Below are 459093 nucleotides of genomic sequence, written 5' to 3' on the forward strand. Positions count from 1 at the left end.
TGGCCGGCTGGCTCAGTGATTATCCGCACCTGGCGATCCTGCGCACCCTGTCCAAAGCCTTTGCGCTGGCCGGACTGCGCTGCGGCTTTACGCTGGCGAACCCGGATCTGATCGCTCTGCTGCTGAAGGTGATCGCCCCCTACCCGCTCTCCAGCCCGGTGGCGGATATCGCCGCCCAGGCGCTCAGCGCCGAAGGCCTGCGCCTGATGCGCCAGCGCGTCGGCGAGATTGCCGGCAACCGTCTGTGGCTGCAGCAGGCGCTGGAAGCGTGCGACTGCGTCGAACAGGTCTTCACCAGCGACAGCAATTATTTGCTGGTGCGCTTCACCGCCGCCAGCAATGTGTTTAAAACCTTGTGGGATCAGGGCATTATCTTACGAGACCAAAACAAACAGCCTGGGCTGTCCGGTTGCCTGCGCATCACCATAGGCACCCGCGATGAATGCCAGCGCGTGATCGACGCGCTGCGCCCGCTGCCCGGAACCACCACGACTCGCCAGGAGCCACTGTGAGCCAGAAATATCTGTTTATTGACCGCGACGGCACGCTGATCGCCGAACCCCCTGAAGATTTCCAGGTCGATCGCCTGGATAAACTGGCGCTGGAGCCGGCGGTGATCCCTTCCCTGCTGGCACTGCAGGCGGCAGGCTATACCCTGGTGATGATCACCAATCAGGACGGGCTCGGCACCGCCAGTTTCCCGCAGGAAACGTTCGATCCGCCGCACAACCTGATGATGCAGATCCTGACTTCACAGGGGATCCGCTTTGAAGAGGTGCTGATCTGCCCGCACCTGCCGGCGGACAACTGCAACTGCCGCAAGCCAAAGACCGCGCTGGTGGAACGTTACCTGCAGCCGGGCGTGGTCGATAGCGAACGCAGCTATGTGATCGGCGACCGCCAGACCGATATTCAGCTGGCGGAAAATATGGGCATCCGGGGGCTTTTGTACCAGCGCGGCGCTCTAGACTGGCCGGCGATTACCCGTCAGCTGACCCAGCGCGATCGCCATGCGCACGTTAACCGCGCCACCAAGGAAACGCAGATCGAAGTGGACGTCTGGCTGGATCGCGAAGGCGACAGCAAGATCAAGACCGGCGTCGGTTTCTTCGATCATATGCTGGATCAGATCGCCACCCACGGCGGCTTCCGCATGAACATTCAGGTCAACGGCGATCTGTATATCGACGATCACCACACGGTGGAAGATACCGCGCTGGCGTTAGGTGAAGCGTTGCACAAGGCACTGGGCGACAAGCGCGGCATCGCACGTTTCGGCTTCGTGCTGCCGATGGATGAATGCCTGGCGCGCTGCGCCATGGATATCTCCGGCCGGCCGCACCTGGAGTATAAAGCCGAGTTCAACTACCAGCGTGTCGGCGATCTAAGCACCGAGATGATCGAACACTTCTTCCGTTCGCTCTCCTACACCATGGGCTGTACGCTGCACCTGAAAACCAAAGGCAAAAACGATCACCACCGGGCCGAGAGCCTGTTTAAAGCCTTTGGCCGCACCCTGCGCCAGGCGATTCGCGTCGACGGTAATACGCTGCCCAGCTCGAAAGGGGTGCTGTGATGAACGTGGTCATTCTGGATACCGGCTGCGCGAACCTCTCTTCGGTCAACTATGCGGTCAGACGGTTGGGTTACCAGCCTGAGGTCAGCCGCGACCCGGAGATCGTGCTGCGCGCCGACAAACTGTTTCTGCCCGGTGTCGGCACCGCCAAAGCCGCGATGGAGCAGCTGGTGCAGCGCGAGCTGATTGATCTTATCAAAGCCTGCACCCAGCCGGTGCTGGGTATCTGCCTCGGCATGCAGCTGCTGGCGGACAGCAGCGAAGAAAACGGCGGCGTCGACACGCTGGGAGTGCTCGACGTACAGGTGAAACAGATGGAGGCCGGCGGCCTGCCGCTGCCGCATATGGGCTGGAACCAGGTTTCCGCCCTGGCCGGCAGCCACCTGTTCCGCGGCATCGATGACGGCGCCTACTTTTACTTCGTCCACAGCTATGCGATGCCGATATGCCCGAACACCATCGCTCAGGCGAACTACGGCGCCCCCTTCACCGCCGCAGTGCAAAAAGACAACTTCTTCGGCGTGCAGTTTCACCCAGAACGTTCTGGAGCCGCCGGCGCGCAGTTAATGAAAAACTTTCTGGAGATGTAGGCAGCATGATTATCCCCGCATTGGATTTGATCGACGGCAAGGTGGTACGCCTGCATCAGGGCGACTACGGCCAGCAGCGCGACTACGGCAGCGATCCGCTGCCGCGCCTGCAGGATTATCAACAACAAGGGGCGCAGGTGCTGCACCTGGTGGATCTCACCGGAGCGAAAGACCCGAGCGCCCGTCAGCTGCCGCTGCTGCGCCAGCTGCTGGACGGCGTAACGGTGCCGGTACAGGTCGGCGGCGGCATCCGTAGTGAGCAGGACGTGGCGTCCCTGTTGGAAGCCGGCGCCAGCCGCGTGGTGATTGGCTCCACCGCCGTGAAACAGCCGGCGCTGGTGCAAAGCTGGTTTGAACGTTACGGCGCGGACGCGCTGGTGCTGGCGCTGGATGTGCGTATCGACGACGCCGGCAGCAAGCAGGTGGCAATCAGCGGCTGGCAGGAAAACTCTGACGCCACGCTGGAACAGGTGGTCGAGCAGTTTCTGCCCTATGGCCTGAAACACGTGCTGTGCACCGATATTTCACGCGATGGCACCCTGGCCGGCTCCAACGTGGCGCTGTATCAGGAAATCAGCCGTCGCTACCCGCAGGTGGCCTTCCAGGCTTCCGGCGGCATCGGCGGGCTGGATGATATCGCGGCGTTGCGCGGCAGCGGCGTGGAAGGCGTGATCGTCGGCCGGGCGCTGCTGGAAGGTAAATTTAGCGTTGAGGAGGCCATCGCATGCTGGCAAAACGGATAATTCCCTGCCTGGACGTCAAAGACGGGCAAGTGGTGAAAGGCGTGCAGTTCCGCAACCACGAGATCATCGGCGATATCGTGCCGCTGGCGCAGCGCTATGCTGAAGAAGGGGCAGACGAACTGGTGTTCTATGATATTACCGCCTCCAGCGACGGCCGCGTGGTGGATAAAAGCTGGGTGTCGCGCGTGGCGGAAGTGATCGATATCCCCTTCTGCGTCGCCGGCGGCATTAAAAGTGCCGATGACGCCAGCCAGATCCTGTCGTTCGGCGCCGACAAAATCTCCATCAACTCGCCGGCGCTGGCAGACCCGAGCCTGATCGGCCGGCTGGCCGAACGCTTCGGCGTGCAGTGCATCGTCGTTGGCATCGACACCTGGTATGACGAAAACAGCGGTAAGTACCATGTCAACCAATATACCGGTGATGAAAGCCGTACCCGCGTAACCCAGTGGGAGACGCTGGACTGGGTGCAGGAAGTGCAGAAGCGGGGCGCCGGGGAAATCGTGCTCAACATGATGAACCAGGACGGCGTTCGCAACGGCTACGATCTGGAACAGCTGCGCCGCGTACGTGAAGTGTGTAACGTGCCGCTGATCGCCTCCGGCGGCGCCGGCACCATGACCCACTTCCTGGAGGCCTTCCGCGACGCCAACGTCGACGGCGCGCTGGCGGCATCGGTGTTCCATAAACAAATCATCAATATCGGCGAACTGAAACGGTTCCTGGCCGATAACGGCGTGGAGATTCGCGTGTGTTAACCGAACAACAGAAAGCCCGGCTGGACTGGGAAAAAACCGATAACCTGATGCCGGTCATCGTTCAGCACGCCGTTTCCGGCGAGGTGCTGATGCTGGGCTATATGAACCAGGAAGCGCTGGCAACCACCGAAGCCAGCGGCAAGGTGACCTTTTACTCCCGCACCAAACAGCGTCTGTGGACCAAGGGCGAAAGCTCCGGGCATTTCCTCAACGTGATCAGCATCACGCCGGACTGCGATAACGATACGCTGCTGATTCTGGCGCAGCCTATCGGCCCGACCTGCCACCTGGGTAACAGCAGCTGCTTCCACCCGGCAGCCAGCGACTGGACCTTCCTGTATCAGCTGGAACAACTGCTGGCGGCACGCAAGCACGCCGACCCGAAAAGCTCGTATACTGCCAGTCTGTACGCCAGCGGCACCAAGCGCATCGCGCAGAAGGTGGGTGAAGAAGGCGTGGAAACCGCGCTGGCGGCCACGGTGAATGACCGCGAAGAGCTGACCAACGAGGCCTCGGATCTGATTTATCACCTGCTGGTGCTGCTGCAGGATCAGCAGCTGGATCTGAGCACGGTGATCGACCGGCTGCGCGAGCGTCACGCAAAATAAGCGCGCAAAAGTCCAGATAAAGAAAAAGCCGCAGAGGATTAACCCACTGCGGCTTTTTTATCAGCCGGGGCGTAAGGCCCCGGCTGAAAAAGTGACGATTATTCCATCCACTCGGTGTGGAACACGCCTTCTTTGTCGATACGTTTGTAGGTATGCGCACCGAAGTAATCGCGCTGAGCCTGGATCAGGTTAGCCGGCAGCACCGCAGAACGGTAGCTGTCGTAGTACGCGATGGCCGCGGAGAAGGTCGGCGTAGGGATGCCGTTCTGCACCGCATAGGAGACCACATCACGCAGCGCCTGCTGATAGTCGTCGGCAATCTGCTTGAAGTACGGAGCCAGCAGCAGGTTGGCGATGTCAGCGTTCTCCGCATAAGCATCGGTGATTTTCTGCAGGAACTGGGCGCGGATGATGCAGCCGGCACGGAAGATCTTGGCGATTTCGCCGTAGTTCAGATCCCAGTTGTTCTCTTTGGAAGCCGCTTTCAGCTGTGAGAAGCCCTGTGCATAGGAAACGATTTTACCCAGGTACAGTGCACGGCGCACTTTCTCGATAAATTCGGCTTTATCACCGCTGAAGGCCGCAACCTGCGGGCCGGTCAGCACTTTAGAAGCGGCAACGCGCTGATCTTTCAGTGAAGACAGGTAACGCGCGAAGACGGATTCGGTGATCAGCGACAGCGGTTCGCCCAGATCCAGCGAGCTCTGGCTGGTCCACTTACCGGTGCCTTTGTTTGCCGCTTCATCCAGGATCACATCAACCAGGTATTTACCTTCTTCATCTTTTTTAGTGAAGATGTCTTTGGTGATGTCGATCAGGTAGCTGTTCAGCTCGCCTTTGTTCCACTCGGCAAAGGTATCCGCCAGCTCTTCGTTGCTCAGGTTCAGCGCCTGCTTCAGCAGCGAGTAGGCTTCAGCAATCAGCTGCATATCACCGTATTCGATGCCGTTGTGCACCATTTTCACATAGTGGCCGGCGCCGTCTGCGCCAATGTAGGTCACACAAGGCTCGCCTTCGGCGACGGCAGCGATCTTCTCAAGGATTGGCGCAACCAGCTCGTAAGCTTCTTTCTGGCCGCCAGGCATGATGGAAGGCCCTTTCAGCGCGCCCTCTTCGCCGCCGGAAACGCCGGTGCCGATAAAGTTGAAGCCCTGGTCAGACAGCTCGCGGTTACGACGAATGGTGTCCTGATAGTAGGTGTTGCCGCCATCGATCAGGATGTCACCTTTATCCAGGTGTGGAGTCAGGGAAGCGATGGTTTTGTCAGTCGCTTCGCCCGCTTTTACCATCAGCAAAATGCGGCGCGGTTTTTCCAGAGACTCAACAAACTCTTCAACGCTGTAGTAAGGAGCCAGGTTTTTGCCTGGGTTCTCAGCAATCACTTCATCAGTCTTATCGCCTGAACGGTTGAAGATGGAAACGGTGTAGCCACGGCTCTCGATGTTCAGTGCCAGATTGCGGCCCATTACCGCCATGCCGACAACGCCGATTTGTTGCTTGGACATTTAGTCACTCCTGTCTGAAGATAACCCTGCTAACAGCTCTCGGCTAACAGGTTTTGTGATGTGGCCCACATGTTAACTCAGGTTTGCGGGTGGTGGGTAGTGATTGGTGCGATAGATAAAGAGTAACAACACCCTGACATACAACGTGATTATTACAGCAAAATATAAATTATAGGAATAATCTTAGCAAAAAAGGGATTGCTTATATTACAGACATGCAGATAAAGCCCTATTGATACCCCCAGAAGATACTGTACAATTCAGCGGTTTATAATAATTAGGGATAGGAAAGTGCGCTCAATTTCCAGTTTTTTTACTTTATTTTTCATTGCATTAGCAATGTTAGGTACTGTTAAAGTCTACATCGGCGGCAATCTTAATTGGCTAATTCTGTTATTACTACTAGGTGTTGCTACGGTAACATCATTAGCAAGTTCTCAGAATTCCCTCAAGGAATTACTAAGAACACGCTTGAGCGTCCTGAAGCACTATAAATGGATGCTGGGTGGCTGGGTACTGTTTATCACAGGTATCTTTATTGCCGCCTTAATGAACGACGGCACGGGTTTATATACCGTAGTAAAATATCTGCTGTTCGTGTTCGTTATCTTGTCACTGTTGCTGATCTCACCGCTGACGCCAGCGCTGCTGGAAAAGGCGCTGAATGTTTCGCTGATTGTCTCTCTCGTCCCGCTGTTGGTTTTCGCCGTATTGCGACAGACGGACTATATGTTGGTACTTGGCGATGGCCGTATGGGATGGTTAGCCAGCTGGCCGGGCGTGATCTGGAAAGCCGGCGCTTACGCATGGCCTTTCATTGCCTGGCGTTGCCTGAAGAAAACCAGCTGGCGCAACCTGTTGTTAGCCTTTTGCGCGATTTTGGTTATGGCGCTCGACGGTAGCCGTACATCCATGCTTTGGATGGCGTTAGTCTGGTGCGCGCTGGCGGTGATTGCCCTGTTCGCCAAGATCCCAGGCAAAGGCATTAAAGGCCATATCGCCCTTCTGGTTATCACCCTCTTTTCATTCACCGTACTGCAGCCAACGCTGCTGGGCTGGGTATGGGGTAAATATGACCCGCTTATCGTTGAATTAATGACCGAGAAGAAGGATGTCAATGACCCGGCGTCCAATGAGCCAGACGCTGAAGACGCCAACGACAGCACGGCTGAAATCATCATGGATAACCTGGGTGATACAGTAAAAAAAGCACTCTCGGCGCCAAAAGAAGATGCAACGGCGGATCGCCTGATCAAAGGCGACAACGCAACCCGTTTAGAGATGATTCAGACCGGGTGGCATAAAGCGGTTGCGACGTTCCCGTGGGGCGGGGGCTTCGGCTCAACGCGGGTGGCCGATAACGATGTCACCAGCGTGATACATATGACTTATGTACAACTCCTGGCGGATGAAGGTGTACTTTCCTTTACCGGCTACCTGTTGATCATTCTGATTCCGCTATTTGCCGGCCTAAAATTTGTTTTCGCAGGTCGTGAAACGTTTATCGAGCGCTTTGAACTGATGCTCGCCCCCCTCTCTGTCCTGGCCTTGTTTGCCATGATGGGATGTTTCCACCCATTGAGTAATGAACTCACAGAATGGGGTGTCGTACTGGTCGCCATTACGCTGGTGATGACTCATGTCACGCATCGCAAGTAATACGTTCTGGCTAATGCTGGCGCAAATCGGGGGATTGTTTATTCCCCTGATTGAACTGCCCGTGTTAGCCCGGGCGCTGGGTCAACAAAGCTATGGCCAGGTGCTTTATGCCTTGGGTATCGCCTTGACCGCCTCCGTGTTCGTTGAGTTCGGCTTCAATTTCAGCGCAGCCCGCAGCCTGGTAAAAATAAAGGATCAACCACAGCAAATAGCACAGTTGGTGACCAATGTGCTCACCGCCAAGCTATTTCTCAGCCTGGTAGTCAGTGTTGCCGTCGCCCTGCTGATGTTTTCAGGCGTTGGGGCAACCGCCATACCTTCCCACTGGCTCCTGTGGATCTCGCTTTTTATCTTGGCCTTCGGCTTCACGCCTCTTTGGTATTATGTTGGCATTGAAAGGCTGATATTCCCGGCGCTGCTCGACCTGGCTTTACGCAGTACCGGGCTCCTGCTGACCGTCATCCTGGTTGCAGCCCCACAACACGCGCAGCGCGTGTTAACCATTCAGGCAACCGTTGGGATCATTAATACATTAGTACCGACGCTATTAATGATTCGCAAAACAGGCCTTGCCCCCGTGAGTTTCTTCGGGGCAAAACAGGTGCTACAGGAAAGCTGGGAGCTTTTCCTTTATAAAGGTGCGCAAAGCATCATGGGCTCGATAGCCTCTACCTTGCTGGGGTTGTTAGGCGGAGCCCGCGCCGTCGGTGCTTTCGTGCCGGCTGAAAAACTCGTACGGGCCGCCAGCGGCCTGGCGGCGCCGGTGCTGAATGCTGCATTTCCCCATCTGGTCAAGGTTCAGTCGGACTCCAGACATGCAGCCAAAAAAATTGTTGGTCTGACACTTTTAGCCTTAGCGGCGATGACGCTGATTTTTGCCTTATTAACCGTCTGGCTGGCACCTTGGGTGGTGAATATCGTCTTTGGTCCGGGCTACCAGGATGCGATTGAACTGTTAAGAATTCTGGTTTGGATTGTTCCGCTACGGATCTGCAGCATGGCGCTCGCCATTCTCTGGTTTATCCCTATAGGCAAGGAACGTGTTGCAAGCCGAGTCATGATGGTGAATATCATGATTATCTGCCTGCTGGCCTTCCTGTTAGTCCCGTCTCTCGGCGGGCTGGGAATGACGATCGCGTTCCTGAGCGCAGAAATCACCATGTTCGTGCTGTTAATGACATTTTTTTATAAATAAAAACAAATAATTAATTTCAGTTTTCCTCTGATAATGGGAGCCAGCTTGAGTCAGTTTAATCTGAGCGTAGTCATTACGACGTATAATCGTCCGGAACTTGTCCAACGTGCGGTAGCCTCTGTCGCTCAGCAACGCCGCGACGATTTCAACATTGAAATCATTGTTGTTGATGATGCATCGCCGTGCCCCCTGCCCCAATTTATGGAAACGGACATTGTCACCTACCAAATGCCGGTGAATGGCGGCCCAGGGCCAGCGCGTATGCAAGGACTCAGCCTGGCTCATGCTATGTGGGTCTTAATGCTTGATGATGACGATACATTAGAGCCGGATGCGGTTTCCCATTTGATGCCCCACTTGACCGATCCTGTATTGCAGCAGTACCCGGTTATGCAATTTGCTCGCACAAACGGCAAGCTTTGCGGCGATGACCGCGTCATCCATTTTGATGACTATCTGAGCGGGCAAATTACCGGGGACTTTGCGCCGATCTTTAATCGTGCCGTTTTCCTGCATACACAGCTTGGTTATCCCAACAACCGGGCCGGTGGAGAACACATTCTCTGGTGGCGATTGGCAATGGATTACGGCATCCCTACATTCTCCAAAATTTTGGTAACGCTCTATGATGATGCCCAGGAGCGCCTGACCCACTTCTCTTCGCAGGTCAAGAAAGCCGCTGACCATCAACAGCTCGCAGAAATAACGCTGACCGAATTTGGCGTTCAGTTGCAGACGGCCTATCCAACGGAGTATCAACGGGTATGCTTGGCCAGAATTACCTATAGCATGCTCAATAACCAGTGCCGTTCCGCGCGCAGCTACCTAACAACGGCACCGTTGGGAGGAAAAATGAAATCGGCGCTCTGGTTAATCACCTGGCTGCCACAGCCATTGATTAAAAAGCTATTTTTGTTTTATCGCCAACGGCAAGGATGAGAACATCATGCGTATAGACTACGTAATTACCGGTTTGGACATCGGCGGCGCAGAATTCCAGGTGGTCGCCCTGCTCGAGCGTCTGGTCCAGCGCGGGCACCAGGTCAGACTGATTTCGATGACGCCGCCGCGTGCCTTTAGCGAGCGCCTTGCATCCGCTGGCATTCCCGTTCATTCGCTGGATATGACCTCCGGATTACAGCTGCCGCAGGCGCTATGGCGACTGAAAACAATACTGCGCCAGTCACCGCCGGACATCCTGCACGGTCATATGGTTCATGCAAATATCATTGCGCGTTTAGCCCGTTTATTTATTCCCGGGCTTAATGTTATCAGCACCGCCCATAACACCCGGGAAGGCGGCAAACTGCGCGACTGGGCCTATCGGCTGACTAACCCGCTCAGCCATTTGAATACCACCATCAGTGCAGCGGCGACTCGCCGATTTACGGAGGAAAAAGTCTTTCCGATTCACAATACCCAGACTATTTTTAACGGTATTGATACGGAAAAGTTTCACGCCAATGATGCGCCCACCCCGCCAGCAAAACCGTTCCGCTGGCTGGCCGTTGGCAGATTGATGGAACAGAAAGATTACCCTACCATGCTCGCGGCGTTTGGCCTTTTGCCTGACAGCCGGTTACTTATTGCAGGACAAGGGCCTTTACTGCCCCAGTTGCAAGACCAGGTCAGCCAATTAGGTTTGAAAGATCGCGTAGAATTCTTGGGGGTGCGTCATGATGTTGATGAGTTGTACCGGCACGTCGACGGTTTTGTCCTGTCTTCCGAGTGGGAGGGCTACGGGCTGGTCGTTGCCGAAGCCATGGCGTCGAAACTGCCCGTAGTGGTGACTGACAGCGGCGGTCCGGGAGAGATCGTGGGTAACGATGGCTCCGCGGGCCTCCTTGTTCCTATTAAAGATCCCCAGGCGCTGGCCAATGCTTTAGCAGCGATTGAAGCAATGCCGCTTGCCAGCCGCTATGATATGGGTTGCAAGGCGAGAGAAAAAATTCAAAAAAATTTCTCTCTCAACCAGATAGTGACCCAATGGGAAAATATTTACACAGAATTAAACAAAAATAATAAATAATTCAGTGAGTTATAGATAAGGTTTTAAATGAAAATCGTATTGATAGGCACCACAGCAAACTGCGTTGTCGGCTTTCGCGCCGATATGATCAAGTCTCTTCATCAGCAGGGGCATACGGTGTATGCATTAGCCCTGAATTATGATGCAACCACGCGCGCTCAGGTTAAAGCGTTAGGTGCAACCCCGGTAGATTATCGTTTCAGCCGAACCGGGTTAAACCCGATACGTGATATTATCGACACCATTGCGCTGAGCAAACTCCTTAAAAAGCTCAATCCCGACCTTGTCTTTTCCTATTTTTCCAAGCCTTGCATCTTCGGTACGCTGGCGGCATCGCTGGCCGGCGTCAAAAAACGCTATGCGATGCTTGAAGGGTTAGGTTATCTGTTTACCGAGAAACCGGAGGGCGTTAGCCTGAAGGTAAAACTGCTTAAGAAAATCCAGATTGCGCTGTACCGCTTTGCCTTTCCTAAACTTGACGCATTGATCGTTTTAAATCCGGACGACCGCCGTGATTTGATGGAAAAGTCTGGCGTTAAAGTTAAAAAGGTACATGTTTTAGGCGGGATCGGATTAAATCTGGCTGACTATCCTTTCTCTGCGCCGCCCGTAGACCCCGTATCCTTTATCTTTATTGCCCGCCTGCTGGTCGAAAAAGGCGTTTATGAATATGTATCCGCAGCGAAAAAAGTAAAACAGCGTTACCCTGACGTTCAGTTCTATATGTTAGGTGCGGTGGACACGCATAACCCTGGCAGCCTCACGGAACAGCACCTGGCCCAGTTGATTAAAGACGACGTGATTAATTATCCAGGTCATGTCAATGATGTTCCCTCATGGATCGCCAAAGCCAGCGTATTCGTACTGCCCTCTTACCGTGAAGGGTTACCACGCAGTACGCAAGAAGCAATGGCAATGGGACGCGCCGTACTCAGCAGCGATGTACCCGGCTGTCGCGAAACGGTGGTGCAAGGCGTGAACGGCTTTTTAGTCGAGCGCTGGTCCTCTGATGCTTTGGTGGAGAAGATGATTAGCTTTATCGAAAACCCACAAAAGATTATTGACATGGGCCAGGCCAGCTACCAGATCGCACAAGACAATTTTGATGCCGAGAAGGTCAACTCGCGTTTGCTGGAAATCCTGGATTTACGCTAGGCATGAAGTCGCGCAGGCACCAGCAAGACCTAAAAAAAGCCAGCAATGCTGGCTTTTTCAGTCATGATTATTTTTTATAACCCTGAGGATTATTTTTTTGCCAGTTCCAGGCGTCATGCATCATCTCATTAAGATTGCGTTTCGCCCGCCAGTCTAACTTTTCAGCAGCCAGAGCAGGATCGGACCAACACTCGGCAATATCGCCAGGGCGGCGAGGGACAATCTGGTAAGACACTTTTCGTCCTGATGCATCTTCAAATGCGGCAACCATTTCCAACACGGAATAGCCTTTTCCCGTCCCTAAATTATATACGGTGAACCCTTCAGTAATATGGTCAATAGCTTTGAGGTGCCCTTCGGCCAGATCCATAACATGGATATAATCACGGACGCCGGTTCCGTCTGCGGTAGGGTAGTCATCACCAAAAACAGACAGTTTCTCCAACTTACCAATCGCAACCTGAGCAATATAAGGTAAAAGGTTATTAGGGATCCCATTAGGATCTTCGCCAATCATGCCAGACTCGTGGGCGCCGACTGGGTTGAAATAGCGCAATGCCGTGATCGCAAACTGGGGTTCCGCAGCGGCGAAATCTTGCAGGATCTGTTCAACCATCAGTTTCGACGTGCCGTATGGGTTGGTTGTACCGCCCACCCGAGAGGTTTCGACCAGAGGGGTGTGTTCGGGTGTGCCGTACACCGTCGCCGAAGAGCTGAAAATAAACTGGTGTACGCCGGCGTCACGCATCGCCTGCAGCAGTACCAGGGTTCCGGCCACGTTGTTTTGATAATATTCCAACGGTTTACGCGTCGACTCACCGACGGCCTTCAGACCGGCGAAATGGATAACGGAGGTGATTTGATGGGCATCGAAGATACGCTTGAGGCACTGCTCATCAAGAATATCGCCTTGATAGAACACGGCGGTCTTGCCGGTCAGTTGTTCGACACGATGTAAGGATTCTTCTGAAGAATTGGACAGATTGTCCAGAACAACAACCTCTTCCCCGCGCTCAAGCAGTGCCAAAACCGTGTGCGAACCGATATAACCTGCACCGCCGGTAACCAAAATCGCCATAATCGCTCCTTAATATGCGCTTCTTAACAGCGCCAAAACTATAAGTGTACGGCTGTTACTTTACACCCGATAAGCACTTTTCACATCAAACCACGTTTGAAATCGGCCATTACTATAACCTTTTATGCGGTTACTCGGGAAAGTTTTCAGATAAGACCGAATGGCCGGGGCAACGTTCACCCGGCCATTCGGAGAGCGGTTAGGATTGGTAGGTAAAGTATTGCGCAATGCGCTTGATATCTTTCTCATCAAAGGTCCCGGAATCACTCAACAGCGAAATCCAGGACTTGATGTAGGTATATTTTGCTGACGCGAGATCACGCTGGGCGGAGTACAGCTGTTGTTCGGCGTTCAGGACGTCAACGTTGACGCGCTGCCCGGCCAGTACGCTTTTACGCGTGGCTTCAACCTGGGTGGTGGCCGATTTCACCGCCAGTTCATAGGCTGCCAGCTTCGCTCGGCTGCTGATACACTGATTGAATTGCTTACGCAAATCGTTAAGCGTCGTGCCCACCTGCGCATCCATCTCATACATCGCCTGGCCATAGCGCGCTGCCGCCTGACGCGTCGATGCCGCTACCCCGCCGCCGGAGTAGAGCGACATGCTGACACGCAGGCCGATACTGTCAGTACGGTATTTTTGGTTAATGGTGTTATCGCTGCTGGAGTCATTTTCCGAGTGCGATGCGTACAGCTGCACCTGCGGCATAAAGCCGGCGCGGTTGCGCTCTACGTCATACTTGGCCGCATCGACCCCATGACGCGATGCCGCCAGCTCAGGATTATTTTTCAGCGCCAGCTTCTGCCAGTCTTCAAACTTTGACGGGCTCAGGGGAACCACATTGAACTTACCGGGCTTGAGAATCTGCAGCCCGTCCAGTTGCTCCAGCGGTACGCCGATGATCACTTCTAAATCCCGCTGGGCGGAGTCCAGCGCATCGCGCGCTTCGATCTCCTGCGCCACCGCCAGGCTGTAACGCGCCTGGGTTTCAGACAGGTCGGTTACCGTGCCCTCGCCGGCGGCAAGCAGGCGATCGTTGAGCGCCAGCTGTTCTTGATAGGCGGTTTTCTGCGCCACCGCCAACGCAATCTGATCCTTGGCGTACGCCACTTCCACGTACGCCGTGATGACCCTGACCGCTAAATCGAACAGCTTGCCGCGATAGCGTTCATCCGACACCAAGGTCTGCGCAATGCCCGCCTTATAACGTGCATAGGCTTCATAGTCGAATAATGCCTGCGTCAGGGTGACCGAGCCAGCATAACTGCGGTACTGCTGCCGCTTGGTGACATCAGAAACCCGACCCAAAATATCCGACTGCTGATACTTTTGCGTCTGCCAGTTACGCGGTGCATTTTGATAACTCAGTGAAACCTGAGGCAGCAGCCCTGCCCGACCGATCTTTTCATTCTCATCTCCGGCCTGCTTCTCCTTCAACGCCGCCTGATAGGTCGGATCTTTCTCAAGTGCTAACGCATAGGCGTCCAGTATTCCCAATGCATGGGCCGGCGCAGACATCGCCAGTAATAAGGGACCGGCCGCCAGGCCGGTCACCTTCCATGGAAATCGAATCAAAATTATTCCTCAGTCAATGAAGTATGAGCGCGATCCAAAATCGGTTTGAACAGATAGCTCAACAGAGAGCGAGAACCCGTTTTCACAAACACTTCTACCGGCATGCCTGGCCTGATCTCTTCGGTGTTCAGCAGCTTCATGCCTTCCGGCGTCACCGTTGCCCGCATCTGGTAGTAAGGTTCGCCATTGGCTTTATCCACCAGACGGTCTGCGGAAATCAGCGTCACCGTGCCGGGGATTTTCGGCGTTTTATTTTGATTAAATGCCGTGAACATCAGGTCAACCGGCAGGCCGTTATAGACTTTATCGATCAGATCCACTTTCAGTCGGGCATCAACAACCAGCGTCGCCTGACTTGGCACCACGTCCAGCAGATGATCGCCCGCTGCCACGACGCCGCCCTGAGTAAAGATATTCAGCCCCACAACCGTGCCCGTGACCGGGGCGGTGATCTCTGTGTTGCCCAGATCGAAGTTCGCCATTTGCAGTTTGTTGCGGTATTCGCTGGTATCCATCTGTGACTGCGCCAGCTGTGTCCTGACTTCCCGCTGATAGTCAGCCAGACGCTGGTCAATCTTTTGTTGCGACTCCAGCAGCTGTTTTTCCAACTGGCCGATGCGCCCCAGCGTTTCATCAATACCGCCGTTCACTTCAGCAAACTGGCGTTGAATTTCCAGATAGCGGTTGCGCGGCAAATAGCCGTCGGCCGCCAGCGACTTCATGCTGTTCATCTGTTCGCGCAGAGTGGACAGCTGAATTCTTTTATTGGCCAGAGAATCCTTCGAGCCTTTCAGTTGGAAGCGGATGCCGTCCATAGACTGCTTATAACCATCAATTTCGCTTTTCAAGCCCTGACGACGGGAGGTAAACAGCTGCTGCTGCAATGCCAGAATCTCCGCCACTCGCGGCTCTTTTTGCACCGCCTTCAGTATCGGGGAGAAGGTGACGTTCTCATGGCCATCCCGTTCGGCCAGCAGTCGCCCTACCGACGCCAGGGTGGTGTAATATTGATCGCGCAAGGAATCCACCTGCGCCTGTACCTGCGTCTGGCTGAGTTTCACCAGCACCTGGCCGGCCTTGACCTTCTCGCCTTCGCTCACCAGAATATTTTTGATGATGCCGCTGGCCGGCGCCTGTACCGTTTTACGGTTGCCGGACACAATCACCGAACCGGAAGACGCCACCCCTTTATCCAGCGGCGCCAACGCTGCCCAGGCTAAAAAACCCACCACCCCAACCAGAATGACCAGCCACCCCATACGGGTGTAGCGCCGTTCATCCAGGGGAAGCAGGCCGTTACTCGCTCTCCCTGCATCACTAATTTGCGTAGACATTACCACTCCTTCAAACACATCCGGCCGCTGCCGGGATGTACACCAATTTTAATGAGTCTGTGTTTTTGCCGTATTTTCTTGCTCAAGTTCGCCGTTGACCGCCTGGGCATTCGGCTGCACCGGCGATTTTTGCGCCTGTGAAAGCGCCTGAATCACCTGCTGAGTACCGCCAAAGGCATTAACCTGACCATTGGTCAGCAACAGCAGTTTATTGGTCATTGAGAGCAAATTGGTACGGTGGGTAATTAACACCACGGTGGTTTTCCGTTGATGAAGTGTCTGAATGGCGTGGTTAAGCGCGCGTTCCCCGACATCATCCAGGTTGGAGTTCGGCTCATCAAGCACCACTAATGAAGGCTCGCCATACAGCGCCCGCGCCAGGCCGATCCTTTGCTTCTGGCCGCCGGACAGCCCGGCGCCGCCATTGCCGATAATAGAGTCGTATCCTTTAGGGAAACGCAGAATCATGTCATGCACGCCGGCCAGCTTGGCAGCTTCCAGGACTTTCTCTGCATCCACCTCATTAAAACGGGCAATATTTTCCGCGATAGTGCCGGCAAACAGCTCGATATCCTGTGGCAGGTAGCCAATATGCGGCCCCAATTCATCTTTGTTCCACTGATATATATCAGCACCGTCCAGCCGCACAATGCCGGAAGAAACGGGCCAGATACCGACCAACAGACGCGCCAGCGTCGATTTTCCGGAAGCGCTCGGCCCGATGATGCCCAACACATCCCCTGCCTGCAGCGCAAAACTCACGTTATGCAACACCGCAGGCACCTGCGAGCCCGGCGGGGCCGCGGTGACGTTTTCTACGGACAGTTCACCAACCGGACGTGGTAATGACATTCCTTCACCGCGTTGCGGGTGGGCGTCCAACAGCTGCACCAACCGGTTATAGGAAAGCTTGGCCGAGCTGTAACTTTTCCAGACGTTAATCACCTGCTCAATCGGCGCCAGCGTCCGCCCCATCAGAATAGAGCCGGCAATCATCATGCCGGGAGTAATATGCCCGTCAATCGCCAGCCAGCCGCCCAGCCCCAGTACCAGAGACTGCAAGGAGAGACGAACAAACTTGGTGATCGAGGTGACCCGTGCCGAACGCTCGCTGGCAATACGCTGATTATTCAGAAAACGCTGATGCAGGCCGAACCAACGACGCTTCAGGTTCGGTAACATCCCGAGCGCCTCAATCACCTCGGCGTTACGCAAGTTGGTGCTTGCCAGATTGCCGGACATGATCGACAGTTTGCTGGCTTCCCCCAACGGCTTGCGGGACAACACTTCGTTCATGACGGCCAACGCAATCAGCAGCAGCGAGCCAACCAGCGCAAACAAACCCAACCACGGATTAAAGAGGAAAATAACGAGGAGATAAATGGGGAACCAGGGAGCATCAAAGAAGGCGAAGAGCGCGCTGCCAGTGAGAAATTGGCGTACGGTGGTCAAATCATTCAACATTTGCCCGGCGTCCGAGGAGCCATTTTTCAGATTAGACTCGAACGCTGCGGTATAAATTCGCGTATTCAGCTGCATATCCAACTGGCTGCCAATACGTATGACCACCATGCTGCGCACGTACTCCAGTAATGCCATTACGCCAAACATGGATAACATAATCAGCGTCAGCATCAGCAACGTAATTTCGTTACGGGAAGGCAATGCGCGATCATAGACTTGCAGCATATAGATCGAAGGCACCAACATCAGTAAGTTGATTAATGCAGTGAATATGCCAAGAGTCCAGAACACCTTGCTACGCGCACGTATTACAGCAGCTATCTCATTATAGGGTAACGTTGGGGTCACACTAATCCCTCTTACAAACTACGGTTATGGTTGGTAGTTTAACTGACGGCACTGCGTTACCCGGTTATAAAATAACCAGGCTACGCAGTGTGCAAGAACTGAGATTAACTATGGTAGAGGGATCGGGATATGGCAAGGTTTCAGGAAGGAAAAATTTAAAAAATAAAGATTTACAACTTAATGATTAGTCTCAAAGGTAAAACTGGCGAATAAAAAAACAATTCCTAACTGTTTTAATCGAAAAAAGAATAAAAAATAGGCAGAGTAAAAACTCTGCCTATCAAGGACTAACAGTAAAAAAAACTATTTTTGTAAACCATGAAAGAAAATAAAACCATATGGCTTATTTGTCGTTAGGCATCGGTGCATAACTCGCTGCCATCTGCGGTAGATTTGAAGAGAAATATTGCCCCTTCACCGTTTTCCAATCAGGCTTTTCATTGGTATAAATAGCTATCGGTTTATCATCCAGGCTGATGCCTTTCGAAATGTCCCCTTTCTTCTCCGTGTCAAGGTTCCAGTGTTCAATCGTCACATCGCCTTTAATACCGGCAACGGTGACCGGTTGAACCTTCGCATGCTTGGGTGGATTCTTCCACATCAAGATGGTGTATTTTTTGTCAGTATCGTTACGGTTCGATTGCAGCACGTAAGCTTCAACATCGGGTGCCGGATTAGCCATATACAGCAGATGTTTGCCTTTCATCGCGTCCACCGCCATTGCGTAGGCCAACAGACGGATTTTCGGCTGCCAGTCGTCATCAAACAAACCAAAATAATACAGTTTATTGTTGATATAGCGATCTTTAGCCAAGAAGTAATCGACGCGCTTCATATCATAAACATAGAAACCGCGAGCGAATAGTTTGATCAAATCATAAGGATTGGACTGATAACGTCCGGAGGAGTTGGTATCAAGCTGTTCTGTATCTAATAATGGCTTGCCTTTCACGCCATATTTCGCCATAACGGAACGCATATACCCCGGCAAATCATCTGCACCAAACACAAAATGGTGCATAGAATACGCATCTGCGTATTTATCAATACCTAGCTTAAAGCTTTCATTGATAAAACGCCGGCCGCCACTCAAACCGCCTTTTATTGGCGAGCGCGCATAGGTCGCTGCAAAAGCCACCGTTTTAATATTTTGTCCGGACTTCTGTATCTGCTCCTTGAGCATTTTCATCTCTTTGACATACATGCCCGGCGTCGACTTCATCCACCATATGCTTGGTGCATCAACTTCATTACCCAACTCGGCATATTTAACGTTATAACCAGCCAGATGTTTTAACGTCACATCGAGATAATTTCTGTATTTCCCATAATATTTTGGATCCACGCCGGATAATTTATTATGCGCGACCGTGAACTGGGCCGGCGGGTAGCCAAACAGGAATAAATGGCTCATACCATACTTTTTCGCCATTTTGAGCTGGAAATCCACCTCGGTAAAATTGGTGGGGTTACCGTTTTTATCCGCCACCCGATGCCAGGCTGTTTCGGCACTGCGTAAGCTGTTCACACCGACGCGTGACAACAGTTCATATGCCTTTTCAATTTTTGCCCGATCGCCGGTCGATTTTACCGCCGGAATCTCCATCCCGTGCAGACCGAAATCAACACCATCATCCGCAGAAGCCTGGGAAAGCTTACGCTTCATCAACTTGTCGTACACATACTTCGATGAGCTATCGCTCAAGTCTTCACGGGTTTTTTTCATTTCCGTGTAATACATCGCCGTATCCGACGCAGCAAAGGCAGACGCCGAGTTCAGTGCTATAAATAGACAGGACAAGCTCAGCACGTTCCTACCTGCAGTGGGGTACAATCTCATATCACCTCTCCGAAAATTTGTTTACCGTAATCAAAGCACTCCCCCAAAGGTCCATCACGTTGAAAATGTCCATATCTTAAATGGCCCCGATAGCGAAACCGTCATCGAGGCCACTCCGTTCAGCATTTAAGCATAGATAATTCTATTTATTCGGCGCTTGACGAACGCTGTCAGCCTGTAGAGGCGCGGGCAGGTATCCGCCAACGTCACAGCCAGCGATTTGTTCCGTCTTTTCAACTCATGAAACTGTTTTGCAACATCGGCGCTCAATGTCACCTTGTCATTTTTGACAATGTTAAGAATTGAGATAATGTTGATGGAAATCCGATCGCCGAGATGTTTACGGTTTTTGGCATCGCCGGCATTGTCCCTCAGTTGTTCCAACGCTTTAATCCCTGCAATATACCCAACGACGTTACGCTCACCGCGGTTGGTTTGCATGATTGAACCGGCACGGACTCTGCGTTTGAACAAGATAGCGCGGGAAACGGCAATTTTTCCGGCCTTAAAGAATAAGCGTGGCGTAAACTCTTCATCTTCATGGATGATCGGTTTAAACCAAATGTTATTCTCCGTAATCAGGTTAGAGCGGAAAACATACATCCAGGCGTTAGGATAAAAAGATCCATAGCCGGACAGGGTATTGAACGCCGAAATCGCATCGGGGAATATTCTGTCCATTTTCCGGTTATAAAACGGTAGCGGCTGCTGCACCGTCGGCGTGGTGTCAAAAAATGAGTCGGCCGAGAAACAGAAGATGTCCAGGTCGGGATGGCTGCGATAGGTATTTAAAAAGGTTTCCAACAGCGTTGGCACCGCAACATCATCCGAATCAAAGTAATAGGTGAACTCTCCGGTGACGTGGCGGCTGCCTTCATTACGCGCCTCGCCCAGTCCATGGTTGGTGGTATGAACAATTTTGACGTTATCAAGGTGACCGTACAGTTCATCCAGCAACTCTCCCGAGCCATCGGTAGAGCCGTCATCGATAATGATCACTTCATACGGCGTGATGGTCTGCGCCAGAATGGAATCCACCGCTTCCTGCACGTATTTTTTGACGTTATATACCGGTATAACGACGGAGATTTTAACCAGATCGTTCGTTATCGTCATAATTTAACCAACTCACAGCCAGGCACGCCTTTGGTCCAGGATTCATAGTACCCCGAGTTCTTGCCGTAGGAGTTATCAATCAGCTGAGTATTCATCTTCAGCAGGCAACACAAGATATGGCCGTGCATACGTGAGGTAATCACCGAGTCGTGCGACATAAAGCGTTGGTTGACGCGATCCACCAACTTATCGGTATATTGATACCACATGGTGTTGGTCGGGAATAAATTGCCCGGGATCTTACGGTTCAGCTTTTCAAACAGGTGCATAAACTTCATAAAACGGCGATCGGCATCGGTGCAGATATCGTGCCAGTCGACAAAGTTGTTAGGATCGGCTTCTGCACCCAGTGCGGACAAATCCGTCTTTTCGATATCGCGGCGAATCATCCACATCGCCTTTTGCTTGATATCACCGCTTTTCTGCTGCGGGAAAACGTTCCACAGCGATTGCGCCATATCAGGGCAAAGGAAGACGTTGTCGCAAAAATGCTCTTTCAGAATCGCTTCACTGTTGGTATCGCGACAGAAGATGGTCAGATTTGGATGCTGTTTAAAGATTGCGCCGGATTTAAGCAGGTTAGCTTTGTCTTTAAAGTGGACGGTTTGCGGTAAGATCACTACCTGATTGTTTCTGTACTTTTTCACCACGGCTTCACGCAACCGCTGATGAGCCGGATAAAGATCGCCAAAGTTGCCGCCGCCGTGCAGTACAATCACCACATGCTCAGGAATTGAGTCGGTTTTCTCGACAAAATTCATACTGGTATGGTCAGAATGGCGCGTGATGACCTTATAGTCATTTTCCTTGAAGAACTGTTCTGCGCCTTTAAGGATTAATAAGTCACCAACGTTCAAATGCAATGGATAGTCTAGATAAATAATTTCGCTACCGCGAGGAACCACCTTCTCAATAACAGACAAATTGTCTTTCAAAACTTGCATTCTTTCCATCTTTAGCATTCCACTCTAAATATTTTACGTAATTTTTCGCTTTTGATCAGTTGTAACTTCACCTCATTAATTAGCGGTGCTTTACTGAAATAAATGACCATAGCAAAAGCAAAAAGACCAAACAGTATTTGCGAAAATAACGTTACAGCCGTTGATACTGTCTCAGGCATAAAGTAGCCAATACACCAACTTACCACCACCGTTGGTATGGTTAATTTAAACGGCAACCATAAACTATTAATATATTGGCGATAACTTTCTCCAAGCACTGGTTTTATCAGGATAAAATAACTCAGGTAGGTATTGATGGCTTGTACGGCCAGGAATGCCAAGGCGACGCCAATCGCCCCGCCGAGCTTAACACCAAGCATCATACTAGGAATAAAGAGTAACGTTTTAAATACGTTAAACTTAAAGCTGATATCAACGCGCGCTTTCGCCATCAGCAACGAACCAATCGGGTTGCCAATGGAGCGCAGCAGGCCGACGATGCACAAAACTTGCAATATCGGCGTAATAAACTCCCAACGTTCGCCGAAGACAAACAGTACAAAATTATGTGAAACCACCATCAACCCCAGCAGTGCTGGGAAATTAATAATCCCGACAAGGGAAAGCAGTTTATAGAATGAGTCCTTGAGTTTAGCGCTATCATCCTGAATTTTGGCGAAAGCCGGGAACAATACTCGCGTGATAATCGGGTTCAGCTTGGTTGGCGGCATCACGGCGACGTTATAGGCCAGATTATAACCACCGGTAACAATCGTCCCCAGACTCCGCGCCAGAATAGCCGTCGACACGTTGGTATTAACAAAGTTCACCAGGCTGTCTGCAGTTAAATAAGCGCCGAATTTAACGTTGGATTTAATCTCAGAAAATGCAAAGCGCATGCTGGGACGATAAATTTTTCTCCCGGCATAGGCAAACAACAGGGTTCTGACAGAGGCATTAATCAAATAGCCGTATATCGCCACGATGGCGAACGGATAGAAGGTAGCAAGCACCAGCGTTGCCACGAACCCCAACAGATAAGAGAACGACTCGATCTTACCAATACTGGCAAAGTTAAGCTCTTTTTGCATCAGGGCGCGGAACTGCTGCCCATGGGGAATCAGCAAAAAGGCGATAGAGATGAGTTGCACCAGCGGCTCCAGGCCTGGCGCATGGAGCGCATTGGCAATCACGCCGCTCAAGACAAACGTCGCCGCGCTTACCGTAAAACCGATGCCCACATTCAACCAATACAGCGTGGTAAGCTGGGTATTGGTAATGTCCTTTTTCTGGACAATTGAGTTAGAGATCCCGAAATCGGAAATGGTATCAGCCAAAGCAATAACAACCATCGCGATGGTTAATAAACCAAATTCGCTGCGGTCAATCATCCGCGACAGCAACGTCATCTGCAAAAAGCTCAGACCGATAATAATTACCGTTGAAATGGCGGACCACTTAGCCCCTCGGACCGTTTTCTCGCGTAGACTCATAGTGATTTTATGACCTGTAATATTCCCATCTTGAATTTACGCTGAACGTAAATTCAAGAGCGATTTCCTTGCGATTATTTCAATAAATAATCTTGGCATAAACAAAATAGCCTTGTCATGGATATGTATGGTCATATCACAGCTACAGCGCTAAGCATAAGCTGCCAAGGTTATCAAACATGATATCAATGGATTTATTTATTTTTTCTCAACAAATTTAACCCAGGCAAGTTTAGTCAATGCATACGGCAATGCCCGCCATTTATAGCGCCAGGCGACGTCAACATCATTAATGGCCGAATGCCAACGCGCCCAGTAAGGCACATCCTTACGCTCGCCGTTCCATCCACGACAGTGATAAGCCGTTACATCGTTGTAAACGGACACGCCCCATCCCTGCCGTTTCAAACGCAGAGACAGTTCAATATCCTCTTTATACATATAGTAGGAACTTTCAAAGCCGACCTTGTCCTGCTTATCACGACACTGCAACAGTGCCGGCACGCGCAGCAGCATAAATGCGCCGCATACCGCATCAACCGCCGTAGGTTGCTTATCCAATGCCGACACCGGCTGATTGGCGTCGATGTCATACCAACGTCCAACCGGACTACAGGCAATGCCTACGGAGTCAAAAATTGGCAGCGGCTTTTTCTCATCGATATTAAAGCGGATCAACGGTACGGAAAATAATCCCACTTTTTCCTGCTCTTTCGTCGCAGCAAAGGATAAAAGACGATCCAGGTTTTCCCCTTCAATATGGGCATCGGGATTAAGCAGCAGTACCCAGTCATAAGACGCAGCATCAAACATGGCCTGATTGTTTCCGGCCACAAACCCCACATTGTTGGTTTTTACCACATCCAGCCGGTGCTTACTCTGTATTGCATCCAGATAATCACTGTTGGTTGAGCCTGAATCAATAATTCTAACTACGATGTCATTTTGTGATGACTCTAACCCGTCCAGCACCCACTGAATATGTTTTTGGCTGTTGTAGGTGACGATCACCACCAAACATTTCTGCGACATTTTTACACCTTAAAACTTAGATTATATTTATCAGAGCAAGGATGAAATCATGAGATAGCGCCGCGCGGCATTCACTGTTCGCCGCACAGACCAAATCCATGTTCAAATTTTTTACTCAGAGACAAACATCTCATGCTCAGGATTATGATTTAATCAATCCAAGATTCAAATTCATCTTATTAAGAAGATATTTTACAATATATTTTGGCGCTGTTTTCTTCACCGTCCAGTAGAGGCTTTCAGAAAGTGATGCGCTTTTGTCACTGGACGCCACAATAAATTTCATAAACTTGGCATCATCACCGACATAGATATTCTGATTGCGCTGCAGCAAATCGTTCAGTGCGCTGCTCAATGGATAGCTCTTGGATACCCGCTGCTCATTTTTGGCATGGTCATGGTGCATCAAGTATTTGTACTCAGGGAAACGCTTGAACGGACCGTGGGAGAACGCCAGTCTCAACCAGGTATCCCAATCCTGCAAGCGACGTACCCGCGTATCAAAACCGCCGATATCCTGCAAATTCTTGGTTAATGTGAAGATTTGGTTTGACGCGATATTATCGAAAAGCAACGCACGGTAATCCGCAACCAGAGGCTCATCCTGTTTGTAATAAATATTGTGCGAGCCGTCTGAATACACCTCTTTAAAGTTACAGCACAGGAACGAATATCGATCATCCCAGTTTTTCACCAGAAATGAGATACGATCCGGAGTAAACTCATCGTCGTCATCCAGGCCGGCAATAAATTTACCGGTCGCGGTAAAAATGCCAAGATTCCTGGTGGCGCAGGCACCCATATTCTTTTCATTACGCAAATAGTGAACGCGTTCGTCTTTCGCGCACAATTCCGCCATATAGTCTGCGGTGCCATCAACAGAGGCGTCATCACAGACCAGCACTTCGATATTAGGATAGTCCTGATTCAAGACGGATTGAACCGCTCGTTTCAACCGGTCAACACGATTGCAGGTTGAGATATAAATACTGACCTTAGGCAACGCATTCTGGTCAATAACACCTGATTCAGCAGTCATAGTACCTCTAAATATTCCTAATTCATTCGGACATGGCCTGTTTATAAAAACAGACGATATTGAGCAGCGCATAAACAAAGCCAACATGCGCAGCCCAACATCCCCTGGCCATCAGTCCGGCCAGGGTTCGGTCATGTTTATAAAAATATTTTACCCAGACTACTGATTGTTTTTAATATCAATCAATACCTTATGCAACCCTTCTTCCCACGCGGATGATGCGATGCCTGCAGCATTTATTTTACGGCAGGACAAGGTTGAATATTGCGGCCTTTCCGCCGGTGTCGGGTAGTCAGCCGTGGTAATCTCGGTCACCTGTGGCACCTTGCTGAGCAGCTGCAGCTGATGCGCATGCGTAAAGATCGACTTGGCGAAGTCACTCCAGCTCACTTCTTTATCGCCGCAGAAGTGATAAACGCCGCCTTCGGCATTTTGCTGCAACAGGTCGATAATCGCCTGCGCGATATCACCGGCATAGGTTGGGCAACCGCGCTGATCGGCGACAATCCCCAAGCTATCGCGATCTTTCGCCAGACGCAGCATGGTTTTAACGAAGTTATTGCCGTATTCGCTGAATACCCAAGCGGTGCGGACAATCAATGACGCGGGTAAAACCTCTGCAACGGCAATTTCACCGTCCAGCTTGGTTTGCCCATAAACGCCCAGCGGATTGGTTGCATCGGTTTCGCTATAGGCGACACTGGCCTTACCGTCAAAGACGTAGTCGGTTGACACATGCACCAACCGCGCTCCCGCTTCTTTCGCTGCCAACGCCAGATTTTTCGGTCCGACAACATTAATCAACGCCGCCAGCTCACGATCTTGCTCCGCTTTATCTACCGCAGTATAGGCTGCCGCATTAACGATGGCATCAGGCTGAAACTCCGCAACTGCCGCTTTGACCTTCTCCAAATCGGTGATATCAAGCACATCGGCATCTGTTGCCCAAACCTGCCATCCCGCAGGAAGACGGTCCTGGAAACAGTTGCCCAGTTGCCCTTTCGCACCCGTCAGCAATACTTTCATTTCGCCAGCTCCTTGAGCAACTTGCCCACTTTGTCTTTTTCAGACAGCAGCGGGTTATCAATTGGCCACTCAATACCTACCTCTGGGTCGTTCCACAGCAGGCAGCCTTCATGGCTAGGATTGTAGTAATCGGTGCACTTGTACTCAAAATCGGCAATGTCAGACAGCACCACAAAACCATGTGCCAAGCCCGGCGGCACCCAGAACTGGGTTTTATTCTCTTCCGACAGGATCACCCCTTCCCACTGGCCGAACGTCGGCGAGTCAGGACGAATATCGACGGCGACATCAAAGACCTCTCCCCGCACCACGCGCACCAGCTTGCCCTGCGGGTTCACCTTTTGGAAATGCAAACCGCGCAGTACACCCTTGGCAGAGCGTGAATGGTTATCCTGCACAAAATCGAGATCGATGTTCAGCATTTCCTGGTAGCGTTTTTTCTCGAAAGTTTCCAAGAAAAAACCGCGCGCGTCGCCAAATACCTTCGGTTGAATAATTTTGACGCCGTCAATTTTGCTATCAGTTACTTGCATGTTACTTCTCCCGGATAATATGTGCGAGGTATTGCCCATACAGCGTTTTACTCAGGAGCTTGGCCTCATCGGCAACCTGCTCGCGTGACAACCAGCCCTTGCGGAAAGCGATCTCTTCCAGGCACGCCACTTTGAAGCCCTGACGCTTTTCAATGGTGTGGATAAACTGTGACGCCTCGATCAGACTGTCATGGGTGCCGGTATCCAGCCAGGCAAAACCACGGCCCAGCAGCTCAACGTTCAGCTTGCCCTGATCCAGGTACATCTGGTTCAGCGTGGTGATTTCCAGTTCGCCGCGTGAAGACGGTTTTACCTGCTTCGCCATTTCAACAACGTTTTCGTCATAGAAATAGAGGCCGGTCACCGCCCAGTTGGATTTTGGCACCGCCGGTTTTTCTTCCAGCGACAGCGCGCGGAACTGGTCGTCAAACTCAACCACGCCAAAGCGTTCCGGATCCATAACCTGATAGCCGAATACGGTCGCGCCTTCATTACGCGCCACCACGTTTTCCAGCTTGGCGCCGAAGCTCTGACCAAAGTAGATGTTGTCGCCCAGAACCAGCGCGCAACGATCGCCGTTGATAAACTCTTCGCCAATCAGGAATGCCTGCGCCAGGCCGTCCGGGCTTGGTTGGATTTCATAGCTCAGATTGATGCCGAAGCGGCTGCCGTCGCCCAGCAGACGCTGGAAGGATGGCATATCTTCCGGCGTAGAAATAATCAGAATATCGCGGATCCCGGCCAGCATCAGCACCGAGATCGGGTAATACACCATCGGCTTATCATAGATAGGCAGCAGCTGTTTTGAGACACCGCGAGTGATGGGATATAAACGCGTGCCGGAGCCACCCGCTAAGACAATACCTTTCATGTTGAAACTCCTTACTTGAAAATTTAACGGGTCAGGCCCAGACGCTCACCGGCATAAGAACCATCTTTAACGCGGCTCCACCAGGCTTCATTCGCCAGATACCACTCCACGGTTTTTCTGATGCCGCTTTCGAAGGTTTCCTGCGGTTTCCAGCCCAATTCGCGGTCAATTTTGGACGCATCGATCGCATAGCGCATATCGTGGCCAGGGCGGTCGGCAACGTAGGTGATCAGATCTTCATACAGGTTGACGCTCGCCGGTTTATTCGGCACCAGCTCGTCCAGCAGACGGCAGATAGTTTGTACAACCTCGATATTTTTACGTTCGTTATGGCCGCCGATGTTGTAGGTTTCGCCGACTTCACCTTCGGTCACCACCTTGTACAGCGCACGTGCGTGATCTTCCACATACAACCAGTCGCGAACCTGCGCGCCGTTGCCATAAACCGGCAGCGGCTTGCCGTCCAGCGCGTTCAGAATAATCAGCGGGATCAGCTTTTCCGGGAAGTGATAAGGACCATAGTTATTTGAACAGTTGGTCACGATAGTCGGCAGCCCGTAGGTACGCAGCCACGCACGCACCAGATGGTCGCTCGAGGCTTTTGACGCAGAATATGGGCTGCTTGGCGCATACGGCGTGCTTTCAGTGAACAAGTCATCGGTACCGTGCAGGTCGCCGTAAACTTCATCGGTAGAGATGTGGTGGAAGCGGAAAGCCTGCTTCGCAGCATCCTCCAGCGTATTCCAATACTGACGTGTAGCTTCCAGCAGCGTGTAGGTGCCAACAACGTTGGTTTCAATAAACGCTGCCGGGCCATCAATAGAACGATCCACGTGACTCTCGGCCGCCAGGTGCATCACCGCATCAGGTTTGAACTCGCTAAAAACGCGATCCAATTCTGCACGGTTACAAATATCAACGTGCTCGAACTTAAAACGGGCGTCGTCAGCAACCGTTTTCAGCGATTCCAGATTGCCGGCATAGGTCAGGCTATCCAGCACCAAGATTTCATCCGCGGTATCGTTAATAATATGGCGGGCCACAGCGGACCCAATAAACCCAGCACCACCGGTAACGATAATTTTCATAATATCCTCAATCTTGAACTATCAACTAATAAGCCGACTTATTGATAAAACCTTTGAAAACGGTCAGGAAAATAATTTTCAAATCCATCCACAAACTCCAGTTCTGGATATAGTAGAGGTCATATTCAACCCTTTTTTCCATTTTCTCCAACACATCCGTTTCTCCACGCCAGCCGTTTATTTGGGCCCAGCCGGTAATTCCCGGTTTCATTTTATGGCGCAGCATATATCCCTTGATCAATTTACGGTATTGTTCATTGTGTGCTACGGCGTGAGGCCGTGGGCCAACAATAGACATATCCCCTTTGATCACATTGAAAAACTGCGGCAACTCATCCAGGGATGTTCTGCGTAACAGGCCGCCAAACGGCGTAATCCGGCTATCCCCTTTCTTCGCCTGGATCACCTTATCGCCATTCTCCATCACGCTCATACTGCGGAACTTCCAAACTTTAATTGCCCGCCCATCAATGCCGTAACGTAACTGTTTAAACAGTACGGGTCCCGGCGAAGTGATCTTAATGATTAACGCAATCGTCAGTAAAACCGGAGAGATAAAGAGCAGAATACAGGTTGAAAAGATGATGTCTTCAATACGTTTCAACACCATATTTACACCACTCATCGGCGTGTCATATAAAGAAATCACCGGTACGCCGTAGATCATTTCACTGCGTGAGTGCAATACATTGAACGTAAAGATATCCGGTATTAGCATCACGGTGCAGGTACTGTCAGCCAAAGCAGAAAGAATATAATTAATTTCTTTGGACTGCTCCATCGGCAAAGCGATATAAACCCTATCAATATTATTTTTGTTCACCTGGGCAATCAAAGCATCAATATCGCCCAAGTGATTCATATCGAGTTTATCGTACCCCTGCACCTTGCCGGTCGTCGAGAAGTAACCAACCAGATTCAGTCCCAGCCACGGCGCATTTTTAATGCTTTCGGCCAAATGTACGCCGGAAGCAAGATCGCCAATCATCACAACCTCTCGGTTGTTATAACCGACCTTGCGCAGATGTCCCAGGATCACGCGAATGAGGGTACGGAAAAAGACAAACAGCACTAATGAGAAGAATGACCATAAAGCATAAAACTTGATGGTGATATTAATCTCATTAATAAAGGCAATGATACCTGCGGTGAAAATTACACTAAGCAACCAGTTTCTTAATAAAAACTGCAACTCCAGACGGAAACTTACGCCACGCCACGAACGATAAAAATCGGTCATTCCACCGATCATTTGGAATAGCACAAGACAGATTAAAGCAACAATGCCGTGAACAAGACCAATTTGCTGATGACTGATATACCCAACCAGCATCATACCAAGCAGCATGCTGAATATATCGGAAAACCGCTGTAGCATTGAGATAATGGAAGCGTTGGAGTGAGTCATGCTTCTACTTGATTCATTCATTATGTGTCTCTTTCCCCATTAATCTACCAAGCCGATATGAATCCACGCTGGTTTAGATTCATTATTTCCAAAACCGGCTATGCATACTTAACTTTGGCAACCATTTCCGCGGCAGCTTGGGATACTTCATCCCCAGCTTATAGCCCACGATCTTCAGAAAATTGTGCACACAAGCTCGAGGTATCCATAACGGATGATTTTTTAATAAGAAAGATAACTCTGATTTGATAAAGCGCATCCCTTCACCGCCGGCTCCACCAAATTTATCTCTAATCCAGGACTCATCATGGTGAAAAACGCCAATATCAAAATATCGCTTAAACTCTTCAATAGGCGTGTAATTATGCGAGTGACGAACTTCAGCCCCGGCACAATAGCTGACTTTATAACCAGCCATCACCGCCTTAGCGGCAAAATACATATCTTCTGAAAGAATGGTGTTAGAAGGAAAACCACCCAACTCCTTAAATACAGAAGTACGATATGCAGCGAAAGAATTAGACGTGAAAACGGTTTTTATGCCCAGTTTTTCTTTATCTTTGAACTCGCTGGTATAGCTCTCCGCGCTATAGTTAAACATCCTGGCGTGCGTAGCCAAAGGATTCGCATCTTTATGAGGGAGTTGTCGTCCATAAGCACAGGCAACGGTAGGATCGTTGAATACCTGCGTAATCTCATCCAGGAAACCCTGTTGCGGGATCGCATCTTGCGTGAGAAAAATTATAACATCGGCACGATCAATATTATTTTCAACCGCCTGATTTCTGGTTCCGCCATGATTGAAGTCTTTAGAATCAATAGACAGCGTTTCAAAATCATGTTGTTTTGCAATAGCCAGCGTATCATCCTTGCTGCCCGAATCTACCACATAAACCACGGCCTTGTTCAGATTGAATTCCGATATTCCATCAGCGGATTCCTGCCACACCTTCCCCCCATTATATGTGGGAATGGCAATTAGATATTTCATCGTGATCACCCGATCTTTATTATATTGCAATATATGACATGCAATGCTCTCTATACCAGAGAGACAACAAATCTTGGATAGTTAATTAGATTTCTTTGAAGTAACAGCTGGCTATAGAATTATAGCCAGCTTTATATAGGAGAGATTTATTTTTCAGAGTCGTAGTTATAGCTATAGTTATCGTAACCGTAGCTATAATAATTCGACAGTTTGCGCACCACGGCGTTCAGAATGACGCCTTTAATCTCAATGCCATTCTGTTCGAAGCGACGGATACTGACTTCGACTTCTTTCGGACTGTTCAGCTCAAAGCGGGCCACCAGCAGTGAAGTACCTGCATGCTTACCGATAATCGCCGCATCGGTCACCGCCAGAATAGGCGGCGTATCCACCAGCACCAGATCGTAGTTCTCAGATGCCCATTTCAACACCTCTTCGAAACGGCGGTGCATCAGCAACTCGGAAGGATTCGGCGGGATCTGACCGCGCGAAATAAAGTCGAACACGTTAGATTGAGTATGCTGCACGGCTTCATTAATCGACAGTTTGCCCGACAACACGTTGGACAGACCTTGTTTACCATCGGCGCCAATCAGCTCGTGCACATAACCTTTACGCATATCGCTATCGATTAACAGCACGCGCTGACCCGTTTGCGCCACAACGGCCGCCAAGTTGGCGCTGATAAAGGTTTTACCGATACCAGGGCTGGCACCAGAAATCATCAGCACATTATTTTTGGCTTCCATCATCGCAAAGTGCAAGCTGGTGCGCAGGCTGCGAATGGCTTCAATCGCCAGGTCAGCCGGATTGCCGAAGGCCAGCAGCGAATCGGCGTCCGCGTTCTGTTTCCGGCCTTTGATTTTCGAAATCAACTCCATATCGCGTTTACGCTGCCATTCGGAAAGCGGAACGCTCGCATAGACATTGATGCCCATCTCTTCCAACTGCTCAGGGCTTTCGATACCGCGATGCAGATAGCTGCGCGCCAGAACATAACCGCAAGACACCATGCCGCCCAGCACCAGGCTCAACAGCATAATGATCGCTTTACGCGGCTGTACCGGGCTGTCGCCGGTCATCGCACGGTCAACGATACGCACATTGCCGATGGTGCTGGCCTTAGAAATATTCAGCTCTTGCTCACGGTTAAGCAGCTGCATATACACTTCTTTGCCGGAGTCAACATCACGGCTCAGACGCACCACTTCCTGCTGCGTTTCAGGCATCGCGTTTACGCGCTTGTTTAAGCGGTCACGCTCTTCTTCCAACGTCTTGCGCTTTTCAAGCAGGGAACGGTAAGCCGGGTGCTCTTTGGTGTACAGTTTGGAAATGTCGGCTTCTTTGAAGGTCAGTTCATTCAGCTGCCCTTCCACCGCCACGATGCTATCAAGAATAGATTTCGCCTCCATCGTCAGATCGACAGAGTCTTTCTGCTGACGATAATGGCTCAGTTTATCTTCAGCGTTGTCCAGAGAAGCGCGAACCTTAGGCAACTGCATACGCAGGAAGACCAGGCTTTTCGCATCTTCTTCAGATTTACGCTCAATATTCTGCTCAAGATAGTTACGCGTGATGCTATTTAGAATCTTTTGAATCATTACCGGGTTGTCCCCGGTCAAGGTCAGCCCCAAGACGCCGGTATCTTTACCCTGGTCAACCACTTCGTACTGATCGGCCAACTGATTGATGGCTGACAAATACGTTCTGGAAGTGATCGTAAAGGTGGTACCCGGCTCGGCAACGATATCGCTGACCAAGATAGACATGCCTTTTTGCTGTGCAAACACGCCGACCTTGCCTTTGAACAACTCGTCACCATCTCTGCTGATGGTGTAATCCGTCGCACTGTCAACGGTCAGTTTGAACGATGGGGAATCCCACCCTTTCGGCAGCGTCAGTTTGGACACCGACAGCTGGCCCGGGTCCTTGTGCATCAGGCGCGCAAGACCGCGGCCAAGAATCGGGAAATAATCCTGTTGAATATCCGTGGTCAGATTAAGATCCTCAACGGTTTTCCCCAGAATCATACGCGACTTCAGCAACTCAATTTCCGGCGCTGACTGCGGCTGGCCGGAAGGCAACATCTGGTTGATGTTGCTTAACAGCTTGTTACCGACATTTTGCTCAACCTGAACAATCGCATTAGCGCTGTATATCGGCGTCGCAAACAAGCAATAGATGATGCCGAAGGTCAGGAAGATGGCGGTAATACCAATAATCAACCAACGATTGTCAATCAGCTCGCCAACCAAACGTCCAATATCCAGCTCATCCGAACTATCGTTTTGAGACACATTAACTCTATTCTTATCTGCCATTGGTAATCCTGATTGACTTAGCGGCTTAAAGCATGAGCCCATTTTTGGGCTGATTTATCAAGAAGCTCATACACAAACTCGAAGGCTTCGCGGGATTGCCTATAGGGATCGGCGATTTCTCGCTGTCCAATCCAGTGCCCATAAAGCATGGTCTTCCCCCTGACCTCAGGCGCCAAACGGCAAACGGAATCAATATGTTCCTTTTCCATTACCAGAATCAGATCGTATTCACGGCACATCTTTGAAGTGAGTTGCCGAGCCTGGTGCCCATCAAGTGAAGTACCTCGCTGCAGCGCGACATCTGCGGCAGTGGCATCTGCGGGTTTATCAACCAACGCCCCCAAACCGGCAGAAGCGATTTCTTTATTCGGCAGTAGATTTTTCAACAGCCGCTCCCCGGTTGGGGAGCGGCAGATATTGCCGACACAAACGACCAATATCGAATTAAACATAAACGTTACCTATCTACACGCTACGGCCAATTACGAATACGTAATGTCCCTTCGGTGAGGTTGTTGAAACCAGAAATGGTCGGCACCAGCTGACTGATGACGCGGTTCCAACGAACGACAGGTGCTGTCGTGACATAAACGATATCGTAAGGCTGCAGATGGAATTCGGTCCCCATTACCATCGCCGCCGCATCGGACGCATTGAGCTGATAGATATTCGCCAGTTTGCTGCCTTCGGCACCACGTAATGGACGAATGACAAAAATACCGGTAGCGTCGGAGAAAGATTGATCCATCCCTTCCGCATTACCCAGCGCTTCGGTCAGCGTCATACCGCTGCGATCCATCTTCAGGGTGGTCTGTTTTTTCACTTCACCCATCACGAACACTTTCAGATCGTCATTGCGCGGTATATAGAGAATGTCACCCGGGTACAGCAGATGGTTTTGCGTCAGGTCGCCCTTTTGCATCAGCGCCTGCAGTGAAATACGTTTTTCTTTGCCGTTATGCGTCAGGATGACGTTGCGCCAGTCGGCGTTCTCTGACAAACCGCCGGCGGCGTTGACCGCATCCATCACAGTCAGCGGCACGTTGGTGATCGCCTGCTGGCCGGATTTGGAAACTTCGCCGGTCACATAGGCTTTTTGCGAGCGGAAGGCGGCAACGCTGACATCAACCTGCGGGCTTTCAATATATTGCGCCAGGCGGTTGGTAATATCAGTACGTACCTGCTGCAGGGTTTTACCCGCAACCTTCACTTTACCAATATACGGATAGAAGATGGAGCCGTCGGAGTTTACCCAGTTGCCGGTGTCGCTGGCGCTACGGTACTGACCCGCAGGCGTGGTCAATTCAGGGTGATCCCAGACGGTCACCATTAACACATCACCGATACCGATCCGGTACTCATAGCTCTGCAATTCACGTTCCAGCGATTTATTAGGCTGCGCTACAACGCTCTGCGGCCGCATTTTATCAACCAGGCGTGGCGTTAACGGATAAATGTTGACCAGCTTATCGAGGTCGTAATCGCTATCCTGCTGCTTAACAACATCTTTTCCGCTGGTAGAAAGGTGGGAGCCGGGGAAAACCGTACAGCCGCTAATCACACTGATCGATACCAAAAGAGGTATCAGTTTCCATTGTTTTTTTGCCATCGAGTTATCATCACTTTCAAAGTAAACATGTATGCTGTGCCAAGTCCCCTGCCAACCATGGCGCCATTACGGCACTCAGCAAAAATGAAGAATTTGTCAAAATTCCACGTATGCATTCGCTAACAATGCATTACGTTGAGCGTTTATTGAAACCGAACTTGCTATTATCAGTTGCCATCCGGTTCGGCGGCTGTGTACTCGCCGAAACGGCCCCGGACAGCACATAACTATAAAGCTTATTCCATGTTACGCCAGAATAAAGTTCTTAAAGTACCCACTGCTCAGCCCATTCGCGAAACGCCTTGCCCTGGGTCGGGTGGCGTAAGCCGTAGGTGACAAATGCGCGTAAATAGCCCATCTTTTCGCCGCAGTTAAATGACTGCCCAACCAGTTCGGTCGCTTCCACCGTCTGCTGTTTCAACAGTTCGGCAATCGCATCCGTAAGCTGCACGCGTCCCCAGGCGCCCGGCTCGGTTCTTTCAAGAATCGGCCAGATATCGGCACCAAGCACATAGCGGCCCACGGCGGAATAGTTAGACTTTAACTGCACATCAAGACCCGGCTTTTCAATAATGGACGTCATCCGCGAGCTCTCGCCCGGCTTCAACGTATCCGTTTCACATTCAACAACCGAATAATCATGCAGCACATGTTCGTCTGCCGTCTGCACCAGCACCTGACTGAGCCCCGTCTGTTCAAAGCGGGTAATCATATGCGGCAGGTTATCTTTGCTCAGATCGGCCTGTGCATCATCAAGCAAGACATCCGGCAGCAACACGACGAAAGGAGAATCTCCAACCAGTGGCTTGGCGCACAGCACCGCATGGCCCAAACCTTTTGGCTGCCCCTGACGAATGTGCATCAGCGTCACCCCTTTCGGCGTGATTGACTGCACTTCATCAAGCAGCTGGCGTTTAACGCGCGCTTCCAGCATCGCCTCCAGCTCAAATGAGGTGTCGAAATGATTCTCAATGGCATTTTTTGACGAATGCGTAACCAGAATGATCTCTTTGATCCCGGCGGCTACGCATTCATTAACGATATACTGAATGAGCGGCTTATCGACGATCGGCAACATTTCTTTTGGAATTGCCTTGGTTGCCGGCAGCATGCGCATGCCGAGACCGGCAACGGGAATGACAGCTTTCAACTTCGTCATGGTAATCCTCTTTCAATCTTGTGATCGTTTTTAAGCCAACAGCGAAACTATTTGCTTTCCAGGGTCTGCTTCAGCCACTGGCTGAAACCTTCGCCTTCGGAAGTATGGCGCAGGCCGTATTGTACAAAGGCCTTCATATAGCCCAATTTATCACCGCAGTCGTGCGACTTACCACTCATATGGAAGGCCTCCACGGTTTCCTGCCCCATCAGCATAGCGATTGCATCGGTCAGCTGGATTTCGTCACCGGCACCCGGAGGCGTTTTCTCCAGCAACGGCCAGATATCAGCCGACAGCACATAACGCCCGACGACAGCCAGGTTAGACGGTGCTTCTTCACGGGCCGGTTTTTCCACCACCGCGGTCATTGGCGCGCTTTCACCTGCCGCCAGCGCCGCGCCGCCGCAGTCCACCACACCGTATTTGGATACATCTTTCTCCGGCACCGGCTCGACCATAATCTGGCTATAGCCCGTCTGCTCGAAACGCTGCAGCATTTTGGCCAGGTTCTCTTTACGCAGGTCCGCCGTCGCATCATCCAACAGCACATCCGGCAGCAAGACAACGAAAGGCTCATCGCCCACCATCGGTTTGGCGCACAATACCGCATGGCCCAAGCCTTTAGCCTGACCCTGACGCACCTGCATCACCGTCACATCCGGCGGGCAGATACCCTGAATTTCCGCCAGCAGCTGGCGCTTGACCCGCGATTCCAATACCGCTTCCAGTTCGAAAGAGGTGTCAAAATGGTTTTCAATCGCATTTTTGGAAGAGTGGGTAACTAAAACAATGTCTTTGATCCCAGCCGCAACGCATTCACTGACAATGTATTGGATTAACGGCTTATCAACCACCGGCAACATTTCTTTAGGAATGGCTTTCGTTGCAGGCAGCATACGCGTACCCAACCCGGCTACCGGAATCACTGCTTTCAGTCGTTTTTGCATGCTTTAATCCACCAACAAATTACAAAATAAGAGTCACGGTTACAGGCTAAATCAGCGTTCCAGCCGGCAACATCGGAAAAGTCCATGTCATGGCGGCGACTCCGTTAAATTCTCTTGATGAAGAAGTCTTCAGACACGCTACCGCCCTTGGCTTTCAGCTACCAATGCACTGTATACACGTTCATGTGGCAAACGGATGGTTCTCATCGCGTTTGGTCAGTCAACTCAAGTGCTCTGTGGCATTTAATGCCGAGCAAGTCACAAAAAAGTAAAAAAGCTCTACGCCCTTTATAACGAAACGGTGATACTTGTTCACTTTTATATATGGCTAAGATTCTTATACTAATGACTAACTGAAACAAGCCTTAGATAGGTTCAGACAAGTCTTTTCAGAATAAGACTACTTATTGCCAGAAATTCTAGGGTTTTCTCCATTCGATACAGTTATAAGTCAATGATAAAAATACTATTATTCCGTAATAAAAACGTTAAAAAGCTCATTGATTAACCGTTAATCGTGCGGATAATCATCAATTGTTTTCAGCACCTGTCAAAATGTCTCTCCCCATGACCCTGCCTTCCCCTACCTGATTCACAGTTGAATTTTGCCCAAGCTGCACGCATCCTTTTCTAAGGGGATAATCTTCGTAAACTCAAAGGGGTAATCAGGCTTATGGAGTGGATTGCCGATCCAACAATCTGGGCGGGTTTGGCCACGCTGGTGGTGCTGGAGATCGTCCTGGGGATAGACAACCTGGTGTTTATCGCCATTCTGGCGGAGAAGCTCCCCAAAGAGCAGCGCGACAAGGCGCGGGTGGTCGGCCTGTTGCTGGCGTTGCTGATGCGTCTGGTGCTTCTCGCCTCCATTTCCTGGCTGGCTACTCTGACCAAACCCCTGTTTGCCGTGCTCGGCCATCCGTTCAGCGGCCGCGATCTGATCATGCTGGTCGGCGGCATCTTCCTACTGTTTAAAGCCACCATGGAGCTGAACGAAAGGCTGGAAGGCAAAGATGAGGAGCAGCACGGCCAACGTAAGGGCGCCCGCTTCTGGCCGGTGGTGGCGCAGATCGTGGTGCTGGATGCGGTCTTCTCGCTGGATTCGGTGATTACCGCGGTCGGCATGGTCGATCACCTGGCGGTAATGATGCTGGCGGTGTGTATCGCCATCGGCCTGATGCTGTTGGCCAGCAAGCCGCTGACGCGCTTTGTCAACGCGCATCCCACCATTGTAATTCTGTGCCTCAGCTTCCTGTTGATGATCGGTTTCAGTCTGGTGGCGGAAGGCTTTGGTTACCACATTCCGAAAGGTTACCTGTACGCCGCCATCGGCTTCTCGGTGATGATTGAAGCACTTAACCAGCTGGCGCAGTTTAACCGCCGCCGCTTCCTGTCGCAGGTGCGGCCGCTGCGTGAACGCACGGCGGAAGCGGTATTGCGCATGTTAAGCGGCAGGCATGAAGATGCGGAAATCGACCGAGACGCCGCACAACTGATCCCTGACAGCGGCGAAGGGAAAGAGATTTTCAATCAACAGGAACGCCACATGATTGAGCGGGTGTTGGGGATGGCGCAGCGCACCGTCAGCAGCATCATGACCTCGCGTCACGATGTTGAATACCTAGAGCTCAACGACCCGCAGGAAAAGCTCAGACAGCTGTTGGAAAGAAACCTGCACACGCGCATCGTGGTGGCCGAAGACAGCGCCAGCGATGAGCCGCTCGGCGTGATTCACACTATCGATGTGCTGAAGCAGCAGCTGGCTCAACAGGAGCTTGATCTGCGCGCGCTGATCCATCAGCCGCTGATCTTCCCGGAACAGCTGACGCTGCTCGGCGCGCTGGAACAATTCCGTCAGGCGCAAACCCACTTTGCCTTTGTTGTCGACGAGTTTGGTTCGGTGGAGGGCGTAGTCACCCTCACCGACGTGATGGAAACCATTGCCGGCAATCTGCCGGAGGCCGGTGAAGAGCTGGACCCACGGCATGATATTGAGCAGTTGGAAGACGGCAGTTGGATCGCCAACGGCTATATGCCGCTGGAAGATCTGACGATTTATCTGCCGCTGCAGCTGGAGGAAAAACGGGAGTACCATACGCTGGCCGGGCTGCTGATGGAGCACTGCCAGCGTATTCCGCAGGAAGGCGAACAACTGACCATCGGCGATTATCTGTTTGAGCCGCTGGCCATCAGCAGCCATCGCATTATCAAGGTAAAAATCACCCCGCTTGAGCAACCTGAGCCAGATTACGAAGTGTAAACCGCCGGACGAGCCATACGCCCGGCGCGATCACGTTACCGCTGTACCGGCACCAGAATTTCAGTGGCGACAATCACCACAATAAGCCCGACGATCACCGGTACCGAGGTGCGTTTGACCACCTCCATCGGTGAGATTTTTGCCATCCCCGCAACCGCTACCACCACGCCGGAAACCGGCGACAGCGTGCGGCCAAGATTGGAAGCCTGCAGCATTGGGATCACCAGATAAGCCGGATTGACGCCCATTTGCGCGGCAAGTTTGGGAATCAGCTCCACAAAGGCGTAAAACGGTGCGTTGCCGGAGCCGGTGGCCATCGCCGCCAGCATGGTAATCGTCACCAGCACCAACATCATGATAATGCCGCCGGTGCCGAAGGACTGCGCGGTATCAATCAGGCCGCTGATAAAGCCGACGGTGCTCAGCCCCTGGGCAAACACGCCGGCCGCTACCAACAGCATCACTACGCCGGCAAACGCATCCGCCATGCCGCGGTATGCCACTTCCAGCCCGCTGAACACGGCCTTGGCATCAAAGCTGCGGATAAATTCAATCAGCGCGGCCAGCAGCATGCACAGCACCAGCACGGTGATAATATGCAGCTCAGGCCCCCATTTACCGTCAAAAATCAGTACGCCGAGGATCGGTGTAAAAGGCAGGACGGCGTAAAAACCGGGCGCCTTCGTCACAATTTCGCTGACATCCATCACGTGGTGCTGTTCGTTACTTTTCCTGTCCAGATAGCGCTGCCAAAAGAAATGCGCGACGGCCATACAGGCAATGGCCGCCACGGAGATCGGCAAGGTGGTTTTAAAGGCGAAGTCCACCAGCGGCATTTCTGCCGCTTTGGCCGCCAGCACCACATCACCGGAGGTTGGCGCCAGGATGATCGCCGCCGGCGAGGCGCAGATCGCCGCCGCCGCACCGCGGCTGATGCCCACATTGACCATCAGCGGGAACAGCGTCGCCATCAGCAACACGCCCAGCCCGGTCGCCGACGACACGGCCAGCGACATCAAACAGGCAACAATATAGGCGGCCACCATCAGTACATAAGGGGAGTTGATCATCTGCAGCGGGCGGGAGGCCAGCTTGACCACCATATCGTTAGCGCCGATATGCGTCATATAGGCGGCAAAACCGCACAGCATCATAATCATCATGCCGAGATCGCCGCCGCGGCTCATCAGCAGAATCTTGACGTATTCAATGATATCCGTGGCGCGCCAGCCGGTGGGACTTGCGCTGGCCGGCAGTACGCTTTTCCCCATCAGCGCGCTGATGGCCAGAAGCAGCAATCCACCGACCATCAGCACGCCGGTGGCCGAATACCCTTTGATGATATAGCGTACAACACCTCCCGCTACCCCTACCCCGATCAGAAGCTCAATCATAAACCCTCTATGTATAATTATTAGCTGCCTATGTCTTTGGCCCGCAGAATCACGCTCCACTCTGCCCAAATTAACTATACGGGAATATGACTTTTATCAAAGTTACAATCGGAAACTATCAGGGAAAACGGCGGGTAATTGCGGGTGATACGCCGATACGGGCCAGACATCGGCCCGCACCGGCGGAGGGTATTACAGCTTGTCGAGCAGTTTTTTCAGGTCTTGTCCGTCGCGGGATTCTTTATTTTTCTCCGCCCATTTGTTCAGCGCATCCTTGGCACGCTCCTGTAAGGAGTTACGCAGCACCTGATCGACCTTCAGCTGATAGTTCAGCTGCTGCCACGGCCCAAACACCCGTAGCGGGATCGGCGTCTTCTGCAGCTGTTCTATCAGTTTGCTGCTTCCCTGCCAGCCGCCGGTCACCTGTACGTTCAGCGTAATATCACACTGTTTTTCCGGCAGGTTCAGTTTACCGCCGCCGTTAAAATGTAACAGCGATGACTGCGCACTCAGCTCACGCAGCGTCACCGCCCCGCGGTTCAGGTTAGCCTTGGCCGCCAGCTGCTGCAGCTCGGTATAGCGCTGATACTGATCCTGCCCGCGCACGCCCTGCTCATTACGCGCTACCGCCTGCTGAATCAGCTGTTGGATATTCAGACCGTGCAATTGAGCGTTGGCTACCGCCAGTTGCGCGCTCCCCTGCCAGCTATTCAGCAAGGCATCAATCGCCAGACGGTCACCGCTCAAGACGCCGTTCATCGTCAGCTGCCCGGTCATAAATTGCGGGAGATCAAACGCGTTGAACAGCGTCGCCAAATCTATCCGCTGCAAACTCGGCTGCACCTGCGCAACGGCGTGATCTCCGCGCACGTCCAGCGAGCCGGGTAAGGAGAACTCACCGCCGGCGACCTGTCCCGTCAGAGTCGGCATCGTCAGCTTGCCGCGCTGATTATCAGCCTGAAGTTTCAGCTGCGCGATGTTCATACCGCGGTAAGTCAACCGGTCGGCGCTCAAATTCAGCCTGGCATCAAAATCGCGCAGCGCCTGCAAATCCCGCTGCGGCTCCGCACCGCTGGCGATCACCGGGCCGGCGGTCATTGCCCGCACCGGCTGCGCGTCGCTGCCACCGCTACTGTTATGCCAGCCGGAAAGCGCGTCCAGATTCAGATTCGGCGAACTCAGGTTCAGGATATAGTCGGGGATATCGCCAAAACCGGCGCTGATGCTGCCGGCAAACTGACTGTCGTTGGCGCTAATCTGCAGCTGGTTGAGCGTGACCCGGCGCGGCGTCTGCTGATACAGCGCCTGTAGCGCCCCCTGACCTTTAATGCCGCCCACCAGAATATCGGCGCCTTCAAGCTGATAGTTGAACTGGCTGACCGTGGCGCTGGCCTGACGCGGATACTGGCTCAGATCCAGCGCGGCCGTCAGGTTGACGCTCAGATCGCGCTGATCGCGATTGATACGGCTGCTCAGTTCCAGATCCGCCTGGCGGTCGCCGCTGCGCTGCAGCGAAAGGTTGATATCGCGGACGTTAATCTGCTCATTATTAGCGCGCTGCCAAATCAGCAGGCTGTCCACCACCTGCAGATTATCAATATCGAATTTCCAGCTCGCGGCGGGTGACTCTTCAGCGTTGTTGCCGCCCGGCGCAATCGGCGCATCCGGCAGACTCTGTTCTTCAGAGTCCGGCGTAAGACGAATCACCGCGTTCTTCAGCATCACCTGTTTTACGAACAGCTGGTGAGAGATCAGCGGCAGCAGTTTGACATCCAGACGCATATTGTCCGCACTGACAACCGGTGCTTTGGCGCCCGGCGCGGTCAGCGTCATACGGCCGGCCAGAATGCTCAGCTGCGGCCAAACGTGCCAGCGTAAATCACCGTCTAATGTCAGGTGATACCCGCTGCGCTGTTCAACCTTTTTGATCATGTAGCTGCGGAATTCATTCGGGTTGACCAGCAGCACCAGCGCAGACATTCCTGCCACCAGCACTACCAGCAAAATCACCAAAGTCGTCAGTAATCGTCTCATGCCTTCCTCTTGTCAGCACGGCGTCCGCCCGCCGTTAGTCCTTATCGATGCGGCTGGCTACAGCGCCCTGCTGGTCCTTGTATTTTGCATCTTCACGGCTGTGGTAAGGTCGCGCAGCCGGGCCGGAGAGCGGTTCAAAACTCAGCGCGCCGATCAGCATGCCCGGGCGCAGCGCCAGCGGCAGCTTACCTGAATTATAGAACTCCAGAACAATGCGCCCGTGCCAGCCGGGATCGATACGGTGCGCGGTGACGTGCACCATCAGCCCCAGACGCGCCAGTGAAGAGCGGCCGTCCAGCCAGCCGACCAAATCATTCGGCAGCGTGACCGATTCCAGCGTCACCGCCAGCGCCAGTTCGCCCGGGTGCAGGAAGAACGCTTCCCCTTCAGGCAAGACGATTTCATCGCTCATCACGCGATCCAACGCCGCGCTGACTTCATCCTTCGGTCCGCTCAGATCGATAAAAGCGGCGGTATGGCCACGGAATACGCGGAACTGGTTGCCCAAACGGACATCCACTGTGGCCCCGCTAATGCGCTCAATCGGCGGTCGCGGCGTAATCGCCAGTTTCCCGCTATCCAGCCAGGCTTCGATATCGCGGTCGCACAGTCTCATCTCTATTCTCTCCATCAAGAAGGCGCGTAAACAACAAAAATTGCCATACAAAGGGCGAAAGGTCTACGTCAGGACGTAAATAGTTGACGCCGGACCAGAAAACAACGCTTCTGGCCCGGCGACGGATTATTCAAAGAACTGACTGATTTTGGCTTTCAGAATATCGATTGCAATGCGGTTTTTACCACCGCGCGGCACGATAATGTCGGCATACTGTTTGGAAGGCTCAATAAACTGCAGGAACATCGGGCGCACGGTTTTCTGGTACTGCGCCATCACGGAATCCATGGAGCGTCCGCGCTCATTGACGTCGCGCTTCATGCGGCGCATCAGGCAGATGTCCAGCGGTGTGTCAACGAAGATGGAGAAGTTCATTTCCTGGCGCAGACGCGGGTCGGTCAACAGCAGGATCCCTTCCAGAATGATCACCTTTTTCGGCTCCAGGTGCACCGTTTCGGTTTTACGCGTGTGTTCGGTGTAACTATACAGCGGCAGCTCGATCGGCTTGCCCGCCTTCAGCATCTGCAGATGCTGGAACAGCAGGCTGTGGTCCATGGCGCTCGGGTGGTCGTAGTTGGTTTTGACCCGCTCTTCCATGGTCAGATGGGTTTGGTCTTTGTAGTAACTGTCTTCAGGGATCACGCCGATGTGTTCATCGCCGACCTGTTCGCGGAGTTCACGATACAACGTACTGGCGATAAGGCTTTTCCCGGAGGCAGATGCGCCAGCTATACCAATAATGACGCACTGATGCGGCTTGTCAGTCATAAAATTAAAGACCTGAATTCGTAGTGTGTTAGGGGGGGACATAAAACGCGACAATTATAGGGAGTAAGCGCCCGCCGCGCCACTCTATTGTCGCCTTGCGGCGACGAAATGCCGTGTTTTTTCAGCCGTATTTAGGAACTTTGTCGGTTGGGCGATGCCGTCACGCAGAGTAAACTCACGGCCAAACGCATTATTCCGATTCGCGGGATAAGTGAATAAATGGAGAGTTTCCCGTTGGATTGGCATTTTCTGACCTTTTTCGGCGACAGCATGCTGCTGCTGCCCACCGCTTTGATTCTGTTCCTCGTCTTGATCTCTTCGGCCGCGACCCGTCGCGCCGGCTGGCAGTGGGGCTTTATCTTCGGCGGCGTCGGCGCGGTTGTCTGCGCCTCCAAACTGGCCTTTATCGGCTGGGGCATCGGCAGCGCCGAGTACGACTTTACCGGCTTCAGCGGCCATTCGGCGCTCTCCGCCAGCATCTGGCCGGCATTTTTGTGGCTGATCTGCGCCCGCAGCCATCCGCTGCTGCGGCGTGCCGCAGTGCTGCTGGGCTATCTGCTGCCGCTCGCCATCGGCTGGTCGCGGCTGGTTATTCACGCCCACTCCACATCTGAGGTCATCGCCGGTCTGGCGCTGGGGCTCTCCGCCAGCTCGCTGTTCCTGCTGCTGCAGCGCCGCAGCAGCCCGCCGCGGCTTGGCGTGGTCAAGACCCTGATTCTGCTGGCGCTGCCGGTGCTTTTGATGGGACACCGCCAGCCGGCGCCGACGCAAAGCCTGCTGGAAAAGATAGCGGTCACCCTGGCGGATCGGGAGCGCCCCTATACCCGCGCAGATTTGCATAATCTTCTGAAATAATTCAGCATAAAAAAACCGGCTGCGCGCCGGTTTTTTTTTATTTTGTTGCAGACGGTTCACACCGCGCGGAACGCGATCTCCGTCGGGATCGCCTCTCCCTGCCAGTACATTTGTGCCGCCACGCGTCCCGCCAGCTGGCGATACATCTCGGCAAACTCGCTGTCCGGACGGCTTACCACCGTCGGCTGGCCGCGGTCCAGATCTTCACGCAGCGAAATATGCAGCGGCATCTGTCCCAGCAGGCGGCTGTGGTATTTCTCCACCAGCTTCTCCGCCCCGCCGGTGCCGAAGATCGGCTCATGATGTCCGCAGTTGCTGCAGATATGCACGCTCATGTTTTCCACAATGCCCAATACCGGCACCTGGACTTTTTCAAACATCACGATGCCCTTCGCCGCATCCAGCAGCGCGATATCCTGCGGGGTGGTGACCACCAGCGCGCCGGTGACCGGGATATTCTGCGACAGCGTCAGCTGAATGTCGCCAGTGCCCGGCGGCATATCCAGCACCAGGTAATCCAGATCCGGCCACAGGGTATCCTGCAGCAGCTGCATCAGCGCCTTGCTGGCCATCGGCCCGCGCCAGACCATGGCGTTGTCATCGGTCACCAGATAGCCGATGGAGTTGGTCGCCAGGCCGTGCGCCATAATCGGCGCCATATGCTGGCCGTCCGGCGAGGTCGGGCGTTCATGTTCTGTGCCCAGCATATTGGGGATCGACGGGCCATAGATATCCGCATCCAGGATGCCGACCTTGGCGCCTTCCGCCGCCAGCGCCAGCGCCAGGTTTACCGCGGTGCTGGATTTTCCCACCCCGCCCTTGCCGGAGCTGACGGCGATAATGTTGCGCACGCCGTTGACGCCGGCCTGCGCATTGGCGCGTTTCAGCGTGGCGATGTCATGTTTCAGTTTCCAGTCGATAGCCTGTGCGCCGGTCACGCGCAGCAATTCCGCGCTCACGCTGTCCTGCAGCGCCGCAAAGCCGCTGTTCCAGGCAAACGGCATGGCGAGTTCGATATGCAGCACGTTGTCCAGCAGCGCGCAGTGGTGAATCGCTTTCAGCGCCGTCAGGTTATTTTTTAACGTCGGGTGTTCAAAGGCGGCCAGTACACCGGTCACCAGGGCGCGCAGAACTTCGGGGTTGGTCTGCTCAGGGGATTTTGCGTTCATCCCGGCTCCTCGATTGAAATAAATGCAAGTGAATAGCGTCAATCTCAAGCATACCAGAACTCAGGCGCGCTGACTCGCACCGCTACGTCGCCATCGTGGTATAGCCCTAGCCGCGAGGCGTGCGATCGGTTAACATCGAAGGCCCTTTTTACTTACTACAGAAAGCAAGTTCTTAACTATGGCTCAAGTCGCGAAAAAATTATTGGTGACGTGCGCGCTACCGTACGCAAATGGTTCCATCCATCTCGGCCACATGCTCGAGCACATCCAGGCAGATATCTGGGTTCGTTACCAACGAATGCGCGGCAACGAAGTTCATTTCATCTGTGCGGACGACGCGCACGGCACGCCAATCATGCTGAAAGCCCAGCAGCTGGGCGTTTCGCCGGAAGATATGATTGCCGAAATGAGCCAGGAGCATCAGCAGGATTTCGCCGGTTTCAACATCAGCTACGACAACTACCACTCGACCCACAGCGATGAGAACCGCGAGTTGTCCAGTCTGATTTACCGCCGCCTGAAAGAGAACGGCTTTATCAAGAACCGGACGATTTCTCAGCTGTACGATCCGGAGAAAGGCATGTTCCTGCCGGACCGCTTTGTCAAAGGCACCTGTCCGAAGTGCAAATCGCCGGATCAGTACGGCGACAACTGCGAAGTGTGCGGCGCCACCTACAGCCCGACCGAACTGATCGAGCCGAAGTCCGCGGTTTCCGGCGCCACGCCGGTGATGCGCGACTCCGAACACTTCTTCTTCGACCTGCCGTCCTTTAGCGAAATGCTGCAGGCGTGGACGCGCTCCGGCGCGCTGCAAGAGCAGGTGGCGAACAAAATGCAGGAGTGGTTCGAATCCGGCCTGCACCAGTGGGACATCTCCCGCGACGCACCCTATTTCGGCTTCGAAATTCCCGATGCGCCGGGCAAATACTTCTACGTCTGGCTGGACGCGCCGATCGGCTATATGGGCTCCTTTAAGAACCTGTGCGACAAGCGCGGCGATCTGGACTTCGACGAGTTCTGGCGCAAGGATTCCACCACCGAGCTGTATCACTTTATCGGCAAAGACATCGTCTATTTCCACAGCCTGTTCTGGCCGGCGATGCTGGAAGGCAGCAACTTCCGCAAGCCAACCAACCTGTTCGTTCACGGCTACGTAACGGTTAACGGCGCCAAGATGTCCAAATCGCGCGGCACCTTTATCAAGGCCGGCACCTACCTGAAGCATCTGGACGCCGACTGCCTGCGCTATTACTACGCCGCCAAGCTGTCTTCACGCATCGACGACATCGACCTCAACCTGGAAGATTTCGTGCAGCGCGTCAACGCCGATATCGTCAACAAGGTGGTCAACCTGGCGTCACGCAACGCCGGCTTTATCAAGAAGCGTTTCGACGGCCGGCTGGCGGACCAACTGGCGGATCCGGCGCTGTATCAGACCTTTACCGACGCAGCAGCCAGCATCGCCGACGCCTATGCCAGCCGCGAGTTCAGCCGCGCCGTGCGTGAAATCATGGCGCTGGCGGATCTGGCCAACCGCTACGTCGACGAGCAGGCGCCTTGGGTAGTGGCGAAGGAGGAAGGCCGCGACGCCGACCTGCAGGCCATCTGCTCGATGGGCATCAACCTGTTCCGCGTGTTGATGACCTACCTGAAGCCGGTGCTGCCGTCGCTGGCGCAGCGCGCCGAAGAATTCCTGAACTGCGAACTGAGCTGGGACAGCGTGCAGCAGCCGCTGCTGGATCATCAGGTCAACGCCTTTAAGGCGCTGTTCAATCGTATCGAGCTCGACAAGGTTAACGACATGGTCAACGCCTCCAAAGAAGATATGGCCGCCAGCCAGGCGCCGGCAGTCACCGGTCCGCTGGCGGACGATCCTATCCAGGACACCATCACTTTTGACGACTTCGCCAAGGTTGATATGCGCATCGCGCTGATCAAAAGCGCCGATTTCGTTGAAGGCTCGGACAAACTGCTGAAGCTGCAGCTGGATCTGGGCGGTGAAAACCGTCAGATCTTCTCCGGCATCCGCTCCGCTTACCCGGATCCGAAGCAGTTGGAAGGGCGTCTGACCATCATGGTCGCCAACCTGGCGCCGCGCAAAATGCGCTTTGGTATTTCCGAAGGCATGGTGATGGCCGCCGGCCCGGGCGGGAAGGAAATCTTCCTGCTGAGCCCGGACAGCGGCGCGCAGCCGGGCATGCAGGTGAAGTAACGCCGTTATCACACACCAAGGGTCGAGCCAGCTCGGCCCTTTTTTATGGCCGATAAATAGCCATATTTTCACCAAAAAAATCCCCCTGAAAGGGATGTTTTATCCTGCCATTCCCCTCCACGCCGGAGATTGCCACCGTTTCGCACTTTCCGTACCGCCAGCCGCCGCCAATGGGCTATGTTATCAACTCCAATTTGACGACCGTATGCATCCACAGGTGCTGTTATGAAGGGATTCCCCCCGCTGATCAATACGCTGTTGGCCACCTCGCTGGTGCTGACCATCGGCCGCGGCATCACGCTGCCGTTTATCGCCATTTACCTGAGCGAACACTTCCGCCTGTTGCCCACCGGCGTTGGCATCGTCCTCGGCTGCAGCCTGAGCATCGGCATCATCACCAGCCTGTACGGCGGCTATCTGGTGGACAAGTTTAGCAAAAATACGCTGATGATCGCCGCCATCCTGCTGTACGGGCTGAGCTTCTTTCTGATGCCGTCGATCGCACGGCCCGGCGGCATGGTGGCGATTCTGGCGGTATTGCATACCACCTATTCGGTGCTGAATATTACCATCAAGGCCTGTTTTGCCGAATGGCTACCGGTTGCGCAGCGTACGCGCGTCTTCTCCATCAACTACACCCTGATCAACGTCGGCTGGGCGGTCGGCTCCTCGCTTGGCGTCTGGGTAGCCGGCTTCGGGGTTCTGCTGCCGTTTTACCTGTCCGGCGGCCTGACGCTGCTGGTGGTTATCGTGCTGCATTTCCGCCTGCGGCAGCCGCAACAGCCGCCGAAAACGGCAGGCACCACCGTGCCCCTGCCTGCCAACTTTCGCCAGACGTTTGGCATCCTGCGCCGCGACCACCGGCTGCTCTACTTTACCCTCGGCAGTACGCTGGGCGCGGTGGTATTCGGCCAGTTTACCGGCTATCTGTCGCAGTATCTGATTATCGCCACCAGTGCGGAGTTCGCGTACCGGGTTATCGGGCTGGTGATGCTGGTTAACGCCTGCATGGTGATCGCGCTGCAGTATCTGATGAGCCGCGGTATGCGTCAGGACAATATGCTGCGCTGGCTGGCATTCGGCACGCTATTCTTCGCGATCGGCCTGCTGGGCTTCGCCCTGGCCGGGCACTCGTTGTGGCTGTGGGCGCTGGCGATGGCGGTCTTCACCCTGGGCGAAATTATCGTCATCCCGGTGGAATACATGTTTATCGACTTTATTGCGCCGGCGCACCTGAAAGGCAGCTACTACGGCATGCAGAACCTCAGTAACCTCGGCGGCGCGATCAACCCGGTGCTGTGCGGTTTTCTGCTCAGCTACGCCGCACCGCCGCTGATGTTTGCCATGCTGATCGCCGCAGCGCTGTTCAGCCTGTTGTTCTTTTGCCTGGGCCACCGGCTGGCGCAGCGTCAGTCGGCGCAGCCGTTGGTCGAACAGGAGTCATCTACAATTAACCCATAACGTCAATAGCCCGGATGGGCATGGTTGAGATAACGATTATTCATGGTTGGTTATGTGGCGTAGATCACAGTTTAATTGTATGATGAATGCATCCGTTAAACAGGAAGGCTTATGAACAAGATGCTCACATCATGTTGGCAATACCTTAGAGCATTCGCTTTGATTTATCTGTGTCTGCTGGTCGGCAATGCGGTTTCCTCCCTCCTGCCGATCGCCATTCCCGGCAGTATCCTCGGCATGCTGCTGCTGTTCGCCCTGCTGGCCTCGCAGCTGCTGCCGGCCGCCTGGGTGCGCCCCGGCTGCAACCTGCTGATCCGCTATATGGTGCTGCTGTTTGTGCCCATCGGCGTCGGCGTGATGCAGTATTACCGGGAGATCTTCGACCATCTGGCGCCGCTGGTGGTTGCCTGCGCTGCCAGTACCCTGATCGTACTGGTGGCGGTGGGCTACTCCTCCCACTATTTCCATCGTGAACGGCCTCTGGTCGGCAAACAGGATAATGCCGAGGGGGATAAGTAATGCTGCATAACCTCTGGTGGTCGTTGCCGTTAACCCTGGTGGTATTTTTCGCCGCGCGTAAACTGGCGCAGAAACTGAAGATGCCGCTGCTCAATCCGCTGCTGGTCTCGATGGCGGTGATCATTCCACTGCTGCTGGCCACCGGCATCCCCTATCAGGACTATTTTCAGGGCAGCAAAATCCTCAATGATTTGCTGCAGCCTGCGGTGGTCGCGCTGGCGTTCCCGCTGTATGAACAGCTGCATCAAATCCGCGCCCGCTGGAAATCGATTATCGCCGTGTGCTTTATCGGCAGCATCACCGCCATGATAAGCGGCGGCGCCATTGCCCTGTGGATGGGTGCCACGCCGGAAATCGCCGCGTCGATTCTGCCTAAATCGGTCACTACGCCGATCGCCATGGCGGTGGCGGAGTCGCTCGGCGGCATCCCGGCCATCAGTGCGGTGTGCGTGATTTTTGTCGGTATTCTCGGCGCCGTGCTCGGCCATACGCTGTTCAACGTGCTGAAGATCACCACCAAATCCGCCCGCGGTCTGGCAATGGGCAGCGCCTCACATGCGCTGGGCACCGCCCGCTGCGTGGAGCTGGATTATCAGGAAGGCGCATTCGGTTCGCTGGCGCTGGTGATCTGCGGCATCATCACTTCACTGCTGGCGCCGTTTTTATTCCCGGTGCTGTTGCACCTGTTTGCCTGAGGCAAAAACTTGCGATATATCGCGCAAACTCATCATTCATTACATCAATTTCATCAATAAGTAGATATAAGTCACATTTTATTCGATAAAGGCTGCCTAGAATGTCCTCCCGTTAACACTGGAGAGACGTTCTATGCATCCGCGTTTTCACACCGCTTTCAGCACCCTGCCCGACACATTGCAATCCGCCCTGCAGCCTTATCTGGACGCACCTGACTTTCCGGCCATGTTCAGCGCCGATCAGGTTGAAGCAATCAAGCAGCACAGCGGGCTGGACGATGATGCGCTGGCGTTTGCCCTGCTGCCGCTGGCCGCGGCCTGCTCGTTAACCCCGATTTCTCAGTTTAACGTCGGCGCCATCGCCCGCGGCGTCAGCGGCAACCTCTACTTCGGCGCCAATATGGAGTTCGGCGGCGCGCCGATGCAGCAGACGGTGCATGCCGAGCAGTGCGTCGTCACCCACGCCTGGCTGCGCGGCGAAACGGCGCTGGCCGCCATCACCGTCAACTACACTCCGTGCGGCCACTGCCGCCAGTTTATGAATGAGCTGAACAGCGGCGGCGATCTGCGCATCCAGCTGCCGGGCCGTCCGGCCGCCACGCTCAGCCACTATCTGCCGGATTCATTCGGCCCGCGCGATCTGGATATTCACACCCTGCTGATGGACCCGGAAGATCACGGTCACCGGCTGGCGCTGAGCGACGCGCTGGAGATCGCCGCGCTTGACGCCGCCAACCGCAGCCACGCACCCTATAGTCAGGCCCACAGCGGCGTGGCGCTGGAAACGGCGGACGGCAACATTTACGCCGGCCGCTACGCGGAAAACGCCGCCTTCAACCCCAGCCTGCCACCGCTGCAGGCCGCGCTGGTCCTGCTGAACATGTCCGGCGGCGACTGCCGGCAAATCCGCCGCGCGGTGCTGGCGGAAGCGCAGAACGCCGTTTTCAGTCAGCAAGACGCCACCCGCGCCCTGCTGGCCGCGCTCGGCTGCCGGACGCTGCAACATCTCACCTTCTAATTCTGTCATCGCGGGGCTGTCCGGCCCCGCAGTTAACAGTCCTTCCCGCTGAATACAATGCCATTTACGTCTGAAAACACTTTTTTTAGTTAAATAAGTCTTTGATCGTCGATAATTAGCACAACTTCCCTCATGATCCGGTAACAATTACTGTACATATTTCCCGTATCTTTTAGGATCTGCGGTGATAAAAACAATCTGATACGTCTAAGAGTGAACTGATGGAACTTGAATACGAAAGCAAACGCCCGCTGTACATCCCCTATGCCGGCCCGATTCTGTTGGAATTTCCGCTACTTAACAAAGGCAGCGCCTTCACCGAAGATGAACGCAGCCACTTCAACCTGCACGGTCTGCTGCCCGAAGCGGTAGAAACCATCGAAGAACAGGTCGAGCGCGCCTACCGCCAGTATCAAGATTTCAAAAACGACAACGACAAACATATCTACCTGCGCAACATCCAGGACACCAACGAAACGCTGTTCTATCGCCTGCTGGACTCGCACCTGAGCGAGATGATGCCAATCATCTACACACCGACGGTCGGCGAGGCCTGCGAACACTTCTCAGATATCTACCGCCGCGCGCGCGGGCTGTTTATCTCGTACCCGAACCGCGACCGCATCGACGACATGCTGCAAAACGCCACCAAGCAGAACGTGAAGGTGATTGTCGTCACCGACGGCGAGCGTATTCTCGGCCTCGGCGATCAGGGCATCGGCGGCATGGGCATTCCGATCGGTAAACTGTCGCTGTACACCGCCTGCGGCGGCATCAGCCCGGCCTATACCCTGCCGGTGGTGCTGGACGTCGGCACCAACAACCCGCAGCGCCTGAACGACCCGCTGTATATGGGCTGGCGCCACCCGCGTATCTCCGGCGAGGAGTACCATGAGTTCGTCGAAGCATTTATTCAGGCGGTCAAACGCCGCTGGCCGAACGTACTGCTGCAGTTCGAGGACTTCGCGCAGAATAACGCCACCCCGCTGCTGAACCGCTACCGCGACGAAATCTGCTGCTTCAACGACGATATTCAGGGCACCGCCGCGGTCACGCTCGGCAGCCTGATCGCCGCCAGCCGCGCCGCCGGCTGCCGGCTGCGCGACCAGACCGTCACCTTCCTCGGCGCGGGTTCCGCCGGCTGCGGCATCGCCGAGCAGATTATCGCCCAGATGAAGTCGGAAGGCCTGAGTGAAGACGAAGCGCGGGCGCGCGTGTTCATGGTTGACCGTTTCGGCCTGCTGACCGACAAACTGCCGAACCTGCTCGACTTCCAGAGCAAACTGGTGCAAAAGAGCGAAACGCTGGCGCACTGGAACGTCAGCAACGATGCCATTTCACTGATGGACGTGGTGCGCAACGCCAAACCAAGCATTCTGATCGGCGTTTCCGGCCAGCCGGGGCTGTTCACCGAAGAACTGATCCGCGAAATGCATCAGCACTGCCCGCGGCCAATCGTCATGCCGCTGTCCAACCCGACCTCCCGCGTTGAGGCGCGCCCGGAAGATATCATCAACTGGACCGACGGCGCCGCGCTGGTAGCCACCGGCAGCCCGTTCGCGCCGGTCAGCTACCGCGATCGCCAGTATCCGATCGCCCAGTGCAACAACTCCTATATCTTCCCGGGGATTGGTCTCGGCGTGCTGGCTTCCGGCGCGTCGCGCGTCACCGACTCGATGCTGATGGCCGCCAGCCGCGCGCTGGCCGACTGTTCGCCGCTGGCGACCGACGGCTACGGCGCACTGCTGCCGGATATCGACGATATTCAGGGCGTATCGAAATGCATCGCCATGGAAGTGGGCAAGGCCGCACAGCTGCAGGGCGTGGCGGTGGTAACGTCTGAAGAAGCGCTGTCCAAAGCGATTGAGCACAACTTCTGGCGTCCGCAGTACCGCAGCTACAAGCGTACCTCGTTCTAATCAACACCCCGCCGGCCAGCATTCGTCTGGCCGGTTTTTCCTCTCCCTGAGTCCGCCGCCAACAAAAAGTGCCATGCACTCCCCGCATCGGCAGGTGGAGCGCTTGCGTCAAATTGTCAGGTAAAGTAGCCTTGATCCACCTTTTTTTCAGATTTATGCGCGTAAGGCCAAAACATGTGGAAACGCCTGATAATTAGCCTGTTCGTCATCGCCGTGGCGCTGATGTTAGCGGCTATCGCGCTCGATCGCTGGATCAGTTGGAAAACCGCGCCCTATATCTACGAAGAGGTGCAACAACTGCCGGATCGCCAGGTCGGCGTGGTGCTCGGCACCGCCAAATATTACCGCACCGGGGTGATTAATCAGTATTACCGTTACCGCATGCAGGGGGCAATCAACGCCTACAACAGCGGTAAGGTGAAGTATCTGCTGCTGAGCGGCGACAATGCGCTGCAGAGCTATAACGAACCGATGACCATGCGCCGCGATCTGATCGCCGCCGGCGTAGCACCCAGCGATATCGTGCTCGACTACGCCGGTTTCCGTACGCTGGATTCAATTGTGCGGACGCGTAAGGTGTTCGACGCCAACGACTTTACCATTATCACCCAGCGCTTCCACTGCGAGCGGGCGCTGTTTATCGCCCTGCATATGGGCATCCAGGCGCAGTGCTTCGCCGTTCCTTCTCCCAAGAATATGCTGACGGTGCGCGTGCGTGAAATCTTCGCCCGCCTCGGCGCGCTGAACGATCTGTATATCCTCAAGCGCGAGCCGCGCTTTCTCGGGCCGCTGATCCCGATCTCCGCCATGCATAAAGTGCCGGAAGACGCCCAGGGTTATCCGGCGGTATCGCCGGAACAGCTGGTGGAACTGGAGCAGAAACTGGCGGCAGAAAAGCAAAAAGCACAGGCCAAATAAGCCAACGGCCGGCATAATGCCGGCCGTTTTAGTCTTCCTAACGCCGCAGATGGCGTTCTCCCTCGCCGGCGCCGAGCGCCGTCAGCCGACGCCACAGCCACTCTGCCGGCCCCTGTTCAAAATAGCGCAGCCACAGCTGTGAAAAGCACAGGTTCGCCAGCCACACCAGCGGCACAATCGCCACCAGCTGCCAACGGTCAAGCTGCTGGTAGAGGCCGAAACGGTAGAACAGCGTGGTGCAAATCAGCGTTTGCAGCAGATAATTACTGAGCGCCATACGGCCGACCTGCGTCAGCCAACGTCCGACCGGCCATCTTGCCAGATGTCCCCAGAAGCCGTAGCACATCGCCAGATAGCCCATCGCCTGCAGCGGCGCGCCCAGCTCGCGCGGCACCTGCAGCAGAAAACCGCTCCAGCGGTAATCCCACTGCAGGTGCCACTGCAGCGCCACCGCCGGCAGCTGGATCAGCAGCGACAGCGGAATCAGCCAGGCCGCCTGCCGCCGATAATACGCCGGCGCAAAGTGGCCGCGCAGCCAGCCGCTGCGCATCAAACCGGCGCCGAACAGCATCAGCCCCGCCAGTTCCCAGCCGTACTGCGCGCCGATCGCCAGCAGGCTGGATGAGAGCAGATCCACCCGGTTGCGCCAGGCCTCAAACCCGCCCTGCAGTTTCCACAGCTGTTCATACTGCAGCTCGGCCGGGCCGGGCTGCCAGAAACTGCCCGGCGTACCATCGGTGGCAAAACTTAACAGCAGCAGCAGCGTAACGCCGATGCCATACAGCACCGCGCCGGTTTTCAGCAGGGTAAAGGTGTCTTTCGCTTCGCGGATCATCCGCCAGCACACCAGCCCGATCAGGCCGTACGCCAGCAGAATATCGCCGTCCCATAAAAAAATGCCGTGCCCCAGCCCGAACAGCACCAGCCAGGTCAGACGCGCGCGGATCCAGCCTTTGCCGCGGTGCAACAGCAGCTGCAGCCCGGCGCCGAACAGCAGCGCAAACATCGCCAAAAATTTGGCCTGGGTAAACAGATCCAGCAGCGCCCAGGCCCAGGCGTCAGACAGTGCAGGCTGGCCCTGATAGGCCGGGTTAAGATACGCCGCTTTCGGCAGCCCAAAGGCGCTGATGTTCATCAGCAAAATACCGAGAATGGCGATGCCGCGCGCGCAGTCCAGAGTGGCAATACGCGGCAGCGGCGCCGATGCAGGAGGGTTCATGGGATACCGCTGTTATTCAATCCGATAAAAATACGCCCGCAGGCGCAGGGCCATACCGGCAAATTCGCCCCGCACCCGGCGGGATGGGGGCGTTATATTAAGCATTAAAAATAGCGTATATGCCATCCTTTCGCTGGCGCTGCGGACAATTACAGGTGAGCAAGATGCTGACGTACGATTTCGCGGCCAATCTCCAGCGAAGCGGTCGCCGCCGGGGAAGGCGCATTGCACACGTGCAGCGAACGGCGGCCGGTCACGAAGTGGAAGTCGTCCACCAGCTTGCCGTCAGCGGTCAGCGCCTGCGCCCGGACGCCGGCGGGGCCGGGTTGAATATCTTGCTCTTGCAGCGCCGGAATCAGCCGGCGGGCATTTTCCGTAAACCGGCGGCGCGACAGCGAGCGCCGCACCTCCGCCAGCCCTTCCCCCATATACTGGCCGGCAATCTTCCAAAAGCCGCGATAGCTCAGCACTTCGCCCAGATCGCGCAGGCTGACGTCACATTTGCGGTAACCCTCGCGCTTGAATGCCAGCACCGCGTTCGGCCCCACGTCCCGCTTGCCGTTGTGCATGCGGGTGAAATGTACGCCGAGGAAGGGAAAGTCCGGGTTCGGCACCGGATAAATCAAGTGATTGACCAGATAATTTTTTTCACTGTTCAGCACAAAGTATTCACCGCGAAACGGCACTATTTTCATGCCGGTGTCATAGCCCGCCAGTTTGGCAATGCGGTCGCTGAATAGCCCCGCGCAGTTGACCAGCCATTTTCCCTGATAGCTCTGCCCCGGCGTCTGTACCTCGACGCCGTCGCTGCGCTCCGCGATCCCCACCACCTGCCGGCCAAAGTGGATCTCACCGCCGCGCTGCCGGATGATGTCCGCCAGTTTGGCGGCCACCTGCGCATAGTTGACGATGCCGGCGTCGGGCACCAGCAGCGCCTCCAGCCCGTTGACATGGGGTTCCCGCTCGCGCAGCTCGGCGGCCGACAGGCGGTGCACCGCCAGACCGTTCTCCAGACCACGCCGGTAGATATTCTCCAGCAGTTCCAGCTCCTTCAGCTGTGTGGCGACAATCACCTTGCCGCAGCGGTCGTGATACAGCTCATGCTGACGGCAGAAGGCGAACATGCTCTGGTTGCCCTGCCTGGCCAGGCGCGCCTTCAGGCTGCCGGGCTTATAGTAGATGCCGGAGTGCACCACATTACTGTTATGGCCGCTCTGGTGGGCCGCCGGGCCGGACTCTTTATCCACAATCAGCAGTTTCAGGCGCGGATTGTGTTCCTGCAACGCATGGGCGACGCCCAGCCCCACCAGCCCGCTGCCGATAATGATTACGTCATACATGGTTATGCCTTTCCCTCTTGTTCCAGCCTGCGCAGCTTGCCGCGCACGTTACTCAGGTGATGTTGCATATTGCCGGCCGCCGCCGCCGCATCGCCGGCCTTAATCGCCAGCCACACCCGTTCATGTTCATCGATCACCCGCTGACGCTCGTCGGCCCGTCCCAGGTTGTGACTGAGCGAATACACCAGCACGCCGAGATACAGTTCATGCATGTTGTCGAGGATTTGGACAAAAAACGGATTATGCGAAGCCTGCATAATGGCGCGGTGAAACAGATAATCCTGCTGATGGCCGATCTGCCCTTCGTGCAGCGTGGTATGGCGGAAGTCCAGGAAAGCCTGCTCGATATTCTGCAGGTCCTGCGCATTGCGTCGCTGCGCGGCCATGGCCGCCGCCTGCTGTTCGATCACCTCGCGCATCTCCAGCAGCGACTCCACCTCGCTGCGGTCAGCGACCTCCATCACCAGCGGTTCGTACTTGCTGAGCAGCGAATGCTGCTCAACCCGGTGGCCGCCGCCCTGGCGGGAAGAGATAATGCCGCTGACTTCCAGAATACCCAGCGCCTCGCGCACCGGCGCACGGCTGACGCCGAAGGCGTCGGCCAGTTCATTTTCCGACGGCAGCTTGTTTCCCACCGGATAGGTACCGTCATGGATGCCCGCCTTGAGCTGCGCCAGTACCTGGTGAGACGCTTTTCGTCTGGTGACTTTATTGATCATGCTCCTCCCCGTAAATCATGCCGACTCCTCCGGCGCGGCCGAACGCCGTCTGAAACGCAGCAGGTGCAGAGTGCCGGCAGAGATAATCAGCGCCAGCCCGCCAAGGTCGGTCATCAGCCCCGGCTTAATCAGCAGAATGGCGGCGCAGGTAAACAGCACGCGCTCCAGCCAGTGGGCCTTCATCAGCCAGAAGTTGGCGCTGGCAATGGAGAGCGCATAGATGCCCACCAGCGCGGTGGCCACCATATGGATCACCGACAGCACATTCACCGCGTCCCCCTGCATCAGCAGCATCGGGTTATACACCAGAATAAACGGGATGATAAAACCGGGCAGCGCCAGCCGCACCGCCTCCCAGGAGGTTTGCATCGGATCGGCGCGGGCAATGCTGGCGGCGGTATAGCTGGCCAGCGCCACCGGCGGCGTGATATTGGACAGCGCGCCAAACCAGAACACGAAGAAATGCGCCGCCAGCGGCATCACGCCGGCCTTGATCAGAATCGGCGACACCGTTACCGCCACCACGATATACAGCGCGGTGGAGGGCAGCCCCATACTCAGCACGATGCACACCAGCATCACCACCAGCAAAATCATCCACAGCGTGTTGTTGGTCATCGACACAATATTAAACGCCAGGGTCGAGCCGATGCCGGTCATGGTCACCACGCAGATGATCACCCCGATCGCCGCACAGGCGATGGTCACCTGAATCGATCCTCTGGCCGCTTCATTCAGCGCCTCGGCGATTTTTCTCGGCGTCATACGCACCGCGCTGTCCGGCGTCAGCCAGCTGGCGGCGATAATGGCGACGATCCCCAGAAAGCCGGCGTAAATCGGCGTTTTACCCAGCAGTAAGGCGCCAATCACGATAAACAGCGGCAACAGCAGCAGCCCGCGCGCCTTCAGCACCGCTTTCACCTGCGGGATATTTTCCTTACTGATGCCCTTCAGCCCCTGCTTTTTGGCCTCCAGATCGATGGCGATAATCAGCGCCGCGTAGTACAGCAGCGCCGGCACGATGGCGGCAATCACGATGGTGGTGTAAGAGATGCCGAGGAAGCCGGCCATGATAAACGCCGCCGCGCCCATAATCGGCGGCATGATCATGCCGCCGGTCGACGCCGTCGCCTCGACCGCGCCGGCGAATTTTGGCGTGAGTCCGATGCTTTTCATCAGCGGAATGGTAAAGGTGCCGGTGGTGGCGACGTTGGCGACCGCGCTGCCGCTCAGCGATCCGGTCAGCGCCGAGGAGATCACCGCCACCTGCGCCGGGCCGCCGCGACGACGCCCGGCCACCGCCAGCGCCAGATCGTTAAACAGCTGCGTCGCGCCGCTGACGCTGAGGAACGCGCCGAACAGAATAAACACCGCGATCGCAGTGGCGGCGGTCGACAGGGTAATGCCGAAAATCCCTTCGCTGGTCATAAACAGCCGGTACAGCAATCGCTCGACCGAAAAACCGCTGTGGCCGAAGATGCCCATAAAATACTGGCCAAACAGCGCATAGATAATGGCGAACGTCGCCAGGCTGGGAATAAACAGGCCGGTGGTGCGGCGCGCGGCCTCAAACAGTACGCCGATGCCCAGCGCCGCCATCAGGTAATCGGTGGTATTGGGCAGGCTCTTGCGCACCACGTGCAGGTCGAGATAGTTAAAATAGAAATAGCCGTAGCCGATCAGCGTCAGCACGATAAACAGATAGTCCCAGGCGTTAAATTTGGCCGTCGCGTGCTTTTTGGAGAACGGGAACAAAATAAAGCCCAACACCAAAATCCCGGTCAGGAAAGTGGTATTGCGATAAAACTCCTGGGTATTGGCCAGCGCGTTGGAATAAACGGCGTACAGCGAAATCGCGATCGCCAGCACGGTGGCGAACAGCGCATAGCGTCCGGCCAGCGGGCGGCTGCCGGCGCCCGCCTCTTTATCCAGCGAGGTATCCGGCTGCGGCGTCAAGGGCGTGGTGTTCATAGCGCCTCCGTAGCGCGATCGGCGCGCGCTTCTGGTGGAATAAGCTCGGCGGGGACATTAACCCCGGCTTCACGGAAATAGGTGTACGCCCCCAGATGCAGAGGCACCGACACCCCTTTCAGGGCATTTTCCAGCGAGATGTTTTTGGCCGCGCTGTGCACCTGATGCACTTCCGGCAGGTTCTCAAACATCGCCTTGGTCAGGTCATAGACAATCTTGTCATCAATGCCGCGCGTGGTGACCAGAATATTAGGCTGCGCGATGGTCGCCACCGCCTTGGTTTGCCGCGGGTAGGTATCCGCCGCAATCACGAAGCGGAACCAGGCGTTGGCGACGGCGTTAATGCTGGCCATCTGCTCATCGGTCACTTCCAGAATGCGCGAGGGCACGCCGCTGGCGTACATATCGGTCACCGCGGCGGCAGGCACGCCGGCAGGCAGCGCGCCGCCGTCAAGCCGCCCATCGCGCATCGCCGAGACGGTGTCGCCATAGCCCAGGTATTCCGGCGAAATGTTTTTCTTGCTCATGTTGACGCCGCGCAGGATAACCAGCGTCGACTGCTCCGTGCCGCTGGCCTGCGGCCCCACCGAGAAACGGCTGCCGGCGATGTCGTTCAGCGTGCCGTCCTTGACCTTACTTTCCAGCATCACAAAATGCTCGACGTTGGGCCACAGCATGGAGATAGAGCGCAGGTCGCCGTAGGCGCGCCCGGCAAAGTTCCCCACGCCCTGATAGGCCTCAACCGCCAGCAGGCTCTGCAAAATGGCCAGTTGGGCCTCATCCTTCTGCAGCAGATCGATATTCTCGATCGAGCCGGCGGAAGACTGCCCGGTCACCTGAATACCATCCGGCTTCAGCCGGGTGCTCCAGACATTAGCCAGACCGACCCCCATCGGGTAATACGTTCCCCCGGTTGAGGCGGTCGCTACGGACAGGAATGTCTTGTTTTCATTCTCTATTTTGCCGACGACCGCCAGTACCGCCACGGCAACGGCCGCAAAGGCGAACAGCAACAGTTTGATTTTTCTATTTTTCATTAAATTCACCCGATGTTTTGAAACAAATAGAAAACATTTACCTAAACTTGTATACAACATGACAAATTCGTTTAGCTAACCGCCATTGGCGGATTTGTGATCGGGATGAGCAAAAAACGGGCGATGCGGCGACAGGAATGTGACGCAGATAAAAGATCGGCAGCGGAATTGAAAATGCGGGAAAAAGCGGGGAAAAACGGCCGGCGCCCTCAGAACGAGCGCGCCGGTTTATCGTGCGTTACTGGTGGTGACGCACCGCGCGCAGGAACTCCTGACGCGTGTTCTGGCTGGACTTGAACAGCCCGCCCAGTGACGTGGTGGTGGTGGCGCTGGTGGCGTCACGGATGCCGCGCGCCTTCACGCAGTAGTGCACCGCGTCAATGGACACCGCCACGTTGTTGGTGCCAAGCAGCGTTTGCAGCGCGATCAGGATCTGCTGGGTCAGACGCTCCTGCACCTGCGGACGCTGGGCGAAGAACTGGACGATACGGTTGATCTTGGACAGGCCGATCACCCCGTCTTTCGGGATATAGGCCACGGTGGCCTTACCGTCGATGGTGACAAAATGGTGTTCGCAGGTGCTGGTCAGGGTGATATCACGCACCGTCACCATTTCATCTACCTTCATTTTGTTTTCAATGACGGTGATCTTCGGGAAATTGGCATAATCCAGACCGGAAAAGATCTCATCGACATACATCTTGGCGATGCGATGCGGGGTTTCCGCCAGGCTGTCATCGGTCAGATCGAGATTCAGCAGCTGCATGATTTCCGTCATGTGCTCCTGAATACGCCGTTTACGCGTTTCGCGATCCAGCATTTCACCGCGCAGCGGGGTTTCCAGGCCGCGAGCCTCCAGCGCTGCGTGTACCAGAGCCGCTTCTTTACTGAGTGTCGTCATTTGTGTGTCTCCAGCAGGTGGCCCTTGCGCAGGCGGCCGGCCGGCCACCCAACGTTCGGGGCTACTCTCTTTATAACTGCAAGGGTTCCGCATGGCTTCTGTCCGCCAGACTCCGGATGCTGGCGGCTGGCAAACAAACTTTCCTCAGCCGCTTAGCGCACTAAACAGCAGGGAATAAGAAGCGCAGCCAACGCGCCGGCAACTTGAAAGGAGGAAGAATAGAGCGTGAACCCGATCAAGATTTTGCCCCCACTGTAGAGGAGAGTGAGACGTTTATCCAGTGATTGTGTTTCAACCAGCGATGAAAAATCCGCATCTGCCCGGCAGAAATACCTGCCGCCGCTCCCTCACTCCCCCGCCAGCTGGCGTCGCGCGGCGCGTGCGGGGATTTTGATCACCAGCAGCCCGGCCACCACCAGCCCCAGCGTCGCCACATACAACGCCGGCTCCAGGCTCTGGGTCAGCGCGGTGGAAAGCGCGGACAGCATCGGCCCAGCCAGTTGGCCGACGGCGTAGCCGGTGGTCAGCAGCCCGGCCATATAGCGGGCATGGTTCGGCGCCAGCTCGCGGCCGTGCTGAATCGACAGCTGCACCACGCTGAGGAAACCGCCGCCGGTTAACAGTGCCCCCAACAGCAGCCCGCTGACGCCCGGCAGCGCTTCGGCGCACAGTACGCCCAGCGCCTGCACCCACAGCGTCAGCGCCAGCCGGCTCTGGGTGGTCAGCCGATGGCGGGTCAGGATGCCGATGATAATCCCCAGCACCGCCGCGCCGCCGAAAATCGGCCAGACGAACTGGGCGAACAGGCTGCCGGGAAAGCGCGCGGCGGCCATCTGCGACAAAAAGGTCGCCGGCAGAATATAGCCGAAGCCCGCCAGGCTGTAGCTCCACACCAGCCGTTTCAGCGCCGGCGTCAGCCGCAGCGGCTCCGCTGCCGCCTCGGCGCGCTGCAGCTCTCCCGCACGCGGCAGACTGAAACTGATGGCGCCGACCAGCATCAGAGCCGCCACGCCGTACAGCAGCCAGGCCTGCGCCGCGCTCAGCGCCAGACTGTGGATGGCCACCGCCAGCATGCCGCTGATAAAAATTCCCGCGCCGGGGCCGGCGAAGACCGCCGCACTCAGCGCCGGGCGGCCGTAGTGCGCCAGACGCTCGTTGGTCCAGGCCGCCACCAGCACCATCGCCCAGCCGCTGGCCCAACCGATAACAAAACGCAGCGCGCCGTGCCACACTGCGCCTTCCGCCCATGCCGACAGCAGCGTCAGCGCCACCGCGCCCCACACGCCCAGCCACAGGCGGCGTTCAACGTGGCGACTGGCGCGCATCGCGTCATAGGCGCCGCACAGGTAACCCAGATAGTTCAGCGCCGCCACCAGCCCGGCGCTGGTCAGCGTTAACTGGTGTTCGACAATCATCAGCGGCACCTGCGGCGTAAACGCGAAGCGGCCGATGCCCATTGCTACAATTAAAGCGATAAAGCCGCTTAAGGCTATTTTGAGCGCCATAACATTATCCCGATAGTGAAAAGAAAGTTGCCACTATCATGCCGTCGCATTACACTCACAAAAACTGAATAATCATCACAAAGTTGCTTACGAAAAGAGAACGGTATGGATCTGACCCAGCTTCGTATGTTTTGCAGCGTCGCCGAAACCGGCTCTGTCGCCCGCGCGGCCGAACTGCTGCACCGGGTGCCGTCGAACCTGACCACCCGCCTGCGCCAGCTTGAACAGGAGCTGGGCACCGATCTGTTTATCCGTGAGAAACAGCGCCTGCGGCTGTCGCCGATGGGGCACAACTTTCTGTGTTACGCCAACCGTATTCTGGCGCTGAGCGAAGAAGCGCTGAGCATCACCCACGCCGGCGAACCGGCGGGCACCTTTGCCCTCGGCTCAATGGAAAGCACCGCCGCCACCCGTCTGCCCACCCTGCTGGCCGCTTACCACCAGCGCTATCCCCAGGTTTCCCTGTCGCTGGTCACCGACACCTCCGGGGAGATTACCGAGCGCGTACGCGCCGGCACCCTGGCGGCGGCGCTGGTGGACGGCCCGCTGCAGCATGACGAACTCAACGGCTGCATCGCCTTCGCCGAACATATGGTGGTGATTTCCAGCCTTGACCATGCCGATATCCACAGCGCGCAGGACGCGCGCGGAGAGACGCTGTTCGCCTTCCGCCCCAGCTGCTCCTACCGGCTGCGGTTGGAAGCCTGGTACAAACGCGATGGCGTGCAGCCCGGTCAGGTGATGGAGATCCAGTCCTACCACGCGATGCTGGCCTGCGTGGCCAGCGGCGCCGGGCTGGCGATGATCCCGCATTCGGTGCTCACCCTGCTGCCCGGCCATGAGCGGGTGAAGGTGCACACGCTGCCTGATGATATCGCCGAGACCGCCACCTGGCTGCTGTGGCGGCGCGACGCCTTCAGCCCCAACGTGCGCGCGCTGAAACAACTGATTATTGAACTGGCTGAAATGCCGCAAACACAACATGAACCTGCCTAACCCTTTACCCAAGATCACTGAGGAGACGATGATGGAGATGATCAAAACCCGCGCGGCCGTAGCCTGGGGCCCCAACCAACCGCTGAAGATCGAAGAAGTCGATCTGATGCCGCCGCAAAAAGGCGAGGTGCTGGTGCGGATCGTCGCCAGCGGCGTCTGTCATACCGACGCCTATACGCTGTCCGGCAAAGATCCGGAAGGCGTCTTCCCGGCGATCCTCGGCCATGAGGGCGGCGGCGTGGTCGAGGCGGTCGGCGAAGGCGTCACCAGCGTCGCCGTCGGCGATCACGTGATTCCGCTCTACACGCCGGAATGCGGCGAGTGTAAGTTCTGTAAATCCGGCAAGACCAACCTGTGCCAGGCGATCCGCACCACCCAGGGCAAGGGCCTGATGCCGGACGGCACCACCCGCTTCTTTAAAGACGGCCAGCCGATCTTCCACTATATGGGCACCTCCACCTTCTCCGAGTACACCGTAGTGCCGGAAATCTCACTGGCGAAAATCAGCAAAGAAGCGCCGCTGGAAGAAGTGTGCCTGCTGGGCTGCGGCGTCACCACCGGTATGGGCGCGGTCATCAACACCGCCAACGTTCAGCCGGGTGATACGGTCGCCATTTTCGGCCTCGGCGGCATCGGCCTGTCGGCGATTATCGGCGCGCAGATGGCCGGCGCCGGCCGCATTATCGGCATCGACATCAACACCAGCAAATTCGATCTGGCGCGCAAGCTGGGCGCCACCGATCTGATCAACCCGCAGGATTATGACAAGCCGATTCAAGAAGTGATCGTCGAGCTGACCGACGGCGGCGTGGACTTCTCCTTTGAGTGCATCGGCAACGTTAACGTGATGCGTTCCGCACTGGAGTGCTGCCACAAAGGCTGGGGCGAATCGGTGATTATCGGCGTGGCCGGCGCCGGTGAAGAGATCGCCACCCGTCCCTTCCAGCTGGTGACCGGGCGCGTCTGGCGCGGCTCTGCATTCGGCGGCGTCAAAGGCCGTTCGCAGCTGCCGGGCATCGTGCAGCGCTACCTGGACGGCGAATTTGCACTGAACGACTTTATCACCCACACCATGCCGCTGGAGCAGATTAACGACGCCTTCGATCTGATGCACGAAGGCAAATCGATCCGTTCCGTGGTGCATTTCGCTAAGCGCTGAGCAGGGAGGCGAATTGATTATGACGACGTCACTCGAACTGCTTGAAGAACACCGAATGTTCGGCGGCTGGCAGCAACGCTACCGTCATACGGCGCAGACCCTGAACTGCCCGATGACCTTCAGCATCTACCTGCCGCCGCCGCGTGATGACAACCCGCCGCCGGTGCTGTACTGGCTGTCGGGGCTGACCTGCAACGACGAGAACTTCACCCTGAAAGCCGGCGCGCAGCGCATCGCCGCCGAGCTGGGGCTGGTGCTGGTGATGGCCGATACCAGCCCGCGCGGCGACGACGTGCCGGACGACGAAGGCTACGACCTCGGCCAGGGCGCCGGGTTCTACCTCAACGCCACCCAGGCGCCGTGGGATCGTCACTTCCGCATGTATGACTACATCAGCGAGGAGCTGCCGGCGCTGATCCGTCAGCACTTCAGCATCAGCGATCGCCAGTCGATCTTCGGCCACTCGATGGGCGGCCACGGCGCGCTGATTATGGCGCTGCGCAACCCGCAGCGTTACCGCTCCGCCTCGGCGTTTGCGCCGATCGTCAACCCTTGTCAGGTGCCGTGGGGGCGTCGCGCCTTCCGCGCCTATCTGGGCGATGACGAAAGCCAGTGGCTGCAATACGACAGCTGCCACCTGCTGGCTAGCGGTGCGGAAAAGCTGCCGGTGCTGGTCGATCAGGGAGACGACGATCAGTTCCTGGCGGATCAGCTGCAGCCGGCCAAGCTGGCCGAACTGGCGCGCCAGCGCGACTGGCCGCTGACGCTGCGCATCCAGCCGGGCTACGATCACAGCTACTTCACCATCGCCACCTTTATCGAAGACCACCTGCGCTTCCACGCCGAACACCTGTTCCGCTGATGCGCCGGCCGCCGCCCCGTCCGGGGCGGCGTTATTCCTGCCGCCTTACCCTTTCAGCTTCGGATCCAGCGCGTCGCGCAGGCCGTCACCCAACAGGTTAAACGCCAGCACGGTCAGAAAAATCGCCAGACTGGGGAAGATCGCCACGTGCGGCGCGATCACCATATCGGCGCGCGCCTCATTCAGCATCGCCCCCCACTCCGGCGTCGGCGGCTGCGCGCCCAGCCCGAGAAACGACAGGCTGGCGGCGCTAATGATCGAGGTGCCGATGCGCATGGTGAAATAGACCACGATCGACGAGAGGGTGCCGGGCAGAATATGCCGCAGCAAAATGGTGCGGTCAGAGGCGCCGATACTGCGCGCCGACTCGATATAGGTCAGCCGCTTCAGCACCAGCGTATTGCCGCGCACCAGCCGGGCAAACGCCGGAATGCTGAAAATCGCCACCGCCACGATCACGTTGGTCATGCCGCTGCCCATCACCGCCACCACGCCGATCGCCAGCAAAATACCCGGAAAGGCGAACAGCACGTCGCTGATGCGCATTACAATGCGGTCCCACCAGCCCTCGTAATAGCCGGCCAGCAGCCCCAGCACGGTGCCGATCGCGCCGCCGGCCAGCACGGAAAACACGCCGGCGGCCAGCGAAATGCGGGCGCCGATCAGCACCCGGCTGAAGATATCGCGCCCCAGCGAATCCACCCCCAGCCAGTGCACCAGCGACGGCCCTTCGTTCAGCCGGTCGTAATCGAAATAGTTTTCGGCGTCATAGGGCGCCAGCCAGGGCGCAAACAGCGCCGCCGCCACCAGCAGCAGCACGAACAGCCCGGCAAGCAGCGCCACGCGCTGACGGCGGAAACGCCGCCAAAACTCGTGCCAGGGAGTGCGCACCGCGTGCGGATCAAGCTGCGGCATCGCCTTGAGCGCGGCATTGCGTCGCCAGTTAATCATGCGCATCCTCACTGGTAACGTATCGCCGGGTTAATCGCCGCATACAGCATGTCCACCAACAGGTTAATCAAAATAAACTCCAGCGAGAACAGCAGCACCTCGGCCTGAATCACCGGGTAGTCGCGCATCTCCACCGAATCCACCAGCAACCGCCCCAAACCGGGCCAGTTGAAGACCTTTTCCACCACGATCGAACCGCCCAGCAGAAAACCAAACTGCAGCCCCATCATGGTCACCACCGGGATCATCGCGTTGCGCAGCCCGTGTTTAATCACTACCCGGCTTTCACGCACCCCTTTGGCGCGCGCGGTGCGCATATAGTCTTCCTGCATCACCTCAACGAACGACGCGCGGGTAAAGCGCGCCATCACCGCGGCCACCGCCGCCCCCAGCGTGATCGACGGCAGAATATAGTGCCGCCAGCTGTCGGCGCCCACCGTCGGCAGCCAGCCCAGATCGACGGAAAAGATCTGCATCAGCAGCATGCCGAGCGCGAACGCCGGAAAAGAGATGCCGGACACCGCCAGCGTCATGCCCAGACGATCCGGCCAGCGGTTGCGCCAGACGGCGGACGCCACGCCGATCGCCATGCCGAAGATCACCGCCCACGCCATACTGGCGACGGTCAGCCAGAAGGTCGGCATAAAGCGCGTGGCGATCTCTTCGCTCACCGGCCGTTTCGACACCATCGAATGGCCGAAGTCGCCCTGCAGCGCGTTGATAAAAAAGTGCGCGAACTGCTGCGGCAACGGCTTGTCCAGCCCCAGATCCTGACGCACCAGCTGCACCACCGCCTCGTCGGCGTCCGGGCCGGCCGCCAGCCGCGCCGGATCGCCCGGCAGCAGATGCACGAACAGAAAGACCAGCACCGCGACGATCAGCAGCGTCGGGATCAGCCCCAACAGTCGTTTAATAAAATAATTCAGCATCACAGATTCCAGCAACAGCCGGGGCGCAGGGGCAAACCGCGCCCCTGCGCCGCACGTTATTTCAGATCGGCGTCGTCAAAGCTGAACGAGGTGTCCGGCATCACGTAGAACCCGCTCAGCTGCTTGCTGTTCGCCGACAGCAGACGCTCGGTCGCCAGGAAAATCCACGGCGCGTCGGCCCAGATGCGATCCTGCGCGTCCTTATACAGTTGCTGCTTTTTGCTGCGGTCGGTGGTCGCCAGCGCATCGCTCAAGTCCTTATCCACCTGCGGATTGCTGTAAAACGCGGTGTTGAACTGTTTCGGCGGCGCCGCCTGGCTGGCAAACAGCGGCGACAGCGCCCAGTCCGCCTCGCCGGTGGAAGCCGACCAGCCGGTATAGAACATCCGCACGCCGGTGTCCTTCACCCCGACGCTCTCCACCTGCGCCGCACGCTGGCCGGCGTCCATCGCGGTGACCTTCACCTTCACGCCCACCTGCGCCAGCTGCTGCTGGGTAAACTGCAGCACCTTCTGCGCGGTGCTGTGGTTATGGGATGACCACAGCGTGGTGCTGAAACCGTTCGGGTAACCGGCCTCTTTCAGCAGTTCGCGCGCCTTGGCCGGGTCATACGGCCACGGCTGATAGCGGGCGGCGAAGTCGATGGTCGGCGGCAGCGGCCCCTGCGCCGGCGCGGCATAGCCGGCAAAGGCCACCTTGATCAGCGCCTCTTTGTTGATGGCATAGTTCAGCGCCTGACGCACCTTCGGGTTATCGAACGGCTTTTGCGTCACATTCATGCTGATGTAACGCTGCTGGATCGACGGCGCGACCACCAGATTGAGCTTGGCGTTTTTCTCCAGCACCTTGGCCTGCTCGTACGGGATCGGGAACGCAAAGTCGGCCTCGCCGGTTTGCAGCATCGCCGCGCGGGTGTTGTTATCCACCACCGGACGCCAGGTGATGCTGTCCAGCTTCGGCTGCCCCGCCTTCCAGTAGCCGGCAAATTTCTTCACTTTAACGAAGTCGGTCTGGTTCCAGGTTTCAAACTGGTAAGGGCCGGTGCCCACCGGATGGAAACCGATCTGTTTGCCGTACTGCTTCAGCGCCGCCGGCGAGATCATCGCCGCCGCCGGGTGCGCCAGGTTGTTGATAAACGCCGAGAATTGCGTCTTCAGCACGATCTTCACCGTCAGCGGATCGACCACCTCGGTCTTGTCGATCATCTTAAACAGGTTATAGCGCTTGAGGTGGCTGTCCGGATTGCTGGCGCGGTCCAGGTTCGCCTTCACCGCCTCAGCGTTAAAGTCAGTGCCGTCGTGGAACTTCACCCCCGGATGCAGCTTGATGGTATAGCTCAGGCCGTCGTCGCTGACCTGATAGCCGTCCGCCAGCACGTTGACCAGCTTCATATCCTTATCAAAACCGAACAGCCCCTGATAAAACGACTTCGCCACCGCCTGCGACAGCGTGTCGTTGGCGTCGTAAGGGTCGAGCGAGGTGAAATTGGACGCCACGGCGATCACCGCATCCTTCGCCGCCCACGCCGGGCTGCTGCCGACCGCGGCCAGCAGCACGGCAACGGCCAATACACTACGTTTCTGAGTCATGTTGCTTTTCTCCTGGGAGCTAATAGGCACCGGCAATCGGGTGGCGCGCGACAAAATGTCCCGGGCCAACCTCCACCAGCGGTGCGGTAACGGGTTCATCCCCCAGCGCGCGGATCGGGCTGGGAATATCATCTGCCAACAGCGGTTGGCGATGTTGCACATGACGCGGATCGGCCACCGGCACCGCCGCCATCAACTTACGGGTATAGGCATGCTGCGGGTTGGCGAATACCGCCCGCCGCGGGCCGATCTCGACAATCTGGCCGAGATACATCACCGCCACGCGGTGGCTGACGCGCTCCACCACCGCCATATCGTGAGAAATAAACAGGAAGGCGATGCCGAACTCCCGCTGCAGATCGAGCAGCAGGTTCACAATCTGCGCCTGAATGGAGACATCCAGCGCCGATACCGCCTCGTCGGCGATCACCACTTTCGGGTTCAGCGCCAGCGCGCGCGCAATGCAGATACGCTGGCGCTGGCCGCCTGAAAACTCGTGCGGATAGCGCTGCGCGTGCTCCGGCCGCAGCCCCACCCGTTCCAGCAGCCAGGCCACCCGCCGCTGCGCCTGCTCACCGCGGGCGATGTTATGCACCAGCAGCGGCTCCATAATGGAAAAGCCCACCGTCAGGCGCGGGTCCAGCGAGGCGTACGGATCCTGGAAAATAAACTGAATATCGCGCCGCAGATGCTGCAACGCAGAGCCTTTAAGCTGATTGACGGTTTGTCCGTCAAAGGTAATGGTGCCGCGCTGGCTGTCCACCAGCCGCAGCAGCGAACGCCCGGTGGTGGATTTACCGCAGCCGGATTCCCCCACCAACCCCAGCGTTTCGCCGGGATAGAGATCGAAACTGACGTTCTCCACCGCATGCACCCGCCGCGTCACCCGGTTGAAGATGCCGCTGCGCAGGTCAAAGCGCGTCACCAGGTTCTCTACCTGCAGGATCGGCGCGGCACCCGGCGGCACGCTGTCCTGCACCGCTCCCTCCTCCGCCTCGCCCGGCAGGGGGAATTTGGCCGGCAGGTCGCGCTCGGCCATCGCGCCGAGCTTCGGCACCGCCGCCAGCAGCGCCTGGGTATAGGGATGCTGCGGCGCGCTGAACAGCGGGCGCACCGCGTTTTCTTCAACCTTTTCGCCCTGCCGCATCACCAGCACGCGGTCGGCCATTTCCGCCACCACGCCCATATCGTGGGTGATAAATATCACGCCCATCTGCATTTCCTGCTGCAGCAGACGGATCAGCTGCAGGATCTGCGCCTGAATGGTGACGTCCAGCGCGGTGGTCGGCTCATCGGCGATCAGCAGCGCCGGTTTGCACGACAGCGCCATGGCGATCATCACCCGCTGACGCATGCCGCCGGACAGCTGGTGCGGATAGCGGTCAAGCACGTTTCTCGCTTCGGGAATACGCACCAGATCCAGCATGCGCAACGCCTCCTGACGCGCGCTACGGCGATCCATGCCCTGATGCAGACGCAGGGATTCGGCGATCTGCTCACCCACCGGAAATACCGGATTCAGCGAAGTCATCGGTTCCTGAAAGATCATCGCCATATCGGCGCCGCGCAGCGTGCGCAGGGTACGCGGCCGCGTCGCCGCCAGATCCAGAATGTCGCCGTTGCGGCGCCGCAGCGTCATACTGCCGCCGACGATTTGCCCACCGCCCTGCTCCACCAGCCGCATCAGCGCCAGCGAGGTGACGGACTTGCCGGAGCCGGACTCGCCGACCACCGCCAGCGTTTCGCCCCGGTCGACGTCAAAACTGACGCCGCGCACCGCCTCCACCACCGCGTCTTCACTGTGAAAACGCACACGGAGGTCACGCACCGACAGCACCCGCTGCGGTGGCAATATCAGGCTGCCGGCCGACGCCGGTTCGAGAATGTTTTCGCTCATACCGCCTCCGGCCGGTTAACGGTAGATGCCCACCGAAGGGGCATCGCCGACATAGCCGAAGCCGCGGTACATGCCTTCGCTGTTAAACGGCAGCGCGATATTGCCGTGGCGATCGACGGCGATCAGCCCGCCGCTGCCGCCCAGCTGCAGCAGTTTCTCCATCACCACTTTGTCGGTCGCCTGTTGCAGGCTGAGGCCGGCGTACTCAATCAGCGCGGAAACGTCATAGGCCGTGACGCCGCGTATAAAGGTTTCGCCGGTGCCGGTGGTGGAAACCGCCACCGTGGCATTGTTGGCGTAACAGCCGGCGCCGACGATCGGCGTATCGCCGATGCGCCCCGCCTGTTTGTTGGTCATGCCGCCGGTCGAGGTGGCCGCCGCCAGATTGCCGGCGGCGTCCAGCGCCACCGCGCCGACGGTGCCGAATTTGCGGTCGGGATCGATAGGATCGTCATGCAGCGCCGCGACGCCGTCATGATCGAGCAGCACCCGGCCGTGATCCGCCTGAGCGCGGTGCAGTTGATCGAAGCGTTCCTGGGTAAAAAAGAATTCCGGCTCCACCATTTCCAGACCGTGGGCGGCGGCGAATTTTTCCGCCCCGTCGCAGGCAAACATCACGTGCTGGCTCTGTTCCAGCACCGCGCGCGCCGCCAGCACCGGATTGCGCACCCGGCTGACGCCGGCGACCGCCCCGGCGTCGCAGCCGCGGCCGTCCATCACGCAGGCGTCCAGCTCATGGGTGCCTTGATGGGTGAACACCGCGCCCTTACCGGCGTTGAACAACGGGCACTCTTCCAACAGCCTGACCGCCTCGGTCACCGCGTCCAGCGCGCTGCCGCCGTCGGCCAGCACCGTCTGCCCGGCCGCCACCACGGACGATAATGCCTGAATATACTGTTGCTCTTTCTCCGCATTCATTGCCGCACGGCTGATTGCGCCCGCGCCGCCGTGAATGGCAATCACTGGTTTGCTCATGGCCTGTCACCCTGTCTTAACGCTCAGATCCCATTGATATGACGGGACGATTATTATTCTTTTTTGACTATATTTAGCGCAGCGGGTGATGTAAAGCCTTTCATCCCCGTGGCGTACCGCCTAACTTTTTATTAGATTCTTTTGCGCATAAATATTTTTTTATGGAATAAAAACAGCGGGTTAATTAAACAAACCGGCACGGTCGCCGGCCACAGGGCTTTATTGGCCGCGCGTGCAGACAAATATCACGGCACTACGTCCCACCTGCCGAAAAACTATTCGCCGGGCGGGACGTAGGGCATTATTTTGCCTCTTTATGCCGTCAAAATGACGAACCGGGCTGGCGTAAAAATTCCTCTTCTTCCGCCGTGCTGCGGCGGCCTAAAATGGCATTGCGATGCGGATAACGGCCGAACCGATCGATAATCGCCTTATGGCGCACTTCATAATCCAGCTGTTCGGGGTTATTTAATTCCTGGTACAGCGCCAGCGCCTGCTGATGAATCAGCGGCGATTCCGAATGCATAAACGGCAAATAAAGAAAGCCGCGCTGCACCGGCGTCAGCTGTTCGCACTCGCCGCTGCGTATCGCCTCCTGCGCCAGAATCAGCGCCATGCCGTCGCAGGAAAATGAGCACGGCGTACCGCGGAACAGATTGCGGCTGAACTGATCGAGCACGATCACCTCCGCCAGCCGGCCTTCGATGCTATCGCGCCAGGCGGCCAGCTCCCCCGCCGCCGCCGCATGCCACAGTGCGGAAAAACGCTGATGCAGCTGACGATCGAAGTCATCGTCTTTGCGGAACCACATCGCCGGATCAATCTCTTCAAACCAGAAATCTATCACCTGCTTATGCATCTTTTTCTCCTTCACGCGTGATTAGCCGGGTCATTCTCCCGTCAGGGGTTATCTGCCATAATAGACCCACTTCGCCGATATTTTCGCGCCCTCTGATTATGGAGTTCTTTTTTATGGACCATTGCCATACTGCCGATCTGATTTCCCTTGAACAGGCGCTGGACAACATGCTCAGCCAGGTGACGCCGCTGAGCGAAACCGAAGCCGTGGCGCTGACCGACGCCGCCGGGCGCATTACCGCCACGCCGGTGATCTCACCGCTCAACGTGCCGCCGTTCGCCAATTCGGCGATGGACGGCTACGCGGTGCGCCTGGGCGACCTCAACGCCAACGCCCCGTTGCCGGTGGCCGGCAAGGCGTTTGCCGGCGCCCCTTTCAATGACGCATGGCCCGCCCACAGCTGCGTGCGCATCATGACCGGCGCGCCGCTGCCGGCCGGCGCCGAAGCGGTGATTATGCAGGAGCAGGCGGAAGTGACCGACGACGGTGTGCGTTTCAACGCCGTGGTGCACGCCGGGCAGAATATCCGTCTGGCGGGCGAAGATATCCGCCAGGGCGCCAGCGTACTGCCCGCCGGGGTGAAGCTAGGCGCCGCGCAGCTGCCGCTGCTGGCCTCGCTGGGGATTGCCGAACTGCGTGTGATGCGCAAACTGAAAGTGGCGGTGTTTTCCACCGGCGACGAGCTGCAGCCGGTCGGCCAGCCGCTGCAGGAAGGCCAGATTTACGACACCAACCGTTTTGCCGTGCGCCTGATGCTGGAACAGCTGGGCTGCGAGGTGCTTGACCTCGGCATTATCCGCGACGATCAGACGGCGCTGCGCGCTGCCTTCAACCAGGCCGACAGTGAGGCCGATGTGGTGATCAGCAGCGGCGGCGTCTCCGTCGGCGAGGCCGATTACACCAAACAGATGCTCGACGAACTGGGCGAGGTCGGCTTCTGGAAGCTGGCGATCAAACCGGGCAAACCGTTCGCCTTCGGTAAACTGCAGCACGCCTGGTTCTGCGGCCTGCCGGGCAACCCGGTCTCCGCGGCGTTGACCTTCTATCAGCTGGTGCAGCCGCTGCTGGCAAAACTGGCCGGCCACAGCGAATGGCGTATGCCGCCACGCCTGCGCGCCCGCGCCCTGACGCCGCTGAAGAAATCGCCGGGCCGCCTCGACTTTCAGCGCGGGCTGTTCGCCAGCAATGCGCAGGGTGAACTGGAAGTCAGCACCACCGGCCACCAAGGCTCGCACGTGTTCAGCTCCTTCAGCCAGGGCAACTGCTTTATCGTGCTGGAGCGTGAACGCGGCGCCGTTGCCGCCGGCGAGATGGTGGAGATCGAGCCGTTTAATGCGCTGCTGAGGAGCTGATCATGCTGCCGGAATTAACCGATGCCGAAACCCTGCGCTACAACCGCCAGATCGTCCTGCGCGGCTTCGACTTCGACGGGCAGGAGCAGCTGAAAGCCTCCCATGCACTGATCATCGGCCTGGGCGGGTTAGGCTGCGCGGCGGCGCCTTACCTGGCCGCCGCCGGCGTCGGCCGGCTGACGCTGGTGGATTTCGACAGCGTGGCGCTCTCCAACCTGCAGCGCCAGATCCTGCACAGCGACCAGCGCATCGGCATAAGCAAGGTGGCCTCGGCCCGACAAACGCTGGTCGAAGTGAATCCGCACGTGGCGATCGACACCGTGGACAAGCAACCGGACGATGAACAGATGGCGGCGCTGATCGCCGCCTGCGACGTGGTGCTGGACTGCACCGATAACGTCGCCACCCGCGATCAGCTGAACCGCCTGTGCCACGCGCAGCGCAAGCCGCTTGTTTCCGGCGCGGCCATCCGTATGGAGGGCCAGCTGAGCGTGTTCACCTATCAGCCGGGCGAGCCATGCTACCGCTGTCTGAGCCGGCTGTTCGGCGACACCGCGCTGACCTGCGTGGAAGCCGGCGTGATGGCGCCGCTGGTCGGCACCATCGGCAGCCTGCAGGCGATGGAAGCCATCAAACTGCTGACCCGTTACGGGCAACCGCTGGTGGGAAAACTGCTGATGTTTGACGCCATGAGCATGCAGTTCCGCGAAATGAAACTGCCGAAGAACCCGCAGTGCGAGGTGTGCGGCGCAGAGGCCGAATAAGCGGGGAAAAGAGAGAGACGGCGCGGCGGGCGCCTGAAGTGCACCCGCCGCGCCGTTAATCCGTCAGGGGATTAGGCAATACCCTGGCTACGCAGATAGTCTTCGTAGTTGCCGGTAAAGTCGATCACCTTGTTCGGGGTGATTTCCAGAATGCGCGTTGCCAGCGAGCTGACGAACTCACGGTCGTGGGAAACGAAGATCAGCGTGCCTTCATACATTTCCAACGCCATGTTCAGCGATTCAATGGATTCCATATCCAGGTGGTTGGTCGGCTCATCCATAATCAGGATATTAGGACGCTGCATCATCAGCTTGCCAAACAGCATACGCCCCTTCTCACCACCGGACAGCACCTTCACTTTCTTCTTGATATCGTCCTGGCTGAACAGCAGACGGCCAAGCACGCTGCGCACCGCCTGCTCGTCTTCGTTCTCCTGCTTCCACTGGCTCATCCAGTCGAATACCGTCAGCGTCTCATCGAACTCATATTCGTGATCCTGGGCGTAGTAACCAATCTTGGCGTTTTCCGACCATTTGACGCTGCCGTTGTCCGGCTGCATATCGCCCACCAGCGTTTTCAGCAATGTGGTTTTGCCGATACCGTTGGTACCCAGCACCGCGACCTTCTCGCCGACTTCCAGCATCAGGTTCAGCTTGTTGAACAACGGACCGTTGTCGAAGCCCTTGGTCAGCGCTTCCACTTCCAGCGCGTTGCGGAACAGCTTCTTGTTCTGCTCGAAGCGGATAAACGGGTTCTGACGGCTGGAGGCTTTTACCTCGTCCAGCTGGATCTTATCGATCTGACGTGCGCGCGAGGTGGCCTGCTTGGACTTGGAGGCGTTGGCGCTGAAGCGACTGACGAACGACTGCAGCTCGGCAATCTGCGCCTTCTTCTTGGCGTTGTCCGCCAGCAGACGTTCGCGCGCCTGGGTGGCCGCCGTCATATATTCGTCGTAGTTGCCCGGGTAGACACGCAGTTCGCCGTAGTCCAGATCCGCCATATGGGTGCACACCATATTCAGGAAGTGACGGTCGTGCGAAATGATGATCATGGTGCTGTTGCGTTCGTTCAGCACCTGCTCCAGCCAGCGGATGGTGTCGATATCCAGGTTGTTGGTCGGTTCGTCGAGCAGCAGAATTTCCGGATCGGAGAACAGCGCCTGCGCCAACAGCACGCGCAGTTTCCAGCCCGGGGCGATCTCGCTCATCGGGCCGTAGTGTTGTTCCACCGGAATGCCGACGCCCAGCAGCAGCTCGCCGGCGCGCGCTTCGGCGCTGTAGCCGTCCATCTCGCCGTAGGCAACTTCCAGATCGGCCACTTTATAGCCGTCTTCTTCGCTCATTTCCGGCAGCGCGTAGATGCGGTCGCGCTCTTCTTTCACTTCCCACAGCTCGGTGTGGCCCATGATCACGGTATCGAGCACGCTGTACTGCTCAAAGGCGAACTGATCCTGACGCAGCTTACCCAGACGCTCATTCGGGTCGAGCGCAACGTTGCCGCCGCTCGGCACCAGATCGCCGCCGAGGATCTTCATAAAGGTGGATTTGCCGCAGCCGTTGGCGCCGATCAAACCATAACGGTTACCGCCGCCAAACTTGACGGAAATGTTTTCAAACAGCGGCTTACTGCCGAACTGCATAGTGATGTTGTTAGTACTTAACACAACGCTCGCTCTTAATTGGGAATGTGATTTGGCGCGCATTATGCCACAACGGGCCGCCGGGATCGCCCATAGTGTGTTCATTTTTACCACACGCGGCCAGTGAGGGGGAATGACGCATGGCTGACAATGTGGATTAGCCGATGGTGAGCGACGAAACGTGCTGCCGGTGGCGTGCTGCTACGGAGGCTGACGTGCGATTGGGTGCTGGCCGATCCGACGGGGAAGTTCGCTCGCGATAAAAGCGTTAATTACCGGTACTCATAGCTAACCACTTCGCCGTTATCCGTCAGCAGATAGTCGCCGCCACTGTATGTCGTAAAATGGATTCGGTTGCGACTATCGTTATTGACTGAAAAAACCACCTCCTTTTCAATACAATTAACCTTGGTCTTCATATCGTCAAAGCAGCGTCTGTCATACTTGCCCTCCTCTTTATAGCCATCCCCAAATAGCCAGAATGTGATGTAGAAGTTGCCATCGGGCGCCGGTTTCGGAACGCCGTAGCGCTCTTTCAGCCTATCCTTATTTTTCATCCACCAAGATATTTTTCCCTTATCGGTAAGTGGAAAACTCTTGACTAACACAGCGCTAAAATCATCATCCTGATGAACGGCAACGATCTCTACCGGTCGCAAAAGAAGCCAAAAAGCATAACCAATTAACACACCGGCCATCACTAACAGGACTAACTTAACCCTCATATCCATAGATCTTATCGACACGGCTTTCCTCCCTGATTCTCCCATGCAGAATAAAGATAAATCATCATCCTTAGTCTATATTTACCTTTGCTATCTTACCGTTTTTATCGATTCGGTATATCCCACCATCCGCAAAGAAAACAACACCCAGATTTTTACTTTTACTCACAGAGAAAACGATATCCTTCTCAATACAGTTAACCCTTGTCTTCATATCATCAAAGCACAACCTGTCGTACTTACCTTCCTCTTTATAGCCGTCACCAAACAACCAAAAATTCACGCTAAAATTACCATAGGATGCCGGTTTGGGGATGCCATAGCGCTCTTTTAGCATATCCTTATGCTGCAACCACCACTCTATTTTTCCCCTGGTAGTAAACGGAAAGTTTTTGACCAACACTGAGCTAAAGTGCCCATCCTCATGAACCGCCACTATTTTAACCGGGCGTGAAAACCACCAGGCGATATAAACAGCTAGAACACCGACTACTAGTAGTAAAAATGCATTTCGTTTTTTATTTATAACAGTCATTGATATCTTCCATGATACTTATCGATATTGTTATTAATATGATTTTCATTAATTCAATACCGATCCTATACAGTAGATGAGTATATCTATTTATATTTCTCTTTTATCATTTCACCATTTCCCTTTATGCGATACACCCCGCCATCCAACCTAAAAGACAGGCCGGTACTTTTAGCGTACCTGACCATCATCAGCAAGTTTTTATCAATACAGTTTTCTTGGTTGGCATATCATCGAAACACAGACGATTATACTTACCCTCCTCCTGATAGCCATCACCAAACAACCAGAAGGTCACGGTAAAGCCACCGTAGGATGCAGGCTGCGGGATATTATACTGATTCTTTAGCTTATCCTTATTTTCAAACCACCACTGAATTTTCCCCTTATCGGTAAGTGGAAAACTCTTAACTAAAACATCACTGTAGTTATTTCTCTGATGAACGGCAACAATCTCTACCGGTCGTAAAAGAAGCCAAAAAGCATAACCAATTAAAACACCGGCCATCACTAACAAGACTAACTTAACCCTCATATCCATAGATCTTATCGACATGGCTTTCCTCCCTGAATCCTCCATGCAGGATAAAGCTAAATCATCATCCTTAGTCTATATTTACCTTTGTTATCTTACCGTTTTTATCGATTCGGTATATTCCTCCATTCGCAAAAAACACAACCCCCATGTTTTTGCTATTGCGCACATTTAAAACGATATCCTTTTCAATACAATTAACCTTGGTCTTCATATCATTAAAACAGCGCCTGTCGTACTTACCTTCCTCTTTATAGCCGTCACCAAACAGCCAGAAAGTGATGCTGAAATTACCATAGGATGCCGGTTTGGGGATGCCATAGCGCTCTTTTAGCATATCCTTATTCTGCAACCACCACTCTATTTTCCCCCTGGTAGTAAACGGAAAGCTTTTGACCAGAACAGAGCTAAAATTTCCATTCTCATGAACCGCCACGATTTTAACCGGGCGCAGCAGCAGCCAGAGAATATAACCGAGAAAAATACAGCCCATAATTAAAATTATTTTTTTTGTTTTTTTATTTTTTACGTTCATCTTCACTCCCAATAATTTCCACTGTAGCATTCATGTTAGTCATAAAAGGCTTAAATCCAAATTGATTATATCGTTGCAGTAAAAACCAAATGCGAAAGAATCTGAACTGGTTAAATTTAAACTTTGAAATGTCGCCATCATCTAATCCAAAGTGATCCTGAATCTGGTAATTAATTAACGCACGATAGCGGTCTTTCTCAATATGTAATGACTTTATGGTAACATGGGTTGCCCAGGTATCATGCACAGTGATCCCCATTCCGTTAAAATTATCCTGGAAACGGTCAAATTTAGGCAGTTTGCTATCAAGAATAGTTTTTGTAAGCTCTTCTCGAATCGCAGGTAGATAGGTTCTGTTCTTCCAATCAATGTTTTCAATTAAAGCAAACTTTATTTTCAATAACGAACTGTCATCCGTTTTGTCCCCCAAAATATGCTCCCTCAACGCCCTGTCCAGATGCGGGCTGGCAAACGGCATGCCGTTGCCGTATTGCAGATGGTCGATCATTTTGCCGATCAGGTACTTGTAGGGGCCATAAAGGGCAAACATCCGCGACAGCTGGCGCAGCTCATCAAATAGTATGGCGGCGCACTCCCGGCGGGTCAGCGTCTGTTGCGGGGCGGACAGGCGGCTGACCATCGCATAGGCGCGCGGGTGCGTCTGGTGAAGACGTTTTCTGGTCAGCGTCCACGGGTCTACGGTGGCGGAAACGTCCGCCAGTCGAAAATGCGTTTTTAGCTGTGATGCGGACAGGTCTCCACTACGCATATCGCTCGCTCCGTAATCGTCCATGCGCTTTTGCGTTTTAAATATCGTGCAGGGGAACTGCAGTGCAGCCATCATGATACATTCCTTGTGTCATCGTCCAATGATCGTCACAAGCGAATGATACTCAGCAGCCAAACTTAGTATAGATATTGCACACAACTGCGGCGAAAAACAGGATTCACGCTGCTATTAACACCAAAAAGATAAGTTTATTCCTGGGTTTTCAGCGCCTCCGGAGGCGGCTCTTCCCCCTGACGCTTCCTTATTAAGAAACAACGGGCAACGTTTCATTACTGCAGCATGGGGAACCGTGGTTATTTTCAGAAACACAGGGCGGCCGGTGTTTCTCTTGCCGCCACCAATGCCTCCTTTTCCCCATCACAGCGACGCCGTCAATGCGCGCCGCTGCGGCAACCGCCCTCCTTCTTTTGCGCGTGCGCAATCAGCCATGCGCCTGCCGGCTGTCCGCCGGCGCCTGTTCACGTTGGCTGTCGCCGTAATCACGCACCACCTGTGCTACCCGCAGCCGGTAATCGTGCAATACGCCATCGCGGCCGCGCGCCTGCGCCGCACGGTGCTCCTCCAGATTGCGCCACTGCCGCACCGCCTCTTCGTCACGCCAGAAGGAGAGCGACAGCAGTTTGTCCGGCTCGGCCAGGCTTTGGAAGCGTTCGATGGAAATAAAGCCGTCAATCTGCGCCAGCAGCGGCTTCAGCTGCGCCGCCATCGCCAGATAGGTCTCCTGCCGGCCTTCGGCCGCGTGCAATTCAAAGATTACCGCAATCATCTTTTCCTCCCGGCGCAGCGCGCCTTGTCGATAAGCTGACGCCAGCCTAAACTCATCCGTACCACGACACTTCGCCATGGAGCGAAATATGCATCACGATGAAATCGACCAGCGGCTGGCGGCAATCGGCGCCGTTATCGCCGACCGTTCGCGGGCGCGTATGCTGTGCCTGTTGATGGACGGCCGCGCCTATACCGCCACGGAACTGAGCGTGGCGGTCGATGTGGCGCCGTCGACCGCCAGCAGCCATCTGGCGCGGTTGCAGGATCAGCGGCTGATCGCCTGCGTCAAACAGGGGCGCTACCGCTATTTTCGTCTGGCGGATGGCGAAGTGGCCGCCGCGCTGGAATCGCTGATGGCGCTGGCGGGCGCGCCGCGACCGGTAGTGAAAAGCAGCACGCCGACGGCGCTGCAGCTGGCCCGCACCTGCTATGACCATATGGCCGGCGAGGTAGCGGTCAGCCTGCATAACCGGCTGTTTGCGCAGGAGTGGCTGTGCGGCGACGACTATCAGCTGACACCGCAAGGACGCAGCGCGCTGGAACGGTTGGGGGTCAACTGTGCGCTCCCCGCCTCCCGCCGCCGTTTCGCCTGCGGCTGCCTGGACTGGAGCGAACGACGCGAACATCTGGGCGGCGCGCTGGGCGCAGCGCTGCTGGCCGCCTTCGAACGGCGCAGCTGGGTGCGCAAACAGCTCGATAGCCGTCAGTTGCACATCACGCCGGCGGGAAAAAAAGCGCTGGCCGCACATTTTGGCATATCGCTGTAACGGCGCGCTGCGCTAGCCTTATTACTGTACCCTACGGGCGCCGACCTGTGCCCCCGTCTAACGTGAGGAGCCACTATGTTTGATGCCACCGAATTTCCCATCACCACCCGCTGGCCGGCGCAGCATCCGGAACGGCTACAGCTCTATTCCCTGCCGACGCCCAACGGCGTCAAAGTGTCGATCATGCTGGAAGAGACCGGCCTGCCTTATGAGGCGCATCTGATTGATATCGGCCAGAACGAAACCTGGACGCCGGAGTTTCTGTCATTGAACCCCAACGGCAAAATCCCGGCGATCCTCGATCCGGCCGGGCCGGACGGCAAACCGCTGGCGCTGTTCGAATCCGGCGCCATTTTGCTGTATCTGGCAGAGAAATGCGGTGAGTTCCTGCCGCAGGATCCGGTACAGCGCATTGAAACCATTCAGTGGGTATTCTTCCAGATGGCGGCGGTAGGGCCGATGTTCGGCCAGCTCGGCTTCTTCCACAAGTTCGCCGGACGCGAATATGAAGACAAACGCCCGCTGCAGCGCTATCAGAAGGAGTCGCAGCGCCTGCTCGGCGTGCTGAATGAGCGGCTGGAAAACCGCGAGTGGATCATGGGTGCAGATTACACCATCGCCGATATTTCCCTGCTCGGCTGGGTGCGCAACCTGATTGGCTTCTACGAAGCGCGCGAACTGGTGTCGTTCGACAGCTTCCCCCACGTCGGCGCCTGGCTGGAGCGCGGTCTGGAACGCCCGGCGGTGCAGCGCGGCCTGAACATCCCGGCGCGACCATAAGCCGTATCACCGGTCGCCTGCCCGGCGGCCGTTATCTTTTTGTTACCTGACGCGGCTGGCAATTAGACGCCGCATACGCCTCACCGCTTAATTTGCCGGCAAAGAGGGGATGCTTAGCCGGCAAATAATACAATTCCTGCAAAACTTAAATTAAATTCGCATTAAACCTTATATTTTCTGTAAGTTTTGAAACTTTTTTTAGTTACAAAAGTAGTTTTTAACATTCCTGTAAAGAATAATACCCCACCAGTAAACGTGAACCGCACATTTGCTCTTCAGCGTCGCTACGAATAAGCCACTTTTCGTTAAATACCCTGTTAACAAAAAGGGCTTATCGCTATTTACGCGCCGAGGACAATGCGCGTTTTCACGAATATCCAGGGTTATTACCGATAAATTCTTTCACCTGCAATGAGTAGAATTTACACAAAAGAGATTTGATTTAATGAGAAAATTACTCGTTCTGTTTTTCTGCGCCAACCTGTTCGGCCTTGGCCAGCAGGCCGTCGCCGCAGAAAATAAAAACGTCGACGTTATGCTGATCGGCGGCGGTATCATGAGCGCCACGCTGGGCACTTACCTGCATGAACTGGAGCCGGACTGGACCATCGATATGGTCGAGCGCATGAACTCCGTGGCCCAAGAGAGCTCCAACGGCTGGAACAACGCCGGCACCGGCCACTCCGCGTTCTGCGAAATGAACTACACCCCGGAAAAAGAAGACGGCACCATCGATATCAACAAAGCGGTGACCGTTAACGAATCTTTCGAGATCTCCCGCCAGTTCTGGTCTTATCAGGTCAAAAACAACGTCCTGGGCAATCCGAAATCATTCATCAACAGCGTGCCGCACATGAGCTTTGTCTGGGGAGACGATAACATCAACTTCCTGCGCAAACGCTACGCCGCGCTGCAGCACAGCACCCTGTTCCGCGGGATGGAGTACTCTGAAGATCCTGCGCAGATCAAACAGTGGGCGCCGCTGATGATGGAAGGCCGCGATCCGGCGCAGAAAATCGCCGCCACCCGCATGCCGCTGGGCACCGACGTTAACTTCGGCGTGATCACCCATCAGCTGGTGGACAGCCTGTCCAAAGACAAAAAATTCAACCTGAGCCTGGGCCATGAAGTACGCGATATCAAACGCAACCCGGACAACAGCTGGGCGGTGACCATCGCCGATCTGAACAACGGCGGTAAAGAAACCACCACCAACGCCAAGTTCGTGTTTATCGGCGCCGGCGGCGCGGCGCTGCACCTGCTGCAGAAGTCCGGCATTCCGGAAGCAGACGGCTACGGCGGCTTCCCGGTCGGCGGTCAGTTCCTGGTTACCAGCAACCCGGAAGTTGCCAATCAGCACCTGGCGAAGGCCTACGGCCTGGCCAGCGTCGGTTCCCCGCCAATGTCGGTACCGCACCTGGATACCCGTATGCTGGACGGCAAACGCGTGCTGCTGTTCGGACCGTTCGCTACCTTCTCCAGCAAATTCCTGAAAAACGGTTCGCTGTTTGATCTGATCGTTTCCATGAACAGCTCCAACCTGATGCCAATGACCCACGTCGGTCTGGATCACTTCGATCTGGTGAAATACCTGGTCGGTCAGCTGATGATGAACGACGACGATCGCTTTGCCGCGCTGAAAGAGTACTACCCGGACGCCAAGCAGGAAGACTGGAAACTGTGGACCGCCGGCCAGCGCGTACAGATCATCAAGAAAGATGCTGATAAAGGCGGCGTGCTGCAGTTCGGCACCGAAGTGGTCAGCTCGCAGGACGGCAGCATCGCCGCACTGCTGGGCGCGTCACCGGGCGCTTCCACCGCTGCGCCAATCATGCTGCACCTGATGGAAAAAGTGTTCAAAGACAAAGTGGCAACGCCGCAGTGGCAGGCCAAGCTGAAAGAGATCATCCCGTCCTACGGCCAAAAGCTGAACGGCAACGTGGAAATGACCAACAAGATCCGCAGCTACACCAGCAACACGCTGCAGCTGAACTATGTTGAAGTGAAACCGGAAGCTGCTGAAGCGCAGTAAACCTACGCGGCCGGCAACGGCCCCGCTCCGGTAACCGCACATGCCAGTCAGTCAACGCTGACTGGCATTTTTTATGCCGTATTATCTCGCCGGATTCGCGGGAATATTCAATGCCACCGGCAATCACTCATATCGCCTTGATATGCCCCTACCGCCAGCGGAGCATTTTTCGCTCCCCTGATTTACCAAGTTCCCTCTTGCGTAATGGATTTTGCCCGCCTATTATCAAAGCACAAACTTGGATAATTAGCCTGTTCATACCTGAAACACCGGTTTTACGTATGAATGGCGACGCCTTATCTCTTGAGATCTGAATGTCGTACCTGCGGGAGAATTTAAATAATGGATCGCGCCAATATCATTCACGACTTACTGGACTGGATTGAAACTCACCTGGACCAACCGCTGCTGCTGGATAACGTGGCGGCAAAATCGGGCTACTCCAAATGGCACCTGCAACGCATGTTCCGCAGCACCACCGGCCACGCCCTCGGCAGTTACATCCGCGAACGCCGGCTGTCGAAAGCCGCTCAGGCGCTGCGATCGACGCCGCGCCCGATCCTGGATATCGCCCTGCAATATCATTTTGATTCCCAACCCTCGTTTTCCCGTGCGTTCAAAAAACAGTTCGGCAAAACGCCGGCGGTTTACCGTCGCAGCGACTGGGGCGGCTTTGACGATGCGCCGCTGCCTGCCGCCGCGCAGCCGGCACAGCATCAGGACTCGCCGGGGCTGCAGCTGCTGTACGCCAAACAGTGCGTCGACGGCAAATGCAGCAACTGGATGGGGCAGCGCTGACCTCACCCGCCGTATCCGCCGATAAAAAAGGGCGCCGTCATGATAACGGCGCCCTGATTGTTTGCGGCTTACGCGGCCGGACGATCAGTTAGTTATAGCGAATCTCATAGGTAGCGTAGCTCTGAATCGGCCCGGAGGTGGTTTTTTTCGGCGCCTGCGTCACATAGCCGATGTAATAGGTAAAGGTGCCGACGTCCTTGGCGCCGATTTCCGGCTGCACGCTGTTCTGATCCGGATCGGCCGGAATAATTTTATTCGACTTGTCCAGGGTATCGTTACCGTTTACCGACAGGGCCAGCGCAATATTACTGGCTCCGTCGCTCAGGCTGTTCGCCAGATAGCCGGCGTCCTCATTCGCGCCCTGCAGCAGGTTGCCCCCCACCCAGCTGACGCTGATGTTACGCAGATCGGCGTCCGAGAGCGTTTCCGCAGAGCCCTCCATAATCTGGCAGTTGCTCAGTTGAATGGTAAAAGACTTTGGCTTCAGATAAGCGCCGGCGCCGCGGTTATGCACTTCCTGCAGCGAGACCGGCGCCAGATAAACGTTGGCGTCGCTGCCCTGGCCGTTGACCGAGACGGAGCAGGAGGTATCGGTGATTTTGCCCAGAAAATCGACCCGGCCGCCGTCGGTATCCGGCGTCGCGGCCTGCGCCAGCGCGCAATACCCCATTCCGGCAATCAGCAATGATACACAGCGTTTCATAATAGCGTTCCTTATATACCGGGGCGCAGGCTGAGGCGCAGCGCTCTGGACGTTTCCGTTAGTCATAGGTCAGGTTGAACACCATATGGGCTTCAACCGCGCCGGAGGTAATCTTCGACAGGTACTGGTAAAAACGCGCGGTGTACGACAGGTCGATATACTGCATCTGGTTATTCGCCAGACGGCCGACGTTATACGCCTTTTTAAACTGCAGCGGGTTCATCCGGCTGTCCAGCACCTGCACGCCGACGCCCTGCGCCGCGCTGCTGTCGGTTCGCTCATTTTTCAGCACCCCCTGGCTCAGCGCAGTGCCGGTCGCCAGGTTGCCGTCAAAGGTCATGTTGACGTTGGCATAGCCGGCCACGCTGACGCCGCCGCTGCACTGCAGCTGAATCGGGAATTTTCGTCCGCCGGCAAAGGTGCCGACGCCGTTCAGATCGCTGGTTTTAATCGCACCGATATCCACGCTGAAGTTATTGCCGCCCATCACCGTGCAGGACGGCGAAACGATGGTCAGCGCATTGGCGCTCAGGTAAGTTTCCAGAATCGGGTTGGAGCCATACACATAGTCGTACGAGGTATATTTACCGCTGGCAACGCTGCCGCTGCCGGTTACCGCCGCGGTCTTGATCACCTGCAGAGTAAAGGTGGAACCCGCCAGGTAGTAGCGCGTACCGCGACCGGCGTTAAAGTTTTTCACTTCCGGATAGGTGAACTGGATCTCGCCGCCGCGGCGGAAACGCAGCCCGATGCCCGGCACGTTGGTGGAATACACCTTGTTGCCCAGATCCTGCACGCCGGTGGCGACAATTCTGGCGGAAAAGTCGTTGCGGCCGGTGCAGTAGTAGTTGATGCCGCTCTGGCTCATGGTCCAGCTCTTTTCATACAGCACCGAGCCAATCGGCGCGTTCGGGTCCACCACCACGCGGCCGACCACCATATCCAGCTGCACGGTCGGCGTATTGTAGCGGGTACAGGCGGCATAGGCCTGCCCGGCGGCCAGAGCGGCAATCACCACCAGCCAACGACAGAGATTTTTTACTGACATACCGCATCCTTAGTTGAGGCCGGGTTCAGAGCGATAGTGCACCGACCGTTGCTCCAGGTGATCACCGCCTGCTTCGCGGTGTCCGAGGAGATAAACAGCGTGCTGCCCTGGCCCACGACGCCAATATATTTACCGTTTTCGTCCACGATATCCGCACCAAACGGCAGCGGTTCGCCATTGCTCTGCCGCGCGCGGAAGTTCAGGTTCTTCTCAACGGTGGTGTTGAATTTCACCTTCACGATGCTGCCCTCATACGGCACCACCTGCGCGACGGTCTTCTCAAAGTTGATGTCTTCCGAGCTGCCTTTCGGGTTAATTTCCACCGCATTGATACGGTACGGCCGCAGATAAGGCAGCACCGCATAGCCGTTGCCGTCCACCCGGGTGCCCGGCGAACCGGGCAGCATCGCGCCCTTGGCGTCTTTGGCTTCGATCAGCGCCATGGTGGTGCCGGTTTCCGGCGACAGCGTCACCCCGCCGCCGTGGACAATCAGCGAGCCGCTGGCGCCCAGGCCGCTCTGACGATAGCCTTCGCCCTGACTGTAGCTGGCGGTCAGCGTCGAATAAGGCGCACGATAGCTGCCGTTCAGGCCGACGTTGTGGTCGCCGCCGCGCGCCACCGAGGTGGTCACGCCGTAGCTCAGGTTGTTCTCTTCACCGAAGGAGCCGTTCAGACCCACCTGTGAGTTGCCGAAGTGCGAGTTGTTGAAGACGGTGTTCGAATTCAGGTTCGCCCGGCGGTTTTCGCCGAAGTACAGCGGATAGCTGAAGTTAAGCGAAATACGGTCGTCTTTGTTGTTGCCGCCGTTATTGGCCGAGTAGACGCGCTGCACGCCGACGTTATACGTCATGCGGCCCCACATGTTGTTGTAGCTCAGCTGATACTGCTTCTCGGTGCCGCTGCGGTTCCAGTAGTCGGCAATCCGCCCGGTAAAGTAGAAGCCGCCCCAGCCTTCCGGCAGATCCTGGTTGACGGTGTAGCTGAAGCCGTTTTTCTCCCGCCAGATTTCGCGGTTATTACCGCTCTTCTCCCTGTCGATGGTGTAAAGCGCATCGCTCAGGTTGTAATAATCCTTGGTGGAGTAACGGTACGCCGCCAGTACGATGCTGGTCTGCGTGCTGGAGAACATGCGGTTAAAACTCAGGCGGAAGCTCTGGCCGGTTTTATCTTCATCTTTCAGCTTCAGGCGCGACTGCGTCATATCCAGCGACAGCGCGCCGATACCGGTATTGATACCGCTGCCCAGCAGCACCGACTGATAGTCGTTAAAACCGCTGACGCCGAAATAGCCGGTGAACAGGTTATTCACGCCATACTGATAGGTGCCCTGCACAATCGCCGGCTTATTACGCAGGTCATCGGCGTCGGCCTTACCGACGGCGAAGGTATAGCGCATCATGCCCGGACGCAGCAGTTGGGTAACGGACGAGTAAGGCACGTTAAAGTGCTGCTCGGAGCCATCGGCCTCTTTGATCGTCACTTCCAGATCGTTGCCATAGCCGGACGGATACACATCGTTGATGTTAAACGGCCCGGGCGGCACCGAGGTCTGATAAATGATATTGCCGCTCTGGCGCACGGTGACCAGGGCGTTGCTTTGCGCCACGCCGCGAATCTCCGGCGCATAGGAGCGCATGCCGTCCGGGAACATGTTGTCGTCGGTCGCCAGGTTCACCCCGCGCAGCCCCACGCTGTCGAAGAACTCGCCGTTGGTAAAGAACTGGCCGCCGGTAAAGATCGACTTCATCTGCGGGATCGGCCGCTGCAGGTAGGTCTGGTTGGAGTTCCAGCGCGTGCTGCCCCGCTGCTGCTGCCAATCCAGGTTGCCGATGTGTTTCAGCAGCCAGCCGTCATAGGAGAAACCCGCATTGATGCCCAGATAAGCGCTGGAGTCATCTGAACCCTGCGCGGAAGAGACATGGTTGTTGTAGTAGTTGGCGGTATAGGCCAGGTTCAGCGCCGGGACGCCTTCGTCCCAGAACTCCGGCGCTACATAACCTTTGTACATGCGGTTTTCATAGATCTGCGGCACCGACAGATCCAGACGCAGCGAAGACTGGTTAAAGTTGTCTTTCAGGTTGTCATCCTGGCGCCACTCGCTCAGGCGGCCGCAAAACTCAGGATTTTTGCTCAGCGCCTCATTGAGTTTCTCCACCGCCACGCCAAACTGCGACAGCATTTTGGTGGTATAGCAGACGCCCAGTTTGGACTGTTTATCGCGGGTGATCTGCAGGTCATAACGCCCGCGCCACTCATCGTTGGTGTAGACATCGACGGAATAGGTCCCCTCGCTGATCGCTACGGTGCTAAAGCGCGTCAGATCGACCTTCTCCTTGCTGCCGACGATAAAGCCATCGTTAAATTGATACAGCGGCTGTTGATTTTCCTGCGGCTCCGCCGCGCCGGCCGGAGAAATACAAGCCGAAACCACGATCGTCACAGAGAGCTTGCAACCCAATGCTTTTATCGGCACCCACTGTTTCATCTGAAATATCCCTATTTTACCGCGAGTTTAATGGCAACGTCTGAGCCGTAATCATTGATATTGTTAATAACCAGAGTTTCGCCCGCTTTAATCGCCGCCTTGGTGTTCAGCGTGCCGCTGCTTTGCGGCGCTAGCATCAGAGTGCGGTCGTTCAGCGCCGTTTTGCCATCGCGTGAAACCTTGGTCACGGTGATATAAAACGGCGTCGGATTATTCAGCGTCAGGCTATTACCCGCCGCCTTCAGCACCAGCTGCTGCGGCGCGGCGTCGCGATTGCCCAACCCGTTCGGACGATAGAAGAATTTAAAGCGTGAGCGAATCGCCAGCTGCAGTACGTTCTGCCCTTCCTGCTGGCGGTCGGTATTGCTTGGCGGGATCTCCAGAATATTCAGCCACCACAGGCTCTCTTTATTCGTCGCCAGGCCGGATTTATTCGCCAGCTTAATACGCAGGGTCTGGCCGCTTTTCGCGTCCACGCGGGAAATCGGCGGCGTAATTAAAAAAGGCGTCACGATAGTATCCGGCGTGGCATTCGCATCGCCGTTATCCAGCCAGGCTTGCGCCAGCGCCGGCCGATCAGCTGAGTTGGACAGCTGCACCGTTATTTCTCTTTCATTTCCCGGATAAATAAAGCGCGTGCCGTTAGCGATAATATTGTTAGCCGATGCAGAGAAACTGAAAATGAAACAGAAAAAAAGGGCAATAAATTTCATCATAACCTCAGAAATGAAAGCGGCAGACGCGCTGCCGCTTTTGTTCAGCAAAAGATTATTACTGATAGGTAATTTCGTAAGTCGCGTAGCTGTTGACCACACCGCTGGTTACGGTGTCTGGGGTCGCCGTGGCGTAGCCTACGTAGTAGGTGAAACGCTTGCCGCCGTCCAGGTCAGCAATGCTGGTTGCTGCTTTCTGGTTGGCATCGCCCGGGATGATTTTGTTGGTCAGGTTTTTCGCGTCGTCAGCAGACAGCACCAGTTGGATATTCTGTGCGCCGGTACCTTCGGTGTTGGCCAGGTAGCCAGCGGTGGTGCCGCTTGCGCCGGTCAGCAGGTTACCGCCGGTCCAGTTAACGCCCAGTTTGTCGGTGCTAACTTCGGTATCAGCCGCCTGGCAGTTGGTGACGTCGATGGTGAAAGACTTCGGTTTCAGGTAGGTATTGGCGCCTGCATTTTTCACTTCGTTCAGGCTTACCGGTGACAGGTAAACGCTGGCATCGCTGCCTTGACCGTTAACAGAAACAGTACAAGATACGTCGGTTACTTTACCGTAGAAGTCAACCTGACCGCCGCCCACATTTTCGGATGCAGCGTGTGCGGCAGACATTCCCAGAAAAGCGGTTGCTACTGCGGAGAGTAATACTTTGTTCATTGTAATATCCTATGTCGGAATTTATCGAAAATGATTGATATAGTCGTTAGTCCGCACAGAAGATTAAGGAATACAATCTTGCCGTCCCGTCACTATGCGTTAACTAAAATGGAAATGCTGACAGTCACCCGGGAAATACATTAAATATCCATATTTGCAGGCAATATTTGTCACTACCGATAGGTAGAATTCCGAAGTTATAAACGACAGAATTACGAGGAATAGATTTAATTCCATCGCTAACATGTTCCATTTCGGAAGTATCCTAGTCTCACTGCCCCAATAAATTAAAATCGTTTATAACATTCATAAACCCCGCCTTGATAGGAAAAATCTATCAACGATTGGCTATCGATCGATATTGACGATTCCAGAAGATAGGAATAGTCTGTATTTAACCCAAATGAAAAACAAAACCAACGATAAGTTAACGTTAAATCAGTGCATTACGGCAGGTGGTCGAGCGCGAATATTCTGATTTTAAAAGAGAAGTGAAAAGCAGGCATGCATTTTGATGCCCACTTCGGCAAGGGAAAGGCAAAGGCGGTTATAAATAAGAATCTTACCAATAAAACCTGCCAAAAAAATTATTAACCAGTTAAAAAACAATGAACTGTAATTCAATCCAAGGATTGGTAAATGAGCACTTCTTTTATAGAGAGAAATAACGGTATCTATTTTACCTTTCAGCCGATGTTCGCCAGAACGGGACAGCTGATCGCCGTTGAATGCCTGTCGCGCTTTAATCTGGACAGCGCGTTCGCTCATTTCTCACCGGAACAGTTTTTCAAAAGCGCGGATGGCCTGACACGCATTGAGATCCTGCTGGAGCAGGTCAGCCTGATAGAGAAATATCAGGCCTGGTTCAATCAACATCAGGTGATCGTCACGCTGAACGTTGACGACCATTCACTGGCGTCATTAACCAGCAGTCAGTTTGCAGAAAGAATAAAGGCCATACGCTGTATCCACTTTGAAATCAGTGAAAGCGCGACGCGCCTGATAAAAAACCGTGTCCATCTCGATCCGATGCTGGAGGGGTATTCGTTTTGGCTTGATGATTTTGGTTCCGGCTACGCGGGTTTTTCCGCGCTTTATAACAGCCGTTTCCGTTTCGTTAAACTCGACCGTTTCCTGTTGTGGAATTTTATGCAACGGCCGGGCGGCGAAGGTTTAATGCGCGCATTATTGCGTTTTTTTTACCTGAACAATTATAAGGTCATTATCGAAGGCGTGGAAACGCCCGACCATAAAAGGTGGTTGAACGAAATGCCCTATTACGCACTGCAAGGAAAGCTGTGGAAAGAGTCCGACATCGGGGACTTGAATTCGCTTCTGACAGCTGAATACTTCTAACTTATTGTTGGGGTTAGCCCTTATGCCTAAAAATAATGTCCTTGTCATCAGCGAGTGTAAATACAGCTATGTCGGCCTGTCCGTGCTGTTGAAAAAGCATTACGGCCAATATGATATCCGTCTGTTTTCCGACTTTATGCACGATGGCGCCAAGGCAGAAAAGATCGTCAAACATGATATCGCACTGATCTTTACCTCACAGAACCTGGAACAGAGCGTTAATGTTATCGAAAGCCTGGTCGCCATGCACAACGGCTATCGCAGCAACACGCGCATTATCGTGTTCTATGATGATGAGCGGGTGGTCAAGCTGCTGTCGGTGCTGGGGATCACGGTCGAACTGATTCCCGCGCGCATGCCGCTTTATTCGCTGCAAGAAAAATTGCAGCAGCTGTTTGAAAGCCGCACGCCCGGCGGTATCCGGGTGCAGAAAACCCGGGAACTCAGCCCGGCGGAAAGCGACGTGCTGTTCAACCTGCTGCGCGGCGACAGCCTGTTACGCATCGCGCAAAAGCGCGGCACGCATCCAAAAACCATCTTTTCACAGAAATACAGCGCCATGCGCAAGCTGCGCCTGCGCAGCATGAGCAGCATTTTTGTTGCGGCCAAATAATCTGAAGGGGCGTTTTCGCGCCCCTTCCTGTTTACCCACCTGCCAAGCGGGCGGATCAACGCCTTCTCCAACGCCGCCGGTTAGGTTAAATTAATGTAACATCAAGTAAACAAGCAGTAACAGCCACATTCTGTCGCCGCAATTTGGTTACTCTTCCACCACAGGATTTCCCGCTGGCACGATGGCGTGTTTCGCTTTCTCCGCCGCTTCTATCAGCATTGTCGTCTGGATTAAAAATAAACATCAGGAGATGTTATGAAATCATCCTTATTCAGCCGTTATACCTGCTTTATGCTGAGCATTATCTTGGCGCTGGCCTTCTTCTTTATGGCCCTGGAGCAGCCATGGTTCTGGCTGCCCGCCCTGGCGTTTATCGCCCTGACCTCGCTGGGCCTGTATGACCTCAGCCAGCAGCGCCACGCCATCTGCCGTAACTACCCGATTATCGGCCGGCTGCGTTTCTTCTTCGAGTTTGTCCGTCCCGAACTGCGTCAGTATCTGCTGGAGGAAGATGATGAACAGATTCCTTTCTCGCGCACCCAACGTTCACTGGTCTACCGCCGGGCGAAAAATCAGATGGGGGATAAACCCTTCGGCACCATTATCGACGTGTATAAAACCGGCTATGAATGCATCGGCCACTCCATGTGCCCGGTGCCGGTCGCCGATCCCACCAGCTACCGCATCACCATCGGCGGCCCGGACTGCACCCAGCCCTATTCGGCCTCCATCTTCAACATCTCCGCCATGAGCTTCGGCGCGCTGTCCGCCAACGCCATCCGCGCGTTAAACCTCGGGGCGGCCAAAGGCAACTTTTACCACGACACCGGCGAAGGCAGCATCAGCCGTTATCACCGGGAACACGGCGGCGATCTGGTCTGGGAACTGGGCAGCGGCTATTTCGGCTGCCGCACCGCCGACGGACACTTCGATCCGCAGCGCTTCGCCGAACAGGCCGCCAGCCCGCAGGTGCGCATGATTGAAATCAAGCTCAGCCAGGGCGCCAAGCCGGGCCACGGCGGCATTCTGCCGGCGAAAAAGGTTGATGCGGAGATCGCCGCCACCCGCGGCGTGCCTGAGGGGCAGGACTGCATTTCCCCCTCTTCGCACAGCGCCTTCCGTACGCCGATCGAAATGATGCACTTTATCCAGCAGCTGCGGCAGCTCTCCGGCGGCAAGCCGGTCGGCTTTAAACTGTGCATCGGCCACCCGTGGGAGTTCGTCGCCATTGTCAAAGCGATGCTGCACACCGGCATTCTGCCGGACTTTATCGTGGTCGACGGCAAAGAGGGCGGCACCGGCGCCGCGCCGCTGGAACTGTCCAACTATATGGGCATGCCGCTGCGCGAAGGGCTGCTGTTCGTGCACAACACCCTGGTCGGCTGCGGCCTGCGCGACAGCATCAGGATCGGCGCCAGCGGTAAAATCATCAGCGCCTTTGATATCGCCAGCGTGATGGCGCTCGGCGCCGACTGGGTGAACTCGGCGCGCGGCTTTATGTTCGCCGTTGGCTGTATCCAGTCGCAAAGCTGCCACACCAACCACTGCCCGACCGGCGTCGCCACGCAGGATCCGCTGCGGCAGAAAGCGCTGGTGGTGCCGAATAAAGCGGAGCGGGTGTACCACTTCCACCAGAATACGGTCAAGGCGCTGGCCGAAATGCTGGCGGCAGCGGGCGTCAGCCGTCCGGAACAGCTAACGTCGCACCATATGCTGCGCCGCATCACCCCGACGGAAATCAAAGTCTACGCCGATATCTACTACTATCTGGAACCGGGCGCGCTGCTGGAAAAAGAGATTAAAAGTGAGTTTTACGCCCGCATGTGGCGCATGGCAACGCCAAGCAGCTTCGACCAGGCGGTCGCCCTGTCGGCTTAACATATCGGTGATGCCTCGGGTAAAACGGGAAAATAACCCCGGTGCAGGACGCGCCGGGGGAATATTCCCTCCTCGCCGGATGGCGAAGAGGGAAATTGATTACTGCTTGCGCACCGGCGCGTCGCCGGCAACGTAGTAATCCGCCGTGCTGCGCGGCAGCGGCGTGTGCTGACGGATACGGTCGGCGATTTTCTCGGCGATCATAATGGTGGTGGCGTTCAGGTTGCCGGTAATGATCTGCGGCATAATGGAGGCATCCACCACGCGCAGCCCTTCCATACCGTGCACCCGACCCTGGCCGTCCACCACCGCCATCTCATCTTCGCCCATTTTGCACGAGCAGGACGGGTGGAAGGCGGTTTCCGCATGTTCACGTACGAAGGCGTCCAGCTGCTCGTCGGTCTGCACCTCCGGCCCCGGGCTGATCTCCCGGCCGCGGTACTCATCCAGCGCCGGCTGCGCCATAATTTCGCGTGTGATACGGATCGCATCGCGGAACTCCTGCCAGTCCTGTTCGGTCGCCATATAGTTGAACAGAATGCTCGGATGCTGGCGCGGGTCTTTCGATTTCACCTGCACCCGGCCGCGGCTCGGCGAACGCATGGAACCGACGTGCGCCTGGAAACCGTGCTCTTTCACCGCGTTGCTGCCGTTGTAGTTAATCGCTACCGGCAGGAAGTGGTACTGAATATTCGGCCAGTCAAACTCTTTACGGCTGCGGATAAAACCGCCGGCCTCAAACTGGTTGCTGGCGCCGACGCCGGTGCCGTTGAACAGCCATTCCGCACCGATTTTCGGCTGGTTGAACCATTGCAGCGCCGGATACAGCGATACCGGTTTCTTACAGGCGTACTGCAGATACATCTCCAGGTGATCCTGCAGATTCTCGCCGACGCCCGGCAGATCGTGCACCACATCAATATCCAGCTGCTTCAGCAATGCCGCCGGGCCTACGCCGGAGCGCTGCAGAATTTGCGGCGAGGCAATAGCGCCGGCGCACAGCAGCACTTCTTTGCGCGCACGCGCCGTATGCAGTTCATTGCCGTCGCCCTTCAGGTAGCTGACGCCCACCGCGCGCTTGCCGGCAAAATCGATATGATCGGTCAGCGCATGGGTAACGATGGTCAGATTCGGCCGCGGGCGCGCCTGGTCCAGATAACCACGCGCGGTGCTGGCGCGGCGGCCTTTCGGCGTGACGGTGCGGTCCATCGGCCCGAAACCTTCCTGCTGATAGCCATTCAGGTCGTCGGTGCGCGGATAGCCGGCCTGTACGCCCGCTTCGATCATCGCGTGGAACAGTTCGTTATTGCCGGCCTTCGGCGTGGCAACGCTGACCGGACCGTCGCCGCCGTGGTAGTCGTTCGGCCCGATATCGCGAGTTTCCGCCTTGCGGAAGTACGGCAGACAGTCCAGGTAGCTCCAGTCTTCCAGACCCGGCGCTTTCGCCCAGTTGTCAAAATCCATCGCGTTGCCGCGAATGTAGCACATGCCGTTAATCAGCGAGGAACCGCCCAGCCCTTTGCCGCGCCCGCACTCCATGCGGCGGTTGTTCATGTGCGGTTCAGGATCGGTTTCATACGCCCAGTTATAACGGCGGCCCTGTAACGGGAAGGCCAACGCCGCGGGCATCTGCGTACGAAAATCCATCCGGTAATCCGGGCCGCCGGCTTCCAGCAGCAGGACGCTCACGTCGGCGTCTTCGGTTAAACGGGTGGCTAATACGTTACCGGCGGAACCGGCCCCGATAATGATGTAATCGTATTCCATCAATTATCTCCTTTCATTGATATAGCTGAGTGATGCAAACGGCCTGCAGGCCCGCATACTGTGCAGTCAAAATAGCGTTGCTTGACGTAAAAAGACGGGCATAGCCCGGGTATTCAGGCTGCGGCGCACGGCGCCGCAGCCTGAATGCGACGGTGGGGATCAGAACACGGAACCGAAGTCGCCCAGTTCAACCTGCACCGATTTGATTTGCGTGTAGTGCTCCAGCGTGGTCAGGCCGTTTTCACGACCGACGCCGGAGTGTTTGTAACCGCCGACCGGCATTTCGGCCGGTGACTCACCCCAGGTGTTGATCCAGCAGATGCCGGCTTCCAACTGGTGAATCACCCGGTGGGCGCGCGCCAGATCGCGGGTCACCAGACCGGCCGCCAGACCGTAGGTGGTGTCGTTGGCGCGTTTGATCACTTCCTCTTCGCTGTCGTAGCTGAGGATGCTCATCACCGGCCCGAAGATCTCTTCGCGCACAATTTCCATCTCGTCGCTGCAGTCGGTAAACACCGTCGGCGCCACGTAAGCGCCCTTGCCGAACTCGCCGTCGGTTACGCGTTCGCCGCCGCACAGCAGACGCGCGCCGCTGTTCTTGCCGCTTTCAATAAAGCGCAGCACGGATTCCATATGCGGGAAGCTGACCAGCGGGCCGAAGTTGGTGTCCGGATCGGTCGGATCGCCCAGGCGAATGCGCTGCACGCGCTCCAGGATTTTGCTTTCAAACTGGGATTTCAGCGCCGCCGGCACAAAGACGCGCGTGCCGTTGGTGCACACCTGGCCGGAGCTGTAGAAGTTGGCCATCATGGCGATATCCGCCGCGCGATCCAGGTCGGCGTCGTCAAACACGATCAGCGGCGATTTACCGCCCAGTTCCATGGTGACTTCTTTCAGCGTCGAGCTGGAAGCGTTGGCCATCACCTTCTTGCCGGTTTTTACGCCGCCGGTGAAGGACACTTTGGCGATGCCCGGATGGTCGGTCAGGTACTGGCCCACTTCCGCGCCGCTGCCGGTCACCACGTTGAACACGCCGTCCGGCAGGCCGGCTTCGGTGTAGATTTCCGCCAGCTTGAGCGCCGTCAGCGAAGTGACCTCGCTCGGTTTGAAGATCATCGCGTTACCGGCGGCCAGCGCCGGCGCCGATTTCCACAGGGCGATCTGGATCGGATAGTTCCAGGCGCCGATGCCGGCAACCACGCCCAGCGGTTCGCGGCGGGTGTAAACAAATGAGGAGTCGCGCAGCGGGATCTGCTGGCCTTCAATCGCCGGGATCAGGCCGGCGTAATACTCCAGCACGTCGGCGCCGGTGACGATATCCACCGCGGTGGTTTCCGACAGCGCCTTCCCGGTATCGAGGGTTTCCAGCGCCGCCAGTTCGTCATTGCGCTCACGCAGGATATCCACCGCACGGCGCAGAATGCGCGAACGCTCCATCGCCGTCATCGCCGCCCACACCTGCTGTCCGCTGGCTGCACTCGCCACCGCACGGTTGACGTCTTCAGCGCTGGCGGCCTGAATTTCGGCGATCGTTTCACCGTTGGCCGGGTTCACTGCGTTGAAAGTTTTACCCTCGGTACTGTCTACATAGGCGCCATGGATATAGAGCTTCTGTAAGCCAAAACGGGACATAGGTTCTCCTTTATTGCTGTCCTCAGGGCGGCGTATGCCCCCGGAGCTGAAACATAATGTATTCGCTGGTCAGCGCGATGGCCTTGGCCTGATTAAACTCGCTGCCGCGCAGCGCAGCGCGCAGCCACAGGCCGTCAATCAGTGCCGCCAGCCCTTTCGCCGCCAGCCGCGCCTGCGCTTTGGGCAGCGCGCGCTGAAATTCGGCGCTCAGATTGGAATACAGCCGGCGTCCGTTGACCTGCTGCAACCGGTTGAGCTGCGGCTGATGCAGACTGCTGGCCCAAAAAGCCAGCCAGGTTTTCATCGCCGCGCTGTTGATCTGGCTGTCGTCAAAGTTGCCGGCGACAATCGCCTGCAGACGCGCAGCCGGACTCTGGTCTGTCTGTGCCTGTAATCGCCGCCTGACTGCCTCGCCCAGATGGCTGATCAGATAGCGCATCGTCGCTTCCAGCAGGCCGTTCTTATCCTTGAAGTAATGACTGATAATGCCGTTCGACACGCCGGCCCGACGCGCAATCTGCGCGATAGTGGCATCATGCATTCCGACATCGTTTACTGCGGCCAACGTGGCATCAATCAACTGCTGCCTTCGTATCGGCTGCATTCCTACTTTTGGCATGGCTCCGACTCTCAAAACAGGTCTTCTGTAAGACGGCGTTTCCTGCCCAAGTATGGCAGTTTTTAGCAAAAATTAAGAAACGTCGCCTGACTATTAAACTTTTTTTTGATTGAACGTTCAATAAAAATTGCATATATTTTATTACCGCTTGGTTACTAAAGTGTAATATTCGGTTGTGGAACTGGCTGATTTTTGTGAGGTATTTAACAAACCTGACCAAAATCAGTGGCTGTAAGCGGTTCCCGCCGCGCAGTGTTTTTTGCTGCGCTAAAGAGTTTCGGCGGTAATTTTTAGAAAGCAAAGGTAATGATTGCCGTCGGGCTGTCTGCCGTATTTCGCCGGAGGTGAACGCCGCCGGCGGAAGACTCGATTCTACTCAGTTGTTAAACACCAGAGGAAGACGATGACAACACACGACACCTCCTCAAAGCCACAGCAGGACAGACTGAACCCTGTGGTTTTCTTCGTCTCGGCGGGGCTGATCCTGGCCTTCTCGCTGATGACGATTTTCTTCACTGATTTATCCGGAACCTGGCTTACCCACACCCTGAACTGGGTGTCCAAAACCTTCGGCTGGTACTATCTGCTGGCCGCCACCCTGTATATCGTATTCGTGGTATGTATCGCCGCCTCGCGTTTTGGTTCGATCAAGCTCGGGCCGGAACAGTCCAAACCTGAATTCAGCCTGATGAGCTGGGCGGCGATGCTGTTCGCCGCCGGGATCGGCATCGACCTGATGTTCTTCTCGGTCGCCGAACCGGTCACGCAATATATGATGCCACCGGAAGGCCAGGGCCAGACGCTGGAAGCCGCACGGCAGGCGATGGTCTGGACGCTGTTCCACTACGGGCTGACCGGCTGGGCGATGTACGCCCTGATGGGGATTGCGCTCGGCTACTTCAGCTACCGCTATAACCTGCCGCTGACCATCCGCTCGGCGCTGTACCCGATCTTCGGCAAGCGCATCAACGGCCCGATCGGCCACAGCGTGGATATCGCTGCGGTGGTCGGCACCATCTTCGGTATCGCCACCACCCTCGGCATCGGCGTGGTGCAGCTGAACTACGGGCTGAAAGTGTTGTTCGACCTGCCGGAAAACCTGACGGTGCAAAGCGCACTGATCCTGCTGTCGGTAGTGATGGCGACCATCTCGGTGACCTCCGGGGTAAATAAAGGCATCCGCATCCTGTCGGAGCTGAACGTCTGGCTGGCGGTCGGCCTGATGGCGTTCGTGCTGTTCTTCGGCGACACCGAGTTCCTGCTCAACGCGCTGGTGCTCAACGTCGGCGATTACATCAACCGCTTTATGGGCATGACGCTCAACAGCTTCGCCTTTGACCGCCCGGTAGAGTGGATGAACAACTGGACGCTGTTCTTCTGGGCCTGGTGGGTTGCCTGGTCGCCGTTTGTCGGCCTGTTCCTGGCGCGTATTTCCCGCGGCCGCACCATCCGCCAGTTTGTGGTCGGCACGCTGATCATCCCGTTCGTGTTTACCCTGCTGTGGCTGTCGATCTTCGGCAACAGCGCGCTGTACCAGATTATCCACGGCAACACCGCGTTCGCTCAGGAAGTGATGCAGTACCCGGCGCACGGCTTCTACAGCCTGCTGGCCCAGTACCCGGCCTTCACCTTCAGCGCCTCGGTCGCCACCATCACCGGCCTGCTGTTTTACGTTACCTCGGCGGACTCCGGCTCGCTGGTGCTCGGTAACTTCACCTCACGGCTGAGCGATATCAATAACGATGCGCCGAACTGGCTGCGTATCTTCTGGTCAGTCACCATCGGCCTGCTGACCATCGGCATGCTGATGACCAACGGCGTCTCCGCGCTGCAGAACGCCACGGTGATTATGGGGCTGCCGTTCAGCTTTGTGATCTTCTTCGTGATGGCCGGGCTGTATAAATCGCTGAAGGTTGAGGATTACCGCAAGGCCGGCGCGCTGAGCACCTCGGCGCCGACGCCGGCCTCCAGCAACGAAGTGCTGAACTGGAAACAACGCCTGTCGCGCGTGATGAACTATCCGGGCACCAAGTACACGCAGAAAATGCTGGATCGCGTCTGCCTCCCGGCGATGCAGGAAGTGGCGCGTGAGCTGGAGCTGCGCGGCGCAAAAGTGGAGTTCAACGAAGTGCCGCCGGTGGAAGAAGAGCGCCTGCCGCACCTGGAGCTGCTGGTGCATCTGGGGGAAGAGCAAAACTTTATCTACCAGATCTGGCCGCAGCGCTATTCGGTACCGGGCTTCACCTATCGCGCTCGTTCCGGCAAGTCGCACTACTACCGTCTGGAAACCTTCCTGATGGAAGGCACCCAGGGCAACGACCTGATGGATTACAGCAAAGAACAGGTGATTGGCGATATTCTCGACCAGTACGAAAAACACCTGAACTTCCTGCATATTCACCGTGAAGCACCGGGCAATACCCTGACCTTCCCGGATATGTAACCGCCGCCGTTACGGCTGCAATTACCCAACGGCGCGTCAGTGATGACGCGCCTTTTTTATTGTCCCAGCGCGGCGCTGCCGGCCATCCCCTGACCATCGTCGTCGATCAGCACATAGCTGACGCTCTCCGGTCGCCCGTCGCGTTGCTCATCCACATCGAGCGTTTTACTGGCGAACGGCGCCAGCATGCCGATCGCCAGCGCCGTCTGTCGGCCGCCGCTATTCAGCTGCGCCTGACCGTAGGTGGCGTACAGCGGCGTCGGGTTGTTCACCGTCAGCATCAGCTTGCCCGGCAGCCGCGTCAGGCTGAAACGCTGACGCGCCGCCAGCTGCTCCGCCTTTTTCTGCAGCCCGGCCGGCCGGTAGAACAGCTTCAGCTGCAGCCGCACCGCCACTTTGAGCGCCGATACGCCCGGCGGCAAATGCGCATCGGTCGGCGGGATTTCATACACGTTCAGCCAGTACAGCGATTCACGATCCGACGGCTGCGCCACCTGCGTCGCCAGCAGACGCAGGTTTTTCTTCTCCCCCGGCTCCAGCCGGAAAATACCCGGCAGCGGCATCACCGGCACCTCGCCCGCCGTTTCCGGCGTTCCGTCCGGCGCGCCGTCATCCACCCAGGTCTGCACCACCACCGGATAGTCGTTGCCGTTGACCAACAGCAGCGAACGTTCGCGATCGGCAGCGGCAAACACCACACGCGACGACTCGACAATCACCCCGGCATACGCCTCACCGCCAAGGTTCAGCAACGCGCAAAGACAGAACATCAGAGATCTCATCATCATTATTGCACCTGAATGATCACCTGGGCGCTGGCGCTCACGCTGCCGGCAGTGATCGTTTTCCCCGGCAGCGCCCGCAGCGTGGCGGTCAGAGTTTTGTTGTAACGGGTCACCCCGTCGGTTACCGCCCCGGCGCTGGCGTCATCCAGCACCGGATACCAGCCGGCGCGGTTACCGCTGGCCACCGCGCCGCTCAAGGTGCTGAGCAGGTTTAATATCGCCCCGCCGGGACGGGAAATCTGGATGCCGACGCCGGTGGCGACGTTCGGGTCGACACCGTAGCCGTCCGACAACAGATAGCCGACGCCGGAGCCGGCGCTGCCTACGCCTTCCGCCACCGCCGCGGCGGCATTCGCCGGGTTGACCAGAATGCCCATCGCCGTCTGGTTGGCGGCGATACCGCTGGCAAACGCACCGACGCCGCTGGTCGCCGGCGTACCGGTCTGACAGTCAAACTGAATGGTTATCGGCATCTGACGGGTTTCACCGGCGCGCAGCTGGGTAGCGGTAATCGGCGTAAAGCGCACCAGCGGCGTCACATTGGTCACCGAGCAGGTGGCGGAGCGGCGAATATACAGCCGGTTATACAGGTTCACCGCGCCGGGCCAGGCGCCGTACCAACCGCTGAATTGCGATAACGAGTCCGCGCCGACACTCAGGGACGGCGACAGCCCGCCGCCCTGAAAGGCGATATAAGTGGCCGGCTGCGACTGCGGATAAACGCCGGTGGTAGTCTTCGGCCCCGTGGAGTTGCTCAGGCGGAACAGCTCCACCTTTGTATCGCTGAAGTTCTTGGCTTTCACCACTATCCATCCCTGCGAATCCGTTTCCAGATCGGTTAACGGCCGCGCCTTCCAGTAGCGGGAATAGTATTCGCCGGTCGCCAGATTGGTCGCCCGCAGCGCCATGCCGTCGGCATAGGTACGGTAGGTTTCCGGCAGACCGGACGCCGCTCCGACCTCCACCTTGCCGGCCCACTCCGAGTCGCCGTTGGTGGCATAGTATTCATACAGCTTACCGGCTTCATCGGCGGTACAACGGAACAGGATCTGATCGGCGCTGTAGCTGCCGGAACCGGCCTCCAGCGCGCTGACGGTGCCGCTGGCGATCAGCGTACCGTCCGGCTGAAACAGGCTGTTATTGATATTTACCGTCGTCGGCAGTGTGCCGATAGAGCCGGAGGTATCGGTCGAGCCGCTCCAGGCGGCGCCGATGCCCTTACTCGGATCGGTATAGTAGTTCGAACTGGCGTTAGTGTTGGTGGCGGTAATCCGGTAGCAGGTTGCCTGCGCCTGACCAAGCCACAAGCTGCCGGCCAGCATCAGCAGCGCGGCGCGCGAGAATATATTCATCATCATTATCCGTTCATTACTGGCCCACGCATGGCAACGCCAGACGATAAAGCGACTGTTTCACAGCCTGACCGCGTAAATCGTAGCGCAGCGTGCACTGCGCGCCGGCCGACTCACCCCATTTCACCCGCAGCGCGCCGCGCTGCTTCAGCGCCCGGGCATAGATCTGATTCCCCTGCCCGACCAGACCAACCACCGCGTTATTGTCATCGTAAACGTTGGCGCCGAGCGGCAGCGCGCCGCCGGACGGGCTGAGTCTGATCAGCAGCGGGTAGCCTTCCAGCGTCTTGAAGCGCACTTTCACCGCCGCCCCGGCATATGGCGCGATGCGCTGCTGGTTCTCCGTCAGTTCGGCGTTGACGTTCTCCGCCCCTTTGGCGTCCAGCGTGACGTCGTTGTAACGGTAAGGCACCAGCGACGGCACAATGGCGTAGCCGAAACGGTCGATCTTCGCCCCCATGCCGTTCATCACTTCCGCGCCGCTGACGCCTTCCGCCTCCACCAGCGCAAAGGTATCGCTCAGGTACGGCCCGAGGGTGACGCCGCCGGCATGCGCCACCAGCGCGCCGCGCGCGCTCAGACCACCCTGGGTGTAATGCTTGCCGTGGGACAGGTTGCCGCCCAGCGTGGCGACCGACGTCTGCTTGGTCAGGTTGGCGCCGAAGCTGCTGCCGGCGCCGGCCGTGTCATACGCGCCATTCAGCGCATAGCTCAGGCTCTGGTCGTCGCCCAGCGTGCCGGACAGCGCCGACTGATAATGGCTATAGCCGCGATCGCCGCTCTGATGGCTGACGCCGGCCGACAGAATCGGCGACCGCGAGCCGCTGCCCAACGGCAGTGACACTGACAGCATCACCACGTTTTGCGTCGTGCCGCTCGCAACATAGGTCGCATCCTGCAGGCCATAGCGGGTGCTGCCGGTCTGCTGACGGCTGAGCGACAGGTTATAGCTGAGGCTGCGGTAGCTGTGCGAATACGCCAGTTGGTATTGCGTGTCGCGCCCGCGGCCGCCGCGGTAGCTGCTGGTCGAACCGGAAAAATAGAGCTGGCCGTACGCTCCCAGCCCCTGACTGACGGTGGCGACAAACTGCTCGCTCTGCTGATAGGTGCTGGAGCTCCAGACCGCATCGCGATCGCGCGCGTTGCGCAGTCCCAGCACGTCGCCCAGATCGCGGTAGCCTTCGGTGGAATAACGGTAACCCGCCAGCGCCAGCGTGGTGTTGGTGGGGGTAAAGGTACGGCTGTAGGTAGCGCCGACACGCCAGCCGTCCAGCGTATCGCCCCACATATCGGCACGCGAATACACCGCGTTGACCCCCAGCGCGCCGTAGCGGCTGGCCAGCACCGCGCCGCCGAGCAATGCCTGATAACCGTCGGCAATGCGTACGCCGCTGTTGGCGGTCACGGCGTTGCTCAACCCGCTCTGGTAGCTGAGTTCGGCGAACATATCATCGCTGTCGCCCAGGTTGCGCACCTGCCCGGCCGACAGGTTGAAGCGTGAGCGTCCCGGGCGCAAAGAGTCCGGCACCGCCGAAAACGGCACGGTAAATGACGACACCCGGCCGTCAGCCTCCTGAATCTCCACCACCAGATCGCCCTGGTAACTGGTGGGATAGAGATCGTCAATCACAAAGGCGCCCGGCGCCACCGTGGTCTGATAAATCTGCGTACCGGCCTGCGTGATGCTCACTTTGGCGGTGGTCGAGGCCACGCCGCGGATGGTCGGCGCATAGCCGCGCTGCGACTCCGGCAGCATGCGATCGTCAGTTTCCAGCCGCACGCCGCGAAAGCCGAGGCTGCTGAACAGGCTGCCGGAGGTAAAACTGTCCCCCAACGTCAGCTGACTGTTTATCACCGGCAGCGGCCGTTGCAGGTAGGTGCGCACCGATTTCCAGCTGCTGAGCGCGGCGCTGTGATCGCTGGTATAGCGGGTATAGCTCGACTGCTGACGCAGCTGCCACAGCCCCAGGTTAAAGCCGGCATTCAGTCCGAGGTAGGTCGAGTCGCTGGTCGTGCCGCTGCTTTTGCTGCGGTAATAGTTGCTGTCGTAGTTGACGAACCCCAGCGTTTCGCCGACCGACAGCTCCGCAAGCGGCACCGTACCGCGCGCTACGCGCTTCATCAGCGCCTGCGGCACGGAGATATCCAGCCGCAGACGGGCAAAATCAAAGCGGCTGTCGGCGCCGGCGACCTGCTGCTCCAGACGCAGACAGGGTTCAGCGGCCGACTGTTCGGCGCTGCTTTTGATGCTGTCCGGTAAAATACCGGCGGCGATCAGCGCGTTGCGGCTGAAACAGGGGGCAACCGCATCCTGGCCGGGCAGCGCGGCAAACCTCAGCGTCTGGCGGGAGAGAAAAGCGCCGTTGATAAATATATCGACCTGGTAGTCGCCCGGCGTCACCGTATTTGCGCGGTTAAAGCGGGCAAGGCTCTGCTGCCCTGCGCTGCCCACCAGCATGCTGTCATCAAATTCAAACTGACCAGCGCCGGCCGCAAGCGGCATCAGCAACCCCAGCGCCAACGCCAGCGGCTTCAGGCGCGCGCCGCAGCCAGGCATCACGCCTGGCGACGCACTCTCCCGCGCGCTGCCGGAATATGTGATTGTTGTTTGCATCCCTTCAGTCCCTTACGTGCAAAACCGCACCGCGCGTTTTATTGACTCAGGCGCGCTTCCGCCTTGATATGGCCACCGTAGTCATTGATCAGGGTAAATGTGACTTTCTGCGCGCCGGCCGGCGACGACGTACGCGGCAATAACGGCCAGCTGGCCCGTGATTTAGGTGCGATCATGTCCGTTTTGAACGGCACGGCCCGCTTGCCGACCAGCACCGCTGCGTCAATTACCGAGGCGTAATAGCTGGAGTCGTTATAGGCATTCAACCGCCACTGCCCGCCCTGTTGGCGCAGGGAAAAGCGCAGCTGCCCGCCGACGCCGTCTGCACTGCCCGGCAGGTTCTTCGGCCGATAGAAAATTTTCACCCGGTTGCGCAGTACCACCAGCATCTGGTTCTCGGCGCCGCTGACGGCATTTTTCGGCGGGATCTGCGCCGAATTCAGATAGAATACCGACTCACGATCCTGCGGCAGATCCTTGCCGGTAAACACCAGCCGGACCGACTGCCCGCTCTTTGGCTCGACGCGAAACAGCGCCGGCACCGTGACAAACGGTCCGTCGGCATTTTCCGGCGTCGACGACGGGTTATTCACGTCGGTCCACATCTGCATCACATAGGGGATGTCACCCTGATTGGTGAATTGCACAGTCTGCGACTGGGCGTCCGCCGGATAAATCACCCGGGTGTTCAGCATAACCACGCTGGCCATGGCCGGCCCGGCCAGCAGCGCGGCGGTGAGACAAAGTGACTGACAAAATCCCTTGTTCGTCATATAAACGGCCCCTCAAAACCCCCTTCCGCACTGGCGGAAGGGGAAATACGCTTACTGATACGACACCGCGTACTGCACGCTGCCCAATACCGACCCGGCGGTCGCGCTACCCTCAGAGTAGTAACGCACGGCAAAGTCATAAGAGGCGGAGGTCGCGCCGGCCGCCAGGCTCAGCCCAGGCGTCCCTGCCTGACCGCTCAGATCCAGCGGCGTAGCAGGCGTTGCCGGGTCAATCAGCTCCAGCGAAACGTTGGTCGCGCTGCCGGTATTGCCCATTCGGCCGTCGCTGGTCAGGTTGTTGGCCACAAATACCGTTTTAACGGCGGTGGCGTTAGCCGCATCGGCGGTGCAGCCGGTCAGGCCGATGGTAAACGGCGTCTGGCCGGCGGTGGCGCCGGCGGCCGCCAGGTCAGCCTTGGATACCGTCGGCAGCAGCACCACCGGGGTGGCGGCATTGCCGTTAATGCTCACGGTACAGGTCTGATCTGAGACTTCGCCCTGAAACTGAATGGTATTGTTAGCAGCGGCGGCGCCGGACAGCATCATGGCGGCAACAGCGAGAGCGATTTTAGTGATAGTCATAGAATGTAATTTCCCTTCAAGTTGAGTATGAGGCGGGTCGTTGAACAATGTTCCCTTCCGCCGATTCCTGGAGTCCTGCACTTTCCTTTGGCGACATGCGGCTTATCCCCGCTGCAGCACGCTGAAAACGAGAATAAACTGACTACATCGCGGCCAGCCAATCCTTGAAAATGCGCCAAGCGCCTTGTATTGATTAGCCTGCTTTGACGAGAAAAATCTTATATCGAAATTCAATCAATAGATTCATTAACTATAAAAACGCAAATATTTAGATTTAAATATTGAAAATAAGAAATTCATTACGTGTATTAATAAATAAATTCCATAAGATGGGATTTCGCCGTAGATTCCGCTTCTGCTGTTTATGCTTAATTAACCGACACATCGGCCGTTTTTTCAGCCGCCGACAGACCGGCCTTCCGATCATGAATAACGCGCATGTCGTTCAGATAAAACGGATGTTATGGCAAGCTAATCCCGTACCATGGCGGAACCATGGTCGGCACGGTGATGCACGGACGCACCGAGGAAAGGAAAAGGCAACAGAGGAAATGAAGGCATGCAGGGCGACGCTATCACACCTGACGGCCCCGCAGCATTAGCGCCCGTTCAGCACGGCCAACGCGTACGCAGAGAAAGCAGCAGATGGATAAAGCCGCTTTGATTAAGGCCAAGCTTATGCATGATATTCAGTTTATGCGTGCTCACCGTTTTGTAGGAACGATAGGTGGTGGTCGCGATGCTTTTGGCAGAGAAGCCTGCCGCCATTAACGCCAGGATGCGCCATTCGCAGCCGGACAGATGCCTGAACGCCCCGCTCCCCTGCTGGCCGGCAATACTGCGCCGGATGTCCGGACTGAGATAGTGCACGGCATGATGCGCCGCAGAGATGGCGTCCAAAATCGCCTCCAAGCCGTCGCGTTTGGACACCAGTACGCTATCCGGTATCGACGCCAGCAGACGTAAAACGCTGTGATTCTCGATATCCGTCAGCACCACCCAGGGGGTATTCGGCCAGAAGGCTTTCTCATGCAGTATAAAATAGAGACCGTCATAGAGGCACTCCTGCGCACCGTACAGCTCCATAATCACCGTTTGTCGGGGTTGCTGCATCAGTATCGCCTTCAGCTCGCTGAGGCTGGCAACAGGTTGAGTCGTCGCACTCAGCGGGCGTAAAAAAGCCTCCAGACCCATGCCGACCCATGGCATCGCATCATATAAAATAAAATGGCGGCTCTGATCGTTATTTTTCATTTTCCCCTCGTGCGATAAGATTTATCGGCCACGGTACGTTAGCCTATGCTCACATAATAAATACATCACCTAAAAACAAATAATATATACCGGAAGAATGGTTTGCCGTTGACGGCCGTCGCAATGTTAATTAATCGTTATAATTAAATCCATAAAGCAACGGCAAATGTGTTATTCCGCAGCGAGGACTAAAACAGCGGCCCGTCTTTCTGACTACGGCACACCTCAACGCGGTATTCTCTCGCCACCCGGCACTTCAAAATAAACAGCCGGGAAACGCCTTTAATATAGGACCCCACCTGATTACTGCTGAGCAACAGTAAATATTCGCCGTTCTGACACGATTCCGGATTGGCATTAATATACGCGAGCATATCGTTAACCTGATCGGCATGACCATTCAGCGCGGCGCGCGGCACCGATAAAAATACCTTGCAGTTATTCACCTCACCAATTAAACGCTCCTGTCTGACCGCACTGTTACGATAAATCAGCCAGATACCAACGCTGATAACCAACAAAAGCAACGCACCGAGCGCCACGCCCGTACGCAAACGCCGCCCGGCGCTGCGCCGGGATACGGCTCGCCGCTCATCCCGTCCGGCCGCTACGCTCTGCGGCGGCGTGATGTGCGGCTCATCCGTCTCCAGCGTGATATTCTGCGCCAGCATAAATCCGACTTTGGGTACGGTAATAATGACTTCATCATCAATACCTAACGTTTTCAGCACCCGCCGTAATTTGCTCACGCATTGGTTAAGGTTATTATTACTGGACACCATGCCATAATCATCCCACACTTTGCGGAATATCAGCTCGCGGCTGACCTGCTCGCCGTGGTGCGCAATAAGTAAAAGCAATAGCCGCTTTGACGGATTAGAAATAGCCAGCGATTCTTCCGGGAATCCCTCCAATCCCAGGCTGCCGCTGTCCGTATCAAAAAGAATCTGTCCGTTAATTCTATATTTCATATTGCCTACTATATTCAAGCATTCACCGTTAGCAAAAAATGCTATGCGGATGTTAACCCAAAAACACGTTAAATGCGTTGCCTGTCGCGTTGATTATAAGAGAAAATGTTGTGTTCAAAATGAATAAAAACGGGAATTTAATACCTGTACTCACCGCCGACAACAATAGGAATTTTCTTGCCATATTTGGGTAGAGTATACAAAGGCAATCCGAATGGATATATTCAAAAGCCAATATCGGTAAAGTTAGTTTTTTATAGGGTATTTAATAAAATTTAAGCTAAAAAGTACGGTTAATCCCCAATTAACCACACAATTTAACATAAATATCGCGCCCGGCTTTACGTGTTCAACCACTGGCGCAGCAGAAAATACGGCCACGCTGGCCCGTATCTCCACAACCGCCTGCAACGCGCTCATGGTCGGGCCAGAAAGCACCAGAATATTTCCCAGCTACTCGCCGGTCATATGCAGAGTGATATTCGCCTGCTGAATAGCAGTTTGGGCGGCGTCGGGCAGATGGCTGTCGGTAATAATGGCGTCAAACACCGCGATCGGCAGCGCCAGATAGGTGGCCACCTTGCCGTACTTTGAGGTATCGCTCAGCAGGATGCGTCGCCGGCTGGCGTCGACAATGGCCTTTTTCACCGCCACCTTATCCTCGCTCGGCGTCGACAGGCCGCGCATGCCCCAGGAAGAGGCGGAAATAAAGGCCAGATCGATAAATAACTGGCGCAGCGCCTGCGCCGCGCCCTCCCCCACACAGGAACGGTTTTCCCGACACACCGTGCCGCCGGTATGAATCAGTTTGCACTGGCTGTTTTCCAGCAGGTAAGCCGCAATCACAAAATCATTGGTCACCACCGTTAAATCACCGCGCTCGCCGATCTGTTTCGCCAGCGCCAGCGTAGTGGTGCCGGCATCCAGATAAATACAGCTGTTGGCCGGGATCAGGCTGGCCGCCAGCGCGCCGATCGCCGCCTTCTGCCGGCTGAACATCCCTTCCTTATCCTGATGCGACGGCTCAATCGCCAGCCGTTCGGCCGCCTGTACCCCGCCGGATACCGCGATCACCGCCCCCTGCTCTTCCAGCTTCTGCAGATCGCGCCGGATGGTCATATGCGACACCGACAGCCGCTCCGTCAGCTCGGCGATGCTGACCACGCCGCGATCGGCAACCAGGGCCAGAATTTGTTGATGGCGTTCTACCGGGATCACAGGACCTCTCCTTACCGCTGATAATTATTGTGATTTTACGTCAATTTTCGTGCTGTGACAGCAAACGCTCACTGAGTATAAAAGTATGACAAAGCCATAATTTGTCAATTAAACAAATAATTACCGTTTACACCCCGATAATTCGCTATGAATCATGCGCCAATGATCGTTAATTTTTGTGAAGACGGTCACCATATACGCGCTTAAAAACGCTTACATTTAACACATGAGAACAAAATATCACTAAAATTAACACGGAGCCTGTATGACACAATCCGCCAACTACGCCGTTTGCATCGTGGGCCTAGGGTCCATGGGCATGGGCGCCGCACAATCTTGCATCAACTCCGGCTTAACCACCTACGGCGTCGATCTCAATCCGCAGGCGCGCGCCGCCCTGCAACAGGCAGGAGCAAAACAGGTTGCCGCCAGCGCCGATGGGTTTGCCGCCGAACTGGACGCGGTGATGCTGCTGGTAGTGAATGCCGCCCAGGTCAAACAGATCCTGTTTGGCGAGCGCGGTCTGGCCGACCAGCTGAAGCCCGGCACGCCGGTGATGGTCTCCTCAACCATTTCCGCCGCTGACGCCGCCGATATCGCCGAACGTCTGGCCGCACAGGGGCTGGCGATGCTGGATGCGCCGGTTTCCGGCGGGGCGGTCAAAGCCGCCGCCGGGGAGATGACGGTGATGGCCGCCGGCAGTGAAGCCACCTTTGCCCGGCTACAGCCGCTGCTCGACGCCGTGGCGGGCAAAGTGTACCGCGTCGGCGACGAAATCGGCCTCGGCGCCACGGTGAAAATCATTCACCAACTGCTGGCCGGCGTGCATATCGCCGCCGGCGCCGAAGCGATGGCGCTGGCCGCCCGCGCCGGTATTCCGCTGGATGTGATGTACGACGTGGTGACCCACGCCGCCGGCAACTCCTGGATGTTTGAGAACCGCATGCGCCACGTGGTTGACGGTGACTATACGCCGAAATCGGCGGTGGATATCTTCGTCAAGGATCTGGGTCTGGTGGCCGATACCGCCAAGGCGCTGCATTTCCCGCTGCCGCTGGCCTCCACCGCATTGAATATGTTTACCTCCGCCAGCAACGCCGGCTACGGTAAAGAAGACGACAGCGCAGTGATCAAAATCTTCACCGGCATTGAACTGCCGCAGAAACAGGAGTTGCCATAATGTTGCTTGGCGTAATTGCTGATGATTTTACCGGCGCTACCGATATCGCCAGCTTTCTGGTGGAAAATGGCCTGTCGACGGTACAGCTGAACGGCGTACCGGACAACGCCGCCGCCGTAGACGCACAGGCGGTGGTGATCAGCCTTAAATCGCGTTCCTGCCCGGTTGAACAGGCGGTCGAACAGTCGCTGCAGGCGCTGGACTGGCTGCGGCGTCAGGGGTGCCAACGGTTTTACTTCAAATATTGTTCCACCTTCGACAGCACCGCCCGCGGCAATATCGGTCCGGTGACCGATGCGCTGCTCGATGCGCTGGGAGAAAGCCAGACGGTGATTTCACCAGCCTTGCCGGTTAACGGCCGCACAGTCTATCAGGGTTACCTGTTCGTGATGGACCAGCTGCTGTCCGAATCCGGCATGCGCAACCACCCGGTCACGCCGATGACCGACAGTAACCTGCTGCGGCTGATGGAGGCGCAGGCCAGCGGCCGCTGCGGGCTGGTTGACGCCGCCGCCATGGACGCCGGCGCCGATGACGTGCGCGAACGGCTGCAACAGCTGGCGCAACAGGGCGTACGCTATGTGGTGCTCGATACGCTGAATGAACAACACCTGCTGACTCAGGGCGCGGCGCTGAAAGACATGAAACTGGTCACCGGCGGCTCCGGCCTGGCGATCGGCCTGGCCCGCCAGTGGGCGCAGCCGGGCCAAACGCGGGCTCAGGCCGCCGGCGCGCCGCAGGGGGAGAAGGCCGTGGTGCTGTCCGGCTCCTGCTCCACCATGACCAATAAACAGGTGGCCCGCTACCGCCAGCAGGCGGCGGCGCAGACCATCGACGTGGCGCGCTGCATCAGTGACGACGAGCGCGGGCGCTACGCCCGCGAGTTGAGCGACTGGGTGCAGCAGCAGAGCGGCGATCTCGCGCCGCTGCTGTACGCCACCGCCGAGCCGGACGCGCTGCGGCAGACTCAGCGGCAATACGGCATGGAAACCGCCAGCCAGGCGGTTGAGGCGCTGTTCGCCGCGCTGGTGCAGCGGCTGTATCAGGCCGGCTTCCGGCGCTTTATCGTCGCCGGCGGCGAAACCTCCGGCGTGGTGACACAGGCGCTGGACATCCGCGGCTTCCATATCGGCCCGTGCATTTCTCCCGGCGTACCCTGGGTGCGCGCCATTGAACAGCCGGTCTCCCTGGCGCTGAAATCCGGCAATTTCGGCGACGAAAACTTCTTTGCCAGAGCACAAACGGAGTTCCCGCTATGACGCACACCACCGAACAACAGGCGCGCGAAGAGATGGTGCGCCTCGGCGCCTCATTCTTTCAGCGCGGTTATGCCACCGGCTCGGCGGGCAACCTGTCGCTGCTGCTGCCGGACGGCAACCTGCTGGCCACGCCGACCGGCTCCTGCCTGGGCGAACTGCAGGCGGAACGCCTGTCCAAGGTCAGCCTGCACGGCGAATGGATCTCCGGCGACAAGCCGTCAAAAGAGATCAGTTTCCACCGCGCGCTGTACCTGAATAACCCGGAATGCAAGGCGGTGGTTCACCTGCACTGCACCTATCTGACCGCGCTCTCCTGCCTGCAGGGGCTGGACACCCGCAATGCCCTCAAACCCTTCACCCCTTACGTGGTGATGCGCGTCGGCCAGGTGCCGGTAGTGCCTTACTACCGGCCCGGCGACGAGCGGCTGGCCGAAGATCTGGCGCGGCTGGCGCCGTCCTACCGCGCCTTTTTGCTGGCCAATCACGGGCCGGTGGTGACCGGGAAAGACCTGCGCGCCGCGGCGGATAACACCGAAGAGATGGAGGACGCGGCGAAGCTGATTTTCACCCTCGGCGACCGCCCTATCCGCTATTTGACCGATGATGAAATTGCCGAGTTACGGAGCTGAACATGCCTAAATTTGCCGCCAATTTATCAATGATGTTTACCGAACTGCCGTTTCCGGATCGCTTCGCCGCCGCGGCCGACGCCGGTTTTAAAGCGGTCGAGTTTCTGTTCCCCTATGACTACCCCGCCGAGCAGCTGGCGGAACAGCTGCGTCAGCACGGCCTGCAGCAGGTGCTGTTCAATACCGCGCCGGGCGATGCCGCCGCCGGCGAATGGGGCCTGGCGGCGCTGCCGGGCCGTGAAGCCGAGGCGCGCGCCGATATCGACCGCGCGCTGGAGTATGCGCTGGCGCTGGGCTGCCCCAACGTGCACGTGATGGCCGGCGTGGTGCCCGCCGGCGCGGATCCGGCGGCCTATCGCACGGCCTTTATCGACAACCTGCGCTATGCCGCCGACGCGTTCGCGCCGCACGGCGTTAACGTGATGATTGAGGCGCTCAGCCCGCAGGTGAAGCCGAACTATCTGTTTTCCAGCCAGCATCAGGCGGCGGCGCTGCAGGCGCAGGTCGATCGCCCTAATCTGTTTATCCAGTTCGACTTTTTCCACGCGCAGCTGGTGGACGGCAACATCAGCGGCCTGATGCAGGCGCTGGCCGGGCGCTACGGCCATATCCAGATCGCCGGGGTGCCGGATCGTCACGAGCCGGACAGCGGCGAGCTGAATTATCCCTGGCTGTTCGAGCAGCTGGACCGCCTCGGCTACGGCGGCTGGATCGGCTGTGAATACCAGCCGCGCGCGGCAACCGACGCCGGGCTGGCGTGGGTCAGACCCTATCTGTAACCGTTAACGCCGCCACACCTTATAACAATACGCGCGCCCGTATCGCCGGTTTCCCGGCGATCGCGGCGCCTGGGCTTCTGTACCCCGAAAATACGGGGCTCCTGCTTAAAGGCAACACCATGTCTACCACAATGTTACTGTTAATTGCGCTGTCCGGCGTCATGCTGCTCCTGCTGCTGGTGATCAAGGCCAAGGTACAGCCGTTTATCGCGCTGTTGGCGGTCAGCCTGCTGGTGGCGCTGGCCGCCGGCATCCCTACCGGCGAAGTGATGGGCGTAATGACCGCCGGTATGGGCGGCGTGCTTGGTTCGGTCACGATTATTATCGGCCTGGGGGCGATGCTGGGGCGCATGATCGAGCACTCCGGCGGCGCGGAGTCGCTGGCGCAGCGCTTCAGCCAGGCGCTGGGGCCAAAGCGCACCGTCGCCGCGCTGACCATGGCGGCTTTTATCCTCGGTATTCCGGTGTTCTTCGACGTCGGCTTTATTATTCTGGCGCCGATTATTTACGGCTTCGCCAAGGTGGCGAAGGTGTCGCCGCTCAAATTCGGCCTGCCGATGGCCGGCGTGATGCTGACGGTGCACGTGGCGCTGCCGCCGCATCCCGGCCCGGTGGCGGCCGCCGGCCTGCTCGGCAGCGATATCGGCTGGCTGACCATTATCGGCCTGGCGATCTGCGTACCGGTCGGCATTATCGGCTACGTCGTCGCCGGCTACCTGAACCGCAAATCCTACCCGCTGTCGGTCGAGGTGCTGGAACAGCTGCAGCTGGCCGCACCGGAGAACAGCGCGCCGCTCAGCGACCGCCTCAACCCGCCGGGCGCCGGGCTGATCTCCGCGCTGATTATCATCCCCATCGCCATTATTATGTCCGGCACCGTCTCCGCCACGCTGCTCGAGCCGGGTTCCGGCCTGCGCGATACGCTGGCGCTGCTGGGGTCGCCGGCGGTGGCGCTGATGATCGCGCTGGCGCTGGCCTTTTATTTTCTGGCGGTGCGTCGCGGCTGGAGCCTGCAGCATACCAGCGACGTGATGGGCGCAGCGCTACCGACCGCCGCCGTGGTGATTCTGGTGACCGGTGCCGGCGGGGTATTCGGTAAAGTGCTGGTGGAGTCCGGCGTCGGCAAGGCGCTGGCCGAGGTGCTGACCACCATCGGCCTGCCGCTGATCCCGGCGGCGTTTATCATCTCGCTGGCGCTGCGCGCCTCGCAGGGTTCCGCGACGGTGGCGATTCTGACCACCGGCGGGCTGCTATCGGAAGCGGTCGGCGGGCTCAATCACCTCCAACTGGTGCTGGTGACGCTGGCCACCTGCTTCGGCGGGCTGGGGCTGTCGCACGTAAACGACTCCGGCTTCTGGATTGTCACCAAATACCTCGGCCTGTCGGTCGCCGACGGGCTGAAAACCTGGACGGTGCTGACCACCGTACTCAGCGTCAGCGGTTTCCTGTTTACCTGGCTTTTATGGCTGCTGATATAGCATACTGAATTCGCATCTTATTCTTTTCCCCTGCGGGCGCGCCGTGTGCGCCCGCAACGTTTCAGCGAGAAAGAATCATGAATTCACCCATCTTTACCGCAGCGCCCCGCCTCACCACCGAACGCCTAATCCTGGACGCTTATACCCTGAATGACTTCGACGCCGTGGCGGCGATGAGCGCCGATCCGCAGGTAATGCGCTATATTGGCGGCGGCGCCGGGCGCGACCGAGAAGAGAGTTGGGGACGCCTGCTGCGCTATATCGGCCACTGGCAGCTGCTGGGTTACGGTTACTGGGCGGTGCGGGAGAAACACGGCGGCCAGTTTATCGGCAGCCTCGGCTTCGCCAATTATCAGCGCGATATCACACCGGCGCTGGAGGCCCCGGAAATGGGTTGGTTGCTGTGCTCTGCCGCCCAGGGGAAAGGCTATGCGACGGAGGCCCTGCGGGCGGTGCTGGCCTGGGGGAAAACTGCGCTGCCAGGCGGCAGAACGCAGTGCATCATTTCACCGCACAACCAGCCTTCGATTAAGCTGGCGCATAAGCTGGGCTTTCGTGAAACCCACCGCGCCGAATACCATCAGCAGACGGTGTTGGTGATGGAGCAGACGTTCTGAGCCGATCCGCAGGCAAAAAAAATCCGCCCGAAGGCGGATTTTTTGTCGTAAACGGCTACCGATGGCAGGCCGCTAACGATAATTCTTAGAAACGGTAGCCTACGCCAACGCTCCAGATACCGATGTCGGTGTTGCGGATACGGCTCTGCTCGTAACCAACATCCAGAGCAACTTCCTGGATTGGGTTGAACTGCAGGCCAGCACCGTAGGTGAAGCCGTAGTCGCTGCTGCCGCCACGGTGAGAACCGTCTTGTGCGTTAGCAACGTTTTTACCGTAGCCCACACCGATCACGCCGTAGATGCTTGCCCAGTCGTTGAAACGGTAAGCAGGACCTGCAGTGATAGAGTTGTACTGAGCTTTGTTGTAAGTACCGTTCTCAGCACGGTCTTTCTCTACGTGAGTGAAAGAGCCGATCACACCCAGTGGGTTGTTGTCGAACTCGTAACGGTATTTCAGGTTGAAGCCGTCAGCTTTGTTAGCAACGCCTTGGAAATCGCCCTGAGCGTAGCCACCGGTTACGGTGCTCTGACCAGCGAACGCAGTACCTGCGGTCACTGCTAATACACAAGCTGCTACTGCTGAAAGACATGCAATTTTTTTCATAACCACCTCAAACGCGTTTTATTATTAAGTACATCCATTTGTCTATACGATGAAAATATAACAAAAATTAGCGTGAAACTCTGCCCCGATTTGAGTGTCTAACACTTGATATCGTGTAACAGAAGATTACAAGAACATTGTATCCGCTTCTTTTCGCTTAATTTTCGGACGTATTCTATCCTCAAGCGTGACAAAAATCACCTATTTAATATCCAGATTTTTCTTAATAAAATGCGCACTTTTTGTGCTAACGCACCAGTTTTACTTAAACAAACCGTTTAAAAATCCTCCCAGCACGCTTTATCGCAGACAGAACGTCGGCGATTCATTACACTGCAATCTGTCCCGTTTTTCTCCGATCTCCCCTGCTGCGGGAATGCATAATAAGGCCCAAAAGGATGTCCTCGTCGGTTTCTGCAAAAACGTCTTCTATACTGCTGCCGGTCTGTTTACTGGTGGTCGCCATGGTATCGATTCAGAGTGGCGCATCGTTGGCGAAAAGCCTGTTTCCCTTGGTCGGCGCCGAAGGGATCACCACGCTGCGTCTGTGCATCGGCACGCTGATTCTGTTTATTATCTTCCGCCCGTGGCGCATGCGCTTTTACGCCGGTAACCGCCTGCCGCTGATGATTTACGGCCTGGCGCTGGGAGCGATGAACTATCTGTTTTACCTGTCGCTGCGTACCGTGCCGCTGGGCATCGCCGTGGCGCTGGAGTTCACCGGTCCGCTGGCGGTGGCGATGTTCTCGTCCCGCCGGGCGATAGACTTTGTCTGGGTGGCGCTGGCCGTCACCGGGCTGGCCTTTCTGCTGCCGCTCGGCGACGGCGTCGGCGGCATCGATCCCCTTGGCGCCGCCTGTGCGCTGGGCGCCGGCGCCTGCTGGGCGGTGTACATTATTTTCGGTCAGAAAGCCGGCGGCGATCACGGCCCGGGCACCGTGGCGGTCGGCTCACTGATCGCCGCCCTGGTGTTTGCGCCTATCGGCGCCTGGCACACCGGCGCGGCGCTGCTCAATGTGGATATCCTGCCGCTGGCGCTGGCCGTCGCCATTTTATCCACCGCGCTGCCCTACTCGCTGGAGATTATTGCGCTGCCGAAGATCCCGGCGCGCACCTTCGGCACCTTAATGAGCCTGGAGCCGGCGATGGCGGCGTTTTCCGGCATGCTTTTCCTTGGCGAGCACCTGACGCAGGTGCAATGGCTGGCGCTGACCGCCATTATCACCGCCTCCATGGGCGCGACGCTGACCATCAAGCCCAAACCGTGTATTGAAAGTCTGCCTTAAATCATCGGATTGCGGACGGCTTAACTGTTTTTCGTCGATAAAATAACCACAATAAGTATAGGAACTTTATCGATGGAGCGGAGAAGCTGAATGATTTTAAATAGTTTATTTAATCCCCGTTATGGACAGGGACTGTCTTCAGATCTGGCTGGTATTCTGACGCAGGTACGTCAGCAGGATCTGCCTAACCTGCCCCTGGGACGCCATGACATTGACGGCGAGCGCATCTTTATGGAAGTGGTCGAACTGACCACCGAACCTGCCGAACACAAACGTGCCGAGTTGCACTATCAGTATCTGGATATCCAGATACTGCTGAGCGGCGAAGAGCGCATCGACTACGGCCTGCCGGGCAGCGAGATCCACTGTGAGGCCTATCAGCAACAGCAGGATTGTCAGCAGGCCGATATCCGCCGCCCGTGGCAGACGCTGCATATGACGCCCGGCATGTTCGTGCTGTTCTTCCCGTTTGAACCTCATAAAGCCGGCTGCCAGCTGCACAGCCCGCAACGCATCAAGAAAGCGATCATCAAAGTGCTCTATGAACCGCCGTATGATTTCTAACGCCATACCGTCGGGCCGGCTGCGCACCGGCCCGACGGCGCTTTCCTTATTCCACCGCTATCGGCTGCGCCACCAGCTTGACATCGCGGCCGCCCTGCAGCGCCTTGACCCGCTCCTCGGCCTGCTTAACCTGCTGCGCATTCTGCAACAGGGTGTAGGTCAGCGCGAACCGCGTGCTCTGTCCCGGCTGCAGCTGTTTGATACGCCCCTGCTCGCGCTCGATGTTTACCGGATAAGCGTAATTGGTGCCGGGCTCAATGCCGGTGACATACCCCTGCCGCTCGGTATCGGTGTTTTTCCACAGCGTCAGCAACGGCAACTGATGGGTATTAAAGCCGATAGAAACGCCGCGATCGCCCAGGCGGTTGCTGAGCATCGCCAGGGTTTTCCCCTCGGCATCGGCGTAAGGCACGATGTTAAACACCATCTCATCAAAGCCTTTGGTCGGCCCCTGATACTGCGACCAGTTTTTCAAACCGGCGCGGGCATAGTCATTAAACGGCGAGATCTCCTTGATCGGCGCGTTGAATCGCGCGCCTTCCTCCAGTAACGGCTTGCCGAAATTGCTGTGGTAGATGATCTGATAGTCCCGCGGGTAGTCCGCACGGTTGGTCAGGCTATCCTCAATGGTAAAAGAGGTGCTCCCCGGCGCATAGCGCAGCTCGGTCCAGGTTTCCAGGTTGCTTTTCTTAAAGGTGTTTTCCTTCAGCAAACCGCGGATGCGCACCGTATGTGGTGCTTTTTCATCAATCTCCACCAGCACTTTGGAGGCTGGCGTATTGCCGGCGCGGCCGTGCAGCGTGTACAGCGTGCCGTCCTCAACGCCCGGATGCCCCGTCCATGCAAAGCCGCAGCGCACCATCATTTCATTAAAACCGTCCAGCCAGCCCAGGCCATTGCGACTTTCCAGATTGATATAGGCCGGGTTAACCACCTCGTCAACCGGCGAATCCCACCCCAGCCGTACGCCGGCGCCGTTGACATGCAAAATATCCATGCCGCGCGTCGGGCTGAGCGCGATGGTCAACCCGCCGGGGCTGGTCAGGGTAATCACTTTCGACCCCTCTTGTTTGCCGCCGTGCAGCACCTGCTGACGCAGGCTGAAATCGGCACCGGCCAGCTTCAGCTTGTGGCTGTCGGTCTGCCAGTTGCCCTGTTCGATGCCTTTTTCACTGTCGGTCAACACGATGGTTTGCGCGGAGGCATAGCCTGAAATCAAAGAGATAGCGACTGAAACTGCGGTTAGCGTCTTCATTATTCTACCCTTGTGGTTAAGCTGAAAGGTTTTAGCTAAAGCAGTAACAAAGTAGATTTTCACCGGTGCTGAAAATGCGAAGCGAGTCACTCTTCCTATAATGGACGGCAGGCAAGGCGTCCAGACGTTATCTGATGCAAATTTTATTGTGAATGGAAATGACCTGTTGCAGGTAAAATGTGCCAAACATCACCATAAAGCTGAACGGTGTCAGCGCCGCGACCTGACGTCTCGGACGCGCACGACGCACGGAGAGGATGTTTTCAAAAACAGCATATCGCCTTGATGCTGGTTTAAAAAACATAACCAGGATGATTAACCGTGGGAGAGGAACTTATCCGTTGATTATCAATGAGTCATTAAACACCGCGCCAGAGCAATACCCGACAAATAACGCCGCCGCATATTATTTAAAATAAAAAATCGATGATTATCAATAAGTAACAACGCCATCAAATTAACATTAATTTAACCTCAACACGCCATTACATCGCCCCTGCCTATTTAATCCATAGCCTTTATCAGCCGATAAAATAACCCGACGCTGCTATAATTATTCCGTAGTGAATTTGGGACAACAATTTAAGAGGATATCTTTATGAGTACCGCAAAACTGGTGAAAACGAAATCTTCTGACCTTCTGTATACCCGCAATGATATGGATGACAAAACCAAGCTGGCGACCATCAGCATCCTGAACCACCAGCTCACACAGTTTATTGACCTGTCGCTGATCACCAAACAGGCGCACTGGAACATGCGCGGCGCCAACTTTATCGCCGTACATGAAATGCTCGACGGCTTCCGCACCGCGATTACCGATCATCTGGATATCTTCGCCGAGCGCGTGGTCCAATTGGGCGGCATTGCGCTGGGCACCGTGCAGACCGTCAACGCGGCCACGCCGCTGAAAAGCTACCCGACCCATATCCACAGCGTACAGGAACACCTGAAAGCGCTGGCCGACCGTTACGGCATCGTGGCGAACGACATCCGCCAGGCAATCAGCGCCGTGGATGACGAAGACACCGCGGATATCTTTACCGCCGCTTCGCGCGATCTGGATAAATTCCTGTGGTTTATTGAAGCCAATATCGAATAACCCTGCTTATACAGGCTGTCGCTGCGGCGTCAGCCTGTTGTCATCGGCGTACCACGCTTGAAATCGGCGAAAAAAACACCATATTCTGTTGAGAGGTCTTTTACGGCAGGAGGTGGCTTATGGCAAGCGGATGGGCGGCAGACGGCGCGGTTCAGGATCAAATCGACTCCACCGTCGACGACGCCGTACAGCGCGCCCGGCAGGCGCTGGGGCACGGCGAAAGCGAACAATATTGTCAGGAGTGCGGGGAAGCAATCCCGCTGGCGCGCCGCCAGGCTTTACAAGGCGTACGCTACTGCCTGAACTGCCAGAACGCGCTGGATAAAAAACACGCCGCCGGCAGTTTGTACAACCGCCGCGGCAGTAAAGACAGCCAACTACGCTAATCTTCCCCCGCTCAGGGCCACCTGAGCGGTTTTTTTGCGCTGCGACATCCCCTGCGTTGCGCCAAAAAGTTAGATTTAGTTATCAGTATTGATGCTTAATTGTTAACTTTCGGTTGTTTTGCCACCAGTTTTTAGTTAATCATAAGCTAACGCACCAACGGCGATCGCCTGCACCCTTATCGGGCACCCGTTGAGAGCGTAATCATAATAACTCGCCATAACGGCACAACATCACATCTTAACCCTTTGTTTTTATAGAAATCGCAGACGTGGCACGATTATTTCATGGCGATAATGCAATAAAAAAATGGGTCAATCACAACCTGTACAGGAAATTCCTCTCATGAAGTCAATATTTAAAACCTCGCTGGCCGCCCTGTCGCTGGCCTTTGCCGTAAGTTCTCACGCAGCAGACAAACTGGTGGTCGCCACCGACACCGCCTTCGTTCCTTTCGAATTCAAACAGGGTAACCAATACGTCGGTTTCGATATCGATCTGTGGGCCGCCATCGCCAAAGAGCTGAAGCTGGACTATAGCCTGAAGCCGATGGACTTCGGCGGCATCATCCCGGCGCTGCAGACCAAAAACGTTGATGTGGCGCTGGCCGGCATCACCATTACCGAAGAGCGCCAGAAAGCCATCGATTTCTCCGACGGTTACTACAAAAGCGGCCTGCTGGTGATGGTCAACGCCGATAATGACGAGGTGAAAAACGTCAACGACCTGAACGGCAAAGTGGTGGCGGTGAAAAGCGGCACCGGTTCGGTGGATTACGTGAAGGAACACGTCAAAACCAAGGATCTGCGCCAGTTCCCGAATATCGACAACGCCTATATGGAGCTGGGCACCAAGCGCGCCGACGCGGTGGTGCACGACACGCCGAACATTCTGTACTTTATCAAGACCGCCGGCGCCGGCAAATTCAAAACGGTGGGCGACTCGCTGGAAGCACAGCAATACGGCATCGCCTTCCCGAAAGGCAGCGATCTGCGCGAGAAGGTCAACGGCGCGCTGAAAACGCTGCGTGAAAACGGCACCTACAACGAAATCTATAAAAAATGGTTCGGTAGCGAACCCAAATAATCACGTCTGACCGCGTGTTCATCGCACACGGCGGCGTCGTCACCCGGCCCGCCGTGTGCTGTTGTCTCTGATCCCCCATTGGGGAACACCGGGAGTAAACACCATGCAGTTCGACTGGAGCGCCATCTGGCCCGCCCTGCCCATCCTGTTAGAAGGCGCCAAGATGACCCTGTGGATTTCGGTCCTCGGTCTGATTGGCGGCCTGATTATCGGCCTCATCGCCGGTTTCGCCCGCACCTACGGCGGTTGGATCGCCAACCATATCGCCCTGGTCTTTATTGAAGTGATCCGCGGCACGCCGATCGTGGTACAGGTGATGTTTATTTACTTCGCCCTGCCTATGGCGTTTACCGACCTGCGCATCGACCCGTTCACCGCCGCGGTGGTGACCATTATGATCAACTCCGGCGCCTATATTGCCGAAATTACCCGCGGCGCGGTGCTGTCGATTCATAACGGCTTCCGCGAAGCCGGGCTGGCGCTCGGCCTGTCGCGACGCGAAACCATCCGCCATGTGATCATGCCGCTGGCGCTGCGCCGCATGCTGCCGCCGCTGGGCAACCAGTGGATTATCAGCATTAAGGACACCTCGCTGTTTATCGTCATCGGCGTCGCCGAACTGACCCGTCAGGGGCAGGAAATCATCGCCGGCAACTTCCGCGCGCTGGAAATCTGGAGCGCCGTCGCCGTCATTTATCTGATCATCACGCTGGTGCTGAGCTTTGTGCTGCGTCGTCTGGAAAGAAGGATGAAAATCCTGTGATTGAATTTAAAAACGTCTCCAAGCACTTCGGGCAAACCCAGGTGCTGCACGATATCGACCTGAAGATCGATCAGGGGGAAGTGGTGGTGATTATCGGGCCGTCCGGCTCCGGCAAATCCACCCTGCTGCGCTGCATCAATAAACTGGAAGAGATCACCGCCGGCGATCTGATCGTCGACGGCTTAAAGGCCAACGATCCGCACGTCGACGAACGGCTGATCCGTCAGGAGGCCGGGATGGTGTTCCAGCAGTTCTACCTGTTCCCGCACCTGACTGCGCTGGAAAACGTCGCCTTCGGCCCGATCCGCGTACGCGGCCTGAGTAAAACCGACGCCGATAAACTGGCGCGTGAGCTGCTGGCAAAGGTCGGGCTGGCGGAGCGCGCGCATCACTATCCGTCCGAACTGTCCGGCGGCCAGCAGCAGCGTGTGGCCATCGCCCGCGCGCTGGCGGTGAAACCGAAAATGATGCTGTTCGACGAACCCACCTCGGCGCTCGATCCCGAACTGCGCCACGAGGTGCTGAAGGTGATGCAGGATCTGGCCGAGGAGGGCATGACCATGGTGATCGTCACCCACGAGGTCGGCTTTGCCGAGAAGGTGGCCTCGCGGCTGATCTTTATCGACAAAGGGCGCATCGCGCAGGACGGCGATCCGCATCAGTTGATCAATCACCCGCCAAGCCAGCGCCTGCAGGAGTTCCTGCAGCACGTTTCCTGACGCCGGTACGGGGCCGGCATACGGCCGGCCCCCTCATCACCGTGACATCTCCGCCATATTGGACGTCGCCAGCAGCGTGCGGCGCAGACTTTCCACCGCCGGCGAACGGCTCTCCGACCGCCAGATAAACTGGGTAACGGCCGTTCCGGCAGGCGTCACGCTCAGCCCCGCCGGCAGCGACAGCAGCTCAAGCACGCTTTGCGGCAGCACACAGCAGTAGCTGCCCGACGCGACGCAGGCCAGCATCGCATGGTAAGAACCGACTGCCTGCACCTCAGGCGGTCGATCGCCCGTGCCGCCGGCCAGCAGGCGCAGAGCAATTTCCCGGTAGGTGCAGCCGTCAACAAAGGCGGCCAGCTTCCGGGCGGTGCGCCCATTCCCGGCGTCGCAGCCTTCCGCCGCCTGCAGCAGCATCAGCCGCTCGACAAACATCGGCTGGCAGGCAAGTCCGTCAGGGCACATCACCTCCCCCTCTTCATCAGCCGGCAGCGCCACCAGCGCGCAGTCCAGTTCCCACTCTTGCACCTTTTCCGTCAGCTGGCGCGTCGGCAGCGTGGTAAAGCTCAGCCGCACCGCCGGGCAGGCCTGGCTGAACGTCGCCAGCGGCTGCGTCAGCCGGCTGGCGGCGGTGCACTCCATCGCGCCAAACGCCAGCTGGCCGCTCGGGCTGTGGGGATGCAGAGACTGGCGTGCTTCCTCCGCCAGGCTGAGCATTCTTTTGGTATACGTCAGAAATTTCTTGCCCTGCGGCGACAGCCGCAGCGCCCGGTTCTCACGGATAAACAGCTGAACCTCCAGCTCTTCTTCCAGCTGCTGGATGCGCGTTGTGACGTTGGACTGAACCCGCCCCACCCGTCGGGCGGCACGGTTAATGCTCAGCTCTTCCGCCACCACTTTGAAGATTTCCAGTGAAGTATGGTTCATCTTTCATTCTCATTTTGAAAACGATATTGATTTTTAAGTCTCTACACGAGATTTTATCTACCTTACCGTGAACTCAAGCAGGTGTAACGATGAAAACCACTTTGTGTACCCGGCTTAATCTGCAGTACCCGTTGGTTCAGGCGCCGATGGCGGGCGTCTCCACCCCTGAGCTGGCGGCGGCAGTCAGCAACGCCGGCGCGTTAGGCTCCATCAGCGTCGGCGCCTCCACGCCGGAGCAGGCGGAAGTGATGATCGGCAAAACGCAGGCGCTGACGGCCGGGCCGATAAACGTCAATGTATTCTGCCACCCGCCGGTGCAGCGCGATGCGGCGCTGGAGCAGGCGTGGATCCAACGCTTCGCGCCGCTATTCCGCCAGTACGGCGCCGAGCCGCCCGCTGAATTAAGCGAGATCTACCAAACGTTCCAGGATAACGCGCGCATGCTGGAGGTGCTGTTAACCCTGCGCCCGGCGGCGGTCAGCTTCCACTTCGGCATCCCGTCCGCCGCGTTTATCGCCCGGTTAAAAGCGCACGGTATCGTCACTTTCGCCAGCGCCACCACGCCGGAAGAAGCCAGCTGGATTGCGGCCAGCCAGATTGACTTTATCGTGGCGCAGGGGATTGAAGCCGGCGGGCACCGCGGCCAGTTTAATCTGCAGGATGACGACCGCCGGCTAACCACCTTTACCCTGTTGCAGGCGATACGGCGGGTCACCGACGTGCCGGTGATTGCGGCCGGCGGCATTATGGACGGCGCGGGGATGGCCGCGATGCTGAAGCTGGGCGCGGCCGGCGTCCAGATGGGCACCGCGTTTATTCTGTGCCCGGAGTCCGCCGCCAATCAGGCTTACCGCCGCAGTTTGCAAAGCCCGCAGGCCGCCGATACGGTGATGGTCTCCGCCATCTCCGGCCGGCCGGCCAGATGCATCAATAACGCATTCTGCCGGTTTACACGCGACGTCGCGCAGGACAGCATTCCGCCCTACCCGCTGACCTATGCGCTGGGCAAAGCGCTTGCCGCCGCCGCCGCCGCCCAGGGCGAGCCGGGGTTCGGCGCCCAGTGGGCCGGCCAGGGCGCAACGCTGGCGCGGGAGATGCCCGCGGCGCAGCTGGTGCAAACGCTGGTCGCCGAGTGGCAGGCCGGCTGAGCATCACCCAAGCCGGCGGAAAGGAAAGAAAAGTCGGGACATTATTTGCGCCGGCGAGGATGCCGGCGCGTAAACGGGACAGGATCAGCGCCAGCGTTCGGCGGCCCAGGCGGCCTGCTGCTCCGCCGTGTGGAACGTCCAGGCGACAAAGCGGCTGATTTTTTGCCCCTGCGCCATCTCAACGGCGCGCACTTCCACCGCCCCCGCCTGCCGCAGCGCCTGATAGACCGCCGGCAGCGTGCTGCTTTTGGAAATCAGCGAGGTGAACCACAGGCAGTTTTGCGCTTTACCGACGCTCTCCGCCACCATCGCACACACAAAGGCTTCTTCGCCCCCCGCGCACCACAACTCATTGTTCTTGCCGCCAAAGTTCTGCACCGGCTGCGCCGCCACCTCGCCTTTGCCCAGCTTATGCAGCTTGCGTCGGGTACTGGCGCGCGCCTCCTCGGCGGAAGCGTGGAACGGCGGGTTGCACAGCGTAGCGTCGAAGCGCTCGGCAGCGCCGATGATGCCGTCAAAAATCCGCGCCGGCTGTTTTTGCTGCCGCAGACGCACGCTGTTTTTCAACTGCGGGTTCATCGCGACAATCATTTTGGCCGACTGCAGCGCCCCGCTCTCGACCTCGGAGCCGGTAAAACGCCAGCCGTATTCGCGCACGCCGACGATGGGGTAAATGCAGTTGGCGCCCACGCCGACATCGAGGATCGCCACGCCCTTACCGCGCGGGATCGCGCCGCCGTTGCCGGCCGCCAGTAAGTCCGCCAGATGATGCAGGTAGTCGGCGCGGCCGGGGATCGGCGGGCACAAATAGCCGGCCGGGATATCCCAGTGCTCGATGCCGTAAAAATGCTGTAGCAGGGCGCGGTTCAGCATTTTCACCGCCGCCGGGTCGGCAAAGTCTACCGACTCATCGCCCCACTGATTCGGCGTGACAAACGGCGCCAAGGCCGGACAACTGGCGATAAGCTGCGGAAAATCATAACGGGAACGGTGGCGATTGCGGGGATGCAGGCCGTTTTTCTGCTGCGGGAAGGTTTTCTTTTTTTGCACCTGACGTACTCTTACTGGCGGGAACTGCGGCATAAGATAGCATATTCGCCGGGTAAACTTGCAGCCTGCGGGAAACGCGCCAGAATAAAGGGGTTTTTATCCGTCAGGATGCCGCCATTCAGCCCGGGAGGGCACAGACAGCATGAGCAGTGAATCACGTTATTACTATGAACCCGCCGCCGGCCACGGCCTGCCGCACGATCCGCTGAACGCCATTGTCGGGCCGCGCCCGATCGGCTGGATCTCTTCCGTCAACGCCGACGGACAGCGTAATCTGGCGCCCTACAGCTTCTTTAACTGCTTCAACTACCGGCCGCCGATCATCGGCTTCGCCAGCTCCGGCTGGAAAGACAGCGTGGCCAATATCGTGGAAACCGGCGAATTCGTCTGGAATCTGGCGACCCGCCCGCTGGCCGAGGCGATGAACAACAGCTCGGCGTCGCTGCCGCGTCACGAGGATGAATTCGCCTTCGCCGGCCTGACGCCGCTGGCCGGCCGCAAGGTCAAGGTCGACCGGGTGGCGGAAAGCCCGGTGCACTTTGAGTGCCGGCTGAGCCAGTGCATCCAGCTGCAGAGCGCGGCCGGCGACAAGGTCGATACCTGGCTGGTGCTGGGGGAAGTGGTGGCGGTGCATATCGAGCGCGCGCTGCTGGATGAGCACGGCGTCTACCAGACCGCCGCCGCACAGCCGATCCTGCGCGCCGGCGGCCCGACGGCGTACTACGCCATCGAGGAAAGCCACCGTTTCGATCTGGTGCGGCCGGACGCGCTGAAGTAGCGCGCCCGCGCGCCGCTTACGAGCGTTCCTCTATCGCTGCGGCAAAGTCGCGGCACATCTGCGCGTCGCCGTCGGCGTTATCCGCCAGCACGCGATCGCCATCCACCACGCGGATATGCGCCTGCAGATTGAAATCCGCCGCCGGCTGCGGACGCGCCGCCGCCGCGGCCATCGTCTGCTGCGCCGCCTGCCAGGCCTGCTCCACCGTCTGGTTGCAGGCCGTCGCCAGGTAGTCCGGGTTAAAGCCTTCGCCGGTCAGGCTGCGCAGGGTGTCGTCGTGGCTGACGCTGTTGCCCGGCAGCCAGTAGTGATGCGCCAGATCGGGGCCGATGGCCGGGTTATCGGTCAGGTAGCCGTCACGCTGCAGGAAGAAGTGGCGCGTCTGCTCTACCGCCATCAACGCCAGCAGGTAACCCTGATACGAACAGGCCGACTCCAGCGACAACAGATGCGGAATTACCAGCGTCGGGCGCGGACTGCCGCTGACCCCGAGGATCCGCTGCTCAACGTCGCGCGCCAGCTGTGCTATCTCCTGCGGCGTACGCTGCGCGTCATCCCACTGATACAGCGCCCACTCAAAGTAAGGCACCAGCAGAATATGACGTTCGTTAAAGGCGCGCATCGGCTGGCGCGCGTCGATGCCGGCCTTGATTAGCGCATCCGGCACCGCCTCGCCGGCGGCGTTTTTCGCATAGCGCTTCAGCCAGTCGGCGTCGTCCAGCAGGCTGTCGCAGAACATCGACTGGGTTTCCGCATAGGCCATCGACGTGGGCGGAAACTCCTGCGAGAAGCACGGCGCGTTCTGCGCGATATTGGCAAAATGCGCCGCATGACCGCCCTCGTGGAACAGGGTATTCAGGCCGTAGGCGCCGCTGCCCACCTGCCCCGGCTGCGCCAGGCTGGTGAAGTTAATCTGCGCCGGCAGCCACTGCCCCTGCTGCACGAACGGCGGCACCGGGCCGTGCATAAAGCCGTTTTCGTATTTGCCCGGCCGCACCAGCAGGTCCAGATTCAGCGCTGCGCCGCGGAAACTGATATGCAGCCGCTTGAAGCTGTTCACCCAGCGCTCCAGCGACTGCGAGAACGGAAAGTAGGGATCGAGCTGCCGCGTAACGTCGCCGGCGCTGGCAAAGCGGATGTTCCACGGCTGCAGCGCCTGTTCGCCCTGCTGCTGCGCCAGCTGCCGCAGGCTGTGCGCGTTAGCCTCGCGGGTCTGCTGCTCAAAGCGGTCGAGAATGGCGAACAGCTGTTCCGGCGTCATGCGCTCGGTTTTATTCACCTTGTAATCGAAGTAGTTGCGGTAGCCCATCTGGCGCGCAAAGCGGTTGCGCAGGCCGATCAGTTCCGGCAGGCCGTTGTGCAGCAGCCACTGTTCCAGATCGCGCAGCGCGTCCTGTGAACTGCGTCGGTACGCCTCATTTTCGTTGGTCGCCTGATTGGTCAGCAGCTCGCCCAGCGACGCCGCCACCCGCTCGCCCTGCGCGTTCAGGTGCGTGACCGGATAGGCTTTGCGACGATCGAACAGATCGGCCTCGGCGGCGATGATCTGATCCAATAAATTCTGCGCCTCGGGATCTTCCACCGCGTTGCAGTCAAAGAAACGCAGCCAGCCGTTCAGGCCGTGCTGCAGCGCGCGCAGCGCCTCGCTTGGCGTTTCCTCTTCCAACTGCGCCAGCAGCTGACGGATTTCCGCCAGGCGGCGCGGCTCGCCGATAAAGCGCTTATAGGCGCTTTCCGCCGCGGTAAAGCGCGCCGACACGTCATCGGCGCCGGTGCCCATATACTGCTGCCAGAACAACGCCTCCTTGGTCTGGTGCACCTGCAGATAGTCCTGATTTAACTGATTAAAGTAATCGAGAGCCTGTTGCATAACCGTCCTTTCCTGTGGCGAAGCGGGACACGCCCGCCCCTGAGGTGAAAAGCAAAATGGCGTTACGCCAGCCGCGCCAGCCCTTGCTCCAGCGTCGCCGCCTGCCCGGTCGCCACCAGACAGCAGGCCACCTGCAGCGCCAGCGCCTGCGGGATCGCCACCTCGCCGGCCAGGCAGCGCTCAATCCAGCGCGCGGTGGTCTCCGCGTCTTTCGCCGCCGGTAAGGCCGGCGTTTCATTCAGCGCCGGACGCTCCAGCAGCACGCGCTGTTCGCCGTCGGCGATAAAATGAATCTGCGGGCAGCGCTGCGGGTTGGCGTAGGCCTCGCCTTCGGTGCCGTGCATCAGCAGGCCGCGCGCGCCGATCTGGCGGAAAAACGAGCCAACGCGATCCACGTATTCCGGGTGAGAGACGCTGGCAAGGCGCAGCACGTCATGCTCGCCGAACGGCGTCGCCAGCTTGGCCAGCGTATGGGCGCTGTTGCGCACCCCCATGCGCCAGCGTAAACCGAGCTGACGCTCCAGCGCCGGCGACAGCGCGGTCACCGGCATAAATACCGCCTCGCCGCCATCAAGCTGCTGCTGCGCCGTTGCGGCGTCCGCGGCGGCCTTGATCCCCAGCGCCTGAAAGATTTCCCCGCTGGTAACGCGCGTGGCATCGTCCACCACGCCGTGCACCACCACCGGCAGCCCGACCCGCGCCAGCAACAGCGCCAGCAGCGGCGTCAGGTTGGCCTGCTTGCGCGCACCGTTGTAGCTCGGCAGCACCACCGGCATCGGCCGCCCCGCCGGCGGCTGCAGCTGCGTCACCTGCTGCTGCATCGCCTGGTAAAAGCCAAGCATCTCCTCTTCCGCCTCGCCCTTGATGCGCAAAGCGATCAGCACGCCGCCCAGTTCCAGCTCCGGCACCTCGCCGGCCAGCATCGCCTGATACAGCCGGCGCGCCGTTTCCCGATCCAGACTGCGCGCGTGCAGCTTGCCGCGCCCTATTTCTTTGATAATTTTGCTGTAATCCATAAGGCTTTCCTTCAATGCGATAATAATTAGCATACGCTATCTGCCGTCGTGCTCAACCTCATCCCAACACTCCGGCAGTGGCCGGCGCGTTGTTTACGCACTGACTCAGGCCTGGTATAGAATTACACATCGATAAATGCGTTATTAACCACTCCTGAGTCAACATTATGTCTACCGGATTTACAGCAGAATCCCTGCGGGGCATTACACATTTTGTCATTACGGCAAAATCGAGCAGTTTTACTGAAGCCGCAGAGCAACTGGGCATTACAAAGTCCGCGGTCGGTAAAAGCGTGGCCAGGCTTGAGGCGCGGCTGGGAACGCGACTGTTTCACCGCTCCACGCGTAAACTGAGTTTGACCAGTGACGGGGAAGCCTATCTCACAAGCTGCCTTTCGGCGCTGGAAATCCTGGACTCTGCGGAAAACACGCTCAGCAAACGTCAGGACAACCCCGCAGGTACCGTCCGGATAGATATGCCGGCGTCATTTGGCCGGAACCTGATGATGCCGGTACTGCTTGAGCTGATTAGCCGTTATCCGGCTCTGCGACTCGCTCTGACTTTTAACGATCGTCTGATCGATCCGGTGGAGGAAGGCGTTGACCTCGTGCTGCGCCTGGGAGAACTGCAGAGTACCGATGCGTTGATCGCCCGTCGCCTGGGCCGGCAGCGCCTCATACTGTGCGCCTCTTCCGCTTATCTTGAGCAGTACGGTGTGCCCGGGGACACGGAGGCGCTAAAAGCGCACAGCTGTATTATGGGCTACCGGCGGGGAGCCCCCCTTGCCTGGCGGCTGCGCCCGGCGGGAGGACGAGAAGTGAAATTTATCTCTGCTGCGGCGCACCAGATCAGTGACGGAGACGCCATGCTCCAGGCCTGCCTGGCGGGAGCGGGTATTGCGCAGTTTCCGGAGTCGATGGTGAAGAGTCATCTCAACGCAGGCAATCTCGTGACGGTAATGGCGGATCATATGCCCGACCCGGTTGAGCTTAACGTCATCTGGCCCCGAACCCGGCATCTTATTCCCAAGGTGCGGATCATCGTTGATGAACTGCTTACAAAATCTTCTGAGGGGTATTTTGGCGACCTGAAGTAGAATTTTTGTCAACGCTCAGGCGATTTCAGAGCTGTTTATCAACTTTCGGCAAACTTATATTCTGACTGCCCTGCTGCCACTGCGGCGCCCACCCGGTTTTTGCCGGAGGCCGGCCCAATGATAACGGGCAGCTTAACGTAAATATTTTACTGACAGGATATGTGTTATGCCATTTGCTCTCTGGGCTCTGGCGATAGGTGCATTCGGTATTGGTACCACTGAATTCATTATTGCCGGCCTTCTCCCCGTGATCGCCACCGATTTTAACGTCAGCATTCCCGTTGCCGGCAACCTGGCTACGTCCTACGCGCTGGGGGTGTTTGTCGGGGCGCCGGCCCTGATTATTCTGGGCTCCAGAGTACCGCGTAAAGCCATGCTGGTCTTCCTGATGGCGTTATTTGTCGCCGGTAACCTTGTTACGGCATTTGCGCCCACGCTGGGCATCGCCATTTTGGGCAGAGTGATTACCTCCATGACCCACGGTGCATTCTTTGGTATCGGCTCGATCATTGCGGCAGATATGGTTACCCCCTCGAAGCGCGTGCGGGCCATCGCCTTCATGTTTATGGGCCTGACCGTAGCCAACCTGATCGGCGTGCCCGCCGGCACCTGGATTGGGCAGCACCTTTCCTGGCGTGATGCCTTTATGGCGATCGCGGTCATTGGCATCGTTACCGTTATCAGCATTGGTATGCTGATCCCGCACCAGCCCCGTCCGCAGAACCATAACTTCGCCCATGAGTTTAATGCCTTCAGAAACGTCAATGTGCTGCTTGCCATGGGCATTACCGTCTTCGGGCCGGGCGCGTTCTTTACCTCCATAACCTATATCGCCCCCATGATGACGGAACAGGCCGGTTACAGCGAAAGCAGCCTTGCCGGGCTGATGCTGCTGTTCGGGCTGGGGCTGTTTGTCGGCAACCAACTGGGGGGCAAATATGCAGACCGTGCTCTGATGCCGATGCTGTATATCACGCTGGCGGCCCAGGCCATCGTGCTACTGATTTTTAACTTTACGACCCACAATCAGGCAATGTCGGCCGTCTGTATTTTCCTGATGGCCGCGTTCGGCTTTGCGACCGTTTCTCCGATCCAGAAACTGGTGATGGATAAAGCACGGGCAGCGGGTGCGCCCACGCTGGCCGCCGCCGTTAACATTGGCCTTTTCAACCTTGGTAACGCCATTGGCGCCTGGCTGGGCGGCGCCGTTATTGGCGCGGGTTTCGGCCTGCAGTCGCCTAACTGGGCGGGTGCAGGACTTTCCGTCGTTGCGCTGATCTTGGCCGTATTATCCGGCCTGACGGACAAAACCGGGCAAACGGCAGAGCTGCATTAATCGAGTCGCACCGCTGGCCAGTAACAGCGTCTTAATCACTTACTGGCCAGAACGGGTATACGCAATTGCGCTGAACGTTACCCATCGGGTGCTGACGGAACCGGTTTAAAAGCGGTCTTGTGTAAAATTAACGCATACCGTTGTAGCTCACCCACAATAATCACTTGTCAAAATTGTTTAAATAAAATGAAGTTGAGGGAAATGCCTTAAGACTAAATAGCACGCTCATCGCTGAAACAGATCGCCATAAAGAACACCACGTCATATTTATTACGCGCCAGCTCCCCACGCGATAACGGGAGTAATTATGGATTTACATCGACGCATTCATTTTTGTGATCTCAGTTGCAGCCCTCTGTAATTCATTATTTTATATTACATTTTTATGACAAACATCCAGGATATAACAATGAAAAAAACAGCATCTGTTCTGGCAACGTTAATGTTGCTATCGGGTTCGGCCATGGCACAGCTACAGGATAATGGCAAAGGCAGTGTGGATATCTATTTCGTCCGCCACGGCCAAACAATATTTAACCTGTATGACCGCGTTCAGGGATGGTCAGATACACCGCTGACGCAAGAAGGCGAAAAAGTGGCCCGTCAATTCGGCGCCGGCAGCAAAGACATCGGTTTCAAAAAATACTATTCCGGCGATCTTGGAAGACAGCGGGAAACATTATCGTTGATCATGCAAAGCCAAAACAGCCAGGCGGCTCCTAAAGAACTTAAAGCATTACGCGAAGTATTTTTTGGCGGCTTCGAAGGCTTACCCAATAACGAAATGAATACGGCGGCAGGTAAAGCGCTGGGCTTAAAAAGCGATAGTGCAATGACTGAACTGCGCCAGCAAGGGAAAATGTCTCTGACAGAACTGGCGGATGCTATCAGTAAGGCTGATGAGAAACATGATGCTGAAACCGCAGGCCAGGTCAGAGACCGTATGCAATCGGCGCTGGGCATGATGGTCAAAGATGCGCTTCAGCACCATGATAAAAATGTATTGGCCGTATCCTCCGGGATGTCTATCGGTATTATGATTTCAGATATGACGAACGATCCGCTGAAAAATAAAGGGATGGGGAATGCGGCCGCCGTCAAAATAGAATACCGCGATGGGAAGTATCAGGTTAAAGATATCGGGGATATGCGTTATGTCGAAGCCGGGAAAAAAATTATCGACGCCGCCGACGCCAAGCGTTCCCATTAAATAAACACCGAGCCGGATTGCTCATAGCGCGTGGGCCCGGCATGCTGCCTCGGCCATCCGCCGGCGATCTTGTCTGTCACACGCCATGATAATGCCTGAAGGCACAGCACCTTCAGGCAACGAATGGAGCGGCGGTCATAGCGAACGGACATCGTTGTTGCAACGCTACTTCAGCTTTCCCACCCACTCAGCACAAAAATCCAGATAAGCCCGCACAAGTGCTGAAGGATGTTTATGGCGGGCATAGATAAGGTGTAACGGCAGGGTTTGTTTGACCGTCCCAGGTAAAAGCTGCACCAGCTCCCCGCTTTCCAGCCAGGGCCTGGCTGAAAAATCCAACAGTTGTGAGACGCCCATGCCACTCAAGGCATAATGAATCAATGCCTGTGCATTATTGGTGGAAAAGAATGGCTCGTATTTGACCTTTTCTGAGCCAGAGTCCCATTCAAAAAAACCATGGTTCAGACTTTCCCAGCCGGCAACGGGCAACCGGGCCATTTCAGCCAGCGTCTTTGGCGTGCCGTAACGCGCTAATAGTTTGGGGCTTGCCACAAACAAGGACTCTACCGTCATGACAGGTTTGGCAATCACATCATCGATATTTAAGTTACCCATTCTGAGCGCCACATCGACGCCATCCTCAAACAAATCGACGACTCTTTCACTTGAATGACAAAATACTTTTATATCGGGATAACGCTGCTGAAATTCGAGCAGTAAATCCCACCAGAGTGAGAAGTTAGGAGGGACAGACAGACGTAATTTGCCCTGTAACTTGTGGGCTGAGGTTACCGATTTTTGTGCATCCTCCAGCAGCTCGACGCCCAGACGCGCCTGTTCAAAGAACTGTTGTCCTTTATAGGTTGGCTTAACCCCATGCCTCGACCGTTCCAGGAGCTGTACGTTTAACGCCTGCTCAAGCTCATTGATTTTTCGGCTCAGGGTTGAGATCGGCACCCCCATTCTGTCACTGGCCGCAGAAAAACTGCCTGCATTCACCACCGCGATGAACAATTTCGTTGCGTTAAAGTCCACTTTACTTTCCATATTTGGAAATCATGTGTTCATTTTTGGTGATTCCATTCCATTTTGCAAAGGGTAATATTTCACCTGTCTGATTTTTACCAAGGTTGAATAATGAATAACCGCATCACTGAACGTTTGCATATCCGCTATCCGTTCATACAGGCCCCCTTGTATTTTCTGACCAATGCTGAACTCGTCGCTGCCGTTTCAAACGCCGGGGGCTGGGCACGCTGGGGCCACACGCCGGGCAAGACAGCCTGCCCGGCTCGCGTTATGTCGCACTGGATCGCATGCGCGAGGAGATCAGAAAAGTAAAAAAACTGACGGAGAACCCTTTTGCCGCAACGTTAATTAACGGACCTGATATGAGCTTCTGGCGAGCAACCGCAGAAATGCTGGTTGAAGAAGGCGTGGAGGTGGTACTGATCAATGAAGTGCTGGACGCTGAAATATATGACTTTTTTAAAAGTCACCGCATAAAAATGCTTTACCGTGCCCTGACGCCCACTATCGCCAATTCACAAGAGGCAGAGAAATTAGGGGCCGACATCATCATTGCAACCGGTTTTGACGAAGGGGGCACCGTGCCATCCCGCGTGACGGGGACGTTCAGTATCGTGCCAATGATCGCGGATAGCGTAAAAATCCCGGTCGTTGCCGCCGGCGGTATAGCTGATGTGCGGGGTGTGCGTGCCGCCATGGCATTGGGGGCGGAAGGAGTATTTGCCGGCAGCCTGTTTTTGACGGCCCAGGAAAACCCCGCAGATGAGAAAGTCAAACGCCTGATTGTAGAGTCGAGCGCTGAAGATCTGCTGCTTTTCCGTACGCTGCCGGCGTATTACCGCACCCTGCCCACCACTCTGAGCCCGAAACTGGCAGAATTAGAAGCGCAGGGCACCGACCGTGAAACCATGTTTAAGGTAATGAACGGATACCACTCTTTGTGGCAGGCCATGCGGCTCGGCAATTTTGATCAAGGGGTCGTCTCCACAGGCACGGGTATTTCCGTCATCAAATCGGTTCGTCCGGCCGCAGAAATCGTTTCCGATCTTATGCAAGACTTTTAAGGCAGCGTCCGCTTTGCGAAAAGCGGGCCTTTACGCTCCCTCACATCGCCAGCATTGAGCCGTCTCACCACTATTCAGGCGCCTGGCTAAACGGCTCGACTCACACTCAGAATACCGGCACGCCCAGCCCCCGCTTCACTTCCTGTAAGGTGCGCTGCGTGACGTCATGCGCCCGCTCGCTGCCCTGTTTCAACAGTGCCATAAGCATGCCTTTGTCCTGAATATAAGTCGCACGCCGCTCGCGCATAGGGGCAATCAGCTCCTGCAAACACGTCTCCAGCTCATTTTTGCATGCCCGATCCCCCAGTCCGCCCCGTTGATAATGCGCTTTCATCTCTGCGACTTTCGCTTTATCCGTGTGAAACGCATCCAGATAGGTGAATACCATATTGCCGGTTATCTGCCCCGGATCGGTCACCTTTAGGTGTTTTTCGTCGGTGTACATTGCGCTAACCGCGCGGTGGATGGTCTCCTCGCTGGCGGAAAGAAGCAAAGTATTGCCCAGCGACTTGGACATTTTGGCGTTGCCGTCGATCCCCGGCAGGCGGCCGGTGTCGCTCAACATGGCCTTGCAGTGGCGCAATACCGGTTCGGGAAACAGGCTGTTCATCTTATGCACGATTTCGTTGGTCTGTTCGATCATCGGTAATTGATCATCACCGACGGGAACCCTGCTGGCCTTGAAGGCGGTAATATCCGCCGCCTGACTGATGGGATAGACCAGAAAGCCGACCGGTAATGAACGGGCAAAACCTTTCTGTGCAATCTCATTTTTTACCGTTGGATTGCGCTCCACGCGCGCCACGGTAACGATGTTCATATAAAGCGCGGTCAGTTCGGCAAGGGCGGGCAGCGCGGATTGCAGACAAATGGTCGTCAGCGAGGGATCGATACCCGCAGCGAGATAATCGGCCAGCACTTCGGGAATATTGTCCCGAATTTTTTGCGGATTGCTGCCATTATCTGTCAGCCCCTGGAGGTCGGCGATCAACACAAACTGTTGATAATCATGTTGCAGGGCCACACGCTGGCGCAGCGAGCCGACAAAGTGGCCCAGATGCAGCGGGCCGGTTGGGCGATCGCCGGTAAGAATAATGGTTTGGTCATTCATATAAGACTCCTTAAGCCTCAGGCCGAAAAGGGGTCTTATCAAAGCAAATAACCGCCCTTTCGGCGGTTATTTGAAAATGGGGAATACACATTCAGGCCGCCTTTAAGAAGGCAGCCACCACAGGTTATGACTGAAAACGCTGATAACGTGTTTTGTATTCATCATCCGAACTTATCATGACTGGATATAGGCGTAAAGTGACCGGAGATGCTCTATCTTTTAAAGCCGCCAGTTCGTTGCGCCCAGACACGCCGCTTCCGCGACCAAACGACTCACGCCCGGTGCCCCACAGACTTTCCGCATTCACCGCCCTGCGTTAACCTCTTGCGCCAGCATCTGCAGTTTCTCTTTCAGCCAGTTCGTCGCGCCGCGCTTACCGCTCCGTTTATGGGAATAAATCTTCACTTCAAACGGGCGTATCGCAAACGGTAATGCAAAAATCCTGATATCCGTTGCCGGCATCAGCGTCTCTGCGGCAAACCGGGGAATCGCCATCAGCAGATCGCTTTGCGCAACGATAAACGGCGCGCTGAGCATCGATGGCGTTTTGATCGCTATCTGCCGCGTATAGCCCATCTGCTCAAGCTGTAAATCCAGCACGCCCCGTTTCTCATTCCAGGGCGTCACCACCAGATGCCGGGCGGCGAGATAATCCTCCAGCGTCAGCCGTGTCCGACGGGTGTTGCTGATGACAACATACTCATCTTCAAACCAACCGATCTCTTCCAGTTCTGGATGGCGGATATCATCCGGCGTGCTGAACCCAAGCGCCAGATCCACTTCGCCCGCCAGCAATTCCGTCAGCGCCGGGCTGTGCGGCAAATAGAGTAGCTCAAAGCGCAGACCGGGCGCTTCGTGCTGCAGTTGCTGCATCAGGACGGGGAAAATACACAACGCGGTAAAATCCGTAATCGCAATTTGTAAACACTCCGTACTGGCGGCGGCGGCAAACTCCGGCGGCGGCGTCAGTTCCTGATTGAGGAATTTCAGTGCCGAAGCGATAGAAGGTGCGAGCTGCGTGGCATATACGCTGGGGCACATACGGTGGCCTTCGCGGTAAAATAACGGATCGTTGAGGGCGATACGCAGCCGCGACAGCGCATGGCTCAGCGCCGATGTGCTCATCGCCAGTTCATCCGCCGCCAGACGCACGGAACGGTGACGATAAACCGCGTCAAAAACCGGCAGAAGGTTTAAATCAAGACGCCTCAGCGCCGGATGCATAATATTCATCATTGGGTGATTTCATTGCACTTAATTCTTCTGACAATACCCCTTATGCTTAGCGCCATCAATGTCCCCCGCAGAGAGAACAGGAAACCCATGAGTATCACGATTCGTCAGGCCCGCCCGGAAGATGCTGCCGCCATTTACGCCATGATCTATGAGCTGGCGGTGTATGAAAAAGCCCCGGAAGAAGTGGTCACCACGCCGGATGAAATCCGGGAAACCCTTTTTGGCGCAGGCAGTAACACCGAAGCGTTGATCGGTGAGATGGAAGGTAAAATCGTCGGGTATGCCGTTTTCTTCACCAGCTATTCCACCTGGCTCGGACGTAACGGTATTTATATGGAAGACTTGTATATTTCCCCTGACTATCGCGGCCAAGGTGCGGGCAGCGCGCTGCTGAAGCATATCGCGCAATGCGCGGTGAAACGGCAGTGCGGCCGCCTTGAATGGAGCGTGCTGGACTGGAACCAGCCCGCCATTGATTTTTACCAGAGCATCGGCGCGCTGCCGCAGTCCGAATGGGTACGCTATCGCCTTGATGGTGAAGCGCTGCTGAAATTTGCCGAATCGTAAGAACGGTGCGGCAATAAAGTCCCGCAGCGGGAAGCGTGTTCGGACTTTGCTATTTTTATAAGCCGTTGAGAGCGGGCGCACCGCCCGCCTTTTTGAGAAAGTTTGCGCTGCTTTTCAGGCTCCCGTATCCGTACGGACAACTCCCATTAACAGCTCTGGCCCGGAACGGGAGTGGCCCTGAAGGCATTCACCGCCCTGTCCAGCACGACCTGAGCCTCACCGCCTGAATCCAGGACAATATTTTGCCGGGACTCTTTTTCGATCCGCACGGTGATGACATCAAGCGCTGCCAGTCCGTCAGTCGCCAGCAACGCGCTTACCTGCGTGGAGAAACAAGCACTTGCGGCCGCATCATGGGCTTGTGACGTTTCGGTGGTGGCAACGATATGATTATCTGAAATATGATTCCCCTGCCCGGACACCACGCGGATTATCACCGGGGTGGCGCCTGACGGGGTAATATACTGGGTATCTATAGTCTCCGATATATGATTGGCAATAATCGAATTATTGTCGCCACTGATATAAAGGAGTCCGTATAAATCATCCAAGCCGTTGTTGTAAGCCTGCATCGGAGCCCAGGGTTCGCGCTCACGGAAGAAATGGTTGGCCGACACCAGGTTTTCTGCGCAGTTGTCTTCAAAGACCAGCATGCCCGGATAAAATGAATGGAGCCGATTATTGCTGACAGAGGAACGCACTACGCCGGAAAAATGAATGCTGCTTTTTCCGCGCGGGAAAATATTATTGGCAGTGATAAGCAAACCGCCAAAATTTTGTGCGTAAATGGAATATCCCCTGTAACCGGCACCGATGAGATTGTCGGTTATTTTCGATGCCTGCCCCGAGCCGCGCAGCTCAATGCAGTGGCCACATTCAGCAATGAAGTTATTATGTATCGCCAGCGCGTCAGCGTTATAAATAGTGACGCCATGCTCTAAATACACCAGCCCCATGCCGCTGATACGGAATGAATCCTGCGCACTGGCAATATAAATACCTGTTTTACCATTGAGATAGGTATTTTCAGGGTCGTCATTCCCTGAGCCATCGTCCACAAAGTGCAACCCATCAATACAGAAATCAGCAAACTCGACAGAACTTATCCGCGGGTCTCCGCTGCGTTCGATATAGAAGGCAGCCCCGGCAGACGCCTCCCCGCCTGCTGCCGGTTGCATCTCAACGAGTATGCGGCTGCCTCCCGGCCACACTTCGTGCCAGTTTTTCCATTCACTCTCCGGCGTATTAAAACGGATACTGGAAGAGGTGAAACCATGCCCGGAACCCATAATTTTCAGATAGCTGATATCTATCACCACTTGGGTAAGAAGAGGATAATCACCCGGTGGAATATAGATGACTGCACCGGGCTTTCCGCCGTTATTAATGTTGGCATCCGTTTGCCTGGCTTTAATATCTGCGATAATGCTATTAATGACCTCACCAATATCCTGATACGGATTCCCTTCCTTCCACTCGGTGACATCGTAATAGTTGCTACTCGACATGTGTTAAATCCTCCTGTGACAGTAATACGAAAAACATGCAGTGCGCGATGCGATCTCTTCGCGTAAGGCCAGTGATATTGAGGTAAGGTTCTCCGAGCGCCGCATGGCAGGCACTCTCATCCCGCCATGCGACCCAGACAATACGCATAATGATCCAGGGCCATGTTTATTTTGAATAACCCGCTTACTTTCAGATCTTGTTTCTTTTAGCCATACGTCAATACGCGGCGTTGCCTGACCTTAATGGACGGGAACATCTTTAAGCGCCTGCGGCTGAAGCGCACCCTTTTCCAGTTCGCGTTTGGCGAGATCGACTTTTATCTTTTCGATAAAAATGTTGTTCAACTTGAAGTAGCGCACCATAAATGCGCTGATAAAATAACTCACCATCGGCAGTAGCGAGAACATGATAATAATGCCCTGGATAGTTTGTGCATTTTGCTCCGGCTTATTGGCGATATAGCCGGTATATGACAATATCCAGGCAACGATCGCCCCGGCTACCGCCAATCCCATTTTCAGCATAAACAGATTACCGGCAAAAGAGATACCGGTCAGGCGCTTGCCGAACTTCCAATCGCCGTAGTCGTCAACGTCTGACATCATCGCCCACAGAATAGGGCCGGACTGGATTAAATGCAGGATATTAATGATCACGAAGAGCGTGAGCAGTGGCACCAGGGATTTCGGGTCGACAAACCACAGCGCGAAGGAAAGAATACCGAGAATAATATTAATATTTCGGAACAGCTTAACCTTATCAAAACGGTCGGTCAGCGGTTTGGCGATGACACTGCCCAGCATATTGCAGGCGACGCCGAGCGCCATAAAAAAGGTAATAAAGCCGACGGAAGCCTGCATCACGTAGGTCGCATAATAAATGGTGACAGCGCCACGAATGAACGCCGGAAAAACATTCAGAAAGGTAATTGAAATCATCAACAGCCATTGGTCGTTTTTAGCGATATCTTTCAGGTCTTTCATTAACGAGTCGTTGGACTTAATCGAAACAACGCGCTCTTTAATACTGGAAAAACAGAACAGGAACATCAGCGTCGCGGCACCACCCATGATCATCATCGTCAGCTGAAAGCCGGATGCGCGATTGCCGTTACCCAGCCAGTCGGTTAACGGCAAAATGGAGGAAGAGACAATAAGCGTCGCCAGGCCATTCAGAAAGAAACGCCATGACAAACAGCCCAGCCGCTCCTGTTGGTTCAGTGTAATCACGCCCGCTACCGAGCAATAGGGAATATTGATAGCGGTATAAATCAACGACATAATCAGATAAGTGAGCCAGGCATAGATGATTTTTCCGTTCATGCTCAGGTCGGGCGTGGTGAACATCAGTATGGCGCCCAGGCCAAATGGCACCGCCATCCACAACAGCCAGGGACGGAATTTACCCCATCGACTTTGTGTACGATCGCAAATCGCCCCCATGATCGGATCGCTGAAGGCGTCAAAAATACGGATCACCAGAAATAATGTTCCTACGACGCCGGGAGCCAGCCCATAGACATCGGTATAAAACCATGTCAGATACAGCGCCAGTACGCTCCAGATCATACAGGATCCGGCGTCACCCATACCGTAACCGATCTTTTCTTTCAGACGCAGCTTTCCGTAAGCGCTTTGCTTTTCCATGGCAGTCGCAGACATAAAATCACCTCAATAGTGCCCGGTCATAAAATTTAGACGCTGGTTATTATCACCAGAGTCAGTGCTGGTAATAAATTTCCAACAACATTAAATGGAGACATGCAGATATTAAAGCGTCGTAATATTAATAGTCACGCTACTCTCGCGGATAATCAGCCGGGAGACAATTTCATACATTTCGATGCTCTCCTGTTTTTTCTCGTTATTAACCATCTGAAATGCCAGATGTGCGATTTCTTTTATCGGCTGGGCAACGCTGGTTATCCCTTTCGTTTGCGCCAGCAAGGTATTATCGAAACTGGCAATAGCAATATCCTGAGGTACAGCCACGCCTTTTTCTTTTAACCCGTCGATAATATAACTGGCGGCAACGTCATTATAGACCCAAAGAGATGTGCACACATTTTTCCGGGCAGACAGCTTTTCGATAACCTCATCCAGTATACCGATATGGCCAGATGTTTTTTCCCCTTCACCTTTCGCTATCCAGAATTGATTTTCTTTAGCCAGATTTAACCCCTGCCCGGTAATCTTTTTACTCCAGGCGTAAACCTTGCGATTATCGACACCTTCCTGGGCAACAAAGCCAAATGTGGTATGCCCGCTTTGTATGAAGTGTTCCGCGATACTTTCCGCACCTTTACCCTGGTTAATAGAGACGGAATTAAAAAAGCGTGAAACCTGTGTCACCACCGCAACCGGAATATGGGTGGCGGTTAACCACTCCGAAAGTTCGGCCTCTGCTTCTGTCGGAACCCACAGCAAACTGTCGATCCCCATACCAATTAAAGCGTGGATGATCTGCTTATCCTGCAGAGGTTGATTCTGGTGGGTCTTAACGATCACCGACTTTCCAATGTACCTTGCTTCCTCTTCAAACGTCGCCAGTAACTCGCAAAAGTGAGGATTGACAAGGTTTGGCACAACCACGGCAATCAGCCCGGAACATTTACCACTCAACTGAAACGCGCTCTTACTTGGCACATAACACAGGAAATCCATTGCATCACGTACTGCTTGACGTGTTTCCGGCATCACACTGGGGTGGTGATTCAACACTCGTGATACGGTAGCAGTAGAGACCCCCGCTTTTTTTGCTACGTCCTTAATCGATGCCATGTTAATGAGATGCGTCGTTTAACCATGGCGTCACTATAAATTGTGATGAAGGTCAAAAATGTAAGCCAGTTCACATGTTGCCGCGTTACATGAATCCGCGCTTAGTCGCGCAATTCAGCTTGGGGTGCCGCCGCTTATCCAGGCACCCAGGCTGTGTTGAGGAGCGGCCACAGCTTCGCAGCCCAATGATGAAGTCAGCTTCTGGCACAAAACCGCCGTCGAATCGCTCTTGGTCTGCTATGAGCGAGGAGCAGAAGTTGGCGCACAGCAGCCGTTCTGACCAAAACTCGTCATTAGAAGGAAGTTATGCGCAAATGTTGTTGACGATGGTGAAGTGATTTGCAAACGGTCGCTATGTTTTATGAGATGATAAAATCCACCAGGGATGGCTGGAGCAGTACTGTGGGCAGTCACACTGTGAAGTTAAAACTGCGTTACGCTAGCCGTCCATTGAAAATCCGTCGCCTCGGAGGAATTGACGGGGTGATATCAGCTTTAAATCTGTGCCATACCGCCGTCAACAAACAGTTCTATGGCATTGGTAAAACTGGCGGCATCAGAAGCCAGAAATGCAAAGGTTTTGCCGACTTCCGCTGGCTCACCAATCCGGCCCAACGGAACCTGTGCTGCCAGTGCATCAAACAAGCCCTTACGCTCTTCCTCGGCAACCAGTCCCCCTAATCCAGGCGTTTTGACCGGACCCGGACTCACGACATTCACCCGAATACCACACCCCTGCAAGTCCAGCGCTCATGAGCGAGCTACTCTCTATAAAACAACTGCTCTGGCGCTGCGGTATCAAGTACGACTGACGGAGTGCTTTACCCAAAAATGAAACAGTGCTTATATGTACTGGCTTCAGCTTAAATAATTAATAGGGCCTACAATACACGGGGCCAACTCAGTGTCTTTGCCGTAAAGGATTAGGTATGGAAATTGAAATTAATTGCTGTAATAACATCGATAAAGCAAATATCACTCTGGCAGAAAAAAAATTAAATATTAAATTTGCGCCTAACGGCACCGGAAAAAGCACCATTTCACGCGCGATTCAGTGTACGGTAAATGGGGATGAACAGGGGCTCAATGACTTGCTTCCGTTTAGATACCGTGGTTCTAATCCCGATGCAGTACAGCCCGGGGTAACTGGTGTCGATGGCTTACAAAACGTCATGTGCTTTAATGAAAAATATGTCGATCAATTCACTTTTCAACCAGACGAGTTAGTAAGTAATAGTTTTGACATCTTCATCAAAAGTGAAGCGTATCATGAGACAGAACGCGAAATCGAAGCCATGGTCGCGGCCATACGACAGCAGTTTGCTGATAACGTCGAGCTTGAAGAGTTCATCACTCACCTGGGGGAACTCAGCGCCGCGTTTAAGCTGAGTAGCACCGGGATTGCAAAAACGTCTACTGGTATGAAAGGCTTATCAACCGGCAATAAGCTTCAGCACATTCCCGCCGGTTTGGAATCTTATAAGCCGTACATCCAAAGTAAAAACAGCGTAGAGTGGATCGAGTGGCAGACCCGGGGGTATGAGAAATTCTCCGCGCTATCCGACGGCTGCTGTCCGTTCTGTACTGGCGACTCTCGTGAAAAGGCCGAGCAGATTAGCCGCGTCAGCGCAGAGTATGATAAGGCCGTCATTAAAAACCTGATCGGCCTGATCGGCGTGCTAGATAAACTCGGCGAATATTTTTCAGAGCCTGCCCGCGCCCGCCTCGCTGATATTACAACCCTAAAAAGTGGGCTGGAAAAACAGCACGAAGAATATCTCGTGACAGTGAAGAAGCAGACAGACAGCCTGATAACTATGCTGAATACCCTTAAGACTCTTAACGGCTTTACGTTCAGCGCTTCAACCAACGTAAAGGCTGCACTGGAAGCCTGTCGCCTCGACGTGAAGTTTTTTCCGGAACTGCAGTCGGACAAAACGGCCCGCACCGTGGCCAGTCTCAATACCTCTTTAGACGACCTGACGGCGCAGGCCGGACGCCTGCAGGGTCAAATAAATAAGCAGCGTCAGGGCATGCAGAAACTGATCCTCAAGCATAAAACCGATATCAATACCTTCCTGGCTTACGCTGGCTATCGTTATCAGGTGGATATCACGGGGGAAGGTGATAAATGCCGGCTGAAACTGCGCCACGAAGACTTTGACGGGTACGTTAGCGGCGGCAGCCAGCATCTCAGTTACGGTGAACGCAACGCCTTTGCCATCGTTCTGTTTATGTATGAATGCCTAGCCAAGAAACCAGGCATGATCATTCTTGACGACCCGATTTCATCGTTTGATAAGAACAAGAAATTTGCCATCCTGGAGATGCTGTTTCGCCGCAATACCGGTGAGTGCCTGAAAAATGAAACGGTACTGATGCTGACTCACGATGTTGAGCCTATTATTGATACGCTGAAGTCCGTCAGGAAGCTGTTCAGTAATCTGGTTACGGCCTCACACTTGCGCTACAGCGCAGGTTGCATCACCGAGCAGCTCATCGGTGAAAGTGATATCCGCACTTTTGCCCAGATCTGCCAGTCTGTCACTGACTCTGATAGTGAAGACATCATCAAGCTGATCTATCTTCGCCGACATTATGAAATTATGGACGACCTCGGTGATGCCTATCAGGTGCTGTCAAACCTGTTTCATCACCGTGAAACGCCCATCGACACCCGTGAACCCGTTGTGCAGGGAGTGGGACATCCTGAAATGTCCGCAGAAAAAGTTGCCAGCGGTTGCCAGGCAATCGCCGAGCGCATACCCGGCTTTGACTACCAGGCCACTTTCGCGCAGCTCACCGAACCGGAACGTATACGAGCGCTTTATCTGCTCTGCCGTAATGGCTACGAGAAACTACAGGTGTTCAGGCTGCTTCAGACAGGACTCGAAAACGCAGTCATACGTAAATTCATGAACGAGACCTACCATATTGAAAATGAATTTATCTGTCAGTTGGATCCTGCCCGGTTTGATCTCATTCCTGAATATGTCATCAGGGAGTGCGACGCGCTTATACTTCCTCCTCCACCTGTAAAGGACGATGCGCTGGAAGAAATTGCCTGACCTGTCGGAGGCGCAAGTGTATTAATGTGCTTCAGTTTTCAGTGCGGCGTCAGTCGGGGCCAATAACCGCCAGCAGGCGATTACGGTCTGTTACCCGGACCGTTTTCCCCTGCCACAGCGACCTGATGAGCTTGCGGGCCTCACGGCTTAGCCTGACATTTAGAGTGCTGACCGTACCAAGGTAACGCCACCTCCAGGGAGCAGGCATGGGACATGCTCTTGCACGGTAATCGGACACATTACTGTAAGCCATTCCATCATAAGGATGGTAAACAATGAACCATCCTGAAATTCACGTCAAAGACTGGATTGATGTGGCCAATCATGAGTGTGCGGTGCAACGGTTTCTTCCTCCAGGAACTCCCATCGGCGTCTGTACTGTTGTTCTGAATAAAACCAAACCGACCACCCAGATCGCTGGCTGGAACGGCGAAAAGTGGTACTTCATGCCCAGCCATGACTTTGATGGCTATGCAGATGAGTATGATCCCTGTGTACGTGAACTGAAACGGGGCCGTCACTGCCCCCACGAGGCAATGTAGTGCAACTGCGTTTAGGCCAGACCACACGTCACAACACAAGGGCTGCGTTCTGATGTTGACCATAACGCATAGTGATAGAGTAATGTCCGCTCCTGGCACACAGCCGCCCCCCAAGCGGAATAATACCCACTCTGCCATAATTCAACGGGTCGCCGTCTAATCCCCCGACGCTTCAGCCCGGCCCCTCGCTTCCTGCTGCCAGCAGCGGCACCAGCACGTCGCTGATCGGCGTGGGGATCCCCTGCTCGCGGCCATAACGCTGTATCACGCCGTTGCGGATATCCCACTCCAGCGGGCGGTTGGCCTGTCGGTCAGCCAGTATTGAGGTGCCCAAATCCGCAGGGGCGCGATGAAAACGCTCCACGATCTCCTGCGGAACGTTATCGCTCAGTGATGCGCCGTGCGCACGCGCAACGGCCAGACACTCGCGCAGATAGGCCAGCGCCAGTTCGGTGATATCCTCCCGGGCGAACATCCCGGCACGGCGATTAGCCAGCACCATCAGGCCCGCGACCGCGTTCTGCAACAGCTTGCGCCATGCGACGGAGACAAAATCGGCGGACAGTTCAACCGCACAGCCTGTGCCGCCGAGCACATCCGCAAATCGTTGCGCCTGCGGCACATCGGGCAGCGTAAGACGCGGTTTTTCACGCAGCCATACGGAGGCATCCGGCTCGCGCTGCGCCGGGAACCACACGACCGAAGGCAGCACCCGGGCGCCGTTGACGTAGGGCGTCAACTGGCTGGCCTGCTCGACGCCGTTTTGCAACGCGCAGACGACGGTATGTTCGTCGCACAGCGCGGCCAGCCAGCCGGCGCAGTCAGCAACCTGGGTGGTTTTCACCGCGACAAACACCAGATCGAACGGATGGCGGATCGCCGCCGGATCGCTCAATACCGGCCCGGGCACCACGACTTCCCCCTCATCGTGACGCAAAATTAACTGCGGATGCGCGCTACGCCCGCAAAGGACCGGCGTTCGGCCAGCCTTATGCAGTAACGCGGCGATGGTGGTGCCGATAGCACCCGGCCCGAGAAGGGCAAGCGTGGGATGGTCAGACATATGGCGTTCTCCTGATTTGATTAACCTATCATCAGCGTGCCGGCGACAATGAGCGCTCACGCCAGCATTTTTTTCAGCGTTAACGCTTCGCCGAGAAACAGATAGCCCAATACGGCGGCAAACAGCACGCTGGTTTCACGCAGCGCAGAGACGGCGCCCATCGGTGCGGCCGTCATGGCGTAAATGATGATGCCATTAGCAAGCAGCGAAACCAGACCGCCTGCTGCCGCGTGGAGCATGCCGGGCCCGCCGGTGCAGTAAGCTCTTACCGTCGCGCAGCACGATATAAAGCAGCGGTATCAACACTCCCCATAATGCGCTCATCCACACGGTATAGGCGAGCGCGTTGCCGGACACGCGCACGCCCATGCCATCCACCACGTATAGGCAGCGATAAAAACGCCCGTTGCCAGGGTATAGCGCAGGCCCCAGCTCTCCGCCAGATTTTTCAACTGATGGCGACCCGTGATCACCGGCATCAGTAACGGCTGCTGACGCCCTGCGTTTCTCGCCTGACGGCTGTTATTTATGATTTAACCATGGTGAATTCACAATAATGTATTAATAAACAGAGGGAAAATATACAGAACAGTATAGATTCCTGAGGCCTATCAGCTCATCCCCATGCAGAGAATTGAATAGACAGTGGCCGGAAATTTTTCACAAGACATTTCCCCCTGCGTTGGTTGTGGTATATTTCTGCCGCCACTATTACAACCGACACAAGGAGTAAGTTTTCATGGAGGCGCTGTACCCAAGTTTGATCATTTTTGGTTTAGGTGCTTTTTTAGCCTGCCTTTTAACATATAAATACCTTCAAAAAATCCACACCCGAAAGATTGATAACATTGAGAATAATCACAGAAGATTACTTAATGATGAAATAAGCGAAAAAGAAGATGTCATTGAGAAATGCAAAAAAAATGACATCCTTAGAGAAGCCGAACACGAGCGATTAAAAAACGAGCTCAATGCTGTTATTGAAACAAACCGCGTAAAGAGTAAAGCGATATTCGATAAAGCCGTGGATTATGCGTTCGACTTCGAAAAGCACTTCCTTGCACAACATCAGACAGCCCAAGCGGAGATACAAAAAGTACTCGATGACAGTTACCGCTATAAAAGAAAAACCCTATTGGCTTCGGTAACGTTAAAGAACTTTGAGAAAAAACTTGCCGATATCAGAAAAGAAAAATCTATCTATCAGACGCTCATTGCGAAATATGACTTTTTCGAGCTTCGCGATCACTCTGACTGGAAAACGGTTGAAAAAAAATTTCGCGATAAGGTTCTGGCACTTCAGGAGGCCCAGGATGAACGCGATGCTCAGAATGAACTGAAGCGACAGATGCGCGAGGAACGCCAGAGAGCGGAAGAGCTTGAGCGCCAACAGCAGGAAGCAGAAGCCAAAGAGCAAGAGCTCGAAGCCCGGCGTAAGGCTGTTGAAGATGCTCTCCAGGCTGCGGATGAGGAACATCGTTTTGAGTTAGAGGAAACCCGACGTCAGCTGGAGCAGGAAATTGAAGATGTTCACAAGCAATACGAGCGTGCTAAATCCATGGCCCAAATGACGAAGCAGGGGCATGTGTACGTCATTTCAAATATCGGTTCTTTTGGTGAGAACGTTTATAAGATTGGCATGACGCGCCGGCTAGAACCACTCGACCGTGTAAGTGAGCTCAGTGGTGCTAGCGTACCTTTCGAATTTGATGTTCATGCCATGATTAGTTGTGATGATGCACCTGCTCTTGAGGCGGTACTTCATAATAAGCTGGGCAATGACCGAATGAACAAGGTTAATTTACGCAAAGAGTTCTTTAAAACCGATCTGGATAAAATCATTCAGTGTGTTGAAGAACATCATGGAAAGATTGAGTATGTTGCCAACCCGGCAGCACTGCAGTATTACCGCTCTTTAGAGCTTAACAATGAAGCCGTGAGTGAAAAAGAGCTTTCCATAGCTTGATTTTTCGCCTCTACGACCTGACAACAACCCGCCGCTGGGCGGGTTTTTTAATATCAGAGGGACTACAAGCACCTCGATACATTCCATTTTGATAGTGTATAAAAAATCAATAACCTATGGCGGTTTGTGTAGTAATGTATCCGATATAAACACCTGACTAAGGACATGTTATGCCTGGAATTACCCTGACGCTGTCTGGTTCAAAGAATCAAACATTAACCAAAGAATGTGTACTTTTAGCGACTCGGATCACATGTGATGTTTTAAACAAAAACAGCTTCGAAACCATGGTCATTGTGAGACATGTCGATGATGAGGACTGGTTCATTGATGGCAAAAGTCTGGCTGAATGGGGTAAAAATTCGTTCAGGCTTGAAGTGACCGTCGTGGATGAAACCTGCAGTAAAGACCAGAAAGCGGCATACCAAAAAGCAATTTACAACGCGATGGAGCAGGCAATCGGTAACTTACACCCCCAGTCGAACGTTCATATCATCGACTGTAAAGCGGCATCATATGGGTACACGGGGATCACGCAAGAGTATCGATACCAGCATAAAGACGAATTTTACAAAAAATAACGCTATTTATCGTGGCCTCTCCCGCAGTAACACGCAATTGAGGGAAAACCTATCCGGGCTGAAAAGATTTAAGCCGGATGTAATCTGACAGATACCAGCATAACCGGTGACTGTCAGATTAGATCGGCGTTAATACAGATAAATACTATTTTTTTCCGTGCATCGACTCACCCAGCCAAGGTTTGGCCTGCAGGTCTAAGCGGGCTTTCTCAATTTGCCGGGCAGAAACCGGTGCCGCCGCATTGCCCCAGCTGTTGCGAATATAGGTCATGACGTCAGCGATATTACTGTCTGAAAGCTTCTGCGAAAATGCAGGCATACCGGCAGCCGTCGGATTAGCATGCGTTAATGGCCCGTCAGTACCGTTGAGCACCACATTCACCAGGCTTGATGGATCAGGTGAATTGACCTGAGGATTACCAGACAGTGAGGGAATCATATTACGCACGCCAGAGCCGTTCGAGACATGGCACGCGCTGCATTGAGATTCATACACTTTTTTACCCGTCATCATGGCTGTATTGTCGCTGGATAACGGCGTTGGCGCCGGGGCCTCTGATGCGGGCAGCGCTTTTAAATATTGCGCAATGGCTTTCAAATCATCATCTGTCATGTACTGCGTTGAATTCTCAATCGCTTCGGTCATTGGGCCTGATGATGCCGTAATCTTGTTAGTGCCTGAACGTAGATAAGACACGATATCTTCTTCACTCCATTTCCCAAGGCCGGAATGAGGATTGGCGGTCAGATCCGGCGCATACCAACCTTGTAACGCTCCCCCCTGCAAGTAGGCAGAAGTATCTCCACCCAACAGGTTTTTGGCTGTGTGGCATGATGCACAATGCCCCGGACCATCAACAAGATAAGCACCGCGATTAAACTGCTCACTGGCTGTTGCCTTGGGCTCAAACACACGATCTTTAAAGAACAGCAAATTCCAGCCAGCCAGTGTCCAACGCTGGTTGAACGGGAAAGGTAACTGGTTTTCCACCACTTTATTTTTAACCGGCGGAATGGTTTTAATATACGCCCACAGGTCCGCTAAATCCTGGTCCGTCAGCTTGGCATAGGCATTGTATGGCATTGCGGCATACAAATACCCGTGTGAGCCAATACCGTGACGAACTGCACGGTCAAACTGTTCCTGAGTCCAGCCACCAATACCGGTTTCAGGATCAGAAGTGATGTTCGATGACAAAATTGCGCCAAACGGCGTATTAAGCCGATAACCACCAGCAAAAGGTTTCCCCCCTTCAGCCGTATGGCAGGCGGTACAATCCGACAGTCGCGAAACATACTCACCGCGTTTGATTTGTTCCTGCAGGGCAGACCCTGAAGAAATCTGTACCGTTTGAGGATAGCTTTTGTGCAGCCCGTACTGCACCCATGCGGTATAGCCAACCGCCCCCAGTACCGCCACTGACACGATCCCATAGGCGACACGCCGCATTTTCTTACCCATGATATTCTCCTTATCGCACCAGTGAACCCGGATTTTTCAGATAGTCATTAACGATGGCGTGAGCGGTCCATAGCGTGAGTGCACTGAGCGTAATCGTTGGGTTATACCCGCCGTTATTTGGGTAAGAAGACGCTCCCAGAACAAACAGGTTGTGCGCATCCCAATGCTGCTGGTAGCGGTTAAGTACGGACGTGGCCGGATCAAGCCCCATGACTGCACCACCAATGGTGTGCGAGCTGTCATAGGCACGGAAAGGAGAGTTATGCTTATCGGGGAAGGCTTCCGTCTCCCATGATGTGGCGCCAGATACTTTGCAGATATCCTCAATGCGATCGCGAATGAAACGCGCCATCAGTCTGTCGTTCTGGTTGTAGTCAAAGGTCAGACGCAGTAACGGCTGGCCATTCTCATCTTTATAGTTGGGATCAAGCGACAGATAGGAATCCCGGTGCGAGTAAGACGTGCCTTGCCCTTGAATTTTGGCATAGTTTTGGTAGCTCTTCTGGAACGTTTTTTTCCATGCGGAGCCCCACATTTTACTGCCTGGCGGCAGGCGATCCGTCATGCTCAAAGGTGTTCCCTGATCTGACAGCGCCTGAATCCCCGCCCCGCCAAGGAAACCTAAGCCGGAGTGATCAAAATTATCGCCGTTGAAGTCATCAATCTGCGTTGACAAGGCCCCGGTGGAAATGAACGGGTTCATATGTTCATTTTCATAATACAGGTAACCCATCGACATGGTCTGATAGTTGTAAGCGCGGCCTAGCGTCCCCTCCCCTGTTACAGGGTCGTAGGCTTTACCAATTTTGGACAATAACAACAAACGGACGTTGTCTAACTGATATGCCGACAGGCAGACAATATCGGCAGGCTGGAAGCCGGTATTACCGTCAGAATCACGGAAAGTCACCCCGGAGACTGTTTTGCCATCTTCCGCTTTATCGATATAAAGCGCGGTACATTCAGTCAGCAGTGTGAAGTTGGTCCGGTCCATAAGCGCAGGAATAACACACACATTAGGTGAAGATTTAGACCAGTTACCGCATCCGTAAAAGCCGCAGTAGCCGCAATACGTACATGGGGCGAGATTCACACCCAACGGGTTAGTGTAAGGTGCGCCAATGGTTCCGGCTGGGATAGGGAATGGATGGAAACCCATCTTTTCAGTGATCTGATGAAACTTGTCGTTCCAGTGGGAACGGATCAGAGGGGGCGTGGGGTATTCACTGCTGCGGCTGCCTTCAAATGGGTTACCGCCGCTCTGCGTGACCCCATTAATGACGCCGGCTTTACCCGAGATGCCCGCGATTTTTTCGACACGGTCATAGAATGGCTCCAGCTCGGCGTAGCTCACGCCCCAGTCCTGAACGATGAGACCATCGGCAAGTTTCATATTATGGTAGCGATCGCGCAGACGAGTAGCCATTTCAAAGTCAGAAGGGTTAAAACGCCAGGCATTGGCGGCCCAGTGCTTACCCGCTCCCCCAACGCTATACCCCATCTGGAAGGCATTCCAGTCACGCGCCGGCAGTGCTTTCTGGCTGCTGTCATTACGGAAGGTTAATGTTTCAACGCGAGGGGGCTTCAATATTTCACGTCGTACTCCGTAGCGCAGTTCATCAGCTGCAATAGCAGGAGAGAAATTGGTTTGCGTCTGCTCCCACGGGCCGCGTTCAATTGCGACAACATTTAATCCTGCCCGGGTCAGCTCTTCAGCCATAAGCGAGCCGGCCCATCCGAGGCCAATAATGACCGCATCGGCCTTAGGTCTGGTGTAATTCATAATCTGCCTTGTCTATTTACGCTTTCAGGAGTTGAATGATGCTGATAGGTTCGATATTTAACTTCTGTCCTTTTAAAGGCGCATAATCACGATAGTCGTAACGTGCCCCCGGGAACCCAATCATTCTCCACCCGACCATATTGCGATTGCCGCCATAAATAGGATCGGCTAGGAACCCTTCCTGAACATTGGCCAGGAACTGTCCGAATAATACTTCCGAATTGAATGTCGGGTACGTAAACTCACCGGACTCCATCTTCTCTAAATAAGCATCCTGCATATCATGAGAGAGTTCGGTGAAAGATTTATTAAATAAACGCGTACAGTGTGTATCCAGTTCCTGAAGACCTTTACGGTAGATTTCCGCCGGAGAATAAGGGCTTTGGTTGCCCTGAGACTCGGTACCGTTTTCAAATGGTCCCTGATTATATTTCCATTTGGCTTTGCCATAATCTCCCGCAAGCTGATTGTCGATAAAGACAACACACCCTGCCTGAGATGCGCTTACGCTTAACTCATCCGCGGGGATTAGTCGGTCAAAGATAGCGGTAACCAATGCATACTCACGCTCATTAAAAAATAAACGCTGCGTAGGATCTGCGGGGGTCGGCAATGGGGTCTCTTTCGCACGCCAAATTTTACCGCCATTCAGAACATTTTTTCTTTCCGCGGCACCTGCGGGGGTAAATATGGAGGCGGCCGTTCCTGTTCCAGCCAGAATTAACCCTGCCTTAATAAAACTTCTACGCTTCATACCATGCTCCAGACGAGAAGAATCACTGACCACAGAAATAAACTCCCTGATAAAAACTCAGAAGAGCATATCTGATAGACAGTAGTAATTATTTTTTAGAAGTGAACTTTATAAATGTTATTTTTGCAGCCGGCGGTCCTCGTTTATGCGCCATATTTTACATGGCGCATCGTTGATTTATTATTTCTGCTTTTTAATATGCGAACGCCGTAAACGCAGCTCGCCAAATTGCCATTCACCATCGGGATCTGACTGCTGATCGATCAGGCGATTAATTGCTTCGGTAACCTGAAGGTCTGCCCGCTGATTCCAGCTGGTCAGCTCCCACGTGCTGGAATGGGCTTCATCGATATCATCAAACCCTACAACGCCAATCTGAAGATCTGCATCAAAGTCTCTTATTGCCTGTATCGCGCCAAATGCAAGCACATCGTTCTCGCAAAACAATGCATCAAGGCGATCATGTTCCGTTGACTCTTTGAGATAGTTCATCATGCAGCGATAGGCGAAGTCTCTATCGTAACGTCCAGCAACTAAAACAACGTCTACTTTTTTACCTTCTAACGCTAGTGATGCCTCGTAGCCTTCCAGTCTCAGCAAATGATTGGATGACGTATCGGGCCCCTTCATATAACCAAAGCGTTGATAGCCTTCTTTGAGCAAGACCTGTCCTAATGTCTGACCCGCTTTAAAACCATCAATGTTGACAACTTCGACTTCCGCACTGTCCGTATTTCTAAAGACGTGAATTGCGCGAATATGGTGCAACGATTCAGCGACCACCAGCAATTCATCACTCACGATGGTGGCAAGATAGATCAGACCATCAACATGAAGCTGCCCTGCCATTTGCAATACAGATTGATAATTTTCTGGCGACTCTATGTTTAAGAGCAGGGTCATATAACCACGCTCGTTCAGGCGCTGCGTGACCTCTTTGAGCATCCGCAGCGTATGAGGATTGCTGAACTCATCAGCCACTACCCCAATGATTTTTGTGCGTCGCTGTTTCAAACTACGTGCCAGTAAATTGGGCCGGAACCCTAGCTGCGAGGCAGCGGCAAGAACGGCCTCTCGCGATTCAGCTGAAATCGATGCGTTATCTTTAAAAGCGCGCAACACTGTCCATTTTGAAACGCCTGCCAACTTTGCAACGTCATCTGCTGTCGATTGCTGAAACTTTCTGTCTGGGTTGCCTTTTTTTTCTTTCATGCTGATTCACATTGATTACGGACGCATCATACGGCACAGCATAAATTAATCAGGCTTACACGCCAAATCCCTGGCGGACGCTGAGAACTCTTTGTCAATCAACACCGCCCTTATTGGTGTTGATGTGAGGATTATATTTTTCGTTGCTACCGTTGGCAACGGTGCATTGCCAACGGTAGCAAGAGATGCAAACACGCCGCCTGCCGCACCTCTCGTAAAAATATTTTTAAATCAATTAGTTAATTAATTACTCATGAATGTTAATACTTAGCAGTGCAATTGTTAACAATTGTAATCCAAGCGTTGATGAGGGGTTGTCCGGCGGTGGTAGCCCGTGACCCGCTTCCTATTGGTTAACGCAAGCAAGTGGTTGCAACGGGTACTTGTCGGCCGGGCCGCCTTCGGGCCGGGATTCCATATCTATAACTCTAGCCGGCACCCGTTATCGACGGGCCTGCACCTGTTGATCGATCGGGTTAAAGAGTTTCTCCCTCGCTCTTTAACGGCTTACGGCCATTGATGAAAAAAATTCACAACTCCATTCGATAGCGGCTACTGGTTCCGCCGCGGCCGCTGCCCTAACCTTACTGCCAATAACGTATTGGGCTGGCAGCCAATTACCGGGATACCCGCGCCAGACGTCAATCAATTAAACGCCAATGGAGATGTTGCGATGAAAAAAGTGATAGCGGCTGCAGCGATATCGCTGGTTCTCGCAGATTTTGCGCATGCCGATGAAAAAAGAGGTGAAACCATGTTGAAGATTACCCCATCAAGCCTTTCCGTCACCGATATACACGCCGTTTCCCCGGCCTTGGCCCGCTTCGGCAATGAAGTTATGGCTGATGACCTCTGGCAGCGTACCGAGCTTTCGCCACGCGATCGCAGCATCGTCACCGTCGCCATGCTGATTGCCAGAAACCAGCCCGCCGAGCTCAGGCATTATGTCGGGGTCGCGCTCGACAGCGGCGTGACGGCGGCGGAAGTCTCGGAAATTATCACCCATCTTGCTTTCTATTCCGGCTGGCCGAATGCGATGTCGGCGATCGCGGTGACAAAAGAGATCTTCCAGGCGCGCGGGGTCAACGCGACGGCGCTGCCCGAAGCCTCTCCTGCGCTTTTGCCGCTCAATCAGGAGGTAGAACAGCAGCGTTCGGCAACCGTGGAAAAAAATGTCGGCCCCGTCTCCCCCGGGCTGGTCAAATTTACCGCCGATCCGCTCTTTCTGGACCTGTGGCAGCGGCCCGCACTCAAACCCCGGGACCGAAGTCTGGTGACGGTCAGTGCATTAATCGCATCGGGCCAGAGCGCGCAAATTGGTTACCACCTTAACCGGGCAATGGATAATGGCCTGACGGCTGAAGAAGCCGGTGAAATCGTCACTCAGGCCGCCTTCTATGCCGGATGGCCGAATGCGTTTTCTGCCGCGCCGGTTGTGGGTGACGTGCTGCGCGCCCGCGTATCGAACTAAGCAATCGGTAATTTAAGGAGAAGCGATGAGGACGGCTATACGTACCCTTTTTCTCCTGATGCTGGTTTTTGTAGCAAATGTGAACGCCGGGGAGAAGACGGTGAAGATTCAATTTAATTATCACGGCAAGACGGTAATTGGCTCGCTTGAGGATAACCCGGCGTCGCGGGAGTTTCTGGCGATGCTGCCGCTCACGGTCAAAATGGAAGACTATGGCGCAGTTGAAAAAGTCGCATGGCTACCGGACAAACTCAATAAGGCAAATACGCTGCCGGCAATCACACCGGCTACCGGTGATATTGCGTACTACATCCCCTGGGGAAATTTAGCGATATTTCGCCAGGACTTCCGTCATTCACCAGGTTTGATCAAACTCGGGCGTATCGACGAAGGGCTGGCAGCATTACAGCAATCAGGCTCGGCAGAAGTCCGCATAACGCGGGTTGAAAACCAGTAACGACGGTACGACATCATGCAGGCGGCCGGCATCCCCCTGCATACGTCACCGGGGCGCAGTCAAGCATCAGGCCGCGCCCTTCTTAGCCACGGCTGCGCCCTTTCATCGCGTTGCGCAGCCAGCCGCTCCCCGCCTCCCCCAGAACATGAAGATGGCTCATGTTGTTATGAAATTAAGTCGCTTTCACTCCTCCCATGGCTCTGGCATAAATTATGCAATGTTAACGAATTGACAACATGAAGACGGATAAACGAGAAACCGGCATTCCCCGGAACCTCCGAGAATCCATCCAGTTTTCACGTCAGAACCCAGGATGCAAGATCACGATGACTCAAGATTTTACATTTACGATTAAGCGCAGCCAGTTTGATGAAAACTATAACCCTGCCGAAAGCACGCGTATCACCACCAACTTTGCCAACCTGGCCAGAGGGCAAAACCGCCAGGAAAACCTGCGCAATACGCTCACGATGATGAACAATCGCTTCAATAACCTGGCCTATTGGGATAACCCGAAAAGCGATCGTTATGCTGTCGAGCTGGACATTATTTCCGTTGAGATGCGCATAGAGGGGAGCGGTGCGGCTTTCCCCGTGATTGAAATATTGCAAACCCATATCGTCGACAAGAAAACCGACGAACGTATTGAAGGTATCGTCGGCAATAATTTCTCTTCCTACGTGCGGGATTATGACTTCAGCGTGTTGCTGTTGGATCACAACAAAAACAAAGCAGACTTCAACATTCCGGAGAATTTTGGCGTATTGCACGGCAACATCTTCAAATACTTCGTTAACTCACGCGAATATCAGGAAAGCTTTAAAAAACAACCGGTGATCTGTTTAAGCATCTCAAACAAAGACACCTATCACCGGACGGGCAACCAGCACCCGGTATTGGGCATCGAGTACCGGCAGGATCGCTCTTCGCTGACCGACCAATATTTCAAAAAAATGGGCCTGCAGGTGCGCTATTTCATGCCGCCAAACAGCGTTGCGCCGTTGGCATTTTATTTCTCCGGCGACTTACTGCGTGATTACTCTGACCTGGAGTTAATCGGCACCATCAGCACGATGGAGACGTTCCAAAAGATTTACCGCCCGGAGATTTACAATGCGAACTCTGCCGCCGGTCTGTGCTACCAGCCCAGCCTGAATAATCAGGACCATTCGCTGACGAAAATTGTTTATGACCGGGAAGAACGCAGCCGGCTGGCTATCGAGCAGGGAAAATTTACCGAAGAGCACTTTATCAAACCATACCAGAATATTCTTGAGCAATGGTCTGCTAACTACGCGCTTTGATTAACCAAAAAATAGAAGGCTATCTGATTATGAAAACATTGCTCCCGACCTCCACCGCCGGCAGCCTGCCTAAACCTTCCTGGCTGGCGCAGCCTGAGACGCTGTGGTCTCCCTGGAAGTTGCAAAATGAAGAGTTAATCACGGGCAAACAGGATGCGCTGCGCCTGTCTCTGGACGATCAGCTGCGGGCAGGGATTGATATTGTCAGTGACGGTGAGCAAACGCGTCAGCACTTTGTCACCACGTTTATTGAACACCTGAGCGGCGTTGATTTTGAACAGCGTCAGGTGGTTAAAATCCGTAATCGTTATGATGCGAGCGTGCCGACCGTGGTTAGCGCCGTGGAACGCCAGAAACCCGTGTTTGTTGAAGACGCCAAATTCTTACGTCAGCTCACCAAACAGCCGATTAAATGGGCCCTGCCCGGCCCGATGACGATGATCGATACGCTGTATGACAACCACTATAAAAGCCGTGAAAAGCTGGCCTGGGAATTTGCCAAAATCCTCAATCAGGAAGCCAAGGAGTTAGAAGCCGCCGGCGTCGATATCATCCAGTTTGACGAGCCTGCGTTTAACGTTTTCTTTGATGAGGTGAACGACTGGGGCATCGCCGCGCTGGAAAGGGCCATTGAAGGCCTGAAATGTGAAACGGCGGTGCATATCTGCTACGGATACGGCATCAAAGCCAATACCGATTGGAAGAAGACGCTGGGTTCCGAGTGGCGACAGTATGAAGAAGCGTTTCCCAAGCTGCAAAAATCCAATATCGACATCATCTCGCTGGAGTGCCACAACTCGCACGTTCCGATGGATCTGCTGGAACTGATTCGCGGCAAAAAAGTGATGGTCGGCGCCATTGACGTGGCGACCAACGTTATCGAAACGCCCGAGGAAGTGGCCGATACCTTGCGTAAAGCGCTGCAGTTCGTCGATGCCGACAAGCTCTATCCGTCAACCAACTGCGGCATGGCGCCGCTGGCCCGTCAGGTCGCCAGCGGCAAGCTGCGCGCGTTAAGCGCCGGCGCGGAAATCATCCGCCGCGAGCTGTAAGCCGGCGCGCATTGCCAGGCGTTTGCAGGCGCACCCCATATCAGGCGATCGGCAGCGATCGCCTGATTTTTTCTGCCCGCCATGTCGTTTAGGGTACCGGCTGCCGGCACATCCTTATCATCATGCCCCCAGGGAACAACAGAGAAGTACTGATAACAATTGCAACGAAAATCATAAGAATCACTTGACCATTTAACGTCCATCCCCCGCCAATCCCCCGGTTCGTGACCTGATGTATAGAGTATCCGACGCCGCTCGTTATGCAGCGTAATCGCCGATCGCCACGCCCATGCCACAGTGCAGTACGGCGATGGCCTATACACCATGCCAGCCGCCAGCGTATGGCGTCAGTCAGGTCAAAACTAGCCATACCGGCCAGGCTTTACTATAGTTAAAACAATCTTAACATTTGTGTGATTTTCCTTCCCTTATTGAAGGCCTTTGACATGCGGATTGGAGTAAACAAAAGCGGGATAAGCAGAAATACCAATAATCAAGTTGATGACACCATTAGCACCATTAAGAAGATTGCGTTCAATTTACGTACTATTTAAATATTAATATGGGGGTTTCATGCTACACGTGAAGATTTTCGAAAAAAATGAAGTTTATGGAAATAATGTTGTCAACTTACTCAGCGATCTGCACGAAAAAATATTCTCCCCTCCCGGTAACATCACGTCAGATGACATCATCTCGGCGTATATCCACCCTGCCGCGACCATCAGCAAAATTGCCATTTATTATGATGATAGGATCCCCGTTGGCTTTATGTGCATGCAGAGATACGAAATAGAAATAGATAAAAAAAAGTTAAACGTTTTTCGCAGTCAGGTAGGGTTATTGAAAGATTACAGAAACAAAAACATCGTTAAATTAACCTACTTAAGATTTGTGATTTCAGAAATGTTACGCACCCCAAGAAAATCACTCTTCTTTGAACTATGCATCCACCCCTCCAGCTATTGTTCAATACTCAAGAAAGGTTGCAACAGAAATAAAGCATGGCCAACAAAGGAAAATGCGCACCAAAATAGACCGATGAAGGATCTGTGTGAGACATTACTCAACAAGTTTGATCTGGAGATAAAAAAAGAAAATGGCGTCTTGATTCATAACGATGGACTAGGGCCAACCCGTGTCGAAAAAAAACCGAAAGGGGATATAAGTAGTGACGCTAAATTTTTTATAGAGACAAACCCCGGCTATGTCAACGGCGATGGACTAGCCATCATTTTAAGCCTTTCAGTGAAAGATATTCTGGTTAACATCTTCCACCAGACGTTGAGTAAAATAAATCGTAAATTGATTATCAGACCGGCTCATGGTCAAGAGGAATCCCCTCAAGAGAAACCTAATGAAATATAATGTTCACTGCCGCTTTTGCGATAGGCAGAAATGCATAACAGGAAAGCACGCCACCGGACTCCATGGCGTTTGATAGCCAGGACGCTGCAATCTGGCGAGCTGGTCAGCGTATTGCCAGACTACCGGTTACCTGACCGCTTCCTTTATGCCGTCTATCCCGATGCGCGCTTTATCCCACGGAGGGTCAGAAACATCAGCCGCGCGATCGGGCAATTGCTGCCAGGAATTCTGCCATCGCCGCCGTCACCGCCCGTGCCGCTTCAGTCGGCGGATGATGACCCGTGCCGGCCAGGATGAGCAGACGGGCTTCAGGGATCAGTCCTGCCATCTCCTGGCTCAGCCCAACAGGGGTGGCCATGTCCTGTTCGCCACAGATGACCAGCGTCGGCGCCGTGATGCCTGGCAGTAGTGCTGTGATATCACCGCGCTCAAAAACCGCGGCGTCCAATGCAAGCGCTAATCCTGCGCGGCTGTGAGACTGCATAATACGGCGCTCTCGGACGGCCTCTGCCTGATTATTCTGCAGCCAGCGTTCGCTGTTGATATAACCCTGAAGGCGTTTAAATAAATCTTCACGCTCAGCGTCTGAACCGGTGAGCAGAATTGCACGCTGTTCGCGCCAGTTTTGCAGACGTTCAGGGTATTCCGCTCTGGCGCTGGTGCCAATCAGCACCAAACCGGACACCCGCTGCGGATAGTGTGCGGCGAGTCTGATGGCGGCCATTCCCCCCTGACTCTGTCCAATAACGGTCACTTTGCCCAGTGACAGTTCCTGGATCATTAACGCCAAATCCCTGCTCAGGTCATCAAGTGTCCAGCCGGCGGGATTGTACTCGCTCTGACCGTGTCCCGGCATGTCCAAAACAATACAGCGGTGCGACTTACTCAAGGCCTCAAACTGCGCAGAGAAAATTTCATGATTGGCGAACAGCCCGTGGGCAAAAAGCAGCGTCGGCCCTTCCCCGATATCGCGGTAACGATACAGCGTGCCATTAATTCTCACCTGCTGAAGTTGCCATTCATCGTCGGCGTCAAAGGCCCTGCCAAGCAACGCGGAATCCTCAAACATTTGATAACGGGTTATTTTCGACGCTGATACCTTAAAATGAATGATCATATCGCTGCCTACCGCATTGCCCGTACTCAGCACGATATGACGAAAGCGGCCCAGTACCAGAACGCTGTCATGATGGGCAATCATTTCACTGATGGAGAAATCCAGCGGCCTGAAGTGCTGCGGGAAAGATTGCAGCCAGCGTCTGACCTGTTCCACGCCCTGTAACAATCCGACGGTGGATACTTCCGGCACGCCGTCAATATGCCACACGACATTGTCATCAAGCAGGCTGACAATGTCCTCCACCTTTCCTGCGGCAAATGCCGCCAGATAAGCCTCGACGATCTTTCTTGCGCTCAGTCCCTGCATATCATGAGTGTTGCTTGCTTCCATCTGATTATTCCTCGTAAAAAAGAATGAATACCTTGCTGAAAGTTTATTTTTTCCATATTTTGAAAACTACAGATAAAATCAGCCAATTATTTTCCAAAAATAGAAAATGGTATGCGTGGAATAAATATGGACTGGAACGATTTACGCTTCTTTTTAGCTGTCGCGCGCACAAACAGCCTCACCAAAACGGCTATTAAGCTGAACGTCAGTCAGTCGACGGTGTCACGCAGGATTAGCACACTTGAAAGCAGTCTACAGACCTGCCTGTTCCTCCATCATCAGACCGGATACTTTCTTACCGATGCCGGCCAGGAGGTGCTCAGATATGCTGAAGAGGTGGAAGGCAAGGTGATAACGCTGGAGAAAAAAATCTCCGGGCGGGACCTGACACCGACAGGAACCGTACGGCTGGCGACGGCAGTAACGCTGGCAAACCACCTGATTATTCCGGCGTTGCCACGCTTCCGGGCCCGCTATCCCGGCATCACTCTGGAGCTTATCACCGGTGTAAATACCGTATCGGTGGTGCGCAATGATGCCGATATTGCCCTGCGGCTGGTCCGTCCCGAACAGAACACCTTAAAGATACGCAAGGCGGGTACGGTGGCCTCTGCGGTGTACGGTGCCGAGGCCTATGTTCGTGAGCATCCTGCGCCCGTCGATAACCCAACGGCAGACCGCAGTTTTATCACCTGGGACAGGTCATTCAGCCATCTCCCTGCCGCCAGATGGCTCAATGAACACTTCCCTGACCGGGCGTCGTCATTAGCCTTGACCAGTCTGGTCACCCAGATTGCCGCAGTAAAAGCGGGGCTGGGGCTGGCGGTGTTGCCCTGTTTCATTGCCGCGCAAAACAACGAGCTGGTGGAAGTCATCCCGACACAACAGGTGTTTTCTGAGGAACTGTGGCTGGTCAGTCATACCGACCTGGTCGCATCTTCACGGATCAGAGTAGTGGCCGACTTTTTAATGGAGATTATTAACGAAGCTCATCTGGCATAAGCTGGCCGGGTTAGTGCAAGCCGCTGCCGGCGCATCGCGGCCATAGCCCCGCCTTCATCCGCGCTGAGCAAACAGCCGACGTTCTGTGTTAAGTAAAGATTCACTGTGCCGTCCGGACTCTCTGTGTGAACTGCCCGCTGACGCCCGCGGCCGGTAGACGTAATATTCTCCTGCCGTCCCGTTTTGGGATATATTGTGACTATTATTTCTTGCTAACAGGTAACATCGGCAATGGCTTTTATCCCCAAAAACTACGCGCGGCTGGAAAGCGGCTACCGTGAAAAAGCACTCAAAATCTATCCGTGGGTATGCGGCCGCTGCTCACGGGAGTTTGTTTATTCAAACCTGCGTGAATTAACGGTTCACCATATCGATCACGACCACACCAATAACCCGGAAGACGGCAGCAACTGGGAGCTGCTGTGCCTGTACTGCCACGATCACGAACACTCGAAGTACACGGAAGCCGACCAGTACGGCACCACCGTTGTGGCGGGGGAAGACGCGCAGAAAGATGTCGGCGCGGCCACCTACAACCCGTTTGCCGAGCTACAGGCAATGATGAACAAGAAGAAATAAGAGCGGGTCTGTCAGTTGCTGACTTGGGCTGCCCCATCAGGCGGTTATGGGCGAGGAGCGGACGCTGCGATTTAAAGACATCAGGCGAAGCGCGGATTCGCCAACCGGCGGGAAATCCGCTATTATCCGCTGCCACTCTCCCCCCGGGCAGCCTGATGTCTACGATTATCGATACCTTTATTGCCCCGCCGTGCCATGAGCAGATAGACATCCTCTATCAGGACGATCACCTGGCGATAATTAATAAACCCGCCGGGCTACTCAGCCTCTCCGGCAAAAATCCGCAAAATCTCGATTCGGTGCATCATCGGCTGGTACAGCTATTCCCCGGCTGTACGCTGGTTCACCGCCTGGATTTCGGCACCTCCGGGCTGATGGTGATTGCCCGCAATAAGGCAATCAATGCCGCCCTCTGCCGGCAGTTCAGCCAGCGCACGGTAACCAAGGTGTACGGCGCTCTGCTCTGCGGGCATCTGGACAACAACGAAGGGGTGATAGACGCAGCGATAGCCAAAGACCCGGCGCTGTTCCCGCTGATGTCGATTTGCTCAACCCACGGCAAACCCGCCAGATCCCGCTATCGGGTCATCGAACGTTATGAACATACGGTGGAGGATGGGCGGTTACTGCCGGTGACGCGGGTACAGCTGATCCCGGAGAGCGGGCGTACTCATCAGTTACGCATTCACTGCCAGCTGCTGGGCCACCCGATTCTGGGCTGCGACCTGTATGGCGGCCTGCTGCCGCCGGGCACCGAACGGACGCCGCGGATGATGCTGCACGCCAGCGAGCTGCATATTGTTCATCCCGTCAGTGGGGAAGCACTTAATATCCGGCATGCCTGCCCGTTCTGACCACGTCGGCTGCGGTATGAAAAGTCCGTCAGGACTTTCCATACGCCGGCAGCGGCAACACGTGCTTACCACATCAAATCGTCAGGCACTTTAAAGTCGGCATACGGATCGTCTTCATCCTGCTCTTCCTCACTCAGCGCGCTGTTTAACACAATGCTGTTTGCATCGCGCTGGGCAATTTTATCGGCGACGCTGGCGGGGATAATGGCGTATTCACTCTCGCCGTTGCTATCAACGGCCAAACGCGCGATGGCAAGACGGCCGCTGATCAACTGGGTTTGCGTGGTCTTATCCACATACACTTTTTTAATCAGACTGCCATCGGTGAAGTTAAAGCCGATATCGCCCTTTGCCGGCACGATACGGTTCATCTCAATCAGCTGCTTCACCTGCGCCTTGTACTCTTTGGCTAACGCCGCCTGCTTTTGCTGCTCGCTAAGCTGCTTATCGCGCTCCAGCTGCGCTTTTTTATTCTCTTCCACCGCCTCTCTGGCCTCACGCGCCTGAACCCGTGATTTTTTCGCCGTGCGTTGGACCTTGGCCGCCTTTTTGCTGGTCACCAGCCCTGCCTTCAGCAGCTGCTCTTGTAAGGTGAGTTTTGCCATCTTCGTTTCTGAACCCGTTGAGAAATTTGTGGGGATTATAGCGGTATTGGTGGAGGGGGAGCTAGGGTTGTGTGGTTTGGGCGGGGAGTGGGGAGAACTGAGAGGAGTGAGCCGGGGCGGGAGTGAACTGAGTGCAATGTCCACGCCCGACATAAAGCTAAGCGGCAGCTATGAGCGAGAAGCGGAAGGTTACACTCATCACCACCACAGATGACCGCATTACGAATATAGCGCTGTATTAATCAATATGGGACAGTTCAACTTAAGCGTGTACGCTTACTTTGTACTAAGATGCTTATCCAACAGATGCTTTAAGATATCGTCTCAGGATCAAGATGGATTTATCTACATGACCAGAACAGAAAGGCTTCTCGAATTACTACAGATATTAAGGGCGCAAAGATATCCGATTACTGCATCCACTCTCTCTGAAAGATTAGAAATAAGTGTGCGCTCCCTTTACAGAGATATAAAAACGCTACAGCATCAAGGAGTGTGCATTGAAGGTGGTGCTGGAATTGGTTATATCGTTAAGTCTGACTTTCATTTACCCCCCTTAAACCTTTCTCATGAAGAAATTAATGCTATTACACTTGGGTTAAATTGGGTATCTCATAATACTGATTGTGATTTCAAAAATACGGCAAGAAATGCACTTGCCAAAATACACGCCGTCATTTCCGATACATTAAAAAATCTCATTGAGAATCAATCCTATCTGATCGGTCCTTCAGAAAATAATGAGATATTTTTTGAAGGCATCCGCAATGCTATTAAAAAGCGAAAGAGAATCAAAATAAAATATTGTGACAAGAAAAATAGTTACTCCTCTCGAGTCATATGGCCCATTGGATTGGTATATATGGAGTCATGCTGGCTTTTGGTTGCATGGTGTGAGATGAGAAATGATTTTCGTCATTTTAGAACTGATAAAATTGAAGAGATGGTACAACTGGATTCCATATATGGTGAAAGCAGGACGGCTTTATTGAAAAAATGGAGAATAAAAGAAGGAATCTGCGAGGGTAAAGAGTACTGACAAAAACTGTCACAGCTTATTTGTATACTACTCCAAATGAAAGACTCAATTCTACTTCATAGGGGGAATTATGAATTTCCAGAATAAAGTTGCTGTCATAACAGGAAGCACTGCAGGTATAGGTGAGGCAGTCGCAGAGAAATTACACAAAAATGGAGCTAAGGTCGTTATTGTATCCCGCTCGTCAGAGCAGGCTAAACAGAAAGCGAAACGATTATCTTCACAGGGACAACAAGCGCTGGGGATCGGATGTGATGTGTCACAACCCGAACAAGTACAGAAAATGATAGATGAGGTTATCAAACATTTCGGCAAACTTGATTTTGCTGTAAATAATGCAGGGTTAACAGGTGAACATGGTAAAAACATAACAGAGCAGACAATTGAAAACTGGGATAAGGTTATTTCCACCTCATTGAGCGGCGTATTTTACTGCCTAAAATATGAAATACCTGAGCTGATGAAATTTGGTGGATCTATAGTTAATTTATCTGCAGTGAATGGTTTGGTTGGCATTCCAGGATTAGCACCTTACACCGTGGCTAAACATGGTATAATCGGTTTAACCCAAACCGCAGCGCTAGAGTTTGCAAGTCAAGGTGTTCGAATCAATGCAGTCGCTCCGGGCTATGTCCAAACCCCACGAATGAGTGAATTCCCTGAAAATATCGTACGTAGTTTCGCAAATAGCCACCCTATGAAAAGGATGGCAACAATGCAAGAAATAGCAGACTTCATATTGTTTTTGCTTTCAGATAATTCGGCGTTCTGTACCGGAGGAGTTTATCCAATCGATGGTGGTTATTTAGCAGAGTAAAAACCCCCTAAAGTCCTTTTAGAATGTAAGAATTACCTCAACAAAGTGGTAGGCTCAATGGGAGCATTAGAATATATAGCTAACGCTTCCGTTGTAGGACTAGTGATAACAATATTTCCAGTATGGATTAACAGGAGTATAGATGATCGGCTCTCCATTGGTTCATACATCATGCCATTAACAATGTCCGCTCCTGGCACGAAGCCGACTGTTGAATAGGATTGCTTCGAAATAATAGCAAGTCCCTATGCAGAGAAACCAAACTACCCATCCACCCATTTTCCCGCCCTCGCAGATTCCATCAGCATGGCAATGGTAAGCGCTTCAGGCTCTTGATATTTTTTCCTCTTACCCCAGGGGCAAAGCCAGGCAATCACAGCGGAGGTTACGCTGATTTCCTGCGGCCAATACTTCATAAAGTTAAACCCTGAGCTGTCAACATTGAACAACTCAAAATACTCTTCCATGATTTCCAGGCCATCCTCCCAGAGCCAGGGATACTTGCCCGTCGACAGGCTGGTGTCTGACGTCAGCGGTTTCTTCTTACTGAAAGGCGTGCGCAGGTTCCACTTCGCATCGTACCAATCAAAAACTTGCTGGCCGATATCGGCGTTGTCCGGTTTTTTGTCCATCATCTGTCATCCTTAACCTGCCACCGCCCTGTTCCACCGGCAGCAATTACGTCCCCCGTAAACGGAGGCCTTCCCTCACGACTGCCGGCTGGACAGCAGCAGCTTGCACGCCAGCGCGGCGAACACCCCGCTCAGCAGATAGTTCGGCCAACGCGCGTTGATGCGGCGGCCTGCGAAACGGTTCTTCATGCCGCTGACCAGCATAATCACGCCGCCGTTGACCGCCAGCCCCACCAGATTCAGCACCGTCGCCAGCACCAGCATCTGCACCACCACCGAGCCGGCCTGCGGGTTGATAAACTGCGGGAACAGCGCCAGCACAAACAGCGCCATCTTGGGGTTAAGAATATTGGTCCACAGCCCCTGACGGAAGATGCGTCCGACCGCCACCGGCGCCAAGCCGGCGGAAGCCTGCAGACTGCCGCCCGAACGCAGCGTTTTCCACGCCAGATACAGCAGATAGGCGGCCCCCATCACGCGCACTGCGTCATAGGCCAGCGGCATGACGACAAACAGCTGCGACAGCCCCAGCGCCGCCGCCAGCGCGTGGCAATAGGTGCCAAGCTGAATCCCCGCCAGCGAGGCGAAGCCGGCGCGTCGCCCCTGGCTGATGCTGCGCGAGGCGATAAGCAGCATATCCGGCCCGGGGGTGACGGTCAGCGCCAGACTGGCGGCGGAAAACAGCGCTAAGGTAGAGATGTCGATCATGATGTTCCCAATAAGGTTAGCCAAATGAGCAAGTTATTAATCTACCTCAGCGACGGCGTTTTTCCAGTTTCGCCGTGCGCAATGCCGCATTTTTCAGCCGCAGGCTGCGGCCGACGGCGTTCGCCCAGCAGGTTCATCCCGGCGGCGGCCAGCAGAATCAGCGCCGCGCCGGCCAGCTGCGCCAGCGACAGCTGGTGCGCAAAGGCCCAGCGGTCCACCAGCATGGCGGCGACCGGGTAGATAAACGACAGCGAACCGGTCAGGTGGGTCGGCAGCTTCTGGATGGCGCCGTACAACAGCACAAACATCAGCCCGGTGTGCACCACGCCCAGCGCCAGCAGCATGCTCCACTGCCCGGCGCTGGCGTCGGCGTGGAAGTCCACCAGCGGCAGCAGCATCAGCGCGCCGACGCTGACCTGAATCAACACGATCAACTGCGGCGGCGTACCGGTCAGGCGCTTGGCCGCCAGCGCCGTCAGCGCATAGAAAAACGCCGCCCCCAGCGCCAGCAAAATCCCCCACAGATACTGGCCGCCCGCGCCCGCCTGCTGCGGCTGCGCCAGCACCACCAGCGTCATGCCGGCAAAGGCCAGCGCCAGCCACAGCAGCTTGCGCGCCGTCAGCCTTTCCCCCAGAAACAGCGCCCCCAGCCCCACCAACATAAACGGCTGGGTGTTATACACCGCCGTCGCGATGGAGATCGACGCATAGCGGTAGGCGCTGAACAGCAGCAGCCAGTTCACCACCAGCGCCATGCCGCCGGCAACGGCAATCAGCAGCGTCGCCCGCCGCAGCCCCGGCGCACGCAGCTGTCCGAGCAGGCCGCACACCAGCAACAGCGCCAGCGCGCCGATGGCGCAGCGCCAGAACACCACGTTAATCACCGGCTGGCCGGACATCAGCACAAACCAGCCAATCGAACCGGAAATCAGCATCGCTGCCACCATCTCCAGCGAACCGCGTTTTATCTCTGCCTTCATCGTCTGTATCCCCTGCGTCAGTGATTGCATTAGCTTGCAACCTTTTGCCGCTGCGCTCCATAGCCAAAATCAGGCAGATATGCTTAACTTCCTTTTTATTAAAGGCTGAATACATTACTTACCTAACAAGGTTGCTATGGATATTATCGATCACCAAATTCTGGCGCTGCTGGCGGAGGATGCGCGCATGTCGCTGAAAACGCTGAGCGCCAAAGTGGGGCTGTCTTCGCCGAGCACCTCAGAACGGTTGCGGCGGCTGGAGGAGAGCGGCGTGATTCAGGGCTACACCCTGAACGTGAATCTGCAGGCGCTGGGCTACAGTTTTCAGTCGCTGGTGCGCCTCAAGCCGCTGCCGGGCATGCTGAAGAAGGTGGAACAGATGATTGCCGCCATCCCGGAGGTGGTGGAGTGCGACAAGGTAACCGGTGAGGACTGCTTTATCGTGCGGCTGTCGACGCGCTCGCTGGAGCAGCTCGACCAGATCCTGGATCGGCTGGCCGAGCAGGCGCAGAGCAATACCTCGATTGTGAAAACCACGCCGGTGAAGCGCCGCCTGCCGCCGCTGGCGGTTTAACGGCGGCGACGGCGGGTGAACGGATTGCCCTTCTTTTTCTCTTTTTTGGCCGCGTCGGCGGCCGATTTCAGCGCCGCCAGATGCGCCTTGTCGGCCTCCGGCACCGCCCGCTGTTCAATGGGGAACACCGGCAGCGCCGCCAGCAGGCGTGAGCCGTAGTTTTTTGTCAGCAGGCGGCGATCGTAAATCATGATTTCGCCATGGCACTGATTGCTGCGGATCAGCCGGCCGACCTGCTGGATCAGGTTAAACGAGGCGCTGGGCAGGCTCTGCACTTCAAACGGATAGCGCTTCAGGGTTTTCAGCCACTCGCCTTCGGTGAGGATCACCGGGCTGTCGATCGGCGGGAAGGCGATCTTGTGAATATGCACCTGCGTCAGCAGCTCGCCCTTCAGATCCAGCCCTTCGGCGAAAGACTGCAGCCCCACCAGCACGCTGGCCACGCCCTTCTCCACCCGCTTGCGGTGCTCTTCCACCAGCCGGTAGCGCGGCTGATCGCCCTGCACCAGCAGCATCAGCCGTAAATCGGTGACGTAGCTGAGGAAGGTCTGCATCGCCCGGTTGCTGCTGAACAGAATCAGCATCCCTTTGTGCTGCCCGCCGGCCACTTCGGCGCGGAAGCAGCGCGCCATCTCTTCCAGATGCTGCGCTTCATTAGCCATCGACGGTTCAAACTGCATGGCGGGAATCACGATTTTGCCCTGCTCGACGTGGTTGAACGGCGAGGAGAGCACCTCAAAGCGGTCGCCGGCCTTTTCGTTCAGGCCGCTCATCTCCTGCAGACGGGCGAAGCTGTTGAGCGAGCGCAGCGTCGCCGAGGTCACCACCACGTGCGGCACGTTGCGCCACAGCAGCTTCTCCAACTGGTCGCTGACGCGGATGCCGACGCAGTGCAGATACAGATGGGTAACGTTATCGCGCACCTCGCGCGTGACCCATTTGGAGATCGGCGCGTTGGAGGATTTATCCATCGCCGCCAGCTTCCACAGCTTGCTCATCGCTTCCAGATAACCCAATGTGCGGCTCATCTGCAGAATCGTGCGGTGCAGGCGCACAATATCGTGCTTGCCGGTCTGTTCGCTCAGGTCATTGAGGATAAACTCCGCCAGCCCGCGCAGCCCGTCGGTCAGTTTGAACAGCCGCGCGCAGCTCTCCACCATCTCCGGCGGCAGCGCGCCCATCTCAAAGCGGTGCTCCGCCGCCGCGCCGTCTCCCGGTAGGTAAGCGCTTACCTGATGCTCAAAGCCCTGCATCAGCTCGCGCAGCTCCTCGCAGTGGTTTTTCAGCCGTTCGATGTTCGCCAGCCCCGGCGGGTTCTTCGGCCGGTACTGGGTCATGCACAGCTCCACCTGCCGCACGATCATATCCAGCTGCAGGTTGGCGGACAGCGCGGTGATTTCCCCTTCCATCTCCAGCGCGTCGCGCGCCACCTCCGGCAGGTGGTGGCCCTCGTCCAGCACCAGCAGCAGCTCTTTGGGATTAGGCAGTACCGATTCGCTCTCCAGCGCCGCCATCACCAGCGCGTGGTTGGCGACCACCACGTCGGCGCTCTCAATCTCTTTGCGCGCCAGATAAAACGGGCACTCGCGAATATAGTGGCAGTTACGCCCCAGACAGTTGGCCTTGTCGGTGCTCAGCTTGCTCCACAGCGTGTCGTCAATCGACAGCGAATAGTGGTCGCGCAGGCCGTCCCACTCGTGGCGGGCCAGGGATTTGGACAGTTTCTGGCACAGCGCCTGCTCTTCGCCGTTGGAGGGCGCCAGCTCATCCTCGTCGAGATACAGCATCAGATCGCCCTGCTCGGCGACGTCGGTGCCCATCGCCGCCAGGTTGCGCGGGCAGACGTAGCGCCGGCGGCCGAACGCGCCGGTAAACTTTAAGTCCGGGATGATTTTCTTCAACAGCGGCAGGTCTTTACTGTAAATCTGGTCCTGCAGCGCCACGTTGGCGGTGCTGACCACCAGCGGTTTGCCTTCGTCGCGCCCGACGGCGATGCCGGGAATCAGGTACGACAGCGTCTTGCCGACGCCGGTCGGCGCTTCAATCGCCAGATGGCGCGAATAATCGCCCGCCAGCGTCTTGGCGACTTCGGCAATCATCTGCCGTTGCGGTGCGCGGGAAATAAAGTCCGGTATTTGCTGCTGCAGGGCTTTGTACCACTTGCCGATCTGATCTTTTACTGCGGAGGTGAGCGCCATTCAACTCTTATCTAAACGAAATGATGGCGCTATTGTCCCACAGACGACGCGCGCCGTCAGCACGGCGAAGCAACGCATCGTCCGCTTTGCGCTGCGCCGCGCATTATTCCAGCGGCGCAACATGGTCGAAATGCGCCTGGAACAGCGCATTCAGCAGCGGCAACTGCTCCACCCGACCGGCGATGGCGGTCAGCTGCGGGCAGTGCTGCAGGAACCAGCGGCGGCCGGGCCGCCAGTTGCACATCACGGCGATGTACAAATCCAGCGCGCTGAAGGTGCGGCCGAGAAACCACGGCCCGGCGTCGCTGGCGGCCGCGGCGCACTGCAGCCACAGCTGTTCGCGGCGCGGGGCGATCGCCTCCTCCAGCCGTTCCGGGTGTCGGGTCTTCGGCAGCCAGGTCTCCGGGTGGTCGCCATAGGTGAAGGTCGGGTAAATCGCGCTGTTGATAAACATCAGCCAGCGTAAAAAACGCGGCAGCGTCGCCGCGCCCGCCTCCGGCGCCAGTTCCGCGTGGGGGGCGCGCGCATGCAGCAGCAGCACGATCGCCGCGCTCTCGGTCATCACTTCATTATTGGGCAGAATCAGGGTGGGCACCTCCCCCAGCGGATTGAGCCGCAGCAGACGCTCGCGCTCCGGGCTGTCCGCCGCGTAGTCCACCTCTTCATAACCCCAGGGAAAGCCGGTCAGCTCCAGCGCGGCGGCGACGATGGTCGAACCGCAGCCGCGGCAGCCGAGCAAGGTGTAAGTATCACGCATAACTCCTCCGTAACGGCAGGGATCAGGGCGCATCCGCTGCGCTTACGCAGGCCGATTAGGCTGTTTCGCGCGCGCCGTCACTGCAGAGAGGACAAGCGGCCGCGCTAGGTTTAACTGTAGACCAGCCGCCCCCGCCTTTCCCGTTCGGTTTTTCATCACTCAGCACAAATATAAATATTTTGTCATAAATGCATCACACAACCTTGGTAAAAAATCTGCGCTGCAATCATTCCGGCAGCCGACTAAATAACAGTCATAAATACTGGTGATAGCCTTTTCATTCAAAAAAAGCAGGGACAATTATGAAACGTCATCTTCTCGCCGTTATTATTCCGGCGCTTTTCATTGCACCTTCGACTTACGCAGCAGAAATTTATAATAAAGACGGCAATAAACTGGATCTGTACGGAAAAGTAAAAGGATTACACTATTTTTCCGACGACGCCGACAGCGACGGGGATAAATCTTACGTCCGTTTTGGCTTTAAAGGCTCGACGCAAATTAATGACCAGCTGACCGGTTACGGCCAGTGGGAATACCACGTCGCCGTCAACCACGCCGAATCTGAAGGCAGCAAGGATACCAAAACCCGCCTCGGCTTCGCCGGCCTGAAGTTCGGCGATTACGGCTCCGTCGACTACGGCCGTAACTACGGCATTATCTACGACGTCGGCGCCTGGACCGATATGCTGCCGGAGTTCGGCGACGATGCCTATATCAAGACCGACAACTTTATGAACGGCCGCACCAACGGCGTCGCCACCTACCGTAACAACGACTTCTTCGGTCTGGTGGACGGGCTGAAATTCGCCGTCCAGTACCAGGGCAAAAATGAGAACGACGACCGTGCGGCCAGCAAGGCCAACGGCGACGGCTGGGGCCTGTCATCCAGCTACGAAGTAACTGACGGCCTGAGCGTCGGCGCCGCCTACGCCTCTTCCAACCGCACCAGCGCGCAAAAGCTGGGTGATTACGGTAAAGGCGATAAAGCGGATATTTGGGCGGCCGGCGTCAAATATGACAACAATAATCTTTACCTGGCGGCCACCTATTCAGAAAGCCGTAATATCGTGCCAATTTCCGGCACCGCGACCATTAACCAGAACAGCACGTCGGTAAAAGGCTTCGCCAATAAGGCGCAGGGCTTTGAAGTGGTGGCGCAATATCAATTCGACTTCGGCCTGCGCCCGTCCATTGGCTATGTCCAGTCGAAAGGCAAAGATATTGAAAATATCGGCGATGCCGATCTGGTGAAATATATCGACGTCGGCGCCTATTATTATTTCAATAAAAACATGTCCACCTATGTGGATTATAAAATCAACCAGCTCGACAGCGACAATAAACTGGGCCTGTCAGACGACGACGTGGTCGCCGTCGGCCTGGTGTATCAGTTCTAAACGCACGTAACCACCACTGCGTCTCTTGTGGCTGCGGCCAGTTGATTTCCAGCGTTACTTTGCCGGGCCGGCTGCGCCCGGCTTTTTTATTTTCCGGCCGCCGGCGCTCTTTCATCCGTACACTCATCCTCCGCCGGATTGGCAACGGCCTCGTCCGCTGTCACACCGGGATAGGCGCAGCGCCAGGCGTAATAGATCGCCGTCAGCGGCGCAATGGCAAACAGCAGGAACAGCCAGCGGGCGGCGGCGCTGACGCCTTCAACGCCGCCCGACGCGTTCAGACCGGCCAGATTGGCGATCATGCCGGCCAATGCCGCGCCAAACGCCGTGGCAAACAGCTGCACCGTGGTGATCGCCGCGCCGGCAATATCTTTGTCCGACGCCGGCGCGGTTTGCAGGATACGCGTTAGCAGATGCGGCCAGCCGATGCCGATGCCAAACCCCAGCAGCGTTAACAACGCGATCAGCGGTGCCAGCGCCGCCCAACCGCCGCCGGAAGGCGTCGGCATAAACAGCATCAGCCCCAGCAACCCCAACAGTACCAACAGCGGCCCGCTGACGATCGCCCGGCGGATGCCTGCGCCTCGCCAGCCGGAACTGACGATCTCCGACAGCGTCCAGCCGGCCGCGATCGTCGCCGTAATATAACCGGAACTCAGCGGCGACTGCCCGTGCAGGATCTGCAGAAAATACGGGACAAAAATATCGCTGGTCATGCCGATCACCAATAACGACACGGTAAGGTACAGCGACGCCTGCGTTGAACCGCGCCGCAGCGCGCCATACGGCAACAGCCGGGCGCGGGCGTGTTTTTCACGCCGCAGCAGCCATACCATCAGCAACAGCGCCAACCCCATACCGCCGCCGTTGAGCCACAGGCTGTCCGCCAGGCTGCCGGCGGAAACGATCAGCACCGACGCCGCCAGCAGTCCCAGCTGCGCCAGCGGCAGCGGCGTCGCCGCCAGTTGCGCTTTGCCTTTGGGCAGAATCATGAAGGTGAACGCCGTATACGCCCCCATGATCGGCAACAACATGCCAAACGCCCAGCGCCAGGCGTGCAGCTCGGCAAAAATCCCGCCGATCGCCGGGCCGATCAGCGTGGCAATTCCCCACATGGCGGAAATCAGCGCCATAGCGCGCGGCCACAATGACGGCGGAAACACCAGATTGATCATCGCGTAGGACAGCGCAAACAGCATCCCGCCGCCAAACCCCTGCACCGTCCGGCCGATCAACATCACCGGCATCGACGGAGCCAGCGCGCACAGCAGCGCGCCAAACATGAAAAACAGCGATGCCGTCAGGTAGGCGCGACGTGCGCCATACCCGCTGAGCAGGCGCGCCGACAGGGTGGAACCGATAATCGACGCCACAACAAACAGCGTGGTGTTCCAGGCATACAGATTCAGCCCGCCGATATCCTGCACCACCGACGGTAAAATGGTGGTCGCTACCAGAATGTTAATCGCATGGAGCGCCACCCCCAATGACAACGCAGTCGCACTCGCTGCATTTTTGCCGGAGAACAAGTCTCGCCAGCCACTTTTAGCACCAGTTATCACGTTCAGCGTCCTGTTTTCAGAGTATAGGCATTGAGTTGAGGGTGAGATTGCGTTAAATTTAACAAGCGTTATCTTGGAATAATTAAGGGCAAGGCGGAGAAATATGTCAAGAATAAGCTTGGAAAATGGCGAGTGCACCGCACAATCTGTCAGCGACCGTTTACTGAAGCTATTGAAAACCCGCGGCCCGCAACAGGCCACCGAGGCCGGCAAAGTGCTGGGCACCACCGGTGAAGCGGCGCGTCAGCAGTTCGTTAAGCTGGCTAAAGAAGGCCTGGTGGAAGCGCGTGCCGAAACCCGCGGCGTCGGCCGCCCGGTGCAGCTGTGGCACCTGACCCCCGCCGGCAACGCCCAGTTCCCGGACTCGCACCCTGAACTGACGGTGCAACTGCTGCGCACCGTGCGCGACAAGCTCGGGGAGCAGGCGCTTGACGTCCTGATTGAAAGCCGCGAGCAAGAGACGCGCATCAACTATAAACAGGCGATGATCGGCGCCGTCACCCTGCAGGAGCGCGTCGCCCGTCTGGCGAAGGTGCGCTGCCACGAAGGCTATATGGCCGAATGGTGCACGCTGGAAGACGGCAGCTATCAGCTGGTGGAAAACCACTGCCCGATTTGCGCCGCCGCCAGCGTATGTCAAGGTTTTTGCCGCGCCGAACTCAGTATTTTCCGTGAGGTGCTGCAGGCGCAGGTGGAGCGTATCGAGCACGTCCTGGCTGGCTCTCGCCGCTGCGCCTACCGTATTTCTGATTTATAACGCACCCTGTGCGGGAAAATTAGGAGACCGAGCAATTGTTCCATCACGTCTACTTATACTACGTTGAGCGCTGCCCCGCCGCCGCGCGCATCAACCAGGAGACGTAATGACCACTCAGCACCTGCCCCCGCTTAGCTCCCGTTCCCCCTCTTTGCACCAACGGTTTTCCGCACCATGAAGCTGCATGCCGGGTTCTGGCTGATCACGCTGTGCTTTGGCGCCTATTGGGGGCTGGCGCTGTTCGCGCGCGACCGGGCGGCGCTGGTGCTGGCGATTGGCGCCGTGGCCGCGCTGGCGCTGACCCCGCAGGTGCGGCGCAAATGGGCGGTGCTGGCGGCGCTGGCGGGCATTGCGATGGATGCATTCTGGTGTTACAGCGGCGTGTTGCAGTTTAGCGGCAGCACCGGCGTGCCCGTCTGGATGATGGCGCTGTGGCTCGCCTTTGGCTGCTGGTGGTGCTGGCTGATGCAGCTGATCCGCGCCTCCGCCTGGCCGACCGCCCTATTCGGCGCGGTCGCCGGGCCGCTCAGCTATCTGCTCAGCTGGAAGTTAAAGGCGTTCACGCCGCTGATCGCCCCGGACCTGCTGCTGCTGGCGCTCTCCGTCGGCTGGGCCGTCTACCTGCCCGCCGTCAGTTGGGCGCTCACGCGGCGCCGCAACGCCGCATAAACGCCCGGTACGCCCGAACCCGCCTGTCCGCGCTAACGTTGCGGACTTTTAACATTTCACTAAAGCCGCCGCAGGGACTATAATCTCCCGCTGTTTTAAGTAACCTGCGAAAATCGCCCCATGCTGAAAAAAGCGTTCGTCATCATTATCGCCCTGTGCGCCCTGGGTTCCCTCGGCGGCGTATTCCTCGCCGGCCTGAACATCTACACCCGCTCCACCACGCCGCAGCCGGAAGCCAGCAGCGAAAGCGCCGCTCCGTCCGTTACGCCGGCGCCGGTCGCGCAAGATCGTTAAACGTCAGGCCGCCTACAGCGTCGTGACGCCGGCAGCGGCGGCCTGCCGTTCCAGTTCGGCAATCACCTGATAGTCCGCCCGCGGCACCAGGCTGAAATCACCAATCAGCAGGCTATCGCTGGCCGGATCGCTGACCATCTCATTGGCCGCCGCACGCAGGATTTCCACCTGCCCCTGCGATGTGCCTGCGGCAGTGATCAGCGGCAGCCCCGGCACCGAGGCGGTGCGGCCGATGATTTTCACCCCGTGCAGCGCCTCCGGCTGCGCCCGGCGCAGCAGTTCCAGGCTGACGCTGTCGATGGCGGCAATATCCGCCTCGCCGCGCTGGATCATCTTCAGCGACTGGTAGTGCGCGCCGGAAGCCAGCGCCTTGCCGAAGAAACGCCCGTCCTGCGCCAGCGGCGCGATCAGCGCCCGCAGGCTGTTATAGCCGGACTGAGAGTCGGTGCTGTTATACGCCGCCGTGCGGCCGCGAAAGTCGGCCAGCCGTTCGCCGGGATCGTCCTCCCGCACCACCAGCCAACTGCTGTAATTAGGGCCGTTGCAGCCCTCGACCCGATAGTGATAGGTGCCGATCACCTGCACCTGCGGCAGATACGCCACCAGCGGGTAGCCGCAGGTCTGGCTGAGCAGCAAATCCGGCTGCCGCCAGTGCCGCGCCAAATCCTGCGGCCACGTCAGCGTCTCCGGCGCTTCCAGCCCGTAGGCCTGCAGCCTGGCGCGCAGCGCACGCCAGAACGGCTCCACCTGTTGATGCGTCACGCCGTACATCGGTAAAGATACTTGCATCGCCACTCCCCCATCCCGTCTATCCTGATGGTCTGCACGGCGGCAGAACAGCCAACGCCGCGTCAGCCATGACGGATATGCCTTACCCAACGTTCAAACACCCTATCAACAATGATAGCCAGTAACGCCACAACCAGCGCGCCCTGAATCACATAGGCGGTATTAAACCCGCTCAGGCCGATAATAATCGGCGATCCGAGGGTTTTGGTGCCGACCGTCGAGGCGATGGCGGCGGTGCCGATATTAATGATCACCGAGGTGCGGATGCCGGCGAGGATCACCGGCGCGGCCAGCGGCAGCTCGACGCGCCACAGCACCTGCCAGGGACTCATGCCGACGCCGGTCGCCACTTCCCGCGCAGCGGGCGGCACCGCACCGATGCCGGCCAGCGTGCCCTGCAGAATCGGCAACAGTCCATACAGCACCAGCGCAATAATCGCCGGCTGCTCGCTGAAGCCCATCACCGGCACCGCCACCGCCAGCACCGCCACCGGCGGGAAAGTCTGCCCCACCGCTACCGCCGTTTCCACCAGCGAACGAAATTCCTGCCCGGCCGGCCGGGTGACCGCCACCCCGGCCGATACGCCGATCAGCACCGCAATCAGGCTGGAAATCCCCACCAGCGTCAGGTGAGCCAGCAACAGCGCAATAAAGCTGTCCTGCTGATAGACCGGCCGCTGCAGGTCGGGAAACCAGTAGGCGAACAGGCCGTGCAGCTGGTTCATGCCGAACACCAGCGCCAGCAGCAGCGCCGTCGCCCACGGCAGCGGGTCGCGCAGCCAGCATCGCAGACGCCCGCTCATGACAGGGCCTGCTGCGGGGCAAGAAGATCGTGAAAATGCAGCACGCCGCGCGCCGCGCCCTGCTCGTCCACCACCGGCAGGCAGTCGCTGCCGCGGGCGACAAACACCGACAGCGCCTCGCGCAGGCTCATCGCCGTGCTGATCGGTTCGCCGTCGGCCTGCCCGGGACGTACCCGCTCGCCGACGTAGCCCAGCGCCAGCAGTTTGATGCCGCGATCGCTGCGGCCGAAGAAGTCGCGCACAAAATCATTGGCCGGACGGGTCAGCATCTCCAGCGGCGTGCCCTGCTGCACCACCCGGCCGGCGTCCATCAGCACCACCCGGTCCGCCAGCGCCAGCGCCTCGTCGATATCGTGCGTCACCAGCACGATGGTGCGGCCGGAAAGCTGATGAATGCGCGCCACCTCCGCCTGCAGCGCGGCGCGGGTCACCGGGTCGAGCGCGCCGAACGGCTCATCCATCAGCAGCACTTCGGGGTCGGCCGCCAGCGCCCGGGCGACGCCGACCCGCTGCTGCTGCCCGCCGGACAGCTGGTGCGGATAGCGGCGGCGGAACAGCGCCGGATCAAGATGCAGCAGCTCCATCAGCTCCGTGACCCGATCGCGGATGCGCGCCCGCGGCCACTTCAGCAGCTGCGGCACGGTGGCGATGTTCTCCTCCACCGTCCAGTGGGGGAACAGCCCGATGGACTGAATGGCATAGCCCATACGGCGTCGCAGATCCTGCGGTTTGAATTTGTGGATCTCTTCACCGGCGAAATAGATCTTGCCTTTATCGTGCTCAATCAGGCGGTTGATCATTTTCAGGGTGGTGGATTTACCGGAGCCGGAGGTGCCGATCAGCACGGTAAATTCCCCGGCGGCGATATTCAGCGACAAATCATCCACCGCGGCTTTGCCCTGAAACAGTTTGCTTACCTGGTCAAAGTTAATCATCGGCGGGTTGCTTCCAACATTGAAATTATCAGTTTAAACAGCGAGTCGACCACGACCGCCATCACGATCACCGGGATCACCCCGAGCAGCACCAGATCCAGCGCGCTGCTCAGCAGCCCCTGAAACACGATGGCGCCGAAGCCGCCGGCGCCAATCAGCGCGGCCACCACCGCCATGCCCACCGTCTGCACCGCCAGAATACGCACCCCGGTCAGCAGCAGCGGCAACGCCAGCGGCAGCTGCACGCGCGCAAAGATCTGGCCGCGCGTCATGCCCATGCCGCGGGCGGACTCAATCACGCTGGCCGGCACGCTCTGCAGCCCGGCGGTCACGCTGCGCACCAGCGGCAGCAGCGCATACATCACCAGCGCGACGATCGCCGGCGCCAGCCCGATACCGCTGACGCCGTGGCGCGCCAGCCACGGGAACGCCGCCGCCAGCCCGGCCAGCGGCGCGATCAGCAGGCCGAACAGCGCGATCGACGGCACCGTCTGGATAATGTTGAGCGTGGAGAACACCGGCGTCTGCCAGCGCGACGAGCGGAAACAGAGCACGCCGAGCGGCACGCCTATCGCCAGCGTCGGCAGCACGGTCAGCAGCAGAATGCTCAGGTGCTGCCACAGCGCGGCGTCGAACACTTCGCGCCGGTTGTGGTACTCCTTCAGCAGCGAGAGCGCATCCAACTGCTGGCTGAACAGCAGCCACAGCGCCGGCGCCAGCGTCAGGGTATTGCCGACAATACGCCACAGCGGTGAGGCGGTGACGCGCTCCATGGCATTCGCCGCCATCAGCAGGCACAGCGCCAGCGTCAGCCAGCAGCCGCCGCTCCAGGAGGTGCGCGCCAGCGCCGAGCCGTTCTGCGCCAGCTGACGTGCGGCATCGCCGCTCAGCCAGAGGCTCAGCGTCAGCAACGCCGAGGCGGCCAGCACCGTCAGCAACGCATAAACGCGCCACGGCGGCAGCAGACTGAGCGCCGCCAGCGCCAGCAGCGGCGCCAGCAGCCACAGCGCGCGGCCGTGCAGCAGGGAGAGCAGTGAAATAGTTTGCCCGGACAACAGGCGGTTGGGCGCATAGCTGAGGAAAGGCAGGCCAAACGCCGCGAGAAGTAACAGCAGAAACAGCGTCAACAGCACGCGGTTTTTTAGAACGGTAGTCAAAGAAACGCTCCGGCATCCTGGTGTATCCGCGTCGCCGGGGAGAAAGGAGCGCCTCCCCGGCGCGTTCGTTCATCGCGCGTTGTCAGCCTTTGACAAAGCCTTTCGCCTTCAGGTAGTTCGCCGCCACCTGTTTGGCGTCCTGCCCTTCCACCGCAATCTGCGCGTTCAGCTGCTGCAGCGTCGGGCCGTCCAGCGAGGCGAACACCGGTTTCAGCAGCGTGGCGATAGCGGCATGCTGCACCAGCGCGCTTTCGCGGATCACCGGCGCCGGCGCATAGATCGGCTGCACGCCCTGCGGATCCGCCAGCGTCTGCAGGCCCAGCGCCGCCACCGGGCCGTCGGTGCCGTAGGCCATGGCGGCATTCACGCCGGAGGTTTGCTCCGCCGCCGCCTTAATGGTGACCGCGGTATCGCCGCCGGCCAGCGACAGCAGCTGGTCCTGCTTCAGCGTAAAGCCGTAGGCTTTCTGGAACGCCGGCAGCGCGTCCGGCCGCTCGATAAACTCTGCCGAGGCCGCCAGCTTGAACGTGCCGCCGCCGTTAATCCACTTGCCCAGATCCGCCAGCGTTTTCAGCTGGTTGGCCGCCGCCACGTCCTGACGCACCGCAATGGTCCAGGTGTTGTTGGCCGGCGCCGGGTCCAGCCACACCAGTTTGTTTTTGTCGTAATCAAGCTGTTTCACTTTGGCGAAGCCGGCCTGCGCATTTTTCCACGCCGGATCTTTTTCATCCGCGAAGAAGAAGGCGCCGTTGCCGGTATATTCCGGGTAAATATCAATTTCGCCGGCGGTAATTGCGCCGCGCAGCACCTTGGTGGTGCCCAGCTGCAGTTTGTTGGTGGTTTTGATGCCGTTGGCTTCCAGCACCTGCACGATAATATTGCCCAGCAGCGAACCTTCGGTGTCGATTTTAGAGCCGACGCGTACCGAATCCGCCGCCTGTGCGCCGCCGGCCAGTGTGAACAGGCTCAGCGCCAACGCCAGAAAGCGTCCGCGCGGGGAGAGAAATGCCATGGTGTCGTCCTCTTGTCTGTTTTATAAAAACCGCTCTACCCGTCATACTCCAAGCCGCAGGTGCGTTGGCTGTGCTCAGTCACCCGAATCACTGACCAGAGTCAGCTCATCGGGATTCCTTCCCTTGCCGCCTTTCTGCAACTCGAATTATTTAGGGTATAAAACGCGCTTCCAGCGCGCGCTCAAGATTGCCGCCGTAGCGCCGGCGGCGTTCTGGTTCCCCTTACCGCCGGCGCCCGCCAGAAACGGATGCACGCCAACGTCGAGCGGCGTAACGGCATGCTGTCTGAACCAGCTGCCGTACCCCGGCACCACAAATCCCTGACTGCGCCGCCGGTAGGCGTCGCGCTCGGCCAGATAGACCTTGCGCAGGCCGTACCACGGCAGCCCGGGTAAATCGTGATGTACTAAATGATAGTTCAGATTGAGAAAAAGCAGCCGCCAGGGCCAGGCGGCCTCATTCAGCACCGAGCGCGCCGCCGCATCGCGTTCGGCGCGGTGTTCGTAAAATGAGCGGATTTTACCGATCGCCAGCGCCGGGTAGCTGACCAGCAGCAGATAAAACCACGGTGCGATGCCCTGCCGCTGCAGCCAGTACAGCAGCCACGCCAGCAGCGCGCCATGCAGCAGCCACATCGCCAGCGTGCGCCCGTCCCCCGCCGCCATGCGCCGCAGCGCGCCGGCCGTCAGCAGGCCGATATCCCACAGCGGCGACAGCAGCATCCGCCCCGGCAGGCAGTTGCGCAGCACCGCCAGCCGCGGCAACAGCCGGGGAAAACGCCGCCACTGCGCCCGGGTGAAATAGTAGCTTTCCGGGTCGCGCCGCGGATCGGTGAGGTGCGGGTTGCGGTGATGGCGCAGATGCGTGTCGCGGTACAGCCCATAGGGATACCACACCGCAAGCGGCAGCAGGCCGAACAGCTGATTCAGCCATGGCCGGCGCGTGGGATGGCCGTGAATCAGCTCATGCTGCAGCGACAGATAGCCGGTGGTGAACAGGATCAGCAGCGGCGTCGCCAGCCACGGCCCCAGCACGCGCCAGTACGCCGCCGTCAGAAACCAGCCGCCGTACACCGCCACGATGACGCCCCAGGTGGGCAGCTCCAGCCGCCACCACCACTGCCGGCGCAGCCGCTGGATCCAGCGGCGCTGACGGGCGTGCAGATAGTGGCAGTGACCGGCGGATTTAGGCATGCTGACGACTCGCAGTGAAAAATTTCATCCAGTATCAGCGAGGCGGATCGGCGCGCCAAATAACGAAACCGGCAAAGCTAAGTGAAAAAACGGCGCTGCGGCAAGGGCTATACTTAACGCTGCGCGTCAATACGAGCGGAGGTTCCATGACCGGAAAACGCCGCGCCGCCGTGACCACCTCGCCGGGCGGCGCCTTACGCTTTGCTCCCCTGCGCCTGCGGCCGCCGCGGGCTGACGAGGTCGTGGTGCGTCTGGCCGGCTGCGGCATCTGCCATACCGATCTCAGCTGCCGCAGCGGCGTCGCCGCCGGTTCAATTCTCGGCCACGAGGGCGCCGGCATCGTCGAACGCGTCGGTAACGCGGTGCGTGCGGTGCAACCCGGCGATGCGGTGGTGCTCTCCTACCACTCCTGCGGCCGCTGCGCCGCCTGCCTCCGCCGCCATCCGGCCGGCTGCGAACACTTCTGGCGGCTTAACTTCGACTTTCAGCGGCTGGACGGCAGCAGCGGTTATCTGCCGCCGCTGCACGGCCACTTCTTCGGCCAGTCCGCCTTCGCCACCCACGCGCTGGCAAACGAGCGCAACCTGGTGCGGGTCGCAGGCGATCTGCCGCTGGCCACCCTGGCGCCGCTCGGCTGCGGGCTGCAGACCGGCGCCGGTACGGTGATCAATTCGCTGAACCTGCAGGCCGGCGAGCGGCTGCTGATCCTCGGCGTCGGCGCCGTTGGTCTGGCGGCGGTGATGGCGGCAAAACTACGCGGCGCCGCCGCTATCGTGGCGCTGGACCATCAGCGCCAGCGTCTGGCCTGCGCCGGCGAACTGGGGGCTACGCAGACGCTGAGCGACGTGCGGCAGATTGCGCAGCTGCCCGCGCTGGATGCGGTGATCGACACCACCGGCGAACACGGCGTCATACAGGCGGCATGGCAGCGGCTGCGCCGTGGCGGCACGCTGGTGCTGCTGACCGGCGGCGGCGTGGTGAAATTTTCTCACGATCGGCGGATTATCAGCGTGATTCAGGGTGATGCCGTGCCGCAACAGTTTATCCCTTATCTGATCGCACAGTGGCGCAGCGGCCATTTTCCCTTTGACCGGCTACTGCGTTTCTACCCGTTCGGAGCCATCAATCAGGCGCTGGACGCCGCCCAGACGGGCGAGGCGATCAAAGCGGTGATTCGCTTTGACTAATCCCTGCGGAGTCAACGGTTAAATATTATTTAACATGATGATTTTTCAACATCTTCCGGTTGTATGCTTATAACCAGAAAGCATTGGTTTTCCCCGCGTGCGCGCCGCTAAGCTCGATGCTTTGCCTATCAGAAAATTATTATTATGACGACAGACATAGCGGCCCCCTCTGCCGCACCTTCTTCTGCAGGGAACGCCGACAGCGCCGGCGCAGCAAGCGTCACCATCCGCAATGCCGCCGACGTCTCGCGGCTGGTCAACAGCGGCGCGGCCAAACGCAGCGATGCGCGCATCGTGGTCGCCATCGCGCTGGGCGGCGTGTTTCTCGACGCGTACGATCTGGGCGCGCTGGCGTTCGGCATCAAGGACGTGGCGCGCGAGTTCAGCCTGTCCCCCACCGGCACCGGGCTGGTGGCCTCGGCCATTACCTTCGGCGCAATTATCGGCGCCTTTATCGGCGGCTACCTGACCGATAAAATCGGCCGCTACCGGGTATTTATGGCCGATATGTTTTTCTTTGTAGTGGCGGCGCTGGCCTGCGCCTTTGCGCCGAATGAGTGGGTGCTCGGCGGCGCGCGTTTCGTGATGGGGCTGGGAGTCGGCATCGATCTGCCGGTCGCCATGGCGTTTCTGGCCGAATTCTCCCGCCTGTCCGGCCGCGGCAACAAGGCGGCGCGCATCGCCATGTGGTGCCCAACCTGGTATGCGGCGATCAGTATCTCCTACCTGTTGGTGCTGCTGCTGTATGCGGTGCTGCCGGACGGCCACACCGACTGGCTGTGGCGGCTGATCCTCGGCTTCGGCGCGGTGCCCGCCCTGCTGATTATCGCCATCCGCAGCCGCTATATGAGCGAATCGCCGGTGTGGGCCGCCAATCAGGGCGATCTGCAGGGCGCCGCCGCCATCCTGCGCCGCTCCTACAATATCCATGCCCAGGTGGCCGAAGAGGCCAAGCGCACGCCGGCGCCGCCGGCCAGACGCGCGGCCTGGCGCAACTACGGCGAACTGCTGAAAGGGGTGTACCTGCGGCGCACCGTGCTGGCGACCACCATCGCCATCGCCTCTTCCTTTGCCTATAACGCCGTCGCCTTCGGCCTGCCGGTGATCCTCTCCACCTTTCTGGCGCAGTCGATGCTCAGCACCATTCTGGTGTCGCTGGCGCTGAACCTGCTGTTCGCCTTCGCCGGCGGCCTGCTGGCGGTGCGTCTGGTGCCGACCTTCGGCGCCTGGAAAATGACGGTGCTGGGCTACGCCTGCCAGCTGGCGGCGCTTCTTGGGCTGGCGCTGGTCGGCCTGCCGGACGGCGGCGGCGAAGCGGCCTTCTCCATCGGCATGCTGGCGCTGTTCCTGCTCGGCCAGGGCTTCGGCCCCGGTTCGCACAGCATGACCTTCGCCTCGCTGAGCTACCCCACCTCGCTGCGCGGCGTCGGCGTCGGTTTTAACCAGACGCTGATGCGCGCCAGCTCCACGCTGTCGCTGTTCCTGTTTCCGGTGCTGTCCGCCGCGCTGGGCACCGGCGTGTTCTGGGTGATTGCCCTGGCGCCGCTGGTCGGGCTGGTTGCCCTGCTGGCCATCCGCTGGGAGCCGGCCGGCTATGACGTCGACGCCGAGGATTTCCACCCGGTTTAAGTCCCCACACAGCGTGCATTACCCCGTGTGTCTGACGGGGCAGGCTGCCGGCCTGATAACGCGGCAGCCTGCCAAGCTGATAACAAAATAAGTTAACAAGTTATTAAGCTATCAGGTTATTCAGTTAACGATTTAACCGATCCTGCACCTCCACCCAGCTGCGCTGCCCGGCGGATTCGGCGATGGCGTCCAGCACGCAGGAGACCTTCCAGCCCTCCTCAAAATCCGGCCACATGCGATCGCCGGCGGCGATGCCGTTGACCAAATCGCGCACCTCGACGGTTTTCTGATCGTTAAAGCCGATGCCGTGACCGGCGCTGATGCAGAAGGCCGCGTAGTCCGGGTGTTTCGGCCCCACCAGCAGGGTTTTAAACCCCTGCCGCTCCGCCGGTTCGTCGTGGCGGTACAGCTTCAGCTCCGCCATCCGCTCCTGGGTATAGCTGAGCGTGCCTTTGGTGCCGGTCACCACATAGGTCAGCCCCATTTTGCGGCCGCAGGCGATACGTGAAGTTTCAATGGTGCCCATCGCCCCATTGGCGAAGCGCACCAGCGCGCTGGCCTGATCCTCGTTCTCCACCGTGCACAGCCTTGATGGGTCGTTCGGATCCGGACGCTGTTTGATCACCGTCTGCATATCACCGGACACCGCGCTGATATCGCCCACCAGATAGTGCGCCATATTGACGATATGCGCCGCCAGATCCCCCAGCGCCCCCAGCCCGGCGCTGGCCTTGCGACAGTGCCAGTCAATCGGCGTGCGCGGATCCGCCAGATAATCCTCATTATGGGTGCCGTAAAAATGCACCACTTCGCCAATCTCGCCGTTGGCGATGATTTCACGCGCCAGCTGGCTGGTGGGGTTCTTCATATAGTTAAAGCCCACCAGGGTTTTCACCCCGCGCTGGCGCGCCGCCAGCACCATTTCCGCCGCGTCGCGGGCGTCCAGCGCCAGCGGTTTCTCTGAATAGACGTGTTTGCCGTGGCGAATCGCCTCCAGCGCCATCTCCTTGTGCAGAAAGTTCGGCGCGCAGATATCCACCACGTCAATTGCCGGGTCGGCCACCAGCTGCCGCCAGTCGTCGGTGGCGCGCGCAAAGCCGAACTCCGCGGCGCGCTGACGCGCCAGCTCCGGCGTCACTTCCGCCAGCATCTCCAGCACCAGCTCCCCTTTCAGCGGGAATACCGTGCCCGCCTGCGCATAGGCAATGGCGTGGCAGCGGCCGATATAGCCGGTGCCGATCAATCCGATACGAACCTGTTTCATCCTCTCTTCCTCCCGCCTGACCTGCCGAACGACTCGGCGATCCCTGCTTGTGAAATAAAAAATCTAAAGAATATTTATATGGAATTAATATTCCAACAACAAGCGGCCGGGGTAATAAAACTGATATTCGTGACGCCGTTCATAGTTCCCGTATGAACGGCTGAAACGGCGATCGCGCCGATGCGGAAGCGCATCAAATTAGCAGCCAAAACGGTACATCTGTTTCACGTTATCCGCAGCGCCAGGGCATGCGCCGTCACGCCGCTTCTGTTAGGATAAAACCGCGCGTGCGGACGCGCGTCGTCCGCACAACCGTCACGATCCACAGAGATAAGATGAATGTCGCCGAAGATTTTAATCAGCGCCTGCCTGGCCGGTTTCAAAGTACGCTATAACGGTTCCGATAAGCCGCTGCTGGACGCCACGCTGGCGCGCTGGCAGCGCGAGGGACGCCTGGTGGTGTGTTGTCCGGAGCTGGCGGCGGGCTTCTCCACCCCGCGTCCGGCGGCGGAAATCAGCCCCGATGCCGACGGCGCCGCGGTGCTCGCCCAGCGGGCGCAGGTGCGTGAAACCACCGGTGCCGACGTTACCGCCCCCTACCTGCTGGGCGCGCAGCTGGCGCTGGAGACCGCACGCCGCCACGATTGCCGCTTTGCGCTGCTGACCGACGGCAGCCCCTCCTGCGGCAGCCAGCTTATCTACGACGGCAGCTTCAGCGGCCAAAGCAAACCCGGCAGCGGGGTTACCGCCGCCCTGCTGCGGCAACAGGGCATTGAGGTGTTTTCCGACCGGCAGATCGCAGCGCTGGTCGCCCGCGTCAGCGAGTACGAGCGGCAAGCAGCGCCGCCAGCCGCTGACGCAGATGGGCAATCCCCTGCGGGTGGTGAATAAATTCCTCTATCAGCATCATGCGCCAATACTGGCCTTCATCGCCAAAGCGCACGGCGGCGATCTGCCGCGCGCTGAGATCGCCCAGCATAAACCAGGTGGCCGCGTCCCCCGGTTGCCGTCCGGAATAACGACGCTGCTCACGCACCTGGGCGGCGGCGATCGTCAGGCCGAACTCCTCGTACGTTTCCCGCTGCACGCACTGCAGCGGCGTCTCCGCCCCTTCGCGCCCGCCACCGGGCAGATCCCACTGGCCGGGCCACGGTATATCGTCACGGCAGTCGCGCCGGTAGACCAGCACCTGTCCCTGATGCAGCAGCGCGATCTTTGCACCGCCAAAATCCTGCTCCGCCATCATCTTTCCTCCGCCTCAATAGCCGCCCAGCTTTACGTCATCGTGTTCTTCATACGACGGTTGTCCTGACCTTATCACCCGCAGGCCGGACTATTTCGTCAGCAATCTTCCCCGCACGACGGTTTTTTGAAATTCAGCGCACTGGCTATGATCCTGCTGCGTACAGTTTGCGACATGTTTCAGGCCGCGGCTGATGCAAAGGATTCAGAATGGTGCATCAGGGCGATCTGGGCGTCCTTCCCTTTGCCTACCTGAACCTACCCCTGACCCAATTGACCACACTCACCAGAATAGCCGCTACAACCAGCATAAGCGCCGCCAGCACCCAGAGGAATGAGGGATCGGCCTCACCGTCAGCAAAGCCTAACCCTGTAATATTCAATACATGATTGGTGGCTTGTGACAGGTAATCCAGTAGGCCACCCAGCGGAAACAATACAATGAAGAATGCCGCGACAAGACAGGCAAGCCAAATGCATAGATTAATCAATGTCGCATGACGCATAATCAGCCCTTCCCATCACTTCAACCCTGCCATAAGACATGAGTCCGCGCCCACCGGGAACACGCCTACTCCGTAAACGTGGAGTTTTAAATGCCGTCTATCGGCGGACACATCGTTATAATCCATTCTGCAAATTTGCATTAATTTAACTCTCCATGTCGTTAAAACCCCTCATATTAATGGTTAAAGATCACTCAAGACAATCAGACCGATCCTGTTTGTGAATGCCCATTAATCGGGGTGACAAGGGTAGCCTGGACGAGCGCGCCATAATGCAAGCGGAGCAATTTAGGGTATAGTAAAAATCGGTTTTCATGACGGACGAACAATCACAATGAACTCTCCTTTTCTGGTTACCCCGCAATGGCTTGAACAACATATTAACGATAGCGATCTGGTGCTGGTCGACGTGCGCATGTCGCCGGCGGGCCTGACGCCGAAAAAAGATATGCGCGCCGAATTTGAACGCGGGCATCTGCCGGGCGCGGTCTATTTCGATATCGACGACGTCGCCGACAAAAGCAGCGCGCTGCCGCATATGCTGCCGGACGCCGAGGCCTTCAGCCGCGCGGCAGGCGAGCTGGGCATCAGCGAAAACAGCACGCTGGTGTTCTATGATGAGGGCAACCAATTTTCCGCCCCGCGCGGCTGGTGGACCTTCCGCAACTTCGGCGCCAAACGGGTTTATGTGCTGGATGAGGGGATGAGCGGCTGGACGGCGCGCGGAAATGCGCTGGAAAGCGGCCCCGTTGCCCGGCAGCCTGCGGTGTTTAACGCCAGCTTCAACCCGGCGGCGGTGGTCGCCATGGCGCAGGTGGAGCAGGCACTGGGCAGCGACAACCAGATCCTCGACGCGCGCGCCGCCGCGCGTTTTTACGGCGACGCGCCGGAACCGCGCCCGGGCCTGCACTGCGGCCATATTCCCGGCAGCATCAATATTCCCTACGGCGACCTGCTGGACAACGGCCGCTTTAAATCGCTGGCGGCGCTGCGGGAAACCTTCAGCGCCAAAGGGGTCGATATTAACGGCCCGATCATCGTCAGCTGCGGCTCCGGCGTCACCGCCGCGGTGCTGGCCTTTGGCCTACAGTCGCTGGGCGCGCCGCAGGTCAGGCTGTATGACGGCTCCTGGAGCGAATGGGGCCTGCTGGACGGCAAGCAGCCGATAGCCACCAGATAAAAACCCCGCGCGCCCGCCGCCGCAGGCTTTCACCACGGCGGCGGGCGGTTTAAATCGCCACCAGCGCCCTGGCGCCCTCCCGCTCCATATCGGCGCCCGCGCCGCGCTGCACAATGCTGCCGCGCGCCATCACCAGGTAGCTGTCCGCCAGTTCGGCGGCGAAGTCATAAAACTGCTCCACCAGCAGGATCGCCATCTCCCCCTGCGCCGCCAGCTGTCCGATCACCGCGCCAATCTCCTTAATCACCGACGGCTGAATGCCTTCAGTAGGCTCATCCAGAATCAGCAGGCTCGGCCGGCAGGCCAGCGCCCGGCCGATCGCCAGCTGTTGCTGCTGGCCGCCGGACAGATCGCCGCCGCGCCGGTGCTTCATCTGCGCCAGTACCGGAAACAGCTGATAAATGCTGTCCGGCACGCGTTTCGCCTCTGCGGCGGCAAAGCGCGACAGCCCCATCAGCAGGTTCTCCTCCACCGTCAGCCGTGGGAAAATCTCGCGCCCCTGCGGCACATAGGCGATGCCGGCCTGCACCCGCTGATGGGTTTTGCGCCCATTGATGCGCTGTCCCTGCCAGCAGATATCGCCGCTTTTCGCCGGCAGCAGTCCCATCAGGCATTTCAGCAGGGTGGTTTTGCCCACGCCGTTGCGCCCCAGCAGGCAGGTCACTTCGCCAATCCGCGCCTCAAAAGAGACGCCGCGCAGAATATGGCTGCCGCCGTAATATTGGTTCAGCTCGTTCACTTGCAGCATCACACTTTCCTCATTATTCGCTTCAGCGGCCCAGATAGACCTCAATCACCCGTTCGTCAGCCTGCACCTGCGCCAGCGAACCTTCCGCCAGCACCTGCCCCTGATGCAGCACCGTCACGCGATCGGCGATGGCTTCGACAAACCCCATATCGTGCTCCACCACCATCAGCGAATGGCTGCCCGCCAGGGATTTGAACAGTTCGGCGGTGTATTCGGTTTCCGCATCGGTCATGCCGGCCGCCGGCTCATCCAGCAGCAGCAGATGCGGCTCCTGTACCAGCAGCATGCCGATTTCCAGAAACTGCTTCTGGCCGTGCGACAGCAGCCCGGCCGGCCGGTGACGCTGGCTGGTCAGCCGCAGCGTCTGCAGCATCTGCTCGATGCGGTCGCGCTGCTCGCCGCTCAGTCTGGCGCGCAGGCAGGCCCACACCGATTTGGGGTTCTTCTGCGCGATCTCCAGGTTCTCAAACACCGTCAGCGCTTCAAACACCGTCGGTTTTTGAAACTTGCGGCCAATGCCGGCCTGCGCGATCCGGATCGGATCCATCGCCGTCAGATCGCGCGTCTGATCGTAAAACACCCGTCCGTTGTCCGGTCGCGTTTTGCCGGTGATCACATCCATCAGCGTGGTTTTGCCCGCGCCGTTCGGCCCGATCACGCAGCGCAGTTCGCCGACGCCGATCTGCAGCGACAGATCGCGCAGCGCATGGAAGCCGTCGAAGCTGACGTTGATGCTCTCCAGCTGCAGCACCGGGTCGGTCTGCCCGCGGCGCTTATCGGCCGGCAGCGGATGGGTAAACAGCTCATCGGTCATTTGCATGGCGTTCATGATGATTTCCTCCGGCGCAGCAGGCCAATCACGCCCTGCGGCAGAAACAGCGTCACCACGATAAACATCAGCCCGAGGAACAGCTGCCAGTACTCCGGCATCGCCACGGTGAACCAGCTCTTGGCGCCGTTGACGATGCCCGCGCCGAGCAACGGCCCGACCAACGTGCCGCGTCCGCCCAGCGCCACCCAGATGGCGGCCTCGATCGAGTTGGTGGGCGACATCTCGCCGGGATTGATAATGCCCACCTGCGGCACATACAGCGCGCCGGCCAGCCCGCACAGCACCGCCGACAGCGTCCAGACAAACAGCTTGAAGCCGCGCGGCTGATAGCCGCAGAACGTCAGGCGGTTCTCCGCGTCGCGCACCGCCGTCAGCACGCGGCCGAATTTACTGCGCGCCAGCGCAAACCCCACTCCCAGGCTGACGATCAGCAGCAGCACCGTCGCCAGAAACAGCGCCACGCGGGTGCCGGTCGCCGTAATCGGCGCCCCCAGCAGCGTGGTGAAGCCGGTAAAGCCGTTATTGCCGCCAAAGCCGGTTTCGTTACGGAAAAACAGCAGCATGCCGGCGTAGGTCAGCGCCTGCGTCATGATGGAGAAGTACACCCCTTTGATTTTTGAGCGGAAGGCGAAGTAGCCGAACACCAGCGCCAGCACGCCCGGCGCCAGCACGATCAGGCACAATGCCCAGGCAAAATATTGCGTGCCGCTCCAGAACCACGGCAGTTCGCTCCACGACAGAAACGACATAAACGCCGGCAGGCCGTCGCCGGCGGCCTGACGCATCAGGTACATACCCATCGCATAGCCGCCGAGGGCAAAGAACAGGCCGTGGCCGAGCGACAGCAGCCCGGCGTAGCCCCACACCAGATCCAGCGCCACCGCCACCACGGCGTAACACAGAATTTTTCCCGTCAGCGTCAGGGTGTAGGTGGAGATCGCCAGCGGGTGCGTGGCCGGCAGCAGCGCCAGAAACGGCATGATTAACAGCGCCAGCACCAGCAGCGTGCCGAGGGTCAGCGCCGTACGCGGCGCTTTCTGCACGCCGCTGAGGGTTAATGGTTGGCTCATCAGTCAATCACCCTGCCCTTCAGGGCGAACAGCCCTTGAGGACGTTTCTGAATAAACAGGATAATCAGCGCCAGAATCAGGATTTTACCCAGCACGGCGCCAATCTGCGGTTCAAGAATTTTATTGACGATGCCGAGGCCGAACGCCGCCGCCACCGTACCGGCCAGCTGTCCGACGCCGCCCAGCACCACCACCAGAAACGAGTCGATGATATAGCCCTGCCCCAGTTCCGGCCCGACGTTGCCCAGCTGCGACAGCGCCACGCCGCCCAGCCCGGCGATGCCGGAGCCTAAACCAAACGCCAGCATATCCACCCGCCCGGTCGGCACGCCGCAGCTGGCGGCCATCGCACGGTTTTGCGTCACCGCACGCACGTTCATTCCCAGACGGGTTTTGTTCAGCAGCAGCCAGGTGAGCAGCAGCACCAGCGCCACAAACACGATCACCGCGATGCGGTTCCACGGCAGCACCAGATTCGGCAGCAGTTGGATACCGCCCGACAGCCAGGCCGGGTTGGCGACCTCGACGTTCTGCGCGCCGAACAGCAGCCGCACCAGTTGGATCAGCACCAGGCTGATGCCCCAGGTCGCCAGCAGCGTTTCCAGCGGCCGGCCATAGAGGTGGCGGATCACCGTGCGTTCAAGCAGCATGCCGATACCGGCGGTCACGGCGAACGCCGCCGGCAGTGCCGCCAGCGGATAGAACGCCAGCCACTGCGGCGCCAACTGCTGGAACGCCCCCTGCACCAGATAGGCCGCGTAGGCGCCGAGCATCAGCATCTCGCCGTGGGCCATATTGATCACCCCGAGCAGGCCGTAGGTGATCGCCAGCCCGAGCGCCGCCAGCAGCAGGATCGACCCCAGCGACAGGCCGGTAAACGCCTGGCCGAGCAGATCGCCGATCATCAGCCGCTGTTTGACGCTGGCCAGGCTCTGCTGTGCGGCGGCTCGCACCGCAGCGTCCGGCTCGCCGTCCGCTTCGCTCAGCGCCTGCAGCCGCGCCTGGGTCTGCGGATCGCCCGATTCGCCCAGCAGCTGCACCGCCTGCAGACGCACCTGCGGATCGGCGTCGCTCAGCTGCAGATTGGCCAGCGCGATGCGCAGCGCCTCGCGCACCGCCTCATCCTGCTCCTGCATCAACCGCTGCCGCAGCAGCGGCCGCTGGTCGCGCTGCGCGTCACGCTGCAGCGTCTGCGCCGCCTGCAGCCGCGCCGCCTTATCGCCGCTCACCAGCTGCTGCGCCGCCAGCGCGTTGGCGGTCAGAATGCGCAACCGGTTATTCAGCCGCACTTTTTTCGGCGTTCCCTGCGGCGCGGCGTCCCCTTCCAGCGGCGTCCAGGCGCCGTTCTGGCGGGTAAATACGCGCCCGGCGGCGTCCACCGCCAGGTTCTCCTGTTTCAGCGCCCGCAACAGCGGCAGGCGTGCGGCATCGGGCGCGCTCGCCCAGCCCTGCAGTAATTTGGCCTGCTGGCTGCGGCCGGCGGCGGCGAAATCGCCGGCCGGCCCGGCCTGCGCCCACAGCGGCAGGCAGCACAGCAGCCAGAGTAGTGGCCGCAGTCGGGATAAAAATAAAGATTGCATCGGGCTGCCCCTCTGTCGGGGCCGGAACGTCCGGCCCCTGTCGTTTGTCGGTGCGTCAGCGGGCGCGGCAAGCCGCATGCCGGCGACGCGGCACGCTTAATTGCCCCCTTTCACCGGCCGGTCAGACTTTTTATCATTGCCGGCGATATACGGGCTCCACGGCTGCGCGCGCAGCGGCTGCTCACTCTGCCACACCACGTTGAACTGACCGTTGTCTTCAATTTCGCCAATCATCACCGGCTTGTGCAGGTGGTGGTTGACGGCGTCCATCGTCAGCGTCACGCCCGACGGCGCAGCAAAGCTCTGGCCGGCCATCGCGGCGCGCACCTTATCGACGTCGGTGGTGCCGGCTTTTTCCACCGCCTGCGCCCACATATGGATGCCGACATAGGTCGCTTCCATCGGATCGTTGGTGACCGCATTGGCGCTGTTCGGCAGGTTGTGCGCCTTGGCATAGGCGCGCCACTCGGCGACAAACTTCTGGTTGGTCGGATTATCCAGCGACTGGAAATAGTTCCACGCCGCCAGATTGCCGACCAGCGGCTTGGTATCGATGCCGCGCAGCTCCTCCTCCCCGACCGAGAAGGCGATCACCGGCACGTCGGTGGCCTTGATGCCCTGATTGGCCAGCTCTTTATAGAAAGGCACGTTGGAGTCGCCGTTGATGGTGGAGATCACCGCCGTATTGCCGCCGGCGGCGAATTTCTTGATGTTGGCGACGATGGTCTGATAATCGCTGTAGCCGAACGGCGTATACACCTCGGCGATATCCTTATCCTGTACGCCTTTCGTATGTAAAAAGGCGCGCAGGATCTTGTTGGTGGTGCGCGGGTAAACGTAGTCGGTGCCCAGCAGGAAGAAGCGCTTGGCGCCGCCGCCGTCTTCGCTCATCAGATATTCCACCGCCGGAATGGCCTGCTGATTCGGCGCCGCGCCGGTATAGAACACGTTCGGCGACATCTCCTCCCCTTCATACTGCACCGGATAGAACAGCAGGCCGTTCAGCTCCTCGAACACCGGCAGCACCGATTTGCGCGATACCGAGGTCCAGCAGCCAAACACCACCGCCGCCTTATCCTGCGTCAGCAGCTGGCGCGCCTTCTCGGCGAACAGCGGCCAGTTGGAGGCCGGGTCGACCACCACCGGCTCCAGCTTTTTCCCCAGCACCCCGCCCTTGGCGTTGATGTCGTCAATGGTCATCAGCGCCACGTCCTTCAGCGGCGTTTCCGAAATGGCCATGGTGCCGGACAGCGAGTGCAGAATGCCGACCTTGATGGTGTCGGCGGCCTGTGCGCTCCACGCCAGCCCGATGCCGAGCAGGCTGACGGACAGGGCGCAGGCTTTGATAAAATGACGATGTGGCATAATTCGACTCCTGGTGAAAGTGATCAAGACGCTGGCCCCTGCTGTAAACGCGCCTGATGCAGGCGGTGCAGGGTTATTTTTCGGACTTCGGCCTTACTGACGGCAATGTGATCGCTAAGCAGCGTTTGCGCCTCCTCGGTGTGACGTTGCGAAATGGCCCGCAGAATCGCGGCGTGTTCCTGATAGGTCGCATCGACCCGTTGATCCTGGGTAAAGTCCAGCCGGCGGATGATGCGGATTTTTTCGGTGACGTCGCGGTGAATACGCGCCATCTCGCCGTTGCCGGCGGCGGCCACCAGCGCCATATGAAACTGTTCGTCGTGCCGCGAGACGCTTTTGCCGTCCTCCAGGCGCGGCGCGTCGATCCAAAAACGCGTCAGCTCCGCCAGCGCCGGCGGCGTCTCACCCGTCGGGCGGGCGCACAGACGCTTCAGCGCCTCCCGCTCCAGTACGATGCGCAGGTCGTACAGCTGTTCGAAATAGTCAAAATCAAACGGCCGCACCTGCCAGCCGCTGCGGAAATGCACGTCGACGTAGCCCTCCCGCTCCAGCCGGAACAGCGCCTGACGCACCGGCGTGCGGCTGGCCGCCATCCGCCCGGCAATCTCGCTCTCGCTGAAGCGGTCGCCCGGCAGCAGGCGAAAATCGAAAATCTCATCCTTCAACTGCTGGTAGATGCGCTCCGCCAGCCCCTCCGGCCGCGCCTTATGGCGGTTATTGGTCAGTTGCATCATGGTCTCCTCATCCGGCACGTTCCAGCCACAGCAGGGCGTCGCCCGGCCCGACCGGCCGCCCCGGCTGGCAGCCGATGCGCTTGATCACCCCGGCGCGCGGCGCGGTGACCGCCAGCTCCATTTTCATCGCCTCCACCACGATCAGCGGCTGGCCGGCGGCCACCGTCTGGCCCGGCTCGACCAACACCTTCCAGACGTTGCCGTTCAGGTCGGCGCTGACCAGATCGCCGTCCACCTCTTCTTCATCCGCCGCCGGCAGAAGCTGCGCTTCCGGCTCGCTTTCCTGCGTCTGCCAGCGCGCCACCTCGCCGGCGAACGCCTGTTGCTGCCGCTGGCGGAACGCGTCGATCTCGCCGGCGTTATCCGCCAGGAAGCGGCGATACTCGGCAAAGTCGAACTCGCTGTGCTCTATGCGGATCGTCATGCGGCCGGCGCGGAACGCTTCGCGCTGCGCCTCCAGCTCCTGCTCGCTGACCGGGTAGAAACGCACCTGATCGAAAAAGCGCAGCAGCCACGGTTCGCCGGCGCTGAACTGCGGATTGGTCAGGAACTTGTTCCAGATCGGCAGCGTACGCCCGACCAACTGATAGCCCCCCGGCGAATCCATGCCGTAGATGCACATATACATGCCGCCGATGCCGACGGTGCCTTCGGCGGTGTGGGTGCGCGCCGGGTTGTATTTCGAACTCAGCAGGCGATGGCGCGGGTCCAGCGGCACCGCGCAGGGCGCGCCGAGATACACATCGCCCAGGCCGAGAATCAGGTAGCTGGCGTCAAACAGGATGTCGCGCACCTGTTCACGGCGGCTCAGCCCGTTGATGCGCTGAATAAAATCGACGTTATTCGGCAGCCATGGTGCCTCGGCGCGCACGGTTTGCCGGTAGCGCTCCACCGCGTCCAGCGTCGCGCTGTCCTCAAAGGCCATCGGCAGATGGACAATACGCGTCGGCACCTTCAGATTGCTGACGTCCTCCAGCGAGCGCTCGCGCGTCAGCAGCCGCGACAGCAAATCCTGCTGAGCGATGATGCGGCTGTCATAACGAATCTGCAGCGAACGCACGCCGGGCGCCAGTTCCTCAACGCCGGCTATCGTCTGCGCCTGCAGCGACTGCATCAGCAGATGGATACGCAGACGCGACGCCAGATCCAGCACGTTGTCGCCGTACTCCATCAGCAGGTAGCCGTCCCCCGCCTGACGATAGGTCACCGCCGGCAGGCCGTTATCCGCCTCAAGACGCGCCAGCACCGCGGCCGACACCGTCCCCGTCGGCGCCAGCGACGGCGGCGGCAACGAGATGGCTTTTACCGCCGCCAGCGCCTCAATGCTGCCGAGCTGCGCCTGCTCCAGCGACTGCGCCTGCTTGAAGCTGATGGGGTGAAAGCGGATGCGGTCGCCCGGCTTCACCTGCCCCACTTTCCACAGCTCCGCGCGGGCGATGGTCACCGGACAGACAAAGCCGCCGAGGCTCGGCCCGTCGCGGGTCAGGATCACCGGAAAATCGCCGGTAAAGTTGATCGCGCCGATGGCGTATTCACAGTCGTGCACGTTGGACGGATGCAGGCCGGCCTCGCCGCCGTCCTGCCGCGCCCACGCCGGCTTCGGCCCGGACAGGCGCACGCCCAGCCGGTTGGAGTTGTAATGCACCTGCCATTCGCTGGCGAAGAAGGCGTCGATGGATTCCTCGGTGAAGAAGTCCGGCGCGCCGTGCGGGCCGTACAGCACGCCGATATGCCAGACCTCGCCGTACTGCGGGATCAGGCTGGCGTCCAGCGCCTGCGGCGCGGCGATCGGCGCCGGCGTGGTGCTGGCGGGTAACTGAGGCCGGGCAACGGACAGCATATCGGCCACCCGCAGCGTACGGCCGGCGTGGCCGCCGAACTGGCCAAGCGCGAAGGTGGAGCGGCTGCCCAGATAGAGCGGCACGTCAATGCCGTTGCGCACCGCCAGGTAAGTGCGGCAGCCGCGGCTGGCGCGGCCGAGCGTCAGTACCTGCCCGGCGCGCACCGCCACCGGCCGCCAGTACTCCAGCGCCACGTCGTCCAGCGTCGCCGGGCAGTCGGCGCCGGTCAGCGCAATGGTGGCGTCGCAGTGGAAGCGCAGCGTCGGCCCCTGCAGGGTAAATTCCAGCCCGGCTGCGCTCGGATGGTTGCCGACGATGCGGTTCGCCAGCCGGAAGGCGAAATCATCCATCGGCCCGGACGGCGGCACGCCGATATCCCAGTAGCCAAGGCGGCCGGGGTAGTCCTGCACGCTGCTGTAAGTGCCGGGCTGCAGCACCTCGATGCAGTGAGGCTGATAGACGAATTCATCCAGCAGGCCGGTCCAGACCTCGCCGGCGCGGAAAGCGTCGGTCGCCACCACCTGGCGCAGATAGTCCAGGTTGGTGGCGATGCCGTGCAGCCGCGTGGCATCCAGCGCCTGCTGCATCTTCTCCAGCGCCGCGGCCCGATCCTCACCGTAGACGATCAGTTTGGCGATCAGCGGGTCATAAAACGCGGAAACTTCACTGCCGCTGCTGACCCAGCCGTCGACGCGCGTCTCCGGCGGAAACGCCACCTCGGTCAGTACGCCGGGGCTGGGCTGGAAGTTCTTCAGCGGATCTTCCGCATAAATGCGCGCCTCGATCGCCGCCCCGCGCGGCGCGCGCAGCAGCGCCGTCCAGTCCGGCTCATCGCCCGCCGCCACCTGCAGCATGCACTCAATCAGATCCAGGCCGGTCACCATCTCCGTCACCGGATGCTCCACCTGCAGGCGGGTGTTCACCTCCAGGAAATAGAACTCATCGCGCCCGGCGTCATAGATAAACTCCACCGTCCCGGCGCTGCGATAGCTGACCGATTCCCCCAGCGCCACCGCCGCCTGATGCAGCGCCTGACGGGTCGCCGCCGGCAGATGCGGCGCGGGCGTCTCCTCCACCACCTTCTGGTTGCGGCGCTGCAGCGAGCAGTCGCGCTCGCCCAGCGCCGCCACCCGTCCCTGACCGTCGCCGAAAATCTGTACCTCGACGTGGCGCGCCCGGTCGACAAAGCGCTCAAGAAACGCGCCGGCATCGCGGAAAAACTGTTCACCCATGCGTTTGACGCCGTCATAGGCCTCGCGCAGCGCCGCTTCGTTATCGCAGCGCGTCAGGCCGATGCCGCCGCCGCCGGCGGTGCTTTTCAGCATTACCGGATAGCCGATGCGCGCCGCCGCGCTGACCGCCTCTTCCACATTCGCCAGCAGGCCGGTGCCCGGCGTCATCGGCACCCCGGCCGCCGCCGCCAGTTCACGCGCCCGGTGCTTAAGGCCGAACTCGCGGATTTGCTGCGCCGTCGGGCCGATAAACGCCACGCCGGCCGCGGCGCAGGCATCGGCAAATTCGGCGCTTTCCGACAGGAAGCCGTAGCCGGGGTAGATCGCCTGCGCGCCGGTCTGCGCCGCCGCCGCCAGAATTTTGTCAATGCGCAGATAGCTGTCGGCGGCCTTGTCGCCCCCCAGCGCCACGGCGTGATCCGCTGCGCTCACGTGCGGCGCATTGCGGTCGGCATCGGAGTAAACCGCCACGCTGGTCACGCCCAGACGTTTCAAGGTGCGGATCGCACGGCAGGCGATTTCGCCGCGGTTGGCAATCAATACGGTGGTAAACATGCTCAAGCCTCCTTCTCTGCGCCGGCGCGATATGCGCGCCAGCCGCCAAATGCGGTAATATCCGTCGCCCCTGCCAGCGCCCATGGCTCGCAGATAAAGCCTTTCACCCGTCGCCCGTCCGCCAGCAGCAGCGTGCCGATGCCCAGCGGCGGCGGCACTTCGGCAACAAACTCGCCAAAGCGCGCCAGCGGGATGTCCCACAGCTCCACCTCAATTGCCGCGCCGTCCTCCGTTTTCACCAGACCCGGCTTCGGCGGCTGCGTATCGGCCAGCGCATACAGCCGGTAACACGGCGCGGTGGTGGTCTGCTCCGCCAGCACCGCCTGCCGCTGCGTCAGCTGCGCGTTGAGCGGCATACCGCGAAGGTGCGCGCCCACCACGGCGACGCGCACATGCTGCGGCGCAGGCGCCAGCGGCGGCTGTGCCGGCAGCGCACGCCCGGTAGCGCCGAGCGACAGCCCCAGTTGCTGCTGCCAGCGCTGGCCGAATGCCGCCAGCGCGCGATCGTGCCAGGCCGGCGCGATCAGCGTGATGCCGGCGGGCAGGCCATCGGCGCGCAGCGCGCCCGGCAACGCCAGCGCGCTGAGGTCGGCCAGATTGGTGAAGTTGGTGTAGGTGCCGAACTGCGAATTGAACAACACCGGCTCCTGCGCCATTTCCGCCAGCGTGCGGATCGTCGGTGAGGTCGGCACTACCAGCGCGTCGAACTGCGCCAGCAGCCGGTTGATCTCACGCGCCAGCTCGGCGCGCAGGTATTCGGCGCGATAGGCATCACAGGCGCTGTAACGCAGGCCGTTGCCGACAATATCGCGCACCACCGGGTTCATCGCCCCGGGGTCATCGCTGAGCATGCCCGCCACCGCCACGGTGCGCTCGGCCACCCACGGCCCTTCGTACAGCTGCTGCGCCAGTTGGCGGAACGGGGTGAAATCGATCGTTTCCAGCTGCGCGCCGCCCTCCCGCAGCTGCGTCAGCGCCGCCTGAAACGCCTGCTCTGCCTGCGGGTCGCCGCAGAACGACGGCGCATCCGGCACGGCAAAGCGCGGCGCGGCCGGCAGATCCGCCGGCGCCGTCTGTGGATTCACGCGGGAATAGGCGTCGTCGGCATCATAGCCGCCGGCCAGTTCGGCGACGCAGGCAGCGTCGGCCACCGTCAGCGCAAAGATGGAGACGCAGTCATTAAGGCGACAGGCCGGCACCACGCCGCGGTTCGACAGCCAGCCTTTGGTTGGTTTTAAACCGACGATATGATTAAACCCGGCCGGTACGCGGCCGGAGCCGGCGGTGTCGGTGCCGAGTGCAAACGGCGTCAGCCCGCGCGCCACCACCGACGCCGAGCCGGAGCTGGAGCCGCCGCTGACATACTGCGGATTGAAGCTGTTCACCACCGCGCCATACGGCGAACGGGTGCCGACCAGACCGGTGGCGAACTGATCGAGGTTGGTTTTGCCGATAACGACAGCGCCGGCGGCGCGCAGCCTGGCGACGACGGCGGCATCCTCATCGGCCTGATAGGTAAATGCCGGGCAGGCCGCCGACGTTGGCCAGCCGCCGACATCAATGTTGTCTTTAACCGCAAACGGCACGCCGAACAGCGGCAGACGGCTGAGGTCCCCGGCTACCGCCGCCAGGCGCTGCGCCAGCTGCTGATACTGCGCCTCACACTGCCGCGCGTCGGGCAGGTAAATCCAGGCGTTGTCGTTACGGTCAAGGCTGGCGACAAGTTGAGAAAGCGTGGCGGCGACGCAGGCGATACGCTCCGCCGCCGGCTGCGTCTGGTAGTAGCGCTGCCACTCGCTGAGGGTAAATCCGTGTTGCTTAACAGGCTGGGTCATCGGCTGAATTCCATCTAGTACACAAGATTGAATCCAGCAGAGCAACGCCCGTGCCAGTTTTTTATTTATTTGATTTTAAATGATTAATTAAAAACAATGCGCGGCGCGTGCAAAAAACGCGCACCAACGGCGCGCAGATACTGAACAAAAAAGGTGCAGAAAAACGCCTATCAATCAGATACCGACGGATGCCTGCTGATTGGCTCATCCAGGGGAGTTGATTTTGTCGGCAACAGCGTCAAAAAGTTAAAAGAGCTGAAAAATTTTATCACCAGCAAAGGAATAAATAACTTCAGCGTGACGATCAAGTCTTGCTATTCTGCTGCCTGCCATATCCAGGAGGGATTATGATTAGAACACTGATGCTCGCCCTGCTGCTGTCGCTCAGCGTGCAGCCGGCGCTGGCCGAAGCACAGACGTTCAACGGCGTGCTGCAGGCCTATTGGCTGCCTGTCTGGCATGAAGACGTCAATCAGCCGCAGCTGACATACCGTTTCTTCCCGGATGAATCGTCGGCCGCCAAGGGAAAAGTCATCAACCTGCGCCAGCCCGCTCTCGATCTCAAACGGCTGCAGCAGGATCACCCGGAGTTTATCGCCCGGCGGCAGGGGCACGTGGAGTATTACGGTACGCTGAAGGTTAGCGAGTCAACCGCATATAACGAGTGCGGCCTGGACTTTTATGAGGCGCAAAAGGCCGCGTTTACGCCCAAAGCGCCGCAGCCTTTCGATATTGAACAACTGGAAAAGCAAAGCGGCTGTCAGTCCTACCCCTGGCTGCTCAGCTATCAGCTAAAAGCGGACGGCGGCGGCGCCGTGCTCAGAGCCGCGCCCGATAGCAGCGCCGAGGCCGTCGCCCAACTCTCCGGCGACCGGCCACTGGTGCAAATCAGGCAGGTCAACGCCGACTGGGTGCAGGTCGCACTCTATGATGCCGCCAACCAGCCGCCGATGGGCAAGACGCGCGGCTATATTGAACTGCGCCATCTGCAGCCGCTCAACTAGCGCGCCGCAAAAAAAAGCGCCTCCCACAGGAGGCGCCGAGATACCGTATTCCGCGCGCGTTACTCGCCGCGCACCCGCTGCGCCAGCCCTTTCAGGAAGTAACGCAGCATCTGATCGCCGCACGGACGATAGTTCTTGGTGCCCGGCTTGCGGAACAGCGCGCTCAGCTCCGGCTTGGAGATGCGGAAATCCACCGCGGTGAAAATCTGGAACAGGTCGACGTCCTTCAGTTCAAACGCCACGCGCAGCTTCTTCAGCACCAGGTTATTGGTGATCGGCAGCTCCAGCGGCGGTGCCGGAAATTTATCGTCTTTGCCGCGTTTGAAGAACACCAGGCCGTTGAGGAAATGCCCCATCACCTCATCCGGACACTTCTGGAAGCCCGGTTCGCCTTCCTTGATGATGTAAGCGCCCATCGCTGCGGCGTCAACGTCGAAACCGTCCAGTTTGGCGATGTCCGCCATTTTTACGTCGTTGATTTTCAGCATGTAACGCACGCTGCGCAGGACGTCATTGTTAATCATGGCATTGCCTTTAACGGGTAATCGGATGACGTGCGGCGGGTAAAACGACTGCCGCACGTCAGAATAAGTGCGGCAGTATAGGGACAGGCGCGTGGTTTCTCAATCGATTTGGCGTTTCGCCTGGTACAGCGGGATATCTTCGCCGATGATATATTTGTTGCGCAGCAGCGAGGAGATTTTATCCATCGTCATCACCACCACCACCAGCACCAGGGTGATAAACATCACCACATCCCAGTTCCACAGCCGCATATTTTCCGCATACACCAGGCCGATGCCGCCGGCGCCGACGAAGCCGAGCACCGCCGCCGAACGGGTGTTGGACTCAATCTGATACAGGCTCAGCGCCAGAAAAGTCGGGAAGGATTGGGTAAAAATGCCGAAACGGTGCTTCTGCAGGCCGTTGGCCCCCACCGCCGTCAGGCCGCGCCCCGGCGATTTTTCCACCGCCTCGTGCCCTTCGGCATACAGTTTGCCCAGCAGCCCGACGTCCTGCATCACGATAGCCAGCACCCCGGCCAGCGGCCCCATGCCCACCGCGCGCACGAAGATCAGCCCCCAGATCGCCATATCAATGCCGCGTAATACGTCCAGCAAACGGCGCACCACGGCGGCGACCGGCCGCAGCAGCGGCGTGGCCATCACGTTGCGCGCGGCAAAGAACGACAGCGGCAGCGCAATCAGCGATGCGGTGAGCGTGCCGGCGAACACAATGCCGAGGGTGATAAAGATCTGCTGGAAGTAGTAGCCGAACGGCCAGTTAAGAAAATCGTGCCAGACGAACATGCGCATAAAGTAGCGGCCGAGCTGCTGGCAACCGGTGAGAAACTGCGGCCAGGAGATGCCGAAGAAGTGGAAAAACAGCAGGTAGTACAGCACAAACCCCGCGCCGACCAGCGCCAGAGTGCGCAGATAGCGCCGCTGCTGGCTGAAGATCTCCCGGTGCTGCTGACGCAGCGTGTGCAGCCGTTCCGTGCTTACGGTTTGCTCGAACATTATTTTCCGCCCTCCACCACGCGTTGACGCAGTTTGCCGGAGCTGTAATCCAGCAGCGACACCACCACGATAATCAGCAGCAGCGTCATGCTAACCTGATCGTAACGGTCCAGTTTAATATTGGTCATCAGCTCCTGGCCGATGCCGCCCGCCCCCACCAGCCCGAGGATGGTCGACTGACGGAAGTTGATCTCCAGCCGCATAAAGCTGTAGGACATAAACACCGGTTTCACCTGCGGCCACAGGCCGAAGCGCATGCGCTGCAGCGGAGTGGCGCCGCAGGCGGCCAGGCCGAGCACCGGCTTCGACGACGCGGTTTCCAGCGCCTCATAGAACAGCTTGGTCAGGCTGCCGATAGTGTGCAGCGCCAGCGCCAGAAAGCCGGGAATCGCCCCGATGCCGAACGCCATCACAAACATCACCGCCCAGGCCAGCTCCGGCATGGTGCGCAGGAAGGCCACCAGCGTGCGGATGGCGAAGCGCAGCCACCCCGGGCTGTGGGTGTTATTCGCCGCCAGAAAGGCCAGCGCCCCCGCCACCAGCACCGAGCACAGGGTCGCCGCCAGCGCCAACTGCAGGGTTTCCCACAGCAGCGGCAGCTGGATATGCAGCCGGTAACCCCAGTACGCCAGCGATCCTTCGGTATGCCCGTCGGCAAACAGCAGCCGCCAGTGCAGCACCGGCACGGTTTCCGCCAGATAATCGAAGAAGTTGGGCAATGACACCCAGACGGTATGCAGATTGAACTCGGCCAACGTACCGGCACCGAGGTACAGCCCCACCAGCAGCAGCGACCAAAGCAGCGTTTCACGCTTCTGCCTGCTGCGGATCCGCTGATAGTAATGCGCAAAATCGGTATTCAACGTGGATGTCCATCCGTCGTAAAAAAATGGCTGTCCGTACTCCGGCGCGTGCAAGACGCCGGGGTACGGAAGAGAATCAGCGCTCGCCCTTCGCCAGCGCGCGTTTGAGGTCGATCACCGGCTGGTACTCCGCCAGCGTGGTGTCTTCGATATGCTGCTTGCCACCCATCGCCTTCACAAAGCAGGCGTGATCTTTTTTATCCAGCTTCTTGATGGCGGCGACCAGTTTGGCTTTGAACTCCGCCGGCAGCGCGCTGCGCACCAGGATCGGGCCATTCGGGATCAGCGGCGACTGCCAGATAATGCGGATCTTTTTCATCAGATCCGGCTGGTCCATGCGGATCAGGCGGGTAAAGGCGCCGCTGGTGTAGCCGCTGTTGTAGTCGCCGATCATCGAGGTCCAGGTCACCGCGCCGTCAAACTGACCGTTCACCACGCCGAGAATGTCCTGTTCGTGGCCGCCGGAGAAGGTCACGCTGGAGAAGTAACCGTTGTATTGGTTATCCGCGTTGCCGCCGAACTGCTTTTTAAAGTCGTGATCCGGCATCAAAAAGCCGGAGGTGGAATCCGGATCGGCAAAGCCGAAGGATTTCCCTTTCAGATCCGCCAGCTTTTGATACGGACTGTCGGCCTTGACGATCACCACCGAGTGATAGCCGCGCGAGTTGTCGACGTCATCAACCGCGATCCCCACCAGATCCACCGCCTGCGGATCCTTGAGGTATACCGAGGCGAACGACGCCGGCGACATGCTCAGCACCATATCGATCTTGCCGCCGAGCAGCCCCTGGATCACGCCGGAATAGTCGGAGGAGTTGCGCAGTTTGGTGTCTACGCCCAATTCCTTATCAAAAAACTGCTTCACGCACTGGTTGTCGCCAATCTGCTGGGTGGCATTCTGCCCGCCGAGAATGCCCATATTCAGCTCTTTGGGCGCATCCGCCGCCGCCGCGCCGAAGGCCATCAGCACGCCGCTTGCCAGCGCGCTCAGCATCGCTATTTTTTTCATCATCTCATAACCCTGTGTGTGTAAAAGTAACGGTAAAAATGCACAAGCCGCTCTCCGGCGATCAATGGATCTGGCTGACTTCCTCGCCATACAGTTGCTGCAGAATCTGTTCGTCGAGCTGCGACGGGTGGCCGTCGAAAATGATTTTGCCCTGCGCAATGCCGATCACCCGCCCGCAGTACTCTTTCACCAGTTCAACCGAGTGCAGGTTGACCATCACCGCGATGCCGTCTTCGCTCACCTTGCGCAGCGCATCCATAATGCGCCGGGTGTTTTTCGGATCCAGCGACGCCACCGGCTCATCGGCCAGCAGAATCTGCGGGTTCTGCATCAGCGCGCGGCAGATCGCCACGCGCTGCATCTGGCCGCCGGACAGGTTTTCCGCCCGCTGCAGGGCGTGCGGCAGCATATTGAGCCACTGCAGCAGTTCAATGGCGCGCGCCCGGTCGGCGTCGTCGAAGACTTTGAAGAAGGATTTCAGCGTCGAGGTGTGGCTGAGCCGCCCCAGCAAGACGTTAGTGATCACATCCAGCCGCGGCACCAGGCAAAAATCCTGGAAAATCATGCCGCAGCGGGCGCGCCAGCTGCGCATCTGACGCGCCGACAGCTGGGCGATGTCCTGCGCCACGCCCTGCGGATCGATATGCAGCATCTCGCCGCAGCTGGAAGGAATGGTGCCGTTCAGGGTGTGCAGCAGGGTCGATTTCCCGGCGCCGGAGCGGCCGATCACCGCCACAAACTCGCCGGCGTGCAGAGAAAAATTGATATCGTCCAGCACCCGCTGCTGCGCCTTATAGGCTTTGCCCAATCCTTTCACTTCCAGAACTTTGCGCCGCGTACGGGTCTGCACGGGCGGGAATTCGCTCGGTGCCAGTTTTAACAGTGCCTGAGCCATATGCCGTATCTCATTAGGTTGGCGATTCGTGATGGGCACCTATTTAGGGATAAATTTATGACATTGGGATGATGGTTTTATGGCGGGGAGGTGACGACGGCGTGATGTATCGCCCGGATAGCCGGGCGAAAAGCAGCATTACTTGTGGAAGTGAATCACTCCTTTGATCAGCGTGCGGTTGTTGATCACGTCACGCTCATAGCATTCGGCCAGGGTGTCGAAGGCAAAATGGTGCGACAGCATCATCTCGGCGCGAATTTTACCCGCCGCCATCAGCCGCCCCACTTTGGCGAAATCTTCATGCGTCGCGTTGCGGCTGCCCATCAGGGTGGTCTCTTTTTTATGGAACTCCGGGTCGTCGATACTGAACTCCCCTTTGAACAGCCCGACGAACACAATGCTGCCGCCGTGGCGGATCAGGTTGATGCAGTTGTTCATCGCCAGCCGGTTGCCGGTGGCGTCAATCACTTTGGCCGCCAGCATGCCGGAAAACTGCGCGCGCAGCGCAGCGTCAAAGCCGGCGTCCGCCGGATCGAGCGTCGCAACCCCCAGCACCTGCGCCACATGGGCGCGGCGTTCCGCGCTGGTATCGGCCACCACCACCTGCGCGCCGTCGGCGTGGGCAATCGCCGCCACCCCCAGCCCGATCGGCCCGGCGCCCACCACCAGCAACTGCTCGCCCGGCGCCACCGCCGCGCGCCGCACCGCATGGGCGCTGATGGCGAACGGTTCAATCAGCGCGGCGCTTTCGGGCGCCAGATCGTCGACCGCCAGCAGGTTGCTGACCGGCACGCTGAGGTATTCGCAAAAACCGCCGTCCTGGTGCACGCCGATCACCGAAATATTTTCACAGCAGTTGCCGCGGTCGCTCTGACAGGCGCCGCAGCTGCCGCAGGACAGATAAGGCATCACCGCCACCCGCTGCCCGACCCGCCAGTTTGCAACGTCCGCGCCCAGGCCGACGATATGGCCGCAAATTTCATGGCCCAGCACGCGCGGATAGGCGAAAAACGGCTGATTCCCCGCCCACGCGTGAATGTCGGTGCCGCAGATGCCGACGGTGTGTATCTGTAAAAGCGCTTCGCCCGCCGCCGGTTCCGGCACCGGGCGCTGTTGATAAACCAGTTGCTTCGGCTGCTGACAAATCAATGTATTCATTGTGGCCATGATGACTCCTCCCGTGATCTGGCGTTTGTTATTCAATAAAAAACGCCCGCGCCAGGACTTCGGCATAAGGAAGTGTGACTCAGCCCAAAATAAACCGCTTTAAATTGGTTTTAAATGCCGGAAAAAACCGCCGAGAGACGTGATGAGCAGAACACAAAACCTGCGGCAGATGGTGATCAATCAGATGATTGACGGCATGACTCGGGGCCATCTGACCTCGCCGCTGCCCTCTCAGGCCGCGCTGGCCGAGATGTACAACATCAGCCGCACCACGGTGCGCCACGCGCTGGCCCACTTTCAACAAACCGGCGTACTGGCGCCGCAGGCCGACGGCTATGTCATCGCCCGTCTGCCACAGCAGGAGGAGTGTTTCGACTGCCGCGAGCAGTCGCCGGAGGCGCAGAACGAACGCTTTGAACGGGCGTTTTTCCAGCTGATTAACCAGCAACAGCTGCGCGCCGGTGACAGTTTCAGCGAGCTGCAGCTGGCGCGCCAGATGAACGTCAGCCCGGCGGTGGTGCGGGAGTTTCTGTTGCGCCTGAGCCGCTACCAGTTGGTCGACAACGTCAAACGCGGGCAGTGGTGCCTGAAAACCTTCGACCAGCATTACGCCGAACAGCTGTTCGAACTGCGCCAGATACTGGAAACCCATGCGCTGTCGCGCTTTCTCAACCTGCCGGCTGACGATGCGCGCTGGCTGCAGGCCAGAGAGCTGCTGCGCCGCCACCGTGAGCTGCGTGACGATATCAGCCTGCACTACCGGCAGTTCTCCGCGCTGGACAGCGACTTCCACCGCCTGATCCTCTCCGCCGCCAATAACCCGTTCTTCAACCAGTCGCTGGAGGTGATCTCGGTCATCTTCCATTTCCACTATCAGTGGGACGCCAGCGACCTCAAGCAGCGTAATATCATCGCCATTGAGGAGCATATGGCGATTCTCAGCGCGCTGATTTGCCGCAACGACCAGCAGGCCACCCATGCGCTGCACCGTCACCTCGACAGCGCCAAACAATCGATGATCCGCTCCCTCGCCCACACCGTCTCCTGACGCCCGCTCGGTAATAAAAAACCGATAAAAAACCGTAAAAGCCTATCTGCCGCACGGAACCCGATCTCCCCGGATTCGGACGCGAAATGCGCCATTTAGGCTGATTAGCGGTTAGACCAAGCATTCCCTGCATCCCGGGCCCCCAACGATAAATATTATTAACGTGGAATTCTGGAGACAATGATGGAAAAAACTCATACCGCTACCCGCCCGACGGCCGCAGAGCCGGACGCGGCCGATTCGATCGTTCCCATGCCTCCCGACGGCGCGCTGGTGCGTTCCGCGCGCATCAAGAAAATTCAGACCACCGCAATGCTGCTGCTGTTTTTAGCCGCGATCATTAACTTTCTCGACCGCAGTTCGCTGTCGGTCGCCAACTCCACCATCCGCGAAGAGATGGGGCTGAGCGGTACGGAAATCGGCCTGCTGCTGTCGGCCTTTTCGCTGGCCTACGGCCTCGCCCAGCTGCCCTGCGGCCCGCTGCTGGACCGCAAGGGGCCGCGCATTATGCTGGGCCTCGGCATGTTCATCTGGTCGCTGTTCCAGACGCTGTCCGGCATGATCCAGAACTTTACCCAGTTTATCTGGGTGCGCATCGGGCTGGGCATCGGCGAAGCGCCGATGAACCCCTGCGGCGTCAAGGTGATCAATGACTGGTTCAACATCAAACAGCGCGGTATGCCGATGGGCATTTTCAACGCCGCCTCCACCGTCGGCCTGGCGATCAGCCCGCCGATCCTCACCGCCATGATGCTGGTGTTCGGCTGGCGCGGCATGTTTATCACCATCGGCCTGCTGGGCATCGCCCTGTCCATCGGCTGGTACATGCTGTACCGCAACCGCCAGGACATCGACCTCAGCGCGCAGGAGCAGAGCTACCTCAACGCCGGCAGCGTCAGCGCACGCCGGGAGCCGATGAGCTTTAAAGAGTGGCGCTCGCTGTTCAGAAACCGCACCATGTGGGGCATGATGATCGGCTTCAGCGGCATCAACTACACCGCCTGGCTGTATCTCGCCTGGCTGCCCGGCTACCTGCAGACCACCTACCACCTGGATTTGAAAAGCACCGGGCTGCTGGCCGCCATTCCGTTTCTGTTCGGCGCCGCCGGCATGCTGTCCAACGGTTTTGTGACCGACTTTTTAGTCAGACGCGGCATGGAGCCGGTCAAAAGCCGCAAGCTGTGCATCGTCTCCGGGATGCTGCTGTCCGCCGCCTTTACCTCGGTGGTGGCGCAGGCCACCACCACCACCAGCGCGGTGACGCTGATCGGCATGGCGCTGTTTTGCATCCACTTTGCCGGCACTTCCTGCTGGGGGCTGATCCACGTATCGGTCACCTCGCGCATGACCGCCTCGGTAGGCAGTATCCAGAACTTCGCCAGCTTTATCTTCGCCTCGTTCGCGCCGGTGGTGACCGGCTGGATCCTCGATACCACCCACTCGTTCAGCCTGGCGCTGACCCTGTGCTCCTGCTTTACCCTGATCGGCGCGCTCTCCTACCTGCTGGTGGTGAAACAGCCGATCACCGACGCGCAGTAATACTCCCCGCCGGCGGCGCGCCTCTGCGCCGCCCTTTTCCCCGGTAGGAAAACGTTACATTGCCGGCGTTGCGTTCCCGCCGCGCTGCGCTAGGGTTAAGCGGTCAACTCACAACAGGAGCGCATGATGAAAATCGGATTTGCCGGGCTGGGCGGTATGGGCCGCGCCATGGCCCATAATCTGCTGCAGGCCGGTTACCCGCTGACGGTGTGGAACCGTTCACCGCAGGCGGCGCAGCCGCTGGTCGACGCCGGCGCACGGCTGGCGGCGCAGCCCGCCGATCTGGCCGAGGTTGATATCTTGATCACCATGCTGGCCAACGACGCGGCGCTGGAACAGGTGGTGGTGGAAAGCGGCCTGCTGGCGCAGATGCGCCCCGGCGCGGCGCACGTCAATATGGCGACCATCTCCGTGGCGCTGGCGCAGCGGCTGGCAGAACTGCATCAGCAGCACAGTATCGGCTATCTGGCGGCGCCGGTGCTCGGCCGTCCCGACGTTGCCGCTGCCGGCCGGCTGAATATTCTTGCCGCCGGCGACCCGGCCCTGCTGGCGCGGGTGCAGCCGCTGTTCGACGTACTGGGGCAGCGCACCTGGCCATTCGGCGAGCGGCCGGAACAGGCCAATATCGTCAAAATCGCCGCCAACTTCACGCTGGCAAGCGCCATTGAGGCGATGGCGGAAGGCAGCGCGCTGGTGCGCAATCACGGCGTATCCGGCGCGGACTATCTGCAGATGCTGACCGGCACCCTGTTTTCCGCCCCGGCCTATCAGGGCTACGGCGCGCTGATCGCCGAGGAGAACTATCAGCCGGCGGGGTTTAAACTGACGTTGGGGATGAAAGACGTAGGTCTGGCGCTGGAGGCCGGCGGCAACAGCCATACGCCGATGCCGTTCGCCAGCGTGCTGAAAGATAATTTTCTGGATGCCATCGCCCACGGTGAGGGGGAACTGGACTGGTCGGCGCTGGCCAACGTGGCGGCGCGACGCGGCGGCCTGTGAGGTAAAACGGAGCGCCGTCGGCGCTCCGCTTCATTTCAGAACTGAATCTCCGCCGCGGGCAGCGCGCGGATCGGCACGCCGAAGCTTTTCATACCCGACAGCGCTGCATTGTGGTGATTGCGGATCCAGGCGCCGCTGGCGTGCGCTTTATCATGGCTGGTGTGTGCATCCGCCGCCAGCACCACCGGGTAGCCGTGGCCGGCCGCGCGGCGCGTGGTGCTGTCCACGCAGTACTCCGTGGAGTAGCCGCAAATCACCAGCTGCGTTACTCCGTGCTGCTCCAGCAACGCCTGCAGATTGGTGCGCAGGAAAGAATCCGGGGTGGTTTTCTCCACCCGCAGATCGGTGTCTGCCACCTGCAGACGCGGCTCAATCTGCCAGCCGTCGCTGCCATGCGCCAGTTCCCGATCGGCAGTCTGATGCTGGACAAAGATCACCGGCACGCCGGACTGACGCGCCCGCGCGCTCAGCTGGTTAATCCGCTCAATCACCGCATCGGCATCCGCCGGCGGCGGCACAAACAGTCCCTTCTGCACATCAATAATCAATAATGCTGGCTTCATTAGCGCTCTCTTAATCCGTGGGTTAACCTGCTCACGCCAGCGGCTGGCGCGGCCGGAAGATGTGATCGACGCCCTGCTCGCGCAGCCGGCTGACCAGCTCATGGCCGCCGTTCGGCGTTGCCTGCGCCAGCTCGCGCTCGCCGGCAAACACCGGGCTGGCCCACAGCAGATTGACCGGGTCGCCCTGCTGCTGCGGCAGCGTCAGATACTGCTGGTGCGGATAAAACGACGACGACAGCAGATAGCCTTCATAGCCCTGCGGCGCCACTTCCGACGCCAGCGTATGCCCTTCGCCGAACCAGGTAATCTGCGCCCAGGGCACGTGCGCCACGCCGGCCAGCGCGCTGGCCATCTGCACCGCGTTCTCTTCGGTCATATACTGGCCGTCGATGGCGATCCCCAGCTCGATACGCCGGTACAGGGAAGCGTCGTCATTAAACAGGATCTCCATCCACGGCATCGGCCGGATGCTGACGCCCATGGTGAGGAAATAGTAGATGCCGTCGCGCTCGTGCTGGGAGATCGCCATCGGTGGCCACTTGCCCTGATCGATGGCGTAATACTTCACCGACGGGCCGAAATGCTGCTCATAGCGCGCCATATACTCGCTTTGCATGGTCGGCCACGGGTTGCCCTCTTCACGCTGCCAGCGCCGCCAGAACTGGCGGGTGGCCTCGGCCTGCGCATATTGCGTGTTGGTGGAGGCGGAACCCAACGGGTAGGCCAGCGGGCTTTCTTTAATGCAGCTGGCCGAATAGCAGACCGAATGGTCGATATACAGGCTCCAGCCGGGGATCACCGCCAGCAGCTGGCCGTAATACCACAGCGCCGCGCCGTCGTCGCTCTCGTTCCAGATAACCTGCAGGCCGTCCGGCTGCAGCGGCGCTTCACCTTCCAGGTTGCGGCAAAACTCAGCGGCCAGCATCGGCGGCTGCCCCATCTCCAGCGCGGCGCGGTCTTCCTGCTGCGGCGCGGCCTCCAGATTGCGCAGCCAGCAGGCGCGCACCTGAAAACGCTCGCTGAAGGCGTCGGCGGGATAAATATAAAAATAGGCAGCCCGGTGATCTTGCTGAACCACCGCCATCAGCGTCTGGTTATCATTACTGACTTCAGCAAGTACATATGACTCGTTCATATCACCTCAATAGGGGTCACGGCGCGGCAATCGCCTGCCACGCACTGTCCAAAATCATCAAAGCTGATGCTTCAACCATCAAGGATACAAAAGGATTTTTGCTTTTCGCCAGTGTAAAACGCATTTGATCGCACAATCACGCGTAAAAGTCTCAAAAATTCAGCGATTACGCGAATTTTTCCGTAAATTTTTTCTGCGGCGTCGCCGGGAGATTTTCGTTGCGGGCTATTTCAGCGTACATTTAGGCCAGTTTACCCCAGGAGGCAGGGATGATAACGATCAGAGAACGTATTCCGGCGGACAATCCGCAATTGGTGGCGATCTGGCAGCGTTCGGTGCGCGCTACCCATCACTTTATCGGTGAAAAACAGATGGCAGAGTTCAAGCCGCTGGTCGAGCACTATCTGCCGCTGCTCGGCGTCTGGGTGGCGGAGATCGCCGGGCGGCCCTGCGGCTTTATCGCGCTGGATGATAATAAGGTGGAGATGCTGTTTATCGATGCCGGACAGCGCGGCCAGGGCGTCGGCAGCGCACTGCTGAACCATGCGCAGGCGCGCCACGACGGATTGGTGCTGGATGTGAACGAGCAAAACCCGCAGGCGGTAGGCTTCTACCAGCGCTACGGCTTTGTGGTGACAGGACGCTCACCGCTGGACGGCCAGGGCAACCCCTACCCGCTGCTGCATATGGCGCTTTCCCCGCGCTGACTGCGCGGGACAGGCTCAGACCGGATTACCCACCTGACTCAGGCGCGGCCAGAGCATCATCAGCGTATCTACCAGGCGCAGCAGCTCGGCGCGGCTCGCCCCTTCGCGCGCTTGCACCGACATGCCTTCAATGGTGCACATCACATATTTCGCCAGCAGCGCGGTGTCGGTTTTCGCCAGCAGTTCCCCCTGCTGCACCTTGCGGTCGAAACAGGCCTTCAGGCTGGCTTCCTGCGCATGATGCTTACGCAGCAGCATCTGGGCGACGTCGTCCGACGACGAGGAAAGCGCGGCGGAGGCGCACACCATAAAGCAGCCGGACGGCGTTTCCGGATCGGTAAACACTTCCGCGGAGGAGCGCACATAGGCATCGATGATTTCGGCGATCGGCTGCGGCTGTTCAAGCAGTTGGTTGGTGCAGGTGGTGTATTTGCTCAGGTAACGTTCCACCGCCGCGCGGAACATCCCCTCTTTATTGCCGAACTCGGCATACAGCGTCGGCGCTTTGGCGCCGGTGACTTCGACCAGATCGGCCAATGACGTGGCGTCATAACCGTGACGCCAGAACAGCTCCAGTGCGCGGTCAAGTGCCAGGTCGCGATCAAACTGTTTCGGTCTGCCGCGGGTTTTCTTTGCGGCGACCTCTTCTTTGATAGTCATAATCCCTCTCATCTTGCGCGCCGCGTCTGCGCCGCCAAATTAAATTAACGATCATTATAAAAAAATATTGCGACGGCGTCGAGAAGCGACTAACATTTAGTTATCGAACGTTATCTAATACCGCAGCCAACGCCAACGTTGTTATTGATACACCTTCATAAAAACATAATCAATTGAAATAAATAAAATAATTCACCGTGATAGCAGCTCCCACCCTTCTCACTGCGGCGGGATGCTCGTGCTGTTGCAGTCTGTCGTTGTGATAAAACGTCGCGCTGATGGCCACGACTGACGGCCCTGAATGACAATTTTCACTGCCGCATGCCGTGGAACGCCCGTTTTTCAACGCCCGCAGACATCACCAGCGTCAGAGAAAAATAATTTCACAACAATATGTTACTGACCTTCAGCGCTGAATGGCGCCGGCCGCCGCAAGCTCGGCCGACACCATTTAATTAATGAACATTAAAAAAATGCTTGCAAAGTGACCTGGGTCACACTAACATTAAATTATCGATCGTTAATTAATTTAACGCTCCGCGAAACAACAACCATATTCAACTTGTGATAGGAAAGAAGATTATGAAAAGCCTGAAAATGACCATCGCCGCCGTAGCCCTTGCCACCGTATCATTCGGCAGCTTTGCCGCAGAACTGGTAGACAGCCAGCCGGCCAATATGCAGAAAGTCGGCGTGGTTAACGCCAGCGGCGCAACCAACCTGACCAGCCTGGAAAACAAACTGGCGGCAGAAGCCGATAAAGCCGGGGCAAAATCCTTCCAGATCACCTCGACAACCGGTAACAACAAAATGCACGGCACCGCGATTATCTATAACTAATCGTTTGAGTCTGAGATGCAAAGAGGCGGCGTAAGCCGCCTTTTGCGTTGCTGCGCCAGGTTGGCGCAGGGAAAGAGCCCCTTACAGCGGCTTCAACATATAGATGGAACAGCCGTGATGGCCGGTCGCACCGCGCCGTTCGCTGAGCAGCGTAAAGCCCAGCGACTGATAAAGCCCCAGCGCTTCTTTTAGCTGTTCGGTGGTTTCCAGATAGCAGTAGCGGTAACCGGCGGCCCGCGCCGCGCGCATCGCCTGCACCACCATGTAACGCGCCATCCCCAGGCCACGGATTTCGGGTTTGAAAAACAGCTTTTGCAGTTCACAGTAATCCGCTTCGCCGCCAAGCAGAGGCGCAATGCCGGCGCCGCCCACGATTTCCCCCTGCCGTTCCACCACCCAGTAATGACCGCCGCTGCGTTGATACATCTCCGTCAGCCGCTCCAGATCCGGATCGTACAGACTGACGCCCTCCATGCTGTCCATACCGTATTCACGGAAACAGTCGCGGATCAGCTTCGCCATCGCCGCATCGTCTGCGGCGCAAATCGGCCGCACCCGCAGTTCGGCCTGCCGCTGCTTGCGCGCGCCGGCCAGCGCGCCGCTGAACTTACGCATCATCGCCACCGTCGCCGCCCGTTCATCATCGTCCAACTGCGCCAGCGCCGCCTGCATAAAGTTATCGGCATCGCTGTCAATCAGCGCCAGCGTGTGTTTCCCCTGCCGGGTCAGACGGTGCAGGCTGTGGCGTTTGTCATGCGGGTGTTCAACCGTCTCGATCATCTGCGCGCTGACCAACGAACGCAGTGCCCGGCTGGCGCTGGCCTTATCGATGCACAGTTTGGCCGCCAGCTCCATCACCCCCAGCGGCTGTTCCTTGATTTCAATCATCAGGTGAATCTGCAACGGTGAAAAGCGTGAACCGTTGCTCTGCTTGTTCAACATCCCCAGTTCACGCACCAGACGGCGCGACAACGCCCGAAAATCACGGATCTCCACGGTATTTATCTTCCTTGGTTGAATAGATGACAAAGTGAAACTGGTTGATAGTGTTACCTAATTGATGAGCAAGATAACGTATCTCCATGAAGAGGTGAAGGAATTTATTTTATTCATCCACGTTATTCCGACGATTAATCCCCTGCGGCTTCTGCTAGAATGCGCGCGTTGAAAGCCGGCGATCGCCGGACTTTTGACATTCATCATTGGCAAAGCTGCCGTGTTTTATCATCAAGGAGAGATTTCATTTCTATGAAAAAATCACTCGTATTGGGTTCTCTTGCCCTTTCCACCCTGTTGCTGGCCGGCTGTGCAACAGAATCTTCCCGTTCACTGGACGTGCCGAAAGTGGCTTCCTACCAGAGCCACTATCAGGGTCCACGTAGCCCGATCGCCGTCGGTAAATTTGATAACCGTTCCAGCTATATGAACGGCATCTTCTCCGACGGCGTGGATCGCCTGGGCAACCAGTCAAAAACCATTCTGATCACTCACCTGCAGCAGACCGGCCGTTTTAACGTGCTCGATCGCGCCAATATGGCTGAGCTGAAGACCGAAGCCGGGCTGAAGGGGCAAAAACAAACGCTGAAAGGCGCCAATTACGTGATCACCGGCGACGTCACCGAATTCGGCCGCAAGGAAGTGGGCGATCATCAGCTGTGGGGCATTCTCGGCCGCGGTAAATCGCAGGTGGCATATGCCAAGGTAAATCTGAATGTAGTGAACGTTCAGACTTCCGAAGTGGTTTACGCCACCCAGGGCGCCGGCGAATACAGCCTGTCTAACCGAGAGATTATCGGTTTTGGCGGCACCGCCAGCTATGACTCGACCCTGAACGGCAAAGTACTGGATTTGGCCGTACGCGAAGCAGTGAACAATTTAGTCAACGGCATCGAAAGCGGCGCATGGCGCCCGACCAACTAACGGATTAGTGCAACAATGACCATAAAAAATATAAGTGGGGTGCTGCTGGCAGCAACCCTGCTGGCCGGCTGCGCCGCGCCGAAAACGCTGTACAATTGGGATCATTATCAGACTACACTTTATCAGTATTATCAACAGGATGGCGTTAGCACGGAACAACAGATCGCGACGCTGAACCAGACCGTTGAAACCTCCCGCGCCAAAAATAAGGCGGTACCGCCCGGCTTGCATGCGCAGCTGAGTCTGCTGTACGCCAAAAGCGGCCGTCCGGATCAGGCTTTTACCGAATTCAATACGGAAAAACGTCTGTTCCCGGAATCCGCCAGATTTATGGATTTCCTGATGGCCAAGGATAAAGGGAGTTTTAAATGAAACGGATACTCGGTTTAGTTGCCGCTACGGCGGTTCTGCTGCTGAGCGGCTGCGCCAAGAAAGCGCCGTATGATTATGCGGCATTTCATGAAAGCAAGCCGGCCTCGATTCTGGTACCGCCGCCGGTCAACCAGTCACCGGATGTCAAAGCCAGCCACAGCGTGCTGTCCACCGCTACCCTGCCGCTGGCTGAAGCCGGCTATTACGTGTTCCCGGTCGCGGTGGTTGAGGAAACCTTCCAGCAAAACGGCCTGAGCAATGCAAACGATATCCGCGCCGTCAGTCTGCCGAAGCTGCATCAGATCTTCGGCGCCGACGCGGTGCTGTATCTGGACATTGTGCAGTACGGCACCAGCTATCGGGTGATCGACAGCGAAACCCGCGTGACCGTCAACGCGCGCCTGCTCGATTTGCGTAACGGCAAAGCGCTGTGGTCGGGCAGCGCTACCGCTTCCAGCAACGAGAACAGCAACAACAGCGGCGCCGGCCTGCTCGGCATGGTGATCAACGCGGCCATCGCGCAAATCGCCAATACGCTCAGCGACAAAGGCTTTGATGTTGGCGCTATCACCAACACCCGTCTGCTGTCCGCCGGCCATGACGGTGCAATTCTGTACGGGCCACGCTCGCCGCATTACGCCAGCCAGCGTTAACCTGACACGGGCAGCGGCAACACAGCTGCCCGTTTCTGGCTAGTGCGCATTACCCCTGCCGATCGCGTCAGATTTCATCATCGCTTACTCGCGCGGCGCAGCCGCCAGCCGGAGATCGCTGCGCCAGCAGCACAGCGGATACAGCAGGCCGGTGACCACCAGGCTGATCACCCAGGAGATATCCGCGCCGGGAACCAGCTGCGAATAAGGCCCGCTGAAAAAGGCGTTCTCCATAAAGGGCAGCTGCACCACGATGCCGACAAAATACACCGCCAGCACCCGCCCGTTCAGCAGGCCGTAACGGCCGCCGTCGGCGCGGAAAATCGCCTCGATATCGTAACGCTGCTTCCTGATAAGATAAAAGTCGATCAGGTTGATCATGCACCACGGGATCAGCACCGCGATCAGCGCCAGAATCAGATTGATAAAGAAGCTGACGAAATTGGCCGACGCCGCCAGCGCCACCAGCACCGATCCGAGCAGCACCAGTGCGGAAAACAGCACCCGCACCTGCGCGTTGGGCTGCCAGCGCGGCATAAAAGTCTGCACCGCGGTGATCAGCGACAGCACCGCACCGTAGAGATTCATGCCGTTATGGCAGATGATATTGATCAGGAACAGCACCATCAGCACCGGCCCCAGCCAGCCGGTGGCCTGCCGCACCGCCGCCATCGCCTCAACGTTGCCGCCCACCAGATTGACCGCCACCATGCCGAACAGAAACGCCAGGATTGTGCCGCAGCAGGCGCCCAGCCAGGTATAGAGAAACGGCCGCCGGATCCCCACCTCGGCGGGCAGGTAGCGCGAATAGTCTGAGGTATACGGCGAAAAGCTGATCTGCCAGACCGCGCCGATGCAAAACGTCGCAAACCAGCCGCTCAGCGAAAAACGTCCGCGCAGCCAGAAATCGCCGGGCAGCGGCTGCGTCAGCATCACCGCCATGCCGAGCAGCAGCGCCGCGCCCATAACCCAGGCACCCAGCTTGTTGATTTTATGGATAAAGCTATAGCCGACCACGCCGATGGCGGTCGCCAGCAGCGCCCCCAGCACCGTGGCGTACGGGACAGGCAGCGCCGGCAGGACGTTATTGATCACCTTGCCGGACAGGGTGATGTTCGAAATAAAGAAGCCGAGATAAATCACCGTGGTAAAGGCGATCACCAGCAGCGAACCGTAGCGGCCGAACTGGGCGCGGCTCTGCACCATCTGCGGAATGCCCACCTGCGGCCCCTGCGCCGAGGTGAGCGCCAGAAAGACGCCGCCGAACATATGCCCGGCGATAATCGCCGTCATCGCCGACAGAATATTCAGCCCAAACGTATGGGTGGCGATGGCGCCGGTCACCACCGCCAGCGGCGCGATATTGGTGCAGAACCACAGGGTGAACAGGCTTTTGACCTCGCCGTGGCGCTCCGAGGCCGGCACATAATCGATGGATTTATCCTCGATCAGGCCGCTTGGTTGTGTTTGAGAACGCATAACATCCTCCGGTTTACACCGTTATATTTTTTATCGGGTAGAGGGTAAGGCAGCCCCTCCCCGCAGCGGGGAGGGGAAGCGGGACGGCTAGCGCATCACGAAGGGATCGTCGATGGGCGCATCGCTGGTGCGTAACCAGACGGTTTTGCTGGTGGTGTACTCCAGCGCCGCCTCCATGCCGCCTTCGCGGCCGAAGCCGGACTGGCCGTAGCCGCCGAACGGCGCCAGCGGTGAAACGGCGCGGTAAGTGTTGAGCCACACCACGCCGGCGCGCAGCTGGCGGGTCACCCGGTGGGCGCGGGTCAGGTTTTGCGTAAACACCCCGGCCGCCAGCCCGTACTCCGTGGCGTTCGCCAAGGCGATCGCCTCGGCTTCGTCGCGGAAGCTCAGCACCGACAGCACCGGGCCGAACAGCTCGCGCGTCACGCTCTCCGCCTGCGGGCAGTCGCTGCAGTCCAGGATGGTCGGCGGGTAGTAAAAACCGGGGCCGTCGATGGGCTGCGAGGCGGTCAGCCGCCGGGCGCCCTGCGCCAGCGAACGTTCGACCACCTGTTCGATCAGCGCCTTTTGCCGCGCGGTGCACAGCGGGCCGAACTGGGTTTCCGGCTGTTGCGGACAGCCGATGACAATAGTGCGCACCTTCGCCAGCAGCCGCTCCAGCAGCGCGTTCTTGACGCTTTCCGCCACCAGCAGGCGCGAGCCGGCAACGCAGCTCTGGCCGGAGGCCGAGAAAATCGCCGCCACCTGCGCGTTGGCGGCGCTGTCCAGATCGGCGTCCTCAAAGACGATAAACGGCGATTTACCGCCCAGCTCCAGCGAGGTGCTGGCCAGGTTCTCGGCGCTGTTGCGCACGATATGGCGCGCCGTTTCCGCGCCGCCGGTAAAGGCGATGCGGTCTACTTTGGGATGGCGCGTCAGCGGCGCCGCGCAGCGTTCGGCAAAACCGGTGATCACATTGCACACGCCGGGCGGGAAACCGGCCCGATCGATCAGGCGGGCGAAGGCCAGCAGCGGCGCCGGGGCGGCCTCGGAGGCTTTCACCACCAGCGTGCAGCCTGCGGCGATCGCCGGACCAATCTTCACCGCCGACAAAAACAGCTGGCTGTTCCACGGGATCACCGCGGCCACCACCCCGACCGGCTCGCGGCGCACCCAGGTTTCCATATCCGGTTTATCGATCGCCAGCACGTGCCCTTCCATCTTGTCGGCCAGCCCGGCGTAATAGCGGTAATACTCCGCCACATAGGCGATCTGCGCGCGGGTTTCGCGGATAATTTTACCGCTGTCCAGCGTCTCCAGCCGCGCCAGCTCCGCCGCGTTGGCCTCCACCAGATCCGCCAATTTCAGCAGCAGTTTGCCGCGCGCGCCGGCGGTCATATTGCGCCATTCGGGGCGGTGAAACGCCTGCCAGGCGGCCTCCACCGCGCGATCCACCTCCGCCTCGTGCGCCTCGGCCACGCTGGCCCAGGGTTCGCTGGTCGCCGGGTTCAGCGAGTCAAAGCGCGCCGCGCCCGGCTCGAACTGCCCGTTAATATAGAGATCAAACGACTCCATCATTTCCTCCCGCCTCAGTGAAACTCAGGCATTACATGGCGGATAAAGCGCTCCAGCGAGGTTTTTTTCCGCGCGAAGGACATTCCGCTGTCGATCCACAGGGCAAATTCCGCATAGCCCATCTGCTCATATTTCTTCAGTCGCGCCACCACCTCATCGGCGGTGCCGATCGCCAGGTTATTGCGCATCATATCTGCGTTGTAATAGCTATTGGCCGCCATCTCCTCGTCGCTCAGCGGCTTGATCAACCCCTGGCTGACCGGGCGCTCATTCTTGAACCAGGCGCCGAAATAATGGTAGAAGCGGTTAAGTTCCTGCGCCGCCTGCTGGGCGTCCGCCTCGTCCTCGGCCACATAGCCGTGTTGCAGCAGCATGATTTTCAGCGGCTGCTGCGGCGCATATTCGCGGCAGGCGTCCTTAAAGCAGGTTACCAGCCGGACGATCTCCTCTTCCCCCTGATGCAGCGGCGTCACCTGCACGTTACAGCCGTTTTTCACCGCAAATTCATGGCTGTTCGGGTCGCGCGCCGCCACCCAGATCGGCGGATGCGGCTGCTGTTTCGGCTGCGGCGCCGAAGTGGTCGACGGGAAAGACCAGTACTCGCCCTGATGGGCGTAATCCCCCTGCCACAGTTTCTTCACCGCCGGGATCAGCTCGCGCATCCGCTGCCCGGCCTCCCAGGCGGTCAGCCCCGGCATCAGGCGCTCGTATTCATAGCTGTAGGCGCCGCGGGCGATCCCCAGCTCCAGCCGCCCGTCGGTGATCAGATCGGTCATCGCCGCTTCGCCGGCCAGCCGCACCGGGTGATGGAACGGCGCAATCACCGTGCCGGTGCCCAGACGCGCCTGCCGGGTGCGGTGGGCAATATCCACCAGATTGATAAACGGATTGGGGGCAATGGTAAAATTCATGCCGTGGTGCTCCCCGGTCCAGATGGTGTGTACGCCGCCGCGATCGGCGATTTCGCACAGCTCCATCATCTGTTCGTAGAGCTGCTCCTGCGGCTCATCGGGGGTGGTTCGTTCCATATGGATAAATAAAGACAGTTTCATCGTTCGCTCCCGCCCAGCCTCAGCTGGCAAATCGTTTGATCGCACCGCTGTGCTCATCGCCGTAGTAAATGCTGTAATTGCCCACCGAGTTTTCACGCACGAAGCGGTTAAGCATCGACTTCAGCGCCGCATCATCAATCGGCAGCGTCGCCGTCTGAGCGAGCGGCAGCCAGCAGGCCTGTTCGCCCTGCGGCACGCTGTCGCCGGCGTCGCTGGGCAGCGCGCACAGGAAGACAATATGCTGGCGGTTCGACTGGCGGTCGTCATAAATGGAGTAAACAAAGCCCGGGCTGGCGGGCAGCGCCAGCTCCTGCAGCAGCGCCGTCAGGCTGTCGCCGACGCTGCGCCCGGCCACCGACCGTGACGGCAGGCGGAAGCGCCCGTCCTGCTGTTTGACCATCACCACGCTGCCGTCAAATTCAATCAGCGCGCTGACCACCACTTCCGGCCCGCTGACCAACGATTCGGCGTTCTGCGCCGGCGTGAAGTAGGCGCCGCGGTAGTAGCCCAATCCGGCGGTGCCACTGGAGTCAAAGGCGCTGATTTTGCCGATCAGAATCACGTGGTCACCGGCGTCCACCACCTGAAAACGTTCGCATTCGAACCAGGCCGAGCTGCCGTCCAGCAGCGGCACGCCGGCGGCGCTGCGCCGCCATGCCACCTGAGCAAAACGGTCGTCCACCTTCTGGGCGAAAATATTCGACGTCTCTTTCTGCTGCTCGGCCAGAATATTGACGGCAAAGTGCGCACCGTCGGTAAAGTTCGCCAGATTGGCCGAGCGCTTGTCGATATTGACCAGCAGCAGCGCCGGATCCAGCGATACCGAGGTAAAGGAGTTGGCGGTAAAACCAATCGGCTTCCCGTCGGCATCCAGCCCGGTGACCACCGTCACCCCGGTCATAAAGGCGCCGAAGGCGTCACGTAGTTGTCTGCGTTGTTCAATGTCCATCGTTCACTCCTGCCGTAGCGTGCCGGTGCGTCGGGGTTAAAAAGGCCAGCAGCTCCTCGTTGACCCGCGCCGCATCCGTCAGATTCACCATATGTTTCGCGTTGTTGACGATCACCGCCTGCCCCTGCGGGGCCGCGAGCGCCATCTGGCGCGCCATCGCCGGGCTGGAGTTGGCGTCCAGCTCGCCGGTCAGCACCAGCACCGGGCAACGTATTTCGCCCCAGCGGCCGGCGTAGACCGCATCGCCGGCGGCAAACGCCTGATACGCCTTGGCGTAGCCGTCGCGACTGACCTGATTAAGCCAGCCGCTGACCCGCCGCCGCAGCGCCGCCTGTTCCTGCGTATCGCTGAACCAGCGGGCCAGCGGCGAGTCCAGCTGCGCATCGCCGCGCGCCAGTTCGCCGGCACGCTGCAGCACCGCAGCGCGCGCCTGTTCGCTGCGCTGATAAACGCCGCTCATCACCACCGCGTGGCTGACCAGCTCCGGATGGTCAATCGCCAGCCCGGCGGCAATCAGCGCCCCCATCGAGTGACCGGCCACCGCAAAGCGCTGCTGCGGACGAGTGCGCAGAAACGCCGCCATCCACGCCACGTAATCCTGCAGCGTCGGCGCATGGGTAAAGCCGTCGCTTCCGCCATGCCCCGGCATATCCACGGCGATGACGTGAAACTGCGCCTGCAGGGCGCTGAACTGCGGTTCCCAGGCGTCGGCGTTCATGCCCACGCCGTGAATCAGCAGCAGCGGCTCGCCCTGGCCTGCTTCCAGGTAGCTCGCCTGCAGGTTGAATTCAGACAGCCGCTGGGTTTTGCGCATCATGGCCAAGCTCTTTCAGATCCTGATAACGGTTACCGATACGGTGATGCGGTCTCCCCCCAGTGCCGCGCCCAGCACCACGACGATTTCATCGCCGGCCGGCGCATCGGCGATGGCGAACTGATAGGTCAGGTAGTGTTCGCGGCTGCCTTCGTCATTCTTCTGCATCATCGGAATCAGGATCGGCGCGTTGGCCGGCCCGCGGGTGTTATTGAACGCCAGGTAGCTTTTAGCCTGCACAGCATGGCGATAGTGGTTGCCGAAATGCAGCGTGTGGATCAGCGCCGAGGCGTGCTCCAGCTCGCCGTCCATTCCGACCACCGCACATTTGCCGAAGGCCTCCACCCGCTCGCCGCCGCCGGCCTCTTTCACAATCAGCCCGGTCAGCAGCTCGCCGAGCACCGGCGCCAGTTCACGGATTTTCGGGCCGAGGTCTTCCACATAGCCCTGACCGGCCCAGGGGTTCTTAATCACCGCGGCGGCGGCAATCATCACCAGGGGTTTGGCCGCCGCTTTGCCGCCGTCGATATACAGCGTTTCGGTAGACACCAGCGTTTTACGAATCATCGGATGCATAGGGTTCCTCAAAAAGTAAATCAAATGTTAATGAGTGAGCGATTTGGGGTATAGCATCGGAAAATACGCCATGTCAAAGTTTGGTATACCATAATATCAACCGACAAAAATAAGCGAGGATGTGCAAAAAAACAGTGCGTATTCAACGGTATAAATCCGGAGAAAAATGACGGCGTCTCTGCCCGGCCCGATCGGCTGCGCACCGTGAACTGCGGGCGACATGGCGGTCAAAAACCGCGCTGCGCCGCCTTTTTCGCCGGATAGGCTATAGTGGTGAGGAGATTTTTTTACCGATGTGATGAATTTGTGATCTACGCCTGATTTCCTTTTTCACCGACATGGCGTTTGGTATACCATCTGAACAACATTGCATTGTTCAGGGAAAAGGTGCTAAGAGTAATAGCCAAGGAAGTGATACCGATGAGAGAGACCGACAGGATGACGCACACCCCACTGAAGATTGAAAACGCGCCGCTGACGCTGCGTGAACTGGCGCTGAATAACGTCCGCCGCGCGATTATTTCCGGCTACTTCGCCGCCGGCGACCGGCTGGTGGAACGAACGCTCAGCGAGGAGCTGGGCGTAAGCCGCAGCGTGGTGCGCGAGGTGATCCGTTATCTGGAAGCGGAAGGACTGATTGAGATTCTGCCCAAAAAAGGGCCGATTGTGGCGATCCTCACCTGGGAGGTCGCCGAACAGATTTACAATATCCGCCTGCTGCTGGAGCAGGAAGCCGCGCACGACTGCGCGCTGCACGCCAAAAGCAAGGATAAGAAACTGCTGCACGAGAAGCTGCTGCACATCGACCGCGCCTCCCGTGAGCAGGATGACATCAGGCGCGTCGACGCCTCGCAGGAGTTTTATAAAACCATCTTCGACGTCGCCGGGCACGCCATCGCCTGGGAGATCGTGCAGCGTCTCAACAGCCGCATCAGCCGGCTGCGGGCGCTGACGCTGAAAACCCATGAGCGGCAGGTGGCGGGTTATGAACGCATGACGCGCATCTTCAATGCGATTGAGAAAAACGACCCGGCGCAGGCGAAGCAGGAAGTGTTTGAGCACCTGACCGAAGCCTCCGCGCTGGCCAGGCTGATACTGCAACCACAGGAGTAACCGATGCCCGCTTACTGGATTGCCCACGTCACGGTGACAGATCCGCAACGTTATCAGGCATATATGGCCGCCGCCCCCGAGGCGTTCCGTCAGTACAACGCACGTTTTCTGGCGCGCGGCGAACAGGCCGAATCGCTGGAGGGCGCGCCCTTTACCAAGCACGTGCTGATTGAGTTTGACGACTACCAGAGCGCGCTGGCCTGCTACCGCTCCGAGGCCTATCAGCGGGCGAAGCAGGCGCGTACGGGCTGCGCCGAGGTGATGATTACGATTGTGGATGGGCTGAACATCACGCAGCAGGCCTAGCGTCGCTCCACATAACCGGCGGGAGGATACGCTCCGTCCGCGACCTTCCCCGACGCGTCAAAGGTCAGTTGCCGGATCGGCCCTTGGCGCGAGCGTTATCAATCAAGGAAATATCAATATCCAAAAATCACAAATAAGAAAATAAATATCGGCATTTCATCGGGTTAAATTATCCACCACGATAAACAGTGTAACCACGGCGAAGATATTTATCCGCCGCGGCGCACTGCGTAAATTGCGATCTCAGTCACTTCAAGATGCCATCACCCGTTGGCATGCACCCGCTGAGATAATCGCTACTATGCTGAATAATAAAGATAAGCCTGCAAACTCGCCCTGGGCCGCCGTTTTCTCCCTGACGGTGGCCTGTTTTGTGATGGTCACCACCGAGTTTTTACCCATCGGCCTGCTGACCAATATCGCCCCGTCGCTGGACGTCAGCACCGGCACCGCCGGGCTGATGGTCACCATGCCCGGCATCGTGGCCGCCGTCGCCGCACCGCTGCTGAGTCTGGCCTCCGGACGCCTCGATCGTCGCCTGCTGATGCTCGGGCTGTCATTGTTGCTGATTGTGTCCAATCTGGTTTCCGCGCTGGCGGTCAACTTCCCGATGATGCTGCTCGGCCGGGTGCTGCTCGGCGTCTGCGTCGGCGGTTTCTGGTCGTTCGCCGCCAACTACGGCCGCCATCTGGTGCCGGAGAGCAGCCAGGGGCGCGCCACCGCGCTGATCCTCAGCGGTATTTCGGTCGGCGCGGTATGCGGCGTGCCCGCCGGCGCGCTGATCGGCGATACCTTCGGCTGGCGCAGCGCCTTCTTCGGCAGCGCGGCGCTGGCGCTGCTGGTTTTGGCGGCGCAGCTGCGTCTGCTGACCCCGGTGCCGCCGTCGCGCGCGGTCACCGTGCGCGATCTGCTGCTGCCGCTGCGCCTGCCGCTGGCGCGGATCGGGCTGCTCGCCATCGTGCTGCTGTTTATCGGCCACTTTGCCGCCTACACCTACCTGCGTCCGCTGCTGCAGCAGGTGTTTGTCCTCAGTCCGTCGGCCATTTCCCTGCAGCTGCTGGCCTACGGCGCCATCGGCCTGCTGGGCACCTTCGCCGGCGAACGCCTGGCGGAGCACAGCCTGCGCGCCACCTGTATTTTGATCGCCGTGATGCTGGCGGGGATTTTGATCGTCTCGCCGCTGTTGAGCGGCGTGGCCGGCGCCACGCTGATGGTGCTGATCTGGGGGCTGGCCTTCGGCGCCGTGCCGGTGTGCACAGCCAACTGGATGTTCGCCGCGGTGCCGCAGGCGCCGGAAGCCGGGCAGGCGCTGCTGGTGTGCGTGATCCAGATTGCGCTGGCCTCCGGCGCGCTGCTCGGCGGCGAAGTGGTGGACTGGCAAGGGGTCAGCAGCGCCATGCTGTTCGGCGGCGCATTGATCCTGTCGGCAGCGCTGGTGTTCGGTTTATCCTTGCGTTCCGACCGGGTTGGCGCTAAACAGTGTTAACCCGCATTACGGGCGCGCCGCGTCGCGCCCTGACATAACTCAGGAGCAGCATGGATCATCACTTACTGGCGATTCGCGTCTTTATCCGCGTCGTTGAAACCGGCGGCTTTACCCGCGCCGCCGATGCGCTGCGTATGCCGAAAGCCACCGTCAGCAAGCTGATCCGCAACCTGGAAAATCACCTGCAGACCAAGCTGCTGCAGCGCACTACCCGCAGCGTGGCGGTCACGCCGGAAGGCGAATGCTATTACCGCCGCACGCTGAAATGGCTGGCGGAGCTGGAGCAGATGGAAGGTTGCATGACCGAATCGCAAAGCTCGCCGCAGGGGGTGCTGCGCATCGACGTCGGCGGCAGTACCGCGCGTCAGCTGCTGCTGCCGGCGCTGCCGGACTTCTTCGCCCGCTATCCGCAGATTCAGATCGACCTTGGCGTCAGCGACCGGCAAATCAGTCTGATTAATGACAACGCCGACTGCGTGATCCGCAGCGGGCCGCTGGCGGACTCCAGTCTGATCGCCCGCCGGCTGTTCAACCTGAGCTGGGTGACCTGTGCCACGCCGGGCTATCTGGCGCGCTACGGTACGCCGCGCCATCCCGCCGAGCTGGAGCAGGGCTTTCCGCTGGCGCACTACCGGCACGCGGCAAACGATCGCATCCAGCCGCTGCGTTTTGTCGAAGAGGGCCGACAGTTTGAGATCCAGCACCGTTATCAAATCAGCGTCAACGAAGGCGGCACGCTGCTGGCCGCGGCATTGTCCGGGCTGGGCATTGTGCAGACGCTGAGCTTTATGGCGCAGCCGCATCTGGCGCGCGGCGATCTGGTCAGCATTCTCGACGACTGGCAGCCGCCGGCGGAACCCACCTACGTGGTCTACCCGTCCAATCGTCACCTGAGCAGCAAGCTGCGGGTATTTATCGAATGGGCGATAGAACACTTTGCCTGAGCGGCGCCGTGCGTCCCACCAAGTCAATAACCCATTAACTTAATAAGTTATTAAATAATTAAGTTAATTACACATACAGTGATTCCCCGCACGAACCAGAACTTTCCCAATTGCTCAGCTAATAAGTTAGCAGCAGAATAAGCTCTTAAGTTAACCGGATAGCGGCTTGGCAACCTGTGCAAGTTAAGGCATATTGGTGGCTATTCGTTCTGACTAACCCGTTAGATTATCAACCTGTCAAGCTAATAACTTAATAAGTTAACAGCTTAATAACTTGAGAGATGGCAGCATGATTGTTTTGATTGGTTCGCAAAAAGGCGGCGTAGGAAAATCCACCAAGGCGGTAAACATCGCCGGATATTTGATACTCAAGGAAGGCAAGACGGCAATTATCGTCGACGCCGATGACCAAAAATCGATCATGACCTGGTACAACGATCGCCAGAACGTTGAGGGCCTGCCGCATATTCCGGTGGTCGCCGCCTCCGGCAAAATCAAAGAGACCCTGCTGGAGCTGGACCGCCACTATGACTATGTGATTGTCGACACCGCCGGCCGCGACAGCGCCGAGCTGCGCTCTGGCCTGCTGGCCGCCGATCTGTTCCTCTCGCCGCTGCGCCCTTCGCAGATGGATCTCGACACCATCGGCTACCTGTCGGAAATGTTCTCCACCGCGCAGGAGTATAATGAGAAGGTCAAAGGCTATATTGTGCTCAATATGTGTCCGACCAATATCTTCATTAACGAGGCCAACGAAGCGGCGGAAGTGCTGAGCGAATACCCGGAATTCAAGCTGGTGGGCAACCGCCTGTGCGACCGCAAGATTTACCGCGATGCCTGGGGCGAAGCAAAAACCATTCATGAAGCGCACAACGAAAAAGCGCAGCACGAAATCGCCAGCCTGGTGAAAGAGGTGATTTTATGAAAAAACGTACGCCGAGCCAGCGCATGACGGAAGATGAGTTTATCAACAGCGCCACCTCGCATACGCTGCAGGTGCCGGCGCCGGCCGCCGAGGCCAAACCGCAGGGGCGTAAGCGCACCTATAAGGCGCTGTCCGTCAGCCTGACCGACAGCCACGTCGAAGCCATTGACGCGATGATCGTGCTGGCGGCGCGCAACGGCATCGTGCGCGTCACCCGTTCCGATATCATCAAGCTGGCCATCGACGGCCTGACGGAAAAAAGCGAGAACCACCTGCTGGAATTGCTGAAGAAATCCTGACGCCGTCTGCCACGCCGACAAAGCCTGATAAACTGCCAACTTAATAAGTTATTAATGAGTTAAGTTGGCAATTAAACCAACGCCATAACGTGCACTGACTCGGCGTCACCGGCGAAAAGAAATAAAAATGGCCGGATAAACAGTCTGTTAAGAATGAAATCCGTCAGCATCACCCTGCTGCAGCGAGAGCTGTATCGTCTCCCCCACCCTTGCCAAGCGTGCCGGTCGTCCCCTGCAGGTTCAGCGGATTTCCGACAGCGCTTCCTCCATCAGGCGCGCCAATAATATTCTTGCCGCACTCCCCTCGCCGTCTGCCGGCGTCTGGCCCAGCACAATGCCCAAATTACCCGGCGACGGTAACTGACCGCCGGCAATGCGCAGGTTATCCGGCATTCCGATGCGCGTACGTACGGTGATGCCAAGCCCTGCCTGCACCGCCGCCCAGATACCGCTCAGGCTACGGCTGACAAACATCACGCGCCACGGGATCCCGGCCCGGTCCAGACAGGCGGTAGCGCGGGCGCGCATCAGACAAGGGCTTTCAAACATCACCAGCGGCAGCGGCTCGCCCTGCGCCAATAAATCGGCAATATTCAGCTCCTGATGGTAAATCCACTCCAGCTGACAGCGGCCAAGCAGGCGACCATCCTGCAGGTGCGTATCCGGCTGCCACATCAACGCCATATCCAGCGTTTTTTCCGCCAGCTCGGTCAGCAACGCGTGATTACGGTCTACCCGTGCGCTGATGCGCAGCCCCGGATGATGGCGTTTAAACTGCCCGAGAACCCCCGGCATCAGCGATTCGCCAAAATCCTCCTGCATGCCGATACGAACCTCCCCCTGCAACAGCTCGCCTTGCAGCGCGCGCTGCGCCTCATCATTCAGCGCCAGCATCCGTCGGGCATAGCCCAACATGATTTCGCCGTGCCGGGTCAGCGCCAGATGGCGGCCATTTTTCACCACCAAGGCGACGCCGCACTGCATCTCCAGTTTTTTCAGCTGGGCGCTGACGGCGGAAGTGGAACGGCAGAGGCGGCTTGCCGCCAACGCAAAGCTGCCGGACTCAATACCGATGACAAAACTACGCAGCGCGTCAAGATCGAATGCCTGGGTACGTTTTTCCATAACTATCCTGAAATTCGGGATGATTGATTTCATATAATTTGATTTTCGGGATAAAACTATGGCGTCAGAATGCGCTTACTGTCAATTCGGAGAGTACGCCATGACGATATCCCCCGATCGTGAAACCCTTGCCCGACTCGCCCCCAAACTGGCCGAACTGAGCAAGGACGTGTTGTTTGATGATATATGGCGGCGCGAGACACTCTCGCCGCGCGAACGCAGCCTGATCACGCTGGCCGCGTTGACGGCGCTGGGACGCGTGCAACAGCTGCCGTGGCATATCGCCTTCGGCCGGCAAAATGGCCTGACGCAGCCGGAAATCGTCGAGGTGTTCACCCATCTGGCGTTTTACGCCGGCTGGCCCGCCGCGGTATCCGCATTCGGCTGCCTGGATGAGGAGGAGATCTGATGCCTTTTACCCGTATCACACTCCGCCAGGGCTACAGCGATGCGCAGCTGGCGCGGCTTTCCGACATTGTGCACCGCTGCCTGACCGAGGAGTTCACCGTGCCGCCGGACGACCACTTCCAGGTCATTGAGACGCTGCCCGCCAACCAGCGCGTTTTCGCCCGCCATTACCTGAGCGGCGCACGCAGCAACGATTTTATGCTGTTTCAGATCGTTGCCGGCAGGCCCCGTACCCGCATGCAGAAACAGAATTTTTACCGGGTGCTGAGCGAGCGGTTACAACAGGAGCTGGCCATCAATCCGGACGATGTGATGGTGATTATTCAAAACAACCAGTCGGATGACTGGAGTTTCAGCAACGGGGAGATATATGACCCGCAGGCGCAACGGAGAACATGCCCCGGCGCAGCGGACCAGGAGGAATAACGCCGGGCCGTTACGGCCCGGCGCGGCGTTTACTTCAGCGTAAAGCTCTGCTGCAGCGTCTGAGCGGAATCCAGGCCGACAAACACATTAAATTTGCCCGGCTCCGCGCCCCACTTCAGGCTGGCGTTGTAGAACTTCAGATCGTTTTCATCGATCGGCATCTCTACCGTAGTCGACTGGCCGGCCTTCAGCGTCACTTTCTTAAAATTGCGCAGCTCTTTCACCGGCCGGCTGACCGAGGCGGTTTGGTCCTGAAGATACAGCTGCACCACGGTGGCACCGTCGTAGTTGCCGCTGTTCTTCAGCGTCACGCTGGCGGTGATTTTGCCGTTGCGCGCCATGGTCGGGCTGGACAGGGTGAAGTCCGACAGCGTGAAGCGGCTGTAGCTCAGGCCGTAGCCAAACGGATACAGCGGGCCGTTCGGCGAGTCAAAGTAGCGCGAGGTGTACTTGCCCGGATTATCCTTGTTAAACGGCCGCCCGGTGTTCAGATGGTTGTAGTACATCGGGATCTGGCCCACGGAGCGCGGGAAAGTCATCGGCAGCTTGCCGGACGGGTTGTAATCGCCGAACAGCACGTCCGCCACCGCGTTGCCGCCTTCGGTGCCGCTGAACCAGGTTTCCAGCATCGCATCCGCCTGCCGGCTCTCCCACTCCAGCGCCAGCGGCCGGCCGTTCATCAGCACCAGCACCAGCGGCTTGCCGGTGGCCTTCAGCGCTTTGATCAGGTCGCGCTGGCTCTGCGGAATGGTGATATCGGCGCGGCTCGACGCCTCGTGCGCCATGCCCTGCGACTCGCCGACCACCGCCACCACTACGTCAGCCTGCTTGGCGGCGTTCACCGCTTCGTCAATCATCTGCTGCGGCGGCCGCGGGTCGAACACCACCGCCGGCTCGTACAGGTTCAGATAATCAATGATGCTTTTATCCTGCGTGATGTTGGCCCCTTTGGCGTAAATGATTTTCGCCTGGTCGCCGACCGCGTTTTTCATCCCCTGCAGCAGAGTCACCGACTGTTTGCTGACGCCGGCGGCCGACCAGCTGCCCATCATATCGCGCTGGCTGTCGGCCATTGGCCCCACCAGCGCAATGGTGCCCTGCTTGCGCAGCGGCAGGGTCTGGTGGTCATTCTTCAGCAGCACCTGAGTACGGCGCGCCACGTCGCGCGCCTCGGCGCGGTGCAGGCGGCTTTCGGCATTGGTGTCCTGCGGGTCGGAGCCGGCCGGGCCAAGGTGTACGTACGGATCCTTGAACAGCCCCATCTCATATTTGGTGTTCAGCACGTCACGGCAGGCGCGGTCGATGTCGCTCTCCGGCACCCGCCCCTCTTTCACCAGCCCCGGCAAGTACTTGTCGTAATACTCGTCGCTCATGCTCATATCGACGCCGGAGGTGATCGCCAGCCGCACCGCATCACGCGGGTCCTGCGCCACGCCGTGCTTGATCAGCTCTTTAATCGCCCCGTGGTCGCTGATGGTGATGCCGTCAAAGCCCCACTGGTTGCGCAGCAGATCCTTCAGCAGCCAGGGGTTGGCGGTGGCGGGAATGCCGTTAATCGAATTCAGCGACACCATCACCCCGCCGCTGCCGGCGTCTACCGCCGCCTTGTACGGCGGCAGGTAATCCTGCTGCATGCGCAGCGGGCTCATATCCACGGTGTTGTAGTCGCGTCCGCCTTCGGTCGCGCCATACAGCGCAAAATGCTTCACGCTGGCCATCACCGAGCCGGGCTTGGCCGGATCGCCGTTCTGGTAGGCGTCCACCATCACTTTGGCGATTTTCGACACCAGCCAGGTGTCCTCACCGAAGCCTTCCGACACCCGGCCCCAGCGCGGGTCGCGGGTAATGTCGACCATCGGCGAGAAAGTCATATTCAGGCCGTCGTCACTGGCCTCCTGGGCGGAGACCCGCCCGCTGAGCGCGATGGCGTCCAGATCGAAACTGGCGGCCAGCCCCAGGCTGATGGGGAACACCGTACGCTGGCCGTGCACCACGTCATAGGCGAAAAACAGCGGGATTTTCAGACGGCTGAGCTGCATCGCCTGATCCTGCATCACGCGGATATCCGGCCGGGTGACGGTGTTGAAAATCGCGCCGATCTGCCCCTTGCGGATGCCTTCGCGGATCGCCTCTTTCGGATTATCCGGCCCGACGCTGATTAAACGCAGCTGGCCGATTTTCTCTTCCAGCGTCATCTGCTTCATCAGCTTGCTGACGAACGCATCGCGCTGCTGAACATTGATTCCTTGCGTTGCGCCGCTCTCCTGCGCAAAGACCGGACTGACCGCCAGACCGGATACCAACCCCACTGTACAAAGCCATTTCATATTGTTATCTCAGGCAGGTTCCCGCCGCGGGCGGGAAAGTAAACAGGTAATCAGGGAGTGTGCCACACTCTTTTTCCGCGTTGAAACCGTTATGGTTACAAGCTGTTAGCCGTCGTCGCCAGATAACGCGTCAGCCGGGCGCGGCTGTGCGCCGCCTCCTGTATCAGAAAATCCGTCAGCAGGGCCAGTCCGTCCGGCGACGGCGTACGTTCAGGATAGACCAAATAGTAGCCGGCGCCGCTGGCGACGCTCAGCGCAAACGGCGTCACGATGCGCCGCGCCTGAATATCCTCCTCCAGCAGGCACAGATCGCCAATTGCGATGCCCAATCCCTGCAGCGCTGCGCTCATTGCCAGATCCAGGGTGTCGAAATGCTGCGATTTACGCGAGGGCAGCGCCGCGCCGCCGGCCGCCTTCAGCCAGCGCAGCCAGTCGCGCCGGTCGCGCGTCGGGTGCAGCAGGGTTTTCTCCGCCAACTCCGCCAGCTGCGGCGCGGCGGACAGGTAGCCCGGCGTGCAAACCGGCGTCAACACCTCGTCAAACAGCGGGTGCGCCGTCAGCCGCTTGCCCGGCGGCGCGCCAAAGGTCACCGCCGCGTCAAACTGCTCGCCGGCAAAATCCAGCCGGTGCGACACCGAAGCGGTCAGTTCGATATGCAGGTCTGGCCGTTCGTTCTGCAAATGAATAATTCTGGGCAACAGCCAGCGCATGGCGCAGGTCGGGCACTTGATGCGCAGGGTGCCGGGCTGGGCGCCGACGCGGGCGACGGCGTCTGCCAACTGCCCCAGCGCCTGCCGCACCGGCCCCAGCAGCTGCGCGCCCTGCGGCGTCAGCGCCAGCCCGCGCGCATGGCGGCTGAACAGCGGATAGCCAAGCTGCTGCTCCAGGCCGAGGATCTGCCGGCTCACCGCCCCCTGCGTCAGATGCAGCGCCTGCGCGGCATGGGTAAAATTCAGCCGTTGCGCCACCGCAACAAAGGTTTTCAACACGTCGAGCGAAGGTAACGTCGTGGGCATCGGGGCCTCTCCAGCCATGATCGGAAGGCATGGCTAGCATGACAAAGTTTCTCTTGTCGCGCCATAACGGCTGATGCTTAATCACTCAACCCACTTGCTTGATCCGGAGCCGCCATGCAGAGCGCCTGTTCACCCCGTTCCAAACTGCCGGACGTCGGCACCACCATTTTTACCGTGATCGGCCAGTTGAGCGCCGAACATCAGGCGCTGAATCTGGCGCAGGGCGCGCCGAATTTCGGCTGCGCGCCGCAGCTGATTAACGACGCCGAGCAAGCCATGCGCGCCGGTCATAACCAGTATGCGCCGATGAGCGGCGTGGCCGCCCTGCGCCACGCGCTGGCGGAAAAAACGCAGCGTCTGTACGGCGCGCGCTACGACGCCGACGCGGAAATCACGGTGCTGGCCAGCGCCAGCGAAGGCCTGTACGCCGCCATCAGCGCGCTGGTGCAACGCGGCGACGAGGTGATCTATTTCGAACCGGCGTTCGACAGCTATGCCCCCATTGTGCGGCTGCAGGGCGCGCGGCCGGTGCCCGTCCGGCTGTCGCTGCAGGATCTGCGTATTGACTGGGATGAGGTCGCCGCCGCCATCAACGGCAACACGCGGATGATCATTATCAACAGCCCGCATAACCCGACCGGCGCACTGCTCGACGAGCAGGACATCGCGCGCCTGAGCGCGCTGACGCGCGATACCGATATCGTGATTCTATCGGACGAGGTGTATGAGCACGTAGTGTTCGACGGCGCGCAGCATCACAGTATGGCGCGCCATCCGCAGCTGGCGGAACGCAGCGTGATCGTCTCGTCGTTCGGCAAGACCTATCACGTTACCGGCTGGCGCATCGGCTACTGCCTGGCGCCGGCGGCGCTGACGGCGGAGATCCGCAAGGTGCATCAGTTCCTGGTGTTCTCCGCCGACACGCCGATGCAGTACGCCTTTGCCGCAGCGCTGGCCGACGCGCAGAGCTATCTCGGGCTGGCCGCCTTCTATCAGCAAAAGCGCGATCTGCTGGCCGCGGCGCTGCAAGGCTCACGCTTTGAGCTGCTGCCGAGCGCCGGCAGCTTCTTTATGCTGGCGCGTTTTAGCGCCTTCAGCCAGGAGAGCGACAACGATTTCGCCGTACGGCTGATCCGCGAGGCGAAAGTCGCCGCCATCCCGCTGTCGGCATTTTACAGCGACGGCGCCGACACCGGCATTATTCGCCTGAGCTTCGCCAAAGATGACCAGACGCTGCGCGAAGGTGCGCGCCGTCTGCACACCGTATAACCGACCGCACGCCACTGAGGAAACCGCGATGAACACCACACTGAAAACACTGCTGGCCGCCGGTTGTCTGCTTGCCGCCGGCGCAACGCAGGCTGCCGACCTGCGCTTCGGCGTTGAGGCGCTGTACCCGCCGTTTGAGTCCAAATCCGCCAGCGGCGAGCTGGAGGGGTTTGATATCGATTTGGGCAACGCGGTCTGCGCCGCCGCCAAGCTGAGCTGCAGCTGGGTGGAAACCTCGTTCGACAGCCTGATTCCGGCGCTGCAGGCGCGCAAGTTTGATGCGATTAACTCGGCGATGAACGTCACCGAACAGCGTAAGCGGGCCGTCGCCTTCACCCGGGCGATTTATCAGGTGCCCAACCGGCTGATCGCCAAAGCCGACAGCGGGCTGACGCCCGACGCCAAAGCGCTGGCCGGCAAGCGCGTCGGCGTGCTGCAGGGGTCGATTCAGGAAAACTACGCCAAGGCGCACTGGGCGCCGCAGGGCGTCGAGGTGGTCTCCTATCAGGATCAGAATCAGGTATACCTCGACCTGAGCGCCGGACGGCTCGACGCCACGCTGATTATGGCGCCCGCCGGCCAGAGCGGTTTTCTCTCCCGCCCGGACGGCAAAGGCTTTGCCTTCGTCGGCGACACGGTGCAGGACGCGAAGATTTTCGGCTCCGGCATCGCCTTCGGGCTGCGCAAGCAGGATAGCGCGCTGAAACAGCGGCTGGACGCGGCCATTGAGCAGGTGCAGCAGCAGGGCACGGTCGACAAACTGGCGAAAAAGTATTTCGGCGATATTGACGTGTCCGTGCAGCCGCAGACGGCGAAATAATGCTGGCGTAGCCACGGCGCCAGCGGCGATGGCCCGTCCGGTGTTATTTCCCCACCGAATGCACCAGCGCGGCCATCGTTTCCGCCTGCTCGTCCAGCACCTGGCTGGCGGCGGCCACCTCAGACACCAGCGCGGCGTTTTGCTGAGTCACCTGTTCGAGCTGATTCAGCGCCTGTTGAATTTGCGACACGCCGAGCGTTTGTTCCTGCGCGGCGTGGGCGATATCGCTGACGTATTGCCGCATCTGCCCGGTGTTGCCCACCGCCGCCTGCAGCGCGCTGTTTGAGTCGGCCACCCGCGCCACCCCTTCGCCGATTTGCTCCATATTCTGGCCGACCAGCGCGCGGATGCGGTTGGCTTCCTGCGTGCAGCGCTGCGATAAATTGCGCACCTCGGCGGCAACCACGGCGAAGCCCCGTCCCGACTCGCCGGCGCGGGCGGCCTCTACCGCCGCATTCAGCGCCAGCAGGTTGGTCTGAAACGAAATATCGTCAATCGAACTGACGATATGCGCGATCTGTTCGCTGGAAGCGCGGATCGCCACCATGCTCTGGCTGGCGTCATCGGCGATGCGGCTGGCCTCCTGCACCTCCTGCGTCATGGCGCCAATCAACCGCTCCGCTTCGCCGGCATTGCTGGCGGTGTGGGCAATGGCGGTGGCGATCTGCTCCATGCTCGCCGCCGTCTCCACGATCGACGCCGCCTGCTCGTCGGTGCGCTGCGCCAGATTTTGGTTGCCGACGGCGATATCGCCGCTGGTGGTGCGTAACTCCCCGGCGCCGACGTTGATCTGCTGAATAATCCGCTGAATATTGCCGATCGCCTGATTATAGGCCGCGTTAAGCCGCGACAGCTCATCGCTGCCCGGCACCGCCAGACGCAGGGTAAAGTCGCTTTCCATCCGCTGGATGGTGCCCAGCGTCCCCTCCAGATGACGGTGGAGGCGTCTGGCGACCGCGACGGCGATCGACAAGGCGGCGGCCAGCGCCAGCGTCCCGATCAGCAAAAAGCGCTGCCAGTCGCCGCGCGCCTGCGCCGACAGCTGGGATACCGTGTTCTGCAGCGCGCTGACGGCGCCGTTTTCCAACTGGTGCAGCGCATCAATCCGCGCAGTCTGCGCGCTGAACCACTGCGTCGGATCGATGCCGAATCCGCCGCGCTCGGCACGGGCAAACGCGGTATCACGCAATCTCAAGGCGGCCTGGGCCGCAGAAGCCTGTTGTGATTTTTCCAGCGCAGCCGCCAGCGCCGGGCTGCTGAGGCGCTGGGCGGCCGTCAGCCAGGCCGCCTGCTGCGCCACCACCGCGCTCAGCGCGCGATACTGGCCGTTGCCGAAGCGATCGGCGGCAAAGACGCCGGCCAGCAGCGCCCGCTCCTGGCCGGCCTGTTCTTTCAGGTTCAGCAGGCTGTAGTAAGCCGCCAGCTCGCTGACCAGCTTGCCGGACGATGACAGCTGGCTCAACCCGCCGACAAAGCGCAGCTGATCGCTGATGGCGACGGTATACACCGCAACGGCGTCGGCGGCGTTGATATTCAGCCCGCTGACCCGGGAGCGAACGGCATCGAGCGCTTGCATCCGATCGTTAAACGCCGCCAGCATCCGGGCATTATCGCCCGCGCTCTGCCGATCGCCGACCAGCGCGCGGCGGAAAACCGCCACCGCGCTGTCGGTCTGTTTACGCTGGGCCGCCAGCTCGGCGGTGAAGTTTTTCCCAGCTGACGCCAGCACTCCGACGCTCATGCCCCGCTCTTTCTGCAGTTCATCAATCACGCCGCCGACGCTGCCGGCCAGCGCGATCAGTTGCCCCAGGTTGTCCATCTGCCGCTGCATCTCCATGCGCGTGACCATGCCCGAGCCAACAAACCAGCACAGCGCCAGCAGCATCGGCAGCAACGCCACAAAGAGCTTCATCTTCATTGAAATGTGATTCATCCACGACATGGATGCTGACTCCTTTACCCGGTTAACGTCATATGGAAGGGTTATCGGTGGGTAAACGGAGTTATTGACTGCAGAGTGAGGGAATCTTGTTCAAGATCAAAAATAGCGGCGAGAAATGACCGGACGCCGCAGGCGACGCCCGGATAGCAAGCTGTTTAGTCGCGCTCGAACACCGAGCTGTGCAGCGCGCGATCCTGCTGATGGCGAGCCAGCGCCAGTTCGATCAAGGTGGTGATCAGTTGGCTGTAGCTCATGCCGCTGGCCGCCCACAGTTTCGGATACATGCTGATATTGGTGAAGCCGGGCAGCGTGTTGATCTCATTGACCACCACCCGCTCATCGGCGGTCAGGAACACGTCGACCCGCGCCATGCCCAGACAGTCCAGCGCGCGGAACGCCCGCAGCGCCACCTCACGGATTTTGTCGCTGGCCTGCTCGGAGATTGCCGCCGGCACCACCACCTGCGCGCCCTGTTCGTTGATGTATTTGGTATCGTAAGAGTAGAACTCGTCGCTCAGCACGATTTCACCGCACAGGCTGGCCTGCGGCTGGTCGTTGCCCAGCACCGCGCACTCAATCTCGCGGCCGACGATCGCCGACTCCACCAGCACCTTATGGTCGAAGCTGAACGCCAGCGCCACCGCCTGTTCATAGCCTGCGCGGTCGCTGACCCGGCTGACGCCGACGGAGGAGCCCTGGTTGGCCGGCTTGATAAACAGCGGCGACCCCAGCTGTTCGCTCAGTTGTTCAAAGCTGTACTGCGCACGGTTGCTGCGCGTCAGGGTAACGAACGGCGCCACCTCCAACCCGGCGTCGCGCAACAGGCGTTTGGTGACGTCCTTATCCATGCTGACCGCCGAGCCCAGCACGCCGGCGCCGACAAACGGGATATTCGCCATCCGCAGCAGCCCCTGCAGCGAACCGTCCTCCCCCAGCGTGCCGTGCACGATCGGGAACACCACGTCGAGCTGGCCGATAACGTTGGCGCTGTCAGCCTCAATCAGTTGACTGCTCTCCTGCCCCGGCACCAGCGCCACGTTTTTGTTGGAGTGGTTCAGGGCGATCAGCGCCGGGTTTTCCGCATGCAGCAGGTAGTTGGAGGCATCATTAATATGCCACTGCCCCTGCTTGTCGATGCCCAGCAGCGTGACGTCAAACTTCTCTTTGTCGATGGCATCGACAATGTTTTTTGCCGACTGCAGCGAAACCTCATGCTCCGCCGATTTACCACCAAAAATTACGCCAACACGTCGTTTAGTCACGCCTGAAATCCTTCTGAAAAAGTGATGCAAACAAGTCAATTATTACAATAAACGCATTGTTCAGCCGCGGCAATCGCCCTTTAACAGAAAATTCTGAGCATTAACGTCCGCCGGCCTCTGCCACAGATCGCCAAACGCAATGTATATAAAGCATATACACTTCATATCGTTTTTAACCTAAGGAGCAGCACGATGGGCATTGTGAAAATCTCCGACGTCTTGCACGACGATCTGCGGCTCGCCAGCCTGACCATGACGCGTTCCATTAACGCGCAGGCCGAGTACTGGATCAAAATCGGCATGCTGGCGGAGTTCCACCCGGAACTGACCTACCCGCAGCTGGTAAAAAAAATGATGAAAGAGAATGCGTTAACGCTGAAGGAGATGGTTGAGTGAAACAGATTGTGATCAAAACGCCGGATGAAATCGCCAAAATGCGCCACGCCGGCTCGCTGCTGGCAAAAGTGTTCGCGATGCTCGACGGCGTGATCCGCGAGGGGATCTCCACCATGGAGATCAATGACCGCGCCGAGGCTTTTATCGTCGACGAACTGCAATCACGCCCGGCCAGCAAAGGACAGTATGACTTTCCCTACGTGCTGAACACCTCGATTGACGACGTGATCTGCCACGGCGTGCCCTCCGCCAGCAAAATCCTGCGCAGCGGCATGATCGTCAACGTCGATATTACGCTGGAAAACGGCGGCTATATCGCCGACTCCAGCAAGATGTACTGCATCGGCCAGACCACACCGGTGGCCAAACGGCTGGTGAATAACGTCTATGAATCCATGTGGGCCGGCATCCGCACGGTGAAGCCGGGCGCGACGCTGGGGGATATCGGCCACGCCATCCAGCAGCATGCCGAAAAAGCCGGCTACAGCGTGGTGCGCGAATACTGCGGCCACGGCATCGGTCGCGATATGCATGAAGAGCCGGCGGTGCTGCACTTCGGCCAGCCGGGCAGCGGCATGACGCTGCAGGAAGGCATGGTGTTTACCATCGAGCCGATGATCAACCAGGGCGACCGGCGCATCAAGCAGAAAAAAGACGGCTGGACGGTGGTCACCCGCGATAAAAAGCTGTCCGCCCAGTGGGAGCATACCGTGGCGGTGACCGGCGACGGGGTGGAAATTCTGACGCTGCGCGACGAAGAGCGCGAAAACGGTTATCTCGAGTGCTATAAAGGAAGGTGATTTTTCACCGTTTGCCGTCCCGGCGGCGGCAACCTTAATCTGACAGGGAGATCGGCATGACGCACAGCGCCCGCAGTGACCAGCAGGCATTTATCAGTCAGTTGAAACAGATCGTCGGCGGCCCGCAGCTGCTGACCGATGCGCGCAGCACCGAGCGCTACCGCAAGGGTTTCCGCTCCGGCGAGGGCCAGGCGCTGGCGGTGGTGTTCCCGACCCGTCTGCTGCAGCTGTGGCAGGTGCTGCAGGCGTGCGTCGATGCCGATAAGGTGGTGATTATGCAGGCCGCCAACACCGGCCTGACCGAAGGCTCCACCCCCAGCGGCAACGACTACGGGCGCGATGTGGTGATTATCAGCACGCTGCGCCTTGACCATATTCAGGTGCTCGCTCAGGGCAAGCAGGTGGTGGCCTTCCCCGGCAGCACCCTGAACCATCTGGAAAAGTGCCTGAAGCCTTACGACCGCGAACCGCATTCGGTGATCGGCTCCTCCTGTATCGGCGCGTCGGTGATCGGCGGCGTGTGCAACAACTCCGGCGGCTCGCTGGTCAAGCGCGGCCCGGCCTATACCGAACTGGCGCTGTACGCCCAACTGGACGCCGACGGTCAGCTGCGGCTGGTCAACCATCTCGGCATTCAGCTGGGCGACACGCCGGAAGAGATCCTCACCCGGTTGCAACAAGGCGACTACCGGCCGGAAGACGTTGAGTACGGCGAGCTGCGCGCCTCCGACAATGAGTACGCCGTGCGGGTGCGCGACGTCGATGCCGACACTCCTTCCCGCTTCAACGCCGACAAGCGCCGGCTGTATGAGGCCTCCGGCTGTGCCGGCAAGCTGGCGGTGTTCGCCGTGCGCCTCGATACCTTTGAAAAAGAGAGCCGCGAACAGGTGTTTTATATCGGCACCAACAACACCGCGGTGCTGACCGAGCTGCGCCGCCATATGCTGAGCCAGTTTGAGAATCTGCCGGTGGCCGGCGAGTATATGCACCGCGATATCTTCGACATTGCCGAGGTGTACGGCAAAGACACCTTCCTGATGATCGACAAACTCGGCACCGATCAGATGCCGCGTTTCTTCACCCTGAAGGGCAAGATGGACGCCACCTTCAACAAGCTGCCGCTGCTGCCGCACAACCTGACCGACCGGGTGATGCAGGGGCTGAGCCATCTGGCCCCCAGCCATCTGCCCAAGCGCATCAAGGAATACCGCGAACGTTTTGAGCACCACCTGCTGCTGAAGATGGCCGGCGACGGCACCGATGAGGCCCATGCCTACCTGAAGCAATACTTTACCGAGGCGGAAGGCGACTTCTTTGTCTGCAGCGCAGAGGAAGGGAAAAAAGCCTTCCTGCACCGCTTTGCCGCCGCCGGCGCCGCCGTGCGCTACCACGCGGTGCACGCCGACAAGGTGGAGGACATTCTGGCGCTGGACATCGCCCTGCGCCGTAACGACACCGACTGGTTTGAAACCCTACCGCCGGAGATCGACAGCCAGCTGGTGCATAAACTCTACTACGGCCATTTTATGTGCCACGTGTTCCATCAGGACTACGTGGTGAAAAAAGGCGTCGACTGCCACCGGCTGAAACAACAGATGCTGGCGCTGCTGGACCAGCGCGGCGCGGAATATCCCGCCGAACACAACGTCGGCCACCTGTATCAGGCGAAGCCCGATCTGCAGGCGTTTTACCGCCAGGCCGACCCGACCAACAGCTTTAACCCCGGCCTCGGCAAGACCAGCAAGCTGAAAAACTGGGGCGACGATCGTCGTTAGTCGTAGGCCGCTTAGCGCAGTTCCAACTGCGTCATTACCGCGGCGATATCGCGGCAGGCTTCGGCCGGCAAGGGCTGCAGCGGACGCGGCAGGCAGTCGATGTCGCTCAGCCCGAGAATACCGGCGGCGGCGGCCATCACGCGGATGCTGCCATGCCGGCGGAACAGCTGCCACAGCGGTTCCAGCCGCGCGACCTGCTCGCTAACGCACCCGCTGTCCCCTGCCCGCGCGGCGTCGACAATCTGTCTGGCGCTGTTCGGGAACAGGCCGCCACACACCGAATACCACACCTCGCAGCCGGCATTCAGCCCCTGCCCGGCAAACTCATCGCCGCTGACGCCAATGGCAACCTCCGCCGGCAGTATCTTCCGCAGGCTTTGCATTCGCACCGGCTCCGCCTGCACGCCGGGGATTTTCACCGACTGCACGCCCGGCAGGGCGGCGACACGCACCAGTAGCGCATCGGAAAACTCAAAGCGGGTGGTGCGCGGGTTGTTATACACGCACAGCGGCACGGAACTATGGCGCGTTACGGTTTCATACAGCGCATAAACTTCATCATCCGTCAGCGACTGGTAGCACAGCACCGGCAGCAGCAGCGCATCGGCGCCCGCCGTCTGCGCATCGTCGGCCAGCTGCAGAACCTGCTCCGTGCCGTAAGCGCCGATGCAAACCATCAGCGGAATGCCGCCGGCGTGCTGCGCCGCCAGCGCGGTGACGCGTTTTTTCTGCTCACGCGTCAGATAGGCATAGCTGCCGGTGGAACCTAATACGCCCAGCGAATCAACCCCGGCCTCGGTCAGCCGGGCCAGGATATTCACAAAACCTTTTTCGTCGATCCCCGAAGGGGTCACCGGGGTCAGCGGAAAAGCGCTCAGACCTGTAAACATGACTTGCTCCTGTGATAAGTGCGGAAAACGCGCCGACGGTCATTATAATAAACACAACGGTCAGTATAATAAATGGCGATATTTACCACATCCCGGATAATTTATGATTGCAAAAGCCGCCTGAACACATTAGTTTCATCAGACTGCTTGTTCAATTATCAGGGCATTTAATGCGCGATTTCACACACGTCACCGACCCAACTTCAGCGACCGCTCCGGCCGCCGTTGCGCCGTGTGCCGCCATCGCCCCTCCCGCCCTGTCATCTGTCGTGGTAGCCGTCGTCGCTACCGTGGTTTCGCCGCCGCACGCCGTGGTTGTGCGTTAAAACCACCCTCAATCTTATTCTCCGGACAATATTCATGCGCGTTGGCGCAGGCCGTTGCGTATGCCGGAGTTGGTAATGTTCACGACAGGTGACATCACATGCGAGTTATTTCCCAATCAGCCAATGCCGCGATGGCGACGCTGTTTGTGCTGCTGTGGAGCAGCGGCGCTATTTTTTCCCGCTGGGGGTTGGAGCACGCCTCCGCCTTGGTGTTTTTATTCTTCCGCTGCGCCATCGCCCTGGCGCTGTTGACGGCGATCGGGCTGTGGCAGCGACGTCTGTTGCCCGACGCCGGCAGTCGCTGGCGCGTGGCGCTGATCGGTCTGCTGATGATCGGCTGCTACCAAACCGCCTATTTGCTGGCGCTGGAATGGGGCGTCACCCCCGGCGTCCTGGCGACGCTGCTCGGCGTACAGCCGATCATCACCCAGTTCGTTACCGAACGGCGCTGCGGCGGGCTGCGCGGCCTGGGGCTGCTGCTGGCGCTGGGCGGCCTGACGCTGGTGGTGTATCAGAGCATCAAGGTGGCGCACTTTTCACCGCTTGGCATCGCCTGCGCCTTTGTCGCGCTCGGCTGCATGACCCTCGGCACCCTGCTGCAAAAAGGCATGCAGCAGTCGCCGCTGGCGGTGCTGCCGCTGCAGTACGCCGTCGGGCTGCTGGTATGCGCGCTGGCAATGCCGTTCGCGCCGTTGCATGTCGAATGGCGGCCGGGCTTTATACTGCCGCTGCTGTGGATGGCGGTGGTGATCTCGGTGCTGGCCACCTTCCTGCTCTATCGGCTTATCCAGCGCGGTAATCTGGTGCAGGTCACCAGCCTGTTTTACCTGATCCCGGCGGTTACCGCCCTGCTGGATTATCTGCTGCTCGGCCACCGGCTGGCGGCGCTGAGCCTGCTCGGCATGGCCGGCATCGTGCTCGGCGTGATGCTGGTGTTCCGCAAGGCGTAATACGTAAAAAACCCCCTTGGCCAGACGGCGCAAGGGGGTTTATCACTCGGTTGCGGCGTCAGAACAGCCAGGAGCCATAGCCCCACAGCAGCACCGTCAACCCCAGCAGCAGCTCAAGCAGCAGGATGCCGATGGCAAAGGTGGAGCTGGAGAACAGGAACCCTTCCTGACTGTCGATATTCAGGAAGTGCGGAATGCCGAGATACAGCAGATAGCCGGAATAACACAGGCCAACCACCCCGACGAACAGGCACAGCCACACCACCGGATATAGCGCCACAATGCCGCTGAGGAACATCGGCGTGGCGACATAGCCGGCAAACACCATACAGCGGTGCAGACTCGGCCGCGCTTCATAACGCCGCGCCATCCAGTGGATCACTTTGCCCATCACCGCAACGCCCGCCAACATCAGCAGGTAGAAGGCCACGGCGGTATACAGCGCGGTCGCCATATCCAGCCGAATCGCGTGCCCTTCGCCGGACAGCCAGCCCAGTTGCGTGGTGCCGATAAATGCGCACACCACCGGGATCAGCGCCATCAGCAAAACGTGGTGAGTATAGAGATGCGAGACGCTTTCGTTCTCGCGCTTGATTTCTTTGAACTCGGTGCTGGGATGCGCCAACAGCCCCCAAACATGATTGATCATGAGACACCTCCTCATCTCGCCGTCGGCCGCGCCCGGCGGGAATCACACTCCTCTGACGAACCGCGCGTCCGTATGAGGGTTGCGGCCACGGGGCTCTCCCCCTGCCATTTATTATAGTCTTTGGGTGAAAAAACGTTCGCCATCGGAGCGCGGAGAGGGTTTACTCTATAATCAAGCTGTTATCGTGCCGCCCCGCTGTGACCGGCCGATAATCAATCCGAAAGGAAGGAGCACGCCCATGACCGCAAAACTTCGCACCCGCCAGAGCGGCCTGGCGGATATCACCTACGGTGAAAACGTCCTGGTGGTCGAACCCTGTAATCTGTACGGCTGCACCCTGGGGGACGAGGTGTTCGTCGGCCCCTTTGTCGAAATACAAAAAAACGTCACCGTCGGCGCCCGCAGCAAGATCCAGTCGCACAGTTTTCTCTGTGAATATGTGACGCTGGGCGAGGAGTGCTTTGTCGGCCACGGCGTGATGTTCGCCAATGACCGCTTCCAGAGCGGCGCCCCTGACGCCGACCCGGCGAACTGGGGCCATACGCACATCGGCAACCGGGTCTCAATCGGTTCCGGCGCCACCATTTTACCGGTGCGCATCTGCGACGGTGCGGTCATCGGCGCCGGCGCCGTGGTGACCCGCGATATCACCCGCAAAGGCATTTACGCCGGCAACCCCGCCCGGCTACTGAGGGAGTTGCCCTGATGAATGCAGTCCGGATTGAACGCATCACCGACCTGCCCGCCGGCTATCTGGAAAATAACGATTTCACCTTTTACGTCGAATGCTATGCACAGCCGGCCTTTGGCACGCCGGTCGAACGCTGGCCTACCCAGCCGGTGGCGCCGTATCGTAAACACTACCCGCTGGCGCCCTTTATCAACGACGAAGGTGACACCTTTCTGGCGTTGCGCGACGGCGTGGCGGTCGGCCATATCACGCTGAGTAAAAACTGGAACGACTACACCCTGATTGAAGAGGTGGCGGTCAGCCGCAGCGCACGGCGCAACGGCATCGGCAGCGCGCTGCTGGACGCCGCGCAGCAGTGGGCGCGCGAACGCGATACCGCCGGGCTGATGCTGGAAACCCAGAACAACAATCTGGCCGCCTGCCGCTGCTATCAGCGCTACGGCTTTACCCTCGGCGGCATCGACCATCTGTTGTACCGCGGCCAGCCGGATATTGCCGACCATGAAATCGCGCTATTCTGGTATCTGCCGTTCAATAACGAGGTCGGTTATTAAGCGGGCACAACAGGTGTACGGTTTCACTGCGGTTTAGTTTATGTCCGCTAACGTGAAAACGATGCTTCTCTCAATCAACCACGCCGCCAACGGAGGGGGAAATGAGCAAGGTCGCTCCATGGTTGTTAATGGTCGTATTGGCCGGCTGTGCCGGCACGCCGGACGGCGGCGCGTCTTCGCCGCATCCTGCACAACCCGCGGAAACCCAAGTGAACATTGACGATATCACCTCAGCCCGGCTGCAGCGCCTGCTGGCGCAGCGTAAATCAATGCCGGCGCTGGACGACGGCGCCGTCATTGAACGGCTGTCCCGCCAGTTTCTCGACGTGCCTTACGTCGCCGATAGGCTGATCGGCGACGCCGCTACGCCGGAACGGCTGGTGATTGATTTTCGCGGACTGGACTGCTTTACCTATCTGGACTATGTCGAGGCGCTGCGCCATGCCGATGACCAGGCGCAGTTTGTGCGGCAGCTGATCGCCACCCGCTACCGCAACGGCGAGATCGGCTTTCTGACCCGCAAACACTTTTTCAGCGACTGGGCCTATCAGCCAGCCGTCCGCGCCGATGACATCACCACCGACCTCAGCCCGCACGCCATCACGCTGAGCAAAGTGCTGAACCGCAATGCCGACGGCGGCCAGTATCTGCCGGGGCTGCCGAACGCCACGCGCCGCATCAGCTATATTCCCAGCGAATATGTCGATGCCCGGCTGCTCAGCCGGCTGCGCACCGGCGATTACATCGGCATCTACACCAATCTGGAGGGGCTGGATGTCACCCACGTCGGCATCTATATCATGACGCCGGCCGGGCCGGTTTTACGCAACGCCTCGTCGCGTAAGGAAAACCGTAAAGTGGTGGATTCACCGTTTATCGACTACATCAGCAGCGCGCCGGGCATTGTGGTTCTACGTCCGCGCTAAACGGTTATATTTTATCATTCCTTGTGCTAACGCCGGGTTTGACTTCCTGCGGCGTCTGCGTTTATCTGGTTGCTAAAACTGACTGATTTTATTGTTGTTTCAGGGAGTGTTCGATGGCAATTTACCGGCGTTGCGCCATATTGGCGGCGGCCATGACGGCCTCGCTGCTGTTAGCAGGCTGCGATCGGCAAGACGATCGCCACCATATCAAGGTCGGCGTGATTAACGGTGCCGAGCAGGACGTGGCGGAGGTGGCGAAGCAGGTCGCCAAGGAAAAATATGGCCTGGAGGTCGAGCTGTTCGGCTTCAGCGGCGCCCTGCTGCCCAACGACGCCACCGATAAGGGCGAGCTGGACGCCAACGTCTTCCAGCACCGTCCGTTTCTGGCGCAGCAGAACAAAGACCGCGGCTATCATCTGACGGCAGTCGGCAACACCTTTGTCTTCCCGATTGCCGGCTACTCGAAAAAGGTTAAATCGGTCAATCAGCTGCGGGACGGCGCGGTGATCGCCATTCCCAACGACCCGACCAACCTCGGGCGCGCGCTGCTGCTGATGCAGAAAACCGGGCTGATCGCGTTAAAACCCGGTAAAGGCCTGCTGCCCACCGCGCTGGATATCAGCGCCAACCCGCACAACTACCGCATTATCGAGCTGGAAGGCGCGCAGCTGCCTCAGGTGCTGGACGACCCGAGCGTCGACGTGGCGATTATCAGCACCACCTACATCAACCAGACCGGGCTGACCCCCACCAAAGACAGCATCTTTATTGAAGACAAGGATTCGCCGTACGTGAATATCGTTGTGGCGCGCGAAGACAACAAGGATGCGCCGAAGGTGCAGGAGTTCCTCAAGGCGTATCAGTCTGATGAAGTCGCAGCGGCGGCGGAAAAGATCTTTAACGGCGGCGCCGTCAAAGGCTGGTAACGCTCCTGCAGGACAGGCCGCGCCAGCGCAGCCTCCTCATAATATTTCCCGTAAAAAAACACATCTTCCCGCTTGACCCTCACGCCGCGTCAGGCTTTAGTCTCTCTGCTCGCACAAGGGAGGAGCACTCTATGTTATTGAAAGTCGGCGAACTGGCGCAGCTGCCGTTTTATCAGGCCGGTACGCAACGCCAGCAAGAGTGGGCGACCATGGTGCAGCAGATATGTGAGCTGATGGCAAATGGCACGCCGCTGGATGCTGGCCCTGGAGCGCGACACCGCCGGCAACCCGGCGACGCAGATGAAAATCCGCCAGGCCATGGAGCAGGAGCCGACGCTGAGCGAAGGCACCTGGCTGACGCCGCCGCTGCTGGACTATCTGCGCGAGGCGGTCGCCAATCTGATGCGCGATCGTTAGGCAATGCGCATCCCGTTACCCGGCAATATCCACCAGCCGGGTGACGCCCGCCACGTTAGCGTAGCACTCAAGCAGAAATGCCATGACCGCGGCAATCGCCGGCGTGTGGCGCATATCATCGTGCACCGTCAGCCAGATTTCGCGCGTCAGCGCCTGCTGCGACGACAGCCGTTGCAGCCCGCCGTCCTGCTGAGCCAGAAAATGCGGCAGCAGCGCCACCCCGGCGCCGCCGCGCGCCGCCGCGGCCTGCACCAGCAAATCATTGCTGCACATCACCAGCGGCCGTGCGCCGGCCTGCTCCAGCAGCCACTGCTGCTGCATTGACGACGCCATCTCCTGGTGATAACCGATAAAGCCACGCTCGTCCTCGGGCGTGTCCGCCAAATAGTCCGCCGCCGCATACAGACCAAACTCCACCGTGCCGATTTTACGCGCCACCACCTCACTTTCGCTGGCGCGGCTCAGCCGGACGGCGATATCCGCTTCACCGCGCAGCAGCGAGGCATGGGCGGTGGCGGCCAGCAGGTTAAGGCGCAGCGCCGGATACTGCCGCCGCAGCGCTCCCAGGCGCGGTGCAATCAGCCCTTGTGCCATCGCCGGCGGCACACTGAGGTTTACCGTACCGGCAATGCCCTGCCGGCCGCCGTGCGCCGCGCGATCGACGGCAAATGCCGCCAGCGTCATGCCGTCGCCCTGAGCGGCAATGCGCTTACCGTCTTCGGTCAGCGTATAGCTGCGCGGACGGCGATCCACCAGCTTCAGCGCCAACGCTGCTTCCAGGCTGGCAATGCGCCGCGCTACCGTCGCATGATCGACCTGCAGCCGGCGGGCGGCGCCGGACAGCGAGCGTTCCGCCGCAAACGCTAAAAAGTAATGCAAATCTTCCCAGTTAAACATGGGCATTTTTTCACCTTAACCTTGCGTGTTTACCGAATTCTACCTGAAGCAAAGCGAGCGCAAACTGTTTTCCATCTTTTATCACCCACGGAATAACCGTCATGAACAAATCGCTGACGCTAGCCTATCTGGGCATCATCATCGCCACCTTCTTCTGGGGCACCAACTTCAATGCCGGCGCGTATATCGTCTCCCACCAGCCGCCGATCACCGCCTCGCTCGAGCGCTTTGCCATCGCCACGCTGGTGATGCTGACCGTCTTCGGCCTGCGCGGCCAGCTGCGGCTGAGCACGCTGAAAAATAACTGGCCAGCGTATCTTGGGCTGGGGCTGCTGGGCTTTACGCTGTTTAACCTGAGCACCTTTTTCGGCCTGCAGTCCACCACGCCGGTCAACGGCGCGCTGATCCTCGCCACCACGCCGCTGTGGACGCTGGTGTTCGGCCTGATCTGGGAGCATGAAAAACTAAGCTGGCCACGCGCCGCCGGGCTGCTGTGCGGCCTGACCGGCGTGGTTCTGGTGATCACCCAGGGCGATGTACAGATTCTGCTGCGGCTTAACGTCAGCCGCGGCGACGGCATTATTTTGCTCGGCAGCCTCGCCTGGGCGCTGAATATGGTCGGCACCAGACGCTGGGTGCGTAACGCCACGCCGGTTGAAACCACCAGCTACTCCATGCTGTTCGGCACGCTGGCGCTGCTGCCGCTCGCCTTTTACTTCGAAACGCCGTGGCACAACATCACCGGCAGCGCGCTGAGCGTACACGCCGCGGTGCTGTATCTGGCGCTGTGCGGCTCGCTGCTGGCCTACCTGCTGTGGTTTAACGGTCTGGCACAGGTCGGCGCGGTGCGCACCGCGATTTTCTTTAATCTGGCGCCGGTGTTTACCCTGCTGGTATCCACGCTGACCGGACACGCGCCTAACGGCTGGCAGTTGGGCGGCGCGGTCTGGGTAATTCTCGGCGTGTTGCTGACGTCCGGCGTGCTGAACCCGCTGTGGCAGCGGCGGGTTAACGCGGCGTCACATCTCGGCGAAGGGTAACGGGCGCCATCACGGCGGGGATATAAGCGGCGGAGCGCGGACGCGCCCCGCCGATCGGGTCAGGCTTTAAAACGCGCGCGTACCGCGCCGATCATCGATACCAGCAGCAACACCACGCCGCCGGCGACAAAGCCGAACGCCACGTTCAGCAGCGAAGGCACGATGCCCTGCAGGATATGGTCAAACGTCGGTGCGACCGCAATATGCGCCGCCCAGTCTTCAAACAGGTGATGCACCGCCGGCAGGCCGTGGGTCAGAATGCCGCCCCCCACCATAAACATGGCGATGGTGCCTACGATCGACAGCGTTTTCATCAGGAACGGCGCGGCGCTGACAATGCCGCTGCCGATGCTGCGCGCCAGCGCGCTGCTTTTACGGCTTAAATACAGCCCCAGGTCGTCCAGTTTGACGATGCCGGCAACGATGCCGTACACGCCGATGGTCATCACAATGGCGATGCCGCACAGCACGATCAGCTGCTGGGTAAAGCTGGCTCCGGCCACGGTGCCCAGAGTAATGGCGATAATCTCGGCGGACAGCACAAAGTCGGTGCGCACCGCGCCCTTTACCTTACGCTTTTCATAAGCCGCTACGTCCTCGTTCGGATTCAGCGCTTCACGCTGTTCCCCCTGTTCCGGCTTATGCGTCAGGCTGTGAAATACCTTCTCAAAGCCTTCATAGCACAGGTAGGCGCCGCCAATCATCAGCAGCGGCGTGATCGCCCAGGGCGCAAAAGTGCCAATCAGCAGCGCCAGCGGCACCAGAATCGCCTTGTTGATAAACGAGCCTTTCGCCACGTTCCACACCACCGGCAGTTCCCGGTCGGCCTTAACGCCGGTGACCTGCTGCGCGTTCAGCGCCAGGTCGTCCCCCAATACCCCGGCGGTCTTTTTCGCCGCCATTTTGCTCATCAGCGAGACATCGTCCAATAACGAGGCGATGTCATCAATCAGGGTCAGTAAGCTACTTCCAGCCAATGTGAGTTATCCTTCTGCTACGAAAAAATACGCGCCCGCTCCCCGTCAGCAATACCGCTGAATCATTAATGGGAGTGATGACTTACAGATAATAGCCGATAAGTCGATGCCGTGTACGGAAAGGTAAAGCATTGCGCCCGCCGCCGCAGCGACGGGCGGGCGGGTTATTCGGCGTCGTTATTCGCCAGGCGGGCGTCTTTCTGCCGGCGGTAGTCGCGGGCGGCGGCGGGCACCGGCACTACTTTGCCGGTCTCAATCCAGGTGCGCAGCCGGCTGGCGTCGGCGAAGTGGGTGTATTTGCCGAAGGCGTCCAGCACCACCAGCGATACCGAACGGTTGCCGATCATGGTGCGCATCGCCAGGCAGTGCCCGGCCTGATTGGTAAAGCCGGTCTTGGTCAGCTGAATATTCCACTTCTTGTTATAAACCAGATGGTTGGTATTGCGGAACGGCAGACTGTAGCTCGGATCCTTGAAGGTCGCCGTGCTCTCGGCGGTGGTGCTCAACTGACCGATCAGCGGGTAGCGCTTGGTGGCCAGCAGCAGCTTGGTCAGGTCGCGGGCGGTGGAGACGTTATGAATCGACAGCCCGGTAGGTTCCACATAGCGGGTATGCGTCATGCCCAGCGCTTTGGCCTTGGCGTTCATCGCCTTGATAAAGGCGTTGTAGCCGCCCGGATAGTGGTGCGCCAGGCTGGCGGCGGCGCGGTTTTCCGACGACATCAGCGCCAGCAGCAGCATCTCTTTACGGCTGACCTCGCTGTTCAGCCGCACCCGCGAATAGACGCCCTTCATTTCCGGCGTCTGATGGATATCCACCTTCAGCATTTCGTCGAGCGGCAGGTGCGCATCCAGCGTCACCATCGCCGTCATCAGTTTGGTGATCGAGGCGATCGGCACCACTTCATCCGGGTTACGGGCGTAAAGCACTTTATGATTTTGCATATCCACCACCATGGCGCTGCCGGAAGCCAGTTCAGGCTGCGTCGCATGCAGCGAGGCGGTGTTTTCGCTGGCCAGCGCCTGCGGCGCCAGTCCCGCGCCGGCCTGCAGGGCCAGCAAAGTCAGAACCAAAACTCGGATTTTCACATGTATTACTCTGTTGCTGAATTTAGGGATGATGAGAAAAAACTGCAGGAAAGTATAAGGGAGGCGTATGGAGTTGGCACCGTGATTATTAACGCCCATTTGTGACAAATTCTGTCGGGATCACACGGCTTAAACCACGGGCGCTGCGGCGCTCACGCCCGCGGTCTGGCCGCTTTACAGCGCCGGCTGCCAGGCCGACTGCGGCAGCAGATACAGCCCCGCCGGCTGTGCCGCGCCGTCGCCGACAATATGGCCGATGCCGGCCGCCATCACCGCCAGCGTGACGTCAAAGGCGTTGAGGCTGTCGCCGTAGCCGGCCGTCAGGTTAAACATCGAGCCGTTCGCCAGCAGATAGAGCGTTTTGTCCCCCAGCCGATAAGCGTCGACAAACGGCATCGGTTCCTGATGCGGCAGGCGCTGCAGGAAGGCGACGTCAATCTCTTCCGCCACATGGCCGACGTTGAGAATAAACGCACCGTCCCTGAGCTGCGCCAACTGGCTGGCGGACAACACGTTTTTCGCCCCGGTGGCGGTGGCGATCACCTCAGCCTGCGACGCCGCCTGATCTAAATCCATCACCGTCCAGCCGTCATAGCGCGCCTGTAACGCACGCGCCGGATCCACTTCCGCCACCGTCACCTGCCCGCCATAGGCCCTGGCCGCCGCGGCCACGCCCTGTCCGACCAGCCCGTAGCCAATCACCAGCACCTGTTTTTCATGCAGCGTCAGGTGGGTAGTCTGGAAAAAGGTGTGCCAGGCGGTCAGGCCGACCATATGCCGGTTATGCAGCCCTTCTTTCACCGGCAGATCGTCCCAGTTGAAAATCGGATAGCGCGGCGACACGCCGTTCAGACGGCTGATACCCGAACCGGTTGCCTCCAGCCCGGCTTTAATCTGCGGCCCGCCGGACGACTGATGCAGCCGTGTGGTCAGATCCGCGCCCATCTCACACAGGTGCGTCGGCTCCCAGGCCAGCGCACGGTCGAAAGAATCGGACCAGTCGGCGTCGGACATACCGCGCCAGGCGTGCGCCTGCGCGCCCCGCTGCGTCAACCAGGCCACCACGTCATCCTGCACCGTGGTCGGGTTGCAGGTGGTCAGGTAAATCTCCGCCCCTTTCTCCAGCAGGCCGGCCACCAGCGGCGCCATTTTCAGATCCAGATGCATATTGCACGCCAGCCGCACGCCCTGCAGATCCGGCAGCGCCGCCACCGCCGCACGGGTACGCGGCATATGGCGCATCGCCCATGCCAGTTCGCGGTCAAAATCCTGATACATTGTTTGCTCCTTGGGTGAGCGCCCCTGCCGTACAGCCTCGGCCAGGGCGAGTATACTTAGCCTGTGATAGTCATAAGATAAGGAATCACCATGACCGATTTGGCCCACTATATTACGGATTATGGTTACTGGGCGCTGTTTATCGGCTGTCTGGCTGAAGGGGAAACCATCACCCTTCTCGGCGGCATCGCGGCGCACGAAGGGCTGCTGCACCTACCTTGGGTAATGGCAGTGGTGGCGCTCGGCGGCACGCTGGGGGATCAACTGCTGTATTTTGCCGGCCGCCGCTTCGGCGGCCGGGCGATCGCACGGCTGAAAAGCCAGCGTCAGCGCATCAACCGCGCCAAACGGCTGATTGCCCGTCATCCGATGCTGTTTGTGATTGGCGTACGCTTTATGTACGGCTTCCGGATTATCGGCCCGGTGCTGATCGGCGCCAGCCGGCTGCCGCCTTCGCGCTTTGTGCCGCTGAATATTCTCGGCGCGCTGCTGTGGTCAGCGATCTTCGTGCTGCTGGGGTATTTCGGCGGTCAGGCGCTGGAGCGCGTGATTAACGGCTTCCATAATAAGCTGTTCGTCGTGCTGCTGCTGGCCGCCGTTGCCGCCGCGCTGTGGCTGGCGCGCCGCTGGTGGCATCGGCGCACAGAGCAGTGATTCCGGCGTCTATGGCGCCTGCATCAGCGCCACCAGTTCGCGCGCGGCTTTTTGCAGCGGCTGATTCTTCAGCCAGATCAGGTGCATCGGCAGGCGCAGCTCATTTTTGGTGTTTTTAAACGTCAGCCGCGTCAGCCGCCCCTGCGCCAGCAGCGGCGCAATCAGCGACTGCGGGAAATTGCCCCACCCCAGTCCGGCCTCCACCATGTTCAGCGCCGTTTGCAGGCTGTCGGTGCGCCAATAGGTTTCCGCCACCCGCGGCCGCAGATCGGCCATCGGCAGATCCCGGCTGGCGACCACGATCTGACGCACGTTGACCAGATCCTCCAGAAACAGCCGCTCGTCGCCCTGCGCCAACGCCGCATGCCGCGACGACAGCGTGGCGATCAGCGACTCGCTGCCGACAAAATGGAACTGCTCCTTGATATTGACGTTCAGCCCGCCAAACGCCAGACAAACGCTCACCCTGCCCTGATGCAGCAGATGCAGCGCCTCGTCCTGCGGCGCGCTCAGCAACTCGATATTCAACAGCGGATAACGTTCGGACAAGGTTTTCACCGCCGCCAGCAGCTTTTCCGTATTGATGTCCGACGCCACGCCGATCGACAGCGTGCTCTCCAGCCCCTGAGACAGTTCAATGGCGTGGATCTGCAGCTGTTTCAACTGATCGGCGATCAGGCGCGCATGCGGCGCCAGTGCCAGCGCCATGGCGGTCGGCGTCGGCTCGCGGTGTGAGCGATCGAACAGTTGAAAGCCCAGTTCAGCCTCCATATTGGCGATCCCCATGCTGACCGCCGAAGGCACGCGCCGCAGCGCGCGCGCGGCGGCGGAAAACGAACCGCGCTCCAGTACCGCCAAGAACAGCTCAATATTGTCGCTGGTGAAATTCATACCCGCTACCTGTCAGAAAAACTGACAGCTCCTGACTTTTTCTATCAATAAGGTTGACGTTATCTTAGCCGCCGATACGCCGGGCGTCACCCCGGTCAGAACAATCAATGAGAGAGGCAACATGCAAGGCGTCAAACGCAAACTGGTTTATGTCACCGCCTATGAAATTATCGGCATGACGATTTCCGCGCTCGGATTAGCGCTGCTGTCCGGCAGCGCCCCCAGCAGCACCGGGCCGCTGGCAGTGATCATCACCACCATCGCGGTCAGCTGGAATTTTATCTATAACTGCCTGTTTGAATGGTGGGAGAGCCGCCAGGCGTCGCGCACCCGAACGGTGAAACGGCGCATTCTGCACGCCGTTGGTTTTCAGCTGACGCTGGTGGTGTACCTGATTCCGCTGATTGCCTGGTGGATGGGGATTTCGCTGACGCAGGCGCTGCTGCTGGATATGGCGCTGATCGTCATTATTCCGTGCTACACCTTCGTCTATAACTGGGCGTTCGATAAACTGTTCGGCCTGCCGGCCTCGGCGCTGCCGGCAGAAGAATCCGACTGACCGGTCAGCCGTTACGCGCTGGCGTAACGGCCCGGATAGCTCAGCGCGCCGTCAGCGCACTGCGCACCGCTTCCAGCTCCTGCTTCAGTCCGCGCAGCCGTGTTTCATCCAGCCCGGCCGAACACAGCAACTGTGGATAGAGGCTGTCGATGCCCTCACGCAGCTGCCGCGCCTGCGGCGTTACCCGCACGTGCACCTGCCGCTGATCCTCACTGCTGCGCACCCGTACCACATAGCCGTGGCTTTCCAGCCGTTTCAGCAACGGCGTGGTGGTGCTGGCGTCAATAAACAGCCGTTCGCTAATCTCGCCGACGGTCAGCCCGTCCTGTTCCAGTAGTAAAATCAATACCAGATATTGCGGATAGGTCAGGCCCATCTCATCCAGCAGTGGCTGATACACGCGGTTCAACGCCAGATTGGTCGAATACACGGCAAAGCACATCAACTTATCAAGCGTGATAGGTGATTGGTCGCCCATAATATGTCCTCTACGATCGATTTTATCGTTATAAATATCTTTTTGCTGTGTGGTGCTACCCGACCATTGTATGAGAGATCCGACCTGTTGACCAGTGCAGTAATTCTCTATAAATTCAATAAATTAACGCTATTTTCCACACAAAATAATGGCAGGCGATAAAGTAGTGCAAATTTTGAGGGTGGCCAAGAAGCGGTGAGCGTCGCACACTGCCGCGCGATAAAGCAGGCGGTTTTGTCCACCGGACGTAAAGGCCCGCGCTTTCCACCGCGGGTCAGTCGCCCGGTGTGATTTAACGGACAACGCAATATCATTATCGCGCTACACCGGGAAGAATCCGACAAATATATTTCCCGCAGGCCTTCTGGAGAGGGATAAATATATTACCTCACTAAGATTACGGGCTAATAGTGAGAAGCTAATCACAGTTCTACTTTTTCTGTTAATATCCAACGAATTTATTTATCACTTTGATATGTAATAATATTTACAGGAAGATTAAAAAATAAACACACTTAATAACGATTTAACTCTCTTATTTTTTGCCTCGTTTAAGCAGAAAAGGTAGCATGCTCCGCCGTTATTTAATGGTTTGTGCACAAATAATAAACAACGAGAGTGATGCCATGACTTCATTCTTATAGCGGTTGCGACCGCAATCGTTTGCTTAGCTGTTGAGCGCGCTCAACAATAGACAGGAAACAGGACGGATAATGAAATCACACACAAAATCCGCGCATGATAAACACGCGGCCAGAAGACGTTGGTTGGACTCCCATGAATCCGGTTATCACAAAAGCATGGGCAACCGGCAAATCCAGATGATCGCCATCGGCGGCTCCATCGGCACCGGTTTATTCCTCGGCACCGGCGGACGCCTGGAACTGGCCGGTCCGGCACTGGCGCTGGTGTATCTAACCTGCGGCATCTTCTCGTTCTTTATTCTGCGCGCGCTGGGCGAGCTGGTGCTGCACCGCCCCTCCAGCGGCAGTTTTGTCTCCTATGCGCGTGAGTTCCTCGGCGAAAAGGCCTCTTACGTCGCCGGCTGGATGTATTTCCTCAACTGGGCGATGACCGGCATCGTCGATATCACCGCCGTCGCGCTGTATATGCACTACTGGGGCACCTTCGCCGACGTGCCGCAGTGGCTGTTCGCCCTCGGCGCGCTCGGCATCGTCGCCACCATGAATATGATCGGCGTAAAATGGTTCGCCGAAATGGAGTTCTGGTTTGCGCTGATCAAGGTGGCGGCCATTGCGCTGTTCCTGATCGTCGGCGTGGTGTTCCTCGGCCTGGACAAGCCGGTTGACGGCAACACCACCGGCCTGCACCTGATTTCCGATAACGGCGGCCTGTTCCCGCACGGCCTGCTGCCGGCGCTGGTGCTGGTGCAGGGGGTCATCTTCGCCTTCGCCGGCATTGAGCTGATCGGCACCGCCGCCGGCGAATGCAAAGACCCGGAAAAAATGCTGCCGAAGGCGATAAACAGCGTGATCTGGCGTATCGCCCTGTTCTATGTCGGCTCCGTGGTGCTGCTGGTGCTGCTGCTGCCGTGGAACGCCTATCAGGCCGGCCAGAGCCCGTTCGTCACCTTCTTCAGCAAGCTCGGCGTGCCTTACGTCGGCACCATCATGAATATCGTGGTGCTGACCGCCGCGCTGTCCAGCCTGAACTCCGGCCTGTACTCAACCGGCCGTATTCTGCGCTCGCTGTCGATGGGCGGTTCCGCGCCGAAGTTTATGGCTAAAATGAGCAGCCAGCAGGTGCCGTACGCCGGCATTCTGGTGACCTGCGGCATTTACGTGATCGGCGTGATCCTCAACTATCTGGTACCGTCGCAGGTGTTTGAAATCGTGCTGAACATCGCCTCGCTGGGCATTATCACCTCCTGGGTGTTTATCATCGTCTGCCAGCTGCGCCTGCGTAAAGCCATCAAAGAGGGCAAAGCCAAACCGGTCAGCTTCAAAATGCCGGGCGCGCCGTTCACCTCCTGGCTGACGCTGCTGTTTTTGGCGGTGGTGGTGGTAATGATGGCGTTCGATTACCCGAACGGCACCTGGACCGTCGCCACCATTCCGCTGCTGGCCATCCTGCTGCTGCTCGGCTGGTTCGGCCTGCGTAAACGCGCAGCGGAAGTGCGCCTGGAGCAGCAGGCCCATGAACAACAATCCCTGAAATAACGCTTATCCCCCTGGGGGCGGCATTCGCCCCCGTTTTCCCCTTCCCGCACGCTGAGCCGCCACACAACCGCCATCGCTTATTGTCCGCCCTCCGTTGGCGTAACTTGACGTATCCCAATCATCCATGAACGGGTTAGCGAAAGTTAATCAATCCACTACGCCCAATACAGCGAACACGCGAGGCAATAGCTATGATCTCTCTGTCGGACTATGCAGATTTGCAGACTTATACCGGTGATGAAACGGTAGCCATGATTGAAAACCGCTATCATCAGGGTCTGTTTACCCGCGACGATAACGATACCTCCAGTCCGGACAACGCAGCCACAATCTTGCTCGACGGCAAGCAGCGTCGCTGGAAGCGCAATATCAACAGCGGCGATTACCATATCGACTGGTGGCACCAGCCGGGTGATGAGCACGACTATGCGCTGACCATCAGCCGCGCCAGTGACTTCCTGCAGGTAAAAGAAGATGAATGGGGCTCGGCGCAAATTCCCAGCACCCCGGCCGGCATTACCCTGACCGGGCCGGGCGGCGTGCGTGTCTGTAAAACCACCGCCTATTTAAAACTGTGGAAAAACTCTGTCGACTTTAAAGGCACTATCCTCGACTTTCGCAATCCAGACTCAAAAACCACCGAGTGTGTACGCGTGCTTTACTGCATGGGCGCGCCGGCGATTGAGAACCTGCGCATTGTCGGCAATCGCAGTGAAAACGGCGGTCTGAGCGGCCTGTGCGTCTATACCGACGCCGTGAACATCTTTGGTAAACCCGCCGCACAGCTGCTGGTGCAAAACGTCTGGCTCAGCAACCTGCATAAGGGCATCCTCTTTGGCAACAACGCCTATATCCAAAGCTGGCACAGCATCATGGTCAGCAGCTGTAACTGGCCGATCTGGTCGCAAAGCGCCAGCAACGCCGGCGAAAAAATCGTGTTTTACAAAAGCCTGTTCGGCAGCAACAGAAACCATTATCAGGGCGTGCATACCCTGTTTTTCCGCGATTGTTCCTTTGATTACAGCGGCTTTAACAGCGAAGAAGAGCAACTGGCCAATAAAGACGATGGCCTGTTCGATCTGCGGGGCGGCACGCTGAATTTTAAAGACTGTCACTTTGAATGGGGCAATGAGCATTCGCGCAACTACCGCCCGGTATTTGCCAGCAGCAACGGCGCCAAAGTGAAGATTAAAGACAGCATCTGGCACAGCGTGAAAACCAGCCTGGCGGACACCTCGACGGACAAGGATGGTAAAGTCGTTGTCGGCCAGCCCTACCAATATGTCGACTATTTCTTCTTTGATAAATCGGAGGAAAAAACCGGCAAGTGCTATATCGACGGCTTCGAACTGATCAATGCCGATATCAAGAAAGGCTGGTCGAACGGCCATATTGAGATGAAAAACATCGGCGCACCGGGGCACGTCAATATGTGGCGCATGCTGTATCTCGGCGATGGGGTGAACCATCTGCCGGAACCGGCGTGGAAAGAGGCCAATGCGTTACAGCTCAACAATGTATACGCCGCCAGCGGCACGCGCATCTCGCAGACCGAAAGTTCGGATCTGGCGCTGACGCTGCAAAACGGCGTGATTACCGCCACCACCAAAACGGCGGGCGATAAGGCGAAGCAGATTGCGCTGTACCTGCCGATAGCCAAAGACGATCTGGTGCTGTGGCGCTGTACGCTGACCAACCCGCAGGGAACAGGCAACCCGGACATCGCCATCAACACCTTTTGGGGGCGCTACGATCTGCAGGGCGATGCCGGCGCCGTCACCATCCGTGAGAAAACCTGTCAGTGGGGCCGCGCCGGTACGCTTACGGCCGGCACGCCGCTCACCCTGACGTCGGATCGCATTACCGCGTTAAATGCCGATGAGTATCTGCCGCTGCCTGAGGGCTATGCCAACTACGCGCGTATCGTGATCACCCTGAAAGGCTTTGCCGGCAGCGCCGCCAGCCCGGCCTCGCTGGATATCAGCCAGTTGCTGTGCCAGCGAATCAACATCGTTTCCCGCAATCCCAACAAGTCCTGGTAACCGTTACTTGCGCCGCCCCGCCCGGGGCGGCATTTTCCCACTCACCGCACGTATTGATTCCCGACGGGGAATAAAGCCCGCTATGTTGTGGCTATCGGCCCCTTTTCTGCGAGCGCAACCGTGGATATTCAACGCTACCTGCAACACATCGCCTTTGACGCCACGCCGCGTGTGGATCTGGACACGCTGCAACGCCTGCACCACGGCCATATGCTGGCGGTGCCGTTTGAAAATCTGAGTATTATTTACCATCAGGGCATCGACCTGCGCGAACAGGCGCTGTTCGACAAGGTGATCAACCGCCGGCGCGGCGGCTTCTGCTATGAACTGAACCGGCTGTTCGCCGCGTTGCTGCGGCAGCTCGGTTTTACGGTGACGGCGGTTGCCGGTGAGGTGCGCGCCCGCGACGGCCAGTTCGGCCCGCCGTTTGACCATCTGGCGCTGATCGTCACGCTGGACCGACCCTATCTGGTGGACGTCGGCTTCGGCGACGCCTTTCTGACGCCGCTGACCCTGGATGATACGCCGCAGCCGCAGGCCAGCGGCACCTTTCATCTGGAGCAGGAAGGCGACTATTTTTATCTGGAGCGGCGTAACGGCGATCGCAACTCACATGCCAAAACGCTGTATCGCTTTACGCTGCAGCCGCGCGCGTTCGACGAGTTTGACGCCATGTGCCACTACCACAGCCATTCGCCGCAGTCGGGATTTACCCAGCGGCTTATCTGCTCCCGCCCCACCGCCAACGGGCGCATTACGCTGAGCGATAACAAACTGATTATTACCGCCGACCATCAGCGTACGGAAAGCACGCTGCATGACGAACAGCAGCGGCGCGCGGCGCTGCTGCGTCACTTCGCCATCAGGCTATAGCGGCTGCGCAGGCGGCAATCGCCTGCGCAATCTCCCCGGAACTCTTCAGCGCACGCACCTGGGCGAACAGATCGCCGGCTTCGGCGTACTCTTTCCGCAGGTAGCCCAGCCACTGTTTGATGCGCGCCACGTGGTACAGGCCGGTATCGCCCTGCTTTTCCAACTGCACATATTTTTGCAGCAGCTGCACCACCTGCGGCCAGGGCATCGGCGGCTCGTTATATTTCACCACCCGGCTCAGGTTGGGGATGTTCAGCGCGCCGCGCCCCAGCATCACCGCATCGCAGCCGGTGGTTGTCATACAGCGGCGGGCGCTGGCGTAATCCCAGATTTCACCGTTGGCAATCACCGGGATATTCAGGCGGCGGCGGATTTCGCCGATGGCCGTCCAGTTAATGCGTTCGGCTTTATAGCCGTCCTCTTTGGTGCGACCGTGCACCACCAGTTCGCTGGCGCCGGCCTGCTGCACCGCATCGGCGATCTCCAGGCTGTGCTGCGGCGTGTCCCAGCCCAGGCGCACCTTTACCGTTACCGGCAGTTCGGCCGGCACGGCGGCGCGCATCGCTTTGGCGCCCCGGTAGATCAGTTCCGGGTCTTTCAGCAGCGTCGCGCCGCCGCCGCTGCCGTTGACGGTTTTCGACGGGCAGCCGCAGTTGAGATCGACGCCGTAGGAGCCCAGCGCCACCGCGCGGGCGGCGTTTTCCGCCAGCCACTGCGGGTGCTGCCCCAGCAGCTGGATGCGCACCAGCGTGCCGGAGGGAGTGCGGCTGGCGTGGCGCAGCTCCGGGCAGAGACGGTAAAACGACTTGACCGGCAGCAGTTGGTCGACCACGCGCAAAAACTCGGTGATGCACAGATCGTAATCGTTCACTTCGGTCAGCAGTTCACGCACCAACGAGTCGAGAACCCCCTCCATCGGCGCCAGTAAAACGCGCATTATTCAACCACCCTGCAAAAAAAGACCAGACATAATACGAGTGCCGCCCGGCGCAGACAAGCCTTTGCCGGCACAAAAAAGCCGCCGATAAACGGCGGCCTGATGCATGCTGCGGGCGGTTTACTCCGCCGGTCGACTGCGGCGCGGACGACGGGCCGGCGCGTCACTGCGCGGTTTGCCTTCGCCCTGTGGACGGGCGCGCTGGGCGCCGTTGCCGCGGTTGTCTCGCTGACCGCCGCCGTTGGCCGCGCGCTGTCCGCCGCCGTTACCGTTGCCGCGTCCCGGGTTGCCGTTGCCACGGCCGCCGCGCTGCTGGCGGCCGTTGATGATCGGTTCCGCCTTGATAGTCGGATCCGGCTCATAACCCGGCAGGGCGATGCGCGGAATTTCGCGCTTCAGCAGGCGTTCGATATCGCGCAGCAGTTTATGTTCGTCGACGCACACCAGCGATATCGCCTCGCCGGTGCGTTCCGCACGGCCGGTACGGCCAATACGGTGCACGTAGTCTTCCGGCACGTTCGGCAGCTCATAGTTCACCACGTGCGGCAGTTGGTCGATATCCAGACCACGCGCCGCGATATCGGTCGCCACCAGCACGCGAATACGGCCGTCTTTAAAATCAGCCAGCGCCCGGGTACGTGCGCCCTGGCTTTTGTTGCCGTGGATCGCGGCGGCGGTGATGCCGTCTTTATTCAACTGTTCGGCCAGATGGTTGGCGCCGTGTTTGGTGCGGGTAAACACCAGCACCTGACGCCAGTCGCCTTCGCCGATCATCTGCGACAGCAGTTCCCGCTTGCGCTTCTTGTCGACAAAGTGAACGTGCTGCGTCACCTGCTCGGAGGCGGTGTTGCGGCGCGCCACTTCCACCGACGCCGGGTTGTGCAGCAGTTTGCCGGCCAGCGCCTTGATATCGTCGGAGAAGGTGGCGGAAAACAGCAGGTTCTGACGCTTCGCCGGCAGCTTGGCCAGCACGCGGCGAATATCGTGAATAAAGCCCATATCCAGCATGCGGTCGGCTTCGTCCAGCACCAGGATTTCCACGTTGGACAGGTCAACGGCGTTCTGATGTTCCAGATCCAGCAGACGGCCCGGCGTGGCGATCAGAATATCCACCCCGCCGCGCAATTTCATCATCTGCGGGTTGATGCTGACGCCGCCGAACACCACCAGCGAGCGCAGGCGCAGGTGCTGGCTGTAGGCGCGGACGTTCTCGCCGATTTGCGCCGCCAGTTCACGAGTCGGCGTCAGGATCAGCGCGCGCACCGGACGGCGGCCTTTCACCGCGCTCGGTTTGCTGCTCAGCAGCTGCAGCAACGGCAGGGTAAAGCCGGCGGTTTTGCCGGTGCCGGTCTGGGCGCTGGCCATCAGGTCGCGTCCTTCCAGCACTACTGGGATCGCCTGACGTTGAATCGGCGTAGGTTCGCGATAGCCCTGTTCTTCAACGGCACGCAGGATTTCGGCATTCAAGCCGAGGGTTTCAAATGACATAGTAGAGAAAAGCTCCAGCTCCCCCTAACCTAAACAAATGTTCGGTGCAGTTTCCCGGGAGGATGATCAGACGGGGCATAGGGACAGCGGCATTATCGCTCGCATATCCCCGGCATACCACGAGGGATTGGCACAAACTGCAAGTGCACCAGGCGGGCGATTGTAACAGATGTCGAACAAGAAAAGGTAAATTTCGCCAGGCAGCGCACATTATGCCGCTAATCGGCTGATTCACCCGAAAATATTCGCCGCGCTTTTCGCTTGCATTTTGTCCGCCCAGGTCTAAAGTTAATCAAATGATTGATTAACTTTTGCGGGTAGCGTGCCTATGTCTTCTGCAGGAAATCATCACCCACGCGGCGAACAGGCGCGGCAGCAGCTGATTGCCGCCGCGATAGAAGTCTTCGGCGAATACGGTCTGCAGGGCGCCACCACCCGCGCCATCGCCCAGCGCGCCGGGCAGAATATCGCCGCCATCACCTACTATTTCAACTCCAAAGAAGGCCTGTATCTGGCGGTCGCCCAGTGGATCGCCGACTTTATTCAGCAGACCTTTCAACCGCTGGCGGACGAAATTGACCGCCTGTGGCTGCTGCCGGCCGAACAGCGCCGTCCCGAACTGTACCTGCAGCATCTGAAACGCGGCCTGTTGGCCTTCAGCGAGCTGATGACCCAGACCCACACGCTCAACCTCAGCAAAATCATGTCGCGTGAGCAGCTCTCCCCCACCGACGCCTATCCGCTGATTCACCAGCAGGTAGTGGCGCCGCTGCACGGTAAGCTGAGCCAACTGCTGGCGGCCTACACCGGCCTGGAAGCCGGTTCCACCAAAGTGATTTTGCACACCCATGCGCTGCTCGGCGAAGTGCTGTCGTTTCGCGTGGCGCGGGAAACCATCCGCCGGCAAGCCGGCTGGCGGCAGATCGGCGTGCAAGAGGCAAAGCAGGTCGCCGCCGTGCTGGCGGAACATATTGATTTACTGGTTAACGGCCTGCGCCAGCGTTATGGCAACGGCCCCGACGTTTTACCGTTATAGGCAGGGAGAGATATGAACAAGCAACGCGTTACCCTGGTGGTGGTCGTAGCAATAGTGATCGCCGCCGTGGCGGCCGGCATCTGGTATTACGAACAGCGGCAGGCGAAGCCGCTGACCCTCTACGGCAATGTCGATATCCGCACCGTGAATCTGGGGTTCCGCGTCAGCGGCCGGCTGGCGTCGCTGACGGTTGACGAAGGGGATACCGTCAAGCCGGGCCAGCTGCTCGGCAAACTCGACGACGGCCCGTATCAGAACGCCCTGCTGCAGGCGCAGGCCAACGTCGGCAGCGCGCAGGCCAAGCTGGCGCTGCTGCAGGCCGGCTATCGTGATGAGGAGATCGCCCAGGTGCGCTCCGAAGTGGCGCAGAAACTGTCAGCGTTCAACTACGCCAACAGTTTTTTACAGCGTCAGCAAGGGCTGTGGGCGAAAAAGGCCACCTCCGCCGATGCACTGGAAGATGCGCGCACCGCCCGCAATCAGGCGCAGGCCAATCTGCAGGCGGCGAAAGATAAACTGTCGCAATACCTGAGCGGCAACCGACCGCAGGAGATTGAACAGGCCAAAGCAGAACTGGCGCAGGCCAGCGCGGCGCTGGCCCAGTCCAAACTGGACCTGCAGGACACCCAACTCACCACGCCGTCGGCGGGCACCATCCTGACCCGCGCGGTGGAGCCCGGCACCATGCTGAGCGCCAGCAGTACGGTATTTACCCTGTCGCTGACCCAGCCGGTCTGGGTGCGCGCCTACGTCAGCGAAACCGACCTCGGCAAGGCGGTGCCGGGCAGCGAGATGACGCTGTATACCGACAGCCGGCCGGGCAAACCGTACCACGGCAAGGTCGGTTTTGTGTCGCCGACCGCCGAGTTCACGCCGAAAAGCGTGGAAACCACCGATTTACGCACCGATCTGGTGTATCGCCTGCGGGTGATCGTCAGCGACCCAGATGACGCGCTGCGTCAGGGCATGCCGGTCACCCTGCATTTTTCTCAACCTTAGGGAAAAATGATGGAACAGGGCCACACCATTGATCTTGAGGGCTTGGAAAAACGCTTTCCCGATCTGGAAAAACCGGCGGTCGCCAGCCTGACGACCCAACTGCGCAGCGGCGCGGTTACCGGGCTGGTCGGTCCGGACGGCGCGGGGAAAACCACCCTGCTGCGCATGCTGGCCGGGCTGCTGAAGCCAAGCGCCGGCACGCTGCGGGTCGCCGGTCTGGATCCGATCGCTGACGATCGCCGGCTGCACGCCATTCTGGGCTATATGCCGCAGAAGTTTGGCCTGTATGAAGATCTGACCGTGATGGAAAACCTGACGCTGTATGCCGATCTGCGCGGCGTCACCGGCGAAGCGCGTCGCACCACTTTTCAGCGCCTGCTTGAATTTACCGATCTCACCCGCTTTACCGGCCGGCTGGCCGGCAAACTGTCCGGCGGGATGAAGCAGAAGCTGGGGCTGGCCTGTACGCTGATCGGCGAACCGCAGGTGCTGCTGCTGGACGAGCCGGGCGTCGGGGTCGATCCCATTTCACGCCGTGAGCTGTGGCGCATGGTGCACGAACTGGCCAACGACGGCATGCTGATCCTGTGGAGCACCTCCTACCTCGACGAAGCCGAACAGTGCCGTGAAGTGCTGCTGCTGAACGAAGGCCAGTTGCTGTTCAGCGGCGCGCCGCAGACGCTGACCCGGCGCATGGCAGGGCGCAGCATTTTGCTGGCAGCGCCGGCCGGCAGTCACCGCGCGCTGCTGCAACAGGCGATCTGTCTGCCGACGGTAACCGACGGCGTGATCCAGGGCAAATACCTGCGGCTGATCCTGAAACCGGACGCCGATCATCAGCAGGTGCTGCAGGATCTTAATATTTCCGACGTCACGCTGAGCGAAGCGGAACCGCGCTTTGAGGATGCGTTTATCGATCTGCTCGGCGGCGGGCCGAACAGCAAATCCGCGCTGGCGGCGATTATGCCGTCCGTCAGCGGCGACAGCACGGAAACCGTGATTGAAGCGCAGAACCTGACGAAAAAGTTCGGCGACTTCGCCGCCACCGATCATGTGGACTTTCAGGTGAAGCGCGGCGAGATTTTCGGCCTGCTCGGCCCCAACGGCGCCGGCAAATCCACCACCTTCAAAATGATGTGCGGCCTGCTGGTGCCGAGCGACGGTAAGGCGCTGGTGCTGGGGATGGATCTGAAAACCAGCTCCGGCAAGGCGCGTCAGCATCTGGGCTACATGGCGCAGAAGTTTTCGCTGTACGGCAACCTGACGGTGGCGCAGAACCTTAAGTTTTTCTCCGGCGTGTATGGCCTGAGCGGTAAAAAACAGCGGCAGAAAATGGCGGAAATGTCCGCCGCCTTTAACTTCGCCCCTATCATCAATCAGGCGCCGGATGCGCTGCCGCTCGGCTTCAAACAGCGGCTGGCGCTGGCCTGCGCGCTGATGCATGAGCCGGACATTCTGTTTCTTGATGAACCCACCTCCGGCGTCGACCCGCTGACCCGCCGCGAATTCTGGCTGCATATCAACGGCATGGTGGACAAGGGCGTGACGGTGATGGTGACCACCCACTTTATGGACGAGGCGGAATACTGCGATCGCATCGGGCTGGTGTATCGCGGCAAAATCATCGCCGCCGGCACGCCGGATGATTTGAAGCAGCAGGTTGCCAGCGAGCAAAACCCCAACCCGTCAATGGAACAGGCGTTTATCGAACTGGTGCAGCGTTACGACCGGGAGGAGCAGTGATGAACGATAATCCGGCTATCGGCAGCGACAGCGCCTTCTCCTGGCGCCGGGTGCGCGCCCTGTGTCTGAAAGAGACGCGGCAGATCCTGCGCGATCCCAGCAGTTGGCTGATCGCGTTTCTGATCCCGCTGCTGCTGCTGTTTATCTTCGGCTACGGCATCAACCTGGATTCCAGCAAGCTGCGCCTCGGCATTCTGGTGGAGCAACAGAGCGAAGAAGCGCGCGATCTGGTCAACGCCTTTGCCGGATCGCCCTATATCGATCCGACCATCAGCGATAACCGCCAGGCGCTGATCGGCAAGATGCAGGCCGGCGAGATCCGCGGCCTGGTGGTGATCCCGGTCGATTTCGCCCGGCGTATGGCGCGGCCGTTCGACAGCGCGCCGATCCAGGTGATCACCGACGGCAGCGAACCGAACACCGCCAACTTCGTACAGGGTTATACCCAGGGCGTATGGCAGATCTGGCAGCAGCAGCGCGCCGAAGATCGCGGGCGCGACGACAAACCGCTGATTGAGGTGCAGATGCGCTACTGGTTCAACCCGGCGGCCATCAGCCAGCACTTTATTATCCCCGGCGCCATTACCATCATTATGACGGTGATCGGCGCCATCCTCACCTCGCTGGTGGTGGCGCGCGAGTGGGAGCGCGGCACCATGGAGGCCCTGCTGTCGACGCAGGTGACGCGCAGCGAGCTGCTGCTCTCCAAACTGGTGCCCTACTATGTCCTCGGCATGCTCGCCATGCTGCTGTGCATGGTGGTGGCGGTGTGGGTGTTCGGCGTGCCCTACCGCGGCTCGCTGCTGCTGCTGTTTGTCATCAGCAGCCTGTTTCTCATCAGCACGTTGGGCATGGGGCTGCTGATCTCCACCATCGCGCGTAATCAGTTCAACGCCGCGATGGTGGCGTTGAACGCCGCCTTTCTGCCGTCCATCATGCTGTCCGGCTTTATCTTTCAGATCGACAGCATGCCGGCGGTGGTGCGCGCCGTCACCTATATCATTCCTGCACGCTATTTCGTCAGCACGCTGAAAACGCTGTTTCTGGCGGGCAATATCGGCAGCATGCTGCTGATCAATCTGCTGTTTTTAATCGCCTCCGCCGTGCTGTTTATCGGGCTGACCGCCTGGAAAACCCAGCGACGTCTGGACTAGGAGCCTGAGATGTTTCATCGCCTTTGGACACTGATTGTCAAAGAGATGCAGTCGCTGCTGCGCGACCCGCAAACCCGCGCCATTCTGGTGCTGCCGGTTATCTTGCAGGTGCTGTTGTTTCCGTTTGCCGCCACGCTGGAGGTGACCAACGCCACTATCGCGGTGTACAGCGAAGATAATGGCCAGGCCTCGGTTGAACTGACCCAGCGCTTCGCCAAGGCCAAGGCCTTTACCCACGTGCTGATGCTGCGCAGCCCGCAGGAGATCCGCCACGCCATCGACAATCAGCACGCGCTGCTGCTGATCCGCTTTCCGGCGCAGTTTTCACGCGATATCGCTAACGGCAACAGCGCACCGCTGCAGCTGATTCTCGACGGGCGCAACTCCAACAGCGCGCAGATCGCCGCCAACTATGTGCAGCAGATCGTGCAGGACTATCAGCAGGAGCTGCTGAACGGACGGCAAAAACCCAACAACAGCGAGCTGGTGGTGCGCAACTGGTATAACACCAACCTGGATTACAAATGGTTTGTCGTGCCGTCGCTGATTGCGATGATCACCACCGTCGGCGTGATGATCGTCACCTCGCTGTCGGTGGCGCGGGAACGCGAGCAGGGCACGCTGGAGCAGCTGCTGGTTTCGCCGCTCACCACCTGGCAAATCTTTATCGGCAAGGCGGTGCCGGCGCTGATCGTCGCCACCTTTCAGGCCTCGATCGTGCTGCTGATCGGCATCTTTATGTACCAGATCCCGTTTGCCGGTTCGCTGCTGCTGTTCTATTTCACCATGCTGGTGTACGGCCTGTCGCTGGTGGGATTCGGGCTGCTGATTTCAGCGCTGTGCGCCACCCAGCAGCAGGCGTTTATCGGCGTGTTTGTGTTTATGATGCCGGCCATCTTGCTGTCGGGTTACGTGTCGCCGGTGGAAAATATGCCGGTCTGGCTGCAGAACCTGACCTGGGCCAATCCGATCCGCCACTTTACCGACATCACCAAGCAGATTTACCTGAAAGACGCCAGCTTTGACATTATCTGGGGCAGCCTGTGGCCGCTGCTGGTGATTACCGCCACCACCGGCAGCGCCGCCTACGCCATGTTCCGGCGGAAAATCGCCTGACGGCTGGCGGGACGGCCCGTCACCGTCTAGGCTACGTGGGAGTTTTTATCTTTATCGCCAAAGGAGAGCGCGATTTGTCTCAGGAAACTGCCGTCAAGGTCAAGAATAACGAATTCGATAATATGGTCCGCTTTGCCTTTCGGCTGACCGGGGTCAATATACTGATTCTGGCTGCGGTCGGTCTGATCGGCCTGCTGCAGCCGGAAGAGATGACCGCCTGGCTGGCCTTGGTGGTGCTGGGTCTGATAGGCATCAACCTGTTCGCCAACCTGATAGTGTTTTACCTGTCGCTGGTCGGGCTGTTCAAATCGACGCTGAAATGGCGTGCGGCGCTGGCGTTGTTGTTTTCGCTGGTGCTGTTTGCGCTGTATCTGTTAATCATCGCAGTCACGATGGCAGGATAAACCCAAGAGGCCGCGAACACGGCCTCTTTTGTCTGCTTTACCCTTCGCGACGGGCGGCAATTTTCGCCGCTGAACGCTTGCTGAAGCCTTCAAACGGGTTCCAGCCCTGGATCCCCCGCACTTCCTTCAGGTAATAGGCATAGTTGGCCACCGTAGCGCAAAGACCGGCATAGCAAATATTCAACGCACGGTAGACCGAATCATAATGGCCGCCGTTCGCATACTCCACCATGGCGACAATCACGTTCAGCACACCAGCACCAACGAACAGCACCAGCCCCTTTTTCCACAGCCCCAGAATACACATATAGATAATGCCGAAGAAAAAGGCGAAGAAATTAAATATGTACTTCATGCGCCCAAAGAAGCTAATTTCTTTAATTTTCTTGCGGTATTCCGGGGAGGTAATATCGCCGCCGACGCTATCAAAAAAATCAAAACGCGCCCGCCACTTAGGGCTAAGCTCTTTATCCTGACTCATAAAATCCTCTTTCTATCATCACAAAATTTAATGATTACCATCCTGTAGCGCGATTATTCAACGCAATGACATAAGTAATGTCAATGTATTATTAATTATTCGTTTATATTATGTAACGCGGATGGGCGTAAAAAAGCCCTGTTGCCAGGGCTTTATGCAGAAAGACAGATAGCTCGCGATGGCCGCCGGCCATCCGGTGCGTTAGCGGCGGTTGCCGAAGATACGCAGCAGCATCAGGAACAGGTTGATGAAGTCCAGATACAGCGTCAGCGCCCCGACGATGGCGTACTTGCGGAAGCTGTCTTTATCATCAGCGTTCAGCTGTTCGCCCATCGCCTTCAGCTTCTGGGTGTCATACGCCGTCAGTCCGACAAACACCACCACGCCGATATAGGTGATCGCCCACATCAGCGCGCTGCTCTTCAGCCAGATATTCACCAGTGACGCCAGCACGATGCCGATCAGCGCCATAAACAGCATGCTGCCGAAACCGCTGAGGTCGCGTTTGGTGGTGTAACCGTACAGGCTCATCGCGCCGAACATCCCGGCGGTCACCACAAAGGTGCTGGCGATCGAGGTGTAGGTATAGGCGATAAAGATGCTGGACAGCGTCAGCCCGGTCAGCGCCGAATAGAGCATAAACAGCGAGGTCGCCACCGCGCCGCTCAGCCGGTTCACCATGCCGGAAATGACAAAGACCAGCGCCAGCTGGGCGATAATCAGACCAAAGAAGGTAATCTGGCTGGAGAAGATGAAGTTGAGAATCGCCGGCGTGTTGGCCGCATACCAGGAGACGAAGGCGGTCAGCAGCAGGCCGCAGGTCATCCAGCCGTATACCTGCGCCATATAGGCCTGAATGCCGCTGCCGGCGCGTTCGACGATCGAACCATTGGAGCGTGGATATCGGTCCATGACGGTTACCTTTTACTTGTGAAACAACTGTACGAGGGCTATTCCCCCCACCTGTAATAAGCGTATCACAGAATATCGGTGGCGGCCGTGAGCAAAAGTGTGGATTTATTGCCGCCGTTTACCGTTGATTTACCAACGTTTTGCCGCCTGCTGGTCGCTGTCGCGCGCCTCAACCCAGCGCTCACCCTGCTCGGTGGCTTCACGCTTCCAGAACGGCGCGCGGGTCTTCAGGTAGTCCATGATAAATTCGGCGGCCTCAAAGGCCATGCTGCGGTGGGCGCTGGTGACGCCGACAAACACGATCTCATCACCGGGGAACATTTCACCGATGCGGTGGATCACGCTGACCCGCTGCAGCGGCCAGCGCTCGCGCGCCGCCGCGACGATCTCCGCCAGCGCCTTTTCGGTCATGCCGGGATAGTGCTCCAGCGTCAGGGCGCTGACGTTGTCGCCCAGATTGTGATTGCGCACCTTGCCGGTAAAGGTCACCACCGCGCCGTCATCATCACACTGCGCCAGCCAGGCATACTCCTCGCCGACGTTAAATAGCGCGCGCTGGACGCGAATACGACTGTTGTCCACCCTCAGCCTCCGGTTACCGGCGGGAAGAACGCCACTTCATCGCCGGCGCTCAGCGGGTGTTCCGCCGCCACCAGCGACTGGTTCACCGCCATCAGCAAATTGTCGGCCGCCAGCGCCAGCGCCCAGCGATCGCCGCGCAGACACAGCGCCTGACGCAGCGACTCGACGGTGGCGAACTCCGCCGGCAGACGCAGCTTATCAGTGCCGACCAGCTCCCGCACCTGAGCAAAAAACAGAATATCAATCATGATGCCGCCTCAAAGTCGCCGGATTTGCCGCCGCTTTTCGCCAGCAGCCGCACCGGGCCAATGACCATATCTTTCTGCACCGCCTTGCACATGTCGTAGATGGTCAGCGCCGCAACCGACGCCGCGGTCAGCGCTTCCATCTCGACGCCGGTTTTGCCGGTCAGGCGGCAGCAGGTTTCAATCCGCACCCGGTTATGCTGCGGCTGCGCCTCCAGCGTGACCTCCACCTTGCTGAGCATCAGCGGGTGGCACAGCGGGATCAGCTCCCAGGTGCGTTTGGCTGCCTGAATGCCGGCGATGCGCGCGGTGGCGAACACGTCCCCTTTGTGGTGACGGCCTTCGACGATCATCGCCAGCGTCGCCGCCTGCATCTCGACAAAGGCTTCGGCGCGCGCTTCACGCACCGTTTCCGCCTTGGTGGAGACGTCCACCATATGGGCTTCGCCGGCGGCGTTAATGTGGGTTAACTGACTCATGGCGTTATTTCTTTAAATGGGGTTGGAAGTTGCAGGGACGGTTACGCGCGTCCAGCTGCGATTCAATAATACGCTCCCAGGCGGTGCGGCAGGCGCGGGTCGAGCCCGGCATGGCGAAAATCACCGTCTGGTTGGCGATGCCGGCCACGGCGCGCGACTGAATGGTGGCGGTGCCAATCTCTTCGTAAGACACCATGCGGAACAGTTCGCCGAAGCCTTCCACCTGGCGGTCAAACAGCGGCGTCAGCGCCTCCGGCGTGTTGTCGCGCGCGGTAAAACCGGTGCCGCCGGTGATCAGCACCGCCTGCACCTCGTCGCTGGCGATCCAGGCCGAAACCTGCGCACGGATCTGGTAGATATTGTCTTTGACCAGCGCGCGATCGACCACCTGATGCCCGGCCTCCTGCGCCGCCTGCTGCAGATAGTCGCCGGAGGTATCCTCCGCGGCGCTGCGGCTGTCGGAAACGGTCAGAACGGCGATACGCGCCGCAAGAAATTCACTGCTGGCATGACTCATAGAGGATGCTCCCTGAAGATACGGCCGGACTCAGCCGCCGATAAACGACAGATTCTGCGTAATGCCGCTGTCGCCCTGGTGCAGAAAATGCGTCTGCTTCTTACTGAGCAGGCCGCTCTGGATGCGCTGTTTAAGCATCTCCAGCTGGCGATCCTCCGCCAGCAGGTCGCGCAGCGGGATGCCCTGCTCGCCGAACAGGCACAGGTGCAGATTGCCGATGGCGGAAACCCGCAGTCGGTTGCAGCTGGCGCAGAAATCCTTCTCATACGGCATAATCAGGCCGATTTCTCCCTGATAGTCCGCATGGCGGAACACCTGCGCCGGGCCGTCGCTGCGGCCGCGCGGCTGACGCTGCCAGCCCTGCTGTTCAAGCTGCCGGCGGATCACCTCGCCGGAAACGTGGCGCTGGCGAAACAGCTCGCCGCCCTCGCCGGTTTCCATCAGTTCAATAAAACGCAGTTGGATCGGCCGCGGTTTAATCCAGGCCAGGAAAGTATTCAGCTGCTGGTGATTGACGTCGCGCATCAGCACCGCGTTCACCTTCACCTTGTCATAGCCGGCCTCGAAGGCGGCGTCGATGCCCGCCATCACCTGACGGAACTTGTCCTGACCGGTAATGGCGTGAAACTGGCGCGCATCCAGGCTGTCGACGCTGACGTTGATCGCCGTCAGGCCGGCGTCGCGCCAGCGCGCCACGTCGCGCGCCATCCGGTAGCCGTTGGTGGTGACCGCCAGTTGACGGATCGCCGGGTTTTCCCGCACGGCGGCAATGATCTCGGTAAAGTCGCGGCGCAGCGAGGGCTCGCCGCCGGTCAGGCGCACCTTTTCAGTGCCCAGTTCGGCAAACGCACGGCTGACGCGGCGGATTTCATCCAGCGACAGGAAGGTTTTGGGGCTGACGCTCGGCTGGTAGCCGTCCGGCAGGCAGTACGTGCAACGGAAGTTGCACACGTCGGTAATCGACAGGCGCAGGTAATAGAACTTGCGCTCAAAAGCATCGGTAAGTTGGGGCACCATAACACCTTTCCAAATACGGGAGATGCGGACATTTCTATCTCGCACCCTGGTGGCTGACTTCGCCACGGCCCGGGCGCCATATCGCAAAACGACGTAGGCGCAGGGGCTAGGAGTTGTGATCTCAACGCGAATTGCCGCAGCAACCGCAATGAAACCGTGGTTTTCAGCAAAATTCTAGCGCTAAACGCGGCGAATAGCCAACGCGCCGTTTCGCTATGTAATTGTGTATATAGCGCTTTTAGGCTATTTAACACCGTGCGCCTATCATAACCGCCGCTCAGCCAGCGAAATTGACTAAAATCACCCGAATCACACTCTTTTTCGCCTTTTTCACTCAGATCCGCTACTTTATGCCGATTATCTGTCCGTTATATATATCCTGAATAATTCGAGTTACAGGCAGGTGGCATCCCGATGCGCTTACTCAGGTCAGTGATGCGGGGGACTGCGCGCAGCCAACACGCCGGTAGCTTAAAATATGATGGGTATAAAAAATTAATATTACCTGCGGCGTCCACATAACGTCGGGGATAAGGAATGTTATGCGTAATCGTACCCTGGCCGATCTGGACCGCGTCGTCGCATTAGGCGGCGGTCACGGCCTTGGCCGCGTGATGTCATCGCTTTCTTCTCTGGGGTCGCGTCTGACCGGCATCGTCACCACCACCGACAACGGCGGCTCCACCGGCCGCATCCGCCGCTCGGAAGGCGGTATCGCCTGGGGCGATACCCGCAACTGCCTCAACCAGCTGATTACCGAGCCCAGCGTCGCGTCGGCGATGTTTGAATACCGCTTCAGCGGCAACGGCGAACTGGCCGGCCATAACCTGGGCAATCTGATGCTGAAGGCGCTGGATCACCTCAGCGTACGCCCGCTGGAGGCGATCAATCTGATCCGCAATCTGCTGAAGGTGGATGCGGCGCTGATCCCGATGTCGGAGCAGCCGGTGGATCTGATGGCGCACGATCACGAGGGCAACCACGTTTACGGTGAGGTAAACGTCGATCAGCTCACCGATATGCCGCAGGAGCTGATGTTGTCGCCGCACGTCCATGCCACCCGCGAGGCCCTTGACGCCATTGCGCAGGCGGATCTTATTCTGATTGGTCCGGGCAGTTTTCTGACCAGTCTGATGCCGCTGCTGCTGCTTGAGGATCTGGCCCGTGCCCTGCGCCGCAGCAGCGCCAGCATGGTCTATATCGACAACCTGGGCAAAGAGTTGAGCGTCGCCGCCGCCTCGCTGTCGTTGCGCGACAAGCTGGCGCTGATGGAGGCGAAAATCGGCCGCGTGATGGTCGACGCGCTGATCGTCGGCCCGCAGACCGAGACGCAATCGGTGCAGGATCGTCTGGTGATTCAGCAGAATCTGGAGGCCAGCGATATCCCTTACCGCCACGATCGCCAACTGTTGCGCCAGGCAATCGACCAAGCGCTGAGCCAGCTGGCGGCACGGCGTTAGCGGTCAGTCTTTCCCCTGATACCAAGGATTATCGCTGACCATATGGATATACAGCTCCTCCACCTGCGTGCGCGCCCACGGCGTGCGGCGTAAAAACTTCAGGCTGGATTTGATGCTGGGATCGTTGCTGAAGCAGTTGATGCGGATGCGGTCGGCCAGCTCTTCCCAGCCGTAGTATTCCACCAGTTTGTTCAGCAGCTGCTCCAGCGTAATGCCGTGCAGCGGATCTTTGGAATTGTGTGCGCTCATAGCGGTTGCTCGATATCTGTCGCCGGGTCAATGGGCCGCACACCATAATCAGCTTTGCCGGGCGCGACAAGGATTTTCATCGCCGGCCGCCACGGGCCGGCAATGCCTGCGTCAGGAGATGGCGATAAACTGCTCGCGCAGCTGATGGATTTCATCACGTAACGCCGCCGCCTGTTCAAACTCCAGGTTTTGCGCGTGGGTGTACATTTGTGCTTCCAGATCGCGGATTTTCTGCTCCAGCGCTTTCGGCGTAAGCTGCTGATACTGCGCCGCGCTCTCCGCCGCCTTGCCCTTCCCTTTGCCTTTGCCGCGCGACGACGGCTGGCCCAGCTGCAGAATATCGCCAATCTTCTTGTTCAGCCCCTGCGGCACAATGCCGTTGGCTTCGTTATACGCCTGCTGCTTGGCGCGGCGGCGTTCGGTTTCGCCGATCGCCTTCGCCATCGAGTCGGTGATCCTGTCGCCGTACAAAATGGCCTTGCCGTTCAGGTTACGCGCGGCGCGGCCGATGGTCTGAATCAGCGAGCGCTCGGAACGCAGGAAGCCCTCTTTATCGGCGTCCAGAATCGCCACCAGCGAGACCTCCGGCATATCCAGCCCTTCCCGCAGCAGGTTGATGCCGACCAGCACGTCAAACTCGCCCAGGCGTAAATCGCGGATGATTTCGACACGCTCGACGGTGTCGATATCCGAGTGCAGATAGCGCACCCGCTCGCCGTGCTCTTCCAGGTATTCGGTCAGATCCTCCGCCATGCGTTTGGTCAGCGTGGTGACCAGCACCCGCTCATTGATCGCCACGCGCTTGCGGATCTCGGATAAGAGATCGTCAACCTGCGTGGCCACCGGCCGCACTTCGACGATCGGATCCAGCAGGCCGGTCGGACGCACCACCTGATCGATCACGTCGCCGCCGGATTTTTCCAACTCGTATTTGCCCGGCGTGGCCGATACGTAGATCGACTGCGGCGCCTGAGCCTCAAATTCCTCAAAGCGCATCGGCCGGTTGTCCAGCGCCGACGGCAACCGGAAGCCGTACTCCACCAGCGTCTCCTTGCGCGAGCGGTCGCCTTTGAACATCGCGCCAATCTGCGGCACGGTGACGTGCGATTCGTCCACCACCAGCAGGCCGTCGGCCGGCAGGTAGTCAAACAGCGTCGGCGGCGGCTCGCCCGGCTGGCGGCCGGAGAGATAGCGCGAGTAGTTTTCAATGCCCGAGCAGTAGCCCAGCTCGTTCATCATCTCCAGATCGAACTGGGTGCGCTGCGACAGCCGTTGCTCTTCCAGCAGTTTGTTGTTGGCCAGCAGCACCTTGCGCCGCTCCGCCAGGTCGACACGGATCTCCTCCATCGCCTGCAGGATGCGCTCGCGCGGCGTCACGTAGTGCGACTTCGGGTAGATGGTAAAACGCGGCACCACTCGGTCCACCTGGCCGGTGAGCGGGTCGAACAGCGACAGGCGCTCCACCTCATCGTCAAACAGCTCGACGCGCAGCGCCAGCTCGTCGGACTCTGCCGGGAAGATATCAATCACCTCGCCGCGCACCCGGAAGGTGGCGCGCTGGAACGCCTGATCGTTGCGCGTGTACTGCAGCTCAGCCAGCCGGCGCAGGATCGAGCGCTGGTCGATCAACATGCCCTGGGTCAGGTGCAGCATCATCTTGAGATACAGATCCGGATCGCCCAGGCCGTAGATCGCCGACACCGAGGCCACCACCACCACGTCGCGCCGCTCCAGCAGCGCCTTAGTGGCGGAAAGACGCATCTGCTCGATATGTTCGTTAACCGAGGCGTCTTTTTCAATAAAGGTGTCGGAGCTGGGCACGTAGGCTTCCGGCTGATAATAGTCGTAGTAGGAGACAAAATACTCCACCGCATTCTCCGGGAAGAACTCTTTCATCTCACCGTACAGCTGCGCCGCCAGCGTTTTGTTCGGCGCCAGCACCATCGTCGGCCGGTTGAGATCGGCAATCACGTTGGCGATGGTGAAGGTTTTCCCCGAGCCGGTCACCCCCAGCAGCGTCTGGTGCGCCAGCCCGTCCTCCAGCCCCTCTTCCAGCTTGCGGATCGCTTCCGGCTGGTCGCCGGCCGGTTTGAAGTCTGAATGCAGTTTGAATAATTTGCTCATAGATACCCAAAGTCATTGGCGTTGCGGCAAGAAGACAGATGCGAGCGGCGTCGGCAAATCGGGTTGCGTGTGGCTACGTTGCAGAACGCCGCGTCGGCACGCCGGGCAGCCAATAAGTATGGAAAGCCGCGGCGTTTTTCGCCAGCCCCTATGATACTGGATATAAAACCAGCTTCAAGCGGATTCGTGGCATCGCCGCCGGGGGAATTAACGCCGTTGCACCGTCAAGATTACGCTTCGGTGACATTTTTATTGTCAATAACAGATTTATCCCCAGATCGCGCGACAAATTAACTTCTTGATAGCAGGATGGTGAAAAATCACACATACGACATTAAGCGCTTACACTACGTCTTGATTTTAGTTAATTTGTTGATATAAAGGTATTTTAATAAAAAGACGAGAATCCGGACAATGGGAACAGAAGCCGCGTCCGCTCTCGCTTCCCGCCGCTTTTCTAAATCTAATACACAAGGTTATCCACAGGAATAGTGGATAACTCACACCACCCCGCCAGCCACGGGAGTTACAGAAAAAACACTTTTTGCCCTTGAAACGATCCCAAATCGCTTTTTTAGTTATTTTTTGACACTTTTATAGCTTTGTTTATACCTATAAAGACTAACAGCCCCCATTGCCAACAACGCATTCGACCCGATCGCCGGGTGATGCCGCCGATAACCCCAACGCTATTGCACCATTAGATTTCGCCGCGGCACCGCCGTAGTGCAAAAAATGTCCACTTTAACCTTTGCCGCCATTTTATCCAGACGGGACAGGCCCGCCGCAGCGCGGGAAACGCTTAACATGACGATAACAATTATGCCTTTTCACGCCGGAGGAAAAAATTGGCCCGGGAGTTGCTATCTGAAATAACGGCCGGCCGATAAGGCCAGTCACCGGCCGGGAACATCGGGCCAACCGGCCTGCCGACTTCACGCAGTCCGGCCAACAGTAACGACAAACGGGGATAACAGCACAATAGAACGCTGAAAAACGCCCTTTTTGCCTGACTCCGGCGCCGTTTTGCCGCGTTTCGGGCGGCATTTTGTTCTGAACGTTAAAACACTCGGGAAAGCAAGCGTCAGTCGCGCAGGGCAAAGCCACAACTGTTGCCCTGATGGCATGAGTGAACAACCGACCGGTAAGGAGAATGCCGTATGTTGAGCCTGCGTTCAGTCAATCAATTTTATGGACAGAGCCACACCCTGTGGGATATCAATCTGGAGCTGCCGCGCGGCCAGTGCACCGCCTTGCTGGGGCGCAAGGGGGTCGGTAAAACCACGCTGCTTAACTGTATTGTCGGCCATCTGCCGGTAGTCAGCGGCAGCATGACCTGGCAACGCGCCGACGAAGCGCCGAAAAACCTGCTGCCGCAGGCGGTGGAGCAGCGCGCGGCGCTGGGCATCGCCTATGTGCCGCAGGGGCAGCAGATCTTCTCGCAGCTCAGCGTCGAGGAAAACTTGCAGGTGGCGCTGTTGGCCGGCAAACCGTCGCCGCAGCGTATCCCGCCGCTGATTTACCAGCTGTTTCCCACGCTGGCGGCGATGCGCCTGCGGCGCGCCGGCGATTTATCCGTAGGGGAACAGCAGCAGTTGGCGATCTCGCGCGCGCTGGTGCGGGAGCCGGAGCTGCTGATTCTGGATGAGCCGACCGCCGGCATGCGTCCGTCGATCGTCAGTGAGATTGGCGGCGCCGTACAGCGGCTGAATCGGGAATGGGGCATGACCATTTTACTGGTGGAACACCGCCTGACGCTGATCCGCCGTCTGGCCGATCGCTTTTTTCTGCTGGATCAGGGGCGCAACGTGGCGAACGGCACGCTGGCGCAGTTGGATGACGCTCTGATTGACGCCTATCTGACGGTATGATGCGATGGCGCGGGCGCATGGCCCGCCGCCGTTTACAATAATGACAGATCCAGATAGTGGCCCAGCGGCTGCTGCGCAATGCCTGCCAGATGGGGAATTTCCCCCAGCATCGGCGCCGGCAACAGGCGGCGCAGCGTCGCCAGATACTCCTGATGACGCCTGCCCGGCGGCGCGATATCGTTGGCGATCCAGCCGGCCAGCGGCAGCCCCGCCTGACGGACCGCCTGCGCGGTCAGCAGCGCATGGTTGATGCAGCCCAGTTTCATCCCCACCACCAGAATCACCGGCAGCTGCTCGCCCACCACCCAGTCGGCGAAGCTCTGCGTCGCCGACAGCGGCGTAAACCAGCCGCCCGCGCCTTCCACCAGCAGCCAGTCGGCGCACTGCTCCAGCCGCCGCAGCCCGGATGACATCACCGTAAATTCAATCGGCTGGCGCAGATCGGCGCTGACGATATGCGGCGACGTCGGTTCGGCAAAGGTGTAAGGATTCACTTCCTCGTAGGAGAGCGCCACGCCGCTGTGGCGCTGCAACGCCAGCGCATCCTCGTTACGCAGCCCCTGCGGCGTCATCTCGCTGCCGGACGCCACCGGTTTATAACCGGCGCTGCGGTAGCCCGCCAGGTTTGCCGCCTGCAGCAGCGCGCTGCTGGCGATGGTTTTACCCACTTCGGTATCGGTGCCGGTCACAAACCAACGTTTAATCACAATAAATCACTCCATAAACCACATGATAACTGAGCGGCAATTCGCCGCGTTGACGCGGGTAAGCCGCCTGCAGCGCCGTCAGACGGCGGCGCGACAGCAGCCCCGCATCACGTCCCTGATGCAGATGAGTGGCGCCGATGCCTTTTAATGAGCGCATCAGCGTCATCACATCCGGGTAATGCAGCGTCTGCCAGCACGCTTCCATACGGTGACGATACGGCGCGCAGGCGGTCTCAATCTGCGCGAGCGGCAGGAAATCATTCACATGGCGCTCGCCGTCGACCTGCTGCCAGGCATCCCCCAGCTGATGCAGCGACCCCTGCGCCAGGGTGGAAAACAGCACCAGCCCGCCGGGCCGCGTCACGCGGCGCAGTTCCGCCAGACCGCGCGCCAAATCGCTGCACCACTGCACCGCCAGGCTGCTGAAGCTGAGATCGACCGCCGCATCCGGCAGCGGGATATGCTCGATATCTCCCAGCAGATAGTGCTGCGCCGCCTGCTGGCTGCGGGCAAACGCCAGCATGCCCGGCGCCAGATCCAGCGCCGTCACCTGTCTGCCCAGTTCCCGCCAGCGGCGGCTGAAATAGCCAGTGCCGCACCCGGCGTCCAGCACCTGCCGCGCCGGATGCGTAGCGCCGATACCCAGTAAGCGCTCGCCAACCTCGCGCTGCAGCACCGCCGCGGCGTCATAGCTGTCCGCCGCGCGGCTGAAGGCGGAGGCGACCGCCTGTTTGTTAACCGCGTCATTCACTGACGGCATGCAGCACCTCCAATAACCGATCGATATCCTGCGCCTGATGCGCCGCGGTCAGCGTAATCCGCAAACGCGCCCCGCCCGGCGGCACCGTCGGCGGACGAATGGCGCTGACCCACAGCCCCTGCTCGCGCAAGCGCTGCGCCAGCGTCAATGCCCGCTGATTGTCCCCCACCAGCAGCGGCTGAATCGCGGTCTGCGAATCGCTCAGCGTCAGCGGCAGGTCGGCCGCGCCGCGGCGGAAACGCGCAATATGCTGCTGCAGCCGGCTGCGCAGCGCATCGCCCTGCTGCACGCAGCGCAGCGCCGCCTGCAGCGCGCAGGCCTGCGCCGGCGGCATCGCCGTGCTGTAAATCAGATGACGGGCGAACTGCAGCAGATATTCGGCCAGCGGCTCATCGCACAGGATGGCCGCACCGCTGACGCCGAACGCCTTGCCAAATGTCACCACCAGCGCTTCCGGCCGCACCCCCTGCTGCCAGCAGCTGCCGCGCCCCTGTTCGCCGTGGACGCCGATGCCGTGCGCATCGTCCACCATCAGCCAGGCGCCGGCCTGTCGGCTCAGCTGCTGCAGCTGCGCCAGCGGCGCGCTGTCGCCGTCCATGCTGAATACGCCTTCCGTCACCACCAACTGCTGGCCGCCGCAGGGTTTGGCCAGTAAATCAGCCAGCGCCGCCGGCTGATTATGGCGAAAACGCCGCAGCTGCGCCGGTGAGTGAGCGGCCGCTTCCAACAGCGAGGCATGGCTGAGTTTGTCCGCCAGAATGCGGTCATCCGCCTGCATCAGCGCCGCCAGCAGCGCCTGATTGGCGGCGTAGCCGGAGATAAACAGCAGCGCGCGCGGATAACCGAGCCACTGCGCCAGCTGCTGCTCCAGCTGCTGATGCGCCTCGCAAAAGCCGGTAACGTGGCCGGAACCGCCGCTGCCGACGCCGTACTGCCGCGCCCCCTGCTGCCAGGCGTCGAGCACCGCCGGATGCCGGCTCAGCCCCAGATAGTCATTGCCGGAAAAATTAAGGTAGCGCTGCTGATGCAGCTGGATATGGCGGCCGTTACCGCCCTGGTTAACCTGACGCGATCGATAAGCGGCGCTCGCGCGCCGCTCGGTTAACGCCTGCTCAATGCGTTGCTGCCAGCTCATTCAGGGCGCCGCGTTGTAAAACTCGGCGTTATCCGCCGTCAGCAGCTGCTGCGCCAGCACCTGCTGCTGCTGGTTGTCGCCGTGTTCGGTCGCGGTCTGCTCCGGGTTCAGCCCCAGCTTGCGGAACAGCAGCAGATCCTTGTCTTCTTCCGGGTTCGGCGTGGTCAGCAGCTTGCAGCCGTAGAAAATAGAGTTGGCGCCGGCCATAAAGCACATCGCCTGCGTCTGCTCATTCATCTGCTCACGCCCGGCGGACAGGCGTACGTATGAGCGCGGCATCATAATGCGCGCCACCGCGATGGTGCGGATAAAGTCGAACGGATCGACGTCTTCGTTATCCGCCAGCGGCGTTCCCTTGACCTTGACCAGCATGTTGATCGGCACGCTCTCCGGCGGCTTCGGCAGATTAGCCAGCTGTACCAGCAGGCCGGCGCGGTCGCGCACCGTCTCCCCCAGGCCGACGATGCCGCCGGAGCACACTTTAATCCCGGCGTCGCGCACGTTGTCCAGCGTATCCAGACGCTCCTGATAGCTGCGGGTGGTGATGATATTGCCGTAGAATTCCGGCGAGGTGTCCAGGTTGTGGTTGTAGTAATCCAGCCCCGCTTCCGCCAGACGCCCGGCCTGAGATTCGTCCAATGTGCCCAGCGTCATGCAGGTTTCCAGCCCCATTGCCTTCACGCCCTGCACCATCTGTTGCAGATACGGCATATCGCGCTCATGCGGGTTTTTCCACGCCGCGCCCATGCAAAAACGCGTTGAGCCGGCGGCTTTCGCCTTGCGCGCCGAATCCAGCACCTGCTCTACCTGCATCAGGCGCTCCGCTTCCAGCCCGGTTTTATAACGCGAGCTTTGCGGGCAGTATTTACAGTCTTCCGGGCAGGCGCCGGTTTTAATCGACAACAGCGTACTGACCTGCACCTGACGCGGGTCAAAGTGCCGGCGGTGTACGGTTTGCGCTTCAAACAGCAGCTCAAGCAGCGGCTTCTCAAACAGGGCTTGGGCTTGCCCCACTGTCCAGTGAATACGGTCGGCCATCACGGCGTCTCCAAAGCAAAAAAAGTGTCGTCAGTTTAGATATTGTGGATATACTGTCAACCATTCTGTAATTGATTTGGTTTACAACTTATGTCTCTGTCTCCCGCCGATCTCGACTTCGATCAGCGCCATATCTGGCACCCTTACACTTCGATGAGCCACCCGCTGCCCTGCTATCCGGTAGAGGCGGCGTCCGGCGTGGAACTTCAGCTGGCCGACGGCCGTAAACTGGTGGACGGCATGTCTTCCTGGTGGGCGGCGATCCATGGTTATAACCACCCGCAGCTGAACCAGGCCGCCGCCCGGCAGCTTGAAAACATGTCGCATGTGATGTTCGGCGGCATCACCCATCCGCCGGCCGTCGCGCTGTGCCGCAAACTGGTGGAGATGACGCCGTCCGCGCTGGAATGCGTGTTTTTAGCCGATTCCGGCTCGGTAGCGGTGGAAGTGTCGCTGAAAATGGCGCTGCAGTACTGGCAGGCGCGCGGTGAAAAACGCCAGCGCATTCTGACGCTGCGCCACGGCTATCATGGCGATACCTTTGGCGCGATGTCGGTGTGCGATCCGGATAACTCGATGCACAGCCTGTATCAGGGCTACCTGACGCCGCATCTGTTCGCCACGGCGCCGCAGTGCCGTTTTGACGATGAGTGGGATGAACAGGATATCGCCCCTTTCGCCGCGCTGCTTGAACAGCACGCCGGCGAGGTGGCCGCGGTGATCCTGGAGCCGGTGGTGCAAGGCGCCGGCGGCATGCGTATTTATCATCCGCACTATTTGCGCCGGGTACGGGAACTGTGCGACCGCTACGATGTGCTGCTGATCGCCGATGAGATCGCTACCGGCTTTGGCCGCACCGGCAAACTGTTCGCCTGCGAACACGCCGGCATTACACCGGATATTCTGTGCCTGGGCAAGGCGCTGACCGGCGGCTATATGACGCTGTCCGCCACGCTGACCACCCGCCACGTGGCGGAAACCATCAGCAACGGCGCCGCCGGCTGCTTTATGCACGGCCCGACCTTTATGGGCAACCCGCTGGCCTGCGCGGTGGCCCACGCCAGCCTGACGCTGCTGACGGAAAACCACTGGCAGCAGCAGGTCGCGGCGATCGAGCAGCAGTTGCAGCAGCAGCTGCTGCCGCTGAAGGCCGCGTCCAACGTGGCGGACGTGCGCGTGCTGGGAGCGATTGGCGTGGTGGAGATGAAGCAGGCGGTGGATGTGGCGCAGGTGCAGCGGGAATTTGTGGAACGCGGCGTGTGGATCCGGCCGTTCGGCAAGCTGGTTTATCTGATGCCGCCGTACATTATCCGGCCCGAACAGCTCAGCCGTCTGACCGATGCCATCACGGCCATCGCGGACTGAGTATTACCAGTGCTGGTCCAGATAACGGGCCAGCCAAACCAGCGCACCGATCCACAACAGGATAATCATTAACATCGCGAAACGACCGCGTGGATTATCGATACGCTGCTGTGCCTTGCGCCGCAGCTCCTCCATCAGCGGTTTCGGGATCAGGCGCACCGCCAGCATAATGCCCAGCGGCACCAGAATCACGTCGTCCAGATAGCCCAGCACCGGGATAAAGTCGGGGATCAGATCGATCGGCGATACCGCATAGCCCGCCACCAGCAGCGCGATCAGCTTGGCGCACCACGGCGTGCGACGGTCGCGTGCCGCCAGCCACAGCGCCACAATATCGCGCTTGATGCCTTTGGCCCAACGGCGCAGCCAGCCAAACCACGGCGTACGTTTTTTCAGTGAAATCATGATGACGTCATTACAGGATGGGCAGCCTTACGGTCTGTTAACGGTTTCGCCCGCACGGCCGGCGTGATCTCTTCGCGGCGGGCGTCAGACGGTAAATTCAGCGTTTAACTCTATGCACAATCCGCCAGGCACGCAACCGCCAATGTTGCCAAACTGTAAATCGTTGTTATCGGCGCCGGCTATCAGCGCCACGCCGGGGTTGTGCCGGGACGGTAAAACGGGCTAGTTTGAAGGTTCGCTTTATTCGTCAACAGGAAACCAGCATGACTTTTCGTTTATACAGCAATGACCTGCAGGACGGCGCCACCATGCCGGAGGCGCAGGTATTTAACGGTATGGGCTATCAGGGGGAAAACCTGTCGCCGCATCTGGCGTGGAGCGGCGCGCCGGCGGGCAGCAAGAGTTTCGTCGTCACCCTGTTCGACCCCGACGCGCCGACCGGCTCCGGCTGGTGGCACTGGGTGGTCGCCAATATTCCGGCCGACGTGAATGAACTGCCGACCGGCGCCGGCTCCGGCCAGCCGGGACTGCCCGCCGACGCGATTCAGACCCGCACCGATTTCGGCCAGGCCGGTTACGGCGGCGCGGCGCCGCCGCAGGGAGAACGCCACCGCTACCAGTTCACCGTACACGCGCTGGATGTCGAGAGCATTGAGGTCGATGCAAACGCCAGCGGCGCGATGGTCGGCTTCAACGTGCACTTCCACAGCCTGGGCAGCGCCAGCCTGACGGTGCACTACAGCTAATAGATCGCGGAGCGCGGCAGACGTGCTCCGCGCATACTCATCCAGAAAATAACTAATGCAGATATTTTTCAATTAATAAAGAACACAATGCATCAACATAAACAATAATAAAACCCCTTACATAAACCATTTAATTAAAACAATAACCATCAACCTAGATTATAAATAAACAAAAAAATATAAGCATTGAAAAAACATCCAACTAATTATATTAATCATTAAATTTTCAGACGGTAACAAGGATAGCTACCATGATTTATTGTTCGTTAAATCTCGATAAAACTAGGGATGCAGGCAAAACAGGAGACCTGATCTGTTATGGCATTGGCACTTTCTCAGTATTCTCCGGTATAGACCCCTATACGAATAAAGCAGGTTGTTCTGGAATAGATAAAGGTTCTATTCCCACTGGTAAATATTGGATTGTCGCGCGCCCTACGGGCGGCTTACGCTCTAAAATGCGGACAGCAATTCAAGACTGGTGGACAGGAAACGATCACTCAACTTGGTTTGCATTATATCGCCAAGATGGTGTCATGGATGATTGGACGTTTATTAATGGTATAAAACGCGGCAATTTCCGACTCCATCCAAACCGTCCAGATGGTCAAGGCGAGTCATGGGGATGCATCACCTTCTATAATCCGACTGAATTTAGTATTCTCAGGAACCGACTTCTGCGCACACAGCAAATCCACATTCGCGGAAGTTCAGGTCTTATGGCTTATGGGCAAGTCACGGTAACCGGAAACAGCGAGGCCAACTGCGATGTTTAAACGCTTTCTACTCTGGTTTTTATTCACCGTTATTTTCATTCTATTACTGCGTCTGCTGCCCTTCACATTTAACCTGCTGTCGTCGCTGGCCCGTACCATCGCTTCTCAGGAACGCTGGTATCAACTGTTGCATTGGCCATTAACAGCGGAAACCTACGGCGATATGGAGGCGTTAGCCCTGCTCACACTCTGCGCGATACCAGCGGCAATCATTGCCATGCTATGCATCACATTCGGCAGAAAAGCCAAAAATTAATCCCGGCCGGAGCCGGGATAATATATCAGCCTATAGAGGGTATCTTTAGCCATACTAAAAGCCGTCACTCCCCCTGCGGCAGGCTTACTTCGCCAGCACGCTGACCCACATCGGGCCTTTGCCTACCGGGTAACGAGCCAGATCCTTCAGGCTGCCGTCCGCCTGAATGGCATGCACCGCCAGGTGGTCGGATTTTTGCCCGACGGAAAGCACAAAGCGTCCGCTGTGATCGATATTGAAGCCGCGCGGCTGCTGCTCGGTCGGGTAGTGGCCGATAACGCTCAGCGTGCTGCCGTCCGCCGATACCGCGAAGGCGCTCAGAATGCTAGCGGTACGGTCGCTGATATACAGGAAGCGGCCGTCCGCCGTGAGGTGAATATCCGCCGCCCAGCAGGTACCTTCAAAGTCCGCCGGCATCGCGTTGATGGTCTGCACCGTGGTGTAGCGCTTGCCATCGTCCTCAATCGCCAGCACGTCCACCGTGCTGTCCAGCTCATTCACCAGGTAGGCGTAGCGTTGGTTGCCGTGGAACGCCATATGACGCGGGCCGGCGCCGGCGGCGGTCGCCACGCTCTGCTGGCTGTGCGGCGTCAGCTTTCCGTCCAGGCTCAGATCAAACAGGCGCACGCGGTCTTCTTTCAGGCACGGCACCAGCAGCAGCTGGTTGGTCGGATCGATATTGGCGGAGTGCGGCGCGGTCAGGCCGTCCAGCTGCTGCAGCGGCGCGGTCACCACGCCATCGTGGCCGATTGGACTGATAGTGGCGTTGTTGCCGCTGTAGGACACGGCGAACAGATAACGGCCCTGCAAATCGGTGGAGATGTGCGTCGGGCTGCCCGGCAGCGGCGCCATGCCCGCTTCCTGCAGCGTGCCGTCGTGCTCAATGCGATAGCTCACCACGCCAAACGCCGGGCGTACGCCTACGTACAGATGGGTGCGGTCCGGGTGAATCGCCATCGGCTGTACCTGTCCCGGCACCTCGACGGTTTGCAGCAGCGCCAGCGCGCCGGCGTCATCCAGCTGCCAGACGTGGATTTGCTGGCTTTCAGGGCTGGCGACATAAACGATTTGCTTCATGTTGGCTCCTTACGAGAAAAAGAGAAACCGGTTTCATCTCAATCGGTTTTCTCTAGCTTACCTGACAAATGAGACATAACAAGCCTGGCGAATCAGCAAATCTCCTGTGGTTTTATCCGTCGGTGATCGGGTGTACTATCGGATTAATTTCCATACTAATTATTCGAGACATCTATGACCTACCGCGTTATCGCCCTCGATCTGGACGGCACCCTGCTGGACACCCAAAAACGTATCTTGCCGCAGTCGCTGGAAGCTCTGGCGGCGGCGCGCGCCGCCGGCGTCAAAGTGGTGGTGGTGACCGGCCGCCATCACGTCGCCATTCATCCGTTTTATCAGGCGCTGGAACTGAACACGCCGGCTATCTGCTGCAACGGCACCTATCTGTATGACTTCCAGCAGCAAAAGGTGCTGGCGGCCGATCCGCTGCCGAAAGAGCAGGCCAAACAGGTGCTGCAGATGCTCAGACAAAGTGGGATCCACGGCCTGATGTATGTGGACGATGCGATGCTGTATCAGGAGCCCAGCGGCCATGTGACCCGTTCGCTGACCTGGGCTGAGAAGCTGCCGCCCGCACAGCGCCCGACGCTGCTGCAGGTCGACAGCCTGACCCAGGCCGCCGACGACGCGCGCTCAATCTGGAAATTCGCCACCTCGCATGCCGATACCGCGGCGCTGCGCGAGTTTGCCGAAACGGTGGAAAAAGAGCTGGGGCTGGCCTGCGAATGGTCGTGGCACGATCAGGTGGATATCGCCAAGAACGGCAACAGCAAGGGCAAACGCCTGCGCCAGTGGGTGGAATCTCAGGGGCTGACGATGGACCAGGTGGTGGCCTTCGGCGATAACTACAACGATCTGAGCATGCTGGAAGCCGCCGGCCTCGGCGTGGCGATGGGCAATGCCGACGAGGCTATCAAACAGCGCGCCGATCTGACCATCGCCGATCACCTGCAGCCCGGCATCGCCGAGGTTATCCGCAGCCGCGTCCTGGCCTGACACCGTGCGCCCTCTCCGCCCGGAGAGGGCTTAACGCGCTTCGCGGCTGATTGAGACGCTTTTTACCTGCGCATACAGCCACTGGCCCGGCTTAATCGCCAGCTCATCACGCGCCCACGGGGTAATACGTGCCCACAGCACGCTGTCGCCGACCAACAGTTTCACCTCTATCTGCCCGCCGACTTCCAGGCACTCTATCACCTTGGCCGGCAGGATATTGCGGATGCTGCTGTTATGCGGCGCCTGCAGCACCAGCGAAACGTCGGCGGCATTGATACGGATACGCAGCTGCGTGCCGATCGGCGCATCCACCGCGCTGACCCACAGGCGTTGATCCCCCAGCCGCAGCGCGCTCATCGCATAGCGCTCATGGTGTTCAATCACGCTGACGTTCAGCACGCTGCTTTGATCTTCCCGCTGCAGCCACGGCCGCAGCGCATTGCTGGCCCACACCGCCTCCAGATCGCCGCAGGCCAGCACCTGACCGCGGTCCAGCACCATCACCTGGCCGGCCAGCCGCAGAATTTCATCCATACTGTGGCTGACGTACAGAATCGGGATATTGACGTCCTGCGCTAGCCGCTCCAGATACGGCAGCAGCTCGCGCTTACGCGGCAGATCGAGCGACGCCAGCGGCTCATCCATCAGCAGCAGCTCTGGCGCGGTCAGCAGCGCGCGGCCGATCGCCACCCGCTGTTTCTCGCCGCCGGAAAGAGTCAGCGGCAGGCGACCCAGCAGCGCGCCGATACCCAGCAGGTCGACGATATTATCGAACTGGGCGCGCATCGACGCCGCCATGCCGTACTGCAGATTACCGCGCACCCGGTAGTGCGGGAACAGACGCGCATCCTGAAACACATAGCCGATATGGCGTTTTTCCGGCGGCAGACACAGGCCGCGTTCACAATCCACCAGCGTGCGTCCGTTCAGGACAATGCGCCCGCTGTCCGGCCGGGTCAGGCCGCCGATCGCGTTGATCAGTGAGGTTTTCCCCGCGCCGGACAGGCCGAAAATTGCCGTGATGCCCTGCGCCGGCAGGCTCTCTTTGACCTGCAGTTGCAGATCGCCGAGGCGCTGGCTGAAATCCAGTTCTAACATTCAGCCTCCCATCCGCTTGCGGCCCCAGCGGGCCAGCCACTCGGACGCCATCAGCGAACACAGCGACAGCACAATGGCAATCACGCACAGGCGCGCGGCGGCGCCCTCCGCCCCCGGCGTCTCAATCAGGGTGTACATCGCCAGCGGAATGGTGCGGGTTTCACCGGGAATATTGGAGACAAAGGTAATGGTGGCGCCAAACTCCCCCAGCGAGCGGGCGAAGGCCAGCACCACGCCGACAATCACCCCCGGCAGCGACAGCGGCAGGGTTATGGTGAAAAACACCCGCCACGGGCTGGCGCCCAACGTGCGCGCCGCCTGTTCCAGGCGCCGGTCCACCGCCTCCAGCGCCAGGCGGATCGCCCGCACCATCAGCGGAAACGCCACTACCGCCGACGCCAGCGCCGCGCCGCGCCAGCTGAAACTGAAGCTGAAGCCGAACCAGTCATACAGCCACTCACCGATGACCCCGCGCCGCCCCATAGCAATCAGCAACAGGTAGCCGACCACCACCGGCGGCAGCACCAGTGGCAGATGGATAATGCTGTCCAGCAGCGATTTGCCGGGGAAATTACGGCGCACCAGAATCCAGGCGGTCAAGATGCCCAGCGGCAGGCTGCAAACCACCGCCAGGCTGGAGACCTTCAGGCTCAGCGCCAGCGCCTGCCACTCATACTCGCTCAGAATCATTGCCGTGGAGAGAATCCGTAACGTTTAAACACCGCCGCCGCCTGCGGGCTTTTCAGGTAGGTATAGAACGCGCTGACCGTCGGGCTGTCGTGGCCTTTGACCATCGCCATCGGGTATTCCACCGGTTTGTGGCTGTCCGCCGGGAACACGCCGACCACCTTCACTTTATTACTGGCCAGCGCATCAGAGCCGTAAACAATACCCAGCGGCGCTTCCTGCCGCTCCACCAGCGCCATTGCGCTGCGCACATTGTTGGCGCGCGCCAGTTTCGGCGCCAGCTGCGGCCAGGCTTTCAGGCTCTGCAGCGCTTCTTTAGCGTAAATACCGGCCGGCACGTGATCCGGGTCGCCCACCGCCAGACGCTCGCCATTGAGCAATTTCTGCCAGTCGGTGTGCGGCGTGATCGCCACCTTATCCAGTTTGCTGTCTTTGGCGGCAATCAGCACCAGATCGTTGTCCAGCAGCGTATAGCGGCTGTCTTTGACCATCTGTTGCTTGTCGATGGCATAGTCCATCCACTGCTGGTCGGCGGAAATAAACAGATCGGCCGGCGCGCCCTGCTCAATCTGCCGCGCCAGCGTCGAAGAGGAAGCAAACGAGGAGACGACCTGCACGTCTTTGCCCTGCTGATACTGCGTGGCAATCTCCTGCAGCGCGTTAGTCAGCGATGCCGCGGCGAATACGGTCACCTTGTCCGCCGCAGACGCCTGCATCACCAGACCGGACGCCAATACCGCACCGCCCAGCCACCGAGTCCATTGCTGTTTCATTGTTAATTATCTCCCCCGTCGCAGGACGGATTGCATTCGTTATATAAAAAATAATATAACGACAGACTGCGGCTTGTCATGCGCTTTGTCGGCCCGGTTCCGCGGTGGTCGTCAAGAGATATCGGCAATAAGGAAAAAAACTTGAACTCCCCGCCACGCATCGCGCGGCAGGGAGTGGAGAAGGGAGAATCAGCTGCGTTTTTCTTTCGCCGGACCGGCTTTGGAGAAGATGTTGAACACTTCCGCCAGACCATAAATTAAACCGAGGATCACCGCCATGACTACGGGAACCATAACTACAGCAAATACTAAACTTTTCAATAATTCCAACATACTCGCCTCACTTGTACTGCCTTGCTGAACGACGGCCTGAACCCGGTGGCTGACACGTTTGCGGCTGTCGCTTTACGGTATCGGAAATTCACGTTAAAAACAGGGTTATTGTAGCGGCTGTGGCCGCGAAGTCCTCAGCCAAACGTGCTGAAATATTCGGCTATGTTACCTCAACGCGGGAAAAAATAATGCGATATTTGGCGCATTGTCGTCAGATCGGTGACAATAGCGCATCATATATCGCGCCAGCGCCGCCTCTCCGCCCTATAACCGGAAGCCCGCACCGCGGCGGATAGCCACTTTTTTGCAGCCTACGGAACGTACCATGCAGGCCGAAATACTTCTGACATTAAAACTGCAGCAAAAACTGTTTGCCGACCCGCGCCGCATCGCCCTGCTCAAGCAGGTGGCCCATACCGGCTCCATCAGCCAGGGCGCCAAGCTGGCGGGCATCAGCTATAAAAGCGCCTGGGACGCCATCAATGAGATGAATCAACTGGCGGAACAGACCGTGGTGGAGCGCGCCACCGGCGGCAAAGGCGGCGGTGGCGCACAGCTGACCCATTATGGGCAGCGGCTGATCCAGCTGTACGATCTGCTGGGACAAATTCAGCAGAAAGCCTTCGACGTACTGCAGCAGGATCGGCTGCCGCTGGACAGCCTGTTGGCGGCCATCTCACGCTTCTCCCTGCAAACCAGCGCCCGCAACCAGTTTTTCGCCACCGTGACGGCGCGCGAGCAGCAACAGGTGCAGCAACACATTCAGCTGCTGCTGGCCGACGGCCACACCCGACTGATCGCCGCCGTCACCGAACAGAGCGCCGACCGCCTGCAGCTGGCGCCGGGCAAAGAAGTGCTGGCGCTGATTAAGGCTCCCTGGGTGACGCTCAGCACCGATGACGTCTGCAGCGACGCGGCGGATAACGTACTGCCAGGCCGGGTCGCCCATATTCAGCCCGGCGAGGCGCACAGTGAAGTGCTGGTTACCCTCGCCGGCGGTGAAACCCTGTGCGCAACGCTGGATAACCACCAACTGCAACGGCTGAAACTGCAGCCGGAAATGCCGGTTAACGCCCTGTTCAATGCCGATCGGGTGATTATCGCGACGCTGTGCTGAATGCAATGTATCGTTGCATTTTTGTCAATTGACATCCGCTGGCGATGCGCTTATTTCTAAACCAAAGAGTTGCAAAAAAAGGAATAAGTGATGTCGTCATTGCGCATTTCGCAAGGTTCATTTCGTTTAAGCGATACCCGCACCCTGTCGCTGGAGACGCTAGAGATCCGCGCCGGCGACAGTTGGGCGTTCGTCGGCGCCAACGGCAGCGGCAAATCGGCGCTGGCCCGTGCGCTGGCCGGTGAGCTGCCGCTGCTGCGCGGCGAACGCCACGGCGACTTTCAGCAGCCGGTGCGCCTCTCTTTCGAACAGCTGCAGAAGATGCTGAGCGATGAGTGGCAGCGCAACAATACCGACCTGCTCAGCCCTGACGAAGAAGACACCGGCCGTACCGCCGCCGAGATTATTCAGGAAGAACATCCGCACCCGGCGCGCTGTGCACAGCTGGCGGCGCAGTTCGGCATCAGCGCGCTGCTTGAGCGCCGTTTTAAATATCTCTCCACCGGCGAAACCCGCAAAACGCTGCTGTGCCGCGCCCTGATGGGGCAGCCGGACCTGCTGATTCTGGATGAGCCGTTTGACGGGCTGGACGTCGCTTCGCGCGCCCAGTTGGCCGAACTGTTGGCGCAGCTGGCACAACAGGGCCATACCCTGGTGCTGGTGTTAAATCGCTTTGACGAGATCCCCGAGTTTGTTCAGCAGGTCGGCGTACTGGCCGACTGCACGCTGGCCAGCCAGGGCCCGCGCCAACAGGTGATGGCCGACGCGCTGGTGGCGCAGCTGGCGCACAGTGAAAACCTCGCCGGTCTGGCGCTGCCGGAAAGCGAGGATCCGCAACAGCAGCCCGCCCTGCCGATGGATCAGCCGCGAATCGTACTGCGCGATGGCGTGGTCAGCTATAACGATCGCGCCATCATCGATCGTCTCAGCTGGCAGGTGGATCCCGGCCAGCACTGGCAGATCGTCGGCCCGAACGGCGCCGGCAAATCCACGCTGCTCAGCCTGATCACCGGCGATCACCCGCAGGGCTACAGCAACGATCTGACCCTGTTCGGCCGTCGCCGCGGCAGCGGCGAAACCATCTGGGAGATCAAACGCCATATCGGTTACGTCAGCAGCAGCCTGCACCTGGAGTACCGCGTCAGCAGCAGCGTACGCAACGTGATCATTTCCGGTTTCTTTGATTCGATCGGTATCTATCAGGCGGTGTCCGATCGTCAGCGCCAGCTGAGCGAACAGTGGCTGCAGCTGCTGGGGCTGGGCGGCGCCCAGGGCGAAACGCCGTTCCACAGTCTCTCCTGGGGGCAGCAGCGTTTGGCGCTGATCGCCCGCGCGCTGGTGAAGCACCCGGCGCTGCTGATCCTGGATGAGCCGCTGCAGGGACTGGATCCGCTTAACCGTCAGCTGGTGCGCCGTTTTATTGATGTGCTGATCGGCGAAGGCGCCACGCAGCTGCTGTTTGTCTCGCACCACGCGCAAGACGCGCCGCAGTGCATTACCCACCGCTTAAGCTTTGTCCCCGCCGAGAACGGCTATCGTTATCAGCAAGAACAACTACACTGATCCCTATCAGGCGGGGTTCGCCCCGCCAACGTCCTTCTGTACGGCGATAAGGCAGCCCGACACGTATTTTTACTGACTGCACCGACCTTTACCGGCATTAGCTTGTGTTACTATCCGCCTAACCCCCATTTAGCCGGTCGTATGATAGGTTGACGGAACAATGGCGGTCTTTAAAAGCGGTGTCACATATTTATGTTAAAGGGATAATTGTTATGTGGGGCGTACTGTCAACTGCACTATTTTTCTTGCCGTTTAACCGTCTGATCGCCTGGGTAATTCTGGCGGCATCGGCCGGTATGGGCATCTATCATCAGATTCTTACGCCGCTGGGCGCGACGTGTCTGGCCGTCATCGCTCTGGCCGCCGGACTGCGTCATCGCTATCACGCCCACACCGGACTGTCCGTCACGCTGGAAGTTCTGCTGGTTGCCAGCAGTCTGGCGCTGTTTCTGCACCTGGTGCCCGGCATCAACAATCAACTGATCGTGGACGGCAGTAAGGCCGGGCCGCTCAGCGCGCCTTATACGCTGCGCTACAACTTTGATAAGGCGCTGCTGCCGTTTCTGCTGTTCGCCTGTCTGCCGACGCTGTTCAACAGCGGCAAGGCGGCGAAAAGCGTCGGTAACCTGGCGTGGATCCTGCTGATTCTCTGTGTGCCGCTGTTGCTGCTGCTGGCGGTGGCGCTGGGCGGTCTGAAACTGGAAAGCCATTTCCCTGACTGGATTCTGCCTTTCATGATGGCCAACCTGTTCTTTGTATCGATGGCAGAAGAAGCACTGTTCCGCGGCTACCTGCAGCAGCGGCTGACCCAGTGGCTGGGCGCCTGGCCGGCGCTGGTGATTGCCGCCCTGTTGTTTGGCGCGGCGCACTTCCCGTCCGGCATGCTGATGGCGATCTTCGCTACGCTGTCAGGGCTGCTGTATGGCCTGGCCTGGATGTGGAGCGGACGCCTGTGGGTGCCCATCGCGCTGCACTTTGGCCTGAATATGACGCATCTGCTGTTCTTTACCTATCCGTTCTATCAGCACCCTTAATCCCCTTCGCCGGCAGCGCTCGTCTGCCGGCGGAAACTAATGGATGGAAACGCTACCACATACCTGATTTATCCATACGAAAAAAACCTTTCCATTACGTCGCTTCCTCCGTCGGTAAAGATTCCTACTTTAATGTAAACGATTCCATTTTTCGCTCTGGATCACCTTTTCCTGCCCCCAAGTATGCTATCTTTTAGCCATTATTTAGCTTGATGCTATCCAATGAATGCCGAATCATACGCAGTGTAATCGTTACCACACTGTGTACAAGATGCCGAAGGAATGACTATGACGGATTTTAATCCTATCGATCACCCTCATCGCCGCTTCAATCCGCTGACCGGCCAATGGGTGCTGGTTTCCCCCCACCGCGCCAAGCGTCCCTGGCAGGGGCAGCAGGAGGCGCCCGCACAGGAAAGCCTGCCGCAGCACGATCCCGACTGCTTCCTGTGCCCCGGCAATACGCGCGTTACCGGCGACCAAAACCCGGATTATCCCGGCACCTACGTATTTACCAATGACTTCGCCGCGCTGATGAGCGATACGCCGCAGGCGCCGGAAAGCGACGATCCGCTGATGCGTTGCCAAAGCGCACGCGGCACCAGCCGGGTGATCTGCTTTTCGCCGGATCACAGCAAAACGCTGCCGCAGCTCAGCCTGCCGGCGCTGGAGCAGGTGGTGGCAACCTGGCAGGAACAAACCGCCGAACTGGGCCGCGACTATCCCTGGGTGCAGGTGTTTGAAAATAAAGGCGCGGCCATGGGCTGTTCCAATCCGCATCCCCACGGACAAGTATGGGCCAACAGCTTCCTGCCAAATGAAGTCGAGCGTGAAGACCGGCTGCAGTGCGACTATTATCGGCAACACAACAGCGCGATGCTGCTGGACTATGCCCGACGCGAACAGCAGGACGGCAGCCGCACGGTGGTGGAAACCGATCACTGGCTGGCGGTGGTGCCCTATTGGGCGGCATGGCCGTTTGAGACCCTGCTGCTGCCGAAAAGCGCACGGCAACGGCTGACCGACCTTGATGCGGCGCAAAGCGCCGATCTGGCCGTGGCGCTGAAAAAGCTGACCAGCCGCTATGACAATCTGTTCCAGTGCTCTTTCCCTTATTCGATGGGCTGGCACGGTGCACCGTTTAACGGCGCCGATAACCGCCACTGGCAGCTGCACGCCCACTTCTATCCGCCGCTGCTGCGCTCCGCCTCGGTGCGTAAATTTATGGTGGGCTATGAAATGCTGGCGGAAACCCAGCGCGATCTGACCGCCGAACAGGCCGCCGAACGCCTGCGGGCGGTCAGCGATATCCATTACCGTGAAGCCGGAGCCCAATAATGCGTTTGCAAGCATTGACCCAGAACGTTTTTACCCAGCATTTCGGTTACGCGCCGACCCTCACCGTACAGGCGCCGGGGCGCGTCAATCTGATCGGCGAACACACCGACTATAACGACGGCTTTGTACTGCCCTGCGCCATCGACTATCAGACCGTGATCAGCATCGCCAAGCGCGACGATCGTCAGATCCGCGTACTGGCGGCCGATTATGATCATCAGGTAGATCAATTCGCCCTCGACCAGCCGATCGTGCCGCATGAGCGGCTGCAGTGGGCCAACTACGTGCGCGGCGTGGTGAAGCATCTGCAGCAGCGCAACGGCAAGTTTGGCGGCGCCGACCTGGTGATCAGCGGCAACGTGCCGCAGGGCGCCGGCCTCAGCTCTTCCGCCTCGCTGGAGGTGGCCGTCGGCCAGGCCTTACAGACGCTGTATCAGCTGCCGCTCGACGGCGTGGCGCTGGCCCTGAACGGCCAGGAGGCCGAAAACCAGTTCGTCGGCTGCAACTGCGGCATTATGGATCAGCTGATTTCCGCGCTCGGCCAGCCGGATCACGCGCTGCTGATCGACTGCCGTTCGCTGGCGACCCGCGCGGTGCCGCTGCCGGACGACGTGGCGGTGGTGATCATCAACTCTAATGTCAAACGCGGGCTGGTCGACAGTGAATACAATACCCGTCGCCAGCAGTGTGAACAGGCCGCCGGATTCTTTGGCGTCAAGGCGCTGCGCGACGTCAGCCAGCAACAGTTCAACGCCCGCGAACATGAGATGGACCCGCTGGTCGCCAAACGTGCGCGCCATATTATCAGCGAAAACGCCCGCACGCTGGCCGCCGCCGAGGCGCTGGCCAGCGGCGATTTAACCCGGATGGGGCAATTGATGGCCGAGTCGCACGCCTCCATGCGCGATGACTTTGAAATCACCGTGCCGCCGATCGACGCGCTGGTGGAGATTGTCAAAGCGGCGATCGGCGAACACGGCGGCGTGCGTATGACCGGCGGCGGCTTCGGCGGCTGCATCGTCGCGCTGATGCCGCAGCGGCTGGTTGAACCGGTGCGTGCGGCGGTGCAACAGGAATACCCGTTGCGGGCCAACGGCCTGCAGGAAACCTTCTATGTCTGCACCGCATCCGCAGGAGCCGGCTCATGCTGAACACCACTGAAGAACAACGTGCGCCGGACGGCCGGCCGTTTACCTTAACCACCCTGCGCAACGCCGGCGGGATGACGGTAACGCTGATGGATTGGGGCGCGACCTGGCTCTCGGCGCGGCTGCCGCTCAGCGGCGGCGAAACGCGCGAGGTGCTGCTCGGCTGCGCCACGCCTGCCGACTATCTGCGGCAAAGCGCTTATCTCGGCGCTACGGTAGGCCGCTACGCCAACCGCATCGCCAACGCCAGCCTGCCGCAGGACGGCGGCGCGCTGGCGCTGCTGGCCAATCAGGGGCCGCACCAGCTGCACGGCGGGCCGGAGGGCTTCCACGCCCGCCGCTGGCACATTGCCCAGCAGGATCGGCAGCAGGTAACGTATCAGCTGCATTCGCCCGACGGCGATCAGGGCTTCCCCGGCAATCTGCAGGTCAGCGTCCGCTTTCGCCTGACGGACGACCACCAGCTGGAGATCGACTACCAGGCGCAGACCGATCGTCCCTGCCCGGTCAACCTGACCAACCATGCCTATTTCAATCTGGACGGCGCCGGACAAGATGCGCGTCAGCAGACGCTGCAGCTCAACGCGGATCATTACCTGCCGGTCGATGAGCAGGGGATCCCCAGCGCGGCGCTGACGGCGGTCGACGGCAGCGGCATGGATTTCCGCCAGCCTAAAACGCTGGCGCAGGATCTGCTGCGCGATGCCGCCCAGCAGCGGGTGAAGGGTTACGATCACGCCTATCTGCTGCAGCGCGACTGTCTGGCGCTGGATAAACCGGCGGCGCGGCTGTGCTCAGCGGACGGCCGGCTGGAAATGCGTGTTTTCACCACTGCGCCGGCGCTGCAGCTGTACAGCGGTAACTATCTTGCCGGCACGCCGGCGCGCGACGGCGGCAGCTACGGCGATTACGCCGGCGTGGCGCTGGAAAGCGAATTTCTGCCGGACAGCCCGCACCACCCGGAATGGCCGCAGCCCAGCTGCTGGCTGCAACCGGGGCAAAACTATCACAGCATCACCCGCTATCAGTTTTCCCCGCGTTAACCGACGTCCCGCGCCGCAGCGCGGGACGTTTTGTTATAAATGCTTACCCTTTTCCTGCCGCCCTGTTCCTTCCTTTATACCCGTACGCGCACTAAAATCAGCCTACCGTGATAAGCACAACGTCCTGTGCCGCGTCACAATTTTCGGCCATTCCGGCCGGTTAATAGCTGAAGGAACACCTATGCGACTGATTACTGCACTTCCGTTACTGGCAGGTTTGCTGCTGAGCGCCAACCTGATGGCTGCAGAAGCCCCGGCCAAAAAAGCCCCGTCTCCTGCGCAGGCCGCCCAACAAAAACGTATGACCGACTGTAATCAACAGGCTTCTTCCAAATCGCTGAAGGGCGCCGATCGTACCACCTTCATGAGCACCTGCCTGAAAGCCGAAGGCCATCAGGCTGCCGGCAAGGCGCTGACGCCGCAACAGCAGAAAATGAAAGGCTGTAATGCCGACGCCGCCAAGCAAAGCCTGAAGGGCGACGCGCGTAAAACCTTTATGAGCAGCTGTCTGAAAAAAGCCGCCTGATTGTCGGCTTTTCCCACGGCGCGCCGCATTTTTCCCGTGCGCGCCGCACTCCCCGCCCCGCTTGAACGATTCAGCTTTTTCATCCTTTCAGATCTTACTTAACGGCAATAAATTGGCTATGGTTAAGCACTATCGATTGCCGAGCCACCGGCCGCGGCAATATAATGATTTTCGTTATCATTGAAATGTCAGATTATTAAGGAGTTAAGCTATGGCTGTAACTAAGCTGGTTCTGGTGCGTCACGGCGAAAGCCAGTGGAACAACGAAAACCGCTTCACCGGTTGGTACGATGTTGACCTGTCCGATAAAGGCCGCACCGAAGCGAAAGCAGCAGGCAAACTGTTGAAAGATGAAGGTTTCAATTTCGACTTCGCTTACACCTCCGTACTGAAGCGCGCGATCCACACCCTGTGGAACATCCTGGATGAGCTGGATCAGGCCTGGCTGCCGACCGAAAAATCCTGGAAACTGAACGAACGTCACTACGGTGCGCTGCAGGGCCTGAACAAAGCGGAAACCGCAGAGAAATACGGCGACGAGCAGGTAAAACAGTGGCGTCGCGGCTTCGCGGTAACGCCGCCGGAGCTGACCAAAGATGACGAGCGCTACCCTGGCCACGACCCGCGTTACGCGTCCCTGAGCGAGCAAGAGCTGCCGCTGACCGAAAGCCTGGCGCTGACCATTGACCGCGTTATCCCTTACTGGAACGAAGAGATCCTGCCGCGCATCGAGAGCGGTGAGCGCGTGATCATCGCTGCCCACGGCAACTCCCTGCGCGCGCTGGTGAAATACCTGGATAACATGAGCGAAGATGAGATCCTCGAACTGAACATCCCGACCGGCGTGCCGTTGGTGTATGAGTTCGACGAGAACATGAAGCCAATCAAACACTACTACCTGGGCAACGCGGACGAAATCGCCGCTAAAGCCGCGGCGGTAGCCAACCAGGGCAAAGCGAAGTAATTGCCGCCCTGACGTAAAAAAGCCCCCGGTTTGCGCCGGGGGCTTTTTTTATCCGTCAGCCTGCGGGTTTAGCGGGCGCGGCGCGCCTTCACCGCCGCCGCCAGATCGCGCAGCACGGTTTCGGTATCTTCCCAGCCGATGCAGCCATCGGTGACGCTCTTGCCGTACACCAGCGGTTCACCGCTTTCCAGGCTCTGGTTGCCTTCCACCAGATGGCTCTCGATCATCACGCCGATAATCGCCTTTTCACCGCCGCTAATTTGTTGGCAAACGTCGGCGCTGACGTCCAGCTGCTTCTTGAACTGCTTGCTGCTGTTGGCATGGCTGAAGTCGATCATCACATTGGCCGGCAGACCGGCCTTGCTCAGCCCCTCTTTCACCGCTTTAACGTGTTCCGCGCTGTAGTTCGGCTCTTTGCCGCCGCGCAGAATAATATGGCAGTCGCCGTTGCCGCCGGTGTTGACGATCGCCGAATGGCCCCACTTGGTGACAGACAGGAAGCAGTGCGCGGCGCCGGCGGCGTTAATGGCGTCGATCGCCACCTTAATGGTGCCGTCGGTGCCGTTTTTGAAGCCCACCGGGCAGGAGAGACCGGAAGCCAGTTCACGGTGCACCTGCGATTCGGTGGTGCGCGCGCCAATCGCGCCCCAGCTCATCAAATCCGCCAGATACTGCGGCGTAATCATGTCCAGATACTCGCCCGCCGCCGGCAGACCGCTGTCGTTGATATCCAGCAGCAGCTTACGTGCCAGACGCAGGCCTTCGTTGATCTGGAAGCTGTTGTCCATCAGCGGATCGTTGATCAGCCCTTTCCAGCCCACGGTGGTGCGCGGTTTCTCAAAATAAACCCGCATCACCACTTCCAGTTCGCCGTTCAGCTCCTGGCGCAGCTGCAGCAGACGCTGCGCGTACTCTTTCGCGGCGCGCGTGTCGTGAATGGAGCAAGGGCCGATCACCACCAGCAGGCGGTCGTCGCTGCCTTTAAGAATGTTGTGAATCGCATTGCGCGCCAGCGACACCGTCTCTGCCGCCTGTTCCGTGGCCGGAAACTTCTCCAGCAACGCGACAGGGGGTAAAAGTTCCTTAATATCTTTGATGCGTAAATCGTCGTTTTGGTAATTCATAACTTTTCCATTCGGTATCAAGAAGGGGTATATCGCAATGCGCGGATCCAACCAATCTAGCCTGTGCGGCAGGCGCTGTAAATCACTTTGCCCTGCTGACTTTTAACCACCGATTTGGCAGCAGATTGTGCTGTCAGATAACGGCGGCGCAGGACCTCCTTTTTCGCTATGCTACTCCCAGGCCCCTGCTGGACAATAGACGAACATGACGATGCTTTCCCTGTTACTGGTTGACGATCACCCGTTGGTTCATGTCGCACTGGAAGCGGCGCTGATAAAATCCGGCCATCCCTACGTCCTGACGGCGCAGCCGGACGATAGCCAGGCGCTCGCCTGGCTCAGCCGGCAGCGCTGCGACGTGCTGATTCTGGATATCGGCCTGCCGCAGGTTGACGGCCTGCAGCTGTTGAAGAAGATCCGCCGCCACTACCCGCAACAGCGTATCATCATCTATACCGCGCAGGAGGAAGCGCTGTATGCGCGTCTGGCCTACCAGTCCGGCGCCAACGGTTTTGTCCATAAGGGCGCATCGCTGGAACAGCTGGTGCACTGTATTGAACAGGTGATGCAGGGGGAACGCGTTTTCCCGCCGTCGCTCGGCGACGAGCAGGAAGAGAACGGTTCCAGCCCGTCGTTAACCGCCAAAGAATTGCAGGTGCTCGCCCTGCTGAGCAAGGGACTATCAAACCTGCAGATTGCCGAGATGCTGAATATCAGCAATAAAACCGTCAGCACCCACAAGAAAAATATTCTGCGCAAAACCGGTGCGGCAAATCTGCTGGAGCTGGCGGCAGTGTTTAAAGAGCTGGCGCCGTGAAACGCCTGATTCTGCTGTTCAGCCTGTTGGCGCTGTGCGCCTCGGCGCTGGCCGCGCAGCCGCCCCGCTATCATCTGGTCAGCAATCTGTCGCTGCCTAATGACATGCTGCTGGCGCGGGAGAAAAACCCCTGGCGCGGTAAGATGCTGCGCGTAGGCATTATCAGCGAAAACACCAGCCCTTATAACATCATCGTGGATGATGATCTGTATGGGCTGAACGCCGACTACCTCGACTACATTCAGCAGGTGACCGGCATCCGCTTTGAGGTTCTCGGCTTTGCCAACCTCGCCCGGCTACAGCAGGCGCTGCAGCGCGGAGAGATCGACCTGCTGTACGGCATACCCCGGCAGGCCATATCCGGCCCGCTGCAGCTGTCGCACCCCTATTACGTCAGCAACCTGCGGGTGCTGCGCGATCGCAATAATAACCGGCCGGTGATGCTCAACTCGGCAACCGCGCGCGTCGCCATCGGCGCCCTGACCGATATGCAGGCCGGCACGGCGCTGCAGGGCGTCACCTCTCAGGTACAGCGCTATGACAATAATTTTCAGGCGGTCTACGCCCTGCTTAACGGCAGCGATGATTACTTTATTGCCGATGACGCCAGCGCCAGTTTTATTATCGATCAGCTGCAATTAGGGCAACTTTACCAGGTGGAAAGCGCCATCAACCTGGGCAGCCTGTCATTTGTCTTCGCCGCGAACGACGCCAGGCTCATTGATTCATTGAATAACGCCATCGCCGATACGCCGATGGAGTTGATGAACAGCCTGCAGAGCCGCTGGAGTAAAAAAATCCCCAGCTATCTGGATACCGGCAACGCCGATCTGACGCCGATGGAGAAAAACTGGGTCGCCGCGCACCGCAGCGTGCCCTATGCCGCCGTTGAGAATAACTTCCCCTTTGTCTATCGCGACGCCGATAACCAGCCGCGCGGCTATCTGGTCGATATTCTTAATACCATCGGTCAAAACAGCGGCCTGCAGTTCACCCCGGTCTGGGCACGCAACGCCGAGCAGGCCGACGCGTTGGTCAACAGCGGCCAGGCGCTGATGCGCGCAGTGCTGCCGCTCACCGGTGACGCCAAAGCCCATTACAGCGCCAGTATGCCGGTCCATCGCGCGTTATGGGGCGTCTACGTCGGTCGCTACGCCGAAAATATCGCCGGCTGGGCCGCGCTGCAGGGCAAGCGCATCGGCTTTGTGCAGGGCGACCTCGGGCGCAGTCTGATCCCTGCCGGCAATCAGGCAATCGCGTTCAGCGACGCCAAAAGCCTGTATGACGCGCTGGCGAACGGCCGGGTGGACGCGCTGGTGGACAATGTCATTTCCGCCAACTTCCTGGCGCTGTCGCGCTATTCCGGCGCCATCCGGCTGGCCTTTCCCGCCAATAATATCGCCTATCCTATCGCCTTCGGCGTACGTCCCGATCGGCCCCTGCTGCTCGGCATTCTGGATAAGAACCTGATGCAGATCCCGGCGGAGACGCTGCGGTCGCTGCGTGAGACCTGGATTGTCGACCGCAGCAGCCTGATCGACGCGGTGAACGATAACCGCATGCCGCCGCAGACCACCTGGCTGCTGACGCTGCTGGCGATCATTATTCTGCTGCTGTTGCTGTGGATCGTGCGCCGCTACCGGCAGCAGCGCCGTGAGCAGCGCGAGCACCGCCGGCTAGAACAGGCGCGCCGTCAGGCCGAAGCGGAAAACCGCAGGAAGAGTAAATTTCTGGCGACGGTCAGCCATGAACTGCGCACGCCGATGCACGCCATCCTCGGCCTGCTGGAACTGGAGCTGAAAAAAACGCCGGCACCGGCAGGACTGCCGGTGATTTACAGCTCCGCCGCCTCACTGCTGAATCTGCTGAACGATCTGCAGGACTACGCCAAGCTGGAAAGCGGCTCGCTCACCCTGGCGCCCAAGCCGCTGGCGCTGCGCCCGTGGGGAGAACATCTGCAGGCGCTGTACCGGCCGCTGCTCGGCAACAAGGCGCTGACCTTCCGCGTCCGTCTCGATGAGAGCTTGCCCGACGCCGTCACTATCGATGGTGAGCGTTTACTTCAGATCGCCAACAACCTGATAAATAACGCCATTAAGTTCACTACGCGCGGCTACGTTGAGGTGAGTCTGGCCTGGCAAGACGGCACACTGCACCTGAGCGTCGCCGACAGCGGCTGCGGCATCGCCGCCGATGAGCTGGACAAGCTGTTCCAACCCTTTTACCGGGCGCGCGGCGCACAGCGTATTTCGGTGCAGGGCACCGGGCTGGGATTGTCGATCTGTAAAGAGATTGTCGAGCAGATGGGCGGCGCGATTGTCCTGCGCTCGCAGCCAGGCGTGGGTACACAGGTTGATGTGACGCTGCCGGCCGCCACGGCGCAGGCCATCACGCCGCCGCAGGACGCCGCGCCGGCGCGACGTTTTTCACCGTCGCTGCGGGTCGCGCTGATTGACGACCATCCGACCAATCTGTTGCTGATGGAACGTCAGCTGCGCCATTTCGCTCTGCAGCCGACACTGTTTGAACACGGTTACCCGCTGTTGCAGGCCCACCGCCAACGGCCCTTCGAACTGTTGTTTATCGACTACAATATGCCGCGCCCGGACGGCCTGACGCTAGCGCGCCTGATCCGCCGCGATGAACGGCGTCGTGGGTTGCCTGCCTGCCGCATCGTGCTGTGTTCCGCCGACGTGCAGGAGTTTACCCGCATTCCCGCCGGGCAGGTGCATATTGACCATTTTCTCACCAAGCCGATTTCCCTGGCGGCGATTGAACAGGTTTTAGCCGAAAACAGCCGGTTTACCCAGCCCCAGTTAGCCCTTACTGACCTAAAAAACCCGCTAACGGCACTCGGCGGCGATAATGTAGCCATGCAACAGCGGCTGGCATCCACGCTGCGCACTACCCTGCAGGCCGATCGCCAACGACTGCAGGCGGCGGCGCAACGGCAGGATTGGCAGGCGCTGGGCCAGGCGGCGCACCGTATTAAGGGCAGCCTGCTGATGCTGCAGCTCGGCATACCGGCGCAGCGCTGCCAGCAGGCGATCGACGCCGCCAGGCGCGGAGAATTCGCCGCAGAGGCCTATACTGAGATCGACGCCGCCGTGGCGCAGCTGTTAACGCTGCTGGACGACGCCGCGCCGACGATGAATGATTGAGTATCACGTTAAATAAGGACATAAGATGTCAGAAACCCCACACGTTCATCTGCCGAAAAACAGCAATAGTAAACGCCTGCTAACCGCTTTTTTAGTCACCGCCGGGTTTATGGTGGCCGAAGCCATCGGCGGCCTGCTTTCCGGCTCGCTGGCGCTGCTGGCCGATGCGGGGCACATGCTGACCGACGCCGCCGCACTGCTGGTGGCGCTGATGGCGGTGCACTTTTCACAACGTAAACCCAACGCCCGCCACACCTTCGGCTACCTGCGGCTGACCACGCTGGCGGCGTTTCTTAACGCGGCGGCGCTGCTGGCGATCGTTATCTTTATTCTGTGGGAGGCCATCCGGCGTTTCTTCGAACCGCAGCCGGTTATGGGCACGCCGATGCTGATTATCGCCGTCGCCGGCCTGCTGGCGAATCTGTTCGCTTTCTGGCTGCTGCACCGTGGCAATGAAGAGAAAAATATTAACGTGCGCGCTGCGGCGCTGCATGTACTGGGGGATCTGCTCGGCTCGGTCGGCGCCATCGCCGCGGCCATTGTGATCCTCACTACCGGCTGGACGCCGATTGACCCCATTTTATCGGTGCTGGTGTCCTGTCTGGTGGTGCGCAGCGCCTGGCGCCTGCTGAAGGAGAGCTTCCACGAGCTGCTTGAAGGTACGCCACAGGAGGTCGATATCGTCAAACTGCAGAAGGATTTGTGTCTGAATATCGCCGAGGTGCGTAATATTCATCATGTTCACGTCTGGCAGATCGGCGAACAAAAACTAATGACGCTGCATGCTCAGGTGATTCCGCCTCACGACCACGATGGCCTGCTGCGCCGCATTGAAGCTTATCTGCTTAAGCATTATCAGATTGGTCACGTGACCATCCAAATGGAATACCAACACTGCGATACGCCGGACTGCGGCATCAACCGGGCGCCGGAAGCGAGTGAGCACACACATTCACACTCGCACCTGGGTCATCACCACTGACGAGGGCGCTCCTGCACCGGCCGGCGCGGGAGCGATAAGATCAAGAGTGGGAGGAAAGCGGCCGTGACCCTCGGTCGGCCGCGCTGCGGATCCACAGCCAGGAACCGTTCAGTGCGATCAGAGTCAGGATGACATACTCCAGCGCCATGGCATACACGCCCTGGTAGGCAAAAATCGCCACGCTGATCACGTCAATCACCACCCAGAGCAGCCAGTTTTCCACATACTTGCGCGTCATCAGAATCATCGCCACGATCGACAGCACCATCATCGTCGAATCCCAGAACGGGAAAGCGTCCGGCTGCAGCGTCGGCGGCTCCACCGGCAGCCCCAGCGCCTGCATCACCGTCACCGCCGCCTGCGTCAGCCAGGCGAAGACGCGGTCGATGTTAAAGGTCATCAGCAGAATGCCCGCCACACACGCCGCTCCCCAGCCTAACGCCTTCGGCAGCGGCATCCAGCGAATCTGTAGCTCGGCCTGGCGATCCGCCGTCTGCCGGCTCCAGGCATACCAGCCATAGATATTGGCGCCGAAGAAAAACAGCTGCAGCAGCAGGCTGGCGTACAGCTGAATCTGGAAGAAGATCACCGCAAACAGCGTCACGTTGATCAGACCAAACAGATAGTTGATGATTTTTTCCTGGCTGGCGTACCAGATGCACAACAAACCGAACAGCGTGCCTATCGCCTCAATCCAGGACAGGTCATAGCCACCCGCCCCCAGCGGGATATGCACCATGATGTTGCTGGTACTAAAAAAATTCATCGGGCCTTCCTTTTTATCGGGTTAACTTAGGCGTTTCCTTTTACCTGCATCTTCAGCGTGGCGGCAAAATCCAGCATGCGGTTCAGCGGCAGCAGCGCTTTTTGCCGCAGCGCGCCGTCGACAAAAATTTCGTGCTGCGCCCCACCCTGCTCCAACCCGTCGGCAATCGCCTTCAGGCCGTTCATCGCCATCCACGGACAGTGCGCGCAGCTGCGGCAGGTCGCCCCTTCACCGGCGGTCGGCGCCTCAAACAGCTCTTTGTCCGGGCATGCCTGCTGCATCTTATAAAAGATGCCGCGGTCGGTGGCGACGATCAGTTGCCGCTGCGGTAAATTCTGCGCCGCCTGAATCAGCTGGCTGGTGGAGCCGACCGCGTCGGCCAAATCAACCACCGCCTGCGGCGATTCCGGATGCACCAGGATCGCCGCCTCGGGATAGAGCGCCTTCATGCGCATCAGCGCCTGGGTTTTAAACTCATCATGGACGATGCAGGCGCCCTGCCAGCACAGGACGTCGGCCCCGGTCTGTTTTTGCACATAGTTGCCCAAATGGCGATCCGGCGCCCAGATAATTTTCTCCCCGAGGCTGTCGAGATGTTCAATCAGCTCAACGGCAATGCTGGAGGTGACAACCCAGTCGGCACGCGCTTTTACCGCCGCTGATGTATTAGCGTAGACCACCACGGTGCGATCCGGATGACTATCGCAAAAGGCGTTGAACTCCGCCTCCGGGCAGCCGAGGTCGAGTGAACATTCAGCATGCAGCGTCGGCATCAGCACCCGCTTTTCCGGGCTGAGAATTTTCGCCGTTTCCCCCATAAAGCGCACCCCCGCCACCAGTAAAGTTGAGGCCGGGTGGTTGCTGCCGAAACGCGCCATCTCCAGCGAATCGGCAACGCAGCCGCCGGTTTCTTCCGCCAGCGCCTGAATTTCCGGGTCGGTGTAATAGTGAGCCACCATCACCGCATCGCGCTGCTTCAACAGCGTTTTGATTTTCTCACGGTAGAAGGCTTTTTCCGCCTGGTCGAGCGGTATCGGTTTGGCTGGGAACGGGTAGATTGCCGCATTGGCGTCAAACATTTCACTCATCACTGTCATCTCTGTGCTAGTCTGGAGAACCTGTTGCAACCGCCGCCTGCGGTTGTCCTGCCCCAATGTTTTATATACTAAACAAAATACCCAAACAAAAGACAAAAGTCGCTCTAATTTTCGTCTATAGACGATTTTTGTTTAACCGTTGAAACTTTGAGGGTCAATGAATATGAGCGGGGAACGGAAAACGCCAGCTGTCACCGGCGCTTGCCGCTTTTCTTGCTGCCGTTACTTTCTGCGGCGCGACATCACCAACTTGTCCTTCGGCCGCGCCTGCCAGTCCTCAACCTGATTATTGAAGTTGTCCGCCAGCAGGTAGGCCGGAGTTTTCGCCAGCCAGTCGGACAGAGAGATGTCCTGATAGATGCCGTTATCCAGCACTATCAGCACCTTCAGATCGCCGTCGCCGAGATTTTCAATGTAATGACCGAACCCTTGCGGCACATAGCCGACGTCGGAAGGCACGTACTCCTCGGTTTGGACATGACCGTGCGAACTGAATACCGTCATACGCCCCTTGCCGGAAATATAATATTGCCATTCATTGGCGTTCGGGTGCCAATGCAGTTCGCGTACTGCACCGGGTTTGACGATCTCGATAATGCCGGTCATGGTGGTGGAAATAGGAAATTCTTTTGACGACACCAAATGCACGCTGCCGGCGTCATTTTCAAAGAATGGTTTCTGTTTCATTAATTGATAACGGTGCGTTAACGGCGAATTATTCAGGCCTCCGTCATTTTTAGCTAACGGCAACGCCGGCGGTACCGCTCCGCCGACAATATAAGCCTCGCCCTGTTTGGCCTTGGAGAATATTGATGCCGGTATATTAACGCTTTTTTCTAATATTTCTTTCGGCATATGCGCCACCCAGTCGGTAATACTGAACGTGCCGAATTCGGAGAAGTGACCATTATCGAAAGCCAGAATAAAATGCGCGCCCTCAGCCAGCGCCTGAATGGAATGGCCGTAGCCCTTCGGAAAATACCACACATCACCGGGGCCAAAATCCGCCACCTCACATTTTCCTTCTGGATCGATAATGGTAATGCGCGCCCGTCCCTCCAGCATAAAGGCCCATTCAGCGGCGATAGCGTGCCAGTGCAGCTCGCGTACGCCGCCAGGCTCCAGCGTCATATCAACCCCGGCTACGCCTTCAGAAATCGGGAACTGTTCAACGGTGGCTTCCCGCGCCCAGCCGCTGGGCAGGCTGCGCTTTTTACTGTCGGTGAATTTGTATTTATACACGCCCCGCGCATCGGCGGGCGGCTGGTAGCTGCTGGGCGGCACAATATTGCGGTGATCATCGGCAACGGCGGACTTCACCATGCCGCCGATCATACCGGCGGCGGCCGCGCTAACGGCGGAGGCTTTCAAGATATCACGACGCGATAACATATCATCTTTCTCCAAAGCAATGGCGAACGCCTGCAGAATACCAGGCGCTGCAGCAATAAGATCGGAAGTAAAATAAGGCGTGTCACGCAATAGAATTTTCGGCGACCATTAAAGCGTAGTAATGAATGAAGCACTTCCCGCCTTTTGCTTTGTTTCTTTTTGTTAATAAGTGAGTGCGATTTTTATTATTTTATGCATTTTTAAATAATCACCAAATGGAAATTACTTATCTGAAGCGGAAATATAAATAAACCATCAACGAGATTAAATTATATTTGTTAGCTAGGTTGTTTTTATTGCCATATGGGAAATTACGTGAATGAAGCGACAGATAATAAGAAAGAGATGCACGACATAAATTTTAGAAATAGTGGGGTGTGTTGAATTGATGGCCTGCGGGCAACGCTGCGCGTTGTCGTCTCGCTTCGCTTATTACTCGTCTCATCCATGAGACTCACCCTACGGGCCAGCGCAAGCGCTGTTCAAAATCACTCCCGGCGATTTTGTCGAACCTGAACGCAGGTGACTCGTCTCTTCGAGACTCGCCCTTCGGGCCAGCGCAAGCGCTGTTCAAAAGCGTAAACGCTTTTGTCTCACCTACACGACTCGTGCACTATGCGATGACATTGCTGAGATATTTAAGATTGGGAATACTTTCTAGAAATGGTGGGTCGTGCAGGATTCGAACCTGCGACCAATTGATTAAAAGTCAACTGCTCTACCAACTGAGCTAACGACCCACTGATGTGGTGTACTGCTGAACGGCCTGAGATGTGATGCCGGTTTACTGCTTGCCCATTCTTTAAGAATGGTGGGTCGTGCAGGATTCGAACCTGCGACCAATTGATTAAAAGTCAACTGCTCTACCAACTGAGCTAACGACCCACTGACGTGGTGTACTGCTGAACGCTATAAAGCGTGATTCCCATTTTACTGCTTACCCATTCGTTAAGAATGGTGGGTCGTGCAGGATTCGAACCTGCGACCAATTGATTAAAAGTCAACTGCTCTACCAACTGAGCTAACGACCCGCAGTGGTGGGTGATGACGGGCTCGAACCGCCGACCCCCTCCGTGTAAAGGAGATGCTCTACCAACTGAGCTAATCACCCACTAAAGTGGTTACTGCACTACTTCTGGAAATTGGTGGGTCGTGCAGGATTACTCGGCTTGCGCCTCGCCCTTCGGGCCATCACTGCGTGATGTTGTCTCGCTACCGCGAGACTCGAACCTTACGGTTCTCATCCTGTCCGATTCCACTTTACTACCAATTCTTTAGAAATTGGTGGGTCGTGCAGGATTCGAACCTGCGACCAATTGATTAAAAGTCAACTGCTCTACCAACTGAGCTAACGACCCAATTTCCCTGCTGCTTTAACATCTTGCGAGATGTCTGGGCAACGGCGGCATATATTACTGTTTTATCTCAGCAGCGCAACCTAAATTTTTACGCATCAGGTTCAACTGCTGGTTCTTCATGCGATCAAGCCCAAAAATCGGTCGTATCGACCAACTTCTGGGCTTATTTTCTGCCAAATTAGCCAGCAATACGCTTTTGCGCCTGTTTGGCTGCGCTGCTGTTCGGGTACTGTTTAACCACCTGCTGGAACACGGCTTTGGCTTTATCAGCCTGCCCTTTTTCCTGCATGATGATACCGACCTTGTACATCGCGTCAGAGGCCTTTGGCGATTTCGGGTAATTTTTCACCACCACCGCAAAATAGTAGGCCGCATCGTCTTTCTTACCCTTGTTGTAAAACAACTGCCCCAGCCAGTAGTTGGCGTTCGGCTGGTAAGTCGACTTGGGATACTGCTTTACGAAGCTCTGAAAGGCTGGGATAGCCTGATCGTACTGCTTTTTCTCCAGCGCCAGCGAAACAGCGGCGTTGTAATCGCTGTTTTCATCGCCCTTACCGGCAGGCGCTGCAGAAGAAGCCGCAGCGCTACCCGCGCCTGCCGCAGCGGATGCTGCCGGTGCAGAAGCGCTCTGGCCGCCGCCTTGCCCAAGGCTGTCTATTTGTTCATAGATTTGCTTTTGGCGTTCTACGACCTGATTGAGCTGATATTGACTCTCCTGGATTTGACCACGGAGCGAGTCGATATCACGCTGGTTATCGGAGGCTTGCTGCTGGAGTTGGTTCAAGAGCTGGCTCTGAGCATTGGCGATACGCTCAAGCGTGGTGACACGGTCTTCGACCGAGCCGGAGCCGACATTACTGATTGGCGCTTGGGCAGTAGCGGCCCAGGGGGCCGCTACGCCAACCAGCAACGACAGACCCAACAGATGACGTCTGAAGTTACTGTTCATGCGATTCTCTTAGTAAACCAGAACGGCACGACGGTTTTTAGCGTAGGCCGCTTGGTCGTGACCCAGTACGGCTGGTTTCTCTTTACCGTAAGAAACGATAGAGATCTGGTCAGCGGAAACGCCTTTACCTTGCAGGTACATTTTCACGGCGTTAGCACGACGCTCGCCCAAGGCGATGTTGTATTCCGGCGTACCACGCTCATCCGCGTGACCTTCTACGGTCACTTTGTAAGATGGGTTGTTACGCAGGAAAGTCGCGTGCGCATCCAGCATCTGAGCGAACTCAGAAGAGATGTCATACTTGTCCAGACCGAAGTAAACGATGTTGTTTTTCTGCAGTTCTTGCATCTGCAGACGCGCTTGCTCTTCGGAAGACAGGTTGCTGCTGCCGCTTTCCATACCGGTAGTGCCGTTCGCGCCCATACCAGACTGATCGTTATCGGCGCTTTTGTTAGAACTACAAGCTGCTACAGCCAGAACTGGCAGTGCCAGCAGAAGCCCTTTCAGCACTTTGTTCAGTTGCATTTCTTTGATCCTTTTATAGTTTGCCATACATATTTACACATGCATCACAGATACGGCGACCAGGCAGGCGATTTTACCTGTCCATCAGTGGCCGGAAGACGCGCTTTGAAACGCCCATCGGTCGATACCAGCTGCAATACAGAGCCCATACCTTGCGTGGAGCTATAGATCACCATAGTGCCGTTTGGCGCGATACTTGGCGTTTCATCCAGGAACGTGTCCGTCAATACTTGAACGGCTCCCGATCCGAGATCTTGTTTGGCGATGTGCTGCACACCGTTATTGGTGGTCACCATCACCAGGAATTTACCGTCTGCACTGACTTCAGAGTCCTGATTCTGAGCGCCTTCCCACGTCAGACGCTGCGCGGCACCGCCGCTGGCGCTCATTTTATAGATCTGCGGACGACCGCCCTGGTCGGAGGTAAACGCCAGCGACTGACCGTCCGGGAACCAGGCCGGTTCAGTATTGTTGCTGCGGCCGTTGGTCAGTTGGGTCATCTGCCCGGAATTCAGATCCATCACGTACAGATTCAGGCTGCCGCTTTTCGACAGGGCAAACGCCAGCTTGCTGCCATCCGGCGAGAAGGCCGGCGCGCCGTTGTGGCGTGGATAAGAAGCAATCTGACGCACTGCGCCGTTAGACAGCGTCTGCACCACCAGTGCGGAACGACCGCTTTCAAAGGTGACATACGCCAGCTTGCTGCCGTCCGGCGACCAGCTTGGCGACATCAGCGGCTCTGGCGAACGGTGCACCACGAACTGGTTGTAGCCGTCATAGTCGGACACGCGCAGCTCATACGGGAATTTCCCGCCGTTGGTCTGCACCACGTAGGCGATGCGCGTACGGAAGGCGCCCTTGATGCCGGTCAGCTTCTCAAACACTTCGTCGCTGGCGGTATGCGCGGAATAACGCAGCCACTGCTTGGTCACTTTGTACTGGTTTTGCGCCAATACGGTGCCTGGCGCGCCGGAGGTATCCACCAGCTGATAAGAAATCAGATAGCTGCCGTCCGCCCCTGGCTGAACCTGGCCCACCACCACGGCGTCAATACCCAGCGCAGTCCAGGCCGCCGGCGTCACTTCAGACGCGGTGGTCGGCTGCTGCGGCATGCGCGCAGTGTCGATCGGGTTGAATTTGCCGCTGTTGCGTAAATCCGCCGCAACAACCTTGCCAATATCTTCCGGCGGCGTGCCCGGACCTGCCCACTTAAACGGCACCACGCCAATAGGCCGCGCGGAGTCGACCCCTTGGGTGATTTCAATGCGAACTTCCGCGTGCAACACGGAGGCCCACAGAATCAAAAAACCTAGCGCTACTCGAAATGCCTGCTTCATCTCATCTCCCTTATCCAGGCGGAATGCCTGCGATAAATTAGCAGAATTTTAACAAACCAACGCAAACAAAACTACATGATCCCTGTTGGTTACCTTAGTACATCCTTGCAAGATTACGCACGTACTCCACCGTTATTGCGGCTTGAATTCAAGGGTCGAATTCTTAAAGTGCTGGTAAACGGCGTCGCTCGGCGGTTTAGGAATCCGCGCCTGACGTGCCGCTGCGACCGCCGCCTGGCACAGCGCAGGGTCGCCGCCAGCAGACTGTACGCTGATCAGCAGGCCATCGGGCGCCAGCTTGATACGCAGATCGCAGGTCTTGCCAACGTAGGAGCTGGCGTCATAGAACTTGCTCTGGATCGCCGCCTGAATCTGCCCCATATAACCGCTGATATCCGCGCCGCTGGCGCCGGCGGTTTTGGCGTTGCCTTTACCGGCAGCCTTGCCTTCGCCCTGCTGCTTGCCGCTGCTCTTCGGCGCGTTCTTGCCGTCCGCCAGGCCACCGAACAGGTCTTCAACCTCAGACGACTGCTTGGCGGCTTCCGCTGCGGCTTTCTTCTTGGCTTCCGCCGCTTTCTTGGCGGCGGCGGCTTTCTCGGCCGCAGCTTTTTTCTGTGCTTCGGCGGCGGCTTTCTTCTCGGCTTCCGCTGCGGCTTTCGCTTCTGCCGCTCGCTTGGCCTCTTCCGCTTTTTTCTTCGCCGCAGCATCGGCAGCGGCCTGCTTCTTGGCTTCCGCTTCGGCTTTCTGCTTCGCGTCCGCCTGCGCCTTGGCTATCTTGTCCGCTTCGGCCTTCGCCTTGGCGGCGGCCTGCTCCGCCACTTTCTGCTGCTCTCTGGCCTTCGCCGCCGCGCTTTCCGCCGCCTTTTTCTGCTCGGCCTGTGCGGCTTTTTCTGCCGCCGCTTTTTCCTGCGCCGTCAGACGCTCCTGTTCCAGCGCCTTCAGGCGCTGCTGCTCTTCAGCCTGCTTCTGCTGCAGCTCTTCGGCCTGTTGCTCCGCCTTTTTCTGCCGCTGCTTCTCCGCACGCTGGGCGTCGTTGCTCTGCTGTTGCTGCCGGTTGTACTGTTCCACCACCGCACCCGGATCAACCATCACGGCGCCGACCACGGCGCCATCGCCGCCGCCGCCGGCGCTCATTTCGGCATTTTCGTGCAGCGATCCCCAAATCAACAGGGCAATCAATACAATGTGCAGAACGACCGAAACAATAACGGCGCGGTTCAGCTTATCGTTTTGCTCAGTTGCCTTTACCAAAATAGATTCCCAAAAACGGGCGTCTGGACAAGACACCTGCCCCGCAGGACAGGAGCCGGATTATCCATCGCCCTATGCTCAAATTGGCTGGGTCATCAACCCAACGGAAGCGACGCCCGCCTGATGCAGAATATTCAGCGCTTTGATAATCTCATCGTACGGCACGTCCTTCGCCCCACCGATCAAAAAGACGGTTTTCGGGTTGGCGGCCAGCCGCGATTTAGCCTCTGCCGCCACCTGTTCCGGCGGCAACAGTTCCATGCGGTCATGATCGGCCACGATGGTGTATTGCCCGACGCCCGAGACTTCCAGGATCACCGGCGGGTTATCATCGCTGGACACCGTTTTGGAATCGGTGGCGTCCGGCAGATCGACCTCCACGCTCTGCGTGATGATCGGCGCCGTCGCCATAAAGATCAGCAACAGCACCAGCAACACGTCCAGCAGCGGAACGATATTGATTTCCGACTTCAGCTCCCGACGGTTACGGCCACGTACTCTCGCCATACAACCCCCTACTTATTTGCTGTCGCTGGAGAAGGCCTGACGATGCAGAATGGCGGTGAACTCTTCCATAAAGTTGTCGTAATTCTGCTCAAGCTTGTTCACGCGCTGGTTAAGGCGGTTGTACGCCATCACGGCCGGGATGGCGGCAAACAGACCGATGGCGGTGGCGATCAGCGCTTCGGCGATCCCCGGCGCAACCATCTGCAAGGTTGCCTGCTTCACCGCGCCCAGCGCGATAAAGGCGTGCATAATCCCCCACACGGTGCCAAACAGGCCGATATACGGGCTGATGGAGCCGACGGTGCCGAGGAACGGGATATGGGTTTCCAGCGTTTCCAGCTCGCGGTTCATTGAAATGCGCATCGCACGCGACGCGCCGTCAATCACGGCTTCCGGCGCATGGTTGTTGGCACGGTGCAGACGGGCGAATTCTTTAAAGCCGGAGTAGAAGATCTGCTCCGAACCGGTCAGGCTGTCACGGCGCGCCTGGCTTTCCTGATACAGGCGGGAAAGCTCGATGCCCGACCAGAATTTGTCTTCGAAGGCTTCGGCATCGCGCGTCGCCGCATTCAGAATACGGGTGCGCTGGATGATGATTGCCCAAGAGGCCACTGAAAAGCATATCAGAATCAACATGATAAGCTTAACCAGCAGGCTCGCCTTCAAGAATAGATCAAGGATGTTCATGTCAGTCACTGCTTAAACTCCGCGACAATAGACTTAGGAAGCGCTCTCGGCTTCATTTGGTGTGGATCAATGCATGCAATCAACACATCGGCCTGACTCAGCAGCATGCCTTCTGAATTGACTATGCGTTGGGCAAACGTAAGGGAGGCCCCGCGCAGCTGGGTGATTTCACTCTGCACTTCCAGCTGCTCATCGAGCCGCGCCGGCAACAGATAATCCACCGTCATACGCCGGACCACAAAAGCGACATGTTCGCTGAGCAGCTGCTGTTGATGAAAGTCATGTTGACGCAGCATTTCGGTGCGCGCTCTTTCAAAAAAAGCGACATAGCGGGCATGATAAACCACGCCACTGGCATCGGTATCTTCGTAGTAAACGCGTACCGGCCATCGAAATAACGTATTACTCACTCTACTTCCCAGCAAGGCAATTTAACGCTGTTACTATACGCAAGTGAGATCGGGTTGGGAATGGGTTGCAAGGAGGGAACGAAAATAATTATGGGCCTCAGGGGCCCATAATCAAAGGAATGACAGCAGTTTATAAAGAAACGTAAAGTAATCCTGCCGCCAGGATGATAAGCGCCGGCAGCGGCGCGAAAAACGCCCGCCAGCGCATGCGCTGAGGCCGGAAACCGACGCCGTGAACCATGCCGGCGCAAACCGCCCAAATCAGCAGCAGCCCTTGCCAAATCTCCAGTGAACTGGTGCGCGCGGCGAAGCGCGTCGGATCCCAGAACACGCAGCCGGCCAGCGCCAGTGCCAAGACCAGGGAAAGGACCCGAACCGGGCCCTTGTCAGCGATGGCGTACAGTTTATCGGTTAACGAACTCATTACTCACCGTCTTGCTGTGCTTTCGTTTTTTCGCTCTGTTCAAGCGCCAGCGCCGTAATAATGCCAAAAGCGCAGGCAAGAAGCGTGCCGAGAATCCAGGCAAAATACCACATGATTTAGCTCCTTATCCTTAGTACAGCGAATGCTTGTTGTTTTCGATAAAGTTCTTATCGAGGCGACCAAACATTTTGTAGTACGACCAACTGGTGTACGCCAGAACGATAGGCACGAAGATAATCGCCACTACGGTCATCACCTTCAGCGTCAGCAGGCTGGACGTTGCATCCCACATGGTCAGACTCATGCTCGGGTTAGTGCTGGAAGGCATCACAAACGGGAACATGGTCACGCCGGCGGTCAGAATCACACAGGCAATGGTCAGCGATGAGGCGATAAACGCCAGCGCGCCCTTTTCCATCCGCGAGAACAGGATGGTAAACAGCGGCAGAATCACGCCCAGCGCCGGCAGCGCCCACAGCAGCGGATGGTTGTTGAAGTTAATCAACCATGCACCAGCCTGATGCGCCACTTCTTTACGCAGCGGGTTGGACTCCGCAGCGGTATTCAGAGCCGAGGTAATCACGTAACCGTCGATGCCTTTCACCAGCCAGATACCCGCCAACAGGAAGCATACCGCCATCACCAGCGCCGAGATCTGTGCCGCCGTGCGGGAGCGCAGATGGATTTCGCCGGTGGTGCGCATTTGCAGGTAAGTGGCACCCTGAGCAATCAGCATTGTCAGACTGACCACGCCCGCCAACAGACCGAACGGGTTCAACAGCTGGAAGAAGTTGCCGGTGTAGAACAGACGCAGGTACTCATCGATGTGGAACGGCACGCCCTGCAGCAGGTTGCCGAATGCCACGCCGAACACCAGCGCAGGCACAAAGGAACCCACAAAGATGCCCCAGTCCCACATGTTGCGCCAGCGCGTACTTTCCAGTTTGGAGCGGTAGTCGAAACCGACCGGGCGGAAGAACAACGCCGCCAGCACCAGGATCATCGCCACGTAGAAACCGGAGAACGCTGCGGCATACACCATCGGCCAGGCGGCAAACAGCGCGCCGCCGGCGGTGATCAGCCACACCTGGTTACCATCCCAGTGCGGAGCGATAGAGTTAATCATCACGCGGCGTTCGGTATCGGTTTTCCCGATCAGCCGCACCAGGATGCCGACGCCCATATCGAAGCCATCGGTGACGGCGAAACCGATCAGCAGTACGCCAACCAGCACCCACCAGATAAATCGCAGTACTTCATACTCAAACATACGTGGACTCCTGTTTAGCGCGCCTGCTGCACGGAGGCAGTCGGTTGTTCAAAGTGGTAGCGGCCGGTTTTCAGGCTGCTTGGCCCCAGACGTGCAAACTTGAACATCAGGTACATTTCAGCCACCAGGAACAGAGTGTACAAGCCGCAGATCAGCCCCATGGAGAACAACAGATCGCCGACGGTCAGGGAAGAGTTCGCCACTGCAGTCGGCAGCACCTCACCGATGGCCCACGGCTGACGGCCGTATTCCGCCACAAACCAGCCCGCTTCTACCGCAATCCATGGCAGAGGAATACCGTACAGCGCCGCACGCAGCAGCCATTTTTTCTGGCCGATGCGACCGCGCACCACGCTCAGGAAAGACAGGCCGATAATAGCCAGCATCAGCACGCCGCAAGCCACCATGATGCGGAAAGCGAAGTACAGCGGCGCAACGCGTGGAATGGAGTCTTTGGTTGCCTGCGCGATCTGCGCTTCCGTCGCGTCGGAGACGTTCGGGGTATAGCGCTTCAGCAGCAGACCGTAGCCCAGATCCTGCTTGGTCTTGTCAAATTCGGCGCGGATGTTAGGGTCGGTATTGCCGGCGCGCAGCTCTTCCAGCAGCTGGTAGGCTTTCATCCCATTGCGGATACGCACTTCATGCTGCGCCATCAGATCTTTCAGGCCGGTGACCTGGGTATCGACGGAGCGCGTTGCAATCAGGCCCAGCGCATACGGGATCTGAATGGAGAAGGCATTTTCCTGCTTGTCCTGATTGGGGATGCCGAACAGCGTAAAGGCCGCCGGCGCAGGCTGCGTTTCCCACTCCGCTTCGATAGCGGCCAGCTTGGTTTTCTGCACGTCGCCCATTTCATAACCGGATTCATCACCCAGCACGATAACGGACAATACTGCAGCCATGCCGAAACTGGCGGCAATGGCGAAGGAGCGTTTGGCGAACGCCACATCGCGACCTTTCAGCAGATAGTAAGCGCTGATGCCCAGCACGAACATGGCGCCGGTGGTGTAACCGGCGGCAACGGTGTGAACAAACTTCACCTGCGCGACCGGGTTCAGCACCAGCTCCGAGAAGCTGACCATCTCCATACGCATGGTTTCGAAGTTGAAGTCCGAAGCGATAGGGTTCTGCATCCAGCCGTTGGCGACCAGGATCCACAGCGCCGACAGGTTGGAGCCCAGGGCGACGAACCAGGTGACCGCCATGTGCTGCACCTTGCCCAGCCGATCCCAGCCGAAGAAGAACAGACCGACCAGCGTCGATTCAAGGAAGAACGCCATCAGACCCTCGATGGCCAGAGGGGCCCCGAAGATATCGCCGACGTAGTGGGAGAAATATGACCAGTTGGTCCCGAACTGGAACTCCATGGTCAAGCCGGTGGCCACACCCAGGGCAAAGTTAATTGCAAATAACTTACCCCAGAATTTGGTCATATCTTTATAGATTTGTTTGCCAGACAGCACATATACCGTTTCCATAATTGCCAGCAGAAACGCCATGCCAAGCGTTAATGGGACAAATAGGAAGTGGTACATCGCCGTTAAAGCAAACTGTAAGCGCGACAGTTCGACAATATCAAACATCTTGACTCCTTGCTCCTCGCAGGAAGACTCCGAATTGCGGCTATTGCTATTACGCCCGATGACGCAGCAAACAATAACGCCCCGCAGTGAATGCCATAAAAAACAACAATTTCGATCCCAGGGTTCCGCTTTCAACCGCATGCTGAAAACCGACAATGGGGAACAAATACAACAAGATCAACGATTCATAATGACAGTATGATGATACTCGCCCAAACCCACACAATAAATAGGATTTTACGTGACGCGGGTTGGAATTTTGGCTACAGGTCAAAAGCTAGCCAAAATGAGTATGCAGCTTTAATTTGATCTGGAACAATTTAAGCCTATCTGAACTTTATTTCCAGATTCATCACACGATTTCGCATATTTTTCTTGGGGGTATGTTACGCAATGGTTTAATTGTTTTTTATTGATATTTTTGTGTTAAATAAATGTAACCCACAAAGAGGCTTATTGTATTTTTAGCTATTATATTGCGATTTATATTAACCTTTTATTTCCATTAAAAGTGTAGCAGTGAGTTTCGTTATCCATTGCGCTTTAGTTAATTAATCATAGACTAAATTGAGACATTGATCGCAGATTCGGCGGTTTTTACCCGTCGAGCAATAAAAAAGGCCGCCTAAAAGGCGGCCAAACATGTCGAGATAGTAGAATACGGTGGCAGATTAGCGCTTCAGAACCGCTTTCACTGCATCGCCGATATCCGCCAGGCTGCGTACGGTTTTCACACCGGCAGCTTCCAGCGCGGCAAATTTCTCATCCGCAGTGCCTTTACCACCGGCGATGATCGCACCGGCATGGCCCATGCGCTTGCCTTTCGGCGCGGTAACGCCGGCAATGTAGCCCACAACAGGCTTGGTCACATGATCCTTGATATACGCGGCCGCTTCTTCTTCCGCGCTGCCGCCGATCTCGCCGATCATCACAATCGCTTCAGTCTGCGGATCTTCCTGGAACATTTTCAGGATGTCGATAAAGTTGGAGCCCGGAATCGGGTCGCCGCCAATACCCACGCAGGTAGACTGGCCCAGACCGGCATCGGTAGTCTGTTTTACCGCTTCATAGGTCAGGGTGCCGGAGCGGGAAACGATACCCACTTTACCTGGCAGGTGAATATGGCCCGGCATGATGCCGATTTTGCATTCGCCTGGGGTGATCACGCCCGGGCAGTTTGGCCCGATCATGCGCACGCCGGCTTCGTCCAGCTTCACTTTCACCGTCAGCATATCCAGCGTCGGGATACCTTCGGTGATGGTGATGATCAGCTTGATGCCTGCATCAATGGCTTCCAGGATAGAATCTTTACAGAACGGCGCCGGTACGTAGATAACGGACGCGGTCGCGCCGGTGGCTTCTACCGCTTCACGCACGGTGTTGAAGACCGGCAGGCCCAGATGCTGAGTACCGCCCTTGCCCGGAGTTACGCCGCCGACCATTTTGGTACCGTAAGCGATAGCCTGCTCGGAGTGGAAGGTCCCCTGGCTACCGGTGAAGCCCTGGCAGATTACTTTGGTGTTTTTATCGATTAAAATGGACATTATTTACCCTCCACTGCCGCAACAACTTGCTGAGCCGCATCAGTCAGGCTGGTCGCAGCAATGATATTCAGACCGCTGTCCGCCAGTTTCTTGGCGCCCAGTTCGGCATTGTTACCTTCCAGACGCACCACCACCGGGACATTAACGCCCACTTCGGCCACTGCGCCAATGATACCGTCGGCGATCAGGTCGCAACGCACGATACCACCGAAAATGTTCACCAGAACCGCTTTCACCTTGTCGTCGGACAGGATGATTTTAAACGCTTCGGTCACGCGCTCTTTGGTTGCGCCGCCGCCCACGTCCAGGAAGTTGGCCGGTTCGCCGCCGTGCAGTTTCACGATGTCCATGGTGCCCATCGCCAGACCTGCGCCGTTAACCATGCAGCCGATGTTGCCATCCAGCGCCACGTAGTTCAGTTCCCACTGCGCCGCACGTGATTCACGCTCATCTTCCTGAGACAGGTCGCGCATTTCACGCAGTTCCGGCTGACGGAACAGTGCGTTGCCGTCCGCGCCCAGTTTGCCGTCCAGGCACACCAGGTCGCCCTGCTTGGTGATCACCAGCGGGTTGATCTCAACCATCGCCAGGTCACGCTCCAGGAACAGGGTCGCCAGACCCATGAAGATTTTGGCGAACTGGCTGACCTGTTTGCCGGTCAGGCCCAGTTTGAACGCCAACTCACGGCCCTGGTAAGGCTGCGGGCCCGCCAGCGGATCGATAGTGGTTTTGTGGATCAGTTCCGGGGTCTCTTCCGCCACTTTCTCGATTTCCACGCCGCCTTCGGTAGACGCCATGAATACGATGCGACGGGTTCCGCGGTCAACCACCGCGCCCAGATACAGCTCTTTGTCGATATCGGTAGCAGCTTCAACCAGGATCTGGTGAACCGGCTGGCCCAGCGCGTCAGTCTGGTAGGTCACCAGACGCTTGCCCAGCCAGGCTTCAGCGAAAGCACGGATATCTTCTTTGCTGTTTACCACTTTAACGCCGCCGGCTTTGCCGCGGCCGCCAGCATGAACCTGACATTTAACTACCCACGGACCGGCACCGATTTTGGATGCGGCTTCTTCTGCTTCACGCGGTGTAGTACAGGCATAACCGGTTGGTGCCGGCATACCATACCGAGCAAACAACTGTTTTGCCTGATATTCGTGTAAATTCATGATGTTCTATCCATTCAAGTCTGAAGTTTTAGCCGGGTCACGGACGCAAAGGCGAGCATGACGGAACGGCCACATAGCACAGAGTGTGGGCGCGGCGTACCGCGCCCAGGCAAGGGTTACTACACGTCCAGCAGCAGACGAGCCGGATCTTCCAGCATTTCTTTCACCGTCACCAGGTAACCCACGGACTCTTTGCCGTCGATCAGGCGGTGGTCATAAGAAAGTGCCAGATACATCATTGGCTGAATCACAACCTGGCCATTGACCGCCATCGGACGATCCTTGATGGCGTGCATGCCCAGGATGGCGCTCTGCGGTGGGTTGATGATCGGCGTAGACATCAGAGAACCGAAGACGCCGCCGTTGGTGATGGTGAAGTTACCGCCGGTCAGTTCTTCCACTTTCAATTTGCCGTCACGGCCTTTGACCGCCAGCTCTTTGATTTTTTTCTCGATCTCAGCCATCGACATGGTGTCTACGTCGCGCAGAACCGGGGTCACCAGGCCGCGAGGCGTGGATACCGCGATGCTGACGTCGAAGTAGTTGTGGTAAACCACATCATCGCCGTCGATAGACGCGTTCACTTCCGGGTAACGCTTCAGCGCTTCTACCACTGCCTTGATGTAGAAGGACATGAAGCCCAGACGCACGCCGTGACGTTTTTCGAACGCTTCACCGTACTGCTTACGCAGATCCATAATCGGCTGCATGTTGATTTCGTTGAAGGTCGTCAACATGGCGGTGCTGTTTTTCGCTTCCAGCAGACGCTCGGCTACGCGCTTGCGCAGGCGAGTCATCGGCACGCGCTTCTCAGAACGGGCGCTCAGCGCCGGCTGAGGCGCGGCTTCTGGGGCTGGAGCCGATTTCTTGCCGCCGTTCGCCAGGTGAGCTTCCACGTCTTCACGCGTGATACGGCCGCCGACGCCGCTGCCTTTGATGGCGCTGGCGTCCAGGTCGTGCTCGGCAATCAGACGGCGAATCGCCGGGCTGAGAGCATCATTGCTTTCTTCTGCCGCAGCGGCTGGAGCAGCCTGCGCTGCCGGAGCGGCTTCCGCCGCTTTAGCCGGTTCTGCTGCCGGTTTGTCGCCGCTGGCGCCCGGACGGATACGGCCCAGGATCTGGCGAGAAAGCACGGTGGCGCCTTCTTCTTCCACGATGGCGTCAAGCACGCCCGCTTCACTGGCCGGCACTTCCAGCACCACCTTATCGGTTTCGATTTCCACCAGAACTTCGTCACGCTCGACGCTGTCGCCCGGTTTTTTATGCCAGGTCGCTACCGTCGCATCAGCAACCGATTCAGGAAGGTCAGGAACCAGAATATCTACGCTACTCATTAGCTTTCCCTTAAATTTTTAATCAATATTCAGCGCATCATTAACCAGAGCCTGCTGCTGCTTCTGGTGTACGGACATATAACCCACTGCCGGAGAAGCAGAGGCCGGACGTCCGGCGTAACGTAAAGAGGCTCCGAACGGAATCACTTCACGGAAATTGTGTTGGCTGCAGTACCAGGCGCCCTGGTTCAGCGGCTCTTCCTGACACCAGACGAAGTCATGGACGTGCGAATACTGCTCCAGTACCGCCTGCACCGCCTGGTGCGGGAACGGATACAGCTGTTCGATACGGACAATGGCGACGTCTTTCTGGCCATTTTTGCGACGCTGTTCCAGCAGGTCGTAGTACACCTTGCCGGAGCACAACACCACGCGTTTCACCGCCTTCGGATCCAGCTCGTCGATTTCGCCGATCGCCGGCAGGAAGGTGCCGTTCGCCAGTTCATCCAGCGAAGAGATCGCCAACGGATGACGCAGCAGGGATTTCGGCGACATCACCACCAACGGACGGCGCATACCGCGCAGCGCCTGACGACGCAGCATATGATAAACCTGAGCCGGCGTGGACGGGATGCAGACCTGCATATTCTGTTCTGCGCACAGCTGCAGATAACGCTCCAGACGCGCGGAGGAGTGCTCCGGCCCCTGGCCTTCATAGCCGTGCGGCAGCAGCATCACCAGGCCGCACATACGGCCCCATTTCTGCTCGCCGGAGCTGATGAACTGGTCAATCACCACCTGAGCGCCGTTGGCGAAGTCGCCGAACTGCGCTTCCCAGATGGTCAGAGTGCGTGGTTCTGCCGTAGCGTAACCGTATTCGAACGCCAGCACCGCCTCTTCAGACAGCACGGAGTCCCAGACTTTGAACTCGCCCTGGCCGGCGTGCACGTTAGACAGCGGCACATAAGAAGAGCCGTCTTTCTGGTTGTGCACCACCGCGTGACGGTGGAAGAAGGTGCCGCGGCCGGCATCTTCGCCCGACAGACGAATTGGGATGCCTTCATCGACCATCGTCGCGTAGGCCAGCGTTTCCGCCGCGCCCCAGTCAAACGGCTTGTTGCCCGCCGCCATTTCGGCGCGATCGGCGTAGATTTTCGCCACGCGCGACTGCATCTCTACCGATTCCGGCGCGCTGCTGATGCGTTTTGCCAGATCCTGCAGACGCTTGGTTTCCACCTTGCTCGGGTATTCTTCGTCCCACTCGTGGTTCAGATACGGCGACCAGGTGAAGGAGTGCAGATTCATCGGACGCCACTCTTCCACCACGCACTCGCCGCGGTCCAGCGCATCGCGATACAGATTGACCATTTCCGTGGCATCTTCCAGCGTCGCGACTTTCTGTTCGGTCAGCACGTCGGCATAGATTTTACGCGGCGTCGGGTGTTTCTTGATCTTCTGATACATCAGCGGCTGGGTTGCGCTCGGCTCATCGGCCTCGTTGTGCCCATGACGACGATAGCAAACCAGATCGATCATGACGTCGCGTTTAAAGGTGTTACGGAAATCCAACGCCAGACGGGTAACAAACGCCACCGCTTCCGGATCGTCAGCATTAACGTGGAAAATCGGCGACTGCACCATCTTGGCGATATCGGTACAGTACTGGGTGGAGCGCGCATCCTGCGGATTGGAGGTGGTGAAACCAATCTGGTTGTTGATGACGATACGCACCGTGCCGCCCACTTCATAGCCGCGCGCCTGGGACATGTTCAGGGTTTCCTGCACCACGCCCTGGCCGGTAATCGCGGCGTCGCCGTGAATGGTGATCGGCAGCACCATGTTGCTGCGCGCTTCATCCAGGCGGTCGCGACGGGCGCGTACTGACCCCATGACCACCGGGCTGACGATCTCCAGGTGCGACGGGTTAAACGCCAGCGCCAGGTGAACCATGCCGCCTTCGGTTTCCACGTCGGACGAGAAGCCCTGGTGATATTTCACGTCACCGGTGCCGAGGTGTTCTTTATGCTTGCCGGCGAACTCGTCGAACAGGTCGGCCGGTTTTTTACCCAGCACGTTGATCAGCACGTTCAGACGGCCGCGGTGAGCCATGCCCAGCACCACTTCGCGCGTGCCGTTCTTGCCGGCGTGACGCACCATCTCTTTCAGCATCGGCACCAGCGCGTCCCCGCCTTCGAGGGAGAAGCGCTTCGCCCCCGGGAACTTGGCGCCCAGGTAGCGTTCCAGGCCTTCCGCAGCGGTCAGCTCGTTCAGGAAACGGCGTTTCTCATCGCTGCTGAAATTGGCATGGCCAACCACCGATTCGATACGCTGCTGGATCCAGCGTTTTTCTTCGGTATTGGTGATATGCATGTATTCCGCGCCGATAGAGCCGCAGTAAGTCTGCTTCAGCGCTTCATACAGATCCGCCAGCTTCATGGTGTCTTTGCCGATGGCGAAAGAACCCACGTTGAAGGTTTCCTGGAAGTCGGCTTCGGTCAGGTTGTGGTAAGCAGGATCGAGGTCAGGGACTGCGTCCTGTTTCCACAGGCCAAGCGGGTCAAGGTTGGCATGCTGATGTCCGCGAAAGCGGAAGGCGTTGATCAGCTGCAGGACCTTCACCTGTTTGGCATCGGTGTCCGGATCGTTGATGCTGCCGTTGTAACGCGCAGAATCTTTCGCCAGACGGCGGAAGTATTCACGAGTTTGGGAGTGAAGTTGATCGGGTTTGACACCCGCGGTTGGGAGCTGTTGGAAAATGGAACGCCAGCTATCTTCGACAGAGCCCGGATCGGTTAGGTAGTCTTCATAGAGCTGCTCTATGTAAGACTGGTTCGCGCCCGCCAGATAGGAGGAATCCAGCCAGGCCTTCATTGCGCCGTTCTGCATTATGATCCCTTAAGCTTTAAAGCTTCAGTTTTCGCCGTGGTTAACATAATTACCGTGATTAAAACGGTTTGCCGTAAAACGGTTCACTCGACGTATCTTCCCTCGTTACGGCGCAAGCGCCGGCACTCGGGGATTGTTTACGTTCTGTTTGGACCTTGCGGTCCCTTACAAGGAACCTCTAAAAACCGGCGGGAGGAACCTGACTGCATGTTGCCGCAGTCACGGGTCAGTTTTTAGAGGCTTCCTGCCAATATTGCGCCGGGCCAACGGCTCCGGCGCGATATCACTTGCCTGTTATGCGCTGCGTTGCAGCAGCATCGACTTGATATGCCCGATTGCGCGGGTCGGGTTCAAGCCTTTAGGACATACACTGACACAATTCATGATGCTATGGCAGCGGAAAACACTGAAAGCGTCGTCCAAATCGTCTAAACGTTCTGCCGTTTCGGTATCGCGGCTGTCGATCAGGAAACGATATGCCGCCAGCAGGCCGGCAGGGCCGATGAATTTGTCCGGGTTCCACCAGAACGACGGGCAAGAGGTCGAACAGCAGGCGCACAGAATGCACTCATACAGGCCGTCCAGCTTGGCGCGCTCGTCCGGCGACTGCAGGTGCTCGCGCGCCGGCGGATTTTTGCCGTCGTTAAGCAGATAAGGCCGGATTTTTTCATACTGGGTATAGAACTGGCTCATATCCACCACCAGGTCGCGCACCACCGGCAGACCCGGCAGCGGACGAATAACGATTTTGCCGCTGCCCTTGCGCAGCGACGAAATCGGGGTGATGCAGGCCAGGCCGTTTTTGCCGTTCATGTTCAGGCCGTCGGAACCGCACACGCCCTCACGGCATGAGCGGCGGAACGACAGCGTCGGATCCTTCTCTTTCAGTTGGATCAACGCATCCAGCAACATCATATCGCGACCTTCTTCCGCCTCAAGCGTGTAGTCCTGCATGTGCGGAGCGTCGTCGACATCCGGGTTATAGCGATATATTGAGAATTCGAGTTTCATCCATCGATCTCCGCGAATTAGTAAGAACGCACTTTTGGCGGGAATGCCGGGCGCAGTTTCGGTTGCATGTTCACTTCACGACGCGCCATGCTTTCCGATTGCGGCAGATACAGCGAATGGCACAGCCAGTTGGCGTCATCACGTTCCGGGTAGTCGAAGCGGCTGTGTGCGCCACGGCTCTCGGTACGGAAGTTGGCCGACACGGCGGTGGAATACGCGGTCTCCATCAGGTTGTCCAATTCCAGGCATTCGATGCGCTGGGTGTTGAACTCGCGGGAGGTATCGTCCAGGCGTGCGTTCTTCAGACGTTCACGAATGACTTTCAGTTCTTCCAGACCCTTCGCCATCGCATCACCTTCACGGAACACCGAGAAGTTGTGTTGCATACAGGCCTGCAGCGCCTTGCGGATCTCTACCGGATCTTCGCCGGAACGGGTGTTGTTCCAGCGGTTCAGGCGATCCAGTGACGCTTCCACGTCGGATTCGCTGGCGTCGCGGCTTGCGCCCTGCTCTTCCAGAGACTCCTGCAGATGCATGCCGGCGGAACGGCCGAACACCACCAGGTCAAGCAGCGAGTTGCCGCCCAGACGGTTGGCGCCGTGCACCGATACGCAGGCGATTTCGCCAACGGCAAACAGGCCGGGAATGACGACGTCTTCGCCTTTCTCGTTGACGGTCAGCGCCTGGCCGCTCACTTTGGTCGGGATGCCGCCCATCATATAGTGGCAGGTCGGGATAACCGGAATAGGCTCTTTCACCGGGTCGACGTGCGCAAAGGTGCGCGACAGCTCCAGGATGCCCGGCAGGCGGGATTCCAGCACGTCTTTGCCCAGGTGGTCCAGCTTCAGCTTGGCGTGCGGGCCCCACGGACCGTCGCAGCCGCGGCCTTCGCGGATTTCAATCATGATCGAGCGCGCAACCACGTCGCGGCCCGCCAGATCTTTGGCGTTCGGCGCATAACGCTCCATAAAGCGCTCGCCGTGTTTATTCAGCAGGTAACCGCCTTCGCCGCGGCAGCCTTCGGTCACCAGAACCCCGGCGCCGGCGATGCCGGTCGGGTGGAACTGCCACATTTCCATATCCTGCACCGGTACGCCGGCGCGAATCGCCATGCCGACGCCGTCGCCGGTATTGATGTGGGCGTTGGTGGTGGACTGGTAAATACGGCCTGCGCCGCCGGTGGCCAGAATGGTCGCCTTGGCTTTGAAATACACCACTTCACCGGTTTCGATGCAGATGGCGGTGGTGCCGACCACGGCGCCGTCCTGGTTTTTCACCAGATCCAGCGCGTACCACTCGGAGAAGATAGTGGTATGGTTTCTCAGGTTCTGCTGATACAGGGTGTGCAGCAGGGCGTGGCCGGTACGGTCAGCCGCCGCCGCGGTGCGCGCCGCCTGCTCGCCGCCGAACTCTTTCGACTGGCCGCCGAACGGGCGCTGATAAATACGGCCGTCGTCCAGACGGGAGAACGGCAGGCCCATGTGTTCCAGCTCCAGAATCGCTTCCGGGCCGGTTTTACACATGTATTCAATAGCGTCCTGGTCGCCGATATAGTCGGAGCCCTTGACGGTATCGTACATATGCCATTCCCAGTTATCTTCGTGGCTGTTGCCCAGCGCGACGGTGATGCCGCCCTGTGCGGACACGGTATGGGAACGGGTCGGGAAGACTTTGGACAGCAGGGCACAGGTTGAGCCCGACTGGGAAATTTGCAGCGCCGCGCGCATACCTGCGCCACCAGCACCGATAACAACTGCATCAAACTCTCTGACTGGCAGTTTCATTTTTTACGCACCCCACACTACGATTGTTCCGTACAGTAAATAGACCAGCAACACGACGACCACCGCCAGTTGCAGCACCAGGCGTAACGCCAACGGCTTGATATAATCCGTCAGCACCTGCCACAGACCGATCCAGGCATGCGCCAGAATCGACAGCAAGGTCAACACGGTGAAGACTTTCGTAATAGAGGTGGCGAAGAAACCACGCCAGATTTCATAGGTGATGTCCGGAGCCGTGACGACAAAGCCCAGGATATAGAGGACATACAGGGTGATGACGATAGCGGAAGCACGCAGTAACAACCAGTCGTGTACGCCGCTGCGCCCTAATGCGGAAGCATTGTTTACCATACGAGGACTCCAGCCAGAATTGACAGCACAACGGTCAGAACGAATGCCACCTGGGCAGAACGCTGACCAGCCGCTAAACTCTCTTCGATATAGCCAAAATCCATTAACAAGTGACGAACGCCACCGCAAATGTGATAGGCCAGCGCAGTGAGGATTCCCCAAAATATGAACTTGACGAAGAAGCTATTCATGATGGCGGCGGCCTGCAGGAATCCCTCTTGGGAAGAGAGAGACGTGCCCAGCAGCCAGAGGAGAATACCCACGGCAACGAAGGTAATTACGCCAGAGACTCGGTGTAAGATGGACGCTATCGCAGTTACGGGAAACCGGATCGTTTGCAGATCCAGGTTGACAGGTCTTTGTTTTTTCACGGTTTTGCCCACACAGCTCTTATTATTTTCCTTCCTCCGGGCCTGGGTGGGGATCAGACAGCGTTAAGAGCCAAAACCCTTACACGTCACGCGCTCAAACATCGACATCCTCTGTGCTTAAACGGCGCATTGTTATAACGCTGGGTGCTCCTACTTCAGGGTAATCCGGAGACCTGGCGGCAGTATAGGAGGATCACATTCTGATTACAATTCCCATACAATCCCTTTGGGGACATTTCCCCCGAACAGTGATTTAGATCACGATTTTCACATTTAGTACAAAATTAATTATCTGATTTGACAAGAGATCAACATTTCCATTACATATAGGGGCACAAAAGGTCCTATGATGCGCTATAGGTCGCCGGATACACTTCCCCCCACGTAGAAGTTATGCAACAGTGTATTCGGTTAAAAAACCCCGAACACGTCGTAGGTAATGATCAACAGAAAATAACGAATTCAATAAATCGTTAACAACCGGCCACCCGTCTCGTTCGCCTGGTCAGCCCAGCAATTTCTGTTTCGCCGCCTATTATGCCGCAAAACGAAAGCGCCGGGGTCACCGCTCTGTACCCTAACCGCATTATTGCGCAGTTGCTCACAGAGTTTATGTCCGCATACCATTTTTGCGGGCAACGTGCGGAGAATTAAGGTATTTCGGTTGTTAGTGATTATTAAAATAAGGCGCTAAGGAGACAGTAAATGACTGATAAGAAAGCGACGCTAACCGTACCAAACGGTGACGCTCCCATTGAGCTCGGCGTACTAAGCCCAACCCTGGGCCCTGATGTCCTTGATGTTCGCACCCTCGGTTCCAAAGGTTATTTCACATTCGATCCCGGCTTCACCTCCACGGCTTCCTGCGAATCCAAAATCACGTTTATCGATGGCGACAAAGGCGTGCTGCTGCACCGCGGCTTCCCTATCGAGCAGCTGGCGAAAGAATCCTCTTATCTGGAAGTGTGTTACATCCTGCTGTACGGCGAAACGCCGACGCCGGAAGAGTTTGAAACCTTCAAAACCACCGTTACCCGCCACACCATGATCCACGACCAGATCACCCATCTGTTCCGTGGCTTCCGTCGCGACTCACACCCGATGGCGGTGCTGTGCGGCGTGACCGGCGCGCTGGCGGCCTTCTACCACGATGCGCTGGACGTCAACAACGAGCGTCACCGTGAAATCACCGCCTACCGTCTGCTGTCCAAAATGCCGACCGTGGCGGCGATGTGTTACAAATACTCCCTGGGCCAGCCGTTCGTTTACCCGCGCAACGACCTGTCCTATGCCGGCAACTTCCTGCATATGATGTTTGCCACGCCGTGTGAAGAGTACGTGGTGAACCCGGTGCTGGAACGCGCGATGGATCGCATCCTGATCCTGCACGCCGACCACGAGCAGAACGCCTCCACCTCCACCGTGCGTACCGCCGGCTCCTCCGGCGCTAACCCGTTCGCCTGCATCGCGGCCGGTATCGCCTCCCTGTGGGGGCCTGCGCACGGCGGCGCCAACGAAGCCGCGCTGAAAATGCTGGAAGAGATCAGCACCGTTGAGCACATTCCGGAATTCATCAAACGCGCCAAGGACAAAAACGACTCCTTCCGCCTGATGGGCTTCGGACACCGCGTGTACAAGAACTACGATCCGCGCGCCACCGTAATGCGTGAAACCTGCCACGAAGTACTGAAAGAGCTGAACAAGAAAGACGATAACCTGCTGCAGGTAGCGATGGAGCTGGAACACATCGCGTTGAACGACCCGTACTTCATCGAGAAGAAACTCTACCCGAACGTCGATTTCTACTCCGGCATCATCCTGAAGGCAATGGGCATTCCGTCTTCCATGTTCACCGTTATCTTCGCCATCGCGCGTACTATCGGCTGGATCGCACACTGGAACGAAATGCACGACGAGGGCATCAAAATCGCCCGTCCGCGTCAGCTGTACACCGGCTACGCCGAGCGTGATTTCAAATCCCAGCTGAAATAATGCCGCTTTACCCTACATAAAGCAGCACGGCGCCGCCCTTTCGGGCGGCGCTTTTTTTTGCGCTGCGCTAACGCTGGCAGACCGGACAGAAATAAAACGGCCGCGACGACAGCATCGTTTTTTCAATCATCGCGCCGCAGCGCGGGCACGGCTCGCCGCTGCGGTGGAACACCTTAAAACTGAACAACGCGCCGTGGTGACGATCGTCATTCACCTGTCCGCGCGTGTGGTAAGAGAGACGCGGAACCGCCAGCAGCGCCTGCGCCAACCGCTGCAGCGCCTCCGGCGTCAAATCCTGCGGCCGGTGCTGCGGCGCCAGCTGCGCCTGCCAGAGAATTTCCGCCCGCAGATAGTTGCCCAGCCCGGCCAGAAAGGCCTGATCCAGCAGCATGCCCCCCAGCTGACGCCGGCGGAACGGCGGCGACAGCAGCCGTTCCGCCACCTGCTGCGCCGTCAGTCGTTCATCCAGCACGTCAGGCCCGATACGTTGTAAAAAGGGATGCTGCTCAATCTCGCCGCGCGGCCCCAGGGTGATGTCCGAGGCGCTGTACAGCAAAATCGCCTGCTGCGCCGTCTCCAGCCGCACGCGTAAATCACGTTTGGTGGCCGGCGTTTCCCCCGCCGCCGCCACTTTCCACACGCCGTACAACTGGTTATGGCTGTACATCGTCAGTCCGTTGGAAAAATGGGTCAGCAACGCCTTGCCGCGCGTCTCAATGGCGGTCACCCGCTCGCCGATCAGCTCGGTCTGATAGTGCTGCAACTGGGGGAAGGCGAACCAGACATCACGCAACGGCTGATTGAGAATCGCCGCCGCCAGCGTGTCCGCCGCCCGACGTATTTCCGGTCCTTCTGGCATACACTGCTCCTTGGTTTACGGTAACGGGCGCCGCTGAGGACGCCCTGATGCTATCACTGCGCTTAGTGCGTGGCGCCGCCCGACACTTTCAGATCGTGCTCCACCTGCAGGGCGACGGAGATCGCCAGCTCCAGCGCAAACAGCACGGTGCCGGCCGCCATGCTCGGCTGGCCCGGATGCGCCGCCGCCTGTTCCGGCAGGTAGGGAATATGAATAAACCCGCCCTTGATCGCCGGCTGGCCGCGCAGCCGGTGCAGCAGGCCGTACATCACGTGATTGCACACATAGGTGCCGGCGGTTTGCGATACCGAGGCCGGAATGCCGGCCTCGCGCATACTGTCGACCACCGCCTTGATCGGCAGCGTGCTGAAATAGGCCGCCGGCCCGTCGGCGACGATCGGTTCATCGATCGGCTGCTGCCCCTGATTATCCGGAATGCGCGCATCATTGATATTGATCGCCACCCGCTCCAGCGAAATATCGCAGCGTCCGCCGGCCTGGCCGACCGCCAACACCATCTGCGGCGCCAGTTCATCAATCGCCGCATTCAGCACATCCAACGCTTCGCCGAATACGCACGGCAGCTGGCGCGCCACCACGCGCACGCCGCCCAGCGCCATATCATTAAGCTGCTTCACCACTTCCCAGGAAGGATTGACATGCTCACCGTCAAACGGCTCGAAACCGGTAATCAATACTGTATGTTGCATGCGTTCTCCTACAGGAACATCAGGAAATAGAGCAGAAATACGTTCACCGTCAGCAACAGGACGCCGGTCGGCACCTGCACCTTAATCACCGCATTTCTGTCCGGCAGCTCCAGCAGCGCCGCCGGTACGATATTAAAGTTGGCCGCCATCGGCGTCATCAGCGTGCCGCAGTAGCCGGAGAACATCCCGATGGCCGCCATCACCGCCGGGTTGCCGCCGTGCTGCAGCACCAGAATCGGAATGCCGACGCCGGCGGTGATAATCGGGAATGCGGCGAACGCGTTGCCCATCACCATGGTCAGCAGCGCCATACCGACCGCGTAGACCGCCACGGCGATAAAACGGTTATCCACCGCCAGGTATTCCTGCGTCAGGTGCGCTATCGCCGTGCCTACCCCGGCGCTGGTAAACAGCAGCCCCAGCATGGCGAGGATCTGCGGCAAAATAAACGCACAGCCGATGGAATCCAGCAGCCGGCGCGCTTCCTGCAGCGGCTGCGCCACGCGTTCATGGGTCATTTTCACCGCAATAACGCCGCCGAGGATCACCCCCGCCGCCATCGAGAACAGCGTAATCAGTGTTGAGTGGTTGCCGGGACCAAACACCGCGCTTTGCAGCGCCGGAATATTGTTGAACAGCAGCACCCCGATCACCGTCACTACCGGGATCGCCAGCGCCGGTACAAACAGCCGGTTGCCGAGGCGTTTGGCGCTCTCTTCGCGCTGCTGCTGCGTGCGCTGATGGTAACTGCCCAGACGCACCCCGCCGAGGCCGGCAATCAGCGCCATCAGCACCACCAGCGCGCCGATGACGATATGCAGCAGTCGCCGGGCTTCTTCGCCGGCGCCGAACAGATCATAGGTCCAGTCGCCGACCATAAACACCAGGCCATACAGTCCCCAGAATAAGCCGGTGGTAAAACGACGCGGGTTGGCGCGGTCGCGCAGCGACATCACGGCGACAATCAGCAGGATAATCCCGGCCAGCCAGTAGAGATATTGCAGTTGGAAGTTCATTGCGCCTCTCCTTTGGCCTGCAGCGCAGCCTGATTAAGCTGCGCCAGCTCGGCACTGAGCCGCTTATCCATGCGATACAGACGGAAGGCGTGGATCAGGAAGGCGAAAATCGCCGTCGGTATGCCCCACAGCGCGATATGCAGCGGTTCGGTCTGAATGCCGCCGGACTCCAGCATAAAGTTATGCATAAAAATAATCGCGCCGAAGGCGACGAAAATATCCTCGCCGAAAAACAGCCCGACATTATCGGTCGCCGCCGACATGGCGCGCAGGCGGTAGCGCACGCGCTCCGGCAGTTCACCATAGCGGTTTTCCGTCGCCCCTTCGGCCATCGGCGCCAGCAGCGGACGCACCATCTGCGGGTGGCCTCCCAGGCTGGTCAGCCCCATCGCCGCGGTAATTTCACGCACAAACAGGTAGACGATCAGCAGACGGCCAGCGGTGGCGCTTTTGATCCTGGCGATCCAGGCCTGCGCCCGCTCTTTCAGCCCGTGGCGCTCCAGCGTGCCGATCACCGCCAGCGGCAGCAGCAGGATCAGCGACAGGTTACGGGTGTTGAGAAACCCTTCGCCCATCCTTTCCAGTATTTCCGTCAGCGGCATCATCGCCGCCAGCCCGGTAGCCAGGCCGGCAACGATCACCACCAGCACCGGATTAAAACGCAGAATAAAACCGACCACGATCACGGCAATGCCGATCAGCGGCCAGTAATTAACAACCTGATCCATTGTGTATTCCCTCTTGCCCAGCACTCCGCCCACAGCCAAAAGGCTGCGGGTCGAAGGCCTGTGTTTGTTGTGTTGTGTTAGTTTTTTTATTGTTATTCTGCGCTGACGCTGATGCCCTGTTCGGCAAAGCTGGCGCGCAGTTTGCGGGCATACTCCAGCGCATGCTCGCCGTCGCCGTGCAGACAGACAGTTTCCGCCTGCACCGCGGCCCATTTGCCGTCAATGCTGCGCACCCGATGATGGCGCACCATTTCCAGCGTTTGTTGCAGCGCCTGCTGTTCGTCTTCAATCAGCGCTCCGTTTTGCCCGCGCGGCACCAGCGTGCCATCGGCCAGATAGCCGCGATCGGCAAACACTTCCTGCCGGGTCGTCAGCCCCAGGCGCTCCCCGGCGCGGATCAGCTCACTGCCCGCCAGCCCCACCAGCCGCAGCGCCGGATCGACATCCTTGACCGCCCGGGCGATCGCGTCCGCCAATGCCGGCTCCACCGCCGCCTGGTTGTACAGCATGCCGTGCGGCTTCACATGCACCATCGCCCCGCCCTCCGTCCGGGCGATCGCGGCCAGCGCCCCCAGCTGATACACCACCTGCGCATAGACGGTTTCCGCCGGCAGTTGCATACGTGTACGGCCAAAGTTTTCCCGGTCAGGAAAGCTGGGATGCGCGCCAATCGCCACGCCATACTGCAGCGCCCAGCGCACCGACTGGCGCATGGTCTGCGCGTCGCCGGCGTGGAAACCGCAGGCGATATTGGCCGAGCTGACCAGCTGCAGCAGCGCCTGGTCGTTAACGCAGCCTTCCCCCAGATCGGCATTTAAATCAACGATCATGTAGCCCCCAGGCAATTTGTTGGATAAACAGATCCTGCTCCTTTTTGGCGCGCTGCGCGTCTTCCAGAGAACAGGGAATAAAGTGCACCGGCTCCCCCAGACGGATCTGCGCCAAATGATAGAGATCGGCTTCGATCACACAGGCAATGCGCGGGTAGCCGCCGGTGGTCTGCGCATCCGCCATCAGGACGATCGGCTGGCCGTTATGCGGCACCTGCACCACGCCCGGCTGCAGGCCGTGCGACAGCATTTCCCGCGTGGTGGCGCGCGTTAACTCCGCGCTGCCCTGCAGGCGGTAGCCCATACGGTTACTCTGCGGGCTCAGCTGCCACGCCGTACGCCAGAACGCCTCCCGTGCTGCCGCGCTGAACTCCTGATACTCCGGCCCCGGCAGCGCACGGATGCGGTTATTAAACAGCAGCTGCTTGACGCCGAACGGCTTGCTCGGCAGGTTCTCGCTCTCCCCCAGCGGCAATTGGTCGCCGTCCTGCAGTTTTCGCCCTGCCAGACCGCCAAAACCGGTTCTCAGATCGGTGCTGCGCGAACCCAGCACCTCCGGCACCGCAATGCCACCGGCGATCGCCAGATAGCTGCGCATGCCGTGTCTGGGCTTATCCAGCACCAGCTGCTGGCCCTTTTTCACCGGATAACGCCAGCCGGTCCACAGCGGTTTGCCGTCCAGCAGCGCGTCGCAGCCGGCGCCGGTCAGCGCGATCCAGCCAGGCTGCGTAAATTCAGCGCTGAACTGCCCCAGCGTAATCTCCAGCCCGGCGCTGTCCGCACGGTTGCCCACCAGCAGGTTGGCGATTTTCAGCGCCGGCGTATCCAGCGCTCCGCCCTGGCTGACGCCCAGGCTGCGGAAGCCGTTTCGCCCCAGATCCTGTACCGTGGTATAGATGCCGGCACGCAATACTTTTAACATACGCCCTCCCGCTGCGGCACAAAACGCACGCTGTCTCCCGGACGCAGCAGCGTCGGCGGCGTGTCCTGCGGATTAAACAGCGCCAGCGGCGTACGGCCGATCAGCTGCCAGCCGCCCGGCGCAGCCTGCGGATAGATGCCCGTCTGGCTGCCGCCGATGCCGACCGAACCGGCGGGCACGCTCAGGCGCGGTTCCGCCCGGCGCGGCGCCGTCAGCTGCTCCGGCATACCGCCGAGATAAGGAAAACCCGGCTGAAAACCGAGGAAATACACCACATACGCCGCTGCGGCGTGGCACTCCACCACCTGCTGCGGCGTCATGCCGGTATGGCGCGCCACCTCATCCAGATCCGGCCCCATCTCCCCGCCGTAAATCACCGGAATCGCCACTTCCCGCGCCTGCGGCACCAGCGTTTCACTGCTCTCCCAACCCTGCCGCAGCAACTCCAGCAGCGCGGCGATATCCGCCTGTGGCGTCTGTAGCAACAGCGTCAGGTTATTCATACCCGGCACCACTTCCTGTACATGTGGGTGATGGGCAAATTTTTCTGCCAACGCCCAGATCCGCTGCTGACTGGGCAGCGTCACCGGCGGTGCCAATTCAAGCACGATCGCCCTTTCACCCAATAGGTAATATTGTGCGCGTTGCACCATTACTCTCCTTATTATTGTTTGCAAAACGTATCAGTTATGCGCGAGCGCAGGCCGGCTGTCAACACAACAACCCCTTTGAAAATAAGGATATATAGCTGTCATACATCAAATTGCAGGTGCGTTGGCGGTGCTCAGTCACCCGAATTACTGACCTGAGTCAGCTCATCGGGATTCCTCCCCTTGCCGTCTTTCTGCAACTCGAATTATTTAAGGTATAGAGAAAAAGAGGGTTCAGCATGCTGAACCCTGGGGGAAAATCAGGCGGGATTCGGGATATCGATAAAGGTCACATCAAGGCCATGGTGTTCGGCCAGCCACTCGCCCAGCGCCTTGACGCCGCCGCGCTCGGTGGCGTGATGCCCGGCGGCGAAAAAGTGAATGCCCATTTCACGTGCGCTATGAATGGTCTGCTCAGACACTTCGCCGCTGATAAAGGCGTCGACGCCAAAACGCGCGGCGCTGTCGATAAAGCCCTGACCGCCGCCGGTGCACCAGGCAACGCGACGGATTTCCGCCGGCGCATTGTCGCCGCAGTGCAGAACCGGACGTCCCAGACGCGCTTCAAGACGCTGCTGCAGCTCTGCGCCGCTGAGCGGCTGTTCAAATTCGCCATGCGGCACCAGCGGCTCAACCTCACCGAGCACGCGGATATCCAGCAGCTGCGCCAGTTGGGCGTTATTGCCCAGCAGCGGATGCGCATCCAGCGGCAGGTGGTAGCCGTACAGATTGATATCATTGCCCAGCAGCGTCTTCAGCCGGTTACGCTTCATACCGCGCACCACCGGCGCCTCGTTCTTCCAGAAATAGCCGTGATGCACCAAAATGGCGTCGGCCTGGTGTTCCACGGCCGCATCCAGCAATGCCTGGCAGGCGGTCACGCCGGTGACGACGCGCTGTACGTTTTCCCGTCCTTCGACCTGTAGGCCATTTGGCGCATAGTCCTGAAACGCGGCGCTGTTAAGTACATTGTTTATCAAGCTTTCCAGATCGAGGTTATGCATACTCATCTCTCTTCAACATAGTGCGTGGGTCCCAACGCCGGCAGTCCCGGACAATGGGGAGCGACGTTAAAACTGTTGGCGATCGCCCTGCGCCATAAAAATAAATTTAACACCCAGATCGTTGGCCTGCTCCAGCTGTTGCTGAATCATCGCACGCCGGTCTTCGCCCTGCTGCAGGCTCGGTTTAATGTGGCTGATAACGATCGGCAGTCCCGCCAGCGAACCGTCGCCACCGCTGTATTTTTGCAGATTTTTCAGCTCTTTCAGCAGCCAGGTCGGGGTGAGATGGCCATAGAGTTTGCTGTCTGACACCTCATTGGGGTAAGAGGTTTCAATAATCATGCCCTTCAGCTTTTTACTGGCGACCAGCGGCCCCAGCGCCCGCCAGACGCTGTCCAGCTGGCGCGACTGTTCCAGCGCGTCCGGCCCGGTATCGCCAAAGTAGGCGAAAGCGCCCGTGCGATCGGCAAGCAGCACCATCGAAGAGTGATAACCCGCGTGGCTGAGCGGATACATCACCCCGCTCAGCCCGGTGGTGCCGAAGGTGAAGCGCTGCTGTTCACGCACCGGCTGCAGCCGGTAGGTGCCAAGCCGCTGGCCGTTGCCGGAGTCGCTGAAGTTCGGCCAGCTCTTCCAGTTGAAATAGTGGTTGCGCAGCGTCAGTACCGTATCATTCGAGGCATACACCGTTTTTTTACCGTCTTCCGGCGACGCGATAACCAGCCCGGCCAGATGGTCAAGATGCGCATGGCTGATAAAATAGGCGCCAATCAGCCGCCGGAAAATATGGCCCTGCGGCGTATACGGCGCCGCCGCTTCCGGCGTCACCTGCGGAAAACTGCCTTTTTCCAGCCCCTTGCCGATGCCGGGCAGCAGCGAGCCGGCGTCCAATGCCACGTACTGCGTCTGACTGTCGCTGCGGATAAGATAAGAGGTCAGGTTGCCATCGCTGACGCCGCCGTCGACGCCCAACGCCACCACATCAAACCCGGCCAGCGCCAGCGCCGAATAGCCGCTCAGACAGACGGCCAGTATTTTCTTCAACATAAGCTTGCTCCTTGCGGTGACCGTTAATCCCCTCCGCGTTTCGCCGCCTCAAACGCCGCCAGCGTCGTCAGCCGCGCCTGGCGGTGGTCGACGATCGGCGGCGGATACGCCAGCGCAATACCCTGCTTTTCCGCCCAACGGTGGGGATGATGAAGTTCATTGTCCGGTACATCCGCCAGTTCGGGCAACCATTTACGGATAAAAGCGCCTTGCGGATCAAAACGTTCGCCCTGCGTCGTCGGATTAAAGATGCGAAAATAAGGCGCCGCGTCGGTACCGGTCGACGCCGCCCACTGCCAGCCGCCGTTATTGGCGGCGAAATCGCCATCCAGCAGCTGGCGCATAAAATAGCGCTCGCCGGCTCGCCAGTCGATCAGCAGATCCTTCACCAAAAAACTGGCCACGATCATCCGTAAACGGTTATGCATCCATCCGGTGTTATTCAGTTGCCGCATGGCCGCATCGACAATCGGGTAGCCGGTGCGCCCCTGCTGCCAGGCCTGTAGCGCCCCGGCGTCCGGATTCCAGCGAACGGCCTCCGTCCAGCCGATAAAGGGGCGATGGCGGCACAGGGCCGGATAAGCCACCAGCAGATGGCGGTAAAATTCACGCCAGACTAACTCATTCAGCCAGGTAAACGCGCCGCCGTCCGGCTGCTCCAGCAGGTCAGGGCAGGTCAGCCGCAGGCGATTGACGCACTGACGCGGCGATAACACGCCTATCGCCAGATACGGCGACAGGCCGCTGGTGGCGTCCAGCGCCGGAAAGTCGCGCTGCTGCCGGTAGTCCTGCACCTGCTCGAGGCAAAAAGTGCGCAGCCGGCGCAAGGCGTGTTCCTCACCCGGCGGGAATGCCGCCGCATCCCATGCGGCATCAGGATCAACAAACGGAACCGGCGGCGCCGGCGGCGAAATCGCACCGCTCGCACGCACCGCTGGCGCCGGCAGGGAGCGTACATCGGCGCTGTACAGACGCTGCAAAAACGCCTTACGAAACGGCGTATAGACCTGATACATCTCGCCTTTGCCGGTCTGCACGCTGCCCGGCGGCAGCAACAGCGCGTCATCAAACGCGTGACAGGTCAGCGTATCCGCCAGCGCGGTTTCAACCTGCCGGTCACGCCGCCGCTCATTCAGTTCATACTGCCGGTTGTAAAACAGCGCATCGACGCCGGTGGTGCGGCAATAGTCCGTAAGCCAGCGCACCGAGTCGGCAAAATCATCGCACTGATGCACCACCAGCGGAATACCGCGCTGCGCCAGCTGCGACTGTAGCGGCAGCAGGTTGGCGTAAATAAAGGCCGCCTGCCGCGGCGCCATCTCGTGCTGCCGCCACTGTTGCGGCGTGGCGATAAACAGCGCCACCACCTGCGCCTGCGGATCGCTGCAGGCGGCGTGCAATGCCTTGTTGTCCGTGATGCGCAAATCATTGCGCAGCCAGACCAAATGGGTGGTCATAACCATCCTTTTATCAATACCATCAATTACGCGCGACGCCGGACGGCATAACAACCGAACGAGCGGTTACCGCTGCGTTAAACAATACTAAAAGTATAGAAGAATTCGGCGGTTAAGACGATGACGCCTGCCGGCTGCGGACATAAAAAAACCTCGCCAAGGCGAGGGTTGCAGGGGAAAAGCGCGGCTTAGTAAAAATCGCCGGACGCCAGCTCCGCCTGTTGCAGCCAGACCGGCTTATCGCTGGTTTTTGACCAGACGCGGTGCAGATAGCTGTAAAAACGCGCGCGATCGGAGCGGAACAGCATCACCGGCAGGGCCAGCACGCCGGCCAGGATCACTGCGCCACGGCGCAGGAGAATCCGATGCAATGAATAAGCTTGATAAGTAGACATGCGAACCTCCTTAAAACACGCCGGCTGCATAGCGTCAGGCACAGCGACGACGTAAAAACAGATAAACGGATGATTTGGTAACTGCGCAAAATTTTAGCGCACCTGATGAAAATTTACTACTCATCCGACCACTAAATTACACGAAAAAAGCGCATATTGCTCTTTATACTGAAAGTTTGTTACAGGATGGTTAATTATTAACTAAACATTGGTTACCTTATGGTTATCTGACACAACGATGACGCCTCGCTCTCCTCCTGACCCGCCCTATGCCGCAAAAGCGCCGATTATTCAGACGTTTTTATACTTTTTTTACAGCCTGCAACGCGATTTTTTCATCTTCTTTCTATCCACCTTCCTACACTGCCGCTATCAAAAATCGTCACCTGTGGAGGTGTCCCGTGAGTATCAGCGTTATCGCCGGCACGCTGTTGGTTCTGCTGCTGTTGGGCTATCTGGTTTACGCCCTGTTCAACGCGGAGGAGTTCTGATGGCTGCGTCAGCCTTTCTGTTTATCGCCAGCTTCCTGCTGGTTCTGCTGCTTCTGTCACGCCCGCTGGGCTATTTTCTGGCACGCCTGATTGAAGGCGAGCCGCTGCCCGTGCTGCGTCACAGCGAACAGTTTATCCGCGGCTGCAGCGGTAGCCGCGGGGAGGAGATGAACTGGCGCCAGTATGCGCTGGCGATCCTGCTCTTCAACCTGCTCGGCATCATCCTGCTGATGACGCTGCTGATGGGGCAAGGCGCGCTGCCGCTCAACCCGCAGGGCTTCCCGGGGATGTCCTGGCATCTGGCGCTGAACACCGCCGTCAGCTTCGTCACCAATACCAACTGGCAGGCCTACAGCGGTGAAAACACCCTGAGCTACCTCAGCCAGATGGCCGGCCTGACGGTACAGAACTTCCTGTCCGCCGCCAGCGGCATCGCAGTCGCATTTGCGCTGATCCGCGCGTTCAGCCGCCGTTCCAGCGCCACCATCGGCAACGCCTGGCTGGATATCTGGCGTATTACGCTGTACCTGCTGCTGCCGCTTTCGCTGCTCATCGCGCTGTTTTTTGTCAGCCAGGGCGTGCTGCAGAACCTGTCGCCCTATCTGCATCTGACCACGCTGGAAGGCGGTCAGCAGGTGTTGCCGATGGGGCCGGTGGCGTCTCAGGAAGCGATAAAAATGCTCGGCACCAACGGCGGCGGCTTCTTTGGCGCCAACTCGGCGCACCCGTTTGAAAACCCCACCGCGCTGAGCAATATGGTGCAGATGCTGGCGATCTTCCTGATCCCCAGCGCGCTGTGCTTTGCCTTCGGCCAGGCCGCCGGTGAAAACCGTCAGGGCCATACGCTGCTATGGGCGATGTCGCTGATCTTCGTCGTCGCGGTGGTGGTGGTGATGTATGCCGAACTGGCGGGCAATCCGCACCTGAGCGCCGCCGGCGCCGACAGCGTTATCAATATGGAAGGCAAAGAGTCACGCTTTGGCATCCTCGCCAGCAGCCTGTTCTCGGTAGTCACCACCGCCGCCTCCTGCGGTGCGGTCAACGCCATGCATGATTCCTTTACCGCGCTGGGCGGCATGGTGCCGATGTGGCTGATGCAAATTGGTGAAGTGGTGTTCGGCGGCGTTGGCTCCGGGCTGTACGGCATGCTGCTGTTCGTCCTGCTGACGGTGTTTATCGCCGGCCTGATGATCGGCCGCACACCGGAGTACCTGGGGAAAAAGATCGACGTCTATGAAATGAAAATGACCGCGCTGGCGATCCTGGTGACGCCGACGCTGGTGCTGTTGGGCAGCGCGCTGGCGCTGGCGACCGCAGCCGGACGCAGCGGCATTCTCAACCCCGGTGCCCACGGGCTGAGCGAAGTGCTGTACGCCTTCTCCTCTGCGGCCAATAACAACGGCAGCGCCTTCGCCGGGCTGAGCGTCAACACCCCGTTCTATAACCTGCTGCTGGCCTTCGCCATGCTGGTCGGCCGCTTCGGCGTGATTCTGCCGGTGCTGGCGATAGCCGGTTCACTGTGCGCCAAAAAACGTCAGCCGGCGGGGAACGGCACTCTGCCAACCTACGGACCGCTGTTTGTCGGCTTGCTGATCGGCACCGTGCTGCTGGTCGGCGCCCTGACCTTTATCCCTGCGCTGGCGCTGGGCCCGGTGGCCGAGCATTTACAGATTTGGCTGGCCCATTAACGGCTTCTTAGAGAGAAATAGTTATGACTCGCAAACAACGCGCGCTATTTGAACCGGCGCTGGTGCGTAACGCGCTGCTGGACGCCGTGAAAAAGCTGAACCCGCGCACCCAATGGCGTAACCCGGTGATGTTCGTGGTATACCTCGGCAGCCTGCTCACCACCCTGATCTGGCTGGGCATGCTGGCCGGCTACAGCACCGGCGATGCCGCCTTTACCGGCAGCGTGGCGCTGTGGCTGTGGTTTACCGTGCTGTTCGCCAACTTCGCCGAAGCGCTGGCGGAAGGCCGCAGCAAAGCGCAGGCGGAGAGCCTGAAAGGCAGCAAAAAAACCAGCTGGGCCAAGAAACTGGCGCAGCCGCAGCGCGAGGCGGCCCAGGAGAAGGTCGCGGCGCAGAGCCTGCGTAAAGGCGACGTGGTGCTGGTGGAGGCCGGCGACACTGTCCCCTGCGACGGCGAAGTGCTGGAAGGCGGCGCATCGGTGGATGAAAGCGCCATCACCGGCGAATCCGCGCCGGTGATCCGCGAATCCGGCGGCGACTTCTCCTCGGTCACCGGCGGCACCCGCGTGCTGTCCGACTGGCTGATCGTCCAGTGCAGCGTCAACCCGGGGGAAACCTTCCTCGACCGGATGATCGCCATGGTCGAAGGTGCCAAACGACGTAAAACGCCGAATGAGGTGGCGCTGACCATTTTGCTGGTGGCGCTGACCATCGTCTTCGTGCTGGCAACCGCAACCCTGCTGCCGTTCTCGCACTACAGCGTCACCGCCGCCGGCAGCGGCGCGGTGGTCACCATCACCGTGCTGGTGGCGCTGCTGGTCTGCCTGATCCCCACCACCATCGGCGGTTTGCTGTCGGCGATCGGCGTGGCGGGCATGAGCCGCATGCTCGGCGCCAATGTGATCGCCACCAGCGGCCGGGCGGTGGAGGCCGCCGGCGACGTGGACGTGCTGCTGCTGGACAAAACCGGCACCATCACCCTCGGCAACCGTCAGGCCTCCGAGTTTCTGCCCGCTCCCGGCATCGAAGAGCAACAACTGGCGGACGCCGCGCAGCTGTCATCGCTGGCGGATGAAACGCCGGAGGGCCGCAGCATCGTGGTGCTGGCAAAACAGCGCTTCAACCTGCGCGAACGTGATTTACAGACGCTCAACGCCACCTTTGTGCCCTTCTCGGCGCAGACCCGCATGAGCGGCGTCAATGTACAGCAGCGGGTTATCCGCAAAGGCGCGGTAGACGCCATCCGCCGCCACGTGGAATCCAACAACGGCCATTTCCCGCCGGAGATCGACGCGCTGGTGGAAGGCGTGGCGCACACCGGCGGCACGCCGCTGGTGGTGGCGGAAGACGCGCGGGTGCTGGGCGTGGTGGCGCTGAAGGACATCGTCAAAGGCGGCATCAAAGAACGCTTTGCCGAGCTGCGCCGCATGGGGATCAAAACGGTGATGATCACCGGCGACAACCGGCTGACCGCCGCCGCCATCGCCGCCGAGGCCGGGGTAGACGATTTCCTGGCCGAAGCAACGCCGGAAGCCAAACTGGCGCTGATCCGCCAGTATCAGGCGGAGGGCCGGCTGGTGGCGATGACCGGCGACGGCACCAACGATGCGCCAGCGCTGGCGCAGGCCGACGTGGCGGTGGCGATGAACTCCGGCACTCAGGCGGCGAAAGAGGCCGGTAATATGGTCGATCTGGACTCCAACCCGACCAAGCTGATTGAGGTGGTGCATATCGGCAAACAGATGCTGATGACGCGCGGCTCTCTGACCACCTTCAGCATCGCCAACGACGTGGCGAAATATTTCGCCATTATTCCGGCCGCCTTTGCCGCCACTTACCCGCAGCTGAACGCGCTGAATATTATGCATCTGCATTCGCCGTCGTCGGCCATTATGTCGGCGGTGATTTTCAACGCGCTGGTGATTGTGTTCCTGATCCCGCTGGCGCTTAAAGGCGTCAGCTACAAAGCCATGAGCGCGGCGGCGCTGCTGCGCCGCAACCTGTGGCTGTACGGGCTGGGCGGCCTGCTGGTGCCGTTCGTCGGCATTAAGCTGATTGACCTGCTGCTGACGCTGCTGCATATCGCCGGTTAACCGTTAAGGAGAAACACCATGTCTTATTTACGTCCTGCGCTGGTGATGCTGATTTTGCTGACGCTGCTCACCGGTATCGCCTATCCGCTGCTGACCACCGGCCTGGCGCAGCTGCTATTTTCCCAGCAGGCCAACGGCTCGCTGCTGTACCATGGCGACAAACTGGCCGGTTCGGCGCTGATCGGCCAGAATTTTACCCAGCCGCGCTATTTCTGGGGCCGCCCTTCCGCCACCGCCGATTCGGCCTATAATGCCGAAGCGTCAGGCGGCAGCAATCTGGCGGCGTCAAACCCGGCGCTGGATAACGCCTTCGCCGAGCGGGCCGCCCTGCTGCGTCAGGCCAACCCGACCATGCGCGGCCCGATCCCGGTCGACCTGCTGACCGCCTCCGGCAGCGGCCTCGACCCGCAGATCTCCGTCGCCGCCGCGCAGTACCAGCTGGCCCGCGTCGCCGCCGCCCGCCATCTGCCGCCGGCCCGGGTGGCGCGGTTAATCGCCGAACACAGCGAACGACCCGCGCCGGGCTTTCTCGGCACGACCACGGTCAACGTGCTGCAGTTGAATATGGCGCTGGACGCGCTGTAATAAACGCGACAGGCATGTCCCTTTCTGTACGGGTTCGCCACGGCGAACCCATTTTGCGTTGCCAGACAAGGAGTTTTCATGGTTGATGATGAACAGCAGCGCCCCGATCCGGACAGCCTGCTGGCGGTCGCCAACGAAAAACCACGCGGCCGTCTGAAAGTATTTTTCGGCGCCTGCGCCGGCGTCGGTAAAACCTACGCCATGCTGCAAGAAGCCCAGAGGCAACGCGCTCTGGGCCTTGACGTTCTGATCGGGGTGGTGGAAACCCACGGCCGCAATGAGACCGCCGCGCTGCTGGACGGGCTGAGCGTGCTGCCGCAAAAACGGATTCAGCACCGCGGCCGCGTGGTGCGTGAGTTCGATCTGGATGCCGCGCTGGCGCGCCATCCGGCGCTGATCCTGATGGATGAACTGGCCCACAGCAACGCCCACGGCTCGCGTCACCCCAAACGCTGGCAGGATGTGGAGGAGCTGCTGGATGCCGGCATCGACGTACTGACCACCGTCAACGTACAGCACCTGGAAAGCCTGAACGACGTAGTCGGCGGCATTACCGGCGTGCGGGTGCGCGAAACCGTGCCCGACCACGTCTTCGATCAGGCCACCGAAGTGGTGCTGGTCGACCTGCCGCCGGACGACCTGCAGCGGCGGCTGAATGAGGGCAAGGTCTACCTGCCCGGCCACGCCGAGCGCGCCATTGAGCACTTCTTCCGCAAAGGCAACCTGATCGCCCTGCGCGAGCTGGCGCTGCGCCGCACCGCCGACCGGGTGGACGACCAGATGCGCGCCTTCCGCGATACCCAGGGGCAGGAGAAGGTCTGGCACACCCGCGACAGCATTTTGCTGTGCGTCGGCCACAACAGCGGCAGCGAAAAACTGGTGCGCATTGCCGCCCGTCTGGCGGCGCGGCTCGGCTGCCACTGGCACGCGGTCTATGTGGAAACCCCCAAGCTGCACCGGCTGCCGGAAAGCCGTCGGCGCGCCATTCTGCGCGCGCTGCGTCTGGCGCAGGAACTGGGCGCACAGACCGCCACGCTGGCCGCACCGTCGGAAGAACGCGCGGTGCTGCGTTACGCCCGCGAGCATAATCTGGGCAAAATTATTATCGGCCGGCGCGGTGAACAGCGCTGGAAGTTCCGCAGCAGTTTCGCCGACCGTCTCGGCCAGTTAGGACCAGACCTCGATCTGGTGATCGTGGCGCTGGAGGATGAGCGCCCGCCGAGCGTGCTGAAAGAACCCGATAACCGCAGCTTCAGCGATAAGTGGCGCATGCAGCTGCGCGGCTGTGCGGTGGCGTTCGCGCTGTGCGCGCTGATCACCCTGCTCTCCCAATGGCTGCTGCCGGGGTTCGATCAGGCCAACCTGGTGATGGTGTATCTGCTCGGCGTGGTGATTGTCGCGCTGTTTTTCGGCCGTTGGCCGTCGGTGCTGGCGGCGGTGATTAACGTCGCCAGTTTCGATCTGTTCTTTGTCCAGCCACACTGGTCATTTGCCGTCAGCGATGTGCAGTATCTGCTGACCTTCGCGGTGATGCTGACCGTCGGTATCACCATCGGTAACCTCACTGCCGGCGTGCGTTATCAGGCGCGCGTGGCGCGCTACCGCGAACAGCGGGCGCGACACCTGTATGAAATGTCGCACGGCCTGAGCCAGGCGCTGACCGCCGAAGACGTCGCCAGCACCAGCCGTCACTTCCTTTCCAGCAGTTTTCACGCCAAAACCGTGCTGATGCTGCCGCAGGAAGACGGCCAGCTGCGGCAAATGGTCGGCCAGGACGGCGGTCTGCTGTCGGTGGATGAGGCCATCGCCCGCTGGAGCTATGACAAAGGGCAGCCCGCCGGCGCGGGCACCGATACGCTGCCCGGCGTGCCTTACCAACTGCTGCCGCTGAAAACCTCGCAGCACACCTTCGGCCTGCTGGCGATCGAGCCGAACAACCTGCGCCAGCTGATGGTGCCGGAACAGCAGCGGCTGCTGCAAACCTTCAGCGTGCTGATCGCCAGCGCGCTGGAGCGTCAGCAACTGGCGCGCAGCGCCGCGCAGGCGCGGCTGGATACCGAACGCGAGCAGCTGCGCAACTCGCTGCTGGCGGCGCTGTCGCACGATCTGCGCACGCCGCTGACGGTGCTGTTCGGCCAGGCGGAAATTCTTACGCTGGATCTGGCGGCGGAAGGATCCCGGCACGCCCCGCAGGCCAGCCAGATCCGCCAGCAGGTGTTGAGCACCACCCGGCTGGTGAATAATCTGTTGGATATGGCGCGCATTCAGTCCGGCGGTTTTATCCTGCGCAAAGAGTGGCAGTCGCTGGAGGAGATCGTCGGCGCGTCACTGCATATGCTGGAGCCGATCTTCAACCAGCATGAGGTCAAGGTGGAGCTGCCCGATGAAATGGTGCTGATCAACTGCGATGGTAGTTTATTGGAGCGTGTATTCACCAACCTGTTGGAAAATGCCGATAAATATGCCGGACAGGATGCTATTATCGGTATTCGCGCCCGCACTTTGCCGGAGTGGCTGGAGGTGGAAATCTGGGATAACGGCCCCGGTATTCCCGCCGAGCAAAGGCAGCATATCTTCGACAAATTCTCTCGCGGCGATAAAGAATCCGCCATTCCCGGCGTCGGTCTGGGGCTGGCGATCTGCCGCGCCATTATCGAGCTGCACGGCGGGCGTATTTGGGCGGATAACGGCAGCCACGGCGGCGCCAGCTTCAAGTTTCTGCTGCCGCTGGAAAGCATGCCGGAAATGGACGGCGCAGACTTCGATTTATAACCGAGGACAATGTTGAGCATGACCCCGATTAACATTCTGATCGTGGAAGATGAGAAAGAGATCCGGCGCTTTGTCCGCAGCGCGCTGGAGACGGAAGGACTGCGGGTGTTTGAAAGCGATACGCTGCAGCGGGGTCTGATTGAAGCCGGCACGCGCAAGCCGGACCTGATTATCCTCGATCTGGGGCTGCCCGACGGCGACGGGCTGAGTTTTATCCGCGATCTGCGCCAGTGGAGCAGCATCCCGATCATCGTGCTGTCCGCCCGCCTGGCGGAAGAGGACAAAATCTCTGCGCTGGACGCCGGCGCCGACGACTATCTCAGCAAACCTTTCGGTATCGGCGAGCTGCTGGCGCGGGTGCGCGTGGCGCTGCGCCGCCATGCCGGCAGCCAGCAGGAAAGCCCGCAGGTCAGCTTTGCCGACGTCAGCGTCGATCTGCTTAACCGCCAGGTCACGCGCGGCGGCGAAGAGCTGCATCTGACGCCGATTGAGTTCCGTCTGCTGGCCGAACTGCTGGCCAACGCCGGCAAGGTGCTGACCCAGCGCCAGCTGCTCAGCCACGTCTGGGGGCCGAACTACGTCGAACACAGCCATTACCTGCGCATTTATATGGGGCATCTGCGGCAGAAGCTGGAGGCCGATCCGGCGCGCCCCAAGCATCTGCTGACCGAAACCGGCGTCGGCTACCGCTTTATGCCCTGAGCCGGCTATTCCCCGGCCTGCGGCCCTTTTTTCAGACCGACCATAAACGCTTTGAATGCGTCGCGCAGCGGCGCAAACACCGCATGTTTACGGTTTTCGATCATCACCTCGGAAAACAGTTTCAACCCGACGGCAAAGGCGGCGCTTTTTTCCTTGCCGAAGGCCAAATCCTCCCGCCCCTGAATGCGTTCGACAATTTCCAGAATGTCGTCATGATTTTCCACTTCAAACACCAGCGGCGTCTTTTCTACCGGCGCGCCTTTACGGTCGCTCAGCGCCTCAACGGTAATACGAAAACGGTGTCCTGGCATCAGGCTTGCTCCTCTGCGTTGTCATGTGTGGCCACTTCGGACTCGATACGGCTGACCGCCTCGATCAGCGCCTGGTTAATGCGTTCAACCTGCTCCTGCGTCAGATCGGCGCGCATCATATTGCCGCGCAGCACACGCTTCAGGCGTTGCATGGTGTCGGCAATGCCCTCGGCCAGGTTCCCTTCGCGGCGGCGGCCGGCATCGGCCAGGCGGGCGAAAATCACGTCCACCGCGGTCTGATGCTGCGCCAGCTCCGCTTTACCGGCATCGGTAATCTGGTAGCTCTTACGCCCTTTGCCCGAGGTTTCCGCTTCCAGGAAATCCTGCTCTTCCAGCAGCGTCAGCGTCGGATAGATCACGCCGGGGCTCGGCACATACAGGCCGGAGGAGGCCTCTTCAATCGCCTTGATTAATTCATAGCCGTGGCTCGGTTTGCGCTCTACCAGCGCCAGCAGCACCATACGCAGATCGCCGTGTTCAAACAGACGATGCAGTTTACTGCCGCGCCCGCGACCGCGGCCGTGCTCTTCGCCGTGGCCGCCCATCGCGTGGCGCCCGGCCCGGCGGTGATGGCAGCGACGTTCGCGCGCTTCACCGTGACGATCGCAGAAGCGATCCGAACGGAATCGATGAAACATAATGCTTACCTCTCAGGTGGTTTTAGATATATCGAATCAAGTCCGATATATCTAATCTAGATCGATATATCTAAATCGGCAAGGAAAATATCGTGATTAGATATATCTAAATTGCGGACATAAAAAAAGCGCTGTAAAAACAGCGCTTTTTTCTATTACTGCGGGGGATTATTTTGCGGAGGCCAGCACTTCGCTGACGATCTCCACCGCTTCCTGCTCGATTTTCTGGCGGTGTTCCGCCCCGAGGAAGCTCTCGCAATAGATTTTGTAGGCCTCTTCCGTACCGGACGGACGCGCCGCAAACCAGCCGTTGTCGGTCATCACCTTCAGGCCGCCGATCGACGCGCCGTTGCCCGGCGCTGCGGTCAGACGTGCGGTGATGGCATCGCCGCCCAGCGTGTCGGCCAGTACCATCTCTGGAGACAGCTTGGACAGCGCCGCTTTCTGCGCGTGGCTCGCCGGCGCTTGCAGACGGTTGTAGCTTGGCGCGCCGAAGCGGGCCGCCAACAGGTCATAATGACGCTGCGGGTTCTCACCGCTCACCGCGGTAATTTCCGCCGCCAGCAGGCACATAATGATGCCGTCTTTGTCAGTAGACCACGGCTTGCCGTCGAAACGCAGGAAGGACGCGCCGGCGCTCTCTTCGCCGCCGAAGCCGAAGCTGCCGTCGTACAGACCGTCAACGAACCATTTGAAGCCGACCGGCACTTCCACCAGTTTACGGCCCAGATCGGCCACCACGCGGTCAATCATCGCGCTGGACACCAGTGTTTTACCAACGGCAACGTCGGCGCCCCACTGCGGACGGTGCTGGAACAGGTAGTTGATCGCCACCGCCAGATAGTGATTCGGGTTCATCAAGCCAGCCGGCGTCACGATGCCATGGCGGTCGTAGTCCGGGTCATTGGCAAACGCCAGATCGAACTTGTCGCGCAGCGCCAGCAGACCCGCCATTGCCGATTCGGAGGAGCAGTCCATGCGAATCACGCCGTCGTGGTCCAGGCTCATAAAGCGGAAGGTCTGATCGACGGCGTCGTTCACCAGCGTCAGATCCAGCTTGTAATGCTCGGCGATACGCTGCCAGTAAGCGATGCCGGAGCCGCCGAGCGGATCGACGCCCAGCTTCAGGCTGGCATTCTGAATGGCCGGCATATCAACGACGTCCACCAGCCCTTCAACATACGGCTGCACCAGATCCTGCGCGTGCAGATGACCGCCGTTCCAGGCCTTCTCCAGCGACTGACGCTGTACGCCCTGCAGTTTGGCGCTCAGCAGTTCGTTGGCGCGTTTTTCAATCACCGAGGTCAGATTGGTGTCGGCCGGGCCGCCGTTAGGCGGGTTGTATTTGATGCCGCCATCTTCCGGTGGGTTGTGGGAAGGCGTGATAACGATGCCGTCCGCCTGCGCGCCGCCTTTGCTGTTGTAGCTCAGGATGGCGTTGGAAATCGCCGGCGTTGGCGTGTAGCCGTTGTTCTCCTGGACGATAACATCCACGCCGTTGGCGGTCAGCACTTCCAGCACCGAGATAAATGCCGGTTCAGACAGGGCGTGCGTATCCTTACCCACGTAGCACGGGCCGGTGATGCCCTGCTGGCGACGCACTTCGGCAATCGCCTGAGCGATCGCCAGAATGTGCGCTTCATTAAAACTGTGGCGCTGGGCGCTGCCACGGTGACCGGACGTGCCGAATTTCACCGCATGGGCGGCATTGCCGGCTTCCGGCTGCAGCACATAATACTGCGACGTCAGCTGCGCCACGTTAATCAGATCGCTTTGCTGAGCCGGTTGCCCGGCACGTGGATGGTTCGCCATCAACATCTCTCCCTTTCTCTTCTCAGGAGCCGGGTGCAATCGCGCCGCGGCCGCCGAGACGAGCAGTTCGCTAAATCAAATAGTCCCGCAAACCTTTTCTGTCAGCTCCGTCGGGAACTGCATAGCCAGCATGATGTGCTCGATCATGCTGCGTTTACGGCCGGTATTGGTATTGGTGATCACCCAGTAAGGCGTACCCGGAACGTGTTTCGGTTTGGTGTGCGTTCCATTTGCCAGCAACGTTTGCTGATCGCCGGCAAAATAGGTGCGGGTACGGCCATGCAACGCGTCGGTCGCCATGGCGAAACCGGCCGCATCCAGGGTGTACAGCGTAGAAAGTACCAACATAAAGCGATTTACGGCTTTGTTCTGCTCGGCGTATTCATCCGACAGCAGCAGTTCGCGCATGGCGCGTACGCGATCGCGCGGGCGTGGCGCCGCCGCTTTTTCCGGCTCCTGACCCTGGGCCACTACGCTTGCGCTACGCACAGGTTGCCCTGCGGAAAACTTCAACATACGCCGTAAAATATCGGACGCACTTTCCCCGATATGTTGCGTGTGGCTGGCAATATAACGGTAAAGTTCTTCGTCGACTTCAATAGTTTTCATCTTTATCCAGTACTGTGTTTTCTACTTAAAGCCCGAAGCCAGGTTCTGTCTTCAAGCCGAGGGATTATAAAGTTAAAAGCGTGGGGGCAGACACAACAAAGTGCCGTTCTCAGGCAAAAGCAGACTATTACCTATATCCCCGTCATTTTTTATCCTGCCCTCGCCGGCCGGCGCGCGGGAAATACGGTGGATAGCGGGATGCGTCCGCACTGCCAATCCATCACCTTTGCAGATAATGAGTATGATACCCTATCAGAACCTCTCAAGATCATGAACTTCGCGATGAAATTACATTATCAATTGCTGGCCGCACAGGCGGTGAACGCCGATACCCTTCCTATCCTGCTGATCCACGGCCTGTTCGGCAATCTCGACAACCTCGGGGTGCTGGCGCGCGATTTGAATCAGCAGCACAGCGTCATCAAAGTGGACCTGCGCAACCATGGCCTGTCGCCGCGTTCCGATGAGATGAGCTACGCGGCGATGGCGCAGGATCTGCTGACGCTGCTGGACGACCTCCGGATCGAGCGCGCCATCGTGATCGGCCATTCGATGGGCGGCAAAGCCGCCATGGCGATGACGGCGCTGGCGCCAGAGCGCATCGCGCGGCTGGTGGTCATCGATATCGCCCCGGTGGGCTACCAGACCCGGCACCATGATGACATCTTCGCCGCTCTGACGGCGGTCAGCGACGCCGGCATCACCCAGCGCCAACAGGCGGCGCAGCTGATGCGCGACTATCTGGATGAAGAAGGCGTCATCCAGTTCCTGCTGAAATCCTTTCATCAGGGAGAGTGGCGCTTCAACCTGCCGGTACTGATCGCCAACTACGCGGCGATTATCGGCTGGCACGACGTGCCCGCCTGGCCGCATCCGATTCTGTTTATCCGCGGCGGGCTGTCGGCGTACGTGCAAAATAGCTACCGTGACGCCATTGCACGCCAGTTCCCGCAGGCACGCGCCTATGAGGTGGCCGGCACCGGACACTGGGTGCACGCGGAAAAACCGCAGGCCGTACTGCGCGCTATTCACCGCTTTTTGGCCGAGCCATAACGCAGGTGGCGAAAAAACGCGCTAAAGATAACGGCTTAGCGCGTTTGCGCCTCAGTTAGGCATTGTCGTTGCGACGCCTGCTGGGGTAAGATGGCGCGCTATAATTTTTGCCGCCATCCCCAGCGTGCTGTCCGGCGCCAGATTGGGGGCAAAGTTGGCTTAGGTTGTAACGACCTGAACGGTATTAACCACAGCGTCCGGAAGCAAACCATCGCTTTTTGAGGCTAATTCCCTTGCAGTACCGCTACCTATGGCAAAAGAAAACACGGATCGCACGACGCTGGATCTGTTCGCAGATGAACGCCGTCCGGGGCGCCCGAAAACCAACCCGTTATCCCGTGATGAACAGCTTAGAATTAATAAGCGTAATCAGTTACGGCGCGATAAAGTACGTGGATTACGGCGTGTGGAACTGAAAATCAACGCGGAAGCGGTGGAAGCGCTGAACAAGCTGGCCGAACAGCGCAATATCAGCCGCAGCGAACTGATCGAGCAGATGCTGCTGGCGCAGCTGGCGGAAGAGCAGCCGTCGCAATAATAACGTGCGCCTGCCGCACACGGCGTAAGGATGATGCTCGCTTAACGCCGCCTTACTTTCCGGCATCGCATGAACGCGATAAAACCCCGGAGCAAATTTCTGGCATGATAGGCGTTTACCGGTAGGACCCAGGTCTTTACCAAGACGCCACTTTACAACGATACCGATGCGATCAGCAGGCGAAACGTATTGTAATTTATTGAATTAAAAGGTTATACGCAATATGGCTAACGTAGGCATTTTCTTTGGCAGCGACACGGGCAATACCGAAAACATTGCCAAGATGATTCAAAAGCTCCTTCGCAAAGATTTCGGCGATGATGTTGCTGAGATTCACGACATCGCCAAAAGCAGCAAAGAAGATCTGGACGCATTTGACATTTTGCTGCTGGGCATCCCGACCTGGTACTACGGTGAAGCACAATGTGACTGGGACGACTTTTTCCCGACGCTGGAAGAAATAGACTTCAACGGTAAGCTGGTTGCGCTGTTCGGCTGCGGCGATCAGGAAGACTATGCCGAGTACTTCTGTGACGCGATGGGCACCATCCGCGATATTATCGAACCACGCGGCGCTGCCATCGTCGGCCACTGGCCAACCAAAGGCTACCATTTCGAAGCCTCCAAGGGTCTGGCGGACGATGACAACTTTATCGGCTTGGCCATTGATGAAGACCGCCAGCCGGAACTGACCAACGAACGCGTGGAAGCCTGGGTCAAACAGATTGTTGAAGAGCTGAGCCTGGCCGATATCATCGGCTGATTCAACGCTCCGCAATGCTGCGATAGGTGGCCCTGCTGAGCGGCGGGGCCGTTATCGGCATCACGGATTGAAGCAATAGAAGCTACATATTAGTAACTTCCCTCCCCGTCACGGTAGACTTTGGCCCCGGTTTATCCCATTCATCAAGATGTTGCACGCGCAACATGTAACGGCGCAGTAGGCTTTTGTTAACAACCGGCGGTTTCCATTTAGGGCAACCGGTTCTATAATGAGACGCTATTAACGCTTTGTGCCGACCGATGCCACAGGCAACAATGCCTCAACTGATTAGCATAGTAACAGGACTGAATCCGCATGACTGACAACAACACCGCATTGAAGAAGGCCGGCTTAAAAGTCACGCTTCCGCGACTCAAAATCCTGGAAGTGCTGCAAGATCCGGCTTGCCATCATGTCAGTGCGGAAGATTTGTATAAGAAACTGATCGACATGGGCGAAGAAATTGGTCTGGCGACGGTTTACCGCGTACTGAACCAGTTCGACGACGCCGGTATCGTCACGCGCCATAACTTCGAAGGCGGCAAGTCAGTATTCGAACTGACCCAACAGCATCATCACGATCACCTGATCTGCCTGGACTGCGGCAAAGTGATCGAATTCAGCGATGAGTCTATCGAACAACGTCAGCGCGATATCGCCAAACAGCACGGCATCAAACTCACCAACCACAGCCTGTACCTGTACGGCCACTGTGCCAGCGGTGACTGCCGTGAAAACGACACGCTGCATAACAAGAAGTAAAGCTGGCCTGCCAGCGTAAACAGGAACCGCCGCACGGCGGTTTTTTTATGCCTGCCGATCGTGGGTGAGCTGCGGCGCCCGCCGTTATACCGTTCGGGCGCCGCAGACGTTGACTTAAGCCGCTACCGGCTCCGCGCGGCTAAAGCGCTTGCCATCCGGGCTTGCCGAACGAATCTGCACTTCGCCCTGCACCGCCGGCCTGGCGGCATCATCATAACGCTGCCAACGCTGGCCGCCGTCGGTCGAATATTCGATCGTCAGGCCCGGCAGCGCAATATTGGCCTCCAGCCTGCCGCCGACAATACGGGCGCCCGGCACCGGCAGACGGTAACTGATTCCGCCCGCATCCAGCTTGGCCAGTTCGCGCTGCCCCAGAATATTGGCAAAAATCAGCCACTCCTGCGCCAGCTTTTTGGTATCGACAAACTGCGTTTCACCGCCCTTATATTCGCGGCCCGCCTGATAGTCCAGCTCCCATTCGGCACGGTGCCAGGCGCGTTCGGCCACCGACAGCGCGCGCGGGAAGATCATATACTCCATCTGCGGATCGGTGCGCACCACCTCGCTCCACAGCTGGGCGGACAGACCATACGCTCCCGGCCACGGCTTATCGCTCTTGGCGGTAAAGGCGTTGCCGTCGCGGTCAACCGAGGTTTCCGCGTTTTGCGGCATATTGTCCGGCGCAAAGCTGAAGATTTTCCGTTCGTCGCTGAAGCGGGTGCCCCAGTAATAGCCGCTGTCGTTCGGGTTCACTTCATACGGGAAGTCCAGATAGACATAGTCCGGGTTGGAAACCACCACTTCATAGCCCTTGTTGGCCCAGTCGTTCACCGAGTCAAAACCGCCCCAGTACAGAGTATCCCAGAAGTTGACGCCCACGCGCGAGGTGGCGAACGCTTTGGCGTCTTTGGCATCTTTCAGGCCATCCTGCCAGGCCTGCATCCGATCGATGCCGTGCGCCTTCACCAGCTTGCTGACTTCCTGACCGAAGTAGCTCGGCAGATGTGCCATATCCGCCACTTTGCCGCTGTCGATAAGCCGTTGGCAGGCCTGTGACTTCGCCCATGGCTTGTCTTCTTTGTTCAGGTCAAGCATGCCCTTGCCCGCTTCCGGCTTCTTCACATCGGTATAGCCGGCGCCCAGCCGGATGTTTTTCGCCTCGTCGCCGCCAAAGTGCCAGGTGCCGATCGGCTGCCCCGCCTGCTGATGCATCTTGGCAATTTCCCCCATCACTTTGTCAACAAAGCGGGTGGAAGAGTCCAGACATGGGTTCAGGTAGCTCTGGCGGTTGAAGAACTGCACCGAGGTGGTGTTCGAGGTGTCGGTCGGATCCACCAGCCGGTACTCCTGCGCTTCTTGCTGTTTGCCCTGCGCATGCAGTTTCTTATAGCGCGCCTCCATGGCGATCACCGCCGCACGGGCATGCGCCGGCATGTCGATTTCCGGAATCACCTCAATATGGCGCGCCTGCGCATAGTTGAGAATGTCGATGTAATCCTGACGTGAGAAGAAACCGCCGTACACATCCGGCCCCTGACCGTACTGCGGCAGCAGGCAGGTGGTTTCGCTCAGGTCATGGCAGCGCTGTCCGCCAACCTCCGTCAGCTCCGGCAGGCCGGGGATTTCAATACGCCAGCCCTCATCGTCGGTCAGATGGAAATGGAATTTATTCAGCTTATAGGCCGCCATTTGATCCAGCAGGCGCAGCACCGCATCTTTATGGTGGAAGTTACGCGCCACGTCGAGGAACAGGCCGCGATAGGCAAAGCGCGGCGCGTCGCGCGCTTCCAGCGCGGCAATCTTTTTATCGCCGTGCAGCGGGATCAACGACAGAATTGACTGCAGGCCGTAGAACACCCCGCTCTGATCAAAGCCGGTAATCCGCGCCTCTTTCTCGCCCAGCGTCAGAATATAAGCGCCGGGCTGCGCCATTTTTCCGCTGAACGACGCCGGATTAACCTCCGTCTTTATCGGGTAGCCCGCCGCCGCGCTCGGCACGCCAAGCTGTGCAAAACGGTCGCGCACCACGTTCGCCGTCGCCTGATCCAAGGCGTCAAGCGCCAGCGCCACGCCGTTGCCAAGATCGATATCCTGCGCATGAACCTGCACCGACATCGGCGTCGGGATGATCTGGCCACGCAGCGAGGCGGCCGGCAACGTCTGCAGGTCCGCGTTACGCGTAAAGCGCGAGGCCGGCGTCATCAGCACGTTTTTATCCTCTTTGGTGCGCTTCCATTGATCGCCGGTAAACGGCGCCACGAACCGATCCAGATCCTCGGTATCGGTGTTGGTCAGCACTTTCGGCTTGGCATCGCCGGAAGTCGCATACCAGCGCGGCAGGAAATCCGTCTTAAACAGCTGCCAGTATTCGGCCACGATGGGAATGTCCACCGCCTGGTTGGCCGGGAAGCCCCGGAACGCGTCGGTCGGCTCCAGCTTGTACAGATCGCCGGTCAGGTGAGTGATGCGGAACTGTTGGTTGCCCACCTCCAGCGTCTGCCGCGGGCTGTGGAAATAGATCGCCCAATCTTTGGCGGTAATCGCCTGGCCGTCGTTGGCCAACGTGATCAGCACCTTGTTGCAGGCCGCCCAGTCGGCGCCCAGCCTGGCGCAATCCACGCCGCTGTCGGCCGCGCGGTTGTCCAGTATTTTGATATTCAGCTTCAGCTGGCTAAGGCGATCCACCAGCGGTTGATCCGCCATGGCGTTGCCGATCGCGCCGAACATGCCGGCGGTCGCCGCCAGTACGGCCAGGGCACTCAGTTTAAATCTGTTCATCTTCAGCCTCCTTGGTCATCGTGGTTATTGGCCCGAATTTCTTGCCACAGCTTGCCGCAGCGCTCGTGATACGCCTGGCCGTCGCCGCTGTGCAGCGCCTGAATGCATTTTTGGTAATCCATCACGCGTACCGTTTCCTGTTCAGCAAACGGCTGGTGCCGTTGCTCTTGCCGCAAGACATCCAGTACCGCCTGGCAGGAGTACAACTTTTCCGGCGAGCCTTCTGCGGTATTGATGCAGGCGGCGTATGCCTGCCGTAAGCGGCCGTCTTCCGGCGCCGCCTGCGGCTGTACGCAGCCCGCCAACCCTACCGCTACGGTTACCGCCAACATGCGTTTCTTCATGAAACTGTCCCCTGTCATCCCGCCCCGGCCGCAAAGCCGAGGCAGCGATTAAAAAATGGTGAACGGTGCGATAACCATAAATTTGACGTCGCGTTCATCCTGGAAGATGTTGCCGTAGCCGCCGCCCCAACTCGGAATATCGGAATGGTTGTCATACTGCGTGAAGTGCAGCTTGAATAACGTGCCTTTGGCGCGCCCTTCCTGCACGGTGTACATCGCATCCAGACTGTAGGCGCTCTCTTTCAGACGCTGGTTCTGATCGTAAATCGGGTTAGTGCTCGGTTTGGCGTCCCAGGCGTAGACGTAAGAGCCGCCGACCGCCCAGCCCGGCAGGTTCCATTTGCTCAGGTCGTACATCACTCCGGCGTAGAGCGCTTTCTCACCGTTGGCGTTAAAGTCGGAACGGTTGTCCCACCACACATCCAGGCGGCCGTTCGAGGAGGCATAGGTCGGCGTCATACGCTGCAGGAAGTAGCCCTGGTTACCTTCGGCCTTGACCATGGTGCCTTCCAGACGCCAGGTAAACTGGCCGGTGGTGTAGCCGAAGGTCAGCGCCTGCAGCCAGGCCAGCCCGTCGTAAATGCTGTTAGGATCGTGCTTATCGCTGATGCGGTCTTCAGCGCCGTAGAATTGATAGCTGGTGGTGAGCGGGTTGCCGAACAGTTCAAATTGGTAGGCGGCCTTGGCGAAATACTGGTTCACATAGCCTTGCGCCTGACCAAAGGCCGCTTCCAGCACCAGATCGTTTTTAAAATCATATTTGGCGCCGATAGAGTGCAGATAGGAAACCGACGTTTTCCTGTCATTCTGGCGGAAGTCATCCATCTCAATATGCCATGGAGCCTTATATTTATCGGTCCACATATAAGAGAAGCTGAGAGCACCGGCATCACCGTAGTCGAAATTGGCGCCGGCCTCCGCGCCGCGATAGGTGCCCGGTAAAAAGCTCCAGTGCGGCGCCAGCAGCGTTTGGCCGCTGGGTTGGATATAACCGGCGCGCGCCCAGAGCGGACCATATTTGAATTTGGCGGCGGCTTTGTACAGACTCACCCCGCCCTTATCCCCCTGATACGTTTCGTCATAGGTGCGGTTGCTGCTGGAGAACGAGATTTCGTTCGGGTGGCCGCTGTCTTTGCTTTCCGCAATTTCAATCGCGCTGAAGGCGGCAATATCCAGACCCAGCATGTCCCAGGCGTAGCCGGAACTGAAATCCAGGCTCAGGTTGGCGGTTGCATGCGACAGATTGGTGGTATAGCTGTTGTAATCGGGGTTATTGACCGTGACGCTGCTGCCGTCCGGCCTGGTCATCTCTTTGGTTTTATTTAAATCTTTACGATCGCGTTCGCGCTGCCAGTAATACACGCCGCCGCTTAGCGTGGAATCCTCGATAAATCCTGCTGCCTGCGCCGCCGGGGGCATCGCCAACCCTGTCCCCAACAGCGCGCCCGCGACAGCAAGCGTCAGCGTATTACGCCGAACACCGTGCGTAGCCATAATGAAATTCCTCTTTGACATAAAAAGCGCGGCCACCGCTGCCCATCACTGCCTCGAACGACCGCTAATAAAAAACCCTGAAACGGGTAAAAAGTGTTGCCGTCGGAAAAACCCCACAGCATTTATTGCTAATTACAGACTATTTTTCGCGATGCGAATTATCAAATGAAAAATACAACAAGTTTGTCAAAGTATGACAAGGAGCACATATTGATGAGGATTTGTTACTCAGTGAAAAAATAGCGAGGGATGATACAAAAACACAATAAAATCAAAAATAAAAATAGATATTCGACAAACAGCCGGCTAGTTGAATGGTTTCAGCGCTGGCAAGTTCACAAAACAACAAAGGTCAGAGAGCGCTCTCTTATTTTTATTATTTTTCATCACGAATATATAAATTTATTTTACATCTAACAAAGAAAATGCGACGAATAAAAAATAGCAGGCACTGTTTACGCCTGAGTGGTACTGTAAAAAATAAAACGACGCGCAATTACTGCAATAATATTAATGTATCGGCGGAAAAGGCAAAAAAAAGCGCAACCGAAGTTGCGCTTTAATCAGCGAAATGGCCGTAATAGCGGTTTACGCGCCCACTTTAGCCCAGGTGTCACGCAGGCCCACGGTGCGGTTAAACACCAGATGCTCAGCCGAAGAGTCGCGGCTGTCGGCACAGAAATAGCCTTCGCGCTCAAACTGGTAGGCGTGCTCAGGCTGCGCCTGAGCCAGGCTTGGCTCGACAAAGCCCTGCTTGACCACCAGCGATTCCGGATTAATGGTGGCCAGGAAGTCTTCCGCCGCCCCCGGGTTTGCTACGCTGAACAGACGGTCATACAGGCGGATTTCCGCCGGCACGGCATGCGCCGCCGACACCCAGTGAATCACGCCCTTCACCTTGCGGCCGTCGGCCGGATCTTTGCTCAGCGTCTCTGCATCGTAACTGCAGAAAATGGTGGTGATATCGCCGGCATCGTTTTTCTCAACGCGCTCTGCCTTGATGACATAAGCATTGCGCAGGCGCACTTCCTTGCCCAATACCAGACGCTTGTACTGCTTGTTGGCTTCTTCACGGAAGTCAGCGCGGTCGATATACACTTCGCGGCTGAACGGCACTTCACGGCTGCCCATTTCCGGCTTGTTCGGATGGTTAGGCATCGTCACCGTTTCCACCAGATCCGCCGGCAGGTTCTCGATCACCACTTTGACCGGATCCAGCACCGCCATGGCGCGCGGCGCGTTCTCATTCAGATCGTCACGGATGCATGACTCCAACGCCATCATTTCAACGTTGTTATCCTGCTTGGTCACGCCGATACGCTGACAGAATTCGCGGATAGAGGCGGCGGTATAGCCGCGGCGGCGCAGACCGGATACGGTCGGCATACGCGGATCGTCCCAGCCTTCCACGACCTTCTCGGTCACCAGCTGGTTCAGCTTGCGCTTCGACATGATGGCGTACTCAAGGTTGAGTCGCGAGAATTCATACTGACGCGGGTGGCAAGGAATAGTGATGTTATCCAGCACCCAGTCATACAGACGACGGTTATCCTGGAACTCCAGCGTACACAGCGAGTGAGTAATGCCTTCCAGCGCATCGGAAATGCAGTGGGTGAAGTCGTACATCGGATAGATGCACCACTTGTTGCCCGTCTGGTGGTGTTCAGCAAACTTGATCCGATACAGCACCGGGTCGCGCATCACGATAAACGGCGAGGCCATATCAATTTTGGCGCGCAGGCAGGCGGTGCCCTCGGCAAACTCGCCGTTACGCATTTTTTCGAACAGCGCCAGGTTCTCTTCCACCGTACGATCGCGGTACGGGCTGTTTTTGCCCGGCGCGGTCAGGGTGCCGCGATATTCGCGAATTTGCTCCGGCGTCAGTTCATCAACGTAGGCCAGGCCTTTGCCGATCAGTTCAACGGCATACTGGTGCAGCTGGTCGAAATAGTCAGAGGAGTAACGAACGTTGCCGCTCCATTGGAAACCCAGCCACTCTACGTCATGCTTGATGGAGTCAACGAACTCGAGATCTTCCTTCACCGGGTTGGTATCGTCAAAACGCAGGTTGCACTGCCCTTGGTAATCCTTGGCGATGCCAAAGTTCAGGCAGATGGATTTCGCATGGCCGATGTGCAGATAGCCATTAGGTTCAGGCGGGAAGCGGGTATGAACCGTCGTATGCTTCCCTGACGCCAGATCTTCATCGATGATCTGACGGATAAAATTGGTTGGGCGGGCTTCAGCCTCACTCATTTCACTATTCCTCAAATGCAAAGTGCTTCACATAACCGCCTATGATCCAACAAGCCACGCTTGGAAACAACCGTTAGTTTCAGCAAAAAAGATGATAACTGCCCCATCATGCGCCATTGCACCGGGAAAGTGCAACCAGTCCCCGGACACCCAATAAAAAAGCGGGAAGAGATTGCTCTCTTCCCGCCAAACGTCGGGTGCGTCCCGTCATGACTCGTTGGCACCCAATCAGGTACTACTCAGGTAAACCGTTATTTTTTGATTACGTACAGTCGGGTCTGGCCGGCAACCACGTTACCGCTTGCCAGTTCATCCAGGCCGGCGTAATCATCCACGTTGCTGACTACTACCGGGCTGATCATCGAGCGCGCATTGGCATTCAGGAACTCAAGATCCATCTCCAGCACCGGCTCGCCGGCTTTCACCTCGGCGCCTTCTTCCACCAGGCGCTTAAAGCCCTGGCCGTTCAGCGCCACGGTATCAATGCCCATATGCACCACCAGCTCAACGCCCTTGTCGGTTTCCAGGCAGAAGGCATGGTTGGTGTTGAAGATTTTCACTACAGTGCCGTCTGCCGGCGCCACTACGGTGCTGTCGGTTGGTCGGATTGCCACGCCGTCTCCTACCGCTTTGCTGGCAAAGGCTTCGTCCGGCACCTGATCCAGCGCCACGACCTCGCCGCTGACCGGCGCGACCATCGCTTCCAGCACCACGGTCTGCGGCGCATTAGGCACCGCCTGCGGCTTCGCGTCAGCCTGCGGCGTCGTCGGCACGCTGGCGGCGGCTACCGGGCCGGCAGCCACAACGCCGCGCATCGCGCTGGCGATCAGCTCGGCCTGCGTTCCCACAATCACCTGGACGCTCTGTTTGTTCAGGCGAATCACGCCGGAGGCGCCCAGGCGTTTCGCCAGCGCATCGTTCACCAGCGCAGAGTCTTTCACATTCAGACGCAGGCGGGTGATGCAGGCGTCAATCCCGGTCAGGTTATCGGAACCGCCAATCGCGCTCACATAGCGGCGGGCCAGCGTGGTGGTGGCGTTTTCATCTTTCCCGGCGGCGGCGTCAACATCGTAACCGTCGGTTTCATCACCGGCGACCGCCAGCTCGCGGCCCGGGGTCATCAGGTTGAACTTGGTGATGGTGAAACGGAACACCGCATAGTAGATAACGAAGAACACCAGCCCCTGCGGGATCAGCATGTACCAGTGGGTGGCCAGCGGGTTGCGGGAGGCGAGCGCCATATCCACCAGGCCGGCGCTGAAGCCGAAGCCGGCAATCCAGTGCATGCTGGCGGCGATAAAGACGGAAATACCGGTCAGAATAGCGTGGATCACGTACAGCACCGGCGCCACAAACATAAAGGAGAACTCCAGCGGCTCGGTGATGCCGGTGAAGAAGGCGGCAAACGCCGCGGCCATCATGATGCCCGCCACTTTGGCCTTGTTCTCCGGACGCGCGCAGTGGTAAATCGCCAGCGCCGCACCCGGCAGGCCGAACATCATGATAGGGAAGAAGCCCGCCTGATAACGGCCGGTAATGCCCACTACCGCCTTGCCGGCTTCAATAGACTGCTGGCCGCCGAGGAAGTTAGGAATATCGTTGATGCCGGCCACGTCAAACCAGAACACCGAGTTCAGCGCATGGTGCAGGCCGACCGGAATCAGCAGCCGGTTGAAGAAGGCATACAGACCGGCGCCGACCGAACCCATTTTCTGAATATATTCACCGAAGTTCACCAGACCGTTAAAGATAAGCGGCCAGACGTACATCAGGATAAAGGCGACCAGAATCATCAGGAAGGAGATCAGGATCGGCACCAGACGGCGGCCGCTGAAGAACGACAGCGCCTTCGGCAGCTCGACGCTGCTGAAGCGGTTGTAGATTTCGGCGGAGATAATCCCCACCAGAATCCCCACGAACTGGTTTTCAATTTTACCAAATGCGGCAGGCACCTGATCCAGCGGGATTTTCTGAATCATCGATACCGCAGCCGGCGAACAAAGGGTAGTCAACACCAGGAAGCCGACAAAGCCGGTCAGCGCAGCGGCGCCGTCCTTATCCTTCGACATCCCGTAGGCGACGCCAATGGCGAACAGCACCGACATATTGTCGATAATGGCTGAACCAGACTTAATAAAGAAAGCGGCGACCGCGTTGTCGCCGCCCCAGCCTACCGGGTCAATCCAGTAGCCGACGCCCATTAATATCGCGGCGGCCGGCAGCGTGGCGACCGGCACCATCAAGGCGCGCCCCACCTTTTGTAAATAACTAAGAATGTTCACCTTTTCCCCCTATTCATCCGCGAACGGACCCTATTGGCAGTTTATTGAGAAGCCTCACTGCCTTTTTTAAAAATACGCATGGCACACATTACTATGCGGAGTGTAAAAAAATTAATTCGTATCGCAAATTAAAACCTCCCCTTTTGTGATTTAAATCACCAAAAAGGTCAGATTAACGGCGGCATTGCTAGCCATCGCACAAAACTTATTTTATCATTAAAAAAATCGATACTGAGGCTCCCTAACGCAGAAACAACAAAGCTGAATTAGGCTTAAGCCTTCTGACAGGGCTCGTTCAGTATAGCCATAGTTTACTTACCCAAGAGGTGTATGATGAGACTTATCCCACTGAAAGATACCGCACAAGTAGGCAAATGGGCCGCCCGCCATATCGTACAACGCATCAATGCCTTCAACCCTACGTCGGAGCGTCCGTTCGTGCTGGGCCTGCCGACCGGCGGCACCCCGCTGGAAGCCTACAAACATCTGATTGCGATGCACAAAGCAGGTGAAGTAAGCTTTAAGCACGTTGTGACGTTCAATATGGATGAATATGTTGGCCTGCCGCAGGAGCACCCGGAAAGCTATCATACCTTCATGTATCGTAATTTCTTTGATCACGTTGATATCCCGCGTGAAAATATCAACCTGTTGAACGGTAACGCACCGGATGTCGACGCCGAATGCCGCCGCTACGAAGAGAAAATCAAAGCCTACGGCAAAATTCACCTGTTTATGGGCGGCGTGGGGATTGACGGCCATATCGCCTTTAATGAGCCGGCCTCTTCGCTGGCGTCCCGCACCCGCATCAAAACGTTGACCGAAGATACCCGCATCGCCAACTCGCGCTTCTTCGGCGGCGACGTCAGCCAGGTGCCGAAATACGCCCTGACCGTCGGCGTCGGTACCCTGCTGGATGCGGAAGAAGTGATGATTCTGGTGACCGGCCACGCCAAGGCGCAGGCGCTGGAGGCGGCGGTAGAAGGCAACGTCAACCATATGTGGACCATCAGCTGCCTGCAGCTGCACGCCAAAGCCATCGTGGTGTGCGACGAACCGTCCACCATGGAGCTGAAGGTTAAAACCGTTAAGTACTTCCGTGAACTGGAAGCGGAAAGCGTGAAGAATCTTTAATTTTTTGTTTGTAGGGGGCTACATGTTCGCTTTAACCCACGGCCGTATTTACACCGGCCACGACGTACTTGATGACCATGCGGTAGTGATTGCCGACGGCCTGATTGAACGAGTCTGCCCGCTGGCCGAACTGCCGGCCGGCATCGAAACGCGCGACCTGGGTGGCGCCCTGTTAGCCCCCGGTTTTATCGATGTTCAGCTGAACGGCTGCGGCGGCGTACAGTTTAACGACGCGCTGGAGGCCATCTCTGAAGAGACGCTGGAGATCATGCAGCGCGCCAATGAGAAATCGGGCTGCACCAGCTACCTGCCGACGCTGATCACCAGCAGCGACGAATTTATGAAGCACAGCATCGAAGTGATGCGCGCTTATCTGAAAAAACAGCACAATCAGGCGCTCGGCCTGCACCTGGAAGGGCCTTACCTGAGCCCGCAGAAAAAAGGTACCCACAACCCGGCCTTTATCCGCCGCGCGGACAAAGAGATGGTGGACTATATGTGCGCCAACGCCGATGTCATCACCAAGGTGACGCTGGCGCCGGAAATGGTGGAGCCGCACTTTATCACCCAGCTGCGCGACGCGGGCATCATCGTCTCCGCCGGCCACTCCAACGCCACCTATGAGCAGGCGCGCACCGGCTTTGCCGCCGGCATCAGCTTCGCCACCCACCTGTATAACGCCATGCCGTATATTACCGGCCGCGAGCCGGGGCTGATGGGCGCGATTTTCGATACGCCGGAAGTGTATACCGGGATCATCGCCGACGGCCATCACGTCGCCTGGGCGAGTATCCGTAACGCCAAGCGCATGAAAGGTGATAAGTTGGTGCTGGTTACCGACGCCACCGCGCCGGCGGGCGCCGATATTGATCAATTTATTTTCGCCGGTAAAACCATATACTATCGTGACGGGCTGTGCGTGGATGAGAACGGCACCCTGAGCGGTTCTGCGCTGACGATGATCGACGCGGTGAAAAACAGCGTGGAGCATGTCGGCATCGCCCTGGATGAGGCCCTGCGTATGGCCACGCTCTATCCGGCGCGCGCCATCGGCGTAGACCAGCGTTTGGGCAGTATCGAAGCCGGTAAAGTGGCGAACCTGACCGTCTTTACCCGCGATTTCACCATTACTAAAACGCTCGTTAACGGTAACGAGGTTTAATCAGACAGCGAGTAACTTTATTAATGAGCACTGGCGGACAGGCACAGATAGGCAACGTAGATTTAGTTAAACAGCTTAACGGCGCAGCAGTATATCGCCTGATTGACCAGCAAGGGCCAATCTCGCGCATTCAGATCGCCGAACTTAGCCAACTTGCCCCCGCCAGTGTGACTAAAATTACCCGCCAGCTGCTGGAGCGCGGGCTGATCAAAGAGGTCGATCAGCAAGCCTCCACCGGCGGCCGCCGCGCTATCTCCATCGTCAGCGAAACCCGCCAGTTTCACACCGTCGCCGTGCGTCTCGGCCGGCACGATGCCACCATCACCCTGTATGATATGAGCGGTAAATCGCTCGGTGAAGAACACTACCCGCTGCCGGAACGCACGCAGGAGACGCTGGAAAACGCCCTGTTCAACGCCATCGAGCAGTTTATCGCCAGCTATCAACGCAAACTGCGCGAGCTGATCGCCATTTCGGTGATCCTGCCGGGGCTGGTCGATCCGTCGCTCGGCGTGGTGCGCTATATGCCACACATCGGCGTCGATAACTGGCCGCTGGTCGATAACCTGCAGCAGCGCTTCAACGTCACCAGCTTCGTCGGCCACGATATCCGCAGCCTGGCGCTGGCCGAACACTACTTCGGCGCCACGCGCGACTGTGAAGACTCCATTCTGGTGCGGCTGCACCGCGGCACCGGCGCCGGCATTATCGTTAACGGCCAGATCTTCCTCGGCAATAACGGCAACGTCGGCGAAATCGGCCATATTCAAATCGACCCGCTCGGTGAACGCTGCCACTGCGGCAACTTCGGCTGTCTGGAAACCGTCGCCGCCAATGCCGCCATTGAACAGCGGGTGCGTCAGCTGCTGGCGCAGGGCTATCCCAGCAAGTTGCTGTCGCCGGACGACTGCGGCATCAACGCCATTTGCAAGGCCGCCAACCGCGGCGACCTGCTGGCCGGCGAAGTTATCGACCACGTCGGCCGCTACCTGGGCAAAGCGGTGGCGATCGCCATCAACCTGTTTAATCCGCAAAAAGTGGTGATCGCCGGCGAAATTACCGAAGCGCACAAAGTCCTGTTGCCGGCGATACAAAGCTGCATCAATAATCAGGTACTGAAAGATTTCCGTAAAAACCTGCCGGTAGTGACCTCGGAACTTGACCACCGTTCGGCGATCGGCGCCTTCGCCCTGGCCAAGCGCGCCATGCTCAACGGCGTGCTGCTGCAGCGCTTACTGGAAAGCTGACCCTATTTTCAGGCGGATGGCATCACGCCCTCCGCCCTCTTGATGAGATCCCCCCACCATGACGATTAAAAACGTAATCTGTGATATCGACGGCGTACTGATGCATGACAACACCGCCGTTCCCGGCGCCGACCGCTTTCTGGCGCGCATTCAGGAGCAGGGCATGCCGCTGGTAGTGCTGACCAACTACCCGTCGCAGACCGCGCAGGATCTGGCCAACCGCTTTGCCGCCGCCGGCCTGGACGTGCCGGAAAGCGCGTTCTATACCTCGGCGATGGCCACCGCCGACTTCCTGCGCCGTCAGGAAGGTAAAAAAGCCTATGTGGTCGGTGAAGGCGCGTTAATTCACGAGTTGTACAAAGCCGGCTTCACCATCACCGATATCAACCCCGACTTTGTGATTGTCGGCGAGACCCGCTCCTACAACTGGGAGATGATCCACAAGGCCGCCTATTTCGTCAGTAACGGCGCGCGCTTTATCGCCACCAACCCGGATACCCACGGCCACGGCTTTGTCCCGGCCTGCGGCGCGCTATGCGCTCCGATCGAAAAGATCACCGGCCGCAAACCGTTTTACGTCGGTAAACCCAGCCCGTGGATTATTCGCGCCGCGCTGAACAAGATGCAGGCCCATTCGGAAGAGACGGTGATCGTCGGTGATAACCTGCGCACCGACATTCTGGCCGGCTTCCAGGCCGGCCTGGAAACCATTCTGGTGCTGTCCGGCGTCTCCACGCCAAACGATATTGAAAGCATGCCGTTCCGCCCGACCTATATCTTCCCGTCGGTTGCCGATATCGACCTGTTCTGATCGTCACGACGGCGGGTTCCCCGCCGTCGTATCATGTAACCCCCGCCAGTACGTTGAGTTTTATTTAGCTCCGATAGCCTGTTTACTGCTTCATTTTTCCCGCTGCGACACGCTGCAAAAACCACCAGCAACGCGATTTATTTAACGAATCCTCAAAAAATAGCGCTTAAATATAAATATCCGCTAATTTTCACCCCATCACCGATAACTATTTTTCTCCTGAATATGAAAACGCTTGCGCCCGACGTCGTTTTTGGCGCATTTTCATAAACACCCCGCAGCCATCGTCCCGGCTGCGTATAACAGCAAAAACAACATCACAGTCCCAGAAAAGTCGTTTAGGAGAGTTTGTATGTGTTCTATTTTCGGTGTGCTCGATCTGAAGTCCGATCCTGCTGAGCTGCGTAAAAAAGCGCTCGAGCTGTCTCGTTTGATGCGCCACCGCGGCCCGGACTGGTCCGGCATTTACGCCAGCGATAAAGCCATTCTGGCGCACGAGCGTCTGTCGATCGTCGATGTTAATAACGGCGCGCAACCGCTGTATAACGCGGCACATACTCACGTTCTGGCGGTAAACGGCGAAATCTATAACCACCAGGCGCTGCGCGACGCATTGAGCGACCGCTATCAGTTCCAGACCGGCTCCGACTGTGAAGTGATCCTGGCGCTGTATCAGGAAAAAGGCCCGGCGTTCCTCGACGATCTGCAGGGAATGTTCGCCTTCGCGCTGTATGATGCGGAAAAAGACGCCTACCTGATCGGCCGCGATCATATCGGCATTATCCCGCTGTATATGGGCTTTGATGAGCACGGCAACCTGTTCGTCGCCTCGGAAATGAAGGCGTTGGTGCCGGTCTGCCGCACTATTAAAGAATTCCCCGCCGGCAGCTACCTGTGGAGCCAGGACGGCGAGATCCGCCAATACTACCAGCGCGACTGGTTTGACTACGACAGCGTTAAAGACAGCGTCACCGACGCCAATGCGCTGCGCAATGCGTTGGAAGAATCGGTAAAAAGCCACCTGATGTCCGACGTGCCTTACGGCGTGCTGCTGTCCGGCGGCCTGGACTCGTCGGTAATTTCCGCCATCACCAAAAAATACGCCGCGCGCCGCGTGGAAGATCAGGAGCGCAGCGAAGCCTGGTGGCCTCAGCTACACTCCTTTGCCGTCGGCCTGCAAGGCTCGCCGGATCTGCGCGCCGCGCAAGAGGTGGCCAACCACCTCGGCACCGTGCACCATGAAATTCACTTCACCGTGCAAGAAGGCCTGGACGCCATCCGCGACGTGATCTATCACATTGAAACCTACGACGTCACCACCATCCGCGCCTCGACGCCGATGTATCTGATGTCGCGCAAGATCAAGGCGATGGGCATCAAGATGGTGCTGTCCGGCGAAGGCGCCGACGAAGTCTTCGGCGGCTACCTCTACTTCCATAAGGCGCCGGACGCGCACGAGTTCCACGACGAGACGGTGCGTAAACTGCTGGCGCTGCATATGTTTGACTGCGCGCGCGCCAACAAGGCGATGTCCGCCTGGGGCGTTGAAGCGCGCGTGCCGTTCCTCGACAAGAAATTCCTCGACGTGGCGATGCGCATCAACCCGCAGGATAAAATGTGCGGCAACGGCAAAATGGAAAAGCACATTATTCGCGAGTGTTTTGAGTCCTATCTGCCGGCCAGCGTGGCCTGGCGCCAGAAAGAGCAGTTCTCCGACGGCGTGGGCTACAGCTGGATCGATACGCTAAAAGAGGTGGCTGCACAGCAAATCAGCGACCAACAGCTTGAAAACGCACGTTTCCGTTTTCCGTACAACACGCCGACGTCAAAAGAAGGCTACCTGTACCGTGAGATTTTCGAAGAGCTGTTCCCGCTGCCAAGCGCCGCCGAGTGCGTGCCGGGCGGCCCGTCGGTGGCCTGTTCGTCAGCCAAGGCGATTGAGTGGGACGAATCATTCAAAAAAATGGACGACCCGTCCGGCCGCGCCGTCGGCGTACACCAGTCCGCATATCAGTAAACGGCTATATATCAACATGACGGCGAACCTGCGGGTTCGCCTTTTTGTTGATGTTTTAAACCATAAATTGAATGAATTGCCGATTTTATCGCCATACTGTTCACAACCCAGACAAACGGCACCCTGCAACGCTTTTTCGGCAAAAAACTTGTTGACGCAAATCGGTCATATACGCATAATGCGCCCCGCAACGCCGATGAAGGTAGCGCGAAAAAAGATGGCTACGTAGCTCAGCTGGTTAGAGCACATCACTCATAATGATGGGGTCACAGGTTCGAATCCCGTCGTAGCCACCATCTTTTTTGCGGGAGTGGCGAAATTGGTAGACGCACCAGATTTAGGTTCTGGCGCCGCAAGGTGTGCGAGTTCAAGTCTCGCCTCCCGCACCACTCTCTTCATCGTCGTCGGCTCTGCTGATGGGGTATCGCCAAGCGGTAAGGCACCGGTTTTTGATACCGGCATTCCCTGGTTCGAATCCAGGTACCCCAGCCATCTTCTCTCTGGGAAGGCGGTCAGCAGGAAAGATTTGTAACGGTTGTTGGGGTATCGCCAAGCGGTAAGGCACCGGTTTTTGATACCGGCATTCCCTGGTTCGAATCCAGGTACCCCAGCCATACAAACAACCTGCAAGTCGATAAAGCAATATTTAGCGCGGCTACGTAGCTCAGCTGGTTAGAGCACATCACTCATAATGATGGGGTCACAGGTTCAAATCCCGTCGTAGCCACCATTGCTAAGTTTGCTTTCAACAATTGGGGTATCGCCAAGCGGTAAGGCACTGGATTCTGATTCCAGCATTCCGAGGTTCGAATCCTCGTACCCCAGCCACATTTAGAAAAGCCCACTTCGGTGGGCTTTTTGCTTTTCTGTTGCTGCCTTTAACATGCAAATAAAGAAAAAGGCCGGGAGTCCCGACCTTCTGTTTATCACGCCGTACGGTGCCGGCCCGACAGCTTATAAGCCCAGCGCATACTTCAGCGCTTTTTGTTTCAGCCCCCCGGCGCGTTCGGCGGCCATCAGCGCCAGATTGCGCGCTACGCCAAGCGGCGCCAGGCGATTGCTGAAGGCGGTATAAAACAGATCCATCCCGCTCTGCATCAGCAGGTTGTCGGCGCGGCGCCGGCGCTGATAGCGCTGCAGCACCGCCTCGCTCGACCATTCCTCACCCCGCTCGCGCGCCTCCAGCAGCACATTCAGCAACGCGTCGACATCGCGGTAACCCAGGTTAACCCCCTGCCCGGCCAGCGGGTTGATGGTGTGCGCCGCGTCGCCGACCAACGCCAGACCCGGCAGGACGTAACGCTGGGCATGGCGGCGCACCAGCGGGAACGAGCCGGCGGCATGCGCCTTCACCGCGCCGAGCCGCGCCGGAAACGCCGCGGCAATCTCCTGCTCCAGCTGCGCCATCGGCATGCTTTGCAGCTGACGAATGCGTTGCGGGCTGTCGTACCACACCAGCGAAGCCCAGTCGTCATACAGCGGCAGGAAAGCGCGCGGCCCGGAAGGGAAGAACTGCTGCCAGGTGGCATCCTGTTGCGGCGCGCCGGTCTGCACGGTAATCAGCATGCAGGACTGACGATACTGCCAGCCGCTGACGCCGATATCCGCCAGCGTGCGCACCTGCGAGTGCGCGCCGTCGGCGCCGACCACCAGCCGCGCCGTCAGCGTCTCTCCGTCATCCAGCGTCAGCCGCCATGCGTCTTCCCCACGCTGCAGCGCCTGCAGCCTGGCCGGACAATGCAGCGTCAGCGTGTCGCAGTGCTGCAGTTGCTGCCACAGCGCCAGCTGCAGCAGGCGGTTTTCCACCATAAACCCGAGTTCGGGCAGGCCCAGCTCGGCCGCGTCGAACGCCACCCGCGCCGATTCCCACTCCCAGGTTTCCAGCCGGCGGTACGGCGCCGAGCGCATCTGCGCCAGCGACTGCCAGGCGCCCAGCTGTTTCAACAGAGCGACCGAGGCACAGCCAATGGCGGAAATCCGCAGATCCGGCGCGCTGTGCGGATCAAACGCCGCCGGCGCCTGATGCTCCAGCAGCGCCACGCTAAATCCGGCCTGCGCCAGCCCCAGCGCGGCGGCCGCGCCGACCATGCCGCCGCCGACCACGGCGACGTCGTACTCTGTTTGAGAAGTCTTCATGTTGGTTATGCTTGTTGGTTGGTGAGCGCCGCTCCACCCTGCGCGGCGTGTTGCCCTTAGTGTACCGGATTTTTCATCCGGCTTCAGGTCGCAGAAGCGTTTCCCCACGCTGGTCACCGCCGCGGCAAGTGTTTACAATGCCCCTCTGCAATGTCGCTATCCCCGTCATAAGAGAGGCGCAGGCTCACGGCAGCCGCGCACGGTACGCTCCCGGGAATTCGCTGCGTTGCCGTCTCCCTGCAGCCTGAATGATTTTGGGTATAATGCAGCTTAATTTCGCTTCGCACTGATAATGGCTATTCGATGACCAAGAAACTACATATCAAAACCTGGGGCTGTCAGATGAATGAATACGATTCATCCAAAATGGCAGACTTACTGGGAAGCACGCACGGTTACCAATGGACCGAAAACGCCGAAGAGGCGGACGTGCTGCTGCTGAATACCTGTTCAATCCGCGAGAAAGCGCAGGAAAAAGTTTTCGCTATGTTGGGCCGCTGGAAGCAGCTAAAAGAAAAGAACCCGGACCTGATTATCGGCGTAGGCGGCTGCGTCGCCTCACAGGAAGGCGACCATATTCGCCAGCGCGCGCCCTGCGTCGACGTGATTTTCGGGCCGCAGACGCTGCACCGCCTGCCGGAGATGATTAACCACGTTCAGGGTACCCGCAGCCCGATCGTCGATATCAGCTTCCCGGAAATCGAAAAATTCGACCGCCTGCCGGAACCACGCGCCGAAGGCCCGACCGCCTTTGTGTCCATCATGGAAGGCTGCAACAAATACTGTACCTTCTGCGTGGTGCCTTACACCCGCGGCGAAGAAGTCAGCCGCCCGAGCGACGACGTGCTGTTTGAAGTTGCACAGCTGGCGGCGCAAGGGGTACGTGAGGTCAACCTGCTGGGCCAGAACGTCAACGCCTACCGCGGCGCCACCTACGACGGTGAGATCTGTACCTTCGCCGAACTGCTGCGCCTGGTGGCGGCCATCGACGGTATTGACCGCATCCGCTTCACCACCAGCCACCCGATCGAGTTCACCGACGATATCATCGCGGTGTATGAGGATACGCCGGAGCTGGTCAGCCACCTGCACCTGCCGGTGCAGAGCGGTTCAGACCGCGTCCTGACCATGATGAAGCGTGCGCATACCGCACTGGAATATAAGGCGATTATCCGCAAGCTGCGCAAGGCCCGGCCAAATATCCAGCTCAGCTCCGACTTTATCATCGGCTTCCCGGGCGAGTCTCAGGCCGATTTCGAGCAGACCATGAACCTGATCGCCGAGGTTAACTTCGACACCAGCTTCAGCTTTATCTACTCATCGCGCCCCGGCACGCCGGCCGCCGACATGGTGGACGACGTCAGCGAAGAAGAGAAAAAACAGCGCCTGTACATTCTGCAGGATCGTCTCAGCCAGCAGGCGCGGCAGTTCAGCCGCCGTATGCTGGGCAGCGTGCAGCGCATTCTGGTCGAAGGCACCTCGCGCAAGAATGTGATGGAGCTGGCGGGCCGCACCGAGTGCAACCGGGTGGTCAACTTCGAAGGCACGCCGGACATGATCGCCCAGTTTGTCGACGTAGAAATTACCGAAGTACTGGCAAACTCGCTGCGCGGCGTCGTGGTGCGAACCGAACAGCAGATGGATCTGCGCGTGCACGAATCTCCGCAGTCGGTGATTGCCCGCACCCGCAAGGAAGACGAGCTGGGCGTCGGCACTTATCAGCCTTAATCGCCCAATGCGGTAACGGTAACCTGGCCGGGCGTTTGCCCGGCTATTTTATTGTGCATGCCGATAAGCTTTCTCACCGCTCACGCGGCGAAGTGGGCCGCATTTTTCATCATTTCCCCTTGAATTCCTGCGCTGGCGCACAGATAGATCAGGGGTAAACTTGCGCGCTTGCCGCGCACCATGAATAATTCATCGTATATCCGTCTTACTTCGGCTTCGCTGCCGGAGACGTTATTCAGGATATATGTGACTCAGGCTTTGCCCTGAACGCGCGCGTCCCGTACGCGCAACGTGACATCAACAGGCCCGATGTGACCTAGAGGAATAGTTTGAACGTCGCAACACAAGAAATTCTGTTAGAGCCCGCAGACAATCAGCGTTTGCTCAGCCTGTGCGGCCCGTTTGATGACAATATCAAACAGCTCGAACGCCGGCTGGGGATTGAAATCAGCCGCCGTGACAACCGGTTTAAACTGGTTGGTAAAAACCCCTGCGTGGTGGCCGCTGCGGATATTCTGCGTCATCTGTATGTGGATACGGCGCCGATCCGCGGCGTGATCCCCGATATCGACCCGGAACAGATTCATCTGGCGATCAAAGAAAGCCGCGTGCTGGAACAGGTCGCCGACAGCGTGCCGGATTACGGCAAAGCGGTGAACATCAAAACCAAGCGCGGTATGGTGAAACCGCGTACGCCGAATCAGGCGCAGTACATCGCCAATATTCTCGACCACGACATCACCTTCGGCATCGGCCCGGCCGGTACCGGTAAAACCTACCTGGCGGTGGCCGCCGCCGTCGACGCGCTGGAGCGTCAGGAAGTGCGCCGCATTCTGCTGACGCGCCCGGCGGTCGAAGCCGGCGAGAAGCTCGGCTTCCTGCCGGGGGATCTCAGCCAGAAGGTCGACCCTTACCTGCGCCCGCTGTACGACGCCCTGTTTGAAATGCTGGGCTTTGAGCGCGTTGAAAAGCTGATCGAACGCAACGTGATCGAAGTCGCGCCGCTGGCCTATATGCGCGGCCGTACGCTGAACGATGCCTTTATCATTCTGGATGAGAGTCAGAACACCACCATCGAACAGATGAAGATGTTCCTGACGCGCATCGGCTTCAACTCCAAAGCGGTAATTACCGGCGACGTGACGCAGATCGATCTGCCGCGCAACCAGAAATCCGGCCTGCGCCATGCGGTGGAAGTGCTGTCCGCGGTGGAAGAGATCAGCTTCAACTTCTTCCACAGCGAAGACGTGGTGCGTCACCCGGTGGTAGCGCGCGTGGTCATCGCCTATGAAGCCTGGGAAGCCGAAGAGCAAAAGCGCAAAGAGGCGCTCGCCGAACAGCGCAAGCGCGAGGCGCAGCTGACCTCCGAGCAGGAGACGCCATGAGCCAGGTGATTCTCGATTTACAGATTGCCTGTGAAAACGCCGCCGGCCTGCCGGAAGAAGCCGCTTTCCAGCGCTGGCTGGAGAGCGTGCTGCCGCAGTTTCAGCCCGAGTCGGAAGTCACCATCCGTCTGGTGGACGAAGCGGAAAGTCACGATCTGAATCTGACCTACCGCGGCAAAGATAAACCGACCAATGTGCTCTCCTTCCCGTTTGAAGTGCCGCCGGGCATCGAACTGCCGCTGCTGGGCGATCTGATCATCTGCCGGCAGGTGGTTGAACAGGAAGCGAACGAACAGGGCAAAGCCCTGGAGGCGCACTGGGCGCATATGGTTGTTCACGGCTGCCTTCATCTGCTAGGGTATGACCACATCGACGATGATGAAGCCGAAGAAATGGAATCTTTGGAAACCGACATCATGCAGGGGCTGGGCTATCCCGACCCCTATCTGGCGGAAAAAGATCCCACTTAACGTTAGCTGCTTACCCCACAGCCCCGTCCGCGGGGCTGTCGCTAACCCCTTACTCTGACATGAGTGATATTAACTAAAACGCCATGAGCGACGACAATTCACAAAGCAACGACAGCCCCAGTAGCAAGAAGGGTTTTTTTACTCTGCTCCTTAACCAGTTATTCCACGGCGAACCGAAAAACCGTGACGATCTGGTCGAACTGATCCGCGACTCCGAACAAAACGATCTGATCGACCCCGATACCCGCGACATGCTGGAAGGGGTGATGGATATCGCCGAGCAGCGGGTGCGCGATATCATGATCCCCCGCTCCCAGATGGTCACGCTCAAGCGCAACCAGCCGCTGGAGGAGTGTCTGGACGTGATCATCGAGTCCGCCCACTCGCGTTTCCCGGTGATCAGCGAAGACAAAGACCATATTGAAGGCATCCTGATGGCCAAGGACCTGCTGCCGTTCATGCGCGCAGCGTCCGAGCCGTTCAGCATCGATCGGGTGCTGCGCCCGGCGGTGGTGGTGCCGGAAAGCAAGCGGGTCGACCGCATGCTGAAGGAGTTCCGCTCCCAGCGTTACCACATGGCGATCGTCATCGACGAGTTCGGCGGCGTTTCCGGCCTGGTAACCATTGAAGACATTCTGGAGCTGATTGTCGGTGAAATCGAAGACGAATATGACGATGAGGAAGATCGTGATATCCGCCAGCTCAGCCGCCATATGTACACCGTGCGCGCGCTGACCGCGATTGAAGACTTCAATGAGGCCTTCGATACCCACTTCAGCGATGATGAGGTCGATACCATCGGCGGCCTGATCATGCAGGCCTTCGGCCATCTGCCAACCCGCGGGGAAACCATTGAAATCGAAGGTTACCTGTTTAAAGTTGCCATGGCCGACAGTCGACGTATCATCCAGGTTCATGTAAAAATTCCGGACAACGCTCCGCAACCGAAACTGGAAGACTAAATTTCACATGGCCAACGCCTCTTTATTCGATCGCCAGCGGGTTCGCGCCCTGCTGGCGCTGTTGACCGGCGCCTGCGGCACGCTGGCGTTTTCTCCTTATGATATCTGGCCGGCGGCCATCGTTTCCCTGTGCGGACTGCTGGCGGTCACGCTTAACCGCAGCGTGCGGCAGTCGGCGCTGCTCGGCTTTATCTGGGGGATGGGGCTGTTCGGCAGCGGCATCAACTGGGTGTACGTCAGCATCGCCGACTTCGGCGGGATGCCGTTCGCCGTCAATATCTTCCTGGTGGCGCTGCTTGCCGCCTACCTTTCCCTGTACACCGGGCTGTTTGCCGGCCTGCTGACGCGCCTCTGGCCGCAAACCCACTGGCTGCGGCTGGCGGTCGCCGCCCCGGCGCTGTGGCAGGTCACCGAGTTCCTGCGCGGCTGGGTGCTGACCGGCTTCCCCTGGCTGCAGTTCGGCTACAGCCAGATCAACGGCCCGCTGAAAGGCCTGGCGCCGCTGCTGGGCGTCGACAGTATCACCTTCGTGCTGATGTCGCTGAGCGGCTTGCTGGTGTACGCCGCCGCACGGCGTCGCATCCTGCCGGCGGCGATCGCCGTCGCCATGCTGCTGCTGCCGTGGCCGCTGCGTCAGCTGCACTGGTTTACCCCGCAGCCCGACAAGGCGGTCAACGTTGCTATGGTACAGGGCAACATTGCCCAGTCGCTGAAGTGGGATCCGCAGGCGCTGGTCAGCACACTGCAGGTCTATCTGGATGCGACCCGTCCTTATGTGGGCAAAGCGTCGATGATTATCTGGCCGGAGTCGGCCATTCCCGACGTGGAAAGCAACCAGAACGGTTTTCTGACCATGATGGACGATCTGGTGCGCGCCAAACACAGCAGCCTGATCACCGGCATTGTGGACGCCCGCGCCACCCGGCAGGGCACGGAATACTTTAACAGCGTGATCGTGCTGGGTGAAAAAGAGCCGTACCGTTACCCGGCCGCCGACCGCTACAACAAACACCACCTGGTGCCGTTCGGTGAATTCGTACCGCTGGAAACGCTGCTGCGGCCGCTGGCGCCGTTCTTCGATTTACCCATGTCCTCCTTCAGCCGCGGCAATTATGTCCAGTCGCCGCTCAAGGTGCAGGGCTACAATCTGACGGCGGCGATTTGCTATGAAATCGTGCTGGGCCAGCAGGTGCGCGACAACTTACGCCCGGATACCAACTTCCTGCTGACCATCTCCAACGACGCCTGGTTCGGCCACTCTATCGGCCCGTGGCAGCACTTCCAGATGGCGCGCATGCGCGCCCTGGAGTTGGGACGGCCACTGCTGCGCAGCACCAATAACGGCGTCACCGCCGCGGTTGGACCAACCGGCGACGTCACTGCCGAGATCCCGCAGTTCACCCGTCAGGTGCTGGAGGTGAAGGTGATCCCGACCACCGGCATCACGCCGTACGCCCGCTTCGGTGGCCTGCCGCTGTGGGTGATTACCGTCCTGCTGGGCGGCCTGGCGCTGTTGTTCGGCCTGCGCCGCCGTTAACCTGCCCCACGGGGGACGCCGCCGCGCGTTCCCCCTTTTCTTCAGTCCTTCTCCCTCTCCTGGCATGCTCCTTGCTTTGTTTCTTCTGCCTGCGCACCGGCGTTACCTGAGATGACGCGGCCTGGCAAATCCGCCGCACCATAACGGTGCCGCCGGATTTTATTGCATCTATTTGGTGCGCGTGATGTCTCAAATTACGAAACATATTGGTTTCATTTTGTTCACAATCGGCTATTTTCTAACGGTAATCTGTTCTAAGACTATCTTTATAATGTGAGCAATAAACAACCATTTTCACTCTGACGCGCTTTCGTCAGAACCACCACAACAGCAAGGAGTTGGACCATGCACATGCGTAAACTGGCGTTATCGTTACTGCTGATTGGGATGGCAGGCAGCGTAGCCCACGCGGAAGAATTGACCGGTACGCTGAAGAAAATCAAAGACAACGGCGTGATCGTTGTCGGTCACCGTGAATCTTCAGTTCCTTTCTCCTATTACGACAACCAGCAGAAAGTGGTGGGCTATTCTCAGACCTACTCAAACCAAATCATCGACGCCATCAAGAAAAAGCTCAACGCTCCCGACCTGAAGGTGAAGCTGCTGCCTATCACCTCGCAAAACCGTATTCCTCTGCTGCAAAACGGCACCTATGACTTCGAGTGCGGCTCCACTACCAACAACGTCGAGCGCCAGAAACAGGCCGCCTTCTCCGATACCATATTTATCGTCGGCACCCGCCTGCTGGCGAAAAAAGGCTCCGACGTGAAAGACTTCAAAGATCTGGCCGGCAAACCGGTGGTGGTCACCTCCGGCACCACCTCCGAAGTGCTGCTGCACAAGCTGAACGATAAGGATCAGATGAAAATGCGCATCATCAGCGCCAAAGATCACGGCGACTCTTTCCGCACGCTGGAAAGCGGCCGCGCGGTGGCGTTTATGATGGATGATGCCCTGCTGGCCGGCGAACGCGCCAAAGCCAAGAAGCCGGACCAATGGGAGATCATCGGCACGCCGCAGTCGAAAGAGGCTTACGGCTGTATGATGCGTAAAGACGATGCCGACTTCAAAAAGCTGGTTGATGACACCATCGCCCAGGCGCAAACCTCCGGCGAAGCCGCCAAATGGTTTGATAAGTGGTTCAAACAGCCTATCCCGCCAAAAAATCTGAATATGAACTTTGAACTGTCCGACGATATGAAGCAGCTGTTCAAAGCCCCTAACGATAAGGTTCTGAACTAATAACAACAAAGCGGGCACGGCGGCAACGCCGAACCCGCCCCGTTGACGGCGGGACAGACAGGTATACGGCAGGTCGTTCCCCTGCCGTATTTTCCCCCGACGCAGGACTGCCTAACTGAGCCAGACTAACTGGCCGCGGCGCCCGGCGTCAGACAGCCGTCAATGTTTCATACCCCCACACGTTACCGCCCCGGTAACGCGAATGGTGACGGGTAGATCGGCTTATCGGAGTTTTTTATGTCAATAGATTGGAACTGGGGGATCTTCCTGCAGCAGGCGCCGTTCGGCAATACCACCTACCTGGGCTGGATCTGGTCCGGCTTTCAGGTGACGGTCGCCCTCTCCGTCTGCGCATGGATCATCGCTTTCTTTGTCGGTTCGCTGTTCGGTATTCTGCGCACCGTTCCCAACCGTTTCCTGTCCGGTATCGGCACCGTCTACGTTGAGCTGTTTCGCAACGTACCGCTGATCGTGCAGTTCTTTACCTGGTATCTGGTGGTGCCGGAACTGTTGCCGCCCGATCTCGGCATGTGGTTTAAAACCGAGCTTGACCCGAACGTACAGTTTTTTGTCTCCTCCATGCTGTGCCTGGGGCTGTTTACCGCCGCCCGCGTCTGCGAGCAGGTGCGCGCCGCGATTCAATCGCTGCCGCGCGGGCAACAGGCCGCCGGACTGGCGATGGGACTGACGCTGCCGCAAACCTACCGCTATGTGCTGCTGCCGAACGCCTACCGGGTGATCGTACCGCCGATGACCTCGGAAATGCTGAACCTGGTGAAAAACTCGGCCATCGCTTCAACTATCGGTCTGGTGGATATGGCCGCACAGGCCGGCAAACTGCTGGACTACTCCGCTCACGCCTATGAATCATTTACCGCAATTACGCTGGCCTATATCGGCATCAACGCCGTCATTATGCTGATCATGCGCATAGTGGAACGTAAAGTGCAGTTGCCTGGCAATATGGGGAGTAAATAATGTACGAATTTGACTGGGCATCGATTGTGCCAAGCTTCCCCTATCTGCTGCAGGGCATGGTGATCACCCTGAAAATCACCGTAACGGCGGTTATTTTCGGCATCATCTGGGGAACGCTGCTGGCAGTCATGCGCTTATCGCCGTTTAAGCCGATAAGCTGGTTCGCCACGCTCTATGTCAACCTGTTCCGTTCAGTACCGCTGGTGATGGTGCTGCTGTGGTTCTATCTGGTCGTACCTAGCCTATTACAAAAGGTCCTTGGGCTGTCGCCGCAAACCGATATTCGTCTGATTTCGGCGATGGTAGCCTTTTCGCTGTTCGAGGCCGCCTACTACTCGGAGATTATCCGCGCGGGGATCCAAAGCGTATCGCGTGGCCAGTCCTCCGCCGCGCTGGCGCTGGGCATGAGCCATTGGCAGTCGATGCAGCTGGTGATTCTGCCGCAGGCGTTCCGCGCCATGGTGCCGCTGCTGCTGACGCAGGGCATCGTACTGTTCCAGGATACCTCGCTGGTTTACGTGCTGAGCCTGGCTGACTTCTTCCGTACCGCGTCGACCATCGGCGAACGTGACGGCACGCAGGTGGAAATGATCCTGTTCGCCGGCTTTGTCTATTTTGTCATCAGCATTGCCGCCTCGGCGCTGGTAAGCTATTTGAAGAAAAGGACTGTTTGATGATTTCCCTGAAAAATGTTTCCAAGTGGTACGGTCACTTTCAAGTGCTGACCGACTGCTCCACAGAAGTGAAAAAAGGCGAGGTCGTCGTGGTCTGCGGTCCTTCAGGCTCAGGCAAATCGACCTTGATCAAAACCGTTAACGGGCTGGAGCCGATCCAGCAGGGAGAAATCCGCGTCAACGACACCCAGGTGAACCTGAAATCCACCAATCTGGCGCAGCTGCGCGCCAAAGTCGGCATGGTATTTCAACATTTTGAGCTGTTCCCGCACCTGTCGATCATCGAAAACCTGATCCTGGCGCAGGTCAAAGTCCTGAAGCGCGACAAGGCGGCGGCACGTGAAAAAGGCCAGGCGCTGCTCAAACGCGTTGGGCTGACCGCCCACGCGGATAAATATCCGGCGCAGCTTTCCGGCGGCCAGCAGCAGCGCGTGGCGATTGCCCGCGCGCTGTGTATGGACCCAATCGCCATGCTGTTTGACGAACCGACGTCGGCGCTGGATCCGGAGATGATTAACGAAGTGCTGGACGTAATGGTGGAACTGGCGCAGGAAGGCATGACCATGATGGTGGTCACCCACGAAATGGGCTTCGCCCGTAAAGTAGCCAACCGGGTTATCTTTATGGATGAAGGTAAAATCGTTGAGGACCGTGATAAGGACGAGTTCTTTAACAACCCGCAATCCGATCGCGCCAAAGACTTCCTGGCGAAAATTCTGCACTGATCTCCCCCATGCGCCCCGTCCGGGGCGCATTAAAAGTCCTTGTATCCCGCCTGGTTTGATCCGATGCTCGGAGTAAATCCAAAAGAGCAGAGAAAACACGATGCCACGCCCTATTATTATCGATTGCGACCCCGGACTTGATGACGCCATTGCGCTGGCGATGGCGCTGCGCGCGCCGCAACTGGACATCAAGGCCATCACCACCTCCGCCGGCAACCAAACGCCGGAGAAAACCCTGCATAACGCCCTCGGCCTGCTGGCGCTGATGCAGCGGGAAGATATCCCGGTCGCCGCCGGCGCCGCCAAACCGCTGCTGCGCGAGCTGGTGATCGCAGAGCACGTACACGGTAGCACCGGTATGGGCAACACCCATTTACCGACGCCGGGCATCAAACCGGCGCCGCACACCGCGGTTGAACTGATCGCCAGCCTGCTGCGCACCAGCCCGGAACCGATCACGCTGGTAGTGACCGGGCCGATGACCAATATCGCCCTGCTGCTGGCGCAGTATCCCGACCTCAAGCCCCGCATCGAGCGCATCGTCTTTATGGGCGGCGCGCTTCACGGCGGCAACGCCACGCCGGTGGCCGAATTTAATATCTACGTCGATCCGGAAGCGGCGGAAATGGTGTTGCAGTCCGGCGTGCCGTTGACCATGGCGGGCCTCAACGTCACCCATCAGGCGTTTGTGCTGCCGCAGGAGGCAGAGCGTATCCGCGCCATCGCCAACCCGGTGGCGCAGGCGGTAGCCGAGATGCTCGACTTCTACCTGCCGATATACCTCAACCACCCGCGCGGGCTGCCGGGCGCCGCGATGCACGACCCGTGCACCATCGCCTGGCTGCTGGCGCCAGAGCTGTTTGACAGCCGCGACCGCTGGGTCGGCGTGGAAACCAAAGGCGAATATACTCTGGGACAAACCGTGGTGGACGATCTGCAACAAACCGGCAAAACGCCCAACGTGCAGGTGCTGACCAATATCGATCGGGCCGGCTTTATTGATCTATTGCTGGACTGTCTGACGCGTTATTAATTCCTCTCGTATAACGAAGAAATAAATAGCGCTATTTAACCGGGCCGCAGATGCGGCCCGGCTTGCTATTTCCGTCGTAGTGATAAAAACAGCTAACACGTTCCGCTATTGACGCTATGGCGTAAAAATAGTTTTATCCGCTTTTATTATGGACAGGGAGTCCCAAGAGTGGAGCAAGCAACATATATACAGGAAGGCATTAGTCGACCATTGACACTCGGCGAGATAATATTGGCCCGTTCAATATTTGGCAACTCAATTAGTTATAATACCGTGAGGGTTCACTGTGACAGCTACCTCCCCTTTGGCCTGCAGGCCAGCCATACGGCGATGGCGCCAAATGGTGAACTTTGGTTTCGACAAGCCTTGTATCGCCCAGATTTTTCAGCTGCGCCAATAAACAGACAACACATGTTTATCCACGAACTCGCACACGTATGGCAATATCAGCATGGTATGTGGGTACGAAGCCGTGGGCTTTTCAGCTGGATTGCGGATTATACTTACCGACTGGATGGAAAAAGATTACTCAAGGACTACCCTATGGAACAGCAAGCCTCTATCATCGCTGATTATTTTTACCTTAAGAATCGTGGTTATAATGAGTGGCTATCAAAAATTGGTGATAATATAAACTTCCGTGGGGTCACCGATAAATACATTGTTTATAAGTATAACTACACCCTATCTGATTTTTTAAACAACGGTGATAACGGTGAAAAATTCATTATTTGTTTTTATTTTACCCTTCTTTCTCAGCGGGTGCTTCCACCTTGGAGATCCGCGAGCAAAGCTCTATAACGCCTCAGCAATGGTCGTTGCCAATAATATTTGCGTATTAACTCAGCCCAAGGGAGATGAAAAAATGGTCTCCCTCAGTATTGATGAAGCAGGTAATAAGGAAAGCATATTCAACAAATTTTATGATGGTGACGGCTTGGCAGTTTCATCTGACAAATGCATACCGACATACAACTATCCGTTTAGAGCTGGCCATACTTACAATGTTTCCATTACCCTGCGTTCGCAAGATAAAAAGAGCAAAGGCATCGTGCCAACAGCGCGTTTATACGACGTCAGCTTCACCTTAACGGGTAAGAATGACGAGCTGGTTATAAGCTCTATCAATTAAATCCATGCAGATAATACAAAGGACTTTAATCACCGCGATATCGTTACTCACCGGCTGCATGCACCTCAACGATCCCAGGCCAAAGCACTATAAAGCGCCGATCGCTACCGGGCAAACAAGGTGTGCGTGATTGTTCAGCCCGAAGCGGATGAACAGATCGTAACGATACGTATTAATGAAGTCGGCAGCGATAACAATACGTTAGAAAAATACGGGCTGGCGGTGAGCGCGTCAGCAGAACGATGCGTTACTGATTTCGGTTACGCATTTGCAGCGGGAAAAGCCTATAACTTTATGGTTATTCTGGAATCACCGGAGAAAAAGAAACGGGGCATTCAACCTTCTGCCCGAATATACGACGCAGATTTTTCGCTATGGCGTCTCAACGGCAAGCTACAAGCCACGCCGCTTTATTAGAGGTGTTGCCAGAGCGGCCCTTCAACCTGCGGGCCGCTGACGCTATCAAGGCTCAAACGGCCGACGCTGAAACTGGTCATGCCCGCACTTCGGACAGCGCGGCAGCACTTCCGGCGTGTAAAACGCCAGATGGTGGTGGCACTGCTCACACACCAGATTACCCAGCCCGACCACCTCGCCGCTGTGGTACACGCCGTGATGGCTGACGTCCTTAAACACTTCGCGCCACTCCAGCTGGGTTTTATCGGTGATGTCCGCCAGCTCCTGCCACAGGCTCTCTTTGATCACCCGCATAAACACGCTGTCGGTGAACTCCTCGCGGCTTTCCTGATAGCTGCGGGCAAACTCTTCCAGGTCGCGCCGCACCGCCTGCTTCAGCTGCGCCACCTCATCGCGCGTCAGCTCTCCGGCTTCATTCAGCCGTTTTTCGGCGCTGGCGACCAGTTGGTCAATGTCTCGTTCGCCATTTTTCAAGCGTTCGGTCAGCGACGCCAACAGTTCGCGGTAATACTGAGCAACCTTGTTCATAGCTTCTCCTCAATGAACCCAGTGACAGGATTTCCCCTTAAGCCATCTTTTCTTATTTTAGCCGTAAACGGCTGATGTCTCTTGGCTAATGGCGGGATTTTCGCGACCGGTGTCCGGATGTCGCTTTCTTTTTGCGAAATACGCGCCAACGGCGGCGCTTGGAGTTGTTGCCAACAGGTCTTATCAGCTATGCTATGCGGATCTAAATACTAAACAAAATGCTACGGACGTAGCTGCTTTCTTAACAGGACCACCAGCCGCCATGCAAGAGCAATACCGCCCCGAAGAGATAGAATCGAACGTACAGAGCCACTGGCAAGAAAAACAGACGTTTAAAGTGACCGAAGACGCCGGCAAGGAGAAATACTACTGCCTCTCCATGCTGCCTTACCCTTCCGGTCGCCTACACATGGGCCATGTGCGTAACTACACCATCGGCGACGTGATCTCCCGTTACCAGCGCATGCTGGGTAAAAACGTGCTGCAGCCTATCGGCTGGGACGCCTTCGGCCTGCCGGCGGAAGGCGCCGCGGTAAAAAACAACACCGCGCCGGCGCCGTGGACCTACGACAACATCGAATATATGAAGAACCAGCTGAAACTGCTGGGCTTCGGCTACGACTGGGATCGCGAAATCGCCACCTGCAAGCCTGACTACTACCGTTGGGAGCAGTGGTTCTTCACCAAGCTGTATGAAAAAGGCCTGGTTTACAAGAAAACCTCGGCGGTGAACTGGTGCCCGAACGATATGACGGTGCTGGCCAACGAGCAGGTGATCGACGGCTGCTGCTGGCGCTGCGATACCAAAGTCGAGCGCAAAGAGATCCCACAGTGGTTTATCAAAATCACCGATTACGCCGACCAACTGCTGAATGACCTGGACCAGCTCGAAGACTGGCCTGAGCAGGTCAAGACCATGCAGCGTAACTGGATTGGCCGCTCCGAAGGGGTGGAAATCACCTTCGACGTCGACGGCAGCGACGAAAACGTCACCGTCTACACCACCCGCCCGGACACCTTTATGGGCGCCACCTACGTCGCAGTCGCCGCCGGCCACCCGCTGGCGCAGCAGGGTGCGCTGAATAATCCGGCGCTGGGCGAATTCATCGAAGAATGCCGCAACACCAAAGTGGCGGAAGCCGATATGGCGACCATGGAGAAAAAAGGCATGGCCACCGGCCTGTATGCCATCCATCCGCTGAGCGGCGAAAAACTGCCGATCTGGGTCGCCAACTTCGTGCTGATGGAATACGGCACCGGCGCAGTGATGGCGGTACCGGCGCACGACCAGCGCGACTGGGAGTTCGCCACCAAGTACAGCCTGCCGATCAAAGCGGTGATCCTGAACCTTGACGGCAGCCAGCCGGACATCAGCAGCGAAGCCATGACGGAAAAAGGCGCGCTGTTCAACTCCGGCGAATTTGACGGCCTGGATCACGACGCCGGCTTTAACGCCATCGCCGATAAGCTGGTGGAAAAAGGCGTCGGCCAGCGCAAAGTCAACTACCGCCTGCGCGACTGGGGCGTATCCCGTCAGCGTTACTGGGGCGCGCCAATCCCGATGGTGACGCTGGAAGACGGCACCGTGATGCCGACGCCGGAAGATCAACTGCCGGTGCTGCTGCCGGAAGACGTCGTGATGGACGGCATCACCAGCCCGATCAAAGCCGACGCCGAGTGGGCGAAAACCACCGTCAACGGCCAGCCGGCGCTGCGTGAAACCGACACCTTCGATACCTTTATGGAATCTTCCTGGTATTACGCGCGCTATACCTGCCCGCAGTACGATCAGGGCATGCTGGATCCGGCCGCGGCCAACTACTGGCTGCCGGTCGATCAATATATCGGCGGCATCGAACACGCCATCATGCACCTGATGTACTTCCGCTTCTTCCACAAGCTGATGCGTGACGCGGGTCTGGTGGATTCTGACGAGCCGGCGAAACGCCTGCTGTGCCAGGGCATGGTGCTGGCGGATGCCTTCTACTACACCGGCAACAATGGCGAGCGCAACTGGGTTTCTCCGGTAGACGCCACCATCGAGCGCGATGAAAAAGGCCGTATTACCAAAGCGACCGATCCGCAAGGCCGTGAACTGGTCTATGCTGGCATGAGCAAAATGTCGAAGTCGAAGAACAACGGCATCGACCCGCAGGAAATGGTGGAAAAATACGGCGCCGATACCGTGCGTCTGTTTATGATGTTCGCGTCACCGGCGGAAATGACGCTGGAATGGCAGGAATCCGGCGTGGAAGGCGCAAACCGCTTCCTGAAGCGCGTGTGGAAACTGGCCTATGACCACGTGGAAAAAGGCGCGGTACAGCCGCTCGACGTGGCATCCCTGAACGACGCGCAGAAAGCGCTGCGTCGCGACGTCCACAAAACCATTGCCAAAGTCACCGACGATATCGGCCGTCGTCAGACCTTCAACACCGCGATCGCCGCCGTGATGGAGCTGATGAACAAGCTGGGCCGTGCGCCGCAGGACAGCGAACAGGATCGCGCGCTGCTGCAGGAAGCCCTGCTGGCGGTGGTGCGTATGCTGTATCCGTTCACCCCGCACGTCTGCTTCAGCCTGTGGCAGGCGCTGGGCGGCGCAGGCGATATCGACGTCGCGCCATGGCCGGTTGCTGATGACGCCGCAATGGTGGAAGATTCCAAACTGGTGGTGGTGCAGGTTAACGGCAAAGTACGCGCTAAAATTACCGTGCCGGCCGATGCCAGCGAAGAACAAGTGCGTGAACGCGCCGCCGAAGAGCATCTGGTGGCTAAATATCTGGACGGAGTCACAATTCGTAAAGTGATCTACGTTCCTGGCAAATTGCTTAACCTGGTTGTGGGTTAACACAAGGAGGGGTTGTGCGACTTCGTATTACAACGTTGTTGCTGGGGCTGGTGGTGCTGATCACCGCCGGCTGCGGTTATCACCTGCGTGGCACCACGCAGGTACCATCAGAGATGAAAACGCTGATGCTGGACAGCTATGACCCATACGGTCCGCTGACCCGCGCGGTGCGCGCACAGCTGCGCGCCAACGGCGTGACCATTGTGAAAGACGCGACGCGTAAAGATGTGCCGTCGCTGCGCATCGTCAACTCCTCACAGGGGCAGGATACCGTGTCTATCTTCCAGGACGGTAAGACTGCCGAGTATCAGATGGTGATGACGGTGGATGCGCAGGTGTTGATTCCGGGTCACGATATTTATCCGCTCAATGCCAAAGTTTTCCGCTCGTTCTTCGATAACCCGCTGACCGCGCTGGCGAAAGACTCCGAGCAGGAGATCATCCTGCAGGAAATGCGCGAGCAGGCGGCGCAACAGCTGGTGCGTAAGCTGCTGACGGTGCATGCTGCGGAAGAAGAAGCCCAGCAGCAGGCCGCGGCGGCCGATAAAAACGCGGAAAGCCGCCCAGCGCAATGACCCGTCTCTATCCTGAACAACTTGCTGCGCAGCTCCGAGAGGGGCTGCGCGCTTGTTATCTACTGTGCGGCAATGAGCCGCTGCTGCTGCAGGAAAGCCAGGACCTGATCCGTCAGGCGGCAACGGCGCAGCAGTTCAGTGAACATTACAGCATCTCCCTTGACGCCCATACCGACTGGGACGCCATCTTCAGTATCTGTCAGTCGATGAGCCTGTTCGCCAGCCGGCAAACGTTGTTGCTGATCCTGCCGGAAAACGGCCCGACCGCCCCGATCGGCGAACAGCTGGTCAAACTGGCGGCGTTGCTGCATGAGGATATCATTCTGATGCTGCGCGGCCCGCGGCTGACCAAAGCGCAGGAAAACAGCGCCTGGTTCAAGGCGCTGGGCACAAACGGCGCCTACGTCACCTGCCAGACGCCGGAACAGACGCAGCTGCCGCGCTGGGTCGCCAAGCGCGCCAAAGCGATGCAGCTGGAGCTGGACGAGCCGGCCAATCAGCTGCTGTGCTACTGCTACGAAGGTAACCTGCTGGCGCTGGCGCAGGCGCTGGAGCGTCTGGCCTTGCTGCATCCGGACGGTAAACTGACGCTGCCGCGCGTCGAACAGGCGGTCAATGACGCCGCGCACTTTTCTCCGTATCACTGGCTCGATGCCCTGCTGGCCGGCAAAAGCAAGCGCGCCTGGCATATTCTGCAGCAGCTGCGTCAGGAAGATGTCGAACCGGTGATCCTGCTGCGCACGCTGCAGCGCGAACTGATGCAATTACTCACCCTGCAGCGCCAGATGGCGACAACGCCGCTGCGTACGCTGTTCGACCAGCATAAGGTGTGGCAAAACCGCCGTAACCTGGTGACCCAGGCGCTGCAGCGCCTGTCGGCCGCGCAGCTGCAGCAGGCGGTACGGCTGTTGGCGCACATAGAGGTCACCCTCAAGCAGGATTACGGCCAGTCGGTCTGGCCGGAACTGGAATCCCTGTCGATGTTGATCTGCGGTAAACCGCTGGCTACGAGTTTTTCCGATGTCTACTAACACACCCGCAGCCGACGGGCTGCACGCGCTGTTCGGCGGTACGTTCGATCCCATCCATTACGGCCACCTGCGTCCGGTCGAGGCGCTGGCCCGGGAAGTGGGCCTGAATCAGGTCACTCTGCTGCCGAACCACGTTCCGCCGCACCGCCCGCAGCCGGAAGCCAATGCCCGGCAGCGGCTGAAAATGGTTGAGCTGGCGATCGCCGGCAACCCGCTGTTTGCCGTTGACGACCGCGAGTTGCACCGCACCACGCCGTCGTATACCGTCGAAACGCTGGAGGCGATTCGTCAGCAACGCGGCCCGACTCAGCCGCTGGCGTTTATTATCGGCCAGGATTCGCTGCTGAGCCTGCATAAGTGGCAACGCTGGCAAGACCTGCTCAGCCTGTGCCATCTGCTGGTGCTGGCCCGCCCGGGTTATAACGACCGTATGGAGACGCCGGCGTTACAGCGCTGGCTGGATACCCACCGCGTCAGCGCCCCGACGGCGCTCCGCAGCCGGCCGCACGGTTCGCTGTATCTGGCGGATACGCCGCTGCTGGAAATTTCTGCCACCGAAATTCGCGAACGTCGCCATCAGGGCGTCAGTTGCGATGACTTACTGCCGCGTTCGGTGCAGGGTTATATCGAATTACAGGGTTTATATCGTTAACGATAGGCGCATGATATACTGCGCCGCTATTTTTCAAGCTCACCATCCCAGGGGGAACCTTTGCAAGGTAAAGCGCTCCAAGACTTCGTTATCGACAAGATCGACGATCTTAAAGGCCAGGATATTATCGCTCTGAACGTTCAGGGTAAATCCAGCATCACCGACTGTATGATCATCTGCACCGGCACATCCACGCGTCACGTGATGTCGATCGCCGACCACGTAGTGCAAGAGTCCCGCGCCGCAGGTATGGATCTGCACGGCATGAAAGGCCAGGAGGCCTCCGACTGGATCGTTGTCGATCTGGGCGAAGTTATCGTGCACGTCATGCAGGAAGAAAGCCGCCGGCTGTATGAACTGGAAAAACTCTGGAGCTAAGCGGTGAAATTGCAACTGGTTGCAGTTGGCACCAAAATGCCGGACTGGGTGCAGACCGGCTTTATGGATTATCTGCACCGCTTTCCGAAAGATATGCCGTTTGAACTGACCGAAGTCCCGGCGGGCAAACGCGGCAAAAATGCCGATATCAAACGCATCCTGGACAAGGAAGGCGAACAAATGCTGGCGGCCGTCGGCAAAGGTAATAGAATTGTTACGCTGGATATCCCCGGTAAGCCGTGGGATACGCCGCAGCTGGCGCAGCAGCTGGAACGCTGGAAACAGGACGGCCGCAACGTCAGCCTGCTGATCGGCGGGCCTGAAGGGCTGGCCCCGGCATGCAAAGCCGCGGCGGAGCAGAGCTGGTCGCTCTCACCGCTGACGCTGCCGCATCCGTTAGTGCGCGTTCTGGTGGCGGAAAGCCTGTACCGCGCCTGGAGCATTACCACCAATCATCCTTACCACCGGGAGTAAACCGGTGGTGATCGTGACAGAGTGAAATAAAGCAGCGGGATGAAAATAGAACGTAACCCTTTTCGCGACTATTCGGCTGAATCAGCCCTGTTTGTACGCCGCGCCCTAGTGGCGTTTTTGGTCATTCTGGTGCTGAGCTGCATCCTGATTGCCAATATGTATAATTTACAAATTGTCCGCTTTGAGGATTACCGCACCCGCTCTAACGAAAACCGCATCAAACTGGTGCCCATCCCGCCCAGCCGCGGCATTATTTACGATCGCAACGGTACGCCGCTGGCGCTCAACCGCACCATCTATCAGCTTGAGCTGATGCCGGAAAAAGTCGATAACCTGGAGGCCACGCTGCAGGCGCTGCGCCCGGTGGTCGATCTGACCGATGACGATATCGCCAACTTTAGAAAAGAGCGTAAGCGCTCGCGCCGCTTCGTCTCTATCCCGGTGAAAACCGCGCTGACCGAAGTGCAGGTCGCACGCTTTGCCGTCAACCAGTTCCGTTTCCCCGGCGTTGAAGTCAAAGGCTACCAGCGCCGTTACTACCCTTACGGTTCGGCCCTGACCCACGTTATCGGTTATGTATCGAAAATCAACGACCGCGACGTCGCGCGCCTGAACAAAGAAGAAAAGCTGGCCAACTATGCCGCCACCCACGATATCGGCAAGCTGGGCATCGAACGCTATTATGAAGATACGCTGCACGGTAAAACCGGCTATGAAGAGGTCGAGGTCAATAACCGCGGCCGGGTGATCCGCCAGTTGCATGAACAGCAGCCTTCCGCCGGCCAGGATATTTACCTGACGCTGGATCTCAACCTGCAGCGCTATATCGAACAACTGCTGGTCGGCAGCCGCGCCGCCGTGGTGGTCAGCGACCCGCGTACCGGCGCAATTCTGGCGATGGTGTCCAACCCAAGCTACGACCCGAACATGTTTGTCGACGGCATTTCCAATAAAGAGTATCAGGGTTTACTGAATGACCCGAACCGGCCGCTGATCAACCGCGCCACGCAGGGCGTCTATCCGCCGGCTTCGACGGTAAAACCCTATATCGCCGTATCGGCACTGAGCGCCGGCGTCGTCACCAAAAACACCATTGTGTTCGATCCCGGCTGGTGGCAGCTTCCCGGTTCGGAAAAACGCTACCGCGACTGGAAAAAGTGGGGGCACGGCCGTCTGAACGTCACCAAGGCGCTGGAAGAGTCCGCCGATACCTATTTCTATCAGGTGGCTTATGATATGGGCATTGACCGCCTGTCCAGCTGGCTGACAAAATTCGGCTACGGCCAATATACTGGCGTCGATCTGTCCGAAGAGCGCTCCGGCCTGATGCCGACCCGCGAATGGAAACTCAAACGCTATAAAAAACCATGGTATCAGGGCGACACCATCCCGGTAGGCATTGGTCAGGGGTACTGGACCGCAACGCCGCTGCAGATGTCAAAGGCGCTGAATATCCTGATCAACGACGGAGTAATAAAAACGCCGCACCTGCTGCACAGTAAAAAAATAAATGGTTCACTGGTGCCTTTCCGTCAGGAAGCTCAGGCACCAATCGGAGATATCCACTCCGGCTTCTGGGAAATTGCCAAAGACGGTATGTACGGGGTCGCCAATCGCGCCAACGGCACGGCGCGCAAGTTTTTTGCCGGCACCCCCTATAAAGCCGCGGCGAAATCGGGTACCGCACAGGTATTCGGTTACGAAACCTATAACGCCCACAAACTTGCGGAACATCTGCGCGACCATAAGCTGATGACCGCGTTCGCCCCTTATGACAACCCGACGGTGTCGGTGGCGATCATCCTGGAAAACGGCGGCGCCGGCCCGGCGGTCGGCACCATAACCCGCCAGATCCTCGATCATATCCTGCTGGGTGACAACAATACGCAATTACCGGACACGCCGCCGGCGGCGCCCGGCTCAGAAGGTGACTAACAGACCATGACCGAAAGCCAAAAAAAGGGCTCGATCTGGACCAAGATCCATATAGACCCGACGTTTCTGCTGCTGATTCTCGCCCTGCTGGTGTACAGCGCCTTCGTGATGTGGAGCGCCAGCGGCCAGGATCTCGGCATGATGGAGCGCAAGATCGGCCAAATCGTGATGGGGCTGATCGTGATGGCCGTGATGGCACAAATCCCGCCGCGCGTCTATGAAAGCTGGGCGCCCTATCTGTATATCTTCTGCGTCATCCTGCTGATACTGGTCGACGCCTTCGGCCAGATCAGTAAAGGCGCACAGCGCTGGCTTGATCTGGGCTTTGTGCGTTTTCAGCCGTCGGAAATTGCCAAGATCGCCGTGCCGCTGATGGTGGCGCGCTTTATGAACCGCGACGTCTGCCCGCCGTCGCTGAAAAATACCGGCATTGCGCTGGTGCTGATCTTCCTGCCGACCCTACTGGTCGCCGCACAACCCGATCTGGGCACCTCAATTCTGATCGCCGCATCCGGCCTGTTTGTACTGTTCCTCTCCGGCATGAGCTGGAAGCTGATCGCCATCGCCGCGCTGCTGCTGGCGGCGTTTATTCCAATTTTATGGTTCTTCCTGATGCACGGCTATCAGCGCGACCGCGTGATGATGTTGCTCGATCCGGAAAGCGATCCGCTGGGGGCGGGCTACCACATTATTCAGTCGAAAATCGCTATCGGCTCCGGCGGCCTGTCCGGCAAAGGCTGGCTGCACGGCACCCAGTCGCAGCTTGAGTTCCTGCCGGAGCGCCATACCGACTTTATCTTCGCGGTGCTGGCCGAGGAACTGGGGCTGGTCGGCGTGCTGGTGCTGCTGGCGCTGTACCTGCTGGTGATTATCCGCGGCCTGATGATCGCCGCCAAAGCCCAGACCACCTTCGGCCGGGTGATGGTCGGCGGTCTGATGCTGATTTTGTTCGTTTATGTATTTGTTAACATTGGCATGGTGAGTGGAATTTTACCGGTAGTTGGCGTACCTTTGCCTCTGGTCAGTTACGGCGGATCGGCGCTGATCGTACTTATGGCTGGGTTCGGCATCATCATGTCGATTCACACGCACCGTAAAATGCTGTCTAAGAGTTTATAAGAGGTGAGTAATGCGTAAGGAATGGCTTTGGATCGGCGCAGCAGCGGTATTACTTTCCGCCTGTGCCACCACTGATGAGCAACAGGCGCCGCCCGCCGCGCCCTATAACGGCCCGGTGGTCGAGATCAGCGGCGTGGAGCCTCATTATGAACCTTATAACCCGGGCACGCTGCAGGATTATAAAGTGAACGGCGACAGCTACCGCATCGTTAAAAACCCGCAGAATTTCTCACAGACCGGGCTGGCAAGCTGGTACGGCGAAGAGTCCAGCGGCAACCGCACCGCCATCGGCGAAACGTTCGATCCCTATGCCCTGAGCGCGGCGCACCCGACGCTGCCGCTCCCAAGCTACGTGCGCGTCACCAACCTGGCCAACGGCCGTCAGCTGGTGGTGCGCGTCAACGATCGCGGCCCTTACGTGAAAGGGCGCATTATCGACCTGTCGAAAGCCGCCGCCGACCGCCTGAATCTGTCGAATAATACGCGGGTGAAAGTTGATTTTATCAACGTCGCTCCGGACGGTACGCTGAGCGGGCCAGGCACCGTCGGCACTACCGTCGCCAAACAGAGCTATGCCCTGCCCGCACGGCCGAATCTGAGCAGCGGCGCCATGGGCACCCCGGTGCAACAAGACGCGCCGGGGCTCAATAACAATGACGTTCGCGCCATTGATAACAGCAGCCTGACCAACGGCCAGGCCAGCGCCGAACCAGGCAGCAACGGTGGTCTGACCGGTGCGACGCCTGACAGCGTCCAGGCCGGCAGTAGCGTCGCAGCGTCCTCGTCAGCACCGGTAGCCGCTGCAGCAGCCGCCACGACCGGCGCAGCAACCGCTGCTTCCGCGTCAACCGCTGGCTATGTTGTTCAGGTCGCCGCGTTAAGCGACGCCGCACGCGCACAGGCATGGCAACAGAAACTCAGCCAACAGTTCGGCGTGCCGGGCAGCGTATCCGCCAACGGCGCCGTACACCGCGTGCAGCTCGGCCCGTTCAGCGATCGCCAGCAGGCGCTGGCGCTACAGCAGCGGCTGGTCTCGGAAGCAAAACAACAGTCATTTGTCACCGCCGCACCTTAAGCGTGGCATCCGGCAGGCTCGCACCGAACGGCCGTTTTAGCGGAAACATTTTCTTGCAGCTAAGAATGTAAAAACCGTGATCGGTCAGAGGATTGGCTAATGCCTGCCGAGATCCCATCTGCTATAGTGAGGCACGTTTTTAACTTACTTTCACGGATGTTGTAGTCCAGATCATGAAACATGTAACCTCTTTTCGCTTAATCAAGGGCATCGCGCTCAGCACCGTTATCGCCATGGGCGCCGCCAGCAGCGCGCAGGCCGAAGACGCTAATCTTAAAACCATGATCCCGGGTGTTCCGCAAATTGACGCGGAATCTTACATCCTGATTGATTACAACTCCGGTAAGGTTCTGGCGGAATCCAATGCGGATGCGCGTCGCGACCCAGCCAGCCTGACTAAAATGATGACCAGCTACGTCATCGGCCAGGCGCTGAAAGCCGGTAAGATCGGCCAGGACGATCTGGTCACCGTCGGGCAAGACGCCTGGGCGACCGGCAACCCGGTGTTCAAAGGCTCTTCACTGATGTTCCTGAAGCCGGGCGATCGCGTACCGGTCTCCAAACTGACGCGCGGCATCAATCTGCAGTCCGGTAACGACGCCTGCGTGGCGATGGCCGACTACGTGGCGGGCAGCCAGGATTCGTTCGTCAATCTGATGAACAACTACGTCCAGCAACTGGGCCTGAAAAACACCCACTTCAAGACCGTACACGGTCTGGATGCCGACGGGCAGTTCAGCTCCGCGCGCGATATGGCGCTGATCGGCCAGGCGCTGATCCGCGACGTGCCGGACGAGTACGCCATCTATAAAGAAAAAGAGTTCACCTTTAATAACATCCGCCAGGTCAACCGTAACGGCCTGCTGTGGGATAAAAGCCTGAACGTCGACGGCATCAAAACCGGCCACACCAACGCCGCAGGCTACAACCTGGTGGCCTCCGCCACCGAAGGCCAGATGCGTCTGATCTCCGCCGTGCTGGGCGGTCACACCTATAAAGGCCGTGAAACCGAAAGTAAAAAGCTGCTGACCTGGGGCTTCCGCTTCTTTGAAACTGTCGCACCGCTGAAGGCAGGTAAAGAGTTCGCCTCTGAGCCGGTATGGTTCGGCGACGCCGACCGCGTTGAGCTGGGCGTCGACAAAGACGTTTACCTGACCATTCCGCGCGGCCGGATGAAAGATCTGAAAGCCAGCTACGTGCTCAACACGCCGGAAATCCACGCGCCGCTGACCAAAAATCAGGTCGTCGGCAGCATCAACTTCCAGTTGGACGGTAAAACCATCGACCAGCGTCCGCTGGTGGTGCTGAATGAAGTGAAAGAAGGCGGCATCTTCGGTCGTCTGGTGGACTACATCAAGCTGATGTTCCATCACTGGTTCGGCTAACGCTTGAAACCGGCAAAAACGCCCCCATATGGTAAATAACACTAACTCCCGCTCCGGCGGGAGTTATAATTTAGAAAAGATGTCACGCTGGAGCGCCCGCACATGCAAAAAACGAAACTGAACGAACTGCTCGAATTCCCTTGCTCATTTACTTACAAGGTGATGGGGCTGGCACAGCCTGAGCTGGTTGACCAGGTAGTTGAAGTGGTGCAGCGCCACGCGCCCGGTGATTATAATCCGCAGATTAAACCGAGCAGCAAAGGTAACTACCACTCCGTCTCCATTACCATCAACGCCACCCATATCGACCAGGTGGAGAAGCTGTATGAAGAGCTGGGCAACATTGAAATTGTCCGTATGGTGCTGTAATCACCACATACACTACGACTGACCAACCCGGGTCCGACGCCAGTCCGCCCGGGTTGCGCATTTCTGGAGCGCTAAACGCTGGTCGCCGGCCGGAGCGCCCGATATAATGGCCGCACCACTTCCGTAACCTGACGATGCCCGTGCAACACGATAAGATCATAGTCCGTCAGCTGGGGCTACAGCCCTATGAGCCAGTCTCTCAGGCCATGCACAACTTCACCGATCGCCGCAGCGAAAACACCACGGACGAACTGTGGCTGGTACAGCACTCCCCGGTATTCACCCAAGGCCAGGCCGGCAAAGCGGAACACGTGCTGATGCCCGGCGATATCCCGGTCATTCAAAGCGATCGCGGCGGCCAGGTCACCTATCATGGCCCCGGCCAGCAGGTGATGTACGTGATGGTCGATCTCAAGCGCAATAAAATTGGCGTGCGCCAACTGGTCAGCACGATTGAAGACACCGTCGTCCAGACCCTCACCCACTTTCATATTGATTCACGCGCGCGCCCTGACGCGCCCGGCGTATACGTCGGCGACCAGAAAATCTGCTCGCTGGGGTTGCGCATCCGCAAAGGCAGCTCCTTCCACGGTCTGGCGCTCAATGTGGCAATGGATCTTGGCCCGTTCCAGCGCATCAACCCCTGCGGTTACGCCGGCATGCAGATGACCCAGGTCAGCGCGCTGGCACCCGCTGTGTCACTGGAGGACGTGGCGCCGGTTCTGGTACAGGAGTTTGTTCGCCTGCTCGGCTATCAGCAGGTTGAAACGGGCAGTTGGACTTTAGATGATTATCTGTAGCTTTCCCTGACCGCACGGGATGCACCCGCTTAGCTACGGCAAAGCCGTAAGAACGCGTATAATGGTGCACACGCCCCAGCGCGATACAGGGGCTGAATGGATCGCGGTAAAAGTGGTATAGTATCGCCAAGTTTTTACCTACTTCTTACTACGGCTTTTTAATTTATTGATCTTAAAAGATAAAAACAAAAGTCGAGTTTCGTAACTGGAACCTGCACGACTATGAGTAAACCAATTCAGATGGAACGCGGCGTCAAATACCGCGATGCAGACAAAATGGCGCTGATCCCGGTCAAAACGGTGGTCACCGAACGGCAGGAGCTGTTACGTAAACCCGAGTGGATGAAAATCAAACTGCCCGCCGACTCAACGCGGATTCAGGGCATCAAAGCCGCAATGCGTAAGAATGGTCTGCATTCGGTCTGTGAAGAAGCCTCCTGCCCTAACCTGTCTGAATGTTTTAACCACGGTACCGCCACCTTTATGATCCTCGGCGCTATCTGTACCCGTCGCTGCCCGTTCTGCGACGTAGCTCATGGCCGTCCTGTTGCACCCGACGCCAACGAACCGGAAAAACTGGCGCAAACCATCGCCGATATGGCGCTGCGCTATGTGGTGATCACCTCCGTTGACCGCGACGATCTGCGCGACGGCGGCGCCCAGCACTTTGCCGACTGTATCAGCGCCATTCGCGCCAAAAATCCGGACATCAAAATCGAAACCCTGGTGCCGGACTTCCGCGGCCGCATGGATCGCGCGCTGGATATCCTGACGGCGACGCCGCCGGACGTTTTCAATCACAATCTGGAAAACGTGCCGCGTGTTTACCGCCAGGTGCGCCCGGGCGCCAACTATGAGTGGTCACTGAAGCTGCTGGAGCGCTTTAAAGAAGCGCACCCGGATATTCCGACCAAGTCGGGCCTGATGGTCGGGCTGGGAGAAACCAACGCAGAAATCATTGAAGTGATGCGCGATTTGCGCCGTCACGGCGTCACCATGCTGACGCTGGGCCAATACCTGCAGCCAAGCCGCCACCACCTGCCGGTACAGCGCTACGTCAGCCCGGCGGAGTTTGAAGAGATGAAAGAAGAAGCGCTGGCGATGGGCTTTACCCATGCGGCGTGCGGTCCGTTTGTCCGCTCTTCTTATCACGCCGATCTGCAGGCGAAAGGTATGGAAGTCAAATAACGCCGCTGCAGGGTAACGTTTTGTTACGCTTTAGCTGACTGACAGCGCAAAAAACGGATGCCCTGCGGCATCCGTTTTTTTATGCGGTCTCAGACGTCTTTCTTCTCGACATTCTGCTGGCCTGCGGCGCTACTGTCCGCCGTATTCTGCACCGGCGGGGTATCGTCACCCACCGCTTTTTTAAAGCCCTTCAGCGCCGCGCCCAAGTCAGCGCCCAGCGTACGCAGTTTGCTGGTACCGAACAATAAGACGATCAACACCGCAATCACCAACAGTTTGGTAATACTGATTCCTTCCATATTCACCTTCTTTAATACATATATGCCGCAGGACGCAGCGAAAGAGATAAACCTTGCCTGCGCTTAGTTATCCGCTTTCTGACAAATAAAACAACGGCAAGCTGTAACAGAGTAAGATCGCCGATCGTCGGCGTAATTTGCCGCCGGGGCTACAAAACCGTCTGCGCAACGTGTAACATCGACACCATCGATAGTTACAGTTTATCGACCACGGAGATGACATTCCTCCAGCCCCGATAAGGGATAAACCGCCTGACCGGCTGATGATGTCTACGTAACCTCAGAGCGAGGTGCGTAGCATTGCGCCCGTACCCTTCTGAGCATCCTACTCTTCTGTTTGAAAGGGCTTTCTGACCATGTTGAATTCTTTACTGGCCGTATTTATCGGCGGCGGCTTAGGCAGCGTACTGCGCTGGAGCATCAGTCTGCGGCTCAATCCGCTGCACGCTGCAATTCCGCTGGGCACCCTGACCGTCAACCTGCTGGGTGGCTTTATTATCGGCCTGGCGATGGCGCTGATGGCCCGCGCCAGCGCTATCGATCCCACCTGGCGCCTGCTGCTGACGACCGGTTTCTGCGGCGGCCTGACCACCTTTTCCACCTTCTCGCTGGAAGTGGTATCCCTGCTGCAGGACGGGCGTTTTTTGTGGGCGCTGACCAACGCCATGCTGAACCTGGCCGGCTCGCTGCTGATGACCCTGTTGGCGTACCTGCTGGTCGCCTGGATCACCGGGCAGTAACCCGCGCTTAATGTTTTCTTAATCTTGCATACGGATAATCCTCATCCAGTGTTATAAAAACCGGATGAGGATCGCTATGTGGAATATGCCGAAAACCGCCGCTGAATTTGCCGCCGCCGCGCTGTGCGTCGCCACGGTCGCCGCATTTATCCACCTTTATCTGTTCAGCTAAACGGGCCGCCGTCGGCCCGCGTAAAAACTTTCACAAATAATTCCGCCTGCGCTACAATTGAGAATGAACGTTCGCACTCAAACTGCGTTTCTTCCCTTGTCAGTGATAGGATTGGGACATGTCATCCCCAGCAGAAAGCAGGCAGGCGAAAGCCGAACTGCGCCGCAACCAAATCGTCGCAGCCGCGAAAGTCTGCTTTCGTCAATATGGCTTTCATGCCGCCAGCATGGCGGAGATCGCCCAGCGTTCAGCCTTGAGCGTCGGGCAGATTTACCGCTACTTCGTCAATAAAGACGCCATTATCGCCGAAATTGTTGACCGCATTATTAACGATAAAATGCGGCGTCTTGAGGATCTCAGCGACCACATCAACCTGATTGCCGGTACGCTCGCCACGCGGACTCTGTATCAATTACCGGGACAAAACGAAGACGACCACCTGCTGATGCTGGAAGTGACCGCCGAAGCCACGCGCAACCCGGCGGTGGCCGCCATGCTGAGCGATGCCGAAGCGCGCCTGTTCCGTCACGTCTGCCGCAATCTGCAACAGCTCTATCCGTCGTTCAGCGACGAAGAAATCGCCGCGCGCGTCGAATTTATCGCCGTGCTCAGCGAAGGCACCGGTTACCGCCTGCTTACCACGCAAAAAGCCGACCCCAAACTGCTGGAAGGTTTATACCAGCAGGCTATCTCCCATCTGTTCCGTGAGTCCGCTACACCTAATGAGTAAACAACACGCCCGCCAACGATTAGTCTATGCCGCCGTACTTGGCCTTCTGGCCGCACTGGGGCCATTGTGCATCGACCTTTACCTGCCGGCGCTGCCGGAAATGACCGCCGAGCTCAACACCTCAACCGCCACGGCGCAGCTGAGCCTGACCGCCGGCCTGCTGGGGCTTGGCCTCGGCCAGCTGATCTTCGGCCCTTACAGTGACAAGCTGGGACGTATCCGTCCCTTACTGCTGTCGCTGCTAATTTTACTGGCAGCCTCGCTGTGGTGCGCCTTGGCCACCAGTATCGACCAACTGTTGATCGCCCGTCTACTGCAAGGGCTGGCCGGTTCCGGCGGCGCCGTAATCTCCCGCGCCATCGCCCGTGATATGTATTCAGGCCATGAGTTAACGCGCTTTTTCGCGCTGCTGATGCTGGTGAACGGTCTGGCGCCAATCGTCGCGCCGGTGCTGGGCGGCGCGCTGTTGAAGTTTATGGACTGGCGCGGCATTTTTGATGCGCTGGCGCTGATCGCCCTGCTGCTTTTCACCCTGTCGCTGCTGAAACTCAGCGAGTCTCTGCCGCAGGAGCGGCGCAGTCAGGGCGGCGTGCTGTCGATGTTGCGATCGCTGGGGGGCTTGCTGCGCCAACGGCAGTTTATGGGGCTGTGCCTGACGCAGGGATTCGTGATGGCCGGGATGTTTGCTTATATCGGCGCTTCGCCTTTTGTTCTGCAGCAGATCTACGGCCTCAGCCCGCAGATGTTCAGCCTGTGTTTTGCGATGAACGGCATCGGGCTGGTGATTTCCGCCCAGACGGCAGCGCGTCTGAGCCGACGCTTCGGTGAACTGCGGGTTCTAAAGTGCGGGCTGACGCTGGCGGCGGTCGCTTCGCTGCTGCTGCTGCTAGCCGGCTGGCTGCATGCGCCGCTACCGCTGTTGCTGGCGCCGCTGTTCTTCGCCATTGCTGCTGTCGGCAGCGTCGGCCCGACGGCTTCCTCGCTGGCGATGCAAAGCCAGGGTGATAAAGCCGGCAGCGCTTCCGCCCTGATTGGCGTATGTATGTTCGCACTCGGCGCCTGCAGCGTTCCGCTCACCGGGTTGGGCGGCACCTCCAGCGTATCGATGGCACTGACGATTTTCGGCTGCTATTTCATCGCCATCATGCTGTTTACCCTGCTGGTGCCCAAGGCCCCACGCTGATCGGCAGCAATAAAAAACCCGCTCATCAGGAGCGGGTTTTCAGCAAAGCGGCTAGTGTCGCTTAAAGCGCGGTAACGTTAGCTGCAGATGGGCCTTTAGCGCCATTGGTGATTTCAAATTCTACCTGCTGGCCTTCAGCGAGCGTTTTGAAACCATTGCTAACGATGGCAGAAAAGTGAACGAAAACGTCCTTGCTACCATCTTCCGGAGTAATGAAGCCGAAACCTTTAGATTCATTAAACCACTTAACGCTACCTTTAATCTTAGACATCAAACTTACCTTTAACGTGAATGTAAGACACAAATCGTGTGTCAGATACAGTACAGCAACTGCCCGGCTTTTTGTCCACTGCTCAGATCACATAACGCGGATAAAAAGTGCAATAGCCGGCATCTGGCGGCGTAAAGTGTCCGTTCCACCCATAAAATCCGCAATTTCCAGGATTATCCGCTCAGAGCTCCGCCGAATGGCGATGAGCCGCGCATTTTGCCGCACGGCAGACACAGGAAAACCGAATAGCTATGAAATATAACCAGATAATCTTTTTGCTTCCGCCGTCGCTGGACTAGGGTTAAGCATAACCGCAGCTAAACGAGAGAAGCCTATGCCCTGTCAACTGGCCGACCAAATCGTCGCCTACCGCCGTGAACTGCATCAGCATCCCGAACTGTCCAATCAGGAATTCGCTACCACTGAACGCATTACCCGCTGGCTGCAGCAAGCCGGTATCCGCATCCTGCCGCTGGCGCTGACTACCGGCGTCGTGGCCGAAATCGGCAGCGGCGACGGGCCGCTGATCGCCCTGCGCGGCGATATTGACGCCCTGCCGATTGCGGAACTCGCCAACGTGCCTTTCGCCTCGCGCCATCATGGGGTAATGCACGCCTGCGGACACGATTTCCACACCGCGGTAATGCTCGGCGCCGCCCACCTGCTCAAAGCGCGTGAATCGTCACTCCCGGGCCGGGTACGTATCTTTTTCCAGCCGGCGGAAGAAACCTGCGACGGCGCGCAGCAGCTGATTGACGCCGGTGCGCTGGACGGCGTCGCGGCCGTGTTCGGCCTGCACAACGCGCCGGAATTGCCAACCGGCACCTTCGCCACCCGCGCCGGTCCCTTCTATGCCAATGTCGATCGCTTTCAGATCCGTATCACCGGCAAAGGCGCGCACGCCGCCAAACCGGAACAGGGCATTGATACCATCGTTACCGCCAGCCATATCGTAAACGCCCTGCAAACCCTGCCGAGCCGCAGTTTCAGCTCGCTGGAAGCGGTGGTGGTCAGCGTTACGCGCATCGAAGGCGGGAATACCTGGAATGTGCTGCCGCAGACGGTGGAGCTGGAAGGCACGGTGCGCACCCACAACGGTGACGTACGCCGTCAGGTACCGGATAAAATTCGCCGGGTGATTGACGGCGTAGCCGCCTCTCTGGGCGCTCAGGCCGAACTGTGCTGGCACCCCGGGCCGCCGGCGCTGATTAATCACCCCCGCTGGGCGGCCTTCAGCCAAACGGTGGCGAAGGAGTGCGGCTATCAGGTCGAAGAAGCTGAACTGCAGATGGGCGGCGAGGATTTTGCCATTTATCTGCATCATGTGCCCGGCGTGTTTGTCAGCATCGGCTCAGCCAGCGAATTCGGCCTGCATCATCCGCGCTTTACCCCCGATGAACAGGCAATTTTCCCGGCGTCGCAATATTTTGAACGCCTGGCGGAGCGCGTCCTGCAGCAGCTGGCTCAAGTTCCGCAACAGGCCGTCAGTCTCGCCTGACTCTCTCCGTTCCTCTTCCGCCGCGCCGGCGCGGCGTAAAGCCGGACATCATCATCCCGGCGCGCCGGCGCCTCTGTTGCTGCACGGCATTACGCGCTATCATAGGCGTTGTATTGAACGAATTAATGAGAATGATGATGAACGGCAAGATAACGACTTTTTTTGCAGAACAAGGTTTTGGATTTATTACCGATGAAAATGGGGAGAATCGCTATTTTCACGTGGTGAAAGTGCAAAACCCCGATCTGATTAAGAAAAACGCTGCGGTAACGTTTGAGCCGACCAACAACGCCAAAGGCCCCTCCGCCTATGCGGTGAAAGTGTTGGCCCCAAGTAAATACATCATCATCGCCAATGAACGTATAAAAATCAGCAGCATCAAATCCTTCCACACCTTCACCAAAGAAGTACCGGTGCAGAATCAGGTGGACAAAGAAAACACCGTATTGTCGGTTGGCCTGCTGATGAACCGTATTCGCCCGCAGACGGAAAGCGCCCCGGAGATGCAGACGCTGCGCATGCTGTCGGTGGTCACCTTCCAGAACGTGACCCATACATTCTCCGAACACGAGATCGATCTGGACGACACGCTGCAGGCGCTCCAGCGCCTGTAAACGTCAGGTGCGTGAGCCGGCCAAGGCTCACGCTGCCGCTATTCTTTAAACCAGATATGGTCGACGCTGCTGCCGCTCACCGTATTGAAAGACTCAACCCGGTTACGCCCCAGCGATTTGGCGCGATACAGCGCAATATCGGCCATATTCATCAGCTGCTCCCAGGATTTAACCTCTTTCATCGCCAGGCTGGCCACGCCGACGCTGATGGTCACTTTAAGCGCCTTATGACCGATTCTCACTTCGCTCTTTTCCACCTGCTGGCGCAGAAACTCGCCTAACGCCACCGCCTGAGCCGCCAGCGCGCGCGGCAATACCACGGCGAATTCTTCACCGCCAAGACGTCCGAGGGGTTGATCGCGACGCAGCTCACGCCGCAATACATGCGTAACATGCGTCAAGACCCTGTCGCCGACGGTATGCCCATGGGTATCATTAATCAGCTTAAAGTGATCAATATCAATCAGCAGCAGCGATACCGCCTCTTTGGAGCGACGCTTGTGTTCCAGCAACTCCCTGGCCTTACGCGTCAGCGCGCTGCGCGTCAGCGTTCCGGTGAGAAAGTCATGATTGCCGCTATGTTCCAGGCGGCGCACCAGTTTGCGGTTGGCCACCATTGAGCTGGAGAGGATCAGCGGTCCCATCACCAACATGGCGATCCCCAGACGTGCAGACATCAGAGTATCCAGCAACGCGCCGCGGGAAGCCGGCGTTTCGTATAGCATCACATTGGCGGAAATAGCGCTGATCTCCACCACCCCGGTCAGCAGGGTCAACAGCGTCACACTAAACAGCTGATAACGCACCGCGCACCACAGCAACGCCGGAATCGGGAACGCGATAGCGCCGGGGCCGCCGATATAGATGCTAAACAGCAACGACCCCAGCAATGCCAACAGCGGCAGGCTGTCGCGCAGACTCCAGTGATACTGCATACGCAGCAGCGTTTTTAACCGCGGCGCCGCCAGCAGTACGGGTAAAATCAGCAAGGTCGTGGAGAATTGTTCGCTGAACCACGCCAGCCAGGCGGTCAGCACCGAATTATTATACAGACTGTCATTACGCAGTATCGACAGTGTCGACGCCACCACGGCACCGGCCAGGCAGGCAGCAAACAGGTACAAAATAGCCTGCGGGTTACCCATGCGCCGCTGAGACTGCGGCAACAGCTGCATCACGCAATACCCCGTCGCCACCAGCGACATATTGCACAGGTTCAGCCACAGCGCCAGTATCCAGCCTTCTCCGGTGGTCAAATCCGCGCCGATCATAGCGGTATAGGTCACCAGCCAGCCTAACGGCCTGGCATAGGCCGGCTTGCGCAACAGTACGCCCAGCAGAATGGCGTTTACCGGCCAGAATAATGACAGGGAATCAACGGGACGGGAAAAGATGCCGACTAAAGAAAGGAAAAAAACCAGCAAAAAAAGATTAATCAGTCGCACTGCGCCAGGCAGCCCATGCTTAGAAATTATTCTGGCGTTCATAGCCTGAACCACGCAAACATCATAACCAGAACAGTTGTATGCATATCATTCCATGCCCCAGCAAAATAAGGAGAATATATAAACCAGATTGCGACGGGAAAAACCAGACGGTTCAAAGACAAAAAGACATTAACCTTTATTTAACAGAATCATCCTATATCTGCCTGCGTATAGGTCCGTTTCCCACAGAAGCGCCTCTTTGGTTAATAGCATAGCGCAACCTACTGTATTGAGGAACAAACATAAAACCACAATAATAGTGTGAGATAATCACATATAACTATTCAGAAAATGTCCTTTAGCATTATTTAATCGTAGGAATAATAACGCGTAGCACTCCCTTCTCCGGGAAGCTTTCGGCCATGATGCCGTCGTCAGATGGATGTCACGCCGGCACCTCCTCCCTGGAGACGCAAATAAAAAAAATCCCGCACAAGGCGGGATAAACTCAATGGGGATAGGTAATACACTACAGGAAAGGAATAACACACAACATCATCGGGTGAGTTAACACTATCAACTTGAGTGTATAGATTTGTCATCCTTGGGTAAGTTTGCTCAGGCAGATGTAACGCTGGATGGAAATAATAGACATCGCAGCCGCCCCGCTTCCCTCTGGCTACCGTTGGCGATACTGCTCGTCGCTAACCTGTTCCAGCCACGTCACCGGACTGCCGTCGAGCGATTCAGCAATGGCAATATGCGTCATGGCTGTATCAGCCGTAGCGCCATGCCAGTGTTTTACGCCCTGCGGGATCCAGACAATATCCCCCGGATGCATCTCCTGGACTTTATCCCCCCACGCCTGCACCCAGCCGCGCCCTTGCGTCACGATTAACGTTTGACCCAGCGGGTGCGTATGCCAGGCGGTGCGCGCGCCCGGCTCAAACGTTACGGTTGCGCCGCCGACGCGGGCATCATCACTGCCCTGGAAAGGCGCGTCAATCCTCACCCGTCCGGTAAAATAACTCGCCGGTCCCGCCTGAGAAGGCAGTGCGCCACTGCGCTGTACATTGACTTTATCCTCTTCGGCAACAGAAACCGACGGTACGAGCATAGACAGCATCATGGTTGAAGCAGCAAAAAATTTCATAGCGTCCCCTTAGTCATGGCAGGTTGTTTGCAATGACTAAACGGTAACGGGATTCTTTTAGCTGAAAAAGTAGGTAAACAGGCAAGGAGATATGAACTGAATTCATTAATATACTGCAGCGCCGCTGCGCCGACACTACAATGGTAATACCCAGGTGTGTACAGCGCAGGCCACAAAAACAATGTTAAGAGAGAATGTTAACGATTTAATCTCATTTCTGATGGTGGCGCAGGAGCGCAGCTTCACCCGAGCCGCCGCCAAACTGAACGTATCTCAATCGGCGCTCAGCCATGCCGTCCGCGGTCTGGAAGAACGCCTTGCCGTGCGATTACTCACCCGAACCACGCGCAATGTCGCGCCAACCGAAGCCGGCGAACGTCTGGCTGACGCCATCGGCCCGCACTTCACCGCGATTGAAAGCGAGCTGCTGGCATTAGGAGAAATGCGCGACCGCCCCGCCGGCAATATCCGTATCTCCGCCGGCGAGCATGCGCTTGACGCGGTGCTGTGGCCGGCGTTGAAGCCTTTCTTGCAGCGCTACCCCGATATCAAGGTAGAAATCATCGCCGACGACAGCCTGACCGATATCGTCAGCGAACGCTTTGATGCCGGTATTCGCCTCGGCGAACAGATCGCCAAAGACATGATCGCCGTGCGTATCGGCCCGGATATCCGTCTGGTGGTCGCCGGATCGCCGGATTATCTGGCGAAAAATGGCATCCCCGCCACCCCGCAGGCGCTACAGCGCCACCGCTGTATCAATATGCGTCTGCTGACGCTGGGCGGCATCTATGCCTGGGAGTTTGCAAAAGACGGGCAGGAAATTAAAGTGCGCGTTGACGGACAGGTTACCTTCAACAGCCTGCGCCAGCGCATCGACGCCGCCAGCGAAGGATTAGGGCTGACTTTCGTACCGGAAGACGCGATACAGGAGGAAGTTGCCAACGGCAGGCTGATGACCGTACTCGACGAGTGGTGTCCGCCTCTTTCCGGCTATTATCTGTATTACCCCAGCCGCAAACAGCACACTACCGCGTTCTCTCTGTTGCTTGAAGCATTGCGCTATCCGCCTCCGGCAACAGGCGGATAGCGCTTAGCCTGTACGCGCTCTCAATCATTAACGACATGCTGACGAGATCCGTCGGTACTATCAGGGCGTTGTTTAAAGTCAGTGCGCAGATGCTTGGGCTGCACGGCCCGCCCCGCAGAGCGGAATATCACTAACTATATAGTGGTTCCCAAATTGCGAGAAACGGACCGGGCGCCGCGTGTGATAACCCAAATGCACGATGCCGTGTAGCCCCCTGCACATCTCCTCTCCCGTGCATCACGATGTCATTCGGGGTATTATTGCCGCCTCACTGCCGCCATGGTGGCAATATGGCCTTTATATATATCACCAGAAGATATGACCTTCTGGTGTAGTGTGGAGCTTTTGGTTAAGATCAAAGGACTGCGGATAAATGCGATTTTTCATCGGTTTTCTTATCATCATGAGCCCGATACTGTGGCTTACTGATACGCTTGGCAAGTTTGCCATTGTTGCCTGGCTGGCAAACAGCGTAATTCTTACCTGTATCGCCAAATATATCGTAAACAGCAAACCCAAAGAGTATAACGAGGATCAGGATGTATTTTGATGTCTTTATCTCAATATTTAGTTAACAATAGCTCAGCATAAGCAAGAACAAGTTTCTCGTGAATACGCCGGTACGCTTATCCATAAACAATGCATTAGCTTATCACGTTAATGACAAGTAACCCGCCTAGGGTTTTCCATGTCTAATCTCCTGGTCTATACATGGAGCAGAAAAGCATGAAAATATTTACGTTCTTAGGCATTGTTTCGGAAATACATTAGATACCATCCCTATCTGACTCAGCGAGCCGACTGAAACGGTTTTACTGGTACCACGGGAAGAAAGGGGAAACTTGACTCAGCTGACAACAATTACCGGTGTTTTATAAAGGAGAAACGTTTCCGTCCAGGCAACTCTTAGCCATCTTGGTACAATAACCCATAGTCTGCAATAATCTGCACTTGTTGTTCTATCGGGTAATTTTGCAGCCGTTTCCTATCCAGTTTATAACTGTAATTAGCTGCCCAACTGAAAAGGCCTCACATTTTACCCACATACCATGCTGATGATACCAAACATGTACCATTTCATGGATAAATAGGTGCTTATCTCTTAGGTTTGGCGTTGCGGAAAAGTCAGGAAAATACAATTTTCTCTGAACCAGAACTCATCGTTAGGGGCCATCATAACACGCTGAGCTTATAGTCCGAATGGCAAACAACTGTCGCAATGTACCCACACTCGAGAGTATATGATAGTTCATAGAAAGACTTCATACGCCAGAGCGATTTCACCCAACGTAAATAGACTTAAGCTTCCCTCATCTACTTCCATATTTCCCCATCAAACAGTCATCCTTATAAAATAAACATCACTTCACGCAGACGTAGCCAAACCCAGATTACTCCAAAAATAAAAATGCCGGAATTTACCGGCATGAGTTTACCTGATTAAGGTTTTTCAGCTATTTTTCGCAGATATTCGTTATTCTTAAAGGCAATAATAACCATCTCGAATGCCACACGGACAAATACGCCGCCAATCAGGATGCCAAGCAGACCACTAAGCACCCCGCTGTACGTCATGACGCCAATCCCGCTGATTACCACGCCTAACAGCGTTAACCAATAAATCACAGTGATGATTTTTGGCGTAAGCATCGAATCAAAGAATAAAATATTTCTCATTAACTCCACCTTGTTTTTATATATACCATTCCATAAATTCCACACCTGTGTAGCTGTTCTATTTTGTCATATTAATAAGGCCAGCGGCTAATCATATATATGCATAGATGGCTCAGAAATCACACTTCTGATATGCAATAGGGGAATAGATTTATTGCTACTGATACGAGATAACGTTTTTAACGCACAATGACACGCTTGGTTCATTCATACTCAGATAAATCGAACATCAACGGAACGAAGAAAATATTTGCTTAAGGGGAAGGCAAAAAACCGACATGGTACGCCCTGTAGGACTCGAACCTACGACCTACGGCTTAGAAGGCCGTTGCTCTATCCAGCTGAGCTAAGGGCGCATTGCAGAGATGCGGCAACCCGGAACCCGGGGTTGCGGCTTGGATTATACGGCCCGAAGAGAGTGAGTCAATGCCTTTTCATTGTGTCGCCGCCGCCAGCGCGTTTTATGCTGATTTTTCCACCAGCATCGGATGCTAACATCCTGATCTCTTAGCGCTAATCAGGCGTTTTACTGATGTGAAAACATGCGTATTGCACGGTCTCACGCCCTCTCGCCTTCACCGCGCATGTGACATTAACACGATTCAGCGCCTGACAGCGCGCTCAGCTTCTGACAAAATAGCGCCATCCCCCGCTTTTTCTTAAATGATGGATTTCCACACCGATGGCAGCAAAGATTATTGATGGTAAAACGATTGCGCAGCAGGTTAGAAGCGAAGTGGCTGAGCAAGTTAAACAACGTCTGGCCGCAGGAAAACGCGCGCCGGGTCTGGCGGTTGTGCTGGTGGGCGAAAACCCGGCCTCACAGATTTATGTCGCCAGTAAGCGCCGCGCCTGCGAAGAAGTCGGCTTTGTTTCCCGCTCTTACGATCTGCCGGCCTCCACCAGTGAAGCAGAGCTGCTCCAGCTGATCGACCAGCTGAATGCCGACGCGGAAATCGACGGGATTCTGGTGCAGCTGCCGCTGCCTGCCGGCATTGATAACGTCAAGGTGCTGGAACGTATCCATCCGGACAAAGACGTCGACGGCTTCCACCCGTACAACGTCGGTCGTCTGTGCCAGCGCGCGCCGAAGCTGCGCCCGTGCACCCCGCGCGGCATAGTCACCCTGCTGGAGCGCTATAATATCGATACCTACGGCCTGAACGCGGTAGTGGTCGGCGCATCCAACATCGTCGGACGCCCGATGAGCATGGAACTGTTGCTGGCCGGCTGCACCACCACCGTGACGCACCGTTTTACCAAAAACCTGCGCCATCACGTGGAAAATGCCGACCTGCTGGTGGTGGCCGTCGGTAAACCGGGCTTTATCCCGGGCGACTGGATCAAACCGGGCGCTATCGTGATTGATGTCGGCATCAACCGTCTGGAAAGCGGTAAAGTGGTCGGCGACGTCGACTTTGACGCCGCCAGCGAACGCGCCGCCTATATTACGCCGGTTCCCGGCGGCGTCGGCCCGATGACCGTCGCCACGCTGATTCAAAACACCTTGCAGGCCTGCGAGGAATATCATGACGTTCAACCTAAATAAGTAAGGCAGTATGGAAATTTTTAATCTGGATACCCACCCGCACGTCGAACTTTGCGATCTGCTGAAGTTTCAAGGCTGGTGTGAAAGCGGCGGCGCGGCGAAAGAAGTCATCGCCGATGGCCTGGTCCACGTTGACGGCCAGGTGGAAACCCGCAAGCGCTGCAAAATCGTCGCCGGACAGCAGGTCAGCTTTTCCGGCCGGACGGTCACCGTTCAGGCTTAATCACCGCGATTAAAAAAACCGGGTTGCACACGCGCAACCCGGCTTTCTCAGGTTCCCCTTTCCGTCCCCCTCGTATGCAGCTTCCTGCCGTCTATTTCTCGATCATCGTCAAAGAATTACTTTTTCCTCTGGCTGAATGTAAAAATTAAGTTGCACGCCCTACCGAGTTGCCAGACGATAAGTAGAACGTTCTACTAGAACGTTCTACTTACAATAACAGCGCCATTTTCCGCGCATCCAGGGTCTCACATCGGGGGAAAACAGCATGAGTCTGTTCTCAGGGTTTGTTAAATCGTTATCCAAACTATCCATGATTGGCCGCGCGCTGATGCTGCCGATCTCACTGTTGCCGGCTGCCGGCCTGCTGCTGGCATTCGGCGACAAATTCCATCTGCCGCTGATGATGAATGCCGGCGGGGTGATTTTCGATAACCTGCCGATGCTGTTCGCCATCGGCTCGGCGGTGGGGCTGGCGTCAGAATCAGGCATTGCCGCACTGTCCGCCGCCGTGTCGGTGTTCGTCACCAATATCACCATCGGTACGCTACTCGGCATCACGCCGGAGATGGCCGCCCAGGGCGGAAAATATGCGTTGGTGGTCGGCATTCCCACCCTGCAGATGGGCGTATTCGGCGGCCTGATCTGCGGCATTCTCGCCGCCTGGTGCTATAACCGCTTCCACGCTATGCAGCTGCCGGAGTTCCTTGGTTTCTTCTCCGGTAAACGCTTTGTGGCCATCGCCACCGCTTTTTTGTCGTTCATCATGGGCCTGCTGCTGCCCTACGTCTGGCAGCATATTCAGTCGGGCATTGATGCGCTCTCGGTGGTGGTCAACGGCGATAATCAGGCGGCCTCCACCTTTATCTTCGGGCTGGTGGAGCGCGCGCTGATCCCGCTTGGCCTGCACCATATCTGGTATCCCTCCTTTTGGTATTCGTTTGGCGACTACACCACCGCCGCCGGTCAGGTGATCCACGGCGATCAGACCATCTGGTTCAAAATGCTGGAAGAAGGCGTGAAATCCTTCAGCAGCGACAGCTATCAGGACGCCGGTAAATTTATGCAGGGCGAATTCCCGCTGATGCTGTTCGCCCTGCCGGCGGCCTGCCTGGCGATGTATCATGAAGCCCAGACGGCCAACAAAAAAATCGCCGCCGGCATTCTGTTTTCCGCCGCGCTGACCTGCTTTTTGACCGGCATCACCGAGCCGGTGGAGTTCACCTTTATCTTCGTGGCGCCAATTTTGTACGTCTTTAACGCCATCATGGCCGGCCTGGCGTATATGACCATGTATCTGCTGCATGCGCATATCGCCAAGTCGTTCTCGGCCGGCTTTATCGACTACCTGTCATTCGGCATTCTGCCTTCGTTCAACGGATATCAGACCCACTTCCTCAGCGCCGTTATCGTCGGTATTCCGATGGCGCTGATCTACTACTTCACCTTCCGCTTTGTCATCCGCCGCTTCGACGTCAAAACGCCGGGCCGCACCAACGTAACCGCCAATGCGGATGACAAGACCGACAGCGAGCTGGCAACGGAAATCATCGGCCTGCTGGGCGGCGCACAGAATATTGACTCCGTCGGTTCCTGCATCACCCGCCTGCGTCTTGAGGTGGCGGACAGCAAAGCGGTGGATAAAGACGGCCTGAACGGCCTCGGGGCGCGCGGCGTGGTGTTCGTCGGCGATAGCGGTATTCAGGTGATTTTTGGCGCGCGGGCGCAATTTATTGCCCAAACCATGTCGACGATGATTGGCAAATAAGCGGAAGATGGTAGGCTGTGAGCGTCTCCGTCATCGTTCGGAGACGTTGTTTTATCTCGCTGATTACGGCGGATTTTTCCGGGAGCAGGTTTGAAGAAAGTCAGCATTATCGACGTGGCAAAACAGGCGGGAGTTTCCGTCTCGACGGTGTCGCTGGTTCTGCGCCAGAAGGGCAAAATCTCCGACGCCACCATCGCCAGGGTGCAGGCCGCTATCCGCCAGTTGGGCTACGTGCACAACGTGGCGGCAGCCAATTTGCGCGCCAGCACCTCAAACCTGATTGGCCTGATCCTGCGGGATTTCAGCGACAGCTTCTCCATCAAGGTGATGGCCAGCATCGTGCAGGAACTGGAAGCCCAGGGCTATATGGTGTTTCTCGGCCAGCCGCAGGATGAACAGGAGCACCTGGAGCGCTGTCTGCTCTCTTTCAAGCAGCAGGGAGTGGCCGGGGTGATTTATCTGGCGTCCGACGCCGCCCGCCCGCAGCTGCCCGCGCTTATCCGCCAGTGTCCGCTGCCGCTGGTGGCGGTTTCACAATCGCTGCTGGAGGAAGAGTGTAACCTGGTGATGCGTGATAACCGCCAGGCCGCGGGGCTGGCCACCCGCTATCTGATCGAACGCGGACACCGCAGCATCGGCTATATTGGCGGGCGGCAGGATTCACTGATTCGCCAGCAGCGGCTGCTGGGATTTCATGGCATGCTTGCCCAGCACGGCATCGCCTGCAAAGAAGAATCCGTCCCCGCCTGCAGCGATGATACCCAGGCCGCCAGCCAGGCCACCCGTCGTTTGCTTGAACAAAACAATACCATCACCGCCCTGCTCTGCCACTCGCCGGACGCCATGCTTGGCTGTATCAACGGTATTCATCAGGTGGGACGCACCATCGGCAAGGATGTGTTTCTGACGCAGCAGGTGGCGCTGATTGGCTTTGAGGACATGCTGCACGTCAACCTGACCTCGCCGTCGTTTACCTACGTCTCTTCCGCCAGTGAAGAGACCGGCCGCCAGGCCGCCGCGCTGATGCTGCGCCAGCTGAAGGAGCCGGCGTTACAGACCCAGCGCATCACGCTGTCCGGCCAGTTGGTCAGCCGGGAGTCGGCATAAAAAAAGCCGGGGAGTGAAACACTCGCCCGGCCTGAGAACCGCTTTATAGCGCTTACTTACGGCGCCAGGTGGTGCCCTGCGGGCCGTCTTCCAGCACGATACCCATTTCGTTCAGCCGATCGCGGGCTGAGTCCGCCAGCGCCCAATCTTTCGATTTACGCGCGTCGTTACGCTGCTTAATCAGCGCTTCAATCTCTGCCACTTCACCGTCATCGGCCTGCGCGCCGCTCTGCAGGAACGCTTCCGGCTCCTGCTGCAGCAGGCCCAGCACTTTCGCCAGTTTGCGCAGCTCGGCCGCCATGGCGTTGGCCGCCGCCATATCTTCGCTTTTCAGGCGGTTGACTTCGCGCGCCAGATCGAACAGCGCCGAATAGGCTTCCGGCGTATTGAAGTCATCGTCCATCGCCTCGCGGAAACGTGCCTCAAAGGCTTCGCCGCCGGCAGGCTGTGCCGCCGGGTCGGTGCCGCGCAGCGCGGTATACAGACGCTCCAGCGAAGCGCGCGCCTGTTTCAGGTTCTCTTCGCTGTAGTTCAGCTGGCTACGGTAGTGGCCGGACATCAGGAAGTAACGCACGGTTTCCGCATCGTAATAGCCCAACACGTCGCGAATGGTGAAGAAGTTGTTCAGCGACTTGGACATTTTCTCGCGGTCGATCATCACCATGCCGGAGTGCATCCAGTAGTTGACGTACGGGCCGTCGTGAGCGCAGCTGGACTGGGCGATTTCGTTTTCATGGTGCGGGAACATCAGATCCGAGCCGCCGCCGTGAATATCGAAATGGGTGCCAAGCTGTTTGCAGTTCATCGCCGAGCACTCGATGTGCCAGCCCGGACGGCCTACGCCCCACGGTGATTCCCAGCTCGGTTCGCCCGGCTTGGACATTTTCCACAGCACGAAGTCCATCGGGTTGCGTTTAACGTCGTCAACCTCTACCCGCGCGCCGGCCTGCAACTGTTCCAGATCCTGACGCGACAGCAGACCGTAATCCGCATCGCTGTCGATAGAGAACATCACGTCGCCGTTGCTGGCCACGTAGGCGTGATCGCGATCCAGCAGGCGCTGGGTAATCTCGATAATCTCGGCGATATGCTGCGTGGCGCGCGGCTCCTGATCCGGACGTTCAATCAGCAGCGCGTCAAAATCGGCGTGCATCTCCGCCAGCATGCGGCCGGTCAGCTGATCGCAGGTTTCGCCGTTTTCCGCCGCCCGGCGGATGATTTTGTCGTCCACGTCGGTCACGTTGCGTACGTAGTTCAGATCGTAACCGAGGTAGCGCAGGTAGCGCGCCACCACGTCAAAGGCGACAAAGGTGCGGCCGTGGCCGATATGACACAGATCGTAAATGGTTACCCCGCACACATACATACCGACCTTTCCGGCATGAATTGGTTTGAATTCCTCTTTTTGACGACTCAGGGTATTAAAAATCTTTAGCATCGGGACATTCCGTGGTGTGCGTTGTAACAATATTAATAACAGGGATCCGCGTATTGAACCCCGAAGACCGCAGTAATGCAAGGTTAAGGCCAAGGAATGCTGACATCCTCGGCAGAAAACCCGGCGCCGCGCGCCGCCTTCCGCTGTTATCTTATAACAAAAATCAACGGGCAGACAGCGCAAGCCAAGCCCGCTGCTGACTCGCTAATAGAGATATGTTATAAGGTCGGTCTGATTGTTTACAGTCCGCTGTAGCATCTCACTTCACCTTGTTAGGATTAAAACTATGGTTACTTTCCACACCAATCACGGCGACATCGTCATCAAGACCTTTGCCGACAAAGCACCGGTCACCGTTGAAAACTTCCTGAACTACTGCCGCGCAGGTTTCTACGACAACACCATTTTCCACCGTGTTATCAATGGCTTTATGATTCAAGGCGGTGGTTTTGAACCTGGCATGAACCAGAAAAGCACCCAGGCGCCAATCAAAAACGAAGCCAACAACGGCCTGCAGAACACCCGCGGCACGCTGGCAATGGCGCGCACCAACGATCCGCACTCCGCCACCGCACAGTTCTTCATCAACGTGGTTGATAACGACTTCCTGAACTTCCGCGGCGAAAACGCGCAGGGCTGGGGCTACTGCGTATTTGCTGAAGTTGTCGAAGGCATGGACGTGGTCGACAAGATCAAAGGCGTGAAAACCGGCCGCAGCGGCATGCACCAGGACGTACCGGTCGAAGACGTGGTCGTCACCAGCGTTACCGTCAGCGAGTAATTGCGACGGCATGCACACGCTGTTTATCGCAGATCTGCATTTATGCGCACAGGAACCGGCAATTACTGCCGGTTTTCTGCATTTTTTGCAGCGCGACGCCGTTCACGCGGACGCGTTATATATCCTTGGCGACCTGTTTGAAGCCTGGATCGGCGACGACGATCCTGAACCGCTGCACGCCGAGATCGCCGCCGCGCTGAAGGCGCTGCAGCAGGCCGGCGTCCCCTGCTATTTCATCCACGGCAACCGCGACTTCCTGCTGGGCAAACGCTTCGCCCGCGCCAGCGGCATGACCCTGCTGCCGGAAGAGCAGGTGCTGGAACTGTACGGCCGCCGCATTCTGATCCTGCACGGCGACACGCTGTGCACCGACGATCGTGACTACCAGCACTTCCGCCGCCGCGTGCATAATCCGCTGATTCAGAAACTGTTTCTGGCGCTGCCGCTGCGCTGGCGTCTGAAAATCGCCGCCGGTATGCGCGCCCGCAGCCAGCAGAGCAATCAGCACAAAACGCTGGATATTATGGACGTGAATCCGCAGGCGGTTGAGCAGACGATGGCGCGCCACAACGTGCGCTGGATGATCCACGGCCATACGCATCGTCCCGCCATCCACGAACTTTCGCTGCACGGCGCAGCGGCGCATCGCGCGGTATTGGGCGCCTGGCACCAGGAAGGCTCAATGATCAAAGTCAGCCGTGACGACGTCGAGCTGATCGCCTTCCCATTCTGATACAGCGCTAACTTCCTGACTTCAGGCGCGAGTGGAAAAATTCGCGCTTTTCACGGTGAAAACCGGCCACGCAACCGTTTTCCTTGCCGTGCGCCCGTGGTATGCTCTACGCCCTCAAATGGCTTGCCGCCTCAGGCAATTGGCCAACGCTTGTACAATGACAGGAGCCTTACACCCATGGGAGCCAACGCCGCTTCAGCCACCACCGCTGGCGCTAAAATCGCAATTGTAATGGGATCGAAAAGTGACTGGGCCACCATGCAATTTGCGGCCGACGTCCTGACCACGCTTGATGTCCCTTTCCATGTTGAAGTCGTCTCCGCTCACCGCACGCCGGATAAACTGTTCAGCTTCGCCGAACAGGCCGACGCTAACGGTTTCGATGTGATCATCGCCGGCGCCGGCGGCGCGGCGCACCTGCCGGGCATGCTGGCGGCGAAAACGCTGGTGCCGGTGCTGGGTGTGCCGGTGCAGAGCGCGGCGCTAAGCGGCGTAGACAGCCTGTATTCCATCGTCCAGATGCCGCGCGGCATTCCGGTGGGTACGCTGGCGATTGGCAAGGCAGGCGCGGCCAATGCCGCGCTGCTGGCGGCGCAGATCCTGGCGCGCCACGATGGCTCCCTGGCGCAGCGGCTGGCCGACTGGCGTCAGGCGCAGACCGACGAGGTGCTGGGCAATCCGGATCCGCGGGAGGAAGCATGAAGCCGGTTTGCGTACTGGGCAATGGCCAGTTGGGCCGCATGCTGCGCCAGGCCGGCGAACCGCTGGGGATCGCCGTCTATCCGGTCGGTCTGGATGCCGAACCGGAAGCGGTGCCGTATCAAAACAGCGTGATTACCGCCGAGATCGAACGTTGGCCGGAAACCGCACTGACGCGCGAACTGGCGACCCACGGCAGCTTCGTCAACCGTGATATCTTCCCGCGTCTGGCCGACCGTCTGACGCAAAAGCAACTGCTTGACCAGCTGAACCTGGCGACCGCACCGTGGCAACTGCTGGCTGACGCGGCCGAATGGCCGCAGGTGTTCGCCAAACTGGGTGAACTGGCGATCGTCAAACGCCGCGTCGGCGGCTACGATGGCCGCGGCCAGTGGCGCCTGCGCCCCGGCCAGGAAGCCGAACTGCCGGCCGACGCCTATGGCGAATGCATCGTCGAGCAGGGCATCAATTTCTCCGGCGAGGTGTCATTGGTAGGCGCACGCGGGCACGATGGCCAGTGCGTGTTTTATCCGCTGACCCATAATCTGCACGAAGAGGGCATTCTGCGCACCAGCGTGGCGCTGCCGACGCCGAATCCGGCGCTGCAGCAACAGGCGGAGCAGATGCTGTCAGCGATCCTCAACGCCCTGAACTATGTCGGCGTGATGGCGATGGAGTGCTTTATCGTCGGCGATCGGCTGCTGATCAACGAGCTGGCGCCACGGGTGCACAACAGCGGCCACTGGACGCAAAACGGCGCCTCCATCAGCCAGTTCGAGCTGCATCTGCGCGCCATTCTCGGCCTGCCGCTGCCGACGCCGGTGGTCAATACTCCGTCGGTGATGGTGAACCTGATCGGCACCGACGTGGACAGCGCCTGGCTGGGACTGCCGCTGGTGCATCTGCACTGGTATGACAAAGAGGTGCGCGCCGGCCGCAAAGTCGGGCACCTGAACCTCAACAATCCCGACGCCGGCGCGTTGCGGCAGGCGTTGCAGCAGCTGGAACCGCTGCTGCCCGCCGAGTACCAAAGCGGCCTGAACTGGGCACAGCAGAAACTGGCGTAATCCGCGCTGCGGCAAAAAAAGGGTTCGGCACTGCCGAACCCTTTGTTATTGGTGCTAACCGTCATAGCGGCGGAACAGCGCCTGCCCGCGCAGTAACCGCACGCCCAGCCAACCGCCGCACAGCGACAACAGCAGCGCGCTGAGCAGCGGCAGCGCCCACCACAGCAGCGGCGTCGGCTGCCACGGGAAGTCAAACACCCGGCTCTGCAGCTGCCACAGCGCGGCTTCGGCCCCCAGCGCTGCCGCAAACCCCGCGGCCAGCCCCAACAGCGCAAACTCGCACCACAGCGTACGCCGCAACAGGCGCTTGCTCGCTCCCAGCGTGCGGTACACCACCAGTTCCTGACGACGTTGGCGCATGCCCACCTGCACCTGAGCCAACAGCAATAAGCCGCCGCACAGCACCACCAGAATCACCATCACCTCCAGCGCCCGGCTGACCTGCTGCAGCACACCGCCGACCTGATGCAAAATGGCGCCGATATCCAACAGGCTGAGCGTCGGGAACTGCCGGTTCAGCTGGGTCAGCATGCTGCCGTCACCGCCGTAGCGGAAACTGGTCAGCCAGGTCTGCGGCTGGCCGTCCAGCGCCCCCGGCGGGAAGATAAAGTAGAAATTAGGCCGCAGGCTCTCCCAATCCACCTGCCGCAGGCTGGTGACTTTCGCCTGGAATGACTGGGTATCGCCGCTGAAGGTCAGCGTGTCGCCCAGTTTTACCTTCAGCCGCTCCGCAATGCCGGCATCCATCGATACTTCGCCGCGCTGCGGCGGCCACTGGCCTGCGGTCAGCGGATTGTGCTGCGGCCGCTGCGCCAGCCAGGTCAGATTCAACTCACGGTTGACCGCCTCGCCGCCGGGATCGTCCTCACGCACCAGCTCGGTCGCCGCCTGCTGATTAATCTCCGTCAGGCGTACGCGCACAATCGGATAGAAAGTTTCCGGCGCGATCTGATGCTGCTGCAGGAAACTGCGTACCTGCGGCACCTGCTGCGCCGTCATATTCATCAGAAAGTAGTTCGGCGCCTCCGGCGGCAGCTGTTGCTGCCAGCGCTCCAGCAGATCGCCGCGCAGCACCAGCAACAGCGCCAACAGCATAAACGACATGGAAAAGGCCGCCAGTTGGCTGACGGTAACCCACGGCTGGTGCAGCAGCCGGTTGACCGCCAGCCGCAACGCCAGGTTGCGCAGCCTGATGCGGCGCAGCAGCGCGATGCAGCCCCAACCGATCGCGCCGAGCAGCAACGCCAGCACCACCGTGCCGGCCAATACTGACCACAGCAGCGTACTGCCCCCCATCAACAGGCTCAGCAACGCCACCACGATCAACAGCGCCGCCGGCAGGAAGTAACGCAGCGGCCAGACGTTGGCCACCACATCGCGCCGCAGCACGCGCAGCGGCTGGGTCGCCAGCAGTTGCCGGTAAGGGCGCAGCCCCACCAGCAGGGAGATCATCACCAGCGCACCCAGCGCCCACAGCCACGGCCAGCCGCCAGCGGCCGGCAGCGCCTTGGGCAGCACCGGCGCCAACAGCCGGATCAGCAATGCCTCAAACGCCAGCCCCAGCAGGCTGCCGCACAGCGCCGCCAGCAGCAACACCGCCAGCCATTGGCCGACAATCAGCCGCCGCAGCGCCTTGCGGCCGGCGCCCAGCGTTTTCAGCACCGCCATCAAATCATGACGGCTGCGGCAATAGTGGCTCATCGCCACCGCTACCGCAGCAACTGCCAGCAACAGCGTCAGCAATGCCGACAGCAGCAGAAACTGCTGCGAACGCTGCAGCGATTTGCCCAGCGCGCCGCCGGCGTTCTCCGTATCAAACCAGCGCTGATCGGCCTTCAGCTGCGGCGTCAGCGTCGCCGCGTAACGGTCCAGATCCGCCTCGGCACCGGCAAACATATAGCGATAGGTCAGGCGGCTGCCGGGTTGCACCGCGCCGGTTTTCTCGACGTCCGCCATATTGATCAGAATACGCGGCGCGGTCTGGAAAGGATTAAACCCGGAGTCCGGCTCCTGCAGTATTTCCCCGGCGATGCGCAGCGTGGCGTCGCCGACGTCCAGTTCATCGCCCACTTTGACGCCCAGCAGCGCCAGCAGCCGCGGCGCCACCAGCACCGTGCCCGGCTGTGGCTTGACGTTCGCCGGGCGCGTTTCCAGCTTGCCGTACAGCGGATAAGCCAGATCGGTCGCCTTAACGTTGGCCAACTGCGGCCGATCGCCGGCGTAGGTCATGGTGGTAAAAGAGAGCTGGCGGCTTATCTGCAGGTTTTGCCGGCTGGCGTCAAGCAGCCAGCCTTCCGGCACCGGATGCGCGCTGCGCAGCACCCGGTCACCGGCGATAAAATCGCGGCTCTGCTGGCTCAGGCCTTTTTCCATCCGGTCGCTGATGCTGCCGAGCGCCAGCACGCAGGCCACCGCCAGCGTCAGCGCCAGCCAGACAATCAGCAGCGACGGCGAACGCCATTCCCGCCAAAACCAGCGCCAAATCATGCTTCCTCCCACAGCTTGCCGTCACGCAAGCGCAGCCGGCGCTGGCAGCGCGCCGCCAGCGTTTCATCGTGGGTCACCAGAATCAGGGTGGTGGCGTAATCGCGATTGAGGGAAAACAGCAGATCGGCGATGCGCTCGCCGGTCTGCCGGTCGAGGTTGCCGGTCGGCTCATCGGCAAACAGCACGCGCGGCCGGCCGCTGAAGGCACGCGCCAGCGCCACCCGCTGCTGCTCGCCGCCGGACAACTGCGCCGGCAGGTGATCCAGCCGCTGCCCCAGGCCAAGCTGCTCCAGCAGCTGCACCGCCTGTTCGCGGCTGCGGCGATCGCTCTCGCCGCGCAGCAGCGCCGGCAACTGCACATTTTCCAGCGCGTTCAGCGTCGGCACCAGCATAAAGGACTGAAAAACAAAACCGACGTTGCTGGCGCGCAGCGCAGCGCGCCCTTCTTCATCCAGCGCGCTCAGCGACTCGCCCAGCAGATGCACCTCGCCGTCGCTGCCGTCATCCAGCCCGGCCAGGATCCCGAGCAGCGTCGACTTGCCGGAACCGGACTCGCCGATCAGGGCAAGAGTCTGCGCAGGTTTGACAACCAGCTCGACTCCGGTAAGGATGGTGAGCTGATGCTCACCCTGACCAACGTGCTTACTAAGATGATGAACTTCAAGAACGTTTTCCGCAGGCATTTTCCCATCCTTCTGCTGTTGGGTTTATTCTGTTTACGTGCGGCGGCTGCCGATACGTTATTGATTCTTGGCGACAGTTTAAGCGCCGGCTACCGCCTGCCGGTGGCGCAGGCCTGGCCGACGCGGCTGGCCGAACAGTGGCGGAAACAGCCCGGCAGACCCGAAGTGATCAACGCCAGCATCAGCGGTGATACCGCCGCTCAGGGACTGGCGCGCCTGCCGGCGCTGCTGAAACAGCATCAGCCGCGCTGGGTACTGATTGAGCTCGGCGCCAACGACGGGCTGCGCGGTTTTCCTCCGCCGGATCTGCAACGCGACCTTGGGCAAATAATCACCCTGACGCAGCAGGCCGGCGCCCGTCCGCTGCTAATGCAGATTCGGATACCACCGAACTACGGCCGCCGCTATACTGAATCATTCAGCGCGGTCTACCCGCGGCTTGCCAAACAGTTCAGTATCCCCCTGCTGCCGTTCTTTATGGAGCAGGTGGCAATTAAGCCGGAGTGGATGCAGGATGACAGCCTGCACCCGAATCTGGATGCCCAGCCGTTTATCGCCAACTGGATGGCGGAACGCCTGACCCCCTTAGTGACACAGAAGCCTGCGCCCCATTGATCCATGCCGTATTGCGGCAACATCGATGCGGCTAGTATGACGGGTATAATCAAATTAGGGATGAAGAGTAGGTAAAGTTATGCAAAAAGCGGTATTAATCACCGGCTGCTCCAGCGGGATCGGCCTGATCGCGGCGCAGGATTTACGCAGCCGCGGTTATCGCGTGCTGGCCGCCTGCCGCAAGGCGCAGGACGTCGACCATATGCAGCAGTTCGGCTTTGAGAGCATCCAGCTGGATCTGGACGACAGCGCCAGCGTCGAGCGCGCGGCGGCGCAGGTGATCGAGATGACCGGCGGCCGCCTGTACGGCCTGTTCAATAACGGCGGCTACGGCGTTTACGGCCCGCTCAGCGGCATCTCCCGCCAACAGCTGGAACAGCAGTTTTCCACCAACCTGTTCGGCACCCACCAGCTGACGCAGCTGCTGCTGCCGGCTATGCTGCCGCACGGCGAGGGGCGCATTATCCAGACCAGTTCGGTGATGGGGCTGGTCGCCAGCGCCGGACGCGGCGCCTACGCCGCCAGTAAATTCGCGCTGGAAGCCTGGTCCGACGCCCTACGTATGGAGCTGCACGGCAGCGGTATTCAGGTCAGCCTGATCGAGCCCGGCCCGCTGACCACCCAGTTTACCCAGAACGTCAATCAGACCCGCAGCGATAAGCCCGTACATAACCCCGGTATCGCCAAACGCCTGACGCTGCCGCCGGAGGCGGTGCTGCCCAAACTGCGCCATGCGCTGGAAAGCCCGAAAGCCAAACTGCGCTATCCGGTCACTTTGCTGGCGCACGCGCTGAGCGTGCTGCGCCGTATTCTGCCCGGCCGGGCGTTGGACTGGCTGCTGCGCGGCAACGGTTAATTGCATTACCGGGGTTGAAGGATGCGTCCCCTGCCCCCACGTAGCCCTATATGCTTCGCAGATCAGAGAGAAAATAATGCTAACGCCGACAGTTATTGAGATTAACGAAACCAACCTGCATCAGACGCTGGAACAGTCAATGTCCGTTCCGGTGCTGTTTTACTTCTGGTCCGAACGCAGCCAACACTGCCTGCAGTTAACGCCGGTGCTGGACAAACTGGCGGCGGAATACGCCGGTCAGTTTGTACTGGCGAAAGTCGACTGCGATGCCCAACAGGCGATCGCCGCGCAATTCGGCCTGCGCTCCATCCCTACCGTCTATCTGTTCAAAGACGGCCAGCCGGTGGACGGCTTCCAGGGACCGCAGCCGGAAGAAGCCATTCGCGAACTGCTGCAGCGCGTTCTGCCGAAAGAAGAAGACCTGAAGCTGGCGCAGGCCGGCGAACTGCTGCAGGAGGGCAAGGCGATCGATGCGCTGCCGCTGCTGAAAGAAGCCTGGCAGACCAGCAATCAACGCAGCGATATCGGCCTGCTGCTGGCGGAAACCCAACTGACGCTGAACCGCGTTGAAGACGCCGAAGCGGTGCTGGCCACCATTCCGCTGCAGGATCGCGATACCCGCTATCAGGGGTTGGTGGCGCAGATTGAACTGCTGAAACAGGCCGCCGATACGCCGGAGATCCAACAGCTGCAGCAGCAGGTCGAGCAGGATCCCGCCAACGCCGAGCTGGCGACCCAGTTGGCCTTGCAGTTGCATCAGGTCGGCCGTAATGAAGAGGCGCTGGAACTGCTGATGGGGCATTTGAAACAGGATTTGGCCGCTGCCAACGGCAACGCGCGCAAAACCCTGATGGATATCCTCGCCGCGCTGGGCACCGGCGACGCACTGGCCGGCAAATATCGCCGCCAGCTGTATTCCCTGCTGTACTGATTCCCCGCCGCCATCGGGGCCGGCACGCCCCGATGGTTCGCCGTTTATACGCTCAGCGATAAACCCGCACGCCGCCCTCTACCCCTTTCGGGCTGAACAACACCTGCCACAGCTGAATATTGCGCGAACGGAAAGCACCGGCGCAGGCGTTCAGGTAATAGGTGAACATCCGTTCAAAACGTTCCGAATAGTCAGCAGCCAGCTCGGGCCATGCCCGTTTAAAATTCTCCAGCCAGGCCATCAGCGTACGATCGTAGTCCGCGCCGATATTGTGCCAGTCTTCCATTACAAAACGCCCTTCGCTGGCATCGGCAATATGTTTGACCGACGGCAGACAGCCGTTGGGGAAAATGTATTTATCAATCCAGGCGTCCACGTTCAGGTCGGTCTGGTTGGAGCCGATGGTGTGCAATAAAAATAAACCGTCCGGGCGCAGATTGCGTGCTGCAACGCTGAAGTAGGTGTCGTAATTCTTCGGTCCGACATGTTCGAACATGCCGACGGAAACAATACGGTCGAACTGCTGGTGCAGATCGCGGTAATCCTGCAGCAGAATCTCGACGTCCAGCCCGGCGCAGCGCTGCTGCGCCATTTTTTGCTGCTCGGCGGAAATCGTCACGCCAAACACCTTCACGCCGTAATGTTCCGCCGCATACTGCGCCAGACCGCCCCAGCCGCAGCCGATATCCAGCAGCGTCATCCCCGGCTTCAGCTGCAGCTTTTCGCAGATCATGCGCAACTTACCCTGCTGCGCCTGCGCCAGCGTTGTGGCCTCTTTCCAGTAGCCGCAGGAGTATTGCATATAGGGATCGAGCATACGGCTGAACAGATCATTGCCGATATCGTAATGCTCTTTGCCCACCTGCCAGGCACGTTTACGCGACTGGCGGTTAAACAGCCGGGCGTAGGCAATACGCGCAATATCGGCGATATTCTTCGGCAGCCGTTCGTCAACGCCGGCGCGCAGCAGGCGGCTGAATAACATATCCAGACGCTCACACTCCCACCAGCCGTCCATATAGCTTTCACCGAAGCCCAGCGATCCTTCCTGCAGCACCCGCTTAAACATCTGCGGATTATTCACCTGAATATCAAACGCCTGGCCGCCGTTAATCGTAATACCGGCCTGCGCCAGCATCTCTTCAACCATGGCGTACCAGCGATCTTTTCTACGAGACAGCGTATTAATACCGACCGAATCCATAACCATCCTCAACGCAGAAGACGTTTCAAAAAGCATAGTCGCAAATTGAAATGACAAAATTTTGAAAGGAGATAAGTGCGTGAATGCAGGGTACCCAACGCGGGAAACGGTATGAAATGAATTAAAATTATTAATAACATGCCTAATTGGCATATTTACCTGCACGGATAGCGCCGGTAACCGCCGTTCGGACACTCAGTACGGCTGGCGGAGTGAGGAATATCGACATTCAGGCAGAGAAAGCAGGCTTTACCCGGTAAAGTGTCGTAATATTCACTTACATCTGTAAAACAGGAGGTTATGCAATGTTCGCTTTTATTATTATCGTGATTGTCGTGGCGTTGGTCACCGTTTTCGCCGGCGTCAAAATCGTGCCGCAAGGTTACCAGTGGACGGTAGAACGCTTCGGCCGTTATACCAAAACCTTAATGCCGGGCCTGAATCTGGTGGTGCCGTTTGTCGATCGCATCGGCCGTAAAATCAATATGATGGAACAGGTGTTGGATATCCCGTCGCAGGAGGTCATTTCCCGCGATAACGCCAACGTCTCCATCGACGCCGTCTGCTTTATTCAGGTGATCGATCCCGCGCGTGCGGCCTATGAGGTCAGCAATCTGGAACTGGCGATCATCAACCTGACCATGACCAACTTCCGCACCGTGCTGGGCGCCATGGAGCTGGACGAAATGCTGTCGCAGCGCGATAACATCAACAGCCGCCTGCTGCAGATTGTCGACGAAGCCACCAACCCGTGGGGCGTGAAGATCACCCGCATCGAAATCCGCGATGTACGTCCGCCGGCCGAACTGGTGGCCTCCATGAACGCCCAGATGAAGGCGGAGCGCACCAAGCGCGCCGATATTCTGGAGGCTGAAGGGGTGCGTCAGGCGGCAATCCTGCGCGCCGAAGGGGAAAAACAGTCGCAGATTCTGAAGGCGGAAGGCGAGCGGCAGTCGGCGTTCCTGCAGGCGGAAGCACGTGAACGTGCGGCCGAAGCGGAAGCGCGGGCCACCCAGTTGGTGTCTGACGCGATCGCCAGCGGCGACATCCAGGCGGTGAACTACTTTGTCGCGCAAAAATACACCGACGCGCTACAAAGCATCGGCGCCGCCGATAACAGCAAGGTGGTGATGATGCCGCTCGACGCCAGCAGCCTGCTCGGCTCTATCGGCGGCATCGCCGAACTGCTGAAAGACGGCAAAGGAAAAGCGTAATGCTGGCGGCGATTGTGGAAAACCCGCAGTGGTTCTGGCTGTCGCTCGGCGGCCTGCTGCTGATTGCCGAGATGCTCGGCACCAGCGGTTATCTGCTGTGGAGCGGCGTGGCGGCGGCAATCGTCGGCACGCTGGTCTGGCTGTTTCCGGGCATCGGCTGGGAATGGCAAGGGGTGCTGTTTGCCATTTTGGTCGTCGTGGTCGCCTACCTGTGGTGGTATTGGCTGCGCGCCCGTGCCTCCGCCAGCGACGGCGCTCAGGCGCTTAACCAACGCAACCGGCAGCTGATCGGCACCCGCGCTACGCTGACCGAACCGCTGCATAACGGCCTGGGTCGCATTAATATCGGCGACGGCAGCTGGCGCGCCCGCGCGGCGCAAGATTTACCGGCGGGCACCGAAGTGGAAGTGGTCGCCGTGGAGGGCACGACGCTGGTGATCCGCGCCGTCAACCGCGGATAACGGCATCACCGCTTAACCCGGCGTATGGCAGCAGCCGGCCAGGTTATTAATGATCGGGCAGTCAGCGCCGTCATCGCCCGGACACTGCTCAGCCAGCGTCAACAGACGCTGGCGCATCTCCTGCAGCGCCTGGATATGTTTTTCTATCTCCGTCACCTTGTGCAGGGTACGCGCTTTAACGTCGGCGCTATGCCGCGCCGGATTGTTAAACAGGGCCACCAGCTCACGACACTCGTCCAGATTAAAGCCCACCTGCCGCGCCTGGCGCAGCAAGGTCAACTCTTCAATATGTTTAGGGTTGTAGCTGCGATAGCCGTTGTCGGTGCGGATCGGCGCGGTAACCAGGCCTTTTTCCTCATAGAAGCGGATGGCCTTGCTGGTTAAGCCGGTTTTTTTCGCCACATCGCTGATATTCATCGTTCCCCCCTTGACCTTACCCTTGCGGTGAAGATCCTGTATCGCGCAGTACCGTAACATACAGCGCCAGCTCAGCAGTTTACTAGTCTACCTCTAAACCCCCCGGCTCGCCTCCAGAATATGACGATACCCGTTAGGGCGTGGTACGCCGGCGCATCCAGCAGGCCGTCAGGAGATAAAGTTATCCTCAGCCTGCTCCAGGCCAATGGCTTTTTTGCAAAAATATTTTCCACTTAAATATATCAATACCATTTGTTGTATTTGATATATAAAAAAGAGACTAATATGATCCAAGACACGCTAAGAAGCGCAGAGTAACTCGGAATAAATCGCACAAAAACATAAACACCTAGTAAGATGATTACCGCAGGAATCAAATAAAAAAAGGACTGAATAAGCCATAACATTGCGCGTTTCATTTTCGCAAGATCTCATCTCTAGCGTCTGCGTTTTTTCCTTCGTTATTATCACTGCAATTTATTTCACAAATCACATTATTCATTTAATGCTCAATAAAAGTAAAATCTTGACCTTCCCCCAGCGGTAAGGTTTAACCTCATTCTCAGTGAAAAGCGTTAAGGCGGTCAAGCCTTAATCAATAATGCTCAAATGAAGGAGACAAACCATGTCGAATACTACCGTACTTACGCTGCAGGGCCTCACTTGCTCACACTGCGTCGGGCATACGCGTAAAGCTCTGGAAGCCGTTCCCGGCGTTACCGCCGCCGACGTCACCCTTGAGCAGGCCAAAGTCACCGGTGACGCCGCGCCGCAGGCGCTGATCGGCGCCGTAGAGCAGGCCGGCTACCACGCTCAGCTGGCCGGGTAACGCCACCGCTCATCGCGGCCGGCATTTCAGTAATCTCCTGCCGGTACCTCCCTCGGCGGCGCGTTAAGCCGCCGAACACCCTCTCCCCTTCCTCTTTGGGATAATTCCACCGTTTCTCAGGCTTTCCCACACGGCGCACAGCGTTTAGCATGGATCACACATTTCACCCATCAGCTTTCAAGTAATGTTGGAATCTTACAGGGATAAACAGGAGCTATGCCGTATGGGTCAACTGTTACGCCGTTTTGCCGTTTTTCTTGGCTTAATATCGCCAGCGGCCTACGCCTATCCGGGCATAGATATTACGCTGCCGGGCGATCGGCAACTGCATCTGGTCGGCAGTATCCATATGGGAACAGCCAATATGGCGCCGCTGCCCGCCCGGTTACTCAGCCGTCTGAAGCAGGCCGACGCTCTGATTGTCGAGGCCGATATCACTGGTTCAGCATCGCCGTTTGGCGAGGCGGAAGAGCAGCCGCCGCTGGCTGAACGCCTGAATGATAAGGAGCAACAGCGTTTACAGACGCTGTGCCAGGAGTTGGGCGCCGATAGTGCACTGTTCGATACGCTGCCCGGCTGGCAGATTGCGCTGACCATGCAGGCACGTCAGGCGCAGCGGTTGGGGCTGCGTGCGGAATACGGCATCGATTACCAGCTGTTGGACGCCGCCAAAAGCCAACAAAAAAAGGTGATAGAGCTGGAAGGCGCCGACACGCAGCTCAAAATGCTGCAACAGCTGCCCGAAGGCGGGATGGCGCTGCTGCGCGATACGCTGACGCACTGGCACACCAACGCCCGCCTGCTGCAAACCATGATCGGCTGGTGGCTGGACAGCCAGCCCAGCATCGCTCTGGATACGCTGCCCACCACCTTCAGCACCGGGCTGTATGATGTGCTGATGCATCAGCGTAATCTGCAGTGGCAACACCAGTTGCAGGCGCTGCCGCCCGGTAACTATGTGGTGGCCGTCGGCGCGCTGCACCTGTACGGCGAAGACAACCTGCCGGAGATGCTGCAAAAAGCGCCATAAAAAAATGGCCAATATCGCTATTGGCCAGTCAAAGAGGAATTTCTCATATTTTAGTTATACGCATGCAGCCGCTCAGCGGCTGCGGCAGACAGGGTAACAACCTGTATAACAACTTGGCAACCGACTTTACTTAGCCGGCATACTCATACCGCCAGCGTCGTACATTTGCCGGCATGCCGCCGTTCGGCGTACAGTTTACCCACTCTGGCTATTACGGTTTAAGGACACCGATTATGACACCCGCAGTCGTACTGCTTGAAAAAAACAGGGTCGCTTTTACGCTCCACCCCTACCATCACGATAGCGATGAAACCAATTTTGGCGATGAAGCGGTAAAAAAACTGGGGCTGAACGCCGACCAGGTGTACAAAACGCTGCTGGTGGCGCTGAACGGCGACGCCAAAAAGCTGGCGGTGGCGGTCACGCCGGTCGCCACGCAGTTGGATCTGAAAAAGGTCGCCAAGGCGCTGGGGGCAAAAAAGGCGGATATGGCCGATCCGCAGCTGGCGCAGCGCGTTACCGGCTATCTGGTAGGCGGCATCAGTCCACTGGGGCAAAAGAAACGGCTGCCGACGGTAATCGACAGCCCGGCGCAGCAGTTCGCCACCATTTTCATCTCAGGCGGCAAGCGCGGGCTGGATATTGAACTGGCGGCCGACGATTTATGCCGTCTTCTGACCGGCACCTTCGCCGATATCGCCAAGCGGGATTGAGTCCGTCACTGACGTCAGCGAACAACGGGCGGCCTGCTCACGCCGACCGCCCGTGATGCATTACTGATACACAATCTCGCCTTTCGGTTCGAACGCCGCCGCATCCAGCGGCGAGTGCTTCTCGATATACTTTTTCAGCACCTCGGCGTCGATAAAGCCGGTATTCACGTAGCTCGGCAGGCCGTCAATCTTCGGATAGCCATCGCCGCCCAGCGCGTTGAAGTTCAGCGTCGCCATCCGGTAGGTTTTATCCGCCTGCAGCGGTTGGCCGTTAATCTTCACCGCGCTGACGCCGCTGCCGTCCGCCACCAGGCTGACGTTGGCGAACTGCGCATAGGCGCCAGAGTCCGGCTTCATATTAGCCACCACCGCCAGATACTTCTCGATTTCACGGCCTGTCATATCGGCATACACCAGCGTATTGCCGAACGGCTGCACCTTGAGCACGCTTTTGTAGGTAATATCGCCGGCTTCGATAGAGTCACGCACCCCGCCGCCGCTCATCACGGCAAAGTCGGCGTTGGCGCGTTCCATCTGCGCCGCCAGCAGTACGCGCGCCAGATTGGTCTGTACAAAGCGGACTTTGCTGCGGTCCCCTTCCAGCTTGCCGTTGACGCTGCCGATTTTCACCTCCAGCTGCGCTTTGCCTTTATCCTGGAACGGCGTCAGCAGTTTCATCATCGCCGGATCTTCCGCGATCTGTCGGGTGTAGTAGACGCGCTCGCTGCTGCCGTCGGCCTTCTCCACCTTTTTCTTCAGGTTCACCGGGATCAGCTGATAATGCTTCAGCGTCAGCTTGCCGTTGCGGAACTGGAAGTCCGCCCGCCCGACGTATTTGCCCCATTCGTGCGCCTGCACGATCCAGGTGCCATTCTGCCGATCCGGCGAACACGGCGTGCCCGGCACATAGTCCACCTGTTTGTGGTTATCACTTGCCATGCATACCGGATCCTGCGAGTGGCCGCCGACGATCAAATCGAGGTAACCGGCCGGCAGGCTGCGCGCCATTTCCACATCCCCCGGCGCGTTGGAACCGTGATTGCCGTTATCGTAATGCCCCATATGGGTGGCGGCGATAATCACATCCGGCTGTTCCTCTTTGCGCAGTTGCTCTACCACCTGTTTGGCTTCCTGCGCCGGCGGGCGGGATTCGATATCGGTGAAATATTCCGGGTTGCCAATTTTGGCGGTATCGTCGGTCGTCAGGCCGAGAACCGCAATCTTGATGCCCTGCCGGTCAAACAGCGCGTAAGGCTTAAACAGCCGTTGCCCGCTGCTTTTCTGGTAGATATTGGCGGATAACAGCGGGAAGGTCGCCCACTTCTCCTGCTGGCGCAGTACGCTGAGCGGATTATCAAATTCGTGGTTGCCGACGGCCATCGCATCATAGCCGATCAGATTCATACCACGAAAATCCGGTTCCGCATCCTGCAGATCGGATTCCGGCACGCCGGTGTTGATATCACCGCCCGACAGCAGCAACAGGCTGCCGCCGCTGGCCGCCACCTCCTGACGAATGCCGTCCACCAGCGTTTTTTGCGCGCCGAGGCCATACTCCCCGTGGTCGTTTTGCCAGAAATGGCCATGATGATCGTTGGTATGCAGGATAGTGATGTCGTAGGTCTTATCCTTCTCCCAGGCGCTGGCCAATCCCGGCAGCAGACTCAGGGAAATCAGCAGCGCCCTGGCGCTGGCTGTTAACGAAAAACGCATGGCGACTCTCCAGATAATCTCAATAGGACAAGTAGTGATAAAGATGGAATTGTACCGTGAATTAATCGCTTACGATTTCAAATAATTGGGATATGCATCAAATTATGTCGCATATGGCAAAAAATAAACAACCCGCCTAAGATAGGAGCCTCTCTCTGTTACTTACCAGGCTAATAATAATATGACCGATCGTAGCGATAGCGCTGCGCCGCTGGCCGGCAACAGCGCGGTAAAAGGCACCGCTTTCTCGATTCTCGGCGCCATCAGCGTTTCCCACCTGCTCAACGATATGATCCAGTCGCTGATACTGGCGATCTACCCGATCCTACAGGCCGACTTTAACCTCAGCTTCGTACAGATCGGTATGATCACTCTGACCTATCAGCTGACCGCTTCCCTACTGCAGCCGCTGATTGGCTACTACACCGATAAATATCCGCAGCCTTACTCGCTGCCGATCGGCATGGGCTTTACCCTGTCCGGCCTGCTGCTGCTGTCGGTGGCCAATACCTTCCCGCTGGTGCTATTGGCCGCCGCGCTGGTGGGCACCGGCTCCTCGGTGTTCCATCCGGAATCGTCGCGGGTGGCGCGCATGGCCTCCGGCGGCCGCCACGGCCTGGCGCAGTCGCTGTTTCAGGTCGGCGGCAACTTCGGCAGTTCGCTCGGCCCACTGCTGGCGGCGCTGATTATCGCCCCATACGGTAAAGGCAATATCGCCTGGTTTACGCTGGCGGCGCTGCTGGCCATCGTGGTGCTGCTGCAGGTCAGCAAGTGGTATCAGCAGCAGCATCGCGCGGCACAGAATAGGCCGAAAACGGCGTCCGCCATCAAACCGCTGCCCAAACGCACCGTGGCGTTTTCACTGACCATTCTGCTGGTGCTGATTTTTTCCAAATACTTCTATCTCACCAGCATCAGCAGCTATTACACCTTTTATCTGATACATAAGTTCGGCGTTTCGGTGCAGAATGCGCAAATTCATCTGTTTGCCTTCCTGTTCGCCGTCGCCGCCGGCACCATTATCGGCGGGCCTCTCGGCGACAGGTTCGGCCGTAAATATGTTATTTGGGCCTCAATTCTTGGCGCGGCGCCGTTTACCCTGGCTTTACCCTACGTATCCCTGGCCTGGACCGGCGTTTTAACGGTGATTATCGGTCTAATTCTCGCCTCCGCCTTCTCCGCCATTCTGGTTTACGCGCAGGAGCTGATTCCCGGCAAAGTGGGGATGGTTTCCGGCTTATTCTTCGGTTTTGCTTTCGGCATGGGCGGATTAGGTGCGGCAGTGCTTGGCTATGTCGCCGATTTGACCAGTATCGAACTGGTTTACAAAATCTGTGCTTTCCTGCCGTTAATCGGCATTATCACCGCCTTACTACCGAATATGGACGGTAAGACGCGTTAAAGAAACCACTTTTCCCGGCTGAAAGCGATCGCGCAGCCGGGATTTCCTCATGCGCCAGGCTGGCTAATGCCTCAATGTCCGCCAAAATCCCCTGTTCATTCCCTTTCCGGCAATATTGCATACTTTTTTATAAAAAAGACAAACTCAGTCAAACTATGATTGATTAAATGCAATAAACTAAATGTATCAATACGTAAAAAAACGCCACCTGCCGTAACCCCTACCCAAGAAGGAGCCTGGATGCATCATTCAACACCGCTCATCACCACCATTGTCGGAGGCCTGGTACTCGCCTTCCTCCTCGGTATGCTGGCGAACCGCCTGCGCATCTCCCCGCTGGTGGGATACCTTGCCGCAGGCGTGCTCGCCGGCCCGTTTACTCCGGGTTTCGTCGCCGATATCTCACTGGCGCCGGAACTGGCGGAAATCGGTGTGATCCTGTTGATGTTCGGTGTCGGCCTCCACTTCTCCCTGAAAGATCTCCTCGCGGTTAAATCCATCGCCATTCCCGGCGCCGTGGCGCAGATTGCCGTCGCCACCCTGTTGGGGATAGGCCTGTCACGTCTGCTCGGCTGGGATCTGGTCTCCGGTCTGGTGTTCGGCCTGTGTCTGTCAACCGCCAGCACCGTGGTGCTGCTGCGTGCGTTGGAAGAGCGCCAGCTGATTGACAGCCAGCGTGGGCAAATCGCCATCGGCTGGCTGATCGTCGAAGATTTGGCGATGGTGCTGACGCTGGTGCTGCTGCCGGCCTTCGGCAACATGATGGACAATAACAACGCCAGCACCGCACAGCTGCTGAGCGAACTGGCGATGACCATCGGCAAGGTGATCGCCTTTATCGCGCTGATGATTATCGTCGGCCGCCGCCTGGTGCCGTGGATCCTGGCGAAAACCGCCAGCACCGGCTCGCGTGAGCTGTTTACCCTGGCCGTGCTGGCGCTGGCGCTGGGCATCGCCTATGGCGCGGTGAAGCTGTTCGACGTATCATTCGCCCTCGGCGCTTTCTTCGCCGGCATGGTGTTGAACGAGTCAGAGCTCAGCCATCGCGCCGCCCATGACACCCTGCCGCTGCGCGACGCCTTCGCCGTGCTGTTCTTCGTTTCAGTCGGCATGCTGTTCGACCCGCTGATCCTGATTAACGAACCGCTGGCGGTGCTGGCAACGCTGGCAATCATCGTCTTCGGCAAATCCGTCGCCGCTTTCCTGCTGGTCAGAATGTTCGGCCACTCCAAACGCACCGCGCTGACCATCTCCGCCAGCCTGGCGCAGATTGGCGAGTTCGCCTTTATTCTCGCCGGCCTCGGCATTGCGCTGGGCATGATGTCGGAACATGGCCGTAATCTGGTGCTGGCCGGCGCAATCTTGTCGATCATGATCAACCCGCTGCTGTTTACCCTGCTGGAGCGCTACCTGAGTAAAACGGAAACCATTGAGGAGCAGACGCTGGAAGAGGCGGTGGAAGAAGAGAAGCAGATCCCGGTGGATATGTGCAACCACGCGCTGGTGGTCGGCTATGGCCGCGTCGGCAGTCTGCTGGGCAGTAAGCTGCGTGAGGCCGGCATTCCGATGGTGGTGATAGAAAATTCCCGCCCGCGGGTCGAAGCGCTGCGTGAACAGGGAATTAAAACCGTGCTGGGCAATGCGGCCAACGGCGAAATCATGGAACTGGCGCGGCTGGACTGCGCGCGCTGGCTGCTGCTGACCATTCCCAACGGTTATGAAGCCGGCGAGATCGTGGCCTCGGCGCGCGGTAAGCGCCCCGACCTCGAAATAATCGCCCGCGCGCACTATGACGATGAAGTGACCTATATCACCGAGCGCGGCGCCGACCGGGTGGTGATGGGAGAAAGGGAGATCGCCAACAGCATGCTGACTATCCTGCAGCTTGAGAACATCAGCGAGGAAGAAAAGGCCGGCGCCTGCCCGATCTAATCCTGCACGGGCCGGTGCTCCGGCCCGTCATCTTCAGCCTCAGCGCTCCCAGTAGGCCTCTTCCAGGCTATCTTCCCGTTCAGGCAAACCGCGCGTCAGGCGCGGCGAATGCTGGTTCAGCACCTGATAACTGACGCGGTTGGCGTATTTACACACCTGCGCCAGCGAGGAATAGGTCAGGTAACTGCGCACGTGCTTGCTGGAGTTCGGCACATTGTTGCGGTGATAACCGTTGGCCGCGATATCATGCAGCAACGCCGACAGCGCGCCGTCGCCGGCGCCGTTGGTATTCATGATCTTTTCCGGGCCGCCCATATAAGGCGCAATGTGCGAATAGACGCGGAACGGATTTTCGCAGCTCTCGCGGCGCATGGCGCGGCTGAATTCATAGCGGTTGAATTCGGCAATATGGCCCGGCAGCAGCGGATGCTGCGTTTCGCGTTTGTTGGCCTCTTCGGTATAACCGGCCATATACAGGCCGTGCGGCCCGGCGGTGCACAGCACCAGATCCACCCACTCCAGCGCCATATCCGAAGCGGTCAGCGGATCGCTCAAACCGGTCAGCTCCTGCGCCTCGTCTTCGTTCATCGCCAGGATCGATACGTTGTCCCGCAGGAAATCACGCCACCACTGCGGATCGTCGGCGATCACATATTTGGTGCCCAACGTCAGCACCACCGGCACGTCATGCTTTTTAGCGTATTCAATCGCCTTCATGGTCGCCGCCGGCATCGGCTCGCCCGGTTTGCAGCGCACCAGATAGGAGGTCAGCACCAGCGCCGATGCATCGGCAATCACCGCCTCGGGAATGCTTTCCGGCATCAGCTGGTTCATCTGGCCGGGGCTGATGGCGAAGGTACGCTCACCGCTTTCGCTAATCAGCGTAAAGCAGCGGCCGATCGCGCCGTCCACGCCCTGCAGATAGTTGAGATCGGTACGGCTGGAAGTGTTGCACAAATACCGGTAAGCGTAACTGCCGATCTTGACGTTGCTGCACATCACGCCCAGCAGCACCGAACGGTCGTCCGCCAGCACCGAATAGTTGTGCAGCGTGTTGCCGATGGTGCCGCCGGCAAACTGATGGGTAATCAGATTGTTGTCGTTCAGTTCCTGATACAGCGCTTCCGCCACGTCATCTTCAATCACCAGCGAGTGCCCCAGACTCAGGCCGTAGCGCTGAACAAACGCATCATCCACTTTGGCTTCAATATCCACCAGCGTCTGGTCGATGCCGACGATATAAGAGGTGCTGACTTCATGCTCCGGTTGCGTCTGCTGCAGCAGCGGATCGCGGGCGTTCACCGGAAAATAGTGTTTGGATTTACGTTTACCAGGAAATTTCATGTGATTGGCGGTTTGTGGCAGTTAACAGGCGGGAAATGTTAACACATTCCCGCCGGATTGAAGATCAGAACTGCTGCGTCGCCAGTTGGCGCATCATCTCGATATGAGCCGGTTCGTCATTAAGTGCGGAGATGTACTCAAATTTTTCCCCGCCGGCCTGCAGGAAGATTTCGCGGTTTTGCTCTTTAATCTCTTCCAGCGTTTCCAGGCAGTCCGCCGAGAAGCCCGGGCAGATCAGCTGAATGTGCTTCACGCCCTGCGCCGGCAGCGATTTCAGCGTTTCATCGGTATACGGCGTCAGCCAGGGCTCGCGGCCGAAGCGGGACTGATAGGTCAACATAATACGCTCCGCCGGCAGCGGCAGCGTAGCGGCCAGCGCGCGGCGGGTGTCCTCACAGCGCAGCGGGTAGTCATCCCCGGTCTGCGCATAACGCTTGGGAATACCGTGGAACGAGAGCACCAGCCGATCCGGCTGCCCATGCTCGGCGAACGCGCGCTCAACGCTCTGCTGCAACGCAGAGATATAGGCCGGGTGTTCGGCATAATCGCTGATAAAACTGATGGACGGCAGACGGCGATAGCCGTGCAGCACGCGCGCAACGCCGTCCCAGACCGCGGCGCTGGTTGAGCAGGAGTATTGCGGATACAAAGGCAGCACCACCAGATGCGTCACCCCTTGCGCCAGCAGCTTATCGATGGCGTCGTTCAGGCTCGGCGTACCGTAGCTCATGCCCAGCTCCACCGGCACCGACGGCATGCTGGCGGCCAGCGCCTGCTGCTGCCGGCGGCTGTACACCAGTAACGGCGAACCTTCATCCATCCAGATCGACTGGTACAGTTTGGCAACGCGCGGCGAACGGATCGGCAGAATCACGCCGTTGAGGATCGGCTTCCAAATCAGCGGCGACGTATCCACAACGCGCGGATCGCTGAGGAACTCTTTCAGGTAGCGTTTTACCGCCGCGGACGTCGGAGCTTCTGGCGTACCAAGGTTGACCAGCAATACCCCATGTTTTTCTTGCGTCATTTCAGCGCCTCTTATTTCCGTTACGCTCGGCCTGTCGCCAATACGCTGCGGCCTTAAATAAATAAGGCCGTATTGTAACGAAAAAGCCGGGGGCTGAAACCGATATCAGCAACAGGCATTACCGTTCAGCCAGTCGCCATACCGCAGCGACGTTGCGCGCCGTGACTTCGAGGTTGCGCGCCGCGTCCGTCAGCGCCTCCTCCAGTGTCACCACCCGGTCCAGCACCGAGAACGCCGCATCGATGCCGTGCTGGTGCACCACCTGGTAATCACGCGTCAGACTGCCGGCAATGGCGATCACCGGCCGCTGATGACGCTTGGCGACGCGCGCGACGCCGATCGGCGTCTTACCGTGGATCGACTGGCTGTCGAGCCGCCCTTCGCCGGTGATCACCAGGTCAGCATCCTGCAGCGCCGCCTCCAGCCGCAGCGTTTCCACCACGATCTCAACGCCCGGCCGCAGTTCGGCATTGAGCATCCCCAGCAGCGCAGCGCCCATACCGCCCGCCGCGCCGGCGCCGGGCGCGTTAATCACCCCACGGCCGGTCACCCGCTCCAACAGCTCGCCATAGTGGCGCAGCGCCCGATCCAATTGTTCCACCATCTGCGGCGTCGCGCCTTTTTGCGGGCCAAACACCGCCGACGCGCCCTGCTTGCCGCACAGCGGATTATCCACGTCGCAGGCCACGGTGATCGTTACCCGCCGCAGGCGCGAATCCAGCGCGCCAAGTTCGATCTGCGCCAGATCCGCCAGCGCCGCGCCGCCGGCCGGCAGCGGCTGCCCCTGCCGGTCCAGCAGTTTAACCCCCAGCGCCTGCATCATGCCTGCGCCGCCATCGTTGGTGGCGCTGCCGCCGATGCCCAGAATAATGGCGCTGACGCCGCGATCGAGCGCCGCCAGTATCAACTCTCCGGTGCCGAAACTGGTGGTAATGCGCGGATCGCGACGATCGCCGCTCGCCAGATGCAGGCCCGACGCCGCCGCCATCTCGATCACCGCCGTTTTACCGTCCCCCAGCAGCCCGTAGAACGCCTCAACCGGCTGGCCCAGCGGCCCGGTGACGGTCACGTTGACAATTTGCCCGTCCGTCGCGGCCACCATGGCGTCGACGGTGCCTTCGCCGCCGTCGGCCATCGGCAGTTTCACATAGCGGGCATCCGGGTAAATCTGGCGGAATCCGCGTTCAATCGCCGTCGCCACCTCCAGCGCGCTCAGGCTCTCCTTAAATGAATCCGGCGCTATCACCACTTTATTCAGCGTTTTCATCGTCAATTCCTTATCCTGCCAGATTAAATACGCCGAACATCAGCGCGGAAACCGCCGCAATGGTGAAGCCCACCAGCGTTTCATACGGCAGCAGCTTCAGGCGTTCATGCACCGACATATTGACACTGCCGCCGGTGGCGTGGAAAAAACTGCCGTGCGGCAGGTGATCCAGCACGGTGGCGCCGGCATGAATCATCGCCGCCCCCGCCAGGCCGCTGACCCCCAACTCCAGCAGCGTCGTGCTGAAAACGCCGGAAGCGACGGCGGTGCCGGCGGTGGTCGAGGCGGTCGCCATCGACATCAGCGCCCCTGACAGCGGCGCCAGCAGCCAGGCCGGCAGTCCGGTATGCGTCAGCGTGTTAATCAGCACGTCCTTTAGCTGCGAGTTGGCGATAATCCCGGCCAGCGTGCCCGTCCCCAGCAGCATGATCGCCACCGGCGCCATCCGGCTCAGGCCGGACACCATAAACTGATTGCACTGGCGGATACGCCCCATCAGCAGCGCGCCGACCAATCCCCCTACCGGCAAGGCAATCAGCGGATCGATGGCGATACCGGCGATCGGCCTCAGCGACAGCAACAAAATGGCGATCAGCGGCGCGCTGATGGCAACCCAAAAACCGGGACGGGCGCCTTCGCTTTGAGAAGTCAGTTCCTCCGCGATCACCATGCTGCCGGTGTTGCTCAGCCGTTTGGCCAGCAGATAAGCCACCAGCAGCCCGCACAGGCCGGGCACGATGCCCGCCATCATCACCGAGGTCAGCGGCTGATGAAAATTATCCGCGGCGGCAATGGTATTCGGGTTCGGCGACATAACGTTGCCGGCCTTACCGCCGCCGATCATCGCCAACAGGATCGCCACCCGCGAGATCCCGGCCTTATGCGCTATCGACAGTGCGATCGGCGCCACGGTGATCACCGCCACATCGATAAATACCCCGACCGCCGTCAGGATCAGTGTAGCCACCGCCAGCGCCAGCAGCGCGCGGGTTTCGCCGACTTTACGCACGATGGTCTCGGCAATGGTGTGCGCTGCACCGGATTCGATCAGCACCCCCGCCAGTACGCCGGCGGCCAGGATGCGCATCACCGCGTTGGTGATGCCCTGCGCGCCGCTGATCATCAGCGTGACGGTTTCGACCAGATCGGCGCCGCCGCACAGCCCGCCGGCCAAGGCGCCGGCGATCATGCCGTATGCGGGTGGAACCTTGCGTAGAATCAGGACGATGGCGACGACTAGCGCCACCAGTGCGCCCAATGTGGATACCGTTGTCATTATTGTTATTCCCCGTTGTTGGTGTCAGACCAACATATGCCGCGCCGGGGCGGTTAACTTGAGAGGAAGCAACAAAAAATCAGCGGTCAGAACACCGGTTAGTTGTGGGTTTACACAATTTACTCATTGAGCAGCATGCCGATATAGAGCTGCAGCGCTGTCGTCAATACGTTGATTTTTAAACCGGTAATGGCTTCGATACGCTGCAGGCGATAGCGCAGCGTGTTGACGTGGATATGCAGCTGCAACGCGGTCTGCGTCTGATCACAGTTCCGCGAAAAATATTGCCGCAGGGTGTGGCGCAACACCCCTTTGTCATCCTGTTCGCTCAGGATGCGCCAGGGCTTGCTCAGCTCCAGCGCCCGCCAGTCTTCGCACATGTCGCACAGCAGCGACGGCAGCGGGTAGTCGTCATAGAACAGCGATTTATGACGCAGCTTCAGCCGCCGCGCCATCGCCTGGGTGGCGCGGGCCGTCAGCCCGGAACGAAAAACGCCCTCTTCGCCGGCGAAGTAACCGCCAACGATCAGCCGCACGTTGAAACGATGCTGCAGCCGGGCCTGCAGCGCCTGCGCCTGCTTACGCTCCAGCTTTTGGCTCCAGCTTCCCTGCAGCCAGCTGGCGGGGCGCAGCAGCACCAGTTCGTTGAGGCCGGTCATGGCGATCAGCGCTTCACGCTGGCCGCTCTCCAGCTCATTAAGCAGTTCGCGCAGCAGATGCGGCTGCCGATCGTGCAGCTCAATAATCCACACGATGCGCGGCTGCAGCAAATCCAACCCCAGATAGGCGGCCATTACCTCCAGCGCCGCCCGGTCTCCCGTCCCCTGCAGCAGCTGGTTGGCCAGCTCTTCGCGGTAACGCTTCTCCCACTGATGCTGGTCAAGCAGCGCCGCCTGCTCGACCATCAGCTCCGCCGCCATTTTGACCAGCTCCGCATAGTTGCGCACCTGCAGCGGATCGCCGGAAATACCGATCACCCCCACCCGCTGATTGCGGAAACAGAACGGCAGGTTAATCCCCGGCTGCACGCCTTTTAAGTGGGCGGCGGTGGCGACGTCAATCTCCACCACGCGGTTCTCCGTCAGCGCCAGCACCGCTCCTTCATGGCGCTGGAACAGGCGCGAGGCGTCGCCGGAAGCAATAATGACGCCGTTGTTGTCCATCACATTCACCGAGTAGGCGATAATGCCCATCGCGCGCTGGACGATTTGGCGGGCGGTGGATTCTTCCAAGAAATTGGTCGGTCTTAGCATGCGCTTCTTCCTGAAAACTGAAGTGTGGGCTGTTATACGTTATTCGCCGCGGAGAATTAAACATCAGTTCAAGCACAAAGCCAGACGGATCACATTTCATAAGAAAAAAAGGCAAAAAAAAACGCCGGACATCAGCCGGCGTTATATATCGACGAAAGGCGAATCAGTTCAGGATGGTCGCCAGCTCGGCGCTGACTTCGCTCACCTGACGGGTCCCGTCGATCTTGTGATACTGGGTGTTGCCCGCATCGGCTTCTTTGCGGTAGTAAGACACCAGCGGCGCGGTCAGCTGATGGTATTCCACCAGACGTTTGCGCACGGTTTCTTCCTGGTCATCTTTACGCGTGGTCAGCTCTTCACCGGTCACGTCGTCTTTGCCTTCCACCTGCGGCGGGTTGAATTTCACGTGATACACGCGGCCGGACGGCGCGTGCACGCGGCGGCCGACGATGCGCTCAACGATCAGTTCGTCCGGCACGTCGAACTCCAGCACGTAATCCACCTTGATGCCGGCTTCTTTCATCGCGTCAGCCTGCGGGATTGTGCGTGGGAAACCGTCCAGCAGGAAGCCGTTACGGCAATCTTCCTGGGCGATACGCTCTTTCACCAGAGCGATAACCAGCTCGTCGGTGACCAGCTTGCCGGCATCCATAATTTCTTTCGCCTGCTTGCCCAGTTCAGTGCCAGCCTTCACGGCTGCGCGCAACATATCACCGGTGGAGATTTGCGGAATGCCGTATTTCTCCATGATGAATTGAGCCTGAGTACCTTTACCAGCGCCCGGAGCGCCCAGCAGAATGATACGCATTGCGTAAATCCCCTTGCTATGTATCCCCTTCGCATCCCAGGCCCGCGGCCGGAATCTATCGGGTATAAGTTTTTATATTAAAATTGCGAAAACGCTCAACCATACCATTTTAGCGGTGGCCGGCTCAAGGCGCAGCAGGAAATCGATTGCGGCCAATAAACAGCCAACGGCATAAAAATGAAAGGGTTACATTCTCCGCCAAACCATGCGCCGATCGCCACCTGCCAGGAAAGGATCGCCCGCCGGGCCGCAGAAAGACAGGGCCGCAGCGTATAACGCCGCGGCCCCGGGAGGTTTAGGTATAAATCAGAATTATACTGACAGCAGTTTGTTCATCCGGCGGATAAACAGGTTCGGATCTTCCAGCGTGCCGCGTTCGGCCAGCAACGCCTGATCCAGCAGCAGATCGATCCACTCGGCAAATTGTTCGTTATCGCCCACGTCGGATGCGCGTTTGACCAAGGCATGCTCCGGATTCAGCTCGAAAATATATTTCACTTCCGGCGCCTGCTGGCCCGCTGCGGCGAACAGCTTCGCCATCTGGGTGCTCATTTCATCCGCATCGGTGGTGACGATTGCCGGCGTATCCGTCAGGCGGTGCGTCAGCCGCACGTCCTTCACCCGCTCGCCCAGCAGCGTTTTCACGCGATCGATAAACGGCTCCAGCTGTTTTTCCGCTTCTTTCTGCTCTTCGGTTTCATCCGCCAGTTTTTCCAGCGCTTCATCCGCCTTGCTGACCGACTGGAACACCTTGCCGTCAAATTCGGTCAGGTAGCTCATCATCCACTCATCGATGCGGTCAGACAGCAGCAGCACCTCAATGCCTTTCTTGCGGAACAGTTCCAGATGCGGGCTGCTGTTGGCGGCGGCATAGCTGTCGGCGGTGATGTAGTAGATCTTATCCTGCCCTTCGCCCATGCGGCTGATGTACTCTTCCAGCGACACGGTTTGCGCCGAGCTGTCGCCATGGGTAGAGGCAAAGCGCAGCAGCTTGGCGACGGCGTCTTTGTTGTTGGCGTCTTCCGCCGGGCCTTCTTTCAGCACCAGACCGAACTGCTGCCAGAACTTCTGATAGGCTTCTGCGTCGTCTTTCGCCAGTTTTTCCAGCATCTGCAGCACGCGTTTGGTCAGCGCGCTGCGCAGGTTCTGGGTCACGCGGCTGTCCTGCAGGATTTCACGCGAGACGTTGAGCGGCAGATCGTTGGAGTCGATCAGGCCGCGCACAAAGCGCAGATAGTTCGGCATAAACTGCTCGGCGTCGTCCATGATGAACACGCGCTGCACGTACAGCTTCAGCCCGTGCTTATGGTCGCGGTTCCACATATCCCACGGCGCCTGCGCCGGGATATACAGCAGGCTGGTGTACTCCTGCTTGCCTTCCACCCGGTTGTGGCTCCAGCTCAGCGGATCGCTGAAGTCATGGGCGATGTGCTTATAGAACTCTTTGTATTCGTCGTCGGTCACGTCCGACTTGCTGCGGGTCCACAGCGCCTGGGCCTTGTTGACCTTCTCCCAGGTGACGGTGTCGTCTTCTTCGTTCTTGGTTTCAATCTCAACCGGCAGCGCGATATGGTCGGAGTATTTGCCGATCACCGAACGCAAGCGCCAGGCGTCGAGATACTCATCTTCGCCTTCACGCAGATGCAGGGTGATGTCGGTGCCGCGGTCTTCTTTGGTGACATCGGCAATGGTGTAATCGCCTTCGCCGACCGACTCCCAGAATACGCCCTCATCGGCGGCGGAGCCTGCGGCGCGGGTGCGTACGGTGACTTTATCGGCGACGATAAACGCCGAGTAGAAGCCCACGCCAAACTGGCCGATCAGCTGGCTGTCTTTCGCCTGATCGGAGCCGATGGACTCCAGAAACGCCTTGGTGCCGGATTTGGCGATGGTGCCGAGGTTCTCAATCACCTCGTCGCGGCTCATGCCGATACCGTTATCAGAGATGGTCAGCGTACGCTGGTCTTTGTCGAAAGACAGACGAACGCGCAGATCGCCGTCGCCCGCATAGAGCTCCGGCGCGGACAGCGCGCGGAAACGCAGTTTATCCGCGGCGTCGGAAGCGTTGGAAATCAGCTCGCGCAGAAAAATTTCTTTGTTGGAATACAGCGAATGAATCATCAAATGCAGCAGCTGTTTGACTTCAGACTGAAATCCGCGGGTTTCTTGGCCTTTCATACTCATCGATTACCTCAAAGACAATTGGTACCAAAACGAACAATGAGTATCAGATGGGGATAAGCGCGTGTTTTTTCAAGCGGCTGGGGGGAAGTTTTTATGCAGAAACGGGATGCGTCGCGCATCCCGTTAACGGCAAACGTCAGAATTTGATGGCGTGACGCCCGGCCAGCGAATGCGACAGCGTGGTGCCGTCGACCATTTCCAGCTCGCCGCCAACCGGCACCCCGTGGGCGATGCGGCTGGCCAGCACGCCGTACTGACCGCACATCTCCGCGATGTAGTTGGCGGTGGCTTCCCCTTCAACCGTCGGGTTAGTCGCCAGGATCACCTCGGCGATCTCCTCCTGCTCAAGCCGCTGCTCCAGCCGGTCGAGGCCGATATCGGCCGGGCCGATGCCGTCCAGCGGCGACAGATGCCCCATCAGCACAAAGTAGCGGCCGGCAAACTGGCCGGTCTGCTCAATGGCGTGGATATCCGCCGGGCTCTCCACCACGCAGATCTGGCCGTTTTGCTGACGGCGCGGATTGGCGCAGATGGTGCAGACATCTTGCTCGGTAAAGGTGCGGCAATCGGCGCAGTGGCCGATTTCCGACATGGCGCGGGTCAACGCCTGCGCCAAACGCATACCGCCGCTGCGATCCCGTTGCAGCAGTTGGAACGCCATACGCTGCGCCGATTTCGGGCCTACGCCCGGCAGGCAGCGCAGCGCCTCCATCAATGACTCCAGCAGCGGACTGGTTTGCATCAGAATGGCATCTTAAAGCCAGGAGGCAGTTGCATGCCGCTGGAGACCGACGCCATTTTCTCTTTCTGCGTTTCTTCGATGCGACGCGCGGCGTCATTGAACGCAGCGGCGATCAAATCTTCCAGCATCTCTTTGTCGTCTTCCATCAGGCTTGGATCGATCTCCACGCGGCGGCAGTTGTGCGCCCCGTTAATCGTCACTTTCACCAGGCCAGCGCCGGATTCGCCAGTTACTTCCAATTTGGCGATTTCTTCCTGCATCTGCTGCATTTTTTCCTGCATTTGCTGGGCTTGCTTCATCATGTTGCCCAGACCGCCTTTACCAAACATAGTCGTCTCTCGTAGCAATGGGCCGCGCAGGGTGCGCAGCGATTAAAGGGGGCGAATACTCTCTTCATCCAAATCCGCATCGAAGAACCGACGCAGCGTCTGAATGTTGGTATCCGCAACGATAGACTGACGCGCCTGCGCCAGTTTTTCTTCATAAATGGCTTGCCGCCATTCCAGCGGAGTACGCTCCGCCGGGTTTTCGTCTTCCACCACCGTCAGCTCAACCGGACCGCCGTGCAGCTCGCTGAGCGCCTCGCTGAGCGCCTTCTGCGCCGAAGGCGAATTCAGATGGCGCTGCGCCGGCCGCAGGTGAAGACAAATCTTGCCGGGTGCCTGCTGCTCTTTAAAGGCGTTTAACGCCAGCTGCTGCACCAGTTTGGGAATGTTAAGCTTATCGATTTCCGCCGCCCAGGCGTCGCGTTCGATCGACTCTGCCACCAGTTTAGCCGACAGTTCGGGCGTTTTTTCATGTTCCAGCGCGGTGCGCAGCGCCTTCGGCGTGGCGACCGGCTCAGGCGCGGCTTCCGGCTCGGTTTGCGCACGCCAGCGGTAAGCTTCCGGCTTGGCCGGTTTCTGCTGCACGATCTTTTCCGCCTGACGCTGCTGGCTGCGCTCAGTCACGGAAGCTAATCGCTCCAGCGCTGAGTTTGCCGGCCGCGCTCTTCCTGGCGCCGCCGGCTCACTCTTTTTTGCGGTGGATGCCCCCTGTTGCCGCTGCAACTGGGTGCGCGCCTTCAATAACTGCGCGGTGGCATCCGGTAATGATGTTGCCGCCGCGCGTTGCGGCGGTGCGCTGCTGCCCAACGGCGGCGGCGTATCCTGCATGTGCTGCACCTGCGGTGCTTGTGGCGCTTGCGGTGCCTGAACGGCCACCGGCGCACTGGCGACCGGCTCCGGAATCAATGCCTTGGGATGAAACGCCAGCGCGCGCAGCAGCGTCATTTCGACGCCCATACGGCGATCCGGCGCGTAGGCCAGTTCTTTACGGCCGATCAGCAGCGTTTGGTAATACAGCTGTACGTCGGTCGGCGGCAACGTGCGGGCCAGCTCGCGCAGCCGCTGCTCAATCGCCGCGTAGTGGTTATCCAGCACCGACGGCAGCAGTTGCACCATGGCAATCCGGTGCAGCAGCGCCAGCGTCTCCACCAGCAGGTTTTCCCAGTCGACGCCGCGCGAAGCGGCCTGCGCCACCTGCGCCATCACCTTTTCACCGTCGGCGGTCACCAACGCTTCAAGGATCGCCAGCGGCTGTTCGTCGTCCAGCGTGCCGAGCATCTGGCTGACGGTGGCGGCGGTAACCTGCCCCTGCCCCATGGCGATCGCCTGATCGGTCAGGCTCAGGGCGTCACGCATGCTGCCGTCGGCGGCGCGCGCCAGCAATTGCAGCGCACGCGCGTCGCTGGTGATGCTCTCGGCCTGCAGCACCGTCTCCAGCTGGTTGCGGATCTGTTCAACGTCCAGGGCTTTCAGATGGAATTGCAGGCAGCGTGACAGAATGGTCACCGGCAATTTCTGCGGATCGGTGGTCGCCAGCAGGAATTTGACGTGCTCCGGTGGCTCTTCCAGCGTTTTCAGCAACGCGTTGAAGCTATGACGCGACAGCATATGCACTTCATCGATCAGGTAGACCTTGAAGCGGCCGCGCGCCGGCGCGTACTGCACGTTATCCAGCAGATCGCGGGTGTCTTCCACTTTGGTGCGCGAGGCGGCGTCGATTTCAATCAGGTCGACAAAACGCCCCTGCTCAATCTCGCGGCAGTTATCGCATTGACCGCACGGCGTGGCGGTGATGCCGGTTTCACAGTTCAGGCCTTTGGCCAGCAGGCGGGCGATGGTGGTTTTACCCACGCCGCGCGTGCCCGAGAACAGATAGGCGTGATGAATCCGCCCCAGCGAGAGGCCGTTAGCCAGCGCCGTCAGGACATGTTCTTGTCCGACAACATCTGCAAACGTTTGAGGGCGCCACTTACGGGCGAGAACCTGATAGCTCATTAATACCGGAGAAGTCGAGTAATCTGGAGGGTCATGCTAACACAGCCCCGCGCCAATCCGCGAGGCCGATATACGCATTGCATCGTCAAACCGCCGCGCGTAAGCCAGCGACGGCGGGTAACATGCCGGGCGGGAAGCCGCCGTCAATCAATGGCCGGCGAAATTCACCAGGCAGTAGCAATCGATGCCCTGCTTGTTCAGACGCGCTTCGCCGCCGAGATCCGGCAGATTGATGATAAACGCCGCATCTTTGACTTCGCCGCCCAGGCGGCGGATCAGCTTGGCGGTGGCCTCGATGGTGCCGCCGGTCGCCAGCAGATCGTCCACCACCAGCACGACGTCGCCGGCTTCGATGGCGTCGGTGTGAATTTCCAGCTGATCGGTGCCGTACTCCAGCTCATAGCTTTCGCTCAGCGTGGCACGCGGCAGTTTGCCCGGCTTGCGCACCGGCACAAAGCCCACGCCCAATGCCAGCGCCACCGGCGCACCGAACAGGAAACCACGCGCTTCGGTACCAACCACTTTGGTGATGCCTGCATCGCGATAACGCTCGACCAGCAGTTCGATGCTGGAAGCATAAGCCAGTGGGTTCTCCAACAGGCTGGTGACGTCACGGAACAGTATGCCCGGCTTCGGGTAATCCGGAATGGTTTTGATACTGTCTTGAATAAACTGAAGCTGCTGCGCAGTAGCGGTCATAATTATTGCCTGATAAAACTGCTTAAAACTGGAACGCGGGACGCCTGAAATCCGGGGCGCCTCGAAGGGAGGATGCCCTGAAAAAGGAAAATAAGGAGGTAACCCGCGCACGAAAACGCTCAAATTTATGCAAACTGACGCACAAATGCAACCGTCCCTTGCTGTAGGCTTGCCGTTGCCCGTCCGTTCTACCCATCATAATCGGCGTTCAGCGCTGTTTTTCTTGTGGCAGATCAACAACCGGTAGACGCCACATAAAAATCAGCAACGCAAACAGCATCAGCAATAACAAAACGCGCAGCCAGCCGATGTTCACCAACCAGATCGACACGGCGAAGGTCAGCACGCTCAGCAGCATCGCCTTCCATTTGGCGCCGGGCGGCAGCGCCTTATGCTGCTGCCAGTGGCGCAGATAGCCGCCGCACCAGGAGCGATACAGCAGCCAGTGGTGAAACCGCGGTGAGGATCGCGCAAAACACCAGGCCGCCAGCAGCAAAAACGGCGTCGTCGGCAGCAGCGGCAACACCACGCCGAACGTCGCCAGCACCACCGCCAGCCAACCGACCACAATCAACAGCCAACGCGCCATCATTTTCCCCCTTCGCCATGCAGCCTCCACTTTACCACCGCTCCGGGCCGGCGAGGTAACATTCCCCTGCCGCCGCCGCTTTCGGGTACTATAGCGGCTAACCCGATAACGCCCGTTAGGACACACCACCGTGAGCACACACCGACTGATACAGGTTCTGGAACAGCAGATCGCCCAACTGGCCGGCGAGGTCTCGCCGCACGGCGACGCGCCGATCCCGCAGGCCCGCTTCGACAGCGCGCTGTTCAGCCACCAGGGCACGCGGCTGCGCGACTATCTGGCGCAGATTCAGCACAACTTTGCACAGCTGCAAACCGCGGTCAGTGAAAGCCGTACGCCGCAGGTGGCGTTTCTGGCGGAAAAGCTGGTGGCGCAGATCGCCGCGCTGCAACGCGAACTGGCGACGCAGGCGCTGCGGCGTAAAAACCAGCCCAAGGCGGCGAAAGAGGAAGATCTGTATCACAAGCTGGCCGAGCATCAGGATTATGAACGTCGGCTGATCGCCATGATTCAGGATCGGGAAAGTTTACTCGGCGCGCAGACTACGCTGGCGGCGCAGCGCAAGCTGCAGCAGGAAGTGGCGGCGCTGGAGGGACGCCTGATGCGCTGTCGTCAAGCGCTGACGCGCATCGAGCGCGGTATTGAGCGTAAAGAAAACGGTTTTTGAAGATTTGTCACAATATTTGAAGGAAAATGCCCGGCGCCGCCCGACCTTCACTATACTCAATGCCTGTTCACGGGTAGCTTCCCGTTATTTTCCGACATATTAGGCGCGACCATGCCGGATATATTTACTCATTGAATTAAACGTTGGATTTATGTCCCTAGAAAATGCTTCACCGGAATTACAGCTGGCGGTAGACCTGATTTACCTGCTGGAGTGTAACGAGATCGATCCAGCCACCGCGCTGGCGGCGCTGGATATTGTCAAACGGGACTATCAGGAAAAACTGCAGCGCACCGGCGTCACCTCGCCTTATCTGCCGGAAAGCTGAGGCGACGACGACGCTTAAAACGTCAGCACCTTCTCTGCCGCCAGCGTCCACTGCGCCAGTTCCACCAGTGTGCCAATCTCCACGCCGTCGGTCAGCGTCAAGCGGCTGACGCCGCGCGCATCGGCGCAGGTCTTGCACAGTTTGATCGGCACCTGCTGCGCCGTCAGAATTTCCAGCATCTGCTGCAAATGATAGCCCTCATGCGGCTGCTGCCCGGCAATGCCGGCCACCACCGCATCGGACATCAGAAAAATCTTCAGCTCCAGCGCGCCCTGCTGCTCTTTCAGCGCGATCGCCAGGCGTAACGCGTTAAACAGGGATTCCTGGCCATAGGCCGCGCCGCTGGCGACTAACACGATAGATGACATAACTGCCCCTTTTCTGTATTGCTGCGATAAGTATCCGCTCAGGAAGTCAGCGCCGCACAATCGGACGGTTTGACGCGCAACGTCGGACAATACTGCACCATTTCGATAAACGCATCGACTAACGCCGCCGCCTCGCCCTTCAGATCGAAGGTTTCCGGCATAAATAGCCAGTTTTCCATCAAACCGGTGACGTAAGCGCGTAAAATAACCGCCGCGCGCCGGGTGTGCAGATCGGCCGGCAGCTGACCGCAACGCATGCTGCTGCGCAGCACGCTTTCAATATGATCGTAACTTTCGAGGTATAAAACTTTGTGAATGTCATGCAGCTGCATCATTTCGCCGACAAACTCACATTTATGAAAGAGGATCTCCATCAGAGCGCGGCGGCGCACGTCGTCCACCGTCGCCGTCAGGACATAAATGAGGATTTCACGTAAAATCCTCAGTGGATTATCAGGAAACTTTGCCTGATACTCTATTTCAAGGTCGCCTATTTTCGACTCTGATAATTCCCAAACTTCGTTAAACAGGTCTACCTTATTCTTGAAATGCCAGTAAATCGCACCGCGCGTCACCCCGGCTGCCGTTGCAATATCTGTGAGCGACGTGGCGGAAACGCCGCGCTCGGAAAATTCTCGCACCGCAGCGTCGAGAATCTGTTGTCGGGTTTCTTGCGCCTGCTGTTTGGTTTTTCGTGCCATGGCATTGTTTTTTCGGGGGAGCGTGATTTACATACATTTGCGAATGTATGTACCATAGCACGCACATAAAATTAACGCAGCAATGGGTTTGCGCGCTTGTGATCCATTGATCATTTTGAAATCGGACACTTGAGGTCTTTCTATGAACAAAAACAGAGGGTTAACGCCTCTGGCGGCAGTTCTGATGCTTTCCGGCAGCTTAGCGCTTACAGGATGTGATAATAAAGAAGCCCAACAGCAAGGCGCTCAACAGGCACCCGAAGTGGGCGTGGTTACCTTGAAGGCACAGCCTCTCAATATGACAACCGACCTGCCTGGCCGCACCGCTGCATATCGCATCGCCGAAGTTCGCCCTCAGGTCGGCGGCATCATCCTGAAGCGTAACTTTGTCGAAGGCAGCGATATCAAGGCCGGCGAATCTTTGTATCAAATCGATCCTGCCACCTACCAGGCCAGCTACAACAGTGCCAAAGGTGATCTGGCCAAAGCACAGGCCGCGGCGGAAATCGCACGTTTAACCGTCAACCGTTACAAACCATTGCTGGGTACCAACTACATCAGTAAGCAAGATTACGATACCGCTACCTCCACCCTGCAGCAAAACAACGCCGCAGTGCTGGCCGCCAAGGCCGCGGTGGAAACCGCCCGCATCAATCTGGCTTACACCAAGGTGACCTCGCCAATTTCCGGCCGCATCGGCAAGTCCTCCGTGACCGAAGGCGCGCTGGTAACGACCGGACAGAGCACCGCGCTGGCCACCGTACAGCAGCTGGATCCGAT

Annotated in this window: 428 protein-coding genes, 12 tRNA genes, 1 other RNA gene, 6 pseudogenes, 2 riboswitches and 1 other annotated feature (2 of these 450 only partly in view); of the genes and pseudogenes, 213 read left to right on the forward strand and 234 right to left on the reverse strand. The window is 58.1% G+C overall.

What is annotated here, in order from left to right; genetic code table 11:
- The 6 genes in view from hisC to hisIE are tightly spaced (at most 5 nt apart) and all read left to right on the forward strand, a layout consistent with a single transcriptional unit that may run on beyond the window.
- A protein-coding gene (hisC, locus tag FO014_RS02405; protein ID WP_160027515.1) for a histidinol-phosphate transaminase crosses the window boundary here: on the forward strand, positions 1-512 show its final stretch. Its footprint begins 577 nt before the window's first position; 512 of the gene's 1089 nt are visible here — the last part of the coding sequence; its start codon lies beyond the left edge, outside the window; it ends in the stop codon at positions 510-512.
- Entirely contained in the window at positions 509-1576 is a 1068-nt protein-coding gene (gene hisB, locus FO014_RS02410; protein WP_160027517.1) for a bifunctional histidinol-phosphatase/imidazoleglycerol-phosphate dehydratase HisB, read from the forward strand. Before hisC ends, hisB begins: the two co-directional genes overlap by 4 nt.
- Positions 1576-2166, forward strand: a complete 591-nt coding sequence (gene hisH / locus FO014_RS02415) for an imidazole glycerol phosphate synthase subunit HisH (RefSeq protein WP_160027519.1) — start codon at positions 1576-1578, stop codon at positions 2164-2166. Before hisB ends, hisH begins: the two co-directional genes overlap by 1 nt.
- Positions 2167-2171: 5 nt before the next feature.
- Complete coding sequence (gene hisA, locus FO014_RS02420; protein ID WP_160027521.1) at positions 2172-2909, forward strand: 1-(5-phosphoribosyl)-5-[(5-phosphoribosylamino)methylideneamino]imidazole-4-carboxamide isomerase; 738 nt, start codon at positions 2172-2174, stop codon at positions 2907-2909.
- Positions 2891-3667: an imidazole glycerol phosphate synthase subunit HisF gene (gene hisF, locus FO014_RS02425; RefSeq protein ID WP_160027523.1), complete on the forward strand. Its 777-nt coding sequence runs from the start codon at positions 2891-2893 to the stop codon at positions 3665-3667. The genes hisA and hisF overlap by 19 nt, the downstream gene beginning before the upstream one ends.
- Entirely contained in the window at positions 3661-4275 is a 615-nt protein-coding gene (hisIE, locus tag FO014_RS02430; protein ID WP_160027525.1) for a bifunctional phosphoribosyl-AMP cyclohydrolase/phosphoribosyl-ATP diphosphatase HisIE, read from the forward strand. Before hisF ends, hisIE begins: the two co-directional genes overlap by 7 nt.
- 98 nt (positions 4276-4373) lie before the next feature.
- Here the strand turns inward: hisIE and gndA are convergent, their stop codons facing one another.
- Complete coding sequence (gene gndA, locus FO014_RS02435) at positions 4374-5780, reverse strand: NADP-dependent phosphogluconate dehydrogenase (RefSeq protein ID WP_111737439.1); 1407 nt, start codon at positions 5778-5780, stop codon at positions 4374-4376.
- Positions 5781-6071: 291 nt separating this feature from the next.
- On the opposite strand from gndA, the gene FO014_RS02440 reads away from it, so the two are divergent.
- From FO014_RS02440 to FO014_RS02460, 5 genes are read left to right on the forward strand one after another with little or no spacing between them, the layout of a single operon-like run.
- Positions 6072-7439: an O-antigen ligase family protein gene (locus FO014_RS02440; protein WP_246168064.1), complete on the forward strand. Its 1368-nt coding sequence runs from the start codon at positions 6072-6074 to the stop codon at positions 7437-7439.
- Positions 7420-8634: an oligosaccharide flippase family protein gene (locus FO014_RS02445; RefSeq protein ID WP_160027550.1), complete on the forward strand. Its 1215-nt coding sequence runs from the start codon at positions 7420-7422 to the stop codon at positions 8632-8634. The genes FO014_RS02440 and FO014_RS02445 overlap by 20 nt, the downstream gene beginning before the upstream one ends.
- A 45-nt stretch (positions 8635-8679) precedes the next feature.
- Positions 8680-9573: a glycosyltransferase family 2 protein gene (locus tag FO014_RS02450; RefSeq protein WP_160027552.1), complete on the forward strand. Its 894-nt coding sequence runs from the start codon at positions 8680-8682 to the stop codon at positions 9571-9573.
- A gap of 7 nt (positions 9574-9580) precedes the next feature.
- Positions 9581-10663, forward strand: coding sequence for a glycosyltransferase (locus FO014_RS02455; protein WP_160027554.1), 1083 nt, complete (start codon positions 9581-9583; stop codon positions 10661-10663).
- A gap of 27 nt (positions 10664-10690) precedes the next feature.
- A complete protein-coding gene (locus tag FO014_RS02460) occupies positions 10691-11818 on the forward strand; it encodes a glycosyltransferase family 4 protein (protein ID WP_160027556.1) in 1128 nt (375 codons plus the stop codon).
- A gap of 67 nt (positions 11819-11885) precedes the next feature.
- Here FO014_RS02460 and galE read toward each other — a convergent pair whose 3' ends face one another.
- The 21 genes from galE to galU form a co-directional block, all read right to left on the reverse strand.
- Positions 11886-12896 carry a UDP-glucose 4-epimerase GalE gene (galE, locus tag FO014_RS02465; protein ID WP_160027558.1) on the reverse strand — a complete coding sequence of 337 codons (1011 nt, stop codon included), beginning with the start codon at positions 12894-12896 and terminating at the stop codon, positions 11886-11888.
- 199 nt (positions 12897-13095) lie between these two features.
- Entirely contained in the window at positions 13096-14415 is a 1320-nt protein-coding gene (locus FO014_RS02470; RefSeq protein ID WP_425500824.1) for a TolC family outer membrane protein, read from the reverse strand.
- Between the two features lie 59 nt (positions 14416-14474).
- Entirely contained in the window at positions 14475-15806 is a 1332-nt protein-coding gene (locus tag FO014_RS02475; protein WP_160027562.1) for an HlyD family type I secretion periplasmic adaptor subunit, read from the reverse strand.
- A gap of 48 nt (positions 15807-15854) precedes the next feature.
- On the reverse strand, positions 15855-17516 hold the full coding sequence (locus FO014_RS02480) for a type I secretion system permease/ATPase (RefSeq protein WP_425500761.1): 1662 nt from the start codon (positions 17514-17516) through the stop codon (positions 15855-15857).
- A 445-nt stretch (positions 17517-17961) separates the two neighbouring features.
- Positions 17962-19458 carry a hypothetical protein gene (locus FO014_RS02485; RefSeq protein ID WP_160027566.1) on the reverse strand — a complete coding sequence of 499 codons (1497 nt, stop codon included), beginning with the start codon at positions 19456-19458 and terminating at the stop codon, positions 17962-17964.
- A 126-nt stretch (positions 19459-19584) separates the two neighbouring features.
- Positions 19585-20574, reverse strand: coding sequence for a glycosyltransferase (locus FO014_RS02490; protein ID WP_160027568.1), 990 nt, complete (start codon positions 20572-20574; stop codon positions 19585-19587).
- A complete protein-coding gene (locus tag FO014_RS02495; RefSeq protein WP_160027570.1) occupies positions 20571-21527 on the reverse strand; it encodes a polysaccharide pyruvyl transferase family protein in 957 nt (318 codons plus the stop codon). Before FO014_RS02495 ends, FO014_RS02490 begins: the two co-directional genes overlap by 4 nt.
- A gap of 2 nt (positions 21528-21529) precedes the next feature.
- Entirely contained in the window at positions 21530-23011 is a 1482-nt protein-coding gene (locus FO014_RS02500; protein WP_160027572.1) for an MOP flippase family protein, read from the reverse strand.
- A gap of 198 nt (positions 23012-23209) precedes the next feature.
- Entirely contained in the window at positions 23210-24043 is an 834-nt protein-coding gene (locus FO014_RS02505) for a glycosyltransferase (protein ID WP_160027574.1), read from the reverse strand.
- Positions 24044-24185: 142 nt separating this feature from the next.
- Positions 24186-25082 (reverse strand): glycosyltransferase, encoded by an 897-nt coding sequence (locus FO014_RS02510; RefSeq protein ID WP_160027576.1) that lies wholly within the window; start codon positions 25080-25082, stop codon positions 24186-24188.
- A gap of 159 nt (positions 25083-25241) precedes the next feature.
- Entirely contained in the window at positions 25242-26108 is an 867-nt protein-coding gene (rfbD, locus tag FO014_RS02515) for a dTDP-4-dehydrorhamnose reductase (protein ID WP_160027578.1), read from the reverse strand.
- The gene (rfbC, locus tag FO014_RS02520) at positions 26105-26641 is read right to left on the reverse strand and encodes a dTDP-4-dehydrorhamnose 3,5-epimerase (RefSeq protein WP_160027580.1); all 537 of its coding nucleotides are present in this window, start codon (positions 26639-26641) and stop codon (positions 26105-26107) included. Before rfbC ends, rfbD begins: the two co-directional genes overlap by 4 nt.
- A 1-nt stretch (position 26642) precedes the next feature.
- Positions 26643-27512 carry a glucose-1-phosphate thymidylyltransferase RfbA gene (gene rfbA / locus FO014_RS02525; protein ID WP_128144469.1) on the reverse strand — a complete coding sequence of 290 codons (870 nt, stop codon included), beginning with the start codon at positions 27510-27512 and terminating at the stop codon, positions 26643-26645.
- A 23-nt stretch (positions 27513-27535) separates the two neighbouring features.
- Positions 27536-28603 carry a dTDP-glucose 4,6-dehydratase gene (gene rffG / locus FO014_RS02530; protein ID WP_201282927.1) on the reverse strand — a complete coding sequence of 356 codons (1068 nt, stop codon included), beginning with the start codon at positions 28601-28603 and terminating at the stop codon, positions 27536-27538.
- A gap of 22 nt (positions 28604-28625) precedes the next feature.
- Positions 28626-30029: an undecaprenyl-phosphate glucose phosphotransferase gene (gene wcaJ, locus FO014_RS02535; RefSeq protein WP_160027584.1), complete on the reverse strand. Its 1404-nt coding sequence runs from the start codon at positions 30027-30029 to the stop codon at positions 28626-28628.
- A 61-nt stretch (positions 30030-30090) separates the two neighbouring features.
- Positions 30091-30999 carry a glycosyltransferase family 2 protein gene (locus FO014_RS02540; protein ID WP_160027586.1) on the reverse strand — a complete coding sequence of 303 codons (909 nt, stop codon included), beginning with the start codon at positions 30997-30999 and terminating at the stop codon, positions 30091-30093.
- Between the two features lie 146 nt (positions 31000-31145).
- The gene (wzc, locus tag FO014_RS02545; protein ID WP_160027589.1) at positions 31146-33320 is read right to left on the reverse strand and encodes a tyrosine-protein kinase Wzc; all 2175 of its coding nucleotides are present in this window, start codon (positions 33318-33320) and stop codon (positions 31146-31148) included.
- A 17-nt stretch (positions 33321-33337) separates the two neighbouring features.
- Positions 33338-33772: an arsenate reductase/protein-tyrosine-phosphatase family protein gene (locus tag FO014_RS02550; RefSeq protein WP_054304898.1), complete on the reverse strand. Its 435-nt coding sequence runs from the start codon at positions 33770-33772 to the stop codon at positions 33338-33340.
- 20 nt (positions 33773-33792) lie between these two features.
- Positions 33793-34929, reverse strand: a complete 1137-nt coding sequence (locus FO014_RS02555; protein WP_160027591.1) for a polysaccharide export protein — start codon at positions 34927-34929, stop codon at positions 33793-33795.
- Positions 34930-35194: 265 nt separating this feature from the next.
- Positions 35195-36088, reverse strand: coding sequence for a sugar phosphate nucleotidyltransferase (locus FO014_RS02560; protein ID WP_160027593.1), 894 nt, complete (start codon positions 36086-36088; stop codon positions 35195-35197).
- 47 nt (positions 36089-36135) lie between these two features.
- The gene (galU, locus tag FO014_RS02565) at positions 36136-37035 is read right to left on the reverse strand and encodes a UTP--glucose-1-phosphate uridylyltransferase GalU (RefSeq protein WP_054304900.1); all 900 of its coding nucleotides are present in this window, start codon (positions 37033-37035) and stop codon (positions 36136-36138) included.
- A 673-nt stretch (positions 37036-37708) separates the two neighbouring features.
- Here galU and FO014_RS02570 point away from each other — a divergent pair.
- Entirely contained in the window at positions 37709-39292 is a 1584-nt protein-coding gene (locus tag FO014_RS02570; protein WP_160027595.1) for a TerC family protein, read from the forward strand.
- A 35-nt stretch (positions 39293-39327) separates the two neighbouring features.
- On the opposite strand, the gene dcuC is transcribed toward FO014_RS02570, so the two are convergent.
- The 4 genes from dcuC to udk form a co-directional block, all read right to left on the reverse strand.
- Positions 39328-40686 (reverse strand): anaerobic C4-dicarboxylate transporter DcuC, encoded by a 1359-nt coding sequence (gene dcuC / locus FO014_RS02575; RefSeq protein ID WP_160027597.1) that lies wholly within the window; start codon positions 40684-40686, stop codon positions 39328-39330.
- A 192-nt stretch (positions 40687-40878) separates the two neighbouring features.
- Complete coding sequence (gene asmA, locus FO014_RS02580) at positions 40879-42720, reverse strand: outer membrane assembly protein AsmA (protein ID WP_160027599.1); 1842 nt, start codon at positions 42718-42720, stop codon at positions 40879-40881.
- A 34-nt stretch (positions 42721-42754) separates the two neighbouring features.
- Positions 42755-43336, reverse strand: a complete 582-nt coding sequence (gene dcd, locus FO014_RS02585) for a dCTP deaminase (protein WP_015671638.1) — start codon at positions 43334-43336, stop codon at positions 42755-42757.
- A 126-nt stretch (positions 43337-43462) separates the two neighbouring features.
- Positions 43463-44104 (reverse strand): uridine kinase, encoded by a 642-nt coding sequence (gene udk / locus FO014_RS02590; RefSeq protein WP_015671637.1) that lies wholly within the window; start codon positions 44102-44104, stop codon positions 43463-43465.
- Positions 44105-44374: 270 nt separating this feature from the next.
- On the opposite strand from udk, the gene FO014_RS02595 reads away from it, so the two are divergent.
- On the forward strand, positions 44375-44959 hold the full coding sequence (locus FO014_RS02595; protein ID WP_425500825.1) for a phosphatase PAP2 family protein: 585 nt from the start codon (positions 44375-44377) through the stop codon (positions 44957-44959).
- A 56-nt stretch (positions 44960-45015) separates the two neighbouring features.
- Here the strand turns inward: FO014_RS02595 and apbC are convergent, their stop codons facing one another.
- Entirely contained in the window at positions 45016-46128 is a 1113-nt protein-coding gene (gene apbC / locus FO014_RS02600; RefSeq protein ID WP_105230409.1) for an iron-sulfur cluster carrier protein ApbC, read from the reverse strand.
- 178 nt (positions 46129-46306) lie between these two features.
- Here apbC and metG point away from each other — a divergent pair, with 178 nt between their 5' ends.
- From metG to sanA, 7 genes are all read left to right on the forward strand, one after another.
- Positions 46307-48340 (forward strand): methionine--tRNA ligase, encoded by a 2034-nt coding sequence (gene metG, locus FO014_RS02605; RefSeq protein ID WP_160027603.1) that lies wholly within the window; start codon positions 46307-46309, stop codon positions 48338-48340.
- A gap of 225 nt (positions 48341-48565) precedes the next feature.
- On the forward strand, positions 48566-49801 hold the full coding sequence (locus tag FO014_RS02610) for an MFS transporter (RefSeq protein ID WP_111737450.1): 1236 nt from the start codon (positions 48566-48568) through the stop codon (positions 49799-49801).
- Between the two features lie 111 nt (positions 49802-49912).
- Entirely contained in the window at positions 49913-50320 is a 408-nt protein-coding gene (locus tag FO014_RS02615; RefSeq protein WP_160027606.1) for a CidA/LrgA family protein, read from the forward strand.
- The gene (locus FO014_RS02620) at positions 50320-51015 is read left to right on the forward strand and encodes a CidB/LrgB family autolysis modulator (RefSeq protein ID WP_160027608.1); all 696 of its coding nucleotides are present in this window, start codon (positions 50320-50322) and stop codon (positions 51013-51015) included. The genes FO014_RS02615 and FO014_RS02620 overlap by 1 nt, the downstream gene beginning before the upstream one ends.
- A gap of 133 nt (positions 51016-51148) precedes the next feature.
- A complete protein-coding gene (gene cdd, locus FO014_RS02625) occupies positions 51149-52033 on the forward strand; it encodes a cytidine deaminase (protein ID WP_160027610.1) in 885 nt (294 codons plus the stop codon).
- A gap of 221 nt (positions 52034-52254) precedes the next feature.
- The gene (locus tag FO014_RS02630) at positions 52255-53952 is read left to right on the forward strand and encodes an NAD-dependent malic enzyme (RefSeq protein ID WP_105230403.1); all 1698 of its coding nucleotides are present in this window, start codon (positions 52255-52257) and stop codon (positions 53950-53952) included.
- Between the two features lie 174 nt (positions 53953-54126).
- Entirely contained in the window at positions 54127-54870 is a 744-nt protein-coding gene (sanA, locus tag FO014_RS02635; RefSeq protein WP_111737452.1) for an outer membrane permeability protein SanA, read from the forward strand.
- A 37-nt stretch (positions 54871-54907) separates the two neighbouring features.
- Here sanA and yeiB read toward each other — a convergent pair whose 3' ends face one another.
- From yeiB to FO014_RS02670, 7 genes are all read right to left on the reverse strand, one after another.
- Positions 54908-56089 (reverse strand): DUF418 domain-containing protein YeiB, encoded by a 1182-nt coding sequence (yeiB, locus tag FO014_RS02640; RefSeq protein ID WP_160027612.1) that lies wholly within the window; start codon positions 56087-56089, stop codon positions 54908-54910.
- A gap of 149 nt (positions 56090-56238) precedes the next feature.
- Positions 56239-57429: an L-2-hydroxyglutarate oxidase gene (lhgO, locus tag FO014_RS02645; RefSeq protein WP_160027614.1), complete on the reverse strand. Its 1191-nt coding sequence runs from the start codon at positions 57427-57429 to the stop codon at positions 56239-56241.
- Between the two features lie 2 nt (positions 57430-57431).
- Positions 57432-58148 carry a FadR/GntR family transcriptional regulator gene (locus FO014_RS02650; protein ID WP_105230399.1) on the reverse strand — a complete coding sequence of 239 codons (717 nt, stop codon included), beginning with the start codon at positions 58146-58148 and terminating at the stop codon, positions 57432-57434.
- 15 nt (positions 58149-58163) lie between these two features.
- Positions 58164-60119, reverse strand: coding sequence for a TRAP transporter permease (locus tag FO014_RS02655; RefSeq protein WP_111737454.1), 1956 nt, complete (start codon positions 60117-60119; stop codon positions 58164-58166).
- Positions 60116-61156 carry a TAXI family TRAP transporter solute-binding subunit gene (locus tag FO014_RS02660; RefSeq protein ID WP_160027616.1) on the reverse strand — a complete coding sequence of 347 codons (1041 nt, stop codon included), beginning with the start codon at positions 61154-61156 and terminating at the stop codon, positions 60116-60118. The genes FO014_RS02655 and FO014_RS02660 overlap by 4 nt, the downstream gene beginning before the upstream one ends.
- 238 nt (positions 61157-61394) lie before the next feature.
- Complete coding sequence (gene folE, locus FO014_RS02665; RefSeq protein ID WP_105230396.1) at positions 61395-62057, reverse strand: GTP cyclohydrolase I FolE; 663 nt, start codon at positions 62055-62057, stop codon at positions 61395-61397.
- A gap of 347 nt (positions 62058-62404) precedes the next feature.
- Positions 62405-63562: a YbfB/YjiJ family MFS transporter gene (locus FO014_RS02670; RefSeq protein WP_160027618.1), complete on the reverse strand. Its 1158-nt coding sequence runs from the start codon at positions 63560-63562 to the stop codon at positions 62405-62407.
- 105 nt (positions 63563-63667) lie between these two features.
- Between FO014_RS02670 and ptrR the strand changes: the two genes are divergently transcribed.
- Genes ptrR through fghA form a run of 3 tightly spaced genes read left to right on the forward strand, consistent with a single transcriptional unit; the run spans position 63668 to position 66579 of the window.
- Complete coding sequence (gene ptrR / locus FO014_RS02675; protein WP_160027620.1) at positions 63668-64558, forward strand: putrescine utilization regulator PtrR; 891 nt, start codon at positions 63668-63670, stop codon at positions 64556-64558.
- 31 nt (positions 64559-64589) lie between these two features.
- Positions 64590-65717 (forward strand): S-(hydroxymethyl)glutathione dehydrogenase/class III alcohol dehydrogenase, encoded by a 1128-nt coding sequence (locus tag FO014_RS02680; protein WP_105230393.1) that lies wholly within the window; start codon positions 64590-64592, stop codon positions 65715-65717.
- 19 nt (positions 65718-65736) lie between these two features.
- Entirely contained in the window at positions 65737-66579 is an 843-nt protein-coding gene (fghA, locus tag FO014_RS02685) for an S-formylglutathione hydrolase (protein WP_105233247.1), read from the forward strand.
- Positions 66580-66624: 45 nt separating this feature from the next.
- On the opposite strand, the gene gsiD is transcribed toward fghA, so the two are convergent.
- From gsiD to FO014_RS02715, 6 genes are all read right to left on the reverse strand, one after another.
- Complete coding sequence (gsiD, locus tag FO014_RS02690) at positions 66625-67536, reverse strand: glutathione ABC transporter permease GsiD (RefSeq protein WP_160027622.1); 912 nt, start codon at positions 67534-67536, stop codon at positions 66625-66627.
- Between the two features lie 2 nt (positions 67537-67538).
- Positions 67539-68459, reverse strand: coding sequence for a glutathione ABC transporter permease GsiC (gene gsiC / locus FO014_RS02695; RefSeq protein WP_105230391.1), 921 nt, complete (start codon positions 68457-68459; stop codon positions 67539-67541).
- A gap of 56 nt (positions 68460-68515) precedes the next feature.
- A complete protein-coding gene (gene gsiB / locus FO014_RS02700) occupies positions 68516-70048 on the reverse strand; it encodes a glutathione ABC transporter substrate-binding protein GsiB (RefSeq protein ID WP_160027624.1) in 1533 nt (510 codons plus the stop codon).
- Positions 70049-70067: 19 nt separating this feature from the next.
- Positions 70068-71945 carry a dipeptide ABC transporter ATP-binding protein gene (locus FO014_RS02705; RefSeq protein WP_160027626.1) on the reverse strand — a complete coding sequence of 626 codons (1878 nt, stop codon included), beginning with the start codon at positions 71943-71945 and terminating at the stop codon, positions 70068-70070.
- 15 nt (positions 71946-71960) lie between these two features.
- Complete coding sequence (locus FO014_RS02710) at positions 71961-72920, reverse strand: isoaspartyl peptidase/L-asparaginase family protein (RefSeq protein ID WP_160027628.1); 960 nt, start codon at positions 72918-72920, stop codon at positions 71961-71963.
- Positions 72921-73242: 322 nt separating this feature from the next.
- Positions 73243-73779, reverse strand: coding sequence for a DUF924 family protein (locus FO014_RS02715; protein WP_160027630.1), 537 nt, complete (start codon positions 73777-73779; stop codon positions 73243-73245).
- A 113-nt stretch (positions 73780-73892) separates the two neighbouring features.
- Between FO014_RS02715 and moeA the strand changes: the two genes are divergently transcribed.
- On the forward strand, positions 73893-75131 hold the full coding sequence (moeA, locus tag FO014_RS02720; protein ID WP_160027632.1) for a molybdopterin molybdotransferase MoeA: 1239 nt from the start codon (positions 73893-73895) through the stop codon (positions 75129-75131).
- A gap of 2 nt (positions 75132-75133) precedes the next feature.
- Positions 75134-75895, forward strand: coding sequence for a molybdopterin-synthase adenylyltransferase MoeB (gene moeB, locus FO014_RS02725; RefSeq protein WP_160027634.1), 762 nt, complete (start codon positions 75134-75136; stop codon positions 75893-75895).
- 71 nt (positions 75896-75966) lie between these two features.
- On the opposite strand, the gene FO014_RS02730 is transcribed toward moeB, so the two are convergent.
- The 7 genes and pseudogenes from FO014_RS02730 to FO014_RS02760 form a co-directional block, all read right to left on the reverse strand.
- Positions 75967-77535 (reverse strand): ABC-F family ATPase, encoded by a 1569-nt coding sequence (locus tag FO014_RS02730; RefSeq protein WP_425500826.1) that lies wholly within the window; start codon positions 77533-77535, stop codon positions 75967-75969.
- A 272-nt stretch (positions 77536-77807) separates the two neighbouring features.
- Positions 77808-78266 carry a DUF943 family protein gene (locus FO014_RS02735; protein ID WP_160031333.1) on the reverse strand — a complete coding sequence of 153 codons (459 nt, stop codon included), beginning with the start codon at positions 78264-78266 and terminating at the stop codon, positions 77808-77810.
- A gap of 64 nt (positions 78267-78330) precedes the next feature.
- Positions 78331-78795: a DUF943 family protein gene (locus FO014_RS02740; RefSeq protein WP_160027636.1), complete on the reverse strand. Its 465-nt coding sequence runs from the start codon at positions 78793-78795 to the stop codon at positions 78331-78333.
- An 86-nt stretch (positions 78796-78881) separates the two neighbouring features.
- Positions 78882-79351: pseudogene (locus FO014_RS02745) on the reverse strand (DUF943 family protein).
- A 49-nt stretch (positions 79352-79400) separates the two neighbouring features.
- On the reverse strand, positions 79401-79865 hold the full coding sequence (locus tag FO014_RS02750; RefSeq protein ID WP_160027638.1) for a DUF943 family protein: 465 nt from the start codon (positions 79863-79865) through the stop codon (positions 79401-79403).
- The gene (locus FO014_RS02755; protein ID WP_201282929.1) at positions 79849-80706 is read right to left on the reverse strand and encodes a YPO3983 family protein; all 858 of its coding nucleotides are present in this window, start codon (positions 80704-80706) and stop codon (positions 79849-79851) included. The genes FO014_RS02750 and FO014_RS02755 overlap by 17 nt, the downstream gene beginning before the upstream one ends.
- A gap of 370 nt (positions 80707-81076) precedes the next feature.
- The gene (locus tag FO014_RS02760) at positions 81077-81421 is read right to left on the reverse strand and encodes an antibiotic biosynthesis monooxygenase family protein (RefSeq protein WP_160027642.1); all 345 of its coding nucleotides are present in this window, start codon (positions 81419-81421) and stop codon (positions 81077-81079) included.
- Between the two features lie 88 nt (positions 81422-81509).
- Between FO014_RS02760 and FO014_RS02765 the strand changes: the two genes are divergently transcribed.
- The 4 genes from FO014_RS02765 to FO014_RS02780 all read left to right on the forward strand — a co-directional run bounded on the left by FO014_RS02765 (position 81510) and on the right by FO014_RS02780 (position 85800).
- On the forward strand, positions 81510-82190 hold the full coding sequence (locus FO014_RS02765; RefSeq protein WP_160027644.1) for an ArsR/SmtB family transcription factor: 681 nt from the start codon (positions 81510-81512) through the stop codon (positions 82188-82190).
- Between the two features lie 75 nt (positions 82191-82265).
- Positions 82266-82970, forward strand: a complete 705-nt coding sequence (locus FO014_RS02770; RefSeq protein ID WP_111737461.1) for a glutathione S-transferase N-terminal domain-containing protein — start codon at positions 82266-82268, stop codon at positions 82968-82970.
- A gap of 445 nt (positions 82971-83415) precedes the next feature.
- A complete protein-coding gene (locus FO014_RS02775) occupies positions 83416-85002 on the forward strand; it encodes a malate:quinone oxidoreductase (RefSeq protein WP_160027646.1) in 1587 nt (528 codons plus the stop codon).
- A gap of 342 nt (positions 85003-85344) precedes the next feature.
- On the forward strand, positions 85345-85800 hold the full coding sequence (locus FO014_RS02780) for a helix-turn-helix domain-containing protein (RefSeq protein ID WP_160027648.1): 456 nt from the start codon (positions 85345-85347) through the stop codon (positions 85798-85800).
- Positions 85801-85888: 88 nt separating this feature from the next.
- Here FO014_RS02780 and FO014_RS02785 read toward each other — a convergent pair whose 3' ends face one another.
- The 5 genes from FO014_RS02785 to FO014_RS02805 are packed head-to-tail and all read right to left on the reverse strand — an operon-like array spanning position 85889 to position 91405.
- Entirely contained in the window at positions 85889-86503 is a 615-nt protein-coding gene (locus FO014_RS02785) for a fimbrial protein (RefSeq protein WP_160027650.1), read from the reverse strand.
- A gap of 58 nt (positions 86504-86561) precedes the next feature.
- On the reverse strand, positions 86562-87551 hold the full coding sequence (locus FO014_RS02790; RefSeq protein ID WP_160027652.1) for a fimbrial protein: 990 nt from the start codon (positions 87549-87551) through the stop codon (positions 86562-86564).
- The gene (locus FO014_RS02795; protein ID WP_160027654.1) at positions 87542-90037 is read right to left on the reverse strand and encodes a fimbria/pilus outer membrane usher protein; all 2496 of its coding nucleotides are present in this window, start codon (positions 90035-90037) and stop codon (positions 87542-87544) included. Before FO014_RS02795 ends, FO014_RS02790 begins: the two co-directional genes overlap by 10 nt.
- Before the next feature lie 11 nt (positions 90038-90048).
- Positions 90049-90750 (reverse strand): fimbrial biogenesis chaperone, encoded by a 702-nt coding sequence (locus tag FO014_RS02800; RefSeq protein ID WP_160031334.1) that lies wholly within the window; start codon positions 90748-90750, stop codon positions 90049-90051.
- A 58-nt stretch (positions 90751-90808) separates the two neighbouring features.
- Positions 90809-91405 (reverse strand): fimbrial protein, encoded by a 597-nt coding sequence (locus FO014_RS02805; RefSeq protein WP_160027656.1) that lies wholly within the window; start codon positions 91403-91405, stop codon positions 90809-90811.
- A 639-nt stretch (positions 91406-92044) separates the two neighbouring features.
- Here FO014_RS02805 and FO014_RS02810 point away from each other — a divergent pair.
- From FO014_RS02810 to FO014_RS02820, 3 genes are all read left to right on the forward strand, one after another.
- Positions 92045-92761 carry an EAL domain-containing protein gene (locus FO014_RS02810; RefSeq protein ID WP_160027658.1) on the forward strand — a complete coding sequence of 239 codons (717 nt, stop codon included), beginning with the start codon at positions 92045-92047 and terminating at the stop codon, positions 92759-92761.
- Between the two features lie 22 nt (positions 92762-92783).
- Positions 92784-93374 (forward strand): helix-turn-helix transcriptional regulator, encoded by a 591-nt coding sequence (locus FO014_RS02815; RefSeq protein ID WP_160027660.1) that lies wholly within the window; start codon positions 92784-92786, stop codon positions 93372-93374.
- Positions 93375-93629: 255 nt separating this feature from the next.
- Positions 93630-95252, forward strand: a complete 1623-nt coding sequence (locus FO014_RS02820; protein ID WP_160027662.1) for an FMN-binding glutamate synthase family protein — start codon at positions 93630-93632, stop codon at positions 95250-95252.
- A 99-nt stretch (positions 95253-95351) separates the two neighbouring features.
- On the opposite strand, the gene betA is transcribed toward FO014_RS02820, so the two are convergent.
- From betA to betI, 3 genes are all read right to left on the reverse strand, one after another.
- Positions 95352-97019 (reverse strand): choline dehydrogenase, encoded by a 1668-nt coding sequence (gene betA, locus FO014_RS02825; RefSeq protein WP_160027664.1) that lies wholly within the window; start codon positions 97017-97019, stop codon positions 95352-95354.
- Between the two features lie 159 nt (positions 97020-97178).
- Positions 97179-98651 carry a betaine-aldehyde dehydrogenase gene (betB, locus tag FO014_RS02830; protein ID WP_160027666.1) on the reverse strand — a complete coding sequence of 491 codons (1473 nt, stop codon included), beginning with the start codon at positions 98649-98651 and terminating at the stop codon, positions 97179-97181.
- Between the two features lie 22 nt (positions 98652-98673).
- A complete protein-coding gene (betI, locus tag FO014_RS02835) occupies positions 98674-99270 on the reverse strand; it encodes a transcriptional regulator BetI (RefSeq protein ID WP_105230366.1) in 597 nt (198 codons plus the stop codon).
- 403 nt (positions 99271-99673) lie between these two features.
- Here betI and FO014_RS02840 point away from each other — a divergent pair, with 403 nt between their 5' ends.
- Complete coding sequence (locus FO014_RS02840) at positions 99674-101713, forward strand: choline transporter (RefSeq protein ID WP_160027668.1); 2040 nt, start codon at positions 99674-99676, stop codon at positions 101711-101713.
- Between the two features lie 56 nt (positions 101714-101769).
- Here the strand turns inward: FO014_RS02840 and FO014_RS02845 are convergent, their stop codons facing one another.
- From FO014_RS02845 to ygbI, 8 genes are all read right to left on the reverse strand, one after another.
- Positions 101770-102501: a fimbrial biogenesis chaperone gene (locus FO014_RS02845; protein ID WP_160027670.1), complete on the reverse strand. Its 732-nt coding sequence runs from the start codon at positions 102499-102501 to the stop codon at positions 101770-101772.
- Complete coding sequence (locus tag FO014_RS02850) at positions 102501-103856, reverse strand: fimbrial protein (RefSeq protein ID WP_246168067.1); 1356 nt, start codon at positions 103854-103856, stop codon at positions 102501-102503. Before FO014_RS02850 ends, FO014_RS02845 begins: the two co-directional genes overlap by 1 nt.
- A gap of 10 nt (positions 103857-103866) precedes the next feature.
- Positions 103867-106464, reverse strand: coding sequence for a fimbria/pilus outer membrane usher protein (locus FO014_RS02855; protein ID WP_160027672.1), 2598 nt, complete (start codon positions 106462-106464; stop codon positions 103867-103869).
- 38 nt (positions 106465-106502) lie between these two features.
- Positions 106503-107237, reverse strand: coding sequence for a fimbrial biogenesis chaperone (locus tag FO014_RS02860; RefSeq protein ID WP_160027674.1), 735 nt, complete (start codon positions 107235-107237; stop codon positions 106503-106505).
- A gap of 51 nt (positions 107238-107288) precedes the next feature.
- Positions 107289-107819, reverse strand: coding sequence for a fimbrial protein (locus tag FO014_RS02865; protein WP_160027676.1), 531 nt, complete (start codon positions 107817-107819; stop codon positions 107289-107291).
- A gap of 609 nt (positions 107820-108428) precedes the next feature.
- Positions 108429-109073 (reverse strand): response regulator transcription factor, encoded by a 645-nt coding sequence (locus FO014_RS02870; RefSeq protein ID WP_160027678.1) that lies wholly within the window; start codon positions 109071-109073, stop codon positions 108429-108431.
- 188 nt (positions 109074-109261) lie between these two features.
- Positions 109262-110044, reverse strand: coding sequence for a winged helix-turn-helix domain-containing protein (locus tag FO014_RS02875; protein WP_160027680.1), 783 nt, complete (start codon positions 110042-110044; stop codon positions 109262-109264).
- Positions 110045-110497: 453 nt separating this feature from the next.
- Positions 110498-111262: a DNA-binding transcriptional repressor YgbI gene (gene ygbI / locus FO014_RS02880; protein WP_160027682.1), complete on the reverse strand. Its 765-nt coding sequence runs from the start codon at positions 111260-111262 to the stop codon at positions 110498-110500.
- A gap of 265 nt (positions 111263-111527) precedes the next feature.
- Between ygbI and ltnD the strand changes: the two genes are divergently transcribed.
- The 6 genes from ltnD (at position 111528) to FO014_RS02910 (ending at position 117204) form a co-directional block, all read left to right on the forward strand.
- Entirely contained in the window at positions 111528-112442 is a 915-nt protein-coding gene (ltnD, locus tag FO014_RS02885; protein ID WP_160027684.1) for an L-threonate dehydrogenase, read from the forward strand.
- Positions 112442-113701, forward strand: coding sequence for a 3-oxo-tetronate kinase (otnK, locus tag FO014_RS02890; protein ID WP_160027686.1), 1260 nt, complete (start codon positions 112442-112444; stop codon positions 113699-113701). The genes ltnD and otnK overlap by 1 nt, the downstream gene beginning before the upstream one ends.
- Positions 113698-114330: a 3-oxo-tetronate 4-phosphate decarboxylase gene (otnC, locus tag FO014_RS02895; protein WP_105230354.1), complete on the forward strand. Its 633-nt coding sequence runs from the start codon at positions 113698-113700 to the stop codon at positions 114328-114330. Before otnK ends, otnC begins: the two co-directional genes overlap by 4 nt.
- 2 nt (positions 114331-114332) lie before the next feature.
- Complete coding sequence (locus FO014_RS02900) at positions 114333-115109, forward strand: HPr family phosphocarrier protein (protein ID WP_160027688.1); 777 nt, start codon at positions 114333-114335, stop codon at positions 115107-115109.
- A 119-nt stretch (positions 115110-115228) separates the two neighbouring features.
- Positions 115229-116587 (forward strand): GntP family transporter, encoded by a 1359-nt coding sequence (locus tag FO014_RS02905; RefSeq protein ID WP_160027690.1) that lies wholly within the window; start codon positions 115229-115231, stop codon positions 116585-116587.
- 77 nt (positions 116588-116664) lie between these two features.
- Positions 116665-117204 carry a GNAT family N-acetyltransferase gene (locus FO014_RS02910; protein WP_160027692.1) on the forward strand — a complete coding sequence of 180 codons (540 nt, stop codon included), beginning with the start codon at positions 116665-116667 and terminating at the stop codon, positions 117202-117204.
- A gap of 85 nt (positions 117205-117289) precedes the next feature.
- Here FO014_RS02910 and ompX read toward each other — a convergent pair whose 3' ends face one another.
- Complete coding sequence (gene ompX, locus FO014_RS02915; protein WP_105230350.1) at positions 117290-117808, reverse strand: outer membrane protein OmpX; 519 nt, start codon at positions 117806-117808, stop codon at positions 117290-117292.
- 398 nt (positions 117809-118206) lie between these two features.
- Here ompX and rhtA point away from each other — a divergent pair, with 398 nt between their 5' ends.
- Positions 118207-119094, forward strand: a complete 888-nt coding sequence (rhtA, locus tag FO014_RS02920; protein WP_160027694.1) for a threonine/homoserine exporter RhtA — start codon at positions 118207-118209, stop codon at positions 119092-119094.
- A 90-nt stretch (positions 119095-119184) separates the two neighbouring features.
- The gene (gene nanQ / locus FO014_RS02925) at positions 119185-119658 is read left to right on the forward strand and encodes an N-acetylneuraminate anomerase (protein WP_160027696.1); all 474 of its coding nucleotides are present in this window, start codon (positions 119185-119187) and stop codon (positions 119656-119658) included.
- A 46-nt stretch (positions 119659-119704) separates the two neighbouring features.
- Here the strand turns inward: nanQ and FO014_RS02930 are convergent, their stop codons facing one another.
- Positions 119705-120913 (reverse strand): aldose 1-epimerase family protein, encoded by a 1209-nt coding sequence (locus tag FO014_RS02930; protein ID WP_160027698.1) that lies wholly within the window; start codon positions 120911-120913, stop codon positions 119705-119707.
- Positions 120914-121511: 598 nt separating this feature from the next.
- Here FO014_RS02930 and dps point away from each other — a divergent pair.
- From dps to glnQ, 5 genes are all read left to right on the forward strand, one after another.
- Positions 121512-122015 carry a DNA starvation/stationary phase protection protein Dps gene (dps, locus tag FO014_RS02935; protein WP_105230346.1) on the forward strand — a complete coding sequence of 168 codons (504 nt, stop codon included), beginning with the start codon at positions 121512-121514 and terminating at the stop codon, positions 122013-122015.
- Positions 122016-122134: 119 nt separating this feature from the next.
- Entirely contained in the window at positions 122135-122401 is a 267-nt protein-coding gene (locus FO014_RS02940; RefSeq protein ID WP_105230345.1) for a DksA/TraR family C4-type zinc finger protein, read from the forward strand.
- 343 nt (positions 122402-122744) lie between these two features.
- Positions 122745-123485, forward strand: coding sequence for a glutamine ABC transporter substrate-binding protein GlnH (gene glnH, locus FO014_RS02945; RefSeq protein ID WP_105230344.1), 741 nt, complete (start codon positions 122745-122747; stop codon positions 123483-123485).
- Positions 123486-123588: 103 nt separating this feature from the next.
- A complete protein-coding gene (gene glnP, locus FO014_RS02950; RefSeq protein ID WP_105230343.1) occupies positions 123589-124248 on the forward strand; it encodes a glutamine ABC transporter permease GlnP in 660 nt (219 codons plus the stop codon).
- The gene (glnQ, locus tag FO014_RS02955; protein ID WP_105230342.1) at positions 124245-124967 is read left to right on the forward strand and encodes a glutamine ABC transporter ATP-binding protein GlnQ; all 723 of its coding nucleotides are present in this window, start codon (positions 124245-124247) and stop codon (positions 124965-124967) included. Before glnP ends, glnQ begins: the two co-directional genes overlap by 4 nt.
- Before the next feature lie 36 nt (positions 124968-125003).
- Here the strand turns inward: glnQ and FO014_RS02960 are convergent, their stop codons facing one another.
- Complete coding sequence (locus FO014_RS02960; RefSeq protein WP_105230341.1) at positions 125004-125891, reverse strand: LysR family transcriptional regulator; 888 nt, start codon at positions 125889-125891, stop codon at positions 125004-125006.
- A gap of 89 nt (positions 125892-125980) precedes the next feature.
- Here FO014_RS02960 and FO014_RS02965 point away from each other — a divergent pair, with 89 nt between their 5' ends.
- Positions 125981-127039, forward strand: a complete 1059-nt coding sequence (locus FO014_RS02965) for an NAD(P)H-dependent flavin oxidoreductase (protein ID WP_160027700.1) — start codon at positions 125981-125983, stop codon at positions 127037-127039.
- A gap of 84 nt (positions 127040-127123) precedes the next feature.
- On the opposite strand, the gene rlmF is transcribed toward FO014_RS02965, so the two are convergent.
- Positions 127124-128089: a 23S rRNA (adenine(1618)-N(6))-methyltransferase RlmF gene (gene rlmF, locus FO014_RS02970; protein WP_201282911.1), complete on the reverse strand. Its 966-nt coding sequence runs from the start codon at positions 128087-128089 to the stop codon at positions 127124-127126.
- Between the two features lie 142 nt (positions 128090-128231).
- Here rlmF and FO014_RS02975 point away from each other — a divergent pair, with 142 nt between their 5' ends.
- Entirely contained in the window at positions 128232-128867 is a 636-nt protein-coding gene (locus tag FO014_RS02975; protein WP_160027704.1) for a flavin reductase family protein, read from the forward strand.
- 16 nt (positions 128868-128883) lie between these two features.
- Here FO014_RS02975 and FO014_RS02980 read toward each other — a convergent pair whose 3' ends face one another.
- Together FO014_RS02980 and ybiB are read right to left on the reverse strand one after the other, a co-directional pair.
- Positions 128884-130737, reverse strand: coding sequence for a M3 family metallopeptidase (locus tag FO014_RS02980; RefSeq protein ID WP_160027706.1), 1854 nt, complete (start codon positions 130735-130737; stop codon positions 128884-128886).
- A 62-nt stretch (positions 130738-130799) separates the two neighbouring features.
- Positions 130800-131753, reverse strand: coding sequence for a DNA-binding protein YbiB (gene ybiB, locus FO014_RS02985; RefSeq protein ID WP_160027708.1), 954 nt, complete (start codon positions 131751-131753; stop codon positions 130800-130802).
- 167 nt (positions 131754-131920) lie between these two features.
- Here ybiB and FO014_RS02990 point away from each other — a divergent pair, with 167 nt between their 5' ends.
- The 3 genes from FO014_RS02990 to FO014_RS03000 all read left to right on the forward strand — a co-directional run bounded on the left by FO014_RS02990 (position 131921) and on the right by FO014_RS03000 (position 135396).
- Positions 131921-132850 carry a LysR family transcriptional regulator gene (locus tag FO014_RS02990; protein WP_160027710.1) on the forward strand — a complete coding sequence of 310 codons (930 nt, stop codon included), beginning with the start codon at positions 131921-131923 and terminating at the stop codon, positions 132848-132850.
- Between the two features lie 166 nt (positions 132851-133016).
- Positions 133017-134186, forward strand: coding sequence for an MFS transporter (locus tag FO014_RS02995; protein ID WP_160027712.1), 1170 nt, complete (start codon positions 133017-133019; stop codon positions 134184-134186).
- Between the two features lie 409 nt (positions 134187-134595).
- Positions 134596-135396, forward strand: a complete 801-nt coding sequence (locus FO014_RS03000; RefSeq protein ID WP_246168068.1) for a histidine phosphatase family protein — start codon at positions 134596-134598, stop codon at positions 135394-135396.
- Positions 135397-135561: 165 nt separating this feature from the next.
- Here the strand turns inward: FO014_RS03000 and FO014_RS03005 are convergent, their stop codons facing one another.
- A complete protein-coding gene (locus FO014_RS03005) occupies positions 135562-136443 on the reverse strand; it encodes a LysR family transcriptional regulator (RefSeq protein WP_241967382.1) in 882 nt (293 codons plus the stop codon).
- A gap of 90 nt (positions 136444-136533) precedes the next feature.
- Here FO014_RS03005 and FO014_RS23905 point away from each other — a divergent pair, with 90 nt between their 5' ends.
- Together FO014_RS23905 and FO014_RS03010 are read left to right on the forward strand one after the other, a co-directional pair.
- The gene (locus FO014_RS23905) at positions 136534-136737 is read left to right on the forward strand and encodes a hypothetical protein (protein ID WP_246168069.1); all 204 of its coding nucleotides are present in this window, start codon (positions 136534-136536) and stop codon (positions 136735-136737) included.
- A complete protein-coding gene (locus tag FO014_RS03010; protein WP_246168070.1) occupies positions 136713-137489 on the forward strand; it encodes an NAD(P)H-dependent flavin oxidoreductase in 777 nt (258 codons plus the stop codon). Before FO014_RS23905 ends, FO014_RS03010 begins: the two co-directional genes overlap by 25 nt.
- Before the next feature lie 106 nt (positions 137490-137595).
- On the opposite strand, the gene trpS is transcribed toward FO014_RS03010, so the two are convergent.
- Together trpS and FO014_RS03020 are read right to left on the reverse strand one after the other, a co-directional pair.
- The gene (gene trpS / locus FO014_RS03015; RefSeq protein WP_160027714.1) at positions 137596-138600 is read right to left on the reverse strand and encodes a tryptophan--tRNA ligase; all 1005 of its coding nucleotides are present in this window, start codon (positions 138598-138600) and stop codon (positions 137596-137598) included.
- A gap of 303 nt (positions 138601-138903) precedes the next feature.
- Positions 138904-139836, reverse strand: a complete 933-nt coding sequence (locus FO014_RS03020; RefSeq protein ID WP_105230329.1) for a LysR family transcriptional regulator — start codon at positions 139834-139836, stop codon at positions 138904-138906.
- An 87-nt stretch (positions 139837-139923) separates the two neighbouring features.
- Between FO014_RS03020 and FO014_RS03025 the strand changes: the two genes are divergently transcribed.
- The gene (locus FO014_RS03025) at positions 139924-140403 is read left to right on the forward strand and encodes a GNAT family N-acetyltransferase (protein WP_105230328.1); all 480 of its coding nucleotides are present in this window, start codon (positions 139924-139926) and stop codon (positions 140401-140403) included.
- A gap of 146 nt (positions 140404-140549) precedes the next feature.
- Here the strand turns inward: FO014_RS03025 and FO014_RS03030 are convergent, their stop codons facing one another.
- From FO014_RS03030 to FO014_RS03045, 4 genes and pseudogenes are all read right to left on the reverse strand, one after another.
- Entirely contained in the window at positions 140550-141911 is a 1362-nt protein-coding gene (locus FO014_RS03030) for a NosD domain-containing protein (RefSeq protein ID WP_160027716.1), read from the reverse strand.
- A 240-nt stretch (positions 141912-142151) separates the two neighbouring features.
- On the reverse strand, positions 142152-143573 hold the full coding sequence (locus tag FO014_RS03035; RefSeq protein WP_105230326.1) for a glycoside-pentoside-hexuronide (GPH):cation symporter: 1422 nt from the start codon (positions 143571-143573) through the stop codon (positions 142152-142154).
- A 108-nt stretch (positions 143574-143681) separates the two neighbouring features.
- The gene (locus tag FO014_RS03040) at positions 143682-144692 is read right to left on the reverse strand and encodes a LacI family DNA-binding transcriptional regulator (protein ID WP_160027718.1); all 1011 of its coding nucleotides are present in this window, start codon (positions 144690-144692) and stop codon (positions 143682-143684) included.
- 495 nt (positions 144693-145187) lie between these two features.
- A pseudogene (locus FO014_RS03045) lies at positions 145188-145442 on the reverse strand (SDR family oxidoreductase); the annotation flags it as partial.
- A gap of 179 nt (positions 145443-145621) precedes the next feature.
- Here FO014_RS03045 and FO014_RS03050 point away from each other — a divergent pair.
- Positions 145622-147760, forward strand: coding sequence for an AAA family ATPase (locus FO014_RS03050; RefSeq protein ID WP_160027720.1), 2139 nt, complete (start codon positions 145622-145624; stop codon positions 147758-147760).
- 275 nt (positions 147761-148035) lie between these two features.
- On the forward strand, positions 148036-148302 hold the full coding sequence (locus FO014_RS03055; RefSeq protein ID WP_160027722.1) for a hypothetical protein: 267 nt from the start codon (positions 148036-148038) through the stop codon (positions 148300-148302).
- Positions 148303-148474: 172 nt separating this feature from the next.
- On the opposite strand, the gene FO014_RS03060 is transcribed toward FO014_RS03055, so the two are convergent.
- The gene (locus tag FO014_RS03060) at positions 148475-149365 is read right to left on the reverse strand and encodes an oxidoreductase (protein WP_160027724.1); all 891 of its coding nucleotides are present in this window, start codon (positions 149363-149365) and stop codon (positions 148475-148477) included.
- A gap of 56 nt (positions 149366-149421) precedes the next feature.
- Positions 149422-149793, reverse strand: a pseudogene (locus tag FO014_RS03065) (EamA family transporter); the annotation flags it as partial.
- 311 nt (positions 149794-150104) lie between these two features.
- Between FO014_RS03065 and FO014_RS03070 the strand changes: the two are divergent.
- Together FO014_RS03070 and FO014_RS03075 are read left to right on the forward strand one after the other, a co-directional pair.
- On the forward strand, positions 150105-151331 hold the full coding sequence (locus tag FO014_RS03070) for a GIY-YIG nuclease family protein (protein WP_160027726.1): 1227 nt from the start codon (positions 150105-150107) through the stop codon (positions 151329-151331).
- Positions 151332-151501: 170 nt separating this feature from the next.
- Positions 151502-151912 carry a tautomerase family protein gene (locus FO014_RS03075; protein ID WP_111737490.1) on the forward strand — a complete coding sequence of 137 codons (411 nt, stop codon included), beginning with the start codon at positions 151502-151504 and terminating at the stop codon, positions 151910-151912.
- 145 nt (positions 151913-152057) lie between these two features.
- On the opposite strand, the gene FO014_RS03080 is transcribed toward FO014_RS03075, so the two are convergent.
- The 4 genes from FO014_RS03080 to FO014_RS03095 all read right to left on the reverse strand — a co-directional run bounded on the left by FO014_RS03080 (position 152058) and on the right by FO014_RS03095 (position 157123).
- On the reverse strand, positions 152058-153374 hold the full coding sequence (locus FO014_RS03080; RefSeq protein ID WP_160027728.1) for a c-type cytochrome: 1317 nt from the start codon (positions 153372-153374) through the stop codon (positions 152058-152060).
- Positions 153375-153384: 10 nt separating this feature from the next.
- On the reverse strand, positions 153385-155157 hold the full coding sequence (locus tag FO014_RS03085; protein WP_160027730.1) for a GMC family oxidoreductase: 1773 nt from the start codon (positions 155155-155157) through the stop codon (positions 153385-153387).
- A gap of 16 nt (positions 155158-155173) precedes the next feature.
- Positions 155174-155911 (reverse strand): gluconate 2-dehydrogenase subunit 3 family protein, encoded by a 738-nt coding sequence (locus FO014_RS03090; protein WP_111737491.1) that lies wholly within the window; start codon positions 155909-155911, stop codon positions 155174-155176.
- A 180-nt stretch (positions 155912-156091) separates the two neighbouring features.
- Positions 156092-157123 carry a LacI family DNA-binding transcriptional regulator gene (locus FO014_RS03095; RefSeq protein WP_160027732.1) on the reverse strand — a complete coding sequence of 344 codons (1032 nt, stop codon included), beginning with the start codon at positions 157121-157123 and terminating at the stop codon, positions 156092-156094.
- Positions 157124-157214: 91 nt separating this feature from the next.
- Between FO014_RS03095 and FO014_RS23850 the strand changes: the two genes are divergently transcribed.
- The 7 genes and pseudogenes from FO014_RS23850 to FO014_RS23910 all read left to right on the forward strand — a co-directional run.
- Positions 157215-157370 (forward strand): hypothetical protein, encoded by a 156-nt coding sequence (locus FO014_RS23850; RefSeq protein ID WP_212603824.1) that lies wholly within the window; start codon positions 157215-157217, stop codon positions 157368-157370.
- Positions 157371-157796: 426 nt separating this feature from the next.
- The gene (locus FO014_RS03100) at positions 157797-158594 is read left to right on the forward strand and encodes a carboxymuconolactone decarboxylase family protein (protein WP_160027734.1); all 798 of its coding nucleotides are present in this window, start codon (positions 157797-157799) and stop codon (positions 158592-158594) included.
- Between the two features lie 25 nt (positions 158595-158619).
- Positions 158620-159051: a cyclophilin-like fold protein gene (locus FO014_RS03105; RefSeq protein WP_160027736.1), complete on the forward strand. Its 432-nt coding sequence runs from the start codon at positions 158620-158622 to the stop codon at positions 159049-159051.
- Between the two features lie 326 nt (positions 159052-159377).
- Positions 159378-160355, forward strand: coding sequence for a DUF1852 domain-containing protein (locus tag FO014_RS03110; RefSeq protein WP_105230316.1), 978 nt, complete (start codon positions 159378-159380; stop codon positions 160353-160355).
- A gap of 29 nt (positions 160356-160384) precedes the next feature.
- On the forward strand, positions 160385-161407 hold the full coding sequence (locus tag FO014_RS03115; RefSeq protein WP_105233241.1) for a methionine synthase: 1023 nt from the start codon (positions 160385-160387) through the stop codon (positions 161405-161407).
- Positions 161408-161980: 573 nt separating this feature from the next.
- Positions 161981-162775, forward strand: coding sequence for a hypothetical protein (locus FO014_RS03120; RefSeq protein ID WP_160027739.1), 795 nt, complete (start codon positions 161981-161983; stop codon positions 162773-162775).
- Between the two features lie 69 nt (positions 162776-162844).
- A pseudogene (locus FO014_RS23910) lies at positions 162845-163072 on the forward strand (hypothetical protein); the annotation flags it as partial.
- On the opposite strand, the gene FO014_RS03130 reads toward FO014_RS23910, so the two are convergent.
- Positions 162969-164225: an alpha/beta fold hydrolase gene (locus FO014_RS03130; RefSeq protein ID WP_160027741.1), complete on the reverse strand. Its 1257-nt coding sequence runs from the start codon at positions 164223-164225 to the stop codon at positions 162969-162971. The pseudogene FO014_RS23910 and the gene FO014_RS03130 overlap by 104 nt on opposite strands.
- 126 nt (positions 164226-164351) lie before the next feature.
- Here FO014_RS03130 and FO014_RS03135 point away from each other — a divergent pair, with 126 nt between their 5' ends.
- From FO014_RS03135 to FO014_RS03145, 3 genes are all read left to right on the forward strand, one after another.
- Complete coding sequence (locus FO014_RS03135) at positions 164352-165227, forward strand: LysR family transcriptional regulator (RefSeq protein ID WP_246168071.1); 876 nt, start codon at positions 164352-164354, stop codon at positions 165225-165227.
- A gap of 231 nt (positions 165228-165458) precedes the next feature.
- Positions 165459-165806: an HNH nuclease YajD gene (yajD, locus tag FO014_RS03140; protein ID WP_015671533.1), complete on the forward strand. Its 348-nt coding sequence runs from the start codon at positions 165459-165461 to the stop codon at positions 165804-165806.
- A 155-nt stretch (positions 165807-165961) separates the two neighbouring features.
- Complete coding sequence (locus FO014_RS03145) at positions 165962-166660, forward strand: RluA family pseudouridine synthase (protein WP_160027745.1); 699 nt, start codon at positions 165962-165964, stop codon at positions 166658-166660.
- A 65-nt stretch (positions 166661-166725) separates the two neighbouring features.
- On the opposite strand, the gene FO014_RS03150 is transcribed toward FO014_RS03145, so the two are convergent.
- Positions 166726-167265, reverse strand: coding sequence for a DUF2058 domain-containing protein (locus FO014_RS03150; protein ID WP_105230311.1), 540 nt, complete (start codon positions 167263-167265; stop codon positions 166726-166728).
- A gap of 349 nt (positions 167266-167614) precedes the next feature.
- Between FO014_RS03150 and FO014_RS03155 the strand changes: the two genes are divergently transcribed.
- Both FO014_RS03155 and FO014_RS03160 read left to right on the forward strand, forming a co-directional pair.
- Entirely contained in the window at positions 167615-168304 is a 690-nt protein-coding gene (locus tag FO014_RS03155) for a helix-turn-helix transcriptional regulator (RefSeq protein WP_160027747.1), read from the forward strand.
- A 70-nt stretch (positions 168305-168374) separates the two neighbouring features.
- On the forward strand, positions 168375-169121 hold the full coding sequence (locus FO014_RS03160) for an SDR family NAD(P)-dependent oxidoreductase (RefSeq protein WP_160027749.1): 747 nt from the start codon (positions 168375-168377) through the stop codon (positions 169119-169121).
- A 263-nt stretch (positions 169122-169384) separates the two neighbouring features.
- On the opposite strand, the gene FO014_RS03165 is transcribed toward FO014_RS03160, so the two are convergent.
- From FO014_RS03165 to FO014_RS03175, 3 genes are all read right to left on the reverse strand, one after another.
- Complete coding sequence (locus FO014_RS03165) at positions 169385-169756, reverse strand: DUF1493 family protein (protein WP_343039566.1); 372 nt, start codon at positions 169754-169756, stop codon at positions 169385-169387.
- A 72-nt stretch (positions 169757-169828) separates the two neighbouring features.
- Entirely contained in the window at positions 169829-170461 is a 633-nt protein-coding gene (locus FO014_RS03170; protein ID WP_111737498.1) for a LysE family translocator, read from the reverse strand.
- 41 nt (positions 170462-170502) lie between these two features.
- Positions 170503-171441 carry a DMT family transporter gene (locus FO014_RS03175; protein ID WP_160031338.1) on the reverse strand — a complete coding sequence of 313 codons (939 nt, stop codon included), beginning with the start codon at positions 171439-171441 and terminating at the stop codon, positions 170503-170505.
- Positions 171442-171577: 136 nt separating this feature from the next.
- Here FO014_RS03175 and FO014_RS03180 point away from each other — a divergent pair, with 136 nt between their 5' ends.
- Complete coding sequence (locus tag FO014_RS03180) at positions 171578-172015, forward strand: Lrp/AsnC family transcriptional regulator (RefSeq protein WP_160027751.1); 438 nt, start codon at positions 171578-171580, stop codon at positions 172013-172015.
- Here the strand turns inward: FO014_RS03180 and dinG are convergent.
- A complete protein-coding gene (gene dinG / locus FO014_RS03185) occupies positions 172012-174213 on the reverse strand; it encodes an ATP-dependent DNA helicase DinG (RefSeq protein WP_105230306.1) in 2202 nt (733 codons plus the stop codon). The genes FO014_RS03180 and dinG overlap by 4 nt on opposite strands.
- Positions 174214-174316: 103 nt before the next feature.
- The gene (locus FO014_RS03190) at positions 174317-174970 is read right to left on the reverse strand and encodes a glutathione S-transferase family protein (RefSeq protein WP_105230305.1); all 654 of its coding nucleotides are present in this window, start codon (positions 174968-174970) and stop codon (positions 174317-174319) included.
- A gap of 302 nt (positions 174971-175272) precedes the next feature.
- Here FO014_RS03190 and ompC point away from each other — a divergent pair, with 302 nt between their 5' ends.
- Complete coding sequence (gene ompC, locus FO014_RS03195) at positions 175273-176370, forward strand: porin OmpC (RefSeq protein ID WP_160027753.1); 1098 nt, start codon at positions 175273-175275, stop codon at positions 176368-176370.
- A gap of 86 nt (positions 176371-176456) precedes the next feature.
- On the opposite strand, the gene FO014_RS03200 is transcribed toward ompC, so the two are convergent.
- A complete protein-coding gene (locus FO014_RS03200; RefSeq protein ID WP_160027755.1) occupies positions 176457-177932 on the reverse strand; it encodes an MFS transporter in 1476 nt (491 codons plus the stop codon).
- Positions 177933-178035: 103 nt separating this feature from the next.
- Here FO014_RS03200 and FO014_RS03205 point away from each other — a divergent pair, with 103 nt between their 5' ends.
- From FO014_RS03205 to FO014_RS23745, 3 genes are all read left to right on the forward strand, one after another.
- Positions 178036-178689: a helix-turn-helix transcriptional regulator gene (locus FO014_RS03205; protein WP_105230302.1), complete on the forward strand. Its 654-nt coding sequence runs from the start codon at positions 178036-178038 to the stop codon at positions 178687-178689.
- A gap of 174 nt (positions 178690-178863) precedes the next feature.
- Positions 178864-179358, forward strand: coding sequence for a DUF2878 domain-containing protein (locus FO014_RS03210; protein ID WP_160027757.1), 495 nt, complete (start codon positions 178864-178866; stop codon positions 179356-179358).
- A 120-nt stretch (positions 179359-179478) separates the two neighbouring features.
- On the forward strand, positions 179479-179652 hold the full coding sequence (locus FO014_RS23745; protein WP_172606301.1) for a hypothetical protein: 174 nt from the start codon (positions 179479-179481) through the stop codon (positions 179650-179652).
- 12 nt (positions 179653-179664) lie between these two features.
- Here the strand turns inward: FO014_RS23745 and FO014_RS03215 are convergent, their stop codons facing one another.
- The 6 genes from FO014_RS03215 to FO014_RS03240 form a co-directional block, all read right to left on the reverse strand.
- The gene (locus FO014_RS03215) at positions 179665-180441 is read right to left on the reverse strand and encodes a phosphate/phosphite/phosphonate ABC transporter substrate-binding protein (RefSeq protein WP_105230300.1); all 777 of its coding nucleotides are present in this window, start codon (positions 180439-180441) and stop codon (positions 179665-179667) included.
- Between the two features lie 62 nt (positions 180442-180503).
- A complete protein-coding gene (locus tag FO014_RS03220; protein WP_160027759.1) occupies positions 180504-181244 on the reverse strand; it encodes an ABC transporter permease in 741 nt (246 codons plus the stop codon).
- Positions 181241-182179: an ABC transporter ATP-binding protein gene (locus FO014_RS03225; RefSeq protein WP_105230298.1), complete on the reverse strand. Its 939-nt coding sequence runs from the start codon at positions 182177-182179 to the stop codon at positions 181241-181243. The genes FO014_RS03220 and FO014_RS03225 overlap by 4 nt, the downstream gene beginning before the upstream one ends.
- Entirely contained in the window at positions 182176-183336 is a 1161-nt protein-coding gene (locus tag FO014_RS03230) for an ABC transporter permease (RefSeq protein WP_160027761.1), read from the reverse strand. The genes FO014_RS03225 and FO014_RS03230 overlap by 4 nt, the downstream gene beginning before the upstream one ends.
- 82 nt (positions 183337-183418) lie before the next feature.
- On the reverse strand, positions 183419-184348 hold the full coding sequence (osmF, locus tag FO014_RS03235; RefSeq protein WP_111737505.1) for a glycine betaine ABC transporter substrate-binding protein OsmF: 930 nt from the start codon (positions 184346-184348) through the stop codon (positions 183419-183421).
- 147 nt (positions 184349-184495) lie between these two features.
- Positions 184496-185542 (reverse strand): fatty acid desaturase, encoded by a 1047-nt coding sequence (locus FO014_RS03240; protein WP_160027764.1) that lies wholly within the window; start codon positions 185540-185542, stop codon positions 184496-184498.
- Positions 185543-185688: 146 nt separating this feature from the next.
- Here FO014_RS03240 and FO014_RS03245 point away from each other — a divergent pair, with 146 nt between their 5' ends.
- Positions 185689-186729: an NAD(P)-dependent alcohol dehydrogenase gene (locus FO014_RS03245; RefSeq protein WP_160027766.1), complete on the forward strand. Its 1041-nt coding sequence runs from the start codon at positions 185689-185691 to the stop codon at positions 186727-186729.
- 144 nt (positions 186730-186873) lie between these two features.
- Entirely contained in the window at positions 186874-188358 is a 1485-nt protein-coding gene (locus FO014_RS03250) for an MFS transporter (protein WP_160027768.1), read from the forward strand.
- Positions 188359-188482: 124 nt separating this feature from the next.
- Here the strand turns inward: FO014_RS03250 and FO014_RS03255 are convergent, their stop codons facing one another.
- Complete coding sequence (locus FO014_RS03255) at positions 188483-189622, reverse strand: Gfo/Idh/MocA family protein (RefSeq protein ID WP_160027770.1); 1140 nt, start codon at positions 189620-189622, stop codon at positions 188483-188485.
- A 339-nt stretch (positions 189623-189961) separates the two neighbouring features.
- Here FO014_RS03255 and FO014_RS03260 point away from each other — a divergent pair, with 339 nt between their 5' ends.
- Positions 189962-190513 carry a 2-thiouracil desulfurase family protein gene (locus FO014_RS03260; RefSeq protein WP_160027772.1) on the forward strand — a complete coding sequence of 184 codons (552 nt, stop codon included), beginning with the start codon at positions 189962-189964 and terminating at the stop codon, positions 190511-190513.
- Here FO014_RS03260 and FO014_RS03265 read toward each other — a convergent pair.
- Together FO014_RS03265 and FO014_RS03270 are read right to left on the reverse strand one after the other, a co-directional pair.
- On the reverse strand, positions 190440-190865 hold the full coding sequence (locus FO014_RS03265) for an NUDIX hydrolase (protein WP_160031339.1): 426 nt from the start codon (positions 190863-190865) through the stop codon (positions 190440-190442). The two genes, FO014_RS03260 and FO014_RS03265, sit on opposite strands and share 74 nt — an antisense overlap.
- Positions 190866-191112: 247 nt before the next feature.
- Positions 191113-191370, reverse strand: a complete 258-nt coding sequence (locus tag FO014_RS03270) for a hypothetical protein (RefSeq protein ID WP_105230290.1) — start codon at positions 191368-191370, stop codon at positions 191113-191115.
- Between the two features lie 334 nt (positions 191371-191704).
- On the opposite strand from FO014_RS03270, the gene sseA reads away from it, so the two are divergent.
- Entirely contained in the window at positions 191705-192550 is an 846-nt protein-coding gene (sseA, locus tag FO014_RS03275) for a 3-mercaptopyruvate sulfurtransferase (RefSeq protein ID WP_160027774.1), read from the forward strand.
- A 49-nt stretch (positions 192551-192599) separates the two neighbouring features.
- Here the strand turns inward: sseA and urtE are convergent, their stop codons facing one another.
- The 8 genes from urtE to atzF form a co-directional block, all read right to left on the reverse strand.
- Positions 192600-193298 (reverse strand): urea ABC transporter ATP-binding subunit UrtE, encoded by a 699-nt coding sequence (gene urtE, locus FO014_RS03280; protein WP_160027776.1) that lies wholly within the window; start codon positions 193296-193298, stop codon positions 192600-192602.
- A gap of 22 nt (positions 193299-193320) precedes the next feature.
- Entirely contained in the window at positions 193321-194127 is an 807-nt protein-coding gene (urtD, locus tag FO014_RS03285; protein ID WP_105230285.1) for an urea ABC transporter ATP-binding protein UrtD, read from the reverse strand.
- Positions 194124-195200 carry an urea ABC transporter permease subunit UrtC gene (urtC, locus tag FO014_RS03290; RefSeq protein WP_160027778.1) on the reverse strand — a complete coding sequence of 359 codons (1077 nt, stop codon included), beginning with the start codon at positions 195198-195200 and terminating at the stop codon, positions 194124-194126. Before urtC ends, urtD begins: the two co-directional genes overlap by 4 nt.
- Entirely contained in the window at positions 195200-196780 is a 1581-nt protein-coding gene (urtB, locus tag FO014_RS03295) for an urea ABC transporter permease subunit UrtB (protein ID WP_160027780.1), read from the reverse strand. Before urtB ends, urtC begins: the two co-directional genes overlap by 1 nt.
- Before the next feature lie 96 nt (positions 196781-196876).
- Positions 196877-198145, reverse strand: coding sequence for an urea ABC transporter substrate-binding protein (gene urtA, locus FO014_RS03300; protein ID WP_105230282.1), 1269 nt, complete (start codon positions 198143-198145; stop codon positions 196877-196879).
- 23 nt (positions 198146-198168) lie between these two features.
- Complete coding sequence (locus tag FO014_RS03305; protein ID WP_160031340.1) at positions 198169-198876, reverse strand: GntR family transcriptional regulator; 708 nt, start codon at positions 198874-198876, stop codon at positions 198169-198171.
- A 10-nt stretch (positions 198877-198886) separates the two neighbouring features.
- On the reverse strand, positions 198887-202507 hold the full coding sequence (uca, locus tag FO014_RS03310; protein ID WP_160027782.1) for an urea carboxylase: 3621 nt from the start codon (positions 202505-202507) through the stop codon (positions 198887-198889).
- A 2-nt stretch (positions 202508-202509) separates the two neighbouring features.
- Positions 202510-204342, reverse strand: a complete 1833-nt coding sequence (gene atzF / locus FO014_RS03315; RefSeq protein ID WP_160027784.1) for an allophanate hydrolase — start codon at positions 204340-204342, stop codon at positions 202510-202512.
- A gap of 153 nt (positions 204343-204495) precedes the next feature.
- On the opposite strand from atzF, the gene FO014_RS03320 reads away from it, so the two are divergent.
- Together FO014_RS03320 and FO014_RS03325 are read left to right on the forward strand one after the other, a co-directional pair.
- On the forward strand, positions 204496-204693 hold the full coding sequence (locus FO014_RS03320; RefSeq protein WP_160027786.1) for a hypothetical protein: 198 nt from the start codon (positions 204496-204498) through the stop codon (positions 204691-204693).
- Positions 204690-205346, forward strand: a complete 657-nt coding sequence (locus tag FO014_RS03325) for an SH3 domain-containing protein (protein ID WP_160027788.1) — start codon at positions 204690-204692, stop codon at positions 205344-205346. Before FO014_RS03320 ends, FO014_RS03325 begins: the two co-directional genes overlap by 4 nt.
- 59 nt (positions 205347-205405) lie before the next feature.
- On the opposite strand, the gene FO014_RS03330 is transcribed toward FO014_RS03325, so the two are convergent.
- The 6 genes from FO014_RS03330 to FO014_RS03355 all read right to left on the reverse strand — a co-directional run bounded on the left by FO014_RS03330 (position 205406) and on the right by FO014_RS03355 (position 210800).
- On the reverse strand, positions 205406-205870 hold the full coding sequence (locus tag FO014_RS03330) for a YehS family protein (protein ID WP_105230276.1): 465 nt from the start codon (positions 205868-205870) through the stop codon (positions 205406-205408).
- Positions 205871-205969: 99 nt separating this feature from the next.
- Positions 205970-206866: a phosphonate ABC transporter, permease protein PhnE gene (gene phnE / locus FO014_RS03335; RefSeq protein ID WP_111737516.1), complete on the reverse strand. Its 897-nt coding sequence runs from the start codon at positions 206864-206866 to the stop codon at positions 205970-205972.
- Positions 206866-207729, reverse strand: coding sequence for a phosphonate ABC transporter, permease protein PhnE (gene phnE, locus FO014_RS03340; RefSeq protein WP_160027790.1), 864 nt, complete (start codon positions 207727-207729; stop codon positions 206866-206868). Before phnE (FO014_RS03340) ends, phnE (FO014_RS03335) begins: the two co-directional genes overlap by 1 nt.
- Before the next feature lie 76 nt (positions 207730-207805).
- On the reverse strand, positions 207806-208738 hold the full coding sequence (gene phnD, locus FO014_RS03345) for a phosphonate ABC transporter substrate-binding protein (protein ID WP_160031341.1): 933 nt from the start codon (positions 208736-208738) through the stop codon (positions 207806-207808).
- A gap of 61 nt (positions 208739-208799) precedes the next feature.
- Positions 208800-209633 carry a phosphonate ABC transporter ATP-binding protein gene (phnC, locus tag FO014_RS03350; protein ID WP_105230273.1) on the reverse strand — a complete coding sequence of 278 codons (834 nt, stop codon included), beginning with the start codon at positions 209631-209633 and terminating at the stop codon, positions 208800-208802.
- Positions 209634-209771: 138 nt separating this feature from the next.
- Complete coding sequence (locus tag FO014_RS03355) at positions 209772-210800, reverse strand: zinc-binding alcohol dehydrogenase family protein (protein WP_160027792.1); 1029 nt, start codon at positions 210798-210800, stop codon at positions 209772-209774.
- Positions 210801-210942: 142 nt separating this feature from the next.
- Here FO014_RS03355 and FO014_RS03360 point away from each other — a divergent pair, with 142 nt between their 5' ends.
- From FO014_RS03360 to FO014_RS03370, 3 genes are all read left to right on the forward strand, one after another.
- A complete protein-coding gene (locus tag FO014_RS03360; protein WP_111737518.1) occupies positions 210943-211848 on the forward strand; it encodes a GntR family transcriptional regulator in 906 nt (301 codons plus the stop codon).
- Between the two features lie 252 nt (positions 211849-212100).
- Positions 212101-213387, forward strand: coding sequence for an MFS transporter (locus FO014_RS03365; protein ID WP_411841377.1), 1287 nt, complete (start codon positions 212101-212103; stop codon positions 213385-213387).
- A 126-nt stretch (positions 213388-213513) separates the two neighbouring features.
- Positions 213514-214386 (forward strand): NAD(P)-dependent oxidoreductase, encoded by an 873-nt coding sequence (locus FO014_RS03370; RefSeq protein ID WP_160031342.1) that lies wholly within the window; start codon positions 213514-213516, stop codon positions 214384-214386.
- Positions 214387-214421: 35 nt separating this feature from the next.
- Here the strand turns inward: FO014_RS03370 and FO014_RS03375 are convergent, their stop codons facing one another.
- On the reverse strand, positions 214422-214949 hold the full coding sequence (locus FO014_RS03375) for a cysteine hydrolase family protein (protein ID WP_160027795.1): 528 nt from the start codon (positions 214947-214949) through the stop codon (positions 214422-214424).
- Between the two features lie 31 nt (positions 214950-214980).
- Complete coding sequence (locus FO014_RS03380; protein WP_105230267.1) at positions 214981-216084, reverse strand: suppressor of fused domain protein; 1104 nt, start codon at positions 216082-216084, stop codon at positions 214981-214983.
- A gap of 269 nt (positions 216085-216353) precedes the next feature.
- On the opposite strand from FO014_RS03380, the gene FO014_RS03385 reads away from it, so the two are divergent.
- Positions 216354-216791, forward strand: coding sequence for an acetyltransferase (locus FO014_RS03385; protein ID WP_160027797.1), 438 nt, complete (start codon positions 216354-216356; stop codon positions 216789-216791).
- Positions 216792-216806: 15 nt separating this feature from the next.
- Here the strand turns inward: FO014_RS03385 and FO014_RS03390 are convergent, their stop codons facing one another.
- Positions 216807-217451, reverse strand: a complete 645-nt coding sequence (locus FO014_RS03390; RefSeq protein ID WP_105230265.1) for a TetR/AcrR family transcriptional regulator — start codon at positions 217449-217451, stop codon at positions 216807-216809.
- Between the two features lie 582 nt (positions 217452-218033).
- Between FO014_RS03390 and bhsA the strand changes: the two genes are divergently transcribed.
- Positions 218034-218291: a multiple stress resistance protein BhsA gene (gene bhsA, locus FO014_RS03395; protein WP_111737521.1), complete on the forward strand. Its 258-nt coding sequence runs from the start codon at positions 218034-218036 to the stop codon at positions 218289-218291.
- Between the two features lie 81 nt (positions 218292-218372).
- Here bhsA and FO014_RS03400 read toward each other — a convergent pair whose 3' ends face one another.
- A complete protein-coding gene (locus tag FO014_RS03400; RefSeq protein ID WP_160027799.1) occupies positions 218373-219287 on the reverse strand; it encodes a bifunctional helix-turn-helix transcriptional regulator/GNAT family N-acetyltransferase in 915 nt (304 codons plus the stop codon).
- 252 nt (positions 219288-219539) lie between these two features.
- Here FO014_RS03400 and FO014_RS03405 point away from each other — a divergent pair, with 252 nt between their 5' ends.
- The 3 genes from FO014_RS03405 to FO014_RS03415 are packed head-to-tail and all read left to right on the forward strand — an operon-like array spanning position 219540 to position 221236.
- Positions 219540-220211, forward strand: coding sequence for a CsgG/HfaB family protein (locus FO014_RS03405; RefSeq protein WP_160027801.1), 672 nt, complete (start codon positions 219540-219542; stop codon positions 220209-220211).
- Between the two features lie 15 nt (positions 220212-220226).
- Positions 220227-220583 carry a DUF4810 domain-containing protein gene (locus FO014_RS03410; RefSeq protein ID WP_160027803.1) on the forward strand — a complete coding sequence of 119 codons (357 nt, stop codon included), beginning with the start codon at positions 220227-220229 and terminating at the stop codon, positions 220581-220583.
- Positions 220580-221236: a DUF799 domain-containing protein gene (locus FO014_RS03415; RefSeq protein ID WP_160027805.1), complete on the forward strand. Its 657-nt coding sequence runs from the start codon at positions 220580-220582 to the stop codon at positions 221234-221236. Before FO014_RS03410 ends, FO014_RS03415 begins: the two co-directional genes overlap by 4 nt.
- A gap of 84 nt (positions 221237-221320) precedes the next feature.
- Here the strand turns inward: FO014_RS03415 and FO014_RS03420 are convergent, their stop codons facing one another.
- The 6 genes from FO014_RS03420 to FO014_RS03445 form a co-directional block, all read right to left on the reverse strand.
- Positions 221321-222715 carry a purine-cytosine permease family protein gene (locus FO014_RS03420; protein WP_160027807.1) on the reverse strand — a complete coding sequence of 465 codons (1395 nt, stop codon included), beginning with the start codon at positions 222713-222715 and terminating at the stop codon, positions 221321-221323.
- 87 nt (positions 222716-222802) lie between these two features.
- On the reverse strand, positions 222803-224272 hold the full coding sequence (locus FO014_RS03425) for an aldehyde dehydrogenase (RefSeq protein WP_246168073.1): 1470 nt from the start codon (positions 224270-224272) through the stop codon (positions 222803-222805).
- A gap of 11 nt (positions 224273-224283) precedes the next feature.
- Positions 224284-225321 carry an LLM class flavin-dependent oxidoreductase gene (locus FO014_RS03430; protein WP_160027808.1) on the reverse strand — a complete coding sequence of 346 codons (1038 nt, stop codon included), beginning with the start codon at positions 225319-225321 and terminating at the stop codon, positions 224284-224286.
- Between the two features lie 19 nt (positions 225322-225340).
- A complete protein-coding gene (locus FO014_RS03435) occupies positions 225341-226270 on the reverse strand; it encodes a flavin reductase family protein (protein WP_160027809.1) in 930 nt (309 codons plus the stop codon).
- Positions 226260-227087, reverse strand: a complete 828-nt coding sequence (locus tag FO014_RS03440; RefSeq protein WP_160027810.1) for an alpha/beta fold hydrolase — start codon at positions 227085-227087, stop codon at positions 226260-226262. Before FO014_RS03440 ends, FO014_RS03435 begins: the two co-directional genes overlap by 11 nt.
- Positions 227088-227099: 12 nt before the next feature.
- Positions 227100-227660, reverse strand: coding sequence for an amino acid synthesis family protein (locus tag FO014_RS03445; RefSeq protein ID WP_246168075.1), 561 nt, complete (start codon positions 227658-227660; stop codon positions 227100-227102).
- Positions 227661-228098: 438 nt separating this feature from the next.
- On the opposite strand from FO014_RS03445, the gene FO014_RS03450 reads away from it, so the two are divergent.
- The 6 genes from FO014_RS03450 (at position 228099) to FO014_RS03475 (ending at position 232733) form a co-directional block, all read left to right on the forward strand.
- Positions 228099-228773, forward strand: coding sequence for a GntR family transcriptional regulator (locus FO014_RS03450; RefSeq protein WP_201282931.1), 675 nt, complete (start codon positions 228099-228101; stop codon positions 228771-228773).
- A gap of 3 nt (positions 228774-228776) precedes the next feature.
- Positions 228777-229079, forward strand: a complete 303-nt coding sequence (locus FO014_RS03455; RefSeq protein ID WP_105230251.1) for a DUF1330 domain-containing protein — start codon at positions 228777-228779, stop codon at positions 229077-229079.
- Positions 229080-229380: 301 nt separating this feature from the next.
- A complete protein-coding gene (locus FO014_RS03460) occupies positions 229381-230565 on the forward strand; it encodes an MFS transporter (RefSeq protein WP_160027812.1) in 1185 nt (394 codons plus the stop codon).
- A 50-nt stretch (positions 230566-230615) separates the two neighbouring features.
- Positions 230616-231509 (forward strand): LysR family transcriptional regulator, encoded by an 894-nt coding sequence (locus FO014_RS03465; RefSeq protein WP_160027813.1) that lies wholly within the window; start codon positions 230616-230618, stop codon positions 231507-231509.
- 289 nt (positions 231510-231798) lie between these two features.
- Positions 231799-232434, forward strand: a complete 636-nt coding sequence (locus tag FO014_RS03470; protein WP_105230248.1) for a division plane positioning ATPase MipZ — start codon at positions 231799-231801, stop codon at positions 232432-232434.
- Complete coding sequence (locus tag FO014_RS03475; protein ID WP_111737529.1) at positions 232431-232733, forward strand: hypothetical protein; 303 nt, start codon at positions 232431-232433, stop codon at positions 232731-232733. The genes FO014_RS03470 and FO014_RS03475 overlap by 4 nt, the downstream gene beginning before the upstream one ends.
- Positions 232734-232973: 240 nt before the next feature.
- Here FO014_RS03475 and FO014_RS03480 read toward each other — a convergent pair whose 3' ends face one another.
- Positions 232974-233858 carry a LysR substrate-binding domain-containing protein gene (locus tag FO014_RS03480; protein WP_160027814.1) on the reverse strand — a complete coding sequence of 295 codons (885 nt, stop codon included), beginning with the start codon at positions 233856-233858 and terminating at the stop codon, positions 232974-232976.
- A 100-nt stretch (positions 233859-233958) separates the two neighbouring features.
- On the opposite strand from FO014_RS03480, the gene FO014_RS03485 reads away from it, so the two are divergent.
- Positions 233959-234267, forward strand: a complete 309-nt coding sequence (locus tag FO014_RS03485) for a carboxymuconolactone decarboxylase family protein (protein ID WP_160027815.1) — start codon at positions 233959-233961, stop codon at positions 234265-234267.
- Positions 234267-234692: a tautomerase family protein gene (locus FO014_RS03490; RefSeq protein WP_160027816.1), complete on the forward strand. Its 426-nt coding sequence runs from the start codon at positions 234267-234269 to the stop codon at positions 234690-234692. Before FO014_RS03485 ends, FO014_RS03490 begins: the two co-directional genes overlap by 1 nt.
- A 29-nt stretch (positions 234693-234721) precedes the next feature.
- Here FO014_RS03490 and bglX read toward each other — a convergent pair whose 3' ends face one another.
- Positions 234722-237019 (reverse strand): beta-glucosidase BglX, encoded by a 2298-nt coding sequence (gene bglX, locus FO014_RS03495; protein WP_160027817.1) that lies wholly within the window; start codon positions 237017-237019, stop codon positions 234722-234724.
- Positions 237020-237114: 95 nt separating this feature from the next.
- Positions 237115-238035 carry a LysR substrate-binding domain-containing protein gene (locus tag FO014_RS03500; RefSeq protein WP_160027819.1) on the reverse strand — a complete coding sequence of 307 codons (921 nt, stop codon included), beginning with the start codon at positions 238033-238035 and terminating at the stop codon, positions 237115-237117.
- A 114-nt stretch (positions 238036-238149) separates the two neighbouring features.
- Between FO014_RS03500 and FO014_RS03505 the strand changes: the two genes are divergently transcribed.
- Both FO014_RS03505 and FO014_RS03510 read left to right on the forward strand, forming a co-directional pair.
- Positions 238150-239304, forward strand: coding sequence for a methionine aminotransferase (locus tag FO014_RS03505; protein WP_105230243.1), 1155 nt, complete (start codon positions 238150-238152; stop codon positions 239302-239304).
- A gap of 28 nt (positions 239305-239332) precedes the next feature.
- On the forward strand, positions 239333-240124 hold the full coding sequence (locus FO014_RS03510; protein WP_160027821.1) for an ABC transporter substrate-binding protein: 792 nt from the start codon (positions 239333-239335) through the stop codon (positions 240122-240124).
- A 43-nt stretch (positions 240125-240167) separates the two neighbouring features.
- Here the strand turns inward: FO014_RS03510 and FO014_RS03515 are convergent, their stop codons facing one another.
- Together FO014_RS03515 and ddlA are read right to left on the reverse strand one after the other, a co-directional pair.
- Positions 240168-242066, reverse strand: coding sequence for a methyl-accepting chemotaxis protein (locus FO014_RS03515; protein ID WP_160027823.1), 1899 nt, complete (start codon positions 242064-242066; stop codon positions 240168-240170).
- 155 nt (positions 242067-242221) lie between these two features.
- The gene (gene ddlA, locus FO014_RS03520; RefSeq protein WP_160027825.1) at positions 242222-243328 is read right to left on the reverse strand and encodes a D-alanine--D-alanine ligase; all 1107 of its coding nucleotides are present in this window, start codon (positions 243326-243328) and stop codon (positions 242222-242224) included.
- 192 nt (positions 243329-243520) lie between these two features.
- Here ddlA and FO014_RS03525 point away from each other — a divergent pair, with 192 nt between their 5' ends.
- Genes FO014_RS03525 through dld form a run of 3 tightly spaced genes read left to right on the forward strand, consistent with a single transcriptional unit; the run spans position 243521 to position 246299 of the window.
- Positions 243521-243724: a ParD-like family protein gene (locus tag FO014_RS03525; RefSeq protein WP_105230239.1), complete on the forward strand. Its 204-nt coding sequence runs from the start codon at positions 243521-243523 to the stop codon at positions 243722-243724.
- Positions 243721-244524, forward strand: a complete 804-nt coding sequence (map, locus tag FO014_RS03530) for a type I methionyl aminopeptidase (protein ID WP_105230238.1) — start codon at positions 243721-243723, stop codon at positions 244522-244524. The genes FO014_RS03525 and map overlap by 4 nt, the downstream gene beginning before the upstream one ends.
- Before the next feature lie 56 nt (positions 244525-244580).
- Entirely contained in the window at positions 244581-246299 is a 1719-nt protein-coding gene (dld, locus tag FO014_RS03535; protein WP_160027827.1) for a D-lactate dehydrogenase, read from the forward strand.
- 11 nt (positions 246300-246310) lie between these two features.
- On the opposite strand, the gene FO014_RS03540 is transcribed toward dld, so the two are convergent.
- The gene (locus FO014_RS03540; protein WP_160027829.1) at positions 246311-247189 is read right to left on the reverse strand and encodes a dihydrodipicolinate synthase family protein; all 879 of its coding nucleotides are present in this window, start codon (positions 247187-247189) and stop codon (positions 246311-246313) included.
- Positions 247190-247613: 424 nt separating this feature from the next.
- Here FO014_RS03540 and FO014_RS03545 point away from each other — a divergent pair, with 424 nt between their 5' ends.
- The gene (locus FO014_RS03545; protein ID WP_160027831.1) at positions 247614-248465 is read left to right on the forward strand and encodes a DMT family transporter; all 852 of its coding nucleotides are present in this window, start codon (positions 247614-247616) and stop codon (positions 248463-248465) included.
- Between the two features lie 58 nt (positions 248466-248523).
- Here the strand turns inward: FO014_RS03545 and FO014_RS03550 are convergent, their stop codons facing one another.
- Positions 248524-249114 (reverse strand): Yip1 family protein, encoded by a 591-nt coding sequence (locus FO014_RS03550; RefSeq protein WP_105230228.1) that lies wholly within the window; start codon positions 249112-249114, stop codon positions 248524-248526.
- A 238-nt stretch (positions 249115-249352) separates the two neighbouring features.
- On the opposite strand from FO014_RS03550, the gene FO014_RS03555 reads away from it, so the two are divergent.
- The 5 genes from FO014_RS03555 (at position 249353) to FO014_RS03575 (ending at position 252628) form a co-directional block, all read left to right on the forward strand.
- Entirely contained in the window at positions 249353-249820 is a 468-nt protein-coding gene (locus FO014_RS03555) for an acyltransferase (protein WP_105230227.1), read from the forward strand.
- On the forward strand, positions 249820-250359 hold the full coding sequence (locus tag FO014_RS03560; protein ID WP_105230226.1) for a GNAT family N-acetyltransferase: 540 nt from the start codon (positions 249820-249822) through the stop codon (positions 250357-250359). The genes FO014_RS03555 and FO014_RS03560 overlap by 1 nt, the downstream gene beginning before the upstream one ends.
- Before the next feature lie 101 nt (positions 250360-250460).
- Entirely contained in the window at positions 250461-251285 is an 825-nt protein-coding gene (locus tag FO014_RS03565) for a DUF1460 domain-containing protein (protein ID WP_160027833.1), read from the forward strand.
- Positions 251286-251398: 113 nt separating this feature from the next.
- Positions 251399-252211 carry a MetQ/NlpA family lipoprotein gene (locus tag FO014_RS03570; protein WP_160027835.1) on the forward strand — a complete coding sequence of 271 codons (813 nt, stop codon included), beginning with the start codon at positions 251399-251401 and terminating at the stop codon, positions 252209-252211.
- Between the two features lie 240 nt (positions 252212-252451).
- On the forward strand, positions 252452-252628 hold the full coding sequence (locus tag FO014_RS03575; protein ID WP_246168076.1) for a hypothetical protein: 177 nt from the start codon (positions 252452-252454) through the stop codon (positions 252626-252628).
- A gap of 15 nt (positions 252629-252643) precedes the next feature.
- Here FO014_RS03575 and FO014_RS03580 read toward each other — a convergent pair whose 3' ends face one another.
- The gene (locus FO014_RS03580; RefSeq protein ID WP_160027837.1) at positions 252644-253525 is read right to left on the reverse strand and encodes a LysR family transcriptional regulator; all 882 of its coding nucleotides are present in this window, start codon (positions 253523-253525) and stop codon (positions 252644-252646) included.
- A 101-nt stretch (positions 253526-253626) separates the two neighbouring features.
- Here FO014_RS03580 and FO014_RS03585 point away from each other — a divergent pair, with 101 nt between their 5' ends.
- Positions 253627-254565, forward strand: a complete 939-nt coding sequence (locus FO014_RS03585) for a DMT family transporter (protein WP_160027839.1) — start codon at positions 253627-253629, stop codon at positions 254563-254565.
- A gap of 59 nt (positions 254566-254624) precedes the next feature.
- On the opposite strand, the gene FO014_RS03590 is transcribed toward FO014_RS03585, so the two are convergent.
- The 3 genes from FO014_RS03590 to FO014_RS03600 all read right to left on the reverse strand — a co-directional run bounded on the left by FO014_RS03590 (position 254625) and on the right by FO014_RS03600 (position 257908).
- Complete coding sequence (locus FO014_RS03590) at positions 254625-255542, reverse strand: DUF808 domain-containing protein (RefSeq protein WP_105230222.1); 918 nt, start codon at positions 255540-255542, stop codon at positions 254625-254627.
- Between the two features lie 164 nt (positions 255543-255706).
- Positions 255707-256576, reverse strand: a complete 870-nt coding sequence (pbpG, locus tag FO014_RS03595) for a D-alanyl-D-alanine endopeptidase (RefSeq protein ID WP_425500827.1) — start codon at positions 256574-256576, stop codon at positions 255707-255709.
- Between the two features lie 228 nt (positions 256577-256804).
- Positions 256805-257908, reverse strand: a complete 1104-nt coding sequence (locus tag FO014_RS03600; RefSeq protein ID WP_160027841.1) for an adenosylhomocysteinase — start codon at positions 257906-257908, stop codon at positions 256805-256807.
- Positions 257909-257998: 90 nt separating this feature from the next.
- On the opposite strand from FO014_RS03600, the gene FO014_RS03605 reads away from it, so the two are divergent.
- Entirely contained in the window at positions 257999-258562 is a 564-nt protein-coding gene (locus FO014_RS03605; protein ID WP_160027843.1) for a DedA family protein, read from the forward strand.
- Between the two features lie 9 nt (positions 258563-258571).
- Here the strand turns inward: FO014_RS03605 and FO014_RS03610 are convergent, their stop codons facing one another.
- Positions 258572-259453 (reverse strand): LysR family transcriptional regulator, encoded by an 882-nt coding sequence (locus tag FO014_RS03610; RefSeq protein ID WP_160027845.1) that lies wholly within the window; start codon positions 259451-259453, stop codon positions 258572-258574.
- A 121-nt stretch (positions 259454-259574) separates the two neighbouring features.
- Here FO014_RS03610 and FO014_RS03615 point away from each other — a divergent pair, with 121 nt between their 5' ends.
- Positions 259575-260012, forward strand: a complete 438-nt coding sequence (locus FO014_RS03615; protein WP_160027847.1) for a PACE efflux transporter — start codon at positions 259575-259577, stop codon at positions 260010-260012.
- 40 nt (positions 260013-260052) lie between these two features.
- Here the strand turns inward: FO014_RS03615 and FO014_RS03620 are convergent, their stop codons facing one another.
- Positions 260053-260490, reverse strand: a complete 438-nt coding sequence (locus FO014_RS03620) for a MarR family winged helix-turn-helix transcriptional regulator (protein WP_105230214.1) — start codon at positions 260488-260490, stop codon at positions 260053-260055.
- A 713-nt stretch (positions 260491-261203) separates the two neighbouring features.
- On the opposite strand from FO014_RS03620, the gene ansP reads away from it, so the two are divergent.
- The 3 genes from ansP to FO014_RS03635 all read left to right on the forward strand — a co-directional run bounded on the left by ansP (position 261204) and on the right by FO014_RS03635 (position 265585).
- A complete protein-coding gene (gene ansP, locus FO014_RS03625) occupies positions 261204-262670 on the forward strand; it encodes an L-asparagine permease (RefSeq protein ID WP_111737548.1) in 1467 nt (488 codons plus the stop codon).
- Between the two features lie 191 nt (positions 262671-262861).
- Entirely contained in the window at positions 262862-264712 is a 1851-nt protein-coding gene (locus FO014_RS03630; protein WP_160027849.1) for a hypothetical protein, read from the forward strand.
- A 120-nt stretch (positions 264713-264832) separates the two neighbouring features.
- On the forward strand, positions 264833-265585 hold the full coding sequence (locus FO014_RS03635) for an arylamine N-acetyltransferase family protein (protein ID WP_160027851.1): 753 nt from the start codon (positions 264833-264835) through the stop codon (positions 265583-265585).
- On the opposite strand, the gene dusC is transcribed toward FO014_RS03635, so the two are convergent.
- Together dusC and rhlE are read right to left on the reverse strand one after the other, a co-directional pair.
- Positions 265575-266522, reverse strand: coding sequence for a tRNA dihydrouridine(16) synthase DusC (gene dusC / locus FO014_RS03640; RefSeq protein ID WP_160027853.1), 948 nt, complete (start codon positions 266520-266522; stop codon positions 265575-265577). The two genes, FO014_RS03635 and dusC, sit on opposite strands and share 11 nt — an antisense overlap.
- A 120-nt stretch (positions 266523-266642) precedes the next feature.
- On the reverse strand, positions 266643-268010 hold the full coding sequence (rhlE, locus tag FO014_RS03645; protein WP_160027855.1) for an ATP-dependent RNA helicase RhlE: 1368 nt from the start codon (positions 268008-268010) through the stop codon (positions 266643-266645).
- 328 nt (positions 268011-268338) lie between these two features.
- Between rhlE and FO014_RS03650 the strand changes: the two genes are divergently transcribed.
- The 6 genes from FO014_RS03650 (at position 268339) to FO014_RS03675 (ending at position 274462) form a co-directional block, all read left to right on the forward strand.
- A complete protein-coding gene (locus tag FO014_RS03650; RefSeq protein ID WP_160027857.1) occupies positions 268339-269046 on the forward strand; it encodes a transcriptional regulator in 708 nt (235 codons plus the stop codon).
- A 12-nt stretch (positions 269047-269058) separates the two neighbouring features.
- Positions 269059-270045: a secretion protein HlyD gene (gene hlyD / locus FO014_RS03655; RefSeq protein ID WP_160027859.1), complete on the forward strand. Its 987-nt coding sequence runs from the start codon at positions 269059-269061 to the stop codon at positions 270043-270045.
- 9 nt (positions 270046-270054) lie between these two features.
- Entirely contained in the window at positions 270055-271788 is a 1734-nt protein-coding gene (locus FO014_RS03660) for an ATP-binding cassette domain-containing protein (protein ID WP_160031345.1), read from the forward strand.
- A complete protein-coding gene (locus tag FO014_RS03665; RefSeq protein WP_160027861.1) occupies positions 271788-272942 on the forward strand; it encodes an ABC transporter permease in 1155 nt (384 codons plus the stop codon). The genes FO014_RS03660 and FO014_RS03665 overlap by 1 nt, the downstream gene beginning before the upstream one ends.
- A 9-nt stretch (positions 272943-272951) precedes the next feature.
- A complete protein-coding gene (locus FO014_RS03670; protein WP_160027863.1) occupies positions 272952-274058 on the forward strand; it encodes an ABC transporter permease in 1107 nt (368 codons plus the stop codon).
- Between the two features lie 74 nt (positions 274059-274132).
- Positions 274133-274462 (forward strand): hypothetical protein, encoded by a 330-nt coding sequence (locus FO014_RS03675; RefSeq protein ID WP_160027864.1) that lies wholly within the window; start codon positions 274133-274135, stop codon positions 274460-274462.
- Between the two features lie 37 nt (positions 274463-274499).
- Here the strand turns inward: FO014_RS03675 and FO014_RS03680 are convergent, their stop codons facing one another.
- The 7 genes from FO014_RS03680 to moaA form a co-directional block, all read right to left on the reverse strand.
- Positions 274500-274943, reverse strand: a complete 444-nt coding sequence (locus FO014_RS03680) for a DUF2628 domain-containing protein (protein ID WP_105230202.1) — start codon at positions 274941-274943, stop codon at positions 274500-274502.
- 201 nt (positions 274944-275144) lie between these two features.
- Complete coding sequence (locus FO014_RS03685; RefSeq protein WP_015671410.1) at positions 275145-275855, reverse strand: Bax inhibitor-1/YccA family protein; 711 nt, start codon at positions 275853-275855, stop codon at positions 275145-275147.
- 129 nt (positions 275856-275984) lie between these two features.
- On the reverse strand, positions 275985-276437 hold the full coding sequence (gene moaE, locus FO014_RS03690; protein WP_160027865.1) for a molybdopterin synthase catalytic subunit MoaE: 453 nt from the start codon (positions 276435-276437) through the stop codon (positions 275985-275987).
- A gap of 2 nt (positions 276438-276439) precedes the next feature.
- Positions 276440-276685, reverse strand: a complete 246-nt coding sequence (gene moaD / locus FO014_RS03695; protein ID WP_111737554.1) for a molybdopterin synthase sulfur carrier subunit — start codon at positions 276683-276685, stop codon at positions 276440-276442.
- The gene (gene moaC, locus FO014_RS03700; RefSeq protein WP_160027866.1) at positions 276682-277161 is read right to left on the reverse strand and encodes a cyclic pyranopterin monophosphate synthase MoaC; all 480 of its coding nucleotides are present in this window, start codon (positions 277159-277161) and stop codon (positions 276682-276684) included. The genes moaD and moaC overlap by 4 nt, the downstream gene beginning before the upstream one ends.
- Positions 277162-277165: 4 nt before the next feature.
- Positions 277166-277678 carry a molybdenum cofactor biosynthesis protein B gene (gene moaB, locus FO014_RS03705; protein ID WP_160027867.1) on the reverse strand — a complete coding sequence of 171 codons (513 nt, stop codon included), beginning with the start codon at positions 277676-277678 and terminating at the stop codon, positions 277166-277168.
- Positions 277679-277708: 30 nt separating this feature from the next.
- The gene (moaA, locus tag FO014_RS03710) at positions 277709-278695 is read right to left on the reverse strand and encodes a GTP 3',8-cyclase MoaA (protein WP_201282912.1); all 987 of its coding nucleotides are present in this window, start codon (positions 278693-278695) and stop codon (positions 277709-277711) included.
- Positions 278682-278820: riboswitch (molybdenum cofactor riboswitch) on the reverse strand. (Overlaps the previous gene by 14 nt.)
- 417 nt (positions 278821-279237) lie before the next feature.
- Between moaA and yvcK the strand changes: the two genes are divergently transcribed.
- Positions 279238-280155 (forward strand): uridine diphosphate-N-acetylglucosamine-binding protein YvcK, encoded by a 918-nt coding sequence (gene yvcK / locus FO014_RS03715; protein ID WP_160027868.1) that lies wholly within the window; start codon positions 279238-279240, stop codon positions 280153-280155.
- Between the two features lie 3 nt (positions 280156-280158).
- On the opposite strand, the gene FO014_RS03720 is transcribed toward yvcK, so the two are convergent.
- Both FO014_RS03720 and uvrB read right to left on the reverse strand, forming a co-directional pair.
- Entirely contained in the window at positions 280159-280404 is a 246-nt protein-coding gene (locus FO014_RS03720) for a VF530 family protein (protein ID WP_160027869.1), read from the reverse strand.
- Positions 280405-280515: 111 nt separating this feature from the next.
- Positions 280516-282528, reverse strand: a complete 2013-nt coding sequence (uvrB, locus tag FO014_RS03725; RefSeq protein WP_160027870.1) for an excinuclease ABC subunit UvrB — start codon at positions 282526-282528, stop codon at positions 280516-280518.
- A gap of 1160 nt (positions 282529-283688) precedes the next feature.
- On the opposite strand from uvrB, the gene FO014_RS03730 reads away from it, so the two are divergent.
- A complete protein-coding gene (locus FO014_RS03730; RefSeq protein ID WP_160027871.1) occupies positions 283689-284399 on the forward strand; it encodes an ATP-binding cassette domain-containing protein in 711 nt (236 codons plus the stop codon).
- 32 nt (positions 284400-284431) lie between these two features.
- Here FO014_RS03730 and bioD read toward each other — a convergent pair whose 3' ends face one another.
- From bioD to bioB, 4 genes are read right to left on the reverse strand one after another with little or no spacing between them, the layout of a single operon-like run.
- A complete protein-coding gene (bioD, locus tag FO014_RS03735) occupies positions 284432-285106 on the reverse strand; it encodes a dethiobiotin synthase (RefSeq protein WP_160027872.1) in 675 nt (224 codons plus the stop codon).
- Positions 285099-285866, reverse strand: coding sequence for a malonyl-ACP O-methyltransferase BioC (bioC, locus tag FO014_RS03740; RefSeq protein WP_160027873.1), 768 nt, complete (start codon positions 285864-285866; stop codon positions 285099-285101). The genes bioD and bioC overlap by 8 nt, the downstream gene beginning before the upstream one ends.
- On the reverse strand, positions 285850-287001 hold the full coding sequence (gene bioF, locus FO014_RS03745; RefSeq protein WP_160027874.1) for an 8-amino-7-oxononanoate synthase: 1152 nt from the start codon (positions 286999-287001) through the stop codon (positions 285850-285852). The genes bioC and bioF overlap by 17 nt, the downstream gene beginning before the upstream one ends.
- Entirely contained in the window at positions 287002-288039 is a 1038-nt protein-coding gene (gene bioB / locus FO014_RS03750; protein ID WP_111737557.1) for a biotin synthase BioB, read from the reverse strand.
- 90 nt (positions 288040-288129) lie between these two features.
- Between bioB and bioA the strand changes: the two genes are divergently transcribed.
- Complete coding sequence (gene bioA, locus FO014_RS03755; RefSeq protein WP_160027875.1) at positions 288130-289404, forward strand: adenosylmethionine--8-amino-7-oxononanoate transaminase; 1275 nt, start codon at positions 288130-288132, stop codon at positions 289402-289404.
- 3 nt (positions 289405-289407) lie between these two features.
- On the opposite strand, the gene FO014_RS24195 is transcribed toward bioA, so the two are convergent.
- Positions 289408-289809 (reverse strand): YkvA family protein, encoded by a 402-nt coding sequence (locus FO014_RS24195; protein WP_160027876.1) that lies wholly within the window; start codon positions 289807-289809, stop codon positions 289408-289410.
- Between the two features lie 263 nt (positions 289810-290072).
- Here FO014_RS24195 and FO014_RS03765 point away from each other — a divergent pair, with 263 nt between their 5' ends.
- The 3 genes from FO014_RS03765 (at position 290073) to FO014_RS03775 (ending at position 291587) form a co-directional block, all read left to right on the forward strand.
- Complete coding sequence (locus FO014_RS03765; RefSeq protein ID WP_160027877.1) at positions 290073-290555, forward strand: kinase inhibitor; 483 nt, start codon at positions 290073-290075, stop codon at positions 290553-290555.
- Between the two features lie 251 nt (positions 290556-290806).
- Positions 290807-291331 (forward strand): DUF2778 domain-containing protein, encoded by a 525-nt coding sequence (locus FO014_RS03770; RefSeq protein WP_160027878.1) that lies wholly within the window; start codon positions 290807-290809, stop codon positions 291329-291331.
- Positions 291324-291587 (forward strand): hypothetical protein, encoded by a 264-nt coding sequence (locus tag FO014_RS03775; RefSeq protein ID WP_160027879.1) that lies wholly within the window; start codon positions 291324-291326, stop codon positions 291585-291587. The genes FO014_RS03770 and FO014_RS03775 overlap by 8 nt, the downstream gene beginning before the upstream one ends.
- A gap of 84 nt (positions 291588-291671) precedes the next feature.
- Here FO014_RS03775 and pgl read toward each other — a convergent pair whose 3' ends face one another.
- On the reverse strand, positions 291672-292664 hold the full coding sequence (pgl, locus tag FO014_RS03780) for a 6-phosphogluconolactonase (RefSeq protein WP_160027880.1): 993 nt from the start codon (positions 292662-292664) through the stop codon (positions 291672-291674).
- A 174-nt stretch (positions 292665-292838) separates the two neighbouring features.
- Between pgl and FO014_RS03785 the strand changes: the two genes are divergently transcribed.
- Positions 292839-293660, forward strand: a complete 822-nt coding sequence (locus tag FO014_RS03785) for a pyridoxal phosphatase (RefSeq protein WP_160027881.1) — start codon at positions 292839-292841, stop codon at positions 293658-293660.
- A 30-nt stretch (positions 293661-293690) separates the two neighbouring features.
- Here FO014_RS03785 and modC read toward each other — a convergent pair whose 3' ends face one another.
- The 4 genes from modC to FO014_RS03805 all read right to left on the reverse strand — a co-directional run bounded on the left by modC (position 293691) and on the right by FO014_RS03805 (position 296551).
- A complete protein-coding gene (modC, locus tag FO014_RS03790; RefSeq protein ID WP_105230181.1) occupies positions 293691-294758 on the reverse strand; it encodes a molybdenum ABC transporter ATP-binding protein ModC in 1068 nt (355 codons plus the stop codon).
- The gene (gene modB / locus FO014_RS03795; protein WP_105230180.1) at positions 294759-295448 is read right to left on the reverse strand and encodes a molybdate ABC transporter permease subunit; all 690 of its coding nucleotides are present in this window, start codon (positions 295446-295448) and stop codon (positions 294759-294761) included.
- The gene (gene modA / locus FO014_RS03800) at positions 295445-296218 is read right to left on the reverse strand and encodes a molybdate ABC transporter substrate-binding protein (RefSeq protein WP_105230179.1); all 774 of its coding nucleotides are present in this window, start codon (positions 296216-296218) and stop codon (positions 295445-295447) included. Before modA ends, modB begins: the two co-directional genes overlap by 4 nt.
- 189 nt (positions 296219-296407) lie before the next feature.
- The gene (locus FO014_RS03805) at positions 296408-296551 is read right to left on the reverse strand and encodes an AcrZ family multidrug efflux pump-associated protein (RefSeq protein ID WP_071889351.1); all 144 of its coding nucleotides are present in this window, start codon (positions 296549-296551) and stop codon (positions 296408-296410) included.
- A gap of 325 nt (positions 296552-296876) precedes the next feature.
- Here FO014_RS03805 and modE point away from each other — a divergent pair, with 325 nt between their 5' ends.
- The 8 genes from modE to gpmA all read left to right on the forward strand — a co-directional run bounded on the left by modE (position 296877) and on the right by gpmA (position 305284).
- On the forward strand, positions 296877-297668 hold the full coding sequence (gene modE / locus FO014_RS03810) for a molybdenum-dependent transcriptional regulator (protein ID WP_160027883.1): 792 nt from the start codon (positions 296877-296879) through the stop codon (positions 297666-297668).
- A gap of 90 nt (positions 297669-297758) precedes the next feature.
- Positions 297759-299231, forward strand: coding sequence for a molybdate ABC transporter ATP-binding protein ModF (modF, locus tag FO014_RS03815; RefSeq protein WP_160027885.1), 1473 nt, complete (start codon positions 297759-297761; stop codon positions 299229-299231).
- A gap of 212 nt (positions 299232-299443) precedes the next feature.
- The gene (locus FO014_RS03820; RefSeq protein WP_160027887.1) at positions 299444-300265 is read left to right on the forward strand and encodes a CPBP family intramembrane glutamic endopeptidase; all 822 of its coding nucleotides are present in this window, start codon (positions 299444-299446) and stop codon (positions 300263-300265) included.
- 288 nt (positions 300266-300553) lie between these two features.
- On the forward strand, positions 300554-301603 hold the full coding sequence (gene galT / locus FO014_RS03825; RefSeq protein WP_160027889.1) for a galactose-1-phosphate uridylyltransferase: 1050 nt from the start codon (positions 300554-300556) through the stop codon (positions 301601-301603).
- The gene (galK, locus tag FO014_RS03830; protein ID WP_160027891.1) at positions 301603-302754 is read left to right on the forward strand and encodes a galactokinase; all 1152 of its coding nucleotides are present in this window, start codon (positions 301603-301605) and stop codon (positions 302752-302754) included. Before galT ends, galK begins: the two co-directional genes overlap by 1 nt.
- On the forward strand, positions 302748-303794 hold the full coding sequence (gene galM / locus FO014_RS03835; protein ID WP_160027893.1) for a galactose-1-epimerase: 1047 nt from the start codon (positions 302748-302750) through the stop codon (positions 303792-303794). Before galK ends, galM begins: the two co-directional genes overlap by 7 nt.
- 181 nt (positions 303795-303975) lie before the next feature.
- The gene (locus FO014_RS03840) at positions 303976-304320 is read left to right on the forward strand and encodes a PsiF family protein (RefSeq protein WP_105230172.1); all 345 of its coding nucleotides are present in this window, start codon (positions 303976-303978) and stop codon (positions 304318-304320) included.
- A 211-nt stretch (positions 304321-304531) separates the two neighbouring features.
- Positions 304532-305284, forward strand: coding sequence for a 2,3-diphosphoglycerate-dependent phosphoglycerate mutase (gene gpmA / locus FO014_RS03845; RefSeq protein WP_160027895.1), 753 nt, complete (start codon positions 304532-304534; stop codon positions 305282-305284).
- 68 nt (positions 305285-305352) lie between these two features.
- Here gpmA and aroG read toward each other — a convergent pair whose 3' ends face one another.
- Positions 305353-306408, reverse strand: a complete 1056-nt coding sequence (gene aroG, locus FO014_RS03850; RefSeq protein WP_105230171.1) for a 3-deoxy-7-phosphoheptulonate synthase AroG — start codon at positions 306406-306408, stop codon at positions 305353-305355.
- 211 nt (positions 306409-306619) lie between these two features.
- On the opposite strand from aroG, the gene FO014_RS03855 reads away from it, so the two are divergent.
- Genes FO014_RS03855 through zitB form a run of 3 tightly spaced genes read left to right on the forward strand, consistent with a single transcriptional unit; the run spans position 306620 to position 311368 of the window.
- Entirely contained in the window at positions 306620-307225 is a 606-nt protein-coding gene (locus FO014_RS03855) for a response regulator (RefSeq protein WP_160031347.1), read from the forward strand.
- The gene (locus FO014_RS03860; RefSeq protein WP_160027897.1) at positions 307222-310386 is read left to right on the forward strand and encodes an ATP-binding protein; all 3165 of its coding nucleotides are present in this window, start codon (positions 307222-307224) and stop codon (positions 310384-310386) included. The genes FO014_RS03855 and FO014_RS03860 overlap by 4 nt, the downstream gene beginning before the upstream one ends.
- Positions 310387-310411: 25 nt before the next feature.
- Positions 310412-311368, forward strand: a complete 957-nt coding sequence (zitB, locus tag FO014_RS03865; RefSeq protein ID WP_105230169.1) for a CDF family zinc transporter ZitB — start codon at positions 310412-310414, stop codon at positions 311366-311368.
- 40 nt (positions 311369-311408) lie between these two features.
- Here the strand turns inward: zitB and pnuC are convergent, their stop codons facing one another.
- The 28 genes from pnuC to sdhC all read right to left on the reverse strand — a co-directional run bounded on the left by pnuC (position 311409) and on the right by sdhC (position 335323).
- Positions 311409-312134, reverse strand: a complete 726-nt coding sequence (gene pnuC / locus FO014_RS03870) for a nicotinamide riboside transporter PnuC (protein WP_160027899.1) — start codon at positions 312132-312134, stop codon at positions 311409-311411.
- Between the two features lie 26 nt (positions 312135-312160).
- Positions 312161-313222, reverse strand: coding sequence for a quinolinate synthase NadA (gene nadA / locus FO014_RS03875; RefSeq protein ID WP_160027901.1), 1062 nt, complete (start codon positions 313220-313222; stop codon positions 312161-312163).
- Between the two features lie 231 nt (positions 313223-313453).
- Positions 313454-314623 carry a cupin domain-containing protein gene (locus tag FO014_RS03880; protein ID WP_160027903.1) on the reverse strand — a complete coding sequence of 390 codons (1170 nt, stop codon included), beginning with the start codon at positions 314621-314623 and terminating at the stop codon, positions 313454-313456.
- A 664-nt stretch (positions 314624-315287) separates the two neighbouring features.
- Positions 315288-315363 (reverse strand) — tRNA-Lys (locus tag FO014_RS03885).
- A gap of 69 nt (positions 315364-315432) precedes the next feature.
- Positions 315433-315508, reverse strand: a tRNA-Lys gene (locus FO014_RS03890).
- Between the two features lie 70 nt (positions 315509-315578).
- Positions 315579-315654 (reverse strand) — tRNA-Lys (locus FO014_RS03895).
- 4 nt (positions 315655-315658) lie between these two features.
- Positions 315659-315734: transfer RNA gene (locus FO014_RS03900), tRNA-Val, on the reverse strand.
- A 32-nt stretch (positions 315735-315766) separates the two neighbouring features.
- A non-coding RNA gene (locus FO014_RS03905) (RtT sRNA) lies at positions 315767-315888 on the reverse strand.
- Between the two features lie 17 nt (positions 315889-315905).
- Positions 315906-315981: transfer RNA gene (locus tag FO014_RS03910), tRNA-Lys, on the reverse strand.
- Positions 315982-316159: 178 nt separating this feature from the next.
- Complete coding sequence (cpoB, locus tag FO014_RS03915) at positions 316160-316930, reverse strand: cell division protein CpoB (protein ID WP_160027905.1); 771 nt, start codon at positions 316928-316930, stop codon at positions 316160-316162.
- Between the two features lie 9 nt (positions 316931-316939).
- Entirely contained in the window at positions 316940-317455 is a 516-nt protein-coding gene (pal, locus tag FO014_RS03920) for a peptidoglycan-associated lipoprotein Pal (protein WP_105230165.1), read from the reverse strand.
- A gap of 44 nt (positions 317456-317499) precedes the next feature.
- On the reverse strand, positions 317500-318792 hold the full coding sequence (gene tolB / locus FO014_RS03925; protein ID WP_015671368.1) for a Tol-Pal system beta propeller repeat protein TolB: 1293 nt from the start codon (positions 318790-318792) through the stop codon (positions 317500-317502).
- Positions 318793-318924: 132 nt separating this feature from the next.
- Complete coding sequence (gene tolA / locus FO014_RS03930) at positions 318925-320043, reverse strand: cell envelope integrity protein TolA (RefSeq protein ID WP_160027907.1); 1119 nt, start codon at positions 320041-320043, stop codon at positions 318925-318927.
- Positions 320044-320121: 78 nt separating this feature from the next.
- Complete coding sequence (gene tolR, locus FO014_RS03935; protein ID WP_015671366.1) at positions 320122-320550, reverse strand: colicin uptake protein TolR; 429 nt, start codon at positions 320548-320550, stop codon at positions 320122-320124.
- Between the two features lie 12 nt (positions 320551-320562).
- Positions 320563-321246: a Tol-Pal system protein TolQ gene (gene tolQ, locus FO014_RS03940; protein ID WP_160027909.1), complete on the reverse strand. Its 684-nt coding sequence runs from the start codon at positions 321244-321246 to the stop codon at positions 320563-320565.
- Positions 321243-321647, reverse strand: coding sequence for a tol-pal system-associated acyl-CoA thioesterase (gene ybgC, locus FO014_RS03945; RefSeq protein WP_160027911.1), 405 nt, complete (start codon positions 321645-321647; stop codon positions 321243-321245). The genes tolQ and ybgC overlap by 4 nt, the downstream gene beginning before the upstream one ends.
- Positions 321648-321777: 130 nt before the next feature.
- On the reverse strand, positions 321778-322071 hold the full coding sequence (gene ybgE, locus FO014_RS03950) for a cyd operon protein YbgE (RefSeq protein ID WP_160027913.1): 294 nt from the start codon (positions 322069-322071) through the stop codon (positions 321778-321780).
- Complete coding sequence (gene cydX, locus FO014_RS03955; protein ID WP_105230162.1) at positions 322071-322184, reverse strand: cytochrome bd-I oxidase subunit CydX; 114 nt, start codon at positions 322182-322184, stop codon at positions 322071-322073. Before cydX ends, ybgE begins: the two co-directional genes overlap by 1 nt.
- A 17-nt stretch (positions 322185-322201) precedes the next feature.
- A complete protein-coding gene (gene cydB / locus FO014_RS03960; protein ID WP_160027915.1) occupies positions 322202-323341 on the reverse strand; it encodes a cytochrome d ubiquinol oxidase subunit II in 1140 nt (379 codons plus the stop codon).
- Between the two features lie 14 nt (positions 323342-323355).
- The gene (cydA, locus tag FO014_RS03965) at positions 323356-324924 is read right to left on the reverse strand and encodes a cytochrome ubiquinol oxidase subunit I (RefSeq protein ID WP_105230160.1); all 1569 of its coding nucleotides are present in this window, start codon (positions 324922-324924) and stop codon (positions 323356-323358) included.
- Between the two features lie 671 nt (positions 324925-325595).
- Positions 325596-326468, reverse strand: a complete 873-nt coding sequence (gene sucD / locus FO014_RS03970) for a succinate--CoA ligase subunit alpha (protein WP_105230159.1) — start codon at positions 326466-326468, stop codon at positions 325596-325598.
- Positions 326468-327634: an ADP-forming succinate--CoA ligase subunit beta gene (sucC, locus tag FO014_RS03975; protein WP_105230158.1), complete on the reverse strand. Its 1167-nt coding sequence runs from the start codon at positions 327632-327634 to the stop codon at positions 326468-326470. Before sucC ends, sucD begins: the two co-directional genes overlap by 1 nt.
- A gap of 119 nt (positions 327635-327753) precedes the next feature.
- Positions 327754-328968 carry a 2-oxoglutarate dehydrogenase complex dihydrolipoyllysine-residue succinyltransferase gene (odhB, locus tag FO014_RS03980; protein ID WP_160027917.1) on the reverse strand — a complete coding sequence of 405 codons (1215 nt, stop codon included), beginning with the start codon at positions 328966-328968 and terminating at the stop codon, positions 327754-327756.
- A gap of 18 nt (positions 328969-328986) precedes the next feature.
- A complete protein-coding gene (sucA, locus tag FO014_RS03985; protein WP_105230156.1) occupies positions 328987-331794 on the reverse strand; it encodes a 2-oxoglutarate dehydrogenase E1 component in 2808 nt (935 codons plus the stop codon).
- A 294-nt stretch (positions 331795-332088) separates the two neighbouring features.
- Positions 332089-332805, reverse strand: a complete 717-nt coding sequence (locus FO014_RS03990; protein ID WP_160027919.1) for a succinate dehydrogenase iron-sulfur subunit — start codon at positions 332803-332805, stop codon at positions 332089-332091.
- 17 nt (positions 332806-332822) lie between these two features.
- Positions 332823-334589, reverse strand: coding sequence for a succinate dehydrogenase flavoprotein subunit (gene sdhA / locus FO014_RS03995; protein WP_105230154.1), 1767 nt, complete (start codon positions 334587-334589; stop codon positions 332823-332825).
- Positions 334590-334592: 3 nt separating this feature from the next.
- Positions 334593-334940, reverse strand: coding sequence for a succinate dehydrogenase membrane anchor subunit (gene sdhD / locus FO014_RS04000; RefSeq protein WP_105230153.1), 348 nt, complete (start codon positions 334938-334940; stop codon positions 334593-334595).
- Positions 334934-335323 (reverse strand): succinate dehydrogenase cytochrome b556 subunit, encoded by a 390-nt coding sequence (gene sdhC / locus FO014_RS04005; protein WP_015671352.1) that lies wholly within the window; start codon positions 335321-335323, stop codon positions 334934-334936. Before sdhC ends, sdhD begins: the two co-directional genes overlap by 7 nt.
- Positions 335324-336016: 693 nt before the next feature.
- Between sdhC and FO014_RS04010 the strand changes: the two genes are divergently transcribed.
- On the forward strand, positions 336017-337303 hold the full coding sequence (locus tag FO014_RS04010; protein WP_105230152.1) for a citrate synthase: 1287 nt from the start codon (positions 336017-336019) through the stop codon (positions 337301-337303).
- A 67-nt stretch (positions 337304-337370) separates the two neighbouring features.
- Here the strand turns inward: FO014_RS04010 and nei are convergent, their stop codons facing one another.
- The 11 genes from nei to FO014_RS04065 all read right to left on the reverse strand — a co-directional run bounded on the left by nei (position 337371) and on the right by FO014_RS04065 (position 346921).
- Positions 337371-338162 (reverse strand): endonuclease VIII, encoded by a 792-nt coding sequence (gene nei / locus FO014_RS04015; protein WP_160027921.1) that lies wholly within the window; start codon positions 338160-338162, stop codon positions 337371-337373.
- Between the two features lie 62 nt (positions 338163-338224).
- A complete protein-coding gene (pcp, locus tag FO014_RS04020) occupies positions 338225-338872 on the reverse strand; it encodes a pyroglutamyl-peptidase I (RefSeq protein ID WP_160027923.1) in 648 nt (215 codons plus the stop codon).
- Between the two features lie 8 nt (positions 338873-338880).
- A complete protein-coding gene (locus FO014_RS04025; protein WP_160027925.1) occupies positions 338881-339888 on the reverse strand; it encodes a DUF979 domain-containing protein in 1008 nt (335 codons plus the stop codon).
- A complete protein-coding gene (locus FO014_RS04030) occupies positions 339885-340616 on the reverse strand; it encodes a DUF969 domain-containing protein (protein ID WP_105230149.1) in 732 nt (243 codons plus the stop codon). The genes FO014_RS04025 and FO014_RS04030 overlap by 4 nt, the downstream gene beginning before the upstream one ends.
- Before the next feature lie 92 nt (positions 340617-340708).
- Positions 340709-341446: a 5-oxoprolinase subunit PxpA gene (gene pxpA / locus FO014_RS04035; RefSeq protein ID WP_160027927.1), complete on the reverse strand. Its 738-nt coding sequence runs from the start codon at positions 341444-341446 to the stop codon at positions 340709-340711.
- Complete coding sequence (gene pxpC / locus FO014_RS04040; protein WP_160027929.1) at positions 341436-342368, reverse strand: 5-oxoprolinase subunit PxpC; 933 nt, start codon at positions 342366-342368, stop codon at positions 341436-341438. Before pxpC ends, pxpA begins: the two co-directional genes overlap by 11 nt.
- Positions 342362-343018 carry a 5-oxoprolinase subunit PxpB gene (gene pxpB / locus FO014_RS04045; RefSeq protein ID WP_201282932.1) on the reverse strand — a complete coding sequence of 219 codons (657 nt, stop codon included), beginning with the start codon at positions 343016-343018 and terminating at the stop codon, positions 342362-342364. Before pxpB ends, pxpC begins: the two co-directional genes overlap by 7 nt.
- A 260-nt stretch (positions 343019-343278) precedes the next feature.
- The gene (locus tag FO014_RS04050) at positions 343279-344022 is read right to left on the reverse strand and encodes a type 2 GTP cyclohydrolase I (RefSeq protein ID WP_105233228.1); all 744 of its coding nucleotides are present in this window, start codon (positions 344020-344022) and stop codon (positions 343279-343281) included.
- 66 nt (positions 344023-344088) lie between these two features.
- A complete protein-coding gene (locus tag FO014_RS04055) occupies positions 344089-345069 on the reverse strand; it encodes an MBL fold metallo-hydrolase (protein ID WP_160027933.1) in 981 nt (326 codons plus the stop codon).
- A 23-nt stretch (positions 345070-345092) separates the two neighbouring features.
- Positions 345093-346526, reverse strand: coding sequence for a deoxyribodipyrimidine photo-lyase (gene phrB / locus FO014_RS04060; RefSeq protein ID WP_160027935.1), 1434 nt, complete (start codon positions 346524-346526; stop codon positions 345093-345095).
- A gap of 188 nt (positions 346527-346714) precedes the next feature.
- Positions 346715-346921 (reverse strand): YbfA family protein, encoded by a 207-nt coding sequence (locus FO014_RS04065; RefSeq protein WP_160027936.1) that lies wholly within the window; start codon positions 346919-346921, stop codon positions 346715-346717.
- 401 nt (positions 346922-347322) lie between these two features.
- Here FO014_RS04065 and FO014_RS04070 point away from each other — a divergent pair, with 401 nt between their 5' ends.
- The 6 genes from FO014_RS04070 (at position 347323) to kdpE (ending at position 355252) form a co-directional block, all read left to right on the forward strand.
- Positions 347323-347412 carry a K(+)-transporting ATPase subunit F gene (locus FO014_RS04070; protein WP_105230143.1) on the forward strand — a complete coding sequence of 30 codons (90 nt, stop codon included), beginning with the start codon at positions 347323-347325 and terminating at the stop codon, positions 347410-347412.
- Complete coding sequence (gene kdpA / locus FO014_RS04075) at positions 347412-349100, forward strand: potassium-transporting ATPase subunit KdpA (RefSeq protein ID WP_160027937.1); 1689 nt, start codon at positions 347412-347414, stop codon at positions 349098-349100. Before FO014_RS04070 ends, kdpA begins: the two co-directional genes overlap by 1 nt.
- Positions 349101-349123: 23 nt before the next feature.
- Positions 349124-351193, forward strand: coding sequence for a potassium-transporting ATPase subunit KdpB (kdpB, locus tag FO014_RS04080; protein WP_160027938.1), 2070 nt, complete (start codon positions 349124-349126; stop codon positions 351191-351193).
- A gap of 18 nt (positions 351194-351211) precedes the next feature.
- The gene (gene kdpC, locus FO014_RS04085; protein WP_105230140.1) at positions 351212-351778 is read left to right on the forward strand and encodes a potassium-transporting ATPase subunit KdpC; all 567 of its coding nucleotides are present in this window, start codon (positions 351212-351214) and stop codon (positions 351776-351778) included.
- Between the two features lie 78 nt (positions 351779-351856).
- Positions 351857-354550, forward strand: a complete 2694-nt coding sequence (kdpD, locus tag FO014_RS04090; protein ID WP_160027939.1) for a two-component system sensor histidine kinase KdpD — start codon at positions 351857-351859, stop codon at positions 354548-354550.
- A gap of 12 nt (positions 354551-354562) precedes the next feature.
- Positions 354563-355252: a two-component system response regulator KdpE gene (gene kdpE, locus FO014_RS04095; protein ID WP_105233227.1), complete on the forward strand. Its 690-nt coding sequence runs from the start codon at positions 354563-354565 to the stop codon at positions 355250-355252.
- A gap of 5 nt (positions 355253-355257) precedes the next feature.
- On the opposite strand, the gene FO014_RS04100 is transcribed toward kdpE, so the two are convergent.
- From FO014_RS04100 to seqA, 4 genes are all read right to left on the reverse strand, one after another.
- Positions 355258-355563 carry a DUF3861 domain-containing protein gene (locus FO014_RS04100; RefSeq protein WP_105230138.1) on the reverse strand — a complete coding sequence of 102 codons (306 nt, stop codon included), beginning with the start codon at positions 355561-355563 and terminating at the stop codon, positions 355258-355260.
- Positions 355563-356201: a PadR family transcriptional regulator gene (locus FO014_RS04105; RefSeq protein WP_160027940.1), complete on the reverse strand. Its 639-nt coding sequence runs from the start codon at positions 356199-356201 to the stop codon at positions 355563-355565. Before FO014_RS04105 ends, FO014_RS04100 begins: the two co-directional genes overlap by 1 nt.
- Before the next feature lie 168 nt (positions 356202-356369).
- A complete protein-coding gene (pgm, locus tag FO014_RS04110) occupies positions 356370-358013 on the reverse strand; it encodes a phosphoglucomutase (alpha-D-glucose-1,6-bisphosphate-dependent) (protein WP_160027941.1) in 1644 nt (547 codons plus the stop codon).
- Positions 358014-358088: 75 nt separating this feature from the next.
- Positions 358089-358622 carry a replication initiation negative regulator SeqA gene (gene seqA, locus FO014_RS04115; protein ID WP_105230135.1) on the reverse strand — a complete coding sequence of 178 codons (534 nt, stop codon included), beginning with the start codon at positions 358620-358622 and terminating at the stop codon, positions 358089-358091.
- Positions 358623-358892: 270 nt separating this feature from the next.
- Between seqA and ybfF the strand changes: the two genes are divergently transcribed.
- From ybfF to fur, 4 genes are all read left to right on the forward strand, one after another.
- Positions 358893-359675, forward strand: coding sequence for an esterase (ybfF, locus tag FO014_RS04120; protein ID WP_201282913.1), 783 nt, complete (start codon positions 358893-358895; stop codon positions 359673-359675).
- Positions 359676-359925: 250 nt separating this feature from the next.
- On the forward strand, positions 359926-360213 hold the full coding sequence (ybfE, locus tag FO014_RS04125; protein WP_160027943.1) for a LexA regulated protein: 288 nt from the start codon (positions 359926-359928) through the stop codon (positions 360211-360213).
- 223 nt (positions 360214-360436) lie between these two features.
- Positions 360437-360976 (forward strand): flavodoxin FldA, encoded by a 540-nt coding sequence (gene fldA / locus FO014_RS04130; protein ID WP_105230132.1) that lies wholly within the window; start codon positions 360437-360439, stop codon positions 360974-360976.
- A gap of 315 nt (positions 360977-361291) precedes the next feature.
- Complete coding sequence (gene fur, locus FO014_RS04135) at positions 361292-361738, forward strand: ferric iron uptake transcriptional regulator (RefSeq protein WP_105230131.1); 447 nt, start codon at positions 361292-361294, stop codon at positions 361736-361738.
- A 114-nt stretch (positions 361739-361852) separates the two neighbouring features.
- Here the strand turns inward: fur and FO014_RS04140 are convergent, their stop codons facing one another.
- The 5 genes from FO014_RS04140 to nagE all read right to left on the reverse strand — a co-directional run bounded on the left by FO014_RS04140 (position 361853) and on the right by nagE (position 370892).
- Complete coding sequence (locus FO014_RS04140) at positions 361853-364516, reverse strand: family 20 glycosylhydrolase (RefSeq protein ID WP_160027945.1); 2664 nt, start codon at positions 364514-364516, stop codon at positions 361853-361855.
- 2 nt (positions 364517-364518) lie between these two features.
- Positions 364519-364860: a ChiQ/YbfN family lipoprotein gene (chiQ, locus tag FO014_RS04145; protein ID WP_160027947.1), complete on the reverse strand. Its 342-nt coding sequence runs from the start codon at positions 364858-364860 to the stop codon at positions 364519-364521.
- A gap of 48 nt (positions 364861-364908) precedes the next feature.
- Positions 364909-366354, reverse strand: a complete 1446-nt coding sequence (gene chiP, locus FO014_RS04150) for a chitoporin ChiP (protein WP_160027949.1) — start codon at positions 366352-366354, stop codon at positions 364909-364911.
- A 588-nt stretch (positions 366355-366942) separates the two neighbouring features.
- Complete coding sequence (gene glnS / locus FO014_RS04155; protein ID WP_160027951.1) at positions 366943-368610, reverse strand: glutamine--tRNA ligase; 1668 nt, start codon at positions 368608-368610, stop codon at positions 366943-366945.
- A 251-nt stretch (positions 368611-368861) separates the two neighbouring features.
- The gene (nagE, locus tag FO014_RS04160) at positions 368862-370892 is read right to left on the reverse strand and encodes an N-acetylglucosamine-specific PTS transporter subunit IIBC (RefSeq protein WP_160027953.1); all 2031 of its coding nucleotides are present in this window, start codon (positions 370890-370892) and stop codon (positions 368862-368864) included.
- Between the two features lie 333 nt (positions 370893-371225).
- On the opposite strand from nagE, the gene nagB reads away from it, so the two are divergent.
- The 11 genes from nagB (at position 371226) to FO014_RS04215 (ending at position 378091) form a co-directional block, all read left to right on the forward strand.
- Complete coding sequence (nagB, locus tag FO014_RS04165; RefSeq protein WP_160031348.1) at positions 371226-372026, forward strand: glucosamine-6-phosphate deaminase; 801 nt, start codon at positions 371226-371228, stop codon at positions 372024-372026.
- A gap of 22 nt (positions 372027-372048) precedes the next feature.
- Positions 372049-373188: an N-acetylglucosamine-6-phosphate deacetylase gene (gene nagA / locus FO014_RS04170; protein ID WP_160027955.1), complete on the forward strand. Its 1140-nt coding sequence runs from the start codon at positions 372049-372051 to the stop codon at positions 373186-373188.
- 23 nt (positions 373189-373211) lie between these two features.
- Entirely contained in the window at positions 373212-374435 is a 1224-nt protein-coding gene (gene nagC / locus FO014_RS04175) for a DNA-binding transcriptional regulator NagC (protein ID WP_105230123.1), read from the forward strand.
- A 58-nt stretch (positions 374436-374493) separates the two neighbouring features.
- Positions 374494-375246, forward strand: coding sequence for an HAD-IIA family hydrolase (locus FO014_RS04180; protein WP_015671317.1), 753 nt, complete (start codon positions 374494-374496; stop codon positions 375244-375246).
- Positions 375247-375598: 352 nt separating this feature from the next.
- Positions 375599-377263, forward strand: a complete 1665-nt coding sequence (asnB, locus tag FO014_RS04185; protein WP_105230122.1) for an asparagine synthase B — start codon at positions 375599-375601, stop codon at positions 377261-377263.
- 219 nt (positions 377264-377482) lie between these two features.
- Positions 377483-377559 (forward strand) — tRNA-Met (locus FO014_RS04190).
- 8 nt (positions 377560-377567) lie between these two features.
- Positions 377568-377652 (forward strand) — tRNA-Leu (locus tag FO014_RS04195).
- 28 nt (positions 377653-377680) lie between these two features.
- Positions 377681-377755: transfer RNA gene (locus FO014_RS04200), tRNA-Gln, on the forward strand.
- Between the two features lie 47 nt (positions 377756-377802).
- Positions 377803-377877 (forward strand) — tRNA-Gln (locus tag FO014_RS04205).
- Between the two features lie 39 nt (positions 377878-377916).
- Positions 377917-377993 (forward strand) — tRNA-Met (locus FO014_RS04210).
- 23 nt (positions 377994-378016) lie between these two features.
- A tRNA-Gln gene (locus tag FO014_RS04215) sits at positions 378017-378091 on the forward strand.
- Between the two features lie 126 nt (positions 378092-378217).
- On the opposite strand, the gene ubiF is transcribed toward FO014_RS04215, so the two are convergent.
- Positions 378218-379399 carry a 3-demethoxyubiquinol 3-hydroxylase gene (ubiF, locus tag FO014_RS04220; RefSeq protein ID WP_160027957.1) on the reverse strand — a complete coding sequence of 394 codons (1182 nt, stop codon included), beginning with the start codon at positions 379397-379399 and terminating at the stop codon, positions 378218-378220.
- 303 nt (positions 379400-379702) lie between these two features.
- Here ubiF and miaB point away from each other — a divergent pair, with 303 nt between their 5' ends.
- The 13 genes and pseudogenes from miaB (at position 379703) to FO014_RS04285 (ending at position 391682) form a co-directional block, all read left to right on the forward strand.
- Positions 379703-381127, forward strand: a complete 1425-nt coding sequence (gene miaB, locus FO014_RS04225; RefSeq protein WP_111737590.1) for a tRNA (N6-isopentenyl adenosine(37)-C2)-methylthiotransferase MiaB — start codon at positions 379703-379705, stop codon at positions 381125-381127.
- Between the two features lie 329 nt (positions 381128-381456).
- Positions 381457-382512 (forward strand): PhoH family protein, encoded by a 1056-nt coding sequence (locus tag FO014_RS04230; RefSeq protein WP_160027959.1) that lies wholly within the window; start codon positions 381457-381459, stop codon positions 382510-382512.
- Entirely contained in the window at positions 382509-382982 is a 474-nt protein-coding gene (ybeY, locus tag FO014_RS04235; protein WP_160027961.1) for an rRNA maturation RNase YbeY, read from the forward strand. Before FO014_RS04230 ends, ybeY begins: the two co-directional genes overlap by 4 nt.
- An 83-nt stretch (positions 382983-383065) precedes the next feature.
- Positions 383066-383944 carry a CNNM family magnesium/cobalt transport protein CorC gene (corC, locus tag FO014_RS04240; RefSeq protein ID WP_105230118.1) on the forward strand — a complete coding sequence of 293 codons (879 nt, stop codon included), beginning with the start codon at positions 383066-383068 and terminating at the stop codon, positions 383942-383944.
- Between the two features lie 7 nt (positions 383945-383951).
- Positions 383952-385481 carry an apolipoprotein N-acyltransferase gene (lnt, locus tag FO014_RS04245; protein ID WP_160027963.1) on the forward strand — a complete coding sequence of 510 codons (1530 nt, stop codon included), beginning with the start codon at positions 383952-383954 and terminating at the stop codon, positions 385479-385481.
- Between the two features lie 345 nt (positions 385482-385826).
- Positions 385827-386723, forward strand: a complete 897-nt coding sequence (locus FO014_RS04250) for an amino acid ABC transporter substrate-binding protein (protein ID WP_105230116.1) — start codon at positions 385827-385829, stop codon at positions 386721-386723.
- A 237-nt stretch (positions 386724-386960) separates the two neighbouring features.
- The gene (locus FO014_RS04255) at positions 386961-387701 is read left to right on the forward strand and encodes an amino acid ABC transporter permease (protein ID WP_160027965.1); all 741 of its coding nucleotides are present in this window, start codon (positions 386961-386963) and stop codon (positions 387699-387701) included.
- Entirely contained in the window at positions 387701-388375 is a 675-nt protein-coding gene (gene gltK / locus FO014_RS04260) for a glutamate/aspartate ABC transporter permease GltK (RefSeq protein WP_105230115.1), read from the forward strand. Before FO014_RS04255 ends, gltK begins: the two co-directional genes overlap by 1 nt.
- Positions 388375-389100 carry an amino acid ABC transporter ATP-binding protein gene (locus FO014_RS04265; protein WP_105230114.1) on the forward strand — a complete coding sequence of 242 codons (726 nt, stop codon included), beginning with the start codon at positions 388375-388377 and terminating at the stop codon, positions 389098-389100. The genes gltK and FO014_RS04265 overlap by 1 nt, the downstream gene beginning before the upstream one ends.
- 100 nt (positions 389101-389200) lie before the next feature.
- Positions 389201-390133, forward strand: a complete 933-nt coding sequence (rihA, locus tag FO014_RS04270) for a pyrimidine-specific ribonucleoside hydrolase RihA (RefSeq protein WP_160027967.1) — start codon at positions 389201-389203, stop codon at positions 390131-390133.
- Positions 390134-390301: 168 nt separating this feature from the next.
- On the forward strand, positions 390302-390934 hold the full coding sequence (locus FO014_RS04275) for a type IV secretion protein Rhs (protein ID WP_246168078.1): 633 nt from the start codon (positions 390302-390304) through the stop codon (positions 390932-390934).
- The gene (locus tag FO014_RS04280) at positions 390849-391265 is read left to right on the forward strand and encodes a putative T6SS immunity periplasmic lipoprotein (protein ID WP_343039568.1); all 417 of its coding nucleotides are present in this window, start codon (positions 390849-390851) and stop codon (positions 391263-391265) included. The genes FO014_RS04275 and FO014_RS04280 overlap by 86 nt, the downstream gene beginning before the upstream one ends.
- Before the next feature lie 4 nt (positions 391266-391269).
- Positions 391270-391682, forward strand: a pseudogene (locus tag FO014_RS04285) (putative T6SS immunity periplasmic lipoprotein).
- 45 nt (positions 391683-391727) lie between these two features.
- On the opposite strand, the gene FO014_RS04290 reads toward FO014_RS04285, so the two are convergent.
- Entirely contained in the window at positions 391728-392210 is a 483-nt protein-coding gene (locus tag FO014_RS04290) for a zinc ribbon-containing protein (RefSeq protein ID WP_160027971.1), read from the reverse strand.
- Positions 392211-392472: 262 nt separating this feature from the next.
- On the opposite strand from FO014_RS04290, the gene leuS reads away from it, so the two are divergent.
- From leuS to lipA, 13 genes are all read left to right on the forward strand, one after another.
- Positions 392473-395055, forward strand: a complete 2583-nt coding sequence (gene leuS / locus FO014_RS04295) for a leucine--tRNA ligase (RefSeq protein ID WP_160027973.1) — start codon at positions 392473-392475, stop codon at positions 395053-395055.
- 14 nt (positions 395056-395069) lie between these two features.
- Positions 395070-395630: an LPS assembly lipoprotein LptE gene (lptE, locus tag FO014_RS04300; protein ID WP_160027975.1), complete on the forward strand. Its 561-nt coding sequence runs from the start codon at positions 395070-395072 to the stop codon at positions 395628-395630.
- Positions 395627-396661, forward strand: a complete 1035-nt coding sequence (gene holA / locus FO014_RS04305; protein ID WP_160027977.1) for a DNA polymerase III subunit delta — start codon at positions 395627-395629, stop codon at positions 396659-396661. Before lptE ends, holA begins: the two co-directional genes overlap by 4 nt.
- The gene (gene nadD / locus FO014_RS04310) at positions 396651-397313 is read left to right on the forward strand and encodes a nicotinate-nucleotide adenylyltransferase (protein WP_160027979.1); all 663 of its coding nucleotides are present in this window, start codon (positions 396651-396653) and stop codon (positions 397311-397313) included. Before holA ends, nadD begins: the two co-directional genes overlap by 11 nt.
- A gap of 60 nt (positions 397314-397373) precedes the next feature.
- Entirely contained in the window at positions 397374-397691 is a 318-nt protein-coding gene (rsfS, locus tag FO014_RS04315; protein ID WP_015671294.1) for a ribosome silencing factor, read from the forward strand.
- A 3-nt stretch (positions 397692-397694) separates the two neighbouring features.
- Positions 397695-398165, forward strand: a complete 471-nt coding sequence (gene rlmH, locus FO014_RS04320; protein ID WP_160027981.1) for a 23S rRNA (pseudouridine(1915)-N(3))-methyltransferase RlmH — start codon at positions 397695-397697, stop codon at positions 398163-398165.
- Between the two features lie 39 nt (positions 398166-398204).
- Complete coding sequence (mrdA, locus tag FO014_RS04325; RefSeq protein ID WP_160027983.1) at positions 398205-400100, forward strand: peptidoglycan DD-transpeptidase MrdA; 1896 nt, start codon at positions 398205-398207, stop codon at positions 400098-400100.
- A gap of 6 nt (positions 400101-400106) precedes the next feature.
- Positions 400107-401219, forward strand: coding sequence for a peptidoglycan glycosyltransferase MrdB (gene mrdB / locus FO014_RS04330; RefSeq protein ID WP_105230101.1), 1113 nt, complete (start codon positions 400107-400109; stop codon positions 401217-401219).
- A gap of 10 nt (positions 401220-401229) precedes the next feature.
- On the forward strand, positions 401230-402294 hold the full coding sequence (gene rlpA / locus FO014_RS04335) for an endolytic peptidoglycan transglycosylase RlpA (protein WP_160027985.1): 1065 nt from the start codon (positions 401230-401232) through the stop codon (positions 402292-402294).
- 173 nt (positions 402295-402467) lie between these two features.
- Positions 402468-403679, forward strand: coding sequence for a D-alanyl-D-alanine carboxypeptidase DacA (gene dacA / locus FO014_RS04340; protein ID WP_015671289.1), 1212 nt, complete (start codon positions 402468-402470; stop codon positions 403677-403679).
- 102 nt (positions 403680-403781) lie between these two features.
- Positions 403782-404048, forward strand: coding sequence for a DUF493 family protein YbeD (gene ybeD, locus FO014_RS04345; RefSeq protein WP_015671288.1), 267 nt, complete (start codon positions 403782-403784; stop codon positions 404046-404048).
- A gap of 134 nt (positions 404049-404182) precedes the next feature.
- Positions 404183-404848, forward strand: a complete 666-nt coding sequence (gene lipB, locus FO014_RS04350) for a lipoyl(octanoyl) transferase LipB (protein ID WP_201282914.1) — start codon at positions 404183-404185, stop codon at positions 404846-404848.
- Between the two features lie 222 nt (positions 404849-405070).
- Positions 405071-406036 (forward strand): lipoyl synthase, encoded by a 966-nt coding sequence (lipA, locus tag FO014_RS04355; protein WP_160027989.1) that lies wholly within the window; start codon positions 405071-405073, stop codon positions 406034-406036.
- A gap of 89 nt (positions 406037-406125) precedes the next feature.
- Here lipA and tatA read toward each other — a convergent pair whose 3' ends face one another.
- A complete protein-coding gene (tatA, locus tag FO014_RS04360; protein ID WP_111737602.1) occupies positions 406126-406335 on the reverse strand; it encodes a Sec-independent protein translocase subunit TatA in 210 nt (69 codons plus the stop codon).
- Positions 406336-406538: 203 nt separating this feature from the next.
- Positions 406539-406615: riboswitch (Fluoride riboswitch) on the forward strand.
- Between the two features lie 76 nt (positions 406616-406691).
- On the opposite strand from tatA, the gene crcB reads away from it, so the two are divergent.
- The 3 genes from crcB to FO014_RS04375 all read left to right on the forward strand — a co-directional run bounded on the left by crcB (position 406692) and on the right by FO014_RS04375 (position 409160).
- Positions 406692-407075: a fluoride efflux transporter CrcB gene (crcB, locus tag FO014_RS04365; RefSeq protein WP_160027991.1), complete on the forward strand. Its 384-nt coding sequence runs from the start codon at positions 406692-406694 to the stop codon at positions 407073-407075.
- A gap of 290 nt (positions 407076-407365) precedes the next feature.
- Positions 407366-407977: a TetR/AcrR family transcriptional regulator gene (locus FO014_RS04370; RefSeq protein WP_160027993.1), complete on the forward strand. Its 612-nt coding sequence runs from the start codon at positions 407366-407368 to the stop codon at positions 407975-407977.
- A complete protein-coding gene (locus tag FO014_RS04375; RefSeq protein ID WP_160027995.1) occupies positions 407970-409160 on the forward strand; it encodes a Bcr/CflA family efflux MFS transporter in 1191 nt (396 codons plus the stop codon). The genes FO014_RS04370 and FO014_RS04375 overlap by 8 nt, the downstream gene beginning before the upstream one ends.
- 61 nt (positions 409161-409221) lie before the next feature.
- Here the strand turns inward: FO014_RS04375 and cspE are convergent, their stop codons facing one another.
- Positions 409222-409431 (reverse strand): transcription antiterminator/RNA stability regulator CspE, encoded by a 210-nt coding sequence (gene cspE / locus FO014_RS04380; protein WP_105230093.1) that lies wholly within the window; start codon positions 409429-409431, stop codon positions 409222-409224.
- A gap of 334 nt (positions 409432-409765) precedes the next feature.
- On the opposite strand from cspE, the gene FO014_RS04385 reads away from it, so the two are divergent.
- Positions 409766-410929, forward strand: a complete 1164-nt coding sequence (locus tag FO014_RS04385) for a M20 peptidase aminoacylase family protein (RefSeq protein ID WP_160027997.1) — start codon at positions 409766-409768, stop codon at positions 410927-410929.
- 137 nt (positions 410930-411066) lie between these two features.
- A complete protein-coding gene (locus FO014_RS04390; protein WP_160031349.1) occupies positions 411067-411543 on the forward strand; it encodes a cold-shock protein in 477 nt (158 codons plus the stop codon).
- 38 nt (positions 411544-411581) lie between these two features.
- Here the strand turns inward: FO014_RS04390 and FO014_RS04395 are convergent, their stop codons facing one another.
- Together FO014_RS04395 and FO014_RS04400 are read right to left on the reverse strand one after the other, a co-directional pair.
- On the reverse strand, positions 411582-413030 hold the full coding sequence (locus FO014_RS04395; RefSeq protein WP_160027999.1) for a GGDEF domain-containing protein: 1449 nt from the start codon (positions 413028-413030) through the stop codon (positions 411582-411584).
- Positions 413031-413649: 619 nt separating this feature from the next.
- Positions 413650-414123, reverse strand: coding sequence for a (R)-mandelonitrile lyase (locus FO014_RS04400; RefSeq protein ID WP_425500767.1), 474 nt, complete (start codon positions 414121-414123; stop codon positions 413650-413652).
- A gap of 181 nt (positions 414124-414304) precedes the next feature.
- Between FO014_RS04400 and FO014_RS04405 the strand changes: the two genes are divergently transcribed.
- Positions 414305-415213 (forward strand): LysR family transcriptional regulator, encoded by a 909-nt coding sequence (locus FO014_RS04405; RefSeq protein ID WP_160028001.1) that lies wholly within the window; start codon positions 414305-414307, stop codon positions 415211-415213.
- 1440 nt (positions 415214-416653) lie between these two features.
- Here FO014_RS04405 and FO014_RS04415 read toward each other — a convergent pair.
- Together FO014_RS04415 and FO014_RS04420 are read right to left on the reverse strand one after the other, a co-directional pair.
- On the reverse strand, positions 416654-416890 hold the full coding sequence (locus FO014_RS04415; protein WP_160028005.1) for a DUF4282 domain-containing protein: 237 nt from the start codon (positions 416888-416890) through the stop codon (positions 416654-416656).
- Between the two features lie 279 nt (positions 416891-417169).
- Positions 417170-417246: transfer RNA gene (locus FO014_RS04420), tRNA-Arg, on the reverse strand.
- A gap of 326 nt (positions 417247-417572) precedes the next feature.
- On the opposite strand from FO014_RS04420, the gene folD reads away from it, so the two are divergent.
- From folD to malI, 4 genes are all read left to right on the forward strand, one after another.
- Entirely contained in the window at positions 417573-418439 is an 867-nt protein-coding gene (gene folD / locus FO014_RS04425; protein ID WP_160028007.1) for a bifunctional methylenetetrahydrofolate dehydrogenase/methenyltetrahydrofolate cyclohydrolase FolD, read from the forward strand.
- A gap of 10 nt (positions 418440-418449) precedes the next feature.
- The gene (gene ybcJ, locus FO014_RS04430; RefSeq protein ID WP_160028009.1) at positions 418450-418662 is read left to right on the forward strand and encodes a ribosome-associated protein YbcJ; all 213 of its coding nucleotides are present in this window, start codon (positions 418450-418452) and stop codon (positions 418660-418662) included.
- Between the two features lie 265 nt (positions 418663-418927).
- On the forward strand, positions 418928-420427 hold the full coding sequence (locus FO014_RS04435) for a PTS transporter subunit EIIC (RefSeq protein WP_160028011.1): 1500 nt from the start codon (positions 418928-418930) through the stop codon (positions 420425-420427).
- Between the two features lie 90 nt (positions 420428-420517).
- Positions 420518-421534 carry a Mal regulon transcriptional regulator MalI gene (gene malI, locus FO014_RS04440; RefSeq protein WP_160028013.1) on the forward strand — a complete coding sequence of 339 codons (1017 nt, stop codon included), beginning with the start codon at positions 420518-420520 and terminating at the stop codon, positions 421532-421534.
- A gap of 52 nt (positions 421535-421586) precedes the next feature.
- Here the strand turns inward: malI and cysS are convergent, their stop codons facing one another.
- The gene (cysS, locus tag FO014_RS04445) at positions 421587-422972 is read right to left on the reverse strand and encodes a cysteine--tRNA ligase (RefSeq protein ID WP_160028015.1); all 1386 of its coding nucleotides are present in this window, start codon (positions 422970-422972) and stop codon (positions 421587-421589) included.
- A gap of 286 nt (positions 422973-423258) precedes the next feature.
- On the opposite strand from cysS, the gene ppiB reads away from it, so the two are divergent.
- The 4 genes from ppiB to purK all read left to right on the forward strand — a co-directional run bounded on the left by ppiB (position 423259) and on the right by purK (position 426252).
- Positions 423259-423753 (forward strand): peptidylprolyl isomerase B, encoded by a 495-nt coding sequence (gene ppiB, locus FO014_RS04450; protein ID WP_105230084.1) that lies wholly within the window; start codon positions 423259-423261, stop codon positions 423751-423753.
- A 10-nt stretch (positions 423754-423763) separates the two neighbouring features.
- The gene (locus FO014_RS04455; RefSeq protein WP_111737608.1) at positions 423764-424486 is read left to right on the forward strand and encodes a UDP-2,3-diacylglucosamine diphosphatase; all 723 of its coding nucleotides are present in this window, start codon (positions 423764-423766) and stop codon (positions 424484-424486) included.
- A 177-nt stretch (positions 424487-424663) separates the two neighbouring features.
- Positions 424664-425188: a 5-(carboxyamino)imidazole ribonucleotide mutase gene (gene purE / locus FO014_RS04460; RefSeq protein ID WP_160028017.1), complete on the forward strand. Its 525-nt coding sequence runs from the start codon at positions 424664-424666 to the stop codon at positions 425186-425188.
- Positions 425185-426252: a 5-(carboxyamino)imidazole ribonucleotide synthase gene (purK, locus tag FO014_RS04465; RefSeq protein WP_160028019.1), complete on the forward strand. Its 1068-nt coding sequence runs from the start codon at positions 425185-425187 to the stop codon at positions 426250-426252. The genes purE and purK overlap by 4 nt, the downstream gene beginning before the upstream one ends.
- Positions 426253-426306: 54 nt before the next feature.
- On the opposite strand, the gene ybbP is transcribed toward purK, so the two are convergent.
- Both ybbP and ybbA read right to left on the reverse strand, forming a co-directional pair.
- Positions 426307-428739: a putative ABC transporter permease subunit YbbP gene (ybbP, locus tag FO014_RS04470; protein ID WP_160028021.1), complete on the reverse strand. Its 2433-nt coding sequence runs from the start codon at positions 428737-428739 to the stop codon at positions 426307-426309.
- Positions 428736-429422, reverse strand: a complete 687-nt coding sequence (gene ybbA, locus FO014_RS04475) for a putative ABC transporter ATP-binding protein YbbA (RefSeq protein ID WP_105230079.1) — start codon at positions 429420-429422, stop codon at positions 428736-428738. Before ybbA ends, ybbP begins: the two co-directional genes overlap by 4 nt.
- Between ybbA and tesA the strand changes: the two genes are divergently transcribed.
- The 3 genes from tesA to FO014_RS04490 all read left to right on the forward strand — a co-directional run bounded on the left by tesA (position 429393) and on the right by FO014_RS04490 (position 431824).
- On the forward strand, positions 429393-430037 hold the full coding sequence (tesA, locus tag FO014_RS04480) for a multifunctional acyl-CoA thioesterase I/protease I/lysophospholipase L1 (protein ID WP_201282933.1): 645 nt from the start codon (positions 429393-429395) through the stop codon (positions 430035-430037). The two genes, ybbA and tesA, sit on opposite strands and share 30 nt — an antisense overlap.
- 79 nt (positions 430038-430116) lie before the next feature.
- Positions 430117-430893, forward strand: a complete 777-nt coding sequence (locus FO014_RS04485) for an SDR family oxidoreductase (protein ID WP_105230077.1) — start codon at positions 430117-430119, stop codon at positions 430891-430893.
- 76 nt (positions 430894-430969) lie between these two features.
- Positions 430970-431824, forward strand: coding sequence for a co-chaperone YbbN (locus FO014_RS04490; RefSeq protein WP_111737611.1), 855 nt, complete (start codon positions 430970-430972; stop codon positions 431822-431824).
- 52 nt (positions 431825-431876) lie between these two features.
- Here FO014_RS04490 and cfa read toward each other — a convergent pair whose 3' ends face one another.
- Positions 431877-433028 (reverse strand): cyclopropane fatty acyl phospholipid synthase, encoded by a 1152-nt coding sequence (cfa, locus tag FO014_RS04495; RefSeq protein ID WP_160028025.1) that lies wholly within the window; start codon positions 433026-433028, stop codon positions 431877-431879.
- Between the two features lie 305 nt (positions 433029-433333).
- Here cfa and FO014_RS04500 point away from each other — a divergent pair, with 305 nt between their 5' ends.
- Together FO014_RS04500 and FO014_RS04505 are read left to right on the forward strand one after the other, a co-directional pair.
- Positions 433334-434242 (forward strand): SPFH domain-containing protein, encoded by a 909-nt coding sequence (locus FO014_RS04500; protein WP_105230074.1) that lies wholly within the window; start codon positions 433334-433336, stop codon positions 434240-434242.
- Positions 434242-434703, forward strand: coding sequence for an NfeD family protein (locus FO014_RS04505; protein WP_105230073.1), 462 nt, complete (start codon positions 434242-434244; stop codon positions 434701-434703). The genes FO014_RS04500 and FO014_RS04505 overlap by 1 nt, the downstream gene beginning before the upstream one ends.
- Before the next feature lie 12 nt (positions 434704-434715).
- Here FO014_RS04505 and cueR read toward each other — a convergent pair whose 3' ends face one another.
- Positions 434716-435120: a Cu(I)-responsive transcriptional regulator gene (cueR, locus tag FO014_RS04510; RefSeq protein WP_105230072.1), complete on the reverse strand. Its 405-nt coding sequence runs from the start codon at positions 435118-435120 to the stop codon at positions 434716-434718.
- Between the two features lie 625 nt (positions 435121-435745).
- Here cueR and FO014_RS04515 point away from each other — a divergent pair.
- The 3 genes and pseudogenes from FO014_RS04515 to ybaK form a co-directional block, all read left to right on the forward strand.
- A pseudogene (locus FO014_RS04515) lies at positions 435746-435946 on the forward strand (cation transporter); the annotation flags it as partial.
- Positions 435947-436172: 226 nt separating this feature from the next.
- Complete coding sequence (locus tag FO014_RS04520) at positions 436173-436979, forward strand: TraB/GumN family protein (RefSeq protein ID WP_160028027.1); 807 nt, start codon at positions 436173-436175, stop codon at positions 436977-436979.
- A gap of 233 nt (positions 436980-437212) precedes the next feature.
- On the forward strand, positions 437213-437692 hold the full coding sequence (gene ybaK, locus FO014_RS04525; RefSeq protein WP_105230069.1) for a Cys-tRNA(Pro)/Cys-tRNA(Cys) deacylase YbaK: 480 nt from the start codon (positions 437213-437215) through the stop codon (positions 437690-437692).
- Between the two features lie 60 nt (positions 437693-437752).
- Here ybaK and ushA read toward each other — a convergent pair whose 3' ends face one another.
- Positions 437753-439405, reverse strand: coding sequence for a bifunctional UDP-sugar hydrolase/5'-nucleotidase UshA (ushA, locus tag FO014_RS04530; RefSeq protein ID WP_160028029.1), 1653 nt, complete (start codon positions 439403-439405; stop codon positions 437753-437755).
- A 181-nt stretch (positions 439406-439586) separates the two neighbouring features.
- On the opposite strand from ushA, the gene FO014_RS04535 reads away from it, so the two are divergent.
- Together FO014_RS04535 and ybaL are read left to right on the forward strand one after the other, a co-directional pair.
- A complete protein-coding gene (locus FO014_RS04535; protein WP_105230067.1) occupies positions 439587-440807 on the forward strand; it encodes an MFS transporter in 1221 nt (406 codons plus the stop codon).
- A 240-nt stretch (positions 440808-441047) separates the two neighbouring features.
- The gene (gene ybaL, locus FO014_RS04540; RefSeq protein ID WP_160028031.1) at positions 441048-442739 is read left to right on the forward strand and encodes a YbaL family putative K(+) efflux transporter; all 1692 of its coding nucleotides are present in this window, start codon (positions 441048-441050) and stop codon (positions 442737-442739) included.
- A 39-nt stretch (positions 442740-442778) separates the two neighbouring features.
- On the opposite strand, the gene FO014_RS04545 is transcribed toward ybaL, so the two are convergent.
- The 12 genes from FO014_RS04545 to FO014_RS04600 form a co-directional block, all read right to left on the reverse strand.
- Positions 442779-444083, reverse strand: coding sequence for an inosine/guanosine kinase (locus tag FO014_RS04545; protein WP_105230065.1), 1305 nt, complete (start codon positions 444081-444083; stop codon positions 442779-442781).
- 64 nt (positions 444084-444147) lie between these two features.
- Entirely contained in the window at positions 444148-445110 is a 963-nt protein-coding gene (gene hemH / locus FO014_RS04550; protein ID WP_160028033.1) for a ferrochelatase, read from the reverse strand.
- Positions 445111-445228: 118 nt separating this feature from the next.
- Positions 445229-446377: a glycerate kinase gene (locus tag FO014_RS04555; RefSeq protein ID WP_160028035.1), complete on the reverse strand. Its 1149-nt coding sequence runs from the start codon at positions 446375-446377 to the stop codon at positions 445229-445231.
- 10 nt (positions 446378-446387) lie between these two features.
- Entirely contained in the window at positions 446388-447653 is a 1266-nt protein-coding gene (locus FO014_RS04560) for a GntP family permease (RefSeq protein ID WP_105230062.1), read from the reverse strand.
- A 119-nt stretch (positions 447654-447772) separates the two neighbouring features.
- Positions 447773-448906 carry a sugar diacid recognition domain-containing protein gene (locus tag FO014_RS04565; RefSeq protein WP_160028037.1) on the reverse strand — a complete coding sequence of 378 codons (1134 nt, stop codon included), beginning with the start codon at positions 448904-448906 and terminating at the stop codon, positions 447773-447775.
- A 163-nt stretch (positions 448907-449069) separates the two neighbouring features.
- The gene (adk, locus tag FO014_RS04570; RefSeq protein WP_105230060.1) at positions 449070-449714 is read right to left on the reverse strand and encodes an adenylate kinase; all 645 of its coding nucleotides are present in this window, start codon (positions 449712-449714) and stop codon (positions 449070-449072) included.
- A 312-nt stretch (positions 449715-450026) separates the two neighbouring features.
- Positions 450027-451892, reverse strand: a complete 1866-nt coding sequence (gene htpG / locus FO014_RS04575) for a molecular chaperone HtpG (protein WP_201282915.1) — start codon at positions 451890-451892, stop codon at positions 450027-450029.
- Between the two features lie 142 nt (positions 451893-452034).
- Positions 452035-452640: a recombination mediator RecR gene (recR, locus tag FO014_RS04580; protein ID WP_015671237.1), complete on the reverse strand. Its 606-nt coding sequence runs from the start codon at positions 452638-452640 to the stop codon at positions 452035-452037.
- Positions 452640-452969: a YbaB/EbfC family nucleoid-associated protein gene (locus tag FO014_RS04585; RefSeq protein ID WP_105230058.1), complete on the reverse strand. Its 330-nt coding sequence runs from the start codon at positions 452967-452969 to the stop codon at positions 452640-452642. The genes recR and FO014_RS04585 overlap by 1 nt, the downstream gene beginning before the upstream one ends.
- Before the next feature lie 42 nt (positions 452970-453011).
- On the reverse strand, positions 453012-454961 hold the full coding sequence (dnaX, locus tag FO014_RS04590; RefSeq protein WP_160028041.1) for a DNA polymerase III subunit gamma/tau: 1950 nt from the start codon (positions 454959-454961) through the stop codon (positions 453012-453014).
- Positions 453615-453679, reverse strand: a sequence feature (DnaX frameshifting element). Its footprint overlaps the gene before it by 65 nt.
- A gap of 147 nt (positions 454962-455108) precedes the next feature.
- Positions 455109-455660, reverse strand: a complete 552-nt coding sequence (apt, locus tag FO014_RS04595) for an adenine phosphoribosyltransferase (protein ID WP_160028043.1) — start codon at positions 455658-455660, stop codon at positions 455109-455111.
- A 208-nt stretch (positions 455661-455868) separates the two neighbouring features.
- Positions 455869-456249 carry a DUF454 family protein gene (locus FO014_RS04600; RefSeq protein WP_160031351.1) on the reverse strand — a complete coding sequence of 127 codons (381 nt, stop codon included), beginning with the start codon at positions 456247-456249 and terminating at the stop codon, positions 455869-455871.
- A 130-nt stretch (positions 456250-456379) separates the two neighbouring features.
- Here FO014_RS04600 and priC point away from each other — a divergent pair, with 130 nt between their 5' ends.
- Both priC and rsmS read left to right on the forward strand, forming a co-directional pair.
- Positions 456380-456916, forward strand: a complete 537-nt coding sequence (priC, locus tag FO014_RS04605) for a primosomal replication protein PriC (protein ID WP_105230054.1) — start codon at positions 456380-456382, stop codon at positions 456914-456916.
- Between the two features lie 151 nt (positions 456917-457067).
- A complete protein-coding gene (gene rsmS / locus FO014_RS04610; RefSeq protein ID WP_105230053.1) occupies positions 457068-457244 on the forward strand; it encodes a pleiotropic regulatory protein RsmS in 177 nt (58 codons plus the stop codon).
- A 14-nt stretch (positions 457245-457258) separates the two neighbouring features.
- Here the strand turns inward: rsmS and FO014_RS04615 are convergent, their stop codons facing one another.
- On the reverse strand, positions 457259-457612 hold the full coding sequence (locus tag FO014_RS04615; protein ID WP_160028045.1) for a DsrE/DsrF/TusD sulfur relay family protein: 354 nt from the start codon (positions 457610-457612) through the stop codon (positions 457259-457261).
- 38 nt (positions 457613-457650) lie between these two features.
- Positions 457651-458313, reverse strand: coding sequence for a multidrug efflux transporter transcriptional repressor AcrR (gene acrR, locus FO014_RS04620; RefSeq protein WP_105230051.1), 663 nt, complete (start codon positions 458311-458313; stop codon positions 457651-457653).
- A gap of 142 nt (positions 458314-458455) precedes the next feature.
- Between acrR and sdeX the strand changes: the two genes are divergently transcribed.
- Positions 458456-459093 carry the 5' portion of a multidrug efflux RND transporter periplasmic adaptor subunit SdeX gene (gene sdeX / locus FO014_RS04625; RefSeq protein WP_160028047.1) on the forward strand. It continues 547 nt past the right edge of the window, so only the first 638 of its 1185 coding nucleotides appear in the window; its start codon is at positions 458456-458458; the stop codon falls past the right edge of the window.

This window comes from Serratia rhizosphaerae, assembly GCF_009817885.1.
In the GTDB taxonomy this organism is placed as follows: domain Bacteria; phylum Pseudomonadota; class Gammaproteobacteria; order Enterobacterales; family Enterobacteriaceae; genus Serratia_B; species Serratia_B rhizosphaerae.

Bases quoted from the DNA above. Each gene is read 5' to 3' on its own strand.
- hisH (WP_160027519.1), top strand. From the start codon at position 1,576: ATGAACGTGGTCATTCTGGATACCGGCTGCGCGAACCTCTCTTCGGTC.
- hisA (WP_160027521.1), top strand. From the start codon at position 2,172: ATGATTATCCCCGCATTGGATTTGATCGACGGCAAGGTGGTACGCCTG.
- hisF (WP_160027523.1), top strand. From the start codon at position 2,891: ATGCTGGCAAAACGGATAATTCCCTGCCTGGACGTCAAAGACGGGCAA.
- gndA (WP_111737439.1), bottom strand. From the start codon at position 5,780: ATGTCCAAGCAACAAATCGGCGTTGTCGGCATGGCGGTAATGGGCCGC.
- FO014_RS02445 (WP_160027550.1), top strand. From the start codon at position 7,420: ATGTCACGCATCGCAAGTAATACGTTCTGGCTAATGCTGGCGCAAATC.
- FO014_RS02455 (WP_160027554.1), top strand. From the start codon at position 9,581: ATGCGTATAGACTACGTAATTACCGGTTTGGACATCGGCGGCGCAGAA.
- FO014_RS02460 (WP_160027556.1), top strand. From the start codon at position 10,691: ATGAAAATCGTATTGATAGGCACCACAGCAAACTGCGTTGTCGGCTTT.
- galE (WP_160027558.1), bottom strand. From the start codon at position 12,896: ATGGCGATTTTGGTTACCGGCGGTGCAGGTTATATCGGTTCGCACACG.
- FO014_RS02470 (WP_425500824.1), bottom strand. From the start codon at position 14,415: ATGTCTGCGCCGGCCCATGCATTGGGAATACTGGACGCCTATGCGTTA.
- FO014_RS02475 (WP_160027562.1), bottom strand. From the start codon at position 15,806: ATGTCTACGCAAATTAGTGATGCAGGGAGAGCGAGTAACGGCCTGCTT.
- FO014_RS02480 (WP_425500761.1), bottom strand. From the start codon at position 17,516: ATGTTGGTGCCTTCGATCTATATGCTGCAAGTCTATGATCGCGCATTG.
- FO014_RS02485 (WP_160027566.1), bottom strand. From the start codon at position 19,458: ATGAGATTGTACCCCACTGCAGGTAGGAACGTGCTGAGCTTGTCCTGT.
- FO014_RS02490 (WP_160027568.1), bottom strand. From the start codon at position 20,574: ATGACGATAACGAACGATCTGGTTAAAATCTCCGTCGTTATACCGGTA.
- FO014_RS02495 (WP_160027570.1), bottom strand. From the start codon at position 21,527: ATGGAAAGAATGCAAGTTTTGAAAGACAATTTGTCTGTTATTGAGAAG.
- FO014_RS02500 (WP_160027572.1), bottom strand. From the start codon at position 23,011: ATGAGTCTACGCGAGAAAACGGTCCGAGGGGCTAAGTGGTCCGCCATT.
- FO014_RS02505 (WP_160027574.1), bottom strand. From the start codon at position 24,043: ATGTCGCAGAAATGTTTGGTGGTGATCGTCACCTACAACAGCCAAAAA.
- FO014_RS02510 (WP_160027576.1), bottom strand. From the start codon at position 25,082: ATGACTGCTGAATCAGGTGTTATTGACCAGAATGCGTTGCCTAAGGTC.
- rfbD (WP_160027578.1), bottom strand. From the start codon at position 26,108: ATGAAAGTATTGCTGACGGGTGCGAAAGGGCAACTGGGCAACTGTTTC.
- rfbC (WP_160027580.1), bottom strand. From the start codon at position 26,641: ATGCAAGTAACTGATAGCAAAATTGACGGCGTCAAAATTATTCAACCG.
- rfbA (WP_128144469.1), bottom strand. From the start codon at position 27,512: ATGAAAGGTATTGTCTTAGCGGGTGGCTCCGGCACGCGTTTATATCCC.
- wcaJ (WP_160027584.1), bottom strand. From the start codon at position 30,029: ATGAATGAATCAAGTAGAAGCATGACTCACTCCAACGCTTCCATTATC.
- FO014_RS02540 (WP_160027586.1), bottom strand. From the start codon at position 30,999: ATGAAATATCTAATTGCCATTCCCACATATAATGGGGGGAAGGTGTGG.
- wzc (WP_160027589.1), bottom strand. From the start codon at position 33,320: ATGGCAGATAAGAATAGAGTTAATGTGTCTCAAAACGATAGTTCGGAT.
- FO014_RS02550 (WP_054304898.1), bottom strand. From the start codon at position 33,772: ATGTTTAATTCGATATTGGTCGTTTGTGTCGGCAATATCTGCCGCTCC.
- FO014_RS02555 (WP_160027591.1), bottom strand. From the start codon at position 34,929: ATGGCAAAAAAACAATGGAAACTGATACCTCTTTTGGTATCGATCAGT.
- FO014_RS02560 (WP_160027593.1), bottom strand. From the start codon at position 36,088: ATGACGAAGTTGAAAGCTGTCATTCCCGTTGCCGGTCTCGGCATGCGC.
- galU (WP_054304900.1), bottom strand. From the start codon at position 37,035: ATGCAAAAACGACTGAAAGCAGTGATTCCGGTAGCCGGGTTGGGTACG.
- FO014_RS02570 (WP_160027595.1), top strand. From the start codon at position 37,709: ATGGAGTGGATTGCCGATCCAACAATCTGGGCGGGTTTGGCCACGCTG.
- dcuC (WP_160027597.1), bottom strand. From the start codon at position 40,686: ATGATTGAGCTTCTGATCGGGGTAGGGGTAGCGGGAGGTGTTGTACGC.
- asmA (WP_160027599.1), bottom strand. From the start codon at position 42,720: ATGAGACGATTACTGACGACTTTGGTGATTTTGCTGGTAGTGCTGGTG.
- dcd (WP_015671638.1), bottom strand. From the start codon at position 43,336: ATGAGACTGTGCGACCGCGATATCGAAGCCTGGCTGGATAGCGGGAAA.
- udk (WP_015671637.1), bottom strand. From the start codon at position 44,104: ATGACTGACAAGCCGCATCAGTGCGTCATTATTGGTATAGCTGGCGCA.
- FO014_RS02595 (WP_425500825.1), top strand. From the start codon at position 44,375: ATGCTGCTGCTGCCCACCGCTTTGATTCTGTTCCTCGTCTTGATCTCT.
- apbC (WP_105230409.1), bottom strand. From the start codon at position 46,128: ATGAACGCAAAATCCCCTGAGCAGACCAACCCCGAAGTTCTGCGCGCC.
- metG (WP_160027603.1), top strand. From the start codon at position 46,307: ATGGCTCAAGTCGCGAAAAAATTATTGGTGACGTGCGCGCTACCGTAC.
- FO014_RS02610 (WP_111737450.1), top strand. From the start codon at position 48,566: ATGAAGGGATTCCCCCCGCTGATCAATACGCTGTTGGCCACCTCGCTG.
- FO014_RS02615 (WP_160027606.1), top strand. From the start codon at position 49,913: ATGAACAAGATGCTCACATCATGTTGGCAATACCTTAGAGCATTCGCT.
- FO014_RS02620 (WP_160027608.1), top strand. From the start codon at position 50,320: ATGCTGCATAACCTCTGGTGGTCGTTGCCGTTAACCCTGGTGGTATTT.
- cdd (WP_160027610.1), top strand. From the start codon at position 51,149: ATGCATCCGCGTTTTCACACCGCTTTCAGCACCCTGCCCGACACATTG.
- FO014_RS02630 (WP_105230403.1), top strand. From the start codon at position 52,255: ATGGAACTTGAATACGAAAGCAAACGCCCGCTGTACATCCCCTATGCC.
- sanA (WP_111737452.1), top strand. From the start codon at position 54,127: ATGTGGAAACGCCTGATAATTAGCCTGTTCGTCATCGCCGTGGCGCTG.
- yeiB (WP_160027612.1), bottom strand. From the start codon at position 56,089: ATGAACCCTCCTGCATCGGCGCCGCTGCCGCGTATTGCCACTCTGGAC.
- lhgO (WP_160027614.1), bottom strand. From the start codon at position 57,429: ATGTATGACGTAATCATTATCGGCAGCGGGCTGGTGGGGCTGGGCGTC.
- FO014_RS02650 (WP_105230399.1), bottom strand. From the start codon at position 58,148: ATGATCAATAAAGTCACCAGACGAAAAGCGTCTCACCAGGTACTGGCG.
- FO014_RS02655 (WP_111737454.1), bottom strand. From the start codon at position 60,119: ATGAACACCACGCCCTTGACGCCGCAGCCGGATACCTCGCTGGATAAA.
- FO014_RS02660 (WP_160027616.1), bottom strand. From the start codon at position 61,156: ATGAAAAATAGAAAAATCAAACTGTTGCTGTTCGCCTTTGCGGCCGTT.
- folE (WP_105230396.1), bottom strand. From the start codon at position 62,057: ATGACGACACTCAGTAAAGAAGCGGCTCTGGTACACGCAGCGCTGGAG.
- FO014_RS02670 (WP_160027618.1), bottom strand. From the start codon at position 63,562: ATGGCGCTCAAAATAGCCTTAAGCGGCTTTATCGCTTTAATTGTAGCA.
- ptrR (WP_160027620.1), top strand. From the start codon at position 63,668: ATGGATCTGACCCAGCTTCGTATGTTTTGCAGCGTCGCCGAAACCGGC.
- FO014_RS02680 (WP_105230393.1), top strand. From the start codon at position 64,590: ATGGAGATGATCAAAACCCGCGCGGCCGTAGCCTGGGGCCCCAACCAA.
- fghA (WP_105233247.1), top strand. From the start codon at position 65,737: ATGACGACGTCACTCGAACTGCTTGAAGAACACCGAATGTTCGGCGGC.
- gsiD (WP_160027622.1), bottom strand. From the start codon at position 67,536: ATGCGCATGATTAACTGGCGACGCAATGCCGCGCTCAAGGCGATGCCG.
- gsiC (WP_105230391.1), bottom strand. From the start codon at position 68,459: ATGCTGAATTATTTTATTAAACGACTGTTGGGGCTGATCCCGACGCTG.
- gsiB (WP_160027624.1), bottom strand. From the start codon at position 70,048: ATGACTCAGAAACGTAGTGTATTGGCCGTTGCCGTGCTGCTGGCCGCG.
- FO014_RS02705 (WP_160027626.1), bottom strand. From the start codon at position 71,945: ATGAGCGAAAACATTCTCGAACCGGCGTCGGCCGGCAGCCTGATATTG.
- FO014_RS02710 (WP_160027628.1), bottom strand. From the start codon at position 72,920: ATGAGCAAACCAGTGATTGCCATTCACGGCGGCGCGGGCGCAATCAGC.
- FO014_RS02715 (WP_160027630.1), bottom strand. From the start codon at position 73,779: ATGCATAAGCAGGTGATAGATTTCTGGTTTGAAGAGATTGATCCGGCG.
- moeA (WP_160027632.1), top strand. From the start codon at position 73,893: ATGGACCATTGCCATACTGCCGATCTGATTTCCCTTGAACAGGCGCTG.
- moeB (WP_160027634.1), top strand. From the start codon at position 75,134: ATGCTGCCGGAATTAACCGATGCCGAAACCCTGCGCTACAACCGCCAG.
- FO014_RS02730 (WP_425500826.1), bottom strand. From the start codon at position 77,535: ATGCAGTTCGGCAGTAAGCCGCTGTTTGAAAACATTTCCGTCAAGTTT.
- FO014_RS02735 (WP_160031333.1), bottom strand. From the start codon at position 78,266: ATGGATATGAGGGTTAAGTTAGTCCTGTTAGTGATGGCCGGTGTGTTA.
- FO014_RS02740 (WP_160027636.1), bottom strand. From the start codon at position 78,795: ATGACTGTTATAAATAAAAAACGAAATGCATTTTTACTACTAGTAGTC.
- FO014_RS02750 (WP_160027638.1), bottom strand. From the start codon at position 79,865: ATGAACGTAAAAAATAAAAAAACAAAAAAAATAATTTTAATTATGGGC.
- FO014_RS02755 (WP_201282929.1), bottom strand. From the start codon at position 80,706: ATGGCTGCACTGCAGTTCCCCTGCACGATATTTAAAACGCAAAAGCGC.
- FO014_RS02760 (WP_160027642.1), bottom strand. From the start codon at position 81,421: ATGATTGCGGTAATCTTTGAATTGCACGCGGCCGAAGGCCGGCAGGAG.
- FO014_RS02765 (WP_160027644.1), top strand. From the start codon at position 81,510: ATGCATCACGATGAAATCGACCAGCGGCTGGCGGCAATCGGCGCCGTT.
- FO014_RS02770 (WP_111737461.1), top strand. From the start codon at position 82,266: ATGTTTGATGCCACCGAATTTCCCATCACCACCCGCTGGCCGGCGCAG.
- FO014_RS02775 (WP_160027646.1), top strand. From the start codon at position 83,416: ATGAGAAAATTACTCGTTCTGTTTTTCTGCGCCAACCTGTTCGGCCTT.
- FO014_RS02780 (WP_160027648.1), top strand. From the start codon at position 85,345: ATGGATCGCGCCAATATCATTCACGACTTACTGGACTGGATTGAAACT.
- FO014_RS02785 (WP_160027650.1), bottom strand. From the start codon at position 86,503: ATGAAACGCTGTGTATCATTGCTGATTGCCGGAATGGGGTATTGCGCG.
- FO014_RS02790 (WP_160027652.1), bottom strand. From the start codon at position 87,551: ATGTCAGTAAAAAATCTCTGTCGTTGGCTGGTGGTGATTGCCGCTCTG.
- FO014_RS02795 (WP_160027654.1), bottom strand. From the start codon at position 90,037: ATGAAACAGTGGGTGCCGATAAAAGCATTGGGTTGCAAGCTCTCTGTG.
- FO014_RS02800 (WP_160031334.1), bottom strand. From the start codon at position 90,750: ATGAAATTTATTGCCCTTTTTTTCTGTTTCATTTTCAGTTTCTCTGCA.
- FO014_RS02805 (WP_160027656.1), bottom strand. From the start codon at position 91,405: ATGAACAAAGTATTACTCTCCGCAGTAGCAACCGCTTTTCTGGGAATG.
- FO014_RS02810 (WP_160027658.1), top strand. From the start codon at position 92,045: ATGAGCACTTCTTTTATAGAGAGAAATAACGGTATCTATTTTACCTTT.
- FO014_RS02815 (WP_160027660.1), top strand. From the start codon at position 92,784: ATGCCTAAAAATAATGTCCTTGTCATCAGCGAGTGTAAATACAGCTAT.
- FO014_RS02820 (WP_160027662.1), top strand. From the start codon at position 93,630: ATGAAATCATCCTTATTCAGCCGTTATACCTGCTTTATGCTGAGCATT.
- betA (WP_160027664.1), bottom strand. From the start codon at position 97,019: ATGGAATACGATTACATCATTATCGGGGCCGGTTCCGCCGGTAACGTA.
- betB (WP_160027666.1), bottom strand. From the start codon at position 98,651: ATGTCCCGTTTTGGCTTACAGAAGCTCTATATCCATGGCGCCTATGTA.
- betI (WP_105230366.1), bottom strand. From the start codon at position 99,270: ATGCCAAAAGTAGGAATGCAGCCGATACGAAGGCAGCAGTTGATTGAT.
- FO014_RS02840 (WP_160027668.1), top strand. From the start codon at position 99,674: ATGACAACACACGACACCTCCTCAAAGCCACAGCAGGACAGACTGAAC.
- FO014_RS02845 (WP_160027670.1), bottom strand. From the start codon at position 102,501: ATGATGATGAGATCTCTGATGTTCTGTCTTTGCGCGTTGCTGAACCTT.
- FO014_RS02850 (WP_246168067.1), bottom strand. From the start codon at position 103,856: ATGATGATGAATATATTCTCGCGCGCCGCGCTGCTGATGCTGGCCGGC.
- FO014_RS02855 (WP_160027672.1), bottom strand. From the start codon at position 106,464: ATGCAAACAACAATCACATATTCCGGCAGCGCGCGGGAGAGTGCGTCG.
- FO014_RS02860 (WP_160027674.1), bottom strand. From the start codon at position 107,237: ATGACGAACAAGGGATTTTGTCAGTCACTTTGTCTCACCGCCGCGCTG.
- FO014_RS02865 (WP_160027676.1), bottom strand. From the start codon at position 107,819: ATGACTATCACTAAAATCGCTCTCGCTGTTGCCGCCATGATGCTGTCC.
- FO014_RS02870 (WP_160027678.1), bottom strand. From the start codon at position 109,073: ATGAAAAATAACGATCAGAGCCGCCATTTTATTTTATATGATGCGATG.
- FO014_RS02875 (WP_160027680.1), bottom strand. From the start codon at position 110,044: ATGAAATATAGAATTAACGGACAGATTCTTTTTGATACGGACAGCGGC.
- ltnD (WP_160027684.1), top strand. From the start codon at position 111,528: ATGACACAATCCGCCAACTACGCCGTTTGCATCGTGGGCCTAGGGTCC.
- otnK (WP_160027686.1), top strand. From the start codon at position 112,442: ATGTTGCTTGGCGTAATTGCTGATGATTTTACCGGCGCTACCGATATC.
- otnC (WP_105230354.1), top strand. From the start codon at position 113,698: ATGACGCACACCACCGAACAACAGGCGCGCGAAGAGATGGTGCGCCTC.
- FO014_RS02900 (WP_160027688.1), top strand. From the start codon at position 114,333: ATGCCTAAATTTGCCGCCAATTTATCAATGATGTTTACCGAACTGCCG.
- FO014_RS02905 (WP_160027690.1), top strand. From the start codon at position 115,229: ATGTCTACCACAATGTTACTGTTAATTGCGCTGTCCGGCGTCATGCTG.
- FO014_RS02910 (WP_160027692.1), top strand. From the start codon at position 116,665: ATGAATTCACCCATCTTTACCGCAGCGCCCCGCCTCACCACCGAACGC.
- ompX (WP_105230350.1), bottom strand. From the start codon at position 117,808: ATGAAAAAAATTGCATGTCTTTCAGCAGTAGCAGCTTGTGTATTAGCA.
- rhtA (WP_160027694.1), top strand. From the start codon at position 118,207: ATGTCCTCGTCGGTTTCTGCAAAAACGTCTTCTATACTGCTGCCGGTC.
- nanQ (WP_160027696.1), top strand. From the start codon at position 119,185: ATGATTTTAAATAGTTTATTTAATCCCCGTTATGGACAGGGACTGTCT.
- FO014_RS02930 (WP_160027698.1), bottom strand. From the start codon at position 120,913: ATGAAGACGCTAACCGCAGTTTCAGTCGCTATCTCTTTGATTTCAGGC.
- dps (WP_105230346.1), top strand. From the start codon at position 121,512: ATGAGTACCGCAAAACTGGTGAAAACGAAATCTTCTGACCTTCTGTAT.
- FO014_RS02940 (WP_105230345.1), top strand. From the start codon at position 122,135: ATGGCAAGCGGATGGGCGGCAGACGGCGCGGTTCAGGATCAAATCGAC.
- glnH (WP_105230344.1), top strand. From the start codon at position 122,745: ATGAAGTCAATATTTAAAACCTCGCTGGCCGCCCTGTCGCTGGCCTTT.
- glnP (WP_105230343.1), top strand. From the start codon at position 123,589: ATGCAGTTCGACTGGAGCGCCATCTGGCCCGCCCTGCCCATCCTGTTA.
- FO014_RS02960 (WP_105230341.1), bottom strand. From the start codon at position 125,891: ATGAACCATACTTCACTGGAAATCTTCAAAGTGGTGGCGGAAGAGCTG.
- FO014_RS02965 (WP_160027700.1), top strand. From the start codon at position 125,981: ATGAAAACCACTTTGTGTACCCGGCTTAATCTGCAGTACCCGTTGGTT.
- FO014_RS02975 (WP_160027704.1), top strand. From the start codon at position 128,232: ATGAGCAGTGAATCACGTTATTACTATGAACCCGCCGCCGGCCACGGC.
- FO014_RS02980 (WP_160027706.1), bottom strand. From the start codon at position 130,737: ATGCAACAGGCTCTCGATTACTTTAATCAGTTAAATCAGGACTATCTG.
- ybiB (WP_160027708.1), bottom strand. From the start codon at position 131,753: ATGGATTACAGCAAAATTATCAAAGAAATAGGGCGCGGCAAGCTGCAC.
- FO014_RS02990 (WP_160027710.1), top strand. From the start codon at position 131,921: ATGTCTACCGGATTTACAGCAGAATCCCTGCGGGGCATTACACATTTT.
- FO014_RS02995 (WP_160027712.1), top strand. From the start codon at position 133,017: ATGCCATTTGCTCTCTGGGCTCTGGCGATAGGTGCATTCGGTATTGGT.
- FO014_RS03000 (WP_246168068.1), top strand. From the start codon at position 134,596: ATGAAAAAAACAGCATCTGTTCTGGCAACGTTAATGTTGCTATCGGGT.
- FO014_RS03005 (WP_241967382.1), bottom strand. From the start codon at position 136,443: ATGGAAAGTAAAGTGGACTTTAACGCAACGAAATTGTTCATCGCGGTG.
- FO014_RS23905 (WP_246168069.1), top strand. From the start codon at position 136,534: ATGAATAACCGCATCACTGAACGTTTGCATATCCGCTATCCGTTCATA.
- FO014_RS03010 (WP_246168070.1), top strand. From the start codon at position 136,713: ATGCGCGAGGAGATCAGAAAAGTAAAAAAACTGACGGAGAACCCTTTT.
- trpS (WP_160027714.1), bottom strand. From the start codon at position 138,600: ATGAATGACCAAACCATTATTCTTACCGGCGATCGCCCAACCGGCCCG.
- FO014_RS03020 (WP_105230329.1), bottom strand. From the start codon at position 139,836: ATGATGAATATTATGCATCCGGCGCTGAGGCGTCTTGATTTAAACCTT.
- FO014_RS03025 (WP_105230328.1), top strand. From the start codon at position 139,924: ATGAGTATCACGATTCGTCAGGCCCGCCCGGAAGATGCTGCCGCCATT.
- FO014_RS03030 (WP_160027716.1), bottom strand. From the start codon at position 141,911: ATGTCGAGTAGCAACTATTACGATGTCACCGAGTGGAAGGAAGGGAAT.
- FO014_RS03035 (WP_105230326.1), bottom strand. From the start codon at position 143,573: ATGTCTGCGACTGCCATGGAAAAGCAAAGCGCTTACGGAAAGCTGCGT.
- FO014_RS03040 (WP_160027718.1), bottom strand. From the start codon at position 144,692: ATGGCATCGATTAAGGACGTAGCAAAAAAAGCGGGGGTCTCTACTGCT.
- FO014_RS03050 (WP_160027720.1), top strand. From the start codon at position 145,622: ATGGAAATTGAAATTAATTGCTGTAATAACATCGATAAAGCAAATATC.
- FO014_RS03055 (WP_160027722.1), top strand. From the start codon at position 148,036: ATGAACCATCCTGAAATTCACGTCAAAGACTGGATTGATGTGGCCAAT.
- FO014_RS03060 (WP_160027724.1), bottom strand. From the start codon at position 149,365: ATGTCTGACCATCCCACGCTTGCCCTTCTCGGGCCGGGTGCTATCGGC.
- FO014_RS03070 (WP_160027726.1), top strand. From the start codon at position 150,105: ATGGAGGCGCTGTACCCAAGTTTGATCATTTTTGGTTTAGGTGCTTTT.
- FO014_RS03075 (WP_111737490.1), top strand. From the start codon at position 151,502: ATGCCTGGAATTACCCTGACGCTGTCTGGTTCAAAGAATCAAACATTA.
- FO014_RS03080 (WP_160027728.1), bottom strand. From the start codon at position 153,374: ATGGGTAAGAAAATGCGGCGTGTCGCCTATGGGATCGTGTCAGTGGCG.
- FO014_RS03085 (WP_160027730.1), bottom strand. From the start codon at position 155,157: ATGAATTACACCAGACCTAAGGCCGATGCGGTCATTATTGGCCTCGGA.
- FO014_RS03090 (WP_111737491.1), bottom strand. From the start codon at position 155,911: ATGAAGCGTAGAAGTTTTATTAAGGCAGGGTTAATTCTGGCTGGAACA.
- FO014_RS03095 (WP_160027732.1), bottom strand. From the start codon at position 157,123: ATGAAAGAAAAAAAAGGCAACCCAGACAGAAAGTTTCAGCAATCGACA.
- FO014_RS03100 (WP_160027734.1), top strand. From the start codon at position 157,797: ATGAAAAAAGTGATAGCGGCTGCAGCGATATCGCTGGTTCTCGCAGAT.
- FO014_RS03105 (WP_160027736.1), top strand. From the start codon at position 158,620: ATGAGGACGGCTATACGTACCCTTTTTCTCCTGATGCTGGTTTTTGTA.
- FO014_RS03110 (WP_105230316.1), top strand. From the start codon at position 159,378: ATGACTCAAGATTTTACATTTACGATTAAGCGCAGCCAGTTTGATGAA.
- FO014_RS03115 (WP_105233241.1), top strand. From the start codon at position 160,385: ATGAAAACATTGCTCCCGACCTCCACCGCCGGCAGCCTGCCTAAACCT.
- FO014_RS03120 (WP_160027739.1), top strand. From the start codon at position 161,981: ATGCTACACGTGAAGATTTTCGAAAAAAATGAAGTTTATGGAAATAAT.
- FO014_RS03130 (WP_160027741.1), bottom strand. From the start codon at position 164,225: ATGGAAGCAAGCAACACTCATGATATGCAGGGACTGAGCGCAAGAAAG.
- FO014_RS03135 (WP_246168071.1), top strand. From the start codon at position 164,352: ATGGACTGGAACGATTTACGCTTCTTTTTAGCTGTCGCGCGCACAAAC.
- yajD (WP_015671533.1), top strand. From the start codon at position 165,459: ATGGCTTTTATCCCCAAAAACTACGCGCGGCTGGAAAGCGGCTACCGT.
- FO014_RS03145 (WP_160027745.1), top strand. From the start codon at position 165,962: ATGTCTACGATTATCGATACCTTTATTGCCCCGCCGTGCCATGAGCAG.
- FO014_RS03150 (WP_105230311.1), bottom strand. From the start codon at position 167,265: ATGGCAAAACTCACCTTACAAGAGCAGCTGCTGAAGGCAGGGCTGGTG.
- FO014_RS03155 (WP_160027747.1), top strand. From the start codon at position 167,615: ATGACCAGAACAGAAAGGCTTCTCGAATTACTACAGATATTAAGGGCG.
- FO014_RS03160 (WP_160027749.1), top strand. From the start codon at position 168,375: ATGAATTTCCAGAATAAAGTTGCTGTCATAACAGGAAGCACTGCAGGT.
- FO014_RS03165 (WP_343039566.1), bottom strand. From the start codon at position 169,756: ATGATGGACAAAAAACCGGACAACGCCGATATCGGCCAGCAAGTTTTT.
- FO014_RS03170 (WP_111737498.1), bottom strand. From the start codon at position 170,461: ATGATCGACATCTCTACCTTAGCGCTGTTTTCCGCCGCCAGTCTGGCG.
- FO014_RS03175 (WP_160031338.1), bottom strand. From the start codon at position 171,441: ATGAAGGCAGAGATAAAACGCGGTTCGCTGGAGATGGTGGCAGCGATG.
- FO014_RS03180 (WP_160027751.1), top strand. From the start codon at position 171,578: ATGGATATTATCGATCACCAAATTCTGGCGCTGCTGGCGGAGGATGCG.
- dinG (WP_105230306.1), bottom strand. From the start codon at position 174,213: ATGGCGCTCACCTCCGCAGTAAAAGATCAGATCGGCAAGTGGTACAAA.
- FO014_RS03190 (WP_105230305.1), bottom strand. From the start codon at position 174,970: ATGCGTGATACTTACACCTTGCTCGGCTGCCGCGGCTGCGGTTCGACC.
- ompC (WP_160027753.1), top strand. From the start codon at position 175,273: ATGAAACGTCATCTTCTCGCCGTTATTATTCCGGCGCTTTTCATTGCA.
- FO014_RS03205 (WP_105230302.1), top strand. From the start codon at position 178,036: ATGTCAAGAATAAGCTTGGAAAATGGCGAGTGCACCGCACAATCTGTC.
- FO014_RS03210 (WP_160027757.1), top strand. From the start codon at position 178,864: ATGAAGCTGCATGCCGGGTTCTGGCTGATCACGCTGTGCTTTGGCGCC.
- FO014_RS23745 (WP_172606301.1), top strand. From the start codon at position 179,479: ATGCTGAAAAAAGCGTTCGTCATCATTATCGCCCTGTGCGCCCTGGGT.
- FO014_RS03215 (WP_105230300.1), bottom strand. From the start codon at position 180,441: ATGCAAGTATCTTTACCGATGTACGGCGTGACGCATCAACAGGTGGAG.
- FO014_RS03220 (WP_160027759.1), bottom strand. From the start codon at position 181,244: ATGAGCGGGCGTCTGCGATGCTGGCTGCGCGACCCGCTGCCGTGGGCG.
- FO014_RS03225 (WP_105230298.1), bottom strand. From the start codon at position 182,179: ATGATTAACTTTGACCAGGTAAGCAAACTGTTTCAGGGCAAAGCCGCG.
- osmF (WP_111737505.1), bottom strand. From the start codon at position 184,348: ATGGCATTTCTCTCCCCGCGCGGACGCTTTCTGGCGTTGGCGCTGAGC.
- FO014_RS03240 (WP_160027764.1), bottom strand. From the start codon at position 185,542: ATGCCTAAATCCGCCGGTCACTGCCACTATCTGCACGCCCGTCAGCGC.
- FO014_RS03245 (WP_160027766.1), top strand. From the start codon at position 185,689: ATGACCGGAAAACGCCGCGCCGCCGTGACCACCTCGCCGGGCGGCGCC.
- FO014_RS03250 (WP_160027768.1), top strand. From the start codon at position 186,874: ATGACGACAGACATAGCGGCCCCCTCTGCCGCACCTTCTTCTGCAGGG.
- FO014_RS03255 (WP_160027770.1), bottom strand. From the start codon at position 189,622: ATGAAACAGGTTCGTATCGGATTGATCGGCACCGGCTATATCGGCCGC.
- FO014_RS03260 (WP_160027772.1), top strand. From the start codon at position 189,962: ATGTCGCCGAAGATTTTAATCAGCGCCTGCCTGGCCGGTTTCAAAGTA.
- FO014_RS03265 (WP_160031339.1), bottom strand. From the start codon at position 190,865: ATGGCGGAGCAGGATTTTGGCGGTGCAAAGATCGCGCTGCTGCATCAG.
- FO014_RS03270 (WP_105230290.1), bottom strand. From the start codon at position 191,370: ATGCGTCATGCGACATTGATTAATCTATGCATTTGGCTTGCCTGTCTT.
- sseA (WP_160027774.1), top strand. From the start codon at position 191,705: ATGAACTCTCCTTTTCTGGTTACCCCGCAATGGCTTGAACAACATATT.
- urtE (WP_160027776.1), bottom strand. From the start codon at position 193,298: ATGCTGCAAGTGAACGAGCTGAACCAATATTACGGCGGCAGCCATATT.
- urtD (WP_105230285.1), bottom strand. From the start codon at position 194,127: ATGAACGCCATGCAAATGACCGATGAGCTGTTTACCCATCCGCTGCCG.
- urtC (WP_160027778.1), bottom strand. From the start codon at position 195,200: ATGAGCCAACCATTAACCCTCAGCGGCGTGCAGAAAGCGCCGCGTACG.
- urtB (WP_160027780.1), bottom strand. From the start codon at position 196,780: ATGCAATCTTTATTTTTATCCCGACTGCGGCCACTACTCTGGCTGCTG.
- urtA (WP_105230282.1), bottom strand. From the start codon at position 198,145: ATGCCACATCGTCATTTTATCAAAGCCTGCGCCCTGTCCGTCAGCCTG.
- FO014_RS03305 (WP_160031340.1), bottom strand. From the start codon at position 198,876: ATGCAACTGACCAATAACCGCCATAAGGCGCGGCCGGAGGGGCTGGCG.
- uca (WP_160027782.1), bottom strand. From the start codon at position 202,507: ATGTTTACCACCGTATTGATTGCCAACCGCGGCGAAATCGCCTGCCGT.
- atzF (WP_160027784.1), bottom strand. From the start codon at position 204,342: ATGACCCAGCCTGTTAAGCAACACGGATTTACCCTCAGCGAGTGGCAG.
- FO014_RS03325 (WP_160027788.1), top strand. From the start codon at position 204,690: ATGATTAGAACACTGATGCTCGCCCTGCTGCTGTCGCTCAGCGTGCAG.
- FO014_RS03330 (WP_105230276.1), bottom strand. From the start codon at position 205,870: ATGATTAACAATGACGTCCTGCGCAGCGTGCGTTACATGCTGAAAATC.
- phnE (WP_111737516.1), bottom strand. From the start codon at position 206,866: ATGTTCGAGCAAACCGTAAGCACGGAACGGCTGCACACGCTGCGTCAG.
- phnD (WP_160031341.1), bottom strand. From the start codon at position 208,738: ATGAAAAAAATAGCGATGCTGAGCGCGCTGGCAAGCGGCGTGCTGATG.
- phnC (WP_105230273.1), bottom strand. From the start codon at position 209,633: ATGGCTCAGGCACTGTTAAAACTGGCACCGAGCGAATTCCCGCCCGTG.
- FO014_RS03355 (WP_160027792.1), bottom strand. From the start codon at position 210,800: ATGGCCACAATGAATACATTGATTTGTCAGCAGCCGAAGCAACTGGTT.
- FO014_RS03360 (WP_111737518.1), top strand. From the start codon at position 210,943: ATGAGCAGAACACAAAACCTGCGGCAGATGGTGATCAATCAGATGATT.
- FO014_RS03365 (WP_411841377.1), top strand. From the start codon at position 212,101: ATGCCTCCCGACGGCGCGCTGGTGCGTTCCGCGCGCATCAAGAAAATT.
- FO014_RS03370 (WP_160031342.1), top strand. From the start codon at position 213,514: ATGAAAATCGGATTTGCCGGGCTGGGCGGTATGGGCCGCGCCATGGCC.
- FO014_RS03375 (WP_160027795.1), bottom strand. From the start codon at position 214,949: ATGAAGCCAGCATTATTGATTATTGATGTGCAGAAGGGACTGTTTGTG.
- FO014_RS03380 (WP_105230267.1), bottom strand. From the start codon at position 216,084: ATGAACGAGTCATATGTACTTGCTGAAGTCAGTAATGATAACCAGACG.
- FO014_RS03385 (WP_160027797.1), top strand. From the start codon at position 216,354: ATGATAACGATCAGAGAACGTATTCCGGCGGACAATCCGCAATTGGTG.
- FO014_RS03390 (WP_105230265.1), bottom strand. From the start codon at position 217,451: ATGACTATCAAAGAAGAGGTCGCCGCAAAGAAAACCCGCGGCAGACCG.
- bhsA (WP_111737521.1), top strand. From the start codon at position 218,034: ATGAAAAGCCTGAAAATGACCATCGCCGCCGTAGCCCTTGCCACCGTA.
- FO014_RS03405 (WP_160027801.1), top strand. From the start codon at position 219,540: ATGAAAAAATCACTCGTATTGGGTTCTCTTGCCCTTTCCACCCTGTTG.
- FO014_RS03410 (WP_160027803.1), top strand. From the start codon at position 220,227: ATGACCATAAAAAATATAAGTGGGGTGCTGCTGGCAGCAACCCTGCTG.
- FO014_RS03415 (WP_160027805.1), top strand. From the start codon at position 220,580: ATGAAACGGATACTCGGTTTAGTTGCCGCTACGGCGGTTCTGCTGCTG.
- FO014_RS03420 (WP_160027807.1), bottom strand. From the start codon at position 222,715: ATGCGTTCTCAAACACAACCAAGCGGCCTGATCGAGGATAAATCCATC.
- FO014_RS03425 (WP_246168073.1), bottom strand. From the start codon at position 224,272: ATGATGGAGTCGTTTGATCTCTATATTAACGGGCAGTTCGAGCCGGGC.
- FO014_RS03430 (WP_160027808.1), bottom strand. From the start codon at position 225,321: ATGAAACTGTCTTTATTTATCCATATGGAACGAACCACCCCCGATGAG.
- FO014_RS03435 (WP_160027809.1), bottom strand. From the start codon at position 226,270: ATGGACATTGAACAACGCAGACAACTACGTGACGCCTTCGGCGCCTTT.
- FO014_RS03440 (WP_160027810.1), bottom strand. From the start codon at position 227,087: ATGATGCGCAAAACCCAGCGGCTGTCTGAATTCAACCTGCAGGCGAGC.
- FO014_RS03445 (WP_246168075.1), bottom strand. From the start codon at position 227,660: ATGCATCCGATGATTCGTAAAACGCTGGTGTCTACCGAAACGCTGTAT.
- FO014_RS03450 (WP_201282931.1), top strand. From the start codon at position 228,099: ATGACGCACACCCCACTGAAGATTGAAAACGCGCCGCTGACGCTGCGT.
- FO014_RS03455 (WP_105230251.1), top strand. From the start codon at position 228,777: ATGCCCGCTTACTGGATTGCCCACGTCACGGTGACAGATCCGCAACGT.
- FO014_RS03460 (WP_160027812.1), top strand. From the start codon at position 229,381: ATGCTGAATAATAAAGATAAGCCTGCAAACTCGCCCTGGGCCGCCGTT.
- FO014_RS03465 (WP_160027813.1), top strand. From the start codon at position 230,616: ATGGATCATCACTTACTGGCGATTCGCGTCTTTATCCGCGTCGTTGAA.
- FO014_RS03470 (WP_105230248.1), top strand. From the start codon at position 231,799: ATGATTGTTTTGATTGGTTCGCAAAAAGGCGGCGTAGGAAAATCCACC.
- FO014_RS03475 (WP_111737529.1), top strand. From the start codon at position 232,431: ATGAAAAAACGTACGCCGAGCCAGCGCATGACGGAAGATGAGTTTATC.
- FO014_RS03480 (WP_160027814.1), bottom strand. From the start codon at position 233,858: ATGGAAAAACGTACCCAGGCATTCGATCTTGACGCGCTGCGTAGTTTT.
- FO014_RS03485 (WP_160027815.1), top strand. From the start codon at position 233,959: ATGACGATATCCCCCGATCGTGAAACCCTTGCCCGACTCGCCCCCAAA.
- FO014_RS03490 (WP_160027816.1), top strand. From the start codon at position 234,267: ATGCCTTTTACCCGTATCACACTCCGCCAGGGCTACAGCGATGCGCAG.
- bglX (WP_160027817.1), bottom strand. From the start codon at position 237,019: ATGAAATGGCTTTGTACAGTGGGGTTGGTATCCGGTCTGGCGGTCAGT.
- FO014_RS03500 (WP_160027819.1), bottom strand. From the start codon at position 238,035: ATGCCCACGACGTTACCTTCGCTCGACGTGTTGAAAACCTTTGTTGCG.
- FO014_RS03505 (WP_105230243.1), top strand. From the start codon at position 238,150: ATGCAGAGCGCCTGTTCACCCCGTTCCAAACTGCCGGACGTCGGCACC.
- FO014_RS03510 (WP_160027821.1), top strand. From the start codon at position 239,333: ATGAACACCACACTGAAAACACTGCTGGCCGCCGGTTGTCTGCTTGCC.
- FO014_RS03515 (WP_160027823.1), bottom strand. From the start codon at position 242,066: ATGTCGTGGATGAATCACATTTCAATGAAGATGAAGCTCTTTGTGGCG.
- FO014_RS03525 (WP_105230239.1), top strand. From the start codon at position 243,521: ATGGGCATTGTGAAAATCTCCGACGTCTTGCACGACGATCTGCGGCTC.
- dld (WP_160027827.1), top strand. From the start codon at position 244,581: ATGACGCACAGCGCCCGCAGTGACCAGCAGGCATTTATCAGTCAGTTG.
- FO014_RS03540 (WP_160027829.1), bottom strand. From the start codon at position 247,189: ATGTTTACAGGTCTGAGCGCTTTTCCGCTGACCCCGGTGACCCCTTCG.
- FO014_RS03545 (WP_160027831.1), top strand. From the start codon at position 247,614: ATGCGAGTTATTTCCCAATCAGCCAATGCCGCGATGGCGACGCTGTTT.
- FO014_RS03550 (WP_105230228.1), bottom strand. From the start codon at position 249,114: ATGATCAATCATGTTTGGGGGCTGTTGGCGCATCCCAGCACCGAGTTC.
- FO014_RS03555 (WP_105230227.1), top strand. From the start codon at position 249,353: ATGACCGCAAAACTTCGCACCCGCCAGAGCGGCCTGGCGGATATCACC.
- FO014_RS03560 (WP_105230226.1), top strand. From the start codon at position 249,820: ATGAATGCAGTCCGGATTGAACGCATCACCGACCTGCCCGCCGGCTAT.
- FO014_RS03565 (WP_160027833.1), top strand. From the start codon at position 250,461: ATGAGCAAGGTCGCTCCATGGTTGTTAATGGTCGTATTGGCCGGCTGT.
- FO014_RS03570 (WP_160027835.1), top strand. From the start codon at position 251,399: ATGGCAATTTACCGGCGTTGCGCCATATTGGCGGCGGCCATGACGGCC.
- FO014_RS03575 (WP_246168076.1), top strand. From the start codon at position 252,452: ATGGCACGCCGCTGGATGCTGGCCCTGGAGCGCGACACCGCCGGCAAC.
- FO014_RS03580 (WP_160027837.1), bottom strand. From the start codon at position 253,525: ATGTTTAACTGGGAAGATTTGCATTACTTTTTAGCGTTTGCGGCGGAA.
- FO014_RS03585 (WP_160027839.1), top strand. From the start codon at position 253,627: ATGAACAAATCGCTGACGCTAGCCTATCTGGGCATCATCATCGCCACC.
- FO014_RS03600 (WP_160027841.1), bottom strand. From the start codon at position 257,908: ATGTATCAGGATTTTGACCGCGAACTGGCATGGGCGATGCGCCATATG.
- FO014_RS03605 (WP_160027843.1), top strand. From the start codon at position 257,999: ATGACCGATTTGGCCCACTATATTACGGATTATGGTTACTGGGCGCTG.
- FO014_RS03610 (WP_160027845.1), bottom strand. From the start codon at position 259,453: ATGAATTTCACCAGCGACAATATTGAGCTGTTCTTGGCGGTACTGGAG.
- FO014_RS03615 (WP_160027847.1), top strand. From the start codon at position 259,575: ATGCAAGGCGTCAAACGCAAACTGGTTTATGTCACCGCCTATGAAATT.
- FO014_RS03620 (WP_105230214.1), bottom strand. From the start codon at position 260,490: ATGGGCGACCAATCACCTATCACGCTTGATAAGTTGATGTGCTTTGCC.
- ansP (WP_111737548.1), top strand. From the start codon at position 261,204: ATGAAATCACACACAAAATCCGCGCATGATAAACACGCGGCCAGAAGA.
- FO014_RS03630 (WP_160027849.1), top strand. From the start codon at position 262,862: ATGATCTCTCTGTCGGACTATGCAGATTTGCAGACTTATACCGGTGAT.
- dusC (WP_160027853.1), bottom strand. From the start codon at position 266,522: ATGCGCGTTTTACTGGCGCCGATGGAGGGGGTTCTCGACTCGTTGGTG.
- rhlE (WP_160027855.1), bottom strand. From the start codon at position 268,010: ATGTCATTTGAAACCCTCGGCTTGAATGCCGAAATCCTGCGTGCCGTT.
- FO014_RS03650 (WP_160027857.1), top strand. From the start codon at position 268,339: ATGTCTTCTGCAGGAAATCATCACCCACGCGGCGAACAGGCGCGGCAG.
- hlyD (WP_160027859.1), top strand. From the start codon at position 269,059: ATGAACAAGCAACGCGTTACCCTGGTGGTGGTCGTAGCAATAGTGATC.
- FO014_RS03660 (WP_160031345.1), top strand. From the start codon at position 270,055: ATGGAACAGGGCCACACCATTGATCTTGAGGGCTTGGAAAAACGCTTT.
- FO014_RS03665 (WP_160027861.1), top strand. From the start codon at position 271,788: ATGAACGATAATCCGGCTATCGGCAGCGACAGCGCCTTCTCCTGGCGC.
- FO014_RS03670 (WP_160027863.1), top strand. From the start codon at position 272,952: ATGTTTCATCGCCTTTGGACACTGATTGTCAAAGAGATGCAGTCGCTG.
- FO014_RS03680 (WP_105230202.1), bottom strand. From the start codon at position 274,943: ATGAGTCAGGATAAAGAGCTTAGCCCTAAGTGGCGGGCGCGTTTTGAT.
- FO014_RS03685 (WP_015671410.1), bottom strand. From the start codon at position 275,855: ATGGACCGATATCCACGCTCCAATGGTTCGATCGTCGAACGCGCCGGC.
- moaD (WP_111737554.1), bottom strand. From the start codon at position 276,685: ATGATTGATATTCTGTTTTTTGCTCAGGTGCGGGAGCTGGTCGGCACT.
- moaC (WP_160027866.1), bottom strand. From the start codon at position 277,161: ATGAGTCAGTTAACCCACATTAACGCCGCCGGCGAAGCCCATATGGTG.
- moaB (WP_160027867.1), bottom strand. From the start codon at position 277,678: ATGAGTCATGCCAGCAGTGAATTTCTTGCGGCGCGTATCGCCGTTCTG.
- moaA (WP_201282912.1), bottom strand. From the start codon at position 278,695: ATGGTGCCCCAACTTACCGATGCTTTTGAGCGCAAGTTCTATTACCTG.
- yvcK (WP_160027868.1), top strand. From the start codon at position 279,238: ATGCGTAATCGTACCCTGGCCGATCTGGACCGCGTCGTCGCATTAGGC.
- FO014_RS03720 (WP_160027869.1), bottom strand. From the start codon at position 280,404: ATGAGCGCACACAATTCCAAAGATCCGCTGCACGGCATTACGCTGGAG.
- uvrB (WP_160027870.1), bottom strand. From the start codon at position 282,528: ATGAGCAAATTATTCAAACTGCATTCAGACTTCAAACCGGCCGGCGAC.
- FO014_RS03730 (WP_160027871.1), top strand. From the start codon at position 283,689: ATGTTGAGCCTGCGTTCAGTCAATCAATTTTATGGACAGAGCCACACC.
- bioC (WP_160027873.1), bottom strand. From the start codon at position 285,866: ATGCCGTCAGTGAATGACGCGGTTAACAAACAGGCGGTCGCCTCCGCC.
- bioF (WP_160027874.1), bottom strand. From the start codon at position 287,001: ATGAGCTGGCAGCAACGCATTGAGCAGGCGTTAACCGAGCGGCGCGCG.
- bioB (WP_111737557.1), bottom strand. From the start codon at position 288,039: ATGGCCGACCGTATTCACTGGACAGTGGGGCAAGCCCAAGCCCTGTTT.
- bioA (WP_160027875.1), top strand. From the start codon at position 288,130: ATGTCTCTGTCTCCCGCCGATCTCGACTTCGATCAGCGCCATATCTGG.
- FO014_RS24195 (WP_160027876.1), bottom strand. From the start codon at position 289,809: ATGATTTCACTGAAAAAACGTACGCCGTGGTTTGGCTGGCTGCGCCGT.
- FO014_RS03765 (WP_160027877.1), top strand. From the start codon at position 290,073: ATGACTTTTCGTTTATACAGCAATGACCTGCAGGACGGCGCCACCATG.
- FO014_RS03770 (WP_160027878.1), top strand. From the start codon at position 290,807: ATGATTTATTGTTCGTTAAATCTCGATAAAACTAGGGATGCAGGCAAA.
- FO014_RS03775 (WP_160027879.1), top strand. From the start codon at position 291,324: ATGTTTAAACGCTTTCTACTCTGGTTTTTATTCACCGTTATTTTCATT.
- pgl (WP_160027880.1), bottom strand. From the start codon at position 292,664: ATGAAGCAAATCGTTTATGTCGCCAGCCCTGAAAGCCAGCAAATCCAC.
- FO014_RS03785 (WP_160027881.1), top strand. From the start codon at position 292,839: ATGACCTACCGCGTTATCGCCCTCGATCTGGACGGCACCCTGCTGGAC.
- modC (WP_105230181.1), bottom strand. From the start codon at position 294,758: ATGTTAGAACTGGATTTCAGCCAGCGCCTCGGCGATCTGCAACTGCAG.
- modB (WP_105230180.1), bottom strand. From the start codon at position 295,448: ATGATTCTGAGCGAGTATGAGTGGCAGGCGCTGGCGCTGAGCCTGAAG.
- modA (WP_105230179.1), bottom strand. From the start codon at position 296,218: ATGAAACAGCAATGGACTCGGTGGCTGGGCGGTGCGGTATTGGCGTCC.
- FO014_RS03805 (WP_071889351.1), bottom strand. From the start codon at position 296,551: ATGTTGGAATTATTGAAAAGTTTAGTATTTGCTGTAGTTATGGTTCCC.
- modE (WP_160027883.1), top strand. From the start codon at position 296,877: ATGCAGGCCGAAATACTTCTGACATTAAAACTGCAGCAAAAACTGTTT.
- modF (WP_160027885.1), top strand. From the start codon at position 297,759: ATGTCGTCATTGCGCATTTCGCAAGGTTCATTTCGTTTAAGCGATACC.
- FO014_RS03820 (WP_160027887.1), top strand. From the start codon at position 299,444: ATGTGGGGCGTACTGTCAACTGCACTATTTTTCTTGCCGTTTAACCGT.
- galT (WP_160027889.1), top strand. From the start codon at position 300,554: ATGACGGATTTTAATCCTATCGATCACCCTCATCGCCGCTTCAATCCG.
- galK (WP_160027891.1), top strand. From the start codon at position 301,603: ATGCGTTTGCAAGCATTGACCCAGAACGTTTTTACCCAGCATTTCGGT.
- galM (WP_160027893.1), top strand. From the start codon at position 302,748: ATGCTGAACACCACTGAAGAACAACGTGCGCCGGACGGCCGGCCGTTT.
- FO014_RS03840 (WP_105230172.1), top strand. From the start codon at position 303,976: ATGCGACTGATTACTGCACTTCCGTTACTGGCAGGTTTGCTGCTGAGC.
- gpmA (WP_160027895.1), top strand. From the start codon at position 304,532: ATGGCTGTAACTAAGCTGGTTCTGGTGCGTCACGGCGAAAGCCAGTGG.
- aroG (WP_105230171.1), bottom strand. From the start codon at position 306,408: ATGAATTACCAAAACGACGATTTACGCATCAAAGATATTAAGGAACTT.
- FO014_RS03855 (WP_160031347.1), top strand. From the start codon at position 306,620: ATGCTTTCCCTGTTACTGGTTGACGATCACCCGTTGGTTCATGTCGCA.
- zitB (WP_105230169.1), top strand. From the start codon at position 310,412: ATGTCAGAAACCCCACACGTTCATCTGCCGAAAAACAGCAATAGTAAA.
- pnuC (WP_160027899.1), bottom strand. From the start codon at position 312,134: ATGAATTTTTTTAGTACCAGCAACATCATGGTGCATATCCCGCTGGGG.
- nadA (WP_160027901.1), bottom strand. From the start codon at position 313,222: ATGAGTGAAATGTTTGACGCCAATGCGGCAATCTACCCGTTCCCAGCC.
- FO014_RS03880 (WP_160027903.1), bottom strand. From the start codon at position 314,623: ATGTTATCGCGTCGTGATATCTTGAAAGCCTCCGCCGTTAGCGCGGCC.
- cpoB (WP_160027905.1), bottom strand. From the start codon at position 316,930: ATGAACAGTAACTTCAGACGTCATCTGTTGGGTCTGTCGTTGCTGGTT.
- pal (WP_105230165.1), bottom strand. From the start codon at position 317,455: ATGCAACTGAACAAAGTGCTGAAAGGGCTTCTGCTGGCACTGCCAGTT.
- tolB (WP_015671368.1), bottom strand. From the start codon at position 318,792: ATGAAGCAGGCATTTCGAGTAGCGCTAGGTTTTTTGATTCTGTGGGCC.
- tolR (WP_015671366.1), bottom strand. From the start codon at position 320,550: ATGGCGAGAGTACGTGGCCGTAACCGTCGGGAGCTGAAGTCGGAAATC.
- ybgE (WP_160027913.1), bottom strand. From the start codon at position 322,071: ATGAGTTCGTTAACCGATAAACTGTACGCCATCGCTGACAAGGGCCCG.
- cydX (WP_105230162.1), bottom strand. From the start codon at position 322,184: ATGTGGTATTTTGCCTGGATTCTCGGCACGCTTCTTGCCTGCGCTTTT.
- cydB (WP_160027915.1), bottom strand. From the start codon at position 323,341: ATGTTTGAGTATGAAGTACTGCGATTTATCTGGTGGGTGCTGGTTGGC.
- cydA (WP_105230160.1), bottom strand. From the start codon at position 324,924: ATGTTTGATATTGTCGAACTGTCGCGCTTACAGTTTGCTTTAACGGCG.
- sucD (WP_105230159.1), bottom strand. From the start codon at position 326,468: ATGTCCATTTTAATCGATAAAAACACCAAAGTAATCTGCCAGGGCTTC.
- sucC (WP_105230158.1), bottom strand. From the start codon at position 327,634: ATGAATTTACACGAATATCAGGCAAAACAGTTGTTTGCTCGGTATGGT.
- odhB (WP_160027917.1), bottom strand. From the start codon at position 328,968: ATGAGTAGCGTAGATATTCTGGTTCCTGACCTTCCTGAATCGGTTGCT.
- sucA (WP_105230156.1), bottom strand. From the start codon at position 331,794: ATGCAGAACGGCGCAATGAAGGCCTGGCTGGATTCCTCCTATCTGGCG.
- FO014_RS03990 (WP_160027919.1), bottom strand. From the start codon at position 332,805: ATGAAACTCGAATTCTCAATATATCGCTATAACCCGGATGTCGACGAC.
- sdhA (WP_105230154.1), bottom strand. From the start codon at position 334,589: ATGAAACTGCCAGTCAGAGAGTTTGATGCAGTTGTTATCGGTGCTGGT.
- sdhD (WP_105230153.1), bottom strand. From the start codon at position 334,940: ATGGTAAACAATGCTTCCGCATTAGGGCGCAGCGGCGTACACGACTGG.
- FO014_RS04010 (WP_105230152.1), top strand. From the start codon at position 336,017: ATGACTGATAAGAAAGCGACGCTAACCGTACCAAACGGTGACGCTCCC.
- nei (WP_160027921.1), bottom strand. From the start codon at position 338,162: ATGCCAGAAGGACCGGAAATACGTCGGGCGGCGGACACGCTGGCGGCG.
- pcp (WP_160027923.1), bottom strand. From the start codon at position 338,872: ATGCAACATACAGTATTGATTACCGGTTTCGAGCCGTTTGACGGTGAG.
- FO014_RS04025 (WP_160027925.1), bottom strand. From the start codon at position 339,888: ATGAACTTCCAACTGCAATATCTCTACTGGCTGGCCGGGATTATCCTG.
- FO014_RS04030 (WP_105230149.1), bottom strand. From the start codon at position 340,616: ATGGATCAGGTTGTTAATTACTGGCCGCTGATCGGCATTGCCGTGATC.
- pxpA (WP_160027927.1), bottom strand. From the start codon at position 341,446: ATGATCGTTGATTTAAATGCCGATCTGGGGGAAGGCTGCGTTAACGAC.
- pxpC (WP_160027929.1), bottom strand. From the start codon at position 342,368: ATGTTAAAAGTATTGCGTGCCGGCATCTATACCACGGTACAGGATCTG.
- FO014_RS04050 (WP_105233228.1), bottom strand. From the start codon at position 344,022: ATGCATAACCTCGATCTGGAAAGCTTGATAAACAATGTACTTAACAGC.
- FO014_RS04055 (WP_160027933.1), bottom strand. From the start codon at position 345,069: ATGTTGAAGAAAATACTGGCCGTCTGTCTGAGCGGCTATTCGGCGCTG.
- phrB (WP_160027935.1), bottom strand. From the start codon at position 346,526: ATGACCACCCATTTGGTCTGGCTGCGCAATGATTTGCGCATCACGGAC.
- FO014_RS04065 (WP_160027936.1), bottom strand. From the start codon at position 346,921: ATGTCTACTTATCAAGCTTATTCATTGCATCGGATTCTCCTGCGCCGT.
- kdpA (WP_160027937.1), top strand. From the start codon at position 347,412: ATGGCTGCGTCAGCCTTTCTGTTTATCGCCAGCTTCCTGCTGGTTCTG.
- kdpB (WP_160027938.1), top strand. From the start codon at position 349,124: ATGACTCGCAAACAACGCGCGCTATTTGAACCGGCGCTGGTGCGTAAC.
- kdpC (WP_105230140.1), top strand. From the start codon at position 351,212: ATGTCTTATTTACGTCCTGCGCTGGTGATGCTGATTTTGCTGACGCTG.
- kdpD (WP_160027939.1), top strand. From the start codon at position 351,857: ATGGTTGATGATGAACAGCAGCGCCCCGATCCGGACAGCCTGCTGGCG.
- FO014_RS04100 (WP_105230138.1), bottom strand. From the start codon at position 355,563: ATGCCAGGACACCGTTTTCGTATTACCGTTGAGGCGCTGAGCGACCGT.
- FO014_RS04105 (WP_160027940.1), bottom strand. From the start codon at position 356,201: ATGTTTCATCGATTCCGTTCGGATCGCTTCTGCGATCGTCACGGTGAA.
- pgm (WP_160027941.1), bottom strand. From the start codon at position 358,013: ATGGCGAACCATCCACGTGCCGGGCAACCGGCTCAGCAAAGCGATCTG.
- seqA (WP_105230135.1), bottom strand. From the start codon at position 358,622: ATGAAAACTATTGAAGTCGACGAAGAACTTTACCGTTATATTGCCAGC.
- ybfF (WP_201282913.1), top strand. From the start codon at position 358,893: ATGAACTTCGCGATGAAATTACATTATCAATTGCTGGCCGCACAGGCG.
- ybfE (WP_160027943.1), top strand. From the start codon at position 359,926: ATGGCAAAAGAAAACACGGATCGCACGACGCTGGATCTGTTCGCAGAT.
- fldA (WP_105230132.1), top strand. From the start codon at position 360,437: ATGGCTAACGTAGGCATTTTCTTTGGCAGCGACACGGGCAATACCGAA.
- fur (WP_105230131.1), top strand. From the start codon at position 361,292: ATGACTGACAACAACACCGCATTGAAGAAGGCCGGCTTAAAAGTCACG.
- FO014_RS04140 (WP_160027945.1), bottom strand. From the start codon at position 364,516: ATGAACAGATTTAAACTGAGTGCCCTGGCCGTACTGGCGGCGACCGCC.
- chiQ (WP_160027947.1), bottom strand. From the start codon at position 364,860: ATGAAGAAACGCATGTTGGCGGTAACCGTAGCGGTAGGGTTGGCGGGC.
- chiP (WP_160027949.1), bottom strand. From the start codon at position 366,354: ATGGCTACGCACGGTGTTCGGCGTAATACGCTGACGCTTGCTGTCGCG.
- glnS (WP_160027951.1), bottom strand. From the start codon at position 368,610: ATGAGTGAGGCTGAAGCCCGCCCAACCAATTTTATCCGTCAGATCATC.
- nagB (WP_160031348.1), top strand. From the start codon at position 371,226: ATGAGACTTATCCCACTGAAAGATACCGCACAAGTAGGCAAATGGGCC.
- nagA (WP_160027955.1), top strand. From the start codon at position 372,049: ATGTTCGCTTTAACCCACGGCCGTATTTACACCGGCCACGACGTACTT.
- nagC (WP_105230123.1), top strand. From the start codon at position 373,212: ATGAGCACTGGCGGACAGGCACAGATAGGCAACGTAGATTTAGTTAAA.
- FO014_RS04180 (WP_015671317.1), top strand. From the start codon at position 374,494: ATGACGATTAAAAACGTAATCTGTGATATCGACGGCGTACTGATGCAT.
- asnB (WP_105230122.1), top strand. From the start codon at position 375,599: ATGTGTTCTATTTTCGGTGTGCTCGATCTGAAGTCCGATCCTGCTGAG.
- ubiF (WP_160027957.1), bottom strand. From the start codon at position 379,399: ATGAAGACTTCTCAAACAGAGTACGACGTCGCCGTGGTCGGCGGCGGC.
- miaB (WP_111737590.1), top strand. From the start codon at position 379,703: ATGACCAAGAAACTACATATCAAAACCTGGGGCTGTCAGATGAATGAA.
- ybeY (WP_160027961.1), top strand. From the start codon at position 382,509: ATGAGCCAGGTGATTCTCGATTTACAGATTGCCTGTGAAAACGCCGCC.
- corC (WP_105230118.1), top strand. From the start codon at position 383,066: ATGAGCGACGACAATTCACAAAGCAACGACAGCCCCAGTAGCAAGAAG.
- lnt (WP_160027963.1), top strand. From the start codon at position 383,952: ATGGCCAACGCCTCTTTATTCGATCGCCAGCGGGTTCGCGCCCTGCTG.
- FO014_RS04250 (WP_105230116.1), top strand. From the start codon at position 385,827: ATGCACATGCGTAAACTGGCGTTATCGTTACTGCTGATTGGGATGGCA.
- FO014_RS04255 (WP_160027965.1), top strand. From the start codon at position 386,961: ATGTCAATAGATTGGAACTGGGGGATCTTCCTGCAGCAGGCGCCGTTC.
- gltK (WP_105230115.1), top strand. From the start codon at position 387,701: ATGTACGAATTTGACTGGGCATCGATTGTGCCAAGCTTCCCCTATCTG.
- FO014_RS04265 (WP_105230114.1), top strand. From the start codon at position 388,375: ATGATTTCCCTGAAAAATGTTTCCAAGTGGTACGGTCACTTTCAAGTG.
- rihA (WP_160027967.1), top strand. From the start codon at position 389,201: ATGCCACGCCCTATTATTATCGATTGCGACCCCGGACTTGATGACGCC.
- FO014_RS04290 (WP_160027971.1), bottom strand. From the start codon at position 392,210: ATGAACAAGGTTGCTCAGTATTACCGCGAACTGTTGGCGTCGCTGACC.
- leuS (WP_160027973.1), top strand. From the start codon at position 392,473: ATGCAAGAGCAATACCGCCCCGAAGAGATAGAATCGAACGTACAGAGC.
- holA (WP_160027977.1), top strand. From the start codon at position 395,627: ATGACCCGTCTCTATCCTGAACAACTTGCTGCGCAGCTCCGAGAGGGG.
- nadD (WP_160027979.1), top strand. From the start codon at position 396,651: ATGTCTACTAACACACCCGCAGCCGACGGGCTGCACGCGCTGTTCGGC.
- mrdA (WP_160027983.1), top strand. From the start codon at position 398,205: ATGAAAATAGAACGTAACCCTTTTCGCGACTATTCGGCTGAATCAGCC.
- mrdB (WP_105230101.1), top strand. From the start codon at position 400,107: ATGACCGAAAGCCAAAAAAAGGGCTCGATCTGGACCAAGATCCATATA.
- rlpA (WP_160027985.1), top strand. From the start codon at position 401,230: ATGCGTAAGGAATGGCTTTGGATCGGCGCAGCAGCGGTATTACTTTCC.
- dacA (WP_015671289.1), top strand. From the start codon at position 402,468: ATGAAACATGTAACCTCTTTTCGCTTAATCAAGGGCATCGCGCTCAGC.
- ybeD (WP_015671288.1), top strand. From the start codon at position 403,782: ATGCAAAAAACGAAACTGAACGAACTGCTCGAATTCCCTTGCTCATTT.
- lipB (WP_201282914.1), top strand. From the start codon at position 404,183: ATGCCCGTGCAACACGATAAGATCATAGTCCGTCAGCTGGGGCTACAG.
- lipA (WP_160027989.1), top strand. From the start codon at position 405,071: ATGAGTAAACCAATTCAGATGGAACGCGGCGTCAAATACCGCGATGCA.
- tatA (WP_111737602.1), bottom strand. From the start codon at position 406,335: ATGGAAGGAATCAGTATTACCAAACTGTTGGTGATTGCGGTGTTGATC.
- crcB (WP_160027991.1), top strand. From the start codon at position 406,692: ATGTTGAATTCTTTACTGGCCGTATTTATCGGCGGCGGCTTAGGCAGC.
- FO014_RS04370 (WP_160027993.1), top strand. From the start codon at position 407,366: ATGTCATCCCCAGCAGAAAGCAGGCAGGCGAAAGCCGAACTGCGCCGC.
- FO014_RS04375 (WP_160027995.1), top strand. From the start codon at position 407,970: ATGAGTAAACAACACGCCCGCCAACGATTAGTCTATGCCGCCGTACTT.
- cspE (WP_105230093.1), bottom strand. From the start codon at position 409,431: ATGTCTAAGATTAAAGGTAGCGTTAAGTGGTTTAATGAATCTAAAGGT.
- FO014_RS04385 (WP_160027997.1), top strand. From the start codon at position 409,766: ATGCCCTGTCAACTGGCCGACCAAATCGTCGCCTACCGCCGTGAACTG.
- FO014_RS04390 (WP_160031349.1), top strand. From the start codon at position 411,067: ATGAACGGCAAGATAACGACTTTTTTTGCAGAACAAGGTTTTGGATTT.
- FO014_RS04395 (WP_160027999.1), bottom strand. From the start codon at position 413,030: ATGAACGCCAGAATAATTTCTAAGCATGGGCTGCCTGGCGCAGTGCGA.
- FO014_RS04400 (WP_425500767.1), bottom strand. From the start codon at position 414,123: ATGAAATTTTTTGCTGCTTCAACCATGATGCTGTCTATGCTCGTACCG.
- FO014_RS04405 (WP_160028001.1), top strand. From the start codon at position 414,305: ATGTTAAGAGAGAATGTTAACGATTTAATCTCATTTCTGATGGTGGCG.
- FO014_RS04415 (WP_160028005.1), bottom strand. From the start codon at position 416,890: ATGAGAAATATTTTATTCTTTGATTCGATGCTTACGCCAAAAATCATC.
- folD (WP_160028007.1), top strand. From the start codon at position 417,573: ATGGCAGCAAAGATTATTGATGGTAAAACGATTGCGCAGCAGGTTAGA.
- ybcJ (WP_160028009.1), top strand. From the start codon at position 418,450: ATGGAAATTTTTAATCTGGATACCCACCCGCACGTCGAACTTTGCGAT.
- FO014_RS04435 (WP_160028011.1), top strand. From the start codon at position 418,928: ATGAGTCTGTTCTCAGGGTTTGTTAAATCGTTATCCAAACTATCCATG.
- cysS (WP_160028015.1), bottom strand. From the start codon at position 422,972: ATGCTAAAGATTTTTAATACCCTGAGTCGTCAAAAAGAGGAATTCAAA.
- ppiB (WP_105230084.1), top strand. From the start codon at position 423,259: ATGGTTACTTTCCACACCAATCACGGCGACATCGTCATCAAGACCTTT.
- FO014_RS04455 (WP_111737608.1), top strand. From the start codon at position 423,764: ATGCACACGCTGTTTATCGCAGATCTGCATTTATGCGCACAGGAACCG.
- purE (WP_160028017.1), top strand. From the start codon at position 424,664: ATGGGAGCCAACGCCGCTTCAGCCACCACCGCTGGCGCTAAAATCGCA.
- purK (WP_160028019.1), top strand. From the start codon at position 425,185: ATGAAGCCGGTTTGCGTACTGGGCAATGGCCAGTTGGGCCGCATGCTG.
- ybbP (WP_160028021.1), bottom strand. From the start codon at position 428,739: ATGATTTGGCGCTGGTTTTGGCGGGAATGGCGTTCGCCGTCGCTGCTG.
- tesA (WP_201282933.1), top strand. From the start codon at position 429,393: ATGAACTTCAAGAACGTTTTCCGCAGGCATTTTCCCATCCTTCTGCTG.
- ybbA (WP_105230079.1), bottom strand. From the start codon at position 429,422: ATGCCTGCGGAAAACGTTCTTGAAGTTCATCATCTTAGTAAGCACGTT.
- FO014_RS04485 (WP_105230077.1), top strand. From the start codon at position 430,117: ATGCAAAAAGCGGTATTAATCACCGGCTGCTCCAGCGGGATCGGCCTG.
- FO014_RS04490 (WP_111737611.1), top strand. From the start codon at position 430,970: ATGCTAACGCCGACAGTTATTGAGATTAACGAAACCAACCTGCATCAG.
- cfa (WP_160028025.1), bottom strand. From the start codon at position 433,028: ATGGATTCGGTCGGTATTAATACGCTGTCTCGTAGAAAAGATCGCTGG.
- FO014_RS04500 (WP_105230074.1), top strand. From the start codon at position 433,334: ATGTTCGCTTTTATTATTATCGTGATTGTCGTGGCGTTGGTCACCGTT.
- FO014_RS04505 (WP_105230073.1), top strand. From the start codon at position 434,242: ATGCTGGCGGCGATTGTGGAAAACCCGCAGTGGTTCTGGCTGTCGCTC.
- cueR (WP_105230072.1), bottom strand. From the start codon at position 435,120: ATGAATATCAGCGATGTGGCGAAAAAAACCGGCTTAACCAGCAAGGCC.
- FO014_RS04520 (WP_160028027.1), top strand. From the start codon at position 436,173: ATGGGTCAACTGTTACGCCGTTTTGCCGTTTTTCTTGGCTTAATATCG.
- ybaK (WP_105230069.1), top strand. From the start codon at position 437,213: ATGACACCCGCAGTCGTACTGCTTGAAAAAAACAGGGTCGCTTTTACG.
- ushA (WP_160028029.1), bottom strand. From the start codon at position 439,405: ATGCGTTTTTCGTTAACAGCCAGCGCCAGGGCGCTGCTGATTTCCCTG.
- FO014_RS04535 (WP_105230067.1), top strand. From the start codon at position 439,587: ATGACCGATCGTAGCGATAGCGCTGCGCCGCTGGCCGGCAACAGCGCG.
- ybaL (WP_160028031.1), top strand. From the start codon at position 441,048: ATGCATCATTCAACACCGCTCATCACCACCATTGTCGGAGGCCTGGTA.
- FO014_RS04545 (WP_105230065.1), bottom strand. From the start codon at position 444,083: ATGAAATTTCCTGGTAAACGTAAATCCAAACACTATTTTCCGGTGAAC.
- hemH (WP_160028033.1), bottom strand. From the start codon at position 445,110: ATGACGCAAGAAAAACATGGGGTATTGCTGGTCAACCTTGGTACGCCA.
- FO014_RS04555 (WP_160028035.1), bottom strand. From the start codon at position 446,377: ATGAAAACGCTGAATAAAGTGGTGATAGCGCCGGATTCATTTAAGGAG.
- FO014_RS04560 (WP_105230062.1), bottom strand. From the start codon at position 447,653: ATGACAACGGTATCCACATTGGGCGCACTGGTGGCGCTAGTCGTCGCC.
- FO014_RS04565 (WP_160028037.1), bottom strand. From the start codon at position 448,906: ATGCTAAGACCGACCAATTTCTTGGAAGAATCCACCGCCCGCCAAATC.
- adk (WP_105230060.1), bottom strand. From the start codon at position 449,714: ATGCGTATCATTCTGCTGGGCGCTCCGGGCGCTGGTAAAGGTACTCAG.
- htpG (WP_201282915.1), bottom strand. From the start codon at position 451,892: ATGAAAGGCCAAGAAACCCGCGGATTTCAGTCTGAAGTCAAACAGCTG.
- recR (WP_015671237.1), bottom strand. From the start codon at position 452,640: ATGCAAACCAGTCCGCTGCTGGAGTCATTGATGGAGGCGCTGCGCTGC.
- FO014_RS04585 (WP_105230058.1), bottom strand. From the start codon at position 452,969: ATGTTTGGTAAAGGCGGTCTGGGCAACATGATGAAGCAAGCCCAGCAA.
- dnaX (WP_160028041.1), bottom strand. From the start codon at position 454,961: ATGAGCTATCAGGTTCTCGCCCGTAAGTGGCGCCCTCAAACGTTTGCA.
- apt (WP_160028043.1), bottom strand. From the start codon at position 455,660: ATGACCGCTACTGCGCAGCAGCTTCAGTTTATTCAAGACAGTATCAAA.
- FO014_RS04600 (WP_160031351.1), bottom strand. From the start codon at position 456,249: ATGGCGCGTTGGCTGTTGATTGTGGTCGGTTGGCTGGCGGTGGTGCTG.
- rsmS (WP_105230053.1), top strand. From the start codon at position 457,068: ATGTCCCTAGAAAATGCTTCACCGGAATTACAGCTGGCGGTAGACCTG.
- FO014_RS04615 (WP_160028045.1), bottom strand. From the start codon at position 457,612: ATGTCATCTATCGTGTTAGTCGCCAGCGGCGCGGCCTATGGCCAGGAA.
- acrR (WP_105230051.1), bottom strand. From the start codon at position 458,313: ATGGCACGAAAAACCAAACAGCAGGCGCAAGAAACCCGACAACAGATT.